The following is a 461,373-nucleotide window of genomic DNA, read 5'->3' on the forward strand; positions in this document are numbered from 1 at the left end:
GCCGAGGGCATCCACCACCGGCTGGCCGTACACCGGTCCGTGCGGGGTGCGGATGACACTGTGCTTGCTGTCGAGCAGCCAGTAGTCACCGTCCTGGTCTCGTCGGAAGAGGTTCTCGGTGGGCACCCACACGTCGCCGAGTTCGAACACTCCCCGCATGACGCCGGGCAGCGCTTCCGTCGACGCGCTGGGCCGGCCGAGCAGGAGGCCGACCTCGCCGGCGGCGCTCTCGCGGACGAAGCCCCGCGCGTCCTCCACCAGACGCCCGGTGGTCGGGTCCCACGCCGCCAGGCGTGCCTCGGCGCTGCCGGGCAGCGGCCGTCCCTTGCATCCGATCTTGGCACCCGAGACGTTGGCCAGGACGATCTCGCCGTCGGTGGAGGCATAGAACTCGAGCACCTGGGCGGGAGCGAAGCGTTCGAGGGTCCGCCGCCACAGGCCGGGCGTCATGCCCGAGCCGATGAAGAGGCGGACGGGGTGGATCTCGTCGATGTGCAGTGCCGGGCTGTCGAGGACGTCCCGCATCATCGCCCAGGTGTAGGTGACGACGGTGACGCCGTAGCGGTGCACTTCCTCGCTGAAGCGGGCGGGGTCCAGGCCGTGGGACAGGGCTATGCGGCAGCCGCCGGCGAGCGCGCCACCGAAGCTGACCAGGAGACCGGACGAATGATGAAGCGGGGCAAGGCAATACACCGTGTCACCACGCCCCAGTGCGGCGGCGGTGGCGGTGCCGAAGGCCGAGAGCGCCCATCGGTGGTTGGAGATCTGACGCATCTCCAGGGTGTCGCCGCTCCCGGTGAACAGGAGGAAGGCGAGTTCGCGCGCGACGCCGGGGTCGGGCGCATACCAGCCGGGGAGTTCGACCGTGGTGATGTCGAGGTGTTCGAGATCGACGACGTCGGCGCCGGCCGGGATGTCCAGTTCGCGGATGCTGCCACCACCGAGGACCAGGGCCGGGATGCCGGTGGCGATCGCCTGCTGGAGGTTCTCGGGATCGGTGATGATCTTCTGGACGGCGCCCAACCGGATGGCCTCGTCGAGGTCGGGGCCGGGCGGGAGCAGGACCGACACCGCGCCGATGCGGGAGACGGCCGTGACCGCGGCCATCGCACTGGGACGGGTGTCCATGAGGACACCGATGTGGGCGGCGGGGCGGACACCGGAGTGCACCAGCCCGCGCACCACGTTGTCGATCCGCCGATTGACGTCGGCGAAGGTGTAGACGCGGTCCTCGTAGATGAAGCACTCGCGGTGCGGCCCCTTGCGGCACTGCTCCGTCAGGACGCCGGCGAGCGAGATGCGGGTTCGTGGCTGAATCTGCCCGAGCCGGGCCAGGCGCGGAAGGGCCCGGGCCGCCTCCCCCGACAGCTCCCGGGCCCCGCGCACCGTTTCGGAGGCCAGGTCGGCGATGCCCTTGCCGACCTCCACACCGACCTCGGCGATGGTGGCGACGGTGTGGGTGAGGCGGGCCGCGACGGACACCCCGGTCTCTCCTTCTGCGTGGAGCTCGGGGATCGCCATCCGGCCGACGCCGACCGGCCGGTCGCCGTGCCCTTCCCGCCACTGCACCCATTCGCCGACGGCGGGCCAGGTCTGCCGCGCCGCGGTGCCGCCCACGACGAGCCCGAAATGGCCTGCGCGCAAGGAGTATTCGAACACCTGAGCCCGGGGGGCGGCCTTGCGTATGCCGCGCACCGCGAGGGGCTGCCCGATGTCGTCCACCTCGCCGACGAACGCGAGGATGGGGCAAGTGATCTCGGCCAGGCTCACGGCCCGGTCGTTGATGACGAAGCCGCCGCTGACCATGCGGTTGTGCACGATGAACTGGCGAAGCAACTCGGCCACTGCAGGACCGGACCAGGCCACCCACCCCTCCGTGTCGAGGAAGCGGCGCTGAGGTTCGCGCGGCAGGAGGGCTTCCCGGTCGTGCAGCTGCATGAGGAACTCGATGCGCGAACGCACGGTCTTGACGGGGTCGAGGAACTGGAAGCCGGTCTTGGCCATCCACCCGGTGATGGCGAGCCGGTTGAAGACGTGGTCGGCGAGGAAGTCGGCGGCCCGGACGGCGACGCCCTCGGGAATCCCGAACGGCAGGGCGGCCAGGGTGTCCACGGGGCTGCCGAAGGTGATCAGGCTGGCGACGTGCCGACTGCGGCGGTAGGCCGCGGCCTGATAGCAGAACATGCCGCCCTGCGAGTACCCGGCCAGGTGGATGTCCCGGCCGGTGTATTCATGCACGTGATCGATGATCTCGTCGAGGGCGATGATGTGGTCGGTGAGGGTGCGGTCCCACCCGCCTTCTTCCCGGTCCGGGGAGCCGAAGTCGACCACCCAGGGGTCGAGACCCATCGAGTGCAGGATGCCGACGGCTCCGGTATCGCGGGTGACGTCGTAGACGTCCGCCGACATCATCATCGGGGGGACCAGCACCACCGGAGCAGCATTCTCGGCGGCGTCGGATTCCGGGTAGTAGTGCCGCAGCCTGTACATGCCGGTCCGCTCGACGATCTGGAACGGCGACGGTGTCGCCCCCGTTTCCAGACCGCCGTGACGGACCACCTCGAGGCCGTTCTGCGCGGTCGCCACCACGCGCCGCAGGGGCCCCATCACCGATCCACCGCCCACTGCCACGAACCTCTTCCCATCCGCCGAGTTCTGCGTGTGTCCACCCTGTCAGGAATGACAGCCTGCCACATTACGTCGAGGCGATGGCCCTGTTCACCGAGCGGGCCGGTCAGCTGCGCACCCAGTCCCGCAGCGCGCGAGCGGCGGCACGAACTCCGTCGAGCTGTTCACCTACCCGGGCGCCCGCGGTGCCGCCGCGGGCGTTGCGGGAAGCGATGGAGCCCTCCACGGTGAGCACCTCGCGGACCTGCGGCGTCAGCGCGGGGTCGACCGCCGTCAGCTCGTCGTCGGTGAGTTCCTCGAGGCCGACGCCGCGCGCCTCCGCCGCGCGCACGCACGCCCCGGCCGCCTCGTGTGCGACGCGGAACGGGACACCCTGGCGCACCATCCACTCGGCGATGTCGGTGGCGAGGGTGAATCCGGCGGGTGCCAACTGGGCCATACGATCGGTGTGGAAGGTCAGGGTGGACACGAGACCGGTGATCGCCGGCAGCAGCAGCTCGAGCTGCAGGACCGAGTCGAACACCGGCTCCTTGTCCTCCTGCAGGTCCCGGTTGTACGCCAGCGGTTGGGCCTTGAGGGTGGCGAGCAGGCCGGTGAGGTTGCCGATGAGGCGACCTGCCTTGCCCCGGGTCAGTTCCGAGACGTCCGGGTTCTTCTTCTGCGGCATGATCGACGATCCGGTGGACCACTCGTCGGCGAGGGTGATGTAGCCGAACTCCGGGGTGCTCCAGAGGATGACCTCCTCCGCCATGCGGGAGAGGTCGACCGCGATCATGGCGAACACGAACGCGGCCTCGGCGGCGAAGTCGCGCGCGGAGGTGGCGTCGATCGAGTTCTCGGCGGCGGAGTCGAAGTTCAGTTCTGCCGCGATCGCGTCGGGGTCGAGGCCGAGGGAGGAGCCGGCGAGCGCTCCCGAGCCGTACGGGGACACCGCCGCACGCGCGTCGAAGTCCCGCAGCCGCTGCACGTCGCGCAGCAGCGGGTGGGCGTGCGCGAGCAGGTGGTGTGCGAGCAGTACCGGCTGTGCTGCCTGCAGGTGGGTCTTGCCCGGCATCACCGCGGCGGGATGCGCGGCGGCCTGGTCGGCGAGGGCGTCGACGACGGCGAGGACACCGTCGGCGATACGTCGCGCCGCGTCGCGCAGCCACATCCGGAACAGGGTGGCGACCTGATCGTTGCGGGAGCGGCCGGCTCGCAGCCGGCCGCCGACGTCGGGACCGACCCGCTCGATGAGCCCACGTTCGAGGGCGCCGTGGACGTCCTCGTCGGACTCGGCCGGGGCGAACGCGCCGGAGGCGACGTCGGCGCCGAGCCGGTCGAGGCCGTCGAGCATGGTGGCGAGGTCGGCCTCGCTGAGCAGGCCGGCCTTGTGCAGCACGCGCGCGTGCGCCTTGGAGGCCCGGACGTCGTAGGGGGCGAGCGCCCAGTCGAAGTGGGTGGACTTGCTCAGTGCCGCCATGGCGGCGGCCGGTCCGGATGCGAACCGGCCGCCCCACAGGGCGCCCTCGTTGGTGCCGTGACTCTGGATGCCTTCGGCATCGTGACTCTGGATGCCTTCGGCATCGTGACTCCGGATGCCTTCGGCGTCGTGGGCGGTCATGACTACAGGCCCAGGTCCCGCTTGGCGGCGACCTTGGAGGACAGGCCGTGGATCTGGACGAAGCCCTTGGCGTTGGACTGGTCGAAGCTGTCGCCCTCGTCGTAGGTAGCGAGGTTGAAGTCGTACAGCGATTCGGCGCTGCGGCGGCCGTTGACGGCGATGTGGCCGCCGTGCAGGACGAGCCGGATGTCGCCGGAGACGTGCTCCTGGGTGTTCTGGACGAACGCGTCGAGCGCGTACTTCAGCGGCGAGTACCAGAGACCGTCGTAGACCAGCTCGCTCCAGCGCTCCTCCACGCGGCGCTTGTACCGGCCGAGCTCGCGTTCGAGGGTGACGTGCTCGAGCTCCTGGTGGGCGTGGATGAGGGTGAGAGCGCCGGGGGCCTCGTAGATCTCGCGGCTCTTGATGCCGACGAGGCGGTCCTCGACCATGTCGAGGCGGCCGACGCCTTGGGCGCCGGCGCGGCGGTTCAGTTCCTGGATGGCCTCGAGCACGGTGACCGGCCGGCCGTCGATCGCGGTGGGCACGCCCTTCTCGAAGGTGATGATCAGCTCGTCGGGGGCCTGCCAGTTGAGGCTGGGGTCCTCGGTGTAGTCGTAGACGTCCTTGGTGGGGGCGTTCCACAGGTCCTCGAGGAAGCCGGTCTCGACGGCACGGCCCCACACGTTCTGGTCGATCGAGAACGGGGACTTCTTGGTGACGTTGATCGGCAGGTTGTGCTCGCCGGCGAAGGCGATGGCCTTCTCGCGGGTCCAGGCGTAGTCGCGGACGGGGGCGATGACCTCGAGGTCGGGGGCGAGGGCGCCGAATCCGACCTCGAAGCGGACCTGGTCGTTGCCCTTGCCGGTGCAACCGTGCGAGACGACCGTGCCGCCGTGATCGCGGGCAGCCTTGACGATGTGCTTGACGATCAGGGGGCGGCTGATCGCGGAGACCAGCGGGTAGCGGTCCATGTAGAGGGCGTTGGCCTGGACGGTCGGCAGGCAGTACTCCTCCGCGAACTCGTCCTTGGCGTCGACGACGACGGATTCGACCGCGCCGCAGTCGAGGGCGCGCTGGCGCACGACCTCCATGTCCTCGCCGCCTTGGCCGAGATCGATGGCGACGGCGACGACCTCCTTGCCGGTCTCCTTGCCGATCCAGCTGATGGCGACGGAGGTGTCCAGCCCGCCCGAGTAGGCGAGTACGACGCGATCGGCCATTGTGTTTGTGCTCCTTCTTGATTGAACTTGCGTCTATCGGTGCTCGGTGCGCGATCGGATCAGGCCAGGGATTCGATCTTCGCGGCGAGGTCGGCTCCGGTGAGGGGCTCGCGCGCGATCACCGCGATGGTGTCGTCGCCGGCGATGGTGCCGACCACTTCGGGTAATGATGCCCGATCGAGTGCGCTGGCCAGATAGTGCGCTGCTCCGGGTGGGGTGCGGAGCACGGCGATGTTGCCGCTCGAGTCGGTGGAGACCAGCAGTTCGCCGAGGAGGCGGGAGAGCCGGTCGGTGCCTCCGGACACGCCGCGGACGGGGCTCCCGTCCTCGGGGACGACGTACACGCCGGGCCCGCCGTCGGCCCCGCGGAGCTTGACCGCTCCGAGCTCCTCGAGGTCGCGGGAGAGGGTGGCGTTGGACACCTCGATGCCTTCGGCGGCCAGCAGCGCGGCGAGTTCCGGCTGGCTGCGGATCGCGTGGGTGGCGACGAGCGCGGTGATCCGGGCCTGCCGGGCCGCGCGGGTCGGGGCCGCGGCGGCGCCGGCCGGTCCGGCGCCGCTCGACGGTTCGGCCACGCTGCTCACGGTTACCGTTCGCGCTGCTCGAGCAGCCACACGAGCAGCGCCTTCTGTGCGTGGAGGCGGTTCTCGGCCTCGTCCCACACCACCGACTGCGGTCCGTCCAGGACCTCGTCGGTGACCTCGTCGCCGCGGTGGGCGGGCAGGCAGTGCAGCACGACGGCGTTCGGGTCGGCGAGCGCGAGCAGCTCGGCGTTGACCTGGTACGGACGGAAGGGACCGACGCGGTCGAGTCCGTCGTTCTCCTGGCCCATGGAGGTCCAGGTGTCGGTGACGAGGGCGTCGGCGCCGGCGACGGCGGCGCGCGGGTCCTCGGTGAGGGTGATCCGCGCGCCGGTTTCGGCGGCGCGGGCGCGGGCCGCGTCCACGACGGCGGGGTTCGGGACGAAACCGGCGGGGGCGGCGATCGTGACGTCGATGCCGGCGGTGACACCGCCGAGCAGCAGCGAGTGCGCCATGTTGTTGGCACCGTCGCCGAGGTAGGTCAGCTTCAGCCCGTGCAGCTCACCCTTGTGCTCGCGGAGGGTGAGCAGGTCCGCGAGGACCTGGCAGGGGTGGTACTCGTCGGAGAGGGCGTTGACGAGGGGCACGGTGGCGCCTTCGGCCATCGCCTGGAGCCGGTCCTGGCCGAAGGTGCGCCAGACGACGGCGTCGACGTAGCGGGACAGGACGCGGCCGGTGTCCTGCAGGGTTTCCTCGCGTCCGAGCTGGGTGGTGCGGCCGTCGACGACGACGGCGTGGCCGCCGAGCTGGGCGATACCCATCTCGAAGGAGAAGCGGGTGCGGGTCGAGTTCTTCTCGAAGATGACTCCGACGCCGCGCGGGCCCTCGAGGGGACGGGCCGAGAACGGGGCCTTCTTCAGGGCCGCGGCGAGGTCGAGGACCTCGCTCTGCTGCGCGGGCGTGAGGTCGTCGTCCTTGAGGAAGTGCTTCACCATGGGTCTAGTTTCCTTCCTGCTGGGCGGCGTCGAGCACGCAGGGCAGCGTCGCGACGAACCCGTCGGCCTGTTCCTGGGTGAGGATCAGCGGCGGCGCGAGGCGGATGACGTCGGGGGCGGCGGCGTTGACGAGATAGCCGGCGTCCCGGGCGGCCGCTTCGACGGCGGGTGCCTTGGTGTCGGTGAGGACGATGCCGAGCAGCAGGCCGGCGCCTCGGACGTGGTCGACGAGGGGGTGCCCGAGCGCTTCGATGCCGGTGGCGATGGATTTGCCGACGGCGTCGACGTGGGCGAGCAGGTGCTGTTCGTCGATGGTGCGCAGGACGGCGAGCGCGGCGGCGGCGCACACCGGGTTGCCGCCGAAGGTGGTGCCGTGCTTGCCGGGCTGGAAGAAGTCGGCGGCCGGTCCGGTGGCGACGACGGCGCCGATGGGCAGGCCACCGCCGAGCCCCTTGGCGAGGGTCATCACGTCGGGCACGATGCCGACGGCCTGGTGGGCGAAGAACGTGCCGGTGCGGGCGATGCCGGTCTGCACCTCGTCGAGGACGAGCAGCGCCCCGCGTTCGGCGGTGATGCGGCGGGCGTGGGCCAGGTAGCCCTCGGGGGGCACGACGACGCCGGACTCCCCCATGATCGGTTCGAGGAACACGGCGGCGGTGTTCTCGTCGACGGCGGCGTCGAGGGCGTCCGCGTCGCCGTAGGGGACGAATTCGACGCCGGGGGGCATGGGTTCGAACGGGGCGCGCTTGTCGGGCTGGCCCGTGAGTGCCAGGGCGCCCATGGTGCGGCCGTGGAAGGCCTTCTCGGCGGCGATGATCTTGGGGCGTCCGGTGAGCCGGGCGAGCTTGAACGCAGCCTCGTTGGCTTCGGTGCCGGAGTTGCAGAAGAACGCCCGGCCGGGGTGCCCGAAGTGCGCGAGGAGACGCTCGGCGAGTTCGACGACGGGTCCGCTGGCGTAGAGGTTGGACACGTGGCCGAGCGTGTCGAGTTGCGCGGTGACGGCCTCGCGGATGGCGGGATGGCGGTGACCGAGGGCGTTGACGGCGATGCCGCCGAGCAGGTCGAGGTACTGCTTGCCGTCGGCGTCGGTGATGACGGCACCGTCGCCGGCGACGAGGGCGACCTTGGGGACGCCGTAGTTGTTCATCAGCGACCCGGCCCAGCGCTGCTGGAGTTCGGAGGTGCCGGTCATGAGGTGCCTTCCTGGGTGGGTGCGGTCGTCCGGGGGTGGGTGGGAGTGACCATCGTGCCGATGCCTTCCTCGGTGAGGAGTTCGAGCAGCACCGAGTGCGGCTGGCGTCCGTCGATGACGTGGGCGGTGGGCACGCCGCCGCGGACGGCCCGCAGGCAGGCCTCCATCTTCGGGACCATGCCGGCGTCGAGGGACGGCAGCAGATCGGCCAGGGCGTCGGCGTCGATGCTGGTGGCGAGGGAACTGCGGTCGGGCCAGTCGGTGTAGAGGCCCTCGACGTCGGTGAGGACCACGAGCTTCTCCGCGCCGAGGGCCTCGGCGAGGGCGGCGGCGGCGGTGTCGGCGTTGATGTTGTGGACCACGCCGTCGGCATCGGGGGCAATGGTGGAGACGACGGGGATGCGGCCGGCCGCGATGAGGTCGTGGACGGCGGCGGGGTCCACGGTAGTGACGTCGCCGACGAGACCGATGTCGGTGTCCTCGCCGTCGACGACGACCGTGCGGCGGGTGGCGGTGAAGAGGTGGGCGTCCTCGCCGGAGATGCCGACGGCGTACGGGCCGTGGGCGTTGATCAGGCCGACGAGTTCGCGGCCGACCTGGCCGAACAGCACCATGCGGACGACGTCCATCACCTCGGGGGTGGTGACGCGGAAACCACCGCGGAACTCCCCTGCCATGCCCAGTCGCTTCAGCATGGCGTTGATCTGCGGTCCGCCGCCGTGGACGACGACGGGATGGACGCCGACGGTGCGCAGGAACGCCATGTCGGCGGCGAAGGCGCGCTTGAGGTCGTCGTCGATCATGGCGTTGCCGCCGTACTTGACCACGACGATCTTGCCGCGGAACTTCTGCAGCCACGGCAGGGCCTCGGCGAGGACGTACGCCTTCTGGTGGGCGGTGAGCTGCGCGATGGGATCGGTGGCCATATCGGTTCCGGTCATGACGAGTAGGCCGAGTTCTCTTCGACGTAGCCGTGGGAGAGGTCGGTGGTGCGGATGGTCACCTCGGCGTCGCCGACGCCGAGGTCGATGTCGAGGGCGATGTCGGGGCCGGAGAGGTCGACCTCGCGGGCGCCGGGGGCGCCGACACCGTCGATGCACACCGGGGAGCCGTTGAACGTGACGGAGATGCGGTTCGGGTCGAGGTCGATCGGGGCGATGCCGATCGCGGCGAGGACGCGACCCCAGTTGGGGTCGGAACCGAACAGGGCGGTCTTGACGAGGTTGTCGCGCGCGACGGTGCGCGCGCCGACGAGGGCGTCCTGTTCGCTTGCGGCGCCGCGGACGGTGACGGTGACCCGCTTGGTGACGCCCTCGGCGTCGGCCATCATCTGCCCGGCGAGGTCGTCGCACACCGCGAGGACGGCGGCGTCGAGCTGTTCCTGGGTGGGGGCGATGCCGCTGGCACCGGACGCGAGCAGCAGCACGGTGTCGTTGGTGGAGGTGGACCCGTCGACGTCGAGGCGGTCGAATGTCAGCCGGGTGGCGGCGCGCAGGGCGCGGTCGAGCTGCTCGGCGGTGGCGACGGCGTCGGTGGTGACGACGCACAGCATGGTGGCCAGAGCGGGGGCGAGCATGCCGGCGCCCTTGGCCATGCCGCCGACGTTCCACTTGTCGGCGTGGTGCAGGGCCGCCTGCTTGGGCACCGTGTCGGTGGTCATGATGGCGTAGGCGGCGTCGGTGCCGCCGGAGATGCCGCCGGCGAGTTCGTGGACGATCTCCTCCACGCCGGCGAGGACCTTGCCCATGGGCAGCCGGTCGCCGATGAGCCCGGTAGAGCACACGGCGATCTCGCCCGCACCGGTCTCGGTGCCCCAGTTGCTGAGGGTTTCGGCGACCTTCTCCGCGGTGGCGTGGGTGTCCTGGAACCCGCCGGGGCCGGTGCAGGCGTTGGCGCCGCCGCTGTTCAGGATCACCGCGCGCAGGGCGCCGGAGGTGAGGACCTGCTGCGACCACAGCACGGGTGCGGCCTTGATCTTGTTGGTGGTGAACACGCCGGCGGCGGTCAGCTCCGGACCCTCGTTGAAGACCAGCGCGAGGTCCGGGTTGCCGGAGGCCTTGATGCCGGCGGGGATGCCCGCGGCGCGGAACCCGGCGGGCGACGTGACGCCCTGGGTGCGGATCAGGCGTCCGCCGGCGATGTCGACGGCGTCGACGTAGACGTGCTCGTCGGTGGAGTGTCTGTCGATGCTCACGGGGCGACTCCCACGGTGGACAGGCCGGCGGTCTCGGGCAGGCCGAGTGCCAGGTTCATGGACTGCACCGCCGCGCCGGCGGTGCCTTTGGTCAGGTTGTCGAGCGCGGCGATGGCGACGAGGACGCCGGCGTCGGGGTCGACGGTGACGGCGAGCTGCACGGCGTTGGAGCCGAGCACCGCACCGGTGGTGGGCAGCACCCCTTCGGGCAGCACCTGGACGAACGGCTCGTCGGCGTAGGCCTTCTCGTACACGGCCCGGGCCTCGTCGGCGGTGGCCGTGGTGGGGGCTGTGCAGGTCGCGAGGATGCCGCGGGGCATCGGCGCCAGCACGGGGGTGAAGGAGACGGTCACGGCGGCGTCGGTCAGGGCGGCGAGGTTCTGCTTGATCTCCGGCGTGTGCCGGTGCGCTCCGCCGACGCCGTAGGCCCGCACCGAGCCCATCACCTCGGAGCCGAGGAGGTCGACCCTGGGGGACTTGCCGGCGCCGGAGGTGCCGGACACGGCGACGACCTGGACCCTCGGCTCGACGATGCCGGCCGCGACGGCGGGGGCCAGGGCGAGGGTGGCCGACGTGGGATAGCACCCGGGGACCGCGATGCGGGTGGCGCCGATCAGGTGCTCACGCTTGCCGGGCAGCTCGGGCATGCCGTAGGGCCAGGTTCCTGCGTGGTCGCCGCCGTACCAGCGTTCCCAGTCGGCCGACTCGGACAGACGGAAGTCGGCGCCGCAGTCGATGACGACGGTGGTGTCGGGCAGTTGCTCGGCGATGACGGCGGAGTGGCCGTGGGGCAGGCCGAGGAACACGACGTCGTGGCCGGCCAGGGTGTCGAGATCGGTGGCGCCGAGGATGCGGTCGGCCAGCGGAAGCAGGTGGGGATGGAACTCGCGGAGCGTCGCGCCGGCGTTGCCGCCGGCGGTGAGCGCGCCGACGACGAGCCGGCCGTCCTGATAGGCGGGATGACCGAGAAGCAGGCGCAGGATTTCGCCGCCCGCGTACCCGCTGGCCCCCGCGACGGCGACCCGAATCGGTGACTGTGCGGTCGCCGTGAATTCCGGTGAGTTACCCATACGATTGATTATGCATCATCATGCAACTTCATTCATACGGGTGGGTCGGACCGGACCGGCTCACCCCTCGGCCAGCGAACGGCGGATCTCGGTCAGCTTGTCGGCGGCGGCCCGTCGGCGCTCGTCGAACTGTTCCTCGAGCGTGCGCCCCGCCGCGCTCTCGCGGGCGAGTTCCTCCGCACCGATCGCCGTGCCTGCGCGGCGTTCGATCTTCTCACGCACCGAGTCGAACGTGGGCACTCCGGCCGAGGTGTAACCGGCGGCCGCCCCCTCGGCGGGTGTCACGTCCGGCCCGACCGGGGACGGCGGGACGTCCGGCACCGACGGCGAGCCCGGTTCCGCCGGTGTCACGTCCGGGACCGACGGAGAACCGGGCTCGGCCGGGGGGACGTCGGGCACGGGCGTGTCCGGAGCGTCGGGGTCGGGGGACGACGGATCCGTGGTCATGCTCCCAGGCTACGTCCGCAGGCCCGGGTCAGTGCCGCAGTTCGGCACCGACGGCGGCGGACGCCGACGCGACGGCGGCGGCGCGGGCGGCGCTGGCCTCGTCCTCCGTGAGCGTGCGGTCTGCCGCCCGGAACCGCAGCGCGAAGGCGAGCGACTTGCGGCCCTCCCCGACCTGCGCCCCCTCGAACACGTCGAACAGGCGAATGTCCTCGAGCAGCTCGCCGCCACCCGCGCGCAGCGCTTCCTCGACGTCGGCGGCCGGGACCTCCTTGGCCACGACGACGGCGACGTCCTGCAGGACGGCGGGGAACGGGGAGACCTTGGGCGCCGGCAGCGACTCCATGATCGGCAGCGCGTCGAGGTCCAGTTCGAACGCGCACGTGCGGGCGGGCAGGCCGCCGCGCTCGAGCACCGCCGGGTGCAGCTCGCCGGCATGGCCGACGACGACACCGTCGACGAGCAGCTCGGCGCAGCGGCCCGGATGCCAGGGCAGGTACTGCGCCGCGCGGCGCTGCAGCCGCACACCGGCGGCGGCCGCGACGGTCTCCGCCGCGGCGAACGCGTCGGTCGCGTCCGCGGGCCGGCCCGGGCCCCACGGCCCGGCGGGCTCCCGCAGGCCGCACAGCACCGCCCCGACATGGACGGGCTGCGCGGGCAGCGATCCTTCGAGCAGCGCGATCTGCTCGTCGGTGGGACGCCGGTCCACCGGCAGCGGCGGCACGGGCCGGGTGCCGGGTCCGGGCAGGACGACCTGCGCGATCGCATAGAGCGACAGGTCGCGCTGGCCACGGGAGACGTTGCGGGCGAGCACCTCGAGCAGGCCGGGCAGCAGCGTCGTCGCCAGCTCGGGGCGGTCGGCCTCGAGCGGGTTGAGAACCTTGGTGGTGGTGCGGCGCGGGTCGTCGGAGTCGAGACCCCACGTGTCGAACACGTGCGCCGGCAGGAAGACGGGGGCGAGGACCTCGACGTGGCCGTCGGCGGCCAGGGCGCGGCCCACGGCGCGGCGGCGCTTCTGGCTCGGGGTCAGTCCGCGTCCGGCGGGGGCGGCGGGGAGCACGGACGGGATCTGCTCGAGTCCCTCGAGCCGCAGCACCTCCTCCACCAGGTCGGCCGGCTGGCGCAGGTCGGGTCGCCACGTGGGCGGCGTGACCACCAGCTGGCCGTGCCCGTCCGGGCCGACGCCGACCTCGACGCCACATCCGATCTGGGTGAGCCGGCGGGCGGCGGTGCCGGTCGGGTAGGAGACCCCGGCCATGCGGTCGGGCAGGTCGATGTCCATGCGGATCGAGACCGGCTCGACGGGGACCGAGATGTCGGTCAGGACCGGCTCGACGCGGCCACCGGCGATCTCCACGAGCAGCGACGCGGCCCGGTCCAGCGCCGGCAGCGCCACTTCGGGGTCGACGTTGCGCTCGAACCGCTTGCCCGCCTCGCTGACCAGCTTGTGGCGCCGCGCGCTCCGGAACACGGCCAGCGGATCCCAGGTGGCGGCCTCGAGGAGGACGTCGGTGGTGGTGCCGCTCACCTCGGTGGCGACGCCGCCCATGATCCCGGCCAGGGAGATCACGCCGGAGTCGTCGGTGATGACGACGTCCTCGGGGTCGAGGTCGCGTTCGATGCCGTCGAGGGTGGTCAGCTTCTCCCCCGCCTTCGCGCGCCGCACGACGAGCTCACCCTGGAGGGTGGCGGCGTCGAAGGCGTGCAGTGGCTGGCCGAGTTCGAGCAGCACGTAGTTGGTCACGTCGACGGCCGGGGAGATCGGGCGGATGCCGGACAGCAGCAGCCGCCGCTGCAGCCACCACGGGGACACGGCCTTGGGGTCGATGCCGGTGACCTTGCGGGCGGCGAAGCGGGTGGCGTCGGTCTCCGGCTCGAGCCGGATCGGGTAGGCCTGGCCGCCGTCGGCCGGATTGGGCACGACGTGCGCGGGGTCGGCGAACTCGAGGTCGAAGCCGCACGCGAGTTCGCGGGTCAGGCCCCGCAGCGAGAAGCAGTAGCCGCGGTCGGGGGTGATGTTCAGCTCGATGACGGTGTCGCCGAGGCCGAGCAGGTCGTTGGCGTCGGTACCCGGTTCGGCGGTGCCATCCTCGAGGACGAGGATGCCGGAGTGGTCCTTGCCGATGCCGAGCTCGGCGACGGAGCAGATCATCCCGTCGGAGACCCTGCCGTAGGTCTTGCGGGAGGCGATGGCGAAGCCGCCGGGCAGCACCGCGCCGGGCAGCGCGACGACCACGAGGTCGCCCTCGGTGAAGTTGCGGGCGCCGCACACGATGCCGCGCGGGGCGTCTTCGCCCACCTCGACCTGGCAGAAGCGGATGGGCTTCTTGAACTCGGTGAGCTCGGTGATCTCGAGGACGCGGCCGACGACGAGGGGGCCGTCGAGGCGCGCGAGGGTGTCGACCTCCTCCACCTCGAGTCCGACCCGGACGAATCCCGCATCGAGTTCCTCGGCGGTGACGTTCCACTCGGGGGTGGCCCGCTGCAGGATCTCGGTCAGCCAGGACTGCGCTACTCGCACTTGTGCTCAGCTCTTTCGGTCGGTTCGGTGGTCGGGTCTCGGGTCGGGCGGCGTCAGCCCTGCACGCCGAAGGGCATGGTGAATCGGACGTCGCCCTCGACGATGTCGCGCATGTCGGAGATGCCGTTGCGGAACTGCAGGGTGCGCTCGAGGCCCATCCCGAACGCGAAGCCGGTGTACTCGTCGGGGTCGATGCCGCTCGCGCGCAGCACGTTGGGGTTGACCATGCCGCAGCCGCCCCATTCGACCCAGCCGGCACCGCCCTTCTTGTTCGGGAACCACACGTCCACCTCGGCGGACGGCTCGGTGAACGGGAAGTAGTTCGGGCGCATCCGGGTTCGGGTCTCGGGTCCGAACAGGGCACGGGCGAACGCGTCCAGGGTGCCGCGCAGGTGGGCCATGGTCAGCCCCTTGTCCACGGCCAGGCCCTCGATCTGCGAGAACACCGGGGTGTGGGTGGCGTCGAGCTCGTCGGTGCGGAAGGTGCGGCCGGGGCACACCACGTAGATCGGGATGTCGCGGTGCAGCATGGTGCGCACCTGCACCGGCGAGGTGTGGGTGCGCAGCACCTGCCGTGAGCCCTCCGGCGCGATGTGGAAGGTGTCCTGCATCGTGCGGGCGGGGTGGTCCGGCAGGAAGTTCAGCGCGTCGAAGTTGAAGTGCTCGGTTTCGACCTCGGGGCCCTCGGCCACCTCCCAGCCCATGCCGACGAACACGTCGGCGATCTGGTCGGAGATGATCGTGATCGGGTGCCGCGCGCCGGCGGGCCGGCGGTTGGCGGGCAGGGTGACGTCGATGGCCTCGGCGACGAGGACCGCGGCGTCGCGCTCGGCGAGGAGCTCGGTGCGGCGTTCGTCGAAGGCTGCGGTGACCGCGCCGCGGGCCGCGTTGACCCGCTTGCCGGCGTCGGCGCGCTGGTTGCCGGGCAGGCCGCCCAGGGCGCGCTTGGCGAGGGAGACGGGGGCCTTGTCGCCGAGGTGGTCGATCTTGGCCTGCGCGAGCGCGTCGAGGTCGGGGGCGGCGGCGAACGCGGCCAGCGCGGCCTGCGTGGACGCGGCGAGCGACTCCTCGCTCAGGGCGCTCGGATCGACTGCCGGCGGGGTGCCGCCCTCATTCTTGGCCACGACCGGTGCAACTCCTTCTTCGGGCGAACGGTGGGTGTGGTGCCACGTTCGGCGTCGAACGGATCGCGCCAGCGCAGCACCCAAATCCTAGGCGATGGCCGGGCCGCGCTAGGGCACGGCCCTGTCGGCGCGATGCTGCACGCGGGCGCTTGCGTACAGGCAGATCGACGCGGCGGTGGCAAGATTCAACGATTCGGCGCGGCCGCGGATGGGGATGCGCACCCGGTGGTCGGCCCGCGCCGCGACCGCCGGGTCGAGGCCGTGGGCCTCGTTGCCGAACAGCCACGCCGTGGGGGCGGCGAGCAGCTCGTCGGCCTCGTCGAGATCGACCTCGCCGTCGGCGGCGGTGGCGAGCACCTGGAGTCCGGCGGCGGCGAGCGCGTCGAGGACGGTGCCGGTGTCGCGTTCACGGGCGAGCGGGAGGTGGAACACGCTGCCCGCGGAGGCGCGGACGCACTTGCCGTTGTGCGGGTCGACGCTGTCGCCGGCGAGGACCACCGCGTCGGCGCCGACCGCGTCGGCCACGCGGATGACGGTGCCGGCGTTGCCGGGCTCGGCGATCTCGACGGGCACGGCGAGCAGCCGCGGCGGCGGGGTCAGGGCCCGGGCGAGCGGCACGTCGAGCAGATCGCACACGGCGACGATGCCGGGCGGGGTGACGGTGTCCGACAGCCGGGCGGCCGCGCGCTCGGTGACGGTGGAGACCCGCACGTGTCGGCGCCGGGCGGCGCCGAGCAGATCGGGGTAGCGGGCGGCGGCGGCCTCGGTGACGAACACCTCGTGCACGACGGCGGTCGTGAGGGCCTCGCCGACGGAGTTCTCGCCCTCGGCGAGGAAACGGCCGGCCTTGCGGCGGTCGGAGGTGCGCAGGAGTTTGACAGCAGAAACGACCCGTGGGGTGCGCTCGGTGAGCGGGTCCACGGGTCGTTCCTGTGCTGGTCGGTCGTTCAGCGTCGTCTCGGCGTTCGGCGCTGCGCTCAGGCGGCGTCGGCCGGCGCGTTGACGTCGGCGGGCAGCGCGGCCTTGGCCACGGCGACCAGGCCGGCGAACGCCTCGGCGTCGGAGACGGCGAGCTCGGCGAGGATCTTGCGGTCCACCTCGACACCCGCGGCCTTCAGGCCCTGGATGAAGCGGTTGTAGGTGATGTCGTTGGCGCGGGCAGCGGCGTTGATGCGGCTGATCCACAGCTTGCGGAAGTCACCCTTGCGCGCGCGACGGTCGCGGTATGCGTAGGTCAGCGAGTGGAGCTGCTGTTCCTTGGCCTTGCGGTACAGACGCGAGCGCTGCCCGCGGTAGCCCTTGGAAGCCTCGAGGATCGAACGGCGCTTCTTCTGGGCGTTGACGGCCCTCTTCACGCGTGCCACTGATATGTCCTGTCAATCTCGGGGGGCAGTCGATCGCCCCCGGGGGTCGGTCGGGGAAAGAAGCTCAGATGCCGAGCATGCGCTTGACGCGCGGGGCGTCGACGTCGGAGACGGCGGCCTTGCCGTCGAGGCGACGCGTCACCCGGGAGGACTTGTGCTCGAGCAGGTGGCGGCGGCCGGCCTTCTGGCGCAGGATCTTTCCGCTGCCGGACACCTTGAATCGCTTCGCGGTGCCGCTGTGGGTCTTCGACTTGGGCATGGAGTCCTCAGTTCGTCGGGGATTTACTCGTGTTCGTCCGGCTTGCGCGCAGCGGCCGGCCGGGCGGTGAGCCCGGTCGACCGGCGGAGCTACGCGGTGCCGTCGCCTGCCGCGGGCTTGTCCGCGGCAGGAGCCGGCCTGGCGACGGAGGCCTGGGCGGTCTCCTGCGCCTTGGCGCGGGTCTTGGCGCCCTTGTGCGGGGCCAGGACCATGGTCATGTTCCGACCGTCCTGCTTGGGGGCGGTCTCGATGAAGCCGAGATCGGCGACGTCGGCGCCGAGGCGCTGCAGCAGCCGGAACCCGAGCTCGGGGCGGGACTGCTCGCGGCCGCGGAACATGATCGTCACCTTGACCTTCGACCCCGCCTCGAGGAAGCGCACCACGTTGCGCTTCTTCGTCTCGTAGTCGTGGTCGTCGATCTTCGGCCGGAGCTTCTGCTCCTTGATCACGGTCAGCTGCTGGTTCTTGCGCGACTCGCGCGCCTTCTGGGCAGCCTCGTACTTGAACTTGCCGTAGTCCATGATCTTGCAGACCGGCGGACGGGCGTCAGGGGCCACCTCGACCAGATCGAGATCGGCTTCGAATGCCAGGCGGAGTGCATCTTCAACACGCACGATTCCGACCTGTTCCCCACCCGGTCCGACGAGTCGGACCTCGGGAACTCGGATGCGTTCGTTGATGCGGGTCTCAGCGCTGATGGGGCCTCCTAGGTAGAGCGGTGCGGTCCGGGTGACCGCGCCGCAGCACATGGGGCCGACTTCCGACGAAAAACCCCGCCGACGGTGCTTGCGCACCGGGCGGGGTCCGAATACCGACCGGCCCGACGGACCCCACGACGCGAAGGCCGTGCGCTCTCGCCCCCCGATCACTCGGGGTGCACGCTCCCCGGATACCCCGGTGGGCGGCGGACCGGACCACTGAGCGAAGGTCATGACCAGGTCATGTGCCGCGCAGAGGTGGGAGTCGGACTCCACTTTGCTGCCCACGCGCAGAGCACGCGGACGGTCGTGACTCACAGCCTAGCAAACTTCGGGCCGTCGATCGAATCGCCGGCCGCGGCCCGACCCGCCCCAGCGGCAGCGAGGCGCGGGTGGGATCGTGGACCCATGACCGACACCCCCGATCCGACCGTGGCCGGTGACGTCCGGCACCTGGGCGAGATCCCGGCCGTCGAGGTGATCAGCCGCGCCGCCGTGATGCTCATGAGTTCCGCCGCCGAGAAGCTCGGCCTGGCCGACGAGGATCCCGAGGCCGGCACCCACCGCGACCTGGACGAGGCGCGCCGGGTGATCACCGCCCTCGCCGGGCTGGTCACCGCGTCCGTGGAGTACCTCGGCCCGCACGCCGGGCCGCTGCGCGAGGGGCTGCAGGCGCTGCAGCGGGCCTTCCGGGAGGCGTCGGCCTACCCGGACGAGCCGGGCAAGGGCCCGGGCGAGAAGTACACCGGCCCGGTCTTCTGACCCGGCCTCGGCCACCCCGGTCTCAGCGCAGCGGCACGCCCGGCTCCTCCCAGGCCCGCAGGCGCCGCAGCAGCGAGTCCTTCTTGCGTTGGTGGTCGGCCATCCGGCCCAGCACGTCGTCGAGGAAGCGCACCGCGTGGTCGACGTACGGGCCCTTGTTGAGCATCACGCACTCGGCCCGGCCCGACGCCGCGGCGTCGGTGATCTCCGCGCGCGACGGCCGGCCGGTCCGGGCGAGGGTGTCGAGGACCTGCGTCGCCCAGATCACCGGGACGTGCGCCGCCTCGCACACCCACAGGATCTCCTCCTGCACCTCGGCCAGCCGGCCGTAACCGGCCTCGACGGCGAGGTCGCCGCGCGCGATCATCACGCCGACCCGCGGCGAGTGCAGGGCCGCGAACAGGATGGACGGCAGGTTCTCGAACCCCGCCACCGTCTCCACCTTGAGGATCACCCCGAGCCGCGCGCCGCCGAGTTCGGCGAGCCGGTCCTGCAGGCGCGCGACGTCGGCGGCACTGCGCACGAAGGACAGGCTGACCGCGTCCGCGTGCGCGACCACGAACGGCAACCGGTCCAGGTCCTCGTCGGTGAGCGCCGGCAGCCGCAGCTCGGTGTCGGGCAGGTTGATGCCCTTGGCCGTCCCCAGCCGGGAGCCGCGCAGATCCGCGTCGGTGATGCGGATCCGCAGCCGCCCCGGAGCGGCCTCCTCGACGATCCCCCCGATCCGGCCGTCGTCGAAGAAGATCCGGTGCCCGATCCGGGTGTCCTCGAACACCCGGGGCAGGGTGCAGCCGATGCGGGGCGGGTGGGCGTCGGGGTCGGCGGGCGTGAGGTCCGGATCCAGGATCAGCTCGTCGCCGACGTGCAGGGTGAGCCGCCGTTCGCGCGGCGGGAGGGCCGCGACGGCGGTGGCGTCGCCGTGCGCGGTCAGCCGGGTGCCGGGCACGAGGTAGGCGGTGTCGGTCAGCTCGGTGCGCACGTCACCGGCGGCGGTGCCGGTGACGACCAGCATGCGCTTGGAGCCGCGGGTGTCGCGGAAGGCGATGCGGTCGCCGGGTCGGCGCCGGGCCAGCCACAACTCGTCGGTGACGGGGACGACGACCTCGCCCGCGGCGGCCGCAGAGCCCGGGCGGGTGAGCCGCACCTGGACGGGTGCGACGGTGCGGCCGAGCGCGTCCCGTTCGGGTTTGGCGTGCACGACCGCGGGACCGGGCGCGACGGGGCCCGTGCGCAGCTTCGGGCCGGCGAGGTCCATGGTGACGGCGACGTGCCGGCCGTGGGCCCGTTCGGCGCGGCGCACGTGGTCGATCATGGCGGCCCACGCGTCCGGGCCGTCGTGCGCGCAGTTGATCCGGACGAGTTCGGCGCCGGCGCCGACGATCCGGTCGACGAGTTCGGCGTCGGTGGCCGCCTCGCTCGGCAGCGTCACCATGATGCGGGTCCGGCGGCCGCCGTGGACGGGACCGAGCAGTGCGGTGGCGTGGCGTTCGAGCAGGCGCTCGCCGGTGACGAAATCGACCGGACAGGGCCGGGCATCGATCTCGGGCAGGTCGGCGAGGCTGCCCACGGCCCGGCGCACCGCGTCGACGGAGGCCAGCACGTGGGCCTCGGCGCGCCCCAGGGACGAGAGCCCCCACGCGGCGAGGTCGGACTGCAGGTCGCGGATGTCCCGGCGCCGCAGGGCGACGTAGTGCGCCAGGTTCTCCGCGCCGGGCCGGTGAGCGGGGTGGGCCTGGGCCCAGCGCTCGTCGGCGTCCGCGGCGGCGACGAGCCCGTCCCGCAGCTCGTCGAGCGCGGCGGCGAGGGCCGCGAGGTCGCCGTGCGCACCGGTCATGCGCCCACCGTAGGGGCGCGGAGTTTCGCGAGGTTTGCGCCCGGTTGAACAATGTCGTTCCGGCAACGACCGTGTCGGTGACCCGCACCGTCGCCTGCATCCCCGAGGATGGGTGTCGTGGGCGCACACGTGATCCTCGTTCCCGGATTCTGGCTCGGCGCATGGGCATGGGAGGCCGTCGCCGAGGACCTGCGGGCGCGGGGGCACAGGGTCGACGCCCTGACTCTGCCCGGGCTCGGGTCCGTCCGGACCGACCGCTCCGGCATCACCCTCGACGACCACGTCGGTGCCGTCGTGGATGCGGTGGCGGGCGGTGCGATCGTCGTCGCGCACAGCGGCGCCGGCCCGGTCGCGTACGCGGCGTCGGACCGGGTCCCGACGGACGTGGCCCGCCTGGTGTACGTCGACTCCGGTCCGCTGCCGGATGCCGCTGCACTGCGACCGGATCTCGATGCCGCCGTGGCGGAGATCCCGCTACCGCCGTGGGCGGAGCTCGAAGCCGACGGCAACAGCCTGCACGGGCTCGACGACGCTGCGCTGCAGCGGTTCCGGGAGCGGGCGGTGCCGCATCCGGCCGGTCCGGCGCGGACTCCGCTCGCCCTGCACGACGACGCCCGCCTGAGGGTGCCGACCACCGTCGTGTGCAGCAGCTTCCCGTCCGGGGCGATCCCGCGGATGGCGCAGTCGGGGCATCCGGTGGCGTCCGAGCTCGGCCGGTTGACCGACGTGGAGTACGTCGACCTGCCGACCGGTCACTGGCCGATGTGGTCCCGTCCCGCCGATCTCGCGGCGGCGATCGATACGGCGACGATCGATACGGCGGGGCGCCGCTGACGCGGTCGCTCGCTACCGGCCCGCGGCGAACAGGTCCTCAACGAACGCTGTGACGTCGTCCAGGGACGCCCGCATCGTCTCCAGGTGGCCGACGGGATACGACCGGAACACGAACCGCTCCCCGGCCGCGGTCAGGTCGGCGACGAGCTTGAACGTGAACGGCGCCGGGGTGACGGTGTCCGTCAGGCCCTGGCCGAGGAACAGTGGACGGTCGTAGCCGCGGGTGGGGATCTCGAGCATGTCGCGGGCGGCCCGGACCAGGGCCGGATCGTCGGTGCGTCGCGCCAGCAGGTCGCCGATCGACAGATCCCCGACCTCGGCCGCCGCCTCCTGGTAGCACAGGTCCTCGAGCCGGGCGAGGACCTCGCGGCCCCGCGGGCTGAGGAAGCGGTCGACGTCGACGTCGGGGCGGGTCGCGCGCATCCCGGCCAGCAGGTAGGCGATGAACACGGTGGTGCCGGTCAGCGGCAGCGGCGGAAGGCGCGGGTCACCGAACGGCACGAGGTGCTCGATGTTCGACGGCACGCCCAGCGCGACGGCGCCGCGGTAGTCGAGCTCGGGTGCGTACCGGGTCGCGAGGGAGGCCGCGACCATCGCGGCTTGACCGCCCTGCGACTGGCCGAGTGCGACCCAGCGGGACCCGAGGGAGGGTTCCACCGCCCGCGCGGCGCGCACCATGTCGATCAGGGCGTGGGCCTCCGACGGCCCGTCGAGGTAGGCGTGGAGGCCGGGGGTGCCGAGACCGGGGTAGTCGGTGGCGACGACCGCGTATCCCTGGGCGAGCCAGTGCGCCAGGTATCCGTTGTCGATGCGGCCGTCGACGGTGGGGGCGCACCGGTCCGCGATTCCGACCGCGCCGTGTCCCCACGACACCACCGGCCAGCCGCCGGTGGGCGCGGCGCCCGACGGCACGAAGACCGCGCCGGTGCTCAGGGCCGGCACCCCGCGCGGTCCGGTGGTGCGGTAGGTGAGCACCGACGCGGCGGACGCACCCGGCAGCCACCACTGCCGCGGCAACGGATCGACCCGGACGACGGTGCCCGGCGGGTCCGCCTCGCTGCCTGCGGGCCGGGCCGCCGCAACCCCGGCCGTGAGCAGCATCGCCGTCACGAGCGCGGCGACGATCCCGCGGACACGACCACCGGAGAACGTCCGTGCCACCCCATCCCCCTTCGCGGTCCGCGGCGCGTCGGCGCCGAGGTCAGCTCGCGGCCGCCACCTTCCGCGGCGCGCGCTTGCGCGCCGGCTTGCGGGCGGGCGCGGGCTCCTGGGCGACGGACTCGGCGAGCGCCTCGCGCAGGAACGTGCCGGTGTAGCTGCCCTCGACCGCCGCGACGTCCTCGGGCGTGCCCTGCGCGACGACGGTGCCGCCGCCGGAGCCCCCTTCGGGGCCCATGTCGATGATCCAGTCCGCCGTCTTGATCACGTCGAGATTGTGTTCGATCACGATCACCGTGTTGCCCTTGTCGACGAGCCCGTTGATCACGCCGAGCAGCTTGCGGATGTCCTCGAAGTGCAGACCGGTGGTCGGCTCGTCCAGCACGTACACGGTGCGGCCCGTCGACCGCTTCTGCAGCTCCGCGGCGAGCTTGACGCGCTGCGCCTCGCCCCCCGAGAGCGTCGGGGCCGGCTGGCCCAGGCGCACGTATCCGAGGCCGACGTCGACAAGGGTGCGCAGGTAGCGGTGGATCGAGGTGACCGGCTCGAAGAACTCGGCGGCCTCCTCGATGGGCATGTCCAGCACCTCGGCGATGGTCTTGCCCTTGTAGTGCACCTCGAGGGTCTCGCGGTTGTAGCGGGCCCCGTGGCACACCTCGCACGGCACGTACACGTCGGGCAGGAAGTTCATCTCGATCTTGAGCGTGCCGTCACCCGAGCAGGCCTCGCATCGGCCGCCCTTGACGTTGAACGAGAACCGGCCCGGCTGATAGCCGCGCACCTTCGCCTCGGTGGTCGCGGCGAACAGGGTGCGGATCTTGTCGAACACGCCCGTGTAGGTGGCCGGATTCGACCGCGGGGTACGGCCGATCGGCGACTGGTCCACCTGCACGAGCTTGTCGAGCTGGTCGAGCCCGTTGACGCGGGTGTGCCGGCCGGGCACCTGCCGCGCGCCGTTGAGCTTGTTGGCCATGACCGTCGCGAGAATGTCGTTGACCAGGGTCGACTTGCCGGATCCGGAGACACCGGTGATGGAGGTGAGCACGCCGAGCGGGAAGGCCACGTCGATGCCGCGCAGGTTGTTCTCGCGGGCGCCGACGACGGTGACCTGACGCTTGCGGTCCACCGGCCGGCGCTGCTCCGGCACCTCGATCCGCTGACGTCCGGACAGGTACGCGCCGGTGAGCGACTCGGTGCACTCGAGCAGTTCCTTGTAGGGGCCGGTGTGCACGACGCGACCGCCGTGCTCGCCGGCGTACGGCCCGATGTCGACGACCCAGTCCGACGCGCGGATGGTGTCCTCGTCGTGCTCGACGACGATCAGGGTGTTGCCGAGATCACGCAGCCGCGTGAGGGTTTCGATGAGCCGGCGGTTGTCGCGCTGGTGCAGGCCGATGGACGGCTCGTCCAGGACGTACAGGACACCGACCAGGCCCGAGCCGATCTGGGTGGCGAGGCGGATGCGCTGTGCCTCCCCGCCGGACAGGGTGCCGGCCGCGCGGGACAGGGTGAGGTATTCGAGTCCCACGTCGAGCAGGAACCCGAGACGCGCCTGGATCTCCTTGAGCACCTGCCCTGCGATGGCCTCCTCCCGCGCCCCGAGGGTCAGGGCGTTCAGGAACTCGGCGCACTCGGCGATGGACAGGTCGGAGACCTCGGCGATGGACTTGTGTCCGTGCTCGCCCGCGGCGATCGTCACCGCGAGGATCTCCGGACGCAGCCGCGCGCCCTCGCACGTGGGGCACGGGATCTCCCGCATGTACCCGTCGTAGCGTTCCTTCATCTGCTCGGACTCGGTCTGTTCGAGCCGGCGGTGCAGGAACGGCATCACGCCCTCGAACTCGGCGTAGTACGACCGTGTCCGGCCGTACCGGTTCTTGTAGCGGACGTGGACCTGTTCCGGGCTGCCCTCGAGGATGGCCTTGCGGGCCTTGGCCGGCAGCTTGTTCCACGGGGTGGACATCTCGAAGCCCATGATGTCGGCGAGCCCGGACAGCAGCCGGGTGAAGTACTCGGAGGTCTGCCCCATCGACCAGGGCGCGATCGCACCGTCCTCGAGGCTGAGTTCCGGGTCCGGCACGACGAGCTCCGGGTCGACCTCCTTGCGGATGCCGAGGCCGGTGCATTCGGGGCAGGCGCCGTACGGGGAGTTGAACGAGAAGGACCGGGGTTCGAGTTCGTCGATGGACAGGGGGTGCCCGTTCGGGCAGGCGAGCGTCTCGGAGAAGCGACGCTCGCGGTCGGCGGCGTTCTCGTCCCGGTCCACGAAGTCGAGGACGACGATGCCCTCCGCCAGGCGCAGCGCGGTCTCGATCGAATCGGTGAGCCGCTGCTTGGCGCTCGCCTTGACCGCGAGGCGGTCGACGACCACCTCGATGTCGTGTTTCTCCTGCTTCTTCAGCTTCGGCGGATCGGTGAGGGGATAGACCACTCCGTCGACCCGCACGCGGGCGTACCCCTGCACGGTCAGCTGCTCGAACAGGTCGACGAATTCCCCCTTGCGGGTGCGCACGACCGGGGCGAGCACCTGGAACCGGGTGCCCTGCTCCATGTCGAGGACCTGGTCGACGATCTGCTGCGGCGTCTGCCGGGCGATCTGCTCCCCGCACTGCGGGCAGTGCGCCGTGCCTGCGCGGGCGTAGAGCAGGCGCAGATAGTCGTAGACCTCGGTGATGGTGCCCACCGTCGAGCGCGGGTTCCGGTTGGTGGACTTCTGGTCGATGGACACCGCCGGCGACAGGCCCTCGATGAAGTCGACGTCGGGTTTGTCCATCTGGCCGAGGAACTGGCGCGCGTAGGCGGACAGCGACTCGACGTAACGGCGCTGCCCCTCGGCGAAGATCGTGTCGAACGCCAGGCTCGACTTGCCCGACCCGGACAGGCCGGTGAAGACGATCAGGCTGTCACGCGGCAGGTCCAGGTCGATCCCCCGCAGGTTGTGCTCCCGCGCGCCACGCACGATCAGGCGATCCGCCACGCCACGTCCCTCCTCGTCGGATCCCCTGGACGGTCGGATCCGGTCGCATCTCGATTCACCGACGTCACGTCGCGCAACTCGGCCCTGGACCATGGTAGGCGCGCCCACCGACACGTTCCGGTTCCCGACCGCCGCGCACGCGGGCGACGGGCCTCGGCGGTAACGTGCCTCACATGTCGCAGCAGCCCTTGGTCATCGACGACGACTACACCGGCGAGGTCACCCCCGGCGGTCCCGCGCAGCGCCGCACCGTGCCCGGCGCGACCATCGTCAAGCTGTCCGTCGGACCCATGGACAACAACACGTACCTGGTCACGGATTCCGCCACCGGCAGATCTGTGTTCCTCGATGCAGCGAACGAGCCGGAGTTGCTGACCCGGTTCCTCGCCGAGCACGCCCCGAAACTCGAGCTGATCGTCACGACCCACCAGCACTGGGACCACTGGCAGGGCCTCGAGGCGGTCGCGGCGTCGACCGGGGTTCCCACGGCGGCGCACCCGCTCGACGCCGAGCAGCTCCCGGTCACGCCCGATCGGTTGCTCATGGAAGGCGACACCGTCGCCGTCGGCGAGCTCGGTCTCGAGGTGATCCACCTGTCCGGGCACACCCCCGGCTCGATCGCGCTGGTCCTCACCGAGGCCGGCACCGGACGGCACCACATCTTCACCGGTGACTCCCTCTTCCCCGGCGGCCTGGGCAAGACCGCGGACGCCGAGAAGTTCACCTCGCTATACGACGACGTCGACACCAAGCTCTTCGGCCGCTTCGGTGACGACACGGTGATCTACCCCGGCCACGGCAAGGACACCACCCTCGGCGCCGAGCGTCCGCACCTCGCGGAGTGGCGCGAGCGCGGCTGGTGACCGGGTGGGCTGCGGGAGGCCGCCGTTCTCACGCGGCGCGTTCGCGCAGCTGCGACGGCGGCAGCTCGATGGCCGGGGCCGGTGTCCACTGCGCAGACCGCTTCCCGGCGGTCACCGGGAGATTGCTCGTCGGCTCACAGACCCCGGTCGATGATGTCGAGGATCTCGTCACCGGTCGCGGCGTGAATCCTGTCCACCGTGTCGGCGCGGCCCCGCTCGGCTCCCGCGAGGTCGGCGAGCAGGGCTTCGAGCCGCTGCGCGACCGCCGCGCGTACCTCGTCGTCGGCGCCGAGGTCGGCGACGACCGCCTGCAGGCGGTCGATCCCGGCGACGGCCACCGACACCGGGTCCGGGACCAGCTCCGCGCGCAGGAACTCGGCGACGGCCCGGGGACTGGGGTGATCGAACACCACCGTCGGCGGTAACCGCAGACCGGTCGCGGCACCGAGATGGTTGCGCAAGGCCACCGCCGCGAGCGAGTCGAAGCCGAGTTCCTTGAACGCCTGGTCGGGATCGACCGAGTCCGACGCGTCGTGGCCGAGGACTGCGGCAGCTCCGGCTCGCACCAGCTCCAGCACGAGGTGCCGCTGTTCGGGCACCGACCGGTCCGTGAGCCGCTGCGCCCACTCCAACGGCCCTGATCCGTTCGGTCCGGACAACGCCGACCCCGAGCCGGCCGCGCGCGGCCGCGCTTGCCGCACCAGTCCCCGCAGCGGAGCGGGAACGGACGTCGCGGCCGCACCGAGGTGCTCGAACCGAGCCCCCACCACGGCGGAGAGGTCGGACGCCAGGGCGCTGTCGAACAGGTCCAGGCCGTCGGCCTCGCTCATCGGAACCAGGCCGCTACGGCGGGCCCGGGCGAGATCCACCGCGCCGAGCCTGCCGGTCATGGCGCTCGGCGGTGCCCACATGCCCCACGCGATCGAGACCGCGGGCCGGCCGTGGGCTCGCCGATGCTGGGCGAGGGCGTCGAGGAACCGGTTCGCCGCTGCGTAGTTGCCCTGCCCGGGCGCGCCGAGCACACCGGCGAGCGACGAGAACAGCACGAAGGCGTGGACCCCGGCGGTCAGCCGGTGCAGGTGCCAGGCCGCGTCGACTTTCGGCCGCAGCACCGCGTCGAGCCGGTCGGGGGTGAGCGAGGTGAGGGTGGCGTCGTCGAGGACTCCGGCCGCGTGGATCACCGCGGTCAGGGGGTGCTCGGCGGGGATCCGGGCCAGCAGACCGGCCAGTGCCGCCGCGTCGGCGGTGTCGCAGGCGACGATGCGCACCTCGGCGCCCGCATCGCGCAGTTCGCGGCGTAGCCGGTCGCTTCCGTCGGCGTCGGGTCCGCGTCGGCTGGTCAGCACCAGATGCCGCGCCCCGTGCGTGCTGACGAGATGGCGCGCCACCGACCCTCCCACGGTGCCGGTGCCGCCGGTGACGAGCACGGTGCCGCGGGGGTCGAACAGCGGACCGGATCGCTGCACGGCCGGTATGCGCCGCAGGCGGGGCACGAGCACGGCCCGGCCCCGGACCGCGACCTGCGGTTCCCCGCTGGCCAGGGCCGACGTGATCGCCGTGTCGACGTCCGTCTCCCGGTCGAGGTCGAGCAGCACGAACCGCCCGGGGTTCTCGTTCTGCGCGGAGCCCACCAGACCCCACACGGCGGCGGCCGCGAGGTCGATGTCGACCCCTTCGCCCTCCTCGCCGGTGGCCGTCGCGTTGCGGGTGACGACCACCAGCACACTGTCGGCGAACTCGGCGTCGTCGAGCCAGTCCTGCAGCAGTCGCAGCGTCCGGGCGCACAGGTGGTGGGTCGCCTCCGGGCCCGGGTCGCCGTCGGTGCCGCACCCCACCAGCACCGTCCAGGGCCGCCCGTCGTCGGGCGTGGCTGCCCTCGCGGTGCGCAGCGCCGCTGCGTCGGGACAGCGCGACAAGCTCGATTCCAGATCCGCGGCGCCGAGTACCACCATCGGGCCGGGCGGCGGCTCGGACGGGAGGTCGTCGATTCGGGTCCATGCCAGGCGGTGCAGTCGCCGCGCGCCGGACGGGCCCGCGCCGTCCCCATCGCCCGTCCGGGGCACCACGTGCAGCGCCTCGACGGTCAGCACCGGCGCGCCGTCGGCATCGGTGGCGTCGACGCGGTACCGCCCGTCCTCGCCCGTCGCGCACCGCACCGACACCGCCTGCGCACCGGTGCGGTGCAGCCGGGTTCCCGACCAGGTCAGCGGCCAGTCGTCCGGCCCGAAGACGGAGTCGAGCGCCGCCTGCAGCAGTTGCGGATGGATCCCGAAGCCGCTCGGGTCGACGCCGTCGTCGAGGCGCACCTCGGTCGTGGTGTCGCCCGGGAGCCGGTCCGGCTGCGCGGCGAGCCCGTCGTCGACGGTCGCCGACGCGTTCCGCACCCAGGGGCCGTCGGCCGGTCCCATGTTCGACGAGACGGTGACGGTGCGCGCGCCGTCCTCACCGGCCGGTGACACGAGCACCCGGATCGGCAGCGACCCCGCGGCCGGCAGGCCCAGCGCGTGGTGCAGCGTGAGAGCGGCGATGCGGTCGCACCCGACGTGGTGGGCGGCGTGCAGGGTCAGCTCGACCAGGACGGCCGGTACCAGGGTCTGCGGAGCGTCGGTCGGCGGATCGCCGGGCTGCGGCGCCGCGAGCGACGAATCCCGGTGCCGGGACAGCGCTCCGGTGAACACGGTGGTGTCGTCGTCGAGGGTCACGGCCGCGCCGAGCAGCGGATGGTCCGCCGGGCTCAACCCCAACTCCGTCGGATCACCGCTGGTGCGTGCGGGCGCCGACGGCCAGAAGGAGCGACGCCGGAAGGCGTACGTGGGCAGGTCCACCCGGCGGCGGCCGGGCAGTACCCGATCCCAGTCGATCGCCAGGCCCTGCACGGACGCAGCGGCGACCGCCTCGACGAAGCCCCGTGCGTCGTCCCCGCGCCCGGGCAACGTGGCGATCGGGTGCGGGACGACCTCGGCGGCGTGAGCGGCCAGGGCCGCGCCGGGTCCGATCTCGACGCAGCGGGAGACGCCGAGTTCGGCGAGGGTGCGCATGCCGTCGTGGAAGCGCACGGCTCGGCGGATGTGCCGGCGCCAGTACTGCGGCGACGTCAGTTCCTCGGCCGTGGCGACGCGCCCGGTGAGAGTGGAGACGACGGGGATCGTCGGCGGCTGCGCCGCCGGCCGCGACACGACGGTGGTGAACTCGTCGAGGACGGGGTCCATCAGCGCCGAATGGAACGCGCGTTCGACCTGCAGCGTGGTGACCGCGATTCCCGCGGTGGACAGTTCGGCGGCGACGGCGTGCACGTCGGCTGCAGCTCCCGCGAGCACCACGGATTCGGCGCCGTTCACCGCGGCAAGGTCGACTCGGCCGTCGATCCGCGACCGGACGTCCTCCGGGTGGGCCCGGACGGCGATCATCGCCCCGGGGGCGGTGGCCTGCATCAGCCGTCCGCGCGCGGCCACCAGGGCGGCGGCGTCGGGCAGGCTGAACACGCCCGCGACGTGGGCCGCGGTGAGTTCTCCGATCGAATGTCCGATCAGGTAGTCGGGGGTGAGGCCCCATTCCCGCAGTAGTCGGTAGAGGGCGACCTCGACGGCGAACAGGGCCGGCTGGGTGTACTCGGTGCGGTCGAGTCTCGCGGCGGCTTCGTCCGCGTCGCCCCAGATCACCTGCCGTATCGGGGTGTCGACGTGCTCGTCGAGGGCGGCGCAGGTCTCGTCCAGGGCCCGGGCGAACACCGGGTAGGTGTCGTAGAGGCCGCGGCCCATTCCGATCCGCTGCGCGCCCTGGCCGGTGAACATGAATGCCGTCCTCCCGCGGGCGCTCGTCCCGGCGACGGCGTTGCCGCCTGCGCGTCCCTCGGCGAGGCGGGCCAGGCCGTCGCGTAGGTCGGCGAGCGTCTCGCCGGTCACGGCGGCGCGGTGCGTGAAGCCGGACCGGGTGGTGGCCAGCGAATAGGCGAGATCGGCCGGATCCGGCGGGGCCCCCGTGTCGAGGGCGTCCCTGTCGAGGACGTCCGTCAGCCGGGCGGCCTGCGCGCGCAGCGCCTCGTCGGTCTTGGCGGAGAGCACCCACACCAGGGGCGACGCCGACCGCGGCGGGGCCGCCGGTGCGGCGACGTCGGGCGGCTCCTCGAGGATCATGTGGGCGTTGGTGCCGCTGATGCCGAACGAGGAGACGCCGGCGCGGCGGGGGCGCCCGGTCTGCGGCCATGCCACCGCCTCGGCCAGCAGCGCGACCTCGCCGGAGGTCCAGTCGACGTGCCGGGTCGGGGCGTCGCTGTGCAGGCTCGGCGGCAGCACACCGTGTCGCATCGCCATCACCATCTTGATCACGCCGGCCACCCCGGCCGCCGCCTGGGAGTGGCCGATGTTCGACTTGACCGACCCCAGCCACAGCGGCCGGCCGTCGCGTTGCTGCCCGTAGGTGGCCAGCAACGCCTGGGCTTCGATCGGGTCGCCGAGTGTCGTGCCGGTGCCGTGGGCCTCCACCGCGTCGATGTCGGCGGGGTCGAGGGCAGCGTCGGCCAGCGCCTGCCGGATCACCCGTTCCTGCGACGGACCGTTCGGGGCGGTCAGGCCATTCGAAGCGCCGTCCTGATTGACCGCGGAGCCGCGGATCAGTGCCAGCACCCGGTGGCCGTGGCGCTGGGCGTCGCTCAGCCGCTCGAGCACGACCATGCCCGCGCCCTCGCTGAGCCCGGTGCCGTCCGCTCGATCGGAGAACGGTTTGCACCGCCCGTCCGGGGCGAGTCCGCGCTGGCGGCTGAATTCGATCAGCACGCCGGGGGTCGCCATCACCGTCGCCCCACCGGCCAGCGCGAGGGTGCATTCGCCGTCGCGCAGGGCCCGCGCCGCCAGGTGCAGCGCCACCAAGGACGACGAACACGCCGTGTCGACGGTGACCGCGGGACCGGTGAAGCCGAGCGAGTAGGCGATCCGCCCGGAGGCCACGCTGTTGCTGGTGCCCGTCATGAGGTAGCCCTCGGCGTCGGTGCTCCGCCGGGTCATGAGGTGGAATCCGTAGTCGCCGCCCATCATTCCGACGTAGACGCCGGTGTCGGTGAGCCCGGGCGAGTTCGGCGGGATTCCCGCGTATTCCAGTGCTTCCCAGGCGCTTTCGAGCAGCAGTCGGTGCTGCGGATCCATCGCGACGGCCTCGCGGGGGCTGATCCCGAAGAACGCGGCGTCGAACCGGTCGGCGTCGTAGAGGAATCCGCCGGCCCGCATGTAGGTCGTGCCGCTGCGCTCGGGATCCGGGTGGTACACCTCGTCGAGGTTCCAGCCGCGGTTGTCGGGGTACGCGCCCACCGCGTCGCGGCCGTCGCGGACGAGGCGCCATAGCTCGTCCGGGCAGGAGACCTGGCCGGGGTATCGGCAGGCCATCCCCACGATCGCGATCGGGTCGTCGTCGTGGCGCCGGCGCGCCGTGCGGGTCGGTTGCGGGGTGTCCTCGGGGCCGAGCAGCCGTGCCGCGATCTCGCGGGCGAGCGCGTCCGCGGTGGGGTGGTCGAACACCACCGTCGCGGCCAGCCGCACCCCGGTGGCCGTCGTCAGCTGGTTGCGTAGCTGCACCGCGGTGAGCGAGTCGAAGCCGAGTTGCTTGAAGGCCCGTTCCGGATCGATGGCCTCCTTCCCGTCGTGGCCGAGTACGGCCGCGACGTGCGTGGTGACGATTTCGAGGACCCGGGCGTGCCGCTCGGCGGGGTCGAGCGCCCGCAGTTCGTCGGCGAGGCCGGGGGCCGACGGGGCGGCCGCGGCGCGCCGACGGGACGTGCCGAGCACTCGGCGCAGGATCGGGGGGAGGGCCTCGCCGTCGGAGCGGCGGGCGGGCGCCGAGAGCCGTATCGGCACCGTCAACGGACGGTTCGCGGCGAGCGCCGCATCGAACAGGGCCAGCCCCGCTTCGGGGGTGAGGGTGTCTATGCCGGTGCGCTGGAGCCGATCCAGATCGGCCGCATTCAGATGGGAGGTCATCCCGCTGGGGCGGTCCCACAGTCCCCAGGCCAGGGACAGTCCCGGCAGTCCCTCGGCGCGGCGGTGCTGCGCGAGCGCGTCGAGGAAGACGTTGGCCGCCGCGTAGTTCGCCTGGCCGGCGCCGCCGAGCACACCCGCCGCGGAGGAGAACAGCACGAACGCCGCGAGACCGCGATCGCGGGTGAGCTCGTGCAGATGCCACGCACCGTCCACCTTGGGGCGCAGGACGGCGTGCAACTGGTCCGGAGTCAAGGTGGCGGCGGTGGCGTCGTCGAGCACCCCGGCGGCGTGGACGACACCCGACAGGTCGGGGACGGCGTCGAGCAGGGCCGCCACCGCGGCTCGATCGGCCACGTCGCAGGTCACGGCGCGGATCTCGGCGCCCGCCTCGGCGAACTCGGCGCGCAGGTCCGTCGCCCGCTCGCCGCGGACCGCGTGTCGGCCGGTCAGCACGAGCCGGCGCACCCCGTACCGCCGCACGAGGTGACGGGCGACGAGCCGGCCGATGGTTCCGGTGCCGCCGGTGACGACGACGGTGCCGTCGGGGCCGAACGGCACCGGATCCGCGGCTGCGTCGGTGGCGGTCGGCACCGCCGCGAGCACGGGCGCGAGGAGTGTCCCGGCGCGGACCGCCAGTTGTGGTTCGTCGCAGGCCAGGGCCGCGGACAGCACGGTGGGATCGGGCAGGTCACCGGGCGGCCGGTCCAGGTCCACCAGGGTGATCCGGTCCGGGTGTTCGTTCTGCACGGCACCGATCAGCCCCCACACGGGCGCGGCGCCGACGTCGATCGGTTCGTCGTCGGTGACCGCCACGGCGCGGCGCGTCGTCACCAGCAGTCGGGTCTCGGCGAGCCGCTCGTCGGCGAGCCAGGCCTGTACCGCCCGCAACGCCGCCTCCGCGGCGGCGTGCGCGCGCGTCGGCACGTCGGATTCGTCGTCCGGTTCCCCGGCCAGCAGCAGGGTGCGGCCGGCGGGATCGCCGCCGGTGAGTGCCTCCCCGAGCGCGGCGAGGTCCGCCGTCGGGGCCGCGCCGGCCTCGACCGGGATCCATTCCACGCGGTAGAGGCCGGTGCCGGTCGCGGCGGCCGGCGCCCGCGGACCTGCGAACGGCCGCAGCGCCAGCGAGCGCGCGGTCAGCACGGGCTTGCCGGCGGTGTCGTACGCGGCCACCCGGTACCGTTCGGGTCCGGCCGGGGCGATGTGTACGCGCAGGGCGGTGGCACCCACGGCGTGCAGTTGCACGTCGTCCCATGCGAACGGCAGTTGCAGGTCGCGGGCGCCGGCCTCGGCGGCGGCGAACGCGATCAGGTGCAGCGCCGCGTCGAACACCGCCGGATGGATCCCGTACCCGGCGACCGCCGCGGCGGGGTCCTCTCCCCCCAGGCGCACCTCTCCGTACAGGTCGTCACCGCGGCGCCACGCCGCGCGCAGGCCCCGGAAGACCGTCCCGTACCCGTATCCGGTCTCGTCGAGCGCGTCGTACAGACCGCTCACGTCGATCGGCGTCGCATCGGCCGGGGGCCACTGCCGGATCGGAACCTGCGCGGTGTGCACCGCGCCCGTGAGTGCGCCGACGGCGTGCCGGGTCCACGGTGTCTGCGCCGGGGCGTCCGCCGGGCGGGAGTGCACCGACACCGTGCGGTGCCCGGCGTCGTCGGCGGTGAGGACGGCGACCTGCACCGCGAGCTCCCCACCGGTGGGAACCGGCGCGGGCGTCTCGAGGGTGAGTTCCGCGAGGCGGCTGCAGCCGGCGCGATGCCCGGCGTGCAAGGCGAGTTCGACGAACGCCGTGCCGGGCAGCACCACGGTGCCGTCCACGGCGTGCTCGTTCAGCCACGGCAGTCGGTGCGGCGACAGCACGCCCGTGAACACCGCGCCGCGACCGTCGCCGAGTTCGACCGAGGCGGCGAGCATCGGGTGGTCCCCGGCATCCATGCCGGCTGCGGCGGCATCACGTTGCGGCGCGCCCCCGTCGAGCCAGTAGCGGCGATGCTGGAAGGCATACGTGGGCAGGTCCACCCACTGCCGGTGACCGGCGCGGCGAGCCCACCCGACCCGGTCCCACTCGATGTGCGCCCCGGACACGTGTGCCTCGGCGAGGGCGGTGGTGAACTGGCGCAGGCCTGCCCGGTCGCGCCGGAGGGTGCCGAGGGCGCGACCCGCGATGCCGGCCGCGTCCAGGGTCTCCTGCAGCGGCACGGTCAGGACCGGATGGCTCCCCGACTCGACGAACAGCCGATACCCGTCGCGGGCCAGAGATCTCGTCGCGTCCTCGAAGCGCACCGGCCGGCGCAGGTTCCGGTACCAGTAGTCGGCGTCGAGTGCGGTGCCGTCCATCATGTCCCCGCTCACCGTCGAGTAGAACGGGATCCGCGAACGCTGCGGGGTGATCGGGGCGAGAGCGTCGAGAATGGGCCTGCGCAGCACCGAGACGTCCGCGCAGTGGGAGGCGTAGTCGACGGTGATGCGCCGGGCCTGGACACCGTCGGCCTGCCACCGCGCGACCAGTACCTCGAGGGCGTCGCCGGGGCCGGACACGACCGTGGCGGCCGGACCGTTGATCGCCGCCACCTCGACGGTCCCGGCCCAGGGTTCGATCTGCTGCCGCACCGCGTCCGCCGGCAGACCCACCGACGCCATGCCACCGCCGCGCCGGGCCGATTCCGTGATCACCCGGCTGCGGGCCGCGACGACGAGCGCCGCGTCGGGCAGGGTCAGCGCGCCGGCGACGTGGGCGGCGGCGATCTCGCCCTGCGAGTGCCCGACCACGGCCGCCGGTTCGACGCCGTGTGCGTGCCACAGCCGCGCAAGACCGACCATCACCGCGAACAGCGCGGGTTGCACGACGTCGGCCCGGTCCAGGGCCGCCGGATCGCGGTCGCGGAGCACGTCGAGCAGCGCGAACCCGGTGTGCGGGGCCAGGGCGTCGGCGCACTCGCGCAGGCTGTCGGCGAACACCGGGGAGGACTCCAGCAATTCGGTGGCCATGCCCACCCACTGCGCGCCCTGCCCGGGAAAGACGAACACCGGCCGGTCGCCCGCCTCGACCGCCACGCCGGTGATCACACCGGGGTCGGGGGCGCCTCGGCCGAGCGCGTCGAGACCGGACAGCAGGGCCGTCCGGTCGGTACCGAGCACGGCGGCACGGTGGTCGAAGGTCGCGCGGGAGGTCAGCAGCGGGCCGGCCACCTGGGCGGGTGTCAGCTCGGGATGGTCGGCGACGTAGTCCCCCAGCCTGTGGGCCTGCGCGCGCAGCGCCGGTTCGGTGTGGCCCGACACGAACCAGGCCACGACGTCGTCCGATCCGTCGATCCCGTCGGTGGGCGCAGCGTCCGGCGGTGGGGCCGGCCGCTCCAGCACGACGTGGGCGTTCGTGCCGCTGATGCCGAACGAGGAGACCGCCGCCCGGCGGGGCCGGTCGGTCGCCGGCCATTCCCGGTTCTCGGTGAGCAGGGACACCGATCCGGCGGACCAGTCGACGTGGGGGGTGGGGCGGTCGACGTGCAGCGTTCTCGGCAGCACACCGTGCCGCATCGCCATGATCATCTTGATCACTCCGGCCACTCCGGCGGCGGCCTGGGTGTGCCCGAGGTTCGACTTCACCGAGCCGAGCCACAACGGCCGGTCGGGGGGCCGATCGCGGCCGTAGCCGGCCAGCAGGGCGGACGCCTCGATGGGATCGCCCAGTGTGGTGCCGGTGCCGTGGGCTTCGACCGCGTCGACGTCGGCCGGGCCGAGTCCGGCGTCGGTCAGGGCCTGCCGGATCACCCGTTCCTGGGCCTGCTTGTTCGGGGCGGTCAGGCCGTTGCTGGCGCCGTCCTGGTTCACCGCGCTGCCGCGGACGACGGCGAGGATCCGGCGGTCGTTGCGCTCGGCGTCGGACAGGCGTTCCAGCGCGAGGATCGCGGCGCCTTCGCCCCACGCCGTACCGTCGGCCGCGGCGGAGAACGCCTTGCAGCGCCCGTCGTGGGCCAGTCCACGCTGCCGGCTGAACTCGACGAACACCGCGGGCGTCGACATGACGGTCGCCCCGCCGGCCAGGGCGAGTTCGCATTCGCCGTTGCGCAGTGCCTGCATGGCGAGGTGGACGGACACCAGGGACGACGAGCATGCCGTGTCGACGGTGATCGCGGGTCCGTTCAGTCCGAAGCTGTATGCGACACGGCCGGAGGCGACACTCATCGCGGTGCCGGTGATGAAGTAGCCCGCGAGTTCCTCGGGCGGGGCGCCGCCCGCCCGTGCCGAGTAGTCGATTCCGGACAGACCGGTGAAGACGCCGATCTGCCTGCCGTGCACGGACCGCGGATCGATGCCGGCGTGCTCGAAGGTCTCCCAGCTCGTCTCGAGCAGGAGTCGCTGCTGCGGGTCCATCGCCAGTGCTTCGCGAGGTGAGATTCCGAAGACCTCCGGGTCGAAACCCGCTGCATCGTCGAGAAAGCTACCTTGCACCGTGTACGTCCTGCCGGCCTGCCGGCCCGTCGGATCGTAGAGATCCGCCGCTTCCCAACCCCGGTCCGTGGGGAACCCGGAGACGGTCTCCGAACCGGATTCCACCAGGCGCCACAGATCCTGTGGGGAGCGGACGCCGCCGGGGAACCGGCACCCCATCCCGACGACGGCGATCGGTTCGCGACTCACCCCCTCGACCTCGCGGAGCTTCTCCCGGGCCTGATAGAGCTCTGCGGTCACCCGTTTCAGATAGTCGAGGAGCTTCGCGTCATCGGCCATAATCGAGCTCCAATCCGAGAGCCGTCGTGCCAGCGCCGAGAACTCGATGGTATCCGCCGCCCCCCACCCGGACACAGCGATCTGCTCGTGCGATCGTGACCGGTGCGTCGTGCGAGACGACTGTGGGCACGCCTCGGACGCATACCGTCCGGAGCGCTCGGCGACCTCCGAGGCCTTCCGATCGAGTTGCCCGTCGGGCTCCTGCCGTGCACTGAACACGTAACCCGGCCGACACGTATCCGCAGGCACCAGCGGGTCCTAGACTGTGGCGATGGGCATCGCTCCGGATGTCGGGGCACCGCGTCGGCGCGGCACCGCCCGATTCGGTGCCACCCGCCGCCGCGGGCTCGGGCCACCGTCCGGGTGCCGCTTGCGCCGGCGCATCCCCACGACCCGCGCCCGAGGCTCTGTCGTCGTCGACCTCGCCCCGGCCCCCCGTGTCGCCGTCCGCCCATTCGCCGTTCCGCCGCGACAGGCCGACCGCACATCCATCCTCGACTTCCGCCTGGAGGACCACATGACCGTCACATCCACCGACACATCGACCGAACTCCTGACCCGACTGCGGAAGGCCTACGCGACCGGACGCACGCGCGATGCCGGATGGCGCATCCGCCAGCTCCGCGGCATCGAGAAACTCGCCGACGAGCGCGAAGCCGAGATTGCGGCCGCCCTGCAGGAGGACCTGGGCCGAAACGCGGTCGAAGCGTGGCTCGGCGACGTCGCTTCCACCCGGGCCGAAGCCGCCTACGCCCGCAAGCGGGTCCGGCGATGGATGCTTCCTCGACCGAAGTCCTTGTCGATCAACCAGTTTCCCGCACTCGGCTGGGTGCAGTACGAGCCGATGGGAGTGGTCCTGATCATCGCACCGTGGAACTACCCGGTGTATCTGACGCTCGGTCCGCTCGTCGCGGCAGTGGCCGCCGGAAACTGTGCCGTGATCAAACCGTCGGAGCTGGCCCCCGCCACGTCCGCGCTGCTCGCCCGGCTGATTCCGCAGTACCTCGACCCGGAGGCCGTCGTGGTCGCCGAAGGCGATGCCGAGCTCACCCAGAGCCTGCTCGCGCAGGGTTTCGATCTCGCCCTGTACACCGGCGGCACCGAGGTGGGCCGCAAGATCATGGCCGCCGCCGCCCCGCAGCTCACGCCGGTGATCCTCGAACTCGGTGGCAAGTCTCCGGTCATCGTCGCCGAGGACGCCGATCTCGAGGTCACCGCGCGGCGCATCGCCTGGATCAAACTCCTCAACTCCGGACAGAGCTGCATCGCGCCCGACTACGTACTGGTCGAGCGGTCCGTCCGCGACGGGCTCGTCGACAAGATCGTCGACACGATCGCCCTGTTCCGCAGCGAGGAACCGCAGCCGGGGATGCGGGTGGTCAACCACCGTCACTTCGATCGGCTCGAGGCGTATCTGGAGTCCACAACCGGACGCATCGTCACCGGCGGCAGGTGCGATCGTGACACTCTCACCGTCGAACCGACCGCGATCGTCGATCCGGCACCCGACGACCCGGTCATGACGGACGAGATCTTCGGGCCCATCCTGCCGATCCTCACCGTCGACTCGGTCGACGCAGCCCTCGACTTCATCGGTGCCCGCCCCAAACCCCTTGCAGCGTACGTGTTCTCCAAATCACTGAACACCCAGAAGAAGATCACGCAGCGAATCAGCGCGGGTGGCGTGGTGGTCAACCACGTCGGCATGCACGTCCTCGCCCCACAACTGCCGTTCGGTGGCGTGGGCGCCAGCGGAATGGGGGCGTACCACGGGCGCTACGGTTTCGAGGCGCTCAGTCACCGCAAGGCGGTGCTCGTCAAGCCGTTCCGCCCGGATCCGGCGATGAACTACCCGCCCTACACCCAAGCTGCGCTGAAGATCATGCGGCGCCTGTTCTGAGCGGTCCACCGACACCGTCGGGAGTGGAGGGCACCGGCACGGCGGAGGAGGGATCGGCCGGTAGCGTCGTGGACGGCCTCGACGACTCGGAACCGACGAGCCGCGCATTGCTGCGGTCCCGACTCGTCGCCCACGGACGCAGGGGCCGCAACTCGGTTGCCCGGCACCCTCGGTCCCGACAGCCCCGGCCCCGCGGTCGTGCCCGTACCCTGGGGAGGTGACCACGAGGAGGTCGCCGTGACAACCCGTCCGAGACCCGTCGAACCTGCCGCCGGGCAGGAGTCGGTGTGGGACTACCCGCGCCCGCCCCGCGTGGAGACCTTCACCGGCTCGATCACCGTGGAACTGGGCGGCCGGACCATCGCGTCGAGCACGCGCGCCTGGCGGGTACTGGAGACCAGCCATCCGCCGACCTACTACCTTCCCGCCGACGCCTTCGCCGAAGGGGTGCTTCGGGAGACGCCGGGCTCGTCGTGGTGCGAGTGGAAGGGCAGGGCGAGCTACTACGACCTGGTGACCGACTCGCGGGTCGCGCCGAAAGCGGCATGGACCTACCGTGATCCCACCCCCGCCTTCCGCGCGATCGCCGGAGCCGTCGCGGTGATGGCCGCCCAGGTCGACCGGTGCACCGTCGACGGCGAGGAGGTCGTCCCGCAACCCGGCGGGTTCTACGGCGGCTGGATCACCAGCTCGGTCGTCGGCCCGTTCAAGGGAATCCCCGGATCGGCGGGCTGGTAACCGCTCCGCAGTACGTCGACGCCTATGCGCACCTGCGGGCGAGCGCGAGCATAGACTGGGTCCATGGGCATCGTTTCCGATGTCGATACGCACCGCGTCGGTACAGGGCACTCCCGCTGCGCGGTGGTCGAGTCCAGCTTTCCTTCCGGCACAAGCTTCGAGAGTTCACCCGGGCGGTCACGCACCGGCCCGCACGAAGCCGTACCGCCCGGATGCGGCGGCGAACGACCGTCCCTCGGCGCCGCCTGCGTCGAGGATCCCGGCGCCGACCGTTCCGACCGCGCCGGGCAGGAGAGGAGTCGTCGTGACCGATGACGGAATGACCGGCCGCGTCGTGGTCGGAGTGGACGGTTCGGAGCCGTCGAAGGGGGCACTGCGCTGGGCACGATTCGTCGCCCGCTCGGCAGGGTTCGAGGTCGACGCCGTGGCGGCATGGGAGATTCCCTGGGCCGCCGCGGAAGGCTGGCCGAGCGATTGGGATCCGGAGCGGGAAACGTCCGGGATGCTGCACGAGACGGTCACCGGGGTCCTCGGGAGCGAGCCCGGCGTGTCCGTGCAGGAACTGGTTCGCCGCGGCGGAGCCGCGCGCGTCCTGCTCGACGAGAGCCGCGACGCGCAGTTCCTGGTGGTGGGAAGCCGGGGGCACGGCGGCTTCAGCGGCCTGCTGCTCGGTTCGGTCAGCGCCGCATGCGCCGAGCACGCACACTGCCCGGTGCTGGTCATCCATGGCGATACCCCGCCTCCGCCCGTCTCGCCCTGAGGCGATCGCGGCGACGATCCCGCGCCCCCGTCGCACCGCTGTCCCCGATCTGCCGGTCCGGTCGTTCCCTTCCCCGGATCGGTCCCCGCCGCGTGTTCTCGTCCCGGAAAACGCTGCGAACAGCACCCGGTGCGGCGGATGATCGAGAAACAGCGCCCGAGGGCGGTGGATCGTACGCGCGACCCTCCCGTTCCTGCGCGTGTCCGACTCGTTCGCTCGACCTTCGGGAGAGGCCCGCCATGAGACTCGGCATCCTCGTTCTCGCCGTCGGCGCGTCGCTGCTCGCCGGCACCGGTGTTGCAGCGGCCGCCGATCCGGCCGTCCTCGGCGGCGGTTCCGGTATCGTCATGGACGGCCGGAACTACTGCACCCTCACCACGATCGGCCCCGATTCCGGGGGCCGGCTGGTCGGATTCACGGCGGGGCACTGCGGAAACGCCGGGTCCACGGTCGCCTCGGAGGCCGATCCGGACGCCGGTGTGGTCGGCACGATCGCCTACACCGATGCGGACTTGGACTACGCGGTGATCGTGTTCGAGCCGGCGAAGGTGGCGCCCGTGAATCGGGTGGGAAACACGACGATCACGGGGATCGGGGGACCGGCGCAGTTCCCGGACATCGTCTGCAAGCAGGGCCGCACCACGGGGCATACCTGCGGGGTGGCCTACGGCGATGTGTTCGGTTCGGGGCAGACCTGGACGCAGACGTGCGTCGACCTCGGCGACTCGGGAGGTCCGGTGGTGGTCGGAACCACGCTCGTGGGCATGGTGAACGGCTATCTCAGCGTTGCCTGCCTCGGTCCGGAGGTCGGCACGAGCATGACGGCCGTCGTCGGTGACGCCGATGCGCGGGGCGGCGCCGGGGCGGGGTTCCGTCCGATCTAGGAGGCGCAGGTCGAGACGATGTCGCCCGGGTGAGGGGCGGACCTGTCGGACCGGCGGCCACGCACCCCGGGGGTTCTCCTCGGTCAGCCGACCTCGGCGAGAAAACGCTCCAGGATGCCGGTGACCCGGGCCGGGTCTTCCAGCGTCGAACTGTGGCCCACCCCGTCGAGTTCCACCAGTCGCGAGCCCGGGATCAGCGCGTGCATTTCGCGGGAGAGATGCGGCGGCATCTCGACATCCAGTTGTCCCGCGACGATCAGCGTCGGCACGCTCACCGCGGGGAGCTCGTCCCGGATGTCGGGGCGGACCATCATGCCGAGCATCGTGTTCGCCAGTGACGACCGGTCGGCCTGCGCCCACCGCCTGCGCCACGCCTGACGCTCGGGTTCCCGGGTGGGGTCGGTGCGGAACGGTGCGCCGTAGAGTTCCTTCTCGATGCCGCGCAGCACGAGGGCAGGTGACGGCCCGAGGAGCCGGGCCACGGCCGTCAGGGCCAGGTGCAGCGGGTACTTCGCGGGCGGGTGCGGGGTTGCGCCGGTGTTGAGCAGGGTCAGCGAGCGCACCTGGTCCGGTTCCCGCGCTCCGATGCGCATCCCGACGAAGCCGCCCATCGACAGCCCCACCAGATGCGCGGGTGCGAGGTCGAGCCGCCGGATCACGGTGAGCACGTCGGCGGTCAGTTGCTCGAGCTGGTAGCCGCCCCGGGCGTGCCCGGAGCGGCCCTGTCCCCGGAAATCGAGGGTGAGGCAACGGTATCGATCCCTCAGCGCCGCGATCTGCGCCTCGTACATTCGCCCGTCGAAGAAGAACCCGTGCAGGAACAGGATCGGCTCGCCCGCACCGCCGGTGTCCTCGCAGTACAGGTCGACGTCCCGCACCCGCAGGTACGACCGGCGCATGTCCGGAACTCGGGGCGTTGTCATGGCATGCTCCGTTTCGAGCTGTGACGGGGACCGTCGCGGAATGAGGTCGAGGATCGGTTCCGAGCACCGCCGGTGTCAAGGGGGGCCGCAGCAACCGCAGTGGCGCCGTGGATCCGTGTGCCCGCGATCTCGCGACACCACTTCAGCACGTGCAGTTGTGCCTCGGTCAGGTGCGTGAAAGCCTCATCGGCCCAAGAGCTTCCGCGCACATACTGCACCGCGCGTTCGACCCGGGGTTTACGCTTCGGTGACCGCACCCGCGCCGGATCGGGCCGGGCCGTCCGGTCCGTCGCCGGCGTCGGCAGGGGCCTCGGTGCGACCGTCGCCGCATTCTTCGGCTGCGTCGACGACCGCGCCGGCGCAGCAGCGGTGGTGGTACCGGACTGGACTCGGGTGGTGGGCCGGTACGGGATCAGCCGTTTCGCGGCCGGTGCCCCGTCCCCGACGGCGGCCGGCACCGGCCAGTCCACCAGCCCGGTGCTGCCGAGGGCGGCCAGCGTCGCCGCGGCCGCCGGGGTCGAGTCGGTGACCAGACGAGCGGATGTAGCACGTATTCCCGGAGATCCTCGACCGTCGATTGGCCCACCGCCGAAGACCATCCTGCGGCGGGAACCCGGCGCGTTCACTGCCGAAGCCCGGCCGGATGCGACAGACTCGAAACCATGGCCTCGTCCGCGCCCGCCCACACCACGTATCTCGCGTCGTCCCGGCGGAACCTGCCGCGATGGCAGGACGTTTTGCCGAAGGCACGGCACGTCGAGCACCCCGGCCCCGAGCGCCACAGCATCTACCTCGACACCGACGAGCGTGATCTGCGGCGCTGGGACAGCGTCCTTCGGTACCGCAATCCCGGCCCCCGACGACGAGCCCGGCTGGGAACTGGCCGTCCCGGGCGGCACGCTCGGCACCGAACTGCACCTCGCCTCCCCCGACAGCGACCTCGTGCCCGACGAACTCACCGCGGCGGTGGCGGGCCTGACGGGCGGGCGGCCGCTGCGACGCTCGGTCACCCTCGGCATCGGCGAGCACCGGCACGAGTGGTACGACCGCAAGGACCGGCTGCTCGCGCAGATCATCGTCGAGACGGTCCAGGCCACCGTGATCGGCCGGGTGGCAACCGTCGAACAGTGGCACCAGCTCCACCTCGACCTCGGTACGGCGGCGACGAAGAAGCACCGCACCGCCGTCACCGCGGCCCTGGCCCGCGCCGGCGCCGCACCGGCGCCGCACCGCAGCGAGCTCGAGCACGCCCTCGCCGCAACCGACCCGGCCCCGGGCCCCCACACCCCCACCGGGAAGGCCCCCACAGCGCGGCGGATGCTCGGTGCCTACCTCGACGCCCAGATCGAGGCGATCGGCGCGGGGGACGTGTGGCTGCGCCGCGGTCTGGACCCGATACATCCCACCCGGGTCGGTGTCCGGCGGCTGCGCAGCACCCTCCGGGTGTGGCAGGACCTGTTCGAACCCGCGCAACGCACCTGGCTCGATTCCGAATTGTCTTGGTATTCCGGGCTGCTCGGCCATGTTCGGGATCGGCAGGTGCAGCGCGCCCGGCTGGCCGCCGCGCTCGAGACACTGCCGCCGGAAGTGGTGATGGGCCCGGTGGCGTCCCGGCTCGACACCGATCTGCTCGCCGACGAGCGCCGCCACCTCGACGAGGTGCTGCGCGCCCTGGACTCCGACCGGTATCGCATGCTGCTCGCCGCGCTGGCACGCTGGCGCACGCAGCCACCGCTGACCGACCATGGGGACGGTGCGCGGGTGATCGAGAAGGCGGTGCGCACCGCCGAACGCACGGCCCTGAGCCGGGTGCGGGCCGCCGCCGACGAGGACGAGGCGGCGCCGAGTCGGGCCCGCAAGGCCGCCGAGCGGGCCCGCTACGCCGTCGAGTTGGCTGCCCCGCTGCTGGGCCGCACACGCGCGAAGCGCAAGATCGCCCGGTACACGAACATCCAGCAGGTCCTCGGCGAACATCGGGACAGCGCCGTCGCCACCGACCTGCTGCGCGAGTTCGGTGCCCGGGCCGGGACCACACCCGGGGAGAACGGGTTCACCTTCGGGTTGCTGTACGGGCTCGAACTGCAGGCGGCCGAGCGGGCCCGTCGTCACGCCTCGGACCTGGCCACCTGAGCGGCACCCCCTGGTCCGGTCGAGGCGGCGGCGCGCCTCGTCGAGGCTGCCGGCCTCGGTCACCGTGTGCACCACCGCGCCGATCCCCGGGAGCCGTCACTGCACCACCGCGGCGAGGGTCGGTCGATCCATGATCCGAGCGAGGTCGTGATCGACCTGGCGATGGCGGCGACCGCCGCGATGCCGCACAGGACCCGCATGGCGGCGTATGCCGCGATGGGGGTCCGACCCCCGGCGCAGCACAGGGCGGGTGCTCGACGTCGAGCAGGCTGCGACAGTAGCCGGCCATGGGCCGCCAGGTCCCCCGGAGGTGGGCGAATGTCGGGGAACGCAGTACCGGGCGGGGCCGCCCCTCGGGTGACGGTCATCGCGGTGCCCTCGTCTGGTGGACCGGCTGTCCGCTGTCGGTGACCCGGAACACCGGGTAGCGCGGTGCCACAGCCGCCAACTCTTCCAGGGTGGGTGCACCGGCCAGGCCGAAGTACATGTCCGCCTCCCGGGCGATCCGCCGGTTGCCGGGTTGCCGTCCGCCCCGCAGCAAGTAGGCGCGGAGGAGGCCGGCCCGGTCGGCGACCGGCACCTCGACCAACGTGACCGCCCTGCGTCGGCGGCCGCGGGCCAGCATCGCGCGCCCGCCGGCGGCCCCCACGTTGCGGGCCCACTGGGACTGCCCGGCCAGCGACAGCAGGTACTGCTCGCCGTCGTGGTCCAGCAGCACCAGGTTGGTCCGGCGCACGACACCGGAGCGGCGCCCGGGAACCTCGAGCGTCACGACATATCGCGGGCTGAGCCGCAGCCGGGTCAACGCGTGACCCAGCCACTGCAGCCGGGCGTACACCAGCGGTGGGGGCCGATACCGGCCCGCTCCGCCGTACCGGGGTGCGGCCACGGCGACCCGGAGCGTGCGCAGCCCCCGGCGCAGCCGACCGGCCCGAGGCCGGTCCAGTTTCCGGGCCAGGTGGTGCAGTGCCTCGGCCGCTGCGGTGGCCAGCGGCAGCCCGTGCCCGGGAGCGAGCACCCGCGGCTCCAGCGCCGCCAGGGCAGCGACGGACCGCACCGCCGCCGGCTGGTCCCAGGTGGTGTACCGGGGTGGCCCGGCGAGCCGCCGCCGGCCGGTCAGCGTCCCGAGGACCGAGTTCAGGTCCACGGTCACCGCGGCGTCCCCGGCGATCAGCACGCCGTCGCTGCGTCGCAGGTAGGCCACGTGACCCGGGGTGTGCCCGGGGGTGTGCACCCATTGCCAGTCGGGCAGCGCCGGCACCACGCCGCCCGGCCCCAGCGGACGCACCACGTCGGTGAGGCTGCCCGCCTGTTCGATCCGGGCCCGAGTCCGCCGGGGCAGCAGCCGCATCAGCGGGATCACCACCCACCGGTCCAGCGGCATCGTGTACTCCGGCAGGTACCGGCCCGGGGCCATCGGTAGCTCAGCGGGGTGGACGTACACCGGCACCCCCCAGGTCCGGGCCAGGGCCCCGGCGGCCCCGGAGTGATCCGGGTGGAGGTGGGTCAGCAGAATCGCCGCCGGCTTCGTGCCCGTGCCGAACAGCGACTCCGCCGCCGCGGTGATGGCCTCGGCGCTGCCGGCCCAGGCCGCGTCCACCAACACCCACGTCGACCCCGACCCGATCAGGTAGACGTTGGAGGCGGCGGCGCTCCGGCCGGCCCGGAGCAGGTGGACGCCGGGGGCGATCTGGTGCGGTCGGGCACGGAAGGTCATCGGGTGCCCCTGCTGCGGTGGCCGCTGCCGGGTTGCGCGTGCGCGACGCCGCGCCCGGCCTCGAGCCGGTCGCGAGCCCGGGCGGCCGGCAGCGCCAGGATCACCCCGCCGAAGGCCAGCACCATCAGCCCGTACACCCCGGCAGGACTCGTCGAACCCCACACCGCGTGCATCACCAGAGTGCCCGGGACCAATCCCAGGTAGCCGACCACGCCGGCTCCCAGCGCCCACGGCCACATCCGTGCCAGGGAGCGCCTGGCTGCACCGAAGTGCTGCGGGGATACGACCGGCCAGGCGGCACCCAAGCCCAAGACGATGCCCAGCAGGGGCGGCCCGAACCCGCCGCCCACGGCCAACAGCAGCAACGACAGCCCGAGCAGCACCGGCCCTGCGTGCCGGCGGTGCACGCCGACGATCGCCCAGGCACCCAGCGCGGTCGCCACCACCACGGTGACGACCCCGGAGACCAGTAGGTCGGGGAGTACGGTCAGGGCGGGCTCGCCGCCGAGGGCCTCGAACGCCGCGTGCTCGGGCCAGGACCGGATCACCCAGCCCGGCGGTGGGCCTGAGCCCTGAAGCATCTCCCCGACCCCGTGCTCGATGCCGGCCAGGCCGGCCAGCGCCCCGAACACGGCGACCACGGTCCCGGTGGCGGCACCCGGCCGGACCTGCTGCCGGCTGCCGCCGGACTCGGCGTTCTCTGCGGTGGTCACCCGAATCACCCCGGGGCGGTCACGGGGGCGCCGGTCGACTCGACTACGTATTCCGCGGAACCGGCTTCGGATGCAGTCATCTCTCACCTCGGATCCTCGAAGGTGTGCACGGCGCCTTCTCCGACCGCGGTTGCGGTGGGTGCACCCACTGTAGGTGCGCATCGCGGCAGATCGGCACGAGATCTCGTGCCGATCTGCCGAAGAAGCCACACGACCCCAGAAACCGCCACTACAGGCGGCGAGCGGGAACGCCGCCCAGCTGCGGGCCGGTCCCGCTTTTCACCATCGATCAGCTCGAAGCGATACTGGGAAGCTCCCACACGCACTCGCAGGGACGTTGGGGATGTCCGGCTCGGACCGTCGCGGGAGTGCGGTGTGCGCAGGCGCGGTCAAACTGCCCTGGTGGGTGAACGTCCAGTTCCTGCAGCGGGGTCAGGGAGGTCGACGGCAGGTCGGGGAAGCGAATCGCTCTCATCGAAAGAGCCATCGAAGTTCGACGTCGAGTTCCACACCCTCCTCGCACACGCCGCCCAGAATCCGCTGCGGGTGACGCTGCACGGTGCCCTCCGAGCCTCGAGCGGCGTCAAACCCGCCCGACGCCCGGACCCGGTCCCCGCCGGCCCCGAACTGCCGGATACACCATCGCCGGCCAAGACGAGGTGAACAGTCTTGTCCCCGGCTACCCGACCATCCTCGAGGACCCGTTCCGCGCCGAATCCTGGCGACAGACGAGGCCCCTCGTACCAGCTCCAGCTCTGGGGTGCGGCCAACACACCGACGTCGCCGCCGCGCGGCCAACCGCTCGCTGAGCGTCCGCTGAGAAGGCGGTGCGCCACGCGTATCGGCGAATGGCCAACCGGGGCCGACAACCGGCCGACAGCCGACTTCGGCGTCGCGGCCGACGCCGCCGCGACGCGGACGCGTAGGTCGGCGAGTCGGGTTCTGCTGCCGCACAATGGTTCTCGGGGAACATGCGACCCCAGGCGTGGGCGCCCGCCGACAATGCCCGTTCCCTCGATGGACAGGCCGCTGGTCGTCCGTTCGATCGCCCCGCCTCTGATCCCACGGGGATATGATCAGGGCATTCGACCAACCCCGGCTATGAGTGAGGCAGCCGATGGCCGAGAGCGATCCGCTGGCGACGCAGCGGGAGACCCCGCCGCGCATCGTGGCCGAACTTGTCGCGGCCGGGTTCGAGGACGTGCACGAGATCGGCCGGGGTGGTTTCGGCGTCGTCTACCGGTGTCGGCAGCCCGCCCTGGACCGCACCGTGGCGATCAAGGTGCTGACCTCGGAACCGGACCCCGACAACCTCGAACGCTTTCTGCGTGAGCAGCGCGCAATGGGGCGGCTGTCCGGCCACCCGAATATCGTCACCGTCCACGAGGTCGGGGCCACCGCATCCGGTCAGCCGTACATCGTGATGGAGTACCACCGCCGCAACTCGCTCGAGGCCCGGATCCGGGAGCAGGGCCCACTGCGGTGGGAGGACGCACTCGGGATCGGCGTCAAGATCGCCGGCGCGTTGGAGACCGCGCACCGCATGGGCATGCTGCACCGGGACGTGAAACCGGCGAACATCCTGCTCACCGACTATGGTGAGCCGCAGCTGACCGACTTCGGAATCGCTCGGGTCGCCGGGGCTTTCGAGACCGCCGCCGGCGCGGTCACGGGATCTCCGGCGTTCACCGCCCCGGAGGTGCTCGCCGGACAATCCCCCTCCCGCTCGGCGGACGTGTACGGGCTCGGCGCGACTTTGTTCTGTGCCATCACCGGGCACGCGGCGTACGAGAGGCGCCGCGGCGAATCCGTGGTCGCGCAGTTCCTACGGATCACCCGCGGGCCGGCACCTGACCTGCACGGCGGCACCGGCATCCCGGATGATGTCGGCGAGATGCTCGAGCGGGCGATGGACCGGGATCCGACCTCACGCACCGGCACCGCCGCCGCATTCGGCGAGCAGTTGCGTGCGGTCGAGGAACACCACGGGCTGCCGGTGGACGAGCTACCGGTGCCCGATGCCAGCGAGCCCACCGAGCTCGGCGCCGCGCACCCCCGCGCCACGACCGGCACCGGCCGCCGGCGGCCGACCGGATCCGGCCGGCTGACCCCACCGGTGCCTGCCACGCGGCTGCGCCCACCGACGGCAACCCGCCCACTGGTGGTCCGCGAGCGCCTGCTGCGGCTGCTGCGTGTGGGTGGGCGGCGCATCCTGACGGCCATCACCGCCCCGCCGGGCTTCGGCAAGACCACCCTGGCCGCACAATGGTCGCGCGAACTGGCCGACAACGGCGTCCAGGTGGCCTGGCTGTCCGTCGACAGTGACGACAACGGGGCCGTGCGGCTTCTGGCGCATCTGCTCGAATCCCTCCGACAGGTGCGGCCGGCCCTGGCCCAGGATCTCGGCGCGGTCCTCGAGGAGTACGGCGACGACGCCACGCAGTATGTGCTCACCGCGTTGATCAACGAAATCCAGGAGTCCGAGGAGCACGTCGCTCTGATCATCGATGACTGGCACCGAGTCACCGACTCCGCGACCATCGCTGCGATGGCGTACCTGTTGGACAACGCCGACCCCAATCACCTGCAGGTCATCGTGACCAGCCAGGCGCGCACCGGACTGCCGCTGAGCCGCATGCGGCTGCGCGACGAGCTGATCGAGGTGGACGCGGCCACCCTGCGGTTCGACCCACCGGAGGTAAGACGGCTGCTGGTCGAGCTGGCCGGACTCCGCCTGACCGACAACGACGTCGACGCACTGACCCGCGCCACCGGCGGCTGGGTGGCCGCGCTGCAGCTGGTTTCGCTGTCGCTGCGCGACAGCGACGATCCGGCAGGGCTGATCCGCGGAATCACCGGCCGTCACCATGTCATCGGGGAATACCTCGCCGAGAACGTCCTCGACACCCTCGAACCCCGAATTCTCGAGTTCCTGCTCGCCACCTGCATCTGCGAATACGTCTCTGCAGAGCTGGCAACCGTGCTCACCGGAACGACTCGATGCCAGTCGTTGCTCGAGGAGATCGAGGACCGGGGCCTGTTCCTGCGCCGGATGGACGAGGACCGCACCTGGTTTCGCTACCACCACCTGTTCCGAGAGTTCCTGCAACGCCGAATCGAACGCGAGACCCCCGAACGCGTGACGCAGCTGCACCGCACCGCGGCCCAATGGTTCGCCGAGCACGCGATCATCCGCGACGCGGTGACCCACGCCCAGGCCGCGGGAGATCAGGAGATGGCCGTCGACCTGGTCGAACGGCACGGCGCGAGCCTGCTCGAGCACTCCCAGGTGACGTCCACGCTGGCGCTTCTCGACAAGCTACCCCCGGCGGTGCTGTCCAACCGCCCCCGCTTGCAACTGATGGTGGCATGGACCACGATCCTGTTGAACCGCGTTCGCCCCGCCGAACAGGCCCTCGAGGCCGTCGAATCCCTCCTCACCACCGCGCCTCTCACCGCCGACGAGACCGAGGACCTGCGAGCCGAAGTCGGGGTGGTGCGTGCCGTCGTAGCGGCCCGGTGCGACCGCTTCGACACCATCGACGAGCTGGTCCGCCCCAGCCTGGCCCGGGCCGACTCGCTCTCACCATGGGTAGTGTCCGCGGCCGCGAACCTCGCCAGCATGGCCGCGATCTACCGGTTCGATTTCGACGCGACGGAGCGGCTTCAGGAGTGGGCCGCGCCATACCACGCCCGCAACCACGGGCCATACGCCCGCATGCACAGCTATTGCTGCCTCGGCCTCGCCGCGCACGAACGACTCGACATCGCCACCGCCGAGGAGCGGTTCCGGCAGGGTCTGCGGGTATCCCGCAGCCGGGGCGACGGGCACTCTCTCGCCGCCCGACTCGCGGCGTCACTGCTCGGCGAGCTGCTGTACGAACAGGACCGCCTCGACGAGGCGGAACGACTCCTCGACGAGGCCTACCTGCTCGGCTACGAGGGCGGTGCCGTGGACTTCAAGGTGGCCCGGTACGCGATCGGCGCCCGCATCAAGGCGGTGCGGGGCGATCGCGCGGCGGCCGCGCAGCGCCTGGATGCGGGCGCTCGGGCCGCGCACACGCTGACGTTGCCCAGGCTGCGGGCCCGGATCGAGGAGGAACGCGTACGGTTGCGACTGCCCCCGACCGCCGGCATTCCCCCGCGCCCCTCGATCGCCTATCCGGAGCGGCGCCGGCCGGTGCACGGGGTCGACGCGATCACCGCCCAACTCGACGAGACCGTCGCCATCTGGGCACTGCTCGACGACGACACACCGGCGGCGACGGAGTTGGCCTGCACCTGGGCGCAGGAATGGGTGGATATGCTCGCAGACGCCGGCCGGCCGCGGGCGCTACTGCAGGCACGGCGGCTGCTGGTCGACACCCTCGCCGCGGCCGACCGCGCCGACGAGGCCAAGGAGTTGCTCGCGACGATCACCGCGCAATGCGCCACGCTCGGCGTCGTGCGCTACCTGCTCGACGGCGGGCCGCACCTGGTGGCGCTGCTCGCGGATCTGCGCGCGGACTGGGAGGCCGGGCGGTGGCGAGACGAGTGGCCCGCGGTGCCCGACCGATTCTGGGACGCGGTCACCCCGACAGAACCGTGATGCCCCGCCCATGCGCTCATCGCATCGTCCACAACCTCAGCGGCGCCTCCACCCGCATCCCGCGGCCCCACTCCGACCGCGGGAGGGCGCGAACCTGCGGACCAACGCCCGGCCTCGTCGCGCCACCCGCCAGACTGGTCGATGCGTTGGTCAGAATCTGCCGCGCGGGGTGTTCGGCCGACGATCGGGTGTGCGAGAGGATGAAGCGTTCCTGACGCTCTCCGTCACGGTGCGTTGTTCGAGGCAAACCGCCGCAGTGGCCGAATCCGAATTCCGGCATTCTGCCCGATGCGGTCACCGATGCCGTGGACGCAGCGCACGGCCACATCCTGGCCCTGCTCATCCGTCGTCCTCCACGTGGGCGGGGATCGCTACGCAGCCACCATGGTGGTCCTGCCGGAAGGGCTGTACTTCGGCCGCCTGGGCACCGACAGCGCCCACGACCTCGTCGACACGTATCCGGCCGGCACCCTGGTCCTGCCCCACGTGCGCGGCCGCGCCGCGTTCTCGCTTCCAGCGCAGGCCGTCGAGCACGCCGCACGCCCGGCCGGCGGCATCACCGCCGTCGACGCGCTCGAACACCTCCGCGAGTCCGCCTGACCCGATTCGGACAGCCCCACAGTCGACGCGCATCTGGCGCAGCGCCGGTTCCGGGTGGTGGTGCGCGCAGGGAAGCCGCAGACTCCGTCCACCACGGATGCAGAGCCGGCGCACCGGTCGCCTGGAATCGGTGGATTGTCGAGGAACTACACGACGATTTCGTCCGAGCCGACTTGTCCACCCCGCTCCCCTCACCGGCGCGGTCCACCCACAGCGAAAACCCTGCGGCTCAATTACATCCGGCGGGTGAACATGGTGGATCTCGTCTACCTCGCCGTGGCAGCGGAAGTGCCGGCAGCAGACCTGCTGCAGCCGCGGCCCAATTGTTGCCGGATGACCGGGGGACTCCGACTTCGCGGGCGGCTGCGGGAATGCTCCAACCGCGGGCGCAACTCACCACCCGATCCTCTATCGGGAGGAGCCGCTACGGGGAGTGCTCGAGTCCCGTCTCGCTCGGTGACCTTCGGACCGTATGGACCCGATAAAGCTCGTGCTCGCCGGCGAAGCCTTTCAACGTGTACCTGCCGGCCGGCTCCGCGGCCACTGCCGCGCTGTCCAGCCGACGCATCGCCGCGACGTCGACGAGCACCTCGAGTGGTTTGGCGATCGAAGCGATGCGGCTCGCCCGGTTGAGCGGTCGACCGATCCAATCACCGGCACTGCGCACGGCAGTGCCCCATGCGATCCCGGCATGCAGCGGTGGAAGACCCTGCCGGTGCGCGGCAGCAAGGAGCTCCAGCACCACCGTGGCCAGACTCGTCGGGTCCGGGGACAGCAGCAGCACCGCGTCCCCGACGGTCTTCACGAACCGCACCGGCGGGGCCACCACATCCGTGGTCAGAGCATCGAGTCGATCGGCCAACTCACCGAGCTCCGATGGCGACAGTTGCTCCCCGAGACCGGTGAACCCGACCAGATCGGCGAAGCACACCGCGACCTCGTGTGCCCCGGGATCACGGTGATCGACCGTGTCGGCGTGGATCTGCTGACGCAGATACTGCCGAAGGCGCGTCGTGACGGCGCGACCGAGCAAGCGGGATTGAAACTCCGCGAACCGTCGCAGCTCGCGGGCATAGCGCAGTGCCATCTCGGGGTGATCGGCGTCGGCATCGAGCTGCCGCTGTATCAAGGACACGGTCGCGCCGGCGAGGGTCGCGGTATTTCTGCCCACAATCCGGGCGAACGCGAACAGGTCGGCGTCCGCGCCGCCCAGAGCGCGGTACTCGGCCAACAGCCGGGCCAGACGCAGGTCGTCCTCGCTGTAGTCCGCCGGCCCCGCGGTCGACACCCCACGGCCCATCGAGCGAAACCACCGCTCCACATCCGACCTGGAGAGGCCGGTCCGCCCCGAGATCTGTTCGATCGTGTAGGTGACCCCGCGGGGAGTCAACGCATCGTCGAACAGCAGATATCCCAGCTGGCCTCGCCGGGTGGCCTCGGTCAGCGCTGCCACGTTTGCGCCATGGTCGGCGAGGTGCAGCAGGACGCGGATGCGGCGTGCTCTGGATACTCCTCCCAGCCCGTCCAGCAAGCCGGCCGCCGCGAACTCACGAACGCGACGTCGGCGGCGGCACAGCCGGGACGGCGCGGACAGCAGACGCCTCGCCAACGAAAGGAGCACTTCTGGATTGTCCCGGCTCGCGCCGCCTCCTGTCCCAGGAGTCTCGCGTCCATGACGACGACGTCGAAACGACCGGCGTCGGACATGGCCACTGCTGCCGCAAACGTCACTCGGTACCTCGGGGTGACCCGGATGCCCTTCAGGATCAGCACTCGGTACCGGTGCCTCATGCAGCACACAGAACCCGGTCGGTCGATCGGGGCGATCGCCTCGACGTCGACGAGCCGTGCCTGAACGCCGTGGGCGAGCGCACCGAGAATCCGGGGCACCGCACCGCCGAGGATGCGATCCCTCGCGCTACCGGCTCCGGCCGACGGCCGGTGCTCTAATTCCTCCCCGACTCACACGGCCGCAACCCCCGAAAAAGCCTGTCCGGGTCGAGTTCGGCGGCGGGGGGAACGACCACACCGATCGCCCGGGCCTCGGTCACCGCCCGGGCGAGCAACAGGCGGGCCTGCTCGTAGCGGCACCGAAGGTCCTCGGGCAACGCAACATGGCGCAGTGCGACTCCGGCGGGGACCTCGTCGAGCGCCTCTGCGACCAGGGATCGCACGATGAGAATTCCTGTCTGCACACCCTCGACCGCCCAGCGTTGTTGCCAATCCATGCCGACCGCCCTCGACTCGGCTCAGCACCGATTTCACCTGCCGCAATTATCCGCCCCACAAGTCCCTGTAGTCACGCCTCGAAACTGGGCATCGCCGTCGGCGTCGGTGCACATCGTCCGTAGCTGCTCGAGGGGGACCGCTTCCGCGAGGGGTCTACTCCGCTTCGGCAGTGAAGTACCCCGCCAGGCGCGCCTCCGCGAGAGCGCGCCTCAACAGATCCGTTGCCTGCACCTCCAACACCAGGCCGATATAGACGAGATCCACCACGTCGGTGATTCCTTCGCCTCGTTCCAGGCGCAGGATCGTGTGGTAGCTGACGCCGCTCGCCTTGGCGAGAGCGCCGTGAGTCAGGTGCCTGCGGAGTCGCTCCACTCGAAATTCCTCGCCGAGGAACTCGAGGAGGGAGCGCGACGGTGAACTCACGCGGGCCGCCCCGCCCATCCGCACCGCACGCCCCAGAATCCCACCACCCCGCTGTCGCGTCGAGAACCAGCCGTGAGCATCATGACCTCACGGGTGGCGTCCACTGCGGGGCCGCACCGCGGGCACCGGCAACCGGTCGCTGAGGTCGATTCCGCGGTCGTCGGGACAGATGACCCGGCCATGACTCGAACCTACGTCACCGAACGTGCAGGCGACAGAAGTGCGGGCGACGAAACGGACCCGCCGCCGACCGGCCGAGGATCAGTGCTGAACCCCGTCAGGCCTCGGTGACACTGGGCTTCTGATCCTCGACAACAAAGCTGGCACGGGTGTGGATGGGCGCGCCCGGGCGCCGGACATAGGGAAGGACGCGGAAGTCGTTTCGCCACACCTGATGATCCAGGGCGACGCGCACGTATCCACGCTGCGCGTTGAAGAACTTCATGTCGGGATTGGCGGCCAGCAGGCGGCGCCCGGTGTCGTTCATGTCGGCGCCGTCGCCAGCTGAGGTAATCGACGTTCCCGAGAATTCCGCCGCAACGACCGGTGATTCCGGATCGGCGTAGTCCCGGCGCAAGTCGGCGACGATGTTCTGGTGGCGGTCCCCGGTGATCACCACCAGATTGCGGACGCCGCGATCCGCCGCAGCGCCGAGGACGGTGTTGCGATCGGCGACGTACCCGTCCCAGGAATCGGACGACACGACCGTCTCCGGCCCGGGATCGTTGTCGGTCTGGCCCATCGCCACCTGATTGCCGATGATCTGCCAACGGACCGCCGAGTCGATGAATCCATCGATCAGCCAGTCCCGTTGCGGTGCACCCAATATCGTGCGGTCGGTGTCGAGCCGGTCGGCGCAGTTCGCGGTGACGTCCTCCCCGCAGGCCTGCCGGTCCCGATATTGCCGTGTATCGAGCATGGTGATCTGCGCGAGATCACCGAAGCGATAGCGACGGTGCAGGCGCATCCCCGGCCCGGAGGGCCGCTGCGCGAGTCGCAGCGGCTGATGCTCGTACAGCGCCTGGAAGGCAGCAGCTCGGCGCCGACGGAACAGCGCGGAGATGCGATAGATGTCGATGCCCAGTCCCGGCGCATCGGCGGCCCAGTTGTTGTCGACCTCGTGATCGTCCATGGTCACAATCCAGGGAAAAGCTGCATGCGCGTCCCGCAGCGGCTGCTCCGCTTTGTACTGTGCGTAGCGCAACCGGTAGTCGGGCAGATCGACGGCTTCGTCACGGTCCACTCCCATCGACATTCCCTCACGGCCGCGCCTCCACCCGCGTTCGTAGATGTAGTCGCCCAGATGGACGACCAAATCGAGGTCCTCATCGCTCATGTGCTCGTATGCGGTGTAGAACCCCGAACTCCACGATTGACAGGAGGCGAACGCAAACCGCATCCGCGAGGTGGATTGTCCCGGAGCAGGGGCCGTGCGGGTCCGGCCCACCGGAGAGATCGCCGAGCCGGCACGAAACCGGTAGAAGTACCAGCGAGAGGGCTCCAAGCCGTGGATCTCCGGGTGCACGCTGTGGGCGAGTTCGCGCGTCGCGACAGCCGTACCGCGCGTCACCACCTGCCGGAAGCTCTCATCGTGCGCGACTTCGTATTCGACGGTCACCGGATCCCACCCCATGCCGCCGCGCCCGCCGGGGGCAAGCGGGTCCGGTGCCAGACGGGTCCACAGGACGACACCGTCCGGTGTCGGATCTCCCGATGCCACACCGAGTACGAACGGGTCATCTCCTCGCCACCGCGGCGCCGGCAAGCGCGCGCTGCTCACCCCCGACGTACCCACCAGCACCGCAGCCGCTCCGGCCATACCGACTCGCAACACCTGCCGACGGGAGAGGGACATACACCACGGTATATCCCGGCTGCGGTCAGCGAGCCGGACGACGGGGTGCATCACTATCGAGACTGCTCCAGGCCCGCTTCGGCCGCCGGTGCCGCCCTGGCAGCCCGAACCTCACCCGCCTGCCCCCGCACCGGCGCAGTACACGTCGCTCGTCGCCCCCGGCCCCGATTGGCTGGCCGAGCGGCTGTGCGACCGACGGATCGTCCGGCTGACGGGTCGTCTCGACCACGCTCGCGCTGCTCGACACCTCCGGCGACGACCCGGTGCAGCTGTGGCCGCACGACGTCGAGGCCGACCGGCAGCAGTTGCGGGCACTGCAGCAACACCTCGTGGACGTCTGCCGGCGCCCCGTGGAAGAGATCGCCGAGAACATGCGCGCACACCGGATCCTGACCGCCGAGCAGGCCCGTGACTACGGCCTGATCGACGCGGTCGGCGGGAACCGGACGCCGCCGCGCCGCGACCGCCGGGTGACGCGGCGGTCAGCCGAGGAACACCGCGACCCGATCCGCGAGATCGAGCAGCGGCTGCGGGAAGACGCCGAGCACCACCGTCATCACCGCCCCGGCGGCGACCGCGACGGTTGTCAGCACACTGGGCACCACGACCGTCGGGGCGTCGCGGTCCGGCTCGTCGAAGAACATCAGCACGATGACGCGCACGTAGAAGTACGCCGCGATCGCGCTGCTGACCACGCCGACGATCACGAGCGGAACGGCTCCGCTGCCCGCCGCCGCCCCGAACACGGCGAACTTGCTGACGAACCCGCTCGTGAGCGGGATGCCGGCGAACGCGAGGAGGAACAGGGCGAAGACCGCGCCGACGAGGGGTGAGCGCCGGCCGAGCCCCGCCCAGCGGGACATGTGGGTCGCCTCCCCGAGATCGTCGCGGACCAGGGTCACGACGGCGAACGCGCCGAGGGTGCTGAATCCGTAGGCGAACAGGTAGAACATCGTCGACGCCAGCCCCGCCCGGTCGGCGGCGATCAGGCCGGTGAGGATGAAGCCGGCGTGGGCGACCGACGAGTAGGCCAGCATCCGCTTCACGTCGTTCTGCGTCACGGCCAGCACCGATCCCGCCACCATCGTCAGGATCGCGACGCCCCACAGCAGGGGACGCCAGTCGTCGCGCAGCCCGGGCAGCGCCACGTAGAACACCCGCAGCATCGCGCCGAACGCCGCGACCTTGGTGGCCGCCGCCATGAAGGCGGTGATCGGTGTGGGCGCCCCCTGATAGACGTCGGGGATCCACGAGTGGAACGGCACCGCCCCGATCTTGAACAGCAGGCCCACCGCGAGCATCGCCGCGCCGATCAATGCCAGTGTGTCCCCGTCCGCGCGGCCCGCGACGGCGTCGGCGATGCCCGCCAACCGGACCGTGCCCGCGTAGCCGTACAGCAGCGCCACGCCGAAGAGGAAGAAGGCCGAGGAGAACGCGCCGAGCAGGAAGTACTTCAGTGCCGATTCCTGCGAGAGCAGGCGCTGCCGCCGGGCCAGGCCGCACAGCAGGTACAGGGGCAGCGACAGGACCTCGAGCGCGATGAACATCGTGAGCAGGTCGTTCGAGGCCGGGAACAGCAGCATCCCGCCGACCGCGAACAGCACCAACGGGAAGACCTCGGTCTGCGACATCCCCACCGCGGCGGCCTCGCGCTCGGCGAGGCTGCCCGGCACCGCGGACGCCTGCGGGGCGAATGCGTCGGCACCGCCGGCGCCCGTCGCCGCCGCCGCGCCCGGTCCCCCCGCAGTGGCGCCGCGGGCGCCCGGCTCGATTCCGCGTTCGGCGACGAGCAGCACCGCGAGGATCGAGACGAGCAGGATGGTGCCCTGCAGGAACAGAGTGGGCCCGTCGACCGCCACCGCGTCCACCGCGGCGGTGTACCCGGGCGCGGCCTCGGCGGAGAAGTCCAGCCCCGCGGCGAGCACGACGACGGCCACGAACGCGGCCACGAGACCGCCGAGCGCGAGCAGCAGCTGGCTCGCGTACCGGCCGCGGCGGGGAACGAACGCCTCGACGAGCACTGCGGCGACGGCCACCCCGAACACGATCAGCATGGGAGAGAGCGGGGCGTATTCGAGGTCGGGGGCCGGAATAGCCTGAGCGAGAACGGTGGTGCCGTCCGAGAGAGTCACCTGTGCGTCCCTCCGTGAGTGTCGGGCCCAGTCCCGCCGCCCGCGACGGGCTCGGCCGGCGCGGGCGGCGCCGGATCGGGCTGGTCGACCGTGACCAGGACCCGGCTCACCGCCGGGGTGATCACGTCGAGCGCGGGTTTCGGATACACGCCCAGGACGAGGAGCAACGCGATGAGCGGCACCACGACGGCGAGTTCGCGGGGCACCAGATCGGACACGTGCTCGTTGCCGTCGGTGACCGGTCCGGTCATCATGCGCTGGTACAGCCACAGCACGTAGATTGCCGAGAGGACGAGTGCGAGCACTGCGAACACGGCAGCAACCTGGTAGCGCGGATACGTGCCGATCAGCACCAGGAATTCGCTGACGAACGGCGCCAGACCGGGAAGGGACAGGGTCGCCAGTCCCGCGACGAGGAACGTGCCGGCCAGGACGGGGGCGACCTTGCGGACGCCACCGTAGGCGGCGATCGCGCGGGATCCCCGCCGGGAGACGAGGAACCCGGCGATCAGGAACAGCGCCGCGGTGGAGATGCCGTGGTTGACCATGTACAGCGTCGAACCGGCCTGCCCCTGGCTGGTCATCGCGAAGATGCCGAGGATGATGAACCCGAAGTGCGAGATGGAGGTGTAGGCGATCAGGCGCATCACGTCCGTCTGGCCGATGGCGACCGCCGCGCCGTAGACGATGCCGATCACCGCGAGCGTGACGATCACCGGCGCGAAGTACACCGACGACTCGGGAAACAGTTGCAGGCAGTAGCGCAGCATGCCGAACGTGCCGACCTTGTCGACCACGGCCATCATCAGCACCGCCCCGGCCGGGGTGGCCTGCACCGCGGCGCCGGGGAGCCAGGTGTGGAACGGCCACAACGGTGCCTTCACGGCGAAGGCGAACATGAAGCCGAGGAACAGCGCGTGGAGCACCACGGCGTCGGCGCCGAGACCGCCGCCGGTCACGGCGGCGACGATGTCTCGGAAGTCGAAGGTGCCGGCGCCCTGCCGGGCGGTGACCACGTACAGCCCGATGACCGCGGCCAGCATGATCAGTCCGCCGAACAGGTTGTAGAGCAGGAACTTCACCGCCGCGCGGGAGCGCTGCGTGCGATCCCCGAGACGATCCCCGAATCCTCCGATGAGGAAGTACATCGGAATGAGCATCGCTTCGAAGAAGATGTAGAACAGCAGCACGTCGAGGGCGGTGAACGACACCATCACCATCGCCTCGACCGTCAGCATCAGCGCCATGTACAGCTGCGTGGTGCGCCGCGGCGCGGATCCCCGGGCGGTCGCGGCGGACTCGGCCTGGGTCGCGTCGTTCCAGCCCGCCAGCATCAGCAGCGGAAGCAGCACCGCGGTCAGCAGCACCAGCACGAGCGCGATACCGTCGACGCCCAGCGTGTATCGGGTGCCCAGGGCCGGAATCCACTCGTGGGATTCGACGAACTGGTACTGCTCACCTGCCGGATCGAATCCGACCGCCAGTGCGCAGGCCAGTACGAGCACCACGGCCGCGACCGCCAGCGCCGTCGTCTTGGCGAGGCTTCGCATGCGGGAGGGAAGCGCGAGCACGACGACGGCACCGACGAGCGGCACCACCCACAGGGTCGTCAACCAGGGAACGTCGTCCACTACAGCCTCCCCAGCACCATCGCCGCGACCACGACGGCCGCGCCTACCAACATGGACAAGCCGTAGGACCGCACGAAACCGGTCTGCAGGTGCCGCATCCGGGCGGACAGGGCGCCGACCGTGGCGGAGATCCCGTCGACCGCGCCGTCGACGCCCTTGTCGTCGACGGTCACCAGGGTCGAGGTCAGGGACCGTCCGGGCCGCATGAACACCGCCTCGTTGACCGCGTCACCGTAGAGATCCCTGCGGGCGGCGACGGTGAACACCGACACCTCGGCGGGGGCGACCTCGGGAATGTCGCGCCGAGCGTACTGCCGGTAGGCCACCGCGGCACCGGCGAGCACGACGGCGAGGGTGAGGGTGGTGGTCACCCACACCGGCAGCAGGTGTTCGGCCTCGTACGTCCCCACCACCGGCTCGAGCCAGTTCTGCAGCGCTCCCCCCAGGCTGAGCGCAGCACCGGCGCCGACCGAACCCACGGCCAGCACGATCATGGGCACCGTCATCACAGCCGGCGCCTCGTGGGGATGGACGTCGGCGGCCCAGCGACGCCGGCCGAAGAAGGTCATCAGCATCACCCGCGTCATGTAGAACGCGGTGATGCCGGCACCGAGCAGGGCGGCCGTCCCGAGGACGACGCCTTCGGCGCCGCCCGCTCCGAAAGCGGCCTCGATGATCTTGTCCTTGGAGAAGAAGCCGGCGAACGGCGGGATGCCGATGATCGCGAGGTAGCCGAGGCCGAAGGTGACGAACGTGACGGGCATGACGGTGCGCAGGCCGCCGTAGCGGCGCATGTTCACCTCGTCGTTCATCCCGTGCATCACCGATCCGGCACCGAGGAACAGTCCGGCCTTGAAGAAGCCGTGGGTGAGCAGGTGCATGATCGCGAAGGCGTACCCGGCGGGACCGAGGCCGGCGGCGAGGACCATGTAGCCGATCTGGCTCATCGTCGACGCGGCGAGCGCCTTCTTGATGTCGTCCTTGGCGCAGCCGATGACGGCCCCGAACAGCAGGGTCACCGCGCCCACGAGCACGACGGCGAGTTGCGCGGTGGGGGCGAGGTCGAAGATCGCATCGGACCGGACGATCAGGTAGACGCCCGCGGTGACCATGGTGGCGGCGTGGATCAGCGCCGACACCGGTGTCGGGCCTTCCATCGCGTCACCGAGCCAGGACTGCAGCGGCACCTGCGCGGACTTGCCGCAGGCGGCGAGCAGCAGCACGAGGCCGAGTGCGGTGAGCACGCCGTCGCTCGCACCCTCGGCCCCGCCGAAGACGTCGTCGAAGGTGACGGAACCGAACGTCGCGAACATGATCATCATGGCGACGGCCAGGCCCATGTCGCCGACGCGGTTGACGACGAACGCCTTCTTCGCGGCGGTTGCGGCGGACGGCTTGTACTGCCAGAACCCGATGAGCAGGTACGAGGCGAGCCCGACACCCTCCCAGCCCACGTACAGGCCGAAGTAGTTGTCGGCGAGGACGAGCAGCAGCATCGCCGCAAGGAAGAGGTTGAGGTAGGCGAAGAACAATCGGCGCCCGGGAGCGGCGGAGCGACCCGACGCATCCGGAGCGGAGCCGGCGGAGCGACCCGACACATCCGGAGCGGAGCCAGCGGAGCGACCGGAGGGGTCGGGGCCGTGTGCCATGTACCCGATCGAGTAGATGTGGATGAGTGAGCCGACGCCGGTGATCAGCAGCACGAAGCACATCGACAGCTGGTCGAGCTGGAGCCCGAAGTCGATCTGCAGGCCCGCGACCGGTATCCATTCGAAGAGGCTCTGGTTCACGGCACGGTCGGCGGCGTCGCGGCCGAGCATGTCGACGAAGAGGGCGACCCCGAGCGCGAACGAGGCGAGTGCCGTCGCGCATCCGAGCAGGTGTCCCCACGTGTCGCTGCGCCGGCCGGCCAGCAGCAGCACAGCCGCGCCGAGCAGCGGCAGCGCAGGCAGCAGCCAGACGGTGGACGAGATTCCGCCGTTCATGCCGGTCCGCCCGTCGGGGCGCCGCCGGCGCGGGCCGTCGTCTCGGGCACGGTCGTCTCGGGCGCGGTCGTCTCGGGCACAGACTCCTCCTCGTGCGTGTGCGGACGGGCTGTCCGGGGTCGTCAGTACTTCAGGAGGTTGGCGTCGTCGACGGACACCGAACGCCGGGCGCGGAAGATGGTCATGATGATCGCCAGGCCGACGACGACCTCGGCGGCGGCGACGACCATGGTGAAGAACGCGATGACCTGACCGTCGAGGTTGCCGTGCATGCGGGCGAACGTGACGAACGCCAGGTTCGCGGCGTTGAGCATGAGCTCGATGCACATGAACACGACGATCGCGTTGCGGCGCAGCAGGACACCGGCCGCACCGATGGTGAACAACAGGGCGGACAGGTACAGGTAGTTCTCGGGGTTCACCGCGATCCCTCCTCACCGGACGAGCCGCGTCGGGGTGCGTCGCCCGCGCGTGGGCCGGCTGCTCCGTCGGCGGACATCGCCCGCCGCCGGAGCACCTCGCTGACCGACAGGTCCGAGTACGATCCGTCGGGCAGCCGGGCCGGCACGTCGACCGCGTTGTGGCGGGCGTAGACCCCGGGACTCGGCAGCGGGGTGGCGCGGCCGCCGGCGCGGAAGCGTTCCTGCGACAGTTCCTGCTGGGTCTTGCGCAGCCCGAAGCGTTCCCGATGGGCGAGGACCATGGCGCCGATCGTGGCGGTGATCAGCAGGGCTCCGGTGAGTTCGAACGCCCAGACGTACCGTACGAAGATCAGCTCGGCCAGGCCGGCGATGTTGCCTGCGGCGTTCGCGTCGTCGAGGCCGGCGAACCCCCCGACGGCGGCGTTGCCGAGACCGCCGACGAGCAGCAGCCCGAATCCGAGGCCGGCCGCGATCGCGGCGACCCGCTGGCCGCGCAGGGTCTCGACGAGCGCGTCGGAGGAATCGACGCCGACGAGCATGACCACGAACAGGAACAGCATCATGACCGCCCCCGTGTACACCACGATCTGCACGACGCCGAGGAACAACGCGTCCTGGGCGATGTAGAACACCGCGAGGATGATCATGGTGACGGCGAGGAACATCGCCGAGTACACGGCCTTGGTCGCGGTGACGACGCCCAGTGCGCCGATCACCGCGAGTGTTCCGAGGATCCAGAACAGCACGGCCTCACCGGTGGACGTGCGGGTGAAGGCCTCGGCCGCCAGCAGCGCCGGAGTCATCGGGTCCATCGAGACCACTCCCCTCTCCGCCGGTCACGCCACATCGCGGCCGCCTCGCGGCTGCGTCGGTTCCCGGTCGGCTTCGACGGTTCCGTCGGCGGCCGACGTGGTGCCGGGCGCGGCCTCGGTCACCGTGCCGAGGTAGTAGTCCTCGTCCGTCGTGCCCGGGTACATGTCGTGGGGCGGGGCGGCCATGCCGGGCGCGAGCGGCGCGAGCAGCCTGGTCTTGTCGTAGATCAGGTCGGTCCGGTTGTCGTCGGCCATCTCGTACTCGTTGGTCATGGTCAACGCCCGCGTCGGGCAGGCCTCGATGCACAGCCCGCACCCGATGCACCGCAGGTAGTTGATCTGGTAGACGCGTCCGTAGCGCTCCCCCGGCGAGTATCGCTCGGTGTCGGTGTTGTCCGCACCCTCGACGTAGATGGCGTCGGCGGGGCACGCCCAGGCACACAGTTCGCACCCGATGCACTTCTCCAGTCCGTCGGGATGGCGGTTGAGCTGATGTCGGCCGTGGTAGCGCGGTGCGGTCGGTTCCTTCTGCTCGGGGTAGCGCTCGGTCTGGGCCTTGTGGAACATCGCCCTGAAGGTCACTCCGAATCCCGCGATGGGATCGAGGAAGTCAGGCATCGCGGTTCTCCTCGGTGCTCGGATCGGAACGGCGCCCGGCGCCGGCTGCGGCGACGGGGGTGCGTCGCCGCCGCGGCGGCAGCGTCTGGCCGGGCAGCGGCGGGACGGGGAAGCCCCCGGCCATCGGGTCGAACGGCTCGGCGGTCGCCGCAGTCGGAGGGGCCGCCGTCCCGCCGGGGGTCCCGGTGGGCCGGGGGCGGCCGGCGCGCATGCGGTTCCACATGAGCGACGGCACCGCCAGGGCGACGACGACACCCGCCGCGGCGAGGACGATCTGCCACCGGTCCAGGCCCTCCGTGCGCAGGACGCGGATCACGGCGACGACCATGATCCAGGCGAGCGCCACCGGAATCAGCACTTTCCAGCCCAGGTTCATGAACTGGTCGTACCGCAGCCGGGGCAGTGTGCCGCGCAACCATACGAACAGGAACAGGAATCCCCACACCTTGAGGACGAACCAGAGCAGCGGCACCCAGCCGGAGTTCGCGCCCTCCCACATGTTCAGCGGCCACGGCGCGCGCCAGCCGCCGAGGAACAGGGTGGTGGCCAGCGCCGAGACCGTCACCATGTTGACGTACTCGGCGAGCATGAACATCGCGAACTTCAGCGACGAGTACTCCGTGTGGAAGCCGCCGACGAGTTCACCCTCGGCTTCGGGCAGGTCGAACGGTGCCCGGTTGGTCTCGCCGACCATCGCCGTGACGTAGATCAGGAACGAGGGCAGGAGCAGGAAGACGTACCAGACGCCGTCCTGGGCGGCGACGATGCCGGAGGTGGACAGCGTGCCCGACAGCAGGAAGACGGCCGCGAACGAGAGGGCCATCGCGATCTCGTAGGAGATCACCTGCGCCGTCGAGCGCAGACCGCCCAGCAGCGGGTAGGTGGACCCGGACGCCCAGCCGGCGAGCACGATGCCGTAGACGCCGATCGAGGTGGCCGCGAGGATGTACAGCACGGCCACGGGCAGGTCCGTCAACTGCAGCGGCGTGCGCTGGCCGAACACGGAGACCACCGGCCCGAGCGGGATGACGGCGAACGCCATGAACGCCGGCACTGTCGCGATGATCGGCGCGAGGACGTAGATGGGTTTGTCCACGCCCGCGGGCACGATGCCCTCCTTCAGGGCGAGTTTGACGCCGTCGGCGAGGCTCTGCAGCAACCCGCGCGGGCCCACCCGGTTCGGGCCGACCCGCATCTGCATGCGCGCCAGGATCTTTCGCTCCGCAAGAATCGCGACGAGCACCGTCAACACCAGGAAGGCGAAGACGGCCACCGCCTTGACGACGACCAGCCACCACGGATCCTGACCGAACGACGCCGGATCGGGGTACCCGGACTGCGCCGACAGGGCGCCGGGAACCGGCACCGCCGCGGCGCCGAACAGAACGGCGTCACTCATCGGTCACCTCCTGCGACCGGGCGTCGCCCCGGCTGATCCGGACGGTGTCCCCCACGGACGCGGCCAGTTGCCGATGCACCGCGCATCCCGGCGAATTGAGCGGCACCCACACGACCCGGTCGGGCATGTCGGCGATCGCCAAGGGCAGCGTGATCGAGCCCCGGTCCGTCGCGACGGTCACCGGATCCCCGGCGTCGGCGCCGATCTCGGCGGCGGTGACGGCGGACAGCCGGGCCACCGGCCGGCGGGCGGTCCCGGCGAGATGCGGTTCGCCGTCCTGCATCCGTCCGCGGTCGAGGAGCATCCGCCATCCCGCGAGCACCGCCTCACCGGGGCCCGGCTGCGGGCGGTCCCGCGGCGCGACGTCCGGCGGACCGGCAGGTGCGCCGTCCCAGGAACCCAGCGCCACGAGCTCGTCGAGAGCCGCCGCGGCGTCGACGAGGCCGAGGCGGACGCCCATCTCGTCGGCGATCGCGCCGAGGACCCGCTGATCCGGCAGGGCGCCGGTGTTGCGCAACGCGGCGGCGAAGGGGCGCGCCCGGCCCTCCCAATCGAGGAAGGTTCCCGGTTTCTCCACCGCGGGTGCGACGGGGAAGACGACGTCGGCCCGGTCGGTGATCGCGCTGCGCCGCAGTTCCAGGCTGACGACGAAGCCGGCGGCGTCGACCGCGGCGACAGCGGCGTGCGGGTCGGGCAGGTCGTCGACGTCGACCCCGCCGATCACCAGGGCTCCGAGCGTGCCCGACGCGGCGTCGGCGAGGATCTGCGCCGTGTCCCGGCCGGCGGACGGCGGCAGGTCCGGCACGCCCCAGACGGCGGCGACCTGGCGTCGGGCGTCGGCGTCGGTGACCGGGCGGGCGCCGGGCAGAAGTCCCGGCAGGGTCCCGGCCTCCAGCGCACCGCGTTCACCGGCCCGCCGCGGGATCCACGCCAGCCGCGCGCCGGTGTCGTCGGCGAGACGGCCGACGGCCGACAACGCCCCCGGCACCGCGGCCAGCCGCTCCCCCACCAGGACGACCGCACCGGGTCGGCGCAGGAGCTCGGCGGTCTCCGCTTCGTCCCGGTGTCCGGGCCGACCGGCGAGGCGGAGGGTGTCGAGCAGGTCCGGTTCGGCGCCCGGGACGGCCGGCAGGAGCCGGCCGGACAGCTTCTCGAGGCCACGGCTCGCGAACGGTGCGATCGCGCGCACCGCCAGCCCCCGCCTGCGGACCGCCTTGCGCAGCCGCAGGAACACGATGGGCGACTCGTCCTCGGGCTCGAATCCGGCGAGCAGCACCGCGGGGGCGTTCTCGAGGTCGTCGTAGGTCACGGCGCCGGCGCCGGGCCACCGGCCGGCGACCCGGGCCGCCAGGAATTGTGCCTCCTCCGCGGAATGCGGACGCGACCGGAAGTCGATGTCGTTGGTGTCCAGGCCGATACGCGCGAACTTGCCGTACGCGTACGCGTCCTCGACGGTGACGCGGCCGCCGACGAGCACGCCGGTACGGCCGCGCGCGGCGGTGAGGCCGCGGGCGGCGACCCGCAGGGCGTCGCGCCACGAGGCGGGTGCGAGCGTGCCGTCGTCGCCCCGGACCAACGGGGTGGTGAGGCGGTCGGGCTGGGTGGCGTAGGTGAAGGCCCACCGGCCCTTGTCGCAGTTCCATTCCTCGTTGACCTGCGGGTCGTCACCGGCCAGCCGGCGCAGCACCGTGCCGCGCCGGTGGTCGGTGCGCTGGGCGCAGCCGCTGGCACAGTGTTCGCACACGCTCGGGCTCGACACCAGGTCGAACGGCCGGGCGCGGAACCGGTAGGCCGCCCCCGTGAGCGCGCCGACCGGGCAGATCTGCACGGTGTTGCCGGAGAAGTAGGACTCGAACGGTTCCTTCTCGTAGATGCCGACCTGCTGCAGGGCGCCGCGTTCCATCAGTTCGATGAAGGGGTCGCCGGCGATCTGCTGGGAGAACCGTGTGCACCGGGCGCAGAGCACGCATCGCTCGCGGTCCAGGAGGATCTGCGAGGAGAGCGAGATCGGTTTGGGGAACGTGCGTTTGACCTCGGTGAAGCGGGACTCGGCACGCCCGTTCGACATTGCCTGGTTCTGCAGGGGACATTCGCCGCCCTTGTCGCAGACCGGGCAGTCCAGCGGATGGTTGATCAACAGCAGCTCCATCACGCCCTTCTGCGCCTTGTCGGCCACAGGCGACGTCAGCTGCGTGTGCACGACCATGCCGTCCGTCACCGGGGTTGTGCACGAGGCGACGGGCTTGCGCTGGCCCTCCACGTCGACCAGGCACTGGCGGCACGCGCCGACGGGTTCGAGCAGCGGGTGGTCGCAGAATCGGGGAATCTGGACGCCGAGCAGTTCCGCGGCGCGGATGACGAGGGTGCCCTTCGGGACGCTGATCTCGACGCCGTCGACGACGACGGTCACCAGATCGGGCGGGGTCGGCAGGCCGGTGGTGTCGTGGTTGGTGTGGACGCTCATCGCGTACCCCCGTCGTTCGGTCGGCCCGCACCGGCCCCCGCCATGAGGGTGGACAGGTGCGGGTCGAACGGGCAGCCGCCGTGCTCGAAGTGCGCCAGGTACTCGTCGCGGAAGTATTTGATCGACGACGTGATGGGGCTGGTCGCGCCGTCGCCGAGTGCGCAGAACGACCTGCCGAGGATGTTGTCGGAGAGGTCGAGCAGCTTGTCCAGGTCGGCTCCGGTTCCGTCGCCTCGCTCGAGCCGCCGCAGGATCTGCACCAGCCAGTAGGTGCCCTCCCGGCACGGTGTGCACTTGCCGCACGACTCGTGCGCGTAGAACTCGGTCCAGCGCAGCACCGCGCGCACCACGCAGGTGGTCTCGTCGAAGATCTGCAGTGCCTTGGTGCCCAGCATGGAGCCGGCCCCGGCGACGCCTTCGTAGTCGAGCGGGACGTCGAGGTGCTCGTCGGTGAAGAGCGGCGTCGACGAGCCGCCGGGGGTCCAGAACTTCAGCCGGTGCCCGGCCCGCACGCCGCCCGCGTAGTCGAGCAGTTCCCGCAGGGTGATTCCCAGGGGCGCCTCGTACTGGCCGGGTGTCGTCACGTGACCGGACAGGGAGTAGAGCGTGAAGCCCGGTGACTTCTCGGTGCCCATGGAGCGGAACCACTCGATCCCGTTGTGGAGGATCGACGGCACGCTCGCGATCGACTCGACGTTGTTGACGACCGTCGGGCGCGCGTACAGGCCCGCGACGGCGGGGAACGGCGGGCGCAGCCGGGGCTGGCCGCGTCGGCCCTCGAGGGAATCCAGCAGCGCGGTCTCCTCACCGCAGATGTACGCCCCGGCGCCGGCGTGCACGACGAGTTCGAGGTCGTAGCCGCTGCCGAGGATGTCGCGGCCGAGGAAGCCCGCGGCGTAGGCCTCGGCGACCGCGGCCTGCAGCCGGCGCAGCACCGGCACCACCTCGCCGCGGACGTAGACGAAGGCGTGCGCGGCGCGGATGGCGTACGCCGCGATGACGGCGCCTTCGACGAGCGCGTGCGGTGTGGCCAGCAGCAGGGGCATGTCCTTGCAGGTGCCCGGCTCGGATTCGTCGGCGTTGACCACCAGGTAGTGGGGTTTGCCGTCACCCTGGGGGATGAAGCTCCACTTCACGCCGGTGGCGAAGCCGGCGCCGCCGCGGCCGCGCAGGCCCGCCTCCTTGACGGTGGCGATCACCTCGTCCGGGGGCATGCGCAGTGCCTTGCGCAGGCCCTCGTATCCGTCGTGGCGGCGGTAGGTATCGAGTGTCCAGGACTCGGGCTCGTCCCAGTACCGGCTCAGGACAGGGGTCAACGGCACGTCAGCCTCCTTCGGATCGGGGTCCGGCGACCGGGCCCGGGTCGGAGGACTGTTCCGGCTCCGGCGCGGGGGCCCGCATGCCCCGCTCACGGGCGATGCGCAGGCCCGCGAGCGATGCCGCACCCGCGCTGCCGCCCGCCGCCAGGGCGCCGGGACGCTCGTCCGGGAACCCGGCGAGGATGCGGGCGGTCTGCCGGAAGGTGCACAGCGGTGCGCCCCGGGTGGGCGTGACGGGGCGGCCGGCGCGCAGGTCGTCGACGAGCGCGCGGGCCGAGTCCGGGGTCTGGTGGTCGAAGAACTCCCAGTTGACCATCACGACGGGTGCGAAGTCGCAGGCGGCGTTGCATTCGAGGTGCTCGAGGGTGATGGTGCCGGCCTCGGTGGCGTCGCCGGCGGCGTCCTCCGCGGTGCCGGCGGCTGCGGTGCGCAGCCCGAGGTGTCCCTCGAGCGCTTCGAGGATCTCGTCGCCGCCCATGATCGCGCACAGGGTGTTGGTGCAGACGCCGACGAGGTAGTCGCCGGTGGGCTCGCGCCGGTACATGGAGTAGAACGTGGCCACCGCGCCGACCTCGGCGCCGGTGAGCCCGAGCCGGTCGGCGCAGAACTCGACGCCGGCCGGGGTGATGTACCCGTCCTCGGACTGCACCAGGTGCAGCAGCGGCAGCAGGGCGGAGCGTGGCTGCGGGTAGCGGCCGATGATCTCCGCGGCGTCGGTCTCGAGGCGGGCCCGCACGTCCGCCGGGTACCGCTCGCGGGCGCCCGGCCGCACCAATCGGGTCCGCTCCTCGGGTCGTGGGCCGAATTGGATGAACACCGGGCCGGGGGCCGGGTCCGGCTCGATCGCTACTCGCTGCTCCTGCGTCAACGGTCCACTCCCCCCATCACGGGATCGATGCTGGCGACCGCGGCGATGACGTCGGCGACCATGCCGCCCTCGCACATCGCGGACACCGCTTGCAGGTTCGTGAAGGACGGGTCCCGGAAGTGCACCCGGTACGGCCGGGTGCCGCCGTCGCTGACCATGTGCACGCCCAGTTCCCCGCGCGGGGACTCGACGGCGGTGTACACCTGGCCGGGTGGGACGCGGAAACCCTCGGTGACGAGCTTGAAGTGGTGGATCAGGCCCTCCATCGAGTTGCCCATGATCTTCCGGATGTGCTCCGGGGAGTTACCGAGACCGTCCGCGCCGAGGGACAGGTCGGCCGGCCACGCGATCTTCTTGTCCTCCACCATGACCGGCCCGGGTCGCAGCCGGTCGAGACACTGCTCGACGATCCTGATCGACTGCTTCATCTCGTCGATCCGGATCAGGTAGCGGCCGTAGGCGTCGCATCCGGTGTCGGTGCACACGTCGAACTCGTAGGTGTCGTAGCCGCAGTACGGTTGCGACTTGCGCAGGTCGTGCGGCAGGCCGGTCGAGCGCAGGACGGGGCCGGTGATGCCGAGGGCCATGCAGCCGGTCAGGTCGAGGTAGCCGATGCCCTGGGTGCGGGCCTTCCAGATGTGGTTCTCATTGAGCAGGTCCGCCATGTCCCGCAGCCGCCGGGGCAGCAGGTCGAGCAGGTCGCGGATCTTCTCGACCGCCCCGGCCGGCAGGTCCTGCGCGAGCCCGCCCGGACGGATGTAGGCGTGGTTCATGCGCAGACCGGTGATCGTCTCGAACACGTCGAGGATCAGTTCCCGCTCCCGGAAACCGAGGAACATCGCGGTCATCGCGCCGAGTTCCATGCCGCCGGTGGCCAGGGCGACGAGGTGCGAGGAGATCCGGTTGAGCTCCATGAGCAGCACGCGGATCACGGTGGCCCGTTCGGGGATCGCGTCGGTGATGTCGAGCAGCTTCTCGACGCCGAGGCAGTAGGCGGTCTCGTTGAAGAACGGCGACAGGTAGTCCATCCGGGTGACGAAGGTGACGCCCTGGGTCCAGGTGCGGTATTCGAGGTTCTTCTCGATGCCGGTGTGCAGGTAGCCGATTCCGCAGCGGGCCTCGGTGACGGTCTCGCCCTCGATCTCGAGCACGAGCCGCAGGACGCCGTGGGTCGACGGGTGCTGGGGCCCCATGTTGACCACGATGCGTTCGTCGCCGCGGTCGGCGGCCGAGGCGCGGGCGGCCTCGACGATGCTGTCCCAGTCCTCGCCGACGACGGTGTGGACCGGCCCCTCGGTGATGTCGGTCATCAGCTGTACGCCCTCCGCTCGTCGGGCGGCGGGATCTCCGCCCCGTGGTACTCGACGGCGATGCCGCCGAGCGGATAGTCCTTGCGTTGCGGATGCCCCGACCAGTCGTCGGGCATCTCGATGCGGGTCAGCGACGGGTGGCCGTCGAACACGATCCCGAAGAAGTCGTAGGTCTCGCGCTCGTGCCAGTCGTTGGTCGGATACACCCCGTACAGCGACGGGATGTGGGGGTCGGCGTCCGGGGCCGACACCTCGAGCCGGATGCGGCGGTTGTGGGTGATCGACATGAGCGGGTACACCGCGTGCAGTTCGCGGCCGGTGTCCTGCGGGTAGTGCGCCCCGTCGACGCCGAGGCACAGTTCGAAGCGCAGGTCCGGTTCGTCGCGCAACCGCCGGGCCACCTCGGGAAGGTGCTCGCGACGGACGTGGAAGGTCAGCTCACCGCGGTGGACGACGACCTTCTCGATCGCCGCCTCGACATCCACCCCGGACTCGGTGACGGCGGCGTGCAGGGCGTCGGCCACGTCGTCGAAGTACCCGCCGTACGGGCGCGGGGTGCTCCCGGGCAGGGTCACCGGGCGTACGAGCCGCCCGTAGCCGGAGGTGTCGCCGCTGCCGCGGACCCCGAACATGCCCGTGCGGACGCCGATCACCTCGGCGCCGCCGTCGGGCCGCGCCGGCAGCGTTCCCTCGGGGCCGGTGGTGGCCGCCCGGTCCACCGGCAGTGCGGTGTCCTGCGCGCGCGTCGCGGGATCCGTAGGGCGCGAGGACCGTTCGTTGTCGGAGGAGGAGGTCACCGGGCCGACCCCCGCACCTGGAGGGTGGGCACGACGGGCCGGGCGGCAGCCAGGGCCGCCTCCTCGGCGGCCTGCACGGCCTTCTCCCGGTCCACGCCGAGCGGCATCTGCTGGATCTTCTCGTGCAGCATCAGGACGGCGTGCAGCAGCATCTCCGGCCGGGGCGGGCACCCGGGTAGGTAGATGTCGACGGGAACGATGTGGTCGACACCCTGGACGACGGCGTAGTTGTTGAACATGCCGCCCGAGGAGGCGCACACACCCATGGCCAATACCCATTTCGGCTCGACCATCTGGTCGTAGACCTGCCGCAGCACCGGGGCCATCTTCTGGCTGACCCGGCCGGCGACGATCATGAGGTCGGCCTGTCGCGGCGAGGCGCGGAACGCCTCCATCCCGAACCGTGCGATGTCGAACCGCGGCGACACGGTGGTCATCATCTCGATCGCGCAGCACGCGAGCCCGAAGGTCGCGGGCCACAGCGAACCCTTGCGCGCGAAACCGGCGAAACTCTCCACCGTGCTCAGCAGAAAGCCGCTCGGCAACTTCTCCTCGAGACCCATGTCCGACTCTTATCACTTTCGGTCGGTGTTCGAATCCATTACGGCACAATCCCATTCCCTGTCGCAGTCATTCCCAGCCGAGACCACCCCGCCGCCACTCGTAGACGTAGGCGACGGCGACGTTGAACACGAACAGCGCCATCGCGGCCAGCCCGAAGACCCCCAGGGCATCGAGGTGCACGGCCCACGGATAGAGGAACACGATCTCGATGTCGAAGATGATGAACAGCATGGCCGTCAGGTAGTACTTCACCGGGAACCTGCCGCCGCCCGGCGGCTGCGGCGTCGGGTCGATCCCGCACTCGTAGGCTTCGAGCTTGGCTCGGTTGTAGCGGCTCGGGCCGATCACCGAGGACACGACGACCGAGAACACCGCGAAGGCGACCGCGATCCCTCCGAGCACGAGGATCGGGATGTAGACGTTCATGGCGCCTGGCTCCTCTCCGTGCGAGCCGGCCACCCGCGCCGACCCCGTTGCCCTTGCCGACCTCCACCGGCCGCTGGGGCCGAACGATCACGATACGGAGACAGTGCCGTGAGTCACTTCAACCGCATCATTGTGATGTACGGCTCAGCCTACCGGCGCGGTGTCCCGCCGAGGCGGATACGACGCGGCGCGATTTCTCCGTTTCGCCCGACCCTTGCGGGGGTGCCGGGACGCCGGGACCGGCAGATCGCCCGGACCGTGGGCCGATGCCGGCGCCCGCTTCGCGCCGCCCTCAGGTGGTGCTGCGGCCGCGCAGCAGCGCGACGACCGTCTCCGCGAGGCGGAACGGGTCGAGAGGCCGCGGCACCGCGGCCTCGGCGCGGGACCAGTCGGCCAGCCACGCGTCGTCCGCCCGGCCGGTCAGCACGACGACGGGCGGGCACTGTTCGAGTTCGTCCTTGAGTTGCTTGGCGATCCCCATCCCACCGGCGGGGGCCGCCTCGCCGTCCAGGATCGCGAGGTCGATACCACCGGCGTCCATGCGGCGGATCACCATCGGCTCGGTCGCCACCTCGACGAAGTCGAGTTCGGGGAGTTCGGGATCGGGTCGCCGGCCCAGCGCCCGGGTGACCTGCTCGCGCGTGTCGGCGTCGTCGCTGTAGACGAGAACGCGCAGGGCGGCAGGACGGCTGGTACTCGCGGTCGAGTCGGTCACGGAGCAGATGCTACTGGCCGGAACGGAGGGGCCCGGGAGGCGAGCCGCGGCACGCACGGCTCGCGGCCGCCTGCGCCCCGCCGGTCCCGCCGACGGCAGGCGACCGGTCCCAGTGCTCACCTGGCGTTACCGGGTGAGGAGAGCCAGGCTGCCACGAGGGCCGGTCACACCGCCGATTCTACTCGCCCGGAAGAGCTTCGGAATCTCCCGGCCCCTTCCCCTCGGAACCGGCGGTGGCCTGGGCGTACCGGTGTTCCGGCAGCACCAGCATGCGGGCGTACGCGATCGCTCGGGGCGTGGTCGCGAAGACGTGCCGCTCCTCGCTGTCCTTGGTGGTGAAGACACCCAGCGCGGACAGCGGCCGCAGGTGCTCCGGTTTGGCCCCGGAGATCAGGACCGTGATGTGCCGGTGCTCGAGCTTGGTGATGGCGTCCTTGAGGACGAGGGCGCCGGTGGCGTCGATGGCCGTCACCCGGGACATGCGCAGGATCACGACCTTGACGTCCGTGACGTCGGCGAGCTCGAGCAGGAATCGGTGGGCCGCGGCGAAGAACAGAGCGCCGTCGATCCGGTACGCGACGATGTGCTCACGCAACAGCTCGTGTTCCTCGGCGGCGTGATCCCCTTCCTCGTCGAGGGGAACCTGCTCGATCCGGGCGGACTTCGCGACCGCCCGCAGCGCGAGCACCGCAGCGAACCCGACACCGATCGCGACCGCCGTCACGAGGTCGAGGGCGACGGTGACCAGGAACGTCACCGTCATGACGATCGCATCCGCGCGGCTCGCCCGCGTGATCGCGACGATCGAGGCGGTCTCGACCATGCGCACCGTGGTGGCGAGCAGAACGCCGGCGAGCGCGGCAAGGGGGATCTGGGCGACGAGCGGCGAGGCGAGGTAGACGATCCCGGCGAGGATGACGGCGTGGGTGAGGGCGGACAGCCGGGACCGCGCCCCCGAGCGGACGTTGACGGCCGTCCGGGCGATCGCGCCCGTGGCCGGAACGCCGCCGAATAGGGGGGCGGCGATGTTGGCCAGGCCCTGCCCGAACAACTCCCGGTCCGGGTCGTGCCGGGTGCCGACGCTCATCGAATCCGCGGCGGTCGCGGACAGCAGCGATTCGAGGGCCGCGAGCGCGGCCACCGCGAGCGCCGGCGCGAGAAGCGACGTCAGCTCACCCAGGTCGAGGAATCCGAGGCTGGGGGCGCTGAAGCCGGACGGGATGGACCCGATCCGCGTGACGTCCAGATGGAACAGCTGTGCGACGACGGTGGCCACCACCACCGCGACGAGCGAGAACGGCAGCTTCGGCAGGTACCGGCCGCCGATCAGGATGGCCGCCGCGACAAGCACCGCCACGACCGTGGGCAGAAGGGACGGCTGGTCGACGAACTGCCGGGCGGCGTCGAACGCGCTCTGCCACACCTTCTCCCCCTCGGCGTGGGCGATGCCGAGCGCGGCCGGAACCTGCTGCAGGGCGATGACCACGGCGATCCCGGCGGTGAAGCCCTCGATCACCGGGGCGGGCATGAACCGCACCGCCCGGCCGATGCCGGCGAAGGCGAGGACGACGAGAACGACGCCGGCGACGAGTCCCACCGCGAGGACGCCGGAGGCGCCGTGCTCGTGGAAGATCGGCACCAGGACGACGGTCATCGCGCCGGTCGGGCCCGACACCTGGAAGCGGGAGCCGCCGAACACGGCGGCGACCGCTCCCGCGACGACGGCGGTGGCGAGGCCCGCCGCGGCCCCGAGACCGGAGCTGATGCCGAAGCCGAGCGCGAGGGGCAACGCGACGAGGGCGACGACGAGTCCGGCGGTCAGATCGGCGCGGGGCGAGCGCAGGGCCGGTTTCCACTCGACCCAGCGCGGCATCAGCGCGGCGACCGACCGCGCGGCGCGAGCCACGACGGTGCCGGCTCCCGCCGCCTCTTCCTCGGTGCGCCCGGTCACCGCATCCTGCTGCTCTGTCGACATCGACATCGTGCCTCCACCACAAACAATAAATAAGCACTTAATAAAGTCTGCAATCAATGCGCGCGAAGCGCCCCGATGCGCGACCGGCTCAGCGGCGCGCTCGGCCCGCCGGTTCGGCTACGTCGTCCTCGAGCAGCTCCGCCTGTCCGGCGACCACCCCCGTGAGGATGGCGCGGGCGACGCCCAGCAGTTCCGCGACCCGCGGCGACGTCAGCGCGTACGTCACCGACAGCCCCTCCCGGCGCGCGGTGACCAGGCCTGCGCGCCGGAGGATCGCCAGTTGCTGGGAGAGATTGGCGGGTTCGATCCCCACCTCGGGCAACATCTCGGAGACGGCATGCTCGCGCTCGCTGAGCAGCTCGAGGACGCGGATGCGCGCCGGATGTCCGAGCGTCTTGAAGAAGTCGGCCTTCATCCGATAGAGGGGCTGACGCGCCTGCGCGACCATCACCGTTCCCGTCGTCCGAGCCACCGCCGGCGGGCGATGCCGTTACTTGCGTAGTTTAGCAATCAAAGAGGTAGGGTGTGCGTGACATGCGACACACCGGACACCGACACCGTCGGCACCCGGCGCGGTTCGGGAACGCGCCGCACGCCCGAGCCGGGCGAGGCTCGCGGACATCTGCGCGGGCGAGACCCGCGGAAGCCGCACGCGACGCAGGTACGCGGGGTCGGTCACCGCGGACCAGTCGCAGGTCTGGCTCACCGCAGCGCCCCCGGTCGTCCCGGTGAAGGACCACTCCCACCGGATGCCGAGCGGCGGCGTGTCCGGGTTGGCCGGCAGCCACGCCAGCAGCCGGTCGGGTTCGAACGCCACCACGTGGTTGACCACCGGATACGCGCTGCGCCCGGGCAAGTGCACCTGCGCGGAGAAGCGCTGGCCGACGGCGGTGATCGGGGGCTGCCCCGCGGGCACCTGCACCGTGCCCGAGCCGTCGATCTCGCTGTGCCGCAGCGGGTCCCGCATCACCCCGAACAGCGCCGCGGCCGACACCGGTATCGTGGCCTCGACCCGGACCGATGTCGTCGTGCGCACCACGCGCACCCCGGCCCCACCGATGTCGCCGACCCCTGCCGCTTCTCCCCCATCGTTCACGCCGCACATCGTGCCACCTCGGCGCGCAATCGCTGCGCGGCGTCCGGAGCGTGATCCGGGTCGAACGCGCATATCGCGCCGGGCGGCGGGGTATGCGTGCAAAGGTGGAACCGCCACCGATCACGGGAGGAAGCACATGATTGTCCGCAGAATTGCCCGCCCCATGCTCGCGTCGGTCTTCGTCGCCGGGGGCATCGACGCGCTGAGAGACTCGTCCACCAAGGCGGCGGCAGCGCAGCCGGGACTCGACCGGGCGGTGGGCATGCTGCCCGACACGGTGACGCAGAAGCTCCCGGACTCGGTGAGCGAGAAGCTCACGAACGATCCGGAGACACTCGTGCGGATCAACGCCGCCGTGCAGATCGGGGCGGGTGCGCTGCTCGCGGTCGGGAAGGCACCGCGGCTGGCGGCTCTTGCCCTGGCCACCACGCTCGTGCCCACGACGGTGGCGGGTCACGACTTCTGGAACGTCGAGGATGCGGAGGCCCGGGCCATCCAGCGCACCCAGTTCCTCAAGAACGTCAGCCTGCTCGGCGGGCTGATCATCACCGCGGTGGACACCGAAGGCAAGCCGTCGCTGGGGTGGCGCGGACGGCGGGCCGCACGGCGCGCCCAGGAGGCCGTCGCCGGTGTCCTGCCTCATCAGGACGACGGCGCGGGCGAAGCGGTCACCGAGAGCCTGCACAAGGTGGCCGAGCGGGTCCGGGTCCTGTCGGAGGAGGCAGCGGAGGTGGCCGGCACCGCCCGTGAGCGCGGAAGCCACCTGCTGGGCGTTGCCCGCGAGCGCGGACCCGAGCTCGCCGAGGTCGCCCGCGAGCGCGGCACGCACCTGCTCGACGTCGCCCGCGAACGCGGCCCCGAACTCGCCGACGTCGCCCGCGAACGCGGCACCGAACTGCTCGACGTCGCCCGCGAACGCGGCCCCGAACTCGCCGACGTCGCCCGCGAACGCGGCACCGAACTCGCCGACGTCGCCCGCGAACGCGGCACCGAACTGCTCGACGTCGCTCGCGAACGCGGCCCCGAACTCGCCGAGGTCGCCCGGGAACGGAGTTCGCTGCTGTGGGGCACGGCCCGTGAGCGCGGCCCGGAGCTGGCGAAGGTCGCCCGCGAGCGGGCGCTGACGGCGGAGGAGCGTTCCCTGTTGCTGGCGCAGCAGGCCCGTCACCGCGCCGAGGAGGCCCTCACCCGCGCCCGCCTGCAGTTGCAGCGCTGACAGCACGGTCCCGCACCCGGCGATTCTGCGCGGGTGCGGGACCGCCACTAGACTTCTTGGGCACTTCGTGGCGGCGCACCCGCCGCCCGTCCGACCCCGAGGAGACCCCTTGCCGGCCGATGGCCTGTCCCATCCCGACCGTGAGCGTGAGCAGGTCTACCTGTCGATGCTGTACGGCCACCTCGACTCCATGCGGGCCTACGCCAAGACCCGGCTGACCCGGGTGCTGCTCGACACCGGCGGCACTCCGCAGGCCCGCAGCGAGCGGGAGTCCTTCACGCATCTGTACACGGAGGACATCGCGAAATACGACGCGGCCGAGCACGGGCTGTGCTTCGGCCGGATCGACGTGCGCGACGGCGAGGACGGCGACGGGACCGAGGTGCGGTACATCGGCCGCATCGGCATCCTCGACGAGGCGAACGACTACGAGCCGCTGCTGCTGGACTGGCGGGCGCCGTTGGCCCGGCCGTTCTATCTGGCGACGCCGGCGGCGCCGGAGGGCGTGACGCGGCGCCGGCACATCCGGTCGCGCAGCCGCGCGATCACCGCGCTCAACGACGAGTACCTCGATCTCGACGCGGCCCAGGCGCACGACGCCACCGTCTCGGCGGGGGGTGTCGCCGGCGAGACGGCGCTGCTGGCCGCGCTGAACGCCGCGCGGACCGGGCAGATGCACGACATTGTCGCGACGATCCAGGCCGAGCAGGACGCGATCATCCGATCCGAGCACAAGAGCGTGCTCGTCGTCCAGGGCGGCCCGGGCACCGGGAAGACCGCGGTGGCCCTGCACCGGGCGGCGTTCCTGCTGTACACGTACCGTCGGCAGCTCGCGAAGAGCGGTGTGCTCATCGTCGGACCGAACTCGACGTTCCTGGACTACATCGGGCAGGTGCTGCCGTCCCTCGGCGAGACCGGCGTGTTGCTGTCCACGATCGGTGACCTGTACCCCGGGGTGCGCGCGAGCGTCGAGGATTCCCTCGAGGCAGGCGCCATCAAGGGCTCGCTCGACATGATCGAGGTGCTGAAGAAGGCGGTGCGGGACCGTCAGGAGATCCCGACGACGCCGATCCCCCTGGTCTTCGACACCTACCGGCTGACCCTCGACCGCAAGACGGTCACGCGAGCGCGGGGCCGGGCCCGGTCGTCGCGCCGGCCGCACAACCTGGCTCGCCCGATCTTCGTCTCCGCGGTGGTGGACGCGCTCGCCGACCAGCTCGCGTCGATCATCGGTGCGAATCTGGTCGACGGCGGAAACCTGTTGAGCCGGGACGACATCGACGACATCCGGGCCGAGATGCGGGCGGACCGCGACATCACGGCGGCGATCGACTCGCTGTGGCCGCAGCTGAGCCCGCAGCAGGTGCTCGCGGAGCTGTTCGCGTCCCGGGCGCGGCTCGCGTCGGCGGCGCCGGAACTCGACGAGGACCAGCGCGCACTGCTGCTGCGCCCCTCGGCGACGCGGGTGTTCAGCGCCGCGGACGCGCCACTGCTCGACGAACTCGCCGAGTTGCTCGGCGTCGACGACGCGGCCGAGCGGGAGCGCGTCGCGCGGCAGTGGCGCAAGCAGATCGCCGACGCGCAGGGCGCCCTGGACATCCTGACGGGGTCGGCCCCGCAGGATCTCGAGGACGAGCTGGATCCGGAGATCCTGATGGCGTACGACCTGATCGACGCCGACCAGCTCGCGCAGCGACAGAGCCGCTCGAGCCACGAGACCACGGCCGAACGGGCCGCCGGGGACCGGACCTGGACGTACGGGCACGTGATCGTCGACGAGGCGCAGGAGCTGTCCGAGATGGCCTGGCGGATGCTGATGCGGCGCATCCCGAACCGTTGGATGACCCTGGTCGGCGACACCGCGCAGACCGGGGATCCGGCCGGCAGCTCGTCCTGGCAGCGGATCCTGGAGCCGTACGTGGCCAACCGGTGGAAGAAGGCCGAGCTGACCGTCAACTACCGCACGCCCGCGGAGATCATGGAGATCGCACATGCGGTCCTCGCCGAGATCGATCCGCACCAGGTGCCGCCCCGCTCGGTGCGCGAGTCCGGGTTCACACCGTGGGTCCGGAACGTCGACGCGGACGGCCTTCTCGAAGCCGTGCACGGCGCCCTCGCGGCCGAGGACGGCCCGGGCCTCACGGCGGTGATCGTGCCGCACGATCTCGCGGCGCAGTGGGCGCATCTGCGGTCGGATTCGGTGCGGGTGTCCACCGTGAAGGACGTCAAGGGACTGGAATTCGATTCGGTGCTGCTGGTGGAGCCGACCGCCATCGTGGCGGAGTCGCCTCGCGGGCTCAACGACCTGTACGTGGCGCTCACCCGCGCCACCCAACGGCTCGGGGTGCTGCACACCGGGGAACTGCCCGAGGCACTGGCGGCGCTGGTGGCGCCGGCCCGGCTGTGACAGGTCACCGATGTGCCGTTTCACCGACTGCGCCGTTCGGCCGGGCGGTATGTTGCGGACGAACGTGCGACCGGTCGGAGCGGGAGGCGGGGCGGTGAGAGCGGTGTGGCCTCGGGGGCGCTGGGCGCGCATCCTGGCAGGGTTCGGGGTCCTCGCCACCACCGCGGGTTGTGCGGGGACCGCGGCCTCGGAGGACTCCGCGGCCGCCATCCCGGTCACGGTCCCGATGGCGGCCGCACCGGTCGAGGCGGAGGCGCTGGACGGGCCGGCCCTGCGGTTCAAGCAGGCCCTGGCCGAGGCCGGGCTGGCCGCCGGGGTGCCCGACGAGACGCTGGTGGCACTGGTCCGGGGGACGTGTGCCCAGCTGGCCGCCGGCCTGCCGGAAGAACAGATCCTCGGCTCGGTCCGGTCCGTCGCGGCCTTCGCGGCGTCCGTCTCGCGGGCGGAGTTGCAGGGCGACGACGCCGCCCGGTTCTACGTGGGTGCCGCCCGCGAGACCTACTGCTGATCGACGCGTCAGCGGACGGTGTGCACGATGAGCACGTCCGAGGTCGACTTGCGGGCCAGATCCGAGGGTACGGAGCCGAGCAACCGGCCGGTGAGGGTGTTCAGGCCCCGGTTGCCCACGACGAGCAGGTCCGCCTCCACCTCGTCGACCAGTTCGAGGAGCGAGTCGACTGGAGCCCCGACGACGGCCCGTTCGAGGACGTTCTTGGCGCCGGCTGCGTGGGCCTTCTCCCGGGCGGTGCGCAGGATGTCGTAGGTGGGCGCCGATCCGGTCACCTGGTAGGCGTCCTCACCGAGCACGTCGGCGGCGCGGGCGCTGTCCTTCGGATCCACCGGGTAGTAGGCGCACGCGATGACGAGACGGGCCTCGGCGTCACCGGCGAGAGCTGCTGCCTTCTCGACGGCGCGGTACGACGACTCGGAACCGTCGGTTCCGACGACTACGGTCCGGTAGGCGCTCATGCATTCCTCCATGAAATTGGTCGGGTTTCGCCGGCGGGCGACCGTCGTTGCGTCCCCCTTCCGACTGCTGCGTCGACAGTAGCGGCCGACCGGACGGGGTTGACGGCCTTTGGGGTGGATCCCACAGGGCCCACCGCCGTGCGCTCGACGCCACTGACGACCGTTGACGTTACCGTGCGTCACCGTAACGCGGGCCGAACATCTGCGCGGGGAACACGCCGGACTCCACGATGGCGTCCCGCCACGGCAGCGCGAGCTCCGTCAGCCGGTCGGCCTTGTCTTCGCCCAGCGCCGCCCACGGCACCGCCGCGAGGTCGTCGGTCAGGTCCTCGACGAGTTCGCGGACCTCGAAGCCCTCGTCCGTGAGCGCACCGGAGCGGTCGAAAAGTCCGCGCGAGCGCAGCGCCGTCTCCGCGTCGGCCCACTCCTCCTTGCTCCAGCCGCGGCGCGCGCGGGCGAAGTCCTCGCTGAACCCGATCCCCGCGGCGGTGTGGGTGACGAGGGCCTCGATCCCGGTCAGGCCGGCGGTCTGCAACGCCGCGACGTGCCCGTCGCCCCGGTATTCGCGCAGCAGGGTCAGCGCGTGCCACAGGATCAGGTGCGGGGCGTCCGGCCACTGCAGGTCGGCGTGCCCCGCGTACAGCGGCCGGCCCTCCGGTCCCGGGACGGCCCGGGCGGCGCTCGCGGCGAGGTCCGCCGCCTCGCGCATCTCCGGCGAGTCCAGCACCTCGGGCCCGAGGATTCGGGCCAGCGACTCGTCGATGCCGCGCAGCCGGGCGGCCACGACGGCCTCCGGGGTGGCGAGCCGCCAGGCGTGCGGGATCGCGGACGCGACGAGACGGGGACTGAAGTTGTAGAAGGTGGCGGTCACGACGCCCGCCCCGACCGCCCCGAGCGCGGCGGAACGCGCCGCGAAGTACCGCATCCGGCCGGCCTCGAGGCCGGTGTCGCCGAGCGCGGCGTCCACTTCGGGGGCGAAGTACCCGACGGAGTGGATCAGTTCGAGGGCACGGGCGATGCGGCCGGCAGACTGTGGGTCCATGCCGCAGACGCTACGCGAGGCCGGCGGCGTCCATCCCGCGCAGTTCCTTCTTCAGGTCGGCGATCTCGTCGCGCAACCGCCCGGCCAGTTCGAACTGCAGCTCGCGGGCCGCGTTCATCATCTGGTCGGTCAGTTCCTGCACGAGGTCCGCGAGTTCGGCCCGGGGCATGGACTTCACGTCGCGGCCCTCGTAGACGCCGGCGCTCACGGCGCGACCGGATTCCCCCTGGGCGCGGCGGCCGCGGGAGGCGTTGCGGCCCGAGCCCCCGACCTCCACGGTGTCGTCGGCCTCCTCGTAGACCTGGTCGAGGATGTCGGCGATCTTCTTGCGCAGCGGCTGCGGGTCGATGCCGTGCTCGCGGTTGTACGCGATCTGCTTCTCGCGGCGCCGCTCGGTCTCCTCGATGGCACGCGCCATCGAGTCGGTGACCTTGTCGGCGTACATGTGGACCTCGCCGGAGACGTTGCGGGCGGCCCGGCCGATGGTCTGGATGAGGCTGGTGGTCGAGCGCAGGAACCCCTCCTTGTCGGCGTCGAGGATCGCCACGAGCGAGACCTCGGGTAGGTCGAGGCCCTCGCGGAGGAGGTTGATGCCGACGAGGACGTCGTACTCGCCGAGCCGCAGCTGCCGGAGCAGCTCGACGCGCCGGAGGGTGTCGATGTCCGAGTGCAGGTAGCGCACCCGGATGCCGAGCTCGAGCAGGTAGTCGGTGAGATCCTCGGACATCTTCTTGGTGAGGGTGGTGACGAGCACCCGCTCGTCCCGGTCGGCGCGCTCGCGGATCTCGTGTACCAGGTCGTCGATCTGGCCCTTGGTGGGCTTGACGACGACCTTCGGGTCCACCAGTCCGGTCGGCCGGATGACCTGTTCGACGAACTCGCCGCCGGCCTGCCCGAGCTCGTACGGGCCGGGGGTGGCCGACAGGTACACGGTCTGGCCGATGCGGGCGGCGAACTCCTCCCAGGTCAACGGGCGGTTGTCGACGGCCGAGGGCAGCCGGAACCCGAATTCGACGAGGTTGCGCTTGCGCGACATGTCCCCCTCGTACATGGCGCCGATCTGCGGGACGGTGACGTGGGACTCGTCGATGACCAGCAGGAAGTCCTCCGGGAAGTAGTCGATCAGGGTGGCCGGCGCGGAACCGGCGGGACGGCCGTCGATGTGCCTCGAGTAGTTCTCGATGCCGGAGCAGAACCCGACCTGGCGGATCATCTCGAGGTCGTACTGGGTGCGCATGCGCAGGCGCTGCGCCTCGAGCAGCTTGCCGCGGCTCTCGAGGTCGGCGAGACGGTCCTCGAGTTCGGCCTCGATGTCGGTCACGGCCCGTTCCATCCGCTCCGGCCCGGCGACGTAGTGGGTGGCGGGGAAGATCCGCAGCGAGTCCACCTTGCGCACCACCTCCCCCGTCAGGGGGTGCAGGTAGTAGAGCGCGTCGATCTCGTCGCCGAAGAACTCGATGCGCACGGCGAGTTCCTCGTACGCGGGGATGATGTCGACGGTGTCGCCCTTGACCCGGAACGAGCCGCGCGTGAACGCCATGTCGTTGCGGGTGTACTGCACGTCCACCAGCAGGCGCAGCAGGGCGTCGCGGGGCACCTCCACCCCGACCTCGAGCGCGATGGAACGGTCCAGGTAGGACTGCGGCGTGCCCAGGCCGTAGATGCACGACACGGACGCGACCACCACGACGTCGCGACGGGAGAGCAGCGCGGAGGTGGCCGAGTGCCGCAGCCGTTCCACGTCGTCGTTGATCGAGGAGTCCTTCTCGATGTACGTGTCGGTCTGCGCGATGTACGCCTCGGGCTGGTAGTAGTCGTAGTACGACACGAAGTACTCGACGGCGTTGTGCGGCAACATCTCCCGCAGCTCGTTGGCGAGCTGCGCGGCGAGGGTCTTGTTCGGCGCCATCACCAGGGTGGGGCGTTGGACCCGCTCGATCAGCCACGCGGTGGTGGCCGACTTGCCGGTGCCCGTGGCGCCGAGCAGCACCACGTCCTTCTCCCCCGCCTGCAGGCGGCGCTCGAGTTCGTCGATCGCGGCCGGCTGATCCCCGGCAGGCTTGTGGTCGCTGACCACCTCGAACCGGCCCTCGGCCCGTTCGATCTCCCCCACGGGGCGGAACTCGGAGTGGGCGACAACGGGATGCTCGCTTGCGAACGCCATGGGAACCAGGGTAGGCGGCGGCACCGACAATGCCGATCGGCGGCGGCAGGGACCCGGTGCCTGGCCGCCGGGACACGGAGTCATCCGCCGGGACACGGAGTCGTCCGCCGGGACACGGAGTCGTCCGCCGGGCATGATCGGTCGGACCGGCCCGCCCGTCCACCGTCGGCTCTCGTCGGACCGTCCGCCCGGGAGACCGCGAAATCCAGGGGGTACACGTGAACGCTCGCAACGACCCGAAGCCCGCGGTGGCGCCCCCACCGGACTACCGGGTCCACACCCGGCTGGACCTGAAGAACGACACGCGGGCGGCCGCGGCCGTCCGGACCGTCCTCGTCCTCACCGTCGCCGTGCTCCTCGGTGCGGCAGTGGTCCTGGGCCTGCCGCTGCGGAGCGGGTGGGGCACGGCGCCCACGGTCGTCGTCACCGTCGTGGCGTGCCTCGGCTACCTGGCGGTGCACGAACTGACCCACGGCCTGGTCTCCCGGATCCTCTCCGGCGTGCGCCCGACGTACGCGGTGCGGTTCCCCTTCCTGACGACGGGCAGCGACGCCTGGCTCACGCGGAACGCGGCCGTGACCGTCACGCTCGCCCCCGTGGCGCTGTGGGGCGCGGTCCTGGTGGCCTTGCTGTTCGCCGTGCCCGCCGACTTCGTCCTCACCGTCTTTGTCGTCACGGTGGTGAACTTCGCGGGGTCGGCCGGCGACTACCTCCAGGCCGGCGCGCTGTGGCGGCTGCCCGCCTCCGCGCTCGTGCAGGACAACGGGCACGAGACGACGACGGTGGTGCCGGCCGGGCCGGCGGGCCGGTAGGTCCGGCACCGGCGGGTTCGCCGGCCCGGACCGCAGTAACGTTCAGCCCATGTCCGAGGCGAAACTTCACCACGTCAAGGTCGAGACCTTCGATGTGGCCGCGCACACGAACGTCGACCCGAAGGGCATCGTGCGGGAGGTGGAGGTGTACCGGGTCGAGCGGTGGGGCCTGTACATGGCGCGCCCCGCCGACCACCCGCAGTTCGGGTATCTCGAGTCGTGGCTGCTGCCGGACCTCGGCCTGCGCGCGTCGATCTTCCACTTCCGGCCCGGCTTCGAACGCGACCAGGACCGGTACGTCGACGTCGGCGAGTTCTGGTGCGAGGGGAACGTGTGGCACTCGCGCGACCACTACCTCGATCTCGTGGTGCGCACCGGCCGCGACACCGCCGTCGAGGACGTCGACGAACTGCTCGCCGCCGCGGCGGCGGGACTGCTGGATCCGGGGACCGCCGAGCGCGCGGTGCAGCGGGCGTTGCGGGCGGTGGACGGCATCGCCACGCACGGCCACGATCTCGATGCCTGGCTGGCCGCGCTGGCCATGCCGGTCAGCTGGCGCTGAGCGGGTGCCGCCTCGGTCCGGGGGTCAGGCCGACCAGCCGGTCTTCTCGGCCCACTCCCAGGCACGCGTGTAGGCGCCGTCGAACCAGGGGGCCTTCTCCCCGGCGTAGACGGCGGCGGCCTCGGCCGGGTCGTGCCGGGCGGCCGCGTCACGGGCCGCGGCCTGCTTGATCTCGGCGAATTCGGCGACGGCCTCGGGGTTCGCGCGCAACCAGTCCCGCAGCAGCAGGGCGAACTGCTGGCCGGGCCAGCCCTGCACCCGCAGATGCACGTACGCGGGCCGACCGGGGTCGGCGCTGCCGTGCAGGCGCGCGCCCCACACGGCCGGGTCGGTCTCGCCGCCGGCACCGTACGACGGCCGCGGGTCGTCGTGGTCGACGTGGGCGATGCGGGGGAATCCGGCGCCGGCGAGGGGGTCCTCGAGTGCGTCCGCCGCGGCGAGGTCCGGCACGGTGATCTGGAGGTCGAGCACATCGACGGCAGCCAGCCCGGGCACGGCGGTCGAGCCGATGTGGTCGATCCGCACGGCGCCGCCCCCGGCGGCGAGCGCGAGCCGGCCGATCAGCCGCTGCGCCTGCCGGTGCCAGTCCGGATTCGGGTCGCGGAGCACCGGCGCCGGCTGCACGGGGGTGCGGCTGCGCAGGTTCGCCTCGAACGGCACGAGCCGCTCGGTCCACAGGGCGCGCACGGCCGCCGCGAGGGCGTCCCGGTCGCCGTTGTTGTCCAGCCAGACGTCCGCGGCCGCGCGGCGCTGTTCGTCGGTGGCCTGGGCGGCGATGCGGGCACGCGCGTCGCCCTCGGGCATCGCACGCAGTTCGACCAGGCGGCGCAGACGCTCGCCGGCGTCGGTGTGCACCACGGCGACGAGATGGAACGCGGGCGCCATGCCGCCCTCGACGAGGAGCGGGATGTCCTGGACGACGATGGCGTCGGCGGGTGCGGCGGCGACCAGTTCGGCGGTGCGCGCCCCCACCCGGGGATGGGTGATCGCGTTGAGCACCGCCCGCGCCTCGTCGCTGGCAAAGGCCTTGGCGGCCAACGCCGGTCGGTTCAGGGATCCGTCCGGCAGTAGGATGTCGTCACCGAAGGCCGCGGCGAGTTCGGCCAGGCCCTCGGTGCCCGGCGCGACGACTTCGCGGGCGATGGTGTCCGCGTCGACGAGCACCGCCCCCAGCGCGACGAGTTCGTGGGAGACGGTGGATTTGCCCGCTCCGATGCCTCCGGTCAGTCCGAGTCTCAGCACGTCGAACAGTGTCGCATCACCGATCCGGGTGCCGGACACCGGCCGGTCGTCACACTGCAGTCACAACGGGGTCACGGACTGGTCGCGACCTGGGATTTCGTCGGCAACACGCCCATCTCACCCGCCTCGCCTGCCCCAGTATCATCGGCGCGTCGGATATCGTCGGACCGAGCGTCCGACCATCGTCATTACCCGCCCCACTCGAAAAGGCACCGCATGCGATCCTCCCCTCAGCTGCCCGGTCGGCATCGCCTCGGCATGGAGAACGGTGTTCACTGCATCCTCATCCCCGAGGTCGCCGCCGCGCTCGCCGAGCACCGGCGTAACTGGTTCACCATGCTGCTCAGCAACGCCCGCCACAGCCAGGCGGCGATCCGCAAGCGCGCCGCCGAACTGCCGGCCCAGTGGGCCAGCACCCCGGCGGTGAGCTGAGCACCTCCGGCATCCGGTCGGCGCGACGCCGAAGGCCGCGGCCCCGCTCCTCGAGGAGCGGGGCCGCGGCCTTTTCCGGGGGGACCAGCGTCCGGTGCAGGCTGTCTGCCGGCGCGGAGAACGCGAGGGGCCCCGCACCGGCAGGTGCGGGGCCCCTCGCTCGAACGTGTCAGGCGTTGCCGGACAGCTTCTCGCGCAGCGCGGCGAGCTGCGCGTCGCTGGCCAGCGAACCACCGGTCGACTCGGCGGTGCCGGTCTCGGCACCCGTCTCCGACGAGTAGTTGGTGCCGGAGACACCCGCGGCAGCCTCGGCGGCCTCGTCGGCAGCCATCTTCTCGATCTGCGCGGTGTGCATCTTGTGGCGACGCTCGGCCTCCGCGTAGCGGGACTCCCACTCCTCACGCTGCTTCTCGAAGCCCTCGAGCCATTCGTTGGTCTCGGGGTCGAAGCCCTCGGGGAAGATGTAGTTGCCCTGCTCGTCGTAGCTGTCGGCCATGCCGTACTTCGACGGGTCGAACTCGGCGTTGTAGTCCTCGTTCGCCTGCTTCAGCGACAGCGAGATGCGGCGACGCTCCAGGTCGATGTCGATGACCTTGACCATCGCGTCGTCGCCCACGGCCACGACCTGGTCCGGAACCTCCACGTGGCGCTCGGCCAGCTCGGAGATGTGCACCAGGCCCTCGATGCCCTCCTCGACGCGGACGAACGCGCCGAACGGAACGAGCTTGGTGACCTTGCCCGGGACGATCTGACCGATCGCGTGGGTCCGGGCGAACTGACGCCACGGGTCTTCCTGGGTGGCCTTGAGCGAGAGCGACACGCGCTCCCGGTCGAGATCGACGTCGAGAACCTCGACCGTGACCTCGTTGCCGACCTCGACGACCTCGGACGGGTGGTCGATGTGCTTCCAGGACAGCTCGGAGACGTGCACCAGACCGTCGACCCCGCCCAGATCGACGAACGCGCCGAAGTTGACGATGGAGGACACGACGCCCTTGCGGACCTGGCCCTTCTGGAGCTGGTGCAGGAACTCGCTGCGGACCTCGGACTGGGTCTGCTCGAGCCAGGCGCGACGCGACAGGACCACGTTGTTGCGGTTCTTGTCGAGCTCGATGATCTTGGCCTCGATCTCCTTGCCGACGTACGGCTGCAGATCGCGGACGCGGCGCATCTCGACGAGCGACGCGGGCAGGAAGCCACGCAGGCCGATGTCGAGGATCAGGCCGCCCTTGACGACCTCGATGACGGTGCCCTTGACGGCCTCGTCCTTCTCCTTGAGCTCCTCGATCGTGCCCCACGCGCGCTCGTACTGCGCACGCTTCTTCGACAGGATCAGGCGGCCTTCCTTGTCCTCCTTGGTGAGAACCAGGGCCTCGACCTCGTCGCCGACGGAGACGACCTCGTTGGGGTCGACGTCGTGCTTGATGGAGAGCTCGCGGGACGGGATGACGCCTTCGGTCTTGTAACCGATGTCGAGCAGCACCTCGTCGCGATCAACCTTGACGATGGTGCCTTCCACGATGTCGCCATCGTTGAAGTACTTGATCGTGGCGTCGATGGCGGCGAGGAAATCCTCGGCGGAGCCGATGTCGTTGACGGCTACCTGCGGCGAGGTGACGGTGGTGGAGGGCATGTGTTGAGTTGCTCCGGACGGGTTGGTATCGGTTGATGAAGTTCGGTCGGACAAGCGGACCGCGCGCCGCGCGAACGCCACGCACACTCCGCCGCGGGCGCCCGCGCCGGATCCTTATCGGGCCACGGGCGGACACTCGCGATCATCAGGCTACGCGTCCCGGTGCTAGCTGGGCAAACCCGGCCCGGGCGCGGCGGGCCCGCGGCTCTACGCTGAACGACATGTCCGACGACCGTCACGCCCACGCCCAGTCCGTCCTGGGAGCCACCCGCGCAGGTCGGGCCCGCCTCGGCACGCGGGACAGTGAGCGCGCGAGCCGCACCTGGTGGGACGCCGACGCCGCGGACTACCACCGCACCCACGGCGAGTTCCTCGGCGTGGACTCGGCGGAGGGCGAGTTCGTGTGGTGCCCGGAGGGGCTGCACGAGGGCGACGTGCACCTGCTCGGCGACGTCGCCGGCAAGGACGTCCTCGAGCTCGGCTGCGGGTCGGCGCCGTGCGCCCGCTGGCTCGCGGGCCGGGGCGCCCGGGCGGTGGGTCTGGACATCTCCATGGGGATGCTCGCGCGCGGGCTGACCGCGATGGACCGCGGCGGGCCGCGGGTACCGCTCGTGCAGGCCGGCGCGGAGGACCTGCCCTTCCCGGACGAGAGCTTCGACATCGCGTGCTCGGCGTTCGGGGCGGTACCGTTCGTCGCCGACTCGGCGCGGGTCATGCGGGAGGTCGCGCGGGTGCTGCGCCCGGGCGGGATCTGGGTGTTCGCGGTCAACCACCCGATCCGCTGGATCTTCCCGGACGACCCCGGTGAGCGGGGACTGACCGCGATGCTGCCGTACTTCGACCGCACCCCGTACGTGGAGGTCGACGAGGCCGGCGTCCCCACCTACGTCGAGCATCACCGCACCGTCGGGGATCGGGTCCGAGAACTCGTCGCGGCCGGCCTCGAGGTACGCGACATCGTCGAACCCGAATGGCCGGAGGGGCTCGACCGCGAGTGGGGCCAGTGGAGCCCGCTGCGCGGGGAACTGTTCCCCGGCACCGCGATCTTCTGCAGCCGTAAACCGGACTGACCCGCCCGCGACCGCCCGCCCGGCCGATCACCCGTCCGGCCGATGCCCGGTCCCTGCCTGTGTCATGGTCGTGGGGTGACGCCCGCCGAGGACGACTCCGGCGCACCGCGAGCGCCCCGCGCCGATCACCGCGACCCGCCGCGGCACGGCGGCCGGTTGCTGCCCACCACGCGGCTCGACGCGTTCTCCGACGGCGTCTTCGCGATCGTGATCACCCTGCTCGTCCTCGAACTGGACGTACCCGAATCCGCAGCCCGGCTGCTCGAGGACCTGCGCGCCGAGTGGCCCTCCTTCCTGGGATACCTGGTCAGCTTCGCCTTCATCGGTGGTGTGTGGGTCGAGCACAGCAACCTCACCCGGTTGCTGCGGGCGACCGACGGGGTCTTCCTGCGCCTGAATCTGCTGCTGTTGCTGTTCGTGACCTTCCTGCCGTTCACCACCAGCCTGATGGCGACCCACCTGTCCGACGCGGCGCGAAGGCCGGCCACGGTGGCGTTCGGCCTGAACCTGACCCTGGCGATACTCATGAGCAACGTGCTGATCGCCTACGCCGTGCGCAACGCCGACCTGACCGACGAGGCGGGCCGGGCCGAACTGCCGGCGCTGGCCCGGGAACGATGGTCGGTGGCGGTACTCATGGCCGCATCGACCCTCCTGGCGGCGTTCCTGCCGCAGCTCGCGGTGGCGTTCTACCTCGCGGTGGCGATGCTTCTGCTCGTCGAGCCGTTCCGGCTTCTCCGGGCGCCCCGGCACCGAGCAGGCACCGGGTCCGCGTGAACCGGCACCCGGGGGCCTTCGGCCCTTCTGGTCGCCGGAGCGGCCGCCTATGTTGGGCAGCAGGACGACCCGTCCCTCCCACAGACGGGAGACGACCGTGAGCGAGCCTGCGACCCCGGGGCAGGACGATGCCCTGCTGCTCTCGGTGGTCCGGGATCTGGTGGCCGAGAGGTACACGGTCGATCGCGCGGCCGGCACACGGCTCGACAGCGTCTTCGATCGTGATCTCGGGCTCGACAGTCTCGCGGTCACCGAGCTGATCTCCCGCGTCGAGGATGCGTTCGGGGTGAGCCTGGAGCGTGGGGTGCTCGGCACCGTGACCACCCCGCGTCAGCTGCTGACGGCGGTGCACCACGCACCCGCGCGGGAGCGCCGCCGGCCGGTGCCCGCGCGACGGGCGGCGCCCCCATGCACCGACCGGACGCCGGACGCGACCGCGACCCTGACCGAGGCGCTCTCGTGGCACGCCCGCACCCATCCGGATCGGGTCCACCTGCGCATTCTCACCGAGGGACACCAGAGCGAGATCAGCTACGGCGAGCTGCATTCCGCGGCTGCCACGGTGTCCGCCGCGCTGCTCGCCCACGATCTCCGGCCCGGTGACGCGGTCGGCCTCATGCTCCCCACCAGCCGGGACTACTTCACCACGTTCACCGGCGTGCTCCTGGCCGGGGGCGTCCCGGTACCGGTCTATCCGCCGGCGCGTCCCTCCCAGCTCGCCGAGCACCTCCGTCGGCAGGTGCACATTCTCGACAACGCACGGACCCGTGTGCTGGTCACCGACCCGGAGGCCGCCCGCCTGGCCCGGTTGACGCGCGGCCAGGTGGAGACGGTGCGCCACGTCCTGACCCCGGGCGACCTGGCCGGCTGCGGGGAGGCGACCGGCGGACCGCGCGGCGCCGGCGACATCGCCCTGTTGCAGTACACCTCCGGCAGCACCGGCGACCCCAAGGGCGTGACCCTGACCCACGCGAATCTGCTCGCCAACATCCGTGCGATGGGCAAGGCAGCCGAGGTCTCCACCTCCGACGTCTTCGTCAGCTGGCTGCCGCTCTACCACGACATGGGCCTGATCGGCGCCTGGTTGTCCGGCCTGTACTTCGGGGTGCCGCTGGCGGTGATGTCCCCGCTGGAGTTCCTCGCCCGCCCGGCGCAGTGGCTGTGGGCGATCCACACCCACCGCGGCACCCTGTCGGCGGCTCCGAACTTCGCCTACGAGTTGTGCCTGCGCCGAATCGCCGACGCCGACGTCGAGGGGCTCGACCTCGGCTCGCTGCGCATGCTGTTCAACGGCGCCGAGGCCGTGAACGCGGACACCGTGATCCGGTTCGGCGAGCGGTTCGCCGCCTACGGACTCCGCCGCGAGTCCCTGGCCCCGGTCTACGGGCTGGCCGAAGCATGTGTCGGCCTCACCTTCCCGCCTGTGGGACGGGGACCGGTGATCGATTCGGTCGCCCGCGAACGTTTCCTGCGCACCGGCCGGGCGGCCCCCGCCACCGACGAGGACCCGAACCCGCTGCGCTTCGTCGCCTGCGGCCGGCCGATCCCGGATCACCGGATCCGGGTGGTCGACTCGGCTGCGAACGTGCTCGGCGACCGGCGCGAGGGCCGGATCGAGTTCCGCGGCCCCTCGGCCACCGCGGGGTACTTCCGCAACCCGCAGGCGACCAAGGCGCTGTCCCGGCACGGCTGGCTCGACACCGGCGACCTCGGCTATCTCGACGACGGCGAACTCTACGTCACCGGCCGCATCAAGGACCTCGTCATCCGCGCGGGCCGCAACCTGCACCCGGAGGAGCTCGAGCGGGCGGTGGGCGAGATCCCGGGACTCCGGAAGGGCTGCGTGGCGGTCTTCGCGACCTCCGCGCAGACCGCCGGCACCGAACGCCTGGTCGTGCTGGCCGAGACGCGCGAGACCGAGACAGCCACCCTGGACCGGCTCCGGGAGCGCATCGTCGGGGTCTCCGTGGATCTGCTCGGAACACCGCCGGACGACATCGTGCTCGCCCCACCCGGAACGGTGCGCAAGACCTCGAGCGGCAAGATCCGGCGTTCCGCCACCCGGCAACGCTACGAGCAGGGCGACGTGCGGGCCCGTCCCCGGCCGGTGTGGTGGCAGCTGACCCGCTTCGCGGTCCGCGGCGCGATCCCGAGCCTGCGGCGGGCGGCGCAGCTCGTCCGGACCGGTGCGTTCGCCCTGTGGTGCTGGTCGATGGTATTCGCGGTCGGCCTGCCGACCCTGATCGCCATGGCGGTGCTGCCCCGCCTCCCGGCGCGCCGCGCGGCCGCGCGCAGGGCCGCCCGCGGTCTCGCCCGCCTGACCCGCACCCCGGTGACCGCGCAGGGGGCCGAGCATCTCGTGCGGCTGCCGAACTGCGTAGTGGTCGCCAACCACGCCAGCTTCCTCGACGGCATCGCGTTGTCGACGATCCTGCCGGGCCGCTACACGTTCGTGGCCGGGGAGGTCTTCGAGCGCAAGCCGTTCGTCGGTTTCCTCCTGCGGCGGATCGGTACGCGGTTCGTCGAACGGACCGAACGTGAGCAGAGCGTGGCCGACGCCGATCGGCTGGTCGAGGAGGCACGCGCCGGGGGCCGCCTGGTGGTGTTCCCCGAAGGCGCGCTGTCGCCGGTGCCCGGGCTCCGGTCCTTCCACCTGGGTGCGTTCGTGATCGCCGCACGGGCGGGTCTTCCGGTGGTCCCCGTCGCGATCACCGGCACCCGCGCGATGATGTGGCCCGATCACGGCAGGATCATCCACCGCGGAGCGATCCACCTCGTCGTCGGCGAGCCGATCCTCCCGTCCGGAGACGGCTGGGACGCGGCCGTCGCGCTGGAGCGCGCAGCGCGGGCCGTGATCGCCGAACACTGCGGAGAGCCCGACAGCGGCCGCTGAGGAGGCCCGACCGCTAGAGCAGCTTGGACAGGAACGACTGGGTTCGTTCGTGCTGCGGATTGCGCAGCAGTTCCCTGGGAGCACCGGCTTCGACGACCACGCCGCCGTCCATGAACACCAGTTGGTCGGCGACCTCGCGGGCGAAGCCCATCTCGTGGGTGACCACCATCATCGTCATCCCGCCGGCGGCGAGGTCCCGCATCACCGCGAGAACCTCGCCGACGAGCTCGGGGTCCAGGGCGGAGGTGGGCTCGTCGAAGAGCATGAGCTTCGGCTCCATGGCCAGGGCGCGGGCGATGGCCACGCGCTGCTGCTGGCCGCCGGAGAGCTGGGCCGGGTAGGCGTCGGCCTTGGCCGCGAGCCCGACCTTGTCGAGCAGTTCCCGCCCCAGCGCGACGGCGTCGGCGCGGCGCATCTTCTTCACCAGCATCGGCGCCTCGATGACGTTCTCGAGGGCCGTGCGGTGCGGAAACAGGTTGAAGTGCTGGAACACCATGCCGATCTCGCGGCGCTGCTTGGCCGCCGCCCGCGGGCTCAGCTCGTAGAGCTTGCCCCCGCGTTCGGCGTAGCCGACGAAATGGCCGTCGACGTGCAGGCGGCCGGCGTCGATGTTCTCGAGGTGGTTGATGCAGCGCAGGAAGGTGGACTTACCGGAGCCGGAGGGCCCGATCAGGCATGCCACGGTGCCGTCGGGCACGTCGAGCGACATGCCGTTGAGCACCCGCAGGGCACCGTAGCTCTTGTAGACCCGGTCGGCCTGGACCATCGGTGTCATCGGCGTTCTCCTCCGGGGATGTCGGGTGCCTGCGCCGCGCCGGGCTCGACGGGGACGGGCTTGCCCTGCGCGTCGGCGAGAGCCTGCAACTGCCGCGCGGTGAGCTGGCGGCTCAGGCCCTTCGAGTAGTGCCGTTCCAGGAAGTACTGGCCCACCATGAGCAGGCTCGTGATGGCCAGGTACCACGTGGCGGCGACCAGCAGCAGCGGGATGGGCTGGAAGTTGGCGCCGGAGATGTCCCGGGCGCGGCCGTAGAGCTCGAGGCTGTACGGCACCGCCGCGACCAGCGAGGTGGTCTTGAGCATGCTGATGAGCTCGTTGCCCGTCGGCGGAATGATCACCCGCATCGCCTGCGGCAGGACGGTGCGGCGGATGGTCTGCGACCACGACATGCCGAGCGCCACCGAGGCCTCCGTCTGGCCTTCGGGGACCGAGCCGATCCCGGCGCGCACGATCTCGGCCATGTAGGCGGCCTCGTTCAGCCCGAGGCCGATCACGGCGAACAGGAAGGCGGCGTTGATGCCCTGCAGGTCGATGTGCACGAACTGGTGCACGAACGGGATGCCGAGGTCGAGCTGCTTGTAGATCGAGGGGAACAGACCCCAGAACACCAGCTGCACGTAGACGGGGGTGCCGCGGAAGATCCACAGATACACCCACGAGACGGTCTTGAGCACCGGGTTCGGTGACAGGCGCATGACCGCGAGGAGCACGCCGAGGAGCACGGCGAGCAGCATCGCCAGCACGGTCAGCTGCACGGTCTTCCAGGCCGCCTCGGTGATGCGGCGGTCGAACAGGTACTGCGCGTACACGTCCCAGCGGTACGCCTCGTTGGTGGCGGCGCCGTAGAGGAACAGCGCCAGCAGCACGGCGACGACGATGCCGGCGATCCAGCGGCCGGGCCGGCGCAGCGGCACGGCCTTGATGGTTTCCGGTTCGGTCTGCGGTTCCGGTCCGGTGACGGATGTCGAGCGGTCGCTCATCGCACCCCTTTCGCTCAGCTCGTCGCCGCGTTGATCTGCGCGGTGTCGATGGTTCCTTCTTCCATGCCCCACCGCTGCGCGATGCGCGCGTAGACGCCGGAGTCGATGAGGTGCTGCATCGCCTGCTGCAGCACGGGTCCGAGGGGCGAGCCCTTCGCGACGACGAAGCCGTAGGGGGCGGCGTCGAACACGGCTCCGGCGGTTTCGAGCCGGCCGTCGCTACGGGCGATTGCGTACGCGGTGATCGGCGAGTCGGCCGAGAGGGCGTCGACACGGCCGAGGATGAGGGCGTTGGTGGCCTCGTCCTGGCTGTCGTACTTGACCTTGTCGATCGGCGGTTTGCCGGCGGCGACGCACGCCTCGCTCTTGGCGGGCACCTCGTCGATGTCCTCGTAGGTGGTGGTCTGCACCGCGACCCGCAACCCGCAGGCGTTGTCGGGGTCGACGTCGTCGCCGACGCGCTGGGCCCATTGCACGCCGGCGCTGTAGTAGGTGACGAAGTCGACGGACTGTTCGCGTTCCTCGGTGTCGGTGAACGACGACGAACCCATGTCGAACGTGCCGGCCTGGACTGCGGGGATGATGCGGTCGAAGTCGGATTCGCTGAACACCGGACGGACGCCGAGGACGTCGCCGAGGGCGTCGACGAGTTCGACCGCGAAACCGACGATGCGCCCGTCGTCGTCCTTGAACTCGTTCGGGGCGTACGGCACGTTGACGCCCACCTTCAGCTCGCCGGTCGCCGCGACGGGCGCCGGCAGCTGGTCGGCGATCGCCTCGACCCGTTCGGCGCCGACCGGTTCGCCGGGCGGCACGGTCGACTCGGTGTTGACGACGCAGCCGGACAGGACCGCGGCCGTCAGCAACGTCCCGAGCAGCCCCGCGACGAGGCGTCGGCGGCCGGTCGGTCCGGTAGGTGCTGGTTCGTCCACAACCGCACAGTATCCATCGGCGGGCCCGGATTACGGAATCCGCGCCGGACGGCCCTCGGTGTCGACGGCCGCACCTGCCTACCGGTCGCCGGCGGCGACCGGTACGTAGTTGCCGACGTCGGCGACGACGCCGAGCTCGAGCCGGAACGCGGCCGGGTCGAACCCCCGGCGTGCGTGGCTCTCCTGCAGGGCCGCCCGGGCCCGCTGCAGTGCCGAGTGGTCCGCCCAGCGCACCACGGTGACGATGTTGTATTCGCTCGGGCCGGAGCACAGTTCGACGACGTCGTCGCCGTGGAACCCGGGCTGGGTACGCAGCTCGCGGTGCGTCTCGTGGACCGCGGCGAGGAAGGTCTCCCGTGCGGCCGCGGGCACGGAGAACTTGTCGATGCGCAGGATCTCGGTCGTCATGGCGGCCACGGTAGGACCTCGAGCCGACTCGAGGTCAAGAGCTGCGAGCTCAGCGGCGACGAGTGCGGGCGACGACGGCCTCGGTGAATTCGGCGGTCGAAGCGAGGCCGCCGAGATCCGCGGTGGCCACGCCCGCCTCGACGGTCGCGTCGACGGCGTGCTCGATCCGGCGGGCCGCGGCGGCGAACTCCGGCAGGTCGTGGGCGGTGCCGAGCCGGTCGAGGAGCATCGCGGCGGACAGGATCAGTGCCGTGGGATTGGCGCGGTTGCGGCCGGCGATGTCCGGGGCGGCGCCGTGTGCGGCCTGCGCCATGGCCTGGGTGTCGGATGCGTTGATCGACGCCGCGGTGCCGAGCGAGCCGGACAGTTCGCCCGCGAGGTCGGAGAGGATGTCGCCGAACATGTTCTCGGTGACGACGACGTCGTAGTCGGCACCGTGGCGGACGAGGTGGGCGGCCATGGCGTCGACGTGCTCGTCGTCCACCGTCACCGACGGATACTGTGCGCCGATCTCGCGGCAGACGTCCCGGAACAGGCCGGTGGTCAGGGACAGGACGTTGGCCTTGTGCACGATCGTGACGCGGCGGCGGCGACGGGTGGCGAGCCGGAAGGCCGTGTGGGCGATGCGTTCGCAGGCCGCCCGGGTGACGACGCCGACGGCGAGCGCGACGTCGGGGGTGGGCATGAATTCGCCGCTGCCGACGACCATGTTGCGGTCCGCGTAGAGCCCTTCGGTGTTCTCCCGCACGATGACGAGATCCATGCGCGGGGACACGGCGCGGACACCGGGCAGGGCGCGGGCGGGACGGATGTTGGCGTACAGATCGAACCGCTTGCGGATCTGTCCGCCCGGGGTGAGCTGCGCGCGGAACGGGTCGGGATAGGCGGCGCTGTCGTGCGGTCCGAGGATCCACGAGTTCAGGCCCGCGAGTGCGTCGAGGGTGGATTCGGGGGTGGGTGTGCCGTGGGTGGCGATCGCATCGGCGCCGAGCGGCAGCGGCACCCAGTCGATCTCCGGGCCGTGCACGGCGGCGACGGCGGCGTCGACCACCCGGCGGGCGGCCGGGACGATCTCGTGACCGATCCCGTCTCCTTCGAGCAGTCCGATGCGGTGCGGGGCGGGGATTGCGACGGCGTCGGTCATGCGGCAATCATTACCCACCATGGTGCAGTCGGTGGAACTGCTCCTCGACGACCGTCTGGATCAGGCGGTCCGCGAGGAATGGTCGCGGTTGCTGGACGTGGGACTGTCCAGTCAGGCCCGCAATCGGTCCGAGTCGAACCGCCCGCACATCACGCTCGCGGTCGCCGCGTCGATTCCGCCGGGCGTGGAAGGGGCGATGCGGGAGCAGATCACGGGCGAGCCGTTGCCGGTGCGGCTCGGGGGGATGGTGCTGTTCGGCTCGCGTACCGCGACGGTGGCGCGGCTGGTGGTGCCCACGGCCGAACTGCTCGAGCTGCAACGGATGGTGTTCGCGCTGATCGACGGTTGTCCGGGTGTCCCGGCGCACATCCGGCCCGGCGAGTGGACCCCGCACGTGACCCTGGCCCGCCGGGTGCCGCCCGGCCGGCTCGGATCGGCGCTGACGGCGACCCGAGCGGGCACCCGGGAGCTGACGGGCGTGTCGGCCGGCATCCGGCGGTGGGACGGCGAGGCGCGACGCGAGTGGCGGGTGGTGTGACGCCGCGCCGCCGCGGCCCGGTGCCGGGTCAGACGCGGTAGTCGCCGAACTGGGTTTCCTCGCGGTGGGTATCGGGCGTCCGGCCGGCCAGCGCCAGGGCGTCGAGCGCCACGAACACGACGAGGACGAACAGGAGGACGGTCATGGTCTCAGCCTGGTCCGCGGACCGACCCGCCGACAGCGGCAGAAACGACACGTATCGTCGATTTCCGGCCAACCTGGTGGCAGACTGGGCGGCATGCTGACGACGGTGGTCGTGCCGCTGTTGCCCCGCACCGAGGCCTTCGAACTCGGCGTCGCCTGCGAGGTGTTCGGCTTCGACCGATCCGACGACGGGCTGCCCGTGTACGACTTCAGCCTCGTCGCGGGCAGCCCCCGCCCGGTCACCACCCGGTTCGGGTACACGATCGACGTCCCCTACGATCTCGATCGCCTCGACGACGCGGATCTGATCGTGATTCCCGCCGGCGGCACCGGAATCGCCGACCTGGACGAGTCGTTCGTGTGCGGCGTCGCCGACGAGATCGCCGACCTGCAGCCGCTGTTCGCCAAGCTGCGGGCGGCGGTGGACCGTGGCACGCGGGTCGCGAGCCTGTGCACGGGAGCGTTCGTGCTGGGCGCCGCCGGCCTGCTCGACGATCGCCGCTGCACCACCCACTGGCGCCACGCCCCGCGGCTGGCCGAACGCTTCCCGGCCGCGAAGGTCGATCCGGACGTGCTCTACGTCGACGACGACCCGGTGTTCACCAGTGCCGGCACCGCCGCCGGAATCGACCTGTGCCTGCACATCGTCCGCAAGGAACAGGGCTCCGACATGGCCAACGGCATCGCGCGCCGGATGGTGGTCCCGCCGCACCGCGACGGCGGGCAGGCCCAGTACGTCGCCATGCCGCTGCCCACGGCACCCGCCGAGACACTCGCACCCCTGCTCGACTGGATGACCGAGCACCTCGACGAGGATCTGCCCGTGGCGGCGCTCGCCGCGAAGGCGCACATGTCCGCGCGGACCTTCGCGCGGCGGTTCCTGGCCGAGACCGGGACGACGCCCGCCCGCTGGCTGCGCGATCAACGGGTCCTCGCGGCCCAACGGTTGCTCGAGACCACCGACCTGCCCGTCGACGTCATCGCCGACCGCGTCGGCTTCGGGACGGCCGCGGTCCTGCGGCAGCACTTCCTGCGCCTGCGCCGCACCACCCCGCACAGCTACCGTCGCACCTTCCGCACCGAACCCGCCCGCGTGCGGTGACCCACCGGGTGCCCATGGACGCGCTCGGAGCCGGCGCAGCAGGTATCGACGGGGGTATCGACGGGCAGAACGGGTACCCGCGGGAAGAAACGGTCGCGACACGACGTTGACGCGATCAGTACCCGACCGAAAGGATCCCCGTGGCCACCCAGACTCTCACGCAGCAGAACTTCGACGACATCATCTCCGGTAACGACGTGGTTCTCGTCGACTTCTGGGCATCGTGGTGCGGGCCGTGCCGCTCCTTCGCCCCCACCTTCGAGTCGTCGTCGGAAAAGCATCCGGATGTCGTGCACGCCAAGGTGGACACCGAGGCCGAACAGGGCATCGCGGCGGCGGCGAACATCCGGTCCATCCCGACGATCATGGCGTTCCGCGAAGGCGTCCTCGTGTTCAACCAGGCCGGCGCCCTGCCCCCGGCCGCGCTCGAGGACCTCGTGACCCAGGTCAAGGCCCTCGACATGGACGAGGTGCGCCGCCAGATCGCCGAACAGAACCAGAAGCAGGGCTGAGCGACCCCGGGTGCGCACGTCCCGCCGCGACAGGGCGACGGGACGTGCGCACCGCCGTGTCGGGGTCAGTGCGCGGCGGCGTCCCAGCTGCGCCCGAAGCCGACCGAGACGTCCAGCGGAACCGACAGGTCGATGACCGAGGCCATCTTGTCCCGCACCAGCTGCTGCACCTGTTCGCGCTCGTCGGCGGTCACCTCGAGCACCAGTTCGTCGTGCACCTGCAGGAGCATGCGCGAACGCAACCCGGCCCCGCGCAGCGCCGTCTGCACGTCGATCATCGCGACCTTGATGATGTCGGCGGCGGTGCCCTGGATCGGGGCGTTGAGCGCGGCCCGCTCGGCGACCTCCCGGCGCTGACGGTTGTCGCTGTTCAGGTCCGGCAGGTAGCGCCTGCGGCCGTAGAGGGTGGAGGTGTAGCCGTCCTTGCGGGCCTGCTCGACGACGGCGTGCAGGTAGTCGCGCACGCCGCCGAAGCGGTTGAAGTAGGCCTCCATCTGTTCGCGGGCCTCTTCGGTGGAGATCTTCAGCTGCTGCGCCAGCCCGTACGCGCTGAGCCCGTAGGCCAGCCCGTACGACATCGCCTTGACCCGTCGCCGCAGCTCCGGAGTGACCTCCTCGATCGGCACCCCGAACGCCCGGGAACCGACGAAGCTGTGCAGGTCCTCGCCGGTGTTGAACGCCTCGATCAGGCCCTCGTCGCCGGAGAGGTGCGCCATGATCCGCATCTCGATCTGGCTGTAGTCCGCGGTGAGCAGCAGGTCGTAGCCGGGGCCGACGACGAACGCGTCGCGGATGTGCCGGCCCGCCTCCGTGCGCACCGGGATGTTCTGCAGGTTCGGCTCGGTCGAGGACAACCGGCCGGTGGCGGCCACGGTCTGGTTGAAGGTGGTGTGGATCCGGCCGTCGTCGGCGATGGACTTGACCAGGCCGTCGACCGTGGTCTTCATCTTCATCGCTTCCCGGTGCGCGAGCAGGTGCTCGAGGAACGGATGCCCGGTCTGCTCGAACAGATTCTGCAGCGCCTCGGCGTCGGTGGTGTAGCCGGTCTTGGTCTTCTTCGTCTTCGGCATCCCCAGCTCGTCGAACAACACCACCTGCAGTTGCTTCGGTGAGCCGAGGTTGATCTGCTTGCCGATCACGTCGTAGGCGGCCGACGCCGCGGCGGCGACGTCCGCGGCGAAGCCGGACTGCAGGTCGTCCAACCGTCCGGCCTCGACCGCGATTCCGGTCGTCTCGAGGTCGGCGAGCACACCCAGCAGGGGCAGTTCCATGTCGGTCAGCAGGGCGGTGGACTCGATCCCCTCGAGCTCGGTGTCCAGGGCCGCGGCGAGGTCCACCACCGCACGGGCCCGCAGAATCGCCGCCTCCGCGGCCTTCGCGTCGGCGGCGTCGGCGTCGTCGAGCAGCGAGAGCTGCTGCTCCCCCGACTCCTCCACCCGAAGCTCCCGCTTGAGGTAGCGCAGGGACAGGTCGTCGAGGTTGAAGGTGCGCTGGCCGGGACGCACCAGGTAGGCGGCGAGGGCGGTGTCGCTGGTGACCCCGGCCAGCGTCCACCCGCGGCCACGCAGTGCGTGCAGGGCCGCCTTCGCCTCGTGCAGCGCCTTGGGTACGGCCGCGTCGGCCAGCCAGGCGGCGAGCGCCGCCTCGTCCTCGGGCGTGAGGGTGGTGGTGCTCACGTACGCGCCCTCACCGTCGGCCGCGGCGATCGCCACGGCCGTGGCGTCGCCGCCGTACGGGACGCAGGAACCGAGCACCGCCATGCCGTGCCGCACGCCCGGCACGGCGTGCGCGGCGAGCCATCCGGCGAGCGTGCCCGGCTCGAGCACGCCGCCGCGCACCTCGAAGCCCTCCTCGGCCTCCGGCTCGACCGAGCTGAGGGTCGCGAACAGCCGGTCGCGCAGCACCTTGAACTCGAGGTCGTCGAACAGCCGGTGGATGCGGTCACGGTCCCAGGGGGTCAGGGCCAGCTGATCGGGGGTGTAGGGCAGGGCCATGTCCCGCACCATCTCGGTGAGCTGACGGTTGAGCAGCACGCTGGACAGGTGTGCGCGCAGGGCGTCACCGGTCTTCCCGCGGACCTCGTCGACGCGGTCGACGAGCTCGGTGAGGCTGCCGAACTCGCGGATCCATTTGGCGGCGGTCTTCTCCCCCACCCCCGGGATCGAGGGCAGGTTGTCGCTCGGATCCCCGCGCAGCGCCGCGAAGTCGGGGTACTGCTGCGGGGTCAGGCCGTACTTCTCCTCCACCGCCCCGGGCGTGAACCGGGTCAGGTCCGACACCCCGCGCCGAGGATAGAGGACGGTCACGTCGTCGGTGACCAACTGCAGCGAGTCCCGGTCGCCGGTGACGACGAGCACCCGGTACCCCTGGGCGGCGGCCTGCGTGGCCAGGGTCGCGATGATGTCGTCGGCCTCGTAGCCGGGCTCGGCCATCACCGGGATGCCCAGCGCCTCGAGCACGTCCTTGGTGATGTCGACCTGACCGCGGAACTCGTCGGGCGCCGAGCTGCGATTGGCCTTGTACTCGGGGTACGCCGCCGCCCGGAACGTGTCGCGGTTGACGTCGAAGGCCGCGGCGACGTGGGTGGGCTGCTCGTCGCGCAGCAGGTTGATGAGCATGGAGGTGAACCCGTACACCGCGTTGGTGGTCTGGCCGCTGTGGGTCTTGAAGTTCTCCGCCGGCAGGGCGTAGAACGCGCGGAACGCCAGGGAATGCCCGTCGAGCAGCAACAGGGTCGGTCGGTCGCCGGCGGTGGCGGCGGGCGCGGAGGAGGTGGATGCACGAGTCACGGTTCCTCAGTCTAGGGACCGGCTCGGACAACCCGGGCCCCTCCGCGGCCGTGCGCTCGGCGCGGCACCCGAAACAGAACAGATACGCGGCGGAAATCGCAGAGCCCCGTGGAAAGCGGTTGCAGCCGCTAAAGTCCGGTTCCACGACGCCGGTCCCCCGGCGCCGCGCTCGACGACCCGACGTGATCCGGAGGACCTGCGTGGCCCCATCCGTGCCGCTCCGGGGGCGACCACCGATACCTCGGCTCGCCCCGACGCTCCTGCTCCTGCTCGTCGCACTCGCGCTCGCCGGTGTCGGAGCCGGGGCGGCCTCCGCGCAGGAACCCACCCCACCCCCGGCGCCGACCACCACCGCGCCGCAGCCGAGCGAGGAGGTGCGGGTCAGCGGCAGTCTCAACAACGCCGGGCAGCGCCTCGGCGGGGTCACGGTCCGGGCCCGCGACGCCGCGGGCGCCGAGGTCGCCCGGGCCACCTCGGCGCCCGACGGGCGCTGGCAGATGACCGTACCCCCCGGCACCTACACGTTCGAGGTGGACGAGCAGTCCCTTCCCGAGGGGGTGAGCGTGCAGGCCGCCGTGCAGCGCGACGTCGCCGCCGGCCGGGCGAACACGGTCATCTTCTCGTTCGGCGAGTCGCGGTCCGGGTTCGCCACCTCGGGGTGGGAGACGCTGATCCGCACCGTCGTCGACGGACTGCGGTTCGGCCTCGTGATCGCGATCGCCGGGGTCGGGCTGAGCCTGATCTTCGGAACCACCGGTCTGACGAACTTCGCGCACGGCGAGCTCGTGACCCTCGGCGCGGTGGCCGCGTGGATCTTCAACGTCAGCCTGGGTATCCAGTTGATCCCCGCGACGCTGCTCGCGATCGTGGTGGGCATCGTCATCGGCCTGCTCAACAACGGGCTGATCTGGGCGCCCCTGCGGCGCCGGCGCACCGGCCTCATCGCACAGCTGGTCGTGTCCATCGGCCTGGCGATCTCGCTGCGCTACCTGATCCTCGCGCTGTTCTCCGACCGGGCCGAGGCGTTCGCCGACTATCAGGGCCAGCGCCAGCTGGAATGGGGTCCGATCGCGATCACCCCGGTGAACCTGGCCTGCATCGTGGTCAGCCTCGTCGTGCTGGTCGGGGTGGCCCTGCTCATCCAGCGCACCCGCATCGGCAAGGCGATGCGGGCGGTGGCCGACAACCGGGATCTGGCGGCCGCCTCCGGCATCGACGTCGAACGCGTCGTCCGGTTCGTGTGGGCCCTCGGCGGTGGGCTGGCCGCCCTGGGCGGCGTGCTCTTCGGCCTGTCCGAGCTCGGGGGCCGCGTGCAGTGGGAGATGGGCTTCAAGCTGCTGCTGCTGATGTTCGCCGGGATCACCCTCGGCGGCCTCGGCACCGCGTACGGGGCGTTGCTCGGCTGCGTCATCGTGGGCCTGCTGGTGCAGTTGTCGACGCTGGTCATCAACCCCGACCTGAAGTACATCGGCGGCCTGCTCGTGCTGATCCTCATCCTCGTCGTCCGGCCCCAGGGCATCCTGGGCAGCCGGGCAAGGGTCGGGTGACCGCCGTGGACATCGCTGCCGTTCTCCAGGTTTCCTTCGCCCAGTTGATCGGGCCGTCGGCGATCTTCTACGCGCTGCTGGCCATCGGGCTGAACCTGCACTTCGGGTACGCCGGACTGCTCAACTTCGGCCAGATCGGGTTCGCCCTGCTCGGCGGGTACGGCGTCGGGATCATGACCGTCACCTACGACCAGCCGCTGTGGCTCGGCATCCTCGTGGGCCTGGCCGCCTCGGCCCTGCTGGCCCTGGTGCTGGGCATCCCCACGCTGCGGCTGCGCGCCGACTACCTCGCCATCGTCACCATCGCCGCCTCCGAGATCCTGCGGCTGGTGTTCCGGTCCACCGCCTCGGATCCGGTGACCGGCTCGACCAACGGCCTGTTCGGGTTCGCCGGGCCGTTCACGCAGCTCAGCCCGTTCGACTCCGGGCGGCAGTACTCGCTGCTCGGGATGCGGTTCTACGGCGACGACCTGTGGGCGATGGTCGTGGGCTGGACCCTGGTGCTGATGCTGTGCGGGCTGGTGTATCTGCTCAGCCACAGCCCGTGGGGCCGGGTCCTCAAGGCCGTCCGCGAGGACGAGGACGCCGCCCGATCGCTCGGCAAGAACGTGTTCGTGTACAAGATGCAGGCGCTGGTGCTCGGCGGCATGATCGGCGGGCTCGGCGGCGTCTTCAACGCGCTGCAGACCAAGTCGATCAACCCCGACTTCTACTCCACCGCGCAGACGTTCTTCGCCTTCGGCGCCCTGATCCTCGGTGGCGCCGCCACCGTGTTCGGTCCCGTGCTCGGCGCGATGCTGTTCTGGTTCCTGCTCACCGTTCCCGATGCCCTGCTACGCCAGTCCATCTCGGGCCCGGACCCGCTGCTGGCCCTGTCCGAGCAACAGGTCGGGGCGATGCGCTACATCCTCCTCGGTGTGCTCATCGCAGTCATGATGGTGTTCCGGCCCCAGGGCATCCTCGGCAACAAGCGGGAGGTGCAGCTCGATGCCTGACGCGACCCTCTCCGCGGCGCAGCGCTCCGCGCTGTTCGACTCCGTGGCACGCGAGCCCGGCGCGGACAAACCGGATCCGATCCTCGTGGTGGACGGGCTCTCCCGCACCTTCGGCGGCCTCAGAGCGGTCGACGTGGCGCACCTCGAGATTCAGCGGGGGTGCATCACCGGGCTGATCGGGCCGAACGGCGCCGGCAAGACCACGCTGTTCAATCTGCTCACCGGCTTCGACCGCCCCGACACGGGGACCTGGAGCATGGACGGGATGCCGCTCGGCGGCCTGCACCCGCACCAGCTGGCGCGCCGCGGGATCGTGCGGACGTTCCAGCTGACCAAGGCGCTGTCGAAGATGACGGTGCTCGACAACGTGCGGCTCGGCGCGACGGGCCAGCGCGGGGAACGGATGCTCGGTGCGCTGCTGCCGTGGATGTGGCACCGGCAGGAACGCGCCGTCACCGAGCGGGCTCGTGAACTGCTGGCGCGGTTCGCCCTGGACGCGAAGGCCGACGACCTGGCCGGCTCCCTGTCCGGCGGGCAGCGCAAGCTCCTCGAGATGGCGCGGGCCCTGATGACCGAGCCGACGGTGGTGATGCTCGACGAGCCGATGGCCGGGGTCAATCCCGCGCTGACGCAGAGCCTCCTCGGGCACATCAAGTCCCTGCGCGACGACGGGATGACCGTCGTGTTCGTCGAACACGACATGGACGTCATCCGCGACATCTCCGACTGGGTGGTGGTGATGGCCCAGGGCTCGGTGATCGCCGAGGCCCCGCCGGACCAGCTGTCCTCGAGTCCGGCCGTCGTCGACGCCTACCTGGGCAGCCACCACGACCAGGCGCTCGAGTTCGACGACGAGGGCAACCCCGTCGGCGCCACGGCCGCGCTCGCCGTGGCGATCGAGGAGGCCGAGGCCCACACCCTCGAGTCCGGCGGCGACCTGTCCGAACCGAGTGCCACCGTCCTCGCCGACATGCCCGGCGCGGCCGGGCAGCCCGAGACCGGTACCGAGCCTCCGACGCAGGAGAAGCCGTGAGCGAGACGCCCTCCCCCAGCCCGGCACAGATGACCGCGGCCGAGCGCGCGGCCACTCCCGAGGAGCACGCCCGTCTCGCCGAGGGGGCGCTGGTGCGCGCCGACGACATCGTCGCCGGGTACTTCCCCGGTGTCGACATCCTGCGCGGCTGCAACTTCTTCCTCCGCGACGGCGAGATCGTCGGCATCATCGGACCCAACGGCGCCGGCAAGTCGACCCTGCTCAAGGCGCTGTTCGGGTTGATCCCGGTGCGCCGCGGCACGGTGACGCTGCGCGGCGACGACATCACCGCCGCGCCCGCGCACGTACTGGTGCGCAAGGGTCTCGGCTACGTGCCGCAGACCCGTAACGTGTTCCCGTCACTGACCATCGAGGAGAACCTCGAGATGGGAATCTACTTGCGGCCCAAGAAGTTCGAGGAACGTTTCGCGTTCGTCGCGGAGCTGTTCCCGCTCCTCGGTGAGCGCCGCAAGGTCAAGGCCGGTGCCCTGTCCGGCGGTGAGCGGCAGATGGTGGCGATGGGCCGGGCGCTGATGATGGATCCGTCCGTGCTGCTGCTCGACGAGCCGTCGGCGGGCCTGTCGCCGATGTTCCAGGACGAGGTGTTCATCCGCTGCAAGAAGATCAACGCCGCGGGGGTGTCGATCATCATGGTCGAGCAGAACGCGCGACGGTGCCTGCAGATCTGCGACCGCGGCTACGTGCTCGACCAGGGCCGCAACGCGTACACCGACACCGGGCCGAATCTCATGCACGACCCGAAGGTCGTCGAGCTGTACCTCGGGACGCTCGCGGGCAGCCAGGAGAAGAAGCGCAGCTGACGGGTGGCCGACGGACGGGGCCGGGAACCGATCGGTTCCCGGCCCCGTCCGCGGGGCCCTCGCTACTCACCGACCACGATGTAGTCCTCGGTGGTGAGCCTGTTGTCCGGCCCGAACACCAGGTGCCCGTAGGACCCGATGCCGGGCTCGCCGGCGTCGGTGAAGTTGAGCCGGCCGGTGACACCGTCGTAGTCGATGTCCTGGCCCCCGCGCAGCAGATCCAGGCACTGCTGGTAGCTGGTGCACGTCGTGCCGTCCTTGGTGACGCTGTTGATGTTCGCGGCGATGTCCACCCCGGCGGTGGAGCCGGCCTGTTCCGCGGCGAGCGCCGAGATCACCACGGCGTCGTACGATTCGCCGGCATAGTTGAAGTCGATCAGCGCGGGATCGATGGCCTTGAGCCGATTCTGGAAGTCCGGGCCGACGTCCGTGAGCGGAGTGGTGCCGCGCATCGTGTCGACCAGCCCGGGCGCGACGGCCTCACCGAGGGCGTTGCCCATGTTTCCGTCCACGCCGTAGACGAGCATGCCGTCGGACGGCCCGATACCCACCTCGTGCATGCGGGTGAGGATCTTCGCGGACTCCTCGAACCCGATGATCGCCACGGCGTCGGGGCCGAAGTTCTTGATCTGGTCGACCTCGGCGTTGAACGACTGCGCGTTGGGGTCGTAGATGATCTTCTGGACCTGGTCCTCCGGCACGCCGGCCTCGACGAGGTTGTTCTGGGTGTTGGTGGCCAGGCCGGTGCCGTACGGGTCGTTGAGCGCGATGATCGACACCCGCTGGGCACCGTCGTCCGAGATCAGCTGCGCCAGGGCCTGCGCCTGCAGCACGTCGGTGGGGGCGGTGCGGAAGTACAGCCCCTTGTCGGGATAGCAGACGAACTGGTCGGAGGTGTTCGCCGGCGAGAACATCACCACCCCGGCGCTGGCGATCTTGTCGAGCACCTTCAGCGACACCGACGACGAGGCCGCCCCCACGATCACCTGCGTTCCCGCCGCGAGTTCCCGGTCCACCGTGGAGTTCGCGGTGTCGGTCGTGGTGTCGCCCGAGTCGCCGGTGATCAGCTCCACCGGCTGGCTCAGCACACCGCCGGCGGCGTTCACGTCGTCCACCGCGAGCCGCACCGCCGCCACCTCCGGGGGCCCGAGGAAGGCGAGGCTGCCGGTCTCGGGAAGCAGGGTGCCGATCTTCAGCGGGGTCGTCACCGGCGTGGCACCGGCGGTCGCCTGCGCGGGTTCGCAGTCGGTGGTCACGGTCGTCGCGGACGCCGCGCTGTCACCGGAACCGCCCGCGGCGGAATCGTCGCTGTCCGAGCTACAACCCGCGAGGGCGAGAGACGCTGCTCCGAACACCGCAGCGGCGCGGACGAAGGTCCGTCTGGCCATCCAACTCTCCTTCGATCGGCATGCACACCGTCCCGGATGCGTCACCGGGACGTGGCCAGAAACCTATCCGCCCCGCGCCGTCCGTGAACCCGGGCGAAATCCTTGTGACGCGACCGTTATCGAAGAATTAACGCCGGTGTGACGGGGGGCTCCGTCATCCCGCCGCGGCACCACCCAGCGTCTCGATGACCACCTCGGCGACGTGCTTCATCGTGGTGCGCCGATCCATTGCCGCCCGCTGGATCCAGCGGAACGCCTCCGGCTCCGTCATCGCATGCTTGTCCATGAGCAGGCCCTTGGCTCGGTCGACGAGCTTGCGGGTCTCGAACCGCTCGGTCAGCCCCGCCACCTCGCGCTCGAGTTCACGGATCTCCGCGAACCGGCTCGCCGCCACTTCGATGGCCGGAACGAGATCGGACTTGGAGAACGGCTTGACGAGATACGCCATGGCGCCGGCGTCCCGGGCACGTTCGACAAGTTCGCGCTGACTGAACGCCGTGAGGATGACCACAGGCGCGATGCGGCGGGCGGCGATCTCCGAGGCGGCGTCGATGCCGTCGCGCCGGGGCATCTTCACGTCCATGATGACCAGGTCGGGCTTCAGCTCCTCCGCCAGCTCGACCGCCCGCTGCCCGTCGCCGGCCTCACCGACGACCTCGTAGCCTTCCTCGCGGAGCATCTCCACCAGATCGAGCCTGATCAGCGCCTCGTCCTCGGCCACTACGACGCGCCGCGGCTGAGCGGGATTCTCGTGCGGGGCGGCTGTCATCGTCGGCCATCTCCTGTCGCTCGGGCGGCCCCCGCGGAGGGGGTGGAACGTTAGAAGGGTACCGGTGGTCGACGGCAGTTACCGATCTTCTACAGTGGTCTCCGCACGACGCCCCCGTATCCCAATTGGCAGAGGAAACGGATTCAAAACCCGTACAGTGTCAGTTCGAGTCTGACCGGGGGCACCCACAGTGCGCCGCCTCATCGGAGCGGCGCCCCGAGCGACCCGCGGGCCCCCACCCCGTCGCCCTCTCGACCGGTGCGCCGCGCCGACGTCCGGGACCGCTGGTAAGGTGCCGATTTCGGTTGCGCCGGCCGGTGTTCCGGTCGGGACCACCGCCGACCGTTCCCGGGCCCTGCGGAACGCGGATCGAGATCGGAGAAGGCATGGGACGCGCCCTTCCCGTCGTGGCGGCCTGCGCGGCTGCGCTGCTCGCCCCGGCTCCGGGTGCGGCCGCGCACGTGCCGGACGATCGGATCGTGCTGCGCCCGGGCGACGGCATCACCTTCACCGCCGCCGATCCCGCGCCGGGTTGGTGCTCGGTCGCCGCGGTCGGCCACGACCGCGCAGGGCGGCTCGTCGCCATCACCGCCGGCCACTGCCGGCAGACCGGCTCGGCCGCCGTGTGGAAGGCCGGCGAGCAGAGCCGCGGGCCTGTCGGCACCGAGACCTCCGTCCACAGCCCCGGGTCGGTGGACTGGCTCGGAATACCGACCGACGCGGTGCCGGACTATGCGGTGCTCCAGCTCGACGAGACGAGGGTACGCGGCTCGAACACCTCGGCGCCGGACGCCGACGGCGAGGTCGTGGTGCTCGAGTCGATCGGCTCGCTGCCGGACGGCGACCAGGACATCGGCAGGCACTGCGCGGCCGGGCACACGACCGGGATCGCGTGCGGGCCCGCCCCGCTCGTCGACACGCTGGACGTCGCCGGCACCCGCGACGTGCTGGTGAACCCGAACTCGGTCAACTCGTGGCTCGTGATGCAGCAGGGCGACTCCGGCGGCCCGCTGGCCCGCACCGACACCCACGAGTGGCTCGGCCTCGCGGTCGGATACCGGCCGAACGACGTGCGCTTCGCGGTGTACCAGCGGGCCGACCGGATCATCGAGGACCTGGACGCCCGGGGCGGCATCGGCGCGGGATTCACGCTCGTGTGCACCCCGTGACGAGTCAGGTCGTCGCCTCCGCGGACGTCGTCGCCGTGCCTGCGCCGGCGGCGGTCGGCGTCCCGGGGCGGTGCGTCGCGGCCGCGGCACCGCGGTGGTTGTGCTCGGTGACCACCACCTGGCCCGCGGCGATGGCCACCGCCACCGGCCACTCGATCAGATCCAGCGCCACCAGCGCCGCCAGCCCGGCGAAGTAGGCGAGCTGGTCGGGCCGTGGGATCCCGACTCGGCCGACGAGGGGCAGGTGCACGGCGAAGCGTTCGGCGTCGCGGGCGAGCCGCGCCATCGTTCGGTGGGATTCCCAGAAGGACTGTTCGTCGGCCATTCTTTCCTCGCTCGTCAACTTCGGTTCACCTGACGTCCCTACCGTCGGGGGCATGTCGAACCCGATGGCCGCCGTGGGCCCGGATGCGGTGGTCGGCGCCGTGGTCCGGCTGCTCACTCCCCCGCTGTGCGAGCTGTACGCCGTGTTGATGCGCGCCGGCGTGGTGGTCGTGGTCGACGACTGACACCACCGGCCGAACTAGCTCGTCGCCACGGGGGGAGTCTTCCGTGCCGGCTGCGCCGTCGGTGCGGGTGCGGTGACCGCCCCGGGGGCGGCGGTCGCGCCGGGACGCGCCGGGCCGGGGCGGGGCGCGAGGAGCCGGACGGCGAGCGCGCCTCCGCCGACGGCGACGACGACCGGCCATTCCACGAGCCCGGTGAGCCCGAGCGCCGCAAGGGTCAGCGCCGCCGCCGGGGTGGAGCCGGAGCCGCTGCTCACACCGGAGCGGGCGCCGTCGAGCGCACCGCGCACGCTGCCGACGAGCCCGCCGACAGCGGCGCCGCCGACAGCTCCCGCGGCGCTGGTGGTGGCGTACGCGGTGCGGGTGACCAGGTGGCCGGTGGTGTCCAGTAGCTGCATGGCACGTCCTGCTCTGCTTTCGGTCGCCAGCGTGCGCGGGGTCTCGGCGGGACGGTGGCGCGGGGGTCTGCGGCGAGCTCGGCGCCTCGAGGAGCCGTCGTTCCCGGGGCACGGCGGCCGTGACGGTCGGACTCGCCCCTACTGTAGTCCCGATGTCGGCGAGAGCCGAGCGGTCGGCGCCGACGTTTTCCCGGAAGCGCCACCGGCATCCCGGGACTCGAGCACCGATGCCACCACCTCCCCGATCGCCGGCAGCCGGAGCGCGGCGGTCGGTGCGACGGCGGCGGCCACGGTGGCCGCCGCAGCGCACCCGAGTGCCTGCGTCCATCCGACCGGACCGACCGGCACGCAGCCCAGCAGCCCGCTGACCCCCGGCGTGCTGATCAGTGCGGCCATGGCGGCGAGCGAGCCGAGGACGGTGGCGACGACGAGGGGGCTGCGGGACTCGAGCAGTGTCTGCCCGAGCTGAGCGCCGACGAGCGCGACGAGCGCCACGGTCGACGCGCGCGGGTTCGAGCCCGTGACCCTGGCCATCGCCCACGCCGCGGTGGCCGCGGCCGCGGTCGTGGCGCCGCGGGCGGCCATGGCGTGCAGCAGCACGGACTCGTCGGGCCGGGGCGCGGGGCCGGAGCCGTCGGTGCGGGGGGTGCTGACGGCGAGGGCCGCCGCGGGCAGCGCGTCGGTGAGCATGTTCACCAGCAGCAGCTGGCGGGCATTGAGCGGCGAGCGGCCGGTGATCAGGCTACCGAGCAGCGCGAAGGCGACCTCGCCCGCGTTGCCGCCGAGCAGGACCGACACGGCGGCCTGGACCCGCTGCCACAGCACGCGGCCCTCGTCGAGCGCGTCGAGCAGGCCCGCGACGCGGCCCTCGAGCAGCACGACGTCGGCCGCGCCGCGCGCGGGGTCGCTGCCGCGGGAGGCCACGCCGATGCCGACGCTCGCGGCCCGGATCGCGGCGGCGTCGTTGGCGCCGTCACCGACCATGGCGCACACGTGTCCGGTGCGTTCGAGGGCCTGCACGATCTGCACCTTGTGCTCGGGGGACATTCGGGCGAAGACCAGCCGCTCCTCCACGGCTCGTTCCCGTTCGGTGTGCGAGAGTCCGTCCCATTCGGCACCGCTGAGCACCTGATCCGCCGTGACGGGCAGGCCCAGTTCGCCGGCGATCGCGACGGCGGTCACCGGATGGTCGCCGGTGACGAGCCGGACGGCGACGCCCTGCTCGAGCAGCGCGGGCAGCAGTCCGGCCGCGTCGGCCCGCGGCGTGTCGGACAGCCCGATGAGGCCGACGTGCCGCAGCCCGTTTCCGGACAGCTCCGCGAGGGCGTCGGGATCGTCTGCCGCCCCAGCGGTTTCGGCATCGGTCAGGTCGCGCTGTCCCACGGCGATGACCCGCAGTCCGTCGGCGGCCAGGGCGTGCACCCGCTCGCGGACGTCGGGATGGTCGTCGCCGTAGGCGCCGAGCATCATCTCCGGCGCACCCTTGACCGCGAGGTGGTTTCCGGCGATCGCAGCCGCGTAGGCCCGGCCGGACCGGAACGGCAGGTGGGCCGTCCGTTCGGCGGCCCGGTCCGCGACGGCGGCGGCGTGCGCGGACTCGACGATCGCGACGTCGGTGGCGTGCTCGGGTGGTCCCCCGTTTGCCGGAATGCCGGTGCGGGCGGCGCAGGCCAGCACGTCCTCCCGGGTGAAGCCGGGGGCGGGTTCGACCGCCGCGACCCGCAGGCGGTTCTCGCTGAGTGTGCCCGTCTTGTCGAAGCAGACGACGTCGACCCGGCTGAGGGCCTCGATCGAGCGGGGCGCCCGCACGAGGGTCGAGCGCTTGGTGAGCCGGCGGGCGGACGCGACCTGTGCGAGGGTGGCCACGAGCGTCAGCCCTTCCGGCACGGCCGCGACGGTGACCGCGACCCCGCTGGTCACCGCCGCGCGGACCCCGGTGCCGCGGAGCAGGCCCAGCGCGGCGACGAGGACGCCGCCGCCGAGGCTGACGGGCAGCGCCCGGCGGGTGAGGGTGCTCAGCCGTGCCTGCAGGCCCACCTCCCGGACCCGCGCGGGCGCCATCGCGGTGGCGCGACGGGTCTCGGTGGCCCCGCCCACCGCCGTCACGACCGTCACCGCGGTGCCGGTGAGCACGGTGGTGCCCGCGTAGAGCATGCAGGCGCGTTCGGCCAGCGGGGCCCCCGGCGTCGAGTCGCTCTGCTTGACGACCGGGAGCGACTCCCCGGTCAGTGCCGACTCGTCGACCTCGACCCCGTCGGCGTGGAGGATTCGCCCGTCCGCGGGCACGACCTCGCCGGGACGGACCTCGACGACGTGCCCGGGACGCAGCCGGGCCGCGGGGACTCCGACGTATCGCCTGCCGCCGCGTGGTCCGGCGACGCGGCGCGCGGGCGGATCCTGCACCGCCAGAAGCCTTTTCAGAAGTCGCTCGGCACGCAGGCGCTGGGCGGCCGAGATCGCGGCGTTGAGCAGCAACACCGATCCCACGAGCACGGCGTCGAGCGGCGAACCGAGCACCGCACTCGCCGCGGAACCGGTGGCGAGGACGGGGGTCAGCGGGTCGGACAGCTCGGTGCGTACCGCACGGGTGAAGTCGACGGCGGAGCCGACCGGGCGGGTGCCGACCCGCCGCACCACCCGCACCGCCCGCGTGCGGGTCCGCACCCGCCAGCCGGAATCCTCCGCGGGCAAGAACAACTCGTCCGGCGACGGCGCGGGGAGGAGCGCGCACACCTCGGCCACCGACAGCGCATGCCAGTCGTGGGCCGAACGCGGTGGCGGCAGCGGCGCGGCGAGCGCGGTGCGGGCCGCCGACGTTCCGGCCCACAGCCCGGCCGCGGCACCGGCGGTGACCGATTCCGGACCGGTGCCCGGCACACCGGGCAACATGAGCAGCGCTCCGAGGGCGGAGGCGTCGCGGGCGATCTCCACGCCGCGCCGGCTCGCGGTCCGGGCGGCCGGGAGCGCGTGCAGGATCCGCCACGCACCGGTGAGGTCGCGGACCATCAGGTCCGCCGGCCAGGGCGGCCGGCTGCCATCGCGCAGGACACCGATGCCCACGTCGGCCAGGGCGAGGGCCTGCGCCGCCTCGGCGGTGAGGACCACGACGGTGCCGCCGCCGCGCTGCAACCTCTCGACGATGCCGAGCAGTGCGGCGTCCATCGACTCGACGAGAGGTTCGAGGCGATCGAATCCGTTCCGCAGGGAGCCCGCCCCCTCGTCCTCGACGGAGACCACGACGATCCCGGCGCGCCGGGCGGCGGCGAGCACGGCGGACGCGTAGCGGTCGTGGACGGGACCGATCAGCACCCGCGCGTCGGCGGGAAGGTGCCCGGGCACGTCCGGCACGGCGGAGACGGGGTGCCAGCCGGGGGTGAGGACGCCGCGTTCGACCGCCGTCCGCGCCCGGTCCCACACCACGCTGCGGTCGCGGTCGGGCACGCCGTTCAGGCGCGTCACCGCGAGCCCGGGGGTGTACAGGGCGCGGGGGTCGACGACGATCGCGTCGACCCGGTCGAGGCGGCGCAGCACGGCCGGTCGCAGGGTCACCACGCCGCGGGCGGCGAGCCCGCGCGCGAGGGTGGCGGCGAAGGATTCCCGCGCGGTGCGGGTGGCCTTGGGGACGGCGACGAGCGCCGCGGAACCGGCGGTGGTGGGTCGGCCGGTCAGGAGCCCGGCCGCTGCCGCGCCGGCGAGGCCGGCCCAGCCGGCACGGTCGGTGTAGCGCTCGACCGGACCGGCCGGGGGTTCGGTGGGACGGACCGGCCGGCGCGGGCAGCGGGCCGTGGCCGCGTGGGGGGCGAGGTCCGGTTCGAAGTCGCGCCAGGCGCGCCGCATCGCCAATGTCTCGCCCACGAGGACGGTCCGGGTGGCGGCCTCGACGGCGGAGGAGGCAGGCGAGAGGGTCAGGGTGTGCAGCACGGAGGTCCCGGCGGCCAGCAGCAGGTCGGCCCTGCCGGGGCCGAGCGCGGACTCGACGAGAGCGCGGATCCGCGGGTGGTAGTCCGACACGAGGACCGGAGCGGCTGCGCCGCCGTGCAGGCGCGGCAGGCGCAGGTAGCGCCCCGCCGCGGTCAGCGCCAGTCCGGTGCCGGCGGTCGCCGCGGACACGCCCCGCCGGACGAGCAGGACGTCGTCGCCCGGCAGCTCGTGCGGAACACCGCGGGGTGCGGTTGCGGCGCCCTCCGCTTCGGCGTGTTCGACGACGCGCCGGAGCGTGCCGGCCGTCGGTCCGGCCGGGTCCGTGGACACCACGAGACGGCACCAGGGGCGGTGCAGTTCGGCTGTGGCCACGCCCGGTGTGTCCCGGATCGCGGCGAGCACCCGGTCGCCGAGCGCCTCCCCGTCCGGGCCGTCGAGGCCGCGGACCTCGATCCACGTTCGGGCACCGTTCGCTGCGCAGCGCCGGGCGGGGCGCCCGCCGGCCGCCTCCCGGGCGACGTCCGCGACGAGCTGGACAACGGCCGCGGGGGCGGGGGCCGCGGCGGCGGTGACGGGTGCGCGCAGCAGGGCCGCCCCCACGCCGGCCGCCGTGGCGGCGCCGACGATCGCGGTGTCGAGGGCGACGCCGGCACCGGCGGCCGCCACCCGCACGCCGGCCCGCAGGGCGGATCCGGGAAGGGCCACGAGGGTGGCGACCGAACCGCGCGGACGCCGCCGGTAGGAAGTGCTGTGGTGCATGGTGTCCTCCTCGGCTGCCGCACGAGCGTCCCGGCTCGGGACCGGACACCGGGTGCCGACGCTCGGACATGCCCGCCGGCAGTCGCCGGCATCGAGGTCACCGCGCTTTCAGCGTAGTTCCGCCGTCGGGCGGTGGACACGTCTCGGGGTGATTCGCCCGGTGACCTCGCGTGGAGCTCAGCGGACGCTCTCGGTGACCGTCCAGCGACCCTCCCCCTGCAGTTCGAGCACCCGGTCGTGGAAGCTGTCGAGGGTGCTGCGGTGCCCGACGCTGACGATGACGCTGTCCGGCAGCGCCTCGCGCACGGTGCGATAGAGCGCGTGCTCGAGTCCCTCGTCGACGGCGGCGGTGGCCTCGTCGAGGAACACGGTCCGCGGCCGGGCCAGCAGCACCCGCGCGAACCCGAGGCGCTGCTGCTCCCCGGGGGACAGCACGCGCGCCCAGTCGGTGTCGTCGTCGAGGCGTTCCCTCAGGTGCCCGAGGTGCACGCGTTCGAGCACCTCGCCGAGTTCCGCGTCGTCCCGTACGGGCGGACGAGGATACGACAACGCTTCGCGCAGCGTCCCGAGCGGCACATACGGGTCCTGGGACAGGAACAGCGCGTCGCCGTCCGGGCGCGCGATCCGACCGTGGGCGTACGGCCAGAGCCCGGCGAGGGAGCGCAGCAGCGTCGTCTTGCCGCTGCCGGACGCGCCGCGGACGAGCAGCGCCTCGCCGGGGGACACGTGGATGTCGAGGCCGGTCACGAGCGGCCGGCCGGCCGGGGTCCGCACGTCGAGACCGCGCAGGTCGAGGGTGTCACCCTGCTCGGTCGCGACGAGGACGGGCAGCTTCGCGGACTGGTCGGTGGCGTCGACCAGGCCGTTGAGACGGATGGTGGTCGCCCGGAACGCGGCGAAGTCGTCGTAGGACTCGCGGAAGAAGGACAGCGAGTCGTGGACCTGACCGAAGGCGTTGCCGGTCTGCATCACGTCACCGAGGGTGACCTGACCGGCGAACAGCCGCGGCCCCTGGATGAGAAACGGGAAGATCACCGCGATCTGGTTGACGGTCAGGTTGAAGCCGTCGAACTTCAGGATCCGGAACACGATGCGCCACCAGTTGCGGATCACCGCGGCGAATCGGCCCAGCAGGCCACCCCGCTCGACGTTCTCGCCGCGGTAGAAGGCGATGTTCTCGCCGTACTCGCGGACGCGGACCAGGGCGTAGCGGTAGGTGGCGCCGAGCTTCTCGTTGAGGAAGTTCAGCCGGATCAGCGGCCGGCCGATCCAGAACGCCACCGCGGTGGTGACCAGCACGTAGATGTAGACCAGGAACACCATTCCGCGGGGGATCTCGGTGCCGAACACGGTGATCGGGCCCGACAGGTCCCACAGGATGCCGGTGAAGCTGACGATGGACAGCACCGCGGTGACCGCCCCCATCGACAGGACGCGGGTGGTGGTGACGAAATCGGTGACGTCGACCTGGATGCGCTGGTCGGGGTTGTCCACCGGCTTGTCCACGAACCGGTCCCGGTAGAACGCCCCGGTGTCGAGCCAGGTGTCGACGAGCCGGTTGTTCAACTGGGTGCGCCAGTGGATGTCGAGGGTCTGACCGAGCAGGTACGCGACCAGGCTGCGCGCCACGTGGATGGTGGCGAGCACGGCGAAGACCCGCATGAACCGCCAGAACGCGGCCTCGTCGAGGTCCTGGATCGCGGTGTAGAAGTCGTTGTACCAGTACGAGAACAGCACGTTCATCCGCACCGCGAAGACGGTGAACAGCAGAACCAGGGCCACGAGTCCGAGCGGGCCGAGGCCCCGACGCGGATCGAAGTAGGGCCACGCGATGCGCCACCACTGCCGTCCCCAGTGGGTCGTTCGCGCGAGCAGCGCCACCACGACGACGAACACCACCGTTGTGATCACATACGCCTTCAGCGTCCACCAGACGCTGTCGACGAGCACACTTCCCCATTCCATCCGTCGCCGCTCCCGTCTCCCGCGCGATCGCGCGGTCCATGCGAGAGATTGTGGACCCCGCCCCGGGGTGCGCGACGCCGATTCCGCGACCGATCGTGGGGCTGCCCCCGCGGCGGAGCCGGTGGCCGGCGCGCGCCGGGCACCGGACCGCTGCTTCGTCACGGGTTCTGCGGGTATCCGACGGTCATGGAGGTTCTGGGCATTCTCATTCTCGTCGGGGTGGTCGTCTACGTGGTGGTCCAGCGTCGCAGGAGCGGGCCACGGAGGTGACCACGGCTCGGCCGGGCTCGCCGTGCGGTCGAGCCCGGCTGGGCCGTGCCCGCAGGACGGAACGATCCGCGGGTGCACACGAACGTCGCCGGTCCTCGCTCCTGGCGGCGAGGACCGGCGACGGGTCGGTGGGTGGCTGTCAGCGGGTGCCGGGCACGGTGCGGTGCGTCGTGGTCCGGCGGGTGAGCAGGAAGCCGAGGGCGATCATGGCGGCCCCGAGCACGAAGTGCAGCCAGTCGTCGGCGGAGTTGACCGGCACGAAGTTCGCCGAGCTGTCCTTGTCGATCACCAGTCCGTAGAGCCACAGCACCAGGTAGATGATGCCGCCGCCGATGAGGTAGGACCGAGCGGCACCGACCGTGCGGGCCATCGCGACGCCTGCCACACCGAAGAGCAGATGCACGATGTTGTGGAGGATGGAGACCCCGAAGATCCCGAGCAGCAGCGCCCCGGACTCGTGCCCGGCGAACGTCATGGTGTCGTAGTTGGTCGTGATTCCGGGAACGAACCCGAGAATGCCGACGAGGAGAAACACCACACCGACAGCGAGGGCGGCTGTCTGCACCGGTGTCCGGGTCATAGTTCGTCCTGCGTGCTCGGCCATGGCCGGCTCCTTTCGTTCGAACAGGTGACCGGAGCGGAGTGGCTGCGGCTGCCGGAGAGATACCTCCGTGGGCGTTCGTGAAACCTTGCCCGCGAGGATTTTCGCGGGACGGCGACGGGCCGTGCGTGCTGCCGATAGGAACGGTCACCGGTCCCGGGTCATCGGACCCGGCCGCGGGTCGGTTCCGGCGGGGGTGAGCTGGGCGACCAGTCGGGCAGCGACGTCGCGCAGCTTGACGTTCTCGTGCTGGGACTGGCGCACCAGCACGGCGAAGGCCTCCTCGGCGGTCAGACCGCGCGCGGCCATGACGATCCCGACGGCGTGGTCGATGGTCGGACGCGAGCGCAGGGCCCGATCGAGTTGCGTGATCTCCGCCCGGGCCCGGGCACAGCGACGGGCCTGCCGCAGTGCGGTCTCCACGGCCGTCGTGAACACCTCCACCAGCGTCTCGTCCAGAGAATCGAACCCGTGGTCGTGCTCGCTGTAGAGGTTGAACGATCCGGCCGTCTCGTCGTCGATCCGCAGCGGCGCGGCCAGCGAACTCGCCGTCCCGAACCGTTCCGCGCGCTCGGCGAACGCCGGCCAGCGTCGCCGCATCTCGGCGCGGTCCGCGCGCACCACCTGGCCGGTCCGCACGGCGTCGAGGCCCGGGCCGGCGCCGGCGAGGTACTGGGCGTGGTCGAGTTCGTAGAGCAGCGGATTGCTGCAGGCCTCCGTCTCGGGGCGGCCGCCCCGCAGGACCGTCACCCCCGCCATGCCGGTCTCGGGCACGATCTTCACGACGTTGCCGACGAGCAGGTGCAGCAGCTCGGGCAACTCGTCGCCCTCGTCGAGCGCGGCGGACAGCCTGCGCAGCGCCACGACGATCTCCCCGACTCGTCCACACAGTGGATCGTTCCCGGCCATGTCCCCGTCCACGACTGCATCCCCGTCGGTCGTTCTTCTCACAGAATGCACCCGGTGAGACCGGCCGGGCACAGTTCTCGGGTCATCTCGTGTGACCTCACCGCCCGAGGCGCTGCGCCAGGTATCCGACCAGGCCGTCGAGGGTGCTCAGGTGCGCGTAGTCCGCCTCGGGGATGTCCACCCCGAGCGACGAACGCAGTCCGATCAGCACGTTCAGCCAGTCCATCGAGTCGAGGTCGACCTGCTGGCGCAGCGGCCGGTCCCCCGCCAGTTCGATGTCCTCGATCTCGGGGGCGACGTCGGCGATCGCGGCGACGACGGCGGCGCGGATGTCGGCACGGGCGGTCTCGCCGGTATTGGTCTCGTCGGTGGTCACGATCTCACCTCACAGTCGTTCCGGGTGCTGGAGCAGTTCGGCGATCTCGGCCAGGAACAGGGCGCCGCGCCGGCCGTCGCTGACCCGGTGGTCCGCGGCGAGGGTCGCGGTGACCACCGGGACGGGCCGCACCGCGTCGCCGTCGACCCACGGGCGCCGGGTCGGCTTGCCGAAACCGACCAGTGCGACCTGCGGCGGGTAGATCACCCCGTACACCGAGTCCACGCTTTCCTCCCCCAGGTTGGTCACGGTGACGGTGGGGTCGGACATCTCCGAGCTGCGCAGCGAGCCCGCCCGGGCGCGCTTGACGAGGTCGGCGAGGGCCGCCATGAGCTGGGGCAGGGCGAGGTCGGCGACGTCGTGGATCGCCGGGGCGATCAGCCCGCCCTGGCGCAGGGAGACCGCCACCCCCACGTGCGCGGCCGGGGCCGGGTGGAACTCGCCGTCGGTCCAGAATCCGCTCATTTCGGGGTACCGGCGGGTGGCCAGGGCGACCGCCTTGAGCAGCAGCGCCGCAAGCAGGACGCGCTCGGTGACCGGGCGTTGCGCGTTGTACTCGGTGAGCCAGTCGAGGGCCCGCGCGAGCGGGATCTGTTCCGACAGGTAGTAGTGCGGAATCTCCCGCTTGGAACGTCCCATCGCGGACGCGATGGCGCGGCGCATCTCGGCGGCCTTGTCGATCGGGGCCCTGGCCGGTGCCGCCGCGGCGGCAGGTGGCGCCGGCGCCGGCGCCGGCGCGGTGCCTGCACGAGCCGCCGCCCGATCGACGTCCTCGATCGTCACCGACTCCCAGGGTCCGGTGCCGGTCACGGTGTCGAGGTCCACGCCCAGCTGCAGGGCCTGCCGGCGGGCGGCCGGCGATACCCGCCGCCGCGCGGCCGGGGCGGCCGGAGCGGGCGCCGGCGGCGCCTCGGTGACGGGGGCGGCGCCGCCGGCCGCGGCGACGGGGGCCACCACCGGGGCCGCGGCCGCCGGGGCCTCGGCGACGGGCGGAGCGTCCTCCCCGGGCTCGAGCAGGGTTGCCATCACCGCGCCGACCGGCAGCGTGACACCCGGTTCCGCGACCAACCGGTGGACGACCCCGTCCCGCCAGATCTCGACCTCCACCTCGGCCTTGGCGGTGTCCACCGAGGCGATCACCTGGCCGCGCTCGACCGTGTCCCCGGGCGCGACGCGCCATTCGGTCAGGGTGCCCTCGTCCATGTCGGCGCCGAGGGACGGCAGGGTGAACTCGAACACGTCGCCTCCTCAGCTCTCGCCCATCAGGGCCTGCACGGCGGCGACGATCTTCTCCGGCTGGGGAATCGCCGCCTGCTCCAGGTGCCGGGCGTAGGGCACCGGCACCTCCTCGCTGCACACCCGCGCCACGGGTGCGTCGAGGTCGTAGAACGCCTCCTCGGCGATCCGGGCGGTCACCTCCGCGGAGAGGCCGACGCTGCGCCAGCCCTCGTCGACGACCACCACCCGGTGGGTGCGACGGACGGAGTCCACGACGGTGGCCGTGTCCAGCGGGCGCAGCACCCGCAGGTCGACGACCTCGGCCTCGATTCCGCTGCCCGCCAGGGTTTCCGCCGCGACGAGGGACTTGCCGACGGTGCCGCCGTAGGCGACGAGGGTCACGTCGCCGCCCGGCCGGAGCACCCGCGCGCTGTCGATGTCGACCGGTTCGTCGGGGTCGATGTCGGCGGTGGTGTTGTAGAGCAGTGCGTGCTCGAACACGACGACCGGGTCCGGATCCGCGAGAGCGGGGGCGAGCATGCCGCGGGCGTCCCGCACGGTCGCCGGGGCCAGCACCCGGATGCCGGGGATGTGCGCGTACCACGCCTCGAGGCTGTGCGAATGCTGCGCGGCCAGCTGCCGCCCGGCGCCGGTGGCCATGCGGATCACGATCGGCACGGAGAACTGGCCGCCGGACATGTGGCGCAGTGCGGCGGCGGTGTTCACGATCTGATCGAGGGCCAGCAGGCTGAAGTTGACGGTCATGATCTCGACGATCGGCCGCATCCCGCCGAGCGCCGCACCGATGCCCGCACCGACGAAGCCCAGCTCGGACAGCGGGGTGTCGCGGATGCGTTCGGGTCCGAACTCGTCGAGCAGGCCCTTGGTCACGGCGTACGTGCCGCCGTATCGCCCGATGTCCTCGCCCATGAGGAACACCCGCGGATCGGTGCTCAGGGCGTCGTGCAGCGCGGCGCGCAGGGCCTCGCGGTAGCTGAGTTTCACGGTGCCTCCCCGGCCGGTGTGGTCACGTCGCGGAGCAGGTCGGACTCCGGCTCCCAGGTGCCGGCCTCGGCGAAGGCGACGGCGTCGTCGACCTCGGCCACGGCCTGGGCGTCGAGCTGCCGGAACTGTTCCTCGGTGAGCAGAGTCAGCGCCTTCAGCCGCGCCGAGAACGTGTGGATGGGGCCGCGTTCCTTCCACCGTTCGACCTCGGCCTTGTCGCGGTAGAGCTCGGGGTCGAACATCGAGTGGGCACGGAATCGGTAGGTCTGGAACTCGAGGAACATCGGTCCGCCCGTGCTGCGGACGTGGGAGACCCCGGCCCGGGCCGTCTCGTGGACGGCGAGCACGTCCATCCCGTCCGTCCGGAGTGTGGGCACCCCGAACGCGGCGGCCTTGGCGCACAGGTCGGTCTGCGACTCGGATCGGGCCAGGGCGGTGCCCATGGCGTACAGGTTGTTCTCGCAGCAGAACAGCACCGGCAGCTGCCACAGGGCCGCGAGGTTGAGCGCCTCGTGGAACGCGCCCTCGGCCATCGCCCCCTCACCGAAGAAGCACGCGGTGACCCGCGGGATCTTCTGCATCTTGTCGGCCAGCGCGAGGCCCACCGCCAGCGGCAGGCCCCCGCCGACGATCGCGTTGCCGCCGTAGAAGCGGGTCGCGGCGTCGAACAGGTGCATCGAGCCGCCGCGCCCGCGGGAGCAGCCTTCCTGCTTGCCGAACATCTCCGCCATGATCGCGTTCATGGACAGCCCGTGGATCAGGGCGTGCCCGTGCTCACGGTAGGTGCCCACGACCGTGTCGCCCGGGTCGAGCGCGTGCAGCGCGCCGACCGCCACGGCCTCCTCCCCCACGTACAGGTGCAGGAATCCGCGGATCTTGCCGGCGCCGTAGAGTTCGGCGGCCTTCTCCTCCATCCGGCGGATGCGCAGCATGTCGGCCAGCAGCGCGAGCGCGAAGTCGCGGTCGTAGGGGAATCCGGCGGCGCCCCCGCCGGCCTGCTCGGTGTCGCTGGTCATCCGGCCACCTCCGGGGTCTCGAGCGTCGACGTGTCGCCTTCCGCGAGGCCGAGTTCGCGGGCCTTGAGCAGCCGGCGCAGGGTCTTGCCGCTGCGGGTGTGCGGCAGCGAGTCGACGAACGTGAGTTCCTTGGGGGCGACGGCCGCACCGAGCCGGACGCGGGCGTGCCCGATCAGCTTGCGGCGCAACGCGTCGTCGGGTTCGACGCCGCGCTCGAGGACGACGAACGCCTTCACCCGTTCGCCGAGGATCTCGTCCGGCACACCGATCACGGCGGCTTCGAGGACGGCCGGGTGTTCGGCGAGCGCGCTCTCGACCTCGAACGGTCCGATGAGATGGCCGGCGGACTTGATCACGTCGTCGGCGCGGCCGACGAACCAGAAGTATCCGTCGGCGTCGCGGCGCGCGAGGTCCCCGGTGAGGTAGAGATCGCCGGCGAAGCACTTGCGGTAGCGCTCGTCCTGGTTCAGGTAGCCACGGAACATCGACGGCCAGCCCGCCCGCAGCGCCAGTTCACCCTCGGTGTCGGCGGCGGTGACCTCGTGCACCGTGCCGTCCTCGTCGCGGCGGACGATCCGGGCGTCGACGCCGGGCAGGGGCCGGCCCATCGATCCGGGCTTGATGTCGAACGCCGGCGTGTTGGCGATCATGATGCCGCCGGTCTCGGTCTGCCACCAGTTGTCGTGGATGGGCAGCCCCAGCACCTCGGTGCCCCACCACACGGCGTCGGGTGCCAACGGCTCGCCGACGCTGGCGACGAACCGCAGGTTCGGGAACCGGTAGCGTCCCGCGACCTCGGGTCCGGCGCGCATGAGCATCCGGATGGCGGTGGGGGCGGTGTACCACACGCTGATCTGCTGGTCCTGCAGGATCCGGTACCACCGTTCGGCGTCGAACTCGGCTTCGTCGACGATCGAGGTGACGCCGTGCAGCAGCGGCGCGACGATGCCGTACGACGTGCCCGTCACCCAGCCGGGATCGGCGGTGCACCAGTAGATGTCGTCGGGATGCAGGTCGAGGGCGTAGCGGCCGGTGGCGTAGTGGGTGACGACGGCGCCGTGCACGTGCAGCGCCCCCTTGGGGGTGCCGGTGGTGCCGCTCGTGAAGTGCAGCAACGACGGGTCGCCGGCGGTGGTGGGTGTGGGATCGGCGGCCGGCTCGGCGGCGTCGAGCAGGGCCCGTAGGTCGAGGGTGCCGGGAACGTCGGTGGCGGCGGCTTCGTCGTCGCCGACGAGCAGCACGTGCTCGAGGGTCGGCACCCGGTCGCGCACCCCCGCGACGCGCCGGTGGTACAGCGCCTCCGTGGTCACCAATACCTGTGCGGAGCCGAGTTCGAGGCGGGTGAGCAGGGGTTCGGGACCGAAGGCCGAGAACAGCGGGGTGACGACCGTGCCGTTGCGCAGGGCACCGAGGACGGCGATGTACAGCTCGGGGATCCGGCCGGAGAACACGAACAGCCGGTCGCCCTTGCCGATTCCGAGGTCGCGCAGGACGCGGGTGAAGCGGCGGACGCGGTCTGCGAGGTCGCCGTACGACAACTCCGTGACGTCGATACGGCCCGTCGCGTCACCGGCACCGAGGAACCGGAGGGCGGGACGGTCCCGCAGCGGGCCGTCGGCGTGCCGGTCGACCGCCGACCAGGCGATGTTGCACCCCCCGCCCGGGGGGCCCGGCACCTGCGCCGCCGCCTCGTCCCACGTGAACCGGGCACAGGTGGCCTCGTAGTCCGACAGGTTCGGCGGGACCCGCAGGTCGTCGGCCGTCTTGCGGATCACCGCGTCGCTGCTGGTCGTCACGGCCGCTCCCTCCGGTGCAGATCGCGTCGAGCCGATCATGCGCCGCCCGGAACGGCCGGCATAGGGGCATTGGTCCCTCGGGCATCCGCCGCACGGGCGTGCGGGTGCTGCCGCGGACCCGCACGGACACGACGGGGAGCCCTCCGGGCCTTCGACCGTCCCGCGTTGCCGGCGCGCGCAGCGGTGCATGCCGGTGTGACTCACGGTGACGGCGATCCTGCCGAGGACCCCGTCGACGCAGGCTTCGGCTTCGGGCAGCCCCACCAGCCGAAGCCCGCGCCGGCGTCGGTCGCTGACGCGGTGCGGGACCGGCTGGGCGAGAACACCATCCGGGATGTTGCGTGCCGAGAACCCGAGCCGGTCCGATCCCGGATCCGGCCCTGCCAGCGCCGCACCCCAGCCGGGTTCGGCAGATCCGCTCCGGTCCTCTCCCGTTCTCCCGTCGTTGCCCCGGGTTGCCCAGCGGGGCAGACTGTCTGTCGACGCTGGCCTGCCGAGCCGCAGGGCATCCGAGGAGGCGATCGTGGAGCTGCACATCGTGGCGATCGACAAGCCCGACGACATGAACGTCGTCGTCGGGCAGGCCCACTTCATCAAGACCGTCGAGGACCTGCACGAAGCACTGGCCGGGGTGAGTCCCCACCTCCGGTTCGGAGTCGCGTTCTGCGAAGCCTCCGGACCTCGCCTCGTGCGCTTCTCGGGCAACGACGACCGGCTCGTCGAATTGGCCAGGCGCAACGCCCTGGCGGTCGGCGCAGGCCACTCGTTCTTCGTGTTCGTGGAGGACGGCTATCCGGTGAACATCCTGAACACGCTGAAGCAGGTACCGGAGGTATGCGGCATCTTCTGCGCCACGGCCAACGCCGTCGAGATCATCGTGGCCGAGACGGAGCTCGGCCGAGGCATTGCCGGGGTGATCGACGGGAACCCACCCCTCGGCGTGGAGACGAGCGCCGACGTCGCCGACCGCAAGGCACTGCTGCGCACGATCGGTTACAAGCTGTGACCGCCCGTGCGCCCCATGACGCGCACAGGGCCCCCGGGGGGAGGATGTAGCGCTCGTTGACCGGTCGAGGCTCGACGTCGGGGCCCGGTGTGCGTGCGATCGCCCGCCGCCCGGGATCGGGACCCACCCGCCGACCGGCTCATTGCCGCTGACCGGATCGCCGGTCCCCGTTCCCGGACCGGATCGCACCGGCGGCGTGCATCGCCGGGCGATCCGGATGGTCGTACCGCACGACGATGTCGGCCTCCGCGGCCGCGGCGGCGTCGTGCTCGAGCAGCGGAGGGATCGTCCAGCGGTCCTCGTCGGGCGTCAGCCGGCCCAACGCGGCCCGCGACATCGCCAGGTGCACCGCGACGTCGAAGGCGAGTCCGCGACCGAGCAACATCGGGCCGGCGACCACGAGCACCTGACCGTCGGGAGCGTCCACCCGGCGGGCACGAGCCGACCGGTCCCCCGCCTCGTCCCACAACCGCGGCAGCCATCGCTTCTTTTCGTGAAGTCCCCGAACGACTTCGCGGTCGAGCGCGCCGTAGTCGAACCAGTTCGTCCGGTAGCTCTCGTGATCGGTGCGTCCGTGCTCGAAACGGAGCGAGGCCGGGCGCACGAAGTCGTGGAGCGACAGCACTGCCGCCGGCCGGCCCTCGACGCGCAGGCGCGCGGCGACCTCCTCCGCAAGGTTCAGCGGTGCGGCCGCGTCGGCGGCAGAGATCCCGACGCACACCCGTCGGCGGTGCCCGGCTGCGCGTTCGGCGATGACGCCGGCCAGATCGGCCGGGTTGATCGGGGTGAACATCGTCATCGGCCCAGTTTCCGCCATCGCAGGGCCACCCGCTCGACAGAATCCTCGGCTTCGGCGTGGTGCCGTCACCCCGCGGGCCGGACGATGATGTTGCCGACCTTGTGGCCGGAGTCCACTCGCGTGTGGGCCGATACGATCTGGTCGAGACCACCGATGTCGTCGGTGACGGCGACGAGCCGACCGGCGGCCGACAACTCCAGGAGGAACTCGACGTCCTCGGGTCGCTCGGGCGCAGCACCCGTCTTGACATCGGCGCCGGGGCGCATGGTCTCCCATAGGTTTGCCACCGCAAGCAACAGAACGCCCCCGTCGGTGAGGAGCTTCCGTCCGGACGAGGGGGTGAGGTTGCCGACAGTGTCGAGTACGACGTCGAAGCGGTCGGTCAGGTCGGACACATCGGTGACCGTGTAGTCGATGACCTTGTCGGCGCCGAGGTCGGAGACGAGGCCGAGGTTGGCGGTGCTGGTGACGGCCGTGACGGTGGCGCCGAAATGCTTGGCCAGCTGAACGGCGTTGGTTCCGATCGCGCCCGACGCCCCGTTCACGAGCACAGAATCGCCGCGTCCCGGTGAGGCCTTGTCTCGCAGGAAGTGCAACGCGGTGGTCCCGCCGAAGAGCAGCGCCGCCGCATCCGGGTGAGTGACCGCTGCCGGTTTGCGAACCACCCGCTCCGCCGGGACCGTGACGTATTCCGCGTGCGCCCCCATTGCGAGTCCGGTCATGCCGCACACTTCGTCGCCACGGGTGTACCCGCCGGCCCTCGCGCCGACCGACTCGACGACACCGGAGAAGGTGCCGCCCAGGATCTTTCGCCTGGGCCGGAACACGCCGAACATCAGCCGGGCGAACGGGCCGAATCCGCGGGGGAAGCGGGCCGCGCGGATCCGCGAGTCCGCGGCCGTCACGGCCGCGGCGACGACGCGGACGAGGACTTCCGTGTCCCGGGGGACCGGAATGGGCACCTCCGCGACGCGGACGACGTGCGGTGGCCCGTACCTGTCGACGATTGCGGCCTTCATGAGCCCTCCCTTACGGATGTAAGTCTTGTCCGGGAAGACTAGGCTTACGCCTGTAAGTACGCAAGAGTCGTGAGGGAGACATGAACGAACGGCCGGGGCTGAGCCGCATCGGGATCATCGAGGCCGCGGTTCGCGTAGCCGACCGCGGCGGCCTCACCGCGGTGAGCATGCGCAACGTCGGCAAGGAACTCGGCGTGGAGGCAATGTCTCTCTACCACCACGTCGCCAACAAGGACGATCTGCTCGATGGGCTCGCGGACTGGATCTTCGCGGGAATCGTGCTGCCCGGACCGGGCGAACCGTGGCGGCCTGCGATGTTGCACCGGGCGACCTCGGCGCGGAACGTGCTCGCCCGGCATCCCTGGGCGCTGACCTTGATCGAGTCCCGCCGTTCGCCCGGTCCGTCACTCTTGCGGCACCACGACGCCGTGCTCGGTTGCCTGCGCACGAACGGCTTCCCGGTTGCCCTTGCGTCCCACGCCTTCTCGGTGATCGACGCATACGTGTACGGCTTCGTGCTCACCGAACTGAAACTGCCCTTCGCGTCGGCGGACGGCGCCGAGGAGTTCGCCTCGGAGATCGACGTGCCGGCCGACGCCTACCCCTACCTGGCGGAAATGGTCGGCGAACTGGTGATCGGAAAGGACTACTCGTTCGCGGACGAGTTCGACTACGGACTGGGGCTGATCCTCGACGAACTCGACCGCCGCCGTCGCCGGGTGGAGGAATGAGAAGCGCCCCACGCGGGACGAGGGACTGCGCGGCAGGCGGCGGACCGGGCGGTGACGGCGAGGGCGCGTGTGTCCGCGCCCCCGCGGCCGGCGGGGGCGCGGACACGGTCGCCCACGTCAGCCGCGGCGCGGGAAATGACGGATCAGTCCCTCCTGCACGACCGTCGCCACGAGTTCCCCCTCGAGGGTGAAGTAGCGGCCCGTCGCCAGCCCGCGCGATCCCGCCGCGACCGGGGACTCGGTGGCGTACAGAATCCACTCGTCGAACCGGACCGGCCGGTGGAACCACATGGAGTGGTTGACGGTGGCGGCGACGATCCGGTCCAGCCCCCAGGACAGCCCGTGGGTGGTGAGGATCGAGTCGAGCACGGTGGTATCGGAGCTGTAGGCCAGGGTGGCGGCGTGCAGGAGCGCATCCTCGGGCAGCGCGCCGTCGGCGCGCATCCACACCCGGTTGTGCGAGAGACGTTCCCCGGTGCCCTTGAGGATCCAGGCGGGGTCGTTGGCGTACCGCATGTCGATCGGCTTGAGGGCGTTGACGAAGTGCGGCAGGTGATCCTCGAACCCGGACAGGTGGTCCCCGAGCGGCGGCAGCACATCGGGGTAGGGCACCTCGGGAACGCTCACCGCATGTTCGAGCCCTTTGCCCCACCGCTGGAAGGCGGCGAGCATGACGAACAGCTCCTGGCCGTTCTGGGAGGCGGTGACCATGCGGTTCGCGAAATCCCGGCCGTCGCGGTGCCGGACCACCCGGTACTCGATCGGCGCCTTGACGTCGCCGCCGCGGATGAAGTGGGCGTTGAGCGCGTGCACCGGCCGGTCCCCGACCGTGCGGCCGGCCGCGATCAGGGCCTGAGCGACGAGCTGGCCGCCGAAGGTGCGGCTGCCCACCTGGATCGGGTGCTCACCCCGGTAGAGGTCCTCGTCGACCTGCTCGAGATCGAGCAGGTCGACGAGGACCTCGAGATCGGTCGCGGTGCGACGGCTCAATGGGTGTCCTTCTCCCCGATCCGGTGCACGTGGATCAGGTTGGTCGACCCGGAGCGGCCGGGCGGGGACCCGGCCACGATGACCACGAGGTCGCCGCGCTGGTACCGGCCGAGCGAGAGCAGCGCCGCGTCGACCTGCTGCACCATCACGTCGGTCGTGTCGACCGGCTCGACGGAGAAGGTCTCGGTGCCCCATGTCAGCGCCAGCTGGCTGCGGATGTGCGGGACCGGGGTGAACGCCAGCAGCGGCAGCCGGGTGTGCAGCCGCGCCAGGCGCCGCACCGTGTCGCCGGACTGGGTGAACGCCACCAGCGCCTTGGCGTCGAGCCGCTCGCCGATGTCGCGCGCCGCGTAGGAGATCACCCCGCGCTTGGTGCGCGGCACGTGGGTCAGCGCCGGCACCCGGGTGGGATCGGACTCCACGGCCGCGATGATGCGGGCCATCGTCCGCACCGTCTCGACCGGGTACTTGCCCACCGACGTCTCGCCGGAGAGCATCACCGCGTCCGCACCGTCGAGGACCGCGTTGGCGACGTCGGAGGCCTCGGCGCGGGTCGGCCGGGAGTTCTCGATCATCGACTCGAGCATCTGCGTGGCCACGATGACGGGCTTGGCGTTCTCGCGGGCGATCTGGATCGCCCGCTTCTGCACCAGCGGCACCTCCTCGAGCGGCATCTCGACGCCGAGGTCACCGCGGGCGACCATCACCGCATCGAACGCCAGCACGACCGCCTCGAGATTCTCGATGGCCTCGGGCTTCTCGAGCTTGGCGATCACCGGCACGCGGTGGCCCACCCGATCCATCACCTCGTGCACGAGCTCGATGTCGGCCGGGGAGCGCACGAACGACAAGGCGACGAAGTCCACGCCGAGCCGCATGGCGAACTCGAGATCCTCGATGTCCTTCTCCGACAGCGCCGGAACCGAGATGTTCATCCCCGGCAGGGACACGCCCTTGTTGTTGCTGACCGGCCCACCCTCGGTGACGCGGCAGACCACATCCCTGCCCTCGACGTGCTCGACGACCAGGCCGACCTTGCCGTCGTCGACGAGCAGGCGATCCCCCGGGCGCGCGTCGTCGGCGAGCTGCTTGTAGGTGGTCGAGACCCGGTCGTGGGTTCCCTCGACGTCGTCGACGGTGATCCGGACGATCTCGCCGGTATTCCACACCGTCGGCCCCTCGGCGAACCGGCCGAGGCGGATCTTCGGGCCCTGCAGGTCGGCGAGGATGCCGACGGCATGCCCGCTGGTATCGGAGGCCTCCCGCACGCGGCGGTAGTGGGCCTCGTGATCGGCGTGTTCGCCGTGGCTGAAGTTGAGGCGGGCCACGTCCATCCCGGCGTCGACGAGTTCCCTCAGGACCTCGGGGTCTGCCGTGGCCGGGCCCATGGTGCAAACGATCTTGGTGCGTCGGGTCACGCGGTCGAGCCTAGTACCCGTGCGGCGGTGGCGGAGCACAGCCGGTGCAGCGCCGACGCCGTGCCCGCTCGGCCGAGGGCCGACGTCCGGTTGCCCCGGGCATCGGTCCGGCCGTCCCCGTACCTCCGCCGGATGCGGCGCCCGATCTCGTCGGTGCCGGAGCGGCCCGCGGAACCCCCTGTGACGGAGACGGATCCGGCGGCGTGCGCCCGCGGCGCAGGACGGCACTCCCGTCCGGACGGCGGGGGCGGGGCACGGAAACGGCGCGGCATCGATCGCGGCCACCCCACGCGATGCATAAAATGTGTGTCATACAAGAGAGATATTCGTACCGGAGAGCCCGCTTCCCGGCGGTCCGGGTCCGCGCCGGCGTCGCCCGGGAATTGTCTCCGGCACGGAAGGTTTCCTGTGGCGATCGGGTAGATTCGGCACACCGGAGGCCATGGCAGCGAGGACACCGAACGAGGGAATCTGAAATGGAGAAAACGAGGAAGGAGCCGCTACCGCACTCCCGCCGCGGTGTCTACGGCATTTCGGTGGCCTCCGAGCTGTCCGGGGTCGATCCGCAGTCCATGCGCCTGTACGAACGCCGCGGACTGCTCAGCCCCGCGCGCACCGAAGGCGGCACCCGCCGCTACAGCGACGAGGACGTGGCGCGCCTGCGACGCATCGGCGAACTCCTCGCCGAGGGCATCAATCTGGCCGGCATCGCCCAGATCTTCCGCCTCGAGTCGAACCACGCCGAACTGGCGTCCCACAACGCACGTCTCGAATCCCACAATGCCCGGCTCGAATCGGACAAGGCTCGCCTGGAATCCGACAAGGCCCGGCTCGAGGATGCCAATGCGCGACTCGAGTCGGACAACGCGCGCCTGCGGGCGGACAACGGCAACAGCTGAGCGACCTCCAGCGGACACCCCCGGCCGCCGGACGGCGCGGGGTGTGCAATGCGCTGTCCGGCGACCGGTGATGTCTGCGCGCAGCGGCGGGCGAAGGACCCGGCCGGCGGCTCGCCCGCTCAGCGGGCTTCGTCCGCGGCCTGCCGTTCGGTGCGCGCGCCCTCGTGCGCGAGGGTTCCGGCCGAGTTCTCGAGATGTGCCCGGACGAACCACTGGAACTTCTCGAGGTCGCGCGTCTGCCCGATGAGCAGGTCCTCGGTGATCGGATCGATCTCCCCGACCTCCGAAATCGCCTTGCGGCAGTCCCCGATCACGCCGTCGTACACCAGGTCGAGGGCGGCGAGGTGGGCCTGGGCGGTGTCCCGCCCCACCGAGTAGTCGTCCCACGAGCGGTCCTTCTCGATCGCGCCCGCGGTCCCCTTCGGGGACGACCCGAGCGCGGCGATGCGTTCGGCGACGTCGTCGGCGAATCCGCGGACCGCGTCGACCTGCGGATCGATCATCTCGTGCACGCCGATGAAGTTCGGTCCCACGACGTTCCAGTGAACGTGCTTGAGGGTGAGGTGCAGGTCGTTGTAGGCGCTGAGCCGATTCTGCAGCACTTCGGCCACCCGGACGCCCTCGCTGTCGCTCAGGCCGGGGACGGTGAACTTCGCCATCTTCGATTCCTCCTACAGGCTCGTGTGTAGTACCTCCGCGGACCGTCTCGCCGGCCCGCCGGTGTCGGCACGTAGGTGCCGGGCACCCCGCAGCCGGATTACCCCGGCACCCGGGCGCCGAAACCGCCGGCAAGCAAGCCCGTGCCACCCTCCGCGGGAAGGACATCGTCGATACCCTCCCCGTCGCACCGCACCGGGCCGGTGTTCCGCAGTAATTGCATCTTCCATTTGACAAAATTTCTATTGTGCGAGACAGATTATCTACCGGCGGGGTGCGGGGGCGTCGCTTCCCGGGATACCGAGCGCGGCGAAGTGCCTCCCCGCCCCGCCCCGAGTGATACACAAAAACTACTTGTCATAAGTACGAGTTCGACGGCAGTTGCCGGAGCGACCGGCCCCGGTGTCGAGCAAGGAGGCGCGACGCGATGACCGCAGCGGACCTGGTGGTGGTGGCCAATCGGCTCCCCGTGGACTACGACCCGTTGGCCGACGACGGGCGCGGCGGGTGGCGCCGCAGCCCGGGCGGGCTCGTCACCGCCCTGGAGCCGGTGCTGCGCGCCGCCGACGGCGCGTGGGTGGGCTGGCCCGGCGCCCCCGACGTCGCCTTCGATCCGTTCACCGAGGACGGCATCACGCTGCATCCGGTCTCCCTCACCGAAGGCGAGGTCGCCGGCTACTACGAGGGATTTTCCAACGCGACGCTGTGGCCGCTGTACCACGACGCGATCGTCGCTCCCGCCTACGACCGCACGTGGTGGCGGACATACGTCGCGGTCAACCGCCGCTTCGCCGAGGCCGCGGCCGACGCGGCCGCCCCGGGCGCGACGGTGTGGGTGCACGATTACCAGCTCCAGCTCGTGCCCAAGATGCTGCGCGACCTCCGGCCCGACCTGAAGATCGGCTTCTTCCTGCACATCCCCTTCCCGCCCACCGAGCTGTTCCTGCAACTGCCGTGGCGAACCGCCGTCGTGGAGGGCCTGCTCGGCGCCGACCTGGTGGGCTTCCACCTGCCCGGCGGCGCCCGCAACTTCCTGTTCCTGGCACAGCGGCTGCTCGGTCTGCACACGAGCGCGCACTCCGACCTGGACTCGTGCGTGGGCACCGTCGACGTCGGCGACCGGCGGGTGCAGGTCGGCGCCTTCCCCATCTCGATCGACTCGGCCCACTTCGCCGAACGCGTCCGGTCCCCCCACATCCGCGAGCGGGCCGCGCAGGTTCGCGAGGAACTCGGCAACCCCGAGACCCTGCTGCTGGGCGTGGACCGGCTCGACTACACCAAGGGCATCGACATTCGGCTCGAGGCGCTGCACGAGCTGCTCGACGAGGGCACCCTCGACCCCGAGAAGGTCGTCATGGTGCAGCTGGCCACCCCGAGTCGCGAGCGCGTGTCCGCCTACGCCCAGTTGCGCGAGGACATCGAGCGCAAGGTCGGCCACCTCAACGGCGAGTACGGGCAGCTGGGCCGGCCGGTGGTGCACTACCTGCACCGGCCCGTCGACCGAGACGAGCTCATGGCCCTGTACAGCGCGGCGGACGTCATGCTCGTCACACCCCTGCGCGACGGCATGAACCTCGTCGCCAAGGAGTACATCGCCTGCCGGACCGACGGCACCGGTGCCCTCGTCCTGAGCGAGTTCACCGGGGCGGCCAGCGAGCTGCGCCGCGCTCATCTGGTCAACCCGCACGATCTCGACGCCGTCAAACGCGCGATCGTCATCGCCGCCACCGAGGAACCGGCGACGGCGGCGCGCCGGATGCAGTCCCTGCGCACCCAGGTGCTCCACCACGACGTCGACCGGTGGGCCAACGCCTTCCTCACGGACCTGCGCGCGAGCGGATCCGGCGCCACCGCGGCCGCGAGCGCCTGAATCACAGCCGGGCGCGGGCTCGAAGCGGGGTCGGCGGCGCCGACGGAGGACGCCCTCGACCCCGGCATGCCGTGACCGTCGACAGCCCGTGCGACGGCGGAAGGGGCGATGCGGTTCGGCCGCATCGCCCCTTCCGGCCTCTGCGATCAGTCGTCGGTGGAGTTCTCGGCAGTGGGATTCTCGGCGATTTCCGGGGCGTGCTCCCGAGTCGCCATGCCGCCGTTCCTGCCCTCGTCCACCGGGCCGGGCCGGCCCCCCTTGGGCCGGTTGCCGTCGGTCGGCTTCTTCTCCGTCACGGGGTCTCCTTCGGTCGGAAGTCCACGGTCACGGGCCGGGACGATCGACCTCACCGCGCCATGCGCCGTCGGCGACGCCGCGTTCCTCGATGAACTGCTTGAAGTGCCGCATGTCGCTCTTCACGCGGCGATCGAGGAGGCCGAGCTTGTCGGCGACGTTCTCGAAGAAGCCCTCGGGGTCGATGTCCATCTGCGCGGTGACCCGCGTGGTGGTGTCGTCGAGCCGGTGGAAGGTGATCACGCCGGCGTGGTCCGGCCCGGCGTCGGACCTCCATGCGACGCGCTCGTCGGGATGCTGCTCGGTGATCGTGGCGTCGAACTCCTTCGTCCCGCCGGCGACCTTGACGACCCAGTGGGTGTGGGTGTCGTCGATCTGGCGGATCCGCTCGACGCCCTCCATGAAACGGGGGAACTCCTCGAACTGCGTCCACTGGTTGTAGGCCGTACGGATCGGGACATGGACGTCGACCGACTCGGTGATCGTGCTCATGACGCTCCTTTCCTGCGGCGACCGGTGCGCCGCTCCCGGGTGGCCTACCCGGGCGGCCGAGCCGGGAAACGCCGGGGGTCCAGATGCAGCGACCGGGGATGGACCGGCGCCGGCAGCGCCGACTCGCCCGTGAGGAACGCGTCCACACCGCGCGCCGCCGCGCGTCCCTCGGCGATCGCCCACACCACCAGCGACGCACCGCGGTGGGCGTCGCCGCACACGAACACCCCCGGGGCCGAGGTCTGCCAGCGCTCGTCGCAGTCGAGAGTGCCCCGGACGCCGGGGGTCAGGCCGAGGGCGTCGAGGAGCGGTCCGCGCTGGACCCCCTCGAAGCCGACGGCGAGGAGGGCGAGGTCGCAGGGAATCTCGAAGGGGTCCCCGAGGGGGAGGCGGCGCGCGTCGACCTCGGCCAGTTCGAGCGCCCGCACCCGCCCACGGGAACCGACGAAGCGCTGCACCGTCACTTCGAACCGGCGGGTCCCGCCCTCCTCGTGCGCGGGCGCCGTTCGCAGCACCCACGGCGCGAGCGGCCACGGCGTGACGTCCTCGTCGCGGCGTCCGGGCGGCCGGGGCCGATAGTCGAGCTGGGTGACGGAACGCGCGCCCTGACGCAGTGCGGTGCCGAAGCAGTCGGCGCCGGTGTCCCCGCCGCCGACGATCACCACGTGCCGTCCGGCGGCGGTGAGGGCCGCGGGCCCGTCGCCCTCGCACTCGTGGTTGGCGGCGACGAGGTACTCCATCGCGGGGTGCACCCCGCCGAGTTCCCGCCCCGGGACGGCCAGGTCGCGGGCGCGGCCGGCCCCGACCGCGAGGACCACCGCGTCGAAGCCGGCCCGTAGCGTGGCGACATCCGGGTCGATCCCGGCCTCGGTGCCGGTGCGGAAGACCGTGCCCTCGGCGCGCATCTGCGCGAGGCGCCTGTCGACGAGGGCCTTGTCCATCTTGAACGCCGGGATGCCGTAGCGCAGCAGTCCGCCGAGCCGGTCGGCGCGCTCGAGGACGGTCACGGCGTGTCCGGCGCGGGTGAGCTGCTGGGCCGCGGCGAGACCCGCCGGTCCGGAGCCGACGACGGCGACGGATCTCCCGGTGCTGCGGGCCGGGGGGCGCGGCGGCACGCGGCCGTCGGCCCAGGCCCGGTCGGCGATCGCCCGCTCGATCCGTTCGACGGTCACGCCCGCGGTGTGGTCGTCCCGGGCGAGCACGCAGGCGGATTCACAGGGTGCCGGGCACAGCCGGCCGGTGAACTCGGGGAAGTTGTCGGTGGCGTGCAGCCGGTCGGCGGCCTCGGCCCACAGGTCACGACGCACCAGGTCGTTCCATTCGGGGATGAGGTTGCCGAGCGGGCAGCCGGTGCCGGCGCTGTGGCAGAAGGGGATACCGCAGTCCATGCAGCGGGCGGCCTGCTCCCGGATCGAGAGCGCCTCCTCGTCCGGGGGCTGCGCCCGGTGCACCTCCGCCCAGTCGCGGACGCGCTCGGCGGCGGGCCGGCGCGGCGGTTCGCGTCGGTCGTAGCGCAGGAATCCGCGGGGATCAGGCACCGTCGGCTCCCACCGGGGTGGGGCGCTCGCACGCCGCGGCGCGGACGCGGATCAGATCCTCGGGCACCACCGCGGTGAACCGGACCGCGCTGCCGGGCCATTCGGCGAGGATCTCCCCGGCGACCGCCGATCCGGTGCGCGCGTGGTGGCGGGCGATCAGGTCACGCAGCGGAGCGAGGTCGCCGTCGTCGACGGGCTGCAGTTGCACGGAGGCGGTGTTGACGCGGCCGGGCTCGAGGTCGAGGACGTAGGCCAGCCCCCCGGACATGCCGGCGCCGAGGTTGCGGCCGGTGGCGCCGAGGATCACGACGCGGCCCCCGGTCATGTACTCGCAGGCATGGTCGCCGGTGCCCTCGCACACGGCGTCGGCGCCGGAATTGCGCACCGCGAAGCGCTCCCCCACCCGGCCGTGCAGGAACAACTCCCCGGAGGTGGCCCCGTACAGGACGGTGTTGCCGGCGACGATCTGCTCGTGCGGGTCGAACGGCGCGGCCGGGTCGGGGCGCACCACCACCCGTCCGCCGGACAGGCCCTTGGCGACATAGTCGTTGGCGTCGCCGGTGACGGTGACGGTGATGCCGACGGGCAGGAAGGCACCGAGGGACTGCCCGGCGCTGCCGTACAAATCGATCCGCACCGTGTCGTCGCTCAGGCCGGTGGCGCACCGTCGACCGGCGGTCCAGCCGAGCAGGGTGCCGACGGCGCGGTCACGGTTGGTGACGGCGGCGGTGAGATGCACGGGACGGCCGTCGTCGAGGGCGGGGGCCGCGCGGGCGATGAGGTCACGGTCCAGCGGCGCGTCGGGCGGTCCGGCGGCGGGGCGGGTACGGCGGCGCTGCGGGGGTGCCCCGAGGGCGTCGGCCGGCGGGGTGAACAGGGGTGCGAGGTCGAGTCCCCGGCGACGCCAGTGCTCGAGTGCCGCGTCGGGTTCGAGCAGGTCGACCCGGCCGACGGCGTCGTCGAGGCGGGACAGGCCCAGCGCCGCGAGCCGCCGGCGCACGTCCCCGGCGACGAACCGGAAGAACTGCTCCACGAATTCCGCTCTGCCGGTGAACTTCTCCCGCAGTTCGGGGTTCTGGGTGGCGATGCCGACGGGACACGTGTCGAGGTGGCACACCCGCATGAGGATGCAGCCGAGGACCACCAGGGGCGCCGTGGCGAACCCGAACTCCTCGGCGCCGAGCAGCGCCGCGATCATCACGTCGCGGCCGGTGCGCAGCCCGCCGTCGCACTGCACGGTGATGCGGTCGCGCAGGCCGCTCAGCACGAGGGTCTGCTGGGTTTCGGCGAGCCCGATCTCCCACGGGGTGCCGGTGTGCTGCAGGGCGGTGAGCAGGGCCGCCCCGGTGCCGCCGTCGTGGCCGGAGATCAGCACCACGTCGGCATGGGCCTTGGCGACGCCGGCGGCGACGATGCCGACGCCGACGCCGCTGACGAGCTTGACGTGGATGCGGGCCTGCGGGTTGGCGCACCGCAGGTCGTGGACGAGCTCGGCGAGGTCCTCGATGGAGTAGATGTCGTGGTGCGGCGGCGGGGAGATCAGTCCGACGCCCGTGGTGGCGTGCCGGGTACGGGCGATCCACGGGTACACCTTGTGGCCGGGAAGCTGGCCACCCTCACCGGGTTTCGCTCCCTGCGCCATCTTGATCTGCAGGTCGGTCGCGTCGGCGAGGTAGGCGGCGGTGACACCGAAGCGGCCGCTGGCGACCTGCTTGACGGCGCTGCGGCGCAGCGGGTCACCGAGGCGGTCGGGATCCTCCCCGCCCTCCCCCGAGTTCGACCGGCCGCCGAGGCGGTTCATCGCGACGGCGAGGGTCTCGTGCGCCTCACCGGAGATCGAACCGTAGCTCATCGCCCCCGTGGCGAAGCGGCGCACGATGTCCTCCACCGGCTCGACCTCGTCGAGCGGGATCGGATCCGCGGCGACGGTGCGCAACAGCCCGCGCAGGGTTCCGCCCGCGGCGGCGAGCCGGTCGATCTCGGCGCAGTACCGCGCGTAGACGTCCACCCGCCCGGTGCGGGTCGCGTGCTGCAGCAGGAACACCGTCTCCGGGGTGAACAGGTGAGGTTCGCCGTCGCGTCGATACCGGTAGACGCCCCCACTGTCGAGAGCCGTTTCGGCGCACCGGTTCTCGAAGGCGGTCCGGTGCCGGCGACGGGCGTCGCGGGCCAGGTCGGCGAGGCTCGCGCCGCCCAGCCGGGAGACGGTGCCGGGAAGATACGCGTCCACGACCTCGCGGGCAAGGCCGACGGCCTCGAATGTCTGCGCCGCCGTGTACGAGGCGAGGGTGGAGATTCCGAGCTTGGCCATCACCTCGCGAACCCCGGAGACGACGGCGCGCCGGTAGTTCGCCGCGGCCGTCGCCGGGTCCGTGCCGGGGATGCGCCCGGCGGCCGCGAGTGAGCGCACGGTGTCGAGGGCGACGTAGGGGCACACCGTCGCGGCGCCGAATCCGACGAGCGCGGCCACGTGGTGGACCTCGCGCGCATCCCCGGATTCGGCGATCAGCGCGACGCGGGTGCGCCGCCGCGTGCGAACGAGGTGGTGGTGCACGGCGGAGACGGCGAGCAGGGAGGGGATGGGGACGCGGTCCGGCCCGCAACCGCGGTCGGTGACGATCAGGATGCCCCGGCCGGCCTCGATGGCGGCGTCGGCGGCGCGGCGCAGGTCCGCGAGCCCGGCGGCGAGGGCCTCGCCGGGGTCGCCGCCGGCCGCGAAGTGCGCGGGCAGGACCCGGGAGGCGAGGTCCGGGCGCGGCCCGTCCGGGCCGAGTGCCGCGACGGCGGCGAGTTCGTCGGTGTCGAGGACCGGGCCGGGCAGCACCAGTTGCCGGCACGACTTCGGGGACGCGTCGAACAGGTTGTCCTCCGGGCCGGCGACGCGCCGCATCGAGGTGACGACCCGTTCGCGGATCGCGTCCAACGGCGGGTTGGTGACCTGCGCGAACAATTCGACGACGTAGTCGTAGAGCAGCCGGGGACGCGGCGACAGCACCGCGGGGGCGATGTCGGCGCCCATCGAGCCGAGCGGTTCGACACCGGTCGCGGCCATCGGTTCGAGCAGCACCTCGAGGTCCTCGCGGGTGTACCCGAACAACCGGTGCGTCCGGCCCTGGTCGTGGTCCGGGGCGGGGTGCCCGCCCGGGCGGGGCAGATCCGCAAGGTCGATCTGCCCGTCACGCAGCCACCGACCGTAGGGGTGGGCGGCGGCGAGGGTGTCGAGCAGTTCGTCGGGCGGCACGATGCGGCCGGCGACGGTGTCGACGAGGAGCATCCGGCCCGGCTCGAGCCGGCCCTTGTGCACGATGTGTTCCGGTGGCAGGTCGAGGATTCCGGTTTCACTGCCGAACAGGACGCGGTCGTCGGCGGTGCGGCACCATCGGCCGGGTCGCAGCCCGTTGCGGTCGAGCACGGCACCGAACAGCCGTCCGTCGGTGAAGGGCAGGCACGCCGGCCCGTCCCACGGTTCGAGCAGCGCGGCGTGGAAGCGGTGGAAGGCGCGTCGCCGGGGATCGAGGTCGGGCTCGTTCTCCCATGCGGGCGGGACGAGCATGGTCACCGCGTGCGGCAGCGAGCGCCCGGCGAGGTGGAGCAGTTCGAGGACCTCGTCGAGGGAGGCCGAGTCCGACATGTCGGGGGCGCAGACCGGGAACAACCGGGTCAGGTCGCCGGGCAGCAGGCCGGTGCGCAGGAGTCCCTCGCGGGCGTGCATCCGGTTGCGGTTGCCGCGGATCGTATTGATCTCGCCGTTGTGGGCGCTGTACCGGAACGGTTGGGCGAGCCGCCACGACGGGAAGGTGTTGGTGGAGAAACGGCTGTGCACGAGCGCGATCGGGCTGGCGCAGCGCGGATCGCGCAGGTCGGGGAAGAACGCCGGCAACTGCTGTGCCGTGAGCATGCCCTTGTAGACGACGGTGCGGGCGGACAGCGACGGGAAATAGACGTCGCCGGTGTGCTCGGCGCGGCGCCGCAGCGGATACACCCGCCGGTCGAGGTCCACGCCGGCGGGCCGGGCGCCGCCCGTGCGCGGGGCGGCGACGAACAGCTGGCTGATGTGGGGTCGGCACGCTCCGGCGGTGCGCCCGAGGCCGGACGGGTCGACGGGAACCTCGCGCCAGCCGAGGATCTGGAGATCCTCCTCGGCCGCGAGCGCGTGGATCCGCCGTCGCGCCGTCGCCCGGCGCCGCGGGTCGCGGGGCAGAAAGCACAGGCCGGTGGCGTAGTACCCCGGCGGCGGGAGCTCGAAGCCGGTGACGGCGTCGAGGAGCGCGGCGGGGACCGCGAGGGTGATGCCGGCGCCGTCACCGCTGGCGGGTTCGCGACCGCAGGCGCCGCGGTGGCCGAGGTTGCGCAGCGCGGTGAGTGCGTCGGCGACGGTGCGGTGGGTGCTGCGGCCACGCAGGTCGACGATCGCGCCCACGCCGCAGGAATCCGATTCGCGGTCGGGGTCGTAGAGTCCGCGGGGCTCGGGCATCCCGGAATGCCGCACCGGTCCACCTCCACGTCGCCGGTGTGGCGGCGACGTCGCGCGTCGTCGGATGGGCGGCCCCGACGGGGTCGCCACGACGGGCGTGCGCTGCGGTATGGGTGGCCGGACCAGTTCCGCCCGACGATCGAACCGGGGATCGGTCCCGGTGGCGGCCAGTCTACGCGCGCGACGGCCGGCCGCGCGAGAGGCGCGACCGGCCGTCGGGTGGGTGGGTCAGGGCCGCAGCGGGCGGCCGTCGGAGTCGCGGACGCTGCCGGTGAGCATCATGATCCCGTCGATGACGGACCACACCCAGATCACCGGGATGATCACGAAGCCGACCAGGAGGATGGTCAGCAGTCCGCCGATCCACAGCCCCAGAAGCTGGATGAGGCCGACCGCGGTGCTTCCGAGGTAGAGCCGCCCGACCCCGCAGATCCCGACGAAGGGCAGCAGCAGCTGCAACAGGCCCGCGGTGGTCTTCGACTTGTCGGAGTAGGGCTCGCCCGTCGCCGGATCCCGTCCGTACGGCGCGGAGGGATTGCCGTAGGCGCCGTAGCCGGTGGGACCGTAGCCGCCGGTGGGACCGTAACCCGGCCCGGCCGGGGTCGGGTACTGCGGCCCGCTCTGGAACTGCGGGTCGGGGGCCCCGTAGACGGGTCCGCTGCCGGCGTACTGCCCGCCGGTCGGCGCCTCGGTCCCGCCGGTGTGTGCGGTGCCGTACTGCGCTTCGCTCGACGGCGGTGGATAGCTCGGCGTGGTGCCCCAGCCGGGACCGTTGCCCATTCCGGAGTAGGTGTCCCAGCCCGGTCCGGCCGTGCCCCACGTGGGCGCGGTCGACTCGGTGGTGGGCGGCGGAACGGACAGCGACGCCTGAGCGGTCGGATCGTAGTCGGCGGTGCCGCCGAACGTGGGCAGCTCCGCGGTGGGGGCCGGCTCGCCGCCCTGCGGCGCGGCGCTCGACCCGGCAGCGGGGGCGGCCTCGGCGTCGGACTGTTTGCGCAGGTCCGGTCCGGCGGACGTCTCGTCCTTCTTCCGCAGATCCGGGCCCGTGGGGTCCGGGGATCCCGCGTCGGATGTGGTCACGATTTGTCCCCTCCGTTCTCGCTGCGCCTACCTGTCTCGACCTTACCGCCGGCCTCGGCCGATGCCACGGGCCCGGATGCGCCGTCCCGCTTCTCGTCGTCGGCCGCCCCACCGTCTCCGATCCCGTCGCCGGTTGCGGTGGCATCGGCTGCGGCTGCGGTGGCGCCGTGCGGGTGACGGGACTTCAGTTCCTCCGGCGCTTCGCGACCCTTGCGGGCGAAGACGACGTAGGCGACGGCGAGGACGAACACGATGGCGGAGGTGAAGGAATTGATCCGGATACCGGCGATCTCGGTGGCCGGGTCGGACCGCATGAGTTCGACGAAGAAGCGGCCCGCGCTGTAGCCGGCCACGTAGAGCGCGAACAGCCGGCCGTGTCCGATACGGAAGCGCCGGTCGACGAACACGAGCAGCAGCACGACGAGCAGGTTCCACACCAGCTCGTACAGGAACGTCGGATGCACCACCGCCGCGACCTGCCCGGTGGAGATCCCGTCGATCAGGTCCGGGCTGGTCTGTCCCGCGTCGTTGCGACGCTCGTAGATCTCGAGGCCCCACGGCACGGTCGTCTCCCGGCCGTAGAGTTCCTGGTTGAACCAGTTGCCGAGCCGGCCGATGGCCTGCGCCAGCAGGATCGCCGGGGCCACCGCATCACCGAGGGCGGGCAGCGGCACACCGCGGCGCCGGCACCCGATCCAGGCGCCGACACCGCCGAGGGCGACCGCCCCCCAGATCCCGAGTCCGCCCTGCCAGATCTTCAGCGCGTCGACCGGGTCGGCGCCCGCGCCGAAGTACTTCTGCCAGTCGGTGGCGACGTGGTACAGGCGCCCTCCGATCAGGCCGAACGGCACCGCCCACACGGCGACGTCGAGGACGGTGCCCGGCTCGCCGCCACGGGCGACCCAGCGGCGGTCGCCCCAGAAGATGGCGACGACGATCCCGACGATGATGCACAGGGCGTAGGCCCGCAGCGCGATCGGCCCGAGGTACCACACCCCCTGCGGTGGACTGGGCAGATACGCCAGGACGGTAGCGGCGGCGGGTACGGCGGTGGAGGTCACGTGGCCACGCTAGCCGAGCGCACGCCCTCCGCGAGTTCTGTGGTGAGCGTGCGCAACGCGTCGGGGCCCTGCGCCACGGCGGCCACCAGCGCCGAGCCGACGATCACCGCGTCCGCGTAGGCGGCGATCTGCGCGGCTTGTTCCCGGGACCGCACACCCAGGCCGACACCCACGGGGATCTGCGAGTGCTCCCGCACCCGGGCGACGAGTTCGGGCGCCATGTCGGAGACGGCGTCGCGGGCGCCGGTCACGCCCATCGTGGAGGTGGCGTAGACGAACCCGCGGCAGGAGTCGACGGTCATGACGAGGCGCTCGGCGGTCGACGACGGGGCGACCAGGAAGATGCGGTCGAGCCCGTGCCGGTCCGCCGCCGCGATCCACTGCTCGGCCTCGTCGGGGATGAGATCCGGGGTGATGATCCCCAGTCCCCCGGCGGCAGCGAGGTCGCGGGCGAATTCGTCGATCCCGTACTTGAGGACGATGTTCCAGTAGGTCATCACGACGGCGTGGCCGCCGGCCGCGGCGACGGCCTCGACGACGCGGAACACGTCCCGCACCCGGAAGCCCGCGGTGAGCGCCTCGTCGGCGGCGGCCTGGATGGTGGGTCCGTCCATCACCGGGTCGCTGTAGGGGATGCCGACCTCGACGATGTCGCAGCCGGCCTGCACGAGCGCTTCGAACGCCTCGATCGAGCGCGGCAGGTCGGGGTATCCGGCGGGCAGGTAGCCGACGAGCGCGGCGCGGTTCTCGGCCTTGCATCGGGCGAAGACCTCACCGAGGCGGGACTGCGGCTGCTGGGCGCTCACTGCGCGGATCCTTCCGTCGTGTCGGAGGTGGCGGGGTCGGCGGGAAGGAGCCCGAACCACCGCGCGGCGGTGTCGACGTCCTTGTCGCCCCGGCCGGACAGATTGACCAGCACGACGGCGCCGGAGCCGAGTTCGCGGCCCAGCTTCAGGGCCCCGGCGACGGCGTGCGCCGACTCGATGGCGGGGATGATGCCCTCGGTGCGCGAGAGCAGCGAGAACGCCTCCATGGCCTCGGCGTCGGTGACGGGCCGGTAGTCGGCGCGGCCGATGTTCTTGAGGTAGGAGTGCTCGGGTCCGACGCCGGGGTAGTCCAGGCCGGCGGAGATCGAGTGCGACTCGATGGTCTGGCCGTCCTCGTCCTGCAGCAGGTAGGAGTAGGCGCCGTGCAGCGCGCCGGGCGTGCCGCCGGTGATGGTGGCGGCGTGCCGCCCGGTTTCCACCCCGTCGCCGCCGGCCTCGAAGCCGACCAGGCGGACACCGGGGTCGTCGATGAAGGCATGGAAGATGCCGATGGCGTTGGATCCGCCGCCGACGCAGGCGGTGACGGCGTCGGGCAACCGGCCGGTGAGCGCCTGCACCTGCGCGCGCGCCTCGAGGCCGATGATGCGCTGGAAGTCGCGCACCATCATGGGGAACGGGTGCGGGCCGGCGGCGGTGCCGAAACAGTAGTAGGTGTTGTGGGCATTGGTGACCCAGTCGCGCATGGCCTCGTTGATCGCGTCCTTGAGGGTGCGCGAACCGCTGGTCGCGGCGACGACCTCGGCGCCGAGCAGGCGCATCCGGGCGACGTTGAGGGCCTGCCGCTCGGTGTCGACCTCGCCCATGTAGACGACGCAGTCGAGGCCGAGCAGGGCGCAGGCGGTGGCGGTGGCGACGCCGTGCTGCCCGGCACCGGTCTCCGCGATGACCCGGGTCTTGCCCATCCGCTGGGCGAGCAGGGCCTGCCCGAGCACGTTGTTGATCTTGTGCGAGCCGGTGTGGTTGAGATCCTCGCGCTTGAGCACGATCCGGGCGCCGCCGGCGTGTTCGCTCAGCCGCTTGGCCTCGTACACCGGGGAGGGCCGGCCGGTGTAGTCGCGCTGCAACCGATCGAGTTCGTCGAGGAATCCGTTGTCGACCCGCGCCTTGTCGTATTCGGCGGTGACCTCCTCGATCACCGCCATCAGCGCCTCGGGGACGAACCGGCCGCCGAAGACCCCGAAGTGGCCGCCGGGGTCGGGTTCGTGCGCGGTGTGCTCGGCCACTGCGGCGCTCATGCGGGGCAGACCGCGGCCCTTGGCGGAAAGTACGGGATCGTCTGTGCTCACCCGTCCAGTCTGCCCCAACGGCGGCCCCGGCCCGTCGCCGGGTCCGGCCCGTCGGCGCCGCGCCGGAATGCGGTCAGCGTGCGGGCTTCGGGCAGGACGGATGGGTGCCGGCGGTGACCAGTTCGGCGACCGCGTGGCGCGGGTCGCCGCTGGTCACCAGTCCCTCGCCGACGAGCACCGCGTCGGCACCCGCGCCGGCGTAGGTGAGCAGGTCGGAGGGACCGCGCACGCCGGACTCGGCGATCTTGACGACCTCGGTCGGCAGTCCCGGCGCGATGCGGGCGAACGTGCTCTTGTCGACCTCGAGGGTCTTGAGGTTGCGGGCGTTGACCCCGATGACGGTGGCGCCGGCCTCGAGGGCACGGGTCGCCTCCTCCTCGGTGTGCACCTCGACGAGCGCCGTCATGCCGAGAGATTCGACGCGGTCGATCAGCGACGTCAGCACGGGCTGCTCGAGCGCGGCGACGATGAGCAGCACGATGTCCGCGCCGTGGGCACGCGCCTCGTGGATCTGGTACGGGCCGACGATGAAGTCCTTGCGCAGCACCGGGATCCGCACCGCGCGCCGCACGGCGTCGAGATCGTCGAGACTGCCCTGGAAGCGGCGCTGCTCGGTGAGCACGCTGATCGCGCGGGCACCGCCGGCCTCGTAGGCCTTGGCGAGTTCGGCGGGGTCGGTGATGTCGGCGAGCGCCCCCTTCGACGGGCTGGCCCGCTTGACCTCGGCGATGACGGCGATTCCCGGCTCGAGCAACGCGGCCTTGGCGTCGATCGGCGGGGGCGCGGCGGCAGCGGCGGCCTTGACCGCGGCGAAGTCGAGGACCGTCTCCCGGGCGGCGACGTCGGCGCGCACCCCTTCGAGTATCGAGTCGAGAACTGTCATCGTGGCTCGAAGTCCTTTCGCCCCTGTCAATCCGATGTGAGAAAACTCATCGGAGTTTCTTGAAGAGTAGTGTGCGCGCTCACCGGCCCGTGCAGCGGGTCCCCGAATCGTCGGCGCCGCCCTCTCCCCCTCGATCGGCGGCCGGGTCGTCGGCGACGTCCACCGTGGGGTCCTCGCCCGCGTCGAGCGCGTCCCACAGGGTGCGTTCGGTGACCGGCTCGTCGGCGGTGTCCCGGCGGGTGGTGGCCTCGCGGCGGGCGGCCGGGCTGTCGTACTTCGACGACAGTCCGGCCTCGGCCCGCGGGGTGCGCCACAGCTGCACGGCGGCGGCCAGCGCGGCCACGGCGCCGGCGAGGGCGAGCACGGCCGGCCCGGCCGCGACGGTGAGGGAGGTGACCTCGGCGCGTGCGGGCAGCTCCGCGATGCGCGCCGCGGTCGCGTCGTCGGCGCCGCCGGCGAGCAGCCCCACCGCCGGGACGGCGGCGGCGACCGCGACGACCGCGACGAGCACGGCCAGTATCCGCAGCGCCCATCCGCGCACCGCGAACGACGCCGCGACGGCCGCCAGCAGCGTCAGCGCGAGCGGAGTCAGCGCCGCCGCCCAGGTGCCGCCGACGAGGGTGGTGACCCGGTCCTCGCCGAGGCCGTCGGAGGACGTGACGGTCACCCAGGTCAGGCGGCTCGCGCCCCACAGCGCGACGGCGCCGATCGCGAGCAGCAGCGCGGCGACCGCGCCGGCCCGCCGCCGGGGCGCGCGGGTGGCGCTCACCTGCGGTCCCCCTCGTACGAGGTGAGGGTGCCGGCCGCGGCGACGGCGGAGAGCACGGCCATGGCCTTGTTGCGGGCCTCGGTGTCCTCGTAGACCGGATCGGAGTCGGCGACGACGCCGGCACCGGCCTGCACGTAGGCGACCCCGTCCTTGACCAGGGCCGAGCGGATGGCGATGGCGGTGTCGGCGTCGCCGGCGAAATCGAGGTAGCCCACGATGCCGCCGTAGATGCCGCGGCGGGTCGGCTCGAGTTCGTCGATCAGTTCCATCGCCCGGACCTTGGGCGCGCCGGACAGGGTGCCGGCGGGGAAGCACGCGGTGACCGCGTCGAGGGCGTGCCGGCCCGCGGCGAGGCGGCCGGTGACGGTGGAGACCAGGTGCATGACGTGGCTGTAGCGCTCGATGTGCCGGTAGTCGTGGACCTTGACGGTGCCGGGCTCGCACACCCGCCCGAGGTCGTTGCGGCCCAGGTCGACGAGCATGAGGTGCTCGGCGTTCTCCTTCTCGTCGGCGAGGAGGTCCTTCTCGAGGAGGATGTCGTCCTCCTCGCTGGCGCCGCGCCAGCGCGTCCCGGCGATGGGATGGGTGGTGGCGACCCCGTCGGCGACGGTCACGAGCGCCTCCGGGCTCGAGCCCACGATGGAGAACGCCGTGCCGCCGGAGCCGTCGGGGACGTGCATGAGAAACATGTACGGACTCGGGTTGGAGGCGCGCAGCATCCGGTACACGTCGATCGGCGCCGCGTGACAGTCGATCTCGAAGCGCTGGGACAGCACCACCTGGAACGCCTCGCCGGCCTCGATCTCGCCGATGAGCCGGCGCACGTCGGCGCCGAAGCTCTCGGTCGTGCGCTGGCGCCGGTAGTCGGGGGCGGGCCGGGCGAACGTGGAGACGGTCGACGGGGCGGGCGCGGCCAGGGCCGCCGTCATCCGGTCCAGCCGGGCCACCGCGTCGTCGTAGGCCTCGTCGACGCGTTCGTCGGAGCCGTCCCAATTGACGGCGTTGGCGATGAGCGTGATCGCACCCTCGTGGTGGTCGACGGCGGCGAGGTCGGTGGCGAGCATCATCACCGTCTCGGGAATCTGCAGGTCGTCGACGGCGTGCTCGGGCAGCCGCTCGATGCGTCGCACGACGTCGTAGCCGAGGTAGCCGACCATGCCGCCGGTCAGCGGCGGCAGGCCGTGCAGCCGCTCGGTGTGCAGCAGCTCCAGGGTCCGGCGCAGCACGTCGAGCGGGTCGCCCCCGGTGGGGGCGCCGGCGGGCACGTGGCCGTACCAGGTGGCCTCCCCGTCGACGACGGTGAGCGCGGCCGGGCTGCCGGCTCCGATGAACGACCACCGCGACCACGACCGGCCGTTCTCGGCGGACTCGAGCAGGAAGGTGCCGGGCCGGTCGGCGGCGAGCTTGCGGTACGCCGACAGCGGGGTCTCCGCGTCGGCGAGCACCTTGCGGGTCACCGGAACGACGCGGTGCTCGGCGGCGAGCAGCCGGAACTGCTCGCGGGTGGTGGTGGAGTCGGGTCGGCCGCCCTCGGTGAGGTCGGGGGCCGCTGCGGGGATGGTGGTGGGCTCGCCGGACATGGCGCCCATCATCCCAGGGCCTGCCGCGGCGGGCGCGGCCGCGGTAGCGTCGCCGGACATGAGAGCCGGTGACATCGCCCCCGATTTCACGTCGAGCGACCAGGACGGCCGTCCGCGGACGCTGTCCGCGCTGCTGGCGGACGGGCCGGTGGTGCTGTTCTTCTACCCGGCCGCGTTCACCCCGGTCTGCACGGCCGAGGCGTGCCACTTCCGGGATCTGGCGGCCGAGTTCGCCGCCGTCGGCGCCACCCGGGTCGGGATCAGCACCGACCCGGTGGACCGGTTGGGCGCGTGGTCGACGCGGCAGTCGTTCGACTACCCCCTGCTGTCCGATCCGGACGGCGCGGTGGCGGCGCAGTTCGGGGTGCGCCGGGGGCTGCTCGGCCGACTCTCGCCGGTCAAGCGGACCACCTTCGTGCTGGACACCGACCGCACCGTCCTCGAGGTGATCGCCAGCGAGGTGCGCCCCGGCGTGCACGCGGACCGCGCGCTCGCGGTGCTGCAGGCCCGGCGCGCGAGCCGGGACTGACGGTCAGTCCACCTGGACGGAACGCTTGGCCAGGCCCATCCAGAACCCGTCGATCACCTGCCGGGGCGCCTGCTCCGGGTCGCTCGACGCGCCGAGGGTGACGAACAGCGGGGCGAAGTGCTCGATCGTGGGGTGGGCGTACGGCATGCCGGGCGCCCGGGTGCGGAAGTCGAGCAGGCCGTCGACGTCGCCGGCAGCGAGCCGCTCGGCGGCCCAGGCGTCGAACTCGGCGGACCAGCCGGGCGCGACGGCCTCGGGGCGCGGGTCGCGCAGGAACGGCAGGCCGTGCGTGGTGAAGCCGGAGCCGATGACGAGCACCCCCTCCTCCCGGAGCGGGCGCAGCCGCCGGCCGAGCGCGAGCAGGCGCTGCGGATCGAGGGTGGGCAGCGAGATCTGCAGGACCGGGATGTCCGCGTCCGGGTACATGACGGTGAGCGGCACGTACGCGCCGTGGTCGAGACCGCGGTGCGGCTGCTGCACGACCGGTTCGCCGTCGGGCATCAGCGCGGCCACCTTGCGTGCGAGGTCGGGGGCGCCGGGCGCAGGGTAGGTGACCTCGTAGAAGCGGCGGGGAAAGCCGCCGAAGTCGTACACGAGCGGGGTGCCGGTGGTGGTGGCACCGATGGTCAGCGGCGCGGACTCCCAGTGCGCGGAGACCACGAGGATCGCGGTGGGGGTCGGCAGGTCGGCGGCCCAGCGTTGCAGCTGCGCCACCCACGTCGCGCTGTCGACCAGGGGCGGTGCGCCGTGGCTGAGGAACAGGGCGGGCATGGGGCTCACACGGACTCCTAAGGTTGAAGCTTCAACAATACTACCCGATACAGCACCGGCACCGTCCGAAATGTTCCCGGCCTGCGGGGATGGATCGGCGCGGGCGCGGGTATCCGCCCCCCATGACCGGAACAGAGGGCCTGAAGGTGGTCGTCACGGGCGCGACCGGAAACGTGGGCACCAGCGTCACGGCGGCGCTCGGCGCCCAGGACGCAGTCGGATCGGTGGTCGGCATCGCCCGCCGCCCCACCGACTGGCGCTGCCGCAAGACCGAGTTCGTCGTCGCCGACGTCGCCGACGACGACCTGCACGAGCTGCTGCGCGACGCGGCGGCCGTCGTCCACCTCGCCTGGCTCTTCCAGCCCACGCACAAACCCGAGATCACCTGGCGCAACAACGTGCTCGGATCGATCCGGGTGTTCGAGACCGTCGCCGAGGTGGGCGTGCCCACCCTCGTCCACGCGTCGTCGGTCGGCGCCTACTCGCCGGGACCGCAGGACGAACGGGTCGACGAGCGCTGGCCCACCCACGGCTGGCCCGGCGCGGCGTACCCGCGGGAGAAGGCGTACCTCGAACGCTGGCTCGACACGTTCGAACTGCGGCACCCCGACATCCGGGTGGTCCGGATGCGTCCCGGCTTCCTCTTCAAGCGCGAGTCCGCGACCGCGCAGCGCCGGTTGTTCGCCGGGCCGCTCCTCCCCGGCCGCCTCGTCCGGGCCCTGCCGGTCGTCCCCCGCACCGCCGGACTGCGGATGCAGGTCCTGCACACCGACGACGCCGCCGACGCCTACGTCCGGGCCGTGCTCCGGCCGGTGCGGGGCGCATTCAACCTCGCCGCCGAACCCCCCGTCGACGCCGAGGTCCTCGCCGAGATCCTCGGCGCCCGCACGGTGCCCGTCCCGCCGGCGGCGCTGCACGCGGCCGTCGCCGCGGCCTGGCACGCACGGCTCGCCCCCGCCTCCCCCGGCCTGGTCGACACGGTGCTGCGGCTGCCGCTCATGGACTGCACCCGCGCCCGCACCGACCTCGAGTGGATTCCCCGGTTCTCGCCGCGCGCCACCCTCGAGGAATTCCTTACCGGGCTCCGCGACGGCGCCGGGCTGCCGACACCGCCGCTGGCGGAGGACAGCGTGGGCCGCCGGCTGCACGAGGTCGCCACCGGCATGGGACAGCGCCCCTGACCGCCCGCCCCGACGGACGCCCGGCGTCCCGCGCCGGCCGTCCCGATAGGGTGGACGATCGAGAAAGGACGGTGCATCAGTGGGCTCCGCACAGATCGACGACACCGAGTGGCTGACCGCATCCCAGCAGCGGGCCTGGCGGAAGCTGGTGGCGCTGATCACCCGCCTGCCGGCCGCGCTGGACACGCAGCTGCAGCGCGACTCCGCGCTCACCCACTTCGACTACTCGGTCCTCGCCGAGCTGTCCGAGGCACCCGAGCGGCGGCTGCGGCTGTCCGAGCTGGCACAGCTGTCGAACGCGTCGCTGTCCCGGCTGTCGCACGTGGTGACCAAGCTGGAGAACGCCGGATGGGTGTGCCGCCGGAGCGTGCCCGGCACGCGCGGCTCGTACGCGGTGCTCACCGACGCCGGCATGACCAAGCTCGTCGAGGCGGCACCCGGTCACGTCGCGACCGTCCAGGCCCTGGTGTTCCAGGGCCTCGACGACGATCAGGTCGCCGCGCTGACCGACCTCGGTACCGCGCTGCTCACCCAGCTCGACAAGGGCATCGCCGCCGGTACCGGGAAGGCCTGACTGGGCAGGGTGCACCCCCGCTGTGGCCGCGGCCGCTCACCCGTCGAACCCTCACCCATTGAAACCCTGGGCCCGCAGATCGCGGGCCAGATGGTCGCGCTGCTCGATCACCAGGCGCCGCAACGCCGCCGGGGCGTCGGCGTGCGCGTCGAGCCACCGGTCGCACGGCCCGAGCGTGTTTCCGGCGGGGAACAGACCGACCACGATCCGGCGCGCGATCTCGATGCTGCGCTCGGACCACACCGCCCGGAGCGCGACGAAGTAGTCGTCGTCGTACGGGGCGATCAGATCCCGGTGCGCCCCGGCCCGGAACCCCGCGATGGTGGCGTCGAGATGCTCGTTCGACAGCGCCGTGTCGGAGAAGACCGCACTCCAGGCCTGCGCCTTGACCGCGGCGAGCGGTCGCGCGGCCAGGGCGCGCAGGTGCGCGGTCCGTCCGGAACCGGTGTCGTCGCGGGCGAGTTCGCCGTCGAGATCGGCCGGCTCCGCGTGCCCGGTCGCCGCCAGCGCGGTCCACATCTGCCAGCGCAGATCCGGGTCCAGCGGCAGCCCCACGGGTGCCGGACCGGTGCCGTCGAGGATCGCGCGCAGGTCGGCGGCGTGGGCGTCGTCGACAGTGGCGGCCGCGGCGACCGCGCGGGCCCAGGCGAGCTGCTCACCCGATCCCGGGGTGGCGGCGAACACGGCCGTCCATGCCGCCTCGAGCCAGACGCGACGCTGCCGGGACCGGCTCGCGGCGGGCAGAAAGTGCTCGATCGCGTAGGGTGCGTTCGCCAGCAGTGCGGCCAGCAGGGCCGGATTCGGTTCGGCCACCGCGAATCCGCGGACCATGGACAGGTACCGCGCCGCGGTCAGCTCGCTGTCGCGGGTGGCGTTCCACAACGCCGACCAGATCAACCCCCGGGCCAGCGGGTCGACGACACGATCGAGCGAATGCTCCACCGTCTCCAGCGACCGCGGGTCGAGCCGCACCTTGGCGTAGGTCAGGTCGGCGTCGTTGAGCAGGATCAGCGGCGCGGCCGCCGACTCGATCGGTGTGCGCTCGGCCTCCAGGTCGACCTCGACCCGCTGCCGGCAGACCAGGTCGCCGGCCTCGTCGAAGTCGTAGTGGCCCACAGCCAGCCGGTGGGGCCGCGCCGGCGTCTGGACGATCGCGGACCGTCCCTCCCCCGCGTCCTCGAGCATCAGGGTCGACACGCCGGTGGTCTGCAACCAGGCGCGCGCCCACCCCGAGAGGTCTCGTCCCGAGGTCGCCGACAACTCGGTGAGCAGATCGGCGAGGGTGGTGTTCCCGAAGGCGTGCCGGCGGAAGTAGCGCCGTGCACCCTCGAAGAAGGCGTCCCGCCCCACGTACGCGACGAGTTGTTTGAGGACTCCCGCGCCCTTCGCGTACGTGATGCCGTCGAAGTTCAGTTTGGCGGCCTCGAGGTCGACGATGTCGGCGACGATCGGGTGGGTCGTGGGCAACTGGTCCTGCAGATAGGCCCAGGCCTTGCGCCGGTTGGCGAAGGCGACCCAGGCGTCGGTCCACTCGGTGGCCTCGGCACTGACCAGCGAGCCCATGTAGTCGGCGAACGACTCCTTGAGCCACAGGTCGTCCCACCACTTCATGGTGACGAGGTCCCCGAACCACATGTGGGCCATCTCGTGCAGGATCGTGTTCGCGCGGGCCTGGTACTGCGCGGCGGTGGCGGCTCCGCGGAACACGTACGCCTCGGTGAAGGTGACGCACCCGGGGTTCTCCATGGCACCGAGGTTGTATTCGGGGACGAACACCTGGTCGTACTTGCCGAACGGGTAAGGGTAGCCGAAGTGGTCGGCGTAGAAGTCCATTCCCTGCCGGGTCACCTCGAAGATCGTGTCGGCGTCGAGGTACCGCGCCAGGGAGGCGCGGCACAGCACGGCGAGCGGCACGGCGAGTTCGTTCCGGCTCCAAGAAGATTCGGCGTGGTGGTACGGGCCCGCCACGATCGCGGTGATGTAGGTGGAGATCGGCAGCGTCGGTGCGAACACCACCTTCTGCGCGTCGCCGATCGACTCGCTTTCGGCGACATGCTGATTGGACAGCACCTGCCATTTCGCCGGGGCGGACACGACGAACGTGAACGGCGCCTTCAGATCCGGCTGCTCGAAGCACGCGAACACCCGTCGCGCGTCCGCGGGTTCGTACTGCGTGTACAGGTAGGTCTGCCCGTCGGCCGGATCGACGTACCGGTGCAGGCCCTCACCGGACCGGCTGTACTCCGCGGCGGCGACGACGGTGACGACGTTGTGCTCACGCAGGCCGCTCAGCGCGATGCGCGCGCCGTCGTAGCGGACGGGCACCGGCTCGCCGTTGAGCACGACCGACTCGACGCCGGCGCCGAGGAAGTCGAGCCACGTCGCGTCCGCGGCTGCCGTGAACTCGACCGTCGTCGTGGTCGCGAAACAGGTGCTCCCGGCATCCGGGGCGCCGCGCAGGTCGAGTTCCACCCGGTAGCTGCGGACCGTCACCGCCCGGGAACGCTCGGCGGTTTCGGCTCGGGTCAGATTCGCGGACGCCATACGCCGATCCTGCCAGGATCCGCTCGCCGAGATCGACGGCCGGCAGCGCCCGTCGCGGGGCGCCCTGTCCCGGGGGCGGTGCACCTCACCCGAGCGGGACACCCCCGACGCCCCACTGCTCCCGCGGCACCTCGGTGATGGTCACCCACACCGACGTCGCATCCTTGCCGGTTGCCTCGGCGTAGGCCTTGGTCACCGCCTCGATGGTGGCGCGCTTCTGTTCGACGGTGAGACCGGGGGTCTGGCTGATCTGGATGAGAGGCATGGGGAGATTGTGCCGCACCGCCGACGGAGCGGGCACCGGGAGGTGTAACGAAACAATCCGGTCGGTCGATTTGGTTCACGACCGCCGTTCACGACCTGCCTCGCCTCTCGGAAGGATGCAGCATGGGATCCTCGGAACTGTTCACGGAGTTCGTCGGTTGGGCCGCAGAAGGTTTCCTCACGGACGATCCGATCCGGTCCGCCATCGGCACCGTCGTGTACCTCGGCCTGGGTCTCTGGAGCCTGCTCACCGGCGCGCCGATCGTCATCTGACGCCCGCGACACCGCCGGTGTGTCCTTTGGGCGGCTGGAGCCGCCCAAAGGACGCACCGGCGCCGAAGGCGCCTACTCGCCGGCGAGCAGGACGTCGGCGTCGAAGCACGTGTGGGTGCCGGTGTGGCACGCGGCCCCGACCTGGTCGACGACGAGCAACACCGTGTCGCCGTCGCAGTCGAGCCGCACCTCGTGCACGTACTGGGTGTGGCCGGAGGTCTCGCCCTTGACCCAGTACTGGCCGCGCGAACGCGAGAAGTAGGTGGCGGTACGGGTCTCGAGGGTACGGGCGAGCGCCTCGTCGTCCATCCACGCCATCATCAGCACCTCGCCGGTGGCACGTTCCTGGGCGACGGCGGCGAACAGCCCCGCCTCGTTGCGCTTGAGCCGCGCCGCGATCGCCGGATCCAGCCTGCTCATCGCACCTCGATCCCCTCGGCGCGCATCGCCGCCTTGACCTGCGGGATGGTGAGTTCCCCGAAGTGGAACACGCTGGCCGCGAGGACCGCGTCGGCGCCGGCGTGCACGGCGGGGGCGAAGTGCTCGACAGCTCCCGCGCCGCCGCTGGCGATCACCGGCACGTGCACCGCGGCGCGCACCGCCTGGATCATCGGCAGGTCGAAGCCGGACTTGGTGCCGTCGGCGTCCATCGAGTTCAGCAGGATCTCCCCCACGCCGAGTTCCGCGCCGCGGCGTGCCCATTCGACGGCATCGATGCCGGTGCCGCGGCGACCGCCGTGCGTGGTGACCTCCCAGCCCGAGGGGGTGTCCTCCTCGCCGTCGGGCACGGTGCGGGCGTCGACGGACAGCACGATGCACTGCGACCCGAACCGCTCGGACATCTCGCGCAACACCTCCGGGCGGGCGATGGCGGCGGTGTTGATGCTGACCTTGTCCGCGCCGGCCCGCAGCAGCCGGTCCACGTCCTCGACGGTGCGGACGCCGCCGCCGACGGTGAGCGGGATGAACACCTGCTCGGCGGTGCGGCTGACCACGTCGAGCATGGTGCCGCGGTCGCCGCTCGACGCGGTGACGTCGAGGAAGGTCAACTCGTCCGCGCCCTGCAGGTCGTACGCCGCGGCGAGTTCGACGGGATCACCGGCGTCGCGCAGGTTCTCGAAGTTCACCCCCTTGACGACGCGGCCGGCGTCGACGTCCAGACACGGGATCACCCGGACTGCCAGGGTCATGGAATTCGGTCCTCCTCGGGGACGGGACCGGGAAGCGATCCCACGATGTCGAGTATCTCCTCGTGCACGCCGGGGGCGCCGGCGACCACAGAGCCGGAGCCGATGCGCCAGGGCTTGCCGGCGAAGTCGGTGGCGAGACCACCGGCCGCCCGCACCAGGGCCACGCCGGCGGCGTTGTCCCACGGGTGGTGCCCGAAGACGACGGCGGCGCCGAGCACCCCGGCCGCCGTGTACGCCAGGTCCACCCCGGTGGAACCGTGCATGCGCAGGCGCGACACCCGGCGGCTCAGCTCGGTGATGACCTCGAGCCGGCGCCGGCCCGGGATACGCCCGCGGCTGTCGATGTCGAAGCTGCCCACGCCGACCATCACGTCCGCCAGCGCCGCCGGCTGCAGCGGCGGCTGGGGACGACCGTTGCGCAGCAGCGGCCCGTCCGCGGCGGCCGCGAACCGGTCGCCGACGAACGGCAGCCAGGTCAGCCCGAGGATCGGGTCGCCGTCGCGGACGAGTGCGAGCAGGATTCCCGCGGTGGGCAGCCCGGCGGAGTAGTTGACGGTGCCGTCGATCGGGTCGAGCAGCCACACCGTGCCCGAATCGGCTTCGGGACCGCCGAACTCCTCACCGTGCACGGCAATGCCCGTGCGCCGCTCCAGCTCCGTGGAGATGCGCCGTTCGAGTTCGAGGTCGAGGTCGGTGGCGAAGTCGTTGGGCCCCTTGTTCACCGAGCGCGGCGCGCCGCGACCGGCGACGAAACGCTCCGACGCCGCATCGAGCACCTCACCGGCGACGGCGAGCAGGCTGGACAGATCGGCGGGCGCGGTCATCGGATCAGCGTGAGACTGCGTCGAGGGCCTCGGTGAGCGTGAACCGGCCCGCGTACAGCGCCTTGCCGACGATGGCGCCCTCGACACCCCGGTCGACGAGGCCGGCGATCGCCCGCAGATCGTCGAGGGCGGACACGCCGCCGGAGGCGACGACGGGAGCGTCGGTGGCTGCGCAGACCTGGGCGAGCAGATCGAGGTTGGGGCCGGTGAGCGTGCCGTCCTTGGTGACGTCGGTGACCACGTAGCGGCTGCAGCCGTCGCGGTCGAGCCGCGCGAGGACCTCCCACAGGTCGCCGCCGTCGGAGACCCAGCCGCGGCCGCGCAGGCGCCACTGCCCGTCGATGAGCTTGACGTCGAGCCCGACGGCGATGCGGTCGCCGTACTCGGCGATGGCGCGGGCGCACCAGTCGGGATCCTCGATGGCGGCGGTGCCGAGGTTGACGCGAGCGCACCCGGTGGCCAGCGCCGCCTCGAGGGACTCGTCGTCGCGGATCCCGCCGGAGAGCTCTACCTTCACGTCCAGTTCGCCGACGACCTCGGCGAGGAGTTCGCGGTTGGAGCCGCGTCCGAAGGCGGCGTCGAGATCGACGAGGTGCACCCATTCAGCGCCGGCGTTCTGCCACTCGAGGGCGGCGTCGCGGGGAGAGCCGTAGCTGGTCTCGCTGCCCGCCTCTCCCTGGACGAGGCGAACTGCTTCACCGTTGGCGACATCGACTGCAGGCAAAAGGACCAGGCTCACTGCGCCCATGCTAGTGGGTCGCGGCGGTCGCCGAGAACCGGCCCCGACGGTCACCCCGCACCGTCGCCGCGCGGCGTGTCGTCACCGTCGCCGCGCGGCGTGTCGCTGCCGTCGCGGCGCGGGGTGTCGTTGCCGTCGGGACCGAAGGCGCGGCGCGTCGTCCGGGTCGAGACGACGCCCATCGCGGCGATCGCGCCGGCCACGCCGGCGAGGGCGACGATCAACCCGACGACGGGCCCCGGTCGCAGCACCACGATGACGACGGTGGCGAGCAGGAGCACGCCCGTGGCGGCGCCCAGTGCCGTCAGCGCGAGCCGGCCGAGCGAGAACTCCGGCCGGGCCGGGTCGTCGCCGCCGGCCCCGCCGCGGTTCACAAACTGCCGACCCAATTGCGCAGCAGCTCGGCCCCCGCGTCGCCGGACTTCTCGGGATGGAACTGCGTCGCAGACAACGGGCCGTTCTCGACCGCGGCGAGGAACCGCCCGCCGTGCTCCGCCCAGGTCAGCGCGGGCGGAGCGAACAGCTCCGACGGCGGCAGCTCCCACTTCTGCGCGGCGTAGGAGTGCACGAAGTAGAACCGGGTGTCGCGGTCCATGCCGGCGAACAGCACGCTGTTGTCGGGGGCCTCGACGGTGTTCCAGCCCATGTGCGGCAGCACCGGCGCGTCGAGACGTTCGACGGTGCCGGGCCATTCGCCACATCCGTCGGTCTCGACACCGAATTCCACGCCCTTGTCGAAGAGGATCTGCATGCCGACGCAGATGCCGAGCACCGGGCGGCCGCCGGCGAGGCGCTGCCCGATGATCCGGTCCCCGCGCACCGCCTTCAGTCCCGCCATGCACGCCGCGAACGCGCCGACGCCGGGCACGACCAGGCCGTCGGCGGCGAGCGCGACCTGCGGGTCGGCGGTCACCTCCACCTGCACGCCGGTGCGCGCCACCGCGCGCGTCGCCGAATGCAGATTGCCGGAGCCGTAGTCGAGGACGGCGACCTTGGTTGCGCTCATGGGCTCGATTCTATGGGGCCGCGGCGGGCCGCTCCGACGGCCCGGCGATCCGGGCGAGCAGCGGCAGGATCGGCACGAGCAGCGCGGCGGTCGCGAACGCGGCGGGATAGCCTGCGACGGTGGCGATCCCGCCGAGCAGCAGCGATCCGGCCCCGGTGCCCGCGTCGAAGCCGATGTTCCAGGCGGCGCTCGCGGCGCCGACATGGGCGGGCCCGGCGCGACGGAACGCAAGCATCAGGGCGTCGTTCTGCACGACGCCGAAGCCGAGGCCGAATGCCACCGCCGCACCGAGCAGGACCGCCGCGCCGCCGCGATCGTCCGCGGCGAGCGCGAACGGCACCATCGCCACGGCGGCCAGGCCGAGCCCGGCCGGCAGGAGCCGGCCCGCGCCGATCCGGTCCGCGACCGCACCGGCGCCGTAGCGGCCGACGAGGGTGGACGCGCTGATCAGCGCCAACGCGAGCGCCACCTGGCCCGAGGCCGCGGGCACGGCGATCGACAGCAGCGAGGTGAGGCCGCCGTAGGCGACGGCACCCGCGGCGATCGCCACCGCCGGCAGGGCCAGAGCCCGCAGCGGCGTGCGGCTTCCGGCCGCGCCGGTCTGCCGGGTGACCACCTGCGGCAGGCGCGCGATCGCGACGAGCGCGAGCGTGGGCACCGCCGCGCCGAGCACGAACACGGGTGCGGTGGAGGCCCGCTCGGCGACCGCCAGTCCGAGCGGCAGTCCGACCATCTGCGCCGCGGCGATCGCGATGCCCTGTGCGCCGGTGGCGCGGCCGAGCAGCCGGGCGGGCGCGAGTTCGGCCACGAGGGCGGCGCTGGCCACGGTGATCATGCCGAAGCCGATCCCCCGCACCGCGGAGGTCGGCAGCACCACGGCCGGGTGCAGCGACAGCAGGAGCAGCAGCGACGGCAGGCCCAGCAGCAGGCATCCGGCGGCGAGCACGGGCCGGTAGCCGCGGGCCCGCACCAGGCGCGGCACCGCCGGTTGGGTGAGCACCGTCGCGCCCATGAACACCGCCGTCACCGCGCCGGCGAGGGTGCCGCTGCCGCCGGCGTCGGCGACGGCCCGGGGCACTACGGGCAGCAGCAGGGAGAACCCGGCGAACGCGCCCGCCGCCATCGCCCAGGCGGCGGGCAGCCCCGGCACCGCGAACAGGCCCGGCCGATCCGACGACGTCAGAGCAGCCTCAGCACACCGGCGATCGCGGCGAGCAGGGTCAGCGCCAGCAGCACCCCGGCGAAGAGGGTGTTGCCGCCCCGCCACGTCGACCAGGTGCCACCCGCGGCGAGGCCGGCGAGCATGAACAGGCCGTACGTCAGGACGACGTCCACTACAGGGTGCCCTTGGTCGACGGCACGCCGCTGACCCGGGGATCCGGTTCGACGGCCTGGCGCAGCGCCCGCGCGACGGCCTTGAACTCGGCCTCGGTGATGTGGTGCTGGTCGCGGCCGTAGAGCACGCGTACGTGCAGGGCGATGCGGGCGTGGAAGGCGAGGGATTCGAACACGTGCTTGTTGATCACGGTCGAGTACGGCACGCCGGGGTAGCCGCCGATCACCGAGTGCACCATGTAGTCCGGTTCGCCGGTGTGCACGCAGTAGGGCCGGCCGGAGACGTCCACCGCCGCGTGCGCGAGGGTCTCGTCCATCGGAATGAACGCGTCGCCGAAGCGGCGGATGCCCCGCTTGTCCCCGAGCGCCTGATTCAGCGCCTGACCGAGGACGATCGCGGTGTCCTCGACGGTGTGGTGCGCCTCGATCTCGATGTCGCCCTGGGCGCGCACGGTCAGGTCGAAGCTGGCGTGCTGACCGAGCGCGGTGAGCATGTGGTCGTAGAACGGGACACCGGTGGTGATGTCGGTGCGGCCGGTGCCGTCGAGGTTCAGCTCGACGACGATGGACGACTCCTTGGTGGCACGCTCGATCCGCGCGGTGCGCGGGGTGGGGGTGGTCTGCTCGCTCATCGCCCGTCCTCGATCTCGGTGGCGGCGAGCTTCTCGCTCACCCGTAGCAGTTCGTCGTTCTCGTGGGCCAGGCCCACGGTGGTGCGCAGGAACCCGGGGATACCGACGTCCCGGATCAGCACACCCTCGTCGAGGTAGCGCTGCCAGGTCGCGGCGGCATCGGCGAAGCGCCCGAACAGGATGAAGTTCGCGTCCGAGGGCACCACGTGGTAGCCGAATCGGGTCAGCTCGGTCGCGATGCGGTCGCGTTCGGCGCACAGCCGCGCGACCGAGCCGAGGGTCTCGTCGGCGTGCCGCAGCGCGGCCCGGGCGGCAGCCTGGGTGATCACCGACAGGTGGTAGGGCAGCCGCACGAGCAGCAGTGCCTCGACGAACGCGGGCGCGGCGGCGAGGTAGCCGAGCCGGCCCCCGGCGAACGCGAACGCCTTGCTCATAGTGCGCGAGACGATCACCTTGGCCGGGAACTCGTCGATCAGCGCGAGCGCGCTGGGGGCGGCGGAGAACTCGGCGTAGGCCTCGTCGACGATCACGATGCCGGGCGCGGCCGCGCAGATCGCGCGCAGCTCGTCGAGCGGGATGCTGTGCCCGGTGGGGTTGTTCGGGCTGGTGACGAACACCACGTCGGGTTGCTGCCGGCGGATCGCGGCCACCGACGAGTCGAGGTCGAGGGTGAAGTCCTCGCCCCGGTAGGTCGGCAGCCACTCGGTCTGGGTGCCGTCGGCGATGATCGGGTGCATCGAGTAGGACGGCACGAATCCCATAGCGGATCGGCCCGGCCCGCCGAAGGCCTGCAGGATCTGCTGCAGGATCTCGTTGGACCCGTTGGCGGCCCAGACGTTCTCGACGCTCACGCCCACCCCGGTCTGCCGGGTCAGGTAGGCGGCGAGGTCGGTGCGCAGCGCGACGGCGTCACGGTCGGGGTAGCGATGCAGCTGCGCGGCGGCCTCGCGCACCGACTCGGCGACGTCGTCGATCAGGGCGCGGGTCGGCGGGTGCGGGTTCTCGTTGGTGTTGAGCTGCACCGGCACCGTCAGCTGCGGCGCACCGTAGGCGGACTTGCCGCGCAGGTTCTCCCGCAGCGGCAGGTCGTCGACGGTGATGCCGGATCCCGGGGCGCTCACTGCAGATCCTCGAAGCGCAGCCGCACGGCCTCTCCGTGCGCGGGCAGGTCCTCGGCGGTGGCGAGGGTGATCACGTGCCCTGCGACGTCCTCGAGCGCCTCGCGGCTGTACTCGACGACGTGAATGCCGCGCAGGAACGTCTGCACGCTCAGTCCGGACTGGTGCCGGGCGCAGCCGGCGGTGGGCAGTACGTGGTTCGAGCCGGCGCAGTAGTCACCGAGGCTGACCGGCGCCCAGGGGCCGACGAAGATCGCGCCCGCGGCCCGCACCCGCGCGGCGACCGCGGAGGCGTTCTCGGTCTGGATCTCGAGGTGCTCGGCGGCGTAGGCGTCGACGACCTTCAGGCCCTGGTCGAGGTCGTCGACGAGGACGATCCCGGACTGGCTGCCCGACAGCGCGGTCCGTACGCGTTCGCGGTGCTTGGTGAGCTCGAGCTGGGCGGCGACGGCGGCGTCGACGGCGTCGGCGAGCTCGGCGCTGGTGGTGACGAGGACCGACGCGGCCATGACGTCGTGCTCGGCCTGGCTGATCATGTCGGCCGCGACGTGGACCGGATCGGCGGTGTGGTCGGCCAGGATCGCGATCTCGGTGGGGCCGGCCTCGGCGTCGATGCCGACGACGGCGCGGCACAGGCGCTTGGCGGCGGTGACGTAGATGTTGCCCGGGCCGGTGATCATGTCCACGGGCGCGAGTTCGGCGTCGTCGACGGCGGTGCCGTCCGGTGTCACGACGGCGGTGCCGTCCGGTGTCACGACGGCGGTGCCGTCCGGTGTCACGACGGCGGTGCCGTCCGGTGTCACGACGGCGGTGCCGTCCGGTGTCACGACGGCGGTGCCGTCCGGTGTCACGACGGCGGTGCCGTCCGGTGTCATATCGGTGCCGCCGTAGCTGAGCAGCGCCACGGCCTGGGCACCGCCGACGGCCCACACCTCGTCGACGCCGAGCAGGGCGGCAGCGGCGAGGATGGTCGGGTGCGGCAGGCCTCCGAAGTCCGCCTGTGGCGGGGACGCGACGACGAGCGACTCGACGCCGGCGGCCTGGGCGGGCACCACGTTCATCACGACCGACGACGGGTAGACGGCGTTGCCGCCGGGCACGTACAGCCCCACCCGCTCGACCGGCACCCAGCGTTCGGTGACGGTGCCGCCGGGCACGACCTCGGTGACGGTGTCGGTGCGGCGCTGGTCCTGGTGCACCGTGCGGGTGCGTTCGATCGCGACGACCAGCGCCGAGCGCACGGCGGGATCGAGTTCCTCGAGGGCCCGGTCGAGTTCGGCCTTCGGCACCCGCACGCGGTCGGGGCGCACCCCGTCGAACTTCTCGCTGTAGTCGAGGGCGGCGGCGGCGCCTCGGTCGCGCACGTCCTCGACCACGGGCCGCACCTGATGCAGCACCGCGTCCACATCCACTCCGCCGCGGGGCAGCGCGCCCCTCAGCTCCGCAGTGGTGGGGGTTCGACCACGCAGGTCGGTGCGGGCAAGCATGAGGTGTCCTCTCTCGCGAACGGGGGTCCGTTCCATTATCCGTGATGGCGGCGATCGCCCTCGACGGCAGTCCCCGAACGCGCCGTCCGTGCGCCTCGGGGCGGCCGGCGGCCGGACCTATGCTGACCACATGGAGGACGATGTGTCGCACCCCCCAACGTTGGGGGAGCTGATCCGCCGGCAACGTGAGCTCGCCGAGTTGCCCATGCGGCAGCTCGCCGCGATGGTGGGGATCTCGAACCCGTATCTGTCGCAGATCGAACGGAACCTGCGGGCGCCGAGCGAACGCGTGCTGCAGGCCATCGCCGAGCAGCTGCATCTGTCGGCGGATGCGTTGACGGCCGAGGCGGGGCGGCCGGATCCGGGAGAGTCCGCGGTGGTGCACGCGATCCGGGAGGATCCGGATCTGACGAACGCGCAGCGGCGGTCGCTGGTGGAGATGTACGAGGCGTTCCGGGAGGTGACCGTGGGTAAGCGGCGCCGGGGTGCGCGCTCCGACGACGATGCGGAGTGAGTAAGGTCACATCGGACGGCATAATGTGAGCCATCCTCAGGTTTCGGCTGGTGGGGCGCCGCGTCCCCGCCCGCCCGCCCCACGTGCAGCTCGCATGTACTTCGCGGTAAGATGCGCGACCCGGCACGCGGTGTCACCCTCGGGGCACACCCCTCTTCCCCATCTGGAGATGTCCCTTGCTCGACCACGTGCACAAGAAGTTGAAGTCGACCCTGGACCCGATCGGCTGGGGTCCCGCGGTGAAGTCGGTGGCCGGACGCGCCGTCCGCAACCCCCAGGCCGTCACCGCCGCCACGACGGAATACGCGGGCCGGCTGGTGAAGATCCCCGCGGCGGCCACCCGCGTGTTCAACGCCGACGATCCCAAGCCGCCGATGCCGCTCGACCCGCGGGACCGCCGATTCTCCGACACCGCCTGGCGGGAGAACCCCGCGTACTTCTCGCTCCTGCAGAGTTATCTCGCCACGCGGGCCTACGTCGAGGAACTCACCGACGCCGGCGCCGGCGATCCGCTGCAGGACGGCAAGGCCCGCCAGTTCGCGAACCTGATGCTCGACGTGCTGGCCCCGTCGAACTTCCTGTGGAATCCGGGCGTGCTCACCCGTGCATTCGAGACGGGCGGGGCAAGCCTGCTGCGCGGCGCCCGATATGCCGTGCACGACGTGCTCAACCGCGGCGGCCTGCCGCTGAAGGTGGACTCGGACGCGTTCACCGTCGGCGAGAACCTCGCGGCCACCCCGGGCAAGGTGGTCTATCGCAACGACCTGATCGAGCTGATCCAGTACACGCCGCAGACCGAGCAGGTGCATGGGGTGCCGATCCTCGCCGCGCCGCCGTGGATCAACAAGTACTACATCCTCGATCTCGCACCCGGTCGCAGCCTCGCCGAGTGGGCGGTCCAGCACGGCCGCACCGTGTTCATGCTCTCGTACCGGAACCCGGACGAGTCGATGCGGCACATCACCATGGACGACTACTACGTCAACGGCATTGCCGCCGCGCTGGACGTGGTCGAGGAGATCACCGGGTCGCCGAAGATCGAGGTGCTGTCCATCTGCCTCGGCGGCGCGATGGCCGCGATGGCCGCCGCGCGCGCATTCGCCGTCGGCGACAAGCGCGTGACCGCCTTCACCATGCTCAACACCCTGCTCGACTACAGCCAGGTCGGGGAACTCGGGTTGCTGACCGATCCGTCCACGCTGGACCTCGTCGAGTTCCGGATGCGGCAGCAGGGCTTCCTGTCCGGCAAGGAGATGGCCGGCAGCTTCGACATGATCCGCGCGAAGGACCTCGTCTTCAACTACTGGGTCTCGCGGTGGATGAAGGGCGAGAAGCCTGCGGCCTTCGACATCCTCGCGTGGAACGAGGACAGCACGAGCATGCCCGCGGAGATGCACTCGCACTACCTCCGGTCGCTGTACGGCCGCAACGAGCTGGCCGAGGGCCTCTACGTGCTCGACGGACAGCCCCTGAACCTGCACGACATCACGTGCGACACCTACGTCGTCGGCGCGATCAACGACCACATCGTGCCCTGGACATCGTCGTACCAGGCGGTGAACCTGCTGGGCGGCGACGTGCGCTACGTGCTCACCAACGGCGGGCACGTCGCCGGCGCGGTGAACCCGCCCGGCAAGAAGGTGTGGTTCAAGGCCGTCGGGGCGCCGGACGCCGAGACCGGCTCGCCGCTGCCCGCGGATCCGCAGGTCTGGGACGACGCGGCCACCCGCTACGAGCACTCGTGGTGGGAGGACTGGACGGCCTGGTCGAACAAGCGCGCCGGGGAGCTGGTGCCGCCGCCGGCAATGGGCAGCGCCGCCCACCCGCCGCTCGAGGACGCTCCGGGCACGTACGTCTTCAGCTGAGGACTTGCGCGTTAGCATTCATCTTGCTAACTTGCTAACAGCGTCCTCCGAGGCGCTCTCACACACCCGAACGGAAGGTACGCCATGACCACCGCCAAGACCCCCGTCGACGCCGCTGTCGCCAAGACCACCGCCGACACCGCCAAGGCCAACGAGGCTGCTGCCAAGGCCACCGCGGACGCCACCGCCGCCGCTCAGAAGATCGCCGAGTCGGCCACCACCGCCGCGAACCAGGCCACCGCCGAGTTCACCAAGGCTCTCGACGAGAGCGCCGCCCGCCTGAGCGAGTTCAACGACAAGGTCGTCGACGCTGCCAAGCAGAGCGGCAACCTCACCGTCGACACCTACGAGCGCGCCGTGACCAGCCTGCTCGACCTGCAGGAGAAGATCGCCTCCGCCACCCCGATCGCCTGGGTCGAGGACCTCACCAAGGCGCAGGTCTCCTTCGCCCGTGAGCTCACCACCACGGTGACCACCACCGCACGCGATCTCCTCAAGTGATCGATTGTGCGTCTCTTCCGACGCGATCGCGTCGGAAGAGGGGCACCACGCACCGGGCGCCGGTTCAATGAACCCCATGAACGCCCTGCAGACCGTCGCGATCGCCGCCGCCCCGTTCCGTCTCGGGGCGGCGGCGATCGCCGGCTGGAGCACCTACCTGGCCACCCTGAGCCGACGCGGCGCGCACCCGCTCGACGTCGCCGGCGACATCGCCGACTGGTGGCGCGTGCTCACCGACCGCGAACCCCCGCGCTGGGCCCACCCGTGGCCCGTCGCGCACTCCTGGCCGCTCGCCCGGCTGCGTGACTGCAGCGACCCCGACGCTCCCGCCCCCGAGGCCGTCCCCACCCTGCTGCTGCCGCCGCAGTCCGGATCGCACTCGTGCATCGTCGACCTCTCCTCCGACCGCAGCCAGGTCTCCGCCCTGCGCAGCGGCGGGTTGTCGCGGCTGTACTGCCTGGACTGGGCGCCCGCCGGCCCGGTCACCGACGGCGCCTCTCTCGACGACCATCTCGCCGTCCTCGCCGAGGCCGTCGAACTGCTCGGCGGACGGGTCAACCTGGTCGGCGGCAGCCAGGGTGGCTGGCTCGCGGCGATGCACGCCGCACTGCATCCGCGGACCGTGCACAGCCTCACCGTCGCGGGGGCCCCGATCGACTTCCACGCCGACCGTCCCGGTGCCGGCGCCCTCGAACACGTGCCACGCTCGGTGTCCGCGTCCGTGCTGAACCTGTGGTACGACGCCTCTCGGCTGTTCGGGGTGCTGCCCACCGACCCGGTGAGCGAGGTCCAGCGCAGCCTCGAACTGCTGGGCCTGCTGAACGACCCCGACACCCTCGGACAGGCGATCGACGAACGACGGTGGTTCCTCTGGCGCCAGGAGATCCCCGCCGCATTCCGCACGTGGATCCTCGAGCACCTGTTTGTCGGCAACGACCTCGTCGCCGGGGCCGTCACCACCGCGGCCGGTCCGGTGGACCTGGCCGCGATCGAGTGCCCCGTGCACATCGTCCTCGGCCGGCACGACCTCGTGGTGCCACCGGGACAGGTCCTCGCCCTCGCCGACCACGTCAGCACCCCCGCCGGCGACATCACGGTGCACGACGTCGACGCCGGCCACCTCGGCTTGTTCGTCGGCCGGCGCGCCCTCACCGAGCTGTGGCCTCGGCTCGCGGCCGGGATCGCCGCGCACTCCCGATGAGGACCGCCGTCGCGGCGGTACGGAGGGCCGCCGTCGCGGTGGTGCTGACGGCCGTCCTCGCGGCCGCCGCCGCGGCGGGGTCCTCCCCGCCCGCCCACGCCGCGGGAAACGAGTTCCTGTGGGGCGTGTCGAGTTCCGGCTTCCAATCCGAAGGCTCCCCGCCGGACAGCAACTGGACCAGGTACGCCGCGTCGGGCCGCACCCACGAACTCGTCGGCACCTCGGTGGATTTCCGTCACCGCTACCGGGAGGACATCGCCGCGGCCGCGGACCTCGGGGTGGACGTGTTCCGGTTCTCGGTCGAGTGGTCCCGCATCCAGCCCACCCCGCACGGCTGGGACGAGGCCGAACTGCGCTACTACGACGACGTCGTCGCGACGGTGCGCGGACACGGCATGATCCCGATGATCACCCTCGACCACTGGGTGTACCCCGGGTGGATCGCCGACCGCGGCGGTTGGCGCGATCCCGCCACGGTCGGGGCATGGCTCGCCAACGCCGAGCAGGTCGTCGCCCGGTACGCCGGGCTGGGCGCGATGTGGGTGACGATCAACGAACCGACGATCTACGTCCAGAAGGAACTCGCCTTCGGCGGGATCGACGCTGCCGACGTCCCCCGCATGTTCGACGCCCTGGTCGCCGCGCACCGCTCGATCTACGCCCGGATCCACGAACTGGACCCGGGCGCGCGCGTGACGTCCAACGCCGCGTACATCCCCGGGGTGCAGACCGGACTCGACGCCCTGTTCGTCGACCGGGTCCGCGACACCCTCGACTTCCTCGGGCTCGACTACTACTACGGAGCCACCCTCGCCAACCCGAGCGCGATCCACGCGCTCACCGACGACTTCGCCTCGATCGTCCCGCATCCCGACGGGATGTACGAGGCGCTGATGCACTACACCCGCCGTTTCCCGGGGCTGCCGCTGTACGTCGTGGAGAACGGAATGCCCACCGCCGACGGGGCGCCCCGCGCCGACGGCTGGACCCGGGCGCGACACCTGCGCGAGCACGTCGACCGGATGCGCCGCGCCGCGGCCGACGGCGCCCCCGTCTTCGGGTACAACTACTGGTCGATCACCGACAACTACGAATGGGGAAGCTACACACCACGTTTCGGCCTGTATACCGTCGACGTGCGCACGGATCCGAACCTGACGCGCCGTCCCACCGACGGGGTCGACGCCTACCGGGCCGTCACCGGTGAGCCGTGGCCGGTGCCGGTGCCGGGCTGACCGGCCCGGCCCGGTCGTAGAATCGCCCGATGACCTGGCAGACGTGGGTGGCCCTGCTCGGCGCCGCCTGGGTGATCAGCCTCTCCCCCGGCGCCGGCGCGATCGCGTCCATGTCCTCGGGCCTCGCCCACGGACTGCGGCGCGGCTGGTGGAACATCGTCGGGCTGCAGTTCGGCCTGCTGCTGCAGATCGTGGTGGTCGCCGCCGGCGTCGGCGCGGTCCTCGCCGGGTCCGCGGCGGCATTCACCGTGATCAAGTGGTTCGGCGTGGCCTACCTCGTGTACCTGGGGGTGCGCCAGTGGCGCACTCGCCCCACCGAGGTCGACCCCGGCGCGGCGCCGGGACTCGGCTCGGCGCCGGCGCTGGTGGCGCGCGGGTTCCTGGTCAACGCGAGCAACCCCAAGGCGGTGGTGTTCATGCTTGCCGTGCTGCCGCAGTTCCTCGATCCCGCAGCCCCGCTGCTGCGGCAGTACCTGATCATCGCGGCGACGATGGTGACCGTCGACATGATCGTCATGACCGGCTACACGGGCCTGGCGGCGCGGGTGCTGACGCTGATGCGCTCGCCGCGCCAGCAGCGCATCACGGGCCGGGTGTTCTCCGGGCTGTTCTTCACGGCCGCCGCGTTCCTGGCCACCGTGCGCCGCGCGGCCACCGCGGCATAACGGCCGGTCAGTGCGGCCGCGGCGCCACCCCGAGCCGCTCGCACGCGGCGTGATACAGGGCGACCACCGCGGCGCGGATCCCCGCCCGGTCGGAGACGGGCTCGAGCCACGGCACCCGCACCGTCGTCTCGATGCCGCCGACCTCGACGACCCACTCGCCGAACTCGGTGTGCACGCCGGTCATGCGGGCGGCGCCCGCCGTGGGTTCCGCGAACGCGCGGACCACGAGCAGGTTGTCGTCGGCGTGGTCGTCGTTCATGTGCCGGGTCACGGCCGCGACGACGGCGGCGTCGAAGGAAGTCACGCCGGCGAGCCTAGCCTCACCGATCGCCGTCGGCGCCCGCCACCCCGACGGTGCGTTCGAGCGCGGCGAGCTCGTCGTCGAGGTGCGCGATCAGGCGATCGAGCTGCGGGACGCTGCGGCTGCACGAGGTGAGCCCGAACGCGATCCGGTCGTCGGTGCTGGTGCAGGTGATGTTCAGGGCCTGCCCGTCGACCGGCACCGACAGCGGGTACAGGGCGTCGACGCGGGCGCCGTTCCAGTACAGCGGCTCGACCGGGCCCGGCACGTTGGAGACGATCACGTTGAACGGCGGCCGCACCACGGCCCGGTTGCCGGTGAGCACCCCGACCGCGAGCGGAGCCATGCCGAGAGCGCTCGTGGCCAGCAGCGCGGTCTGGGACCGGCCCCGCATGGACTCCTTGCCGTCGACCATCGCGTCCCGGATGGCGGCCAGGCGGGCCGCCGAATCGTCGACGTGGGTGGCGAGCGGGCACATCAGCACGCCCACGTCGTTGCCGCCCTCGGTGGTCTTCCCGCGACGCAGCGACACCGGCACCATCGCGACGAGCGGATCGTCGGGCAGGGCCTCGTGGTCGAGCAGGTAGGCGCGCAGCGCTCCCGCGGACATCGCGAGGACGACATCGTTGACGGTGGCGCCGGCGGCCTCGGCGACGCGCCGCAGCCGCGTCAGCGACCAGTCGTGCGCGGCGAAGCGGCGGCCACCGGCGATGGACACGTTGAGCATCGTGCGCGGCGCCGTGAGCGACACCGCGCCGCCGCGGCCCCGCAGGGCCCGGTCCACGGTCCCCACCAGCGCGGGCACCATCCCGGCGGCCTCGTCGACGACGCCGCGCACGGCCCGCACGGTCATGCTCGGCAGGTCGAGCGCGGTCCCGACCGCGGAGTGCGGCGGGTCGGCGGACGGGAAGCGCGCCCAGGGCGCCGGCATGTCGGTGCGGTCCGCGTCGGTGCTCAGGGCCCGGTGCAGCAGCCGCATCGCGCCGACACCGTCGGCGAGGGCGTGGTGGATCTTCGTGTAGATCGCGTACCGCCCGTCGGCGAGGCCCTCGATCAGGTGCATCTCCCACAGCGGCCGGCTGCGGTCGAGGAGGGTGCTGTGCAGCCGCGACACCAGGGCGCGCAGTTCGGCGATGCCCCCGGGGCGTGGCAGGGCGTCGCGACGGACGTGGTGTTCGAGGTCGAAGTGCGGGTCGTCCTCCCACGCCCACATCCCCAGGGTGGCGAGGGAACGGACCGCGCGCCGGCGCCACAGGGGCGCGACGTCGTCACCGGCGAGGGCCGCGTCGAACAGCGCGCGCAGGGAACGGGCGTCGCCGCCCGGCGGCGGCTGCAGCAGGATCAGTCCCCCGACGTGCATGGGATGCTCGCGCGACTCGCCGAGCAGGAACATCGAGTCGATCGGGGACATCGGCAAACGCATGCGAGGTCTCTCCGTTCCCCGGTGACGGGGAACTGGTTAGTGGCGGACCCCCTGTGACCCGCCGGACGCGCGCCGCCGCCGTGAGGTGCCTCACGGCGGCGGATACGTAGCCAGTTGTACGCGATCGATGCGGCCGGTGCCAAGCGCGGCCCCGGCGTGGCGTCACATGTCGAGACCGAGGTCGAGGACGGTCACCGAGTGGGTCAACGCGCCGACGGCGAGGTAGTCGACCCCGGTGCGGGCGTAGTCCGCGGCCACGTCGAGGGTCAGGCCCCCGGAGGACTCGAGGCGGGTCTGCGGCGCGTGCGTGTTGCGCCGTTGGACCGCGATCTGCGTCTGCCACAGCGGGAAATTGTCGAGCAGGATCAGCTCGACGTTCTCGGCGAGCACCTCGTCGAACTGCTCGAGGCTGTCGACCTCCACCTCGCACTCGAGGTCGGGGGCCTGGGCCCGCACGGCCCGCAGCGCCGCGACCACCGAACCGGCGGCGACGACGTGGTTGTCCTTGATCAGCGCGGCGTCGCCGAGACCCATCCGGTGGTTGACACCGCCGCCGACCCGCACCGCGTACTTCTGCAGCGCCCGCAGGCCCGGCAGCGTCTTGCGGCTGTCGCGGATCTTCGCGTCGGTGCCGGCGACGGCGTCGACCCACTGCGCGGTGGCGGTGGCGATCCCGGACAGGTGGCACATCAGGTTCAGCATGGTGCGCTCGGCGGTGAGCAGGCCCCGGGTGGGGGCCTGCACCGTGAGCACCGCCTCCCCCGCCGCGGCACGATGCCCGTCGACGGCCCGGTCGAGCACCTCATAGTCGCCGGCACCGAGGACCTCGTCGAGTACCAGCAGACCGATGTCGATCCCGGCGACGGTGCCGGGGCTGCGCGGCACCACCGACGCCGTGGCCACGGCGTCGGCCGGCACCGTGGCGGCGGTGGTCACATCCGGGCCGTAGCGCAGGTCCTCGTCGAGGGCGACGCGCACCAGCGCGAGCGTCTCGTCCCGATCGAGTCCGGCGGGCAGCTCGGTGCTGGCCATTCAGTGTGCTCCTGTGAGTTGTGGTGTGCGCAGCGTGATCTCGCCGTCGGCGTCGAGACGCGTCTCGAGGCTGCGACGCTGCGCGGGGTCGGATTCGGGATGGTCGTCGCGGGTGTGGCACCCGCGGCTCTCGGTGCGGGCGCCGGCCGCGAGGGTCAGGGCCCGGGCCGCGACGGTGAGCGCGGCGTCCTCGAGCCCCGCCGCGTCGGTGCACCGGCCGGTCGGGGCGGCGGTGAGGCCCGCCCCGGCGACGGCGAGCCCGGCGGCGTCGCGGACGACGGAGGCGTGCCGGGTCATCAGCTGCTGCAACGCCGCCCGGTCCGCGCGGGGCCGGACGGGCAGGTCGGCGTCGGCGGTCTCGACGCGCAGCCCCCCGCGCTCCTCGGCCGCGGCCAGACCGGCGCGCTCGCCGACGACGAGGCCCTCGAGCAGGCTGTTGGAGGCGAGCCGGTTGCCGCCGTGCAGGCCGGTGCGGGCGACCTCGCCCGCCGCGTACAGCCCGGGTACACCGGTGCGGCCGCACACGTCGGTGACGACCCCGCCGCACGAGTAGTGCGCGGCCGGAGCGACGGGAATCAGGTCGCGGGCCGGGTCCAGGCCCACCTGCGCCAGGGAGGCGGTGACGGTCGGGAAGCGCCGCGCGAACCCGTCCAGGTGCCGGGCGTCGAGCAGGACGTGGTCGTCGCCGAGCTCGGCGAGCCGGGTGGCGATGGCACGGGAGACGACGTCGCGCGGCGCGAGGTCGCCGAGGGGGTGCACCCCGGCGGTGACCGGGCGGCCGGCACTGTCCACGAGGCGGGCACCCTCGCCGCGCACGGCCTCGCTGACGAGCGGGCGGCGGCCGACGGATCCGGCCGCGAACAGCACGGTCGGGTGGAACTGGACGAACTCGAGGTCGGCGACGGCGGCACCGGCGTGCAGGGCCAGCGCGATACCGTCGGCGGTGGCGCCGGGCGGGTTGGTGCTGCACGCGTACAGCTGCCCGAGGCCGCCGGTGGCCAGCAGCACGGCCGGGGTGTGGACGACACCGAGGCCCCGGTCGTCGAGGACGAGCAGGCCGGTGACGCCGCGCGTGTCGGTGAGGACGCGGGCGGCGGCGGCACCGAAGAGCACCGGCAGTCCGGCCGCGCCCAGGGCACGCTGGATCTCGGCACCGGTGGCGTCGCCGCCGGCGTGGATGATGCGGCGGGTGCTGTGGCCGCCCTCGCGGGTGCGGGCGATGCCGCCGTCACGGCCGCGGTCGAACACGGCTCCCAGGTCGGTGAGGGCCGCGACGGCGTCCTGCCCGCCGGAGACGATGGACCGCACGGCCGTCTCGTCGCACAGGCCGGCGCCGGCGGCGCAGGTGTCGGCGACGTGGGAGTCGACGGAATCCGCCGGCCCCGGGGCGACGACGGCGATGCCGCCCTGCGCGTACTGGGTGGCGGTGTCGGTGGGGCCGCCCTTGCTGACGGTCAGCACCCGCAGTCCGCGCCGGGACGCGGCGCGGGCTGCGGTGAGGCCGGCCACGCCGCCCCCGACCACCACGAGGTCGGCGCGGGCTTCCCAGCGGATCGTGTCCCGCCGCTCCGCTCGACCCGCGCCGACGCCGGAGGACATCGTCACTCCCCGCCGCCGGGGTTGCCGATCGCGATCATCCGCTGCACCGACTGCCGGGCCCGCTCGGCGACGGCCGGGTCGACGTGGACCTCGTCCTTGCCCTCCTGCAGGCAGCGCAGCAGCGCGGCCGGAGTGATCATCTTCATGTAGGGGCAGGACGCGCGGTCGTTGACGGCCTGGAAGTCCACGCCGGGCGCCGCCTTGCGCAGTTGGTGCAGCATCCCCACCTCGGTGGCGACGAGGACCTGCTTGGCGCCGGTGGCGCGGGCCGCGTCGAGCATGCCGCCGGTGGACAGGATCTTGACCTTGTCGTCGGCGACGAAGCCCTCACCGGCGAGGTACAGCGCGGAGGTGGCGCAGCCGCACTCGGGGTGGACGAACAGCTCGGCGTCGGGGTGCGCCTTGGACTTGGCGGCGAGCTCGTCGCCGTTGATCCCGGCGTGCACGTGGCACTCGCCCGCCCAGATGTGCATGTTCTGCCGGCCGGTCACGCGCTTGACGTGGGCGCCGAGGAACTGGTCGGGCAGGAACAGCACCTCGCGGTCGGGGTCGATGGAGGCGACGACGTCGACCGCGTTCGAGGAGGTGCAGCAGATGTCGGTCAGGCCCTTGACCTCGGCGGTGGTGTTGACGTACGAGACGACGACCGCGTCGGGGTGGTCGGCCTTCCATTCGCGCAGCTGGTCGGCGGTGATCGAGTCTGCGAGCGAGCACCCGGCCCGCTCGTCCGGGATGAGGACCGTCTTGGCGGGGCTGAGGATCTTCGCGGTCTCCGCCATGAAGTGCACGCCGCAGAAGACGATGGTGTCCTCCTCGGCCTCGGCGGCGATGCGCGAGAGGGCGAGGGAGTCGCCGACGTGATCGGCGACGTCCTGGATGGCGGGCAGCTGGTAGTTGTGCGCCAGCAGCGTGGCGTTGCGTTCGCGCGCCAGTCGCCGGATCTCCTCGGCCCACTCCGGGGTCGCCTCGACGCCGGTGTAGCCGCCGGGTCCGTCCTGGATCGGGGTGTGCGCGCCCGCCCACGTCGTAGTGGTCATGGCCTGCTCCTTCGCCGTGCACCGGGCGGGCTTTGCCCGGATTTCCGTATTCGGGGGTTTTCGACTTAGGATCGAAAACATGACACATGGTAGCACCCTTCACGAAGTGCTCATCGTCGTGTTCCAGGTTCGCCGATTTCCGGACACCCAGGGCGGCACGAAGACCGAGCTCGGGGTGCTGTTGTGGCAGCGCGCCCTCGACCCGGAGGCGGGCACCTGGTCGCTGCCCGGCGGCCGCCTCCGCGACGACGAGGACCTCACCACCTCCGCCCGTCGCCAGCTCGCCGAGAAGGTCGACGTGCGCGAGGTGGCGCACCTCGAGCAGCTCTCGGTGTTCTCCGATCCGCACCGGGTGCCGGGACCGCGCACGATCGCCTCGACCTACCTCGGGCTGGTGCCGATCACCTCCGATCCCCACCTGCCCGAGGACACCGCCTGGCATCCCGTGTCGGACCTGCCGGCGATGTCCTTCGACCACGGGGTCATGGTCGAGAACGCACGCACCCGCCTGGCCGCCAAGCTCTCGTACACCAACATCGCCTTCGGGCTGGCCCCCGCCGAGTTCGCCATGTCCACGCTACGTGAGATCTATTGCGCGGCACTCGGATACCAGGTGGATGCCACGAACCTGCAGCGCGTGCTCAAGCGCCGCGACGTCCTGACCCCCACCGGCACCACCGCCCCGCCGGGGCGTGCCGGCGGCCGTCCCCCGGCACTGTTCCGCTTCACCGAGTCGCGCCTGCGCGTCACCGACGAGTTCGCCGCCCTGCGCCCGCCGGGCTGACGGTTGGTGTGGTTCTCTGCTTCGGTATCGGCAACTGCAGGACGGCCCAGCCGAGTGGACGGTGGCGGCGAGCGCGTAGTGAGCTACCTCAAGGAGGTCGGTGCCGGCAAACGCGCCGAATCCGCGGAGCCGCTCGTCGCGGTGGCACAGGGCTGCGGCGAGCCGGCCGAGCCGGTTCGGGGCTCGGCGAAGAATCGCAGGCGCGCGCCTCGCGTTCACCGAGATGTTCGGCGCCGTCGCCGGCCGTTGGGGGCTCCGGCGGCAGACGGCGGCTTCGGCCGGCAGCGGGTGCCCGCAAGTGGGCCCGCTCGAAGGCCTGAGAGTCGTCCGGGCGGATGCGGACCGCGTCCCCCTCAGGGGCGACATCGAGAATCCGGTAGGTGTCGTCGATCAGCGTCATCGCCACGGCAGTGCACGGTAGAAGCTCGACGTCAACGCTCGGTCACACGCCGATGAGCATCGCCTCCGCCTCCGTCGGTGGTGACCCGCTGGGATCCAGGGCCACCACCGACGGAGTCCGTCAGTTGAGGCGCTGCGGGACGCCGTAGGTGACCACGGTGTCGTTGTTGGCGGTGATCGCGCGGGCGAACGGCCGGACCGTCACCGGCCCGACGGCACCGGAGACCGAGCCGTGTACGCCGGCGATCCGGACGGTGACCGAATCCCCGTCGAACTCGTGATCCTCGACGATGGCGACCTCGGTGATGCCGCCGGGGGCGAGTTCGACCTCGATCTCCTGCTCGGGAATGATCGAGCCGCCGATCGTCGCGCCGGTGCTCGCGTCGAGGCCCAGCGCGAATTCGGGTGCCAGTTCGACGTTGACGCCCACCTCGTTGCCGACCTCCCAGTCCAGGCTGGGGGTGAAGATGTGCACCACCGCACCGGGCACCGCGACCGGGTAGCCGATCTGATATCCGAGGGTGAGCTTGGTGCCGGTGTAGTCGGCGGCACCGGGCCCGGTGATGTTCACGGTGGCGGAACCGTCGTGGAAGAACTCGACACTGAGCGGGGAGCTGTCGAGCGGGAGAACGCCCTGGATGGAGGTGTCGGCCTGCAACACCTCGATCGCGTTGCCGTCCGCGAGGGGCAGCACGCGGGCGTTGTCGACGGCGGCGGTGGCGGCGCCCGGGCCGACGAGCACGCTCAGCGCCACGGCTGCGGTGAGCGCGGTGCCCCGGACGACATTCGGACGGAATCGGTTGCCGGAGAAGCGGTGGACCATCGTGACGACCTCGTTCCTGGAGGGTGGGAAGTGGCGTGACCTCCGACACGCACGCACAGCCTAGAAGCAGCACACGCGATTTCGCCGGACGAACCGGGGCGCGGCGTGTCCTGAACGTGACGCCACCACGGGCGGGCAGGCAGGATCCGCGCAGGCAGGATCACAGCACTCCGGCAGCGCCTGGTTCACACCGCTGTGGCACCGACCGGCCGCCCATAGATGACAAGTTCCGCGAGAACCTACAGCGACGTCCGGCACATGCCGGCCTTACGTATACCGGGCGTCGGCCGGGTACCGGGGGAAACCGTCGCCGGCCGCGCGCCAGTCGGCCAGCCACCGCTCGGTGAGTTCCGTGCCCTCGGCCCGCAACGCCGCCAGGTGCCGCGGACTCCGGTCGAGCTTCGAGGCGTGGTCCAGCGTCCACGCCGAGTCCCGGCTCATCTTGATCGTGCGGACCACGACGGTCTTGCGGTCCGTCAGGGGCGGGGCGTCGTTGCCGTACTTGTCGATCCACCGGTTGACGGTGAGGATGTGGTCGAGTTCCTGGTTCAGCGACAGGTTGCCGGCCAGATCGTTCTCCCGGTCGCGGATCTCCTCGAGACCGACGCGCAACGAGGTCGGCGAGTACTCCTGCGGGTTGATCCGCACCACCCAGATCTCGTCGGGCTTGTCGTCGCAGGTCTCGGTGTCCAGCAGGTCCCGCACCGGCGGGTTCTGCGAATACAGGCCGTCCCAGTAGTAGCCGGTGCGCCGGACGGTGGTGCCTTCGTCCGCAGTGGGGAACTCGAGGTTCTCGATCGGTTGTGCGGGCAGCAGCTCGGGCAGCGTGCCCGACGCCGCCACCCCGTCGAGCGACAGGGCGCGGCGCATCCGCCACCGCGTCGCGCCGTACTGGTCGCGCTCCGGCGGGGGCTTGAGCCCCAGTTCCTCCAGGGTCTTGTCCGAGTCGAAGGTCTCGAAGTTGCCGCTGAGCACCTCGATCGCGCCGGCGATGACCCGGACATTGTTCTGGGCGAGGAGCTTCCAATCGACCGAGTCGAAGTCCGGGCAGAGCGAGGCGAGCAGGCCCTGGAATCCGAGGTACTCCGGGCGGGCACCCACCGATCCCAGGCCGAGCAGCCCGAGGCGGCCCGCCGCGGCGTACGGACTCGATTCGGGGAGGGCCACGCCCGCGGCCTTCCAGCGCAGCAGCACCTGCCCGGCCAGGTTGTGCAGCGTCTCGGCGGGGTTGGTCGCCGCGAACACGGTCCACAGGTGGTCGAGTCGTTCGACGGCCTTGTCGACGGTGCCGCAGTCCGGGTCGGATCCGTTGGGGGCCAGGCCGTACCAGGTCGCAAGCGCGCACAACGCGCCGGCGGACGTGCCGCTGAGCGAGACCAGATCGAAGGAGGTGCCGCCGTCGGCGTCCCATCGCTGCTTGGCCCGCAGAATCGAGGTGAGCGCACCCCAGGTGAAGGCGACGTGCGTACCTCCACCCTGACAGGCGATGGCGATCTTCTTGCGCCGCACGGACTGCACCGACACGTTGATCCTTCCGGAGGGGACGTCGCGCTGATTGTGTCGCATCTCCGGCCGCCTGTCCGCGCGGGCCCCGGGCGCGGCGGTCGCTCCCCGGCCGCACCCGCCACGTGCGGCGGGCGCGGCCACGCTCAGCGACGTTCCGTCAGGCTCGAGTCGAGCGTCCCGTGCCGGGAGCACCGGGCCCACCAGCCGTCGGGGGCGACCTGCACGATCATCCGGCGCCCGCACTGCTCGCAGAACCGGGGCGGCTCGAGACCGAGCCGGGCCGCGGCCGGGACCGGGGCGTTCTCGTCGACGGGCCGGCCGGTGAACGGGTTGAACACGCCGGCCTCCTAGAGGGTCTCGCCGAGCGCCTTGATCGGCATCTTCAGCTCGCCGAGCAGGTCGATGTCGGACTCGGCCGGCCGGCCGAGGGTGGTGAGGTAGTTGCCGACGATGACGGCATTGATGCCGCCGAGGATGCCCTGCTTGGCGCCGAGGTCGCCGAGGGTGATCTCGCGGCCGCCGGCGAAGCGCAGGATCGTGCGCGGCAACGCGAGCCGGAACGCGGCAACGGCCTTGAGCGCCTCCGCCGCCGGCAGGACCTCCAGATCCCCGAACGGGGTGCCCGGGCGCGGGTTGAGGAAGTTCAGCGGCACCTCGTCGGGCTCGAGCGCGGCCAGGTCGGCGGCGAATTCGGCACGCTGTTCGAGGGTCTCCCCCATGCCGAGGATGCCGCCGCAGCACACCTCCATGCCGGCCTCGCGGACCATCCGCAGGGTCTCCCACCGCTCCTCCCAGCTGTGGGTGGTGACGACCTGCGGGAAGAAGGAGCGGGCGGTCTCGAGGTTGTGGTTGTAGCGGTGTACTCCCATCGCGGCGAGCTGGTCGACCTGCTCCTGGGTGAGCATGCCGAGCGAGCAGGCCACCTGGATGTCGACCTCGTTGCGGATCGCTTCGACCCCGGCGGCGACCTGGGCCATGAGCCGCGCGTCGGGCCCCCGGACGGCGGCGACGATGCAGAACTCGGTGGCACCGGTCTTGGCGGTCTGCTTGGCGGCCTCGACGAGGCTGGGGATGTCGAGCCATGCCGAGCGGACAGGGGAGGCGAACAGCCCCGACTGGGAGCAGAAGTGGCAGTCCTCGGGGCAGCCGCCGGTCTTGAGACTGATGATGCCCTCGACCTCGACCTCGGGGCCGCACCAGGTCATGCGGACCTCGTGGGCGAGGCCGAGAAGATCCTCGAGCTGCTCGTCGGGCAGCCGCAGCACCTCGAGGACCTGCTCACGGTCGAGTCCCTCGCCACGCCCCAGCACCTGTTCGCGGGCGAGGGTGAGGATGTCGGCACGGGCGGGGGCCTGGGTCACGGTGGTCTCCTGGAGGGTGCGGGTCACGGCGAACTTGAACACCGTTCACTTGAACGCTGTTCAGGCTAGGGTGGCGGTGGTCTACTGTCAACGCGACGAATGGTCGGGAACCAGGTACGACGGGAGCGAACGGTGCAGTTGCGACGCGGCGACGTCCTCGACGGCGCGATGGCGATCCTCGACGAGTACGGTCTCGGCGACCTGACGATGCGCAAGCTCGCCACGTCGCTCGGCGTCCAGCCCGGGGCCCTGTACTGGCACTTCCCCAACAAGCAGACCCTGCTCGGCGCGATGGCCGACCGCATCCTCGACGGCGTCGACGCCCCGTCCACCTCCCCCGCCTGGGACGGCGCACTCACCGAACTCGCGCACCGCTTCCGCGCCGCACTGCTCGCCCACCGCGACGGCGCGGAACTCGTCGCCGCGACCTACGCGTCGCGCCTGACCACGTCGCGCGTGCGGGAGGCGTTCGTCGCGGCGGGCCTGCGGGCGCGGTTGTCCCGCGCCCACGCCGAACTCGCCGGGTACGCGCTGCTGCACTACGTCCTCGGCCACACCGTCGACGAGCAGTCCCGTCTGCAGCTCGCCGAACTCGGGGCGCTGACCCGCAAGCCCGTCTCCCCCGACGTGTCCACCGAGACCGCGGCCGGCCCGGACGTCGACCTGCTCGACGGGGATCCGTCCGTGCGGTTCGACTTCGGCCTGACCCTGTTCGTCGACGGCATCCGCAGCCGCCTGCGCGAGGGCGATCCCGCTGCGTCGCGGCCGAATGTCACACCGGTGCAACCCACCTGAACGCATGTGACATTCGGCCACCAGGACGGACGGGGGTCGGCCGCGCGGTGGACTGCTACCCGTGGGCCGAGCGGGTGGGGGTCAGCGCCGGAACAGCTTGTTGCCGAGCCAGACGATCGGGTCGTACCGACGGTCGACGACGCGTTCCTTCATCGGGATCAGCGCGTTGTCGGTGATGTGGATGTTCTCCGGGCACACCTCGGTGCAGCACTTGGTGATGTTGCACAGCCCGAGTCCGTGCTCCTCCTGCGCGGCGGTGCGCCGGTCGGCCACGTCGAGCGGGTGCATCTCGAGTTCGGCGATCCGCATCAGGTACCGGGGACCGGCGAACGCCTCCTTGTTCTCCTCGTGGTCGCGCACCACGTGGCAGACGTTCTGGCACAGGAAGCACTCGATGCACTTGCGGAACTCCTGCGACCGCTGCACGTCGATCTGCTGCATCCGGTACTCCCCCGGCGCCAGGTCGGGCGGGGGCGCGAACGCCGGGATCTCCCGGGCCTTCTCGTAGTTGAAGGACACGTCGGTGACCAGATCGCGGACCACCGGGAACGTGCGCAGCGGGGTCACGGTGACCACCTCGTCCTCGGCGAAGACCGACATCCGGGTCATGCACAGCAGCCGCGGACGGCCGTTGATCTCCGCCGAGCAGGACCCGCACTTGCCGGCCTTGCAGTTCCACCGCACCGCCAGGTCGGGAGCCTGGGTCGCCTGCAGTCGGTGGACGATGTCGAGGACGACCTCGCCCTCGTTGACCTCGACGGTGTAGTCACGCAGTTCACCGCCACCGCCGTCGCCGCGCCAGATCTTGAATGCCGCCCGGTACCCCATGGCTACGGCCTCCGTCCCGGATGTTCCGCGAGTTCGTCGTCGGTGTAGTACTTGGCGAGTTCCTCGAAATCGAACAGCGCCAACAGGTCCGGTCGCATGGGCACCTGCTGTTCGGGTGCCACCGTGACATCCGGGATCGACTCGTCACCACCGTCCGTGCGGCACACGAGCAGCGTCCGGCGCCAGTTCGGGTCCATCGACGGATGATCGTCGCGCGTGTGCCCGCCGCGGCTCTCGGTGCGCAGCAACGCCGCCCGGGCCACGCACTCGCTCACGAGCAGCATGTTGCGCAGGTCCAGGGCGAGGTGCCAGCCGGGATTGAACTGCCGATGCCCCTCCACGGCGACGTTCCGGATCCGCGCCCGCAACGCGCCGAGGACGTCGAGGGCACGGGCGATCTCGTCGGCGCGCCGGATGATGCCCACCAGGTCCTGCATGGACTGTTGCAGCCCGGTGTGCAGGGTGTAGGGGTTCTCCGCCGTCGCGGGCTCGGCGGGATCGAACGGGGCCAGCGCCGTGCGCGCCGCGGCCGTGACGTCCGCCTCGGCGACGCGCGGGCGGTGCCCGAGGCCCTGCACGTAGTCGGCGGCGCCGAGGCCGGCGCGCCGGCCGAACACCAACAGATCCGACAGGGAGTTGCCGCCGAGCCGGTTCGACCCGTGCATGCCGCCCGAGCACTCGCCGGCGGCGAACAGGCCGGGCACGGACGCGGCACCGGTCTCCGGATCGACCTCGATGCCGCCCATCACGTAGTGGCAGGTGGGGCCGACCTCCATCGCCTCCGCGGTGATGTCGACGTCGGCGAGCTCCTTGAACTGGTGGTGCATCGACGGCAGCCGCCGGACGATCTCCTCGGCGGGCATGCGCGAGGCGATGTCGAGGAACACCCCGCCGTGCGGGGTGCCGCGACCGGCCTTGACCTCGGAATTGATGGCGCGGGCGACCTCGTCGCGCGGCAACAGGTCCGGGGTGCGGCGGTTGTTCTCCTGGTCGGTGTACCAGCGGTCGGCCTCCTCCTCCGTCTCCGCGTACTGGCCTTTGAACACCGGTGGGATGTACGAGAACATGAACCGCTCGTTCTCGGAGTTCTTCAGGACCCCGCCGTCGCCGCGCACCCCCTCGGTGACGAGGATGCCCTTGACGCTCGGCGGCCACACCATCCCGGTGGGGTGGAACTGGACGAACTCCATGTTGATCAGGGCGGCCCCGGCCCGCAGCGCGAGAGCGTGACCGTCGCCGGTGTACTCCCACGAGTTCGACGTCACCTTCCAGGACTTGCCGATCCCGCCGGTGGCCACGACGACGGCGGGCGCCTCGAACAGCACGAAGCGGCCGGACTCGCGCCAGTACCCGAACGCACCGGCGATGCGGCCCTCGGCGTCCTTCAGCAGTTCGGTGACGGTGCATTCGGCGAACACCCGCACCCGGGCGTCGTAGTCGCCCGTGGCGGCGTGGTCCTCCTGCTGCAGGGACACGATCTTCTGCTGCATCGTGCGGATCAGCTCGAGGCCGGTGCGGTCACCGACGTGCGCCAGCCGCGGATAGGTGTGACCGCCGAAGTTGCGCTGGCTGATCCGGCCGTCGGGGGTGCGGTCGAACAACGCACCGTAGGTCTCGAGTTCCCACACCCGGTCGGGCGCCTCGCGGGCGTGCAGTTCGGCCATGCGCCAGTTGTTGAGGAACTTGCCTCCTCGCATGGTGTCCTGGAAGTGCACCTGCCACGAGTCGTGCGGGTTGGCGTTGCCCATCGCGGCGGCGCAACCGCCCTCCGCCATGACGGTGTGCGCCTTACCGAACAGCGACTTGCACACGACCGCGACCCGCAGTCCGCGTTGACGCGCCTCGATGACGGCGCGCAGCCCCGCCCCGCCCGCGCCGATGACCACCACGTCGTAGCTGTGCCGTTCGACGTCCGCCATCCAGTCCTCCTTCGCTGCCGAGTCGGCCCGGGGCCGGCGCCCGGGCCGTCGTCGTGGCTCAGCCGACGAACCGCAGGTCCGAGATGGTGCCGCTCGCCACGAGCATGATGTAGAAATCCGTGATCATCAGGGTGCCCAGCGTGGTCCACGCCAGTTGCATGTGCCGGGTGTTGAGCCGGGAAACCGCCGTCCAGATCCGGTAACGCAGCGGGTGTTTCGAGAAGTGCTTGAGCCGGCCGCCGGTGACGTGCCGGCACGAGTGGCACGAGACGGTGTACGCCCACAGGAGCAGCACGTTCCCCACCAGGATGAGGTTGCCGAGGCCGAAGCCGAACCCGCCGCCGGAACCGTGGAACGCGACGATCGCGTCGTAGGTGTTGATCGCCGAGATGACGAGCGCGACGTAGAAGAAGTAGCGGTGCGAGTTCTGGATCAGCAGCGGCAGCCGCGTCTCCCCCGTGTACCGGGCGTGCGGCTCGGCGACGGCGCAGGCCGGCGGCGCCAGCCAGATCGAGCGATAGTAGGCCTTGCGGTAGTAGTAGCACGTCAGCCGGAATCCGAGCAGGAACGGCAGCGACAGGAACGCCAGGGGGATCCACATGGGCAGCTCGCCCACCCACGTCCCGAAGTGCCGGGCGCCGGGCACGCACGACGCGCTGACACACGGCGAGTAGAACGGCGTGAGGTAGTGGTACTCCTCCACCCAGTACGCGGTGCGCACGAAGGACCGAATCGTCGCGTAGACGACGAAGACGGCCAGCCCGAGCGTGGTGAGCACGGGCGGTTGCCACCACCGGTCGGTGCGTAGCGTGCGCGCCGCGATCCGGGCCCGCGTCGAGGACCGGACGCCGGCGCCTGCCGCGGGGGCGCTCACCGCGAGCCGTGCAGGCCGCCGAGCCCCTCGTCGTCACAGTCGACGCCGCGGAAGATCTCGTCGTACGGGGTGTCGGGGATCGGAATCCGCTCGCCGGCCGGCCGGGACGTCTCGCGCGGCGGCGAGGCCGCCAGATCCTGCGCGTCGATGTCGAGCCGGTCCACGTCGTTGATCAGGCGGCGCACCGCAGCGGCGTCGCCGTACCTCGACCGGAGCGAGGTCAGGCAGTGCCGAAGGTGACCGATGGTGCGGTGCAGTTCCTGCATTTCGGTGGTGGACATTCGTACCTCCGAGAGGGCGGTCGGCACGTCGACACCTGCCGACTCGATGTGACAGCTATCACAGTACGACATTCGCGCGGCAACACATGCGAATCCGGCGATCGGCGCGTAAACGCCCCGCCGGGCGGCCTATCCGCCCCGGATCCGGACATTTCAGTCCAAGAAATGTGAAATCTCTGCTACAGGTTTCGAAAATCCCGCATCCGGGAAAGCTTTGGTGCCAGTGTGAAAACAGCTCGCGCTGAAGAGAGTAAGGACCGAAACCGTCATGCAGACCACCTTGTTCGCCTCCGCCGCTTCCCGTCGCGCCACGGCCTCGGCCGGCTCGGCCATGAGTACCGAGGAGATCAAGCGCCGCATCGAGGCGATGTTCGCCGAACCACGCACCGACGAGCGGTCGGCGAGCACCGGGCGCGCATGAGGTCGACGACGTCGATGTGGAAAGCAGGGGATCAGATGAGTTCAGGATCGATCGAAGGGGTACCGGCCGGCGAACTGCTGATCGTCGGTGACTGCTCCCGGGTGCTCGACGGCGCCCGCGGTGCCGAGCTGCGGACGTGGGCGCGTCACCACGGACTCGGTTTCACCGACACCTTCGCCCCGGGCCGGGTGGTGTGCGCGATCGTCACCGAGGAGGTGCTCGACGGCGCCTGCTCTCCCGCCGAGGCGATGACGATGCAGTCCGTGCGCGCCGCCGGCATCCCCTACGTCTGCGTGCACGACGCCCCCGAACGGATCCTCGAGGCACTCGTCGAACACGACCTGCTCGGCGACACCGTGACCCAGTCCCGCGGGGACGTCACGGTGCCCGCCGGGACCGTGTGCACCTCGGTGTTCGCCCTGAACGGTGACGCCGGGGCCCGCCGGGACCCGCAACCGGCCTGACTCCGTCCACGAAATCGACTCCGGCCCCGGCGCGTCGTGCGCCGGGGCCGGAGTCGTTCGGTCGACCAGCCGTCGGGCGAGCAGGAGACGCCGCCCCGGCGGCCCGGATCAACCCGAGAAGGCCGAGGCCTCCTGCGGCAGGTGCCAGCGCATCGCCACCACGGTGCCGTCGGAATTGACGGCCAGGTCGGTGTCCGCGGCCAGGTTCCGGATCAGCGTCAGGCCGTGCCCGCGCGAGCTCCCGGCGGTCGGCACGGCCGATTCCCGCCAGTGCCCGCGATCGGTGACGACGATCTCGACGCACCGGTCCTGAGGCGAGTACTTCGCCTCGAGGTCGACCGTGCCGTCACCGTCGGCGTAAGCGTGCTCCACCGCGTTCGCGAGCGCCTCGTAACTGGCCAGCAGCACATCCTGGCCGCCGACCTCGGCGAGCCGCAGGCCGCTGAGCCACCGATCGAGAGCCTGCCGCAGCATCGTCACCTGCGAGGCCTCGGCGCGTACGCCGCGGTAGTACAGTCCGGTCGTCAGAAAGGCTGGTGCTACGCCTCGCGTCTGCATCCTCGTTCCCTCGTCGTCGACAGGTCCCCGACCGGTTCGTGTCCGGCGTGCCAGGTCTCCGCCCGGCGCATGCCTCCCTGCCGGCCTTGTCGGCTCATGCCTCCGTGCCGGCCTTGTCGGCCTGCAGGGCGGCCAGCGCCTCGTCGAGGCGGCTGTGGATCGGGAACACCTCGTCGAGCCCGAGCAGCGACAGGGGCCGCGCGGTGGCCGAGCCCTGCGCGACGACGGCGTAGGGGATCGTGCCGGCGGTCTTCTTCGACAGGTCCACCAGCACGGCGATGCCCACCGAGGCAAGGAAGTTGACGGCACCCAGGTCCACGATCAGACCCCGGCACTTGTCGTTACCCAGGGTGGCGACGGCTTCCTCCTCGAGCTGCGGGGCGCTGACCAGATCCACGTCACCGGCCACCGACAGCACCGCGATGTCGCCGCTCCACGTCTGGGATACGGCCATGATCGGCTGTTCGGAAGTCGCTTCGTTCATCTGTCCATCATGCAAGACTCTGTCCTCCTGTGCGATAGCGGGTCCGATCCGGGGATCGGAAGTCAACGGGGTACACCCACGGCGAGCAGGGCGATGTCGTCCTGCGCCCGCAGGCTGGGAATCAATTCGGAAAGCTCGGCGACGAGGCGGATCGGGGTGGCGTCCGGCACTCGCGCGGAGAGGAATGCGACGACGTTCTCCTCCCCGAAGATCTCCCGCCCGTCGGGGCGGGCCTCGGTGAGTCCGTCGGTGTAGAGCAGCAGCGTCTCTCCCGGCTCGAGGTCGACGGTGCACGCTCCGAAGCGGGCCTCGGGCAGCGCGCCCACCAGCATGCCGCGCACGCCGACCGCAGCGCAGACCGCCCCCGAGCGCCGCAGCAGCAGCGCGGGCGGATGCCCGCCGGTGGCGAGGGTCACCCGGGCGCCCTCGCGACCCTCGAGGTTCGGTTCGATGATCCCGAGCATCACGGTGCAGAACCGGTGCTGCTGCGGGTCGAGCAGCAGGACGGTGTTGAGTTCGGCCAGCGCCAGCCGCGGGTCGGAGAATCGCACGGCGGCCGCCCGCAGCGTGTACCTGATCAGCGAGGTGACCGAGGCCGCGACGGGCCCGTGCCCCTCGACATCCCCGAGGAAGAACGCCCACCTGTCGTCACCGAGGTGGAACACGTCGTAGAAGTCGCCGCCGACCTGCTGGGAGGACGCCGCATGGTAGTGGCACGCGAGCTCGATGCCCTCGATGGCCGGCAGCGACGGCGGCAGCAGGGTCCGCTGCAGGGTCGTGGCGAGTTCGGCGAGCACGTGCCGGTCGCGCTCGGCCTGCAGCCGCAGGTCCCGTTCGGCCCGGACGGTGGCCAGCGCCGACAACCGCAGCTCCAGCTGATCCATCACCACCGACGCGAGGTCCTCGAGGACGGACAGGTCCGCGGTGGAGACCTCCCGGGGCCGGGTGTCGAGGACGTTGACCGTGCCGAGCCGGTAGCCGTCCGCGGTGGTGATGGGGGCGGCGGCGTAGAACCGCACCCCCAGCTCGCCCTGGACGAGGGGATTCTGCGCGGTCCGCGGGTCGGTCCGGGCATCGGCCACCACATAGGGACGGTCGCAGAGAATCGCGGAGGCGCACAGGCCCGGGTCGCGGTCGATCTGCCGCACCCCCTCGAGGCCGTGGGCGGCCTTGAACCAGATGCGGTCCTCGTCGACGATCGTCACCGTGGCGATCGGGGTGCCGAACCAGGACGCAGCCAGTCGGGCGATCCGGTCGAACGTGCCGTCGGCCGGGGTGTCGAGAATGTTGTAGCGGGAAACGGCCCGCATGCGGGCAGTCTCCCACTGCTGGTGATCGAGCACCGTCATCGCCTGCGCTGTCTCCTACACCGACTTCCGGTCCTGCCTCGGTCGGTGAAACGCAGCAGTCGACACCCAACGCGACGAGCACTGCGTAGCACTGACGTAGGGACGCGTAGTCGGAACGCGTACCTCACAGGCACTACGGCTGGTGTCTCAACCGCATCGGACACCCTACCCGAACTCGCCGTCTTCGCACATTCGTTCACCTGCAGGAAACGTGCCGGGGCGCCGAGCGCGGGCCGCGACGGGCGTCAGGATCGCATCGGCAGCCCGGTCCGGTCGGCCGGCAGCCAGCGTGCGGCCTGCTCGCCGAAGGCCACGGCGTCGAGGGCGCCACTGCCCGCCGGGATACGCCCGACGACGGGCACGCCGGTCACCTCGGGCAGGTCCTGCAGATTGCACCGCTCGGCCAGACCGGGCTGCTCCGGCCACGCGCCGATCACCAGGCCCGCGCACTCGACGCCGCCGGCCTGCAGCGCGGCGACGGTCAGCGCGCTGTGGTTCAGGGTGCCCAGGGCGGGGGCCGCCACCACCACGGTGGGGGCGCTCAGCGCGGCGGCGACGTCGAGGAGGGTGAACCCGTCCGCTCCCAGCCGGACGAGCAGCCCGCCGGCCCCCTCGACGAGCACCAGGTCGTACGCGTCCGCGAGTGCCCGCACGGCGGTGACGACGTCGGGCAGGTGCAGCGGCGGCCGCCCGCTGCGCCGCGCCGCGGTGTCCGGTGCGAGCGGCTCCGGGTAGCGGGCCAGTTCGACGGTGTGGACCCGGTGCCCGGTGAGCCGGGCGATCTCGGCGAGGTCGCCGGGTGCGTCGTCGGCGACGCCGGTCTGCGCCGGTTTGCACACGGCGACCCGCAGGCCCGCCGCGGCGGCCACGGCGGCGTAGGCCGCCGTGACGACGGTCTTGCCCACCTCGGTGGAGGTGCCGGTCACACACAGGACGGTCATGCCCGCACCCCGGCCAGCACGTCGGTGAGGACGCTTTCGATGCGGGCGAGCTCGTCGGCGCCGAGATTCGCGCGCGCGGTCAGCCGCAGCCGGGACGTGCCCTCGGGGACGGACGGCGGCCGGAAGCAGCCGACGTGGACGCCCCGGCTGCGGCACGCCTGGGCGGCGTCGAACGCGACCTGCGGGTCACCGAGGATCACCGACACCACCGCCGACGTTGGGGCGGCGACGCCGGTGATCCGGGCCAGGTCGGCGGCCCGTTCGAGCACGGCGGTGGCCCGTTGCGGCTCGTCGCGCAGCACGCGCAGCGCACCGCGGGCGGCGCCGACGGCCGCGGGCGCGAGACCGGTGTCGAAGATGAAGGTGCGGGCGGCGTCGATCAGGTGGGCCCGCACGCGGGTATCGGCGAGGACCACGCCGCCCTGCGAGGCCAGGGACTTCGACAGCGTGGCGGTGACCACGACGTCGGGTTCGCCGGCGAGACCCGCCTCGTGGACGAGTCCGCGGCCCCCCTCACCGCGGACTCCGACCCCGTGGGCCTCGTCGACGAGCAGCAGTGCGCCGTGCGCGCGGCACGCCGCATGCAGTTCCGGCAGCGGCGCGAGGTCTCCGTCGGCGCTGAACACGGAGTCGGTGAGCACGAGGGCGCGCCGCTCGGTGCGGGTGGCGAGGGCCGTCCGCACGAAGTCGACGTCGGCGTGCGGGGCGATCTGCACCCGCGCGCGGGTCAGCCGGCATGCGTCGACCAGGGACGCGTGGCAACCCGCGTCGGAGACCACGAGGGTGTCGCGGTCGGCGAGGGCGGTGACGGCGCCGAGGTTGGCGGCGTAGCCGCTGGCGAATACGAGGCCGGACTCGGCGCCGGTGAACTCGGCGAGTTCACGCTCGAGCAGTTCGTGCTCGCTGGTGGTGCCCGTGACGAGGCGGGATCCGGTGGCGCCGCCGCCCCACCGGCGCAGCGCGGCGGTCGCGGCGGCGAGGACCTCGGGGTGCCGGACGAGCCCGAGGTAGTCGTTGGAGGCGAGGTCGACGGTGCCCGGTGCCGGGGTGCGCGGATGCAGGGTGCGGCGCAGGCCCGCCGCGCGACGGGCGTCGGCGACGTCGTCGAGCCACTGGAGGCTGGCGAAGGCGGTCATGTCGGCAGACCATACCTGAACACTGTTCAAGTGACGCTCCGGGCGGCCGATTCCTCCCCGTGCGGTGGCTGCCGGCGGTGACCGCCGCCCCGCGAGTTCCCCGCTCGTGACCCGGCGTGCCGGGCCGGATCAGGCCCGGGCCGCCGCGCACATCCCCGCGGCGATCCTCTGCACGTCGTCGGCGCTGCAGACGTAGGGCGGCATCGCGTAGATCAGGTTGCGGAACGGGCGCAGCCACACTCCGGCCGCGACGGCGGCCGCCGTCGCGGCGCCCATGTCCACCGGCCGGTCCAGTTCGAGCACGCCGATGCCGCCGAGCACCCGCGCGTCCACCACGCCCGGCAGCTCCCGCGCCGGCGCCAGGCCCGCCTCGAGGCCGGCGGTCAGCGCGGCCACTTCGCCGCGCCAATCCCGTGACAGCAGCAACTCCACGGCAGCGACGGCAACCGCGCACGCGAGCGGATTGCCCATGAACGTCGGGCCGTGCATGATGCCGCCGCCCTCGCCCGCACTGACCACTTCGGCGACGGCCGATGTGCACAGCACCGCGGCCAGGGTCAGATAGCCACCGGTCAACGCCTTGCCGACGCACATGACGTCCGGCGCGACGGCCGCGTGGTCGGCGGCGAACAGCTCCCCGGTACGGCCGAACCCGGTGGCGATCTCGTCGAAGATCAGCAGCAGCCCGTGTGCGTCGCACATCCGGCGCAGCTCGTTCAGATAGCGGGGGTCGTGGAAGCGCATCCCGCCCGCCCCCTGGACCACCGGCTCGACGATCACGGCGGCCAGCTCGTCCGTATGGGCTTCGAGCAGCGCTTCGAACTCGGCGACGTACGCCGGATCGAACTCGCGGGGCGGCGCCGGCGCGAACACCTGCCGCTGCAGCACGCCGGTCCACATCGAGTGCATGCCGCCCTCGGGGTCGCACACGCTCATCGGCGCGAACGTGTCGCCGTGGTAGCCGCCGCGCCACGTCATGAGCCGGTGACGTCCCGGCCTGCCGGCCGCGCGCTGATACTGCAGTGCGAGTTTGACCGCGACCTCCACCGACACCGACCCGGAATCGGCGAGGAAGACCTTGTCCAGACCGTCGGGGGTGATCTCCACGAGCAGCTCCGCGAGCCGCGCGGCCGGCTCGTGGGTGAGGCCCCCGAACATGACGTGGCTCATCCGGCCCAGCTGCTGCGTGACCGCCGCGTCGAGGACCGGGTGGCGGTATCCGTGCACGGCGGCCCACCACGAGCTCATGCCGTCGACGAGTTCCCGGCCGTCGGCCAGCCGCAGCCGGGTCCCGTGCGCCTCGTCGACCACGAGCGGCGCGGTCGATGCAGGGACGGCTCCGTAGGGGTGCCACAGGTGCGCCGCGTCGAGCGCGGCGACCCGGTCGGGACTCAGACGACGAACGGTCACGAGGATCGACTGTAGGCGTCCCCGCCCCGGGGCCGATCGTCGCCCGTGCCGGGGAGGATCGCTCGCCCCGTACGCGACCGTCGATCCGGTTAGGGTTGCGGTCATGGAACCCACCGAGCCGAGCACGTCCACGGAGGCCCTCCCGGCCGACATCCCGGTGTGGCCGGGGAGCGCATATCCGCTCGGCGCGACCTACGACGGGGCGGGCACGAACTTCGCCCTCTTCTCCGAGGTCGCCGAGAAGGTCGAACTGTGCCTGATCGCCAAGGACGGCACCGAGACCCGCGTGCCGATCGAGGAGGTCGACGGCAACGTCTGGCACGTCTACCTGCCCACGGTGACCCCCGGCCAGCGATACGGCTACCGGGTGCACGGCCCCTACGACCCGGCGCAGGGTCTGCGCTGCGATCCGAGCAAGCTGCTGCTCGACCCCTACGGCAAGGCCTACGACGGCGCGTTCGACGGCGATGCGTCCCTGTTCTCGTACGCGATGGTCGGGGCCGAGGACGCACCGTCCGAACCGGAGCATTCGGCAGGAGCCGAGGAGGCACAGTCGGCGCCGGAGCCGGCGGCCCGGGCCGCGGAGGACGCCGGCGCCGAGGCCGCCGGGGACACGACCGCCGACGAGGCGGACGACTCGGACGGGACCGGGTCCGGCGAGACCGAGGGCGACGGGACCGGGGACGACGGGACCGGGGACGACACGGCGGCCGAGTCCGCCCCCGAGCCCGCCGCACCGGCGAATCCCGATTTCCCGCAGCTCGATTCGCTCGGGCACACGATGACGACCGTGGTGATCAACCCGTTCTTCGACTGGGCCTCCGACCGGCACCCGCGCCGGCCCTACTACGAGACCGTCATCTACGAAGCCCACGTGAAGGGCATGACCGCGACCCATCCCGGCGTGCCGGAGCAGCTGCGCGGCACCTACGCCGGACTGGCGCACCCGGTGATCATCGACCATCTGCAGAGCCTCGGGGTCACCGCGATCGAACTGATGCCCGTGCACCAGTTCATGCACGATCAGGTCCTGCTGGACCGTGGGCTGCGGAACTACTGGGGCTACAACACCTTCGGCTTCCTGGCTCCGCACCTGGACTACTCGTCGGCGAGCAACCCGAGCGGCGTCGTCGCCGAGTTCAAGGCGATGGTGCGCGCCTACCACGAGGCAGGCATCGAGGTGATCCTCGACGTGGTCTACAACCACACCGCGGAGGGCAACCACCTGGGACCGACCATCTCGTTCCGCGGCATCGACAACGCCGCCTACTACCGGCTGGTCGACGACGACAAGTCCTACTACATGGACTACACCGGCACCGGCAACAGCCTCAACGCCCGCCACCCGCACACCCTGCAGCTGATCATGGATTCGCTGCGCTACTGGGTGACCGAGATGCACGTCGACGGCTTCCGCTTCGACCTGGCCTCCACCCTGGCCCGCGAACTGCACGACGTGGACCGGCTGTCCGCGTTCTTCGACCTGGTGCAGCAGGATCCGATCGTCTCGCAGGTCAAGCTGATCGCCGAACCGTGGGACGTCGGCGAGGGCGGCTACCAGGTGGGGAACTTCCCCGGCCTGTGGACCGAGTGGAACGGCAAGTACCGCGACACGGTCCGCGACTACTGGCGCGGTGAACCGGCCACTCTCGGCGAGTTCGCCTCCCGGCTCACCGGCTCGTCGGACCTGTACGAGGCCACCGGCCGCCGCCCGAGCGCCTCGATCAACTTCGTCACCGCGCACGACGGCTTCACCCTCGCCGACCTCGTCTCCTACAACGAGAAGCACAACAACGCCAACGGCGAGAACAACATGGACGGCGAGTCGCACAACCGGTCGTGGAACTGCGGCGCCGAGGGCCCCACCGACGACCCGGAGGTGCTGGCCCTGCGGCAGCGGCAGAGCCGCAACATCCTGGCGACGCTGATGCTCTCCCAGGGCACCCCGATGATCGCGCACGGCGACGAGTTCGGGCGCACGCAGCAGGGCAACAACAACGTCTACTGCCAGGACAACGAGCTGTCCTGGATGGACTGGTCGCTCGCGGAGACGAACGCGGACCTGCTGGACTTCACCCGCAACGTGATCGCCCTGCGCCGGTCGCACCCGGTGTTCCGGCGGCGGCGGTTCTTCGAGGGCCGGCCGATCCGCAGCGGCGAGCAGTCCCGCGACATCGCCTGGCGCACCCCGGCGGGCGAGGAGATGACCCCGGAGGACTGGGACAGCGGGTTCGGCAAGTCGCTGTCGGTGTTCCTCAACGGCGAGGGCATCCACGAGCCGAACCAGCGCGGCGAACGCGTCGTCGACGATTCGTTCCTGCTGTGCTTCAACGCCCACGACGAGCCGATCGACTTCGTCACCCCCGACGGTCCGCACGCACAGGAATGGTCGGTGGCGCTGGACACGGACGTGCCGGACGGACTGCGCGAACAGGTCGTGACCGCCGGGGGGTCGGTGCGGGTGCAGGCCCGTTCGCTGCTGGTGCTGCGGAGGACCGCATGAGCCCGCGCCCGGTGTCGTCGACGTATCGGCTGCAGCTCACCGGCGACGGGACGACCTTCGCGGACGCGATCGCGCTCGTGGACTACCTCGAGGCGCTCGGGGTCTCACACGTGTACCTGTCCCCCGTGCTCAGCGCCGCGGCCGGATCGACCCACGGCTACGACGTGGTGGACCCGACCACGGTGTCGGCGGCGCTCGGCGGCCGCGCGGGCCTCGAGGCCCTCGCCCGCGAGGTCCGCTCCCGCGGGATGGGTCTGCTGATCGACATCGTGCCCAACCACGTCGGCGTCGGCGATCCCTGCGAGAACCCGTGGTGGTGGGACGTGCTGCGGCACGGCCGCGACTCGCGGTACGCGACCTACTTCGACGTCGACTGGGCCGCGGACAACGGCACCGACGGCCGGATCGCCCTGCCCGTGCTGGGTTCGGCGGCCGACGTCGAGGAGCTGACCGTCGACCGCACCGGCGACGAGCCGACGCTGGCCTACTACGAGCGGCGCTTCCCCGTCGCCCCGGGCACCGACGCCGGGACCGGAGCGGAAGTACATGCGCGGCAGGCGTATCGGCTGGTGCCGTGGGACAGCGGCCTGATCGGGTACCGCCGGTTCTTCACCGTCGACGACCTCGCCGCGGTGCGGGTGGAGGATCCCGCGGTGTTCGACGCGGTGCATGCCCAGGTGGCGTCGTGGATGGACGACGACCTCACCGACGGCGTCCGCGTGGACCATCCCGACGGCCTGGCCGACCCGACCGGCTACCTGCGGCGGCTGCGCGGGCTCGTCGGCCCGGACCGGTGGCTGGTGATCGAGAAGATTCTCGGCGACGGCGAACCGCTCGACCCGACCCTGCCCGTCGACGGCACCACGGGCTACGACGCGCTCGGCGAGGTCGGTGCGGTGTTCCTCGATCCGCGGGGCGAGAAGGACCTGAACGCGCTGTCACTCGACCGCACCGGCACCCCCGGCGACGCGGAGTGGCTGCACGCGCAGGAGAAGCAGATCAAGCGCGCGGTGCTGCAGACGGGGCTGGCGCCGGAGGTGCGCCGGCTGGTGCGGGCCGTGCGGCGAGATGCCGCCGATGCGACCTGCCCGGACGAGCGGCTGCGCGACGCCGTGATCGCGGTGGCGGCGGAACTGCCCGTGTACCGGTCGGACTATGCGTCGCTGGGCGGGATGCTGCCCCGCATCCTGGGTGACCGCGCCCGCGCCGACGCCGCGCTCGAACCCGCCCTCGAGGTGCTGGCCCGGGCCCTGGCCCGCGGCGGAGAGGCGGCGGCCCGGTTCGGCCAGGTGTGCGGCGCCGCGACGGCGAAGGCCGTCGAGGACTGCCTGTTCTACCGGGCGGCGCGGCTGGTGTCGCTGCAGGAGGTCGGTGGCCACCCGGGACGGTTCGGGTTGCCCGTCGCCGAGTTCCACCTGGCGTGGGCGGAGCGGGCGCGGCGGTGGCCGCGGGCGATGACGTCGCTGTCGACGCACGACACCAAGCGGGGCGAGGACGTCCGCGCCCGCATCGGGGTGCTCTCCCAGGTGCCGCAGCTGTGGGCGGCGTGCCTGTCCGAATGGGAATCCGTCGCCCCGCCGCCGGACGCCGCCACCGGGCTGTTCCTGTGGCAGAACCTGTTCGGCGCGTGGCCGCGCGACGGCGTGGTGACCGGGGAACTGCGGTCGCGGCTGCGCGAGTACGCCCGTAAGGCGTTGCGGGAGAACGGCTTGCGCACCACCTGGACCGAGGTGGACGAGGAGTTCGAGGGCGCGGTGGCGGCCTGGCTCGACGCAGTGTGCGACGGGCCGGTCGGCGCGTCACTGACCGAGTTCGTCTCGTCCCTGACCCCTCATTTCTCCGCGGATTCGCTCGGGCAGAAGCTGCTGCAGCTGCTCGGACCCGGCATCCCCGACGTGTACCAGGGCACCGAACTGTGGGAGGACTCGCTCGTCGACCCGGACAACCGGCGGCCCGTGGACTTCGCCACCAGACGCCGGCTGCTCGCACAGGACGCACCGCCGGCCGTGGACGACGCCGGCACCGCGAAGCTCGCCGTGGTGCGGAGGGCGCTGCGCCTGCGCCGCGAGCGGCCGGCGAGCTTCGTCGGCGGGGCCTACGTTCCGCTGTCCGCGTCGGGGCCGGCCGCCGGTCACCTGATCGGGTTCGGGCGGGGCCCGGCGGCCGAGGAGGTCGACGTGGTGGCGCTCGCGTCGCGGCACACTGTCACGCTGGAGGAAACCGGGTGGGGCGACACGACGCTCGACCTGCCGCCGGGACTCTGGGTCGATCGGCTCACCGGGCGGCGGCTGTCGGGAACGGTGTCGCCGGCGGAGGTGTTCGCGGATCTTCCCGTTGCGGCGCTGGCCCGCGATTAGGAATTCTCCTCCTGGGGGTGGACGGCCCTCGGCCGGCGACGCCGGCCGAGGGACCCGGCGACCGGACGAGCCGGCGGTTCAGCCCACACCGGTCGGCGGTGGCCCCGTGGGGGTCTCGAGGCCTTTGCGCCCTTGCGCGAGGAGGACGCGCGTCACCTTCCGCAACAGCCATCCCTTGATCCCGGGAAGACTCGCGGCGATCTGCTCTTCGATGGCCAGCTTGTCGTAGTACGAGCGGAGCCGGTGGATCCGGGCCGACCCATCGAACTCGTAGACCGTGACCACCGGAGCTCGATATGCGATCCCCCGGTACGTCTGGGTCATCCGACCTGGGGTTACCCCAGGGTCGTGTGGCGGGAGGGGTCCCCCCTTCGGCGTGGCGTGGCCCGGACCGAGCGGTGCTTGTCACCGGTCGGGGCTACCGCCGAGGTACTGCGCGACAGGGGCGCTACAGCGTTGGTAGAGGAGCTGACGGAGGACGTCGTGGCAGTGTCGGCCTCGCTCTCCGGCAGGGGCAGGAGGTAACCGATGAGTACCACGGGAGATCGTCGGTCTGCCCGGAAAGCGAAAGCCCGTGCCGATCGCGCGTTGTGCCCGGTCGCGGTATCAGCCACCTTGGGGCTTCGGGTCGCTGATGTGGCGGAGGCGATGCGCGCCCACGCCGTCGCGAGGCCACTCGACGTCGCGACCGCCGGGCGCCGGCTCCGCGGCGCGGAGCCCATGCCGGACCGGGTCTGTCAGCTGCTCGCCCGCAAGGCCGTACGAGCAGCTCGGCGGTGCGCCGGCAACGGAGCCGGGCGTTTCGAGGAGGAGCATGCGAACCTGCTCCGGTCCGAGCGGGTGCACCGGCTCCTCGAATCCGGCAGGCGCCGACGCTTCGACGAGCCGGCGATGATCACGGTGCGGGACGTCGCCTTCCGGGCGGCGAGACCTTGCGCGCGGCGCGACGGCGGGCGATCTCTCGGACGGCGAGCGGGCGGCTCTGCGGATTGTGGGTGTGGACCCGGGACTGCCCCGCACCGCTAACGCAGGCGCAGCAGGACCAGGGCCAGGGCCGTGCCGTCCTCGCCGAGCTCCGCGGCGTATCGGCGGATCACGCTCATGTCGTGGGCGTGGGTGACGCGGGGCGCGCCCGTCCCGACCCGGAGCTGCCCGATCCGTCGTTCGAGCGCGATGCGGCGCCGCACCACGGCGAGGAGCTCGGCGTCGAGGCCGTCGATGTCGGCGCGCAGACGGGGCAGTTCGGAGTCGGTGGTGCCTGGTTCGGCAACGGCGGTCATGATGCCTCCCTTCGGGATTCGGTGTGTTCGCTGCATCGATACTCCCGCGCGGGCGCGGCGGGTAACAGCCACCCCAGGTGGCGGATTCGCCACCCCGACGGGGTCACTGTCACCGACGCGCCGTCGGATCCGGTCACAGTGCCCGCCGGTAACCGCGGATCACCGGCACGGCGCACACCGCGAGCAGGGCGACCGACCAGGCCACGGTGCGCAACAGCGGCCCCTGGACGGCGCCACCGAGGGCGAGCGCCTGCATCGTCTCGACGGCACTCGTCATGGGCTGGTTGCGGATCACCGGCGCAAGCACCTCCGGGTACGCACCGATCGGCACGAACCCCGGGTTGAAGAACAGCATCAGCGTGCACAGAAGCGAGATCGATTCGATGACAACGGTTTTCGCGGCCATGAGCGCGGCCGCGGTGACCAGCGCGGCGAACGCCACCCCGAACAGCACCGGCACCGCCAGGAAGCCGATCGCGGCGAGCGGGCCCCGCTGGAAGCGGAAGCCGAGGACGAAGCCGGCGGCGACGATGACGACGGTGGTCACGGCGATGCGCACCGCCTCGGCGAGGAACCGCGACGCCAGCGCCGACGCCCGGTGGACGGGCAGCACCCACAGCCGCGCGGGCAGCCCGGCCGCGCATTCGCGGCCGAGCGTGACGGCGCCGGCCAGCGAGCCGAGCAGGGCGCTCATCACGACGACCATCGGCACCGTCCCATACAGGGCGTCGTGCCCGGCGAACGCCGAGACCTGCCGGCCGAGCACCGCCTCGAGCATGAGCAGCAGCAGCACCGGGTAGGCGAGGCTCTGCAGCATCGTCATCGGATCCCGGCGCCACCGGGTGAGCAGGCGCCCCGCCTGCAGCCAGGTGTGCCTGACGAGAGCGGGTACCGAGTTCTCGGGTGCGGTCACGGTGGTGCTCATCGCTGTCTCCGATTCGTGCGGGCCGCCAGGGGGACCACGACCAGAAGGATCCCGCCGAGCCACAGCAGCGTCGGCGTCAGCGCGGTGGCGGTGGCGGTGCCGTCGGCGAGACCGCGCAGGCTCGACGCGAACTGTGAGACGGGCTGGTTGCGGACGAACGGCTGGATCCAGGCCGGAAACTGGTCGATCGGGACGAAGCCGCAGGAGAGCATCCCGAGCACGAGCTGCGGCAGCATCAGTGCCTGGGTCGTGGCTTCCGGGCTGCGGAACAGGGTGCCGATCACGTCGGCGCCGAGCGTGAGGACCATCCCGACGGTCAGCGCGAGTGCGCAGAACCCGACGGCTGCGGCGGTTCCGGCGAACCGGAACCCGATCACGTGCCCGCAGCCGATCGCCGCCGAGAGCGACAGCGCGCACTTGACGGCGCTCGCGGACAGGCGCGCGGCGAGCGGCACGGCCGCCGCGATCGGCATCGTCGCGAAGCGGCGGTCGATGCCGTGCACCGCGTCGGTCGCGGCCAGGAAGGCGGCGGAGATCGCGGTGAAGGACACAGCCTGCAACGCGATCAGCGGCATCAGGAACTGCCCGTAATCGACGGTTCCGCCGGTGAACAGGGCGATCACGCGTTGCAGCGGCACGTAGAACCCGACGGTGAACACGAGCGGCGCGACGAGCGCGGTGACGAGTTCGCCGCCGCGGATCGCCGGGATCAGGGTGCGTACGGACAGCACCCACCACTGGTAGAGCGGCGAGGGAACCGGTGCGACGGTCGTCGTGGTCATGCCACCACCTCGAATCGCGGCCGGGCGGCGGTGAGGGCGAGGAAGACCTCGTCCAGCGACGGTCGCCGCAGCGCGATGTCGGAGACGGCGACGCCGTGGGCGGCGACGGCGGTGGCGACCTGCGCCAAGGTGCCGGCGCCGTGCGGCGCGGGGATCGTGACACGGTCGGCGGCGACCTCGATCGCCGCGGCCGGCGCGAACCGGCCGAGCACGTGCGCCACGGCCGGCACGTCGGCCACCCGCACCGGGACGACCTCGCAGAAGGTGGCGCCGACGCGCTGCTTCAGCTGGGCGGGGGTGCCCTCGGCGACGACGGTGCCCCGGTCGATGACGACGATCCGGTCGGCGAGCAGGTCGGCCTCCTCGAGGTACTGCGTGGTGAGCAGCGTGGTGACGCCCTGGGATTTGAATCCGGCGATCAGGTCCCAGACCCGTTGGCGGCTGCGCGGATCGAGCCCGGTGGTCGGCTCGTCGAGGAACACCACCTGGGGCGGGACGACGAGCCCGCAGGCGATGTCGATGCGGCGGCGCATGCCGCCGGAGTACTTGCCGACCCGCCGGTCGGCGGCGTCCTCGAGGTCGAATTCGGCGAGCAGTTCCCGCGCCCGGGCGCGGGCCGCGCGGCGCCGCAGCCCGAGCAGCCGGGCGAACAGGACCAGGTTCTCGAAGCCGGTGAGCATGTCGTCGAGGGCGGCGTACTGGCCGGTGAGCATCACCGCGCGGCGCACCCCGGCCGCGTCGGCGACGACGTCGTGGCCGGCGACGACGGCGCGACCGGAATCCGGCCGCAGCAGGGTGGACAGGATGTTCACGGTGGTGGTCTTGCCGGCGCCGTTGGGGCCGAGGACGCCGAGGACCTCGCCGGCCTCGGCGGTGAAGCTCACGCCGCACAGGGCCGGGACCGGCCCGAAGCTCTTGGTGACGGCGTCGACGAGGACGGCTGGGGTCGAGGGGGACATGGTGCTCCGTTCGGAAGGGGTGGACTGCGGGATCAGGACGCGGCGAGGTACCGGTCGTCGCCGAGGTGCCGATCGAGCACCGCGGCCAGGGCGGGCACCGCGTCGGGTGCGGTCATCCGGTCGTGCTCGACGTCGAGCAGGTGGTTGTGCATCGCGCCGGTGACGTAGGGCCCCCAGCCGGCGAAGCCCCCGGCATGGTGCGTCTTGTCGGCCGTCGCGGTGACGAAGACGAGATCGCCGTCGTAGAGCGGCGGCCGGTACCCGGCGAGCAGCGATGCCGAGCCGTTGTAGGCGGCGGTCATCCGGTCGAGGTGACCGGCGTCGACGGGGGCCCCGGTGTGGGTCCCGATCAGCGCGGCGGCCTCGGCCGCCGTCAGCGCCGGATCGGCGTCGGGCAGGCCCAGCGACGAACCGAGGGTGGCGACGAGTTCGCCGACCGTCAGCGGTTCCGGCGCGGCAACGTCGCGGGCGATCAGGTCCGCGTCGAGCAGCGCGAGCAGCGCCACCTCCTCGCCGGTCTCGCGCAGCCGCGCGGCGACGGCGTGGGCGATGAATCCGCCGAGGGACCAGCCGAGCAGGTGGTACGGGCCGCTGGGTTGGACCGCGCGGATCTCGTCGACGTATCGCTCGGCGTACGCGGCGATCGTTTCCGGGGCGTCCTCGAGGCCTTCGAGATGCGGGGACTGCAGTCCGTACACCGGCCGTCCGGGGGCGAGTTGCGCGGCGAGCCCGGCGTAGCACCAGGCCAGTCCGGCCGCCGGATGCACGCAGAACAGCGGGGCGCCGTCGCCCTCGGTGCGCAGCGGCAGCCGCACCGCGAACGGTGAGTCCGGCTGCCCGGCGGTGTCCGCGGCCTCGATGCGGGCGGCCAGGGCCACCGGGGTGGGCGCCGAGAACAGCTGGATCACCGGCACGGTGGTCCCGAGGGCGGCGCCGAGCCGATCGCAGACCCGGGTGGCGTCGAGGGAGTTGCCGCCCAGGTCGAAGAACGAATCGTCGATCCCGACCTGCGCGAGGCCGAGCACCTGCGCGAACGCGGCGACCACCGCCTCCTCCGTCGGTGTGCGCGGAGCGCGCCCCGAGCCGGCCGCGAACACCGGCTCGGGCAGCGCCGCCCGGTCCAGCTTGCCCACCGGGGTCAGCGGCACCGCGTCGAGCACGACGACCGCCGCCGGCACGAGATGGGCGGGCAGCAGCTCGGCCACCTGCGCCCGCAGTGGCTCGGCCTCGAGCTCGCAGCCCGGCGCCGCCAGCACGTACGACACCAGCACCGGCGACCCGGCCGGACCGGTCCGGCCCACCGTCACCGCATAGTCCACCTGCGACAACCCGGCCAGCACCGCGTCGATCTCCCCGACCTCGACCCGCATCCCGCGGACCTTGACCTGATGATCACCCCGGCCGAGGTACTCGAGTTCGAGCCGGCCCCCGGCCCGCACCCACCGCACCAGGTCGCCGGTGCGATACATCCGCGCCCCCGGGACCTGCGGATGCGCCACGAACCGGCCCGCGGTCAACCCCGCCCGCCCGTGATAGCCCCGCGCCAGCCCGTCCCCGGCCAGGTACAACTCCCCCACCACGCCCACCGGGGCCGGCCGCAACCGCCCGTCGAGCACCAGCGGCGTCACTCCGCGCACGGCCGATCCGATCGTCACCGCCCGTCCCGGCGCCAGCGGTCCCGCCGTCGCCCAGATCGTCGCCTCCGTCGGCCCGTACAGGTTCAGCATCGTCCGCCCCCCGGCGAACCGCTCGACCAACTCGGCTCCGACCGCCTCCCCGGCCACCGCCAGCACCTCGACCGACGTCAATGCCGCCGGCTCCAGCGTCGACAACGCGGCGGGGGTGACGACGAGGTGGCTGACCTGGGCCGCGCGAAGCCGGTCGGCGAGTTCGGCGCCGCCGACCACCGTGGGCGGTACGACCACGAGCCGCGCGCCGACCGCGAACGCGGCGAGCTGTTCGAACACCGCGGCGTCGAAGCTCGGCGAGGCGATGTGCGCGATCCGGGCCTGCGCGGTCAGCGCCAGGGTTTCCCGCTGCGCGGCGACGAGGTTGCCCAGTCCGCGGTGGGTGACGGCGACCGCCTTCGGGGTGCCGGTCGAGCCGGACGTGTAGATCAGGTAGGCGGGATCGTCCACGTGCACGGCCGCGGCGCGCGGCCGCTGCGGGACGAGTGCGAGACGCGTGTCGGCGTCCGGGCCGTCGAGCACCAGCCACCCGACCGAGCCGGGCAGGCGGTCGTGGTGCGCGGTCACGGTGACGCCCAGGACGGCCCCGGAATCGGCGAGCATGTACTCGATCCGTTCCTGCGGGTGCCGCGGGTCGACGGGCACGAACGCCGCTCCGGTCCGTGCGACCGCCCAGACCGCGAGCACCGATTCGAACGATCGGGTCAGTGCCAGGGCGACGAGGGTGCCGGGACCGGCGCCGCGCGCGGTGAGCGCGTCGGCGAGCAGCGCCGCGCGGGCGTCGAGCTCGCGATAGGTGACCTGCCGGTCGTCGGTGACCACGGCGACGGCGTCGGGTCGCGCGGCCGCGGCGGCGTGCAGCAGCTCGGGCAGGGTCACCGGGGTGACGGGCTGCGGGCCCGCGCTGGTGCGCAGGTCGTCGGCCTCCTGCGCGTCGAGCAGGTCGACGTCGCCGATCGCGGCGTGCGGGTTCTCGGCGACCGCCGTCAGCAGCCGGCCGAAGCGGGCGGCGAGGGTCCGCGCGGTGCCGTCGTCGAACAGGTCGGTGGCGTAACCGAGCGTCACCTCGAGACCGGCGGGTTCGCCGTCGGCGGTCGTGCGTTCGCGCAGTGTCAGGCTCAGGTCGAAGGGTGAGGCCTCGTGGGCGACGTCCTGCAGCTCGATGCGCAGGCCCGCGACCTCGAGCTCCGGCTCCTCGAAGTTCGCCAGCGCGAGCGAGACCTGGAACAGCGGGTGGTGCGCGGTGGACCGGGCCGGGCGCACCGCCTCGACCACCTGATCGAACGGCAGGTCGGCGTGGGCGAACGCGGCCAGGTCGGCCTCGCGCACCTGCGCCACCAGGTCGGCGAAGGCGACGTCCGGCCGCACCGGGGTGCGCAGGACCACGGTGTTGACGAACATCCCGACCAGGTCGTCGAGTTCGGCGGCGCCGCGGCCGGCCACCGCGGTGCCCACCGCGATGTCGTCGCCGGCGCCGAGGCGGGACAGCAGCGCCGCGAGCGCGGCGTGCAGGGTCATGAACATCGTGGCGTGTTCGGTGGCGGCGACGGCCCGCAGCCGGGCGTGCACGTCGGCGTCGACGGCGAGGTCCACGTCGGCGCTCGCCATGGACTGCACGGCCGGGCGCGGCCGGTCGGTGGGCAGGGTGATGCGGTCCGGGAGCCCGGCGAGGGTCTCCACCCAGAATTCGCGCTGTTGCGCGGCCGTCGATTGCGGATCCGTCTCGTCGCCGAGGATGTCGCGCTGCCACAGCGTGTAGTCGGCGTACTGCACCGGCAGCGGCGCCCACGCCGGGGCCGCACCCGCGGTCCGGGCGGCGTACGCGGCGATCAGGTCCCGGGCCAGCGGCGCCACCGACACCCCGTCCGCGGCAATGTGGTGCAGCACCAGCACCAGCACGTGCTCCTCCGCGCCCAGGCGCAGCACCCGGGCCCGCACCGGCAGGTCCACGGTCAGGTCGAAGCCGGCCCCGGCGAAGCCCGCCACGGCGGCATACACGTCGGCAGGTGCCTCGGTGAGGTCGAGGGGGACGCCGGCGTCGACGGCCACCTGGTGCGGGCCTTCCGCGTCGGCGGGGAACACGGTGCGCAGGCTCTCGTGCCGGTCGGTCACGTCCCGCCATGCCGTGGTCAGGGCCGCGGCGTCGAGGGGCCCGGACAGGCGCAGCGCCACCGGGATGTTGTACGCCGCGGAGGTGGGGTCGAGCTGGTTGAGCACCCACATGCGCTGCTGCGCCGGGCCGAGGGGCACGCGGGCCGGCCGGGGCCGGGCCGTGAGGGCGATCCGCGGGGCGGGACGCTCGAGCAGCCGCACGGCGAGCCCCGCGGGGGTGGGCGCCTCGAACAGGTCGCGCACCGCCAGGGCGGAGCCCGCGGAGTTCAGGCGGGCGACGACGCGGGTGGCGTCGAGGGAGTTGCCGCCCAGGTCGAAGAACGAATCGTCGATCCCGACCTGCGCGAGGCCGAGCACCTGCGTGAACGCGGCGACCACCGCCTCCTCCGTCGGTGTGCGCGGAGCGCGCCCCGAGCCGGCCGCGAACACCGGCTCGGGCAGCGCCGCCCGGTCCAGCTTGCCCACCGGGGTCAGCGGCACCGCGTCGAGCACGACGACCGCCGCCGGCACGAGATGGGCGGGCAGCAGCTCGGCCACCTGCGCCCGCAGTGGCTCGGCCTCGAGCTCGCAGCCCGGCGCCGCCAGCACGTACGACACCAGCACCGGCGACCCGGCCGGACCGGTCCGGCCCACCGTCACCGCATAGTCCACCTGCGACAACCCGGCCAGCACCGCGTCGATCTCCCCGACCTCGACCCGCATCCCGCGGACCTTGACCTGATGATCACCCCGGCCGAGGTACTCGAGTTCGAGCCGGCCCCCGGCCCGCACCCACCGCACCAGGTCGCCGGTGCGATACATCCGCGCCCCCGGGACCTGCGGATGCGCCACGAACCGGCCCGCGGTCAACCCCGCCCGCCCGTGATAGCCCCGCGCCAGCCCGTCCCCGGCCAGGTACAACTCCCCCACCACGCCCACCGGGGCCGGCCGCAACCGCCCGTCGAGCACCAGCGGCGTCACTCCGCGCACGGCCGATCCGATCGTCACCGCCCGTCCCGGCGCCAGCGGTCCCGCCGTCGCCCAGATCGTCGCCTCCGTCGGCCCGTACAGGTTCAGCATCGTCCGCCCCCCGGCGAACCGCTCGACCAACTCGGCTCCGACCGCCTCCCCGGCCACCGCCAGCACCTCGACCGACGTCAATGCCGCCGGCTCCAGCGTCGAGAGCACCGACGGCGTGAGGACCATGTGCGTCACCTGCTCGGCATCGAGCAGCGTGGCGAGTTCGGCGCCGCCGACGACGCCGGCCGGAACCGACACCAGGCAGCCCCCGGAGCCGAACGCGGCCAGTTGTTCGAAGATCGCCGCGTCGAAGCTCGGCGAGGCGAAGCCGAGGACCCGCGCGTCCGGTCCGACCGCGAGCGAATCATCCTGGGCGCGAACGATGTTCGCCAACCCGCGGTGGGTGACCGTGACGGCCTTCGGGGTGCCGGTCGAGCCGGAGGTGTAGATCAGGTAGGCGGCGTGGTCGGGATGCAGCGGCCGGGTCCGGTCCGCGTCGGTCAACGGCGCGGCGGATTCGGCGGCGGATGCGGCCCGCAGCGCCGGGTCGTCGAGCTCGAGCCAGGTGAGCGCGCCGGGCAGCGCGGACCGGTGCGCGGTCGTGGTCAGCCCGAGCGTGGCACCACAGTCGCCGAGCATGTGCGCGATGCGCTCGGCCGGATACGCCGGGTCGACGGGCACGAAGGCGCCGCCGGCCTTGGCGACCGCCCACACGGCGAGCACCGACTCCGCCGAGCGGGGCAGCGCGAGGGCCACGCGCACGTCCGGGCCCACCCCGGCGGCGACGAGCAGGCGGGCGAGCCGGCCGGCGGCGGCATCGAGTTCCCGGTAGGTCCAGGTGGTGCCGTCGGCACGCACGGCCGGGCGCTCGGGGTGCGCCGCGGCGGCGGCCCCGAGCAGCGTGGGCAGCAGCCACGGCCCGACACCGGCGGGACCCGCCGTCGCGTGCAGGGCGGCGGACTCGGCGGCGTCGAGCAGATCCACGTCCCCGACGGGCACGGCCGGGTCGGTGGTGACGGCGGTGAGGAGCCGCACGAACCGCGCGGCGATCGTGCGCGCGGTGGCCTCGTCGAACAGGTCGGTGGCGTAGGTGAGGGTGGCGTCCAGCCCGGCGGGCCGGCCGTCGTCGCCGGTGTGTTCGCGCAGCTCGAGCCCGAGGTCGAACTGCGAGGAGCCACGCTCGACGTCCTCGACGGCGATCTCGAGCCCGTCGATCTCGAGGGTGGGTGCCGCGAAGTCGGCCAGCGCGAGCGAGACCTGGAACAGCGGGTGGTGCGCGGTGGACCGGGCCGGGCGCACCGCCTCGACCACCTGATCGAAGGCGACGTCGGCGTGGGCGAACGCGGCCAGGTCGGCCTCGCGCACCTGCGCCACCAGGTCGGCGAACGTGGCGTCGGGCCGCACCGCGGTGCGCAGGACCACGGTGTTGACGAACATCCCGACCAGGTCGTCGAGTTCGGCGGCGCCGCGGCCGGCCACCGCGGTGCCCACCGCGATGTCGTCGCCGGCGCCGAGACGGGACAGCAGCGCGACGAGCGCGGCGTGCAGGGTCATGAACACGGTGGCGTTCTCGGCGCGGGCGAGGCGGCGCAGCGCGGCGTGGACGCCGGCGTCCACGGTGAAGGCGACGTCGGCGCTCGCGCCGGACTGCACCGCGGGTCCGGGCCGGTCGGTGGGCAGGACGACCCGATCCGGCAGGCCGGCCAGGGTGCGGGTCCAGAAGTCCAGTTGCCGGGCGGTGGTCGAGTCGGGGTCGTCGGGCTCGCCGAGCACCTCGCGCTGCCACAGCGTGTAGTCGGCGTACTGCACCGGCAGCGGCGCCCACGCCGGGGCCGCACCCGCGGTGCGGGCGGCGTACGCGGCGATCAGGTCCCGGGCCAGCGGCGCCACCGACACCCCGTCCGCGGCGATGTGGTGCAGCACCAGCACCAGCACATGCTCCTCCGCGCCCAGGCGCAGCACCCGGGCTCGCACCGGCAGGTCCACGGTCAGGTCGAAGCCGGCCCCGGCGAAGCCCGCCACGGCGGCATGCACGGCGTCCGCGGGGACGTCGACGACGTCCGGACCGGTGGGCGCCGCGTCGACGATCACCTGGCGGGGGCCCTCCGCGTCGGCGGGGAACACGGTGCGCAGGCTCTCGTGCCGGGCGGTCAGGTCGCCGAAGGCGGCGGCGAGCGGGGCGATGTCGAGCCGGCCCCGCAGGCGCAGCGCCACCGGGATGTTGTAGACGCCGGACGCGGGGTCGAGCTGGTTGAGCACCCACATCCGGTGCTGCGCCGGGCCGAGGGGCAGGCGGGCCGGCCGCTCCCGTCGCCCGAGTGCGACGGCGGCACCGGTGCGGCCCGCGGCGCGGGTGGCCAGCGCCGCGGGGGTGGGCGCCTCGAACAGATCGCGCACCGCCAGGGCGGAGCCCGCGGTGGCGTTGATGCGGGCGATCACCCGGGTCGCGTCGAGGGAGTTGCCGCCCAGGTCGAAGAACGAGTCGTCGGCGCCGAGCCCGTCCAGGCCGAGGACGTCGGCGAAGGCGGCGGCGGCGGCGGTCTCGACCGGTCCACGCGGTGCGCGGGCCGGGCGCCGGCTGCGGCCGAAGTCCGGCTCCGGCAGCGCCGTCCGGTCCAGCTTGCCGACCGGGGTGAGCGGAACCTCGTCGAGGACGACGACCGCGGCGGGCACGAGATGGTCGGGCAGCTGTTCGCCGAGCCGGTCCCGCAGCCGGTCCGGGTCCAGCCCGCGGCCCGGCACGGGCCGCACGTAGGAGACGAGGACGGCCGAGCCGGTGGGACCGGGACGGCCGAGCGTGGCCGCGAAGTCCACGTCGGCGACGGCGGCGAGGGCCGCGTCTACCTCCCCGAGCTCGACGCGGATGCCGCGCACCTTGACCTGGAAGTCGGTGCGGCCCAGGTATTCCAGCACCGGGCCGCCGTCGGCGGCGCGGGTCCAGCGCACGAGGTCACCGGTGCGGTACATGCGCTCCCCGGGCCGTCCGGGATGCGCGACGAACCGGCTCGCGGTCAGCTGCGGACGGCCGTGGTAGCCGCGCGCCAGCCCGGGACCGGCCAGGTACAGCTCTCCGGCGGTGCCGAGCGGCACCGGCCGCAGCCAGCCGTCGAGGACTTCGGTTTCGGTGCCGGGCACACCGGCGCCGAGGGTGACGGGCGCATCGGCGGTGAGGGGGGCGACGGTGGCCCAGATGGTGGTCTCGGTGGGGCCGTAGAGGTTGAACATCGTGCGGCCGGGCGCCCACCGGCGCACCAGGTCGGTGGGGACGGCCTCACCGCAGACACCGACGACCCGCACGGTGTGCGCGGCGGCCGGGTCGAGGGTGGCCAGCACCGCGGGGGTGAGGACGAGGTGGGTGACGCCCGCGTCGGCGAGCCGGTCGGTCAGTTCGTCGCCGCCGACGACCGTCGGGGGTACGACGACGAGCCGGGCGCCGGCGGCGAACGCGGCGAGCTGTTCGAACACGGACGCGTCGAAGCTCGGCGACGCCACGTGCGCGACCCGTGCCGACGGGGTCGGCTCCAGCACGGCGAGCAGTGCGTCGACCAGGTTGCCGAGGCCCCGGTGGGTGACCGTGACGGCCTTCGGCGTCCCGGTCGAGCCGGAGGTGTAGATCAGGTAGGCCGGGTCGTCGAGCCGGGCCGGCGACGGCACCGCGGGGCCGGCCGGGGTGCGGCGGGCGGTCGCGGGATCGTCGAGCACCAGCCACGTCGTCGCGGAGCCGGGCAGCCGGTCCCGGTGGGCGGTGACGGTGACGCCGAGGCGGGCGCCGGAATCGGTGAGCATGTGCTCGATCCGGTCCAGGGGGTGGCGCGGGTCGACGGGGACGAACGCGGCGCCGGTCTTCGCGACCGCCCACACGGCGAGGACCGATTCGAGCGAGCGGGTCAGCGCGAGCGCGACCAGCGTGCCGGGTCCGGCGCCGTGCGCGGCGAGCAGCCCCGCCAGGGCGGCGGCCCGGTCGTCGAGTTCGCGGTAGGTGAGCTCGGCGGTGCCGGCGACGACGGCGACCGCATCCGGGTGACGGGTGGCGGTGCCGGCGAGGATGTCGGCGAGGGTGACGGCCCGGTCGCGGGCCGGCACGAACGGGGCGTCGACGCCGGGGGCGCCGAGCGCGGCGATGCGGCGGTCCGGGGTCCGGGCGAGCGCACCGAGCAGCTCCGCGCACCGCTCGAGGATGCGGCGCGCGACGCCGTCACCGACCGAGGCGGGGCGGTAGCGCACGCTCAGCTCCGGCCGGGCGCCCGGCTCGACGATCAGGCTCACGGGGTACGGGGTGGCTTCGGCGCCGGTGACGCCGAGGACCCGCATTCCGGCGCCGTCGGCGGTCGCGGACAGGGCGTCGCGGTCGAGCGGGTAGGACTCGACGACGGCGAGGGTGTCGAACAGTTCGGTGACGCCGGCCGCCCGGTGGATCTCGGCGAGCCCGAGGTGCTGATGCTCGAGCAGCGCCGCCTGTTCGGCCTGGAGGCGGCGCAGCAGGTCGGCGCCGGTGTCGGTGGGCTGCAGGCGCACCCGCACCGGCACGGTGTTGACGAACAGGCCGAGCACGGCGTCCACGCCGGGCAGCTCGGGCGGGCGGCCGGAGACGGTGGAGCCGAACACCACGTCGGTGCGGCCGGTGAGCTCGGCCAGGGTCAGCGCCCACGCCGCCTGCACGACGGTGGCGAGGGTGACGTCGTGGGCGCGGGTGGCAGCGTCGAGGGCGGCGGCGGTTTCGGCGCTCAGCGCGACGGTGTGGGCGGCGCCGCCGGTGTCGGCGGGGTCGTCGTGCGGGGCGACGAGGGTGGGGGCGTCGATGCCGTCCAGGGCGCGGGCCCACGCGGTCCGCGTGGCGACGAGGTCCCGGCCGGCGAGCCAGGCCAGGTGGTCCCGGAACGACGGCGCCGGTCCGGGCACCGCCGCGCCCGCCGCGTAGGCGGTGAGCAGTTCGGCGACGAGCAGCGGGGTGGACCAGCCGTCGAGGACGAGGTGGTGGTTGGTCAGCAGCAGCCGGTACCGGTCGGCGGCGGTGCGGACCAGGTGGACGCGCAGCAGCGGCGCGGCGGCCAGGTCGAACCGGTCGGCGCGGTCCGCGTCGAGGATGCGCGCCAGCTCGCCGTCGGTGTCGGCACGGCCGCGCAGATCGGTTTCCCGCCAGGTCACGTCGGCCGTGCGGAGCACGACCTGGAGCGGGCCGGCGGCCGTGTCGCGGAAGGCGGCCCGCAGGCTGTCGTGCCGGTCGACCACGGACTGCGCCGCGGCGCGGAGCCGGGCGGGGGCCACGGTGCCGGCGAGTTCGAGCACGGTCTGCACGGTGTAGTCGTCGGGGGCGTCGGTGGCGGCGTACCCGGTGTGGAACAGCAGCCCGGCCTGCAGCGGGGACAGCGGCCACACGTCGGCCAGGCCTCCGCGGTCGCGCTCCCACGCGTCGATCCGGTCCTGGTCGACGGCGACCAGCGGGAAGTCGGAGGGGCTGTGACCGCCGGCGGCCGGGTCGCCGACGTGCCAGGCGAGCGCGGCGAGCGCGGCCACCCACAGCTGCGCGAACTCGTCGACGGCGTCCTCGTCGAGCAGGCCGGTCGCGTAGGTGAAGGTGGCGGCGAGGCCGTCGGCCTCGACGGCGGCGTCGATGTCGAGCACCGCGGGCAGCGGCATCTGCGGTTCGCGGGTGGCGGCGGTGCCGAGCGGCAGCCACGGTCCCTCGACCGTGGTGTCGATGCGGCCGAGGAAGTTGAACGCGATCTGCGGGGCCGGATGCGCGGGCAGGGTGCCGGCGACGTACCGGAGCAGGCCGTAGCCGATGCCGTGGTCGGGAACGTCGGCGAGCCGTTCCTTGACCGACCGGATCGCCGCGCCCGCCGCGGCACCGCCACCGAAGGCGTCGTCGACGTCGATGCCGGTGAGGTCCACGTCGAGGGGGTGCACGGTGGTGAACCATCCGACGGTGCGGGACAGGTCGGCTCCGGGGACCGCCGCCTCCTCGCGGCCGTGGCCCTCGACGCCGACGAGCGTCGCGGGGGCGGTGCGGCCGCGGTTGCGGCGCCACCGCTCGGCCGCCAGGCCGAGCGCGGCGAGCAACGCCTCGGCGGTGCCGCAGTGGAAGCGCTGGGGCACGGCGGTCAGCACGGCGTCGGTGACCTCGGCGGGCACGTGCACGCGCAGCCGGGCGGAGGTGGCGACGGTGTCGCGCGCCGGATCGAACGGCCGCTCCCCCAGTGCCGGGTCGGGCGTCGCGAGAATCCGCTCCCACAACGGCAGTTCGTCGCTGCGGTCGGCCTCGGTCAGGCCGTGCGCCCACCGGCGCAGCGACGTGCCGACCGGGGCGAGGGCGGGCGCGGCACCGCCGGCGAGGTCGGTGTAGGCGGCGGCCAGGTCGGGCAGCAGGATGCGCCAGGACACCGCGTCCACGGCGAGGTGGTGGACGACGGCCACGAGCAGGTCGTCGCGGCCGTCGGGCGAGGCCAGCCACTCGAACTGCGCGACGATCCCGGCGGCCGGATCGAGTCGGTCCGCCGCGGCCTCCAGCGCGGCCGCGGCGGCGCCGCGTGGCTCGTCGACGGCGGCGCGGCGCAGCACCGCGTCGGCGGCGACCGCGCCGACGGGGAGCACCTCGAGCGTGCGGGCAGCGGTCAGCCGCATCCGCAGCGCGTCGTGCCGATCGAGCAGCGCCTGCACGGCCCCGGCCAGGTGCGCCGGGTCGGGATGCTCGGGCAGCCGGATCAGCACGGCCTGCCCGTACCGGTCGACGGGCCCGCCGCCGGCCAGCAGTTCGGCGACGATCGGGGTGGTGTCGACCGGACCGGTGCCGCCGCCGGGGAGTTCGGCAAGGACTGCGCCGGCTCCGGTGTCCGCCACCGCGACGGCGGCCAGAGCGGCGACGGTGCGGCGCTCGAAGACGTCGCGCGCGGTGAACCGCAGTCCGGCGGCGCGGGCGCGGGAGACGAGGGTGATCGCGACGATGCTGTCGCCGCCGAGGGCGAAGAAACTGTCGTCGGCGCCGACTCGTTCCACGCCGAGCACCTGGGTGAACAGGGCGGCGATCACTTCCTCGCGGGCGCCCTCGGGGGCGCGGCCGGCGGTGGGGGTGCCGAAGTCCGGGGCGGGCAACGCGGCGCGGTCGATCTTCCCGACGGGGGTGAGCGGCAGTTCGGGCAGCACGGTGATCGCCGCGGGCACGAGGTAGGCGGGCAGGGTGTCGGCGAGTTCGCCGCGCAGGGCGTCGACGTCGACGGCGGCGCCGGCGTGCCCGACGACGTAGGCGGCGAGGACGGTCGCGCCGGCGGGCGTGGTGGCGCCGACGGTGACGGCCCGGGCAACGGTGTGGTGCCGGAGCAGCGCGGCGTCGACCTCGCCGAGTTCGACGCGGAACCCCCGGATCTTGACCTGGTGATCGGTGCGGCCGGCGAACTCGAGCGCGGCGGCTGCGCCGCCGGTGTGTCCTTCGGGCTCCCCTGGCAGCCCAAAGGACGCACCGCGCCAGCGCACCAGGTCACCGGTGCGGTACATGCGTTCTCCGGGCGCGTACGGGTCGGCCACGAAGCGGGCGGCGGTCAGGTCGGGGCGGCCGAGATAGCCGCGGGCGATCCCGGCGCCGGCCAGGTACAGCTCGCCGGTGACCCCTGCGGGCACGGGCTGCAGCCGGCGGTCCAGGACGAGGGCGCGCATGCCGCGGATCGGGGTGCCGACCCCGACCCGGTCGCCGCGGTGGTGCGGAGCCGCGAAGGTGGCGGTGACGGTGGCCTCGGTGGGGCCGTACGCGTTGAGGAACGCCCGGCCCACCGACCACCGATCGGCCAGGTCGGGCGGGCAGGCGTCGCCACCGACGACGACCGTGCCGATCTCGGGGTGGTCGTCGGGGTCGAGGGTGGCGAGCACGGCCGGGGTCGCGTCGAGGTGGGTGACTCGTCCGGCGCGGAGAACCTCGGCGAGCTCGGTGCCGCCATAGGCCTGCGGCGGCACCACCACCAGGGTGGCGCCGGCGGTGAAGGTCACCAGCAGCTCCTCGATCGAGGAGTCGAAGGCCGGCGAGTACAGGTGGGTGGCGCGCGAGCCGGCGGCGACGGCCAGACGCGCGCGGGCGTCGTCGGCGAGGTTCGCCAGGCCGGCATGGGTGACGACGACCCCCTTGGGGGTGCCGGTGGAACCGGAGGTGTAGACGACGTAGGCGGCGTGCTCGGGCCGCAGCGGGATTCCCCGCTCCGCGTCGGTGACCGGGCCGGCGTCCGCCGCCGTGACCGCGGCGACGGTCGCGGGGTCGTCCAGGGCGATCCAGTCGGTGTCGTCGGGCAGTCCGTCCCGGTGCGCGGCGACGGTCAGGCCGATGCGGGCGCCGCTGTCGCGCAGGACGTGCTCGAGCCGGGCCCGGGGGTGACCGGGGTCGACGGGCACGAACGCGGCTCCCGTCTTGGCGACGGCCCACACGGCCTGCACCGATTCGACGGACCGCGACAGCGCCAGCGCCACCGTGGTCTCCGGGCCGGCGCCGCGGGCGAGCAGCAGCCGGGCGAGCCGGTCGGTGGCGGCGTCCAGGTCGGAGTAGGTCACGGTGCGCGCACCGTCGATCACCGCGACGGCGCCGGGGTCGAGGGCCGCCCCGGCGGTGAGCAGGTCGGCCAGGGTGCGGGGCGGCACCGGATCGGCGCCGCGGGCCGGGACGAGGGCGGCGCGCTCGTCGTCGCCGAGCAGGTCCAGGTCGGCGAGACGCCGGTCGGGTGCGGCGGTGGCGAAACGGTGCAGGAACGCGAGGAACCGCCGGTGGTGCGCGGCGAGCTCGTCCCGGTCGTACAGGTTGGGGTTGGCCTGGAAGTCGAGGTGCGTGCTGTGGCCGCCCGGATAGAGGTTGACGAACAGGTCCTCGATGAGCCCGGAGGTGAGCACGTGTACCCGCCCGGTGAGCGCGCCGAGCCGGACCCGGTGGTCGAACAGCATGAGGTTGACCGAGGGGCCGAACCCGGCGGCGTGATCGCCGGTGAGACCGAGGTCGCGGGCGATGTCCTCCTGCCGGTACCGCTGGCGGCGCAGTGCCCCGGTCAGCTCGAGTTCCGCCGCGGCGATCACGGCGGCGACGGTGGCGGCGTCGGTGCGCAACCGCAGCGGCACCACGTTGGCGAGCATGCCCCCGGAGCGGCGCAGCGTGGCGGTGGTGCGGGCCGAGACGGGCAGGCTGAGCATCACCTCGTCGTGGCCGGTCATCCGGGCGAGGTAGGTGCCGAACGCGGCGACCACCAGCGGTGCGAGGCTCGACCCGCGCCGGGCCGCGGCGTCGCGCAGGGCCTGCTCGGTGTCGGCGGGCAGCTCCGCGCCGACCAGCAGCGGGTGCGCGTCGGCGGGGGCGGCCCGGCCGGCCAGCGACACGGGATCGCTCAGCCCGGCCAGGTGCTCGGTCCAGTACGCACGGTCGGCCTCGAACCGCGGGGAGCGGCGGTAGGTCTCGTCCGCGGCGACGATGTCGGGCAGCGCCGCGGTGCGCGGCGTGTGCACCGCGGTTCCGGTGACGGTGGCGGTGTAGAGCTCGGCGGTGCGCGCGACGAGGGTCATCGCGCCGACGCCGTCGAGGGCGATGTGGTGGATCCGGGCGTACCAGAACCAGCGGTCCTCGGCGATGCGGAGCACGGCGGTGACGGCGAGCCGGTCGGTGCACATGTCGACCGGGGCGGTGTAGTCGCGCTCCATCCATTCGCGGGCCGCGGCCACGGGATCGGCCTCGCCCCGCAGATCGACCACCGTCAGCCGCTCGCCGGTGTGCACGACCGTCTGGAACGGGTGGCCGTCCTCCTCGACGATGCGCAGGAAGCCGGTGCCGAACTCGCGTCCGACGGCACGGGCGGCACCTTCGAGGGCGTCGAGGTCGAGGTCCCCGGCGATGTCGACGTACTGGGCGATGTTGACGGGCGTGGCGCCGGCCAGGTGCTGTGCGAACCAGATCCCGCGCTGGGCCGCCGAGAGCGGGAACGCGCCGGCGGGCTGCGGGGCAGCGAAATGTTCTTGGGCGACCGGGCTTTCGTGCAACACGGGGGTACTCCTGACGACCGGTGGACTGTGCTGCTTCCACGGTCGTCCACAGACCCCGGTGCCGATACCGACCCCAGCGGTGGGCGCGGCACCCGCAGGGGTGGTCGAGAATCACCCTCGGGTGCGAGAACTCCTCAGCCGGTCCAGCCCGCGGTGGGATCGCGCCGCCACAACAGGTCGTGGATGGCGTCGACGGCGTCCCCGGCGGAGGTCACGGCGAGCACCCCGGCGGCGGGCAGCGGCCACCCCCCGATCGAGATCACCGGGACGCCGGTGCGGACGGCGAGCGCGATCTCGCTGAGCGTGCCCCAGCTGCCGCCGACCGCGATGAGCGCCTCGCAGGTGCGTACCAGCAGGGCGTTACGCATCTCGCCGAGACCGGTCGGGATCGACACGGTCAGGTACGGGTTGGCCTCCGCGCGGTCGTCGCCGGGCAGCAGGCCGAGGGTGGTGCCGCCGGCCTCCGCGGCTCCGCGCGATGCCGCGGCCATCACCCCGCCCAGTCCCCCGGTCACGACGACGGCGCGTCGCGCCGCGAGCAGCCCGCCGACCTGACGGGCGATCCGGCGTTGTTCGGCCGTGGCCTCCGCGGGCCCGACCACGCCGACATACCGCTGCGCATCCATGACGCGATTGTCCACCACCCAGGGTGCAGAAGTGGCCCCCTGAGGTGAAATCCACCACCACCGGGGTTGCTCGCCCGGCACCGGCATCCGGCGGATCCTTGTCCGCATGTCCACCCTCCGCACCGAGCGTCTCGTACGCCGCCATACGGTGATCGCCGACGACGGCGTGCCGCTCGCGGTCCACGAGATCGGCGCGGCCGGCGCACCGCTCACCGCCGTGTTCGTCCACGGGCACTGCGGCCGCACGGAAACCTGGTCGCCTCTTCGGGATTCGCTGCTCCGGCGCCGCGGAGCGACGCTGCGGATGGTGTTCTTCGACCACCGCGGTCACGGCGCGTCCGGCACCGCCGGGCCGGAGACGTACACCGTCGAGCAGCTCGGGCGCGATCTCGCGGCGGTGCTGCGCGCGGTCTCCGCCGGTCCGGTGGTGCTGGTCGGCCACTCGATGGGCGGCATGACGATCCTGTCCTACGCCCGTCAACATCCGCACGAGATCGGCACCCGGGTCGCCGGGATCTGCCTGATCGGCACCGCCGCCGGTGATCTCGGCCGGTCGGGGCTCGGGCGGTACCTCGAGAGCCCCGCGGTCGAGTTGTTCCACCGCGCGGTGCAGCACGCACCCGGCGCCGTGCAGCACGCGCTGCACCTGGGCGGACGGGCGGTGCGGCCGCTGAGACGGGCGGCGCAGCGACGCGCCCCCGGTTCCCGGTGGGCGGCCCTGCTGGCGGTGCTCGCGAACGACACGCCGGTGGTGACGATGGCGGCGTTCCTGCGATCGTTCGCCGTGCTCGACGAATCCGCCGCGTTGGCGGTGCTCGCCGCGGTCCCCGCGCTCGTGCTGTGCGGGTCGGCGGACGAGTGGACCCCGTTCGAGCTGTCCGCCGGTCTCGCAGCGCGGCTGCCGCGCGCCGAGCTGGTGCGGGTCGACGGCGCCGGGCACTCGGTGATCGCCGACCGCCCCGCGGAGGTCGCGCGGGCCCTCGGCAGGTTGCTGCAGCGGGTGGGGTGAGCCGCAGGTCAGAGGTCGCGTTCGGTGATGACGCCGCTGTGCAATGCGAGCTCGGCGAGCCGGACCCGCTTCTGGTTCTGCGGCAGATCCTCGACACCGAACTTCGCGAACAGCGCCCGCAGATGCGTCTTGACGGCGTCGACGCTGAGGAACAGCTCGGTGGCGATGTCCTGGTTGGAGGCGGGGGTGGCGAACGCGGCGCCGTGCTTGTAGGGCCGGCACAGCGCGAGCAGGATTCCGCGTTGCGTCTCCGTGAGCGAACGCACCGTCGGCAGCTCCGACGCGACGCGGGTCGCCTCGTCCGGTCCGGCACCGATCTCCTGGAAGGTCAGTCGGATCGAGCCGATCCGGATGCTGTCGCCCTCCCGCAGGCGGCGGCGTCCGGTGATGCGTTCCCCGTTGAGGAACGTGCCGTTGCGGGAGAGCCCGTCGTCGAGGATGGTCCAGTGGGTGCCGATCCACTCCACGACGGCGTGCAGGCGGGAGACCTCGTTGTCGCCGGTGAACGCCACGTCGGAGCTCGGAGCACGGCCGATGGTGACGCGCGGCGACCCCGGCGACAGCTCGAACCGATGCTGCCGCCCCTGCTTGTCGACATACGACAGACGCGATTCGGTGACGACGCTCATCACAACCTCCAGGGCGCGGACTCAATCCTGCCCGTAGGTTGCAGCGTCGGCAAGGGGGTCGCGTCCCAACCGCAGCAGCGTCGCCGCCAGCGCCGAACCGTCCCGCCCCAGTGCCGCGGTGAACCGCGCGAGCACCGCCATCTCGCGACGCGTGTGCGCCGGCACCGTTCCGTGACCGGCGCGGCGCAGCCGGCCGGCGTGGTGCGCGAGACCGGTCCGGCGCCGGATCGCGGCGACGATCTCGGCGTCGACCCGGTCGATCTCGTCGAACACGTGATCCAGTTCGGCCGTGCCGGCGAGGGCGGTGGGGTTCGGGGTGAACGTTTCCGACGTTACGGTCACGGGGCCTCCACGGGATTGGCGGTCGGTCGCCCCATCGTGGCTCGGGAACGCCTTGTTCCCCAAGGACCCCTGGGGTGGGGAACACCCCACCCCTCAGCCGAGCAGAAGCGTCACCGCCACGAAGTAGATGACGATGGAGAGCAGGTCCTGGATCACCGTGGCGAGCGGGCCGGACCCGAACGCCGGGTCCTTGCCCAGCCGTTGCAGTGCCCACGGCAGGACCATCGCGACGGTGGTCGCGATGGTGCTGGCGGCCAGCACGGCCGATGCCACGGCGACCGCGAGATCCCGGTTTCCCGTCATGAGCAGCACCGCCGGCAGCATCGTCGCACCCAGCAGCGCCCCCACCGACAGGCCGGTCAGCACCTCGCGGCGCACGATCCGGCGGATCCCCACACCCACCGAGAACCCGCGGATGACCAGCGCCTCGGTCTGCGTACCGACCGCGTCCGCCAGGTACACGATGCCCGGCACGAAGTAGGCGACGGCGAGGTCGGCGTCGAGCTCGGCCTCGAAGACCTGCATCAGGCGGGCCGAGACCATGGCCCCGACCAGACCGACGACGAGCCACGGCAGCCGGTGCCACAGGCGTCGACGGATTCCCTCGACGCTCGAGGCCCGTGCCGCGTCCACCGAGTGCACGAAGCCGCCGAGCCGGGCCATGTCCTGGTCGTGCTCGTGCAGCAGCACGGCGAGCAGCTGCTGGGGCGCGATGAGACCGCGGAACCGGCCGCGGCCGTCCACGACGGCGAGGCCGGGTTCACCGTGCTGAACAGCCTTCCACGCGGCCCGTTCCTGCGCGGTGTCCGGACGCACCACCGGCGGATCCGGATCCATCACGTCGCTCATCCGGGTGGTGCCGGGGGCTGCCAGCAGCCGTTCGATCGTGACGAGACCGACGAGCACCTCACCGGCGAGCACGGCGACGACGGCGGCGCTGTCGAAACTGTGCTCCCGCATCCGGTCGAGCACCCCGGCAACCGTGTCGTCCGGCCCGGCAACCGGGACGGCCGCGAAGCTGTGCCGCAGCGCGGTGCCGGGACTGCCCTGCTCCCATGCCTGTGTGTCGGCAGATTCGACCATGCCCCACCGTTCCTCCGGCCGCGCTCGTCCCGAGGTTCGATCGTGCCACGGCCGGCACCACCGCCCGATCCCGGCCGTGGCGATAATGTGCCGGTGAGTCCACGCGAGCGCGCCCCCCGACCCGGCCCCACCACACCCTGCCCGTGCGGCCGGGGCCTGCCGTACGGCGAATGCTGCGGGCCGTTCCTCGCCGGCGGGCACGCGCCCACCGCCGAACAGCTGATGCGTTCGCGGTACACCGCCTTCGCGGTGGGCGACGAGGCGTATCTGCGCCGCACGTGGCACCCCGGGACTCGCCCGGTGCGGCTGGACCTCGATCCGGCGCAGCGGTGGACCGGGCTCGAGGTGCTGCGCACGAGCGGCGGCGGGTTCCTGCACACGGAGGGAACGGTCGAGTTCCGCGCCCACTACAGGTTCGGCGGTCACGCGGACGTGCTGCACGAACACAGCCGGTTCGTCCGCGAGGACGGCCGTTGGCTCTACGTCGACGCTCTCGGCTGACCTGGCGGGCGCGGTTCGGTCGTTCGGCGTACTCAGTCGAAGAGGGCGAACGCGCGCGCCACGAAGAACGCCGCCACTCCGAGCACGATCAACGCGATGAGCAGGATCGCGAAGACGGGCATCACCCGGCTCGGGTTGGGTTGGGGATGCGACAGACCGGAGGTCTGTCCGGCATCGGGCGGCGTGTCCCCGGGCTGCACTCCCCCGCCGGCGTCGAGGCCGGGGGTGTCTTCCGGCTGAGGTCCGGGGTTCTGGGTACTCACGTGCGCTCCTGGTGTCGGCGGTGCGGGAACGGTGCCGAGAGCAGCGCCTCGGCCCCGACGACATACCCGGTTTCCGGCCGCGTAATCCTCGGGCGCGAGCGTCAGCCGAACGGTCCGGGCAGATGACGCGAGAACCAGACGGCCTCGCCGAGCGGCTCCGTCGCCGCGTCGAGGTGCCCGCTCACGTCGGTGAGAGCGTCGACGAGCCCGGTCACGGCGATCTCGTCGGCGAGCGGCAGGGACTCCCGGTCGAGTGCCTCGGCGGCCTCCACGATCGCGGCGATCTCGCGGGCCAGGTCGAACAGCTTGTCGCGAGTGGCACCGACCCGGGACGCGAAACTGGCGTGACTCATGGGGTCCTCTCGGGCAACGTCGTGGGTTCGCGGTCCCCGTCGCCGTCGAGGCGACGTATGTCACCGTCCGCCCCCGGGCGGGGCGCGGACGGTGAGGCCCTGTCTCAGCTCAACCAGCCGAACAGGTCGCGGAACAGATGCATGAACCAGTTGAACTCAGGTCGGAAGTTCCACATGACCGATTTCCTCCTTCCCTGCCTCGACGTCCCGACCCACTGTCTCGGATATCCGGCGGAATGTGATCCGAAACACATTCGAGCGCCCCACCGCCGGGACCCCTCACGATTCCGCCGGCCCGGCGGTCTCGGGGACGTGCAGCGGCCGGTTGTGGCCACTCGCGACGACCCGGGGCGCGAGCCCCGCGATCCGGGACATCGATTCGCGCGCGTAGGCCCGGTTCCAGGTGGTGAGGCGGGGCGGACCGGACGTCCCGCGCCTGCGGCGCAGCAGGCCGGGGCAGCGAGCTCACGTCGACCGTCAGCACGGCGCCGCCGGTGATCGCCACCCGGCCGGACCTGCGGAACAACGCGAGGTGCCCCGGTGTGTGCCCCGACCGCACGAGGTAGACGTTGGCCTCGGTCAGGCCGCGGCCGGCCCCGAGCCGGTACACGCCCGCGGCGACCTCTTCCGGATGCGGCCCGTTCCGGGCGGTCGTTCCCGAGCCCGTGCCCGCCGCGGTGCGCCCGCGCCGGGAGGGCGCCCCGTCTTCGGTGCAATTCTCGGACGCGAGGAACCGCGCGGACCTGGTTCGGTAAATTCCATTTTTCCGTAGGCCGTGGATTCCACATATCCGGTGCGCCGGTCTCCGCGGCGCACGCTGGGGCGCCACCCCGGCTGCCGCGGCGCGCCGTCACCCGCCGGATCGGTCCCGCCCGGCCGGGGCGAAGTGCTCCGAGAGATGCCTCGCGACCTCGTCCGGTTGCTCGAGCGCCACGGAGTGCCCCGCGGCATCGACCGTGACGTGCCGGCCTCCCGCGGCGTCGGCGATGTTCACCGACGAGATCGGCGGCGGGTAGGCGTGGTCCTCGCGGCCGGCGACGGCGAGGACCGGCACGCGGCAGCCGGCCAGCTCCTCGACGATCCGTCCGCGGTGGATGACGCCGTGGGCCGCGTCTCCGATGCGCGGCCCGAGCCGGGCGATCGCCGCGCGCCAGGTGCTCGTCATCGCGCTCTCCTGAGCGAGGCTCGAATCGCCGAACATGATGTACATGATCGTGTCGACGACGTCGGCCGTGCCGTGCTCGGTGAGGTGGCCGACCAGCGGAGCGAACTCGTCGAGCTTGTACTCCTCCTCCGCCGACGAGCCGAGTGCGGCGGCCGTGCGGAGCAGTTCGGGCCGTCGCGCGGCGAGCCGCAGCGCGACGAATCCGCCGAGGGAGTTCCCGACGACGTGACAGGGTGCGAGATCGAGATGCTCGATCAGGGCCGCGGCGTCCTCGGCGAGAACGTCGACCGCCAGTTCGTCCCGCGCCGCCGGGGCGCTCTCACCCTGCCCACGATGGTCGTAGGCGACCACCCGGTACCCGTCGTCGGCGAATTTCTGCACGAGCGCGTCGAACATCGTGTGATCGAAGAAGAGCGAGTGGCTGAACACGATCGGCACCCCGTCGCGCGGACCGACGTCGACGAAGGCGAGTTCCGTCCCGTTGACCGATGCTCGAAGCATGAGAAACCTCCTGGATCCGGGCCACCGCACCGCGCTGTGGCGCTCGTCACTACACTGCCGACGAGCGTAGGGAGCGGTCCGGTCGCAGCACTCGTCGATCCGCGCAGGACCCTGCCCGTCCCGCGCACGGCCGGTGAGGAGGTCACGGTGACAGCGGACTACCAGGTGCAGTTCACGACGACCCGCCGCGTGCCGCGGCGCGACCGCGCCGAGTTCTGGACCGACCACGTGCGGTTCAACCACGGCACCCTGGACTACTTCTTCCCCGCTCCGGGCGAGCGGTCGCCGGCCGACTTCGCCGGCGCCACGCACGTGCAGCGCTGCGGGAATCACCAGCTCGTCGAGTTCTGGTCCGATCGGATCACCTACGCGCGGACCGCGCGGCACGTCCGGGCGGACGACGACCGGAGCATGCGACTGTTCGTGCCGAAATCCGGCACCCTCACCGTCGCGCACGACGGGGTCACGCTGCCGGTGCCGGTCGGCCGCGCGGCCCTCGTGTCGATGGCCCGCCCCTTCGAGCTCCTCCATCGCGCGCAGACCCGGGCGTGGGTGCTCACCGTGCCCGAAGGGTGCCTGCCCGACCGTGCCGTCGCCGACGGGCCGAGCGTGCTCGACCTGCGCCGCGGCGTCGCGTCGGTGGCGGAGACGATGACGCGGGCGCTGGCCCGGGAACGGAAGTCGTTGTCCGGTCCCGCATTCGTCACGATCAGCGCGCGGGTGATCGAACTCGTGGCCGTCGCCCTGGCCGACCTGCGCGACGGCATCCGCCCGGGCGGCCTGGAGGCGGTGGCCGCGGCCGCCCGGGCCTACGTCGACGAACGTTCGGACGATCCTGACCTGACACCGGCGTCGATCGCGCGCGACCTGGGCTGGTCGCTGCGGCAGCTCCAGCTCGCGTTGCGGACGGCCGGCACCACGCCCGCCGAACTGCTCCGCAACCGGCGGCTGGACCGCGCCCGCAGCCGCCTCGAGGACCCACGCTGGAGCGCGGTCGCCGTGGGCGACATCGCGTTCGCCTCCGGCTTCGGATCGCTCAGCGCGTTCGGGACGGCGTTCCGTGCCCGCTTCGGGACCACCCCGCGGGCGGTGCGCGTCCCGGCCCCGGCGGCCTGGCCGTGAGGAGGCGGCACCGGCTCAGCGCAGCAGCGTCGCCCGCAGGGTCGCCGTGAGCCACGCCCGGTACTCGTCCACGTCCCAGCCGCAGTCGCGGCGCAGCAGCGCATGCACCTGCGGAGAACCCAGCGTGTAGAGCACGTGTGCCGCGTGATCGACGCTCACGTCGTCGCGCAGCAGCCCGTGCCGGTGCAGCCCGACCGCGATCGTGCGCGCGTTGTCCGCGGTGGCGCGGGCGTCCTCGTCGGCGAACCGGCGCATGTCCGGGTCCGCGCCCGACGACTCGACCGAGGTCATCAGCAGCCCGCCGGCCCGCTCGAGCAGGTCCGCGCCGTAACGGACCACCTGCTCGACGATGCGTTCGGCGTCCGATCCCGCCGGGCCGGAGGCGACCCGCCCCGGGCGCGAACGCTCGGCCGGAGCCGGATCGTCGCCGGCCGAGTCCGCGGACCCGCCCGCGACCGCGGCGTCGAGCGCCTCCCGGAACAGTTCGGACTTGCCGCCGGGGAACGCCGTGAAGACGGTTCGCACGGCGACCCCGGCCGTCTCCGCGATCTGCTTCACCGTGGTGCTGACGTACCCGCGATCGACGAAGAGCCGGGCGGCAGCGTCGACGACGGTCGCCCGGGTACGGCGCGCGGCCTCCTCGCGCAGCGGCGAACTGTAGGTCCTCTTGGCATGCTGGGACATCGATCTCAGCGTATCAGCATCGGTTGCATCGAAACTGCAACAGATTTCGGAGGCCTGCAGGCGCGACGACGACCGGGCATGCTGGTCGGGTGCATACCTTCGAGGTCTGGGCTCCGACCCCGCAATCCGTCCGGCTCCGCGTCGACGGCACGGACCACCCCATGCGCCGGGACGACGACGGCTGGTGGCGCGCCGAGGTCGACGCCTCCCCCGGTGCCCGCTACGGGTACGTCCTCGACGACGACGAGACCGTGCTGCCCGACCCGCGCTCGCCGCGGCAACCCGACGGCGTGCACGGCCTGTCCCAGCTGCACTCGCTCGACGAGAGCGCCTGGACCGACGCGTCCTGGACCGGTCGGCAACTCGCCGGCGGAGTGGTCTACGAGCTGCACGTGGGCACCTTCACCGATGGTGGCACCTTCGACGCGGCCGTCGACCGCCTCGACGACCTCGTCGAGCTCGGGGTGGACCTCGTCGAGCTGATGCCGGTCAACGCCTACAACGGCACCCGCGGCTGGGGCTACGACGGGGTGCTCTGGTATGCGGTGCACGAGCCGTACGGCGGCCCGGACGGCCTGCAGCGCTTCGTGGACGCCGCCCACGCCCGCGGCCTCGGGGTGATCCTGGACGTGGTCTACAACCATCTCGGACCGTCCGGCAACTACCTGGACCGCTACGGCCCGTACCTGTCCGGCGGGCAGGGCACGTGGGGCGCATCGGTCAACCTCGACGGGCCGGACTCCGGCGAGGTGCGCCGCTACATCCTCGACAATGCCCTGCGGTGGATGCGGGACTTCCATATCGACGGGCTGCGCCTGGACGCGGTGCACGCACTGGTCGACCACACCGCCGTGCACGTGCTCGAGGAACTGGCCGTCGCGACGTACCGGATGTCCGCGCACCTCGGCCGGCCGCTGAGCCTGATCGCCGAGAGCGACCTGAACGATCCGAAGACGATCTCGCCCCGCGCCGCCGGCGGCTACGGCCTGCAGGCGCAGTGGGACGACGACATCCACCACGCCGTGCACGCCGCCGTCTCCGGCGAACGACAGGGCTACTACGGCGATTTCGGTTCGCTCGACTGTCTCGCCCGCACCCTGCGGCACGGGTTCTTCCACGCCGGGACCTATTCGAGCTTCCGCGGGCGCACGCACGGGCGCCCGCTCGACGTCGGGCGCATCCCGGCGAGCGCCCTGCTCGCCTACACGTGCACCCACGACCAGGTGGGCAACCGGGCGATCGGCGACCGGCCCGGTCACTACCTCGACCACGGTCAGCTCGCCGTCAAGGCCGCGCTGGTGCTCACCTCCCCCTTCACGCCGATGTTGTTCATGGGCGAGGAGTGGGACGCGAGTTCACCGTTCCAGTACTTCACCTCCCACCCGGAACCCGAGCTGGCCCGGGCCACCGCCGAGGGACGCCGGCGCGAGTTCTCCGAGCACGGATGGGACGCCGAGGACGTGCCCGACCCTCAGGATCCGGAGACGTTCCGGCGGTCGACCCTGAACTGGGCCGAGCGCGCCGAGCCCGGCCACGCGCGGGTGCTCGACTGCTACCGGCAGCTGCTGGCGCTGCGCCGCGAACGCGCCGAGCTGACCGATCCGTGGCTCGAGCACCTGCACGTCGACTACGACGAGGACGAGCGCTGGATCGTGATGCACCGCGGCGGCCTTCATGTGGCGTGCAACCTCGGGCCCGACCCGGTGACCGTGCCCTTCGGTGGTGCTCCCCTGGTGTGGTGGGAGCCGGTTGTGGTCAACCGGACCGGGTCCGCGACGCTCGTGCCGGGGCACTCGTTCGTCGTGCTCGACTCTGCCGTCACACCGCGGGTCTGAGGCCGCGCAGGGTCACCGCAGGCCGTAGGCCGCGCAGGGTCACCGCAGCCGGAGGCGCACAGGATCACCGCCGGCGGAGCATGCGCAGGGTCAGCGCGGCGGTGGCCGCCAGGATCACCGCCGTGGCGGCCGCGGCCCCGTGCGTGCCGGCGACGAACGCGTCCCGCGCCGACTCGAGCAGGGCCTCGGCCTCCGCCGCCGGGAGTCGTCCGGCCGCGGCCACCGCGCCGCCGAGGGTGTCGAACTCGTGGCCGGAGCTCGGAATCCCGAGCCGGGAACGGTAGACGGCCGTGACGACGCTGCCGAGCACTGCCACCCCCAGCGCGACACCGAGTTCGTACGCCGTCTCCGACACCGCCGACGCGGCGCCGGCCCGGTCCGCCGGGGCGGCCCCGACCACCAGGTCGGTGGTGAGGGTCAGCGCGACGCCGACCCCCACGCCGATGAGGGTGAAGCCGACGACGAACAACCCCGCCCCGTGGGTGGTGCCGAGAGCCAGCAACATCGCCGCACCCACGGCCGCGATGGCCAGAGCACCCGACAGGACGGTCCCGACGGGCAGGCGCCGCACGAGCCATGCCGCTCCGAGCGAGGACAGAGCGCTGGTCGCGGTCCCGGGGAGCATCAGCAGACCCGCCTGTAGTGGTCCGATCCCGAGCACCAGCTGCAGATACTGCGACCCGAAGAACAGCACCCCGGCGAGGGCGAAGATCGCCAGCAGATTCGTCAGTACGGCCGCGGAGAACTCGCGCCGCCGGAACAGAGTGAGATCGAGCAGCGGGTTCTTCGCGACCCGCTGACGGTGCACGAACGCCGCGGCGGCCGTCAGACCGCCGCCCAGCGCGACCAGCGCGGCGGCATGCGGGCCGTGCAGCGCCGTTTCCTTGACCGCGTAGACGATCGGAACCACGGCCAGCAGCGACAGCGCGGCCCCCGGCAGGTCGAAGCGGCCCGGGTGCGGATCCCGCGATTCCGGGACGAGGAACGGCCCGGCGAGGACGAGCACCGCCATGATCGGCAGGTTGATCAGGAAGACCGACCCCCACCAGAAGTGTTCGAGCAGCCAGCCGCCCACGAGCGGGCCGAGCGCGGCGCCGCCGCCGGCCATCGCGCCCCACACGCCAATGGCGACGGTCCGCTCCCGCGGGTCGGTGAACATGTGCCGGATGAGCCCCAGGGTCGCGGGCATGAGGGTGGCGCCGGAGATTCCCTGCAGTGCACGCGCCAGGATCAGCATCTCGGGGCTCACCGCCCACGCCGCGACGGCCGAGGCCGCGGCGAAGCCGACGGCGCCGACCAGCAGGAGCCGGCGACGGCCGACGCGGTCGCCGAGCACGCCCATCGTCACGAGCAGGCCGGCGACGGCGAACGAGTACACGTCGATGATCCACAGCAGCTGCACCCCGCTCGGGGCCAGATCGGCACTGAGGAAGGGCAGGGCGAGGTCGAGAACGGTCGCGTCGACCGCGATCAGCAACACGGCACAGGCGAGTACCACCAGCCCCGCCCAGGTGCGCACACCCGCGGGCGCAGGCCCGGTCCCCGCGTCCGCCGGGCGGAGCCCCGGCGTCTGCCCGGTGTTCGTCATCCGTCTTCCCTCCACACTGAACCGTCCAGCCGGTACAGAAATACGGTAGCACCGACCGTCCGGACGGTACAAAGACAATCGGTAGAATCGGCCCATGGCCTCCGACACCCGCGACCGCATCCTCGACGCCCTCGAACGCACCCTCGTCGACGTGGGGGTCGCCCAGGTGACGCTCGAGGGCGTCGCGGCCGCCGCGGGCGTCTCGAAAGGCGGCCTGCTGTACCACTTTCCGACCAAGGAGTCGATGCTCGCCGCGATGGTGCGGCGCCTCGGCGAACGGGGCGACGCCCGGCTCGCCGATGCCGTCGCCGGCGGCACCCCGGTCGCGGAGTGGTATCTCGCCGATCCGGACGAGACCGGCGACGCCGCGGAGATGGCCCTGTTCCGGTCCACGGTGGCGGCGCTGCGCAGTGCCGACGGCCAGCACGACGACGTGCAGCGCGCGGTGGTCGAGGTGATGCGCTCGTGGGACGAGGGCCTGCGCGCCGAGATCGACGATCCCGTCACCGCCGAGATCGTGCGCCTCGTGGGCGACGGCATCTACCTCGGTGCGATGCTCGGCCTCCCGAAGCCCGATCCGGAACTGCACAGACAGGTGGTCGCCCGCCTGCTCGGCTCCGCACACCCCTGATCGCCGGAACCGCCGCCACACCCGCACCGATCGGAATCACCCGGGCGGCGCACGCGGTTCACGGGCGCCGGCACACACCGGACGGGCGGGCCCGGCGGGGACAACACACCTCCCCCGCCGGGAATCCCGTGCGGCTCAGGTGAGATAACGGTAGGCCGGCGAGCCCGGCTCGAGCCGCTGCGCCTCGATCGGCGAGGCCGACATGCGCGCCAGCAGCGGCGACAGGCCGTCCGCCGCCCCGAGTTCGATGCCGACCAGCGCCGCCCCGAATTCCCGGTTGTTGCGCTTGACGTACTCGAACAGCGTGATGTCGTCGTCGGGTCCGAGCACCTCGTCGAGGAACCGCCGCAACGCACCCGGCTCCTGGGGGAAGTCCACCAGGAAGTAGTGCTTGAGGCCGCGGTGCACGAGGGAGCGCTCGATGATTTCCCCGTAGCGGGAGACGTCGTTGTTGCCCCCAGAGATCAGGCACACCACCGTCGAGCCCGGCGCGATGGTCAACCCCTCGAGAGCAGCGACGGACAGCGCGCCCGCGGGCTCGGCGATGATGCCCTCGTTCTGGTACAGATCCAGCATCGCGGTGCACACTGCACCCTCGTCGACCTGGGTCATCCCGAACGGCCCGGTGCCCAGACCGTCGTTGCGGAGCGCCGCGACCAGCGGCAGGTTCGCGTGGGAGACGATCTCGGCGCCGAGCCGGGAGACCACCGCGTACGGCACGTCGCCGACCCGCTTGACGGCGGCACCGTCGACGAACGGATCCACCTCGGGCAGGGTCACCGGTCCGCCCGCGACGAGGGCCGCGGTCATCGACGCCGCGCCGGCCGGTTCCACCCCGACGATGGAGGTGGACGGCGACTTCTCGTGCAGGTACGCCGCGATGCCGGCCAGACAACCGCCACCGCCGACCGGAACCAGCACCAGGTCCGGCGCCGCGGGCAGCTGCTCGAGCACCTCGCGGGCGATGGTCCCCTGCCCCGCCGCGGTGCGCGCGTCGTCGAACGGCGCGACCATCGTCGCGCCGGTACGCGCGACGTCCTCGGCGGCGGCGGCCGCCGCCGCGTCGAACGTGTCGCCCGTGGGGATGAGTTCGACGAAGGCACCGCCGTGCGCACGGATGCGGTCCCGCTTCTGCTTCGGGGTCCGGGTGGGCACGTAGATCCGGCCCATCACCCCCATCGCCCGGCAGGCGTAGGCCACACCCTGCGCGTGATTGCCGGCGCTGGCCGTCACCACACCCGCCTCGCGTTCGGCGGGAGAGAGCTGCGCCATGACGTTGTATGCGCCGCGCAGCTTGTAGGAGCGGACGCGGGTGAGGTCCTCGCGCTTGAGATAGACGTTCGCGCCGGTGAGGACGGAGAGCCGCTCGCTGTGCTCGAGCGGGGTGGGCGCGACCACCGCCGAAATTCGCTCCGCCGCGGCCTCGATGTCGGCCACGCTCAGGGCGGGCAGGTGCATCGGATCGGCGGCTCGCGAGGTAGTGGTCACCTACCTATGCTGCCACTGCCCGCCCGGAACCCCCAACGCGGGTTTCGTCACCCCGCCGGCCACACCCGGCTCCCGCGCTCGCGCGTCAGCGCGGTTCCAGGATCAGGAGCGGGATCTCCCGGTCCGTCTTCTTCTGGTACTCCGCGTAATCGGGGAAGGCCTCGACCGCGCGCCGCCACCACAGATCCTTCTCCTCGCCGTGGACCTCGCGGGCGGTCATGTCCCGGACCGTCGGCCCGTCACGCAGTTCGACGTGCGGGTCCGCCAGGACGTTGTAGTACCAGACCGGATGCTTCGGGGCACCGCCGAGGGAGGCGACCACCGCGTAGACGCCGTCGTGCTCGACCCGCATCAGCGGGGTCTTGCGCAGCTTGCCGGTCCTCGCTCCGCGGCTGGTCAGCACGACGACGGGCCGGCCGTTCAGGGTAGTACCCTCGGTACCGCCGGAACTCTCGTACAGCGCCACCTGGTCGGCGGCCCACTGGGACGGACTCGGTTCGTATTCTCCGGTGAGAGGCATGGCCCCGATTCGACCACGCCCGGCCGCCCCTCGCTGCCAAAACACGGCTCATCTGTCAAACCACCAGCGAAAAAGGGTCGCCAGGCAACCGACGTGCATTCAACGTCTCGACCAGCCGCCGGATCACTGGCTTCGGCTCGGACTCCCGATGCAGCCGCAACGCGCGTTCACGCAGCTGGCTGGGCACTTCCACATTCTCACGTGTATGGGTGCCAGAATATGATTAGCGTGACTAATTATCGGTTACATTGGCAGTTCGGGGCGTGGACACTCGAGAAGGACCGGTCTTGCTGTATTCGCCGAAGCGCGTCTGCCGGCCGGTCGGCCGCGACGATCGCGCCGACGGCAAGACGAAAGGATGCTGGTCCGAGTCCGTCACAACGGTGGCAACGTACTGATCGCATGGAAGCCCAACGGTTTCATTCCGGGGTGTCCGCGCACCGCCGCGCCTACCTGCGCAAAGGATGCAGGTGCGGGCCTCGACCTCACCGACCACGCGGTTGACCGGCGCCGGCGTGGGGCGACAGTCAACCAGGTCGAACCAGTCCGAGAGGGACTCGAGCAGCCAGGGGTGTCGAGCAGACCGCCGACCAGCAGGACGGGCAGTCCTCCCGCCTCCAACGGTGGGGCCGTAACTCCTCGGACCAGGTTGTGTGACTGCTGCCGCTGCCGAAGGGCACGTGCCTCCTCGTACAGGGGCACGTGCAGCGCGGTGGCGAACCGGTCGGCCGCACGCAACAGATCAACAGCCATGTGATAACTCTTGCGTGGATGACCTCGGTCACTCGACGGGGAAATCCCTCGAACTCGCCGTCCACCCGCTCCGATCGGGGACAACCCGGCGCGTCCGGTCCAGGGTTTCCCCCGTCGCCGGTCACCGTGCCCGTGCCGAATGCTGTTCTACGTCAACCATTCGTGCCGGCGGCTCATCACCCGCCCGGCGCACACTGCGAGGGAGAACACCTTGACCAAGAACGTGTGTCGTGCAGCGGTGGCCGCCCCCAAGGCGATCCATCCCGTCAGGCTCGGCCCGCTTGCTCCCGCATCCGCGTCGATGTTCAGGGTGCCGGTCGTAGGCGGGTCGTGGGCGCGGCACTGTCACGTCGAGCGCTTACCTATCGGGAATCGGCAGGTCAGGTAGTCGACTACTCGTTACCGCCGCAGGACGAAGTGCGAGGCCTTCTGCACGGATGCTCTCCCCAGACCCGATATGGGACTTGCGAGTGCGTCGCAGGATGTGCCGATGAAGTGAGGGCGTCATGACCGAAGACGCAGCGATCGCCGAAGCCACGGGACGGTTCACCTCCGCCCGGCGCCGAAGCGGCTCGCCCGGCAGCGTGTCCGCCGTCGTCCGGTCCGGCCGCTGACTGCACGGTTCGTCCTGTCCCCACCCGTGGTATTTCCTCTCGGGGTAGAGATTTGCAACCTGGGGTGCCTACTGGGGGCAGCGGCGCCGGCACATTGTGGTAGGCGATCAGCTGCGCACCAGGCGGAGCGCAACGATGCAGAGATTCCGGGTAGGCCGGCGCTCCCGAACCTGACCCCAGCCCCTACGTGTGGGGTCGCCCAAGGGCACCCGTGACGGTGACCCGATCGGGCCAGACCTCACCACATCGGGAAGCGACAAGAAGAGCAGGGACCGAAGTCCCGGGAGGAGCACGGCATGGTAACGAGCGGTCGAAGTCATGGACGCGAACAGCGGCGGGTCGTCGACTACCTGGTCGATGCGGTGGCCGCGCTGGGCGTGCGGAACATCTTCGGGGTGGACGGCGCCAACATCGAGGACCTCTACGACGCGGTCTTCGATGCCGACGTGGATGTGACCGGGGTGGTTGCCAAGCACGAGTTCTCCGCGGCCACCATGGCCGACGGGTACGCACGCTCGTCGAGTGGGCTCGGTGTTGTCGCCGCCACCTCGGGTGGTGGCGCGATGAACCTGGTCGCCGGACTGGCCGAGTCCTACACCTCGCGGGTGCCGGTGCTGGCCCTGGTCGGTCAGCCACCGACCACGTTGGAGGGCGGCGGGGCGTTCCAGGATTCCAGCGGCCGGGCGGGTTCGATCGACGCTGCGCGGTTGTTCTTCGAGATCTCCCGCTACTGCGCGCGGGTCGAGCGGCCCGAGGACATCGCCGAGCACCTGGAGCGGGCGGTGTCCGCGGCGCTGTGCGGTGGGCCTGCGGTATTGCTGTTGCCCAAGGATGTTCAGCAGGCCACCGTTACGGGGCCCCGGTTCACCCCGCCGACCCGCCGGGTGGTTCGCGATCACATCGGGCTGGCCCGGGTCGCCGAGATGATCGCCGCGGCCCGGCGGACCGGCAAGATCGTGCTCATCGTCGGCGATCAGGTGGCGCGCAACGATGCCCGCGCGCAGGTGCGGGCGTTGGCCGTCGCGTTGGACGCGGCGGTCGGGGTGGCACCGGATGCGAAGGATTGCTACGCCGCCGACGAGCATGGATTCTGCGGTGTGGCAGGCATAATGGGCCACGCCGAACTCGTCGACGCCGTGCAGCAGGCGGCGTTGTGCCTGCTGGTGGGCACCCGGATGCCGATGACCGCACGAGCCGGGCTCGACGGTGCGCTGGCCGGAGTGCCGGTGGCCAGCATCGGCGCCGAACCACCCTATGCGCCCACGGTGCACGCGGTGAGCATGGACCTCGGGTCGACACTGGACGAGCTCACGGCGCTGTTCGACGTCGACGGCGTACCGGAACCGGCAGGCCCGCAGGCCCTGACGACGCTGGAGGTACCCGACTCCTCGGGTCCGGGGCTGCGCTACCGCGAGGCCGTGGAGGCGATCACAGCGATGCTGCCGGCGGGAGCGGACGTGTTCGCCGACGCCGGGAACACGGGCGCATCGGTGGTGCATCATCTTTCGGTGCCCCGCGGCGGGCGGTTCGTGGTCGCCCTCGGGATGGGCGGCATGGGCTACAGCTTCGGCGCGGGGATCGGCTCGGCGTTCGCGCGGAACAGAAGGACGTTCGTGATCGCCGGGGACGGCGCGTTCTTCATGCACGGCCTGGAGATGCACACCGCGATCGAGCACGACCTGCCGGTGACATTCATCGTGTTCAACAACAACGCGCACGCGATGTGCGTGACCCGCGAGCAACTGTTCTACCGCGATCGATACAGCTTCAACCGATTCCGGCCGGCCCTGCTCGGCGAGGGGATCGCGGCGATGTTCCCGACGCTGCCGGCATTCGCCGCGCGAAGTGTCGGCGAGCTGACCGACGCGCTGGCACGCAGCGCGCACACCGAAGGCCCGTCGTTCGTAGCGGTGGACTGCGATCCCGACGAGATACCACCGTTCCTGCCGTTCCTGACCAGCCCCCGATAAAGAACCGAAGGAGAGAAATCGTGACCATCAGTCTTCCCGCTCTGAGCGACATCGCCGAGGATCTGATCCCGGGTGTGCTGCGGATCGAAAATTCCGACAAGGAGGCCACCACACCGATCATCGTGGACATGCTGCGGTCGGTGTACCCGCACGACCAGGTGTTCGGTCAGTTCTGCCCGGTCAACGCCTACATCGCGGCGCCGCCGCGTGAGGTGTACGAGTACCTTGCGGACACCCGGTGTCTGGAGGAGTGGACCTACAGCCTGCGCGGGTTCACCGAGACCGACGAGCCCGGGCTGTGGCTCTCCTACGACCGACTCGGCGACCAGACGAAATGCTATGTGCGCACCGTCGCGAACCCCGACGCGATGACGGTGGACTACCACTGCGCGTGGGACCAGGGCCGACACCTGTGGATGATCTATCTGATGCGGGTGGTCGATGCGCAGGTGGTGCTCAACAAGCCCGGATCGGTGGTGCTGTGGACCAACTGCCGCCACCCGTTCTACGACGAGAACCCTTACCCGGAGACGGCACCGGCGAACCGCCCGGTGTGGGTCGGCGACTTCTGGGACATGTTCTCCGCCGGACATCAGTTGGAGATGGACAACCTCAAGGCCATCTGCGAGTACCGCGCCACCCACGGTCTGCCGATCAAGCCGGAATGGATGAAATGAGCATGACAGTGCACGCACCGATGACAGCGGCCCGGCCCACGGTCAGCCTGGTCGACGTCGCCAGCTATCTACCGGAGAATCGGGTTCCCACCGAATATTTCACTCAGTTCTCCCGCTCGGACCGGATGGCGAAGAACGTCATGTTCCGCTCGCCGAAGTATCGGCACCACGTGGCCCGTGACGAGACTGCGGTGGACATGGTGGAGCGGGCGGTGGCCCCGCTGATCGACAGGCACGGCGCGGACACGATTTCGAACGTGGATGTGCTGCTCACCCACACCCAGCTGCCCGACAACCCGGTGCTCGGCTGCGGCCCGGAGGTGGCCCGCCGGTTGGGATTGCGCCCGGACTGGGTGATCGACGTGCACAACGGCGGCTGCGCGTCGTTCGTGCACATGATGGCGCTGGCCCGGACCATCCTGCAGAACTCCGATGCGACCACGGCGCTGGTCGCCACGACCCAGAACAGTGCGGGACAGGTCTTCACCCAGAGCGAGATCCGAGGGTTGGCGCATGCCTCGGTCCCCGGCGACGGCTGCGGGGTCGGCCTGTTGACCAAATCCGACGACGCCCCGATCCTGGGCATCGAATGCCGCACCTATCCGGAGTTCGGTGGGGACATGACCTTCGAGGGAGTTCCGGTCTCCGATCGCAAGTACTGGGAGCCGGGCCTCGGGCAGGTCTGCGTGGGGTTCACCGAGTCCAAGATCACCAAGGTGTTCGCCCGCGGCAACCGGCTGGTGCCGGAGGTGGCGCTGGCGGTCTGCGATCGGATCGGCGTGCAATCCGCCGAGGTCGACACCTTCGTCACCAACCAACCCAACCGGCTGTTCCTGCGGAACTGGCGCGAGGCCATGCAGCTGACCCCGGAGCAGCACCCGGACACCTTCGACGAGTGCGGAAACCTTTTCGGCGCCGGCATTCCGGTGACGCTGGATACCGCCAACCGGGACGGGCGCATCGGCAACGGGTCACTGGTGGTGCTGGCCGGATTCGCCCACGCCGGCGACTTCGCCGGTGCGGCCGCCGTCCGATGGGGAGCGGGGCCGACGCCATGACCGGCGAGATCGCGGAGGCGACGACACCGTCGGCGGGGAGCGGCGTGACCAGGCCGATGCCCCACTTCGAGCTCGGGCTGAGCGAGAACCCGTTCCCGCCGTTGCCGTCGGTGCTGGCGGCGCTGTACGAACAGATGGCCCGGGCGAATCGATATCCGGAGTTTCTGCCGCAGCGGCTTCCCCGGATCATCGCCGACCGGGTCGGTGTGGACCCGGAGCAGGTGGCGGTCGGTTCGGGCGCGACGGGGGTGGCGATGCAGATCATGCAGGCCGTGCTGCGAAGCGGCGAAACCATGGTGTTCGCGAACCCGACGTTCGACGGTTATCCGATCATGGCCGACATGTTGGGCGTGGAAGCGGTGGCGGTGCCGCTCGATCATGGTGGTCGCCAGGATCTGTGTGCGATGGGCGAGGCGGTCGACGACCGGACCGGGCTGGTGGTGGTGTGCCGGCCGCACAACCCCACCGGCACCCTGGTCTCCGCGGCCGACCTGGAGGTGTTCCTGTCCTCGATTCCGCCGCAGGTGGTGGTGATCCTCGACGAGGCCTACGTCGAGTTCATCGACGCCGCCGACGCGGTCGATGTGCTCGGCCTCATTCGCCGCTACCCCAATATTCTGGTGCTGCGGACGTTTTCGAAGGCATTCGGGCTGGCCGGGCTGCGCATCGGGTACGTATTCGGAGGGCGGGAGCTGGTGGCGCGGGTGCGGCGCCGGCAGCTGCCGTTCGGGATGAGTTGCGCGGCGGTGGCGGCGGTGACCGCCTCCTATGCGGCGGAGGACGAGCTGCGGGACCGGGTCGCGCGGATCACCGCCGAACGCGAACTCTTGTGGGTGGCGTTGCGGCAGAACGGGGTGCATGTTCCCCGCAGCCATGCCAACTTCCTCTACCTGAACGGGTCGCGCATCGCACCGGCGCTGCAGCGCGCCGGCATCGTGGCAAAACCCTACGCCGACGGCAGCGCCCGCATCGCGGTGGGCGATCCCGCCGCCGGCCGCGCGGTGCTGCGGGCACTGCAGGCGATCTGAGGGCCGCGGTATGTCGACGATGTTGCCGCGTGCCTCGCAGTTACGTGCGGCCGGGCGCGGTGCTGTTCGCACGCTCACCGCCGGGGCCGATCCCGATCGCTATTTCCGGTGGCGGCGCGACCGCGACGGTGACCCGTTCGAGGTCCGGTTTCCCGGCTTCACGCCGATCCTGTTCACCGGACATCCCGAGGGTGCCCGAGATATCTTCCGTGCGCCCGTCGATCTGGTCGAGCCCCCGACACCGAATCCGATCGCGCCGCTGGTCGGGGACGCGTCGCTGATCTTGATATCCGGAGAGCGGCACCGCCGGGAACGGAAATTGTTGACACCACCGTTCCACGGGCAGCGGATGCGGGCATACGGCGAGATCATCCGCGATTCGACCCTCGATGAGATCGCCGACTGGACTCCGGGACGCATCGTCGACTCGCGGTCTGCCCTTCGGGCCATCACCCTGCGCGTGATCCTGGAGGCGGTGTTCGGGCTCACCGGCGCTGAACGCCCGGCCGAATACATCCGGGTGGTCGCCGATTTCCTCGCCGCCTACACCGGCCCGCTGATGTTGGTTCCACCGCTGCGCCGCGGTGTGTTCGGACACGCGCCCTGGGATCGGTTCGTCCGCGCCCGCGACGAATTCGATGCGTTGCTGACCGAGGACATCGAGCGCCGGCGCGCGGACCCCGAGGACGGCCGGGTGGACATCCTGAGCATGCTGCTCGCCGCGACCTACGAAGACGGGTCGCGGATCGACGACGGCGAGCTGCGCGAGGAACTCCGCACATTGCTGGTGGCCGGGCACGAGACCACCGCGACCTCGGTGTGCTGGGCGTTGTTCCATCTGCACCGCCACCCTGAGGTCCGCGAGCGGGTGATAGCCGAGGTGCGGGACCTGGGCGCGACGGCGGCGCCCGAGGACCTCGCTCGGTTGCCGTACCTGGACGCGGTGTGCCACGAGACGCTGCGGTTACACCCGCCGGTGCCGATCGTGCTGCGCCGGCTGACCGGGCCGCTGCACGTGCGCGGCGTCCCGGTAGCCGCGGGCGCAACGGTCGGTATCGCCCTGCCGCTCCTGCATTCGCATCCGGATGTCTGGGAACGACCCGACCGGTTCGATCCGGAGCGTTTCGTCGGGCGGCACTACAGTCCGTTCGAATTCGCGCCGTACGGCGGCGCGCATCGACGGTGCATCGGGTTCGCCCTGGCGGAGTACGAGATGCCGATCGTGCTGGCGACCATCCTGTCGCGGGTCCGGCTGGCTCTGCCGGAGCGGGCCCTACGCCGGCCGCCGCCGGTGTCGGTCCCACACAACATCGCGACCGGGCCGCGAAGGCCGATCATGTTCGAAGTGTTGGGCCCGCGGCACCAGGACGACCGTTCGGACGGGTCGTCGGTCCCGCACGGTCCGGGGTGATGTCGAGCGCGGCGGCGCCCGGTGTTCCGGGCGGGGATGAATCCGATTGCCGACGATCGAGAGCAGGATCGAGATGAGCACCACCACCGACGGCTACCCGGCCGGGCCCGGGTCGCAACGCCCTCGCCATGGTGCAGACTGCGGCGCTCACGGCGGCGCCGGTAAACGCGACGACGAGCCGCGACACGCGGCATCGGAGGAACAACAGCTCACCACCGCGCATGGCAAACGATCGCGAAGGAGCGACGACGTCATGGTGACACGGCTCGCCACCCTCATCGTCGACCGTCCCCGCCGGGTTCTCGCCGGCGCCCTGGCCTTCCTGGTGCTCGCCGGTGTGTTCGGCACGGGTGTCTCCGCCGAGCTGAAGGTCGGCGGTTTCGACGACCCCGGCTCGGAATCGTCTCTGGCCGAGGCCTTCCTCGACGAGCGCTTCGGCGGCTCCACACCCAACCTGGTGTTGCAGGTCACCGCCCGCGCCGGCGATGTGAACAGCCCCGAGGTGATGGCCGCGGCGCAGCGGCTCGAGCGGCGGATCGCGGCGGAGCCGGAGGTGACCGAGGTCGGCTCCTACTGGACCACGCGGCTGCCGGATCTGCGCAGCACCGACGGCCGGTCCGGGCTGGTGCTGCTGCACGTCGGCGGCACCGCGGAACAGGCCGCCCGGCACACCACGACGATCCTCGCGGAGCTGCCCGAGGACCCGGCGGTGCGGGTGGCGGCCGGGGGCAAGCTGGGGCTGACCGACGCCCTCGAGACCCACGTGGCGCAGGACCTGAAGCTGGCCGAATCGATCGCGCTGCCCGCGACGCTGCTGCTGCTGATCATCGTGTTCGGCAGCGTGGTGGCCGCGCTGCTGCCGCTGAGCCTGGGCGTGGCCTCGATTCTGGCGACGATGCTGGTGCTGTTCGTGCTGGCCCAGGTCACCGACGTGTCCGTCTACGCGCTGACCGTGGCCACGGCATTCGGGCTCGGCCTCGCCATCGACTTCGGGCTGCTGCTGGTGTCCCGGTTCCGCGAGGAGCGGGCCGCCGGGCATCCACCACGGGAAGCGGTGATCGAGTCGGTCGCGACGGCCGGCCGCACCATCTTGTTCAGCGCGGCCACCGTGACGGTGGCGATGGGCGGGATGCTCGTGTTCCCCATCTACTTCCTGCGGTCGGTCGGGTTCGCGGCGATGGCGGTGGTGGTGACGGCGGCCGTGAGCGCAGTGGTGGTGCTGCCGGCGATTCTGGCACTGCTCGGTGGGCGAATCGACTCGTTGGCGGTGCGGCGCCGACGCGACCGGCTGGCGGCGGATTCGCCGTTCTGGCGTCGCACCGCGGCGGCGGTGACGCGCCGACCGGTGCGCGCCGCGCTGCCGGTGCTGATGCTGTTGCTACTGATGGGCCTTCCGGTCCTGCACGCCCGGTTCGCGACCCCGGACGAGCGAGCGCTGCCGGTCGATTCGGCCGCGCGTCAGGTCACCACCGCGATCCGGGACGACTATGCCGCCGACAGCTCGGACGCGGCGATCTTGGTGGCGCGCAACGACGCGGCGGCGCTCGAGCGGGTGGCCCGCGAGGTGTCCGCGCTCGACGAGGTGGCCCGGGTGGACGGCGCCTTCGGCCGCTACCAACACGGGATGCTGGTGGCCGGTCCGGGACCGCAGAGCGCGCGCTTCACCGCCGACGATGCCGGGTACGTGCTGGTCGAACCGACGGTGGACGCGCAATCGGAACCGGCCCAGGACCTGGTGCACGAGATCCGGGCGCTGCCGGCGGTGGCCGAGAACCGCGTTGCCGTCGGCGGCCCGACGGCGACGCTGATCGACAGCAATTCCGCGATCGCCGGCCGTCTGCCGTCGGCACTCGCACTGCTGGCCGTGTCGACCTTCGTGCTGTTGTTCCTATTCACCGGAAGCATGATCGTGCCGATCAAGGCGCTGCTGCTCAACGTGTTCGTGCTCATCGCGGTGATCGGCGCGATGGTGTGGCTGTTCCAGGACGGGCACCTGGCCGCGATCACCGGCGTGACGCCCGCACCGCTGAACATCGGCATGGTGGTGCTGCTGTGCTGCATCGCGTTCAGCCTGTCGGTGGACTACGAGATCTTCCTGCTCAGCCGGATCAAGGAGGCGCGCGACGGCGGGGCGGACACCACCGAGGCGACCATCGAGGGCCTGGGGCGCGTCGGGCGGATCGTGAGCAGCGCGGCCGCCCTGCTCACCGTGACCTTGCTGTCCTTCTCGACCGGACTGTCGTTCATGCAGATGTTCGGGATCGGCACTGCGCTCGCCGTACTGATGGACGCCACACTGGTGCGCGGTGTGCTGGTGCCGGCGTTCATGCGGGTGGCCGGCGAGTTCAACTGGTGGGCACCGGGACCGCTGCGCCGACTGCACGCGCGGATCGGGGTGCGCGAGTCCCCGAGGTCGTCCGCTCCCGCAGGGTCGCGGCCAGGCAGCTGAACGTTCGGGTCGGCTGCGGCGTGCACGGGCTGCGCCACCAGCGGGGACTGTCCAGCGGCAGCGTGCCGAACAGCGTCCCCATCACGATGGTCCAGGCTGTCCCTGTGCCGCCGCGGGATTTCGCAGGCCGGGCACGCGAGCTGGGAGGACAGCGCGGTGGCGACCTGGTGTTCGACCACGGTGTCCTGCACCGCGGCGAACAGGTGCTCGGCCCAAACATCGCGGTCGAGGGTTTTCCCCGTCGCCGGTCACCGTGCCCATGCCGAATGATGTTCTCCACGTCAACCACTCGTGCCGGGTGCAACACCCGCCGAAACACACCACGAGAAGAACACCTTGAACAAGAAAGTGTTTCGCGCAGCGATGGCCGTTCCCGAGGCGATCCATCCCGTCAGGCTCGGCCCGCTTGCTCCCGCATCCGCGCCGTTGTTCAGCGTGCCGGTCGTGGGCGCCGTCCCGCCCGACGTGGCGAGGTTGCCGCGGAAACAAGAGTCGGCTACTCGTTACCGCCACGCGGTGAAGTGCGACGGCTTCGTCAAGGATGCTCTCCTCATACCCGATATGAGACCGGCAAGTACGTCGCAGAATGCGCCGATGAAGCGAGGCCTTCATGATCGAGGACGCAGCGATCACCGAAGCCACGAGACGGTTCACCCCCGGCTCGTCGCCGAACAGGCTCGCCCGGCAACGTGCCCGCCATCGCCCGGTCCGGCCGCCGACTGCACGATCCGTCCCGTCCCCACCCGTGACCCTTTCCCTCGGTGTGGAGATTTGCAGCCGTCGGTACTTCGTGGAATCCATAGTGTCGGTCTCGGTTCCACGGTGAACCGCCGACAACCACCGACAACCACCGACCTGATACGCGATAGTTGCCAGGAGCTGGAGATGAACCCACTTGCGTTCCCCCAATCGGACGAGCGATCGATCACAATCGAGTTCGACGAGCTGCACAACGAGATCGACCACATCGACGCGGAAATTCTCGCGGCGGTCGTCCGGCGCACGGAACTCTCTCGGAGAGTTGCCGCGGTCGAGCGGGCCTGCGGCGTCACCGGCACCCCGTACAAGCGCGACCTCGCGGTGATCCACCGCTTCGGAGTGCTCGGTAAGGAAGGCCACTCGCTCGGCAGCCTGCTGATCCGGCTGGCGCATCCGCGCAACCACCGCTGAACTTGCCACCCCAAACCCGACAAGAGGAGGACTTCCGATGAGAAACATCCGACTCAGAAACATCCGACGTGCCGGGTCGGTGGCAGCGGCAGCGGCGCTCGGTCTGCTGGCAGTCGGCACTGCGTCCGCGACCCCGCCGGTCGCCACACCCGAACCCGGCGGGGTCATCCGCATGGACCTGGCACCAGGGGAAACGTGGGAGTGCGAGGGATGGAGTCTCGAGCCGCCGTACCTACAAGTGGTCCCGGACTTCTACAAATTCGAGACCGGACCGAACCCGATCTTCTTCCGATACACACCCGGTACCCGAGCGTTCATCCAGTGCATCGGCACGGGTGCACCGTACTACTACGTCGGCCCAATCGTGACCGCCATCCCATAAGTTCGCGCACGCACTGTCAGCTTCGCTGATGGCCGGCTGCAGCGGATGATCTCGCCGCTCGTGCTCATCGATGTCCTCGATGAGCACGAGGCCCGGTTCTTCGGCCAGATCGGTGCCGCCGCCCTCGCGACCTACCAGCCCGGTACCGCAGGAACGGTGAGAGCGGCGCCCCTGCCCGAGGTGGCTGACGAGCTGACCGAGTGGGGTGTCTCGAGAAGGACGAGGTCCGTGCAGGTCGAAGGGCCGGAGCCGGTAGCGCGAAGCCGGGGCCGTCCCCCGCCTGGAATCGGGTGCTGTCCCGGCAACCGCGTCGCCAGGGGAGGCAGTCGAAGCGCCCTTGACGACGACCACGGGCGGGGTGGATCGCGTACAGCGCCCGGCGGTGATCACACGCAGTCCTTCACGCTGTCCCGGAAGGAGTTGGCGAGCTGCGTCCGGGAGCGGACACCAACCTTGCGATAAACCCGTCCCAGGTGCATCTCGATCGTCTTGACACTGAGGAACAGCTGCGTGGCGATCTCACGGTTCGTGCCACCGTTTGCAGCAAGCTGGGCCACCTCCAACTCCTGTGCGGTGAGCGCGTCGGCAACGCTTCCACTTCGCGCCTTGGCTGGTTGCCCGGCGGCGGTGAGTTCGGTGGCCGCCCGCGCCGCCCACAGGCGAGCCCCAATTCGCTCGAACCCGTCGAGTGAGCAACGAAGATGCTCGCGCGCGTCGCGCCGACGACCCGCCCGACGGAGCCGTTCGCCATAGCACAATCGCGTGCGGGCCGCATCGAACGGCGACGGGCACCGAGCGTGGAAGGCGAGTGCCCGCGAAAAGAACTCGTCGTAATCCCCATCGCCAGCTACCAACGCCATAGCCCGCCAGATCAAAGCACTGAGCGCCGGAGGCAGCGTCAATCCTGCGAATCCCCCCAGCTGATCTCGCATTGTGGCGCTGATGTCCGCACCGACCCGAACGTAGGCCTCGATGAGATCCAGGGACGAGACTCGCACCACCATCGGGTCGCGTACATCCGGCTCCGGGCCTCGATTGACCTCCTCGAGGTATGGAATCGCCCGATCGGGTCGGTTCAGGCTCAGCTCGAGCAGGCCCAATCCCTCCAGCGCCACGTGATGCATCACGCCCAACCGGGTGACCTCACGCTGTCGCAGCGATTCTGCAGCATGAGCACGGCAGGACTGTTCGTCACCAACTTGCGCTTCGAGCAGCGCAAGGCAGCCCAGCGCCGGACACAGCGTGAAGACGTCACCGATACCGGCCGCCAGTTCGGCCGCCTCCGCAGCCGCGGACCGGCCCGACTGCAGCCGTCCTCGCCTACTGTCGGCGAGCGCTGCAACATGCAGCGCCAGCGGTAGATGGCCCAGCGCGCCGCTGCGCCGTAGCTGATGAAGCAACGGGTCGAGGAACCCCCGCGGATCGATCTCCTCGCCGTACCAGGTCACACCACTGAGCGCGCCGACAAGGACCCACTCGATGTCGGGCTCACCTGCCGCAGGCTTCCGGGTCGACGCGGCCGCCTCCCGCATCCACCGCATGCCGTCCGACTCCTGGCCCATCAGTGTCAGAGCGTTCCCGATGACGGTCTTGCTCAGGAGTTGGGTGTTTCCGTCGGCCGGGGAAGCTGAGTGGGCGGCCTCCCGCGCGAGCGCACAGGCGCCCGCGGGATCACCCGCTGCCAGCGCTCCAATGGCAGCCGTGGCCCGCAACGAGGCCGCCCGCGCGGGGTCTACCTCGCTGACCGCAACCGCGCCGGCCTGCCACACCATGCGGGCGACGCTGGCCCGTCCCGTGTGAAGTTCAATTCGACCGCGCATGTCCGCGATGTCGGCATGCAGGACGGGATCGACCGTGTACTCTTCGGACTTCCTCAGCAGTCGCAGCGCAGTGTCAAGCTGTCCCGCGGAGTGCGCCGCGTTCGCGGCGGCACAGAATCGGCGCGCCTTCGAGGGGCCGTCCCTGGAGAGTTCAGCGGCGCGCTCGAGCGCCAGAGCGGCGCCGGCATAGCCGCTGCGTCTCAGCGCATGGTCTGCAGCCTGTTCGAGGGCTCGAGCGGCGGCCTCGTCAGGCCCCAGAGCGGCCTCGGCGAGGTGCCAGGCCCGGCGTTCCGCCTGTGACGGCGCCGTCATGACGGAGGCAACAGTTCGGTGGAGTGCCCGTAATTGGCCCGGTGTCAGATTGGTCAGTACGGCAGTACGCAGCAACGGGTGCACGAAATGAACATCGGCGACCTCGACGGCGACCAGCCCCTTGTTCTCGAGCGATTCCAGCGCGGCACAATCTCCAGGTTTCGCCGCCAGCGCGGCGAGCACCACCTCGAGGCCATCACCGGCGGCGACCGCGGTGATGCGGAGCGCGTGCAGCGATGCACGGTCGAGGGCGGAGATACGCGGGCCGAAGATGCGTGATGCGGCGTTCTCCGCCGAGAATGGCGCTCGGAGCGGGTCGGTGCCGGTCAGCTCAGCGCGGGTGAGGGTGCCGCTGACCTCATGCAATGCCAGTGGGTTGCCTCCGAGTTCCGCGGTAAGCGCGCGCACGACCTCCTCGGCGGGTGCAGCCGCGAATCGGGCGGTGAGCAACTCCGCGGCGGAATCCTCGTCGAGCGCGCCGATGTTCAGCTGCTCGATGTCCGCGAAGCCTCCGGCGTCGCGCGTGGCGATCAACAGCACGAGTCCCTCGGCCCGCAGTCGGCGTGCAGTGAAGGCGAGTGCCTCGGCGGTGGAGACATCCAACCATTGCGCGTCATCGACGAGCACGAGAGTCGGGGATCTCTCGGCCGTCGTCGCGAGCAACTGAAATGCCGCCGCGCACACAGCGAAGCGGTCACGGGGTCGTTCCGCGCTGAGCGTGAGCGCGCAGCGCAGGGCGTCCGCCTGAACGGCGGGCAGCGAACCGAGCCGATCAAGGACGGGCGTGAGCAATCGTCCTAGCGCTGCGAACGGGAACATGGTCTCCGCCTCGACCCCGCTCACGGACAACACTTTCAGTGTGCGAGCGCCGTCGCGGGCGTAGCGCAGCAGGCTTGTCTTACCGATCCCAGGATCCCCGGTGATGACGAGCGCGGCGCTCGCCCCCGTCAGGGGTTCCGCCAACAACTGATCAATTCGTGCGCATTCCGGCCGCCGCCCGAAAAGCACATTGGAATCGTTTGGGGTGCCGCTCGAGGCGTCGTCGAACACCCGATTGTGCCGCACCATGGTCGATTCGTGCATTGCTCCTTCTCGCTCCTTTATGAGTTCTAGGAAGTTTTCAAATCGACTCGATCAAGTCGTTCCCGGAGCGTTTTCGGTTCGAGGACTCCACCGGAATGGCAGCACCGTCACGCCAGCCGGATCGGTCCGCAACATCTTGTAGCAGTACATCCTTTCGCGGCCCACGGCCGGATATCCGAGCGGCCGCTCGAGGAGACCGTCATGCACGGATACCGACATCAATTGATGGACTTGTTCGACATAGAGGCCGTTCGGACCTCCACATGGGGCCGTCCACCCAGGTCACGAGCGCGTAACCGACGTCGTCCACGCCTCCCCGATGGCCGTTCATTTGTTCCAAACTGAGATTTGCCTCCTTGTCTATCTTCCGCTCGCTCGACCACCCGGAAACCCACCCTGGGTGGGCAATCGATCCACCCTCGGTGTTCCGTGCGGTCCGGCGCAGTCGCCAGTGAGCGATGTCATCTCTGCCCGATCGTGTGCTGGCGCAGTCGCCACCAACGATTTGCAGCATGTTCATCCGACTCGCGCGTCGTACAATCTTGCAGATTGCGCCGAAAAACGGCGCGCTGTCCGGTGCACTACTCGCGCAGCGGGCGCACCGCTTCTGCCGAGGCGTTCCAGCACTCGATTCGAATTCGAAGATTATCGAGCTCATACATCAGTCAGTGATCGCCGCAACGGACTCCGATTGCACCGCGCGTCTGCTACTTCGTCCGCCGTGGTTGTTGTGCGCTGATCGAGTAGTTACTGCACCACCTGATCGTCTTAGCTCGGGAGACAGTAAGCCCGAGTAGTCGGCTCCTCCATTCCCTGAGCTTGATTTTTGACCTGTGCGGTTTACACCGGCCGGTTCCTGCATGTCGGTTCTGACGCGTTTGCCCGCGTGGAAATACGGGAGCGGGACGGGTGTTCTTCGAGCCGAAGGGTCGTCCGGGACCGGGCCGGGAGGGTCTCGGCGCACCGGCCGGAGTGGGCATCGTCCGGCAGATGCACCGACACCCGCGACGGACCCGGGCCAGGGTCAGCCGGCCCGGAGGCCGCGGTCGCTCCCAGGGTCGGCGCAGGTCCTCGGCCAGGGGCCGGGCGAGCCGCAGCTGGGCATGCGCCACGATGACGATCCAGGTCCAGCGATCGGCCGTCTCGGGACGGCGGATCGTCGGCGCAGTCCACTCCGACGCCTGCTGGAACTTCTTCGAAGGTGTGCACGAGGAAAGAAGCGGCGCAGAAACATCTGCCACAGTCCGTCGACGTGGTCACCTCCTACGGTGGGGTCCGAGTACCACAGCCATACCGGGGCCGGGTGCCGGTTTCCGGGCAGATGGCCGACGGTCAGTGGGATTACCGTGCCCTCGACGATCGGCAGTGCTCCGGGATGCTCGGCCCACACCCCTTGGTGGATGAGCCTCGGGTTCAGCTGATTCCATGCGGAGGCCGTCGCCGTTCCGTACCGGCCGGTGACCGTGCTCGTGGTGGCCGCGGGTGTGGGCCAGCTGCTCAGGTCGGCGAACCGGAACTGCGGGCCGTGCCGGGGTGGCGCCGGGAAGCACGACACGCGGTCCCCGCGCATTCGGCCCAGGATCCACCCCGGAAGGTCGGTGAGGGCGACCGCCAGCCGAGGCAGGTCGAAACCAGCGTCGAAGATCAGGAGGATGTCCGGGTCACCGTCGCGGTGCTGCCCGGCCGCTCGCAGACGCTCGACCACGCTGCGCACTTGTCTTGCGGTGACGAGTGTTTCATCGTCGTCCGGCTGCAGGCGGACTGCGTCGAACACCGCCGTCCACGAGGTGCGACCCGGCTCGAGCGCGGCGACGAACGAGTACTGCCGGCCGGGGATCAGCTGCGCCCGTCCCGTGCCGCGCCCGTACACGTGGCGGAACGTACGCTGTGGGCTCGTCGGGCATCCGGGCGCGGCCAGGCCCTGACATCGACGGCCAACACGATCGCGCCCTCGCGGTCGCGTGGGATCGACTCGGCGGCAATCATGTTCCGTAGACGATCGATGTCGAATCCGCCCAGGCCGTCGTACAGGGCGCCGTGACCGCGACGGCGTTCGGGTGTCAGGGGCAACTTGACGAGGGTACGGACCGCACCGCCGGAACACAGCACCGCGTCAGTCAACTCGAACAATGCGTCACGACGAGTGGTCAGGCAGTCGTAGAACCGGCCCCGGAACGCCGCCAGGTCGATACGCGTATCGATTGCTCGGCTGCTCGCCGACGGCCCGCACGTCGGGCACACTGATGCCCACGGCCACCATGTGTCCTCGTCTCGGATGTTTCTGTGGAAGGAACCCCAAGATGATCGGGTGGTAACCGTCGCGAGTCGCCGCGACACGCCGAACAACACCGGCCCCTACAGTCGCAGCAGGTCGCCGAGGTGAAGAATCGAGCTCAGAGTGCATCCGAGAACGCTACGAGCCGGTGGCGAGGCATGTGAAGTGTGGGAACAGGTGAACTCCTGGTAAGTCAATGAGTGCTTACGTCACCTCCCGACCAAGAGTTCACTGGCCATCATCGCTCATCGCGCCGTGCCCGTCATGCCCCACCCCGGACACGGCCCCCGGACACCAGTGCGCGGTGTACCGTCGTCGTCGCTCACCGACGCCCAGTGGGCGCTGCTCGAGCCGCCCGTGCCGCCGCCGGGCAACATCGACGGCGAGGGCGACGACCCGACCGCCGGGACCCGGCGTCACCGCGCCGATCGGCAATGTTCGGTAGACCGAAAACAAGTCTGCGAGTAGCCTGGCGGACGGGTTCCCCGAGGCGCACGGAGGTCGAGATGACGACGATGGATTCGCCCACCCCCACCCGCCGCCGGCCCGCGTCCGTCGACGTGGCCGGAACCGCATGGCCGCTGTACAAGCTCGAGGCACTCGTCGCGGCCGTCCTGGTCCTCCTGGCGCTGTTCGCGATCACCGCGGATGCGCAGACCGCCGTGCTCACCGCCGCCGCGACCGCCACCGTCGTCTGGTGGGCCCGCCTGCTGCACTACCGCCGCGACACCTGACCGCAGCGACACCCGACCGCAGCGTCGTCCGACTGCAGACACCGTCGGCGGGTCAGGTCGCCAGGCAGGCCGGCCCGAGCAGAGCCTTGAGATCCCCCATCAGCGCCGACGACGGCTCCACCCGCAGGCTGTCGTCCACCTTCAGCACGGTGACCTTGCTGCCGGAGATCAGCCGGACGTGCACGTCCGAGGTACCGGGGTGGCGGGTGAGCACGCTCTTGAGCGCCCCGACCTTGTCGGGGGTGCACAGCCGGGTCGGCATCGACACCGACAGCGGCTTGGCCACCCCGACCTGCGACAGGTCGGGCACGGCGAGATCGTTGGCGATCAACGAGATCCGGTCGTCGCGGATCGACACGCGCGCCTTGACCAGCACCACCGAGTCCTCGACCACGTCCATGCCGTACACCGAGTAGGACTGCGGGAAGAAGAGCACCTCGATGCCGCCGGCGAGATCCTCGAGCTGCGCCGACGCCCAGGTCAGACCGTTCTTGTTGATGCGGCGGTTCACCGACGCGAGGATGCCGCCCACGGTGACCTGGGTGCCGTCCTTGATCGCGCCCTCGAGGATGGTCGGGATCGCGGTGTCCGACTGCTGGGCGAGCACGTGCTCGACGCCGTTGAGCGGATGCCCGGACACGTACAGGCCCAGCATCTCCCGTTCGAGGGCGAGCTTGTGCTTGGTGTCCCACTCCTCCTCGGGGATCTTCACGTTGAACACCGAGGTGACCGACTCGTCGGCGTCCGCGCCGCCGAACAGGTCGAACTGCCCGATCGCCTCGGCCTTCTTGGTGCCCATGACCGCGTCGATCGCGTCGGCGTGGACCAGCATCAGGCCCTTGCGGGGATGGCCGAGCGAATCGAACCCGCCGGCCTTGATCAGCGACTCGGTGACCTTCTTCGAACACGCGAGCGCATCGATCTTGTTGAGGTAGTCGGAGAAGTCGGTGAACCGGCCCTTCTCCTCCCGCGCCCGGATGATGGACGCCACGACGTTGGTACCGACGTTGCGCACCGCGCCGAGGCCGAACCGGATGTCCTCCCCCACCGACGCGAAGTCGACCCGCGACTCGTTGACGTCGGGCGGCAGCACGGTGATGCCCATCTTGCGGCAGTCCGACAGGTAGACCGCAGCCTTGTCCTTGTCGTCGCCGACGGACGTGAGCAGGCCCGCCATGTACTCGGCGGGGTAGTTCGCCTTGAGGTACGCCGTCCAGAACGAGACGAGGCCGTACCCGGCGGCGTGCGACTTGTTGAACGCGTATCCGGCGAACGGAAGCACCGTGTCCCACAATGCGGTGATCGCGGGCTGGGAGAAGCCGTTGTCGAGCATGCCCTTCTGGAAGCCGCCGTACGCCTCCTCGAGGATCTCCTTCTTCTTCTTGCCCATGGCTCGCCGTAGCAGGTCTGCCTGTCCGAGCGAGTAACCGGCCACCTTCTGAGCGATCTGCATGATCTGCTCCTGGTAGACGATCAGGCCGTAGGTGTCGGCCAGGATGTCCTTCAGCGGCTCCTCGAGCTCGGGGTGGATCGGCTTGACCTCTTGCCGGCCGTTCTTGCGGTCGGCGTAGTCGTTGTGGGCGTTCATGCCCATCGGGCCGGGCCGGTACAGCGCGAGCACGGCGACGATGTCCTCGAAGCCGGTCGGCTGCATCCGGCGCAGCAGATCGCGCATGGCGCTGCCGTCGAGCTGGAACACGCCCAGGGTGTCGCCGCGGGCCAGCAACTCGTAGGTGGGCGGATCCTCGAGCGGCAGCGTGTCCAGGTCGAGGTCGATGCCGCGGTTGTTCTTGATGTTCTCGATCGCGTCACCGATGACGGTGAGGTTCCGCAGACCGAGGAAGTCCATCTTCAGCAGGCCGATGGCCTCGCACGACGGGTAGTCCCAGCCGGTGATGATCGCGCCGTCCTGCGCCCGCTTCCACAGCGGGATGGCGTCCATCAGCGGCTCGGAGGACATGATCACCGCGCAGGCATGCACGCCGGCGTTGCGGATCAGGCCCTCGAGGCCGAGCGCGGTGTCGTAGATCTTCTTCACGTCCGGGTTGGATTCGATCAGCGCCCGGACCTCGGCGGCCTCCTTGTACCGCTCGTGGTTCGGGTCGGTGATGCCCGACACCGGAATGTCCTTGGCCATGATCGGCGGCGGCAGCGCCTTGGTGATCTGGTCGGCGATCGCGAAGCCCGGCTGGCCGAACTGCACGCGCGCCGAGTCCTTGATCGCGGCCTTCGTCTTGATGGTGCCGAACGTGATCACCTGGGCGACCTTGTCGTTGCCCCACTTCTCGGTCGCGTACCGCACCATCTCGCCGCGGCGGCGATCGTCGAAGTCGATGTCGATATCGGGCATGGACACGCGCTCGGGGTTGAGGAACCGCTCGAACAGCAGGCCGTGCGGGATCGGATCGATGTTCGTGATGCCCATGGCGTAGGCGACGAGCGAACCGGCGGCCGAGCCTCGACCCGGACCGACCCGGATACCCACCTCGCGGGCGTGGTTGATCAGGTCGCCGACGACGAGGAAGTACGCCGGGAAACCCATCTCGCAGATCACGTCGATCTCGTAGTCGGCACGGCGCAGGTATTCGTCGGGCGCGCCGTTCGGGAAGCGGCGGTCGAGGCCGCGCATGACCTCCTTGCGCAGCCAGCTCGCCTGCGTCTCCCCCTCGGGCACGGGGAAGATCGGCATGCGGTCGCGGTGGGTCCACACCTCCTCGTAGGACTGCACCCGCTCGGCAATGAGCAGCGTGTTGTCGCACGCGCCGGGCACCTCGCCGTCCCACAGCGCCCGCATCTCCGCGGCGGACTTCAGGTAGTAGCCGTCGCCGTCGAACTTGAAACGGGTCGGATCCGACAGCGTCTTGCCGGTCTGAATGCACAGCAGCGCCTCGTGGTTCTCGGCGGCATCCTTGGTGACGTAGTGGCAGTCGTTGGTGGCCAGCGGCGGGATGCCGAGCGTGCGGCCGATCTCGAGCAGGCCCTCCCGGACGCGGCGCTCGATGGACAGGCCGTGATCCATCAGCTCGAGGAAAAAGTTGTCCTTGCCCCAGATCTCCTGCCACTTCGCGGCCGCCTCGAGCGCCTCGCGGTCGTGGCCGAGACGCAGCCGGGTCTGGATCTCCCCCGACGGGCAGCCGGTGGTCGCGATGATGCCCTCGGCGTGGTGGGCGATGAGGTCCTCGTCCATCCGGGCCCACTTGCCGAGCTGGCCCTCGATGGAGGCGAGCGAGGACAGCTTGAACAGGTTCCGCAGTCCGGTGGCGTTCTCGGCCACCATCGTCATGTGCGTGTACGAGCCGGAACCGGAGACGTCGTCGGACTTCTGGCTCGGATCCCCCCACTGCACGCGCTTGGTGCTGAACCGCGACTCCGGGGCGATGTAGGCCTCGATGCCGATGATCGGCTTGATCCCGAACTTCGTCGCGGCGTTGTAGAACTCGCTGGCGCCGTACATGTTCCCGTGGTCGGTCATCCCGACCGCCGTCATCCCCAGCCGCTCGGCCTCCTTGAACAGGGGACCGACCTTCGCGGCGCCGTCGAGCATCGAGTACTCGGTGTGGTTGTGCAGATGAACGAACGAGTCAGCCACGCGTGCCTCTCCCGGAAGGTCTGTGAGCATCCCGAGTGTAGGCCTCCCCGGCGACGGGATCGGACCGCCACACCGGGGCCGGCGGCGAGTCGTGACCGGTGTTACTCCGGTGTACTCGAGGTGACCGGTTCGAGGCGTCCGCGCGCCGTGCGGGCCCGCAGGACGGCGTCGACGGTGAACACCGCCAGCGCGGTCCAGATCAGCCCGAATCCGATCCACCGCGAGGCGGGCATGTCCTCGTGCAGCACCAGCACGCCCCACGCCATCTGCAGGCCGGGGGTCAGGTACTGCAGCATGCCGAGGGTCACCAGCGGCACCCGCTGGGCGGCCGCCCCGAACAACAGCAGCGGCAGCGCCGTGACGAGCCCGGCCGACATGAGCAGCAGCGAGTGCCCGGCCCCGTGGCCGGTGAAGGTGCCGGTGCCGGTGACGGCGAGGAAGACCAGGTAGCCCGCCGCGAACGGCACGGCGACGATGCCCTCCCCCGTCAGCGACGTCCGCGGATCGAGCGGCACGATCTTCTTGACCACCCCGTACAGCGCGAACGAGAACGCCAGGGTCAGCGCGATCAGCGGCGGCCGGCCGTAGTCCACGGTGATCACCGCCACCGCGGCGGTCGCCACGAACAGGGCCGCGACCTGGGCGCGGCGCAGGCGCTCCCGGAAGAACAACACCCCGAACAGCACGCTGACCAGCGGGTTGATGAAGTAGCCCAGCGCGGTCTCGACCACCCGGCCCGACACGACGCCGTAGATGTACGTACCCCAGTTGACGGCGATGGCCACCGACGCCGCCGCGACCAGGGCCCACACCCGCACGCCCAGTCCCCGCAGCGAGCCGAGCCGGCCGAGCACGGCGAGCAGCAGCAGCATCGCCAGCAGCGTCCACAGCACCCGGTGGGCGAGGATCTCGACGGGTCCGGCGGGCTCGAGCAGCCCGAAGAACGCCGGGAAGAGTCCCCACGTCAGATAGGCGCCGAGCCCGCACACGATGCCGGCGTCGAAGCGCGATGCGGTGCTGCTCACCGCTCAACGGTAGGGCCCGGTGGCGCGACCGCGCGCGCCGGGTGGATCAGAACGACACGGTCGGCGGCAGTTCCGTGCCCGCCGGAGCGGTGTAGAACTCGCGCTCGCGCACACCCGCCGGTCCCGCGAAGAACATCCACGGGATCGTCTTCAGCGACGTGTTGAGCCGGCCCGCGGCGTCGTTGTAGTACTGGCGGGCGAAGGCGAGCTGGTCCTCGGTCTCGCCGAGCTGGCGCTGCAGATCCAGGAAGTTGGCCGAGGCCTTCAGGTCCGGGTAGTTCTCGGCGACGGCGAGCACGTCGAACACCGCCTTCTCGAGCCGGGCGTCGGCCTGGGCCTTCTCTGCGACCGTGCCGCCGGAAGCCGCCCGCGACGCGGCGGTGCGCGCGGCGGTGACCTCCTCGAGCACGCTCTTCTCGTGCGCCGCGTAGCCGCGCACCGTCGCCACGAGGTTCGGCACCAGGTCCGCGCGCCGGCTCAGTTGCACGTCGATGCCGCCGAGGGCCTCCTGGGCCAGCACGTCGGCGCGGCGCAGCCGGTTGAAGCCGACCACGAACACGGCACCGAGCACCACCACCAGCACGACGACGATCACGATTGCGGTCACCATGGAGCCGCCCTCCTTCCGTAGCCCGGCACCGGTGCGGACGCGCCGGTGCCTCGTTCACCGCGGCAATCGGTCACCACGAGCCGCCACCACCGCCGCCGCCGCCACCACCGCCGCCCGACGACGAGGACTGCGACGCGGTGTACGCGCCGATCGACGACGACAGAGCCGACTCGAAGCTGTCGAATCCCCCGGTCCCCGAGGCGAATCCGTGCACTCCGACCGGATACGGGTACCACGCCGGCGCCGGCGGCTCGGACCCGGTGACCGTGCGGTACTTCTCCGCCCACCGGTCGGCCACGCCGAACGCGACCGCGTGCGGAATGTAGCGGGTGTAGAGGTCGCGTTCCGCCGAGAACCGGTAGCGGTCCTCGCTTGACGGGGTCACGAGCATGCGCCGGAACCCACCGGCACGCGACCACATCTCGCGGCCCTTCGCGGTGCGCCGCGTCCCCGCCTCCGGCCGCAACAGCTCCCATCCTCCGAACACGAACGCCGCCGCCGGCAGGCCCCACATGCTCGGCCACACCGGCACCGCGAACCCGACCACCGCGAGGACCAGCGCCAGCACCACCGCCGCCTTGCCGAGACGCTCGCGGGCCGACGGGGCCACCAGTCCCTCGTTGCGGGCCCAGATCCGGCACTGCGACGCCAGCTCCGTCGTCGCCTTCGACAACCGTTCCCCCGCCGACTTCGAGCCGTCGGCCCGCAGCACCGCGCCGGGGTACGAGATCTGCAGTGCGTCGCCGACCGCCCGGGTCACCGGGTCCGTCGCCGCCCACCTGTCCGCGGACGCGACGCCGCGGACCTCCCACACGTCGGACTTCTTCCCGCCGCCGGCGGGGCGCAGCTCGACCAATTCCTCCTCTGCGGCGTACAGCAGCGTCGCCGCGAGCGGCGCGGGCCCGGGCCGCTCGGAGGCGAGGTAGACGGTCTGCACCGGTCCGAAGCCGTCGGGCGGCGAGTACAGCACCGGCAGGCCCGGCTCGGGTTCGCGGGCTGTCCACGCCCACCGGGCCGCGACGGCGAATCCGAGCAGGCTCAGCATCGCGACCACCGCCACGACCGGCGCCGACCGCCCGAGGATGGGATCCCAGGAGACCGGCCAGGGCACCGTGGCCCGGGCCGGGGCGTCGAGCCCGAGCCCGATGCGCACGTTCACCGCCGTCCGGGGTTCGAGCCCGGTCACCCCGACGGAGACGGTGTCGGTGCCGGCCCCGCCGAGGATGCAGGCCGCCCCCGACACCGCACATTCGACCAGGCCGGACGCCGCGGGCAGCCGCACCGTGATGTCGGCCCGGTCGATGGCCATCTCCCACCCGCCGGGAACCACGCTCCAGTGGAACACCGAGCCGACCGGGGCGGCCGTCCCCGCGGCCGTGTCGAACGTCGCGGCGGCGCCGCCCGGTGGGTCGAGGACCCCCTCGGTGGTGTACTCGATGCGATAGGTGTGGGTGCCCGGCTCCAGGTACACGTCGGGGTCCCCGATCTTCGCGACGACGAATCGGTGTCCCTGTTGCCGGCTCGTCTCGAACGGCTCGGGCGCGCCGTCGCGTTCGACGGAGACGATCTCGGGGATGTGGCGCACGTGCGGATCGGCGCCCGTGGTGACGTCCCAGTACCGGAAGATGCCGTGCCGGCCGGCCGGGAAGGCGACCGTGACGGTTTCGGTGGCGGTGAGCCCGCCGTCGGCCTCGACGGTGTAGTCGGCGGTGTAGTTCGTGATCCGCGCCGGATCCGACGCGGCGGATGCGTCGCCGGTGTCGAGTCCGGCGAGCAGCGGCCACAGCAGACCGGTCGCAGCGAGCAGCGCAACCAGGAGATACCCCAGAACCCGTGCCACCGCGCCACCGTACCCACCGGCGAGGCGTCTGTCCCGCCGATCCTGCGCGACCGGATCTCAGGGCTCGCCGTCGTCCGGTCCCGGAGCGACGACGTCGACGTGCTCGGGCAGCAGCGGGTTCACCGAGAACGCGCCGGCGACCGCGTCCGCGGGCAGCAGTTCGACGGCGCGGACGCCGGGGGCCGCGGCGAGCTCCGACGCCGTCGCCGGCGCGACGCGCACCACGACGCCGACGACGCAGGCGCACCCGTCCGCGAGACGATCGGCCGAGACCGCGGCGACGCGCGCGGCCCGGTCGGCGCCGCCCGCCTGCCGCAGCCGGCCCGCCGCGACGGCGGGCGCACGCAGCAGCGCCTCCCGATGGGCGGGCACGGCGACCGGGACCAGTGGGGTCTGCACCCGCTCGATCGGGACGCGGAACAGCACCTGCGCGATGCGAGGGTCTCCCGGCAGCGCCGCCGCCTGCTCGACCGTCACCGGCGTCGCGAAGGACACCAGGCCCCACCGCGGTTCGCCGGTGCCGGACTCGACGCTCGCCTGGGCGCGCGCGAGGTAGCCGGCGACCGCCTCGCCGTGGTCGGGGCCGAGGGTGTCGGTGCGCACCGTCGCCGTCCGGGCCGGCGTGAGCAGCCCGGCCGCGAGCACCGCCAGCAGCAGTGCCGCCGTCGCCGCCCACGGCAGGGACACGCGCCGCACGGTCAGGCGCTGCGCAGCACGGCGAGCGCGTGCTCGAGGTCGGCCGGGTACTTGCTGGTGATCTCGATCCAGCGCCCGTCGGCGGGATGCGCGAACCCGAGCGACCGGGCGTGCAGCCACTGCCGCTCGAGGCCGAGCCGCTCGGCCAGGCGCGGGTCGGCGCCGTAGGTCAGGTCACCGCAGCAGGGGTGCCGCAGCGCGGAGAAGTGCACGCGGATCTGATGGGTGCGGCCGGTCTCGAGGTGGATGTCGAGCAGGCTCGCGGCCTGGAACGCCTCGATCGTGTCGTAGTGGGTGATGCTGGGCTTGCCGTCGGCGGTGACGGCGAACTTCCAGTCGCTGCTGCGATGCCGGCCGATCGGCGCGTCGATCGTGCCGCTGCTCGGATCGGGGTGCCCCTGCACGAGGGCGTGGTAGCGCTTGTCGATGGTGCGCTGCTTGAAGGCCCGCTTGAGCACCGTGTAGGCGCGCTCGGACGTCGCGACGACCATGACCCCGGACGTGCCGACGTCGAGGCGGTGGACGATGCCCTGCCGCTCGTGGGCGCCGGAGGTGGAGATGCGAAATCCGGCGGCCGCCAGTCCGCCGATCACGGTCGGCCCGGTCCAGCCGACGCTCGCGTGCGCGGCGACGCCGACGGGCTTGTCGACGGCGACGATGTCGTCGTCCGCATAGAGGATCTCCATGCCCTCCACGGGCGTCGCCTCGATGGTGAGGGGCCGGGGCGGCTCGGGCAGTTCCACCTCGAGCCAGGAACCGGCGGACAGTCGATCGGACTTGCCCGCGGCGGCACCGTCGACCAGGACGGCTCCCTCCTCGGTCAGGGCGGCGATCGCCGTGCGCGACAGGCCGAGCAGCCGTGCCAGGCCCGCGTCGACCCGCATCCCGTCGAGCCCGTCGGGGACGGGCATCGCCCGGGTTTCTCTCACTTGTGTGCTTCCTTTCTGCTGTCGGAGGAGCCGGTCTTCCGCGAGCCGTCCGGTTCGACGCCGAAGACGGTCAGCGCCACGAGCAGGATCGCGCCGCAGACGATGGCGGAATCGGCGACGTTGAACACCGGCCACCAGCCGACCGACACGAAGTCGACGACGTGGCCCTGCAGCGGGCCCGGGGAACGGAAGATCCGGTCGACGAGATTACCCAGCGCGCCCCCGAGGACGAGCCCGAGTCCCAGCGCCCACCAGCCCGATCGCAGCGTGCGGCCGATCCTGACCACGCCCACCACGACGGCGACGGCGACCAGGGTCAGCAGCCACGTCATGCCGGTGGCCATCGAGAAGGCGGCGCCCGGGTTGCGCACCAACGTGAGCGTCACGGTGTCCCCGACGATCGAGACGGGATCGGCCGGATCGATGTAGTGGACGGCCAGCACCTTGGTGAGCAGGTCGAACCCGAAGATCACCGCGGCGAGGGCGAGCAGCTCGCGCAGCCGCCGGGCCGGCGCGGGCGCGTCCTTCGCCGGGGTTCCGGCCGAGGACGACGCAACCGGGGGTTCCGCGACGGCGTCGGGGTGGGCATCGTGCTCGGTGGGGTCGTCGGTCACCCTGCCATCATCCCCCATCCGAGGAGCGCGACGGCCACCCCGCCCGCCGTGGCTACCCTGGGGTGCGTGCCTGTGCTGCCCAGATTCGCCCGCCCGAGGGCCCGCTCCCTCGGTGTGGCCCTGTCCCTGACCACCCTCCTCGCCGGGTGCGGCAACTCCGCCGACGGTGCCGCCCCCACGTCGACGGCGACCTCGACGGAGGTCACGGTGCCCGTCGCCGCGGTCACCGCGGTGGTCCTGGAGCCGGGGGCCGAGCCGCGCAGCCGGATCCGGCTCACCCCACCCGTCGACACGAGCCAGCAGGTGGCGCTGACGACCGCCTCGCAGGTCTTCCAGTCGATCGGCGATCAGCCGGCACAGGACTTCTCCACCCCCGAACTGACGTTGCCGCTCACCGCGCGGGTGAGCGACGCCGTGTCGGACGCCTCGCCGAGCAGCCTCGTGGACCTGCGGATCGACGACGCCACTTCGCCGGATGCGGCCCTCGCCGCGGCGCTCGGGCCCGCTCGGGGATCCGAGGCGGGACTGACGATGTCCCCGTCCGGCGCGGTGAGCGCGCTGCGGCTCGATCCCACGCCGGACTCCGCGGACATCGCCCGATCGGCCATCGAGCAGGCCTTCTACCAGGCCGTGTACCGGATGGTGTCGTTCCCCGAGGAGGAGATCGGCGTGGGTGGGGTGTGGGAGATCCACCAACAGGTGATGAGCGGGATGGCGCTCGATCAGGTCGCCACCGCGAGCCTGCTCGAGCGGGACGGCGACCTGCTGACCGTGCACCTGCGCATCACCCAGACCCCGCGCGAGGCCACCTGGGCGCTGCCGAACGGGTCCGGTCGGCTGACCATCGACCGGTACGAGATGACCGGCGAAGGCACGATGACCATCGACCTCGGCCGGCCGCTCCCGATCGCCGGGGACCTCACGGTCGGCGGGGAGCAGGCGTACAGCGATCCCGCGGGCACCACCCGTCTGGCGCAGACCCTGGTGGACCGGGTGCGCTGGCAGTCCTGAGCGGACGGGCGGACGCGGCGGCGGCCGGGGCGGATCTCCGCCCCGGCCGCCGCGTCGGTCTACGTCAGGCGCAGGCCGGCGACTGCAGCTGGGCCGTCGCGACGATGGCGCAGGCGTTGTTCTTCGACAGCTTCCACACGCCGTTCTCCGCGACGAAGTCGACGGTGCCGACGGCGGGCTGCTGCGCACCGGCCAGCAGGGTCTCGATGCCGGCGGTGACCGTGCCGTTCTGGTTGTCGTTGACGTCCAGGACGGTGATCTGCGCGCCGGCTTGCTTGGCCGCGGCGGCGACCTGGTCGATCAGGGCGGGATCCTGCTCGGCACCCTGCACGAGGTTCACCTTCTCCTCGGCCGGGACGGTCTCGTCGAACGCCTTGGCCAGCATGGCGTTGAGGTCCTCGACGGTCGGCACCGGCGGGTACTGCGCGGCGGCGGTCGTGGTGCTGGTGGTGGTCTTCGCCGAGGTCGAGGTCGAGCTACCTCCGTCGTCCGAGCTGCAGGCGGACATCGTGAGGGCGGCGGCCAGAGCCACCGTGGCGACAGTGATCTTGCGAAGCTTCAACTTCTCGTCCTTCTCGTTCTCGATCGTGCACGGGTGTACCGTGCTCGGTTCATCCAGCAGCGGATGCTCCACCGGGACAGCGGATCGCCCGTAAGCGTACCCGGCGGTAGTAAGAAGACCGTGAGAGCGGCGGGGCCCGCGCGCTCACCCGAGGCCGGCGAGCGGATCGGCCTCGGAGAGGGCGGGATCGTTCTCGTCGAGGGTGCGGGCCGGCCCCGGCCCGGTCGAGCGCGTCTCGAAGCGGATCGTCACCACGCCGTGCCCGGCGCCCTGCACCCAGCCGTGTCCGAACTCCGGATGCCGCACGTCCGTGCCGGGACGCCACCGCCGTCCCGTCACCGTCGTGAGGTGCTCCGGCCCGGCGTCCGGCGACGACTCCACCGGGTCCTCCGGGGGCTGCTCGAGCTCGGGGAACAGCGACTCCTGCCGGATGCTGGACAGGCCGGCGAGGCCGACGCCGACGAGGCGGATCGGGCCGATCTCGAGCGGGTCGAGCACCAGCCGCTGCGCCGCCGCCGTGAGCGTCGCCACATCCTCGGTGGCGTACGGCAGCGTCGACGAGCGGGTGAGGATGCTCATGTCGGCCTTGCGCAGCTTGAGCACGACGGTCCGGGCGGCCCGGCCGTCGCGCCGCAACCGGCGATGCGCTGCGGCGGCGCTGCCGGTGACGGCACGTCGCAGCTCGGCGAGGGTGACGATGTCCGTCGGGAACGTCGTCTCGGCGCTGACCTGCTTGGCGTCGGCGCGTTCGACGACCGGTCGATCGTCGTGCCCGTTGGCGAGCCGGTGCAGCGCCGGGCCGACCGTGGCGCCCAGGATCGAGGCCGCCTCCGGGACCGGCAGCGCCGCGAGGTCACCGATCGTGTCGATGCCCAGACGCCGCAGGCGCTCCTCCGACACCGGTCCGATCCCCCACAGCTTGCGTACCGGCAGGCCGTGCAGCAGTGCCAACTCCTCCTCGGGACGCACGACGAGCGCTCCGTCGGGCTTGGTGAGGCCGGAGGCGATCTTGGCGATCTGCTTGCCGGAGCCGGCGCCGACGGACGCGACGAGGCCGGTGCGGGCCCGCACCTCGTCGCGCAGCCGCGCACAGAACCGTTCCACGTCGTGGTGGGCGGCGCCGGCGAGCTCGGCGGGTTCGGCGAACGCCTCGTCGAGCGACAGCGTCTCGAGCACGGGGATGCGCTCGCGCAACACGTCGAACACGGTCTGGCTGAGCGCCTGGTACAGCACCCCGCGCGGCGGCAGCACCACCGCGGCGGGCCCCACCAGCCGGCGGGCCCGGCTCATCGGCATCGCCGACCGCGCCCCGAAGACGCGGGCTTCGTAGCTGGCCCCGGCGACGACGCCGCGCGCGCCGAGGCCGCCGACGAGCACCGGCCGACCCCGTAGGGTCGGCCGGGTCAGTTGTTCGGCGGAGGCGAAGAAGGCGTCCAGGTCCAGGTGCAGCACCCAGCGCCGACCGCTCGGATTCACCACGGGGGGCACCCGGGCATCCTCGCCCCTCGCACCGACATCACGCCCGCATCGGCGTCACCGCCGTCGTGGCCGCGCCGCGCACCCCGGTCACCGGGACGCTCATGCCTTGACGATGGCCGCGCGCACCCCTTCACCGAGGTCGAGCGCCCCGTCCCCGGCGGGCGCGAGTTCGAAGCTGGTGGCGAGCACCTCCGAGGCGATGAGCTCGCGGTGCCGCAGTGCCCAGTCGGCGCGGTCGGCCGGCACCTCGAACACGACGGAGATGCGGTCCGAGACGTCCAGGCCCAGGTTGCGGCGCGCGTCCTGCAGCTCGCGGATCCGGTCCTTCGCCCAGCCCTCGGCCTCGAGCTCCTCGGTGACCGTGGAGTCCAGCACCACCAGGCCGGCGCCGCCGGGCAGCGCGGCCGTCGACTCCGGCTCCGCCGCGACCAGGCGGGTGGTGTACTCCTCCGGCAGCAGCGCGATACCGGCGGCCGTGACGGTGCCGTCGGCCGCCTCGGACCAGTCCCCGGCCTTGACGGCCCTGATCACCGTTTGCACGTCCTTGCCGAGGCGCGGTCCCGCGGCCCGGGCGTTGACGACCAGCTCGAAGCGGCCGTGCGCATCGACGTCCTCGGTCAGCTCGACCGACTTGACGTTGACCTCGTCCTGGACGAGCTCGGCGAACGGCTGCAGCCGGTGCGCCTCGGGGGCGGCGACGGTGACCTGCGGGAGCGGCAGCCGCACGCGCAGCTTCTGGGCCTTGCGCAGCGACAGCACCGTCGAGCACACCGAGCGGACCTCGTCCATCGACTCGACCAGGGCCGGGTCGGCCGGCAGGTCCCCGGCGGCCGGCCAGTCCGCCAGATGCACGGAGCGGCCGCCGGTCAGGCCGCGCCAGATCACCTCGGTGACCAGCGGCAGCATGGGGGCGGCGAGGCGGCTGACGACCTCGAGCACCGTGTGCAGGGTGTCGATCGCGTCGGCGTCCTCGTCCCAGAACCGGCTGCGGGAGCGGCGCACGTACCAGTTGGTGAGGGCGTCGCTGAAGGTACGCAGCTCGTCGCATGCTCCGGCGATGTCGACCACCTCGAGCGCGTCGGTGATGGCGTCGCGGGTGGCGGCGAGCTTGGCCAGGATGTACCGGTCGAGCACGTGCGGCGAGTCGGTGCGCCACGTGCCGGGCTTGGACGCGTACAGCTGCAGGAAGCTCCACGCGTTCCACAGCGGCAGCAGCGCCTGCCGGACGCCCTCGCGGATGCCCTGCTCGGTGACGACGAGGTTGCCGCCGCGCAGGATGGGCGAGGACATCAGGAACCAGCGCATGGCGTCGGAGCCGTCGCGGGCGAACACCTCGTTGACGTCGGGGTAGTTGCCCTTGGACTTGCTCATCTTCAGCCCGTCGTCGCCCAGCACGATGCCGTGGGCCGCGACGGTCTTGAACGCGGGGCGGTCGAACAGCGCGGTGGCGAGCACGTGCAGGGTGTAGAACCAGCCGCGGGTCTGACCGTTGTACTCGACGATGAAGTCGCCGGGATAGTGCGAGTCGAACCATTCGGTGTTCTCGAACGGATAGTGCACCTGGGCGAACGGCATCGACCCCGACTCGAACCAGCAGTCGAGCACCTCGGGGACGCGGCGCATCGTCGACTTCCCGGTCGGGTCGTCCGGGTTGGGGCGGGTCAGCTCGTCGATCATCGGCCGGTGCAGGTCGCTCGGCCGCACCCCGAAGTCGCGTTCGAGCTCGTCGAGGGAGCCGTACACGTCGACGCGCGGGTAGGCCGGATCGTCCGAGACCCACACGGGGATGGGGCTGCCCCAGTAGCGGTTCCGGCTGATGTTCCAGTCGCGGGCACCCTCGAGCCACTTGCCGAACTGGCCGTCGCGGATGTGCTCGGGCACCCAGGTGATCTGCTGGTTCAGCTCCACCATGCGGTCCCGGAACCGGGTCACGGCGACGAACCACGACGGGACCGCCATGTAGATCAGCGGCCGGCCGGACCGCCACGAGTGCGGGTAGGAGTGCTCGATCGTCTCGTGCCGCAACAGTTTTCCGGCGGCCTTGAGGTCCTTGATGATCACCGGGTTGGCGTCGAAGACCTGCAGACCCTCGTAGGGCGGAACGAGGGCGGTGAACTTTCCGCCCGGATCGAGCGGCTGCACCAGCTCGATGCCGTTGCGCTGGCAGTACTCCATGTCCTCTTCACCGAAGGCCGGTGCCAGGTGGACGATTCCGGTGCCGGAGTCGGTGGTGACGTAGTCGGCCGCGATGATCCGGTGGGCGTTCTCCCGGCCCACGAAGAAGTCGAACGGCGGCTCGTAGGCCAGGCCGACGAGGTCCGCGCCGGTGTACCGGCCCAGCACCTCGGGTTCGTCGCCGAACTCGCGGGCGTAGTGACCGAGTCGGTCCTCCGCGAGCACATACGTCCTCGCGTCGTCACCCTCGCCCACGCGGACGGCGACGTAGGTGATGTCGGGGTGCACCGCGATCGCGAGGTTGGACGGCAGCGTCCACGGCGTGGTGGTCCAGATCAGGGCGTTGGCGCCGTCGAGTTCGCTGCCCGGTGCGCGCACCACCATGTCGACGGTGACGGCCGGGTCCTGACGCATCTTGTAGGCGTCGTCGAGCCGGGTCTCCTGGTTCGACAGCGGGGTCTGCTCGTACCACGAGTACGGCAGGACCCGGAAGCCCTGGTAGATCAGGCCCTTGTCGTAGAGCTGCTTGAAGGCCCACATGACCGACTCCATGAAGTCGAGGTCCAGGGTCTTGTAGTCGTTGTCGAAGTCCACCCAGCGGGCCTGCCGGGTGACGTAGTCGCGCCACTCCCCGGTGTACCGCAGCACCGACGTCTTGCAGTAGGCGTTGAACTCGGCCAGCCCCATCGTGTCGATCTCGGACTTGTCCTTGATCCCGAGCTGCTTCTCCGCCTCGAGCTCGGCGGGCAGGCCGTGACAGTCCCAGCCGAAGCGCCGTTCGACCTTCTTGCCGCGCATCGTCTGGAAGCGCGGGATGAGGTCCTTGACGTAGCCGGTGAGCAGGTGCCCGTAGTGGGGCAGGCCGTTCGCGAAGGGCGGGCCGTCGTAGAAGACGAACTCGTCGGCGCCGTCGCGATTCGCGACCGAGGCGCGGAAGGTGTCGTCCTTCGCCCACCCGTCGAGGACCTTCACCTCGAGCTCGGGGAAGTCGATGCCCGAGTCCTTGGCGACCCCGTAGTCGACGCGCGGGTATCCGCCGGTCGGTGCGTCGGGGGCCTGCGGGCGGTCGGGGGTGCTCTTCGTCACAGCGTGACTCCTCGTGCCTAGACGTGTCCGGCACGGGGACGATCGCCGCGCCCTGTGCGCCGGCAACCGCGGTACCACCCCGCTTGCACCGTCCCTCCGGGCTCTGCCGGCCGGACGGGCCTCTCGTTCGGGCTGTGACGGGCCCACCCGTTCGGTTCTACTGAGTCGTGCCGGTCGGCACGGCCGTTCTTCCGAAGGCTCCCCGGTGATGGCCGGATCGACGCCGTCCCCGGCGGCTGCCGGGGGAAAGCACTGCAAACTGTTCTCGGACTATTCTATGCCGCCGCGCTCACTCGCTCGGATCGCGTCCCTCGCGGCGCCGTCTCGGCTCGGATCCCGTCGTCGTCGGGGGCGCGGTCCGCTTGCCACTCAATGCGCTGATCAGCAACAGGACCGCGCCCACCACACACACGACGATGCAACCCCAGGCCCACAGCACGGACCCCGTCATGAGGGCCACGACGAGCATGCCGAAGCCGACGGCTGCAAGGGCGAGAGTCACCACCAGCACGGCGCACCCTCATCGGAACCCGACCATCGGACCGCCGCCTCGATCAGCTGTTGCCCTTGGCGAAGGACGTGGAACCGAACGAGGAGTTCGACTGATTGAACGCCTCCTGGCCACCGTCGACCGGCACGGCGGAACCGCGCTGTTCGAGCTCCTCGAGCTGAGATTCGAGGTAGGACTTCAGGCGCACCCGGTACTCGCGCTCGAAGGTCTTGAGCTGCTCGATGCGGCCCTCGAGCACCGAGCGCTGCTGGTTGATCGTCGCCATGATCTCGGTGTGCTTCTTCTCGGCGTCCGCCTGCAGCGCGTCGGCCTTCTCCTTGGCCTGGCGCAGCTGCGTCTCGGAGCGGGTGCGGGCGTCGGCGAGCATCGCCTCGGACTTCTGCCGCGCGTCGGCGATCATCGCCTCGCTGCGGGTGCGCGCATCGGAGATGAGCTGCTCGGAATTGGTGCGGGCGTTGCGCAGCAGCTCCTCGGCCTCGGCCTTGGCGTCGCCGGTGAGGCGGTCCGCCATCTCCTGGGCCAGGCCCAGGACCTTGGCGGCCTGCATGCTCGCGTCTCCGGAGGCCGGTGCGGCCGCAACCGGTGCGGGGGCCGGTGCGGGCGCCGGCGCCGGAGCGGGTTCCGGCGGCTTCGGCGCCTCGACGACGCGAGCGGGCTCCGGTTTGGCCGGCTGGGCCGGTGCCGCCGCGCCGGGTCGGGCACCCTTCTTGGCCTCGGCGAGCTCCTGGTCGAGCTCGGCCACCCGCTGCCGCAGGTCGGCGTTCTCCTCGATCAGGTGGGTCAGTTCCTGCTCGACGAGATCCAGGAACGCGTCGACCTCGTCCTCGTTGTAGCCACGCTTTCCGATCGGCGGCTTGCTGAACGCGACATTGTGCACATCAGCTGGGGTCAGCGGCATGGAAGGATCCCTTCACGCGTCGTGTGAGCGGTCAAGCAAGCATTCAGTTATATCCACAGTGCGTCACGCGTATCAAACTCACTGTAACTGGCACCCCATTCTGGCACAGGGCGGCTTTCGCGCGGATCGTCCGAGCAGGTGTCGGCCCTCAGAGCGTCCCACCTCGGGGAATGAACGCCATCAGGAAGTAGACGATGAACAGCAGCACCATGATGGACAGATCCAGTCGCACTCCCCCGAGATTCAGCGGAGGAATGAGCCGGCGCAACAGTTTCACCGGCGGATCGGTGACCGTGAAGATTGCTTCGAGAACGACGACGACGAATCCCGTCGGCTTCCAGTCCCGCGCGAACGTCCGGATGAACTCGACAATGATCCGGCCGATCAGCAGCAGCCAGAAAATGAACAGCAGGAACCAGAGCACCTCGAATACGGCCACCCGCCCACTCTGCCCGACGACGGCGGATCGAGCCAAACCGAAACGCCCGGCGTCCGGTGTTGTACACCGGGCACCGGGCGTCGACCGTGCCGGAACCGCCGCTGCGGGTTCAGGTCACTGCTGGTTGTAGAACCCCGTCTCCGCGATCCGGCGGCGCTCCTCGGCGGAGACGTCGATGTCCGCCGGGGAGAGCAGGAACACCTTGGTGGCGACCTTGTCGAACGAGCCGCGCAGCGCGAAGGCCAGCCCGGCGGCGAAGTCGACGAGCCGTTTGGCGTCGGCGTTGCTCATCTCCACCAAATCCATGATCACCGGGGTGCCGTCGCGGAACCGCTCGCCGATGGTGCGGGCCTCGCCGTAGTCCCGGGGACGCAGCGTGGTGATCTTCGACAACGGGCCTCCCTCGTCGAACAGTGCGCCGCGACGGGCCTCGGACCGTTCGAGCCGGCCCTCGGAGCCGAGCGACGACCGCGCGGCGGCGCGGGCCGGCGGCGGGGTCGGGCGCGGTGCGCGGGCCGTGATCGGCTCCACGCGGGCCGCCCGCACGGGGGGCTCGTAGCGATCGAAGCCGTCCGGCTCGAAGTCGCGGCCGGCGTCCTCCCGGCGCGCCGCCTTGTACTCGTCGCGGTGCGACGGGCCGTAACCACCGCCGGCGTACGGCGGCTCGTCGTACTCCCGGTCGCGCTCACGGCGGGCGCTCGCGGGGTCGTCGAGGTAGTCGTCCTCGTATTCCTCGAGCGGCACCATCCCGAAGTACGCCTTGAACTTGTGGAGTGAGCTCATGGATCAACCTTCCTCGCGCGGCGGTCGACACTCAGGCTAACGGCCGCGAGCCCAACACCGCGGTTCCGACACGCACGCATGTCGAACCCCATCGCACCGCCGCCTCGAGGTCGCCGGACATGCCGGCCGACAGTTCGGTGGCCTCGGGATGATCTGAGCGCAGCCCGCTGTGGAGACCGGCGAGCCGTTCGAATGCGGCGTCCGGGTCCCATCCCAGTGGCGGCACCGCCATCAGGCCCCGCAACTCGAGTCCGCCGGCGGCGGCGACCTCGTCCGCGAGTGCGGGCAGGTCCGCGGCGCTCACCCCGCCCCGCTGCGGATCGTCGTCGAGGCTGACCTGCAGCAGCACCCGTACGGGCGTCTCGCGGTCGCCGGACTCCTGCGCGGCCTGCGCACCGGCGTCCAGTGCGTGCGCCAACCGGACGCTGTCGACCGAGTGCACGGTGTGGGCCCAGCGGGCGACGGCACGCGCCTTGTTGCGCTGCAGCCGGCCGATCATGTGCCATGCGACAGCGGGATCGGTTGTACGCGAACGGAATTCGGCAACCTTCGCGGCGGCCTCCTGTTCGCGGGATTCGCCGAAGGCCCGGCACCCGAGTCCGTAGAGGATCTCCACGTCGGAGACCGGGAAGAACTTCGTCACCGGCAGCAGGGCGATCTCCGCCGGGTCGCGGCCGGCGGCCCGGGCCGCGGCGTCGAGCCGCTCGCGTGCCCGCCGCAGCCCGTCCGCGATCTCGGCGCGCCGCGCGCCGGGATCCGCTGCGCTCACCGGCCACCTCCGGCACCGGTGGCCGATACGGCCTCGAGCCAGATCACCGCCGCCAACCGTCCGGTCGGCGCCTGACGGCGATGACTGAACAACGTCGGATCCTCGATGGTGCACCGGGGATCCTCCGCGACCGCCACGACGCCGTGCGCGCGCAGTTGCCGGCGCAGCCCCGCGCGCAGGTCCAGCCCGGGCGTGCCCCGCACGGTGCGGGTGGCGCTGCCGGGCAGGTGCGCCTCCACGTCGGCCTGCATCGAGGCGGGCACCTCGTACCGGCGTCCGCTCGCGGCGGGCCCGAGGAACGCGCCGATGCGCTCGCGGTGCGCACCGAGCTCGACCATCGTGTCCAGGACGCGGGGAACGATGCCCACGCGGGCGCCGATCCGGCCCGCGTGCACCGCGGCGATCACGCCCGCCTCCTCGTCCGAGAGCAGCACCGGCACACAGTCCGCGCTCAGGGTGACGAGCGCGAGGCCGGGCTCGCGCGTGACCAGGGCGTCGGTCGCGGGCACCGGGCCGTCGACCGGGCCGTCCACGACGGTGACGTTGCGGCTGTGGATCTGCTCCATCCACACCAGCCGCTCGTAGGGCTGCCCGATCGCCGCGGCGAGGCGGCGACGGTTCGCCTCGACCGCCGCCGGGTCGTCACCCACGTGGTCACCGAGATTGAACGAGTCGTAGGGCGGGGCGGAGACGCCGCCGGCGCGGGTGGTGACGACCCGCCGCGCCCGGAGAGCCGACTGTGCCACCGTCACCGGCGCATGAAGATCGGCACGTCGACGTCGTCGTCGCCGTCCTCGTCGACCTCCACCGGCCGTGCCGGCTGCGCAGACCCGATCGGCGGCAGCGAACTGCCCGCGACGGGCTGCTGCTCACGCGCCGGCATCTCCTCGGCCCGCTCCCGCTCCGGGCGGCCGACGTCGCCGGCACGTCCCGCGCCGATGGTGCCGCCGCGCGTTGCGGTGGTCGGCGGGGCCGATTCCACGGGACGCCGCGCCGGGGTGCCGCCGTCGAACCCGGCCGCGATGACGGTGACGCGCACCTCGTCGCCCAGGGAGTCGTCGATGACGGTGCCGAAGATGATGTTCGCGTCGATGTGGGCGGCCTCCTGCACCAGCGAAGCCGCCTCGTTGATCTCGAACAGGCCGAGGTCGGAGCCGCCGGCGATGGACAGCAGCACGCCGCGCGCGCCTTCCATCGACGCCTCGAGCAGCGGCGAGTTGATCGCCGCCTCGGCGGCCTTGATGGCCCGGCCCTCCCCGCGGGAGGAACCGATGCCCATCAGCGCGCTGCCGGCGCCGGACATCACGCCCTTGACGTCGGCGAAGTCGACGTTGATCAGGCCGGGGGTGGTGATGAGGTCGGTGATGCCCTGGACACCGTTGAGCAGCACCTCGTCGGCGGAGCGGAACGCGTCCATGAGGCTGACGGCGGCGTCGCCGAGCTGCAGCAGCCGGTCGTTGGGGATGACGATGAGGGTGTCGCAGGACTCGCGCAGGGTCTGGATGCCCGTGTCGGCCTGGCCGCCGCGGCGCTTGCCCTCGAACGAGAACGGCCGCGTGACGACGCCGACGGTCAGCGCACCGAGCTTGCGGGCGATGCTCGCGACCACGGGCGCGCCGCCGGTGCCGGTCCCGCCGCCCTCGCCGGCGGTGACGAAGACCATGTCGGCGCCCTTGAGCACCTCTTCGATCTCGTCCTTGTGGTCCTCGGCGGCCTTGCGGCCGACCTCGGGATCCGCGCCGGCGCCGAGCCCCCGGGTGAGTTCACGGCCCACGTCGAGCTTGACGTCGGCGTCGGACATGAGCAGGGCCTGGGCGTCGGTGTTCACCGCGATGAACTCGACTCCCTTGAGTCCCTGTTCGATCATGCGGTTGACCGCGTTCACGCCGCCACCGCCGATACCGACGACCTTGATTACGGCGAGGTAGTTGTGCGGGGGCGTCATGGGCTCTCGCCTTCCTGAGAAATCGGTCACGCTTCGATCATCATCGGGTGAGGTACGGACAAACCCTCAACCACAGGTCGATGGTTATGTCAAGTATCTCGACTGCTGCGAAACGCTATGGCACGGTGGCGGCGATCCGCCAGCAGGCGCGCCGACGGCGGTCACGATTTTCGTCGCCGTGCCTCGATCGCCGTCCGCGCCGTCATCGCACCGTCGGCAGGTCGGGGCCCGCCACGTCGTAGGTCCGGCCGGGCTGGGTGAGCAGCGGCAGCACCACCTGCGCCTTGCGCTCCGAGCGTTCCACCCCACCCCACACCACGATCCGGCCGTCGTGCAGCGTGAGCGAGACCTCCGACGCCGACGGAGCGGCCACCTCGCCCACCTGGACGCGCAGCTCGGGCGGCAGCGCCTCGAGCACCTCGATCGCCGCGGCCGTCGCCGGATCGCCGGGACCGGGGCCGGGGGTGACGAGGCGCGGGGTCAGCATGGGCGGCGGCTCGACCGCGAAGTCCACCCCGTCCGCGTCGAGCGAGTGGGTGCCGTCCGGCGCGTCGACGAAGAACACCGCCTCCCGCTCGGTCACCGTGACCCGCACGGTGGACGGGTACACGCGCTGTACCCGCACCGACGCGGCCCGCGGCAACGTGGCGACCCGCTGCGCCGCCGCCGCGGTGTCGACCTGCAGCAGCGGCGTGCCCTCCGCCAGCTCGAGGCGGGCCAGCACCTCGTCCTGCGGGATCGCCGTCGCGCCGACGACCTCCACGTTGCGCACCGACAGCAGCGGGGACAGCCAGGCGGCCGCGATCAGTCCGAGCACGGCCGCCACCACCGCCGCGCCGATCAGCACGGTCCGCACCCGCACGGACCGGCCCGACGGCCGTCGCGCGGGCCGCGCCGCCCGGCGGGGCCGGGTGCGGGTGGCGGAGGCGGGCGTCACGACCCGACCGGCCCCGGTCCGGCAGGAGCCCCCGGCCGCAGCCGGCCCGGCTTGCTGCGCAATGCGTCGAGGATCTGGCGCCCGAGCATGGTCACGTCGCCGGCGCCCATGGTGATCACGACGTCGCCGGGACGGCTCAGCCGCGCGACCTGCCGCGGCACGAGGGACAGATCCGGCTGGTAGTGCACGGGCTTGGACACCGATCGCGCGACGAGGGCTCCGCTCACGCCCGGCCGGGGCTCCTCCCGCGCACCGTAGACGTCCAGCACCACGACCTCGTCGGCGAGGTCGAGGGCCGCACCGAACTCGGTGGCGAAGGTCTCGGTGCGCGAGTACAGGTGCGGCTGGAAGACGACGATCACGCGGGGTCGTTCGGTGCCGGTCTCGGTGTAGCGGACCGGTTCGCCGGCGACCAGTTCCGCGGCCGCGGCGAGGACGGCGCGGACCTCGGTGGGATGGTGGGCGTAGTCGTCGAACACCCGCACGCCGTGCTCGCGGCCGCTGTACTGGAATCGCCGGTGCACGCCCCCGAAGCCGGCCAGGCCCTCGACGGCCTCCTCGACCTGGGCGCCCGCCTCGAGGGAGGCGAGCAGTGCGGCGAGCGCGTTGAGGGCCATGTGCCGGCCGGGGACGGACAACCGCACCGTGCGCGGCGCCGCCTCGTCGGCGAGGTGGAACTCGGCGACTCCCCCGACGTCCTTGGCCTCCCAGTTGAGCAGCCGCACGCCGACCGGCACGCCGTCCACCTCGGCGCGGTCGCCCACCGCTGCCGCCGTGCCGTATCCGGTGATCCGCAGGTCGTCGGCGCGACGGGCCGTCGCCCGCCGCGCCAGGGCGGCCGAGCCGGGGTCGTCGAGGCACGCCACGAGCAGCCCGCCGGGGGCGATGCGGTCGACGAACTCGTCGAACACCCGCACGTATGCCTCTTCCGTGCCGAAGAAGTCGAGGTGGTCCGCCTCGATGTTGGTCACGATCACCACGTCGGGGTCGTACTGCAGCAGCGAGCCGTCGCTCTCGTCGGCCTCGGCGACGAACACGTCGCCGCTGCCGTGGTGCGCGTTGGTGCCGGACTCGTTGAGCTCGCCGCCCACCGCGAAGGACGGGTCGAAGCCGCAGTGCTGCAGCGTCACCACCAGCATCGACGTCGTCGACGTCTTGCCGTGTGTGCCGGCGACCAGGAAGGTGCGGTGCCCGCGCATCAGGGCCGCCAGCACCGCCGGGCGCAGCAGGACGGGAACGCCGCGTTCCCGGGCGGCGACCAGCTCGGGGTTGTCCTGGGGGATCGCGGCGTGCGTCGTCACCACGGCGGTGGGGCCGCCCTCGAGCAGATCCAGCGCGCTCGCGTCGTGTCCGATGCGCACCGAGGCCCCCCGCGCGCGCAACGCCAGCACGCCGCGGCTCTCCTTGGCGTCCGATCCGGAGACCTTCCCGCCGCGAGCGAGCAGGATCCGGGCGATGCCGGACATCCCGGCCCCGCCGATACCCACCATGTGCACCCGCTCGAGCTGCGGGGGCAGCTGCTCGCTCATCGATCACTCCTGTTCGCTTCCACGCCTGCGACGTCCAGCACGATCCGCGCCACCTCGGCGGCGGCGCTGCGGTGGCCCGCCCCTGCCGCACGCCGTCCCATCTCGGTCAGACGGGCTGCGTCGCGCAGCAGGGGGATCACCGCATCGGCCACGAACGCCGGCGTCAGTTCCTCGTCCGCCACGATCATTCCACCTCCCGCCGCCACCACCGGCCGGGCATTGAGTTCCTGCTCCCCGTTGCCGTGCGGCAGCGGCACGTACACCGCCGGCAGGCCGACCGCGGACACCTCGGCGACGGTCATCGCCCCGGAGCGGCAGATCACCGCGTCGGCGGCGGAGTACGCCAGGTCCATCCGGGTCAGGTAGGGCACGGCGACGTAGGGATACCGGTCGTGCTCGGGACGTGCGGGCACGTCGAGGGTGTTCTTCGGGCCGTGGGCGTGCAGCACGGCGATGCCCGCCGCGGCGAGCGGACCGGCGGCTCCCGAGACGGCCTCGTTGAGCGATCGGGCGCCCTGCGAGCCACCGAACACCAGCAGCACCGGCCCCTCCGGGGGGAGCCCGAAGTGCGCCCGCGCCTGCGCCCGCAGCGCCGCCCGGTCCAGCCCGGTGATCGACGACCGGACCGGGATGCCGACGATTTCGGCGTCGCCGCGGCGCACGATGCCCGAACCCGGGACGGCGGCCAGGACACGCTCGGCGCGCAGGGCCCCGATCTTGTTGGCGATGCCGGCGCGGGCGTTGGCCTCGTGCACGACGACGGGGATGCGGCGCCGGCGGCGCAGCGGTCCGGCACCGGCGGCCAGGTAGGCGGGCAGCGCCACGTAGCCCCCGAATCCGACGACGACGTCGGCGTGGGTGTGGTCGAGCACCTCGCGGGTCCGGCGGACCGAGGCGAGGACCCGCGCCGGCAGCTTGGCCAGGTCGGCGGTGAGCTTGCGGGGCAGCGGCACCGGCGGGATCAGCTCAAGTGGATACCCGCGCTGCGGCACGAGGGTGGTCTCGAGCCCCCGCTCGGTGCCCAGCGCGGTGATCGTCGCCGTCGGCACCAGCCGGCGGATCGCGTCGGCGACCGCGAGGGCCGGCTCGATGTGCCCGGCGGTGCCACCCCCGGCCACCACCACGGACAGGGCAGACTGCTCGCCGCTCACCTACGGTTTCCTCGCTCTCCGGTTCGTCCGTCTCTGCTGTTCGTCGTCGTGCCCGCGCGGCGCCGCGGCTGCCGTGGGGGTTGGTCCCGCGGGGCGGCGGGCTGCGCCGCGCGGCCCTGACCGCGGGCGCGTTCCTGCGGCGTGCGGCCCCGTGGGGTCTGCCGCTCCCGGGTCGCCGTGCCGCCGCCCCGGTCGGCGGTGCCGGCCCGGCGTGCCTCGATCCGGCCGGGGTCGGCACGCCGGGAGGCGTCGAGCCGCACGGGTTCACCGCGCGACGGCGTGTACTGCTCCGGCTTGGGCAGCCGCAGCAGCCGCCCGAAGCGGCCGTCCTGCCCGGCGTGCAGGGCGGCGACGGCCTCGGGTTCGTGCCGGGCCGCGTTGGCGATCAGGCCGAACATCAGCAGCGTCGTCGCGGTGGAGGTGCCGCCGGCCGAGACGAGCGGAAGCTGCAGGCCGGTGACGGGCAGCAACCCGACGACATAGCCGATGTTGATGAAGGCCTGCCCGATGATCCAGGTGGTGGCGGTGGCGGTGAGCAGCCGCAGGAACGGATCCACCGATCGCAGCGAGATCCGCAGGCCGGCGTAGGCGAACAGACCGAACAGGCCGATCACCGCCAGGCCGCCGAGGAAGCCGAGCTCCTCGCCGATGATGGCGAAGATGAAGTCGTTGTGTGCGTTGGGCAGGTAGCTCCACTTGGCGCGGCTCTGCCCGAGCCCACGGCCCCAGAACCCGCCGTCGGCCAGGGAGAACTTCGCCTGACGGGCCTGATAGCCGATGCCTTGCGGGTCCGCGCCGGGGTTGAAGAAGGCCCGCACCCGCGCGGACCGGTACCCGGCGGTCAGCGCGAGGAGCACCGCCAGGCCGGCGGCGGTACCGACGATCGTCAGGAACACCCGCAGCCGCAGACCCGCGAACCAGAGCAGCGCGAGGACGATGATGGCGAGCGAGACGGTGGTGCCCAGGTCGGGCTGGAGGATGATCAGCAGGGTCACCACCAGGGTCGCCGGGACCAGCGGAACCATCATCTCGCGGGCGCTGGAGCGGTCGCCGCGGCGCGACGCCAGCAGGTGCGCGCCCCACACGGCGATGGCGATCTTGGCCAGCTCCGACGGCTGCAGCGACACGCCGGCGATGACGAACCACCCCCGGGTGCCCTGGGACAGCGTGCCGATGCCGGGGATGAGCACCAGCACCAGCAGCACGACGGTGACCGCGAACGCCGGGAACGAGAACCGGCGCAGCACCCGCACCGGAACGATCAGGGCGAAATAGAAGATGACCAGGCCGAGAGCGGCGAAGATCGCCTGCGAGGTGAACAGGCCGTAGGCCGAGCCGTTGGTGGCGACGGCCTCGACGCTCGACGACGACAGGACCATCACCAGGCCCAGCACGGTGAGCAGCACCGCGATCGTGACGATCAGGTGGAACGAGGCCAGCGGCCGGGCCAGCCACAGCCCGACCCGGTTCCGCGCCGTCCCGTCGGCGGGCTGCGGGGCGTTCACTGCCCCGTCCCGCCCCCGCGCAGCTCCTCGACCGCGGCGGCGAACGCGCGACCACGCTGCGCGTAGTCGGCGAACATGTCCAGCGACGCGGCGGCCGGCGCCAGCAGCACGGTGTCGCCCGCCGTCGCCAGCGACGCCGCCTCACGCACCGCGACCCGCATGGCCGCGGGTCCGTCCGCCCCCGGCAGCGCCACCCGGCGCGCCGCAGCCGGGGCCGTCCTCGGTTCGCTCGTGCTCATCTGCCCATCGTCGCGCGTGTCGAGGAGGACCACGGGGACCTCGGGGGCGTGTCGCGCCAGCGCGTCGGCGATGCGGTCGGCGTCGCGGCCGAGCAGCACCACCCCGGCGAGGCGGGGTGCGACCTCCGCCACCAGGTCGTCGACGTGGGCGCCCTTGAGCAGGCCCCCGGCCACCCACACCACCCGGTCGTGGGCGAGCAGCGACGTGCGGGCCGCGTGCGGATTGGTGGCCTTCGAATCGTCGACGTACTCCACGCCGCCGACGGTGCCGACCGGGGCGGCGCGGTGCGGACCGACCCGGTGCCGGCGCAGACCGTCGTGCACCGCGGAGGCGGGGACGTCGATCGCGCGGGCCAGCGCCGCGGCGGCGAGCGCATCCGACAGGCCGGCCGGCCCGGCAGGGGTCACGTCGACGACCGAGGCGAGCACCGCCGAGTCGGCGAAGGCCCGGTCGACCAGAACGTCGCCACTGATGCCGAGCTCACCGGGCTGCGGGTAGCCGAGCGTGAAGCCGACGGTGACGACGGCACGGGACCGGTCGCGCAGGCCCCCGGCGATCGGATCGTCGAGGCCGAGCACCCCCACGGTGCCGGACAGCGCCCGTGCCTTGGCGTCGATGTAGCCCGCCATCCCGCCGTGCCAGTCCAGGTGGTCCTCGGCGATGTTGAGGATCACGCCGGCCTCGGGCCGCACGGACGGCGCCCAGTGCAGCTGGAACGACGACAGTTCCACGGCGAGGACGTCGGCGCGGGGGTCCGCGCGGCGCAGCGCGTCGAGGACCGGCAGGCCGATGTTGCCGCACGCCACGGACGCGAGCCCGGCGGCCTCGAGGATCGACTGCAGCATCGTCGTCGTCGTGGTCTTGCCGTTGGTGCCGGTGACGACGAGCCAGCGCCGCGGCGGGCCGTAGATCTCGGCGCGGTCGATGCGCCAGGACAGCTCGATGTCGCCCCAGATCGGCACGGCGGCGCCGGCGGCGTGCGAGAGCAGCGGCGCGTCGGGCGCGAAGCCGGGGCTCGTCACGACCAGCGCATACTCGTGCAGCGACGACGCGTCCGCGACGAGGTCGTCGAGATCGACGGTGTCGGCGCCGAGCTCACGGCAGCGCGCGAGGGCCTGCGGGTCGCGGTCGGTGACGGTCACCGTCGCGCCGAGGTCGCTGAGGGGGGCGAGGGTGGCACGACCGGACATCCCGCCGCCGGCGACGAGCACGCGGGCGCCGCGGAGCCGGTCCAGGTCTTGGCGGCGCAGTTCGTCTGTCACGGTGTCAGTCCCCGATCGCCGCTAGGTATTCGCTGTAGAACAGGGCCATGCCGATGGCCGACGCGATGGCGGCGAGCAACCAGAACCGGATGATCACCGTCGTCTCCGCCCAGCCGCCGAGCTCGAAGTGGTGATGGAACGGCGCCATCCGGAACACGCGACGCCGGCTGGACCGGAACACCGCCACCTGGATGACGACGGACGCCGCCTCGGCGACGAACAGGGCGCCGATGACCACCATGAGCAGCTCGGTGCGCGTGGTGACGGACAGGCCCGCGAGCATGCCGCCGAGGGCGAGCGAGCCGGTGTCGCCCATGAAGATCTTCGCGGGGGCGGCGTTCCACCACAGGAAGCCGATGCACGCGGCGGCGCCGGCGGCGCACAGCAGCGCCAGGTCGAGCGGGTCCCGCACGTCGTAGCAGCCCTTGCCGGGGTCGGCGACGCACGAGTTGCGGTACTGCCAGAACGTGATGATCACGTAGGCGCCGAGCACGAGGCTCATCGACCCGGCGGCGAGCCCGTCGAGGCCGTCGGTGAGGTTGACCGCGTTGGACCACGCGCTGACGAGCAGGTACACGAAGAGGATGAACACCACCGCGCCCATCGAGACGGTGGCGATGTCGCGCACGTAGGACAGGTGGGTGCTGCCCGGGGTGAGTCCGTCGCCGTTGCGGAACTGCAGGGCGAGGATGCCGAACGCGACCGCGGCGACGAGCTGACCGACCAGTTTGGCGGTCTTGTTCAGGCCCAGATTGCGCTGCTTGCGGATCTTGATGAAGTCGTCGAGGAAGCCGACGCCGCCGAGGGCGGTGGTCAGGCCCAGCACGAGCAGACCCGAGGCCGACGGTCCCTCCGCCCCCTCGTAGGCCAGACCGATCGCGTGCGCACCGAAGTATCCGGCCCACAGGCCGGCGAGGATCGCGACGCCGCCCATGGTCGGTGTGCCGCGCTTGGACTGGTGGCTCTGCGGTCCTTCGACGCGGATCTCCTGACCGAATCCCTGCCGCGAGAATGCCTTGATCAGCACCGGCGTCAGCAGGATCGACACCGCCAGTGCGATTCCCGCGGCGAAGAGGATCTGTCTCACCGTGCGGCCTCCGTTTCCGTTCCTGCCGTACCCGCCGTTCCTGCGAGGATCGCCTCCGCCACCGTCCACAACCGGACGGACTGCGAGGCCTTGACCAGTACCAGGTCGCCGGGCCGCAGCTCGCGCTCGAGGAGCTCGATCGCGGCGGCGGCGTCGGGGACGTGGCTCGCCTCGTCGCCCCAGGATCCTTCCATCACCGCACCCTGGTAGAGACCGCGGACCGGGCGGGTCGCGCCGACCGCGACGATGCGGGTGACGTCCAGGCGCACCGCGAGCCGGCCGATGGCGTCGTGCTCGACGACGGACTCGTCACCGAGTTCGCCCATCTCCCCCAGCACCGCCCAGGTCCGGCGCGGGCTGTCGCCGGCGCGGGCCATGGTCACCAGCGCCTTGAGCGCCGCCCGCATCGAGTCCGGGTTGGCGTTGTACGCGTCGTCGACGACGGTGACGCCGTCGGCACGGGTGCGCACGTCCATACGGTGCGCCGACACCGCGCCGGCACCGCCGAGCGCGGTCGCGACCTGCTCGGGCGTGGCGCCGCACTCGAGCGCGACGGCCGCGGCCGCCAGGGCGTTGCCGATGTGGTGCTCGCCGTGCACCGCGAGGGTGACCGTGGTGCGGCGCTCGGTGCCGTCGTCGCGCACGACGAGGGTGAACGTGGGACGGGCGTGCTCGTCGAGGTGGACGTCGGTGGCCCGGACCTGCGCGGCCGGGTCGCTGCCGACGAGCACCACGCGGGCGCGGGTGCGCGGTGCCATCGCGGCGACCAGGGGGTCGTCCGCGTTGAGGATCGCCACGCCGCCCTCCTCGGCGGCCGGCAGGGCCTCGACGAGCTCCCCCTTCGTCCGGGCGATGACCTCCTGGGAACCGAATTCCCCCAGGTGGGCGGTGCCGACGTTGAGCACCACCCCGATGCGGGGCGGCGCGACGGTGGCGAGGGCGGCGATGTGCCCGGGTCCGCGGGCCGACATCTCCAGCACCAGGAATCGGGTGTCGGTGGTGGCGCGCAGCGCCGTCCACGGATGCCCGAGCTCGTTGTTGAAGGAGCCGGGAGGGGCGACGACCGGGCCGAGCGGCGCGAGCACCGCGGCAAGCAGGTCCTTCGTGGAGGTCTTGCCCGCGGATCCGGTGACGCCGACGACGGTCAGCCCGTCGGCGGTGAGCTCGTCGACCACGGCGCGGGCGAGGGCACCCAGCGCGGCGAGGACGGCGGCACCCGAGCCGTCGGGGTCGTGTTCGAAGGCCAGCGAGTTGGTCTCGACCGGCGGCACCGGCGGCACCACGACGGCGGGCACACCCACCGGTCGGGCGGCGAGCACCGCGGCGGCGCCGGCGGCGATGGCGTCGGCGGCGTGGTCGTGCCCGTCGGAGCGGGCCCCCGGCAGCGCCAGGAACAGCCCGCGCGGGGTGACCTTGCGGGAGTCGAACTCGACGGTGCCCGTCACCTCGACGGCCGGGTCGTCGACGTCGTGCAGTGTCCCACCGACCACCTCCGCGATGCGGGCGAGTGTCATCGGGATCATTCGGTGCCTCCGTACTGCTCGCTACCTGCGCCGGCGAACCGGTCGATGGCCGCGGCGAGCACTTCGCGGTCGTCGAAGGGGTGCTTGACCCCGTGGATCTCCTGGCCGGTCTCGTGGCCCTTGCCTGCCACGAGGACGATGTCGCCCGGGCGTGCCCAGCGCACGGCCGCCTCGACGGCGGCGGCCCGGTCACCGATCTCGCGGATCTCCCCCCGCTGCTGTTCGGGGACGGCGCGGGCACCGGCGAGCAGCGCGGCGCGGATGACCGCCGGATCCTCGGTGCGGGGGTTGTCGTCGGTGACGACGAGCAGGTCCGCCCCACGGGCTCCGACGTCGCCCATGAGCGGACGCTTGCCGTGGTCGCGGTCGCCGCCCGCACCGACGACGACGGCGAGCCGGCCGCCGGCCGCCCGTCCGCGCAACGTCGCGATGACGGCCTCGAGTGCGGCCGGCTTGTGCGCATAGTCGACGACGGCGAGGAAACCCTGCCCGCGGTCGACCCGCTCCACCCGTCCGGGTACGTCGACGTCGGCGATGCCGGCGGCCGCGGCGTCGACGTCGACCCCGACCGCCGCGCACACCGCGACGGCGAGGGCGGCGTTGGCGACGTTGTAGTGGCCGGGCAGGCGCACCGCGACGCGCCGTGCGGTGCCGTCGGGCCCGGCGAGGGTGAACACCTGGGAGCCGGACGGCTCGGTGCGGACCGCCGTCGCCGTCCAGTCGGCGGTTCCGGTGGTGGCGACGGTGCGCACCGCCTCGGGCTCCGCAGGGTGGGCGGCGCGGGCGATCCCGGCCATCCGCACGCCCCACTCGTCGTCGATGCACACGACGGCACGGCGGGCCCGCACGGGCGAGTCCGCCGCGAACAGCCGGGCCTTCGCCCCGAAGTAGTCGTCGAGGTCGCGATGGAAGTCGAGGTGGTCCTGGGACAGGTTCGTGAAGGCACCGACCGCGAAGCGGACCCCGGCGACCCGCCCCAGGGACAGGGCGTGGCTCGAGACCTCCATCACCACGGTGTCGATGCCCTGCTCGCGCATGGCCGCGAACAGGGCGTGCAGCTGCGGGGCCTCGGGGGTGGTGAGCGCGCTGGGGACCCGCCGGCCCGCGAGGCGGGTCTCGATGGTGCCGACCAGGCCCGTGACCCGCCCGGCGGCGGCGAGCCCCGCCTCGACCAGATAGGCGCTGGTGGTCTTGCCGGAGGTGCCGGTGATGCCGACGACCTGCATGTGCTGCGACGGGTCGCCGTAGATGGCGGCGGAGACGACGCCGAGGACCGACCGCGGATCCGGGTGGACCAGCACCGGCACGGGGCGGGTGACGACGGCGGCGAGGTGCTCGCATCCGGCGGCGTCGGTGAGGACGGCGACAGCACCCCGTTCCAGGGCCTCCGCGGCGTATTCGGCGCCGTGCGCGCGGGCGCCCGGGAGTGCGGCGAACAGGTCGCCGGGCTGCACCCCCTGGGCCCGCAGGTCGACGCCGGTCACGAACACCGGGAGGCCCGCGGCGGAGGTCGTGGCGCCCGGTGCGACGGTGCCGACGGTGGCGCCCACGGCGGCAGCGAGGTCGCGGAGCTGCGTCACCGGTGGATGCTCGGGTCTCAGGCCGCCTCCCGGCGGGGACGGGTCCGGACTCGACGGCACAGGCACCAGGCTCCTCTCGCTCCGCGGCAGTGTCTCCTGCCGTTCCTCTACTCCCGCGGCCGCGCTGTTCCCGAGCACCGGGGCTCGACCGCGGTGTCACGGTACCGACGTGTCAGGTTACCGACGGGCGGCGGTGCCGCCGACACGTGCTCGGCGATCGACCGCACCCGCGCGGCTCAGTCCACCTGCAGGATCAGCTTGCTGCCCGGGTCCGCCGACAGCGGCACGCCCTCGCGCTGCAGCAACCACGAGGCGATCGTGTGGAACAGCGGTGCGGCGGACTGCCCGCCGCTGCCGTCGGCGCTGCGGGTGGGCGCGTCGAGCATGATGCCGATCACGTAGCGGGGGCGGTCGGCGGGCGCGATCCCCGCGAAGGTGATCCAGTAGTTCGAGTTCGAGTAGCACTTGCATGCGGGGTCGACCTGCTGGGCGGTGCCGGTCTTGCCGGAGACCTGGTAGCCCTCGATCGCCGCCGGGGTGCCGGTGCCGCGCTGGTTCCCGGTGTCGTCCTGTACCACGGCGCGGAACATGTCGCGCACGGTGGCGGCGGTCTGCGGGCTGACCACCCGCACCGGGTCCGGCCGGGGTGTCTCGGTGCGGGTGCCGTCGGGTGCGACGACCGCCCGGACGACGCGCGGCGGAATCCGCTCGCCGTCGTTGGCGATGGCCTGGTAGATCCCTGCCATCTGGAGCAGCGTCATCGACAGGCCCTGCCCGATCGGCAGGTTGGCGAAGGTGCCGCCGGACCACTGCTCGCGGCTCGGCACGCTGCCGGCGGACTCGCCCGGCAGGCCCACGTCGGTGCGCTGCCCGAGGCCGAACAGGCCGAGCATCTGCGCGAACCGGTCCTCGCCGACCCGTTCCGCGAGCATCAGGGTCCCCACGTTGGAGGACTTCCCGAACACACCGGTGGCGGTGTAGGGCACGACGCCGTGGTCCCACGCGTCCTTGACGGTGACGCCGGCCATGCGGATCGTGCCGGGCACCTGCAGCACCTCGTCGGGGGTGGTGAGGCCGTCCTCGATCGCGGCGGCCGCGGTGACGATCTTGTTCACCGACCCCGGCTCGAAGGGGGTGCTGACGGCGGGATTCCCGAGTTCGGCGTCCTTCGGGTTGTTGCCGACCCCGATCGACGGGTCGAACGTGCCGTCGTTGGCCATGGCGACGACCTCGCCGGTCCGGGCGTCGAGCACGACGGCGGACGCGTTCTTCGCCCCGGACAGGTCCTTGGCGCGCTGCACCTGCTGCTGCACGTAGTACTGGACGTCGGAGTCGATGGTCAGTTCCACCGCGGAACCGTCGACGGCAGGTTGCTGATCGCGCCAGCTGCCGGGGATCACCGCGCCGTCGGAGCCCCGATCGTACGTCGAGGAGCCGTCGGTGCCGGCGAGCACGGAGTCCATGGAATCCTCGAGACCGAGGAGGCCGTGCCCGTCCCAGCCCGTCGCGCCGACGAGGTTGGCGGCGAGCGAGCCGCCGGGATACAGCCGGATGTCCTGACGCTCGAGACCGACCTTGTCGTACTCGTCGACGAGCGAGGTCGCCACGGCCGGATCGACGCCGCGCGCCAGATAGACGAAGGTCTCGTCGCTGCGCAGCTTGTCGAGGATCTCGTCCTCGGGGGCGGCCGCTCCGAGCGCCTCGTGGATCGCCTTCGCGAGACCCTCCAGATACGCGTCGGTCTCCGGCTGCGTCGGGTCCTCGGCGCGCGCCTCGTCCAGCTCTCGCCGGACGCGGACGGGCTGGAAGGTGAGCGCCTTCGCCTCCATCGTGTAGGCCAGCGGACTGCCGTTCCGGTCGGCGATGGTGCCGCGGGTGGCAGGCTCGACGAGCCGCGTCGTGCGCTGGCTGGCCGACTCGGCGGTCAGCTGCGGCGCCTGGACGACCTGAACCCACAGCAGTTGCACGGCCGCGACCCCGAGGGCCAGGAACATGACTGCGCGCCCGTACCGGTAGCGGAACCGGAACCCGGTGGTGTCCGCTCCGCCGGAGGCCTTGCGCGGGCGGGTGCGCCGGGCGGGCACCGGCCGGCGGGAAGGAGCAGGGCGGCCGCGGACCGGCCGGGAAGACGGTGGGGTCCCTCGCCTCACCGGCGCCCGTCCTCGGCGTGCGTCGCAGGGGTCACGGGCACCAATTGTTCCGGCTGACCGGGCGCGGCCCCGGCATTGCCGGGCGACGGCGTGGCGTCCGGGGGTGCCGAGGCAGGCTCCCCGGCCGGTACCGCCGCAGTAGCCCCGGCCGGTACCGCCGCAGCCCCGGGCGGCACGGCCGCCGCAGCGGACGGCGCGGCGCCCGGGGTCGTCGCGGTGGGGGCCTCACCCGCGGCGCCGACCGACGGCGCGGCGGCCCGGTCGGTGCCGGCGGACGGGGTCAGCGGCCGCGGGTTCTCGCTCCCCGCGCTACCCGCGAGCGGCGGAAGCTGGGCCCGGGTCCGGTCATCGGCCGCCGGGGGGTTCAGTGGCGCGGCCGGTGCCCCCTCGGCGGGGGCCGGGGTTCCCACCACGCGCACACCGCCGTCGTCGCCGACGACCAGGCGCGCGACCTCGCCGGTGGGGATCATGCCGAGCTTTGCAGCCTGCATCGCCAGCACCGGCGCCGAGTTGCCGGTTTCGACGTCGCGCTGCAGCACGGCGCGCTCCTGGATCAGGCGCTGGTTGTAGTCGCGTGCGGCGCTGAGCTGGTAGGAGTCCTCCGCGGCGCGCGTGGTCAGCAGCAGGGTTACGGCCATGCCGATGCCGAGGAGACCGATAATGGTGGCCACGAACGGAATTCGCGCCGCCACACTACCGCCGCGGCGAGCCGGTGCGGGAGTCGCCGTGTCCGGGGTCAGGTGCGCCGTGCGACGGCTGCGCCGCTGATACGCCCGCTGCGCAGCCGTGGATCGAGCCGGACGGCGAGCAGGTGCTGCCACCTGTACGGTCATCGGTTACCTCCTGGCGATTCGTTCCGCGGCACGCAGGCGCACGGGCGCCGAACGCGGATTGGCCTCGATCTCCTGCTCCGTCGCCCGTTCCGCCCCGCGGGTGAGCATCCGCAATTCGGGCCCGGTACCCGGAAGTTCCACCGGGAGCCCCTCCGGGCTCTTCGACTTCGTCAGCGGGGTGAGAATCTGCTTGACCACGCGGTCCTCGAGGGACTGGTACGACATGAACACCACCCGTCCCCCGACGGCGAGAGCGTCCAGGGCGTCCGGGATCGCGGCGCGCAGCGAGTCGAGTTCCCCGTTGACCTCGACCCGCAGCGCCTGGAACGTGCGCTTGGCGGGATGGCCGCCGGTGCGGCGGGACGCGGCCGGAATCGCCCGGTACAGCAGCTCCACCAGCTCCCCGCTCGTGCGCAGCGGCGTCTTCGCCCGCTGCCGCACGATCTCCGAGGCGATCTTCCCGGCGAACCGCTCCTCCCCGTAGGTGCTGAGTATGCGGGCGAGGTCGCCGTGGCTGTAGGTGTTGAGCACGTCGGCCGCGGTGACGCCCGTGGTGGGGTCCATGCGCATGTCCAGGGGTGCGTCGCGGGAGTAGGCGAAGCCGCGCTCGGCCTCGTCGAGCTGCATCGAGGACACGCCGAGGTCGAACAGGATCGCATGCACGGAGCCGACCCGATCCAGCCCGCACGAGGCGAGGGCGTCGGCGATGCCGTCGTAGCGGGTGTGCACGAACTGCGTGCGGTCGGCGAACGGCGCGAGCCGCCGGCGGGCGACGGCGAGGGCCTCGGGGTCGCGATCGAGCCCGATCAGGCGCATACCCGGATAGGTCCGAAGGAAGTGCTCGGAGTGTCCGCCGAGACCGAGGGTGGCGTCCACATAGATCGCGCCCGGGCCGGCGGCATCAATGGCGGGGCCGAGCAGTTCGTCGGCGCGGCCGAGCAGGACGGGGATGTGACCGAAGCTCTCCGGACTCCCGGCCTCCGGAACTGCCGCCGCGTCCTGACCCTCCGCCATTCTTCCTCCGGTTGTCCTGCTCGGTTCGTGGGCGATCGGATCGTGGCTTCGGTCGGGGGGTTCGCAGTCACGCCTCCGGATACGACCGCGGCGAATGCATCGAGGTCTCTGTCCGAACTGGAAACCTGGCGTTGGGGAAGTACGTCAGGGTTCCGTTTCACGAACCTGGCACTGGGGAAGTGTGTCAGGGTCGCTGTCGGGCAGAGGCCTCGCGGCACTCGCCGCGGTGGCACTGCGGTCGCTGCTGCGGTTCCGGTCACAGAATGTCGTGCAGGGCCTCGTCTCTCGCTTCCGAAAACTCTTCCTCGTGCTCGGCGAGGTATTGCTCCCACGCCGCCGCGTCCCAGATCTCCAGGTGTTTGACGGCACCGATCACGACGCAGTCCTTCGTGAGCCCCGCGTACTTGCGGTGGGCGGCGGACAGGGTGATCCGGCCCTGCGCATCGGGACGCTGCTCGTCGGTTCCCGCCGCCAGACTCCGGAGGAACGCCCGGGCCTGCGGATTGCTCCGCGAGGCCGCGGCGGCGCGCTCGGCCAGGGCGGCGAACTCGTCGCGCGGAAAGACGGAAAGGCTGTGGTCCTGACCCTTCGTGATCATCAACCCTCCCGCCAGTTCGTCTCGGTACTTCGCGGGCAGCGTGAGCCGCCCCTTGTCGTCCAGCTTGGGTGTGTGGGTACCGAGGAACACTCGACACCCCCCGCCACGCCCCGGCCGGACCCTGCCTACTACCCGACGGAGGAACCCCTCCGCCGCGACCCACACTACCCCACTTTCCCCCACGTTCAACCGCTTACGCGCCCGCGCGCGGCGCCGTTTTTCGACTGTGCGCAGTTCACGGCGGGTGGGGCGGAGTGGGCGACGACGCACGGCGCGGGCAGCGTCGCGACGCGCGGACCGAGACGCGGGCGCGGGACAGCGAACCCGGACGCGGGAAACACGCTGGTCGGCTCCGTCGCCTCCGCTGCGCGCCGGTCCCGGGAGCCGGAGTGGGCGGAAGTGGGGTACGAACGTGGGGGACGGTGGGGCGCCCGGCGCCGCGGCCGCCGCTCGTCCGGGAACGACGAACGGCGCGTCCCGTGGCGGGACGCGCCGTTCGTGAGAACTCGCGTGGAAGTACTGTCGCGCTACTCCTGCTCGAAACGCCGGCGGAAGCGGTCCTCCATCCTCTTGCTGAACCCTCCACCGGACTTGCGGCCGCCGCGGGACCTACCATCCCCGGCACCGCGGCTTGCCCCGCGGGGACCGTCACCGACGCCTGGACCGCGCTTGCCTCCGAGGAGGAGCAGGACCCCCGCGCCGAACATGACGATGAATCCGACGAGACTGATGATCGGGAACCCACCCGGCTTCACCGGGAGGGCGACGCCCGCGATCAACAACGCCAAACCCAGTGCGAACAACGCGCCGGCCTGGAGCCGACGCCGACTGGACGCCATCCCCATCCGGCTTCCCCGGACGGTAGAGGCGAACTTGGGATCCTCAGCATAGAGCGCGCTCTCGATCTGTTCGAGCATGCGCTGCTCGTGCTCGGAGAGTGGCACGGTACCTCCCCCGGCACTAAACGGTGGCCGCCGGATCTGCGGTCCAGATCGACGGGGGGCCGACTTTGACGGCCGCCTGGCTCAATAATACGAGTACATCCCGGCGGGGACCACCAACTGGGGATTCGAGTTCGATCACGGTTCCGAAGGTCCTGCGTATGACGGACCGACGACCCTGGCCCGGGCCGTCGAACGACCCGGGCTGCCCCCTGCACCGATCATGCGCTGCGCCGGTCGTCCCCTGACCTCGAATTCCCGGACGCCGACGGGTCGTCCGCGCCCGTCAGGTAGTCCTCCACCTCGTGGAGAAAGCGGCCCACCTCGTCGTAGAAGCGGCTCGCCTCGTCGGCGGGCACGGAACGCGTGACCCCCGCCTCGATCGCCGCGCGGGTGTCCGAACGATCGGCGAAGAAGTCCGCCCAGGCGGCGAACTCCGGCTCCGCGCGGGCCATGAGCACCCAGGCGTTGCGGGTGCGGGGACGCCGCGCCGGCCGCACCGCCCGCAACTCGGCGCCCGCGAGCACGGCGCCGGCACCGCGCAGGGCGGCGAGATAGGCCAGGTGGAATCGCTCGGACGGTTCCGGAGTGCCGGCGGCCGCCGAGAGCAGCTCGTCGGCACGGTCGAGCAATGTCGCGGCGCGCGACGACACCGGGCGGGCGGCGCAGTCCGATCGGCCGACGGCCCGCGGGCCGGTCGCACCCGACTGTGCGGTTCGTGACGTGACCATCACTCCGAACACCTCCTGCACCCCGCCGGGGCACCGGCCGGGTCACGGCCCCGGCGATCCGGCGATGTTCGCTTCCCTCGAACATCGCCGGATCCCCGGTATCGAACATCCGTTCGACGTATTCAATATAGCTGCACCTACCGACACGTCGTCAAGGGAAGGCGGTCCAGTCCCCGTCATGAGTACGGATGCGACCCCGCGGGGCGCGGCGCCGATCCTCGTCGATCTGTCCGCTGCCGAGTTCCGCGCGCGACTGCCCGAGGTGCTGCCCATCTACGTGGCCGCCATGCGATACCCGCGCGGCACCGAGTACCACCGCGCGCCCATGTGGTCCGAGCACTCCGCCCGGCCGGGATGGAAAGCTGTCGCGGCGGCACTGCCGGACGAACCGTCGAGGCTCGTCGCGATCGCCTACGGCTATCGCGGGTCGCCGCACCAGTGGTGGAATCAGCAGGTGCGGACCGGGATGCGCCACGCCGGCTACCCCCCGGAGACGATCGACGCCGTCCTCGGCGACTACTTCGAGCTGACCGAACTGCACGTGCGGCCGGACGCCCAGGGTCACCGCATCGGGGAGGCGCTCCTGCGCCGGTTGCTGAGCGACCGCCCCGAGCGCACGGTCCTGCTGTCCACTCCCGAGATCGCCGGCGAGGACAACCGGGCCTGGCGGCTGTACCGACGATTCGGGTTCCGCGACGTCGTCCGGCAGTTCCGGTTCACCGGGGACGCCCGCCCCTTCGCCGTCCTGGGACGGGACCTTCCGCTCGAAGGTCCGTAGCGTGGGCGGGGTGATCGATGCCGTCGTCGTGGGTTCCGGGCACAACGCCCTGGTGAGCGCGTGCTATCTGGCCCGTGCCGGCTGGTCGGTGGAGGTGCTCGAGAGGGACACCGTGCTCGGCGGCGCCGTGTCGACCGTGGAACGCTTCCCGGGCCACGCCGTCGACCGCGGCTCGTCGGCCCACGTCATGATCCGGCACACCGGCATCGTCGAGGAACTCGAGCTCGCCGCCCACGGCCTGCGCTACGTCGACTGCGACCCGTGGGCGTTCGCGCCCGCCCCCGTGGGCAGCGACCGTCCGGGCATCGTCTTCCATCGTGATCTCGACCGCACCTGCCGATCCGTCGAGGCCGCATGCGGAGCGCGCGAGGCCGACGCCTACCGCCGCTTCGTGACGGTGTGGGGTCCGCGCAGCGCCCGGGTGATGCGCTCGTTCTCGGTGCCGCCGACCGGCCGGCACCTGCTGTCGTCCTTCTGGGGCCTCGACACCGGCAGTGGCGGCAGCGACCTCTCCCGGCAGTTCCTCACCACCGGCGACGCCCTGCTCGACGAGTACTTCGACGACGAGCCGCTCAAGGCCGCCCTCGCCTGGTTCGGTGCCCAGTCCGGCCCCCCGATGTCCGAACCCGGCACCGCCCCCATGGTCGGCTTCGCCGCGCTGATGCACACGCTGCCGCCCGGCCGCGCCGTCGGCGGAAGCGGCGCGCTGACCCGGGCCCTGGCCGCCCGCCTCGCGGTCGACGGCGGCGTCGTCACCCTCGGCGATGCCGCCGCCGAGATCCGCCGGGCCGGGGACGGCTGGGCGGTACGTACCGACTCGGGACGCACCGTCACCGCGCGCACCGTGATCGCCGGCTGCCACGTGCTGACCACGTTCGATCTGCTCGAACGCGGCGGATTCGACCGCGCCCGCCTGAACGCATGGCGGCGCCGGATCCGCGTCGGCCCCGGCATCGGCATGGTGCTGCGCCTGGCGACCGACGCGCTGCCGCGGTACCCCAGCGGTCCCGCCGACGAGTCCGACGCCGTGCGGGGCCTGCAACTGCTCGTCGAGGACCGCGCCCGGCTCCGGCTCGCGCACGGCGCGGCACTGGCGGGGGAACTACCGCCGCGGCCGGCCGTGCTGGCCATGAGTTTCACGGCGATCGATCCGTCGATCGCACCGCCCGGCGAACACCAGGTGACCCTGTGGTCGCAGTGGCACCCGTACCGGCTCTCCGGTGGCCGGCGGTGGCCCGCACTGGCCGAGTCGGAGGCGGATCGGATCGTCGCCGAGATAGAGCGCTTCGCCCCCGGCTTCGCCGGTTCCGTCCGGCACCGGCACATCCAGACCCCGCACGAGATCGAACGCGAACTGGGCCTGATCGGCGGCAACGTCATGCATGTGGAGATGTCGCTGGACCAGATGTTCATGTGGCGGCCGCTGCCGGAGCTGTCCGGGCACCGGGTGCCGGGTGCCGACGGGCTCTATCTGACCGGCGCGTCCACCCATCCCGGGGGCGGGGTCTCCGGCGCGAGCGGGCGCAACGCCGCGCAGCGCGCGCTCGCCGACGCCGGGGGTGGCCCCCTGCGCCGGGTGCTGGGGCGGTGGCGGCGATGAATCGCCTGCCCGCCGTTCTCGCCGGCGGCGCGATCGCCGCGCAGATCGCCTATCCGCTGACCACCGGCCAGGCCCGCGACGTCGTCACCGTCGCGGTGGTCACCCTCCTCGCGGCCGCCGGGCTCGCGCACGCTGCGGCGCGGCGCGGCCTCGCCTGGACCGCCGGGTTCTTCGTGATCACGGCGGGTGTCGGCTTCGCCTCCGAGGTCGTGGGGACCGCCACCGGATACCCGTACGGCTGCTACGCGTACGCCACCGACCGGCTGGGTCCCGCCCTGTTCGACGTGCCCCTCGTGGTGCCGCTCGCCTGGACCGCGGGGATGTACCCGGTCTGGTACGTGGCCTCGCTGCTCGCCCGCGGCGGGATGCCGTGGCCGGGCGGGAACCGCGAGCGGGTGACCCGTATCGCGCTCACCACGGTGGGGATGGTCGGCTGGGACCTGTACCTCGACCCGCAGATGGTGTCCGACGGACAGTGGAGCTGGTGCAACGGCGGCGGCCTGCCGGGCATCGAGCAGATCCCACTCACCAATTATCTCGGCTGGGTCCTCGTCGCCACGCTGATGGCGGTGGGGCTGGACCTGCTCGACCGGACCGGCCGGGTACACCCGGGCCACGACACCGTGCCGCTGGTGCTGTTCCTGTGGACGTGGCTCGGGTCTGCGCTCGCCCACGGCGTGCTCCTGAGCGCCCCGGAGCTGCGGTACTCGGCCGTCTACGGCTTCGCGGTCATGAGCGTGCTCGGCGTCCCGCTGCTGTGGTCGCTGCGGCGACGCGCCGGGGCAGGGGCTCGCGTCTGACACGTCCCCGCGCTCCTGGCACGATGGCGCTGTGCGCCTGCCCACCTCGCCCCGCTCCCGCCGACGGACCCTCTCGGCGGCGCTCCTGCTCCTGCTCGTCCCCGTGCTCGCCGGCTGCCTGCGGGTGCAGGCGACGATGGGGGTCTCGGCCGACGACCGCGTCTCCGGCCAGATCGTCGCCGCGACCATTCCCGCCGACGAGAACGACAAGGGACCGCAGCTGGTGGCCCCGGACTCGCTCGCCGACCGGGTCCGCGTGCAGGAGTACGACCAGGACGGGTACGTCGGCAGCCAGGTGTTCTTCAGCGATCTGAGCTTCGGCGACGTCCAACAGCTCGGGTCGATGTCCGACCAGACCTCGGGCACCTTCCAGCTCGCGCTGCAGCGCGCCGGAGACCTGGTGAGCGTCAACGGCAAGGTCGATCTCGAGTCGGTGCCCGTGCAGGGCACCGACGTCCAGATCACGATCGCGTTCCCGGCGCGGGTGGCCACGACCAACGGCACCCGTGAATCCGACTCGATCGTCACGTGGAAGCTGCCGGCCGGTGAGGTGAGCACGTTGCGCGCCGAGGTCCGCTACGCCGACCCGAACACCCGGGGATTCGCCGGCTGGGCGGGTATCGTCGCCGGCGTCACGACAGGCGTCGCCGCGATCATCGGGGTCCTCGCCTGGATGAACCGCAACCCCGCTCCCCCGCGGCAGCGCACACGCGGCGACGCGACGGCGTCCTAGGGCGATGCGGGCGCTGGTCGGGGTCGTCCGCGCCGGGGCGGCCGCCGCGACGCTGGGAGCTGCCGTCGCCGTCGTCAATCGCCTCACCCTGCCCCGGCTCGTCCCGGGTGGTGTGGTCGACGAAGCGGTGACCGTGATCGTTCCGGCCCGCAACGAGGCCCGGCGCCTGCCGGATCTCGTCGCGGATCTGCGGGCCCAGCGGGGTCTGCGCCGGCTACGGGTGGTGATCTTCGACGACGACTCGGCCGACGGCACCGCCGAGGCGGCCCGGCTGGCGGCCGGGGACGATCCCCACGTCACGGTGATCCGCTCGACCGCGCCGCCGCCGCCCGGCTGGACGGGCAAGGCCGCGGCGTGCGCCCGCGCGTACGCGGCCACCGATCCGTCCGGCGTGGTCGTCTTCGTCGACGCGGACGTGCGGTTGGAGCCGGGCGCGGTGGCGGCAGCGGTGACGCTGCTGCGGGACCGGCGGGCCGACCTGCTCACCCCGTGGCCCTTCCAGCGGGCCGGCTCCGCCGCCGAACAGCTCGTGCAGCCGCTGCTGTTCTGGTCCTGGTTCGCGACGCTGCCGGTCGCGGTGTCCCACCGCTCGCGCCGGCCGTCGACCGCGGTCTCGTGCGGCCAGTTCCTGGTGTTCGACGCGCCGGCGTATGCCGCTGTCGGCGGGCACGTCGCGGTCGCGTCCAGTCCCACCGAGGACCTCGACCTCGCCCGGGCACTGCGCCGGGCCGGCCGGCGCACGATGGTGGCTGCGGCCGGCGACGTCGCGTCCTGCCGGATGTACGAGGGCGCTGCGCCGCTGCGGGCCGGGTACACGCGCTGGCTGTGGTCGGCGTTCGGCCCGCCCGCCGGATCCGCTGCGGTGCTCGTCGCCGCGGCGGCGACCTACGTGCTGCCTCCCGCGGCGGCTCTCCTCGGCCGCGGACCGGTCCGCGGCTGGGGGGTGGTCGGCACCGCCGCGGCTGTCGTCTCCCGGACCCTGGCCCGTGCGACCGAACGCGGCGGTGAGCCCGGCCCGTCCGACGTGGCGGCCGCACTCACCCACCCGTTCGCGGTGTGCGGGTTCGCGGCGCTGACGATCGACTCGCTCCGCGCGCGCCGCGCCGGCCGGCTCGGCTGGAAGGACAGGCCGCTGCCCTGACCGCTCGATCAGACCGCCGTCGGCACCGCGATGCCCAGGCGGGCCAGCACCTCGCGGGTGGCCCGGGCGAAATTCAGGGTGATGAAGTGCAGGCAGGGCGCACCCTCGGCGATGAGCCGCTCGGCCATCTCGGTGGCGACGTCGATGCCCACCTCGCGCACGGCGGCGCGATCCTCCTCCGGGCCGTTCCCGGCGGCCCGGACGAGGCGCTCCTCGAGGGCGGCCGGCAGCCTCGACCCGGAGAGTTCGAGGCTGCGCCGCGCGGTACGCAGCGACGTGATCGGCATGATCTCCGGAATGATCGGCTTGGCGCCCTGCTCCGGGTCGTAGGCCACGACCCGGTCCCGCAGCCGCAGATAGTCCTCGACGTCGAAGAACATCTGGGTGATCGAGTACTCGGCGCCGGCGCGCAGCTTGTGGACCAGGTACCGCGTGTCGTGCTCGAGGTCCGGGGAGCGGTGGTGCCCCTCGGGGAACGACGCCACCCCGACGTGGAAGTCACCGAGGTCGCGGACCAGCCGAACGAGTTCCTCGGCGTACTCGAGGCCCTCCGGATGCCTGGTCCATTCTCCCAGCGGGTTGCCCGGCGGGTCGCCGCGCAACGCCAGGATGTTGGTGATGCCGCGATCGGCGTATGCGCCGACCATGGCGCGCAGTTCGTCGATGCTGTGCCCGACGGCGGTCAGGTGCGCCACCGGCAGGAGCGTGGTTTCCTGCGCCAGCTGACCGGTGACCCGGACGGTGCGGTCGCGGGTGGAACCGCCCGCTCCGTACGTCATCGACACGAAGGCCGGGCCGAGGCGCTCGAACTCGCGCACGGCGCGCCACAGGCGCGCCTCCGCGTCGGCGTCGCGCGGCGGGGAGAACTCCACCGAGAACGGGATCCGTGCGCCTCGGGGCGCACGGAGTCGGTCCACCACCGACGGCGTACGGGATTCTCCGCCGCCGTCCGGCCCGCTGTCGGAATCGAAAGTCACCCGACCAGCATAGGGGCACGTCGGAGCGGGCCGAACCGGGGCAAGCCCCTCGACCGCCGGATAGGGTGGGCTCGGGTGTGCCCGGCGCCTTTCGGGCTCGATCCGTGGCCGCACCCACCGTCGCCCGACGGGCCCGTCCACACACGACCAGGAGGACGCCCTGTTCACCGGATCCGAACCCGTGCCCGCCGCCTTGTTCCCCGATCTCGTCGAGGGCGCCCTGCGCGACTTCTTCGTCTCCCGGATCGAACTTGTGGAGCCGATCGGCGGCGGCTACCCCGAGGCCGTCACGGCACTCGAATCGTTCGTGCTGCGAGGCGGCAAGCGGGTACGCCCGGCGTTCGCGTGGAACGGCTGGCTCGGGGCCGGCGGCGACCCGTCGGGGCTCGACGCGCCCGCGGTGCTGCGGGTCTGCTCCGCACTCGAACTGGTGCAGGCCTGCGCCCTGGTGCACGACGACATCATCGACGCGTCCACCACCCGGCGCGGCTTCCCGACCGTGCACGTCGAGTTCGCCGACCGGCACCGCGCGTCGGGCTGGCGCGGCCGGCCCGAGCAGTTCGGTGCCGCCGTGGCCATCCTCCTCGGCGATCTCGCTCTGGCCTGGGCCGACGACATGGTCCGGGAGGCGGGACTGGAGCCGGCCGCGACCGCGCGGATCGCACCGGTGTGGTCGGCGATGCGCACGGAGGTCCTCGGCGGGCAGTTCCTCGACATCGCCGGAGAGGTGTCGGCCGACGAGTCCGTCCCCGCGGCGATGCGGGTCAACCGGTACAAGACCGCCGCGTACACGATCGAACGGCCGCTGCACCTCGGCGCGGCCCTCGCCGGGGCCGACGACGCGCTGATCACCGCCTACCGGGAATTCGGCACCGACATCGGGCTCGCCTTCCAGCTTCGCGACGATCTGCTCGGGGTGTTCGGGGATCCGGAGGTCACCGGCAAGCCGTCCGGTGACGACCTGCGCTCGGGCAAGCGAACGGTGCTGTATGCGCTGGCCCTGGAATCCGCCGACGCCCGTGACCCCGGCGCCGCGCGGTTGCTGCGCGAGAGTATCGGCTCGGACCTGTCCGACGCGGACGTGGAGAGGCTGCGGACGGTCATCATCGAGCTCGGGGCCGTGGAGCGGGTGGAACGCCGCATCGCCGCGCTCACCGACACCGCGCTGGCGACCCTCGACGCCTCGGGCGCGACGGACGAAGGCAAAGCCCGCCTGCGGGCGGCGGCGCTCCACGCGACGCGGCGGGCCGCGTGATGCGCACCGTGACCGGCGCGGAGCGGGTCGTCGTCGTCGGGGCCGGACTGGCCGGGCTCTCGACCGCGCTGTACCTGCTCGGTGCGGGCCGCAAGGTGACCGTCCTCGAGCGCGAGGCGACCGTCGGCGGGCGGGTGGGTGTGCACGCCGGGCCCGGATACGAGATCGACAACGGGGCCACGGTGCTCACCATGCCGGAGCTCATCGCGGACGCCCTGGCGGCGGTCGGCGCGGACTTCGAGTCCGTCACCCCGGCGGTGCGGCTGCGACGGCTCGCCCCCGCGTACCACGCCCGGTTCGCCGACGGCACGACCCTGGACGTGCACACCGATCCGGACGCGATGGTCGCCGAGGTCACCCGGGTGTGCGGCGCCGAGGAAGCGCAGCGCTACCTGCGGCTGCGCTCCTGGCTCGCCGAGATCTTCGACGCCGAATTCGACCGGTTCATGGCCGCGAACTTCGACTCCCCCCTCGACCTGGTCGCCTCCCCCGCGGCGGCGCGCGACCTGGCGACGTTGCTCCGCCTGGGCGGGTTCGGCCGGCTCGGGGCGCAGGTGAACCGCCGGATCACCGACCCGCGGCTGCGCCGGGTGTTCACCTTCCAGGCGCTGTACGCGGGCGTCGCGCCCGCGCGGGCCCTGGCGGTGTACGGCGCCATCGCCCACATGGACACCTCCCTCGGTGTGTACGCGGTGGAGGGCGGCATGCGGGTGCTGGCCCGCGCCATGGCCGACGCGATCGTCGCCGCCGGCGGCGACCTGCGCCTCGGCACCGAGGTCACGGGCCTCGACTTCGACGGCCGGACGGCCACCGCCGTCCGCACCGCCTCGGGCGAACGCGTCCCGTGCGACGCCGTGGTGCTGAGCCCGGATCTTCCCGTCGTGGACACGCTGCTGCCCCCACGCCGGCGACGACGCGTGCTCGCGTCGCCGTCGGCCGTGGTGCTGCACGGAAGCGTGCCGTCCGCCGTCGCCGCGCAGTGGCCCGCCACGCACCACCACACCATCGACTTCGGTGCGTCGTGGGAGGAGACGTTCGCCGAGATCAGCGCGGGCCGGGGCCGCGGCCGGCTGATGAGCGACCCCTCGCTGCTGATCACCCGGCCGGCGCTGAGCGACCCGGGTCAGAGGTTCCTCCGCGACGGCGTGTCGCACGAGCCGCTGTCGGTGCTCGCGCCCTGCCCCAATCTGGACAGCGCCCCGTACGACTGGTCCGCTCTGGCCGACCCCTACGCGGCAGAGCTCCTCACCGTCCTCGGCCGGCGTGGATACGGCGCCGTCGCCGACGAGTTCCGCATCGACCACATCGACACCCCGGCCACTTGGCAGGCCAGGGGCATGCTTGCGGGCAGCCCGTTCTCCGGGGCACACGTCTTCCGGCAGACCGGACCCTTCCGGCGACGGAACCTGGATCCGCGCCACCCCAACGTCGTGCTCGCGGGATCCGGAACCGTGCCGGGCGTGGGCGTGCCGACGGTCGTGCTGTCGGGCCGGCTCGCCGCCGAGCGGCTCGGCGTCCGCGCCGCGCGGTGAGCGGTGGACCGCCGGCGGCCGCGGCTGAACTAAACTGTCACCTCGTTCACCTGTCCGCCCGCGCCGCGCCCGGGCCCCGCACCGTCCACGACTTCCCGGGGGAGGAACTCGCAACCATGTCGTCCCCTGCCCCTTCCGACGCTGCACCACAGCATCCGTCGAAACCGCAGCCTCCGTCGGAATCGCAGCCGCCCGCCTCGCCGCCCGTGCGGAGCAGACCCGGCGACTTCCTGCGAAGCCCGGCCGGCAACGCCGGCCTGCTGGGTGCGCTCGGCGCCGCATTCGTCACGTTCGGTGGCTTCGGTGCGGGCAGCGTCCGGCGGGAGGACCCGCTGCTCGAGGACCTGTACCTGTCCTGGTTGCGGTTCGGGCACGGCCTGCTGCTCTCGACGATCCTGATCTGGGCCGGCGTCCTGTTGATGATCGCCGCCTGGGTGCGGCTGGGCCGGAGCACCCTCGCCGGGCACGTGACGCTGCGCGAGCTGTGGACGGTGCTGCCCATGTGGGTGGCGCCGCTGCTGGTGGCCTCGCCGATGTTCAGCCGCGACGCCTACTCCTATCTCGCCCAGGGGGCGATGCTCCGCGACGGCTTCGACCCCTACCTCGACGGTCCGGTCGTCAACCCGGGCGTCCTGCTGGACAACGTGAGCAACGTGTGGAAGACGACCACCACCCCGTACGGTCCGGTGCATCTGCTGCTCGGTGCCGGCATCACGTCGCTGACGGGGGACGACGTCGTCACCGGCACCTGGTTGCTGCGACTGACGATGCTGCCGGGACTGGTGCTCACCGCGTGGGCGGTGCCGAAGCTGGCGCGCCGGCTCGGCGGCAACCCCCGCATCGCCCTCTGGCTGGCAGTGCTCAACCCGCTGATCCTGATTCATCTCATCGGCGGTGTCCACAACGAGATGCTGATGGTCGGTTTCATGATCGCCGGCATCGTGCTCGTGCTGGAGGGCCGGCACGTCGGCGGCATCGCACTCGTGTCCGTCGGTGCGGCCGTCAAGGCGTCGGCGGGCATCGCCCTGCCGTTCCTGGTGTGGATCTGGATTCTGCACGAACGTGACCGCGCCCGGGCGCAGGGCCGCGAACCGGCCGCTCCGATCGTGCTGTTCGTGAAGACCGCAGGCGCGGGGCTGCTGGTGTTCGCGGCCGTGTTCGGAGCGGCCTCGGCGCTCGCAGGCGTCGGTATCGGCTGGCTGACGGCCCTGTCCGGCTCCTCGAAGATCATCAACTGGCTGTCGCTGCCGACGATCATGGCGCACGCGGTCACGTGGTTCACGCCCTGGCAGCTGGGGTCCATCCTCGACGTCACCCGCATGCTCTGCGCCGTGGCCCTGGGGGTGATCATGGTGGTGACGTGGTGGCGGTTCCGGCACACCGAGCGCGACGCCGTGCTCGGGATCGTGATCACGCTGACCGCGATCACCGTGCTCTCGCCGGCCGCCCTGCCGTGGTACTACTCGTGGCCGCTCGCGGTGGCCGCGGGCTTCGCCCTGTCGACGACCACGTTGGCAGTGCTCGTAGGCCTGTCCAGCTGGCTGATGCTGATCTTCAATCCCGACGGCTCGATCGGCATGTACAACCTTGCCCACGTGATCCTGGCGATCGTCATCTCGGTGATCGCCGCCGTGTCGCTTCGCACCGTCGACCCGCTGCGGCTGCGCGCGCGGCGCGAGCCGCCGATCACCGCCGTCTCCCTGGATCCGAGGTGACCGTGACCGAGACCGACGCGGGATTCCGCTACTGCGAGGAGCTGGCGGCCACGCACGGCCGGACGTACTACCTCGCCACCCGCCTCCTGCCCCGCCCGCGACGGTCGGCGGTCCACGCCCTCTACGGGTTCGCCCGCCTCGTCGACGACATCGTCGACGTGACCGCGGTCGACGACCCGGCCGGCGCGGCGCTGCAGGTGACCGCGACGGAGCGCCGGCTGCACGCCGCGCTCGCCGGTGATCCCGGACCGGCGGACGCCACCGGGTTGGTGGTCGGGGCGCTGGCCGAGACGATCCGGCGCTACGACCTGCCGCTGGACTACTTCGAGGCGTTCGTCCGGTCGATGCGCATGGACATTCCCGGCACGCCCGAGTTCCGGGCCCGCTACGACGACATGCCGCAACTGCGGGAGTACATGTACGGCTCCGCGGCGGTCATCGGGCTGCAGTTGCTGCCGGTGTTCGACGTGGCCGACATCGACGCCGCCGCACCCTACGCCGCGGCGCTCGGGGAAGCCTTCCAGCTCACGAACTTCATCCGCGACGTGGGTGAGGACCTCGATCGGGGGCGCACCTACCTGCCGGCCGACACCTGGGCCGCGTTCGGGGTGGACGTCGCACTGCTCGAGCACGGCCGACGCACCGGCGGGAGCCCGGATCCGCGGGTGCGCCGGGCCCTGGCCCACTTCGTGGCGCTGACGCGCGCGGAGTACCGCCGCGCCGAGCCCGGTCTGGCGCTGCTGCCGGACCGGATCCGGCCCGGCATCCGCACCGCCTTCGAGCTGTACGGAGGAATCCTCGACGAGGTCGAGCGCAGCGGGTACCGCGTCCTCGACGTGCGCGCCGTGGTCCCCACGCGGCGCCGTGCGCGGGTCGCGCTGACACAGCTGGTCCGCCTGCGCTGAGCCGCCGGAGTCAGAAACCGAGCGCCTGCGCCCGGCGCATGACCTCCCGCCTCGCGTGGGTGTGCATCGCCGCCGCCGGGGAGCCGCCCGCGAGCGTGTCGTCCTCCCGGAACATCCAGTTCAGGATCTCGTCGTCCCGGAATCCCCCGTCGTGCAGCACCGCGATGAGACCGGGGATGCCCGTGAGGATCCGACCGTCGTCGTCGAAGAACGCCGCCGGCACGGCCAGCACGCCGTCCCGCTTGATCGCCAGCAGCTGGCGGTCGCGCAGCAGCTGGTGGACCCGGGTGATCACCAGGCCGAGCTGCTTCGCCACGTCGACCAGTTGCAGCACGGGTACGGAGCGGTCGAGGACGTCTTCGCTGTAAGGGATAGCACTCACGCCGCTAACGTTATCGGGTTCGCGGCGGCTGCCACGACGGGCCGTCGGGTGATCACCGCGGCGAGCCGCGCAGTGTCACCGCGGCGAGCCGCGCACGTGTAACCGGGTGGTTCGTGCGCTGGCTACGATCGACAGAGGCGCACCCGACGGCCCGACCCGTCGCACGCCGCACCTACGCAGGAATCGACGGCATGAACACGGGGGTACACCGGGTGAGCTCTGGAGGCGACCGCCTGATCGGCACGGTGCTCGAACGGCGCTACCGCATCGAGGCACCGATCGCCCGTGGCGGCATGTCCACCGTGTACCGCGGCACGGACCTGCGGCTCGACCGTCCGGTAGCCGTGAAGGTCATGGATCCGCAGTTCGCGGCCGATCCTCAGTTCCTTGCGCGGTTCGAGTTCGAGGCGCGGTCGGTGGCCCGGTTGACCCATCCGGGTCTGGTGGCGGTGTACGACCAGGGGCAGGACGGGGACCATGTCTTCCTGGTGATGGAACTCGTCGAGGGCGGCACGCTGCGCGAACTGCTGCGCGAACGGGGCCCGATGCCACCACACGCGGCGGCCGCCGTCGCGGCGCCGGTGCTGGGGGCGCTGGCGGTGGCGCACCGCGCCGGCCTGGTGCACCGCGACGTCAAGCCGGAGAATGTGCTGATCTCCGACGCCGGGGAGGTGAAGATCGCCGACTTCGGGCTCGTGCGCGCGGTCGCCGCGGCGACGACGACGTCGCGCAGCGTCATCCTGGGTACCGCCGCCTATCTGTCGCCGGAGCAGGTGACCACGGGCACCGCCGACGCGCGCAGCGACGTGTACGCGACCGGGATCCTGCTGTTCGAGATGCTCACCGGGCGCACCCCGTTCACCGGCGACACGTCGCTCTCGGTGGCCTATCAGCGGGTCGACAGGGATGTCCCGGACCCCGGTTCCCTCATCGACGGGGTCCCGGAGCAGTTCGACGAACTGGTCCGGCACGCCACCGAGCGGGAGCCGGGTGAGCGGTTCCCGGACGCCGCGGCGATGGCCGCTGCGCTGAGCGAGGTCTGCGACGTCCTGGCGCTGCCCCGCTACCGGGTGCCCGCACCGCGACGGTCCGCGCAGCATCTTTCGGCCGTCGCGGAACCGGCGACGGCCGCGGTGGATCCTGCGCCGCCGACGGTGGCGGTGCGCGCCGCGGCCCCACCCTCGCGGCCGCTGCCCCCGCCCGCGATGCCGCCCGGACCGGCGGCCCAGCTCGCCCCCGTGGGCCCGCAGCACACGAAGGTCGTGACCCAGCAGCACCCGCGTGCCGAGTTGTCGGGGCCGCAGGCCGAGCCTGCCCGGGTCCCGGTCGCCGATTTCGCCGCCGAGCGCCGACGTAACCGGCGGACGACGCTGCTGTGGCTGCTGGCGATCCTGGTGCTGGCCCTGGCCGTCGGTTTCGGCGGATGGTGGCTCGGGTCCGGACGGATGACCACCGTGCCCAGCGTGCTCGGCGCCGATCGGGACACCGCGCTCGCGGCGCTGCAGGCGGCCGAGGTGACTCCCGAGGTGCAGGGCGAGTACTCCGACGACGCCTCGGTCGACACCGTGCTCGGTACCGACCCGGAGGCGGGCAGCCGGGTCGCCCGGGGTGACGAGGTGGTGCTGCTCGTCTCGCTGGGCCGGCCGACCGTGCCCACCATCGTCGGGGGCGGCGACCGCGACGTGGTGGAGCAGGAACTGCGCAACCGGACCCTCGTCCCCGTGGACGGCGGCACCGCCTACAGCACGGCCGTCGAGGAGGGCGGGGTCGCGGCCCTCGATCCGGCGCCCGGCACGGTCCTGCCGGTGGGAGCGGAAGTCAAGGTGATCGTCAGCAAGGGATCACCGCCGGTGGATGTGCCCGACGTCGCGGGCCGCACGGTCGACGAGGCCCGGCGGGCCCTGGACACGGTCGGCCTCACGGTGCGCGAGACGCGGGAGGTGTTCGACGCGGAGGTCGACGCGGGACGGGTGGCGGGCACCGACCCGGCGGTCGGGAACCGGGTCAACGCCGGCGGCAGCGTCACGCTGCTGGTGTCGAACGCGGTGAAGGTGCCCTCGCTGCTGGGCCGCACGGTCGCCGCGGCACGCGACGAGCTCGGCCGGCTGGGGCTGGACGTGGAGGTGCGCCAGTTCGCGGGCTCCGACCGTTCGGTGGTGATCGGTCAGAGCCCGGGCGCGGGCGACCGGGTCGAGCCGGGCGGCACGGTGACTCTCACCGCACTGCCCTGAGGCCCCTGACGACCCGGAAGACCCCGGGACCCGGCCGCTCCGCGGAGGGTCAGCCGCGGAGCATCTCCGCGACCAGGAACGCCAGCTCGAGCGACTGCTGGGTGTTCAGGCGCGGGTCGCACGCGGTCTCGTAACGGCCGTGCAGGTCGATGTCGGAGATGTCCTGTGCGCCGCCGAGGCATTCCGTGACGTTCTCACCGGTGAGTTCGATGTGGATGCCGCCGGGATGGGTGCCCAGGGCGTTGTGCACCTCGAAGAAGCCCTGCACCTCGTCGACGATCCGGTCGAAGTGCCGGGTCTTGTACCCCGTGGACGCCTCGTGGGTATTGCCGTGCATCGGGTCGCACTGCCAGATGACCTGGTGACCGGTCGCCTGCACCTTGGCGATGATCGGGGGCAGCAGATCGCGCACCTTCGCGTGCCCCATCCGGGAGATGAGGGTCAGCCGGCCCGGCTTGTTGGTGGGATCGAGCCGCTCGACGTACTCGGCCGCCATCTCGGGTGTGGTGCTGGGGCCGATCTTCAGGCCGATCGGGTTGGCCAGCAGCTCGGCGAAGGCGATGTGGGCGCCGTCGAGCTGGCGGGTGCGGTCACCGATCCACAGGAAGTGCGCCGACAGGTCGTAGAGCCGGGGGTGCCCGTCGGTGTTGTCGAGCCGGAGCATGGCCCGCTCGTAGTCGAGGACCAGCGCCTCGTGGCTGGCGTAGATGGTGGCAGCCTTCAGGTTGGGATCGACGACGCCGCACGCGTCCATGAAGCGCAGGCCGCGGTCGATCTCGGAGGCGAGGGCCTCGTACCGCGCGCCGGCCGGGGAGGATGCGACGAACTCCCGGTTCCAGTCGTGCACCCGGTGCAGGTCCGCCTCGCCGGCGGCGGTGATGGCCCGGACCAGGTTCATCGCGGCGCTGGCGTTGGCGTAGGCGCGGATCAGCCGGGACGGGTCGTGCGCACGCACGGCGGAATCGGCGACCAGCGAGTTGATCATGTCGCCCCGGTACGACTGCAGCCCGAGCGCGTCGATGTCCGACGACCGCGGCTTGGCGTACTGTCCGGCGATCCGCGCGACCTTCACGACCGGCAGCGACGCGCCGTAGGTCAGCACGACGGCCATCTGCAGCAGCGTGCGGATGTTGGCCTTGATGTGCGGCTCGGTGTTGTCGGCGAAGGTCTCGGCGCAGTCACCGCCCTGGAGCAGGAAGGCCTCACCCCGCGCGACCGCGGCGAGGTGGTTCTGTAGGTCCTCGACCTCGCGGGCCACGGTGATCGGCGGCACGCTCTCGAGCACGGTACGCATCGCCGACGCCTGGTCCTCGGGCCAGCTCGGCTGCTGCAGGGCGGGCTTGGCCAGGGCCGCGTCCAGCCTTTCGCGCAGCTCGGCGGGGAGCGGCGGAAGGGTCGGCAAGCGGTCGATCGGCACATCGACAGTCCAGTTCACACCACCAGGATATGGCCCCGGCGCGACGAGGGACACGCACCCCCGGGTGGGTCGATGCCACACCCCGTCCCGCCGGCCCGCCCGGCGGCCGCGGCACCCGGTTCAGCGGTACAGCCGCGCGGCCTCGATCGCCTCGAACTTGGCGAGGTTGTGGCGGGCATCGGCGAGGGCGTCGTGGTTGTCGTCCGGCACCGGCGGCAGGGGGGGCTTGCCGTGCTGCTCCCAGTGCTGGCGCAGCTCGCGGGTGAATTTGGGCAGCGCGTCGGGCAGTTCCGGCATGGTTCCCCAGAGCTGGACGAGCGCGACGTGGTCGTAGGCCCCGAGCCAGGCCCACAGCTCGGGCTGGATGCCCGGCCGCGGGATCAGGAAGGACATCAGGTCGTCGCGGATGCGGGTCCGGGACTTCCAGGCGGGATGCGCCGGGGGCGGCAGCTTCGGCAGTACGTGCCGCCGCACCCAGGGCCCGGCCCGCTCGGGGTCGAACTCCGTCGACACCGCATAGAATTCGCGCCCGTCCTCGCAGGCGACACCGATCGACACGAGCTCGATGGTGCGACCATCCTCGATGAACTCGCAGTCGTAGAAGTAACGCACGTGCGCACATTATGCCCGGCCGCGGCCGGGCGGGTGTCGCCGGTATCCGGCGTCAGCCGGCCTGCGTGTCGGGCAGGCGATCGGCGTCGGCGGCCGTGGCGGCCGCATCCTGTTCGGCGGGCCGGTTCTTCAGGGAGGCCGCGTAGATGTCGACGTATTGCTGGCCCGACAGGCGCATCAGCGCGTACATCACCTCGTCGGTGACGGTGCGCTCGACGAAACGGTTGCCGCCCATGCCCTCGAAGCGGGAGAAGTCGATCGGTTCCCCGATCCGGACCGTCACCTTGGCCGGCTTCCACATCTTCGACCCGATGGGGTTCATCTCGTCGGTGCCGATCATCGCCACCGGGATGACCTTCACGCCGGTCTGCAGGGCCAGCCGGGCGATACCGGTCTTGCCCTTGTAGAGGCGGCCGTCCGGCGACCGGGTGCCCTCCGGGTAGATGCCGAGCAGCTTGCCCTGGGAGAGGACGCGGACGCCGGCGTTGAGGGCGTCCTGCGCGGCGTCGGCGCCGGTGCGGTCGATCGGGACCTGCCCGACCGCGGAGAAGAACCAGCGCTGGAACCGCCCCTTGAGCCCGGGGCCGGTGAAGTACTCGCTCTTGGCGAGGAAGGTGATGCGCCGCGGTACCACCAGGGGAAGGAAGAAGGAGTCGAGGACGGCTTTGTGATTACTGGCGAGGATCGCGGGGCCGTCGGTCGGGATGTGCTCCGCCCCTTCGATTTTCGGCCGCCCCATGAGCCAGAGCAGCGGCCCCAGCAGGACGTACTTGAAAAGCCAATACCACATGGCGTCCTTCCCCGTCTCCGAAACGCGCAGGCAGATCGTGCCTGCCGGTCGACTCTACGACGGCGGGGTGTCGCCGTGCACACCGTGGCACGCCGCGGTCCCGCCTCACAGCGATGGACGTGACGATCATCTCAGCCGCCTGGTCCGTTTCGTCCGGACCGGCACGATTCGCGGGCGAGGTCGGCCGCGCCCACCAGGCCGGCGGCGTCGCCGAGGTGCGCGGCGCGGACCCCGGCGAGCGGCCGGTGACCACGCCCGGTCAGGGCCGCCGCGTAGTGACCGCGGGCGTCGTCGAGGAACAGAGACGCCGACCCCGACACCCCACCCGCGATGACGACCAGGTCCGGGTCGTAGAGGTCGGCGACCATCGCCAGGCCCAGCCCGAGCCAACGGGCGAACTCGGCCATCGCCGCGACGGCGAGCGGGTCGCCGTCCTGCGCGGCCTCGGCGATCCGTCGTCCGGTCAGTGCCCCGGGATCCGCCGCCACTTCACGGGTGAGCGGGGAGGACCGGTCCGGGTCTGCCGCGAGCAATTCGATCGCCGTGTCGACCAGCGCGGTGCCGCTGCAGTACCGCTCCCAGCAGCCCCGCTTCCCGCACGCGCAGGGCCGCCCGGCGGGAACCACCTGCAGGTGCCCGAGTTCGGGGGCGATGCCGTGCGCGCCCCGGAACGGCACACCGTCCAGGAGCAGGGCGGCGCCGATGCCGGTGCCGACGGCCACCAGCACGGTCGTGCGGACACCGGCGGCCGCACCGAACCGGTACTCGGCCCACGCCGCGGCGTTGGCGTCGTGCTCGAGGATCACCGGCAGGCCGATCCGCGCGCTCATCCGCTCGGCCACGGGCACGTCCGCCCACGGCAGGTGCGGGGCGAAACGGACGACGCGACGGTCGGCGGTGAGGAATCCGGCGACGGCGAGCCCGACGGCGGTGACCTCGTTGCGTCCCGCCAGGCGGGCGACGGTGCGGTCGAGGGCATCCTCGAGGGCGCGGCCCGAGTGCGGGGTCGGCGACCGGACGGTGTCGACGACGGAACCGGTGCCGTCGACGACGGCCGCGCGAATGCTGGTGCCGCCCACGTCGATTCCGATCGTGAGTCGATCCGTGCTCACGGTGTGGACCCGATCAGCGCCGGATCGTGACCGAGATCGGCACGAACGCACCGCTGCGGCCGGGAGCCGGGGGCGGGGTCTGCGGATCCGGCCCGTCGGGGCCGGCCCCTGGGGGCGGAAGGTACCGGGCGAGCAGGTCCCGCAGCAGGGCGATCAGGGCCGCGATCTGGGTGGCGAGGCGGGTGAGGAGCTCATGTGGCTCGCCCCGCACCGCGGCCGCGACAGCGCACAGCGGGCACCAGCTGCATCCGCTCGGCGCCGAGGCGGGCGCGGCGGCCGCGTCCCCGGTCGTCGCGCCGGGCGCGGGCCGGGCGGGCGGTGCGGGTTCGGCGAATCGCTGCACCGTCTGCTCGAGCCGGTCGAGAACGGCGTCGGCCAGCGCCCGCAGTTCGGCGACGAGGACGTCGTGATCGGCGCTCACTGCGGCCACACCGCGGGATCGGGACGGAACCGCACCAGCAGGTCGGATCCCTCGAACTCGGCGCCGGAGACGGTGCAGCGCCGCAGACCGGACGCGAGCCGCACCCGGCGACGCATCCCGTCGGCGCCGATCACCAGGTCGTCGTCCACCCGGCCGAGTGTCAGCGATGCCGCGTCCGCCAGCGGCAGATGCATCCGCATCGTGTACACCGCATCCACCCCTGTCCCCGATTCGCGCTGTACCCGCACCGGCTCCACGCCGGAATCCTCCGGCGTATGCGGCGCCACGCCGTCCGGGTACAGCGACTCCGCAAGCGCCGCCAGAGAGGCCAACCCTACCGGTTCGGTGCATCGCTGCTCGCACTCGACCACGGCGACGGCGCCGAGAATCGTCTCGATCTCCGCCACGATCCGGCGCTGCCCCCCGCGCTGCTCGGCGAGCCAGGTCGCGGCGGGCCCGGCCTCGTCCACCGGGAAGTCCGGGACGGTCCGATTGACGAGCACGCGCGCCAGCCGCAGACCGGACAGGGCCGTCCAGGACCGCAGCCGCCGCGCCTCGGCGACGCCGAGTCGATCGGCGGTGGCGACGAGGTGGACCGAGGTGCGGGAGTGGTCGGCGAGCAGGTCCCGCACGGTCGCGGTGTGGTCGACGACGCGGTCGACGAGCGCCACGACCAGGGCCAGACGCGGGTCGGCACCCGTCGCCGCGACGATGCGGCTGTGCCGGGGCCAGATCCGCTCGATGTACTCCGACACCGTCGCCGGCGCGGCGAGCGTGCGGAAGGCGTCCGCGGACGCGGGGAGGTCGACGATCACCGCGTCCCAGCGTCCCGTGTCGGCCAGGCGGGCCACCTCGCCGAGGGCGAGGATCTCCTGCACGCCGGGCAGCCCGGTGACTTCCTCGGGTGCCGGGATGCCGAACCGGTCGCCGTGCTCGTGGGCGCCGCCGGCGGCGGCGAGCGCGGCCAGGAGCGCGAAGCGCTGCTCGAGCAGGGCGAGCGAATCGATCTCCAGCGTGTCGAGGCCGCCGGTGACCGGGACGATGCGCGCATCGACGGATCCCGGCGTCGCCGGGTCGACGGCGAACACATCCGTCAGCGAGTGCGCCTGATCGAGGGAGACCACGAGGGTGCGAACCCCGGAACGAGCCGCCGCGAGGGCGGTCGCCGCCGCGAGGGTCGTCTTGCCGGTGCCCCCCTTGCCGACGAAGAGCTGCACGGCGGCGGGGCCGGGCCGCCCGGCGTGCCCGCTCAGCCTTCCACCCGCTTCTTGAGTTCCTTCAGCGCGGTGTCTGTGATCACCTTCTCGGCCTTTCGTTTGAACAGGCCGATCATCGGGATGGTCAGGTCCACCGTCAGCTCGTAGTACACGGTGGTGCCGCCCTCCGGCGCTTCGGTCAGGATGTAGGAGCCGAACTGGGCCTTCTGGATCTCGCCCGCGACGAGCTCCCAGCTGACCGATCGGCCGTCCGGGGCCCACTGGTAGACCAGCTCGTAGGTGTCGCGCACCACCCCTGCGTCGAGCACGAACCGGACCCGCTCCGCGCGTCCCCCGGACTCGACGGCGAGCACTTCCACGGACTTCGCCGCCGAAACCCAGGCGGGGTACGCGTCGAAGTCGGCGATCACGGCCATCACCCGATCGGACGGAGCATCGATGGTGATCGACCTCTTGGTCTTCTCGGCCATGCGACCAACGCTTCCTTTCCCTCTGTCCCCGCCGTCCGTCCCACCGGTCGGCACACGCGGGAACCGTTGTCTATCACACCGTAGTAGTTCCGGGGAGGGCTCGTCGCCTGCAGGTGCTCGGCCGTCGGATCAGGGATTTCCGTCCCGGGGCGGTTCGCCGGCGGCGCGGCCCGCGTCCAGTCGCCGTTTGACGTCGAAGGTCATGGCCTTGCCGGCGACGCGACGCCGGTGGTTCATCGTGGCGAGGTCGAGTTCGCCCACCCGCTCCGGCGGCACCCCGGTCGGTTCGCAGTGCAGGAAGTAGTGCACGATCGCGCCGTCGAGCATCGGCTCGAGCCAGACCTCCATCGTGCCGTTCAGCGCGCCGGCGACCGACCACCGGATGCCCTTGTCGGCCCGGTCCTCGCGGACCGTCAGAGCCAGGTCGGGCCACCACGCACGCCAGCGGCGGGGCTCGGCGATCTCGGCCGCGATCCGCCGCGGCGACGCGGCGACGAAGGTCTGATCGGCCACCTGAATGCTGCTCACGGGGAAAGCTTCACACACCGCCGGTTCCGGCTCGTCCAGGGGGCCGGGTCGGTCGGGCGCGCGGGCCGGTCGGGGCGTCAGGCCAGCAGGCGCCGCAGTTTCGCACCGAGCACGTCCCACCGCCATTCGGCGCCGACCCAGGCGCGGCCCGCCGCGCCCATCGCCGCCGCCCGGTCGCGGTCGGCGAGGACGTCGGCGACGGCGCCCGCGACCGCCGCGACCGACGTGCCGTCGACCACGACCCCGGTCTCCCCTGCGCGTACGGTCTCCGGCGCACCGCCGGACCGGCCCGCCACCACGGGCACCCCGGTGGCGGACGCCTCGAGGTAGACGATCCCGAGACCCTCGACGTCGAGGCCGGCGCCGCGCGTACGGCACGGCATCGCGAACACGTCCGCGATGGTGTGGTGGGCGGGGAGTTCGGCAGCCGGCACCCCGCCGGTGATCACGACGTGGTCGTCGACCCCGACCGCGCGGACCAGTTCCCGGAGGCGGTCCTGGTACGGGCCGCCGCCGACGATCACGAGCACCGCCCCGTCGATGCGACGGCGGACCTCCGGCAGCGCACGGATGAGCATGTCCTGGCCCTTGCGGGGCACGAGCCGGGACAGGCACAGCACGGTGGGCCGGTCGCCCAGCCCGTACCGGGCGCGCAGTTCCGCGCGAGCGGCGGGGTCCGGCCGGAACACCTCGGTGTCCACGCCGGAGGGCAGATGCTCGAGCCCCGCGCCGGGCCCGAACGCCGAGGCGAATCGACCGCGGGTGTACCGGCTGACGTACGTGACGGCGTCGGTGTGGTCACCGATGCGGCGCAGCGCCTGCCGTCCGGCGGGCACCATCGACCAGCCCACCTCGTGCCCGTGGGTGCTGGCCAGGACCCGGCGGGCACCGGCGCGGCGCAGCACGGGCGCGAGCAGGGCGAGCGGCGCCGCGGCGCCGAACCACACGTTCTCGCAGGCCCGGTCGCTCATCAGCCGGGTGGCCCGCCGTGCCACTGCGGGGGTCGGCAGCATCAGGGTGGTGGGGTGGCGGACAACCTCGAAGGGTTGCCGGGCGTCGAACTTCACGTGGCTGTCACCGCGCCATCGCGGGGCGTACACGACGAGTTCGTCCGGGGGCAACTGGGACGCGAACGCCTGCAGGTAGGACTGGATCCCCCCGGGCCGGGGCGGAAAGTCGTTGGTGACCAGCAGCGTTCGGGGCATGCGCTCACCGTAGGCGGTGCCGTGGCGGGCGCGGACGCCGGGTCAGCCGACCCGGGCCGGCACCTGCGCCTCGAGCCAGGTCTGCCATCGGGCGACGAATTGCTCCGCATCCGCACCGAGCACGTCGCCGAGCGCGGCGTCGAGTTCCGCGGCGTCGACGGGCCCGGTGGCCAGCCGCCGGTACAGGGCGGTGAGACGATCGCCGCCGAACTCCCCGGCGACGAACGTCGCGATCGACCACGCGCTCTCGTACGCCAGACGCGCACCGTCGCCGGCGAAGTCGGCGTCTGTAGGCAGCGCGGTGGGCGCCCCACGCTCGGCGACGGCGGCGGCGAGGGTGGGCGCGATGACGCCGAGGGCACCGTCGGCGTTGCGGTAGCCCACGTAGTCGGCGTAGCCCTCGAGGATCCACAGCGGCGACCCGTCGACCGTGTCGGTGCGGGCCGCGACGTGGGTGAGTTCGTGGCGCAGGATCGCCCGCAGGCCCGCCGCGTCCAGCCGCTGCCCGGCGGCGGGGCTGAAGACGATGCGCTGGCCGGTGGTCTCGCCGCGCTCGTGGTCGACAGCGTCGGACACGGCGACGGCGGCGATCTCCGCGCCGTTGTAGCGGCTGCCGACCTGGGCGGTGAACTCGTCGTGCGAGGCGGTGACGAGCACGAGGGCGCGGCGGGGCCACTCGGTTCCCCACGCGGCGTCCACGGCCTCCACCGCGGCCTCGAGTTCGCCGGCGATGTCCGAGACGAGGGACGAGTGCTCGGGGTGCCCGACGACGAGGGACCGCCCCCCGGCCCCGGTGTCCACGGCCCGGACCAGCAGCGGTCCGTAGTCCCACGGCCCCCGCCAGGTGGTGGTCTCCGCACCCGGCAGCGGGCGGTCGTCGACGAGGCGCCACTGCTCACCCCGGCGGGCGAGGAGCAGCGTGACGGGCTTGCGCGTCGGTTCGTCGTCGATGCCCTCGACGGCGTAGCGCAGCAGGACGGTGTGGGCGCGGGCCTCGTCGGCGCCGAGGCGGGCCCCGACGTCGTCGGTCACGTCGGTCCCGGGGTCCTGGCCGAGCTCGTAACCGAAGTCCGCCAGCGGCAACGCGGCGAGGGCCTCGGCGCGCCGCACCTCCGCGTCGAGCAACCCCGGGCGGGCCTGCGGGTCCACGAGGGCCGCCAACGCCGCCCGGTCGGCGGAGCGCACGGCCCGGGACCAGGTGTCGAGCAGCCCCTGCACGGCCGTGCGCGACGCCGGTTCGGCCGGCTCGTCGTCGGGCGTGAACGCGAGCGTGAGGCCGACGGCCACGACCGCGACGATCAGCCCGGCCACGCCGAGTCGCTCCCACCGGCGGCTGCCGGGGGGACGGCGGGACGAATCGGGCGCGGGCACGGCGGCCAGTGTAGGTCGCGCTCACACCGGCACCGTGGGGGTGGCGGCACGACGGGCGTCAGTACCGGCGGGCGTTGTGGAACGGCATCCTGTCCATCGGGGCGACCTTGACGGGCACGCCGTACGTGGAGGCGTGCAGGACGTTGCCGTTGCCCGCGTACAGCCCCACGTGCGAGGCGTCGTCGTAGAAGGTCACGACGTCGCCGGGCTGGAGCTGGTCGCGCGGGACGGGGGTGCCGCCCTGGGCCTGGGCCTGGCTCGAGCGCGGCAGGCTCTTGCCGATCTGCTTGTAGGCCCACACCACGAGGCCGGAGCAGTCGAACGCGGAGGGGCCGGTGGCCCCCCAGCTGTACGGGCTGCCGATCCTGGTCATGCCGGCCTGCAGGGCACCGCTGCCGCTACCGGGGGCGAGGCCCGACAGGATCTTCTCGGCGTCGAATCCCGGCGGGAACGGCGCGCCGGCCAGCGTGGCCTTCTCCTCGGCGCTCAGCTCGGCGAAGGCGGCGAGCACCTCGTCGATCTGGGCCTCGAGCTCGCTCTGCTGCCGCTGCAGATCGTCGCGCACGGCTTGCGCCTGCTCGGCGGCGGCACGCGCCTCGTCGACCGAGCGCTGGGACGCCAGCGCCGCCTCCGCGGCGGCCGACGACGCGGTGCGGAATCCCGCGACCTGGTCGGCGGTCTCCTGGGCGATGACGTCGAGCGCCGACATCTGGTCGAGCAGCTGCTGGGGTGAGTCGCTGACCATCAGGGCGAACAGCCGGTTGGTGCGGGCACCGCGGTAATTGGCGACGGCGAGCTTGTCCACGGTCGGGCGGAAGACCGCGAGTTCTGCTTCCGCGGCGGCCAGCGCCTCGCGGTCGCGGGCCAGCTCCGCGTCGGCGGCGCGCTGGGCGTCGACCTTCGCGTCGAGATCGATTCCGGCATTGTGCAGCGCCTCGGTGGTCTGCTCGGACTTGCGCGACAGCTCGGCGAGCCGCTCCAGGGCGACGGTGGGGCTCTCCCCCACCGGGTCGGCTCCGGCCGGGGCGGCCGCGAACGCCACCGTCAGCAGCACTCCGATTGCCACCAGCGCCCGAAGCGACCGTTTCGTCCTGTCCACCACCACGGGACCAGGTCCTTTCGTTCGACGTTGCGCACCCGTTACCCGAAAAATCTCGATCAGGTTACGGAAGGGCATTGGTTCGTGTCTACCCACCGGTAGGTCACGCAGCGCCGGGTAGGCGAATCCCGGAAAACCGGCGGGGGCGGACCGGCATCGACCGGTCCGCCCCCGCTGCGCCACTGCGTGGCAGTCGTCGAGTCGTCGCTCAGTAGCGACGGGCCCCGTCGACCGGCATCGAGTTCACCGGGGCGACCTTCACGGGCTGGCCCGAGGTCGACGCGTGGATGACGTTGCCGTTGCCGATGTAGATGCCGGAGTGGCTGCCGCCGTAGAAGGACACGACGTCGCCGGGCTGCAGCGCCGAAACGTCCACGGCGCGACCGGCGGAGGCCTGCTCGTAGCTGGTGCGCGGCAGGTTCAGGCCGGCCTGCTTGTAGGCCCACTGCACCAGGCCGGAGCAGTCGAAGGCGTCCGGGCCGGCGGCGCCGTAGACGTACGGGGCGCCGAGCTTGGTGTGAGCGGCGTCCACGGCGCGCTGTGCGACCGAGGTGACCGGCGCGCTGAAGGGCGCGGCCGGCGCCGGCGCGGCACCCTGCGGGACGAGGTTGGTGACCTCCGGCGGGAGGGTCACACCCGCCGGCAGCTCGAACGAGCCGACGCCGGGAATGGTGATCGGTTCCGCGAGGGCGGGACCCGCCGAAACAGTGACCGCGCCGAGAGCGAGGGCACCGGCGACGACGGCGCGCCGCACGGTGCGCTTGGAAATCTGAGACGCCACGAGGGGGTTGCTCCATTTCTTCCGTTCGTCCGCCGACCGAGTTAGCTGACGGGTTCGGGCTGGGAAGATCAGCCCTACCCCTCGTCCCGCTGGCGCGGTCGGAGGGGATTCACCCCAGAGGACAACGTGGGTCCCCGGCTCGGGCACCCGCTGCGGGTGCGCCGATTAGGCGGTGACCGAGCGGCGTCTCCCCTCTGGTGGTTCGACATCCTCACCGCTTGGTCTCGAAAAGATTACGAAATCGCATCGGAGGATGTCGACCGTCCGCGCCGGAGACGCCGCGGATTGACGGGTATGTCCGATTCGGGTCCGACGGCCCGGCCCGTTCGATCACGGAAACATAACGGTCGGTTCGGGACGCGGCAGGCCCGCGGCCGCTCCGGGCGCCTCCGGCGGCCTGCGCCCGGAACCCGTCGCGTTGTCGCAGGTCGAACCGGCGATCACGAGCGCATCGACGAAGCGAGAAGCCGCCGACCGAGGCGGCGCCTGCCCTCCGGTCGCGGTATCGATACCCTCTCGCGCCGCCGCCCACACCCACACGGCCGACCGAAGGTGTGATCCTCGTCTCCCCGGACCGTTCCGGGTGTCTCCGCCCCGTCCCCGGGGTGTCGGACCCGCCCCCTACCCTGGCGTCGTGACCGTGCCCCACCGAACCGAGCCCGCCGTCGGGGTGCAGCTCGGTTTCGACGAATTGGACACGCCGCTGCGGGAGACCACCTTCGTCGTCGTCGATCTCGAGACCACCGGCGGCAGCTCCACGGACGACGCGATCACGGAGATCGGGGCGGTCAAGATCCGCGGCGGCGAGGTGCTCGGCGAGTTCGCCACGCTCGTCGACCCGGGCCGGTCGATCCCCCCGAACATCGTGCAGCTCACCGGCATCACGACCGCCATGGTCCGTGCCGCGCCCCGGATCGAGCAGGTCCTGCCCTCGTTCCTCGAGTTCGCCGCCGGATCCGTGCTCGTCGCGCACAACGCGGGCTTCGACGTGGGATTCCTGCGGGCCGCGGCGTCCCGGTCCGAGGTCGCGTGGCCCCGCTTGCAGGTACTGTGCACGGTCAAGCTCGCGCGCCGCGTCCTCGGCCGGGACGAGGCACCGTCCGTGCGGCTGTCCGCGCTCGCCGAGCTGTTCCGGGTGTCCACCACGCCCACGCACCGCGCCCTCGACGACGCCCGGGCAACCGTCGACGTCCTGCACGCGCTCATCGACCGCGTCGGCAACCAAGGGGTACACAGCCTCACCGAACTGCGGGACTATCTGCCGGCCGTCACCGCCGAGCAACGCGCCAAACGGTCCCTCGCGGCGCACCTGCCGCGGCGGCCCGGCGTGTACCTGTTCCGCGGGCCCTCGGACGAGGTGCTGTACATCGGGACCGCGGTCGACCTGCGCCGCCGCGTGCGCAACTACTTCACCGGATCCGAGACCCGGCCCCGCCTGAAGGAGATGGTGGCACTCACCACCCGGATCGATCACGTCGAGTGCGCCCATGCCCTCGAGGCCGGGGTGCGGGAGCTGCGGCTGCTCGCCGCGCACGCCCCGCCCTACAACCGTCGCTCCAAGTTCCCCACCCGGGGCTGGTGGATCACCCTCACGGACGAGGCGTTCCCCCGGCTGTCCGTCGTCCGCACACCGACCACGGCGCCCCCGGCCCCGACGTGCGGCGGCCCGACCGACGCCGTCGGCCCGTTCTCGTCGCGGGCCGACGCCGTCGCCGTCGCCACCACCGTCGCCGAGTTCTGCCTGCTGCGGACCTGCACCCGGCGCATCCCCCGCACGAAACGGCACGGCGAGCACTGCCCTCCGGAGGCCGTGGGGGCCTGCGCCGCCGCCGCGGCCGGGCTGCAGACCCCCGTCGAGTACGCGCGGCAGGTGGACCTCGCCCGGGCGCTGCTGCGCGGGGAGGACGACGCGCCGCTGCATCGGATGCGCGAGCGCATCGACCACCTCGGCGCCGCCGAACTGTTCGAGGGCGCGGCCCGGCTGCGGGACCGGGCGGCCGACGCCGTGTTCGCGCTGCGCCGGACGCAGCGCCTGGCCGCCCTAGCGGCGGTGGACGAGCTGATCGCCGCCCGCCGACGCGCCGAAGGGGGTTGGGAGTTCGCGGTGATCCGGGCCGGCCGGCTCGCGGCAGCGGGAGTCGCTCCACGCGGCGTCCCGCCGATGCCCGTCGTCGACGCGATCGCCGCCGCGGCCGAGACCGTGCGCCCGACGACCGCGCCGCTGCGGGGTGCGCTCGTCGAGGAACTGGGACTGCTGGCCCGCTGGCTCCACGACGACGGAGTCCGCATCGTCCGGACCACCCAGGGCTGGTCCGAGCCGCTCCGCGGCGCCGGGGCGTGGGCGCAGTGGGGTGAGCTCGCCCGAACGGCACGCGCCGGGGCCGAGCCGGTCACGATCGCGCACCCCCTACGCTGAGGGCTCGCCCGCAGGTCCGTCCCCGGAAGCCGAGGAGAGCAATGATCCACGCCATCGTCCTGATCCACGCCGACGCCCACCGCATCCCGGAGACCGCCCAGGCGGTCGCGGACCTGGCCGGCGTCGACAAGGTGTACTCGTGCGCCGGCGACATCGACCTGATCGCGCTGCTGCGGGTGCGCGACCACGAGGAGATCGCCGAGGTGGTCACCCGCGGGATCAACAAACTCGACGGCGTGACCAGGACGGCGACGCACATCGCCTTCCAGTCGTACTCGAGCGCCGACGTCGAGGCCGGGTTCTCGATCGGCGAATAGGACGGACGCCCGGCCCGTCGTCGCGCTCAGCCCGCGGCGGCGAGCCGGTTGGTCACCTCGACCCAGCGGGCGAGCACCGCCGCCGCCGCGCCCGAGTCCAGCGCCTCGGCTGCCGTCTGCATCCCCGCCGCCAGGGCACTGGCGAGCGATCCCTCGAACCCCCGGAAGGCGGCGATCGCCCCGGCGGCGTTCAGCAGGACCGCGTCGCGTACCGGCCCGTGCTCCCCGGCGAGCACCGCCCGCGCGATCACGGCGTTCTCGGCGGCGTCGCCGCCGCGCAGCGCGTCCAGCGGCACCCGGGCGACGCCGAGGTCGGTGGGATCCAGGCTCACGGTGCTCACGCTGCCGTCCCGGACGACGTACACCGTCGACGTCGTGGAGGTGGTCAGTTCGTCCAGTCCGTCGTCGCCCCGCACGACGAGCGCCGAGTTGCCCCGCTCGGCGAGGACACCGGCGACCGTGCCGATCAGCTCCGGGAAGGCACATCCGATCAGGCCGGCGCGGGGCCGGGCCGGGTTGGTCAGCGGCCCGAGCACGTTGAACACCGTCGGGATACCGATCTCCTTACGCGGTGCGGCCGCGAACCGGAGCGCCGGGTGGTAGACGGGGGCGAAACAGAACCCGATGCCGGCCTCGGCGACCGACTCCGCGACGGCCTCGGGACCGAGGCTGATGTGCACGCCGAGCGCCTCGAGCACGTCCGCGCCGCCGCTCTTCGACGAGGCCGCCCGGTTGCCGTGCTTGACGACGCGGATGCCGCACGCGGCCACCACCAGCGACGCCATGGTCGAGATGTTGACCGTGTTCGCCCGGTCCCCGCCGGTGCCCACGATGTCGACGACGTCGTCGTCCACCGGCACCAGCCGGGCGTGGCCCAGCATCGAGTCGGCGAGGCCGAGCAGCTCCTCGGGCGTCTCCCCCTTCATCTTCAGCGCGACGCCGAACGCGGCGATCTGCGCGGCCGTGGCGTTGTCGGACATGATCTCGTCCATCGCCCACTGGGCCTCCGCACGCGCGAGGTCGCGTCCGGCGGTGAGCCCACCGAGGACCGCCGGCCAGCTCCGGGCCACCGCATCCGCCTGTCGTCCAGCGTTCATCGCACCTGCCCTCGCCGCATCTCGCTCCTCGGTGCGCCGCCGTCGTCGGCGGCGCATGCCGGAAGAGCTTAGCCAGGGCCGATCTCCGGCTGCAGGGCGTCCCACCCGAGCGCGGTACCGCCGAGCCGTTGCGCCAGACCGGCCATCCGCGACCGCTCCTGCGAACAGTGCAGCGCATCGAGCACCTGCACCCGCTGCAGCAGGACGGCCTGGAGGCCGGGCCCGGCCGGGTTCGCCGGCTGCGCCGGGGCGTACCCGTCCTGCGCGGCCAGGGCGATCGCCCGCTCCACGGAATCGGCCGGCAGCTCGAGATGGTGCCGCAGGACGGCCTCCGACTCCGGCGACCAGGCCGGTTCGGTCGCCGCGCCCCGCTCGAGGGCGGTCGAACAGGCCTCGACGTCGTCGAAGGACGAGACCACCACCACCAGGTCCGGCCGTGCCGGATCCAGGGGCTCCGGACCCCTGCGCGAGAACGCTCGCCGGACCCGGCCCCACACCCCTCCGCCACTGCTCATCGCACCACGATCCCACGCGCCACGGGCAGTGCACGACCGCCCCCGGAAAACGCGATCGCACGGCGCCCACCAGCGAAGACGCGCCGATTTCGGCCCCGATTGCCCACGAGTTACTACGAGCAGTCATACTTGCGAACGTGACGAGCGCAGTAGGGACTTCAGGAACTGCAATCACCCAGCGCGTGCACTCGCTGAACCGGCCCAATCTGGTCAGCGTCGGCACCATCGTGTGGTTGTCCAGTGAGCTCATGTTTTTCGCAGGGCTCTTCGCCATGTACTTCGTGGCGCGGGCGCAGGCCGACGGCAACTGGCCGCCGGAGCCTGTCCACCTCAATCTGGCGTTGGCGGTGCCGGTCACCCTCGTGCTGATCGCCTCCTCCTTCACCTGCCAGATGGGTGTGTTCGCAGCCGAACGTGGCGACGTGTTCGGCCTCCGGCGGTGGTACATCATCACCCTCGCCATGGGCACGTTCTTCGTGCTCGGCCAGGGCTTCGAGTACACCCAGCTGGTCGGCGAGGGCGTGACGATCTCGAGCATGGTGTGGGGTTCGGTCTTCTACATCACGACCGGCTTCCACGGCCTGCACGTCATCGGCGGCCTCGTCGCCTTCGTGTTCCTCCTCGTGCGCACGAGGGTCAGCAAGTTCACGCCGGCGCAGGCCACCGCGGCGATCGTCGTCTCCTACTACTGGCACTTCGTCGACATCGTGTGGATCGCGCTGTTTGCCACGATTTATTTCATCCGTTAGCCAGCTGAACGCCCAGGCAGCCCCCTGACGTCCAGTCCGTCCCGACATACCAAAGGGATACAGATGAGTTCATCCCCACCTCTCGCTTCCGAGGGTGACATGCCCGGTCAGTCCGCGGCCGCGTCCGCCAAGTCCCGCCGTCAGCGCAAGCTGCGCCGCCGCGTCACCGGTGCGCTGGTGCTCGCCCTCGGCCTGCTCAGCGCCGGCTTCCTCGCCTCCGCGCTGACTCCCGCGCCGCAGGTGGCGACGGCGAACGAGGACCAGTCGGCCCTGATCCGCGAAGGCAAGCAGCTCTACGAGACCTCCTGCGTCACGTGCCACGGCGCCAACCTGCAGGGTGTGCAGGACCGCGGCCCCAGCCTGATCGGTGTCGGCGAGGCGGCCGTGTACTTCCAGGTCTCCACCGGCCGCATGCCGATGATGCGCAACGAGGCCCAGGCCGTGCGCAAGACGCCGAAGTTCGACGCGGCCCAGACGGACGCCCTCGGCGCGTACATCCAGGCCAACGGCGGCGGCCCGACGCTCATCCGTGACGAGAACGGCGAGATCGCCCAGTCCTCGCTGCGCGGCAACGACGTTGCCCGCGGCAGCGAGCTGTTCCGCCAGAACTGCGCCTCATGCCACAACTTCACCGGCCGCGGCGGCGCGCTGTCGTCCGGCAAGTTCGCGCCGGCGCTGGATCCGGCGAACGAGCAGCAGATCTACACGGCGATGCTGACCGGCCCGCAGAACATGCCCAAGTTCTCCGATCGTCAGCTCACGCTGGAGGAGAAGGAGGACATCATCGCCTACGTCAAGGCCTCCGGCGAGACGAACAGCCCCGGCGGATACGGCCTGGGCGGTTTCGGCCCCGCCTCCGAGGGCCCGGCGATGTGGGTGGTCGGGATCGTCGCCGTCGTCGGTGCGGCACTGTGGATCGGAGCAAGGTCATGAGTGGCGGCGAAACGCCGAACAAGCACACGATCGAGAACCTCGATCAGATGAGCCGCGACGATCTCGTCGCGCTCGGCACCAACCTCGACGGCGTGGACGTGGCGTTCCGCAAGGACCGCTGGCCCGTCGCGGGCACGCGCGCCGAGAAGCGCGCGGAACGGAACGTCGCCTTCTGGTTCGGGCTGGCGGGTGTGTCGGCTCTCGCGTTCATCGCGGTCTTCATCTTCTGGCCGTGGGAGTACCAGGGCCCCGGTGAGGACAACTACACGCTGTACAACCTGTACACGCCGCTGCTGGGCCTGACCCTGGGTCTGGCCATCCTCGGCGTCGGCGTCGGCGCGGTGCAGTTCACCAAGAAGTTCATCCCGGAAGAGGTGTCGATCCAGGATCGGCACGACGGAGTCTCTTCGGAGGTCGATCGGCGGACGATCGTCGCCGAGCTCTCCGACTCGCTGGACACCTCCACGCTGCCGCGTCGCAAGCTGATCAAGCGCACGGCACTGTTCGGTGGCGGCGCGCTCGGCCTCGGCCTGATCATGCCGCTCGGCGGCCTGATCAAGAACCCCTGGGCCGAGGGCGACGAGTCGCCGCTGTGGGTCTCGGGCTGGACGCCCCGGTACCCGGGCGAGACGATCTACCTGCGTCGCGACACCGGACGCCCGAACGACATCGTCCTGGTCCGCCCGGAGGACCTCGATGCCGGCGGCATGGAGACCGTGTTCCCCTTCCGCGAGTCGGACCGCGGTGACGAGCACGCCCTCCTCGAGGGCCTGCGCGGCATCCGCAACGCCGTCATGCTGATCCGCCTCCGGACCGAGGACACGGCGAGGGCGATCAAGCGCAAGGGTCAGGAGAGCTTCAACTACGGCGACTACTTCGCCTACTCGAAGATCTGCACCCACCTGGGCTGCCCGACGTCGTTGTACGAACAGCAGACCAACCGCATCCTGTGCCCCTGCCACCAGTCGCAGTTCAATGCCCTGGAGTACGGCAAGCCCCTGTTCGGTCCTGCTGCTCGCGCACTGCCGCAGTTGCCTATTACAGTGAACGAAGAGGGCTTCCTCGTCGCCAACGGTGACTTCATCGAGGCTCTCGGTCCGGCATTTTGGGAGCGTCGCCCGTGAGTACTGCAACACCATCCCGCGCCGCCCACGCGGCGGAGAACATCGACTCGCGCTATCACCCGGCCGCCGGGCTGCGGCGTCAGATCAACAAGGTGTTCCCCACCCACTGGTCCTTCCTCCTGGGTGAGATCGCCCTGTACAGCTTCGTGATCCTGCTGATCTCGGGTGTGTACCTGACGTTGTTCTTCGATCCGTCCCTCGCGCACGTCACCTACGACGGCGCCTACACCCCGCTGCGCGGCGTCACGATGTCGCGTGCGTACGAGACGACCCTGGACATCTCCTTCGAGGTGCGCGGCGGTCTGTTCGTCCGGCAGATCCACCACTGGGCTGCGCTGATGTTCGCCGCGTCGATCATCGTGCACCTGCTGCGCGTGTTCTTCACCGGTGCGTTCCGCCGTCCGCGTGAAGCGAACTGGGTGATCGGCTCGCTGCTGCTGATCCTGGCGATGTTCGAGGGCTTCTTCGGCTACTCGCTGCCCGACGACCTGCTTTCCGGCACCGGCCTGCGGGCCGCGCTGTCCGGCATCACCATCAGCATCCCGGTGATCGGCACCTGGATGCACTGGCTGATCTTCGGCGGCGACTTCCCCGGCATGCTCATCATCCCGCGCCTGTACGTCGCGCACGTGCTGCTGATTCCGGGCATCATCCTCGCCCTGATCGCAGCCCACCTGGCCCTGGTCTGGTACCAGAAGCACACCCAGTTCCCCGGCCCCGGCCGTACCGAGCAGAACGTCGTCGGTGTCCGGATCCTGCCGGTGTTCGCGGTCAAGTCCGGTGCGTTCTTCGCCATCACCTTCGCCGTGCTGGCGCTGATGAGCGGTCTGCTGCAGATCAACCCGGTCTGGAACATCGGCCCGTACAACCCGTCGCAGGTGTCCGCCGGCTCGCAGCCCGACATCTACATGATGTGGACGGACGGCCTGGCCCGTATCTGGCCGGCGTGGGAGATCTACCTGTTCGGCCGCTACACGATCCCCGCGGTGTTCTGGATCGCAGTGATCATGGGCCTGGTCTTCACGGTCCTCATCGCCTACCCGTGGATCGAGAAGAAGTTCACCAAGGACGATGCGCACCACAACCTGCTGCAGCGTCCGCGGGACGTGCCGGTCCGGACCGCGATCGGCGCGATGGCTCTGACGTTCTACGCCATCGCGACCATCATGTGCATCAACGACATCATCGCCTACAAGTTCGACATCTCGCTGAACGCGATGACGTGGATCGGCCGCATCGGCATCCTGCTCGGCCCGCCGCTCGCCTACTACCTGACCTACCGGTTCTGCCTGGGCCTGCAGCGCAGCGACCGCCAGGTGCTCGAGCACGGCATCGAGACGGGCATCGTCCGTCGCCTGCCGCACGGCGAGTACATCGAGATCCACCAGCCGCTCGGCCCGGTGGACGACCACGGTCACCCGATTCCGCTCGAGTACCAGGGTGCTCCGGTGCCGAAGCGCATGAACAAGCTCGGCACCGCCGGCAAGCCCGGCGCGGGCAGCTGGTGGAGCGCGGACCCGGCCGAGGAGGCGACGGCACTCGAGGCCGCGCACCACGAGGCCGAGGTCGAGCAGCGCGCCATCCTGAGCGAGTACCAGACGCGCGTCCACGGCACCACGGACGGCGACGGCAAGGCGCACTGACGGTCGCTCGAGTCCGAAACCACGGGAGGGGCCCCGAACCGGAAACGGTTCGGGGCCCCTCCCGTTTCTCCGTGGTCCCTGCGGCTTCCATCCCCGGTGGCTTCCGGTCGGTGCGGACGACCGGATCCGGTCCCCGCACCCCACCCCTCCCCCACTGCGACGGACGGCAGGGAACCCGAGCGGACCGTCGGCTCACCGGCCCTCGGACGGGCCGGGCGTGTCGCGGTACGCGAGTCGGTTCGAGCGCGGTACCGCATCGGCGTCTGCCCGGGGGGCGCGCGGTGTCCTGCCGCCGCGTTCCGCGCGGTGTCCTGCCGCCGCGTTCCGCGCGGTGTCCTGCCGCCGCGTTCCGCGCGGTGTCCTGCCGCCGCGTTCCGACGGGACCATCCGGGTTCGATTCCGACCCGCGGCGCGGTATCACCCCACCGCCGGCACGGCGGCGAGCGCCACCTCGACGAGGTCGCCGCCGTAGTACCTCAGCAGCGCCCGCCTGTGGATCCGCCGTGGCTACGCCGGGCGGGTGAGTAGGCGTGAGGGCTCTCGCGGCCGGGACAGCGGCGCGCCGCGACACTGCCCGCCCGGCACCCCCGGCGTCGGCCCCGTTCCCCACGACCGGGCCATGGACGATTCCCCGGTGACACCCCGCCGAGCCGTGACGCGAACCGCGCACGGCGAGCACGGCCCGAGGCTCCCCGTCCGGGCACGGAACGGAAACGGCCGCGGGGCGGCCTCACCGTGTGGTGAGGCCGCCCCGCGGCATCGGATCTACGCGCTGTGTGCGCTCAGTGCTTCTCGGGTCCGACGTGGTACTCGAACACCAGGCCGGCCGCAGCAGCGAGGATCAGGATCACGGCGAGGACGATCAGCCACGGCTGGAAGAAGGCCAGCGCGATGGCGGCGAACGCAGCCGCCCCGGCCAGCAGGATCGGCCAGTAGCTACCCGCGCTGAAGAAGCCCAGGTCGCCTGCGCCGTCGCTGATCTCGGCCTCCTCGTAGTCCTCCGGGCGGGTGTCGAGGCGACGGGCCACGAACCGGAAGTAGGTGCCGACGATGAGCGTCAGGCCGGCGGAGAGCACGATCGCCGTCAGGCCGGCCCACTCGATGCCCGTGCGGGACAGGCCGGTGAACACTCCGTACACGATGGCGACGAGCACGAAGAACACCGTCACGACTTCGAAGAGCTTGGCTTCGATCTTCATATCAGCTTGTCCTTGGTCGGAGGTTTACCGGTCAGTTGCCCGCGGTGACGACACCACTGGCCGCGCGGTCGGTGCGGTCGGTCTTGAAGGGGGTGGTGGACGTCGCGACCGGGGACTCGCCGATGCGCTCGAGCGCCTGCGCGTTGGTCAGGCCCTCGCCACCGTCCTCGACGGGCTTGCGGAGCTCGATGTACTCCGCGAACCGCTCCGGGCTCACCGCGCGGACCTCGAAGTTCATCATCGCGTGGTAGGTGCCGCACATCTCGGCGCAGCGGCCGACGAACGCGCCTTCCTCCTGGATCTCGGAGATCTGGAAGACCGGATCGGAGCTGTTGTTCAGCGGGTTCGGGTTGACGTCACGCTTGAACAGGAACTCCGGCACCCAGAAGGAGTGGATCACGTCGGACGAGGCGAGCACGAACTCGATCCGGCGATCGGTCGGCAGGACGAGGACCGGGATCTCGTTGCTGGTGCCGACCGTCTCGATCTTGTTGTAGTGCAGGTACGACAGGTCCTCGGCCTCCTGGCCGTGGATCGGGGCCGGGATCTCGTGCTCGCCGCCGGCATGCTGCTCGGTGTCGCCCTCGACCGCGGCCTGCGCGATCTCGTCCGTCCCCTCGTAGCGCGCCGTGCCCTCACCGAGGTCGACGGTGCGGTAGCCGAACTTCCAGTTCCACTGGAACGCCGTGACGTCGACGACGACATTCGGGTTGTCCTCCTTCTCGAGGACGTAGTTCTGCACCACCACGGTGAAGTAGAACAGCACCGCGATGATGACGAACGGGACCGCCGTGTACAGCAGCTCGAGCGGCACGTTGTAGGCCGTCTGCCGCGGGAATTCCGGCGAGTCCTTCTTCTTGCGGTGGAAGATGACCACCCAGAAGGTCAGGCCCCACACCAGTACACCCATGACGAGGGCGGCGACGACCGACCACGTCCACAGCTCACGCATACGCTCGGCCTGCGGGGTAATCCCCTCCGGCCAGCCGAAACGCAGGACTTCCTCGCTGCTACATCCCGTCAGCAGCACGGCTGCAATACCGAGAGATGCTGCCAGCCCGAACCGCCGAAGGATCCGACCTTGCGCCACGTTCACGCCTTCCTGATCGCCGCAATTCCACTAGGGCACACCCGGAGGGCAGACCCAATTACTACGCAGCGTAGACCAAACCCGGCCGCGATCCATCCCCGGGGCGCACACAACGTGTCGCGTCGTCGCGTGCCCGCTGCTCACGGCCCGGGTCGACGCCGGCCACCGGCTGCCGCGACCCCCGGCCTGCGGCATACTGCCATGCAGACCGTCGGTCCCTGCTGCGGCAACATCCCGGGGGCCGAATCCATCCCAACCGGAATGAGGTATCGGACGCCGTGTGCGGACTGCTCGGGTTACTGACCACTGACGGCACCAGCGACGACGCCGTCGCCAGGGTCGACTCCGCGATGCACTGCCTGCGTCATCGCGGACCGGACGAGCACGGCACCTGGCACGACGGCGACCTGGTCTACGGGTTCAACCGGCTGTCGATCATCGACATCGCGCACTCGCACCAGCCGCTGCGGTGGGGCCCGCCGGAGTCCCCGGAGCGCTACGCCCTGACCTTCAACGGTGAGATCTACAACTACGTGGAGCTGCGGGCCGAGCTGGCGGAGAAGTACGGGGCGCAGTTCGCCACCGAGGGGGACAGCGAGACCATCGTCGCCGCGTACCACTACTGGGGCACCGAGGCGGTGCGACGGCTGCGGGGCATGTTCGCGTTCGCGATCTGGGACACCGAGACGCGCGAGCTGTTCCTCGCCCGCGACCCGTTCGGCATCAAGCCGCTGTTCCTCGCCACGGGCACCGGCGGCACCGCGTTCGGCAGCGAGAAGAAGAGCCTGCTCGAGCTGGCCGATCTGATCGGGATCGGCACCGAACTCGACCCCCGCGCCGTCGAGCACTACACGGTGCTGCAGTACGTTCCCGAGCCGGAGACCCTGCACAAGGAGATCCGGCGGCTCGAGTCCGGCTGCTACGCCCGGGTGCGCCCGGGGGGCCGGCCGGAGATCACGCGCTACTTCGAGCCGACGTTCCCGGTCCGGCCCTTTGCCGCAGGCCGCGAGCGCGACCGGTACCGGGAAATCGCCGAGGCGCTCGAGGATTCCGTCGCCAAGCACATGCGTGCCGACGTGACGGTCGGGTCGTTCCTGTCCGGCGGCATCGACTCCACGGCCGTCGCGGCGCTCGCGATGCGGCACAATCCGAACCTGATCACGTTCACCACCGGGTTCGAGCGCGAGGGCTACTCGGAGGTCGACGTGGCGGCCGAGTCCGCCGCCGCGATCGGCGCCCGCCACGTCGTCAAGGTCGTCTCCCCCGCCGAGTTCGCCGCGGCGATCCCCGAGATCGTGTGGTATCTGGACGACCCCGTCGCCGATCCCGCGCTGGTGCCCCTGTGGTTCGTCGCCAAGGAGGCCCGCAAGCACGTGAAGGTGGTGCTCTCCGGGGAAGGTGCCGACGAGCTGTTCGGCGGCTACACCATCTACCGCGAGCCGCTATCGCTGAAGCCGTTCGAGTACCTGCCGAAGCCGTTGCGGCGCGCGGCCGGGAAGCTGTCCGAGCGCATCCCCGAGGGCACCCGCGGCAAGAGCCTGCTGCATCGCGGGTCGATGACCCTCGAGGAGCGGTACTACGGGAACGCCCGCAGCTTCAACGACGCGCAGCTGCGGGCGGTGCTGCGCGACTTCCGTCCGGAATGGACGCATCAGGACGTCACCGCACCGATCTACGCCCGCTCCGCCGGCTGGGATCCCGTCGCGCGGATGCAGCACCTCGACCTGTTCACGTGGCTGCGCGGCGACATCCTCGTCAAGGCCGACAAGATGACGATGGCGAACTCGCTGGAGCTGCGGGTGCCGTTCCTGGATCCCGAGGTCTTCCGCGTCGCCTCGCAGGTGCCGCTGGATCAGAAGATCACGAAGAACACCACCAAGTACGCGCTGCGCCAGGCCCTCGAGGATATCGTCCCGCCGCACGTGCTGCACCGCGCGAAGCTCGGCTTCCCCGTGCCGCTGCGGCACTGGCTGCGCGGCCCGGAGCTGTTCGAGTGGGCCCGCGCCGTGATCGCCGAGTCGGGCACCGAGCACCTGCTGGACAAGGCGGCCGTCGGCCGGATGCTCGACGAGCACCGCGAGGGCCGCGTCGATCACAGCCGCCGGCTGTGGACGGTGCTGGTGTTCATGATCTGGCACGGCATCTTCGTCGAGCAGCGCATCGTGCCGGACATCCAGGAGCCGGCCTACCCCGTCGAGGTGTAGGGCCGCTACGCGGCCGGTGTGTCCTTTGGGCGGTGGGAACCGCCCGAAGGACACACCGGCCGATCACGGCAGGATCGCGGCGATCTCGTCCGCGGCCGTCTGCCCGTACGCGACCGCCAGCCGCTTGACCGCGTCGGGACGGTCGAAGGTCCATTCCTGGGTGCCGGTCGTCTCGAGCACGAGCACCGCGACGAGCGAGCCGAGCTGGGCGGCACGCTCGAGACTGAGGCCCGCGCGGTGTCCCAGCAGGAAGCCCGCCCGGAATGCGTCGCCGACGCCGGTGGGATCCACCTTGGCCCGCTCGGGCACGACGCCGACGTGAATCCGGTGGCCGTCCCGTTCGACGATCTCGACGCCGTGGCCGCCGAGCGTGGTGACGCGCAGACCGACCATTGCGCGGATCTGCTCCTCGGTCAGGCCGGTCTTCTGCTGCAGGAGCCCCCACTCGTACTCGTTGGTGAACAGGTAGGCGGCACCGTCGATCAGCCGGGCCGCCTCGTCGCCGCTCAGACGGGCGAGCTGCTGGGACGGGTCGGCCGCGAACGGCATGCCGAGCTGTCGGCACTCGTCGGTGTGCCGGGCCATCGCCTCCGGGTCGTTCGCGCCGATCAGGACCAGATCGACCCCGTGCGCCCCGGTCACGTCGGCGAGGGAGATGTCCCGGGCCTCGGACATCGCGCCGGGATAGAACGAGGCGATCTGTGCCATCGCCTCGTCGGTCGTGCACACGAAGCGCGCGGTGTGCGCGGTCTGCGACACGTGCACGGGGTCGCAGTTGACGCCGTTGCCCTCGAGCCACGCACGGTACTCGGCGAAGTCGGCGCCGACCGCCCCGACGAGCACCGGCGACCCGCCGAGCACACCCATCGCGTAGGCGATGTTGCCGCCCACGCCGCCGCGACGGACCACCAGGTCGTCGACCAGGAAGCTGAGCGAGATGTGGCTGAGCTGGTCTGCGACGAGCTGCTCGGCGAAGCGTCCGGGGAAACGCATGAGGTGGTCGGTGGCGATGGAACCGGTCACGGCGATGGTCACGTGGCTGGGCCTTTCAGCGAAGGACTGGGACCGATCTCACGCTACCCGCACCCACCCGCACAGCACTGCGGCCCCGACGCGAGTGCGCGTCGGGGCCGCAGTGCGGACCGCGTCCTTCGGACACGGGCGGACTTACGTCAGTTGAACGAATCGCCGCAGGCGCAGGAGCCGGTGGCGTTCGGGTTGTCGATCGTGAAGCCCTGCTTCTCGATCGTGTCGACGAAGTCGATCGACGCGCCTTCGACGTAGGGGGCGCTCATGCGGTCGACGGCGAGAATGACGCCGCCGAAGTCGCGGGTGAGGTCACCGTCGAGCGTCCGGTCGTCGAAGAACAGCTGGTAGCGAAGGCCCGCACACCCACCCGGCTGCACGGCGATGCGCAGCGAGAGGTCGTCGCGGCCCTCCTGGTCGAGCAGCGCCTTCGCCTTGGCGGAGGCGGCCTCGGTCATGGTGACGCCGTGAGTGGCGGTCTCTTCCTGCACAGTCATGGGCGCTCCCTAGTCTTTCGTGTTCCAACCCGGTTGCCTCAACGGTACCGCGCGCGCATCTATTCCTCATGCGCGCCTCGGACCGCACGCGGGCCTGACCGGGGGCGATTTTCCGGCCGGGACGGTTTTCCCATAGCCTGGAGGGGTGAAGTTGCTACGCCGCGGCGGTTCCGACGAATCCGACAACGGGGACCTCGGCGCGTCCGAGTCCGTCGCCGACCCGCAGTCCGAGGGCGGCAAGGGAACGACCGGCAAGGGCCGTCCGACCCCGAAGCGCCGAGAGGCCGAGGCCCGCCGGCGTGGTCCCGTCGCTCCGGCTCCGTTGACCGCCAAGGAAGCCCGGGCGCGCCGCAAGGCCGCCAAGCAGTCCCTCTCCAAGGAGGAGCGCAAGGCGCAGTCCGCGGAGCGCCGCGCCGCCGCCGGCGAGCGCCGCACCCGCATGCTCGCGGGCGAGGAGAAGTACCTGCTGCCGCGCGACAAGGGGCCCGTGCGGGCCTACGTGCGCGACCTGGTGGACAGCCGCCGCAACCTCGTGGGCCTGTTCATGCCCATGGCGCTGGTCCTGATCATGACGATGTTCCTCGGGCCGGTGGTCCAGCAGTACGTGACGCTCGCGATGTTCGCGATGATCGTGCTCATGGTGATCGAGGGGATCTACCTCGGCCGCCTCGTGAACAAGAAGGCCCGGGCCCGCTTCCCCGACACCACGGAGGGCGGCTTCGGCCTGGGGTGGTACGCGTTCGTGCGAGCCTCGCAGATCCGCAAGCTCCGGGCGCCGCTGCCACGGGTTTCCCCCGGCGACGCCGTCTGACCGCGCGGGCCTGCGCACCGGTCAGTGGTGCGGTGCTCGGCGCGCATCGATCGTGCTGCGCACCCAGCCGGCCGACGGGTCGCCGCACAGGGGCGACGACGGATCGTGCGGCCGGAAGTGGTTGTGGCGCCACCAGGCCCGCGTCACCCACCGCGGGGCGGGGCGGGAACGGGCCCGCGCGAGTTCGAGGCCGGCGACGAGCGCGGCCAACACGAGGACGATCACGACGACCTGGCTCATGACGGACAGTCTGTCGCCGGTGCAACGCCCGAGACAGTGGCAGCAAAGCCATCTACCGTCGATTTTCTGCCACGGCGCGGGTTGATAGCGTCCAGCGGTGGCTTCGACCTCCGCCACTTCGTGAAAGGTGCCCCGTGAGCAGCGAATCGGTCCACTCCGCCGACGTCGTCTTCCCGCCCGTCGTCGCCCCCGACCGGGAGGTCCGCCGGCGCGCCGACGCCCGGCAGCGCGATCTCACCAAGCCTGCCGGTTCCCTCGGCCGGCTGGAGGAGCTGGGGTGCTGGGTCGCGTCCTGCCAGGGGCAGGTACCGCCCCACCCGTTCACCCGTCCCCGGGTGGTGGTGTTCGCCGGCGATCACGGTGTGGCCCGCGGCGGTGTCTCGGCGTATCCCCCCGAGGTGACCGCTCAGATGGTCGCCAATTTCCTCGCCGGCGGCGCCGCGGTCAACGTTCTCGCCGCCACCGCCGGCGCCGGGGTCCGGGTGGTGGACATGGCCGTCGACGGGGACACGGATCCGGCGGTTTCCGCACACAAGGTGCGCCGGTCGAGCGGCTCCATCGACCGGGAGGACGCGCTCACCGAGGAAGAGACCCTCCAGGCGATCACCGCCGGGCGAGCCGTCGCCGACGAGGAGGTCGATGCGGGAGCCGACCTGCTCGTCGCGGGTGACATGGGGATCGGCAACACCACCCCCGCGACGGCGCTGATCGCCACGCTCACCGGCACCGAGCCCGTCGCGGCCGTGGGACGCGGCACCGGCATCGACGACGCCGCCTGGATGCGCAAGGTCGCCGCGATCCGCAACGCGATGCGCCGCGCACGGCCCCACGCCCGCAACCCGGTGGCGCTGCTGCGCACCGCGGGAGGCGCCGACCTCGCCGCGATGGCCGGGTACCTCGCGCAGGCGTCGGTACGCCGGACCCCGGTCGTGCTCGACGGGGTCGTCGTCACCGCCGCGGCGCTCGTCGCCGAGGAACTCGCCCCGGGAGCCCGGGACTGGTGGATCGCCGGGCACCGCTCCACCGAACCGGCCCACACGCTGGCCCTGCGGCACCTGAATCTGGATCCCCTCGTCGACCTGGGGATGCGTCTCGGCGAGGGCTCGGGGGCGGTCGCCGCGCTGCCGATCCTGCACGGCGCGGTGGCGGTCCTCACGAACATGGCGACGTTCGCCGAGGCCGGCGTGAGCACCCGCGACGAGGACGCCACGCCGGGCGCCGATCCGCGCGACGACTGATGCGTGGCATCGCCCTGCAGCGACTGATGCGTGGCATCGCCCTGCGGCGACCGATGCGTGGCATCGCCCTCGCCCTCTCCTGGCTCACCGTGCTGCCGGTTCAGGGACCGGGGCGCATCGATCGCGGCGCCGGGGGCGCGGCTATCGCCGCGGCGCCGGTCGCCGGCCTCGTGCTCGCTCTCGGGACCGCAGGCGTGCTGTGGGCGGCGGTCGCCGCCGGCTGCACTCCCCTGCTCGCGGGCCTGATCGGGGTGGGGTTCCTGGGCCTCGCGACGCGCGGCATGCACCTCGACGGCCTGTGCGACACGGCCGACGGGCTCGGCTGCTACGGACCGCCGGAGCGGGCTCGTGAGGTGATGAAGTCGGGCGGCGCCGGACCATTCGGGGTGGCCACCCTGGTGGTCGTGCTCGGTGCGCAGGCCGCCTCGTTCGGGGCGCTCGCCGACGCGCGATCCTGGCCCGCCGTGATCCTCGCCGTCACCGCCGGCCGGGTCGCGGTCGTCCTCGCCTGCCGACGCGGCGTGGCCGCAGCCCCGGGCAGCGGGTTCGGTGCCCTGGTGGCGGGGACACAGCCGCTCGGGGTGGGCGCGCTGTGGGCCGGCGTCGCGCTCGTCGCGGCGGCCTGGTGCGTGCCCGGCTCCTGGTGGGCCGGCCCGGTGACGGTGGCCGTGGCGCTCGGTGCTGCACTGCTACTGGTGCGGCACTGCGTCCGCCGGTTCGGCGGCCTCAACGGCGACGCGCTCGGGGCCGGCCTCGAGACGACGGTGACGATCGTGGCCGCGGCGCTGAGCGCGGCCGTCGCGTAGGCCCGGCCGAGCCGGGCTCAGCGCAGGGCCCGGCCGAGCCGGGCTCAGTGCAGGGCCCGGCCGAGCCGGGCTCAGCGCAGGGTGGTGAGCCAGCCGTGGGTGTCGGCGAACGTCCCCCGCTGGATGCCGGTGAGGGTGTCACGCAGGGCCATGGTGACCTTGCCGGGCTCGCCGTCGGCCACGGTGAACTCGCCGTCCCGGCTCTTGACGGTGCCGACCGGGGTGATGACCGCCGCGGTGCCGCACGCGAAGACCTCGGTGATCTCGCCGGTGGCGACCTTCGACTCCCATTCCTCCACCGAGATCTTGCGCTCCTCCACCTCGAGGCCGGCGTCCCTGGCCAGGGTGAGCAGGGAGTCGCGGGTGATGCCGGGCAGCAGTGAGCCGGACAGCTCCGGCGTCACCAGCCTCGCGTCGGCGCCCGATCCGAAGATGAAGCACAGGTTCATGCCGCCCATCTCCTCGATGTAGCGGCGCTCGACGGCGTCGAGCCACACGACCTGGTCGCAGCCCTGCTCGGTGGCCTGCGCCTGCGCCAGCAGCGACGCGGCATAGTTCCCGGAGAACTTGGCGTCGCCCGTGCCGCCCGGCGCGGCCCGCACGTACTCCTGCGAGATCCACACGCTCACCGGCTTGACGCCGCGGGGGAAGTACGCGCCGGCCGGGGAAGCGATCAGCATGTACCGGTACTGGTTCGCGGGCCGCACGCCGAGACCGGCTTCGGTGGAGAACATGAACGGCCGCAGATACAGCGACTCCTCGCCACCGGCGGCGGGCACCCATTCGTGGTCGGCCTCGACCAGCTCCGCGATCGAACGAACGAACAACTCGTCCGGCAGCTCGGCCATGGCCAGGCGCCGTGAGGACCGGCGCATCCGTTCGGCGTTGGAGTACACGCGGAAGGCCGCGATGCTGCCGTCGGGCTGCCGGTAGACCTTCAGACCCTCGAAGATCGCCTGCCCGTAGTGCAGCACCATCGCGGCCGGGTCGAGCTGCATCGGGCCGTACGGCTGGACGGTGGCGTCGTGCCAGCCGCGGCCCTCGGTGTAGTCGATCGTGACCATGTGATCGGTGAAGTACCGGCCGAACCCCGGATCCGCCAATATCTCTCCACGCCGCTCCGCGGAGGCGGGCGAGGGGTGCGGAACGTGGGCGAATTCGAGGACACCGGTCATGACCGTTGATCCTATCGAACCGCCCGCGCCGCCCTACTTGGTGTGGTCGGGGACGAACGGTGGGACGACCAACCGGGCGCGCAGGGCGCGTCCCCGGACGTCGACCGCGACCTCGTCACCGGCGGCCAGGCCCGCCGCCGTATCGAGGAGCGCCAGCGCGATACCGACCTTGAGCGTCGGGGAGAACGTGCCGGACGTGGTCTCCCCCACCGCGTTTCCGTCGCGCAGCACCTTCAGGTCCGGCCGCAGCACGCCACGGTCGAGCGCCTGCAGCCCCCACAGCCGTCGCGCGGGACCGGACTCCTTCTCCGCGACGAGCGCCGCACGTCCCCGGAACGCCGGCTTGCTCCAGCCCACCGCCCAGCCGCAGCGGGCCTGCAGGGGCGAGATCGCCTCCGACAGCTCGTGCCCGTGCAGCGGGTAGCCCATCTCGGTGCGCAGAGTGTCGCGGGCCCCGAGCCCGGCAACCTGACCGCCGGCGGCACGCACGGCGTCGGCCAGCGCCCGGAACAGCGCCTCGGCGTCGGCCCAGCGCGGCACCAGTTCGAAGCCGCGCTCACCGGTGTAGCCGGTGCGGCACACGCGGACCGGCACGCCGTTCCACTGCGCGTCCACGAAGCTCATGTAGCCGAGGTCGGTGGGCAGCCCCAGCCCCTGCAGGACAGCTTCGGAGGTCGGTCCCTGCACGGCGAATACGCCGTGGTCGCGGTGCTGGTTCGTCACCGTCACGCCCTCGGGCGCGTTCGCGGCGAGGACGGCGACGACCGCGGCGGTGTTCGCGGCGTTCGGCACGAGGAACAGCTCCTCGTCGGAGACGTAGTAGACGATCAGGTCGTCGGTGACACCCCCGGACTCGGTACAGCAGAGGGTGTACTGGGCCTTGCCCGGGCCGATCTTGCGCAGGTCGTTGGTGAGCGTCGAATTGACGTAGTCGGCCGCGCCCGGACCGGCGACGAGGGCCTTGCCCAGATGGCTGACGTCGAACAGGCCCACGTTCTCGCGCACGGCGGTGTGCTCGGCGACGGTGCCGGCGTACGAGACCGGCATCTGCCAGCCACCGAAGGCCGCGAAGGTCGCACCGAGTTCGGTATGGACGGCGTGGATCGGGCCCTGCAGCAGTGACTGGTCGCTCATGCGCCCCACGCTATCCCACCCCCCGGGATCATTAGCATCGGTGCCACGACCCCCTTCCCCCTAGGAGACGCCCGTGAGTGCCCTTTCGCCCACCCTGCCCGAACTCGTTCTCGCCGGAAGCGTTTCCAAGCGCGCGGACGTCCTCGTCATCGGCCTGACCGCAGGCGACGACGGTCCCGAGGCCCTGCTCGGCAACGGACTGGTCGACGAGGACGTCCTCGGCGGGCTGCTCGACGCCCTGCAGTCCATCGGCGCCAAGGGCAAGGCCGAGGAGGTCACGCGGATCCCCGCGCCCGCCGCCCTGCCGGTCACCAGCGTGCTCGCCGTCGGGCTCGGCGCCGCCGGCAAGATCGACGCCGAACAGGTGCGCCGCTCCGCCGGCGCCGCGGCGCGCGCCCTCGCCGGCGCCTCCGTGGTCGCGACGACCCTGTCCGCCGTGGATCTCGGCGCCGCCGCGGAGGGCTTCGCGCTCGGCGCGTACACGTTCACCGAGTTCCGCACCGCGAAGTCGAACTCCGGCGACGCGCAGCCCCCCGCCCGGATCGAGCTGCTCGTCGCGTCGCCGCGCGCCCGCGAGGTCAAGGCCGCGCTGGCCCGGGCGACGGCCGTCGCCGAGGCGGTCGCCACCGCCCGCGAGTTCGTCAACACCCCGCCGAGCCACCTGTTCCCGGCCGAGTTCGCCGACCGCGCGCAGGCGCTCGGCGCCGCCGCCGGGCTGCGGGTCGAGGTGCTGGACGAGAAGGCGCTCGAGCAGCAGGGCTACGGCGGCATCGTCGGGGTCGGCAAGGGGTCGTCGCGCCCGCCGCGGCTCGTGCGGCTGAGCTACTCCGCCAAGAAGCGCAAGGCCCCGAAGGTGGCGCTCGTGGGCAAGGGCATCACGTTCGACACCGGCGGCATCTCCATCAAGCCGGCCGCCGGGATGGAGAACATGACGTCCGACATGGGCGGGGCCGCGGCGGTGGTCGCGACGGTCGTGCTCGCCGCGAAGCTCGGGGTGGCGGCAGACGTGACCGCGACGGTGCCGATGGCCGAGAACATGCCGTCCGCGACGGCACAGCGTCCCGGCGACGTGCTCACCCAGTACGGCGGCACCACCGTCGAGGTGATCAACACCGACGCCGAGGGTCGTCTCATCCTTGCCGACGCCATCGTCCGTGCCTGCGAGGACGAGCCCGACTACCTGATCGACACCGCGACGCTCACGGGCGCGCAGATGGTCGCCCTGGGGACGCGGACGCCGGGCGTCATGGGCACCGACGAGTTCCGGGACCGTGTCGCACGGCTCTCGCAGGAGGTGGGCGAGAACGGGTGGGCGATGCCGCTGCCGGCCGAGCTGCGCGCGGACCTGAACTCCCGGGTGGCCGATCTGGCCAACGTCACGCCGCACCGGTGGGGCGGGATGCTCGCCGCCGGCCTGTATCTGAAGGAGTTCGTGGCCGAGGGCGTGCAGTGGGCCCACATCGACGTGGCCGGGCCGGCTTTCAACACCGGAAGCCCGTTCGGCTATGTCGGCAAGGGCGGCACCGGTGTGCCGGTGCGCACGCTGTTCGCCGTCATCGAGGACATCGCGGCCAACGGCTGATCCGTCCGGCGCGTCCCTGCCGGGCGGCAGGGACGCGCGGGCGCGCGTGACCCAACCCTCGTCGAACGCCGCGATTGGATCAGTGCAAGGATGGTCGAGGTCATACCCGGCATCGGGTGTGGTCTCAATCGAACACCGCAAGACACCGCACGAGACCGTGGCCTCGAGCACAATGGTCTGCGACCACACAATGGTCCGCGACCATCGGTCGGCACAACTCAACACACCCGAACACAACCGTCGAGGAGTCAACAGACATGGCCTTCTCCGTCCAGATGCCAGCGCTTGGTGAGAGCGTCACCGAGGGAACTGTCACGCGATGGCTCAAGCAGGAAGGAGACACGGTCGAAGTCGACGAGCCGCTGCTCGAAGTTTCCACGGACAAGGTCGACACCGAGATCCCCTCGCCCGCGGCCGGTGTGCTGGTGAAGATCGTCGCCCAAGAGGACGAGACGGTCGAGATCGGCGGCGAGCTGGCGGTGATCGGTGACTCCGCCGACGACGCGGGATCGTCCACCACCCCTTCTGCCGCCCCGACCGAGGAGGCGGCACCCGAGGAGCAGCCCACCCCCGAGCCCGAGCCGGAACCCGAGCCCGCTCCGGCTCCGTCCGGTTCCGACGCCGGCGCCGCCGAGGGCACCCCGGTCACCATGCCGGCGCTCGGCGAGTCCGTGACCGAGGGCACCGTCACCCGGTGGCTGAAGTCCGTCGGTGACGAGGTCGCGGTCGACGAACCCCTGCTCGAGGTGTCCACCGACAAGGTCGACACGGAGATCCCGTCCCCGGTTGCCGGTGTGCTCCTCGAGGTCAACGCCCAGGAGGACGACACCGTCGAGGTCGGTGGGCAGCTCGCGGTGATCGGATCGGGAACCCCGGCCGCGGCACCGTCGAAGCCCGAGCCGAAGCCGGAACCGAAGCCCGAGCCGAAGGCGGAACCGAAGCCCGAGCCGGCGAAGCAGGCGGCCCCCGAGCCGGTGAAGCAGCCCGCCCCCGAGCCGGTGAAGCAGGCCGCTCCGGCCCCCGCTCCGGTCCCCGCGGCCGAGGAGACCTCGGGTGGAGCCACGCCGTACGTGACGCCCCTCGTCCGCAAGCTCGCCGCCGAGCACGGCGTCGACCTGTCGACGGTGTCCGGTACCGGTGTCGGCGGCCGTATCCGCAAGCAGGACGTGCTCGCCGCTGCCGAGGCCGCGAAGGCCCCCGCCGCCCAGGCGCCGGCGCCCGCCGCCAAGGCCCCGGCCGCCGCTCCGGCCGCGACCGCCGGTGTCCGTCCCGAGCTGGCCCACCTGCGTGGCACCACGCAGAAGGTCAACCGGATCCGCCAGATCACCGCGATCAAGACCCGCGAGTCCCTGCAGACCACCGCGCAGCTCACCCAGACCTTCGAGGTCGACGTCACCAAGATCGCGCACCTGCGGGCGCAGGCCAAGGCGACCTTCGCCGAGCGCGAGGGCGTCAACCTGACCTTCCTGCCTTTCTTCGCGAAGGCCGTCGTCGAGGCCCTCAAGGCGCACCCGAACATCAACGCCTCCTACGACGAGGACAAGAAGGAGATCACCTACCACGCGGCCGAGCACCTCGGCATCGCCGTGGACACGGAGCAGGGTCTGCTCTCCCCGGTGATCCACAACGCCGGTGACCTGTCGCTGGCCGGCCTGGCCCGCGCGATCGCGGACATCGCCAAGCGTGCCCGCAGCGGTGGCCTCAAACCCGACGAGCTGGCCGGGGGCACCTTCACGATCACGAACATCGGCAGCCAGGGCGCCCTGTTCGACACGCCGATCCTGGTGCCGCCGCAGGCGGCGATGCTCGGCACCGGTGCGATCGTCAAGCGACCGGTGGTCGTCACCGACGAGGTGGGCAACGAGTCGATCGGTGTCCGTTCGATGTGCTACCTGCCGCTGACCTACGATCACCGGCTGGTCGACGGCGCGGACGCAGGCCGGTTCCTCACCACGATCAAGCACCGCCTCGAGGAGGCGGCGTTCGAAGCCGACCTGGGTCTGTGACCCACGGGGTGTAGCCCGGCACTCACCGGACCCGCAGCGGGGGCATCGTCACACCGACGAGGCCCCCGCTTCCGCGTTCCGATCCCCGCAGATGCGGGAGAATCTCCGGCATGCGCATCCTCGTGGCCGGCTCGTCGGGGCTGATCGGAACTGCCTCGGTCGCGTGGCTGCGGGCGCACGGCCACGAGGTGCGCCGCCTGGTGCGGCGTCCGCCGGGGGCGCCGGACGAATGGTCCTGGGACCCGCGGACGGGGCGGGTCGATCCCGCGGCGCTCGACCGCGTCGACGCCGTGGTGAACCTGTGCGGGTCGAGCGTGGGTGCGCGGCGCTGGTCGGGCGCGGTGAAGCAGGAACTGCGCGACAGCCGGATCGTCCCCACCGACGTCCTCGCCGCCGCCGTCGCGGCCGCCGGGGTGCCGACGCTGGTCAACGCGGGCGCCGTCGGCTTCTACGGGGACACCGGCGAGACGGTGGTGGACGAACGCAGCCCTGCCGGGCAGGGGTTCGTGGCCGACCTGTGCCGCGACTGGGAGGCTGCCACGGCGCCGGCGCGTGAGGCCGGGGTCCGCACGATCGTTCTCCGCACCGGGATCGTGCTCGCGCCGCACGGGGGCATCCTGCGCCGGCTCGAGCCGCTGTTCCGGCTCGGGCTCGGTTCCCGGCTCGGCGACGGCCGGCAGTACATGTCGTGGGTGGCGCTCGAGGATGCGGTGGCGGCGGTGGGCTTCGTCCTCGGTCGCGGCGACATCGCCGGACCGGTCGATGTCACCGGGCCGGCCCCCGTGACGAATGCCCGGTTCACCGAGGCGCTGGCGCACTCGGTGCACCGGCCCGCGCCGTGGACGACCCCCGGTTTCGTGGTCGCCGCGGTCGCCGGGGAAATGGCGCGCGCACTGGTGCTCACCGGGCAGCGTGCCCTGCCGGCGGTGCTCGAGTCGACGGGCTTCGAGTTCCGGTACCCAACGATCGGTGCCGCCCTGGGAAACGCGCTCGCGTCCTGAAGTCACCTCTTCGCGAGGGCTCGCCGACGGCGTAGGGTCGTGGACTATGAGCAGCGCATCCTCCTCCGCCCGTTTCGATTCCGAACCCGTCGCGGTGGCGCACCTGGGGCTGATCGGTTACCTCGAGGCGTGGGAGCGGCAACGGGAGATCGCCGCCGACCGGGCCGAGGGCCGCGGTGTCGACACCCTGCTGTTGCTCGAGCATCCGCCCGTGTACACCGCCGGTAAGCGCACCGCCCCCGAGGATCGCCCCACCGACGGCACCCCGGTGATCGACGTCGACCGCGGGGGCAAGATCACCTGGCACGGTCCCGGCCAGCTGGTGGGCTACCCGATCATCCGGCTCGGCGAACCCATCGACGTCGTCGGCTACGTGCGGCGTCTCGAGCAGGCCCTGATCGAGGTCTGCACCGACCTCGGGCTCACGTGCGGCCGCGTGGACGGTCGCTCGGGCGTGTGGCTGCCGGCCGAGCTGCGCGACGGGCACTGGCTGCCCGAGCGCAAGATCGCCGCCATCGGGGTGCGGGTGCAGCGCGGGGTGACGATGCACGGGTTCTCCCTCAACTGCGACGCCACCCTCGACGCGTTCGACTCGATCGTCCCGTGCGGCATCCGCGACGCGGGTGTCACCTCGCTCACGGGTGAGCTCGGACGGGACGTGACCGTCGCCGAGGTGATGCCGGCGGTGACGGCGGCGGTGATCGACGCTCTCGACGGCCGCCTGCCGGTGACGGACCACGACATCGAGCGGGTGACGTTCGAACAGGCCGTCGGTGCCGAGCCGCCGCAGACCCCGCGGCCGGAGTTCACCACGGTGCGGTACGGCTGATCGCCGCCCGCCACGGCCGCGCCCCCAGGGTGGGTCCGGCCGGTACCGGCGGGCGTAGGATCGAGCCCGTGACTGTGGCCCCAGAAGGACGCAAACTGCTGCGGATCGAGACCCGAAACGCGCAGACGCCGATCGAACGCAAGCCGAACTGGATCAAGACCCGGGCGAAGATGGGCCCGGAGTACACCGAGCTGAAGGGACTGGTGCGGCGCGAGGGCCTGCACACGGTCTGCGAGGAAGCCGGTTGTCCCAACATCTACGAATGCTGGGAGGACCGGGAGGCGACGTTCCTCATCGGCGGCGAGCAGTGCACCCGTCGATGCGATTTCTGCCAGATCGACACCGGTAAGCCCGCCGAGCTCGACCGCGACGAGCCGCGCCGCGTCGCCGAGTCGGTGCAGGCGATGGGTCTGCGGTACTCGACGATCACCGGTGTCGCCCGCGACGATCTGCCCGACGGCGGCGCGTGGCTGTACGCCGAGACCGTGCGGCAGATCCACGAGCTCAACCCGGGCACCGGCGTCGAGAACCTCATCCCCGACTTCAACGGCAAGCCCGAACTGCTCACCGAGGTCTTCGAGTCGCGTCCCGAGGTCCTCGCGCACAACGTCGAGACCGTCCCCCGGATCTTCAAGCGCATCCGCCCGGCGTTCCGCTACCAGCGGTCGCTGGACGTGATCACCGCGGCCCGCGAGTTCGGCCTGGTGACCAAGTCCAACCTGATCCTCGGCATGGGTGAGACACCGGAGGAGGTCACCGAGGCGCTGCACGACCTGCACGCCGCCGGCTGCGACATCGTCACCATCACCCAGTACCTGCGTCCGTCGCCGCGGCACCATCCCGTCGAGCGGTGGGTCAAGCCCGAGGAGTTCGTCGCGCACTCGGAGACCGCCGAGGAGATCGGCTTCGCGGGCGTGATGGCCGGGCCGCTGGTCCGGTCCTCGTACCGCGCGGGCCGCCTGTACGCGCAGGCCATGGCACACCACGGCCGCGAATTGCCCGCCGCCCAGGCGCACCTGGCCGAGGGGGGCACAGCGGCCCAGGAAGCCAGCTCCGTGCTCGCTCGCCTCACGCCGTAGCCGTACCGGACCCGCGGTGGTGAAGGGGCCACCGCGGGGAAAGTATCCTGGGTGCATGGCGAAAGGCAGCAAACCCGACAAGGAAGCGAAGGCCGCGGCGAAGGCCGCGCGCAAGCAGGCGTCGAAGGAGCGGCGAACCCAGCTCTGGCAGGCGTTCCAGCTGCAGCGCAAGGAAGACAAGCTGCTGCTGCCGTGGATGATCGGCGCGATCGTCGTCTCCACCCTGGTGTTCTTCCTGATCGGGCTGATCTTCGGTATCGAGTGGTTCCTCCTGCCGGTCGGCCTGCTCGTGGGGGTGCTGCTCGCGTTCGTCATCTTCGGTCGCCGGGTGCAGAAGACGGTCTACGGCAAGGCCGAGGGCCAGGCCGGCGCGGCGGCGTGGGCGCTGGACAACCTGCAGGGCTCCTGGCGCGTCACGCACGCGGTGGCCGGCACCGCGCAGCTCGACGCCGTGCACCGCGTCATCGGCCGCCCGGGCGTGATCCTGGTGGCCGAGGGATCGCCGCAGCGCGTGAAAGCGCTTCTCGCACAGGAGAAGAAGCGGGTGGCGCGCCTCGTCGGCGACACCCCGATCTACGACGTCGTGGTCGGCAACGACGAGGGCCAGGTCCCGCTGTCGCAGCTGCAGAAGCACCTGTCCAAGCTGCCCCGCAACATCGACACCAAGCGGATGGACGCGATCGAGGGCCGGCTGGCCGCCCTGAGCACCAAGAAGACCGGCGCCGCGCTCCCGAAGGGTCCGATGCCGGCCGGCGCGAAGATGCGCAGCGTCCAGCGCACCATGCGCCGCCGCTGAGCCCCGCTCCGACGACGGGAGCCTGCACCCGGATCGACCCGGTGCAGGCTCCCGTTCCGCGTTTCGGGGAGGGTGCGTCAGCGGGACCGTACGAGGGCCGTGCCGGTCGCCCGGTCCTGCAGGCCGCGGCCGTCGACGTCGGTGACGATCGCCGGCGCGATGAACACGAGCAGCAGCTGCCGCGCCAGGGCGCGAACCGGCCCCACTCGTACGGGCGCGTCGACCCGGGCGACCTGGAGGCCGACCAGATACTGCCCCGGGGTGAACGAGAACAACGTCACCGTGAGCACCCCCACCACGAACCACACCAGCAGGGTGTAGGTGGACAGCTGAGGGTTCTCGAAGGGACGTTCGCCGACGATCGCGGTGGCGATACCGACGGAGGTGAACCAGTCGATCGCCAGAGCGCTCGCCCGCCGGCCGGGGCCCGCGAGCGCGCCCGGCCCCTCCTGGGGCAGGCCGAGCAACTGCCCGCGGTAGTCCTGGGCCTTTTCCTGCCCCTTGGGGATCGCCGCAGCGGGTCCGGAGAGCCAGCTGCCGGTCATACGTGCCATGCTGTCCAGGATAGGGTGCAACGAGCGGACCGGCCCGACCCCACGTGCACGCCGGTGACTTCTACCACAAAAGTAGTCCTCACGACACCGGAAGACGAGCTGTAACATCGGTGAAACATGGGATTGATGGTCGGGCAACACCAGCTCAATACGGTCTGTATCCGACGCAGACGCCCCATCCCCATGGCGCGCATTGACTGAAGGAGCACAAGCGTGGCGTTCACCTCGGCCGAAGAGGTCATCAAGTACATCGAGGACGAAAACGTCGAGTACGTCGATATCCGATTCAGCGACCTCCCCGGCGTTCAGCAGCACTTCTCGATTCCCGCGAGCGCGTTCACCAAGGACGTGTTCGAGGACGGCTTGGCGTTCGACGGCTCGTCCGTTCGCGGCTTCCAGTCCATCCACGAGTCGGACATGATGCTGCTGCCCGACGTCACCACCGCGCGCATCGATCCCTTCCGGGCCGCCAAGACGCTGAACATCAACTTCTTCGTCCACGACCCGTTCACTCGCGAGTCCTACAGCCGGGACCCGCGCAATGTCGCCCGCAAGGCCGAGGAATACCTCGTCAGCACCGGCATCGCCGACACCGCATTCTTCGGTGCCGAGGCCGAGTTCTACATCTTCGACTCGATCCGCTACGACTCGCAGATGAACGGCGCGTTCTACGAGATCGACTCGGTCTCCGGTTCGTGGAACACCGGCGTCGAGCTCAACGCCGACGGCAGCCCCAACCTCGGCTACAAGGTCCGCCCGAAGGGCGGCTACTTCCCCGTCGCACCGTACGACCACTACGTGGACCTGCGCGACGAGATCTCCACCAACCTGCAGAACGCCGGCTTCGAGCTCGAGCGCGGCCACCACGAGGTCGGCACCGCCGGTCAGGCCGAGATCAACTACAAGTTCAACACGCTGCTCGGTGCGGCCGACGATCTGCAGCTGTTCAAGTACATCGTCAAGAACACCGCCTGGAAGCACGGCAAGTCCGTGACCTTCATGCCGAAGCCGCTGTTCGGTGACAACGGTTCGGGCATGCACGTGCACCAGTCGCTGTGGAAGGAAGGCAAGCCGCTCTTCCACGACGAGTCCGGCTACGCGGGCCTGTCCGACCTGGCGCGCTGGTACATCGGCGGCATCCTGCACCACGCGCCGTCGCTGCTCGCGTTCACCAACCCGACGATCAACTCGTACCACCGTCTGGTGCCGGGCTACGAGGCTCCGATCAACCTGGTCTACAGCCAGCGCAACCGCTCCGCCGCCGTGCGCATCCCGATCACCGGCAACAACCCGAAGGCCAAGCGCCTCGAGTTCCGCGCCCCGGACTCCTCGGGCAACCCGTACCTCTCGTTCGCCGCGCAGATGCTCGCGGGTCTCGACGGCATCAAGAACAAGATCGAGCCGATGGCCCCGGTCGACAAGGACCTCTACGAGCTCCCGCCGGAGGAGGCCAAGAACATCCCGCAGGCTCCCACCAGCCTCGAATCGGTCATCGACAACCTCGAGCGCGACCACGAGTACCTGACCGAGGGCGGCGTGTTCACCAGCGACCTGATCGAGACCTGGATCTCGATCAAGCGGGAGCAGGAGATCGCTCCGGTCAACCTGCGGCCGCACCCCTACGAGTTCCAGCTGTACTACGACTGCTGAGCCGGTTCCGCACGTAGTTCGTCACGAGTCCACCCGCCTTGCGATTCCGCAAGGCGGGTGGACTCGTGTGTGCGGCCTCGTCGGCCGGAGGGCGCAACTCCCCCACCGCCGGCCGCCCTCGGTGTGCGCCGAATCTGCTATCCGGCGTGCGTCGCGTCCCGCTCGTGCGCGGGCGATGTGTCGCCCGGTTCACCCCCTCCGCGGTGTGCGGTGAACGTGGCGGCGACGCACAGCAGTGCGACGACGAAACACGCCAGCGTGTACCACAGGTTTCCCACCGGATCTCCGGTGCTCGTCACGCCGTCGACGGCACGGAGGAAGTCGGGCAACGCGGCCGCCCAGAGGAACGCCATGACGCACAGGTACACCACGCTGTAGGCCTGGACGAAGCGGTTCGTGTAGGGAGGAACGTCCGGCTCGCCCCGCCACAGCCGCACCCATCGGCGCACGAGCACCACGCTCGCGACGAGTGTGACGACGACCAGTTCCACCGCGTACAGCACTCCCCGGACCGTCGTGCTTCCCATGCCCAGGACCGTCGCCGGGAGCGGGAGGACGAACGTGCCCAACGACGCCAGCAGGCCGATCACGACCGTGCGCCACACCAGCTCGAGACCGGAGAAGTGCCGGCCGCGGTCGACGTGGCGACCGACGAAGAACTGCACGCACAACGCGAGCGACATCGGCCAGAGCGCGGCGAAGACCACCACACTCGGGAGCGGGACCGCATCGAACATGGGCTGGTTGACCGGATTCGTCACCGACCAGTGCCACCATCGCAACTGCGGTCCGAGGTGGTCGAAGATCTCGTAGAACGCGTGGTGAACGAAGCCCACGCAGACCGCACCGACGAGAACCCCGTAGCGCCGGAAAACGCCCAGCATTCTGACGATCTCGAAGGCCAGCGTGGCCATCAGCGGGTAGATCGCGACGATGTACAGCGGGAGCCGGCCCCACAGGAACTCCACCGTGAACACGTTGTGGGCGAACATCGTGTCCACGTGCTCCTCGATGCCGAATGCGGCGGGGAAGTACAGCGGTGGCTCGATGAGGAACAGGTAGGCGGTGGCGCCGAACCAGAGCACCAGGTTGGTGGGATCGCCGTGGCGACGCAGGCGCACGACGGCGAGCACGAGCGCGAGCACGGCACCGAACACGACGGTGACCTCGAGAACCGGAAGGGTCCAGTTCTCCAGGGCCGACGGGTTGCGGACCTCGACGAGGCCACCGGCCTCCTCGCACGAGAAGCCCAGGGACGTGGCGAGTTCGGCGAAGGTGGGTGAACACAGATCGGTCATCGCTCCGGCCCCCCTACGATGCGACCGCGTCGGCGGTGTACCAGCGCGTGACGTCGTAGCCGTCCTCGTAGCGCCGGAACCACACGTCCGCGAGTGCCGGCAGCTTCTCGTGGGCCGGGTTGTGCTTCGGCAACTGGCTCCGGACGACTCCCGCCAGGGCGACGAGTTGCTCACCGAGCGGCAGATCGTCGAACGCGCGCGGCAGGGGGCCGTGGTCCTCCGCGTGCAGCAGCGGCAACCACGTGCGCAGGCGCTGCTTGCGCCGGTAGGACGCGAACATCGACAGAGCGTCGATCCTCCGGTCCGCCAAGGGAACATGCTCGTTGAAGCCCTCGCAGGCCAGCCGGATGACCTTCAGCACATGACGGAAGACCGAGGGGGCCACGCGCATCCGGTAGATGTCGGAGCCGACGACGGAGTCGAAGACGACGAGCGCCGAACTCCGATGTTCGACCTCCTCGACGAAGTGCCAGATGAACAGCGACGCCACCCGGTCGTCTCCGGGCCGGAACAGGGCCGCCTCGTTGTCGAGCATCAGCTTGAACACCGGAGTGAAGGTCGCTTCGAGATCCGCGGTGTAGGCGAGCCGGTAGTTCAGCGAGGTCTCCGCGGTGAGCCGGTCGAACTCTCCGATGACGTCGTCGAGAGTCTCCCGGAGCCCCGGGTACCGCTTGATCAGGGCCTTGACGTGTTGGCGGTGCGCGGTCGAGTGCTGCCCCTCCTGACGCATGAACGCGTCCGCCTCCGCGGCGACCTCGGGGTCGGTGATCAGCGGCTTGGTCTGGAGAATCATCTTCACGATCATCTTCTCGAAGCCGATCGCCAGGAACGAGACCGCGTTGGCCATGCTCGAGAAGGCCGGATTCGCGTCGTTCCACAGGAAGGGCACGTCGTAGTCCTCGAACGCGAAGTTCATCTTTCGGATCTGCAGATCGGTCACGCGCTACCCCTCGTCGTCCGGAAATGGGCTGGGCCGGGGCCCCGCAGAGGCCCCGCGCCGCGGTGCCGTGATCATACATAGATCGACCAACACGTATGATGAGAACGTGTTATCGAAACCGTGGACGGCCCCGCGGGCGGCGGGCCACCCCGTGCTACCGTCGGTCGTTCGAGCGGACGGCCGACAGGCCCCACCATGCGGAGGGCCCGCCGTTCCGGATGCGGTGCGATCCGAGGAAGCGGAGCAGTGGCACGGAGACGCGGGTGGGGCGGCAGCCCACCGGAGAACGACGACGAAGCGTCCCGCCGGATCGTCTCCGCTGCAGTCGATCTGATCGGGCGTACGGGTTCCGTCATCAGCATCGCCGATGTCGCGGAGTCGCTGGGCGTCATCCGCCAGACGGTGTACCGCTACTTCCCCAGCGCGGATGCACTGATGCGGGCCGCGGCGATCGCATCGGTCGACGGATTCCTCGCTCGACTGACCCGGCACATCCGCGGCATCGAGGATCCCGTCGACGCGATGACCGAAGGCGTGGTCTACACCCTGGCCGAGGTACGCCGGACGCCGCATCTGGGCATCCTGCTCACGGGCACGTACTCGAACGTCCATCCCGACGGCCTCACCTCCGAAGAGGCACGCGAGTTCGGGATGACGATGATCAAGCGTTTCGACGTCGACTGGGAGCGCTACGGGTACGACGACGCGGCACTCCACGAACTCGTCGAATACGTGCTGCGCACGATGCAGTCGTTCTTCGTCTCCCCCGGCAACCCCCCGCGGAGCGACGACGAGCTGCGGCGCTATCTCCGACGCTGGATGGGCGCCGCGATCCTCGCCCAGTGCCCGACCGCGGCACGCGCCTCCTCCGGCGGCGTCCGAGACGACAGCGCGTGACGGGAACCGGCCCGGACCGGCGATCCCGGTGCGCCCGCCGGTGCCGATCGCACGCCGTCGCACGGCCGCGGCCCCGGAGCGGTCGCTCCGGGGCCGCGGCCGATCGCCGCGCTAGACCGGCTCGGGCTCGCGGACGACCTGCGGCGTCTCCGCCCGCTCGGCCGCCTCGGCCCGCAGCCGCTGCCCGAGCACCGACTTGCGCCGACCGTAGACGAAGTAGATCACCACGCCCAGGGCCATCCAGGCCACGAACCGCATCCACGTCTCGACGGACAGGTTGAGCATCAGCCAGCCGCACGCGAGGACCGCGAGGATCGGCACCAGCGGCACGAGCGGCACCCGGAACCCGCGCGGCAGGTCGGGGCGGGTCCGGCGGAGCACCATCACGCCGATGCACACCAGCACGAAGGCGAACAGCGTGCCGATGTTGACCATCTCCTCGAGCACACCCATCGGGAACACCGCGGCGAGGACGGCGACGATGCCGCCGACCAGCAGGGTGATGCGTACCGGGGTGCCCTTACGGCCCGTCGTGGCCAGCTGCCGCGGCATCAGCCCGTCCCGGGACATCGCGAACAGCACGCGGGTCTGGCCGAGCATCATCACCATCACGACCGTGGTGAGGCCGGCGAGGCCGCCGACGTTGATCGCCATCTGCGCCCACGTGATGCCGTGTGCCTCGAACGCGGTGGCCAGCGTGGCGCTGCCGTCGCCGACGAGCGCGCTGCCCGTCCGCAGGTCGGTGTACTTCACCATGCCGGTCAGCACCAGCGTGACGCCCACGTAGAGGACCGTGACGATGGCGAGCGAGGCGAAGATGCCGCGCGGCAGCGCCTTCTGCGGGTTCTTCGTCTCCTCCGCGGTGGTGGCGACCACGTCGAATCCGATGAATGCGAAGAACACCAGGCTCGCGGCGGCGAGCAGGCCGTACCATCCGTAGCTGCTGCCGTCGGCTCCGGTGAGCGCCGAGAACAGCGACTGGTGCACGCCGCTCGCGGTGCTCTGCGCCCCCTCGGCCGGCGGGATGTAGGGCGAGTAGTTGCTCTTGTCGATGTAGAAGACGCCGACCACGATGACCAGCAGGACGACCGCAACCTTGATGGCGGTGACGACGGCCGACACCCGCGAGGACACCTTGGTGCCGACGACGAGCACGACCGTGATCGCGCCGACGATGAGCAGCGCCCCCCAGTCGACCGCAAGCGGCCCGAGATGCATCGTGGTGTGCCCGCTGCCGCCGAGCATGCCACCGAGGTACAGCGACCAGCCCTTGGCGACGACGGCGGAGGCGAGCGCGAACTCGAGGATCAGGTCCCAGCCGATGATCCAGGCGACGAACTCACCGAAGGTGGCGTACGAGAAGGTGTAGGCGCTGCCGGCGACGGGGACGGTCGACGCGAATTCGGCGTAACACAGGGCAGCGAGACCACACGTGATCGCGGCGAGCACGAATGCCAGCGAGATCGACGGGCCGGCGACGTTGCCCGCGGTGCGTGCGGTGAGGGTGAAGATGCCGGCGCCGATCACCACGGCGACGCCGAACACGGTCAGGTCTTTGGCGGTCAGCTCTCTTCGCAGCCGCGAACAGGGTTCGTCGGTGTCCGCGATCGACTGTTCGACGGATTTGGTGCGCCAGATGCCGACTCCGGGCATGGTGTGCTCCTCGGGATGGGATTGTGGGCCCGCCGGACCTCGTGGGCGACCGGGGGCGTGACACTCGCAGGCGACGCATTGTGGTGCCGCAGAGCGGGATTGCGTGAGCAATTCAGTGCAGCAATCATGGCACTGTCACAATTCGTGTCAATATCTTCCGCACCAGCTATTCACAATGCTCAAATGTGATGCGCATCACAACGGAAAGGGTGTCACCGTGCTCAGTTTCGATCGGCTCGACGCGGCTCTTCTCGCCGAGCTCACCCACAACCCGCGGGCCGGCATCGTCGATCTGGCAGCGAAGCTCGGCGTCGCGCGCAACACCGTCCAGTCGCGGATCCGGAAGCTCGAGGAGTCCGGCGCCGTGACGGGATACCGGCCGGTGGTGGATCTGCCGAAGCTCGGCCTGCCGCTGCAGGCGTTCATCGGCGCAGAACTGGTGCAGGCCCGGATGGGTCACGTCATCGCGGAGCTCGAGCGGTTCCCCGAGGTGCTCGAGGTGCACGCGACGACGGGCCGGGAGGACCTGCTGATCCGGATGGCGGCGCAGTCGCAGGAGGATCTGCTCCTGCAGCTCGAACGAATCCATGCGATCGAGGGCGTCGCGCACACCACGACCACGCTGGCGCTGACGACGCCGGTGCCGTACCGGACGCAGCCCCTGCTCGAACACCTCACCCGCGACTCCGGGCACGGGCGCTCCGCGCCGGTGAGCGACCGGCACTGAGGGACCGGCGTTGAGGGACCGGCGTCGAGGGACATCGGTCTCCGGGTACGCGAGAAGGGGGAGGCACCGCGGTGCCTCCCCCTCGCCGTACCGCCCGTCAGGCGGCGTCGATACGCCGCTCGGCGACCCGGTTCGCGGCCGCGCCGGGCCCGATGTCCAGGGTCCGCGACATCTCGAAGATCTCGGCCGTGCGGTCGAAGATCGCGTCCACCCGGGACCGGACGACGGTCGGGTCGGATCCGTCGACCTCCCCCGCGACCTGGATCAGGCCGCCGGCGTTGGCGACGTAGTCCGGCACCCACGTGATGCCGCGGTCGCGCAGGATGTCCTCGACCTCCGGGCGGGCCAGCTGGTTGTTCGCCGCACCGCACACCAGACGCGCACCGAGCACCCCGGCGGTCGACGGGGTCAGCGTTCCCCCCAGGGCACACGGTGCGTACACATCCAGCGGCGCCGCGACGACGCCGTCGGCGACCCGTGCCGCCGGGAACTCGGCGGCCACCCGGGCGAGAGCCACCGGGTTCACATCCGAGACCACCACGTCGGCGCCGTCCGCGGTGAGCAGCCCCACCAGTTCGTAGCCCACCTTCCCGAGCCCCTCGACACCCACGGTGCGGCCGGCGAGAGTCGTTGTTCCCCAGACATGCTCGGCTCCGGCGCGCATCGCCTGGAACACGCCGAGCGCGGTGAGCGGCGAGCTGTCCCCGGATCCGCCGGCCGCGGGAGTGCGTCCCACCGCGTGCGAGGTCTGGCGGCCGATCACGTCCAGGTCGCCGGCGTGGGTACCGACGTCGGCGGCGGTGATGTAGCGGCCACCGAGGGACTCGACGAACCGTCCGTACGCGGCGAGCAGCGCCTCGCTCTTGTCCGTGGCGGGGTCACCGAGGATGACGGCCTTGCCGCCGCCGAGGTTCACGCCCGCGACCGCGGCCTTGTAGGTCATGCCCCACGACAGCCGCAGCACGTCCTCGAGCGCCCGGGCCTCGTCGGCGTACGGGTAGAAGCGGGTGCCGCCGAGCGCGGGCCCGAGCGCGGTGGAGTGGATCGCGACGATCGCGCGCAAGCCGGTCGCGGCGTCCTGACAGAAGACGACCTGCTCGTGTGGGCGGTCGGACAGGCACCGGGATCGGCCGAAGACACCGGCGGGGGCGTCGGAGGTGGCCGAACGGGCGAGGGTCGAGGTGGTCACGTGATGGGTTCCTTTCCGGAAGAATGTACTCGGGATGTCGAGAATCGGTGGCGGCTCAGAAGTCGATCTCGACGCCGAGCTCGGCGAGCCGCGCGCGGTACTGCTCGACGGAGCGCAGCTTGACGTCCTCGTAGCCGCGGACCGTGTCCGGCAGAGCCGCGACCTGCACGGCGCGGTCGTAGGTGGCGGCATCGAGGTCGGCGGCGAGGCGATCGACCGTGGCCGTGTAGTGCGCGAGCAGGGCGCGCTCGACCTTCCGGACGTGCGCGTAACCGAACGGATCGAGGCGGGTGCCGCGCAGGCGCCTGCCCTTGGCCAGGATCCGCAGCGCCGCGTGCGACTTCGGTCCGAACCCGATCTTCTTGGTGCGGCCGAGCGCCCGCAGGACCGGCGGGTGCAGCCGGTAGGTCAGCTGCTCACCGCCGGGCACCTGAGCGCGTACCTCGTCGAGGAACGTGGGGTCGACGAGCAGTCGCGCGACCTCGTACTCGTCCTTGTAGGCGGTGAACTTGAACAGCCCGCGCGCGACGGCCTCGCTGAGGTCGGTGCGGTCGGTGACACGGCGTTCGGCCGCCCACACGGACTGCACCCGGTCGATGTAGCGGGCGGCGAGGCGTTCGCCCTGGAAGTCGATGAGCGCGGCGGCACGCACCCGCACGAGCCGCAGCACCTCGCCGTCGAGGGTGGTGTCCGCGAACAGGGCGTCCGGGGCGACGGTGACCTTCGGCTGCGGGCGGGCCGGTTCGGTTGCGGCCGCGAACGCGCCGGGGTCGGCGATCGCCACGCGGCCCCACCGGAACGCCGCGATGTTCGCCGCCACCGCGACACCGTTGATCTCGATCGCCTCCTCGACGGACTCGGCGGGGATCTGCAGGCCGCCGAGTTGATGGGCGGCGCCGACGATCAGGAAGTTCGCGGCGGCGGTGTCGCCGAACAGTGCCTGTGCGGCGGCGAGAGCGTCGAACGAGGCCGACCGGCGGGTCGCCGCGTCCAGCCGGGACAGCAGCTCCTGTTCGTCGGGGTGGCGGATCGACCTGTCGTACACCATGTCCCCGGTGGGGGTGCGGCTCGTCGAGGCCACCGCGACGGTCGTGGCAGGATCGGCGTAGGCGAGGTTCTTCGCATCCGCCGCGGTGAGCAGGTCCAGCGCCAGCAGGCACGACGCCCCGCCGGTGGCCACCCGGTTGCCGGGTTCGAGACCGTCGGCGGCGAACCGTAGGTGCGAGACCACCGGGCCGGCCTTCTGGCTCATACCGATCTGGTCCAGGGATTCGACGTCGAAGCCGGCGCGCAGCGCGGCGGTCGCGAGCACCTGGTTGACGGTGACGATGCCGGTGCCACCGATGCCGGCGAGGAAGATGTTGCGGGTGCCCACCGCGGAGCCGGGATCGGGGTCGGGCACGGCCGGGGGCACCGGGACGGTGCGGCGCTGCGGCGTGCGTCCGGGCGCGACCTCGACCGTCACGAACGACGGGCACTCCCCGTCGAGGCAGGAGTAGTCGGTGTTGCACGACGTCTGGTCGATGCGGGTCTTGGACCCGAACTCGGTGTCGACCGGCTGCACCGACAGGCAGTTGCTCTTGACGCCGCAGTCGCCGCAGCCCTCGCACACCGCCTCGTTGATCACCACGCGCGTGGTGCGGGCGGGCAGGGTGCCGCGCTTGCGCTGCCGCCGCGCATCGGCCGCGCAGTGCTGGTCGTAGATGAGCACGGTGACGCCCGGGACCTCGCGCAGCAGCCGCTGCGCCTCGTCGAGCCGGTCGCGGTGCCAGACCGTCACGCCGCGGGCGAGGGAGCGCTTGCGGTGCCGCTTCGGTTCGTCGGAGCAGACGATGATCCGCCGCACCCCCTCGGTGGTGAGCTTGTGGGTGAGCGCGGGAATCGTCAACGCGCCCTCGGCGTCCTGCGCCCCGGTCATCGCGACGACGTCGTTGTAGAGCAGCTTGAAGGTGATGTTCACCCCGGCCGCGACGCACGCCTGCACGGCGAGCTGGCCGGAATGGAAATACGTTCCGTCGCCGAGGTTCTGGAACATGTGCGGGATGTCGGTGAACGGTGCCTGGCCGATCCACTGCGCGCCCTCGCCGCCCATCTGAGTCAGCCCGGTGACGGCGCTGTCGGCGCGGCCGGACATCGTGACGAGCGCGTGGCAGCCGATGCCGCCGCCGCCGATCGAGCCCTCCGGCAGGGCGGTGGAGCGGTTGTGCGGGCAGCCGCTGCAGAAGTACGGGGTGCGCTTGGCCGACAGCACCTCCAGGGGCAGCGACGGGAGCGGCGCGGGTCCGAGGTCCACGTGGCCGCGCAGTACCCGGCGCAGCGGCCCGCGGATCCGGCCGGCGGTCAGTTCGCCGTCGACGGGCATCAGCGGGCGGCCGTCGGCGTCCTTCTTGCCGACGATGCGCGGCGGGGCGTCGGTGCCGTAGAGGATCTCGCGGATCTGGGTTTCGACGAACGCGGTCTTGTCCTCGACGACGACGAGTTGGTCGAGGCCGGAAGCGAATTCGCGGACCAGGTCGGGGCCGATCGGGTACGGCATGCCGATGCGCAGCAGCCGGATCCCGGCGCGATGCAGGTCGGCGTCGGTCACCCCGAGGTCGAGCAGCGCCTGCCGCAGCGCGTCGAACGTGGTGCCGGTGGCGGCCAGCCCGATCCGGGCGTGCGGGGGGTCGACCTCCACGACGTCCAGCCCGTTGGCCTTCCCGTAGGCGTGGACCATCGCCCAGCGCGGCCCGTACAGGTCGGCCTCGGCGATCACGCTGTCGCTCGGCGCAGCCATCGGACGCTGACGGTAGACGAACGGCTTTCCCTCCCAATCGATCTCGGGAACCGTGATGCGCAGGTCCGCGACCGAGCCGTCGACGGACCACGCGCCGTCGGCGACGTCCGCGACGATCTTGAGCGCGACGAGGCAGCCCGAGGCGCGCGACAGCGCGACCCCGTGCAGGCCCATCGAGACGATCTCGGCGGCGTTGCGGGGGAAGAGCACCGGGATGCCGAGGGCCGCGAGGGACCGTTCGCTCACCGCGGGCACGGTCGACGACTTCGATGCCGGGTCGTCGCCGACCATCAGCAGCACGCCGCCGTTCGGGTCGACGCCGTACATGTTGGCGTGCCGCAGCGCGTCGGTGGCCCGGTCCAGACCGGGGCCCTTGCCGTACCAGACACCGACGACAGCATCGTGGGTGGGCGTGCCCGCCCCGAGCCGGCCCTGACTCCCCCACACGGACGTCGCGGCGAGTTCCTCGTTGAAGCCGGGCACGAAGGTGATGTCGTGCTCGGCGAGAACCTTCGGCATGCCGTGCAGCAGCTTGTCGAGGCCGCCGAGGGGGCTGCCGGGGTACCCGGAGACGAACGTGGCCACGCGACGTCCGTCGCGGATGTCGCGCACGTGCTGCTCGACGAGCTGCCGGGCGATCGCCTGGACGCCGGTGAGCAGCACCGTGCCCGAGCCGGAGCGGTACCGGTCGTCCAGGTCGTAGGGAAGACGCTCGATTTCGCGGACCGCGGTCTCGGTCATCGCACACCACCGTTCCTTTGCTGCGACATGTGTTGTGCAGCGTCGCTCAAGTCACATCAACTGGTGCAGCAATGATCGACATAGCTGATTGATTTCGTCAACACACAAGTTTTCAGCGAATCATAATGTTCAAATGTGACCCGCGACACACTCGACAAATGGTCACCGTGATCAGCGGGCGGGTGTCGCACCACCGGCGACGCGGACCCGGCCGGCTCGATGCGCCGTAGCGGACCGGCCCGTCCGCCCTCGCTCCGGGGTCCGACACCGGCTTCGTGCGCGGTTCCGTTCGATGGGCAGATCGGGGCCGTGGACACCGATGCCGGGGACACCGATGCCTGGGGGCACCGATGCCGAGGGCACGGCCACCGAAGCCGTTCCGCCGAGGCTGCCAGTTCTGCCGGATTTGTCAGGAGCCGGGAGTACCCTGAAGTGGCGCCGGCCGGTTCCGGGCCGGAGCGCCTGGGGAACTGCCGATGAAAGCTTGCGTACCCCGCCATGCCGGGGCACTGTCGTCCACGGCCGGACCGTCGTCCGTGCCGCGGGGCCGCGCGCCGCCGCCCGGTCCCGTCCTCCCGACCGCGCCGATAGACCACATCTGACGGACCCCGCTCACCGGCATGCCCGGGCGGAACGGGTGTCCCCCACCGGATTCACTCCATCGCGACATCGTTCCCGAAAGGACGTTGTCATGCGCACCACCCTCCCGGCCGCCCTGTGCGCGGCCGCCGCCACCCTCCTTCTCGGATCCGGCATCGCCGCAGCGCAACCCGCGCCCGATGTCGTCGGCCTCAGCGAACAACAGGCGATCGCCCTCCTGGACGCGGAAGGCATCCCGTACCGGATCACCAACCGCGCCGGCAATCTGTCCGGCGAGTGCCGCGTCACCGAACAACGGGATCGCGGCTATCGCACCGAAGTCGACTACGTGTACGACCACGACGACGACGAGTTCGATCGTGTCGAACGGCAGGTGTGGTTGGGCGTCGGCCTCGTCGTAGTCTGCCGCTGACCTCTCGCTTCGCGAACCACCGTGCGCCCCTCGCGACCCGGGGGGATGCACGGCGGTGCCGCATGCGCCCAACCGATCCGGCGGAATCGCCTCGCCGAACGCGTTCTCCCGCACCCTCACCGGGCACGCATCGAGCGCCTTGCCCGAATTATCCAGTCCCGCAGGGGAATCACCCCCTGGTGGCACCCGACGTCCGGGGGCGATCGGCCCTCACGCCTGCGCCGGGATGTCCAACGGCTCGACGCGGGCACGGAGCCGGAGGACGTCCGCGTTCACCGAGTACAGGGCGTCGAGGAACGCGACGGCGAAGGAGCCCGGGCCCGTGGCGTTCCCGTCGGCGATCTCCGCGGCCACCGCGACGTGGGCGTGCGCGGCGGCGAGTCCGATCAGCGCCGTGGGGGCGACGGCGAGGTATGCCGCAGCGAGGGCACCGAGCGCGCAGCCGGTGGAGGTCACGCGCGGGAGCAGGGCACTGCCGCCACCGATGCGCAGGCCGGTCGTCGCACCGGCGGCGTCGCGGCCGACGAGGTGGTCCACGGGACCGGAGGCGGACACCGCGTCGGCGTGGGCCAGCAGCGCCAGCGCGGCCGGCACCGCGGCGGCGGGGTCGTCGGAGCTGTCGACGCCGCGGGTGTCGCCACCCAGACCGGCCAGCGCGATGACCTCGGAGGCGTTGCCGCGGATCGCCGTCGGACGGAACGGGAGCAGATCCGCGGCCAGGCCGGTGCGCCACGGGAGGCCCCCCACGCCGACGGGATCGAGCACCCACGGGGTGCCCGCGTCGCGGGCGGCCTCGGCGGCCAGGGTGAACGCCGCCGCCGTCCCGTCGTCGGGGGTGCCGAGGTTGATCAGCACGCCCCCGGCGATGCGGGCGAATCCGGCGGCCTCGTGGACGTTGTCGATGTGGGCGTTGCTCGCGCCGGCGGCGAGCAGGACGTTGGTCAGGAAGTTGGCGGAGACGACGTTGGTGAGCGACTGCACCAGCGGCACCCGGGCGCGGAGAGCGTCGAGGGCGGCGGCGAGATCGTCGACGGTCGGGGGAATCGGGGCAGTGGTCACGATGAAGTCCTGAGCTGGTTCCACGGGAGGTCGGGGCCTCACGTCCCGAACACCCGCTCCACGACCCCCCGGGCACGTCGAGTGACCCGCAGATAGTGGTCGAGGAACTCGGAGGCGTCACCACCCGACCAGCCGGCGACCTGGGCGACCGCCGACAGCAGCTTGCCCGGGCCCGGCAGCTGGTCGGTTCGCTTGCCGCGCACCAGCACGAGCGCGTTGCGGGCGCGGGTGGCGGTGAGCCACGCGTCGCGCAGCAGTGCGACGTCCGCGCTGCTGAGCAGTTCTGCGGCGCCGATCGCATCGAGCGTCTCGAGCGTCGAGGTGTTGTGCAGCGACTCGATGTGGTGCGCGTGCTGCAGCTGCAGCAGCTGCACGGTCCACTCGATGTCGGCCAGGCCACCGCGGCCCAGCTTGGTGTGGGTGGCGGGGTCGGCACCGCGCGGCAACCGCTCCGAGTCGACCCGGGCCTTGATCCGCCGGATCTCGCGCACCGCGTCGTCCGACACGCCGCCGGCCGGGTACCGGGTGGCGTCGATCATGTGCAGGAACTGCAGTCCGAGCTCCGCGTCGCCGGCGACGGCGTCGGCCCGCAGCAGCGCCTGCACCTCCCAGGTCTGCGCCCACTGGGCGTAGTACGCCTGATAGGACGCGAGGGTGCGCACCATGGGTCCGCTGCGCCCCTCGGGGCGCAGGCCGGTGTCGACCTCGAGCGGCGGATCCGTGCTCGGCGCGCCGAGCAGGGTGCGCACCCGCTCGGCGACCTGGTTCGCCCACTTCACCGCGGCGGTTTCGTCCGCCCCGGGGTTCGGCTCGCAGACGAACAGCACGTCGGCGTCGGACCCGTAGCCCAGTTCGCCACCGCCCAGACGCCCCATGCCGATCACCGCGAGCCGCGCCGGCGCCGGCCCGTCCTCCTGCTCGGACGCCTTGATCACCGCGGCCAGGGCAGCCTCGAGCACCGCCGCCCACACCGCGGACAGTGCGCGGCACACCTGCGGTACGTCCAGCATCCCGAGGATGTCGGCGCTCGCGACGCGGGCGAGTTCGGCCCGGCGCAGCGACCGGGCCGCGTTGATCGCCTTGTCGGGGGCGTCGTAGCGGGCCGAGGAGGTGACGATGGCCTTGGCGACCTCGTCGGGCCGCGGTTCGAGGAGCCGGGGCCCGCCGGCGCCGTCGGCGTAGAGCCGGATGACGTCCGGGGCCCGCAACAACAGGTTGGACACGTAGGCGGAGGACCCGAGCACGGTCATGAGCCGGTCCGCGACGGACGGCTCGTCGCGCAGCGTCCGCAGGAACCACACCCGGTCGACGAGCGCCTCGGACAGGCGGCGGTAGGCGAGCAGCCCGGCGTCGGGGTCGCTCGTCTCCCCCAGCGCCTCGAGCAGTTGCGGCAGCAGCAGCGCCTGGATGCGGGCCTTGCGGGAGGCACCGCCGGACAGTGCCGTCAGGTGGCCGAGCGCGTTCTCCGGTGCGCTGTAGCCGAGCGCGGCGAGCTGCCGGACCGCGGCGTCGGGCGACAGCCGCAGCGCCTCCTTGTCCACCCGGGCCACCGACTCGAGCAGAGGCCGGTAGAACAGCTTCGCGTGCAGCTTGCGCACCCGCGCCGAGTTGCGCTTGATCTCCGACTCGAGCACCCCGAGCGCGTCGTGCCGTCCGTCGGGGCGCATGTGCGCGGCGCGGGCGAGCCAGCGCATCGCCTCCCGGTCCTCCGGGGGCGGCAGCGTGTGGGTGCGTTTGAGCCGCTGCAGCTGCAGGCGGTGCTCGAGCAGCCGCAGGAACTCGTAGGAGGCCCGCAGGTTCGCGGCGTCGTCGCGCCCGACATAGCCCCCGTCGGCGAGGGCGGACAGCGCCTGCACGGTGTTCGGTACGCGCAGCGCCTCGTCGGCGCGGCCGTGCACCAGCTGCAGCAACTGCACCGCGAACTCCACGTCGCGCAGGCTGCCCCGGCCCAGCTTGAGTTCCCGCTCGCGCAGCTCGGCGGGCACGAGTTCCTCGACGCGCCGGCGCATCGCCTGCACCTCGGGCACGAACGCCTCCCGCTCGGAGGCCGTCCACACCATGGGGCTGAGCGCCTCGACGTAGCGGCGACCGAGGTCGAGGTCGCCGGTCATGGGCCGGGCCTTGAGCAGTGCCTGGAACTCCCACGTCTTGGCCCAGCGCTGGTAGTACGCGACGTGCGAGTCCAGGGTGCGGACCAGTGCGCCGCGCTTGCCCTCGGGACGCAGCGCGGCATCGACCTCGAAGAACGCCGAGGTGCCGATCCGCATCATCTCCCCGGCGATGCGGCCGGCGCGGGCGTCGGCCGGCTCGGCGACGAACACGACGTCGACGTCGCTGACGTAGTTGAGCTCGCGGGCCCCGCACTTGCCCATCGCGATGACGGCCAGGTCGACGGGGCAGGGACCGTCCGGGACGACGCTGGCGACGGCCACCGCCAGGGCCGCCGTCAGGGCCGCGTCGGCGAGGTCCGCGAGCCGCTGCCCCACCTCGAGGTACGGCAGGACCGGTTCGTTCTCGACGACGGCCGCGAGATCGGCGGCCGCGAGCAGCGCCAGCTGGTCGCGATAGCCGGTGCGCAGCGCAGCCACGGCCGCCGGACCGGTGATCGTCGCCCGGTAGATCAGACGGTTGTCTCCCGTCCCGGCCTCGGGTTCGGCCTCGACGTAGCCGAGCATCCGATCGGTGAGGGTCCGCCGGTCGGGCAGCTGCAGCGCCCCGGCGAGGCCCCGCCACCGATCCGGGTGGGCCACGATGTGGTCGCCCAGGGCGGACGACCCGCCGAACAGGCCGAACAACCGGCCGCGCAGCCCCTTGTCGGTGCGCAGCGCCGCGTCGAGTTCGGCCCAGCCGTCGCCGAGCGCGTCGTGCAGCCGGGCAAGGGTGCGCAGGGCGAGGTCCGCGTCGGGTGCGCGGGAGAGGGCCCACAGCAGTTCGGTGCTGTCGGTGTCGGTCCAGCCGAGCTGCCGGAGCTCGTCGGGTGCGGTCGGGGCGAGGAGGCCGAGCCGACCGGCGCTCGGTATCGCCGAACGCGCCGTCGGCGGTCTCACCATGCCGCCACCGTCGCTCCGGCGCGGGACACTACCGCCCGAGTGGGCACGGACCTCACCTCTTCGTCGTCGTCGACCGTCCGGTCCGCGGCGACGCCCTCGTGCGGCCGCGGCCGGCAGGGGTTACAAGCCCAGGTACTGATCCAGTTCGTACGGGGTGACCTGGCTGCGGTAGTTCTCCCACTCCGTCCACTTGTTGCGGAGGAAGAAGTTGAACACGTGCTCGCCGAGCGCCTCGGCCACCAGTTCCGACTTCTCCATCTCGCGCAGGGCGATGTCGAGGTCGGTCGGCAGCTCCCGGTACCCCATGGCGCGCCGCTCCGCGGAGGTCAGCGCCCACACGTCGTCCTCGGCCTCGGGGGCGAGCTCGTAGCCCTTCTCGATGCCGCGCAGGCCGGCGGCGAGGAGCACCGCGAACGTCAGGTACGGGTTGCAGGCCGAGTCGGGCGTGCGGATCTCCACCCGGCGCGAGGACGCCTTGCTCGGCGTGTACATCGGCACCCGCACCAGAGCGGAGCGGTTGGACGGGCCCCAGCAGGCCGCGGTGGGCGCCTCGCCGCCGTGCACGATGCGCTTGTAGGAGTTGACCCACTGGTTGGTCACGGCACTGATCTCGTTGGCGTGCTCGAGCACCCCGGCGATGAAGGCCTTGCCGGTGGCCGAGAGCTGCAGCGGATCGTCGGGATCGTGGAAGGCGTTGTTCTCCCCCTCGAACAGGCTCATGTGGGTGTGCATGGCCGACCCCGCGTGCTCGCGGAACGGCTTGGGCATGAACGTCGCGCGCACGCCCTCCGACATCGCGATCTCCTTGACCACGTAGCGGAAGGTCATCACGTTGTCGGCCATGGACAGCGCGTCGGCGTAGCGCAGGTCGATCTCCTGCTGACCAGGCGCGGTCTCGTGGTGGCTGAACTCGACGGAGATGCCCATCGACTCGAGCGCGTCGATGGCGTGGCGGCGGAAGTTCGGGGCCGAGCGGTGCACCGACTGGTCGAAGTAGCCGCCGTCGTCGGCCGGCACGGGCGGCGCGCCCGGTTCACCGTTCTCGACGAGGAAGAACTCGATCTCGGGGTGCACATAGCAGCTGAAGCCGAGGTCGGATGCCTTGTTGAGCTGGCGGCGCAGCACGTGCCGCGGATCGGCCCAGCTGGGGGTGCCGTCGGGCATCGTGATGTCGCAGAACATGCGGGCCGAGTACTGCTGACCCTTGCTGTCGGCCCACGGCAGCACCTGGAAGGTCGAGGCGTCCGGCCGGGCGACCATGTCGGCCTCGGAGATGCGGGAGAATCCCTCGATGGCCGAGCCGTCGAACCCGATGCCCTCCTCGAAGGCTCCTTCGAGTTCGGCCGGGGCGATCGCCACGGACTTGAGCGTTCCGACCACGTCGGTGAACCACAAGCGCACGAACCGAATGTCGCGCTCTTCGAGGGTGCGGAGCACGAACTCCTTCTGGCGATCCATACGGCCGAGACTAGGCACAGTGCGTTAAATCCGTGTTACATCCGCGGGTTGTGGCCCCGGCGTGTCGCTCACATCGTCGCGCCGTCAGCACCGCGGGTCCGCCGCCGGCGCCTGCCCGGTCACGAAATACCTGATCACCGGGTCGTCGACGCAGGCCTCGCCGTCGAGCACGACGGTGTGCTGGGTACCCGTGAAGGTGACGAGTGCGCCGCCGAGTTGCCGCGCGAGGTCCACCCCCGCCTGGTACGGCGTTGCGGGATCCTCGGTGGTGGAGACGACGAGCACGGTCGGCAGGCCCGGCACGTCCGGGGTGTGCGGCTCACCGGTGTGCGGCACCGGCCAGAAGGCGCACAGATCCCGCGGCGCGGCGCCGCTCGCGCGGCCGTCGTCGAGGAACGGCGCGGCCTGCCGGTACAGCCGGTCGGCCTCGGCCGCGACGGCCGCGTCCGTCACCGGCGGGTCGTCCACGCACCGGATCGCGTTGAAGGCGTCGGTGGAGTTGGTGTAGGTGCCGTCGTCGCCGCGTCCCTCGTACAGGTCGGCGAGCAGCAGCAACGTGTCGCCCCGGCCCTCGGTCAGCGCCGCGAGCCCCGCCCGCAGCGAGCCCCACAGCCGCGGCGAGTACAGACCCTGCTGCACCCCCGTGATCGCGTCCCGGTGGCTCAGGCCGCGCGGATCCGTGGTCTCCGCGGGCGCCGCGATCAGCGGGTCCACCAGGGCCCGGAACCGGCCCACCGCCGCGGCCGGGTCGGTGCCGAGGGCACAGTCGTCGTGGCGGGCGCAGTCCGCCGCAAACGCGTCGAACGCCGTCTGGAATCCGGCCGCCTGCAGCAGGACCTCGTCGAGGGGGTCCTGCTCGGGGTCGAGCGCACCGTCGAGCACCATCGTCCGCACCCGGTCGGGGAAGGTCTCCGCATAGAGCGTGCCGATCCGGGTGCCGTACGAGAACCCGAGGTAGTTCAGTTTCTCGTCGCCGAGGACGGAGCGGAGCACGTCGATGTCGCGCACGACCTCGCGGGTGCCCACGTGGGCGAGCAGGCCGGTCTCGGCGCGCTGCGCGCAGGCGTCGGCATAGTCGCGGTGCCGCTGTTCCGTCCGCGCGATGCCCTCGGGGCTCATGTCGCCGTCGTCGGACGCGCGGTCGGCGTCCGCCTCGGCGTCGGTGCGGCAGCGCACTGCGGGCTCGGAGGCCCCGACGCCGCGGGGATCGAATCCGATCATGTCGAACCGGTCGGTCAACTCGGTGCCGTCGGCAACGGTGGCGAGCCCGATCCCGGCCGCACCCGGCCCGCCGGGATTGACGAGCAGCGAGCCGATCCGCTGCCCGGACGCGGGCGAGCGGGAGATCGCCACCGTGATCGTCTCCCCGTTCGGGTCGTCGTAGTCCAGCGGCACCGTGATCCGCGCGCACTGCACGCCGCGGGGCAGTTGCTCGGCGTCGGGGCCGTAGTCCCGGCAGGACCCCCACTGCACCTGCTGCGCGTAGAACTGCTCGAGGCCGGCCGGGGCGCCGATCGGCGACGTCCGCGGCGGCGCGGTCTCGGTCGTGGTGCTGCAGCCGGCGGCGAGCAGCACCGCGGCGGTCAGCGCGACGGCGCGCGCCGGGACGCGGAGAGAAGGGGACGACACCCAGCGATGGTGCCACGGGCAGCATCCGCGCCGACGCGGCCGGTTCGGGTCCGGCCCGCCGCCGCATCCGGCGGATGTGACCAATCGCACCGCCGGCGCCGCTACTGCCCGAATGGAGCCGGTGGCAGACTGAGACCGTCATCACCCAACCCGGGGACCCGCACGGGCCTCGAGGCAGAAAGGGACCTCTGATGTCCGAATCCACCGCTGCCCTCTACGGCGGCTCCGCCCCGTCCGCCGCCCCTCGGCGCAAGACGCGGGTCCATCACCTGCAGGCCATGAAGGCCGAGGGCCGTCGCTGGGCCGAACTGACGGCGTACGACTACTCGAGCGCCCGCATCTTCGAGGAGGCCGGCATCCCGGTGCTGCTCGTGGGCGACTCCGCCGCCAACGTCGTCTACGGCTACGACACCACCGTGCCGGTCACGGTCGACGAAATGCTCCCGCTGGTGCGCGGCGTGGTGCGCGGCGCGCCGCACGCCCTGGTGATCGCCGACCTGCCGTTCGGCACCTACGAGGCGTCGCCCGAGCAGGCTCTCGCCACCGCCATCCGCTTCATGAAGGAGGGCGGCGCCCACGCCGTCAAGCTCGAGGGCGGCGAGCGGGTCGCCGCGCAGATCGCCGCGATCGCCGCCGCCGGCATCCCCGTCCAGGCCCACGTCGGGTTCACCCCGCAGTCGGTCAACAGCCTCGGCGGATTCCGCGTGCAGGGCCGCGGCGACGGCGCCGAACAGCTCATCGCCGACGCCATCGCCGTGCAGGAGGCCGGCGCCTTCTCCGTGGTCATGGAGATGGTGCCCGCCGACATCGCCGGCCAGGTCACCCGCAAGCTGACCATCCCCACGGTCGGGATCGGTGCCGGCAACGAGTGTGACGCCCAGGTCCTCGTGTGGCAGGACATGGCCGGCTACACCAGCGGCAAGACCGCGAAGTTCGTCAAGAAGTTCGGCAGCGTGGGCGACGAGTTGCGCCGCGCCGCGGCCGAATATGCTGCAGAGGTGGCGGCCGGGACGTTCCCCGGTCCCGAGCATTCCTTCTGATCCGGCAGGACGAGGGGAACCTGCGGCCGGTCCGGCCGGAGGTTCCGCTCACCCGTAGGCCCGGGCCTTACCGACCCGCGAGGTGCACCCCACATGATTCGTCCCCGTCGCACACTGCTCGCCGTTGCCGTCGCCGGTGCGACGATCGCCGCCCTGGGCGGGTGCGCGTCCGGCGGTCAGCCCGCCCCCACCGGCTCGACCACCGCGTCGACGCAGCCGACGACCGGCACCGGCGCGGCGGCCGAGCCGAGCGCGCTGCCCGGTGGGGTCACCGAGGCCCAGGCCGCCGAGCTGTGCTCGCAGATGGAGGCCCAGCTGCAGAGCTGGCGGACCTACACCCCGTCCATGAGCAAGCCCGGCTTGAACCTGCTGGTCGGCGAGTGGGCGGCCCGCAACGGGATCGACATGCTGGCGCTCGCCCAGGACCGTGACCGTGTCGACACGATCGCCTCGGCCCAGTGTCCGGAGGTGCGCAGCCAGGCGCTCGAGGCCCTGCAGATCCCGACCCTCGCCTCCGCGCTGGTCGGCTTCTGATGCCGTTGCGGCGGCCGTACCCGCCGATCGAGCCGTACGAGCAGGGCCTGCTCGACGTCGGCGACGGCCAGCGCATCTACTGGGAGGTCAGCGGGAATCCCGCCGGCAAGCCGGTGGTGTTCCTGCACGGCGGTCCGGGCGGCGGCACCATGCCCGCCCACCGGCAGTTCTTCGATCCGGAGGCGTACCGGATCGTGCTGTTCGATCAGCGCGGCTGCGGTCGGTCGGTGCCGCACGTCGCCGAGGGCGCGGATCTGTCCGCCAACACCACCGAGTATCTGCTCACCGACATCGAGACCCTGCGGCGACGTCTGGGGATCGGCCGCTGGCAGGTGTTCGGCGGCTCGTGGGGGTCGACGCTGGCCCTGGCCTATGCGCAGCGCCACCCGCACCGGGTCACCGAGCTGGTGCTGCGCGGCATCTTCCTGCTGCGCAGCAGCGAGATCGACTGGTATTACAACGGTGGCGCCGGACAACTGTTCCCCGAGCTGTGGGAGCGTTTCCTGGAGCCGCTGGCCGGGGCGCCGGACGGTGAGCATCCCGTCGACACGTACCACCGGCTGCTGCATTCGCCCGACCCCGACGTCGCGCTGCGGGCCGCCGTGGCGTGGTCGACGTGGGAGGGGGCGACCAGCGCCCTGCTGCCCACCCCGGAACGGATCGTGGAGACGTCGGAACCGCGTTTCGCTCTGGCGTTCGCGCGCATCGAGAACCACTACTTCCGCAACCGTGGCTTCCTCGAGGAGGGGCAGCTGCTGCGCGACGCCGGACGGCTGCGCACCATCCCCGGCGTGATCGTGCAGGGTCGCTACGACGTGGTCTGCCCCGCGACGAGCGCGTGGGAACTGCACAAGGCGTGGTCCGGCTCGGAACTCGTCGTCGTCGACGACGCCGGGCACGCCGCGAACGAGCCCGGCATCACCCATCACCTGCTCGAGGCGACCGACCGCTTCCGCTGATCCTCACCCGAGGCGGCCGAACCCGACGACCGCCGAGTCGGACGTGACGTCGACGGTGTGGACGCGGATGCGGCCGAGTTCGTTGCCGCCGACCGTCGTCGCGGTGTCGCCGTCGACCGCGACGACGATGTTGGTGTGCTGGCCGACCCACAGCTCGTTCTCGTACAGCACCACGTCGCCCACCGCCGGCCGGTACCCGTCGCCGGCCGGTTCGAATCGTCCGACCGACTCGTAGTACTCCTGCAGGGTGTACACGCCGGGGATCCGCCAGTGCCCGGAATGCGGATTGGCCAGCGGCCGATCCGCTTCCCGCATGATCCAGCTGACGAAGTTCGCGCACCAGGGCTCCTCGGCGCCCTCGGAGTAGAACGTCCCGGGCCGCTGCGTCCGGTGTTCGTCCTCGAGCAACTCCACGATCCGCGCCTGCGGGAGCGTCAACGCCGACGTGTCCACGTCCGGGAAGTCGGCGGTGTCCCAGGGCAGATACCGGCTCGGTGCCACGCGGAACACCAGCACCGCCAGGACCACAAGCACCGTCGTGAGGACGGCGAGGCCGACGAGCAGGCCCCGCGGCCGGCGCGGCGGTCGGGACGCGTTCATGGCCGCCGCTCCCGCCCGGCAGCGACGTCACGCCGGGTACGCAAACCGCACCTTCCGGGCCCGCGGGTCGGCGTGCGTCAGCCGGATCCGGATCCGGCTGCCCTCCTTCGGCTCGCCGGCGCACGGGGCGATCACGGTGGCGTCGGGCACGAACACCTCGGCGTCCCGGCGGCCGTTCGCCGCACGCAGGACCGTCGCCTCGAACGACTCCCCCACGTGCGGGGCGAGGACCGTCGCCTCGGTGAGTTCGATGCACGCACGGGTCACCTTCCCGGCGAGCGCGTCGGAGCCGGACATCGTCTCGGGAAGCTCCGGGAGCACGGCGCGCACCGGGTCCGGCACGTCGGTGCCCGCGCAGAGCGCCAGGCACACCTCCGTCACGAACCGGTCGGCCAGCCGCCGCAGCGGCGCGGTGACGTGTGCGTACGGCGCACCGATCGCCCCGTGTCCCGGCTGCTCCGGAATCGCACCGTCGAACGCCACGTACGACGCGCCGCGCAGCAGCGCCGGGGCCTCGCTCATCAGCACCAGGGTGCCGGGCAGGTTCACGTCGAGGCCGGCCAGGAAGGTACCCACCGGCACCTGGTCCGGCCACGGCACTCCCAGGGCGGAGGCGGTGCGCCGCAGTTGCGCCACGGCCTCGGGAGCGGCCGGCGGCAGGGTCCGCAGCAGCCCGATCCGCGCGTCGAGCATCAGTCGCGCCGCACACATCCCGGTCAGCAGCGACACGTGGGAGTTCCAGTCGTCGACCTCGGTGCGCGGCTGGGTGGTCAGCCGCCAGCCGTTCCCGTCGGCGACCACGTCCTGCTCGGGCAGGCGCAGTTCGATCGCGCCGCGTGCGCGGGCCGCGGCCTCGCGGAGCCGGCCGAACTCGGATAGTGCCGCGATCGACGGGTGCACGACCCCGGCGTCGACGCCGGCCTGCACTCCGGCGTAATCGAACCGGGCGACGGACCGGACCAGTGCGCGCCGCACGCTCACGTCCACGGGCTCGGCGGCGTCGTCGAGAACGATGCGCCACAGCGCCGCCGGACGCACGCGGCCGGGGAGGAGGCTGGCCGAATCCTCGGACAACGGCCGGGGGTGCAGCGGGACCGACCCGTCGGGCAGATAGTAGGTCTGTCCGCGGCGCCGGCTCTCGCGGTCGAGCGCGCCGTCGGGTGCGACGACGGCCGCGACGTCGGCGATCGCGTAGTGCAGGACGAAGCCGTCGACGGTGCGCTCGAGGTGCAGCGCCTGGTCGAGATCCATCGAGCCCGGCGGATCGATGGTCACCAGGGGCAGATCCGTGCGGTCCACCCGCGCGGCGGACCAGCGGTCGACCGCGGCCTCGGCCTCGGCGACGGCGGCCAGGGGATAACTGTCGTCGAGCGCGAACTCGGCGCGGACGGCACCGAAGTCGATCGCGGGCGCGACGACGATGCGGGTGTTCGTCACCGTGCTGGGGAACCGCTCAGCGGTTCCACTCCTCGTCGGCCTCGTCCGCGGCCTTGTTGCGCTCGGCCGCGATCTCGAGTGCCCGTTCGGCGGTGGCGCGGTCCGGATACGGCCCCATGCGGTTCAGCGCACTGGGGTCCTTTCCCTGGCTGACCTTTCCGGTGTGGACGTCGTAGTACCAGCCCTCGTCGCTCATGACTCCCAGTCTGCCCCAACCGACGCCGAGTTTCGGGGTAACCCGCACGCGCGGCGCGGCTGGTACCGTCGGCCCCTGGTCCCCGCTCGACGACTCGAAAGGCACCGCATGTCGTACCTGCTCTACGACTTCCTGCTCCCCTACCTGGGGCACGAGGCCGCCTCCTACTGGGCGCACCTGCTGGTCGTCGCCCCGATCTGAGCCGGGTGGGCGGACGAGCCGGCCTGTAAGCCGGATCCTGTACCCCGCCGAGGCGGGGTGGCGACCATCCATCTGGGCACACCGTCGCCGGGTACCTCGAGCGGTTCACCCGCAGGCTCGGGCGAGCAGCCCTCGGACACCTGCGCAGCCGCACCGAACGAGTCGGTGCGGCCTTCAACCTTGCTCCGGGCGGGGTTTACCGAGCCGCCCCGGTCACCCGGGGCGCTGGTGCGCTCTTACCGCACCGTTTCACCCTTACCCACCCCGAGGGGTGGGCGGTCTGTTCTCTGTGGCACTGTCCCGCGAGTCACCTCGGGTTGCCGTTAGCAACCGCCCTGCTCTGTGGAGTCCGGACTTTCCTCGATCCAGGGCCTGGCACCGCCACGGTGCCGGTTCCCTGAGCCGCGGTCGCCCGGCCAACTCGTCCGCGTCGATCAGGGTACTGCCTCACCTGTCTCGAATGCGAACTACGGTACCGCCATGGCGAGATATGCGGCCCTGCTGCGGGGAATCAACGTCGGTGGCATCACCATCGCGATGGCGGATCTGAAGGACGTGTTCGCCGGGCTCGGTTTCGGCAACGTCCGCACCGTGCTCGCTTCGGGCAACGTGGTGTTCGATGCCGACACCGCCGACACCGCCGAAGCGAAGGCCCGGATCGAGGCGGCCCTGCGTGATCGATTCGGGTACGAGGCGTTCGTGTTCGTCCACGATCAGGCGGCCGTCGCGGCGATCGTCGACGCCTACCCGTTCGAGGAGCGTGACGGCCGGCACGCGTACGCGGTGTTCGTCGCCGATCCCGCGGTTCTGGACGAACTGGCGGCGACGGCGGAGGGTCTCGACCCGGCGGTCGAACGCGTCGCCCGGGGCAACGGCGTCCTCTACTGGGACGTCGAGCGCGGGCAGACGGTCAAGAGCGCCTTCGGCCGGAACACCGGCAATCCGCGCTACAAGGCGGTGACCACGACGCGGAACCTGCGCACGCTCCGAAAACTCCAGGTGTGAGCGGCCGGGACGCTGCCGGCGGTGTGTCCTTCGGGCGGTGGGCGCAGCCCGAAAGACACACCGGCGCCGACGGCGCCTACAGGTGCGACGTGTCGTTGACCAGCCGCACGGCCGCGCCGCCGTCGGGATAGAACTCGGCGATGCTCAGCGACGCGAGGTCCAGGTGCAGGCGGTACAGCAGCGACGGCCCCGCGTCGAGCGCCATCTGCAGCAGTGTCTTGATCGGCGTGACGTGGGAGACGACGAGCACGTTCGCCCCGCCGTACTCCGCGACCAGATCGTCGCGGACGGTGGCGAGACGGCCGCGGACCTCGTCGAAGCTCTCCCCACCCGGCGGGCGCACCGACGTGTCCCCCAGCCAGCGCCGGTGCAGATCGGGATCGCGCTGCGCCGCCTCGAGGAAGGTCAGCCCCTCCCACTTGCCGAAGTCGGTCTCGATGAGGCCCTCGTGCACCGTCACGGGCAGACCGAGCGCCGACGCCGCGGCATCGGCGGTCTCCCGGGCCCGCCCGAGCGGCGACGACACCACCGCGGCGACGTTGCCGCGCTCGCCGATGCGACGCGCGGCCGCGCGGGCCTGCGCACGGCCCAGTTCCGTCAGCGGCGGGTTGCCGCGGCCGGAGTAGCGGCGCTCCACCGACAGCGGGGTCTGCCCGTGCCGCAGCAGCAGCATCCGGGTGGGCGTGCCGACAGCGCCGGTCCAGCCGGGCGATTTCACCGGTGGGGCCGCCGATTCCGGTGTGGGAGAAGCAGATTCGGAACCCGAAGCAACCGACGCGGCGGCGTCCATCGCCTCGTTGGCGAGCCGGTCGGCGTAGGCGTTCTCCGCGCGTGGCACCCAGGTGAACTCGACCCGCGAGAATCCCCGGGCCAGCTCGCGGGCGCGGGCGGCGAGCGGAATCATGTCCGGGTGCTTGATCTTCCATCGGCCCGACATCTGCTCGACGACGAGCTTGGAATCCATCCGGACGTCGACCTCGTCGGCCCCGAGTTCGGCGGCGGCGGTCAATCCGGCGATCAGGCCCTGGTATTCGGCCACGTTGTTGGTGGCGCGGCCGATGCTCGCGCTGCGCTCGGCCAGCACCGCCTCATGGTCGGCGCCGAAGACCACCGCACCGTAGCCGGCGGGGCCCGGGTTGCCGCGCGAGCCGCCGTCGGCCTCGACAACTACCCGGCTCAAATCCCGGATTCCTTGGTACGCACCAGGATCGCGTTGCACTCGGGGCAACGTACGAGGGTCTCGGGGGCGGCGGCGGCGATGCGAGCGATCTCGCCGCGGTCGAGCTCGAGGCGGCATGCGCCGCACCGGCGCGCCTGCAGCAGGGCCGCGCCGATGCCCGTCTTCGTCCGCTGCGCCTCGTACTGGTCGACCAGCTCGGCCGGGAAGGCCTCCACGAGTGCCGCGCGGTCGCTCAGGCACCGCTGCTCGGCGACCTCGATGTCGGCGAGCGTCTCGTCGCGCAGGCGGACCGCGTCGGCGAGTTCCTCGTCGACGCTCGACAACCGCGCGCCGGCGTGGTCGTGATCGGCCTTGGATGCCTCCCGGCGTTCCATGACCTCGAGCAGCTCGTCCTCGAGCAGGGCCTGCCGGCGTTCGAGGCTGGTCAGCTCGTGCTGGAGTTCGGACAGCTGCTTGGCGCCCACGCCGCCGGCGGCGAGGAGCTTGCGGTCGCGATCCTCCCGCTGGCGGACCGCCTCGACCTCCCCCTCGAGCTTGCGAATGTCGCGGTCGAGGTCGTCGAGGATGATCTCGACAGCGACGGCGGCGTCCCGGCGCGCGGTGCGTTCCGCCTCGAGCCGCTCGACCTCCTGCTGTTCGGGCAGGGTGCGGCGCCGGTGCGCCAGGCGGGTCACCTCGGTGTCCACAGCGGCGAGGGCCAGGAGCTTGGACTGCACGGCGGGTTCGACGTTCACTCGGCGGGTTCCTGCTTTCGGCGACGAGATCAAGGGGGGGTGGTAGCTGCCTACCGTACCGCGCGGCCGGTCACGGGGAACCCGGACCTACCGGGCTGCGGTGGTCCAGGGATCGGTGCGCAGCGCGCTGACGCGGGTCGACCAGCCGTCGCGGTCGGCGAACACGTCGTCGAGCACACCCTTCGCCTGGGCGCACCACGGGTACTCGCTGGCCCAGTGCGCGACGTCGACAAGCGCGGGGCCGCCGGCGCGCAGGTGCTCGTCGGCGGGATGGTGCCGCAGGTCCGCGGTGACGTAGGCATCGACGCCGAGCCGGCCGACGGTGCCGAGGAAGGAGTCGCCGGAGCCGCCGCACACCGCAACGGTGCGGATCATCCGGTCGGGGTCGCCGGCACCGCGCACCCCCCACTCGGTGGCCGGCAGTGCGGCCGCGACCCGCTCGGTGAACTCGCGCAGCGTCTGCGGCGCCGGGAGTTCTCCGACCCGGCCGAGACCTCGGGAGCCGGGCAGAGCGGCGAGTTCGAGCACGTCGAACGCGGGTTCCTCGTACGGGTGCGCCGCGCGCAGGGCAGCAAGCACCCGGCCGCGCACCGATCGCGGGGCCACGACCTCGATGCGGTCCTCGGCCAGGCGTTCGAGTTCGCCGACGGTGCCGACCGCCGGATCCGCCCCGGCCTCGGGACGGAACTGTCCGGTCCCGGAGGTGGTCCAGGAGCACTCGCGGTAGTTCCCGAGCCGGCCCGCACCGGCGTCGAACAGGGCGGCGCGCAGCGTCTCGGCCGAGTCGGCGGGCACGAGGACCACCCACTTGTCGACCGCCGGTTCGGGCTTGGGTTCGATCGGCCGCAGGCCGGTCAGGCCGAGCGCCTGTGCCAGCGCATCGGACACGCCCGGGTCGGCACGGTCGGCGTTGGTGTGGGCGGTGAACAGCGCGCAGCCGCCTCGGATGAGCCGGTGGATCAGGGCGCCCTTCGGGGTGTGCGCGCCGACGGTGTCGACGCCGCGCAGCAGCAGCGGGTGGTGCACGAGGAGCAACTGCGCACCCCAGGCCAGGGCTTCGTCGACGACGGCGGCGGTCGCGTCGACCGCGAGCAGGACCCTGCTCACGGGCTCGGAGGGATCACCGGCGACCAGCCCGACGGAGTCCCACGACTCGGCCAGCGACGGCGGATAGGCCGTCTCGAGCACGTCGATCACCTCGCGCAGCGTCACCGCCGTCACCGCTCCTCCTTCGTCGTCTCCCGGGTGCTGCCCGAGACCCTACGCGGCGGGCTTCGCCGGGAGCCGGGACAATGGGGACGTGACGACTCTCGCCGACCTGCATCCACTGCTGCTGCCCGCGCCCGTCGTGCTGTTCGACCTCGACGGCACCCTCACGGACTCGGCGGCGGGCGTGCTCGACGGGTTCCGGCATGCGCTCGCCACGGTGGGCGTTCCGGAACCGGCGCACGACGAGCCACAGCGGGTCCTCGGTCCGCCGATGATCGACACACTGCGCGGGCTCGGTCTCGACGAACAGCAGGTGGATCGGGCGCTGACCGCGTACGTCGAGCGCTACGACGCGCGCGGCTGGGCGGAGAACTCCGTGTTCGACGGGGTGGCGGCGATGCTCGAGCGGGTGCGCGACGCCGGGAGCCGGCTCGCCGTCGCGACGTCGAAGAACCAGGGCTTCGCCGTCCGCATCCTCGAGCACTTCGGGCTGGCCGCCCACTTCGAGTTCATCGGCGGCGCGAGCGACGACGGGAGCCGGCGGGCGAAGTCGGACGTGATCGCGCACAGTCTGGCCTCGCTCGGGGTGGACCCGGTCGCCGCGGAGGACGGCGGCACCGCGGGCGTGGTCATGGTCGGCGACCGCGAGCACGACGTGACGGGCGCGGCGCGGTGGGGTATTCCGACGGTGTTCGTCGAGTGGGGGTACGGCGCCGACGACGAGGCGGCCGTCGCCCACCGGTCCACGGCGAGCGTCGACGAACTGACGAGGGTGCTGACCGGTGACCGCTGAGCGCCTGCACGTGACGTTCGTGTGCACCGGCAACATCTGCCGGTCGCCGATGGCCGAGAAGATCTTCGCCGAGCACCTCCGCCGGGCCGGTCTCGCCGAGCGCGTGCGGGTCACCAGCGCCGGCACCGGCGACTGGCACGCCGGCGAGGACGCGGATCCACGCACCACGGACCTGTTGCGGCGGCACGGCTACCCGACCGGGCACTGCGCCCGGCGCGTGACCGACGAGCAGCTCGCCGCCGATCTGGTGGTCGCACTGGACACCGGCCACGACCGGGTGCTCGCGCAGCTCGGGGTGCCCGCCGAGCGCCGGGTGCTGCTGCGCAGCTTCGACCCGGACGCCGAGGGCGAGTCGGTACCGGATCCGTACTACGGCGACCGGCACGAGTTCGAACTGGTCCGGCGGCAGATCGAGGCGGCGATCCCGGGCCTGCTCGACTGGGTGCGACGGCAATGAGGCCCGCGTCACCGGTTACCGTGGTTACGTGCGACGACTGACGTTCCTGCTCCGCCCGAGCTGGCTGGTGCTGGCCCTGGTGGTGGGCGGCTTCGCCTACGCGTGCTTCACCGTGCTCGCGCCGTGGCAGCTCGGCAAGAACACCACCACCGAGGAGCGCAACGACCGGATCACCGCCTCGCTGGCCACGGACCCCGTGCCGGTGGAGGAGCTGCTGACCGGTGCCGCGCCGGCACCGGAGGACGAGTGGCGGCGCGTCGTCGCGACCGGGTCCTACCTCCCGGATTCGGACCTGCTGGTGCGGTTGCGCAGCGTCGAGTCCTCCCCCGCCTACGAGGTGCTCACGCCGTTCCGGCTCGCCGACGGCCGCACCGTCCTGGTGAACCGTGGATACGTGCGCCCGGAGCGGGGCACCGAGATCCCCGGGTTCGCCCCGGCACCGGCCGGTCCGGTGACCGTCGACGCCCGCCTGCGGATGTCCGAGGGGACCGCCGAGGGCAAGACCCCGTTCCGCGACGCCGGCCACACCCAGGTCTACTCGATCGACCCTGCGCAGATCGCGGCGTTCACCGGCCTGGAGCTGACGGGCGGATACCTGCAGCTGTCCGAGAACCAGGCCGGGGGGCTGGGCACGATCCCGTTGCCGCAGCTCGACGCCGGCCCCTACCTGTCGTACGGGCTGCAGTGGGTGGCGTTCGGGATCATGGCGCCGCTGGGCCTGGGGTACTTCGTATGGGCGGAGCTGCGCGAGCGCCGCAAGCGGAAGGACCCGGCGCCGGCCGCCGCCCCCGAGGCCGAACCGGTGCCCGCTCCGGTGGAGCGCAGCACCGAAGACAAGCTCGCCGACCGTTACGGCCGGTCCCGTTGAGCCACCCAGGCGAGGAGCCCGCGATGCACGCGACGATCGACGACTACCTGGCCGACAAGGATGCCGCCGCCGTCGACATGTTCTGCCGGCTCCGCACGCTCGTGCTGGGCCTCGGCGACGACGTCGAGGAGCAGGTCCGCACCGCCGAGGTGCGGTGGGGGCGCGGTCGCGTGTTCGCGGCGGCATTCGTCTATTCGTCGCGGCTCGAGATCGCGATCGACCTGCCGCGGCGGGTCCATCACCCGCAGCTGCGGGAGGCCTTCCCGACCACCGGAAAGGTGACGACCCACCGGTTGAGCATCGCCACCCCGGATCAGCTCGACGACGGCGTCGTCGCGTTGCTGGCGGAGGCGTACGCCACGGTCGGCGCAAGCACCCGATAGCAGGTTCCGCAGGGCGGTGAGCCGCGACGGGCGTCAGACGTAGAGCTGCTCGATCCGGTCGGCGAAATTGTCGACCACCAGCTTGCGGCGCAGCTTCATGCTGGGCGTCAGATCCCCCGCCTCGATGGACAGCTCCCGGTCGAGGACCGTGAACTTCTTGATCTGCTCCCAGCGGTTGAGCCGGTCGTTGAGCCGGTCGATGCAGCCGGCGATCAGCTCGCGGGTCCGCTCGTCCCGGGCGATCTCACCGAACTCCCTGCCGGCCATGCCGTTCTTGTCCGCCCACTCCGTGATCGCCTCGGCATCGAGACCGACGAGGGCGACGCAGTACGGCCGGCTCTCGCCGTACACGACGATCTCGCTGGCATAGGGGCAGATGCCCTTGAAGGTGGCGGAGATCGCGGACGGCGCGACGTACTTGCCCTGGCTGGTCTTGAACAGATCCTTCTTGCGGTCCGTGATCCGCAGGAACCCGTCGGCGTCGAGTTCCCCGATGTCGCCGGTGTGGAACCAGCCGTCGGGTTCGAGGGCCTCTGCGGTGGCATCGGGCCGCTCGTGATAGCCGTCCATGACGCCCGGCCCGCGCAGCAGTACCTCCCCGTCGCCGGCGATCCGCACCTCCGTGCCCGGGAAGGGCCAGCCGACGGTGCCGAGCCGGTACGCGTACGGGCGGTTGATGAACGACGCGGCGGACGTCTCGGTCAGGCCGTACCCCTCGAGGATGATGATGCCGGCCGCGTCGAACCACTGCGCCACGGCACGGTCGAGCGGGGCCGCCGCCGAGACGAAGAACCGCAGGCGACCGCCGAAACGCTCCTTGATGGTGGAGAACACGAGACGGTCGGCGAGCCGATACCGGAGCCGGTCGAGGCGAGAGGGTGCGCGGTCCTCCTGCCGGGCCTGCGAGACACGCAGTCCGACGCCGAGGGCCCAGTCGAAGATCTTCTTCTTCGCCCCGCCCTCCTCGGCGATCATCGCCTCGATGCGGGCGTGTGCCTTCTCGAAGATGCGCGGCGCCGCGCCCATGAAGGTGGGATGCACGACGGCGAGGTTCTCGACGATCTTCTCGACGCGGCCGTCGATCACGGTGGTGAAACCGATCTGCAGGGGCAGCGCCAGCATGACCTTGCCGAAGGCGTGCGACAGCGGCAGCCAGAGGAAGTTCAGATCGTCGGGTCCCAGGATGTTCACCGCGTCGACGGCCGCAGCCGTGTACGTCCACCCCGAGTGCGGCAGCAGCACGCCCTTCGGCTTCCCGGTGGTGCCGGAGGTGTACATGATGCTGGCCAACTGTTCGGGCCGGATCGCGTCGACCCGGTCGGCGACGACGCGGGGCGACTCGGCAAGCAGTTTCCGGCCCCTGTCCTCCAGGTCGGCGAGGCTGATGACCCAGTCCCCGTCGCCCTCGCCGTCGATGACCACCACGGTCCGCACCTTCGGCAGGTCGGCGCGGTGGGCGACGAGCTTGTCGACCTGGGTCCGGTCCTCCGCGATCACGACGCCGCTGCCCGAATTGGCGACGATGAAGGCGACGTCGGGGGCGTTGGTCGTGGGGTAGATCGTGGTGGTCGCGGCACCGGCGCACATCACCGCGAAGTCGGCGAGCACCCATTCGTACCGGGTCGACGACGCGACCGCGACCGGATCCTGAGGCTGGACCCCCAGGGCGATCAGGCCCGCGGCGAGCGTGTCGACCCGCTCGCCCACCTGCCTCCAGGTCACGCTCTCCCAGCCGTCACCCTTCGGATACCGGAAGGCCTCGGCCTCGGGAGTCGCCGCAACCCGGTCGACGAACAGCCGGGCCACCGACGGCGCCCGGTTGTCGAGCTTCGAAGAGTCCACCGGTTCGTCCGCCACCCGCAGCGCAGCCATGCGCCGAGTGTAGGACTGTCCCGGTCTCCGACGTGGGCGGTTGCGCAAACGAGGGCACCCCCGGTCACCGACGCCGGGCAGGTACCCGCGGGAGTCGTAGCGCGACAACGTAGCCGACGGTCGACATGACCGCCATGGCGCCGACGGCGAAGGTCAGGGCCCGGTTCCTGGCGTCGGCGTTGATCCGCACGAGCTCGTCGGCAGCGGGACCCCCGACGCCCCGTGCCGCGAGGTTGGCACCGACCTGGTCGTCGCTCAGCGCGGTGACCTGGACCTGCTGGTCTACCGTCTGCTGGACGAGCTGCTTCTCCGCGGCGTTCAGCACGGCGCTGTCGTCCACCCCCGACTGGAACGAGGAGACCAGCGCCGTCGTCAGGAACGCACCGGCCAGTGCCACTCCGAGTGAGCTCCCGAGGTAGTTGATGCTCCGCGACAGGCCCGTCACGTCGCTCACCTCCTCCGCCGGCGGCGTCGACTGGATCAGGTCGGTCAGCGTCATCGTCATGCCCTGGCCGACACCGAGGAGGAAGAGCCCCGGCGCGAGCGCCAGGCCCGTCGCGGTCTGCCCCGTCTCGCGCGGGTCGAACATGGCGGCGACCGCGACGCAGCCCGCGATCATGAACAGGAACGACCACAGCTGGGCGGTCCGATGAGTCATTCGGCGGCCGGCGACGAGCCGGGCCGCCGCCGAGGCGGCGACGATCAGCCCCAGCGTCACGGGCAGCATGGCAAGGCCGCTCCACAGCGCGTCGAAACCCAGCGTCGTCTGCAGGAAGACCGGCACCAGGAACAGGACACCCGCGGTCACCAACGCCTGCATCGCCAGGGTCTCCGAGCCGGCCCGCGTCGTCCGATTTCGCAGCACCGCGATCCGCACCAGCGGATCTCGACCGTTCGTGACGAGGTGGCGCTCCCACGCGGCGAACGCGACCAGGACCACCAGCCCGGCGCCGCCCAGTACGAGCACGGGCGACACCCCGCCCCGTTCGAGCACCGTGTACCCGAGCACCTCGAAGTCCTGCCGGGCCCGGACCAGGCCGTACCTGCCGGCCAGCAGCGTCCCGACGACGAGGAGCCCGAATCCGGTCGCGGACAGCACCGCTCCCAGGAGGTCGAACCGGCGATCCTCCGCCGGAACGCTGCGTCGCCCCGGTTCGGCGACCCGGCGCATGAGGAGCAGCACGACAACCGTCACCACGGTTCCCATGAGGAACGACACCCGCCAGCTCAGGAAACTGGTGATCACGCCACCGACGATGGGGCCTGCCGCCGCGGCGACCCCGCCGACCGTCCCGATCGTCGACAACGCCCTCGTCCGCGTGGCGCCGGTCAGGGCGTCGGTGAGCAGGGCAAGCATGGCCGGGATCATGAGTGCCACGCCGATCCCCTGGAGCAGGGACCAGCCGACCAACATGAAGACGATACTCGGGCCGACGGCAGTGATGAGCGTGCCGAGCCCGAAGATCTCCGCGCCCAGGACGAAGGTTCGTCGGTAGCCGAGACGGCCTCCGAGCTTGCTGCTCGTGATCAGGAACGCGGCGATGACGAGGGAGTACAGCGAGATCGCCGACTGTACGGCGGTCAGAGTGGTCTGCAGATCCGCGACTATGGCCGACATGGCCACGTTCATGGCGGTCGAGTTGTAGACCATCAGGAAGTTCTGGACCGCAAGGGGGAGGAACAGGGCTCCGGCGACGCCCGGTCCCGGTGTGCCGGTCCTTCCGCCGCCGTTCACGTCGGCATGGGCGACGACCCTGATGCCGCCGCGCCCGCGCGGACACCGACTGCTGCCGCGGCCGCGGCGGACACAACGGAAAGGGCGATGCCCGGAAAAGCGGGTGCCACCCCGGCGGACGACGTTGCGGTACCACGAAGTCGCACGACGAGCCTCGATTCTGCCCGTGGCCGGTGGCATCACGACCGGCCCGTGAGTTCGACGGTACGACCTCCGGACGGCCCGACGGCGAGAATCGGCGACGTGCCTGGTTCCGCCGTTCGACCACGATCTCGCGACTCCGTTCAGTCTGGGCCACAACAGGTCCGAAGGGTCGAGCCGGGAGTGGTCGGTCAGGCGGTGTGCTGATCGGAGACACCCGGCCGGCGCTGCCGGCTCCCCGAGCGGCCATCGGCGGTACGTATCCGCGAAGGTGGAGGATAGAAGTCCCACAGACGCGTCACATCTCATCGATGCCCACTCCCGTCTGCGAAAGCGCAGACCTGTCTCAGGCAGATGGAACGTGATGGACGAGGTAAGCGGTGCGATCCGATTCCCGGCCGCGTTCACCGCGATCGAGAACCATTTCACATGGAAGCTCCAGACCGACGACGGCCGGACCGGCTTCGTCCGGATGGCCGAGGACTACGCGCGGCGACACCACACCCGGCTCGATCTACCGGCGTTGCGCGCGTTCGCCGATCTGCGTAACGCCCGCAACGCCCACTCGCGTCTTTCGGACTCGACGATCCGCTCCGCTCGGTCCTCGAGGAGATCCGCCGGCACCACTACTCGCAGTTTCCCATCTGCGACGACCGCACCTACCGCGGTCTGCTGACCACCAACTGCATCGCACGCTGGCTCGCACACCGCCTGGCCACCGACGAGATCGTCGAAGGCGAGACCGTGGGCGCGGCACCGGAGTTCGTCGAGCCCCACGATCGAGCCATCCATCTGTCCCGCAAGACGACCGTGCCGCAGGCCCTCAAGAAACTCTCCCCACCCGCCGACGGCGGACTCCCGCCGACCGCCTTGATCATCACGCACAGCGGCAAGCCCCACGAGAGCCCACTGTCCCTCGTCGTCGCGGACGACCTGCCGGTCCTGGTCGCCGCGATGAGCGCGGGAACATAACTGGGCACATTGCCGATACTCCTGTCGACGGCGGCAACTCGATTCCGACCGGGAGGTCCCCGTGAGACCCGGCGAAGTGCGGCTCGGCCAAGGAGTCTGGTGGGCCGAGGAATATTGGCGGGTGATGGGCGTCTACGACGACGGCAGACTGCTGCGCCTGGCGAGACCGACCCACTTCGAGGACGGCAGCTTCTCGTTCACCGAAAACGTGGTCAACGACGTACCCGTCGAGTTCGTCTCGCCCCCCGACTCGCGTGGACCCGGCTGGACATAGCAGGCGACGACAGCGCCACTCCGGGTCACGAAGAGGGAATCGTGAGAATCACTCTGCCCAACGGCATCGTCATCGAGGACGACGACCCATCCGCTGCCGCGGCCGCTGCCCTCGCGGGCCTCGCACCCGTCGTTGACGATGCCGGCCCCGCCCCGAATGACGTCCCGGACGAGGAATCCGCCGGTTGCTCGGAGGACGCGGCACTCGAAGCCCTGCACATCGTGCGTGCTCGACCGAAGCCGGTGACCGTCACGTACCTCGCCAGGAGATCGGGCATCACCCCGGAGGACGCCCTGGAACGACTCGCGATGCTTGTCGTGATGGGCCGGGTCGAGCAACTGTCCGACGGCATCTACCGCCCGATCGACAACGTCAACGACGTCGACGAGAGCGAGCCTCGGGACACCGCGGCGATGAATGCCGGCACCCCGGCCGAGGAGTCCGAGACGGTGCCCTCCGCGGAACCCGACCCCTTCGATGCGATCATGACTTTCAGGCGTGAGGTGCAAGCCCTGCTACCGACCCGACGTGACCGCGAGACCTACGACCTGTTCGTCTCCCGACGCAAGCGTTTGTCGAGTGCACGTGCCGCTGCGCTGCTCGAGCCGTCCCATCGTCGGGCGATACAGGCTCGGCTCGACGACGACCGCGACCGGCAAACCTTCGAGTTGTTCGTCGAGAACGACGCCTTCCAGTCGGAGGGCACGGTCGCCGGTTCGCTCTTCATCACCCGCCGTGAGGCCGAGGACCGGCTGCAAAGACTGGTCGCGCGCGGAGTCATCGGACGCAAACCAACCGGCTACGGGACCTACCACCGCTACTACACCATCGACTGACTTTCTCCGAGTAGGCGAACAGTGCTGGACTGCACCCTTCAGGCGCTCATAGACGGTCGGAAACAACGCCACCAGCAGCTTCTGCGACATCCTCTGGTTGTCGAGGATCTGCGCCGACCGGTCCGCCGAGGAGTCCATAGCTCCCGATCACCGCGGCGAGGAATTCACTGTGCAGGTCCTGGCTCGCCGAGAACGGCTGCATGGTGCCGTCTGCGCCTGCTGCAGGGTCTCGGACTCCTCGAGCCGGTCCCGAATGTAGGTGACGACGTTGCGCACGCTCGAGTCGGGGTGGTCACCGGAGCAGGCACTGCGGGACCGGCGCATACCCGAGGGGGCGACGAACGAGCGGCACTCGTTACCCGCCGGAACGATTCGAGGATCGGGTCGGGCAGTCGGCGCAGCGCCGGACGGCTGCCGGGCCGTGTAGTCCGTACGCTGTGCCGTCCATCCGGCCTCACTGCGGAGCGGCTGAGAGGGCGGGGAAGACCACGCGGTAGACCGACGGAACGGCACCTCCGGGCGTCAGTCGCCGGTCCCTCCGAACTCGGGAGGGGTGTCGCGGTAGGTGAACGGTTCCAACGTCACCATTGCGCCGGTGCCTTCGTCACCGTCGACGAGTTGGGCCGCCGTGGCTCGGAATTCCACGCCGACGGTCCTCACGTACCCGTCCGCCTCCCACTGCCCGACCCTCCACCGCAAGTAGTCCCGCAGATCGTCCAAGCTCGCGAAGAACGTCACCGACTTGGGTGCGAGAACCACGCCGTCCTGCCGCCACGACTCTTCCAGGCCGTAGTAGCCGCGGGTGTGGCCGGCCCAGACCTCGTCGAGGGGCACAATCAATTCACTGGGATCGCGTATCGGAACAGGACGCCATCCGTCCTTCGCGGGCTTGCCCTCGAGCACACGATCGGGTGCGCCACTGAGCGTCACGAGGGCCTGCATCTCGGCATCCGGCAGTTCGCGGAACGCCGCGGGGCCGTTGACTGCATTCGAGCTCTCCAGGGGCGTCCCCGCTTTTCGCTCGTGCACCGGGAACGCCGGCGTCAGCCAGTGGATGGGCTGCAAGTAGATTCTGCGAACGCCGGGCTCCCCAGTCAGCTTGGTGACCGTGCAGAACCCGACCACGGACTTCGAATCGGTCTGATAGGCCGCCACCACGTCCCCGGCCGTCACTTCTTCGGCGAGATGCTTGGACACCTCACCCGACAGCGTCGAGTAGTCCCCGCCCCACTCGACAGGTGCACCTCGACTGAACACGCCCCGTAGCCAGTCACCGTAATACCCGGACGGCCCGCCTTCCGCGGCGTTGCACTTGTAGAGCCAGAACCCCATCTCTACCTCTCCCGGTGACCGCAACAGACCGAAGCTGGGCCTTCCCAGTCCGGGGTAACCTCGCGAACTCCGCCTACCCGTTTCTGTGCCTTTCAAAAGCGGCGGGTCCTCGATTGGGAGAATCGGCCGCCGGTGGCTGGTGCCGCCCGCACAATCGCAACCATGGAGCTGGACGGTAATGACCTCGGAAGGCTGCGCCGAGTCGCGGACCCACTCAGTGTCCGGACGTCAGAAGCAGGTGATTTCACGCCCTGGCTTGCCGAGAACATCGACCTCCCGGCTGAGTAGCTCGAGAGGCCGTTGACGGTCGTGTCCACACAGGTCGCTGTCGGCGAATTCTGCTTCGACATCCAGGCGGAGGACGACAACGGCCGCACCGTCGTCATCGAGAACCAACTCGAGCGAACCGATCACGGGCACCTGGGCAGAGCCTGATGTACGCAGCCGGCTTCGACGCCGCGGCCATCGTTTGGGTATCGACACGGTCGGTGAAGATCACCGAAGCGCGCTCGACTGGCTCAACGAACGCACTGACAGCTCGGTCGGCTGTTCGACGACGACCTCGAGGCGGTCGCGAGCGCCCTCTCGGAGGCGCGAGCTCGGGCGAATGTGGGCAAAGCCCTTCCGGCGGTGAGGTACCGGACCCTGGACAGGCTGCTGGGCAGCGTGGGTTGCAGCAGCTGCTCGACGGCACCTATGACATGCCCGGCGTCGTGCGTACGCGCTACGGGGATACCCGTCACCATCCTCCAGGTCGGCCTCACCCAGGTGAGTGCGCTCCTTCCACCCAGGGCAGCGGTTCATGAATGCCACAACCGGCGACCTCGAGACCGTGACGGGTGTACCACGCCGTCCCGTGTTCCCTCGTCGATCCGGCACACAGTGAGGGCAGAGACGGCGCATCCTGAGTGGGTGGCGCGAGCCGTCGGGTCGGCGGCGGAGAATCTCGGCAAGGGCTATCGACACAGGAGGACGCGATGACCTCACCTGCGAACAGCACCCCGATTCCGCCCGGCATCGAGATGCCGGACGAGGTCCGCACCCGGTTGGGCACGCTGCGGTCCTTCGACGGAGTCCCGGACGACGAGACGACCCGGACACTGTTCGACAACCTGGACTTCCAGCGGGCGGTGCAGGCGTACCTGCTGGCGCAGCATCCGGTGTCGTGGGCGGCGTGGCGCCGGGGGCTGCTGCGCTGGGGCCCGGCGAACACCACGATGGCGCTCTGGGAGGACCTGTGCCACCCGTGCACCGTCGGACCGGCGATGCACACGACCGTTGTGTACTTCTACATGTGGATCGACCTCCACGACGGACCCCTCGTCCTGGACGCCCCGCCCGACGTGTACGGCCTGATCGACGACTCGTGGGGGCGCTGGGTCGTCGACATCGGCGCCACCGGACCCGACAAGGGCCAGGGTGGCAAGTACCTGTTCCTGCCGCCTGCATACGACGGCGAGGTCCCGGACGGCTACTTCGTGGTGCGGTCCCGTAGCTACGGGATGTGCCTCGTCTCGCGCGGTTTCCGCGACGAGCACGGCGACCCGCATCCGGCCGCCGACATGATCAAGGCGAAGACCCGGGCTTACCCGCTGGCTCAGGCCGACGACCCGCCGCCGATGCGATTCGTGAACGTCTCCTTCGAGCCGTGGGTCACCATCCCGGCCGCCGACTACCAGTACTGGGAGCTGCTCAACGAGGTGGTGCAGTCCGAGCTGCCGGAGTCATCCGACCCGGTCACGCTGGGGATGTTCGCCGCCGTCGGCATCCAGCACGGCAAACCGTTCGACCCCGACGAGCGGATGCGGGCAATCCTGACCGAGGCAGCCGCGGTCGGCGACGCGACCGCCCGCGCGCTCCTCTACCGGGTCCGCCAGCCCGAGGCACGCTACTACCCGGACGGCGCCTGGCGGGTCTTCCTCTTCGCCGGTTACCAGTTCCAGGACAATGGCGCCGCGATGCTCGACACCGCCGCCGCGCTCGGCTTCATAGGGAGCGGATCGAGTCCGGCGTACCTGACGGAGATGGTCGGCGCCGGATCGCAGTATGTCACGGCGTTCGTCGACGCCACCGACGCGCACTTCGACGGCGGCAGGACCTACCGGCTGCACGTCCCGCCGAACGTGCCGGTCAACACCTTCTGGTCGATCGTCGTCTACGACACCCAGACCCGGTCGATGCTGCAGACCGACCAGGAATGGCCCACCGTTGCCAGCGACCGCGACATGATCTCGAACGCGGACGGCTCCGTCGACGTCCACTTCGGTCCCGAACGGCCGGAGGGCAGCCGCAACTGGATCCAGACCCTGCCCGGCAAGAGCTGGTTCGCGATAGTCCGGCTCTACGGTCCGCTGGAACCGTGGTTCGACAAGACATGGAGACTGCCCGACATCGAACCGCTCGCGTAGCAACTGGGAATGGTCCGCCCTGACGGCCGGTGCCTCTCCACCGGCCGTCAGAGACGTCACGCCGACTTCTGGTCGGTGTCCGGCGGGTGGTCGAGCTTGCGACGGGCCGCGGTGACGGCCGCGTCGACGGTCGAGTGTGCGTCTGTAACGACACTGGCGATGCCGGTCGCGCTGAGCAGGTCGCGCACCTGGCCGATCTCGCCGGCGAAGAGCAGCCGAATGTGGTGGTGCTCGAGGTCGGCATACAGCCGGTCCAGCATCTCGACGGCGGTGATGTCGATTCCCGGCACAGCTGCGGTGTCGAGGACGACGGCCCGCGTGTCGTCATGGACATGGCCGCGTACGGCCGCTGCCACGTTGTCGGCGTTGGCGTAGATCAAGCCGGACTCGGGCCGCAGCACCACGATTCCGGGCTCAGTGAGCGCGTCGGGATGGCGCTGCAGGTCGACCCAGCGGCTCTTGTCCGGTGTGCGGCCCAGCTCGGCGACGTGGGGCCGCGAGGCCCGGAACAGCAGGAGCAGGACCGACACCGCGACACCGAGGAAGAGCCCGGGAAGGATGTCGAAGACCAGCACACCCACCATGGCGCTCGCCGCGGCGAGGAAGTCCGCGTACGCCGCGACGCCGTAGATCCGCCGCAGGCTCGGGGTCGCCAGGCGCGCGTACTTGCGCAGCGTCCGGAAGTCGACGAGCTTCGTGACGGCCGCGATCACCACGGCGGCGAGGGTGGCCTCCGGCAGGTTCGCGAACAGACCGGTCAGGAACAGCAGCGTCATCACCGTCAGCGCCGCCACGACGATGCCAGAGATCTGCGACACCGCCCCGGCCGAGACGTTGACCGCGGTCTTCGACAGGGACCCGTTGACGATCATCCCGGAGGACAGTCCCGCGCCGATGTTCGCTGTGCCCACCCCGAGCAGCTCCTGGTTCGGATCGATCTCGTAGTGTTCCTTGGCGGCGTAGTTCTTGGCTGCTCCGACGCCCTCGGCGAACGCCACCAGCAGGATCCCTGCCGCCGACGCGAGCAGCGTGACGTAGTCGGATCCAGGGAGGCCGGGGAGCCCGAGCGGAGGTAGCCCGCCTTCGATCCGCCCGACGATCTCCACTCCCTTGGCGTCGAGGCCGAGGACCGAGACGGCGACGATTCCCAGGACGACCGCGACCAGCGGTGCGGGCAGCCGGGGCGACACCCTGTGCAGGACCAGTACGACCGCAAGGGAGCCGGCGCCAACGGCCAACGTCCAGCCGTTCGTCCCACCCAGCGACGTGACCAGGTGCCAGGCTTTTTCGAAGAAGTCCCCCTCTCCCCTCGGGACTCCGAAGAGCTTCGGGAGCTGGCCGACGATGATCGTCAGCGCCAAGCCGACGATGAACCCCTTCAGCACCGGCTCGGAGATGAAGGAAGCCAGAAACCCCAGACGCAACAGCCCCGCGAGAATCCCGAGCGCACCAACCAGCAGCGCCAGACCGGCCGTCAGCGCTGCCGAATCGGCGTCACCGGAAATGCCGGCAACAGCAGCACCCGAAAGCGCCGCGGTGGCCGCCATCGGCCCCACCACCAGGTGCCGGGAGCTGCCGAACAGCGCGTAGAGGAGCAGCGCCGCGGGCGCGGCATACAGGCCGATCACCGGGGACACCCCGGCGATCGTGGCGTACGCGAGGGCCTCGGGCACCAGAACCGCCCACACCGTCAGGCCGGCCAGCAGGTCACGTCCCATCTGGTTGGCCCGATAGCCCTCGAACGACGTGAGCAGCGGCACCTTCACAACACGAGCACAGCAAACCCGGCCCGGCCACGACAGAGCCCAAAGACCCCGGGTGACGCCGCACGATCCCCGGCACACCGCGGCCCCGGCCTGGCCGTGTCCGCGGGTGTCAACGTAAAGGCCCTGCAGTGGATGTCGGGTGGGCAGAAGCCCCCTCGAGCGGTGAGGGACCGGCCGCTGACCAGGTCTTTCACCGCCACTCCCCTGGTGGGCGCGGAGGGTTTCGAACCCCCGACCGCTGGTGTGTAAAACCAGAGCTCTACCACTGAGCTACACGCCCGCAAATCCGACGGCTCGCGCCGCCGGACTGTGCCTCAGGACTTTAGCGCGGCCAGCGCTCGCACCCAAGCGCCCTGGTCACGGGGTTCGCCGGGCTGATTCTCCTCGGCGAACCGGATGATGCCGTCCTTGTCCACGACGAACGTGCCGCGGTTGGCGAAACCGAACTTGTCGTTGAACACGCCGTAGGCCTGGGCGACGGCGCCGTGGGGCCAGAAATCGGACAGCAGCGGGAACGTGTAGCCCTGCTCGGCGGCCCAGATCTTGTGCGTGGGCGAGGCCCCCACCGAGACGGCGATGATCGCGGTGTCGTCGTTCTCGTACGTCGGCAGGTCGTCCCGCACGGCGCACAGCTCGCCCTGGCAGACCCCGGTGAACGCCAGCGGGTAGAACACGAGCAGCACGTTCTTGTGCCCGCGGAAGCTCGACAGGGTCACTTCCTGGTTGTTCTGGTCCTTGAGTGTGAAATCGGGCGCCTCGGCACCCACCTCGATCGCCATCGCGTCGGTCGTCCTTACTTCGGTGGAGGTGAACTGAGCGGTGCGCTCAGCGCTTGGTGCGGGCGGCCTTCGGCTGCACCAGCCGGCTGCCCACCCAGTCGCCGAGGTTGGCGGTCGAGGTCTGGGTCAGGCCGGCGGTCGTGGCCGATTCGGCGATCTCGCTGGGCTCGACGTGATCCGCGCGGCCGGTCTTCGGGGTCAGCACCCAGACGACGCCCTCGTCTGCGAGCGGGCCGATCGCATCCATGAGCGCGTCGACGAGGTCCCCGTCGCTGTCGCGCCACCAGAGGAGCACCACGTCGACGACCTCGTCGGAGTCCTCGTCGAGCAGGTCCGATCCGATGGTGTCCTCGACGGCGGCCCGCAGGTCGTCGTCCGTGTCCTCATCCCAACCGAGTTCCTGAACCACCTGGTCGTGGGTGATACCGAGCTTCTGAACGTAGTTCTGGGCGTCCGCCGCGGCGACCACGGTGGTGTCCTCCTTCGGTTGGGCCGCGGGCCTGCCGCGTACCGGATGTCACGAGCGATTTTTCAAAGCGAACATCCTCGGGGGGCTCAACGCAAGCCGAATCGCAAGGAAAGTCACAACATTCTTCCGGGGACGTTACCGCGAGGAGCTCCGCACCGCCGATTCTGCCGCGCGGAGTCGAACGGTCCGGATACCCGCCTCGCGGCCGCTTCACACCCGGGGGGATGCCTCCCACCGCGCGATGGGGGAAGATGAGCAGTGCATCTCGTTCAGATGTCGATGAGTCGGCTCCCACAAGAGCCGGCCTACGGAGCGGGCGCCACACCTGCGCGCCCCACCACGATGAGGAGCAGACGTTGACAGACCTGATCCACGAGCCCGATTCCTCGACGAGCGCCGCCACACAAGGCGCCTCGGAAGCGGGATCCTCGCCGAACACCAGCGGGGCCTCCGACGGCCGCGTGCGGGTCATCCGCGAGGGCGTGGCCTCCTACCTGCCGGACATAGACCCGGCCGAGACCACGGAGTGGCTCGAGTCCTTCGACGGGCTGCTCGAGTCCGCCGGTCCTGCGCGTGCCCGGTACCTGATGCTGCGCCTGCTCGAGCGTGCCGGCGAGCGGCACGTCTCGATCCCGGCACTGACCTCGACCGACTACGTGAACACCATCCCGACCGAGAACGAGCCGTGGTTCCCCGGCGACGAGGAGGTCGAGCGTCGCTACCGTGCCTTCATCCGGTGGAACGCCGCGATCATGGTGCACCGCGCGCAGCGCCCCGGCATCGGCGTCGGCGGCCACATCTCCACCTACGCCTCCTCCGCGGCGCTGTACGAGGTGGGCTTCAACCACTTCTTCCGCGGCAAGGACCACCCCGGCGGCGGCGACCAGATCTTCATCCAGGGTCACGCCTCCCCCGGCGTCTATGCCCGCGCCTACCTCGAGGGGCGCATCCCGGCCGAGCAGCTCGACGGGTTCCGCCAGGAGGCCAGCCACGCCGACCAGGGCGGCGGCCTGCCGTCCTACCCGCATCCGCGGTTGCTGCCCGACTTCTGGGAGTTCCCGACGGTGTCGATGGGCCTGGGCCCGATGAACGCGATCTACCAGGCGCGGTTCAACCACTACCTGAACGACCGCGGCCTGAAGGACACCTCCGACCAGCATGTGTGGGCGTTCCTCGGCGACGGCGAGATGGACGAGCCGGAGTCGCGGGGTCTCGCGCACGTCGCGGCGACCGAGGGTCTGGACAACCTCACGTTCGTGGTGAACTGCAACCTGCAGCGCCTCGACGGTCCGGTCCGCGGCAACGGCAAGATCATCCAGGAACTGGAATCGTTCTTCCGCGGCGCCGGCTGGAACGTCATCAAGGTGGTGTGGGGTCGCGAGTGGGACGCCCTGCTGCACGCCGACAAGGACGGCGCGCTGGTCAACCTGATGAACGCGACGCCGGACGGCGACTACCAGACCTACAAGGCCAACGACGGCGCCTTCGTCCGCGAGCACTTCTTCGGCCGCGACCCGCGCACCAAGGAACTGGTCAAGAACCTCAGCGACCAGGAGATCTGGAACCTCAAGCGTGGCGGCCACGACTACCGCAAGATCTACGCGGCGTACGCGGCGGCGATGGCGCACAAGGGCCAGCCGACGGTGATCCTCGCGCACACGATCAAGGGGTACACCCTCGGCAAGCACTTCGAGGGCCGCAACGCCACGCACCAGATGAAGAAGCTCACGCTCGAGGACCTCAAGTACTTCCGCGACCTGCAGCGCATCCCGATCTCGGACGCCGAGCTCGAGGCGAACCCGAAGATGCCGCCGTACTACCACCCGGGCAACGACTCCCCGGAGATCCAGTACATGCTCGAGCGGCGGCGCGCGCTCGGCGGGTTCCTGCCCGAGCGCCGTACCGCCAAGGCCCCGCTGACGCTGCCCGACGACAAGGCCTACGAGGTGATCCGCAAGGGCTCCGGCAAGCAGCAGGTGGCCACCACCATGGCGCTGGTGCGCATCATGAAGGAGCTGCTGCGCGACAAGGAGATCGGTCCGCGCATCGTGCCGATCATCCCGGACGAGGCCCGCACCTTCGGTATGGACTCGTGGTTCCCGTCGCTGAAGATCTACAACCGCAACGGCCAGCTGTACACGTCGGTCGACGCGGAACTGATGCTCGCCTACAAGGAGAGCGTCGTCGGGCAGATCCTGCACGAGGGCATCAACGAGGCCGGTTCCACCGCATCGTTCACCGCCGTCGGCACCTCGTACGCCACGCACGGGTTGCCGATGATCCCGCTGTACATCTTCTACTCGATGTTCGGCTTCCAGCGCACCGGCGACGGGCTGTGGGCGGCGGCCGACCAGATGGCCCGCGGTTTCGTGCTCGGCGCGACGGCCGGCCGCACCACCCTCACCGGTGAGGGCCTGCAGCACGCCGACGGGCACTCGTTGCTGCTGGCGTCCACCAACCCGGCGGTGGTGTCGTACGATCCTGCGTTCTCCTACGAGCTCGCGCACATCGTCAAGGACGGTCTGCGCCGCATGTACGGCGGCACGGAGGGTGTCGACGGGTTCGGCGGCGAGAACATCTTCTACTACATCACCCTCTACAACGAGCCGTACGTGCAGCCGGCCGAGCCGGAGAACCTCGACGTCGAGGGCCTGCTCAAGGGCATCTACCTGTACCGGCGCGGCGAGGGCTCCGGGCCGAAGGCGCAGATCCTCGCCTCCGGTGTGCTCATGCCCGAGGCGCTGCGGGCGCAGGAAATGCTCGCCGAGGAATGGGGCGTGGCCGCGGACGTGTGGTCGGTGACCTCGTGGGGCGAGCTGCGCCGTGACGGCGTCGAGTGCGAGCGGCAGGCGTTGCTCGACCCGGGTGCCGACGCTCCGACGCCGTACGTGGCCAAGGTCCTCGCCGACGCCGCCGGTCCGTTCGTGGCGGTCTCGGACTGGATGCGCGCGGTACCGGACCAGATCCGGCAGTGGGTGCCGGGCGACTACACGACGCTCGGCGCCGACGGGTTCGGGTTCTCCGACACCCGCCCGGCCGCGCGCCGGTTCTTCAACATCGACGCGGAGTCGACGGTGGTCGCGGTGCTCGCCGCCCTCGGCCGGGACGGCGCGATCGATCGCTCGCAGGCGGTCGAGGCGGCCCGGCGGTACCGCATCGACGACGTGGCGGCGGCTCCGGAGCAGACCTCGGATCCCGGCGTGGCCTGATCCGACCCGCTCCGCCGCGGGCGACGGGCGTAGTTTCGTCCCATGGTCGCAGAACCCGCAGAGCCGCGTCCGAGGCGGGCACCGGGCGTCCCTACCGGGCGTCCGGTGCCGCCGGCGCGGCCGGAGCGTGATCCCCTGCCCGACGCGCTCCTGCGCCGGGTCAAGCAGTTCTCCGGGCGGCTGTCCACCGAGGCCGTCCACGCCATGCAGGAGCAGTTGCCGTTCTTCGCGGATCTCGACGCGTCGCAGCGATCCAACGTGCAGCTGATCATCCAGACGGCGGTCGTCGACTTCCTCGAATGGGTGCGCAACCCCGACAGTGATCTGCGGTTCAGCCTGGACGCGTTCCAGGTGATCCCGCAGGATCTGGCGCGGCGGCTGACGCTGCGCCAGACCGTGGACATGGTCCGCGCCGCCATGGAGTTCTTCGAGCAGTGGCTGCCCGCGCTGGCGCGCAACGAGCAACAGCTCGTCGCACTGACCGAGGCGACGCTGCGCTACGGCCGGGAACTGGGCTTCGCCGCAGCCTCGGTCTACGCCAGCGCGGCCGAGTCCCGCGGCGCCTGGGACACCCGCCTCGAGGCGCTGGTCGTCGACGCGGTGGTCCGCGGCGACACCGGTTCGGACATGCTCTCGCGCGCCGCGACGCTGAACTGGGATGCGACGGCGCCGGCCACCGTGATCATCGGCACTCCCCCGCCGAACGAGGGTGTGTCGGTCGTGACGACCGTGCACTCGATCGCGCAGCAGCACGGCCGCGCCGCGCTGGCAGTGGTGCAGGGCGAGCGGCTCGTGATGGTGGTCAGCGGGGAGCTGCACGGCAGCATCGAGGCGATGACGTTCCGCTCCGAGCTGATGCGCAGCTTTTCCGACGACCCGGTGGTGATCGGTCCTACCACGCCCACCCTCGCGTCGGCGCACGCGTCCGCGGTCGAGGCGATGGCCGGCATGGAGGCGGTGGCCGGGTGGCGGGGAGCGCCGCGGCCGGTGCACGCGGCGGAACTGCTGCCGGAGCGGGCGCTGCTCGGCGACGCGGGGGCGATCGCCGCGCTCGAGGACGACGTGGTGGCTCCGCTCACCGAGGCGGGTCCGGCGCTGGCCGACACCCTCGACGCATACCTCGACTGTGGGGGTGCTGTCGAGACCTGTGCCCGACAGCTGTTTGTTCATCCAAATACCGTCCGGTACCGGCTCAAGCGGATCACAGAAGTCACCGGCCGCGACCCCACGAATCCCCGTGATGCTTACGTGTTGCGGATAGCCGCCACCGTGGGAAGGCTGGCTCGAAGTCATAACGAATTACGAACTCCAGTCCCACCAGTCTCCCGTTTCACACTGCGCGAACCGGGCACGTAACGGGAGGCGGCGTTCCGTCGATGGTGGACGCCGACGTGCTGTTTTGTGGGAACCCTACAAAACAGCAAGCGAGAGTTCATCCCTACCGACATCTCGCAAGGCCCTGTCCAGGGTGTTCTCTGATCATCGTGATTTCGCTGCTCGCCCCCGGTCAGGGCTCCCAGACACCCGGCATGCTCGCCTCCTGGTTGGAGCAGCCCGGCGCCCGCGATCGCATCCAGCTGTGGTCGAAGGCCTCGGGCCTCGACCTCGAACGCCTCGGCACCACCGCGACGGCCGAGGAGATCACCGACACGGCGGTGACCCAGCCGCTGGTCGTCGCGACGGCGCTGCTGGCCTACGAGGAACTCGAGGCCCGCAACCTCGTCCCGGACGACACGATCGTCGCCGGCCATTCGGTCGGCGAGCTCGCGGCCGCGGCAATCGCCGGGGTCATCAGCGCGGACGAGGCGGTCATGCTCGCCGCCGTCCGCGGTGCCGAGATGGCCCGGGCGTGCGCGATCGAGCCGACCGGGATGTCGGCCGTGCTCGGCGGCAACGAAGAGGACGTGCTCGCCCGGCTGGCCGAACTCGACCTGACGCCGGCCAACATCAACGCGGCCGGCCAGATCGTCGCCGCCGGTCGCCTCACGGCACTCGAGGAGCTCGCGGCGAACGCTCCGGAGAAGGCCCGGATCCGGCCCCTGCCGGTCGCCGGCGCCTTCCACACCGTATTCATGGCCCCGGCCCAGGAAGCCGTCGCCGAGGCCGCGGCGAAGATCGTGCCCAGCGATCCGACCCGCACGCTGCTGTCCAACTCCGACGGGGCACCTGTCACATCCGGAGCGGACGCACTGACCAAGCTTGCCGCGCAGGTCACCCGACCGGTGCGCTGGGACCTGTGCACCGCGACCCTGCGCGCGGCCGAGGTCTCGGCGGTCGTGGAGCTTCCCCCGGCCGGCACCCTGGTCGGCATCGCCAAGCGGGAGATGCGCGGCACGCCGACCACGGCACTCAAGACCCCTGAGGAGATCTCAGCGCTGGCCGAATCGCTCCGCGTCGGCTAGTTTGCTGCGCGCGCGTCGCGCAGTACGGGACCTGCCCTCGACGGGCACCCGGAATCCGGGCGGAATCCGCCACCCGGTCCGATCAGCAAGACGAAACGAAGAAGGGAGCCACAACGTGGCCGCCACCCAGGAAGAAATCATCGCCGGTCTCGCGGAGATCATCGAAGAGGTCACCGGCATCGAGCCCTCCGAGGTGACCGTCGAGAAGTCCTTCGTCGACGACCTCGACATCGACTCCCTGTCCATGGTCGAGATCGCCGTGCAGACCGAGGACAAGTACGGCGTGAAGATCCCCGACGAGGACCTCGCCGGCCTCCGCACCGTCGGTGACGCCGTCGCCTACATCCAGAAGCTCGAGGCCGAGGGCGTCCAGGCCACGAACGACAACGAGTGAGCTCAACCGTGACTTCCGCCTCTCCCCGCACCGGGACATTCCCCAACGTCGTCGTCACCAGCCTCGCGGCCACGACATCGATCGCTGGTGACGTGGATGCCACGTGGAAGGGCCTGCTCGCCGGTGAGAGCGGCATCGACACGCTGACCGGCTTCGTCGACGAGTTCGACCTGCCGGTTCGCATCGGCGGCAAGCTCAAGACCAGCCCCGACGAAACCCTCTCGCGCGTCGAGATCCGCCGGATGAGCTTCGTCGAGCGGCTCGCGCTGGGCCTCGGCCGCACCGTGTGGGAGAACGCGGGCAGCCCGGAGGTCGACCGCGAGCGCCTCGGTGTCGTCATCGGCACCGGTCTCGGTGGCGGCGAAGCGCTCATCGACGCCGTCGACAAGCTGCGCAACGACGGCTACCGCAAGGTGTCCCCGTTCGCCGTGCAGATGGTCATGCCGAACGGCCCGTCGGCGACGGTGGGCCTCGAGCTCGGCGCGAAGGCCGGCGTGCTGACGCCGGTGTCCGCCTGCTCGTCCGGCAACGAGGCCATCGCCCACGCCTACCGGATGATCGCGATGGGCGATGCCGACATCGTCGTCGCCGGTGGCGTCGAGGGCCAGCTCGACGCGGTCGCCACCGCCAGCTTCGCCATGATGCGGGCGCTGAGCACCCGCAACGACGACCCGAGCAGGGCGTCGCGTCCGTTCGACAAGGACCGCGACGGCTTCGTCTTCGGCGAGGCCGGCGCGCTGATGGTGCTCGAGACCGAGGAGCACGCCAAGGCGCGCGGCGCCACCATCCACGCCCGCCTGCTCGGTGCGGGCATCACCTCGGACGGATTCCACATCGTGGCACCCGATCCCGAGGGGACGGGCGCGGCGCGTGCCATGACGAAGGCCATCAGTGGCGCCGGCCTGTCGCCGTCCGACATCGGCTTCGTCAACGCGCATGCCACGGCCACACCCATCGGCGACATCGCCGAGGCGAAGGCGATCAATTCCGCGGTCGGCAACCATGCCGCGGTGTATGCACCGAAGGGAGCCCTGGGGCATTCGATCGGTGCGGTCGGCGCGCTCGAAGCGGTCCTGACGGTCCTGAGCCTGCGGGACGGGGTCATCCCGCCCACGCTCAACGTGGACAACCAGGATCCAGAGATCGATCTCGACGTCGTGAAGGGCGAAGCCCGTTACGGCCGGATCGATTTCGCGCTGAACAACTCGTTCGGTTTCGGTGGGCACAACGTTGCGCTCGCGTTCGGCCGGGCCTGACCCGACCGGACTTCGCTCGCCGTCGGGGTGGGGGTCTCGTCACGGGACCCCCACCCCCGGCGCCCATCCCCCGCTCTTGCCTTGCCCGAGGAGAACGCGATGACCGTCCTGGAACCTGCTCAGACGCGCGACGCCGCCGTCGACCCCCGCGATCCGCTCCGGCGGCTCGAGCGGCTGTTCGACGCGGGCACCCTGAGCCTGCTGCACCCCCGGGACAAGTCCGGCATGCTCGCCGCGATCGGTTCCATCGACGGCGTCCGGACCGTCGCGTACTGCTCGGACGCCACCGTGATGGGTGGCGCCATGGGCGTGGACGGCTGCAAGCACATCGTCGACGCCATCGACACGGCCCTCGAACAGGACGTCCCGATCGTCGGGCTGTGGCACTCGGGCGGCGCTCGGCTCGCGGAGGGCGTCGACTCCCTCCATGCCGTCGGCCTGATCTTCGAGGCCATGGTCCGCGCTTCCGGCCGGATCCCCCAGATCTCCGTGGTTCTCGGCTTCGCGGCGGGCGGCGCCGCCTACGGCCCCGCACTCACCGACATCGTCATCATGGCGCCCGAGGCCCGCATCTTCGTCACCGGCCCCGACGTGGTGCGCAGCGTCACCGGCGAGCAGGTCGACATGGAATCCCTCGGTGGGCCGGACACCCACACCAAGAAGTCCGGCGTCGCCCACATCGCCGCCCACGACGAGGACGACGCCCTGCACCGGGCCCGTCGCCTCGTGTCGATGCTCGCCGAGCAGGGCGAGTTCGACCTCGACGCCGCCCGTCGCGGCGACACCGACCTGCGGGCGCTGCTGCCCGAATCCCCCCGCCGCGCCTACGATGTCCGCCCGATCGTGCACGAGCTGCTCGACAACGTCGAGGGCGAGTCCACCTTCGAGGAACTGCAGGCCGGATGGGCCCGGAGCGTCGTCACCGGCTTCGGCCGGCTCGGCGGACGCACGGTCGGCGTCATCGCGAACAATCCGCTGCGTCTCGGCGGCTGCCTGGACTCCGTCAGCGCGGAGAAGTCCGCGCGTTTCGTGCGCCTGTGCAACGCCTTCGGCGTTCCCCTCGTCGTCATCGTCGACGTGCCCGGCTACCTGCCCGGCGTGAGCCAGGAGTGGGAGGGCGTGGTCCGTCGCGGAGCCAAGCTGCTGCACGCATTCGCCGAGTGCGAGGTGCCCCGCGTGACGCTGGTGACCCGGAAGATCTACGGCGGCGCCTACATCGCGATGAACTCGCGGGCACTGGGCGCGACCGCCGTGTTCGCCTGGCCGGACGCCGAGGTCGCCGTGATGGGCGCCAAGGCGGCGGTGGGCATCCTGCACAAGCGGGCCCTGGCCGCGGCGCCGGAGGAGGAGCGGGAGGCACTGCACGACCGTCTCGCCGCCGAGCACGAGGCCATCGCCGGCGGCGTGGGCCGGGCGATGTCGATCGGCGTCGTCGACGAACTGATCGACCCGGCGACGACCCGCAGCACCCTCGCCCAGGCGCTGGCCGCGGCTCCCGCGCGCCGCGGCCGCCACAAGAACATCCCGCTGTAGGCGGCTGCGCCGCCGGTGCGTCTTTCGGGTTGCCCCAGCAGCCCGAAGGACGCACCGGCCGCGCAGCGGCCTACCCCACGTTCCGGCGCAACCAGGTCACCTCGGCACCCTCGCCGCCGCTGCGGTAGGGCTCGAGCGCCTCGTCCCAGGCCGTTCCCAGCACCCGGGTCAGTTCCTCCTCGATGTTGCCGCCGGCGAGCAGCGCCCGCAGCCGCATCTCTCCGACCACGACGTCCCCGTTCGCGCTCGTGTTGCCGCGCCACAGCCCCAGTCCCGGCACGTGGCTGTAGCGCTCGCCGTCGACGCCGTCGCTGGGGTCCTCGGTGATCTCGAAGCGGATCATCGGCCACACCCGGAGGGCGTCGACGAGGCGTGCGGCGGTCCCCACGGGACCCGCCCAGTTCACAGTCGTGCGCAGTTGTCCGACGTCGACCGGTTGACCGATCCAGGTGAGATCCGGACGGCAATCGAGGGTGGCGGCCAGTGCCCATTCGATATGCGGGCAGACCGCAGCAGGCGACGAGTGGATGTAGACCACCCCGGTCGTCGCATCCGCGAACTGGTTCGACGCGCGCACTACACACCTCCACTTCGACGAGGGACGTCTTCCCCAACGGCCTGACATCGAAGCGGTCGCGCATGGCGACAGGGGACAGTCTGCCTGTGTTACTCCTGTTTCGCTAGGGAACGGATGAGGAATTTGAGAATTCGGTGAGTACGTCGTCCGCGAGGGCCGGCCACCGCGGCTTGGCCCAGTCGCCGAAAGCCCTGTCGGTCAGCGCGACACACGCGATCTCCGCGCGGGGATCGACCCACAGGAATGTACCGGATTGGCCGAAGTGCCCGTACGTTTCGGGCGAATTGGCCGAACCGGTCCAGTGCGGGTTCTTCAGGCCGCGGATCTCGAACCCGAGCCCCCAGTCGTTGGGCTTGTGCATGCCGTATCCGGGCACGATCCCGTCGAGCCCCGGGAACTGCACCCGGGTGGCCTCCGCGAGAGTCTGCGCGGACACCAGGCGGGGCGCGAGCAGCTCCGCGGCGAAGTGCGTCAGGTCGGCGAGCGACGACTGTCCCCCGTGCCCGGCGGGTCCCGGCAGCGACGATTCCCGCATGCCGAGCGGATCGAAGACGGCCTGGGTGAGGTATTCGGGGAACGGGATGCCGGTCTCACCCGCGACGAGCTCCGCGAGGATCTCGAAGCCCGCGCTCGAGTAGATCCGTTTGCGCCCGGGCTCGGCCTGCGCCCGGCGTTCGTCGAAGGCGAGTCCCGACGCGTGTGCCAGCAGATGGCGGACGGTGGATCCCTCCGGACCGGCGGGCTGATCGAGCTCGACCGCACCCTCCTCCACGGCGACGAGGACCGCGTAGGCGACGAGCGGCTTGGTGACCGACGCGAGACGGTAGAGCCGCAACTGGTCGCCGTGCCCGGCGACGACACCGCCGCCGCGGGTGAGAACCGCGGCGGCGGCGTGGTCGACGGGCCAGTCGGAGATCGCGTCGAGGCTGTTCACGTACCCAGCCTAGAAGACGGCGCAGGCTACCGCGCGATCACCGATCGGCGTCGGTGTACTTGATGACGCCGCGGATGTTCTTCCCGTCGAGCATGTCCTGGTAGCCGTCGTTGATCTGTTCGAGGGTGTAGGTGCGGGTGACCATGTCCGCGAGGTTGAGCTGTCCGGACTTGTACATCGCCAGCAGGTTGGGGATGTCGACCCGCGCGTTGCAGCCGCCGAAGATGTTGCCCTGCAGATCCTTCTGCAGCATCGCGAACAGGAACGCGTTCAGCTTCACGTCCATGTCCGTCATGTGCCCCATCGCGGTGACCACGCAGCGGCCGTTCTTCGCCGTCAGCTGCAGGGCCTCCTCGACGTATTCGCCGCGCATCTCGCCCACGGTGATGATCGTCTTGTCCGCCATGCGGCCCCAGGTGGTCTCCATGATCGGCATGAGCGCCTCGGCCATCGACGCGTAGGCGTGCGTCGCGCCGAACTTCAGGGCCTGCTCCCGCTTCCACGGCACGGGGTCGATCGCGAAGATCTGCCGCGCCCCGGATGCGACGGCGCCCTGCAGCGCGCTCATCCCCACACCCCCGATGCCGATGACGGCGACAGCCTCACCGGGCTTGACGTCTGCGACGTGGGTGGCCGACCCCCAGCCGGTGGGCACGCCGCAGCCGACGAGGGCGGCCAGCTCGAACGGGATGTCCTTGTCGATCTTGACGACCTGGGTCTGGTTGACCGTCATGTAGGGCGCGAAGGTACCCAGCAGGCACATCGGGATCACGTTCTGGCCGCGTGCCTGGATCCGGTAGGTGCCGTCGGAGATGGCCATGCCGCTGAGCAGGCCGGCGCCGAGGTCGCACAGGTTCGAGTGGCCGGTGGCGCACGACGGGCAGCGGCCACAGGCCGGAATGAAGGACAGGACGACGTGATCGCCCACTTCGAGGCCCACGACTCCCTCGCCGACCTTGGTGATGACACCGGACCCCTCGTGGCCACCCATCGCCGGGAAGGACGGCATGGGCGTCGCTCCCGTGACGATGTGGTGGTCCGAGTGGCACATGCCCGCCGCCTCCATGCGGATCTGCACCTCACCCGCGACCGGGTCGCCGATCTCGATTTCCTCCACCGACCACGGCTCGTTGAGACCCCACAGGATCGCGCCCTTGGTCTTCATCTGCATCGCCCTCCGTCACAGTGCGTGTGTACGCATGTGACCATAGCCACAAGACGGCGAAATTGGAACAGGTTCTATGTGTGGCGCGCTGCCGGGTCCCCGCCCGGTCCCGGGTGGGGACTCCGCATGGACACGGCAGCCGAAAGCCGGACCGCCCCCCAGGGCTCCGCCCACCGTCACCGAACCCTCCCCGCCGGCCGGGGCAAACCGGACCGACCGCGCGAACAGGACTCGGACCAGGGTGAATCGCAGGGTGAAGCTCGGGAACCGCGTAACCCTCGGCCGTCCGGCAGCGGTGTAGACGGCATGAACGTGATCGCGTCGCTGCTCGTCGCGTGGGTGGCCGTTGCTGCGGTGGTTGCCACGATTGTCGGGGCAGCGATCGCCCTCAGAGCCGAGCACCGGTCGCCGCGGTCCGCCCCGCGGCGGACGAACGGGCCACGGCGGTCACCGCCCCGTGCGGCACGCGGCGAGCGACTCCGCACCGGCGTGTGCGCGAACTCGCGGGACTGACGCGACGAACACCCCCGCCCCGTCTGCTCGAGGCGGGGGCGTCCGGTATGCGGTGACGCCGAGCGTCGGGGTGCCCGGCGCCACCACGATGTCCATCGACCGGCCGCCGGCGGACGTAACGGCCGACGAGGGTGATAGCCGGGGTGATATTCACGGCCCGGGGTGACGCCGTGGGTGAAGACCTCCGGGCCCGACCGGCGCCGCCGAGTCCGCGAGATTTCCAAGCAGGGCTGCCCGACCCGGATGTTCGGATAGCTTGGCTGTCGTACCTGCAATTTCGGCGGGCGATTCCGTAGGAGCTGCGCGTGAGGCAACATCCGACTCTCGTCTTCCACGGTGCCGCGAAGACGGTGACCGGCTCGTGCATGGAGGTCGCCCTCGGCGACACGCGGATCCTGGTGGACTGTGGCCTGTTCCAGGGCTCACGCAGCCTCGAGGAGCTGAACCACGGCGACTTCGCGTTCGCGCCGCACGAGATCGACGCCGTGGTCCTCACCCATGCCCACATCGATCATTGCGGCCTGTTGCCCAAGCTGGTGGCGCAGGGTTTCGACGGACCGATCTTCTGCACCGGCCAGAGCGCCGACCTGCTGGAATTCATGCTCGCCGATGCCGGGCGCATCCAGGAATTCGAGGCCGAGCGGCGAAACCGGCGGCGCGATCGCACGCGCGAGAAGCGGTTCGTCCCGCTCTACACCGAGGAGGATGCGCTCGCCGCGTGGGGGCAGACCCGTGCGGTCGCACTCGAGGAGTGGTTCGAGCCCGCCGCGGGCTTTCGTGCGCGACTGTGGAACGCGGGGCACATCCTGGGTGCCGCATCGGCGGAGATCGAGGCGGGGGGCGTGCGCCTGCTCTTTTCCGGCGACCTCGGCCCCGCGCAGAAGGCGTTCCACCCCGATCCCGAGGGCCCATCCGGATCGGACCATGTCGTCTGCGAATCCACCTACGGCAATCGGACTCGGGTGCGGATGACGATCGACCAGCGACGCGACCTGCTCGAAGAGGAGATCCACCGGGCCGTCGGGCACGGCGGCAATCTCGTCATCCCCGCCTTTGCGCTGGAACGGACGCAGGAGCTCCTGCTCGACATCGCACACCTCGCCGACGAGAACCGCATCCCCGCGGTGCCGGTGTTCGTCGACTCACCGCTCGCCAACCGCGCCACCTCGGTGTTCGCCGAGCATGCGGGCGAGCTCGAGGACCTCGAGGGGAAGGACATCTTCCGCCATCCCGCGATCCACTACGTCGACGACGCTGCCGTCTCCAAGCGGATCAACAACATGTCGGGCGCGATCATCATCGCCGCCTCGGGCATGTGCGAGGCGGGACGCATCCGTCATCACCTGAAGCACAATCTCCACCGCCGGGATTCGACGATCCTGTTCGTCGGTTTCCAGGCGCAGGGCTCGCTGGGCCGCGTGATCCTCGACGGCGCGAAGCGCGTCCGCATCTCGGGTCAGGACATCGACGTGCGAGCGCAGATCCGCCGGATCGACAGCTACTCCGCCCATGCCGATCAGACCGAACTGCTGGACTGGATCAAGGCGCGCAGCCCCGTGTCGGGCAGCCTGTTCCTCGCGCACGGCGAACCGGAGGCAGTCGCTGCGCTGGCCGAACTGGTGCGGGAGGTCGACCCTTCGCTGTCGATCATCACCCCGGCGATGGGGGAAGGCTACCTGTTGGCGCCCGGCACCCCGGCCACGCGAATACACCCCGCCCGCGCGGATATGCCACGCCTGACCGGCCGCGATTGGCAGAACGACTACGCCGAACTTGCGGTGAGCCTCAAACAGCAGCTCGCGCGCATCGCGGATGCCGGCTCGCGCCGGAAGGCCATCGCCGAGATCCACGAGATCCTGGACAGCTACACGGACGTCCGCGACGCGGGGCGGCGGACGAAACGGGGTTGAACCGAGCCCGAAGCGAGAGCCACATCGCCGACGGTCGCCCGAATTGCACCGATCGGGACCTTATGCCCTACCCGAATGGGCCGTTCTACTTCACATCGCCCCGCAGGCCGAATACGCTCGGATCCGGCCGCTATCCCCCCTGCACAGTGGCCCTGCCCCGCCGGCGACGACGCGCGAAGCCGGCGGGGCTTCGCTTTCTCCCTTCGGCACCCCTGCTGCTTCTCCCTTCGGCACTACTGCCGCGGCCGCACGAGGTCGGCGTGGCGCTGCGGTGAACGCCCGCACCGACCGGGCCGGCTACCTCTTGCGAGCGGTGAGCAGCAGGTACTCGGCGTCGTACGCGGTCCGGCCGGGCTGCCCGGCCCGGTTCCAGTCGGTGAGGAACTGCAGGAACTTCCGGTCGAGATCTGCGGTCCGGTCGGGGTCCACGGCGTTGAACCGGTACACCGCGATCGTCGGACCGTAGTTGTGCTTCCAGTACTCGCGGAACTCGGTCGGATCCGCGCTGTGGTCCATCACCACGATTCGGCGATCCATGCTCAGGTCGGTGATCCGATCGCCGAACAACTCCCGGACGTGCTGCTCGTCGCCCCACAGCGGGGGCGGCGAAGCGCCGGGCGGCGGGGGCGGCGCATACGGGGCCATGAGCCGGAACAGCTGACCGATGAAGCCCTCCGGCGTCCAGTTGATCATCGCGATCGTCCCGCCCGGCCGGCACACGCGGAGCAGCTCGTCGGCGACGGCCTGGTGGTGGGGTGCGAACATCGCCCCCACGCTCGAGAGCACGACGTCGAAGCTGCCGTCGGGGAACGGCAGGGCCTCGGCGTCCGCTTCCACCCACTCGAGGTCCACGCCCCGCTCGGCCGCGGCTGTGCGGCCCGCGACGAACAACTCCGGCGTCAGGTCGGCGGCGGTGACGATCGCGCCCCGTTCGGCGGCCGGGATGGCAGCGTTGCCGGATCCGGCGCCCACATCGAGCACCCGCCGGCCCGCCGTCACCCCGGCCGCGGCGACGAGCGTCGGGCCGAACGTCGGGATCAGGTCGGCCGCGACCGCCGGATAGTTCCCGGCCGCCCACAGCGCCCGGTGCTTGGCCTTCAGCGCCCGGTCGGCGTCACGTTCCACGGTGCCGGTCATGGTTACTCCTTCGTCCGGTGTTGCGGGACCGTGCCCCGCACTGGCATCCACACAGACGTCACCGCCACCGCGGGGACGCACACCCGACCCGGACGGGGCGTGCCGGCACCGACGACTTCGGCAGGGGACCTGCGTCCTTTCGCCGGTACCGTCGTCTGTGAGGGACACCGCCCGTACAGCGCCCCTTCCCCGGAGGACCAGACCATGACCAGGGCATCGACCAGTTCCGCGGCCGGCGCGGACGCCGTGACCACCGAAGCCATGACCACCGAAGCCGTGACCACCGATGCCGTCTGGCGCGAGTTCGGTGCGCAGCTCCGCGCCTTCGTGCACCGGCGGATCGCGGATCCGGACCGCGCCGACGACGTGCTCGGCGAGATCCTGCTGCGCGTCCACAAGAACCTCGGCCGTGTCGAGGACCGCGAGCACCTGATCCGGTGGGTGTATCGGATCGCCCGCAGCGCGATCATCGACGACTACCGCCGGGCCGCCCGGGATCGGGACCGGCTCGCGCCGCTCACCGGCGATGCACCCGACCAGGCCGGGCAGGAATGGGACGACGACGCGGCGACCACGCTGCGGGAGCTGGCCACCTGCCTGCGCCCGCTGCTCGAGGGGCTCTCCCCCGAGCAGCGCCGAGCCGTCGAGCTGACCGACCTCGAAGGACTGACCCAGGCCGACGCCGCCGCCCTCGAAGGCGTATCCCTGTCCGGAATGAAGTCCCGCGTCCAACGCGGCCGGCGGAAGCTGGCCGAGCTGCTCGGACGGTGCTGCGCGCTGACCCTCGATGCCCACGGGATGCCGATGGACTACACCGCCCCCACCGACTGCCACTGCGCCGGCAGCCCTCGCTGATTCGGCGCGCCCCGGTGTGCCGTCGCAGGACGGCCCACCGGGGCGAGTGCTGTCAGCCGCAGCAGGCACCCGCGACCGGGCTGTCCTCACTCGCGCACGCAACCGCACACGCCGAGCCCGTCAGCCCGTCCGGGTTGGCGGGGTTGTCGTCGGTGACGGCGTAGTACTCCCACCACCCGTTGGGCACGTCCGGCGCATCGACGAACACCTTGTCCTGCACGGCATGGCAGCACAGATCCTGCTCGGCCACCGTGGCGGTCAGACCGGCGGCGCGGAACCGGGCCAGCGCTCCGGACACCTCCTCGGAGCCGGCCGCCTCGATCCCCAGGTGGTTCAGGCGTTCGCGCGCACCGGGATTCTCGATCAGCACCAGCTTCAGCGGGGGATCCTCGATCGCGAAGTTGGCATACCCGGGGCGCTGTTTGTGCGGGGACACCCCGAACAGCGCGGTGTAGAACTCGGTCGCCGCGGTGATGTCCTCGACGTTGAGAGCGAGCTGGACTCGGGTAGCAGACATGGTGGTCACTCCTCGAAATCGGGACACCGGCCCGGGAATCCACCGCGGATTCTCGTCACCGTGTGTCCTCCCTACTGACGACTGCCGCCCCCGACGGACGCACCCACCGGCACCCGCGCCCCGAGGATGCGTCCCTCGCGCCGCTGCAACGTCGGAAAGAAGACCCAGCCACTGTCACGAAAGGTGCCGTCATGAACACCACTTTGGCCCCGCTGCCCGAGAACTGGAACCGCGCAATGGCCGTCGTCGCCCATCCCGACGACCTCGAGTACGGCGCCGCCGGCGCCATCGCCCGCTGGACCCGGTCGGGCAAGTCGGTGGCCTACGTCATCGCCACCGACGGCGAGGCCGGCATCGACGGCCGCACTCCCGCCGAGGCGGCACCGCTGCGACGCCGCGAGCAACTCGACGCCGCCGCCGTGGTCGGCGTCGAGGACGTGACGTTCCTCGGATACCGCGACGGTGTCGTCGAATACGGACTCGACCTGCGCCGCGCCATAGCCCGCGAGATCCGGCGGTTCCGTCCGGAGGTGTTGATCACCGCCACATACGAGCCGACCTACGGCCTGAACGGTGGTCGGATCATCAACCAGGCCGACCACCGCGCCGTGGGCGTCGCGGTGCTCGACGCCGCGCGCGACGCCGGCAACCGCTGGATCTTCCCCGAGCTGCTCGACGAGAACCTGCCACCGTGGGACGAGGTCGGCCTCGTGTACCTCATGGGCGCGAACCAGCCTTCGCACGCCGTCGACGTCACCGAGAGCCTCGACGCCGGTATCGAGTCACTGCGCGCCCACCGGTCCTATCTGGACGGACTGGGCCGGGACTTCGATCCCGCGGCATTCCTGCACGAGTTCACCGCGGCGGCCGGAGCGCGCATCGGCGTGCAGCATGCCGTCGCCTTCCAGCAGATCCGGCTCCAGGGAGTGTGACGGTCGAAATCCCGGAGAGTCCGCCGGCACCTGCGCCGCCACCGTCCACGTTTCGTCCGGCCCGAGCGCCCGGTATCGGCTGCCCGAACTGGGGATATGGTGGGGCGGGCGGGGCTCGAACCCGCGACCAATGGATTATGAGTCCACGGCTCTAACCGACTGAGCTACCGCCCCGTCCGCGCGCATCCGGAGGTACGCGACGTGTGGCGAATGCTACCGGCTGCGGCGGCCGGCCCGCGTCGCGGGTCACCCCCGTGTCGCCCGGCGCGGGCTGTCGCCGACCCGTCGCGGCGGCACCACACGGCTTCTGTAATTTCCGTCACACCCAGCGTCTTTCGTGGCGGCGCAGACGAGAAAACCCCTCCCACCCGAGATCGGGTGGGAGGGGTTTTCTTGGAGCTCCCCCGGCTGGACTCGAACCAGCAACCGTTCGATTAACAGTCGAATGCTCTGCCAATTGAGCTACAGGGGATTGTCCTGCGGTGCTCCGCCGTTTCCCGCGGTGCGTGAAGAACTGTAGCGCCCCACCCGACGCGGCACCAAATCGCCTGCCTGTGAGCCCGAGGGCGAGGATCGGGCAGGATGGGTGGGACGTTGACACGGCTGAATGGAGACGACGTTGATCGGACTGTTGGTGGGGGTTGCCGCGGGCTACGTCCTGGGGACACGGGCGGGCCGCGCCCGGTACGAACAGCTCAGCAGGACGGCGAAGGCGGTCGCGGGTAGTCCGGTGACGAAGAAGGCGATCGAGGTGAGCCGGCAGAAGCTGGCCGACTCGCTCAGCCCGGAGCCGAAGCTCGAGCCGATGAAGCCGCTCGACGAGCAGACCACGATCCTCGTCCCCCGCGACCAGTTGCGGCGGTGACGCGGGTGGCGTGAGTTCAGCCGGCCAGGCCGTCGCCGCTGGTGTCGCCGATGGCCTGGTCGAGCAGGCTGCGCCGGTACTGCTCGAGCGCGACGAGGTCCCCGAGCAACGAGTGGAACTCGTCGGATTCGGTGGCCGGGGAGATGCGCTGCAGTTTGGACTTGAGTTCGGCGACCTGCTCCCCCACCCAGACCTCCTGCAGCCGGGCGAGGACCCCGCCGATGTAGCGGGGCATCCGGTCCTCCTCCGCGGGCAGCGGGTCCACCGCGAGTTCCATGACCAGCGAGTGCACCATCGGGTCGGTGGCGGCGCGCCCGACGGCGTCCACCCATTCCGCGCCGCCGAGTCCCGCGCTCGTCCCGCCGACCGCGGCCACAGCCTCGCGCACCGCCGCGTAGGCCGGGTCGGTGAACGTCTCGGCGGGCAGCGAATCGAACACGGTGCCGGCGATGCCGGGGTACTGCAGCGCCGCCTTGAGGGCGTCGCGCTGCGGCCACAGCGCCGGATCGTTGGGGCGGGGCCGGCGCAGGACCGTGCCCGCCGCGGCCGTCTCCGCCCGCTGTTGCGGCGCGGCGGTGCGCGGCTTCTCGTCGCCGCCGCGGGCGACGCGCCGGGACTCGTCCTGCACGCGCCGGCGCACGGCCGGAATGTCGTCCCAGCCCACCCAGTGCGACAGCTGCACCGCGTAGCTGTCGCGCAGCGTGCGTTCCTTGATCCGGGCCACCACGGGAACCGTGCGGCGCAGCGCCTCCACCCGCCCCTCGGCGGTGTCGAGGTTGTGTTCGGTGAGGATCGACTTGACGACGAACTCGAACATCGGGGTGCGCCGGGCGACGAGGTCGCGCACCGCCCCATCGCCGGACTTCTGCCGCAGCTCGCACGGATCCATGCCCTGGGGCGCGATCGCGACGAACGTCTTGGCCGTGGTCTTCTGGTCGCCCTCGAACGCCTTCATCGCCGCGGCCCGGCCCGCTGCGTCGCCGTCGAAGGTGTAGATGATCTCACCGCGGAAGTAGCTGTCGTCCATGAGCAGGCGCCGCAGCATCGCCAGGTGCTCGTCGCCGAATGCGGTACCGCACGCGGCCACAGCGGTTTTCACGCCCGACAGGTGCATCGCCATGACGTCGGTGTAGCCCTCGACGATCACGGCCTGGTGCGCCTTGGCGATCTCCCGCTTGGCCAGGTCCAGGCCGAACAGCACCTGAGACTTCTTGTAGAGCAACGTTTCCGGGGTGTTGACGTACTTCGCCGTGAGCGTGTCGTCGTCGAACAGCCGACGGGCACCGAAACCGATGACGTCGCCGGCGAGATTGCGGATCGGCCACAGCAGCCGCCGGTGGAACCGGTCGATGGGTCCGCGGCGCCCCTGTTTGGACAGCCCGGCGGCCTCGAGCTCGGCGAACTCGAAGCCACGGGTGAGCAGGTGCTTGGTGAGGGCATCCCAGCCGTCGGGGGCGTAACCGCACCCGAACACCTCGGCCGCGGACTCGTCGAAGCTGCGCTCGGTCAGGTAGTCCCGCGCCGCCTGCGCGCCGGGCGTACGCAGCTGCTCGGCGTAGAACTCCTGCGCGGCCGCGTTGGCGGCGACGAGCCGGGCGCGGGTGCCCCGGTCGCGCTGCACCGACGGACCGCCGCCCTCGTAGTTGAGGGTGTAGCCGACCCGGTCGGCGAGCTGCTCGACGGCCTCGACGAAGCTGATGTGCTCGATCTTCTGCAGGAACGAGTACACGTCGCCGCCCTCGCCGCAGCCGAAGCAGTGGAAGTGACCGTGGTTGGGGCGGACGTGGAAGGACGGGGACTTCTCGTCGTGGAAGGGACACAGCCCCTTCATCGAGTCGGCGCCGCCGCGCCTGAGGGCGACGTACTCGCCGACGATGTCCTCGATCCGGACGCGGTCGCGGACGGCCGCGATGTCTCTGTCTGAAATACGCCCGGCCACGACGACGAGTCTAGGCGCTACCCCCAACTCGCCTGAGCGGCGAGGCTGTCGCGGTCGATCCGTTCGAGCCGGGCCTCGGTGCACGAGGCGATCTGGTCGACGATCACCCGCATGCGGGCGGCGTCGTCGACGGCGGCGTCCCACAGCGGCACGAAGAACGGGTCGAGGCCGACCGGCGCCGTGCGCATCAGCCATTCGGCGACGCGGTGGATCCGTTCACGTTGCCGTTCCTGACGCTGCCGGTGGGCGGCGTCGGACATCACGAACTGCAGGGCCATGGTCTTGAGCAGCGCCACCTCGGACGCGACGACGGGCGGAACGACGAGGTCGGCGTCGTAGCGGGTGACGGGCCGGTCGCCGGTGACGGCACGGGTGCCGATGATCGCTGCCGTCGCGAATCGGCCGACGAGCTCGCTCGTGAGGCGCTTGAGTGCCACCGAGCACGCGAGGCTGCCGTCGTAGGTGTCCACGGCCTGGACCACCGGCATCTGCGACAGTCGCTTCGCCGCCTCCACCAGCTCGTTCGGGTCCAGGCCGGAGAACTCGCGCATGCCGAGATCGACGAGCGTGTTCACCGACGCCGGGTCGGTGAGCACACGCAGGTCGATCCGTCCGTCGATGACGCCGTCCTCGACGTCGTGGACGGAGTAGGCGACGTCGTCGGACCAGTCCATGATCTGGGCCTCGAGGCACTTGCGCCGGTCGGGCGCGCCGTCGCGCACCCAGGCGAGGACCTCGGCGTCGTCGTCGTAGGCACCGAACTTCGCGCCGGGCGCCGGGCGGGTCCACGGGTACTTCAGCGTCGCGTCGAGTGTCGCGCGCGTGAGGTTCAGACCGGCGCTCGTGCCGTCGGGGTGGAGGATCTTCGGCTCGAGGCACGTGAGGATCCGCAGATTCTGCGCGTTGCCCTCGAACCCGCCGCAGCTCGCGGCCACCTCGTCGAGGGCGCGTTCCCCGTTGTGGCCGTACGGCGGGTGTCCGATGTCGTGCGCGAGGCCGGCGAGGTCCACCAGGTCGGGGTCGCAGCCGAGGCCCTCGGCGATGCTGCGGCCGATCTGGGCGACCTCGATCGAGTGGGTGAGCCGGGTGCGCGGAGTGTCACCGTCGCGGGGGCCGACCACCTGGGTCTTGTCGGCGAGCCGTCGCAGCGCAGCGCTGTGCTGGACGCGGGCACGGTCCCGCGCGAACGGCGTACGGCTCGCGGTCGCCGGCTCGGCACCGGCGAGCGCCGACACCTTCGGGACCTCGGCGACGCGCCGCTCGAGTTCGTGTTCGCTGTAGCCCGGCATCACGTCCTCCTTCACTGCGCGGCCGTGTAGGGGAAGTCCGCCGAGTCGTGGGTGAGCTGGTACCAGATCAGCGCGCCCGTCTCGCGGGCGATCCCGTGCAGCTGCGACTCCCGGGTGTACACGGCGGGGCCGGTGCGGGTCGGCGCGGTCCACGCGTCGAGACCGGCGTCGCGGGCCATGGTGCGAGTGCGCAGCGAATGCCACGGATCGCTCACCAGCACCGCGGAGTGCAGTCCCTGCCCGGCCATCTCCCGGCTGACCGCCTCGACGCTGAGCAACGTGTCCGACCCCTCTTCGACGGCGGTGATCGCCGACTCCGGCACTCCCTGCGCGATCAGGTAGTTCTTGCCGGACGCCGCCTCGGTGAACAGGTCGCCCTCCTGCTTGCCGCCGACGGTGACGATCCGCTCGGCCACCCCGTTCTCGTACAGGGTGAGGGCCTGGTCGAGCCGGGCCTGGAACACCGACGACGGGGTGCCGGAGTACTGGGCGGCGCCGAGGACCACGATGGCGTCGGCCCGGCTCCAGTCGTCGATGCGCGCCACCTGCCACACGCGGACCGCGGTTCCGGCGAGGACGGCGATCGCCGCGAGCAGCACCCCGAGCACCAGCCGGCGCGTCCAGCGCGCGACGCCCGCACCGAACCCGCGCGGGGGTTCGGGCAGGGACGGGGCCGGGCGTGGGCGGGCTGCGGTACTCACTCCCCGATTCTGCCAGTGTTCCGAGCGCGCCCACCCGGCGACGCGCCACGGGCGACAGCGCATGCGAGCCGATAGATTCGACGCATGTCACCGTATTCGGTCGCCGTCCGGCCGCTTCCGGCCCGCCCGCTCCGCCGCTCGCTGTCGATGTCGGTGCCGATCCTGCTCGCGGCCCTGGCCTGGCTGGTGCTGCCCGGTTCGGCGACGGCCGAGCCGCCCTTCCGGCTTCCCCAGCCGATCACCGACACCGCCGGAGTACTGGATCCGGCGGCGACGGCGCAGATCCAGCAGGCAGCAGACGCGCTCTACGCCGAGCACGGGGTGCAGTTGTGGGTGGCGTACGTGCCGACGTTCTCCGGACTGTCGTCCGACGACTGGACCGAGCGGACTGCGCAGGCCAGCAACTTCGGGACGGACACGGCCCTGCTCGCCGTGGCCACGCAGGACCGCGAGTACGCGCTGTGGACGCCGAACGCCCTGTCCGGGGTCACCGCGTCCGAACGGGACGCCATCAGCGCGGACCGGATCGTGCCGCAGTTGCGCAGCCAGGACTGGGCCGGGGCCGCGGTGGCGGCGGCCGAGGGTCTCGACGCGGCGTTGTCGGCGTCGGGTTCCGGCTCCGGCACCACGCTGCTCGTCGGCGGCGGAGTGATCGCGGCCGGGGCCGGGGGGGTGTACCTGTACTCCCGGCGCGCGAAGCGCAAGCGGGCCGAGGCGGGCGCCCAGGCGGCGGCGGCCACCGACCCGACCGACACCGACGCGCTGCGCGAGCTGCCGCTCGAGGGCCTCGAGCTGTACGCCCAGAAGATCCTGGTCGAGACGGATAACGCCGTTCGCTCGAGCGCCGAGGCGCTCGAGCTGGCGCGCGGAGAGTTCGGCGATGCCGCGGTCCAGCCGTTCGACCGCGCCTATCGACAGGCGCAGTCGGCTCTGGCGTCCGCGTTCGAGATCCGGCAGCGGCTCGACGACGCCATCCCCGAGACGCCCCAGCAGCAGCGCGACATGCTCGTGCAGTTGATCTCGTCGTGCGGCCAGGCCGACCGGGAACTCGACGCGCAGGTCGAGGCGTTCGACCGGATGCGCGACCTCCTGCTCGACGCACCCGCCCGCCTCGACGCGCTCACACAGCGCGCGATCGCGTTGCGCGCGCGGTTGCCCCAGGCCGAGGCGACGCTGACCGAACTGCGAACGGAGTTCCCGGCCGGCGCGCTCGCCCCGATCACGGACAACGTGACGCTGGCGCAGGACGAGATCGAGTTCGCCGAGAAGTCCGTCGATCAGGGCCGCACCGCGGTGGCACGTCCCGTCGGCGAGCAGGGCGACGCCGTGCGAGCCATCCGCGAAGCGGAGGGTGCTCTCGGGCACGCTGCCACGATGCTCGACGCAGTCGACCACGCCGCCGACGACATCCGGCGGGCGATCGCGACGTTGCCGGCCGCGATGGCCGACGCCGCACAGGGCATCGCCGACGCCGAACAGCTCGCCGCCGCGGGTGGTGCGGAACTCGCCGAGGCCCGCAAGGCCGCGCAGGCGGCCCTCGACCACGCCCGGGCGGACATGAACACCGACCCGCTGGGCAGTTTCACCCGGGTCGTGGAAGCGGACGCACGACTCGACGCGCTGCGCGATCGGACCCGTCAGGCGCAGGAGGAGGCGCAGCGCACCCGCCGGCGCCTCGAACAGGATCTGGGGGCGGCTCGATCGCAGGTCACCGCCGCGGCGGACTTCATCGGGACGCGGCGCGGTGTGATCGGCGCCGAGGCCCGCACCCGGCTGTCCGAGGCGCAGCGCCACCTGGACGCCGCGCAGCGGCTCGCCGCGCAGGAACCGGGGCAGGCGCTGCAGCACGCTCAGGCGGCCGCGACCCTCGCGGCGAACGCGCTGCGCGCAGCGCAGAACGACGTGCAGCGCTGGGAGCGTCAGCAGCGTCCGCCCCGCGGCGGCGCCTCCGGCGGCAATATCGCGGGTGCGGTGCTCGGCGGAATCCTCATCAACAGCATCCTGACCGGTGGCCGTGGGGGCGGCTTCGGGGGCGGCGGCTTCGGGGGCGGGGGCTTCGGCGGAGGCGGCGGCTTCGGGGGGTCGAGCGGGGGCCGGTTCTAGTCCCGGCCGCGCAGCGTGAGAGGGCCGGTCGCGCGAGGCGGCCGACCCTCTCACGGAGGCTCTGTGGTCAGGCGCCGATCAGCCGCTGGGCGAGGTAGCCCTCGACCTGGTCGAGGCCGACGCGCTCCTGCGCCATGGTGTCGCGCTCGCGGACGGTGACGGCCTGGTCCTCGAGGGTGTCGAAGTCGACCGTGATGCAGAACGGGGTGCCGATCTCGTCCTGGCGACGGTAGCGGCGGCCGATGGCGCCGGCGTCGTCGAACTCGATGTTCCAGTGCTGGCGCAGCTGCGCGGCGAGGTCCTTCGCCTTGGGGCTCAGGTCCGCGTTGCGCGAGAGCGGCAGCACCGCCGCCTTGACCGGGGCGAGCCGGCGGTCGAGGCGCAGCACGGTGCGCTTGTCGACACCACCCTTGGCGTTGGGCGCCTCGTCCTCGCTGTAGGCGTCGACGAGGAACGCCATGAGCGACCGCGTCAGGCCCGCTGCCGGCTCGATGACGTACGGGGTGTACCGCTCGTTGGTGGTCTGGTCGAAGAAGCTCAGGTCGGCGCCCGAGTGCTGCGCGTGCGTCGACAGGTCGAAGTCGGTGCGGTTGGCGACACCCTCGAGCTCACCCCACTCGCTGCCCTGGAAGTGGAAGCGGTACTCGATGTCGACGGTGCGCTTCGAGTAGTGCGACAGCTTGTCCTGCGGGTGCTCGTACAGGCGCAGGTTGTCCTTGTTGATGCCGAGCCCGGTGTACCAGTCCATCCGGTAGTCGATCCAGTACTGGTGCCACTGCTCGTCCTCGCCCGGCTTGACGAAGAACTCCATCTCCATCTGCTCGAACTCGCGGGTCCGGAAGATGAAGTTGCCCGGGGTGATCTCGTTGCGGAAGCTCTTGCCGATCTGGCCGATTCCGAACGGCGGCTTCTTGCGCGACGTGGTGAGCACGTTCGCGAAGTTCACGAAGATGCCCTGTGCGGTCTCGGGGCGCAGGTAGTGCAGCCCCTCCTCGCTCTCGATCGGGCCGAGGTAGGTCTTGAGCATCATGTTGAAGTCACGGGGCTCGGTCCACTGGCCCTTGGTGCCGCAGTCCGGGCAGGAGATCTCCGACATGGGAACCGAGTCGGGATCGTCGAGCTTGTTCTTCTCGGCGTACGCCTCCTGCAGGTGATCCTGGCGGTGGCGCTTGTGACAGCTCAGGCACTCGACGAGCGGATCGTTGAACACCCCGACATGGCCCGACGCCACCCACACCTGACGCGGCAGGATGACCGACGAGTCCAGACCGACGACGTCCTCGCGGCTGGTGACCATGTTGCGCCACCACTGCTTCTTGATGTTCTCCTTGAGCTCCACGCCGAGCGGCCCGTAGTCCCAGGCCGACCTCGTACCGCCGTAGATCTCACCGCAGGGGTAGACCAGGCCCCGGCGCTTGGCCAGGTTGGCGACGGTATCGATCTTGGATTTCGGTGCCACTCGGATTCACTCCATCTTCGATGCGGGGTTTCGCAGCGTGCGTCGACCCGTAAGCCTATCGCTCCGCGCGGGGCGGTCGAACTGCACGCCGGTTGACATGCACATTCATGCATATCAAAATGGAATCGGTTTGCAATAACGCGGCCGCCAGTCCACGAAGGAGATCCGTTGAGCGTTGCCGACACCGGCCACGGCGGCGACGCCGCGGCCCCGGACCGTCCGCACGACGACTGCCGCCCGGGATCGGTGACGCCGTCCCCCGTACCCGCCCCGTCGCGGGAAACCCTCGCCGCCGCCGGCGAGCTCCTGCGCGCGCTGGCCGCACCGGTGCGCATCGCCATCGTGCTGCAACTGCGCGAATCCGAACGCTGTGTACACGAACTGGTCGGCGCGCTCGGCGTCACCCAGCCGCTGATCAGCCAGCACCTGCGCATCCTCAAGGCCGCGGGCGTGGTCCGCGGCGAACGCGCCGGCCGCGAGGTGCTCTACCGTCTGGTCGACGACCATCTCGCCCACATCGTCGTCGACGCCGTCGCCCACGTCGAGGAAGGTTGACCGTAGTCGTGTCGCCCGCCCACAAACCCGTAGTCGGAGTCCGCTCCACCAAGCAGCGCAGCGCCATCTCCGCGCTGCTCGACGAGATCGAGGAGTTCCGCTCCGCCCAGGACCTGCACGACGAACTGCGCAAGCGCGGCGAGGGCATCGGCCTGACCACCGTCTACCGCACGCTGCAGTCCCTCGCCGAAGCCGGCACCGTCGACGTGCTGCGCACCGACAGCGGCGAGTCCGTCTACCGGCGCTGCTCGTCCGGTCACCATCACCACCTCGTGTGCCGGGCGTGCGGTTACACGGTGGAGGTGGACGGGCCGGCGGTCGAGCGCTGGTCGCACGAGGTGGCCGAGGACAACGGTTTCGTCGACGTGAGCCACACCGTCGAGATCTTCGGCACCTGCCGCGACTGCGCGGACGCCGCGCCGGCGACGTCGCGCTGACCGACGACGGTCAGCGGCACCCGCAGCCGTCGCAGCCGCACCCGCCCAGCAGGTCGACCACCTCGCCGGCAGTCTCGTCGCCCGGCTCGTCGAACACGCACGCCCGGCCGCCGAGCCGCGCCGCCAGTTCGGGCACATGCGGCACCAGCGCCGCGACCACCGCGACCGCGCGCGCCAGGTGCACCGGCACCAGCGGGCGCGCCGGGACGCGCTGCACCGCCGTCACCCGGTCCTGGTGCAACTCGAGCCGCGCGTCCGGCCATTGCGCCTGCAGGTCGACGAGGACCTCGGCCGCGCGGGTACGACCGGCGATCCGCTCCACCAGGTACGTCGTCAGCTCCACCACCCCGGCCCGCGAATCGACGACGGCGTAGGTGAGCACATCGTCGACCCAGATCGGCACGTCGCCGTCCGTGTCGGGTTCGATCTCCTCGGCGAGGACCGCCGAGAAGACACGCAGCACGGCGGCACGCAGCGCGTCGTCGTTCCCGGTGGCGATCGGGGAGTCCCAGTCGAGTTCGCTCACTCGGATCCGCCCGTGCCCGTGACGGCCGAGCGCGCGTCGCCGGCGCCGCCGAGCACGAGCAGCAGCATCGTGGTCAGGGGCGAGTCCCGAAGGCCGGTGGCGGGGAAGGAGTACCGCAGCACCACGTCCGCCTCGGCGTCCCGCTCGACGAGGTGTATCGACCCGAACTGCAGCGCGTCGGCCGCCCCGGCGACCCGCGTGCGCAACGCGTCGTCGAGCGGCAGGTCCCACGCGAGGACGCCGGTCAGCGACACCACGTCGAGACCCTCGGTGAGGGTCACCACCCGCACGGCGCACGGCACGCCCGCATAGTCGAATCCCAGCGCATCGTCGCCGTTCGTCCTGGGCTCGTGCATGGCGACGAACTCCGCCAGCGCGGCCGCGACCCGGTCGCGCAGGCCGAGGCCGCTCGGGTCCACCCCGCCGGGGGCCGGCCTCCGCTCCTCCGGTCCCGTTCCGGCGCCCGTCACTTCACGCCCCCGAAGCGGCGGTCGCGCGAGGCGTACTCCACGCAGGCGGCCCACAGGTCCCGACGGTCGAAGTCGGGAAACATCTTGTCCTGGAACACCATCTCGGCGTAGGCCGACTGCCAGAGCAGGAAGTTCGAGGTGCGTTGTTCCCCGGACGGCCGCAGGAACAGGTCCACGTCCGGCATGTCGGGCTCGTCGAGGTACCGCGCAACCGTGGCCTCGGTGACGCGTTCCGGGTCGAGCTCACCCGTGGCCACGCGACGCGCGATCTCCCTTGCGGCATCGGCGATCTCGGCGCGACCTCCGTAGTTCACGCACATGGTGAGGGTCATCACGTCGTTGTCGCGGGTCAGTTCCTCGGCGATCTCGAGTTCCTTGATGACGCTGCGCCACAGCTTCGGCCGGCGTCCGGCCCAGCGCACGCGTACCCCCATCTCGTGCATCTCGTCGCGGCGGCGGCGGATCACGTCCCGGTTGAAGCCCATGAGAAAGCGCACCTCGTCCGGGCTGCGCTTCCAGTTCTCGGTGGAGAACGCGTACGCCGAGAGCCACTTGACGCCCATCTCGATGCACCCGCACACGGTGTCCATCAGCACCGCCTCGCCGCGTTCGTGGCCGGCGGTGCGAGGCAGACCGCGTTCCTGGGCCCAGCGGCCGTTGCCGTCCATGACCAGGGCGACGTGCCGCGGGATCAGTTCGGGCTGCAGACCCGGCGGGCGGGCGCCGGACGGGTGCGGGTCGGGTGGCCGGATCTCGCGGTCACGCGATGCTTGCGGGGTGCGGCGTCGAATCACGCTCCCCATCCTGCCCGACCGTCTCCCCGCCCACAGCCACCGCATGGGGACGGCCGCGTTCGATCAGCGGCAGGGTCCGCAACTGCCGCTCCAGGTGCCACTGCAGGTGGGCGGCGATCAGGCCGCTGGCCTGCCCGCGGGTCGCCTCGGACACCGTGTCGGTGCCCTGCCAGCGACCGTGGAACAGCGCGTCCATCAGATCCAGCACACCCGCGCCGGGGGTCGCGGCGCCCGGCGGCCGGCACCGCACGCATACCGCTCCCCCGGCCGCGACGTGGAACGCGCGATGCGGGCCGGGCTCGTCGCAGCGAGCGCAGCGGCTGATCGCCGGCGCCCAGCCGGCGTAGGCCATGGCCCGCAGCAGGTAGGCGTCGAGGATCAGTTCCGGCGGCCGGACCTGGTCGGACAGGGCACGGAGCGCACCGACGGTGAGGCGGTGCAGCTGCGGGGCGGGGGCGCGCTCCTCACCGGCGAGCCGTTCGGCGGTCTCGAGCACGGCGCACGCGGTGGTGTAGCGGCCGTAGTCGTCGACGAGGTCGGCGCCGAACGCATCGACGGTCTGGACCTGGGTGATGATGTCGAGGCTGCGGCCCGGATGCAACTGCACGTCGATGTGCGCGAACGGCTCGAGCCGCGCCCCGAACTTCGAGCGGGTGCGCCGCACCCCTTTCGCGACGGCCCGCACGAGGCCGTGGCGACGGGTGAGCAGCGTGACGATGCGGTCGGCCTCGCCCAGCTTGTGCTGGCGCAGCACCACCGCGTGATCCCGGTACAACCTCACCCTGCGAGTCTGTCACGCCGGGCCGACACCGAGGCGGCGGCGCGGATTTTTCGCGTTGTTCACAGGCCCGGCCGACCCGAAACGCGGTCGTCACCCTCCCTGCAACCTGCACAGCAGAACCCCCTGCGGTTCGGTCATTTTCGCCCTTGCCGAACCGGGCCGGACCCAGCACCATCGGACGACATCCGGTGCGGCGACGCCCGTAGCGCGGGGCCCAGGCGGGCCTGCACCCCGCGGCGGCGCCGATCCCCCGGCCCGATGCCTCAGCCCGCTGGAGGAGCCACCCGTGACCACCGCCCATATCGTCTTCCTGCTCGGCCTCGTGTCCCTCCTCGTGGCCATGGCCCTGCGCAAGAACGTGATGATCCCGGCAGTGGTGGCGACGTTCGCCACCGCCCTCGCCTACGACGGCAACGTCGCGAACGCCGTGATGGCGGTGTTCCGGGCGACGCTCACCTCGGGCTCGGCGCTGTTCGAGATCTTCGTCGTCATCGCGGCGGTCACCTCGATGCTGGCCGCGATGCGGAGCATCGGCGCCGACGAGATGATGGTGCGGCCGATGAGCCGGTGGATGATCAACGGCCGCGTCGCCTACGTGGTGCTGTTCGTGTTCACCTATCTCCTGTCGCTGTTCTTCTGGCCGACGCCCGCCCTCGCGTTGATCGGGGCCGTGCTGCTGCCCGCCGCGATCAAGGCCGGGCTGCCACCCCTGGGTGCGGCGCTCGCCCTGGCGATCTCGGGTCAGGGGATGTCCATTGCCTCGGACTACGTGATCGGGCTGGCCCCGTCGATCTCCGCGAGCGGCGCCGGGGTGCCCGCCGACGACATCGCCGGTCGCGCGCTGGTGATCTCGCTGATCGTCGGCGTCGTCGCCGCGGTGCTGGCCTGGTTCCTCACCGTGCGCCGCCGGATGACGGGCGGCGCCGGCACGCCGGGGACGGGCGGAGGGAGCGGGCACCCCGGATCCGCGGCCGGCGGCGGCGCACGCAACCCCGTGTCGGCGAGCGCCGCGCCGGCGGAGCCCACGCCCGAGCGTGCGGTCGACGTTCTCGAGGACGAACTTCCCGGATACGACGAGGGCACCCGCATCACCGGCCGCCCGCGCCTGGCCCGCCGGTGGGCAGTCGGTGTGCCGGCGGCGTTCGCCGCGGTGCTCGTCTACATGCTGCTCGGCCGGTTCACCGACCTCGTGCCGTGGTCGGACGGCGCCGGCGCGTCCCTGGTGGGCGGGACGGCGATGATCCTGATGGCACTGGTGACGGTCACCGCCCGCAGGCAGGAGGCGCTCGAGTTCTGCGCGACGCACTTCGTCGACGGCCTGTCCTACGCCTTCAAGGCGATGGGCATCATCCTTCCCGTCGCGGGATTCGTGTACATGGGCATCCCCGACTACTCCGGTGCGATCCTGGGTCTCGAGGACGGTACCGGCCCGGCCTTCCTGTTCGACGCCGCCGAGGGCGTGCAGGGCTTCATCCCGGACAACGGACTCTTCGTCGCCCTGAGCATGCTCGTGATCGGAATGGCGATGGGCCTGGACGGGTCCGGCTGGGCGGGCCTGCCGCTCACCGGCGGCCTGGCCGCCGCCCTCGCCCCGCAGTCGGGCATCGACACCGCGACGCTCGCCGCCATCGCCCAGAACGGCGCCACCTGGACCGGCGGGGGCACCCTGGTCATCTGGTCGTCCCTCGTCGTGGTGGCCGGCTTCTGCAAGGTCTCCGTCACCGACATGGTCCGCCACCTCGCCGTTCCCGTCGTGACCGGCCTCGTCGTCGCGACCCTGGCCGCCGTGGTCATCTGGTGACCTCGGCCGACGTGAGCACACCCGTCCCCGACTTTCCTTCTATCCCCTACCCCGAGGACCCGACGATGGATTCGATTCCCTTCCGTTACGACCCACAGCGCTGCGCGCTTGTCGTGATCGACATGCAGAACGACTTCTGCTCCCCGGACGGCGCCTTGGCGCGCTGCGGTTTCGACGTGACGGCCGCGGTCGCCATGGCACCGCGCCTCGCCGGCCTCATCGCATCGGCGCGGGCCGCCGGCGTGCAGATCGTGTTCGTCCGCACCCTTCACGACGAGACCACGGACACGCCACAGTGGCTCGGACGGGTCGGCGACGGACCCGACGCGGCCCGCACCGGGCTCACCTGCCGGCCGGACACCGCGGGCGCCGAATTCTACGGCGTCGCACCGCAAGACGCGGATGCGGTGGTCGTCAAGCACCGGTTCAGCGCGTTCGTCGGCACCGACCTCGACGACGTCCTGCGCTCACGGAACATCGAATCGCTGCTGTTCACCGGGGTGGCCACCGAGGTGTGCGTCGAGTCGAGCCTGCGCAGCGCCCTGTTCCACGAGTACTGGGTGTCCCTGGTGGAGGACTGCGCCGCGACCTACAGCCCGGCCGCTCACGATGCGTCGGTGGCCGTAGTGGCCCAGAACTTCGGCACCGTGGTGACCGCCGAGAAACTCCGGGCACTGTGGAGCGCGGCCCCCGCCTAGCGGCGGCGGGCGCCGGGATCGCTCAGGTGGCGCTGCGCTCGTCGGCGCCCATCGCGCCGAGCACGGCCCGGCGGGTGGCCGGACCGCCGGTGATCCGGCTCTCGCTGACGCCGTTGATCAGCAGCCGGCCCCAGCGCTGCTCGTCGAACTCGGCGGGTGCGGTCGAGTCGAGGAACTCCTCGACCACCCGCACGAACCGGATGGGATCGTCCCGGAACGGGAAATGGCCGGCGCCGCGGAAGACGTCGAGCCGGGAATGAGGCATCGCCGAATGCGCCAGGTGCGCGTGATCCACCGGGATCACGCTGTCGTGCTCACCCCAGATCAGCTGCACGGGCAGGTCCTCGGTCAGGTAGCAGCGGTCGAGCATCGTCACCACCTGACCACGCCAGTCCACGACGGCCCGCAGCGTGCGCAGGAACGCCTCGCACGCGGTGGGATCGGGCAGTCCGCTCAGGACCCGGATCAGATCCGAGGTGTCGTGCAGCAGGACCCCGGGACGCAAGGGGGTGTCGTGCCACCGGCCCAGCAGGCCACCGGCAATGCGCATCGCGGGCATGGCGCCCGGTAGGCGCAGCAGCTTGAGCGCCTCGCTCAGCCCCGGCAGGGACAGCAGGCGCAACGCCGGGTGAACGTCCTTGGTGACGCCACCCGCGGCCACCAGGACGAGCCGGTCGACCAGCTGCGGGAACTGGTACGCGAACTGCATCGCGACGCCGCCGCCGAGGGAGTGCCCGACCACGGTGACGCGCTCGATGCCCAGGAGCGACAGCAGGTCACGCACACCGTTGGCGTACCCGGCGACCGAGTAGTCGCTGCGGGGCTTGTCGGAGCGGCCGTGGCCGAGCAGGTCCGGTGCGATGACCGTGTACCTGCGGGCCAGGTGCGGGATGACCTCCCGCCAGGTCGAGGAGTTGTCGCCGATCCCGTGGAGCAGCAGCAGCGCAGGTCCCTCGCCGGCAATCCGGAACGCGCGACGGTACCCGTGGATGGTGCGGAAGACCATCCGCGTCTCCGTGTCCGGTACGCGCCGGAGGTTGCGTGTGCGCGATGAACCCATGTGTATCTCCTGACAGCCGGTCCCTACGACACCCCGGGGAGGCTCCCGCGATATCCCCGGGGGCATACCCAACCGATCGTCGCGCCTCCCGCGAATGTGGCGAGCGCCACATTTCTGCGCATCCCGCCCTCGACGAGACGAACTGGAACGCGTTATTGTTCGTTCGAACGAACACCACGAAGGGGGACGCAGCCGTATGACCGCACCACGGGCAGACACCCGAGCGCCCGGCCTCGCCGCCGAGGCCGCCGCCCTCGCCGCCGGCGCCACCACGTCCGTCGCCGCGACGCGCGCGGCCCTGGAACGCATCGAGGCCGGCAATCGCGCGCTCAATGCCTTCCGTGGCATCCGCCGGGAGCGGGCGCTCGCCGAGGCCGAGGAGGCCGACCGGCGTCTCGCCGCCGGCGTCCGTCTCCCCCTGCTCGGTGTGCCGGTCGCGGTGAAGGACGACACCGACATCGCGCACGAGATCACCGCGTTCGGATGCGCCGGCGAGTTCGCCGTCCGCGAGGAGGACGCGGAGGTGGTGCGGCGGCTGCGGGCCGCCGGCGCCGTGATCGTCGGCAAGACGAACACCCCCGAACTGGGGCAGTGGCCGTTCACCGGCGGCAGCGCCTTCGGCCACACCCGCAACCCCTGGCACCGGGACCACACCCCCGGCGGTTCGTCGGGGGGCAGCGCCGCCGCGGTCTCGGCGGGCCTGGTGTCCGCGGCGCTCGGCTCCGACGGCGCCGGATCGGTCCGCATCCCGGCCGCCTGGACCAACCTCGTGGGAATCAAGCCGCAACGCGGCCGCATCTCGATGTGGCCCGACCCCGAGGCCTTCCACGGCCTCACCACCCACGGCACCCTGGCACGCACGGTCGCCGACGCCGCACTGCTGCTCGACGCCGTCGCGGGCAACCACGTCGGCGACCTGCACGAAGCCGAAGCCGTCACGGTGTCCGACGCCGTGGGTCGCGATCCGGGCCGGCTGCGGATCGCGCTCTCGCTCGCGCGCCCCTACACCGCCACCCGCACCCGACTGCACGCCGAGATCCGCGCGCGCGTCGAAGCCCTCGCCGGCACGCTGCGTGCCCTCGGCCACGACGTGACCGTCGCCGACCCGGCCTACGGAAAGCTGCTGGGCCTGAACTTCCTGCCCCGGTCGATGGCCGGCATCGACGAGTGGGTGCGGCGGCTGCCCGACCCGGCCCTCGCCGACCCGCGCACCCGCGCGAACGCCCGCACCGGCCGGTTGCTGCGCGGCCGTCCGCTGCGCGCCGCTCGCGCCGCCGAACCACGCATCTGCCGGCGCATCGGCACGATCTTCGACCGCTTCGACGTCATCCTCGCCCCCACCACCGCCACCCCACCCCCGGTGGTGGAGGCGATGGACGGCCTCGGGGGCTGGGCCACCGACAAGGTGATCACGGCCGCCTGCCCCTACACCTGGCCGTGGAACGTCCTGGGCTGGCCGAGCGTGAACATCCCGGCGGGCTTCACCGGATCGGGCCTGCCGGTCGGCGCCCAGCTCATGGGACACGAGAACGCGGAGCCCCTGCTGATCTCCCTCGCCGCCCAGCTCGAGTCGGAACTGCGCTGGGATCGTCACACGCCGCAGCGGTGGTGGTGACCTCGATGGGCACGGACGTCCGCGGCGCGATCGTGGCCGCGACCCTGCATCTGATCGGCACGGACGGCATCGCCGCGATCACCAACCGCCGCATCGCCGCCCGGGCGGGAGTCTCCCTCGGCTCGATCACCTACCACTTCCCCACCCAGTCCGACCTGCTGCGGTCGGCGCTGACGACGTTCGTCGCAGACGAGACCACGCGGTTGCGCGATCTGGCGGAGGACTACCGTGGTCGCGGACTGAGCCTGGCCGACGCCGCGGCACTCACCGGACAGGTCGCCGAGGACCTGTCGTTCTCGGCGGAGCGGATCGCGCCGTTCGAGCTCTACGTCCAGGCCGGCCGGGATCCACAGTTGCGGGAGGCGGCGGCCCGATGCTGGGCCGCCTACGACGCGCTGACCGTGACCATCCTCACCGAACTCGGTGTCCCCCGACCGGAGTCGGTCGCCCCGACCCTGGTCGCGACCATCACCGGACTCCAGCTGCGCCGCCTGGCCACCGGCGCCGCGCCCGACCTCTCGGCGGCGGTGCTGCAGCTGGTGCGCAGCACGGTGCCCGCCGCGGCGGACTGACCGCGGGCCGCACACGGGCCGCCGACACGGGTCAGGCCAGGGTCGCCACCACGAAGACCGCATACGCGACGAGCGCACTCCACGCGACGGCGTCGACGGCCCGGCGCGGGGCGCGCGTCGCGAACAGGGCCGACGCCGCGGCCAGCAGCATCCAGCACGCCGGATGGGCGTAGCGGATCGCGGCCGACTGCACGCCGGTCGTCTCGTCGGCTCGCGCGGGCACGACGAAGAGCCACAGCACGGCGAACGCCGACGAGGCGAGCGCAAGGAGGAGACCGAACGCGACGCGGTGACGCACGATCATGCCTCGCAGACCGCCTCCCGGGCGGACCCGACCGGTCGGCGCGAGCGATGCGGGAGAGGGCACTGCGCATCCCTTCCTGTCGGGGCCCTCCGACGACACCGCACGCGACGGTCAGAAGCCGAGGCGGCCGAGTTGCTTCGGATCGCGCTGCCAGTCCTTGGCGACCTTCACGTGCAGATCGAGGTAGATCTTCACCCCGAGCAGCTTCTCGATCTGGGAGCGGGCAGCGGTGCCCACCTCACGCAGGCGGGCGCCGCCCTTGCCGATCACGATGCCCTTCTGGCTCGGCCGCTCCACGTACAGCAGCGCATGCACGTCGAGCAGCTCGCCCTGCTTCTCGGTGCGACCCTCCCGCTCGGTGATCTCCTCGATCACCACCGCGAGCGAGTGGGGCAGCTCGTCGCCGAGTCCCTCGAGTGCGGCCTCCCGGATCAGCTCGGCCATGAGCGTCTCCTCGGGCTCGTCGGTCAGTTCGCCGTCGGGATAGAACGCCGGCCCGGGTTCCATGTGCGAGGCGAGGACGTCGATGAGGACCTCGAGCTGCTCGCCCGAGGTGGCGGACACGGGCACGACGTCCACGTCCGGTCCGAGCAGCTCGGAGACGGCGAGCAGCTGCGGCGCGATCCGCTCCTTGCTCACCTTGTCGATCTTCGTGACGATGCCGATCAGCTTCGTGCGCGGGGCGACCTGCCGCACCTGTTCGACGATCCAGCGGTCGCCGGGGCCGATCTTCTCGTCGGCCGGGATGCACACGCAGACCGCGTCGACCTCCGAATAGGTGTCGCGCACCAAGTCGTTGAGCCGCTGCCCGAGCAGCGTCCGCGGCCGATGCAGGCCGGGGGTGTCCACGAGGATGATCTGTGCGTGTTCACGGTGCACGATGCCCCGGATGGTGTGCCGGGTGGTCTGCGGACGCGACGAGGTGATCGCAATCTTGCTGCCCACGAGCGCATTCGTCAGCGTCGACTTCCCGGTGTTGGGCCGTCCGACGAAACACACGAAGCCGGAACGGAAGTCGGGGTCGGTCATACGAGCTCCTCGTCTGCGGTGCCGGCGGTGCGGATCGGCACGGTGGGTGTCGTGGCGTCGACGGCCGCGGTCACCCGTCGACCGATTCCTCGGCGGCGGTCTCGGCCGTCTCCGTCGCGGGGACCCGTTGCACGTACACGGTGTTGATGCGGACCCGGCCCCGGGCGTCGCGGCCGCCCTCGCCGCGCAGCCGCAGACCGTGGGTCTCCACTTCGGAACCCGGCAACGGTACCCGGCCGAGCACGAACCCGAGCAAACCGCCAACTGTGTCGACCTCGATGTCGTCGAGCGCAACGTCGAACAGGTCACCGAGGTCCTCGACGGGCAACCGCGCGGAGACCCGGAAGGTGTCATCGCCGAGATCCTCGACGGGCGCGATCTCTCCGGTGTCGTACTCGTCGGCGATCTCGCCGACGATCTCCTCGATGATGTCCTCGATGGTGACCAGCCCGGCGATGCCGCCGTACTCGTCGACGAGCAGCGCCATGTGGTTGCGGTCGCGCTGCATGTCGGCCAGCAGATCGTCGAGGCGCTTGGAATCCGGCACGAACACCGCCGGGCGCATCACCTCGGCGACGGTCACGCTCCGGCCGCCGTCGCGCGAATAGTAGGTCTGCTGCACCAGGTCCTTGAGATACACGACGCCGCGGATGTCGTCGACGTTCTCGCCGATCACCGGGATGCGGGAGTGCCCGCTGCGCACCGCGAGCGACGTCGCCTGGCCGGCGGTCTTGTCCACCTCGATCCACACCATCTCGGGGCGCGGCACCATCACCTCGCGTGCGGTGGTGTCACCGAAGTCGAACACCGACTGGATCATTCGCCGTTCCTCGGCGGCGACGACGCCGCGCTCCTGCGCCATGTCCACCAGCTCGCGCAGTTCGATCTCGTTGGCAAACGGCCCGTTCCGGAATCCCCGGCCGGGGGTGATCGCGTTGCCGATCAGGATCAGCAGCCGGCTCAGCGGGCCGAGCAGGACACCGATCACGCGCAACGGCACGGTCCCGGCCAGGGCGATGGGGTACGCGTGCTGGCGACCGAGGGTTCGGGGGCCCACGCCGATCACCATGTAGTCCACGAGCACCATGATCACGGCGCTGGCGACCAGCGCCCCGGTGTGGCCCATCCAGTCGAGCAGCGCCGCCACCAGCACCACCGTCGCGGTGATCTCGCACAGGATGCGCAGCAGCACCATGAGATTGACGTACCGCGGCCGGTCCTCGAGGATCACCAGCAGCTTCTGCGCGCTGGGCCGCTCGCCCTTGGCGAGTTCCTCCACGCGGGCCGGGGAGACGGTGTTCAGCGCCGAGTCGACCGCCGCGAACAGCCCGCCGAGCGCCACCAGCACGACGGCGACGACGACGAGCGCGGGGGCGCTCACGCCAGTGCTCCGATCACGAGGCCGCTACCGCTCGGTCGGGTCGAAGAAGCCGGCCTTGCCGAGGAGCTGCTGATCGCGGGCCGCGAGCCTGGCCTCGTGCTCGGCGCGCCGCAGTTCCTCGTACCACTCCTCGAGGAGCTGGTTCTGCAGACCGAACATCTCCTTCTCCTCGTCGGGCTCGGCGTGGTCGTACCCGAGCAGGTGCAGCATCCCGTGGACCGTGAGCACGGCGAGTTCGTGCGCGAGCGAATGGCCGGCCTTCTCGGCCTGTTCCGCGGCGAAGGACGGGCACAGCACGATGTCGCCGAGCATCGAGGGGCCGGGCTCGGGGGCGTCGGGGCGGCCGCCGGGCTCGAGTTCGTCCATGGGGAAGGACATCACGTCGGTGGGGCCGGGCAGGTCCATCCAGCGCATGTGCAGATCGGCCATGGTGTCGGAGTCGACGAGCACCATCGACAGTTCCGCGGCCGGATGCACGTCCATCCGGGCGATGACGAACCGCGCGATGTCGATCAGGTCCTCCTCGGCGACGTCCATCCCCGATTCGTTCGAGATCTCGATGCTCATCTGTGGCATTCCTTCTGGGCAAATGCGGACACGGCGGGTACGAGACGGGCGGGGCCCTCGGTCACGGTCACCGGCGCGGCACCCGGCTCTGGGCTGCTGCCCGCCGCTGGGCCCGGTTGCCCATGGCGACGCCGGCCGGCCGATCGGCCTCGAAACGCTCGTAGGCGTCGACGATGTCGGAGACGAGCCGGTGCCGCACCACGTCGCTGCTGTCGAGGACGGCGAAATGGATGCCGTCGATGCCCTCGAGGATCTCGGCGGCGGCCGCCAGGCCGGAGCGGGCACCGCCGGGCAGGTCCACCTGCGTGGTGTCGCCGGTGACGACGATCTTGGAACCGAAGCCGAGACGCGTCAGGAACATCTTCATCTGCTCGGCGGTGGTGTTCTGCGCCTCGTCGAGGATGATGAACGCGTCGTTGAGGGTGCGTCCGCGCATGTACGCCAGCGGCGCGACCTCGATGACCCCGGCCTGCATCAGCTTCGGGATGGCTTCCGGGTCCATCATGTCGTGCAGCGCGTCGTGCAGCGGGCGCAGGTACGGGTCGATCTTCTCGTGCAGCGTGCCCGGCAGGAAGCCGAGCCGCTCCCCGGCCTCGACGGCGGGCCGGGTGAGGATGATGCGGGTGACCTGCTTCGACTGCAGCGCCTGCACGGCCTTGGCCATGGCGAGGTACGTCTTGCCGGTGCCCGCGGGCCCGATGCCGAACACGATCGTGTTGGTGTCGATGGCGTCGACGTAGCGCTTCTGGTTGAGGGTCTTGGGCCGGATGGTCTTGCCGCGCCGGGACAGGATGTCGAGGCTGAGGACGTCGGCCGGCGAGTCGGACAGACCCTGCGTGAGCATGCCCACGGTGCGGCGCACCGCGTCCGGGGTCACCGCCTGCCCGCGTCCGACGAGGGTGACGAGCTGCCCGAGCACCCGTTCCGCGAGCGCGACGTCCGCCGGCGCGCCGGTGAGGGTGACGGAGTTGCCGCGTACGTGGATGTCCGCACCGAGGGCCCGTTCGAGGGCGATGAGATTCTCGTCGGCCGAGCCGAGCAGCGGCGCCGCAGCTTCGGGCGGCAGGTCCAGGTGGGAACGGACGGTGGTCCGTTCGGCGTTCCCGGTGTCTCGGGTGTCGTCTGGTTCACTCACGTGGACGGTACGGCCTGCTTTCGGTTCGTCTCGCGCACGACGGGCGTCGTGACGATGCCAGTCTAGCGCCGGGCGTCCCCGCGCCCCACCGCATTGCCGCCCGGGCCGTGCGCCGCGCGCCGATCCCGCTGCGCTCGCTGGGCCCGCTGGACGACGTCGACGGCCCGCTCCGGCGGGACCCCCATGAGGACGAGGGCGGCCAGGGCGACGGTCTCCCCGGCGTCGTGCACCACCCCGAGATTGGCCTGCTCGAGAGTCGCCATGGTGAGCCCCTCGAGCATCCCGACGAGGACGACGGCCGGAAGGTAGGCGGAGAACACCCCCGACCGGCAGCCCCGCTCCACGATCGCGAGGGTGCGGGCGCGCAGCGGGGCGATGAGTTCGCCGATGCGCTCGTCGCCGACCTCCTTGCGCGCGAAGGACAGCAGCACGCGGAAGCGGTCACCGACGGGCCAGGTCATCAGGGCCGCGGCGGCGAGCGCCAGGTCGGGCTCCTCGGGGTCCGGCCGGTCGACCGCGGCGGCGAGCGCGGCAGCCGCCTCCTCGGCGATGCCGTCGACGAGCGCCTCGCGGTTCGGGAAGTGGGCATAGACGGTGCGGCGCACCACGCCGGCGGCTCGCGCGACGTCGTCCATGCTGGCGTCCGGGTCGGCGGCGAAACACCCCATCGCCGCCTCGAGGATCCGGGCTCGGTTCCCGCTCGTCCGCCGCCGCGGCCCCCGGACCGGTTCCGCCACGCTGACACCTTCTTCCGCCGCCGGGTGTGACGTCCGTCAACTTTACTTGCACACACGTGTGCAAATTTCTAACTTGCACAGTGTTGTGCAAATTGCTGCCGATGCCCGCATCCCGTGAGGAGCGCCGATGACCTCGATCCTGACCCGCTCGACCGCAGATCCCACCCGCCCGTATCCGCGACGGTGGGCCGGCCTCGCCGTGCTCTGCCTGAGCCTGCTGATCGTCGTGATGGCGAACACCGCGCTGATCGTCGCGGCGCCGAGCATGCTGCGCGAACTGCGGCTCACCAGCACCGACATGCAGTGGGTGATCGACGGCTACACCGTCCCCTACGCCGCGCTGATGCTGCTTGCCGGCGTCCTCGGCGACCGCTACGGCCGGCGGCGCGCCCTCCTCGCCGGCCTGGCCGTCTTCGCCGCGGGGGCCGTGTTCGGCAGCCTCGCCGGCACCGCGACCGAGGTGATCGTCGCCCGCATCACCATGGGGGTCGGCGCCGCGGTGATCATGCCCGCGACCCTGTCCCTGCTCGTCGCCATGTTCCCGGCCTCGGAACGGCCCCGCGCCATCGCCGCCTGGGCCGCGACCTCCGGACTGGCGATCGCGCTCGGCCCGTTGCTCGCGGGCTGGCTGCTCGAACAGCACGCGTGGGGTTCGACCTTCCTCATCAACGTGCCGATCGCGGCGTTCGCCGCGGTCGCGGCGCTCGCGCTGGTGCCGCCGTCCCGGGCCGAGCACCTCACCCGCATCGACTGGGCCGGCGGCGCCCTGTCCGTGGCGGCCGTCGGCGCCCTGGTCTTCGGCATCATCGAGGGCTTCCACTTCGGTTGGAACGCAACGTCGCTCGGATCCGTGGCGGTCGCGGCCCTCGCCGGTGCCGCGTTCGTCGCCTGGGAACTGCGCCACCCGCAGCCGCTGCTGGACCTCGGGCGGGTCACCGACCGTTCCGTCGGCGGCGCGTGCCTGTCCGTGCTGCTGCTCTTCCTCGCGTCGTTCGGGGCGATCTACTTCGTGGCGCAGCACTTCCAGTTCGTGTTCGGCTACAGCCCCCTCGACACCGGTCTGCGCCTGCTCCCCCTGGCCGGGGCCGTGTCGATCGGATCGGCCGTGAGCGGGCGGCTGGCCCCACGCCTCGGTGCCCGCGTCGCGATCGGTGCCGGAACGGCCGTCGCCGCGGCCGGCGTCCTCGCTCTCGCCCTCGTCGACGACGGTTCCGGATACGGGCTGTTCCTCGTCTCGCTCGTGCTCCTCGGCCTCGGCATCGGGCTGGCCGCACCCCCGGCCACGGACCTCGTGATGAGCGGATTCCCCGAGTCCGACCTCGGCGCCGCAGGGGGCCTGAACGACACCGCGGTCGAGCTCGGCGGATCCCTCGGCATCGCCGTGCTGGGCTCGGTGCTGGCCACCACCTACCAGCGCGAGATCTCCGGATTCCTCACGGGACTGCCGCTCGCGACTCTCGACGGGCCGATGGCCGCCCAGGCCGACGCGGCCGTCGCTGCGGCGGGCGATTCGGTCGGCGGTGCGGCGATCGTCGCCGAGGAGCTGGCGAAGAACCCGTTCGTCTCCTCCTACGCCCAGCCGCTTCTCGACGCATCGGCCTCCGCCTTCTCGCAGGCGATCACGTCGGCGAGTCTCGTCGGCGGCCTTGCCCTGGCCGTCGGCGCCGTCGTCGTCGTCGCGGTCCTGCCCCGCCGCGGCTGAGCGCTCAGCCCGCCGAGCGCGCCCCCGAGCCCAGCGGTTCGGGGGCGAGCAGCAGGTCGCGCGACAGTGCCCAGCTGCGGGTCCGCTTGTCGAGGAACGCGAAGTGGTCCTCCCCGTCGACGACGTGCAGTTCCACCGGATCGCCCGCGGCGACCGCCGCCGCGGCATAGCGCTCGGCGACCTTCACCGGTACCTGGGCGTCCTCGGTGCCGTGCACGAGAGCGACCGGCACACCGATCGGCACCCGGTGCCGGGGCGACGCCGACCGGTACAACTCCGGATCCGCGTCGTAGGGCTGACCGAACAGGTCCTCGATGTACCCGATCCGCCGGCCGCGTTCACCCGCGGACGCGAGGTCGAGCGCACCCGCCTGGGAGACGACGAGTTCGGGGCGCACCTGCGTGCGCTGACCCGCGAGCCACACGGCGAGCTGACCGCCGGCCGAGTGCCCGACGACCCGCACCCGGGCCGGATCGAGTTCGACACCCGCGGCCAGGGCCCGCTCGGCCACCGCGGTGGCGACGGCGTCGAGGGCCGCGACGACGTCGGCGGACATCTCCGGCCACCGACCGCCCGCGCCGAGCCGCCGGTACTCGACGTTCCACGCCGCCACACCGTGCGCGGCGAGTTCGAGCGACAGCGGCGTGCCGAGGTTGAGGTGGTACTTCCCGCTCCAGAAGCCGCCGTGGACCACCATCACGACGGGCACGGGCCCGGCCGGATCCGCGGCGTCCGGCAGGTACAGGTGGCCGAACTGCTGCGGCTGCGGACCGTAGGCGATACGGGTTCGGGACATGCGTGACACGCTAGTGCAGCGGCAGCCGCGCACCGTGCGGGAGCCGCAGGGGCTCATGTGGACGACCAGCTTCCCGCGCTGGAGGCGATCGTCGGCTCCGGCAGCTACCCGACGTTCGCCCGGTCACTCGTCGCACTCTCCGCGGAGGGCTACGACTTCGACCTCGACCACCTGTTCGAGCTAGGCCTGGGTGCGCCGCTCGACGGCCTGGCCGTACGGCTCGACCGCCGGGCCCCGTGAAGCGCGGTCCGCGCGGCGAGATCCCCAGGAAAACCCGGAACCGGAAGCCTCCGAACGCGTTCCGGAGCCGGTTCCCGGGTCATTCGACGGGCCGGGCGCTCCACCGTGCGGTGAGCACTCCCACCGCTCCGAGCGCGACGGCCGCGGCGGTGGACGTTCGCAGCACCGTCGGCCCGAGCAGCACCGGCCGGGCCCCCGCGGCCGTCAGCGCCGCGATCTCGGCGTCGTCGACGCCGCCCTCCGGCCCGACCACGAGCATCAGCTCGGGGACGTCGGCCAGCGGCAGCGCGGCGAACGGTTCGGTTGCCGACTCGTGCAGGACCGCCGCGACACCCCCGCGGGCGACGGTCGCGCGCACGGCCTCGGCGACGCCCGCGGTCCGCTGGACCGGCGCCACCTCGGGAACGTGGGCGCGCCGGGACTGTTTCGCGGCCGCCACCGCGACGGCCTGCCATCGCGCGACGCCCTTGGCCGCCTTCGGCCCGTCCCAGCGGGCGACGCACCGCGCGGCCTGCCACGGCACGAACGCGTCGGCACCCGCCTCCGTCGCCAGCTCCACGGCCAGTTCGGAACGATCGGACTTCGGCAACGCCTGCACCACGGTGACCCACGGGCGCGGTGCGGGGACCTCGCGCCGAGCCAGGACGCGGGCCTCGAGCCGGTCCTTCGCGGTGGCCGTCACCTCCACGTCGGCGACGTGGCCGCGGCCGTCCGACAGGACGAGGCGCTCACCCACCGCGATGCGCCGCACCGTCGCCGCATGGCGGCCCTCCTTGCCGTCGAGGACCGCGACAGCCCCGGCCTCGGGCAGCGGATCGAGATAGAACAGGGTTGCGGCCACCGCCCGGGCCTCAGCGCGCGCTGAACGCGTCGCGCAGCCGGGAGAAGAAGCCCCCGGCGTGCTGCGAGCCGGTGGTGACGACCTCGGGCACCTCGTGCTCGCGCTTGCGACGGAACTCCTCGAGGAGCTTGGACTGCTTGCCGTCGAGCTTCGACGGGACCACCACCTCGAGGTGGGCATGCACATCCCCGCGCACCCCGGAGCGCAGTTTGGGCATGCCGTGGCCCCGCAGCACCGCCACCGACCCGGGCTGCGTGCCGGGTTCGACGGTGATCTCGGCGGGTCCGTCGATGAGGGTGTCGAGCACGACGGTGGTGCCCAGCGCCGCGTCGACCATCGGGATCCGGATCGTGCAGTGCAGGTCGTCGCCGTCGCGCACGAACACGTCGTGCGCCTGCTCGATGATCTCGACGTACAGGTCGCCGGCGGGGCCGCCGCCGGGGCCGACCTCGCCCTGCGCGGCCAGCCGGATGCGCATGCCGTTGCTGACACCGGCCGGCACCTTGACCGTGATCTCGCGGCGGGCCCGCACCCGGCCGTCGCCGCCGCACTTGCGGCACGGGTCCGGGATCGTCTCGCCGGCGCCGCGACAGGTCGGGCACGGCCGCGAGGTCATCACCTGGCCGAGGAACGAGCGCTGCACCGACTGCACCTCACCGGCGCCGCCGCACGTCTCGCAGCGCACGGGCTTGGAGTCGCCGTTGGTACCGGACCCGGCGCAGCCGTCGCACAGGATCGCGGTCTCCACGGCGATCTGCTTGCTGACACCGGTGGCGCACTCCTCGAGCGTCAGCCGGGTGCGCAGCAGCGAGTCCGCGCCGGGCTGAACGCGGCCCCTGGGCCCGCGGGACGTGGTGGCCCCGCCACCGAAGAACGCCTCGAACACGTCGCCGAGGCCGCCGAAGCCGGCACCGGAGAAGCCACCGCCCGCCCCCGGCCCGGACCCGAGCGGATCCCCGCCGAGGTCGACGATGCGCCGCTTCTCCGGGTCGGAGAGCACCTCGTACGCTGTGGAGATCTCCTGGAACCTCTTCTGCGCCGCCTCGTCCGGGTTCACATCCGGGTGGTGCTCGCGCGCGAGCTTGCGATACGCCCGCTTGATCTCCTGATCGGTCGCGTTCTTCGACACGCCGAGCGTCCCGTAGTAGTCCCGTGCCACGTGAGTTCTTCGTCCTTCTCTATTCGCACAGATGTTGTGTCGTCGGATGGTCCGTCCGCGCCGCCCGGCGCTCAGCGTTCGCCGAGTACCTCACCGATATAGCGGGCGACCGCAGCCACCGACGCAATGGTCCCCGGGTAGTCCATCCGGGTGGGGCCGAGCACACCGAGGCCGCCGAAGACGGTGCCCGCGGCACCGTACCCGGTGGACACCACGGACGTGCCGCGCATCTGCTCGACCTGGGTTTCCTCGCCGATCCGCACCGTCACGCGACCGGCGTCCTGCGTCGCCGCCAGCAGCTTGAGGACCACCACCTGCTCCTCGAGCGCCTCGAGCACGGTACGCAGCGAGCCGGGGAAGCCGGCGTGCGGGTCGAAGTCGGCGGCGTTACGCGTCAGGTTCGCTGTGCCGCCGAGCACGAGCCGCTCCTCGGGATGCTCGACCAGGGTTTCCACCAGCACGGTGGCGCAGCGGATGACCGCATCGCGCAGCTCGTCGGGCGCGTCCTCGGCCAGCTCGCTCACCGCGATCGACGCCGCGGCGAGCCGCTTACCGGTCAGCGCGGCACCGAGCAGGTCCCGCAGCCGCGACAGGTCCTCCTCGCCGAGGACGTCACCGAGCTCGACGATGCGCTGGTCCACCCGGCCGGAGTCGGTGATGAGCACCAGCAGCAACCGGGCGGGGGTCAACGCGACCACCTCGAGGTGGCGGACCGACGAAGCCGACAGCGTGGGGTACTGCACCACCGCCACCTGCCGGGTCAGCTGCGCCAGCAGCCGGACGCCGCGCCGCAGCACGTCGTCGAGGTCCACACCCGACTCGAGGAACTGCAGGATCGCCCGGCGCTCGGCCCCCGAGAGGGGCTTGACGTCGGCGATCCGGTCGACGAACTGGCGGTAGCCCTTGTCCGTGGGAACCCGGCCGGAGCTGGTGTGCGGCTGGGTGATGTACCCCTCGGCCTCGAGCACGGCCATGTCGTTGCGGACCGTCGCGCTGGATACGCCCAGGTTGTGGCGCTCGACGAGCGTCTTCGAACCGATGGGTTCCTTGGTGGACACGTAATCGGCCACGATCGCTCGCAACACCTGGAAGCGCCGTTCCTCGGTGCTCGACATCCCGCCCACCTCCGTCTCTGCTGTCGCACCCGGAACGGCACGCACCACCGCAGGACGGTGCACTGCGTGCCGTTTCGCTCCAGTTTAGTCGCCGGTCCCGGACGGCGAGCGGGACGGCGCCCGCCGGCGAGGCGTCGTAAGTTGGTGCCATGATTTTCAAGGGCGTCCGGGACGGCAAGCCGTATCCCGACCACGGGCTCTCGCTGCGCGACTGGGCGCAGATCCCGCCCCGGCAGGTGCGGCTCGACCAGATCGTCACCACCACGAAGGTGCTCGAGCTCGACCGGCTGCTGTCGGAGGACTCCACCTTCTACGGCGACCTCTTCCCGCACGCGGTCCAGTGGAAGGGTGTGCTGTACCTCGAGGACGGCCTGCACCGGGCCGTGCGCTCGGCGCTGCGCAACCGCACCGTCCTGCATGCGCGAGTGTTCGACTACGACGCCCTGTTCCCTCACGCCCCGGACGCCGACACCACCGAGGCGTAGATATCGCACCGCTGCGCGGTCGGGACATCGCACCGCTGCGCGGTCAGGGCGCCGGGCGGCTGCGCGGTCAGGTCAGGATCGCGCGCACCACCGCGTCGGCGAGGAGCCGGCCGCGATCGGTGAGCACCAGCCGGCCGGCGCGCAGGTCGGCGAGGCCGTCCGCGACGACGGTCTCGGCGGCGCGTCGTTCCTCGGGGGCGAGCACGTCCAGCGGCAGGCCGGTGCGCAGCCGCACCTCGAGCATCACCCGTTCGGTGTGGACGTCGCCGGCGGTGAGCAGTTCGCTGCCCCCGACCGGGAGCCCGCCGGCGGCGAGCGCGTCCGCGTAGCGCGCCGGGTGCTTGACGTTCCACCAGCGGACGCCGCCGACGTGGCTGTGCGCGCCCGGCCCGGCCCCCCACCAGTCGCCGCCCTCCCAGTAGCCGAGGTTGTGGGCGCACCGCGCCGACGGATCGTCGGCGCGCGCCCAGTTCGACACCTCGTACCAGGTCAGGCCGGCGGCCTCGAGCCGCGCGTCGATGCGCTCGTAGCGGGCCGCGAGCACGTCGTCGTCGGGGGCCGGCAGTTCGCCCCTGCGCACCCGGCGGGCGAGCGCGGTGCCGTCCTCGACGATCAGCGCGTACGCCGAGACATGATCGACGTCCGCAGCGAGCACGGCGTCGAGGGACGCGTCGAGGTCCTCGTCCCGCTCGCCGGGGGTGCCGTAGATCAGGTCCAGGTTGACGTGGTCGAATCCGGCGGCCCGCGCCTCGCCCGCGGCCGCGACGGCCCGGCCCGGGGTGTGCGTGCGGTCGAGCACCGCGAGCACGTGCGGGGCGGCGGACTGCATGCCCAGCGACACGCGGGTGTAACCGGCCCCGCGGATGCCGTCGAAGAACTCCGGCGACGTCGATTCCGGGTTGGACTCCGTCGTCACCTCCGCGCCCGGGGCGAGGCCGAAGCTCGACCGGACCGCCGCGAGCACCTGCGACAGGCCGTCGGCACCGAGCAGCGACGGGGTGCCACCGCCGACGAAGACGGTCTGCGCCGCCGGGGCGCCGAGCAGTCGCGCCGCGATGTCGAGCTCGCTGCGCAACCCCTCGAGCCACGACTGCGGAGACGCGGACGTGCCGAGCTCTCCGGCGGTGTAGGTGTTGAAGTCGCAATAGCCGCAGCGGCTCGCGCAGAACGGGACGTGCACGTACACGCCGAACGGGCGGGAACCGACAACGGCGAGGGCCGAGGCCGGCAATTCGAACCCTGCTCCGACTCCGACATTGGTTCCACTCACTCCCCCAGTGTTCCAGAAGGCCGACCGGAGCCCGCCGCCCGGACACGGCCCGGACACGCCACCCCGGCCCGGCGCTGTCACCTCGGCATTTCCCCGAAATTCGGCGTAAATACCGCCACGTTTCGAGAACAGGCCCGTGACATGGCACAATGGTCCGCATGACCGGACCCGGAGTGCGACTCGTGGCGCGACGCCACGTCGACCTCAAGCGTGTCTGTGCATCGCGGTGTCTGTCCTGCACCGCCGGTTTCTGCGCCGACTGTCGATAGTCGGCCCCACCCCCGGCAGCCCCCGCTTCCCGCCGGGTCGAGGCATGTCCGCGCCGGGCTCAGCCCGCCCTGCCGATCCCGATCCGGTCCCTCGCGAACTCCAGGAGTACCCGTATGTCGTCGACCACCGACGTCTCCCCCGCCGGCGATACGACCGAAACCGCCGCGGCCCGCCGCCGCCCGGCCCGGCCCGCCAAGCAGCGCGCGGAGGGCCAGTGGGCCCTCGGCTACCGTGAGCCGCTCAACCCCAACGAGCAGGTCAAGAAGGACGACAACCCGCTCAACGTGCGCCGGCGCATCGAAGACATCTATGCGCACACGGGATTCGACGGAATCGACCGGAGCGACCTGCGCAACCGCTTCCGCTGGTGGGGCCTGTACACGCAGCGCGAACAGGGCTACGACGGCACCTACACCGGCGACGAGAACATCGATCTGCTCGAGGCGAAGTACTTCATGATGCGGGTGCGCTGCGACGGCGGCGCCCTGAACCTCGCGCAGTTGCGCACGATCGCGGGGATCTCGACCGAGTTCGCTCGCGACACCGCCGACCTGTCGGACCGCGAGAACGTCCAGTACCACTGGATCGAGGTCGAGAACGTCCCGGAGATCTGGCGCCGTCTCGAATCCGTCGGCCTGAAGACCACCGAGGCGTGCGGCGACTGCCCCCGCGTGGTGCTCGGTTCCCCCCTCGCCGGCGAGTCCCTCGACGAGATCATCGACGGCACACCGGCGGTCGAGGAGATCGTCCGCCGCTACATCGGCGACCCGAAGTACTCGAACCTGCCGCGCAAGTTCAAGACCGCGATCTCCGGTCAGCAGGACGTGGTGCACGAGATCAACGACGTCGCGTTCGTCGGCGTGAACCACCCCGAGCACGGCCCCGGCTTCGACCTGTGGGTCGGCGGCGGCCTGTCGACGAATCCGATGCTGGCGCAACGGGTCGGCGCGTGGATCCCGCTCGCCGAGGTGCCCGACGTGTGGGAGGCCGTCGTGTCGGTCTTCCGCGACTACGGCTACCGCCGCCTGCGCTCGAAGGCGCGGCTGAAGTTCCTGATCAAGGACTGGGGCGTCGAGAAGTTCCGGGACGTTCTCGAAACGGAATACCTGAAGCGGCCGCTGCTGGACGGACCCGCGCCGGAGAAGCCGGCGCGCCCGATCGACCACGTGGGCGTGCAGAAGCTGCGCAACGGGCTCAACGCGGTCGGCGTCGCCCCCATCGCGGGCCGGGCCTCCGGCACGATCCTCGCCGCCGTCGCCGACGCGGCCGAGAAGGCCGGATCCGATCGCATCCGCTTCACGCCGTACCAGAAGCTCATCGTGCTCGACGTCGCCGACGAGAAGGTCGATCAGCTGATCGCCGACCTCGGCGAACTGGGCCTGCCCGCGAACCCGACGCCGTGGCGCAAGAACCTGATGGCCTGCACGGGCATCGAGTTCTGCAAGCTCTCGTTCGTCGAGACCCGCAAGCGCTCGCAGGCGCTGGTGCCCGAGCTCGAGCAGCGCCTCGCCGACATCAACGCCCAGCTGGACGTTCCGGTGACGATCAACATCAACGGCTGCCCCAACTCGTGCGCGCGTTCGCAGGTCGCCGACATCGGCTTCAAGGGCCAGCTCGTCGACGACGGGGACGGCAACCAGGTGGAGGGTTTCCAGGTGCACCTCGGCGGGACGCTCGGCATGGATGCCGCGTTCGGCCGCAAGCTGCGCCAGCACAAGGTGACCAGCGCCGAGATGGGCGACTACATCGAGCGCGTGGTGCGCAACTTCGTCAAGCACCGCACTGCGGGAGAACGCTTCTCGCAGTGGGTGCTGCGCGCGGACGAGGCCGATTTGCGATGACCGGGGAGCAGACGATCGAAGGACGGAACGTGACCACGACACGGACAACGGAGGAACTGAGGGAGCTGGCCGCGCAGGGGGCGGCCACTCTCGACGGCGCCTCGGCGCGGGAACTGCTGCAGTGGACCGAGGAGAACTTCGGCGACTCGTACATCGTGGCGTCGAACATGCAGGACGGGGTGCTCGTGCACCTCGCGGCGCAGGTGCATCCCGGCGTGGACGTGCTGTTCCTCGACACCGGTTACCACTTCGCGGAGACCCTCGGCACCCGTGACGCCGTGGCGCAGGTGTACGGCGTCAACCTGGTCGAGGCCAAGGCGCAGCAGACGGTGGCCGAGCAGGACGCACTGCTCGGCAAGGATCTGTTCGCGCGGGACCCCAACGAGTGCTGCCGCCTGCGGAAGGTGGTGCCGCTGAAGGAGACCCTGAAGGGCTATCAGGCGTGGGTCACCGGCATCCGCCGGGTGGAGGCCCCCACCCGGGCCAACGCCCCGCTGATCTCCTTCGACGATGCCTTCGGGCTGGTGAAGATCAACCCGATCGCCGCGTGGTCCGACGAGGACATGCAGAACTACATCGACGAGCACGGGATCCTCGTCAATCCCCTGGTCGACGAGGGCTATCCGTCCATCGGGTGCGCCCCCTGCACCGCCAAACCACTACCCGGAGCCGATCCGCGCAGCGGACGGTGGGCCGGCCGAGCCAAGATCGAATGCGGGTTGCACGCCTCATGACACTCATCGACACGAATTTCTCCGAATCCCGGCGCAAGTCGGACGGCGACAGGTTCGACACCCTCGACGCGCTCGAGTCCGAAGCGATCCACGTCTTCCGCGAGGTCGCCGGCGAATTCGAGCGCCCGGTGATCCTGTTCTCGGGCGGCAAGGACTCGACGGTCCTGCTGCATCTGGCGCTCAAGGCCTTCTGGCCCGCGCCGCTGCCGTTCGCGCTGCTGCACGTCGACACCGGGCACAACCTTCCCGAGGTCCTCGAGTTCCGCGACCACGTCGTCGAGAAGTACGGGCTGCGGCTGCACGTGGCGAAGGTCGAGGACTACCTCGCCGACGGCCGCCTCACCGAGCGGCCCGACGGGATCCGCAATCCGCTGCAGACGGTGCCGCTGCTCGACGCCATCGCCGAGAACCGCTTCGACGCGGTGTTCGGCGGCGGCCGCCGCGACGAGGAGCGCTCCCGCGCCAAGGAGCGGATCTTCTCGCTGCGCAACGCCTTCGGCCAGTGGGATCCCAAGCGGCAGCGGCCCGAGCTGTGGAACCTGTACAACGGCCGGCACGCCCCCGGCGAGCACGTGCGGGTCTTCCCGCTGAGCAACTTCACCGAGCTCGACATCTGGCGGTACATCGCCCGGGACAACGTCGAACTCGCCGGCATCTACTACGCCCACCAGCGCCCGGTGTACCGGCGCGACGGCATGTGGATGACGCCCGGCGTCTGGGGCGGCCCGGCCGAGGGTGAGGAACTCGAGGTCCGGTCGGTGCGCTACCGCACGGTCGGCGACGGCTCCACCACCGGCGCGATCCTGTCCGAGGCCGCCGACAACGAGGCGATCCTCGCCGAGGTCGCCGCGTCGCGGCTCACCGAGCGCGGGGCGACCCGCGGCGACGACCGCGTTTCCGAAGCGGCCATGGAGGACCGCAAGCGAGAGGGATATTTCTGATCATGAGCGACCTCCTTCGACTCGCCACCGCCGGCAGCGTCGACGACGGCAAGTCCACCCTCGTGGGCCGGCTGCTGTACGACACCAAGTCCGTGCTGGCCGACCAGATCGACGCGGTCACCCGCGCCTCGGTCGACAAGGGTCTCGACACCCCCGACCTGTCCCTGCTCGTCGACGGCCTGCGCGCCGAGCGCGAACAGGGCATCACCATCGACGTCGCGTACCGCTACTTCGCCACACCCCGGCGCAGCTTCGTGCTCGCGGACACCCCGGGACACGTGCAGTACACCCGCAACACCGTCTCGGGTGCGTCCACCGCCCAGCTCGTGGTGCTGCTCGTCGACGCCCGCAAGGGCGTGATCGCGCAGACCCGCAAGCACGCCGCCGTCCTCGCGCTGCTCGGCGTGCCCAAGCTCGTCCTGGCGGTCAACAAGATCGACCTGGTCGACGACCCGGCGCGCGTGTTCGCCGACATCTGCGACCAGTTCAACGCCCTGACCCGGTCGCTCGGCTGGTCCCCGGAGGACGTGCAGGAGATCCCGGTCTCCGCCCTGCACGGGGACAACGTCGCGGTCCGTTCGGAGAACACGCCGTACTACGACGGTCCGACGCTCATCGAGCACCTCGAGTCCGTCCCGGTCGACGCCGACGTCCACGGCCGTCACGAGATCGGGCTGCGGTTCCCGGTCCAGTACGTGATCCGGCCCCGCACCGCCGAGTTCCCGGACTACCGCGGCTACGCCGGACAGGTCGCGGCGGGCAGTGTCCGTCCCGGCGACGAGGTCGTGATCCTGCCCGCGGGCACCCGGACCACGATCGAGCGGATCGACACCGCCGACGGCGAGCTCGACGTCGCGCACGCCGGCCGCAGCGTCACGCTGATCCTCGCGGATGACGTGGACGTCTCCCGCGGCGACGTCATCGCCGCCCCGGCCGCCGCCCCGGAACCGATCGGCCAGTTCGAGGCGACGGTGTGCTGGCTGGCGGAGAAGCCGCTGCGGCCCGGTGCCCGGCTGCTGCTCAAGCACGGCACTCGCACGACGCAGGCGATCGTCGGGACGCTCGAGGAGCGCTTCGACGAGCAGACCCTGACCTCGGTTCCCACCCCCGAGTCGCTCGAGCTCAACGAGATCGCCCGCATCACCGTCCGGGTCGCCGAGCCCATCGCGGCCGACGACTACAAGGTCAACCGGCGCACGGGCAGCTTCCTGCTCATCGATCCCGCGGGCGGCAACACCCTCGCGGCGGGCCTGGTGGGCAACAGCCTCGCCGAGATCGAACTCGGGGACCGCGTCCCCGCATGATCCCGCTCGTCGCCGTCGCGCACGGCAGCCGTGACCCGCGCTCGGCGCGCGCCATGGCTGCCGTGCTCGCGGCGCTGCGGGAACGCCACCCGGGCCGGGACGTGCGGCTTGCGTTCCTGGACCTGAACACCCCGTCGGTGGGGCAGGTCGTCGACGCCCTCGCCGCCGAGGGACACCGCCGCGTGGTGGTGGTCCCGTTGCTGCTGGGCAGCGCCTTCCACGCCCGCGTGGATCTGCCCGCGCTGCTCGCCGAGGCCCGCGCCCGGCACCCGCTTCTCGACGTGATCCAGGCGGACGTCCTCGGCGCCGACGACCGTCTCGTCGCGGCGGCCCGCGAGGCGATCGCCGCCACCGGTGTCTCCCGGACCGACCCGACGGTGGGCGTCGCGCTGTGCGCGGTCGGATCCCGCCGCCACGACGCCAACGCCGCCACCGACGCGATCACCCCGCGCCTGCTGCGGGGCACGTCGTGGGCGTGGGGCCGGACGTGCTTCGCCACCGCCGCGGCACCGACCGTCGTCGACGCCCTGGCGGCCCTGCGCGCCGCCGGCGCCACCACCCTCGTGCTCGCGCCGTGGATGCTCGCCCCCGGCCTGCTGTGGGACCGCGCCGTCGCCGCCGCCCGGGCGGCGTTCCCCGAGGTCAGCTGCGCCACCACCCTCGCGGCCTCCGATTCCGTCGGGCTCGTGATCGACGAGCGCTACCGGCAGTCGCTCGTGCACGCCGGGACCGCCGCGCGCCACATCGCCTGACAACCACCGATTGCCTCTGGCGCACGCCGGTCCTATCGGGACAGACTGGAGTCGAGGCAAGGAGGCATCGTCATGGCCACAGCACCGATTCGGCACGGGATCGTAGTCGGCATCGACGGTTCGGACGGCTCGTTCTCCGCGGCCCACTGGGCCGCATCTGCCGCCCGGATCTTCCGCGAGCCGCTGCACCTCGTCAACGTGCTGCCCGATGCGCCGAGCGCGACCGGCGGCAGATCCAAGGAGGAGTTCGCCAAGCTCCTGCAGGCCGACAGCGAACGGCTGCTCGAACGCGCCCGCCGGGCGGCGCTCGACGGCCGCACGGACGTCACGATCGAATGCAGCAGCCGGCCGGGACCGCCGGCGAAGACCCTCGTCGAACTGTCGAAGACCGCCCGCCTGCTGGTGGTGGGCCGGACCACGACCGGCGAACTGCGCTCGATGTTCGCCGGCTCCGACGTCGTCCGCGTCGCCAACCACGCCCGTTGCCCGGTCGTGGCGTGGCGGGGCGAGGGCGATCACGAGGAGGTGGACACCCGGCCGGTCGTCGTCGGCGTCGACGGCAGCGCGTTGAGCAACGCTGCCATCGAGCATGCGTTCGAGTTCGCGTCGTTCCTCGGCGTACCGCTGATCGCCGTGCACGCATGGACCGAGCAGTCGACCCTGCGGGGCTACGACGAGTCCGCCCGCTTCGTCGACTGGACGACGTACGCGGAGCAGAAGGTCGCCGACCTCGCGGAGAGCCTGGCCGGCTGGCGCGAGCGGTATCCCGACGTCGAGCTGCGGACGGAGCTCGAGCGCCGCGGCGCGATGGTGGCCCTCATCGAGCGTTCCATCGACGCGCAACTCGTCGCGGTGGGCAGCCACGGTCGCAGCACGATCGCGTCGGCTCTGCTCGGCTCCACCGGCCAGGGCCTGCTCCATCACTCCCGCTGCCCGGTACTCATCTGCCGCGAGTGACGCATGCGGCCGTGACCTCCGGTCGCGCAAGGAATTTCGAGCGCAGCAGTCCGCAGGGCGCGCGGATCCCCGGCTCCGTCGCCCTAGTTCGCCGCGTCGGCGTAGATCACGGCGATGCTGCCGGTACCGGGCCGGAACAGCTCGGCGTCGACCGTGCTCCAGCCACCGAGATCCTCGACGGTCCACAGTCTTTCGGGAGCCGGGAAGTCGTCGGCGAACTCGCGTGCGGCACCCGGGTCGGCGGGCCGGAATCCGGCCGCCGCCCACAGCCGTTGCGCCTCCCCGGTGTAGAGGAAGTCGTTGAACTCCTGGGCCGCCCGCACGTCGGGTGCGTTGTCGATCACCGCGGCGGGGCTGTCGATCCGGAGAGTGGTGGTCAGGGGGACACGCCGGACGGCGGCGCCGTCGCGCTCGAGCCGCAACGCCTCCTGTTCCGAGAGGAGCAGCACGTCGCCGGCACCCTGCACGAACGCCTCCACGGCCTCTTCGCCGCTCGCGGGCGAGGTTTCGACGTGGTCACCGACGAGCGCGGCGAGGTAGTCCAGCCCCGCCTGCGGATCGGCACCGCCGTCGCTCGTCGCGGCGTACGCGGCGAGCAGGTTCAGCTTCGCCGCACCGGAGGCCGACGGGTCGGGGGTGATCACCTCGAGACCGGGCGCGAGCAGATCGTCCCAGCCCGCCACACCCCGCGGATTGCCCTCCCGCACGACCATCGTGACGACGGACCCGTACGGGACTCCCCGGTACGCTCCCGCGTTCCAGTCCGGGTCGACGAGTCCCGCGTCGACGAGGCCGGTCAGGTCCGGCACCGATGCGAAGGTGACGAAATCGGCCGAGGCGCCGTCCACGACGGCGACGGCCTGCTGCGCGGACGGACCGGACGCGACGTCGAACCGGACGTCCTCGCCGGCCTCGGTGGCGCCGAACGCGGCGATCACCGTGTCCAGCGCCGCCCGGGCACCCTCGTGGGCGTACAGGTCGACGGTGGGCCCGGAGGCGGCCTCGGCCGCGTCGCCGCGATCGCCGGAGCCGGCCGAACACGCGGTGAGCACGACGGCCGCGATCGAGGCGAGCGCCGCGACGCGCCGGCCCGGAAGAGATTTCACGACGTACCTCCGGCGCAGGGTCAGCGGGTCAGCAGCCAGGCCACGACGACGAGAACGAGCAGGGCCAGCAGGGCCAGGGTCACGCGCGAGCGTGGCATGTCAGCGATCCTCCGTCTTCCGTTCGGACGCGGCCGGCTCTCTGCGTCCGACGGCCGCGAGCACGCCCGCGAGGGCGCGGTCGAGCAGCCAGGCCACGCCGGCGCACAACGGCACCATGACGACCAGCACCAGCGCGACCTGCGGGACGAAGGGAAGGCCGGCCAGCCACAACTCGAAGCCGTCCCACCACGATGCCACCCGATCCACGCCCCCACCCTAGTCGTCGCCGTTTCGGTGGACGCCGACGGCCGGGTGCCGGGATCATGAGGTGATGGCACAGACGTTTCCGGGGTCCGGGATCTCCTCCGCGCATTCCCACCCGCCACACCGCAGCCCGTACCCGCCGATCGACGACTACGCGTTCCTGTCGGACTGCGAAACGACATGCCTCATCGCGCGCAACGGGGCGGTGGAATGGATGTGCCTGCCCCGGCCCGACTCGCCCAGCGTGTTCGGGGCGATTCTCGACCGCAGCGCCGGGTACTTCCGCGTCGGACCGCACGACCGCACCGTGCCCGCTGCACGCCGGTATCTGCCCGGCGGACTGATCCTCGAGACCACGTGGCAGACCGAGACGGGATGGATGGTGGTGCGGGACGCGCTGGTGATGGGGCCCTGGCACGCCGTCCAGGAACGATCGCGCACTCACACCCGGACGCCGACGGACTGGGACGCCGAGCACATTCTGCTGCGCACCGTCCGCTGCGTGAGCGGGACGGTGGAACTCGACGTCAGTTGCGCGCCGGCGTTCGACTACCACCGCGCCCCGGTGCGCTGGGAGTACACGGGCAAGGTGTACGAGGAGGCCACCGCGTTCTGCACCGGCGGCGAACCCGGCGAGCATCCCGAACTGCGGCTCACCACCGACCTCCGGCTCGGGCTCGAGGGCGGCGAGGCCCGGGCACGCACCCGGATGGTCAAGGGCGACAAGGCGTTCGTCGCGCTGTCGTGGTCGGATGTGCAGTGTCCCGCTACGTTCGAGGAAGCCGCCGCGAAAATGGCGGAGACGGCCGACTTCTGGCGCGAGTGGATCACCACGGGCCGTTTCCCCGATCACCCCTGGCGGAGTTACCTGCAGGCCAGCGCCCTGACCCTCAAGGGCCTGACCTACGCACCGACCGGCGCCCTGCTCGCGGCGGCCACCACGTCTCTTCCGGAAACGCCTGGTGGAGAACGGAACTGGGACTACCGCTACGCATGGGTGCGGGATTCCACGTTCGCACTGTGGGGCCTGTACACCCTCGGCCTCGACCGGGAGGCCGACGCGTTCTTCGCGTTCATCTCCGACGCCTCCCGCAGCGAGGACGGCCGGTTGCAGCCGCTGCAGGTGATGTACGGCGTGGGTGGGGAGCGCGTGCTCACCGAATCGCAGCTCGACCACCTGTGCGGCTACGACGGGGCCCGTCCGGTGCGAATCGGCAACGATGCGTATCACCAAACGCAGCACGACATCTGGGGCGCCATGCTCGACTCGGTGTACCTGCACGCGAGGACCCGCCGGCACATGCCCCAGACCTTCTGGCCGGCCGTGCAGCGGCTCGTCGGCCAGGCCGAGGACCACTGGCGCCTGCCCGATCGCGGCATCTGGGAGGTCCGGGGAGAGCCGCAGCATTTCACCTCGTCCAAGGTGATGTGCTGGGTCGCCCTCGACCGCGGCGCGCGACTGGCGCGCATGCAGGGCCGCCCGGACCACGCCGCGCGGTGGGACGCCGTCGCCGACGAGATCAAGGCGGACATTCTCGCCCACGGCGTCGACGGGCGCGGGGTGTTCACCCAGCGCTACGGTCATCCCTCCCTGGACGCGTCCGCGCTGCTGGTCGTGCTGCTGCGGTTCCTGCCGGCCGACGACCCGCGGGTGCGGGCGACGGTCCTGGCGATCGAGGACGAACTGACCGAGGACGGCCTGGTCCTGCGATACCGGGTGGACTCCACCGACGACGGATTGACCGGCGAGGAGGGCAGCTTCACGATCTGCTCGTTCTGGCTGGTCTCCGCCCTGGTGGAGATCGGCGAGGTGGAACGGGCCCGCACCCTGTGCGAACGACTCCTCGGCTACGCCAGCCCGCTCAAGCTCTACGCCGAGGAGATCGACCCGCGCTCGGGCCGGCACCTGGGCAACTTCCCCCAGGCCTTCACCCACCTGGCGCAGATCAACGCGGTCGTGCACGTGATCCGGGCGGAGGAACAGATCGCGGCCGGGGAGTTCCTGCCCGCGCGTCCGGCGCCCTGACCCGCTACCCGAAGCGGCGCAGCAGTTCCTCCGCGCGGGTCGCGATGTCGCGGACGATCTCGCCGGCGGGCCGCTGTTCCCGCACGAGTCCGGCCGCCTCGCCCGCGTAGACCACGCCGAGCCGGGGGTCGTTGCCGTCGTACGCGGCGGCGAGAGTCTCCTCGTCGGCGCCGCGCCCGTGCCACTCGGCGGTGTAGTCGTTCGTCAGGGCCCGGCCGCCCCACCGCGCCGGCCACGGCTGGTGCCGGGCCCGGTCGAAGACGTCGGTGTAGACGGTGTCGGTGCTGCTCGCCGCGACGAGCCTGTCCCGGGCATACTCCGGGCCGACCGTCTCGGGGCTCGCCAGCAACGCGGTGCCGACGAGCGCGCCCTCGGCGCCGGCCGCGAGCACCGCGGCCAGTCCCCGTCCGGACGCGATGCCGCCGGCGGCGAGCACCGGCAGCGACGTCGATTCGAGCACCTCCTGCAGGAGCGGCAGCGTCGCGATGCGGCCGGTGTGCCCGCCGGCCTCGTGTCCCTGCGCGACGACCGCGTCGACCCCGGCGGCCTCGACGATCCGCAGGTCCTCGATCGTGTTGATCTGGGAGATCGCCAGGGCGCCCGCCGCGTGCACGCGCGGCACATAGGGCGCCGGATCGCCGAAGGACAGCGACACCACCCGGGGCCGTTCGGCCAGCACCGCGTCGAGAAGACTGTCGTCGGCGGCCAGCGACCACGTCATCAGGCCGAAACCGAGCAGCCCGCCGCCGAGTTCGCGGGCCACCGCCGACTCGGCCGCCAGCCATTGCGGGGTGTTGTAACGCGCGGCTCCGATCAGACCGAGGCCCCCCGCGCGGGTCACCTCGCCGGCCAGCCGGCCGCCGGCGCGGCCTCCCATCGGGGCGCCGAGCAGCGGGACGGTGACGCCCAGGGTGCGCGTGAGCCAGGTCTCGAGCACGGTGGGCTACTTCCCCTTCGGCTTGTCGGCAGACGCCTCGGACGAGAGCGCGGCCACGAACGCCTCCTGCGGAACGTCCACCCGGCCGATCGTCTTCATCCGCTTCTTGCCCTCCTTCTGCTTCTCGAGCAGCTTGCGTTTGCGGCTGATGTCGCCGCCGTAGCACTTGGCGAGCACGTCCTTGCGGATCGCGCGGATGTTCTCCCGGGCGATGATCTTCGACCCGATCGCCGCCTGCACCGGGACCTCGAACTGTTGCCGCGGGATGAGCTCCTTGAGTTTGGTGGTCATCTTGTTGCCGTACGCGGCCGCCGCGTCCTTGTGCACGATCGCACTGAACGCGTCGACGGCCTCGCCCTGCAACAGGATGTCCACCTTCACCAGCGCGGCTTCCTGCTCGCCGGCCTCCTCGTAGTCGAGGCTGGCGTAGCCGCGGGTGCGGGACTTCAGCGAGTCGAAGAAGTCGAAGATGATCTCGGCCATCGGCAGGGTGTAGCGCAGCTCGACGCGGGTCTCGGACAGATAGTCCATGCCGCCGAGCTCGCCGCGCCGCGACTGGCACAGTTCCATGATCGAACCGATGAACTCGCTCGGGGAGATGATCGTGCACTTGACGATCGGCTCGTAGATTTCGCGGGCCTTGCCCTCGGGCCAGTCCGACGGGTTGGTGACGATGTGCTCCTGCCCGCCCTCGAGCACCACGCGGTAGACCACGTTGGGGGCGGTGGAGATCAGGTCGAGGCCGAACTCGCGCTCGAGCCGCTCCCGGGTGATCTCCATGTGCAGCAGGCCGAGGAAGCCGCACCGGAATCCGAAGCCCAGAGCCACCGACGTCTCGGGTTCGTAGGTGAGCGCGGCGTCGTTGAGCTGCAACTTGTCGAGGGCGTCGCGCAGGACGGGGTAGTCCGACCCGTCCACCGGGTACAGGCCGGAGTAGACCATCGGGCGGGGCTCGCGGTAGCCGGTGAGCGGCTCGGCGGCGCCGCCGCGGGCAGAGGTGACGGTGTCGCCGACCTTCGACTGGCGCACGTCCTTCACGCCGGTGATGAGATAGCCGACCTCGCCGACGCCGAGACCGGCGGTGGCCTTCGGCTCGGGCGAGACGATGCCCACCTCGAGCAGCTCGTGGGTGGCGCCGGTGGACATCATCTTGATCTTCTCGCGGGGCACGATCTTGCCGTCGACCACACGCACGTACGTGACGACGCCGCGGTAGGTGTCGTACACCGAGTCGAAGATCATCGCGCGGGCCGGCGCGTCGGGGTCGCCGACCGGCGGCGGCACCTGCCGGATCACCTCGTCGAGCAGTTCCGGCACGCCCACGCCGGTCTTGCCCGACACGCGCAGCACGTCCTCGGGCTCGCAGCCGACGATGTGGGCGAGCTCGGCGGCGTAGCGGTCCGGGTCGGCCGCGGGCAGATCGATCTTGTTCAGGACCGGGATGACCGTCAGATCCTTGTCGAGAGCGAGGTAGAGGTTCGCGAGGGTCTGCGCCTCGATGCCCTGGGCGGCGTCGACGAGGAGCACCGCGCCCTCGCATGCCTCGAGCGCACGGGAGACCTCGTACGTGAAGTCCACGTGCCCGGGCGTGTCGATGAGGTGCATCACGTAGTCCTCGCCGTCGACCTGCCACGGCAGCCGCACGTTCTGGGCCTTGATGGTGATCCCGCGCTCGCGCTCGATGTCCATCCGGTCGAGGTACTGGGCCCGCATCTGGCGCTCCTCGACCACACCGGTGAGCTGCAGCATGCGGTCCGCGAGCGTCGACTTGCCGTGGTCGATGTGCGCGATGATGCAGAAGTTCCGGATCTTCGCGGGGTCCGTGAACGTGGTGTCGGCGAAGGTGCTGATGTCGGGCTCCTGACTCGGACGGGCAGCGGCCCTGGCGGGACGCGGTCACCCCTGCAGAATATCCAAGTCGCGGCGGGTCCGGTCCCGCGGCCGCACCTGCGCGGCCCCGCACGCCGCTAAGCTCGCCGACGTGGCTGGCACATGGAAGAAACTGGGCAGGCAACTGGGACGGCTCGCGGTCGAGCAGGGACCGCGATTGCTCGAGCAGGTGCAGCGCTCCGGCGCCCTCGACCGGGCCCGGACCGCGCTCGGCTCCGGTGCCGCCGGCACCGCCCGGCCGGTCCCGAAGCCCGGCCGCCCGGTGACCTCCCACACCGCTCCCACCGCGCAGCGCGCCCGGCGGATCGCCTACGCCCCCGACCTCGACGGCCGCGCGGACCCCGGCGAGATCGTGTGGACGTGGGTGGCCTACGAGGAGGACGCGACCCAGGGCAAGGACCGGCCCGTGCTCGTCGTCGGACGCAACGGTGGCACCCTGCTCGGCCTGATGCTGTCGTCGAACAACGACCGGGACGGTCACCGCGACTGGCTGGCGCTGGGCAACGGCAACTGGGACGCGGGCAGCCGGCCCAGCTGGGTCCGCCTGGACCGCGTGCTGGACGTGCCCGAGGAAGGCATCCGGCGCGAAGGCGCGGTGCTCGACCGGGCCCGGTTCGAGCAGGTCGCCGCGCGCCTTCGCGCCGAGTACGGCTGGCAGTAGCCGGCCCTCGCCTTACCGCCGGCGGGCGCCCGCCACCCGCGCCGTGGACGGCCGCAATCCGGCGAACCGCCCGAACAGCGACCGGTAGACCAGCGCCCCGAGGGCGCCGCCGATCAGCGGGAACAGGATGAACAGCCAGAGCTGTCCGAGCGCGCCGTCCTGGTACGGCGCGACCGCGATGCTCCGCGCCGGATTGACCGAGGTGTTGTCGATCGGGATCGAGACCAGGTGGATCACCGCCAGGGTGAATCCGATCGACACCCCGGCCAGCAGGACGTCCGAGGCCTGGTCCGTCGCGGCGAGCACCACGAACACCAGCAGCGCGGTCAGCAGCACCTCGACGACCATGGTCGCCCCGATCCCGTAACCCTCGACGAGCACACCGCCGAGCGGGCCCTCCACCGCCGACGGGCTGTGCGGGCCCCAGCCGTTGGCGCCGAGCCCCTGCGCGGCCCGGTCGTAGGTGGGCAGCGACTGCGCCACCGAGTAGATCGTCACGCCCGCGACGAGGCCGCCGAGGACCTGGGCCACGACGTAGAACACCGCCCGCTTGAGGGTGACCTGGCCGATCGCGAGCTGGCCGACCGTCACCGCCGGGTTCACATGGCATCCGGAGATCGGCCCGATGGCGTAGACGAGGAACAGCAGGGTCAGCCCGAACGCCAGCGCGACGCCGAGATTGCCGACCTTGTCCCCGGCGAACACCGCCGTGCCGACCGCGGAGAAGACCAGCACGAACGTGCCGATCGCCTCCGCGGCGTACTTCTTGGCGTCCGAGAATTCGTCCTTCTCCACGGCCTCGAGCGCGGTCTCGTGCTCGGTCTCGTGCTCGGCGGCCCCGGGTGCCCGGTCCGCCGCCCGGCCCTCGTGGCCCGTCTCGCGTTCGTTCGTCATGCGCCCACCTCGCGTCGTGCGGTCCCGCGGGACCGGATCCGATGTGTCGAACTTCGGCACTGGCGAGCACCGCGGGTCGAAGACGGGCTCACAGGCCGCACAGCACTACCGCAACAAGACACAGCGGACACTACGCAAGCCGGGTGACCTCCACAACAACGTCGAGTGCCGTCGAACCGCCGCCGGAGTAGATGCCCTTCAGCGGCGGCACGTCCGCGTAGTCCCGGCCGGTACCGACGGACACGTGCTGTTCACCGACGACCGTGGCGTTGGTCGGGTCGTAACCCCACCACGAACCGGTCCAGGCCTCGACCCACGCGTGCGACTCCCCCGCGACGGTCGCCCCGACGGGGGCAGCGGCCGTCGGATGCAGGTATCCCGACACGTACCGGCTGGGAATTCCCATGCCGCGCAGCAGGAGCAGCGTCAGGTGCGCATAGTCCTGGCAGACCCCCTCGCGTTCCTCGAAGGCCTGCACGGCCGAGGTGTGCACCCCCGTCGTGCCGGGGACGTAGGACATCTCGTCGTGCACCCACTGCGCCGCGGCCAGCACCGCGGCCACCGGATCGGCACCCTTGGCGATCTGCCGGGCGACCCTGGCGAGACCGCGATCGGCCGGCACGTACCGCGACGGCAGCAGCACCTCGTCGTAGCGGTCCCGGTTCTCCTCGCTGCGCAGTTCGTCCCATCCGATCGCCTCGTCGGGCACCGCGGTCTCCTCGGTCTCCACCACCGACAGTCCGGTCACCTCCAGCGAGGTGTGCGGCGCGTGCAGGTCGAACGCGGTCACCGCCGTGCCCCAGTAGTCGACGTACCGGTACGACCGTGTCGCCGGGGTGGTCTCGACCCGGTTGAGCACGACGGTCTGCCGGCTGTCCGCGCGGGGCGTGAGCCGTACCTCGTTGTACGACGAGGTGACCGGCGCGTCGTACGCGTACCCCGTCTTGTGGACCACTCGCATCCGCCAGGTCACAACTCACCCTCCACGATCGTCTCCCCCTGTGCCGCGCCGGCATCGGTCCAGGCCACCCACGGCGCTGCGTGGAAGTACTGCAGCGCGATCGCCTCGCCGACCTGCCGGCACATCTCCTGCAGCGACTGCAGGCGCGTCTGCAGATCCTCGAGCAGCCGTCCGGGGGCGAGGAACTCGAGTTCGCTGCGGGCACGGCCGAGCAGACGTTGCGCCTCGTCCCGGGCACCGATCCGGCTGTGCGGATGCCGGTCGAGCGCACCGAGGCACCGCTCGGCCTCGCTGATGGCGAAGAACACCGACCGCGGGAACAGCCGGTCCAGCAGCATGAATTCGAGCACCAGGCTCGCGTCGAGGGCACCGCGGTAGGTGCGCAGGTAGGTGTCGTGACCACCGACCGACCGCAGGACCGTCGCCCACGTCGGCGAGCCCGGGCGGTCGCCCGCCCGGGAGAGCAGCAGCCGTACCACCATGTCGACGCGTTCGATGGACCGGCCCAGCAGCAGGAAGCGATAGCCGTCGTCGCGGCTGAGCGTCGAGTCCGCCAGGCCCGCGAACATCGCCGCACGCTCCTCGACGTACCGGAAGAACTCGTGCGGTCCGAGCCGCTGGGCGGCCCGCTTGCGCTCGGCGAGACCGTTGTAGGTGGCGTTCAGGCACTCCCACATCTCGCTGGAGGTGACCTCGCGGGCGCCGCGGGCGTTCTCGCGCGCGTGCGCGACGGAATCGACGATCGACCCCTGCCCCTGCCGGTCGAACGCGATCAGGTCGACCACGGTGGACACGTCCAGCACGCCCGGCGGCTCGGCGAATCCGAGTACCCGCAGCAGCTGCCGGCAGGTGCGGTCGGGGTCGACCGTGGAGTCCTCGAGCAGCTGGTGCACCGCGACGTCCATGATGCGGGCGGTGTCGTCGGCGCGTTCGACGTAGCGGCCGATCCAGAACAGGGACTCGGCATTGCGGGCCAGCATCAGCGCCCACCCCCGAGCCCGCTCTGCTGCTGCTGTTGTTGCTGTTGCTGTTGCGGGCCGCCGATGTCGGGTCCGTGCTCGACCTGCGCGCCGTGCGCCGGCCGGTCGACCACCTGGGCGCCGCCGAGTTCTCGTTCCTCCCCGGAACTGCGCGCGGCGAGCACCCACGTGTCCTTGCTGCCGCCGCCCTGGCTCGAGTTCACCACGAGCGACCCTTCGGGCAGCGCGACGCGCGTGAGACCGCCGGGCAGCACCCACACCTCCTCCCCGTCGTTGACGGCGAAGGGCCGCAGGTCCACGTGACGCGGCGCGAGCCGGTCCCCCACCCGGGTGGGAACGGTGGACAACTGCACGACGGGCTGGGCGATCCAGCTGCGCGGGTCGTTGCGGATCTTGCGGGTCATGGTCTTCAGCTCGGCGGGCGAGGCGTCGGGACCGAACACGATGCCGTACCCGCCGGAGCCTTCCACCGGCTTGATCACGAGTTCGTCGAGACGGTCGAGCACCTCCTCGCATTCCTCGTCCAGCCAGCAGCGCAGCGTGTCGACGTTGGGCAACAGCGGCTTCTCGCCGAGGTAGTAGTCGATGATCTCGGGGACGTAGGTGTAGACGAGCTTGTCGTCGCCGACACCGTTGCCGACGGCGCTCGAGATCACGACGTTGCCGGCGCGGGCGGCGTTGAGGATGCCGGCGACGCCGAGCACGGAGTCGGGACGGAACTGCATCGGATCGAGGAAGGCGTCGTCGATCCGGCGGTAGATCACGTCGACCTGCCGTTCGCCTTCGGTGGTGCGCATGTAGACCGCGTTGTCACGACAGAACAGGTCCCGGCCCTCGACGAGTTCGACACCCATCTGCCGGGCCAGCAGGGAGTGCTCGAAATACGCGGAGTTGGCCACGCCGGGGGTCAGCACCACCACGGTCGGGTCGGCGGCGTTGAGCGCGGCGGCCGCCCGCAGCGCCCGCAGCAGGTGCGAGGCGTAGTCGCCGACGGGACGCACCCGGTGCTCGCGGAACAGGTCCGGGGCGATCCGGGCCATCACCCGCCGGTTCTCCATGACGTACGACACCCCGGACGGCGAGCGCAGATTGTCCTCGAGGACCCGGAACGTGCCGTTCTCGTCGCGGATCAGGTCGATGCCCGCGACGTGGATCCGGACGCCGTTGGGCGGGACGATGCCGACGGCCTCGCGGTGGAAGTGCTCGCACGAGGTCACCAGCCGCTTGGGGATGACGCGGTCGCGGAGGATGTGCTGCTCGCGGTAGACGTCGTCGAGGAACATCTCGAGCGCCTTCACCCGCTGGGTGATGCCCCGTTCGAGGCGGGCCCACTCCGCCGCCGCGATGACCCGGGGCATCAGGTCGAGCGGGAAGGGCCGCTCCTGTCCGGACAGGGAGAAGGTGACGCCCTGGTCGGTGAAGGCGCGGCCGAGGGCCTCGGTGCGCGCCGCGAGCTCGTCGGCGCCGGTGGAGACGAACCGTTGGTGCAGCCGCCGGTAGGGGGCTCGCACCCCACCGGCCTCGTCGAACATCTCGTCGAACGCGAGCGTGTAGCCGGGCACGTCGCGATAGCCGTCGAACACCCCGTCGGAACGCCTGCGCGAGCGGGAGCGGTCGGGGGGTCGGGCGACGGTTGTTCGGCTGCTCATGCCCGAAATCCTGCTACAGGATGCCGGGCTGTGCAGTGCCGGAAACCCGCTTGTCACCTGCCCGTCACCACCGGCGGTTCCGGCGCCCGGTTTGGGGTTTGCGACAGGCCGCTGGTATCGTGGTCCGTCGGTGCCGTAGTGCGCCCAGAGCTTTCCGACCAACTACCAGCAAGACGACAGGATTTTACGCGTGGCCAACATCAAGTCCCAGGTGAAGCGGATCCGCACCAACGAGCGCAACCGACTCCGCAACCAGTCGGTCAAGTCCTCGCTGCGCACGGCGATCCGTTCCTTCCGCGAGGCCGCGGCCGCCGGTGACAAGGACAAGGCCACCGAGCTCCTCGTCTCCACCAGCCGCAAGCTCGACAAGGCTGCCAGCAAGGGCGTGATCCACGCCAACCAGGCCGCCAACAAGAAGTCCGCCCTGGCCAAGGTCGCCAACGGACTCTGAGGTAGAACGCAAGCTCTGCTCCGGAAGCCGCCCCGTCCCTCGGACCGGGCGGCTTCCGTCGTCTAGTGGGTCCGGCCGGCCAGCCCCGCGACGCGGCGCACGGCGCGCTCCACCGCGTAGTCGGCGTCCGCGGCCGCGCCCTTGACGTCGGCATTGAGGTCGGCCACGACCTGCAGCGCCGCCCCGATCGATCCCGGGTCCCACGCGCGTGCCTGGGCCTGAGCCTTCTTCACCTTCCACGGAGGCATCCCGAGCTCGGATGCCATCTTGAACGGGTCCCCGCGCCCGGCCGAGCCGACCCGCGCGATCGTGTGGACAGCATCCGCGAGGGCGTCGGCGAGCAGGACGTGCGCGACGCCCCGATGCGTCGCCCACCGCAACGATTCCAGCGCCCCCGGCTCGTCGCCCGCCACGGCCTTCTCGGCCACCTCGAACCCGGTGACCTCGGCCTTGCCGGAGTAGTAGCGCTGCACGGCTGCGGCGTCGATCTTGCCGCCCGTGTCGGCGACCAGCTGGCTGCACGCCGCTGCCAGCTCCCGCAGGTCGGAGCCCACGGCGTCGATGACCGCCTGTACGACCTCCGGCGCGACCCGCACACCCGCCGCGCGAAACTCCGCACGCACGAAGTCCACCCGCTCGGCCGCCTTGGTGATCCTGGCGCACTCGTGGGTCTCGGCGCCGCACTTCTGCAGGGCGCCCACCATGGCCTTCGCGCGGCCGCCGCCACTGTGCAGGACGACCAGGGAGACCCCCTCGGGCGGTTCGGTCGCCGCATCGAGGATCAGCGCGACGGCGTCCTTGCCGGCCTCCGCGGCGGATTCGAGGACGACCACCCGGTCCTCGGCGAACAGCGACGGGCTCAGCAGCTCGGCGAGTTCGGCCGCGCCGGCGTCCCCGGCGCGCAGCCGCGAGACGGGCAGCTCGGACCCCGCACCCGTCCGCGCCCGGACGTCACCGACGATCCGCGCGACGGCGCGTTCGACGAGGAGGTCTTCGTCACCGAGCACGAGATGCAGCTGCGGGTTGCTCACGGGTCGATCGTGCCACGACGGCCGGACATCACCGCCGGTGCCCCGGGCCGGCGTCCACGCCACAGTCGCGGCAGGCACCGGGCGGCGACGAGCCCGCCCCCGACGGCGACTGCTCCGCCCACGCCTCCGGGCACGGGCACCTCGGCCAGGGGCAGGTCGGCCGCGCGGTCCGCCACCTCGAGGATCCACCACAGCATGGGTGCGGTGCCGCGGGCGAGCAGCTCCGCCGCCGTCGGCGACGCCGTGGAGACCACCGCGACGGTGGTACCGAGCACGGTCAACGGCGGAAGTACCGGCGCGACGAGGATGTTGGCCGCGACCGCCACGACGCTGACGGTGCCGGACAGTGCGGCGACGATCGGGGCGGTCACGACGAACGCGGCCGCCGAGACGGCGCACACCTCCGCCGCCGAGCGGGGCCAGCCGCGGGCACGGAGCCGGGTCACCCAGGCCGGCGCCACCAGCACCAGCCCGGCGGTGGCCGCGACCGACAGGGCGAACCCGACGTCCGTCGCGAGTTCCGGTGCGGCGACGAGCAGGGCGCCGACCGCGCCCGCGAGGGCCGGCAGGCCGTGCCGGCGCCGGCCCGTCACCAGAGCGAGCAACCCGATCGCTCCCATCGCGGCGGCGCGCAGCACACTCGGCGACGGGCGCACGACGACGACGAACGCCACCAGCGCGACCGCCGCGAGCGCCGTGCCGGTGCGGGGGCCGAGGCCGAGGCCCCGCACGGCGAGGAGCACCGCGCCGAGGACGATGCTGACGTTGGCCCCGGACACCGCGGTCAGGTGGGTCAGTCCCGCCACCCGGAAGCTCTCCCGGACGTCGTCGGACAGCCGTGAGGTGTCGCCGACGACGAGGCCCGGCAAGAGCCCGGCCGCAGCGGGCGGGAGCACCGCTCCGGACGCCGAGGCGAGCCGCTCGCGGATCCGTCCCGCCCACTGCTGCACCTGCGAGGGGGCCTGCACCGATCGGGGCGGGCCGTCGACACGGACCACGGCCACCGTCAGATCCGCGCCGTCCGGTTCGGCGAGCCGTCCGCGCAGGGTGATCCGCTGGCCCGGCAGCAGCTCCGCCCACTCGTCGACAGGGGCGAACACCACGACGGCGCCGCCGCCCGAGTACCGGTCGGGTCCCAGCTCGGCGCGGTGCAACGTTGCCGGCACCAGCACCTGGTCCCCACCGAACGCACTGTCTCCCAATCTTTTCGGGTCCTCCGTCGGTTCGACCACCAGGGTGGCCCAGCCGGCGCGCGCGGCCGCGGCGGCGAGCGGATGCGTCTCGGCCGCCCACACCCGCAGTGCGACCGCCGCCGAGAATCCGGCAGCGACGACGAGAGCGGCGAGCAGCGGCCGGGCCGCGGCACGAAGCCGTCGTCGCCGTGCCACGACGACCGTGGCCACCGCGCACACGGCGGCCGTCGCCGCGATCCCGAACGAGACCCGCCAGCCGGCGTGCAACCCGAGCGCGGTTGCGGCCCACGCCGCGACCGCGCCCGGCACCAGTCGCGCGTCGTCGCGGTCGGGCGCGGTCACACCACGACCAGCGTCCGCAGGCGTGCCAGCCGAGCGGGACCGATCCCGTCGACCTCGGCGAGCTGTTCGACGTCGGTGAACGGCCCGTTGTCCCGGCGCCACGCGACGATCGCGGCCGCGGTGACGGGACCGACGCCGGGCAGCGCATCGAGCGTCGCCTCGTCGGCGGTGTTGAGGTTCACCGGCCCCGCCCCGGGGGGTGCGCCGGGCTCCCCGACCCCACCCTCGCCGCCGGAGCCGGACACCCCGCTCGCCGGCGGAACCGGCGGCGACGCACCCACCACGACCTGGTCTCCGTCCGCGAGCCGCTGCGCCAGATTCAGGGTGGTCAGGTCCGCACCGTCGAGGGTGCCGCCCGCGGCGGCGAGGGCGTCGGCGACCCGCGCGCCGGGCGCGACCCGCACCAGGCCGGGCTTGCCCACCAGGCCCACCACGCTGACCACCACCTCGTCCGGCGCCGTGTCCTGCCGGGACGCAACGGGGTCGGCCGCCGGTGCCGCAACCTCCACCGCCGGCAGCGGCGGTACCGGCTCCGCGACGGGACGATCGCCCCAGACCACGACGAGTGTGGCCAGCACCGCCACGACACCGACCGCGGCGAGGGCCCCGGCCCCACCCCGGCCGGTCTGCCAGCGCGCCGCGCGCAACCGCTCGAGCGGACCCGGCGGCTCGACGGTGCCGGCCGGGTCGTACCACGGGTGCGGCTCGTCGTCCGCCTGGTGCGGGATCGTCGGCGCTGCCGATGCCCGATCGCCGGCGGACCGGGCGATCGCGTCGAGCCGGCTGCGCACGAGATCGTGCTCGTCGCTGCTGCCCATGGCGCGACGCTAACCGGATCCGGCCGCCGTCCACGCGGCCGCCGAAGCGATCCGGCGAATCTGTGGATGAATCGTGTGCCTGTGGACAACCCCTACGCGCGGGAGACGACCACCCCGACGGCGCCGGGACCGACGTGTGCGCCGAGAACCGCGTCGAGTTCGGACACCGACAGCGCGGTGCCGGCGGGCAGCCGCTCGGCGAGCTGCGCGACGAGCTGTTCGGCGCGTTCGGGGGCCTCGCGGTGGTGGACGGCCACCGCGGTCACCGGGTCCGCGGTGTCGACGACGCCGTCGACCAGCTTCGCCATCGCCTTGGTCATGGTGCGGGTCTTCTCCCGCAGCACCAGCCGGCCGTCGACGAGGTGGAGCACCGGCTTCATCGCCAGAGCGGTGCCCAGCAGGGCCGTGGCGGTGCCGATGCGGCCGCCACGGCGCAGATGGTCGAGCCGGTCGACCACCAGCAGGGTCCGGCTGCGGGCGGCGACCTCCACAGCCCGTTCGTAGACGGCCCGCACGCTCGCACCGGACCGGGCCAGCTCCGCCCCCGCCAGGGCAGCGAATCCCAAACCCATTGCGGTGGTTCGACTGTCGACCAGCTGTACCCGGTCACCGAGGGCGTCGGCGGCGTAGCGGGCGGCCGACCAGGTACCCGACAGCTCACGGGACAGGTGCACGGCGACCACGCCGTCGCCACCGCTGTCCGACAGCGCCTCGGCGTACGCCTCCGTCAGTTCGGCCGGGGAGGGACCGGAGGTGGTGACGCCGGACAGGTCGGCGGGCAGATCGTCCACGCCCTCGCGCAATTCGACACCGTCGACGATCACGTGCAGCGGCACGACACGGATGTCGTACCGCTCCACCATTTCCGGGTCGAGACAGCACGACGAGTCGGTCACCACTACTACAGACACGCCGCCTACCGTATGTCCTCCGCGGCGGCGCGCGCATCCCGGCGCACCATCCGTACCGCCTCGAGAACCGCGGCGGCCACCTCGCTGTGCCCGTCCCAGCCCCAGTGGATGCCGTCCGGGTTCGCCGCGCCGGAGTGGATGTCCGCGTGCACGGCCTCGCCGAGATCGACCAGGGGAACCGACTTTTCGGACGCCCAGCGGTTGATCGCCCGGGCCGCGGCGGGACGGCCGCGGTGCACGGCGCGGTACTGCTCGCTGCGATGCACCGACGGCAGCGTGCCGATCACGGGCAGGTCCGGCCGCATGTACGCCAGCGACTCGCGGATGGTTTCGAGGTAGTCCACGCTGACCCGGGGCGGCAGGGCCACCGGCCAGCCGAGGGGCGAGAGCCGGGGCTGCAGCCATCCGTAGGTCTCCCGCACGACGCGGCGCAGGCGCGGCGGCCGCACGTAGCGCAGGGTCTCCCGCAGCGCCGTCGGCAGAGGGGACGGCAGGGTGTCCATGCCGCCCACGGCCAGCACGACGGCACCGGCCCGCGGGATCGTCGCCCACACGCGTGGATCCTGCGTCATCGCCCACCACGCGTCGCGTGTCGTCCACCCGATCCGCGCGACGAGTTCGACGTCCCAGTCGAGTTCCCGCGCCACGATGTTCGGCCAGATCCGCGGATGGTCCGCCGGCAGTCCGCCCTTCGGGCCGTAGTAGCTGAGCGAGTCACCGATCACGAGCAGCGTCGGCCGCTGCGGCCCGGCCACCGGCCGTGGGTCAGAGGACGTCATCGGCCGCCACCGTAGCCGTCGCGTTCCACACGTCGAGCCGCCACGCGGGCTGGTCCCCGTATCCGCTGAGCTGGACCCAGCCGGTGTTGCCGAGTCCGCCGAGGACCGGCCACCGGTCGACCGGGAGATCGAGCAGTGCGGCGGTCAGTGCCGCGATCAGTCCGCCGTGCGCGACGACGATGATCGGCCGCTGCACCCACTGCTCGTGTTTGTCGAGCAGTTCCTGGATCACCGGGGCGCTGCGCCGGGCCACGTCGACCCGGCTCTCCCCCTCGGGAGGCGCCCAGGTGGCGTCGGCCCGCCACGCTGCCCGCGCCCCCGGGGACACCGAGTCCACGTCGTGGTGGGTCAGGCCCTGCCACCGGCCGAGGTGGGTCTCGCGCAGCCGCGGATCGATCGCCACCGGCAGGCCGGCCTGGTCACCGAGTTCGACGGCGGTGTCGTAGGCGCGCCGCAGATCGGAGGAGACGATCGCCACGGGCCGGTGCTCGACGAGGATCCGGGCGGCGGCCACGGCCTGACGCCGCCCCAGCTCGGACAGCTCGGTATCGAGCTGCCCCTGCATCCGGCTGGTGGCGTTGTACTCGGTCTGCCCGTGACGCACCAGGATCAGGCGCCGGACCGGTACCCGATGGGTCACCGGTCGCCCGGCGTGTCGTCCGCGGTGGGCGTGGCGTCGTCGGCCGCGGGCGACCCCGCGCCGGTGTCGTCGGCCGCGGGCGACCCCGCGCCGGTGTCGTCGGCCGCGGGCGACCCCGCGCCGGTGTCGTCGGCCGGCGCGGGAGCGCCGATGCCGTCGACGGTGATCACCGGGCAGTCCTTCCACAGCCGGTCGAGTGCGTAGAAGTTGCGTTCGTCGTCGTGCTGGATGTGTACCACCACGTCGACGTAGTCCAGCAGCGTCCAGCGACCCTCGCGGGTGCCCTCGCGCCGCACGGGCTTGTGGCCTGCCAGCCGCAGCTTCTCCTCGACGTTGTCGACGATGGCGTTGACCTGACGCTCGTTGGCCGCGGAGGCGATCACGAAGCAGTCGGTGATGACCAGTTGCTCGGACACGTCCAGCACCACGACATCGGTGGCCAGTTTCTCGTCGGCCGCGCGGGCCGCGATGCGTGCCATCTCGATGGCTTCTGCAGTTGCCGTCACTGCGTGGTCTTCCTCTCGGGGTGGGGGTGGGACTCGGGGTGGGGGTGGGACTCGGCGTGGGGATATGACACGGTCGCCGCCCCGTCGAGGCGCCGCGAGTTCGCGGGCCGGTACAGGTTGCGCTTGGTGATGTACTGCACCACCCCGTCCGGCACCAGGTACCAGATGGGCCTGTGGTCACGCACCCGCGTCCGGCAGTCGGTCGAGGAGATCGCCAGCGCGGGGATCTCGACGAGACCGACGGTGTCGGCGGGCAGTTTCTCGAGGTGTTCGGCGAGATGCTCGACGTGCAGGTCGTAGCCCGGACGCGACACTCCCACGAACCGGGCCAGCTCGAACAATTCGGTCCAGTTCTGCCACGACAGGATCGAGGCGATCGCGTCGGCGCCGGTGATGAAGTACAGCTGGGCGTCGGGCATCAGCGAACGCAGGTCGCGCAGCGTGTCGACAGTGTAGGTGGCCTTGTCCCGCTCGATGTCGACCCGGCTGACGGAGAACCGCGGATTCGAGGCGGTCGCGATGACCGTCATCAGATAGCGGTCCTCGGCCGTGCTGACCTCGCTCCCCGACTTCTGCCACGGCTGTCCGGTGGGCACGAACACGACCTCGTCGAGGTCGTACCGGTCGGCCACCTCGCTGGCTGCGACGAGGTGCCCGTGGTGGATGGGGTCGAAGGTGCCGCCCATGACACCGACGCGACGTCGTGTGTCACCGACGCCGTGTCGTGTGTCACCGTCGCGACGTCGCGGCGCCGGATTCGGGGCGGATGGCTCATGCACGATTGTCCAGCTTACGGGTTCACACCGGCAGCAGGCCCGCCACCACCTGCGCGAGCTGCTGCGCGGACCGGCACTCGTGCATCGTGATCACCTCGCCGTACGCCTTCGCCGCCGAATCTCCGGCTCCCCATTGGCCGCGGGGTTCCGGGTTGAGCCAGTGGGCGTGCCGGGCGACGGCCACCAGGTGCTCGAGGGCGCCGAGGTTGGGATCGCGGTAGTTGGTCCGCGCGTCACCGAGCACGAGCAGGGAGCTGCGGCTGGTGAGGCTGTGCGCGTACCGCTCGGTGAACACGCCCAGCGCGTGACCGTAGTCGGAGTGGCCGTCGTAGGCGATCAGCTCGGCCTCGCGCAGCATCCGCGACATAGCGGCCCCGAGGTCGGCGCCGGCGGAGAAGTGGTGGGTGACCTCGTCGGTGCTGTCGATGAACGCGAACACCCGGACGCGGGAGAACTGCTCGCGCAGGGCATGCACGAGCAGCAGGGTGAAGTGGGAGAAGCCGGCGACCGACCCGGAGACGTCGCAGAGCACCACCAGCTCCGGACGGGCCGGGCGCGGCTTGCGGTTGACCAGGTCGATGGGCACCCCGCCGGTGGACATCGACTTGCGCAGCGTCCGGCGCAGGTCGATCGCTCCCGCACGGGCCCGCCGCCGGCGCGCGGCGAGCCGGCTCGCCAGCAGCCGCGCCAGCGGGGTGACGCTGCGGCGCAGCGCGGTGAGCTCGGCGTCGGTGGCACGCAGGAAGTCGACCTCCTCGGCGAGCTTGGGCACCCCGTAGGTGGCGACGCGGTCGCGTCCGACCTGTTCGGCGGTGCGGCGACGCGTCTCGCGCTCGACCATGGCCCGGAAATCCGCCACTCGGCGCGCCGCCGTGCGGCGCGCCACCTCGGTGGCGTACTCGGTGTCCTGAGCCCGCTCCTCCGGGCCGGCGTTGCCGAGCAGGCCCTCGAGGATCTTCGAGACCAGCGTTTCGGGCGACACCTGGCGCAGCGCCTGGTACGCCGAGAACGACGGTCCGTTGCCCGAGGTGTACTGCCCCAGCTCCTCGACGATCTGCGCGGTCAGCAGCTCGACGAGCTCGACCGCGTCGGCGGAGTCGTCGGCGAGTATCTCGGCGATCAGATCCCGCAGCGCCTCGAAGTCGATCTCGCCGTCCGGGGTGCGCGGCAGCGCCGGATCGATCCCGCCGGCCTCGCGGCGGCCGACCGCTGCCGGGAACCACAGGTCGAACAGGGCATCGAAGGTCGGGCGGTGGGTGGGCCGGCGCAGCAGCGCGCACGCCAGCCCCTCGCGGAGGGCGTCCCGGTCGAGCAGGTCGAGCACCGACATGACCCGGCCGGCATCGACGGTCTCGGACGGTCCTACGGGAATGCCGCGGCGGCGCAGTGCCTCGACGAACCCGACCAGGTGGCCGGGCAGGCCGTGCGGCGCCGCCGGCCCCTGGTCCCGCACCGGCGGGCGTGCCCCGGCCATGTCAGTTCAACCGCAGCTCGGCCGCGGCCCGCAGCTGATCGGACTGGTGTTTGAGGATCACCCCGAGCGTGGCCCGCACGGCGGCGTCGTCGAGGGTGTCGAGGCCCAGGGCGAGCAGCGTGCGACCCCAGTCGATCGTCTCCGCCACCGACGGCAGCTTCTTGAGCTGCATGCCGCGCAGCACCCGGACCGTGCGCACGAGCTGCTCGGCGACCGTCTCGGGCAGCTCCGGTACCCGGCTCGCCAGGATGCGGCGCTCGAGGTCGGCGTCGGGGAAGTCGAGGTGCAGAAACAGGCAGCGTCGCTTGAGTGCCTCGGACAGCTCCCGCGTCGCGTTCGAGGTGAGCACCGTGAAGGGCTTGCGGGTGGCGCTGATGGTGCCGAGCTCGGGCACGGTCACCGCGAAATCGCTGAGCACCTCGAGCAGCAGACCCTCGATCTCCACGTCCGCCTTGTCGACCTCGTCGACCAGGAGCACCGTCGGATCCTCCCGGCGGATGGCGGTCAGCAGCGGGCGCGGCAGGAGGAACTCCTCGGAGAACACGTCCTGCTTCGTCGCGTCCCAGGAATGGTCGGTGCCGGCCTGGATCCGCAGGATCTGCTTGGCGTGGTTCCACTCGTACAGCGCCCGCGACTCGTCGACACCCTCGTAGCACTGCAGCCGCACCAGCTCGGCGCCGGAGGTCTGCGCCACCGCCCGGGCGAGCTCGGTCTTGCCCACCCCGGCGGGGCCCTCGATGAGCAGCGGCTTGCCGAGGCGGTCGGCGAGGAACACCGCCGTGGCCGTGGCCTTGTCGGCGAGGTATCCGGTCTCGGCGAGGCGGTCGATCACCTCGTCGACGTCGGCGAAGATCGGCGGGGTGGTCGGCAGCGCACGGTCCACGCTGTGTCCTTTCGTCGGGGCCGGCCCTGTCGGGTCCGGGTCTCGTCCGGTCCGGTCTCGTCGAGCGCTGTCGCGAACCCTCAGGCCGGCCGGGTGTGGCCGTCGCCCCACACCACCCACTTGGTGGAGGTGAGTTCCGGCAGTCCCATCGGGCCGCGGGCATGCAGCTTCTGGGTGGAGATGCCGATCTCGGCACCGAACCCGAACTGCTCGCCGTCGGTGAACGCCGTCGAGGCGTTGACCATAACGGCTGCGGCGTCGACCCGCGCGGAGAACTCCCGGGCCGCCGCGAGGTCGGAGGTGACGATGGCCTCGGTGTGGCCGGTGCCGTACCGGTCGATGTGCGCGACGGCCGCGTCGAGGTCGTCGACGACGGCGAGCGCGATGTCGAGGCTCAGGTACTCCTCCGCCCAGTCGGCCTCGGTGGCCGGCTCGAGGCCGGGCAGGTCACCGTGCACGGTGACGCTGTGGTTCTGCAGCACATGCAGCAGCCGGGGTACGGCGGTGTCGGCGACGGCCTTGTCCACCAGAATCGTCTCGGCGGTGTTGCACACGCTGGGCCGGCGGGTCTTGGCGTTGACGACGATCTTCTCGGCCATGTCCAGATCGGCCGACGCGTGCACGTACACGTGGCAGTTGCCCACGCCCGTCTCGATGGTGGGCACGGTGGCGTCGCGGACGACGGCGGAGATCAGGCCGGCACCGCCGCGCGGGATGACGACGTCGACGAGTCCGCGTGCCTGGATGAGGTGCGTGACCGAGGACCGGTCCGCGCTGGGCAGCAGTTGTACGGCGTCCTCCGGCAGCTCCTGCATCGCGAGGGCGCCGCGCAGGGCCTCGACGAGGGCGGCGTTGGAGTGGGCTGCCGACGACGACCCGCGCAGCAGGGCCGCGTTGCCGGACTTGAGGGCCAGGCCGAAGGCGTCGACGGTGACGTTGGGCCGGGCCTCGTACACCATCCCGACGACGCCGAGCGGCACCCGCATCTGCCGGATCTCGAGGCCGTTGGGCAGGGTCGAGCCACGGACCACCTCGCCGATCGGGTCGGGCAGCCCCGCGACCTGCCGCAGCCCCGCCGCGATGCCCTCGACGCGGGCCTGCGTCAGCCGGAGCCGGTCGAGCAGGGACTCCTCGGTGCCCGCCGCGCGGGCGGTCTCGATGTCCTCGGCGTTCGCGGCGAGCACCGCGTCGGACGCGGCGAGCACCGCGTCCGCGGCGGCGTGCAGGGCGGCGTCCTTCTGCGCGGTGGTGAGCAGGGCGAGCCGGCGGGAGGCGACGCGGGCGCGACGGGCCGCGGCGTGCACGGCCTCGCGGGTGTCCCCGGCGCCGGTCGCCCGGACGTCCCCGGAAACGGTTGCAGATGAGTCAGGGGTCACGGCAGTCATGGCCCCCAGACTAGTCCGCGCCCGGGCGGATCAGCGCAGCCCGGTCCCCCCGCGCCAGGGCGGATCAGCGCAGCCCGGTCCCCCGCGCCAGGGCGGTGTCCACCAGCGTGGACAGCAGCGTGCGGTACTCGAGACCGCTGGCCTCCCACATACGCGGGTACATCGAGATCGACGTGAACCCGGGCATGGTGTTGATCTCGTTGATCACGGGCCCGTCCTCCGTGACGAAGAAGTCGACGCGGGACAGGCCCTGGCAGTCGAGGGCGCGGAAGGCGCGGACCGCGAGCTCCCGGATCCGGTCGGAGACGTCGTCGTCGAGCTTGGCGGGCACGTCGAACTCGCACACGTCGTCGAGGTACTTGGTGTCGAAGTCGTAGAACGCCTCGTGATCGCCGGACGGGTCGGGCATCCGGATCTCGGCGACGACACTGGCGCGCACGTCGCCGTCGGGGAACTCGAGCACGCCGCACTCGACCTCGCGACCGACGATCGCGGATTCGACGATCACCTTCGGGTCGTGCCGGCGGGCCTTCTCGATCGCCGCGTCGAGCGCCGCCCAGTCGGCGACACGGCTGATCCCGATGGAGGAGCCGCCGCGGGCGGGCTTGACGAAGACCGGGAGGCCGAGACGCTGTTTCTGCTCCTCGGTGAGGGTCGCGGCGCCGGGGCGCAGCACGATCTGGAATCCGACGGGCAGGCCCTCGGCCGCGAGCAGCTTCTTGGTGAACTCCTTGTCCATCCCGGCGGCGCTGGCGAGCACGCCGGGTCCCACGTACGGAACGCCGGCGAGCTCGAGCAGCCCCTGGATCGTGCCGTCCTCGCCGTAGGCGCCGTGCAGCACCGGGAACACGACGTCGACGGAGGCGAGCACCTTGCCGAACTCGCCCTCGTCGAGGGCGACGATGTCACCGGCCCGAGTGGGGTCGGCGGTGAGCACCAGCGCCGTTCCCTCCGCGTCGACGGTCGGCAACTCGCGGCCCGCCTTGGCGAGCCGTTCGGGATCCGTGTCGGCGAGCACCCAGGCGCCGTCGGTGGTGATGCCGATCGGGACGGCCTCGTAACGCTGCGGGTCGAGGTGGCGCAGGATGCTGCCCGCCGAAACGCAGGAGACGGAATGTTCGTTGCTGCGGCCGCCGAAGACGACGGCCACCCGGATACGGGGTGTGCTCACGGCACAAACCGTACCGGTGCCGCCGCCCCGGTAGATACCCGAGTCCTGCTCAGCACCGGGAGAGCGCGCGGTCGAGATCGTCGAGCAGGTCGGCGGTGTCCTCGATCCCGCAGGACAATCGCACGAAGCCGGCCGGTACGGGATCGCCCCAGCGGGCG

396 protein-coding genes, 4 tRNA genes, 1 other RNA gene and 1 riboswitch (2 of these 402 only partly in view) are annotated in these 461,373 nt (G+C 71.6%); of the genes, 136 read left to right on the forward strand and 265 right to left on the reverse strand.

The genetic code is table 11. The annotated features are described in order from the left end of the window. From HFP48_RS14800 to infC, 16 genes are all read right to left on the reverse strand, one after another. Nucleotides 1-2,607: the 5' portion of an AMP-binding protein gene (locus HFP48_RS14800; RefSeq protein WP_006936480.1), read on the reverse strand. The gene continues 357 nt to the left of window position 1, outside the view; 2,607 of the gene's 2,964 nt are visible here — the first part of the coding sequence; the start codon lies at nt 2,605-2,607; the stop codon falls past the left edge of the window. Nucleotides 2,608-2,734: 127 nt separating this feature from the next. Continuing rightward, on the reverse strand, nt 2,735-4,156 hold the full coding sequence (gene argH / locus HFP48_RS14805; protein ID WP_043799656.1) for an argininosuccinate lyase: 1,422 nt from the start codon (nt 4,154-4,156) through the stop codon (nt 2,735-2,737). A gap of 74 nt (nt 4,157-4,230) precedes the next feature. Beyond that, nucleotides 4,231-5,430, reverse strand: a complete 1,200-nt coding sequence (locus HFP48_RS14810) for an argininosuccinate synthase (RefSeq protein WP_006936483.1) — start codon at nt 5,428-5,430, stop codon at nt 4,231-4,233. A gap of 59 nt (nt 5,431-5,489) precedes the next feature. Further along, nucleotides 5,490-6,005, reverse strand: a complete 516-nt coding sequence (locus HFP48_RS14815; RefSeq protein ID WP_006936485.1) for an arginine repressor — start codon at nt 6,003-6,005, stop codon at nt 5,490-5,492. An 11-nt stretch (nt 6,006-6,016) separates the two neighbouring features. Further along, on the reverse strand, nt 6,017-6,946 hold the full coding sequence (argF, locus tag HFP48_RS14820) for an ornithine carbamoyltransferase (RefSeq protein WP_006936487.1): 930 nt from the start codon (nt 6,944-6,946) through the stop codon (nt 6,017-6,019). Nucleotides 6,947-6,950: 4 nt separating this feature from the next. Beyond that, on the reverse strand, nt 6,951-8,138 hold the full coding sequence (locus tag HFP48_RS14825) for an acetylornithine transaminase (RefSeq protein ID WP_168579703.1): 1,188 nt from the start codon (nt 8,136-8,138) through the stop codon (nt 6,951-6,953). After that, nucleotides 8,135-9,079, reverse strand: a complete 945-nt coding sequence (argB, locus tag HFP48_RS14830; protein WP_043799644.1) for an acetylglutamate kinase — start codon at nt 9,077-9,079, stop codon at nt 8,135-8,137. Before argB ends, HFP48_RS14825 begins: the two co-directional genes overlap by 4 nt. Then, on the reverse strand, nt 9,076-10,332 hold the full coding sequence (gene argJ / locus HFP48_RS14835; RefSeq protein ID WP_043799640.1) for a bifunctional glutamate N-acetyltransferase/amino-acid acetyltransferase ArgJ: 1,257 nt from the start codon (nt 10,330-10,332) through the stop codon (nt 9,076-9,078). Before argJ ends, argB begins: the two co-directional genes overlap by 4 nt. Next, nucleotides 10,329-11,402 (reverse strand): N-acetyl-gamma-glutamyl-phosphate reductase, encoded by a 1,074-nt coding sequence (gene argC, locus HFP48_RS14840; protein WP_043799637.1) that lies wholly within the window; start codon nt 11,400-11,402, stop codon nt 10,329-10,331. Before argC ends, argJ begins: the two co-directional genes overlap by 4 nt. A gap of 60 nt (nt 11,403-11,462) precedes the next feature. Beyond that, nucleotides 11,463-11,849: a hypothetical protein gene (locus HFP48_RS14845; RefSeq protein WP_043799634.1), complete on the reverse strand. Its 387-nt coding sequence runs from the start codon at nt 11,847-11,849 to the stop codon at nt 11,463-11,465. A gap of 28 nt (nt 11,850-11,877) precedes the next feature. Continuing rightward, nucleotides 11,878-14,367, reverse strand: coding sequence for a phenylalanine--tRNA ligase subunit beta (pheT, locus tag HFP48_RS14850; RefSeq protein WP_168579704.1), 2,490 nt, complete (start codon nt 14,365-14,367; stop codon nt 11,878-11,880). A 53-nt stretch (nt 14,368-14,420) separates the two neighbouring features. Continuing rightward, a complete protein-coding gene (pheS, locus tag HFP48_RS14855; protein ID WP_006936501.1) occupies nt 14,421-15,491 on the reverse strand; it encodes a phenylalanine--tRNA ligase subunit alpha in 1,071 nt (356 codons plus the stop codon). A 108-nt stretch (nt 15,492-15,599) separates the two neighbouring features. After that, the gene (locus HFP48_RS14860; protein WP_043799626.1) at nt 15,600-16,412 is read right to left on the reverse strand and encodes an RNA methyltransferase; all 813 of its coding nucleotides are present in this window, start codon (nt 16,410-16,412) and stop codon (nt 15,600-15,602) included. Nucleotides 16,413-16,468: 56 nt separating this feature from the next. After that, nucleotides 16,469-16,855, reverse strand: a complete 387-nt coding sequence (gene rplT / locus HFP48_RS14865) for a 50S ribosomal protein L20 (protein ID WP_003937964.1) — start codon at nt 16,853-16,855, stop codon at nt 16,469-16,471. Nucleotides 16,856-16,919: 64 nt separating this feature from the next. Further along, on the reverse strand, nt 16,920-17,114 hold the full coding sequence (rpmI, locus tag HFP48_RS14870) for a 50S ribosomal protein L35 (RefSeq protein ID WP_006936506.1): 195 nt from the start codon (nt 17,112-17,114) through the stop codon (nt 16,920-16,922). A gap of 89 nt (nt 17,115-17,203) precedes the next feature. Then, entirely contained in the window at nt 17,204-17,863 is a 660-nt protein-coding gene (gene infC / locus HFP48_RS14875) for a translation initiation factor IF-3 (RefSeq protein ID WP_029543898.1), read from the reverse strand. Nucleotides 17,864-18,220: 357 nt separating this feature from the next. On the opposite strand from infC, the gene HFP48_RS14880 reads away from it, so the two are divergent. Further along, complete coding sequence (locus HFP48_RS14880; RefSeq protein WP_006936509.1) at nt 18,221-18,574, forward strand: DUF1844 domain-containing protein; 354 nt, start codon at nt 18,221-18,223, stop codon at nt 18,572-18,574. Between the two features lie 22 nt (nt 18,575-18,596). On the opposite strand, the gene HFP48_RS14885 is transcribed toward HFP48_RS14880, so the two are convergent. Further along, nucleotides 18,597-20,408: a pyruvate kinase gene (locus tag HFP48_RS14885; RefSeq protein WP_161997193.1), complete on the reverse strand. Its 1,812-nt coding sequence runs from the start codon at nt 20,406-20,408 to the stop codon at nt 18,597-18,599. Nucleotides 20,409-20,525: 117 nt separating this feature from the next. Between HFP48_RS14885 and HFP48_RS14890 the strand changes: the two genes are divergently transcribed. Further along, on the forward strand, nt 20,526-21,242 hold the full coding sequence (locus HFP48_RS14890) for an alpha/beta hydrolase (RefSeq protein WP_006936513.1): 717 nt from the start codon (nt 20,526-20,528) through the stop codon (nt 21,240-21,242). Nucleotides 21,243-21,254: 12 nt separating this feature from the next. Here the strand turns inward: HFP48_RS14890 and HFP48_RS14895 are convergent, their stop codons facing one another. Beyond that, nucleotides 21,255-22,343 (reverse strand): lipase family protein, encoded by a 1,089-nt coding sequence (locus HFP48_RS14895; protein ID WP_044475966.1) that lies wholly within the window; start codon nt 22,341-22,343, stop codon nt 21,255-21,257. A 100-nt stretch (nt 22,344-22,443) separates the two neighbouring features. Next, complete coding sequence (gene uvrA / locus HFP48_RS14900) at nt 22,444-25,377, reverse strand: excinuclease ABC subunit UvrA (RefSeq protein ID WP_006936517.1); 2,934 nt, start codon at nt 25,375-25,377, stop codon at nt 22,444-22,446. Nucleotides 25,378-25,550: 173 nt separating this feature from the next. Between uvrA and HFP48_RS14905 the strand changes: the two genes are divergently transcribed. Further along, nucleotides 25,551-26,240, forward strand: a complete 690-nt coding sequence (locus HFP48_RS14905; RefSeq protein WP_006936519.1) for an MBL fold metallo-hydrolase — start codon at nt 25,551-25,553, stop codon at nt 26,238-26,240. Nucleotides 26,241-26,374: 134 nt separating this feature from the next. Here HFP48_RS14905 and HFP48_RS14910 read toward each other — a convergent pair whose 3' ends face one another. Continuing rightward, nucleotides 26,375-36,934, reverse strand: coding sequence for a type I polyketide synthase (locus HFP48_RS14910; protein WP_168579705.1), 10,560 nt, complete (start codon nt 36,932-36,934; stop codon nt 26,375-26,377). 517 nt (nt 36,935-37,451) lie between these two features. Here HFP48_RS14910 and HFP48_RS14915 point away from each other — a divergent pair. The 4 genes from HFP48_RS14915 to HFP48_RS14930 all read left to right on the forward strand — a co-directional run bounded on the left by HFP48_RS14915 (nt 37,452) and on the right by HFP48_RS14930 (nt 41,216). Beyond that, nucleotides 37,452-38,834 (forward strand): aldehyde dehydrogenase family protein, encoded by a 1,383-nt coding sequence (locus HFP48_RS14915; protein WP_006936525.1) that lies wholly within the window; start codon nt 37,452-37,454, stop codon nt 38,832-38,834. Between the two features lie 237 nt (nt 38,835-39,071). Next, entirely contained in the window at nt 39,072-39,572 is a 501-nt protein-coding gene (locus HFP48_RS14920; protein WP_029543916.1) for a DUF427 domain-containing protein, read from the forward strand. Nucleotides 39,573-39,876: 304 nt separating this feature from the next. Further along, nucleotides 39,877-40,332 carry a universal stress protein gene (locus HFP48_RS14925; protein ID WP_080688533.1) on the forward strand — a complete coding sequence of 152 codons (456 nt, stop codon included), beginning with the start codon at nt 39,877-39,879 and terminating at the stop codon, nt 40,330-40,332. A gap of 239 nt (nt 40,333-40,571) precedes the next feature. Then, on the forward strand, nt 40,572-41,216 hold the full coding sequence (locus HFP48_RS14930; RefSeq protein WP_006936531.1) for a hypothetical protein: 645 nt from the start codon (nt 40,572-40,574) through the stop codon (nt 41,214-41,216). Nucleotides 41,217-41,299: 83 nt separating this feature from the next. On the opposite strand, the gene HFP48_RS14935 is transcribed toward HFP48_RS14930, so the two are convergent. Continuing rightward, nucleotides 41,300-42,139: an alpha/beta hydrolase gene (locus HFP48_RS14935; protein WP_006936533.1), complete on the reverse strand. Its 840-nt coding sequence runs from the start codon at nt 42,137-42,139 to the stop codon at nt 41,300-41,302. 807 nt (nt 42,140-42,946) lie between these two features. Between HFP48_RS14935 and HFP48_RS14940 the strand changes: the two genes are divergently transcribed. Further along, the gene (locus HFP48_RS14940; RefSeq protein WP_246872423.1) at nt 42,947-44,269 is read left to right on the forward strand and encodes a CHAD domain-containing protein; all 1,323 of its coding nucleotides are present in this window, start codon (nt 42,947-42,949) and stop codon (nt 44,267-44,269) included. A 364-nt stretch (nt 44,270-44,633) separates the two neighbouring features. On the opposite strand, the gene HFP48_RS14945 is transcribed toward HFP48_RS14940, so the two are convergent. After that, nucleotides 44,634-45,986 carry a nitroreductase/quinone reductase family protein gene (locus HFP48_RS14945; RefSeq protein WP_168579706.1) on the reverse strand — a complete coding sequence of 451 codons (1,353 nt, stop codon included), beginning with the start codon at nt 45,984-45,986 and terminating at the stop codon, nt 44,634-44,636. Then, nucleotides 45,983-46,699, reverse strand: coding sequence for a hypothetical protein (locus HFP48_RS14950; protein ID WP_168579707.1), 717 nt, complete (start codon nt 46,697-46,699; stop codon nt 45,983-45,985). Before HFP48_RS14950 ends, HFP48_RS14945 begins: the two co-directional genes overlap by 4 nt. A gap of 1,117 nt (nt 46,700-47,816) precedes the next feature. Between HFP48_RS14950 and HFP48_RS14955 the strand changes: the two genes are divergently transcribed. Further along, a complete protein-coding gene (locus HFP48_RS14955; RefSeq protein WP_168579708.1) occupies nt 47,817-51,287 on the forward strand; it encodes a serine/threonine-protein kinase in 3,471 nt (1,156 codons plus the stop codon). 384 nt (nt 51,288-51,671) lie between these two features. Then, nucleotides 51,672-51,887: a hypothetical protein gene (locus HFP48_RS14960; RefSeq protein ID WP_168579709.1), complete on the forward strand. Its 216-nt coding sequence runs from the start codon at nt 51,672-51,674 to the stop codon at nt 51,885-51,887. A gap of 424 nt (nt 51,888-52,311) precedes the next feature. On the opposite strand, the gene HFP48_RS14965 is transcribed toward HFP48_RS14960, so the two are convergent. From HFP48_RS14965 to HFP48_RS15075, 22 genes are all read right to left on the reverse strand, one after another. After that, the gene (locus HFP48_RS14965; RefSeq protein ID WP_168580581.1) at nt 52,312-53,508 is read right to left on the reverse strand and encodes an adenylate/guanylate cyclase domain-containing protein; all 1,197 of its coding nucleotides are present in this window, start codon (nt 53,506-53,508) and stop codon (nt 52,312-52,314) included. A 325-nt stretch (nt 53,509-53,833) separates the two neighbouring features. Continuing rightward, entirely contained in the window at nt 53,834-54,115 is a 282-nt protein-coding gene (locus HFP48_RS14970) for a hypothetical protein (RefSeq protein ID WP_050035304.1), read from the reverse strand. A gap of 154 nt (nt 54,116-54,269) precedes the next feature. Continuing rightward, nucleotides 54,270-54,539: a helix-turn-helix transcriptional regulator gene (locus HFP48_RS14975; RefSeq protein ID WP_168579710.1), complete on the reverse strand. Its 270-nt coding sequence runs from the start codon at nt 54,537-54,539 to the stop codon at nt 54,270-54,272. Between the two features lie 277 nt (nt 54,540-54,816). Beyond that, nucleotides 54,817-56,394 carry an alkaline phosphatase D family protein gene (locus HFP48_RS14980; RefSeq protein WP_168579711.1) on the reverse strand — a complete coding sequence of 526 codons (1,578 nt, stop codon included), beginning with the start codon at nt 56,392-56,394 and terminating at the stop codon, nt 54,817-54,819. A 482-nt stretch (nt 56,395-56,876) separates the two neighbouring features. Further along, on the reverse strand, nt 56,877-58,526 hold the full coding sequence (gene nuoN / locus HFP48_RS14990; RefSeq protein WP_168579712.1) for an NADH-quinone oxidoreductase subunit NuoN: 1,650 nt from the start codon (nt 58,524-58,526) through the stop codon (nt 56,877-56,879). Then, the gene (locus HFP48_RS14995) at nt 58,523-60,157 is read right to left on the reverse strand and encodes an NADH-quinone oxidoreductase subunit M (protein WP_168579713.1); all 1,635 of its coding nucleotides are present in this window, start codon (nt 60,155-60,157) and stop codon (nt 58,523-58,525) included. Before HFP48_RS14995 ends, nuoN begins: the two co-directional genes overlap by 4 nt. Beyond that, the gene (nuoL, locus tag HFP48_RS15000; protein WP_168579714.1) at nt 60,157-62,142 is read right to left on the reverse strand and encodes an NADH-quinone oxidoreductase subunit L; all 1,986 of its coding nucleotides are present in this window, start codon (nt 62,140-62,142) and stop codon (nt 60,157-60,159) included. The genes HFP48_RS14995 and nuoL overlap by 1 nt, the downstream gene beginning before the upstream one ends. 122 nt (nt 62,143-62,264) lie before the next feature. Then, nucleotides 62,265-62,564, reverse strand: coding sequence for an NADH-quinone oxidoreductase subunit NuoK (nuoK, locus tag HFP48_RS15005; protein ID WP_006930999.1), 300 nt, complete (start codon nt 62,562-62,564; stop codon nt 62,265-62,267). Then, nucleotides 62,561-63,367: an NADH-quinone oxidoreductase subunit J gene (locus HFP48_RS15010; RefSeq protein WP_210432838.1), complete on the reverse strand. Its 807-nt coding sequence runs from the start codon at nt 63,365-63,367 to the stop codon at nt 62,561-62,563. Before HFP48_RS15010 ends, nuoK begins: the two co-directional genes overlap by 4 nt. A 33-nt stretch (nt 63,368-63,400) precedes the next feature. Continuing rightward, entirely contained in the window at nt 63,401-63,994 is a 594-nt protein-coding gene (gene nuoI, locus HFP48_RS15015) for an NADH-quinone oxidoreductase subunit NuoI (RefSeq protein WP_029543953.1), read from the reverse strand. Beyond that, on the reverse strand, nt 63,987-65,342 hold the full coding sequence (gene nuoH, locus HFP48_RS15020; protein ID WP_168580582.1) for an NADH-quinone oxidoreductase subunit NuoH: 1,356 nt from the start codon (nt 65,340-65,342) through the stop codon (nt 63,987-63,989). Before nuoH ends, nuoI begins: the two co-directional genes overlap by 8 nt. A 43-nt stretch (nt 65,343-65,385) precedes the next feature. Beyond that, on the reverse strand, nt 65,386-67,857 hold the full coding sequence (locus HFP48_RS15025; RefSeq protein ID WP_168579716.1) for an NADH-quinone oxidoreductase subunit G: 2,472 nt from the start codon (nt 67,855-67,857) through the stop codon (nt 65,386-65,388). Further along, complete coding sequence (nuoF, locus tag HFP48_RS15030; RefSeq protein WP_006931004.1) at nt 67,854-69,179, reverse strand: NADH-quinone oxidoreductase subunit NuoF; 1,326 nt, start codon at nt 69,177-69,179, stop codon at nt 67,854-67,856. Before nuoF ends, HFP48_RS15025 begins: the two co-directional genes overlap by 4 nt. Before the next feature lies 1 nt (nt 69,180). Then, the gene (gene nuoE, locus HFP48_RS15035) at nt 69,181-70,044 is read right to left on the reverse strand and encodes an NADH-quinone oxidoreductase subunit NuoE (RefSeq protein ID WP_050035311.1); all 864 of its coding nucleotides are present in this window, start codon (nt 70,042-70,044) and stop codon (nt 69,181-69,183) included. After that, on the reverse strand, nt 70,041-71,345 hold the full coding sequence (gene nuoD, locus HFP48_RS15040) for an NADH dehydrogenase (quinone) subunit D (RefSeq protein ID WP_170914107.1): 1,305 nt from the start codon (nt 71,343-71,345) through the stop codon (nt 70,041-70,043). The genes nuoE and nuoD overlap by 4 nt, the downstream gene beginning before the upstream one ends. 8 nt (nt 71,346-71,353) lie before the next feature. Further along, nucleotides 71,354-72,037 carry an NADH-quinone oxidoreductase subunit C gene (locus HFP48_RS15045; protein ID WP_246872568.1) on the reverse strand — a complete coding sequence of 228 codons (684 nt, stop codon included), beginning with the start codon at nt 72,035-72,037 and terminating at the stop codon, nt 71,354-71,356. 110 nt (nt 72,038-72,147) lie between these two features. Further along, the gene (locus tag HFP48_RS15050) at nt 72,148-72,714 is read right to left on the reverse strand and encodes an NADH-quinone oxidoreductase subunit B (RefSeq protein ID WP_006931008.1); all 567 of its coding nucleotides are present in this window, start codon (nt 72,712-72,714) and stop codon (nt 72,148-72,150) included. Between the two features lie 67 nt (nt 72,715-72,781). After that, complete coding sequence (locus HFP48_RS15055) at nt 72,782-73,141, reverse strand: NADH-quinone oxidoreductase subunit A (RefSeq protein WP_003937927.1); 360 nt, start codon at nt 73,139-73,141, stop codon at nt 72,782-72,784. A gap of 292 nt (nt 73,142-73,433) precedes the next feature. Beyond that, on the reverse strand, nt 73,434-73,856 hold the full coding sequence (locus HFP48_RS15060; protein WP_029543962.1) for a response regulator transcription factor: 423 nt from the start codon (nt 73,854-73,856) through the stop codon (nt 73,434-73,436). Nucleotides 73,857-74,034: 178 nt separating this feature from the next. Beyond that, nucleotides 74,035-75,837, reverse strand: a complete 1,803-nt coding sequence (locus HFP48_RS15065; RefSeq protein ID WP_072635356.1) for a SulP family inorganic anion transporter — start codon at nt 75,835-75,837, stop codon at nt 74,035-74,037. 82 nt (nt 75,838-75,919) lie between these two features. Further along, on the reverse strand, nt 75,920-76,279 hold the full coding sequence (locus HFP48_RS15070) for a metalloregulator ArsR/SmtB family transcription factor (protein ID WP_029543966.1): 360 nt from the start codon (nt 76,277-76,279) through the stop codon (nt 75,920-75,922). A 42-nt stretch (nt 76,280-76,321) separates the two neighbouring features. Beyond that, nucleotides 76,322-76,927: a hypothetical protein gene (locus HFP48_RS15075; RefSeq protein ID WP_246872424.1), complete on the reverse strand. Its 606-nt coding sequence runs from the start codon at nt 76,925-76,927 to the stop codon at nt 76,322-76,324. 136 nt (nt 76,928-77,063) lie between these two features. On the opposite strand from HFP48_RS15075, the gene HFP48_RS15080 reads away from it, so the two are divergent. From HFP48_RS15080 to HFP48_RS15090, 3 genes are all read left to right on the forward strand, one after another. After that, the gene (locus tag HFP48_RS15080) at nt 77,064-78,143 is read left to right on the forward strand and encodes a DoxX family protein (RefSeq protein ID WP_083662524.1); all 1,080 of its coding nucleotides are present in this window, start codon (nt 77,064-77,066) and stop codon (nt 78,141-78,143) included. A 166-nt stretch (nt 78,144-78,309) separates the two neighbouring features. Then, nucleotides 78,310-80,550 carry an ATP-binding domain-containing protein gene (locus tag HFP48_RS15085; RefSeq protein WP_168580584.1) on the forward strand — a complete coding sequence of 747 codons (2,241 nt, stop codon included), beginning with the start codon at nt 78,310-78,312 and terminating at the stop codon, nt 80,548-80,550. 94 nt (nt 80,551-80,644) lie between these two features. Next, nucleotides 80,645-81,058, forward strand: coding sequence for a DUF732 domain-containing protein (locus HFP48_RS15090; protein WP_232334186.1), 414 nt, complete (start codon nt 80,645-80,647; stop codon nt 81,056-81,058). Between the two features lie 8 nt (nt 81,059-81,066). Here HFP48_RS15090 and HFP48_RS15095 read toward each other — a convergent pair whose 3' ends face one another. From HFP48_RS15095 to uvrB, 3 genes are all read right to left on the reverse strand, one after another. After that, nucleotides 81,067-81,519 carry a universal stress protein gene (locus tag HFP48_RS15095; RefSeq protein ID WP_006948093.1) on the reverse strand — a complete coding sequence of 151 codons (453 nt, stop codon included), beginning with the start codon at nt 81,517-81,519 and terminating at the stop codon, nt 81,067-81,069. Between the two features lie 169 nt (nt 81,520-81,688). After that, entirely contained in the window at nt 81,689-82,561 is an 873-nt protein-coding gene (locus tag HFP48_RS15100) for a hypothetical protein (RefSeq protein WP_168579717.1), read from the reverse strand. A 10-nt stretch (nt 82,562-82,571) separates the two neighbouring features. Then, nucleotides 82,572-84,725 carry an excinuclease ABC subunit UvrB gene (gene uvrB, locus HFP48_RS15105; RefSeq protein ID WP_168579718.1) on the reverse strand — a complete coding sequence of 718 codons (2,154 nt, stop codon included), beginning with the start codon at nt 84,723-84,725 and terminating at the stop codon, nt 82,572-82,574. 218 nt (nt 84,726-84,943) lie between these two features. On the opposite strand from uvrB, the gene HFP48_RS15110 reads away from it, so the two are divergent. Both HFP48_RS15110 and HFP48_RS15115 read left to right on the forward strand, forming a co-directional pair. Next, nucleotides 84,944-85,537, forward strand: coding sequence for a DUF3267 domain-containing protein (locus tag HFP48_RS15110; protein ID WP_168579719.1), 594 nt, complete (start codon nt 84,944-84,946; stop codon nt 85,535-85,537). 49 nt (nt 85,538-85,586) lie between these two features. Next, entirely contained in the window at nt 85,587-86,099 is a 513-nt protein-coding gene (locus HFP48_RS15115; RefSeq protein WP_065922522.1) for a DUF402 domain-containing protein, read from the forward strand. A gap of 24 nt (nt 86,100-86,123) precedes the next feature. On the opposite strand, the gene coaE is transcribed toward HFP48_RS15115, so the two are convergent. Further along, entirely contained in the window at nt 86,124-87,341 is a 1,218-nt protein-coding gene (coaE, locus tag HFP48_RS15120) for a dephospho-CoA kinase (RefSeq protein ID WP_029543986.1), read from the reverse strand. Between the two features lie 216 nt (nt 87,342-87,557). Between coaE and HFP48_RS15125 the strand changes: the two genes are divergently transcribed. Continuing rightward, nucleotides 87,558-87,773 carry a hypothetical protein gene (locus tag HFP48_RS15125; protein WP_006948069.1) on the forward strand — a complete coding sequence of 72 codons (216 nt, stop codon included), beginning with the start codon at nt 87,558-87,560 and terminating at the stop codon, nt 87,771-87,773. 169 nt (nt 87,774-87,942) lie between these two features. Here HFP48_RS15125 and rpsA read toward each other — a convergent pair whose 3' ends face one another. After that, entirely contained in the window at nt 87,943-89,406 is a 1,464-nt protein-coding gene (gene rpsA, locus HFP48_RS15130; protein ID WP_029543987.1) for a 30S ribosomal protein S1, read from the reverse strand. A 221-nt stretch (nt 89,407-89,627) separates the two neighbouring features. Between rpsA and HFP48_RS15135 the strand changes: the two genes are divergently transcribed. From HFP48_RS15135 to HFP48_RS15145, 3 genes are all read left to right on the forward strand, one after another. Next, on the forward strand, nt 89,628-90,476 hold the full coding sequence (locus HFP48_RS15135; protein WP_006941153.1) for a class I SAM-dependent methyltransferase: 849 nt from the start codon (nt 89,628-89,630) through the stop codon (nt 90,474-90,476). 75 nt (nt 90,477-90,551) lie between these two features. Continuing rightward, nucleotides 90,552-91,253, forward strand: coding sequence for a TMEM175 family protein (locus tag HFP48_RS15140; protein ID WP_006941151.1), 702 nt, complete (start codon nt 90,552-90,554; stop codon nt 91,251-91,253). A 97-nt stretch (nt 91,254-91,350) separates the two neighbouring features. Beyond that, entirely contained in the window at nt 91,351-94,146 is a 2,796-nt protein-coding gene (locus HFP48_RS15145) for an AMP-binding protein (RefSeq protein ID WP_006941149.1), read from the forward strand. Nucleotides 94,147-94,159: 13 nt separating this feature from the next. Here the strand turns inward: HFP48_RS15145 and HFP48_RS15150 are convergent, their stop codons facing one another. The 5 genes from HFP48_RS15150 to HFP48_RS15170 form a co-directional block, all read right to left on the reverse strand. Continuing rightward, entirely contained in the window at nt 94,160-94,921 is a 762-nt protein-coding gene (locus HFP48_RS15150; protein WP_006941148.1) for an amino acid ABC transporter ATP-binding protein, read from the reverse strand. After that, nucleotides 94,918-95,904 (reverse strand): amino acid ABC transporter permease, encoded by a 987-nt coding sequence (locus HFP48_RS15155; protein WP_006941147.1) that lies wholly within the window; start codon nt 95,902-95,904, stop codon nt 94,918-94,920. Before HFP48_RS15155 ends, HFP48_RS15150 begins: the two co-directional genes overlap by 4 nt. A 14-nt stretch (nt 95,905-95,918) precedes the next feature. Further along, the gene (locus HFP48_RS15160; RefSeq protein WP_029543997.1) at nt 95,919-96,836 is read right to left on the reverse strand and encodes an ABC transporter substrate-binding protein; all 918 of its coding nucleotides are present in this window, start codon (nt 96,834-96,836) and stop codon (nt 95,919-95,921) included. A 78-nt stretch (nt 96,837-96,914) separates the two neighbouring features. After that, nucleotides 96,915-97,244 carry an antibiotic biosynthesis monooxygenase gene (locus HFP48_RS15165; RefSeq protein ID WP_029543999.1) on the reverse strand — a complete coding sequence of 110 codons (330 nt, stop codon included), beginning with the start codon at nt 97,242-97,244 and terminating at the stop codon, nt 96,915-96,917. A 49-nt stretch (nt 97,245-97,293) separates the two neighbouring features. Then, complete coding sequence (locus HFP48_RS15170) at nt 97,294-98,388, reverse strand: isocitrate/isopropylmalate family dehydrogenase (RefSeq protein ID WP_006941144.1); 1,095 nt, start codon at nt 98,386-98,388, stop codon at nt 97,294-97,296. A 19-nt stretch (nt 98,389-98,407) separates the two neighbouring features. Here HFP48_RS15170 and HFP48_RS15175 point away from each other — a divergent pair, with 19 nt between their 5' ends. From HFP48_RS15175 to trxA, 3 genes are all read left to right on the forward strand, one after another. Then, nucleotides 98,408-98,926 carry a 2'-5' RNA ligase family protein gene (locus HFP48_RS15175; RefSeq protein WP_029544002.1) on the forward strand — a complete coding sequence of 173 codons (519 nt, stop codon included), beginning with the start codon at nt 98,408-98,410 and terminating at the stop codon, nt 98,924-98,926. A 238-nt stretch (nt 98,927-99,164) separates the two neighbouring features. Further along, nucleotides 99,165-100,172, forward strand: coding sequence for a helix-turn-helix domain-containing protein (locus tag HFP48_RS15180; RefSeq protein ID WP_168579720.1), 1,008 nt, complete (start codon nt 99,165-99,167; stop codon nt 100,170-100,172). Between the two features lie 140 nt (nt 100,173-100,312). Then, nucleotides 100,313-100,684 (forward strand): thioredoxin, encoded by a 372-nt coding sequence (gene trxA, locus HFP48_RS15185; protein ID WP_168579721.1) that lies wholly within the window; start codon nt 100,313-100,315, stop codon nt 100,682-100,684. Nucleotides 100,685-100,749: 65 nt separating this feature from the next. Here trxA and polA read toward each other — a convergent pair whose 3' ends face one another. Continuing rightward, nucleotides 100,750-103,473, reverse strand: a complete 2,724-nt coding sequence (gene polA, locus HFP48_RS15190; protein WP_168579722.1) for a DNA polymerase I — start codon at nt 103,471-103,473, stop codon at nt 100,750-100,752. Nucleotides 103,474-103,673: 200 nt separating this feature from the next. Here polA and HFP48_RS15195 point away from each other — a divergent pair, with 200 nt between their 5' ends. Genes HFP48_RS15195 through HFP48_RS15210 form a run of 4 tightly spaced genes read left to right on the forward strand, consistent with a single transcriptional unit; the run spans nt 103,674 to nt 107,869 of the window. Then, on the forward strand, nt 103,674-105,020 hold the full coding sequence (locus HFP48_RS15195; RefSeq protein ID WP_006941135.1) for a branched-chain amino acid ABC transporter permease: 1,347 nt from the start codon (nt 103,674-103,676) through the stop codon (nt 105,018-105,020). 5 nt (nt 105,021-105,025) lie between these two features. Then, the gene (locus HFP48_RS15200; RefSeq protein ID WP_006941132.1) at nt 105,026-106,015 is read left to right on the forward strand and encodes a branched-chain amino acid ABC transporter permease; all 990 of its coding nucleotides are present in this window, start codon (nt 105,026-105,028) and stop codon (nt 106,013-106,015) included. Then, nucleotides 106,008-107,048 (forward strand): ABC transporter ATP-binding protein, encoded by a 1,041-nt coding sequence (locus tag HFP48_RS15205; RefSeq protein ID WP_168579723.1) that lies wholly within the window; start codon nt 106,008-106,010, stop codon nt 107,046-107,048. The genes HFP48_RS15200 and HFP48_RS15205 overlap by 8 nt, the downstream gene beginning before the upstream one ends. 29 nt (nt 107,049-107,077) lie before the next feature. After that, nucleotides 107,078-107,869 (forward strand): ABC transporter ATP-binding protein, encoded by a 792-nt coding sequence (locus HFP48_RS15210; protein WP_037201731.1) that lies wholly within the window; start codon nt 107,078-107,080, stop codon nt 107,867-107,869. 62 nt (nt 107,870-107,931) lie between these two features. Here the strand turns inward: HFP48_RS15210 and HFP48_RS15215 are convergent, their stop codons facing one another. Continuing rightward, a complete protein-coding gene (locus HFP48_RS15215) occupies nt 107,932-109,257 on the reverse strand; it encodes an ABC transporter substrate-binding protein (protein WP_029544011.1) in 1,326 nt (441 codons plus the stop codon). A gap of 154 nt (nt 109,258-109,411) precedes the next feature. Continuing rightward, nucleotides 109,412-110,026 carry a response regulator gene (locus tag HFP48_RS15220; protein ID WP_006941125.1) on the reverse strand — a complete coding sequence of 205 codons (615 nt, stop codon included), beginning with the start codon at nt 110,024-110,026 and terminating at the stop codon, nt 109,412-109,414. 110 nt (nt 110,027-110,136) lie between these two features. On the opposite strand from HFP48_RS15220, the gene HFP48_RS15225 reads away from it, so the two are divergent. After that, nucleotides 110,137-110,210 (forward strand) — tRNA-Leu (locus HFP48_RS15225). 202 nt (nt 110,211-110,412) lie between these two features. Beyond that, the gene (locus HFP48_RS15230; protein ID WP_029544013.1) at nt 110,413-111,195 is read left to right on the forward strand and encodes a hypothetical protein; all 783 of its coding nucleotides are present in this window, start codon (nt 110,413-110,415) and stop codon (nt 111,193-111,195) included. A gap of 4 nt (nt 111,196-111,199) precedes the next feature. Here HFP48_RS15230 and HFP48_RS15235 read toward each other — a convergent pair whose 3' ends face one another. Beyond that, nucleotides 111,200-111,520, reverse strand: coding sequence for a hypothetical protein (locus HFP48_RS15235; RefSeq protein WP_065922516.1), 321 nt, complete (start codon nt 111,518-111,520; stop codon nt 111,200-111,202). A gap of 52 nt (nt 111,521-111,572) precedes the next feature. Here HFP48_RS15235 and HFP48_RS32100 point away from each other — a divergent pair, with 52 nt between their 5' ends. Further along, entirely contained in the window at nt 111,573-111,704 is a 132-nt protein-coding gene (locus HFP48_RS32100; RefSeq protein WP_256997108.1) for a hypothetical protein, read from the forward strand. A gap of 14 nt (nt 111,705-111,718) precedes the next feature. Here HFP48_RS32100 and HFP48_RS15240 read toward each other — a convergent pair whose 3' ends face one another. From HFP48_RS15240 to acsA, 10 genes are all read right to left on the reverse strand, one after another. Further along, a complete protein-coding gene (locus HFP48_RS15240) occupies nt 111,719-112,099 on the reverse strand; it encodes a hypothetical protein (protein WP_168579724.1) in 381 nt (126 codons plus the stop codon). Between the two features lie 138 nt (nt 112,100-112,237). Continuing rightward, entirely contained in the window at nt 112,238-116,779 is a 4,542-nt protein-coding gene (locus HFP48_RS15245; RefSeq protein ID WP_246872425.1) for a cation-translocating P-type ATPase, read from the reverse strand. Nucleotides 116,780-116,956: 177 nt separating this feature from the next. Beyond that, nucleotides 116,957-118,744: an ABC transporter ATP-binding protein/permease gene (locus HFP48_RS15250; protein ID WP_029544015.1), complete on the reverse strand. Its 1,788-nt coding sequence runs from the start codon at nt 118,742-118,744 to the stop codon at nt 116,957-116,959. Nucleotides 118,745-119,153: 409 nt separating this feature from the next. Continuing rightward, complete coding sequence (locus tag HFP48_RS15255; protein WP_168580586.1) at nt 119,154-119,594, reverse strand: DUF4383 domain-containing protein; 441 nt, start codon at nt 119,592-119,594, stop codon at nt 119,154-119,156. 168 nt (nt 119,595-119,762) lie between these two features. Then, on the reverse strand, nt 119,763-120,524 hold the full coding sequence (locus HFP48_RS15260; RefSeq protein ID WP_065923456.1) for a GAF and ANTAR domain-containing protein: 762 nt from the start codon (nt 120,522-120,524) through the stop codon (nt 119,763-119,765). A gap of 97 nt (nt 120,525-120,621) precedes the next feature. Then, nucleotides 120,622-120,900 carry a phosphopantetheine-binding protein gene (locus tag HFP48_RS15265; RefSeq protein ID WP_006946663.1) on the reverse strand — a complete coding sequence of 93 codons (279 nt, stop codon included), beginning with the start codon at nt 120,898-120,900 and terminating at the stop codon, nt 120,622-120,624. Nucleotides 120,901-120,909: 9 nt separating this feature from the next. Then, complete coding sequence (locus tag HFP48_RS15270) at nt 120,910-122,139, reverse strand: dihydrolipoamide acetyltransferase family protein (RefSeq protein WP_168579725.1); 1,230 nt, start codon at nt 122,137-122,139, stop codon at nt 120,910-120,912. Nucleotides 122,140-122,148: 9 nt separating this feature from the next. After that, entirely contained in the window at nt 122,149-123,123 is a 975-nt protein-coding gene (locus HFP48_RS15275) for a pyruvate dehydrogenase complex E1 component subunit beta (RefSeq protein ID WP_029544022.1), read from the reverse strand. Further along, complete coding sequence (gene pdhA / locus HFP48_RS15280) at nt 123,120-124,139, reverse strand: pyruvate dehydrogenase (acetyl-transferring) E1 component subunit alpha (protein ID WP_050035325.1); 1,020 nt, start codon at nt 124,137-124,139, stop codon at nt 123,120-123,122. Before pdhA ends, HFP48_RS15275 begins: the two co-directional genes overlap by 4 nt. Then, nucleotides 124,136-125,974 carry an acetate--CoA ligase gene (gene acsA, locus HFP48_RS15285; RefSeq protein ID WP_168579726.1) on the reverse strand — a complete coding sequence of 613 codons (1,839 nt, stop codon included), beginning with the start codon at nt 125,972-125,974 and terminating at the stop codon, nt 124,136-124,138. The genes pdhA and acsA overlap by 4 nt, the downstream gene beginning before the upstream one ends. Nucleotides 125,975-126,458: 484 nt before the next feature. Here acsA and HFP48_RS15290 point away from each other — a divergent pair, with 484 nt between their 5' ends. Then, complete coding sequence (locus HFP48_RS15290) at nt 126,459-126,941, forward strand: adenosine-specific kinase (protein ID WP_029544028.1); 483 nt, start codon at nt 126,459-126,461, stop codon at nt 126,939-126,941. 139 nt (nt 126,942-127,080) lie between these two features. Here the strand turns inward: HFP48_RS15290 and HFP48_RS15295 are convergent, their stop codons facing one another. Next, nucleotides 127,081-127,740: a uridine kinase gene (locus HFP48_RS15295; RefSeq protein ID WP_029544030.1), complete on the reverse strand. Its 660-nt coding sequence runs from the start codon at nt 127,738-127,740 to the stop codon at nt 127,081-127,083. A gap of 65 nt (nt 127,741-127,805) precedes the next feature. Next, on the reverse strand, nt 127,806-128,759 hold the full coding sequence (locus tag HFP48_RS15300; protein WP_029544032.1) for an NAD(P)-dependent alcohol dehydrogenase: 954 nt from the start codon (nt 128,757-128,759) through the stop codon (nt 127,806-127,808). Nucleotides 128,760-128,839: 80 nt separating this feature from the next. Between HFP48_RS15300 and HFP48_RS15305 the strand changes: the two genes are divergently transcribed. Further along, entirely contained in the window at nt 128,840-129,490 is a 651-nt protein-coding gene (locus HFP48_RS15305; RefSeq protein WP_029544034.1) for a TetR/AcrR family transcriptional regulator, read from the forward strand. A gap of 117 nt (nt 129,491-129,607) precedes the next feature. Here HFP48_RS15305 and HFP48_RS15310 read toward each other — a convergent pair whose 3' ends face one another. Both HFP48_RS15310 and pyk read right to left on the reverse strand, forming a co-directional pair. After that, a complete protein-coding gene (locus HFP48_RS15310) occupies nt 129,608-130,480 on the reverse strand; it encodes an acyl-CoA thioesterase II (RefSeq protein WP_029544036.1) in 873 nt (290 codons plus the stop codon). Further along, nucleotides 130,477-131,898: a pyruvate kinase gene (gene pyk / locus HFP48_RS15315; RefSeq protein ID WP_006947055.1), complete on the reverse strand. Its 1,422-nt coding sequence runs from the start codon at nt 131,896-131,898 to the stop codon at nt 130,477-130,479. Before pyk ends, HFP48_RS15310 begins: the two co-directional genes overlap by 4 nt. Nucleotides 131,899-132,374: 476 nt before the next feature. Between pyk and HFP48_RS15320 the strand changes: the two genes are divergently transcribed. Then, complete coding sequence (locus tag HFP48_RS15320) at nt 132,375-132,797, forward strand: MerR family transcriptional regulator (protein WP_006947052.1); 423 nt, start codon at nt 132,375-132,377, stop codon at nt 132,795-132,797. A 119-nt stretch (nt 132,798-132,916) separates the two neighbouring features. Here the strand turns inward: HFP48_RS15320 and HFP48_RS15325 are convergent, their stop codons facing one another. Further along, nucleotides 132,917-133,456, reverse strand: a complete 540-nt coding sequence (locus HFP48_RS15325; protein ID WP_006947051.1) for a DNA starvation/stationary phase protection protein — start codon at nt 133,454-133,456, stop codon at nt 132,917-132,919. A gap of 425 nt (nt 133,457-133,881) precedes the next feature. On the opposite strand from HFP48_RS15325, the gene HFP48_RS15330 reads away from it, so the two are divergent. Further along, entirely contained in the window at nt 133,882-135,324 is a 1,443-nt protein-coding gene (locus HFP48_RS15330; RefSeq protein ID WP_168579727.1) for a trehalose-6-phosphate synthase, read from the forward strand. A 146-nt stretch (nt 135,325-135,470) separates the two neighbouring features. Here HFP48_RS15330 and HFP48_RS15335 read toward each other — a convergent pair whose 3' ends face one another. From HFP48_RS15335 to HFP48_RS15385, 11 genes are all read right to left on the reverse strand, one after another. Then, nucleotides 135,471-135,620, reverse strand: coding sequence for a hypothetical protein (locus HFP48_RS15335; protein WP_006947049.1), 150 nt, complete (start codon nt 135,618-135,620; stop codon nt 135,471-135,473). Nucleotides 135,621-135,648: 28 nt separating this feature from the next. Then, complete coding sequence (locus HFP48_RS15340) at nt 135,649-136,110, reverse strand: SRPBCC family protein (protein ID WP_006947046.1); 462 nt, start codon at nt 136,108-136,110, stop codon at nt 135,649-135,651. A gap of 44 nt (nt 136,111-136,154) precedes the next feature. After that, nucleotides 136,155-137,648 carry a glutamate synthase subunit beta gene (locus HFP48_RS15345; protein WP_050035332.1) on the reverse strand — a complete coding sequence of 498 codons (1,494 nt, stop codon included), beginning with the start codon at nt 137,646-137,648 and terminating at the stop codon, nt 136,155-136,157. Next, nucleotides 137,641-142,122: a glutamate synthase large subunit gene (gene gltB, locus HFP48_RS15350; protein WP_168580587.1), complete on the reverse strand. Its 4,482-nt coding sequence runs from the start codon at nt 142,120-142,122 to the stop codon at nt 137,641-137,643. Before gltB ends, HFP48_RS15345 begins: the two co-directional genes overlap by 8 nt. A gap of 228 nt (nt 142,123-142,350) precedes the next feature. Continuing rightward, nucleotides 142,351-143,202, reverse strand: coding sequence for a TM2 domain-containing protein (locus tag HFP48_RS15355; protein ID WP_168579728.1), 852 nt, complete (start codon nt 143,200-143,202; stop codon nt 142,351-142,353). Then, nucleotides 143,199-144,263 (reverse strand): prolipoprotein diacylglyceryl transferase, encoded by a 1,065-nt coding sequence (lgt, locus tag HFP48_RS15360; RefSeq protein ID WP_043798943.1) that lies wholly within the window; start codon nt 144,261-144,263, stop codon nt 143,199-143,201. Before lgt ends, HFP48_RS15355 begins: the two co-directional genes overlap by 4 nt. Further along, a complete protein-coding gene (trpA, locus tag HFP48_RS15365) occupies nt 144,260-145,069 on the reverse strand; it encodes a tryptophan synthase subunit alpha (protein ID WP_006936959.1) in 810 nt (269 codons plus the stop codon). The genes lgt and trpA overlap by 4 nt, the downstream gene beginning before the upstream one ends. Then, nucleotides 145,066-146,325 (reverse strand): tryptophan synthase subunit beta, encoded by a 1,260-nt coding sequence (trpB, locus tag HFP48_RS15370; RefSeq protein WP_044475995.1) that lies wholly within the window; start codon nt 146,323-146,325, stop codon nt 145,066-145,068. Before trpB ends, trpA begins: the two co-directional genes overlap by 4 nt. 124 nt (nt 146,326-146,449) lie before the next feature. After that, a complete protein-coding gene (trpC, locus tag HFP48_RS15375) occupies nt 146,450-147,259 on the reverse strand; it encodes an indole-3-glycerol phosphate synthase TrpC (RefSeq protein WP_168579729.1) in 810 nt (269 codons plus the stop codon). A 79-nt stretch (nt 147,260-147,338) separates the two neighbouring features. Further along, the gene (locus HFP48_RS15380; protein ID WP_168579730.1) at nt 147,339-148,028 is read right to left on the reverse strand and encodes a TIGR02234 family membrane protein; all 690 of its coding nucleotides are present in this window, start codon (nt 148,026-148,028) and stop codon (nt 147,339-147,341) included. Then, nucleotides 148,025-149,608: an anthranilate synthase component I gene (locus tag HFP48_RS15385; protein WP_176603628.1), complete on the reverse strand. Its 1,584-nt coding sequence runs from the start codon at nt 149,606-149,608 to the stop codon at nt 148,025-148,027. Before HFP48_RS15385 ends, HFP48_RS15380 begins: the two co-directional genes overlap by 4 nt. Nucleotides 149,609-149,666: 58 nt before the next feature. Here HFP48_RS15385 and HFP48_RS15390 point away from each other — a divergent pair, with 58 nt between their 5' ends. Further along, nucleotides 149,667-150,137, forward strand: a complete 471-nt coding sequence (locus HFP48_RS15390) for a peroxiredoxin (protein ID WP_065922509.1) — start codon at nt 149,667-149,669, stop codon at nt 150,135-150,137. 3 nt (nt 150,138-150,140) lie between these two features. Here HFP48_RS15390 and HFP48_RS15395 read toward each other — a convergent pair whose 3' ends face one another. Then, on the reverse strand, nt 150,141-150,908 hold the full coding sequence (locus HFP48_RS15395; RefSeq protein ID WP_037200939.1) for a class III extradiol ring-cleavage dioxygenase: 768 nt from the start codon (nt 150,906-150,908) through the stop codon (nt 150,141-150,143). Nucleotides 150,909-151,030: 122 nt separating this feature from the next. Here HFP48_RS15395 and HFP48_RS15400 point away from each other — a divergent pair, with 122 nt between their 5' ends. After that, nucleotides 151,031-152,089 carry an NAD-dependent epimerase/dehydratase family protein gene (locus HFP48_RS15400; protein ID WP_006936970.1) on the forward strand — a complete coding sequence of 353 codons (1,059 nt, stop codon included), beginning with the start codon at nt 151,031-151,033 and terminating at the stop codon, nt 152,087-152,089. Between the two features lie 79 nt (nt 152,090-152,168). Then, entirely contained in the window at nt 152,169-152,663 is a 495-nt protein-coding gene (locus HFP48_RS15405) for a MarR family transcriptional regulator (protein WP_006936971.1), read from the forward strand. 51 nt (nt 152,664-152,714) lie between these two features. On the opposite strand, the gene pepN is transcribed toward HFP48_RS15405, so the two are convergent. Both pepN and HFP48_RS15415 read right to left on the reverse strand, forming a co-directional pair. Continuing rightward, nucleotides 152,715-155,207: an aminopeptidase N gene (gene pepN, locus HFP48_RS15410; protein WP_029544069.1), complete on the reverse strand. Its 2,493-nt coding sequence runs from the start codon at nt 155,205-155,207 to the stop codon at nt 152,715-152,717. 85 nt (nt 155,208-155,292) lie between these two features. Then, nucleotides 155,293-155,472, reverse strand: coding sequence for a 2-hydroxymuconate tautomerase family protein (locus HFP48_RS15415; protein ID WP_029544072.1), 180 nt, complete (start codon nt 155,470-155,472; stop codon nt 155,293-155,295). A gap of 122 nt (nt 155,473-155,594) precedes the next feature. Between HFP48_RS15415 and HFP48_RS15420 the strand changes: the two genes are divergently transcribed. Beyond that, nucleotides 155,595-155,744 (forward strand): hypothetical protein, encoded by a 150-nt coding sequence (locus HFP48_RS15420; protein ID WP_006936980.1) that lies wholly within the window; start codon nt 155,595-155,597, stop codon nt 155,742-155,744. Between the two features lie 72 nt (nt 155,745-155,816). Here the strand turns inward: HFP48_RS15420 and hisI are convergent, their stop codons facing one another. The 11 genes from hisI to hisD are packed head-to-tail and all read right to left on the reverse strand — an operon-like array spanning nt 155,817 to nt 164,075. Further along, nucleotides 155,817-156,164 (reverse strand): phosphoribosyl-AMP cyclohydrolase, encoded by a 348-nt coding sequence (hisI, locus tag HFP48_RS15425; protein WP_006936996.1) that lies wholly within the window; start codon nt 156,162-156,164, stop codon nt 155,817-155,819. Next, entirely contained in the window at nt 156,161-156,934 is a 774-nt protein-coding gene (gene hisF, locus HFP48_RS15430) for an imidazole glycerol phosphate synthase subunit HisF (RefSeq protein ID WP_006936998.1), read from the reverse strand. The genes hisI and hisF overlap by 4 nt, the downstream gene beginning before the upstream one ends. After that, nucleotides 156,931-157,758: an inositol monophosphatase family protein gene (locus tag HFP48_RS15435; protein ID WP_006937000.1), complete on the reverse strand. Its 828-nt coding sequence runs from the start codon at nt 157,756-157,758 to the stop codon at nt 156,931-156,933. The genes hisF and HFP48_RS15435 overlap by 4 nt, the downstream gene beginning before the upstream one ends. Before the next feature lie 4 nt (nt 157,759-157,762). Further along, nucleotides 157,763-158,497 carry a bifunctional 1-(5-phosphoribosyl)-5-((5-phosphoribosylamino)methylideneamino)imidazole-4-carboxamide isomerase/phosphoribosylanthranilate isomerase PriA gene (priA, locus tag HFP48_RS15440; RefSeq protein ID WP_029544076.1) on the reverse strand — a complete coding sequence of 245 codons (735 nt, stop codon included), beginning with the start codon at nt 158,495-158,497 and terminating at the stop codon, nt 157,763-157,765. A gap of 50 nt (nt 158,498-158,547) precedes the next feature. Next, nucleotides 158,548-158,871: a hypothetical protein gene (locus HFP48_RS15445; RefSeq protein WP_168580588.1), complete on the reverse strand. Its 324-nt coding sequence runs from the start codon at nt 158,869-158,871 to the stop codon at nt 158,548-158,550. Then, a complete protein-coding gene (hisH, locus tag HFP48_RS15450; protein WP_029544081.1) occupies nt 158,868-159,503 on the reverse strand; it encodes an imidazole glycerol phosphate synthase subunit HisH in 636 nt (211 codons plus the stop codon). The genes HFP48_RS15445 and hisH overlap by 4 nt, the downstream gene beginning before the upstream one ends. Nucleotides 159,504-159,513: 10 nt before the next feature. Next, nucleotides 159,514-160,653: an MFS transporter gene (locus HFP48_RS15455; RefSeq protein WP_029544083.1), complete on the reverse strand. Its 1,140-nt coding sequence runs from the start codon at nt 160,651-160,653 to the stop codon at nt 159,514-159,516. 29 nt (nt 160,654-160,682) lie between these two features. Then, on the reverse strand, nt 160,683-160,838 hold the full coding sequence (locus tag HFP48_RS15460; protein ID WP_006937015.1) for a hypothetical protein: 156 nt from the start codon (nt 160,836-160,838) through the stop codon (nt 160,683-160,685). Then, nucleotides 160,838-161,470: an imidazoleglycerol-phosphate dehydratase HisB gene (hisB, locus tag HFP48_RS15465; protein WP_029544085.1), complete on the reverse strand. Its 633-nt coding sequence runs from the start codon at nt 161,468-161,470 to the stop codon at nt 160,838-160,840. Before hisB ends, HFP48_RS15460 begins: the two co-directional genes overlap by 1 nt. Continuing rightward, entirely contained in the window at nt 161,467-162,591 is a 1,125-nt protein-coding gene (locus tag HFP48_RS15470) for a histidinol-phosphate transaminase (RefSeq protein ID WP_006937022.1), read from the reverse strand. The genes hisB and HFP48_RS15470 overlap by 4 nt, the downstream gene beginning before the upstream one ends. Continuing rightward, nucleotides 162,588-164,075, reverse strand: a complete 1,488-nt coding sequence (gene hisD, locus HFP48_RS15475; protein WP_168579731.1) for a histidinol dehydrogenase — start codon at nt 164,073-164,075, stop codon at nt 162,588-162,590. Before hisD ends, HFP48_RS15470 begins: the two co-directional genes overlap by 4 nt. Before the next feature lie 130 nt (nt 164,076-164,205). On the opposite strand from hisD, the gene HFP48_RS15480 reads away from it, so the two are divergent. The 6 genes from HFP48_RS15480 to HFP48_RS15505 all read left to right on the forward strand — a co-directional run bounded on the left by HFP48_RS15480 (nt 164,206) and on the right by HFP48_RS15505 (nt 170,056). Beyond that, entirely contained in the window at nt 164,206-164,589 is a 384-nt protein-coding gene (locus HFP48_RS15480) for a helix-turn-helix transcriptional regulator (RefSeq protein WP_029544089.1), read from the forward strand. A gap of 176 nt (nt 164,590-164,765) precedes the next feature. Next, entirely contained in the window at nt 164,766-166,454 is a 1,689-nt protein-coding gene (locus tag HFP48_RS15485; RefSeq protein WP_168579732.1) for an alpha/beta fold hydrolase, read from the forward strand. Nucleotides 166,455-166,538: 84 nt separating this feature from the next. Continuing rightward, nucleotides 166,539-166,955 (forward strand): hypothetical protein, encoded by a 417-nt coding sequence (locus tag HFP48_RS15490; protein WP_006941283.1) that lies wholly within the window; start codon nt 166,539-166,541, stop codon nt 166,953-166,955. Between the two features lie 76 nt (nt 166,956-167,031). Continuing rightward, the gene (locus tag HFP48_RS15495; protein WP_050036371.1) at nt 167,032-168,156 is read left to right on the forward strand and encodes an alpha/beta fold hydrolase; all 1,125 of its coding nucleotides are present in this window, start codon (nt 167,032-167,034) and stop codon (nt 168,154-168,156) included. Next, nucleotides 168,153-169,391 (forward strand): family 1 glycosylhydrolase, encoded by a 1,239-nt coding sequence (locus tag HFP48_RS15500; protein WP_168579733.1) that lies wholly within the window; start codon nt 168,153-168,155, stop codon nt 169,389-169,391. The genes HFP48_RS15495 and HFP48_RS15500 overlap by 4 nt, the downstream gene beginning before the upstream one ends. Nucleotides 169,392-169,420: 29 nt before the next feature. Next, nucleotides 169,421-170,056, forward strand: a complete 636-nt coding sequence (locus tag HFP48_RS15505) for a LysE family transporter (protein ID WP_006941286.1) — start codon at nt 169,421-169,423, stop codon at nt 170,054-170,056. A 7-nt stretch (nt 170,057-170,063) separates the two neighbouring features. On the opposite strand, the gene HFP48_RS15510 is transcribed toward HFP48_RS15505, so the two are convergent. From HFP48_RS15510 to nadA, 5 genes are all read right to left on the reverse strand, one after another. Then, nucleotides 170,064-170,360 (reverse strand): DUF2470 domain-containing protein, encoded by a 297-nt coding sequence (locus tag HFP48_RS15510; RefSeq protein WP_168579734.1) that lies wholly within the window; start codon nt 170,358-170,360, stop codon nt 170,064-170,066. Between the two features lie 16 nt (nt 170,361-170,376). Next, nucleotides 170,377-171,780, reverse strand: a complete 1,404-nt coding sequence (locus HFP48_RS15515; protein WP_072635393.1) for a wax ester/triacylglycerol synthase family O-acyltransferase — start codon at nt 171,778-171,780, stop codon at nt 170,377-170,379. Between the two features lie 162 nt (nt 171,781-171,942). Further along, on the reverse strand, nt 171,943-172,812 hold the full coding sequence (nadC, locus tag HFP48_RS15520; protein ID WP_006941300.1) for a carboxylating nicotinate-nucleotide diphosphorylase: 870 nt from the start codon (nt 172,810-172,812) through the stop codon (nt 171,943-171,945). Next, nucleotides 172,813-174,411 carry an L-aspartate oxidase gene (locus tag HFP48_RS15525; protein ID WP_168579735.1) on the reverse strand — a complete coding sequence of 533 codons (1,599 nt, stop codon included), beginning with the start codon at nt 174,409-174,411 and terminating at the stop codon, nt 172,813-172,815. Between the two features lie 2 nt (nt 174,412-174,413). Then, nucleotides 174,414-175,448, reverse strand: coding sequence for a quinolinate synthase NadA (gene nadA, locus HFP48_RS15530; protein WP_050035344.1), 1,035 nt, complete (start codon nt 175,446-175,448; stop codon nt 174,414-174,416). 79 nt (nt 175,449-175,527) lie between these two features. Here nadA and HFP48_RS15535 point away from each other — a divergent pair, with 79 nt between their 5' ends. Then, nucleotides 175,528-176,232, forward strand: coding sequence for an NUDIX domain-containing protein (locus HFP48_RS15535; RefSeq protein WP_006941309.1), 705 nt, complete (start codon nt 175,528-175,530; stop codon nt 176,230-176,232). 520 nt (nt 176,233-176,752) lie between these two features. Here the strand turns inward: HFP48_RS15535 and HFP48_RS15540 are convergent. The 4 genes from HFP48_RS15540 to bioB form a co-directional block, all read right to left on the reverse strand. Continuing rightward, nucleotides 176,753-177,454, reverse strand: a complete 702-nt coding sequence (locus HFP48_RS15540; RefSeq protein WP_006941310.1) for an MspA family porin — start codon at nt 177,452-177,454, stop codon at nt 176,753-176,755. Between the two features lie 267 nt (nt 177,455-177,721). After that, on the reverse strand, nt 177,722-179,020 hold the full coding sequence (locus HFP48_RS15545; protein WP_202916856.1) for a patatin-like phospholipase family protein: 1,299 nt from the start codon (nt 179,018-179,020) through the stop codon (nt 177,722-177,724). Nucleotides 179,021-179,103: 83 nt separating this feature from the next. Further along, complete coding sequence (locus tag HFP48_RS15550) at nt 179,104-179,298, reverse strand: hypothetical protein (protein ID WP_006941314.1); 195 nt, start codon at nt 179,296-179,298, stop codon at nt 179,104-179,106. Between the two features lie 9 nt (nt 179,299-179,307). After that, complete coding sequence (bioB, locus tag HFP48_RS15555) at nt 179,308-180,321, reverse strand: biotin synthase BioB (RefSeq protein ID WP_168580589.1); 1,014 nt, start codon at nt 180,319-180,321, stop codon at nt 179,308-179,310. 132 nt (nt 180,322-180,453) lie between these two features. Between bioB and HFP48_RS15560 the strand changes: the two genes are divergently transcribed. Beyond that, nucleotides 180,454-181,116 carry a TetR/AcrR family transcriptional regulator C-terminal domain-containing protein gene (locus HFP48_RS15560; RefSeq protein WP_050035347.1) on the forward strand — a complete coding sequence of 221 codons (663 nt, stop codon included), beginning with the start codon at nt 180,454-180,456 and terminating at the stop codon, nt 181,114-181,116. A gap of 81 nt (nt 181,117-181,197) precedes the next feature. On the opposite strand, the gene HFP48_RS15565 is transcribed toward HFP48_RS15560, so the two are convergent. From HFP48_RS15565 to HFP48_RS15580, 4 genes are read right to left on the reverse strand one after another with little or no spacing between them, the layout of a single operon-like run. Next, entirely contained in the window at nt 181,198-181,944 is a 747-nt protein-coding gene (locus HFP48_RS15565) for a succinate dehydrogenase/fumarate reductase iron-sulfur subunit (protein ID WP_006946166.1), read from the reverse strand. A gap of 2 nt (nt 181,945-181,946) precedes the next feature. After that, a complete protein-coding gene (locus tag HFP48_RS15570; RefSeq protein ID WP_006946168.1) occupies nt 181,947-183,863 on the reverse strand; it encodes a fumarate reductase/succinate dehydrogenase flavoprotein subunit in 1,917 nt (638 codons plus the stop codon). A 58-nt stretch (nt 183,864-183,921) separates the two neighbouring features. Then, nucleotides 183,922-184,737, reverse strand: coding sequence for a hypothetical protein (locus HFP48_RS15575; protein WP_029544101.1), 816 nt, complete (start codon nt 184,735-184,737; stop codon nt 183,922-183,924). Continuing rightward, complete coding sequence (locus HFP48_RS15580) at nt 184,734-185,018, reverse strand: hypothetical protein (protein ID WP_006946170.1); 285 nt, start codon at nt 185,016-185,018, stop codon at nt 184,734-184,736. The genes HFP48_RS15575 and HFP48_RS15580 overlap by 4 nt, the downstream gene beginning before the upstream one ends. Before the next feature lie 268 nt (nt 185,019-185,286). Between HFP48_RS15580 and HFP48_RS15585 the strand changes: the two genes are divergently transcribed. Then, a complete protein-coding gene (locus HFP48_RS15585) occupies nt 185,287-185,439 on the forward strand; it encodes a hypothetical protein (RefSeq protein WP_006946171.1) in 153 nt (50 codons plus the stop codon). A gap of 35 nt (nt 185,440-185,474) precedes the next feature. Then, nucleotides 185,475-185,903, forward strand: a complete 429-nt coding sequence (locus tag HFP48_RS15590) for a hypothetical protein (protein ID WP_168579736.1) — start codon at nt 185,475-185,477, stop codon at nt 185,901-185,903. Nucleotides 185,904-186,011: 108 nt separating this feature from the next. On the opposite strand, the gene HFP48_RS15595 is transcribed toward HFP48_RS15590, so the two are convergent. From HFP48_RS15595 to HFP48_RS15620, 6 genes are all read right to left on the reverse strand, one after another. Then, on the reverse strand, nt 186,012-186,461 hold the full coding sequence (locus tag HFP48_RS15595) for an ATP-binding protein (RefSeq protein ID WP_006946173.1): 450 nt from the start codon (nt 186,459-186,461) through the stop codon (nt 186,012-186,014). 94 nt (nt 186,462-186,555) lie between these two features. Beyond that, nucleotides 186,556-186,945: an STAS domain-containing protein gene (locus tag HFP48_RS15600; protein WP_006946175.1), complete on the reverse strand. Its 390-nt coding sequence runs from the start codon at nt 186,943-186,945 to the stop codon at nt 186,556-186,558. A 62-nt stretch (nt 186,946-187,007) separates the two neighbouring features. Next, complete coding sequence (locus tag HFP48_RS15605; protein ID WP_029544106.1) at nt 187,008-188,294, reverse strand: GAF domain-containing SpoIIE family protein phosphatase; 1,287 nt, start codon at nt 188,292-188,294, stop codon at nt 187,008-187,010. Between the two features lie 245 nt (nt 188,295-188,539). Beyond that, on the reverse strand, nt 188,540-189,235 hold the full coding sequence (bioD, locus tag HFP48_RS15610) for a dethiobiotin synthase (RefSeq protein ID WP_029544109.1): 696 nt from the start codon (nt 189,233-189,235) through the stop codon (nt 188,540-188,542). Then, nucleotides 189,232-190,371 (reverse strand): 8-amino-7-oxononanoate synthase, encoded by a 1,140-nt coding sequence (locus tag HFP48_RS15615; RefSeq protein WP_006946185.1) that lies wholly within the window; start codon nt 190,369-190,371, stop codon nt 189,232-189,234. The genes bioD and HFP48_RS15615 overlap by 4 nt, the downstream gene beginning before the upstream one ends. A gap of 129 nt (nt 190,372-190,500) precedes the next feature. Further along, nucleotides 190,501-191,781: an adenosylmethionine--8-amino-7-oxononanoate transaminase gene (locus HFP48_RS15620; protein ID WP_029544114.1), complete on the reverse strand. Its 1,281-nt coding sequence runs from the start codon at nt 191,779-191,781 to the stop codon at nt 190,501-190,503. Between the two features lie 103 nt (nt 191,782-191,884). Here HFP48_RS15620 and glgX point away from each other — a divergent pair, with 103 nt between their 5' ends. Continuing rightward, nucleotides 191,885-194,284 carry a glycogen debranching protein GlgX gene (gene glgX / locus HFP48_RS15625; RefSeq protein ID WP_168579737.1) on the forward strand — a complete coding sequence of 800 codons (2,400 nt, stop codon included), beginning with the start codon at nt 191,885-191,887 and terminating at the stop codon, nt 194,282-194,284. Further along, nucleotides 194,281-196,641, forward strand: coding sequence for a malto-oligosyltrehalose synthase (gene treY / locus HFP48_RS15630; protein WP_168579738.1), 2,361 nt, complete (start codon nt 194,281-194,283; stop codon nt 196,639-196,641). Before glgX ends, treY begins: the two co-directional genes overlap by 4 nt. A 78-nt stretch (nt 196,642-196,719) precedes the next feature. Here treY and HFP48_RS15635 read toward each other — a convergent pair whose 3' ends face one another. The 7 genes from HFP48_RS15635 to HFP48_RS15665 form a co-directional block, all read right to left on the reverse strand. Beyond that, nucleotides 196,720-196,926 carry a hypothetical protein gene (locus HFP48_RS15635; protein WP_006935403.1) on the reverse strand — a complete coding sequence of 69 codons (207 nt, stop codon included), beginning with the start codon at nt 196,924-196,926 and terminating at the stop codon, nt 196,720-196,722. Between the two features lie 737 nt (nt 196,927-197,663). Beyond that, entirely contained in the window at nt 197,664-197,921 is a 258-nt protein-coding gene (locus HFP48_RS15640; protein ID WP_006935401.1) for a chorismate mutase, read from the reverse strand. 133 nt (nt 197,922-198,054) lie between these two features. Then, nucleotides 198,055-198,846, reverse strand: coding sequence for an ABC transporter permease (locus HFP48_RS15645; RefSeq protein ID WP_029544126.1), 792 nt, complete (start codon nt 198,844-198,846; stop codon nt 198,055-198,057). Further along, nucleotides 198,843-199,628: an ABC transporter permease gene (locus tag HFP48_RS15650; protein WP_006935399.1), complete on the reverse strand. Its 786-nt coding sequence runs from the start codon at nt 199,626-199,628 to the stop codon at nt 198,843-198,845. The genes HFP48_RS15645 and HFP48_RS15650 overlap by 4 nt, the downstream gene beginning before the upstream one ends. Beyond that, nucleotides 199,625-200,587 carry a daunorubicin resistance protein DrrA family ABC transporter ATP-binding protein gene (locus HFP48_RS15655; protein ID WP_006935398.1) on the reverse strand — a complete coding sequence of 321 codons (963 nt, stop codon included), beginning with the start codon at nt 200,585-200,587 and terminating at the stop codon, nt 199,625-199,627. Before HFP48_RS15655 ends, HFP48_RS15650 begins: the two co-directional genes overlap by 4 nt. Nucleotides 200,588-200,619: 32 nt before the next feature. Next, nucleotides 200,620-215,379: a non-ribosomal peptide synthetase gene (locus HFP48_RS15660; RefSeq protein WP_246872426.1), complete on the reverse strand. Its 14,760-nt coding sequence runs from the start codon at nt 215,377-215,379 to the stop codon at nt 200,620-200,622. A gap of 134 nt (nt 215,380-215,513) precedes the next feature. Then, nucleotides 215,514-216,005, reverse strand: coding sequence for a TIGR00725 family protein (locus tag HFP48_RS15665; protein ID WP_029544130.1), 492 nt, complete (start codon nt 216,003-216,005; stop codon nt 215,514-215,516). Nucleotides 216,006-216,111: 106 nt separating this feature from the next. On the opposite strand from HFP48_RS15665, the gene HFP48_RS15670 reads away from it, so the two are divergent. After that, nucleotides 216,112-217,014, forward strand: a complete 903-nt coding sequence (locus tag HFP48_RS15670; protein ID WP_029544132.1) for an alpha/beta hydrolase — start codon at nt 216,112-216,114, stop codon at nt 217,012-217,014. 8 nt (nt 217,015-217,022) lie between these two features. Here HFP48_RS15670 and HFP48_RS15675 read toward each other — a convergent pair whose 3' ends face one another. The 3 genes from HFP48_RS15675 to HFP48_RS15685 form a co-directional block, all read right to left on the reverse strand. Continuing rightward, complete coding sequence (locus HFP48_RS15675; RefSeq protein WP_168579739.1) at nt 217,023-217,643, reverse strand: FHA domain-containing protein; 621 nt, start codon at nt 217,641-217,643, stop codon at nt 217,023-217,025. Between the two features lie 21 nt (nt 217,644-217,664). Further along, entirely contained in the window at nt 217,665-217,985 is a 321-nt protein-coding gene (locus tag HFP48_RS15680) for a chorismate mutase (RefSeq protein WP_006943785.1), read from the reverse strand. Between the two features lie 93 nt (nt 217,986-218,078). After that, nucleotides 218,079-219,068 (reverse strand): magnesium transporter, encoded by a 990-nt coding sequence (locus HFP48_RS15685; RefSeq protein ID WP_029544134.1) that lies wholly within the window; start codon nt 219,066-219,068, stop codon nt 218,079-218,081. Between the two features lie 93 nt (nt 219,069-219,161). On the opposite strand from HFP48_RS15685, the gene HFP48_RS15690 reads away from it, so the two are divergent. Continuing rightward, nucleotides 219,162-219,569, forward strand: a complete 408-nt coding sequence (locus HFP48_RS15690) for a YchJ family protein (protein ID WP_082120248.1) — start codon at nt 219,162-219,164, stop codon at nt 219,567-219,569. A gap of 32 nt (nt 219,570-219,601) precedes the next feature. Here the strand turns inward: HFP48_RS15690 and HFP48_RS15695 are convergent, their stop codons facing one another. The 3 genes from HFP48_RS15695 to HFP48_RS15705 form a co-directional block, all read right to left on the reverse strand. Next, entirely contained in the window at nt 219,602-219,832 is a 231-nt protein-coding gene (locus HFP48_RS15695) for a DUF6480 family protein (RefSeq protein WP_006943781.1), read from the reverse strand. Nucleotides 219,833-219,933: 101 nt separating this feature from the next. Further along, nucleotides 219,934-220,185 (reverse strand): hypothetical protein, encoded by a 252-nt coding sequence (locus tag HFP48_RS15700; RefSeq protein ID WP_006943779.1) that lies wholly within the window; start codon nt 220,183-220,185, stop codon nt 219,934-219,936. An 850-nt stretch (nt 220,186-221,035) separates the two neighbouring features. After that, on the reverse strand, nt 221,036-222,094 hold the full coding sequence (locus HFP48_RS15705) for an alpha/beta fold hydrolase (RefSeq protein ID WP_231385911.1): 1,059 nt from the start codon (nt 222,092-222,094) through the stop codon (nt 221,036-221,038). Between HFP48_RS15705 and HFP48_RS15710 the strand changes: the two genes are divergently transcribed. Then, nucleotides 221,999-222,973, forward strand: coding sequence for an AraC family transcriptional regulator (locus HFP48_RS15710; RefSeq protein WP_051359257.1), 975 nt, complete (start codon nt 221,999-222,001; stop codon nt 222,971-222,973). The genes HFP48_RS15705 and HFP48_RS15710 overlap by 96 nt on opposite strands. A gap of 15 nt (nt 222,974-222,988) precedes the next feature. On the opposite strand, the gene HFP48_RS15715 is transcribed toward HFP48_RS15710, so the two are convergent. Continuing rightward, nucleotides 222,989-223,657 (reverse strand): TetR/AcrR family transcriptional regulator, encoded by a 669-nt coding sequence (locus HFP48_RS15715; protein WP_006943771.1) that lies wholly within the window; start codon nt 223,655-223,657, stop codon nt 222,989-222,991. A gap of 23 nt (nt 223,658-223,680) precedes the next feature. Between HFP48_RS15715 and treZ the strand changes: the two genes are divergently transcribed. Further along, nucleotides 223,681-225,492, forward strand: coding sequence for a malto-oligosyltrehalose trehalohydrolase (treZ, locus tag HFP48_RS15720; RefSeq protein WP_081705045.1), 1,812 nt, complete (start codon nt 223,681-223,683; stop codon nt 225,490-225,492). Nucleotides 225,493-225,556: 64 nt separating this feature from the next. Here the strand turns inward: treZ and HFP48_RS15725 are convergent, their stop codons facing one another. Next, nucleotides 225,557-227,080 (reverse strand): MFS transporter, encoded by a 1,524-nt coding sequence (locus tag HFP48_RS15725; RefSeq protein ID WP_168579740.1) that lies wholly within the window; start codon nt 227,078-227,080, stop codon nt 225,557-225,559. Between the two features lie 94 nt (nt 227,081-227,174). Between HFP48_RS15725 and HFP48_RS15730 the strand changes: the two genes are divergently transcribed. After that, entirely contained in the window at nt 227,175-227,711 is a 537-nt protein-coding gene (locus HFP48_RS15730; RefSeq protein ID WP_006943765.1) for a TetR/AcrR family transcriptional regulator, read from the forward strand. Between the two features lie 135 nt (nt 227,712-227,846). Here HFP48_RS15730 and ilvA read toward each other — a convergent pair whose 3' ends face one another. From ilvA to HFP48_RS32105, 3 genes are all read right to left on the reverse strand, one after another. Next, complete coding sequence (gene ilvA, locus HFP48_RS15735) at nt 227,847-229,169, reverse strand: threonine ammonia-lyase IlvA (protein WP_065922499.1); 1,323 nt, start codon at nt 229,167-229,169, stop codon at nt 227,847-227,849. Between the two features lie 115 nt (nt 229,170-229,284). Next, nucleotides 229,285-229,719: a nitroreductase family deazaflavin-dependent oxidoreductase gene (locus tag HFP48_RS15740; protein ID WP_006943762.1), complete on the reverse strand. Its 435-nt coding sequence runs from the start codon at nt 229,717-229,719 to the stop codon at nt 229,285-229,287. Nucleotides 229,720-229,774: 55 nt separating this feature from the next. Further along, complete coding sequence (locus tag HFP48_RS32105) at nt 229,775-229,906, reverse strand: hypothetical protein (RefSeq protein WP_255326746.1); 132 nt, start codon at nt 229,904-229,906, stop codon at nt 229,775-229,777. 1,476 nt (nt 229,907-231,382) lie between these two features. On the opposite strand from HFP48_RS32105, the gene HFP48_RS15745 reads away from it, so the two are divergent. From HFP48_RS15745 to HFP48_RS15775, 7 genes are all read left to right on the forward strand, one after another. Beyond that, entirely contained in the window at nt 231,383-233,056 is a 1,674-nt protein-coding gene (locus tag HFP48_RS15745; RefSeq protein ID WP_065922498.1) for a thiamine pyrophosphate-binding protein, read from the forward strand. Nucleotides 233,057-233,076: 20 nt separating this feature from the next. Continuing rightward, nucleotides 233,077-233,733, forward strand: a complete 657-nt coding sequence (locus HFP48_RS15750; protein ID WP_006943756.1) for a hypothetical protein — start codon at nt 233,077-233,079, stop codon at nt 233,731-233,733. Between the two features lie 2 nt (nt 233,734-233,735). Beyond that, a complete protein-coding gene (locus HFP48_RS15755; protein ID WP_081637044.1) occupies nt 233,736-234,791 on the forward strand; it encodes a ketoacyl-ACP synthase III family protein in 1,056 nt (351 codons plus the stop codon). Beyond that, entirely contained in the window at nt 234,788-235,819 is a 1,032-nt protein-coding gene (locus HFP48_RS15760; RefSeq protein WP_006943753.1) for an aminotransferase class I/II-fold pyridoxal phosphate-dependent enzyme, read from the forward strand. Before HFP48_RS15755 ends, HFP48_RS15760 begins: the two co-directional genes overlap by 4 nt. Before the next feature lie 10 nt (nt 235,820-235,829). Continuing rightward, a complete protein-coding gene (locus tag HFP48_RS15765; RefSeq protein ID WP_168579741.1) occupies nt 235,830-237,230 on the forward strand; it encodes a cytochrome P450 in 1,401 nt (466 codons plus the stop codon). A 253-nt stretch (nt 237,231-237,483) separates the two neighbouring features. Continuing rightward, nucleotides 237,484-239,679: an MMPL family transporter gene (locus HFP48_RS15770; protein ID WP_044476346.1), complete on the forward strand. Its 2,196-nt coding sequence runs from the start codon at nt 237,484-237,486 to the stop codon at nt 239,677-239,679. An 885-nt stretch (nt 239,680-240,564) separates the two neighbouring features. Beyond that, nucleotides 240,565-240,849, forward strand: a complete 285-nt coding sequence (locus HFP48_RS15775) for a chorismate mutase (RefSeq protein WP_006943743.1) — start codon at nt 240,565-240,567, stop codon at nt 240,847-240,849. 768 nt (nt 240,850-241,617) lie between these two features. Here HFP48_RS15775 and HFP48_RS15780 read toward each other — a convergent pair. The 3 genes from HFP48_RS15780 to HFP48_RS32170 all read right to left on the reverse strand — a co-directional run bounded on the left by HFP48_RS15780 (nt 241,618) and on the right by HFP48_RS32170 (nt 246,795). Continuing rightward, nucleotides 241,618-244,446, reverse strand: a complete 2,829-nt coding sequence (locus HFP48_RS15780) for a LuxR family transcriptional regulator (protein ID WP_168579742.1) — start codon at nt 244,444-244,446, stop codon at nt 241,618-241,620. A 1,024-nt stretch (nt 244,447-245,470) separates the two neighbouring features. Then, nucleotides 245,471-246,316 carry a transposase gene (locus tag HFP48_RS31615; RefSeq protein ID WP_065922497.1) on the reverse strand — a complete coding sequence of 282 codons (846 nt, stop codon included), beginning with the start codon at nt 246,314-246,316 and terminating at the stop codon, nt 245,471-245,473. Beyond that, entirely contained in the window at nt 246,283-246,795 is a 513-nt protein-coding gene (locus HFP48_RS32170) for a transposase (protein ID WP_306430601.1), read from the reverse strand. Before HFP48_RS32170 ends, HFP48_RS31615 begins: the two co-directional genes overlap by 34 nt. Nucleotides 246,796-247,227: 432 nt before the next feature. On the opposite strand from HFP48_RS32170, the gene HFP48_RS15790 reads away from it, so the two are divergent. Next, nucleotides 247,228-247,455 (forward strand): hypothetical protein, encoded by a 228-nt coding sequence (locus tag HFP48_RS15790; RefSeq protein ID WP_006933441.1) that lies wholly within the window; start codon nt 247,228-247,230, stop codon nt 247,453-247,455. A 52-nt stretch (nt 247,456-247,507) separates the two neighbouring features. Here HFP48_RS15790 and dnaE read toward each other — a convergent pair whose 3' ends face one another. From dnaE to lspA, 7 genes are all read right to left on the reverse strand, one after another. Continuing rightward, a complete protein-coding gene (dnaE, locus tag HFP48_RS15795; RefSeq protein ID WP_006933439.1) occupies nt 247,508-251,044 on the reverse strand; it encodes a DNA polymerase III subunit alpha in 3,537 nt (1,178 codons plus the stop codon). A 101-nt stretch (nt 251,045-251,145) separates the two neighbouring features. Further along, complete coding sequence (rarD, locus tag HFP48_RS15800; RefSeq protein WP_168579743.1) at nt 251,146-252,069, reverse strand: EamA family transporter RarD; 924 nt, start codon at nt 252,067-252,069, stop codon at nt 251,146-251,148. A 46-nt stretch (nt 252,070-252,115) separates the two neighbouring features. Continuing rightward, nucleotides 252,116-252,679, reverse strand: coding sequence for a LemA family protein (locus HFP48_RS15805; RefSeq protein WP_043801901.1), 564 nt, complete (start codon nt 252,677-252,679; stop codon nt 252,116-252,118). Nucleotides 252,680-252,749: 70 nt separating this feature from the next. Next, the gene (locus HFP48_RS15810; RefSeq protein ID WP_168579744.1) at nt 252,750-254,519 is read right to left on the reverse strand and encodes a DUF2207 domain-containing protein; all 1,770 of its coding nucleotides are present in this window, start codon (nt 254,517-254,519) and stop codon (nt 252,750-252,752) included. Between the two features lie 57 nt (nt 254,520-254,576). Then, nucleotides 254,577-255,206 carry a hypothetical protein gene (locus HFP48_RS15815; RefSeq protein WP_006933435.1) on the reverse strand — a complete coding sequence of 210 codons (630 nt, stop codon included), beginning with the start codon at nt 255,204-255,206 and terminating at the stop codon, nt 254,577-254,579. A gap of 11 nt (nt 255,207-255,217) precedes the next feature. Beyond that, nucleotides 255,218-256,126, reverse strand: a complete 909-nt coding sequence (locus tag HFP48_RS15820; RefSeq protein ID WP_174824791.1) for an RluA family pseudouridine synthase — start codon at nt 256,124-256,126, stop codon at nt 255,218-255,220. 14 nt (nt 256,127-256,140) lie between these two features. After that, nucleotides 256,141-256,758: a signal peptidase II gene (gene lspA, locus HFP48_RS15825; RefSeq protein WP_006933431.1), complete on the reverse strand. Its 618-nt coding sequence runs from the start codon at nt 256,756-256,758 to the stop codon at nt 256,141-256,143. Between the two features lie 114 nt (nt 256,759-256,872). Here lspA and HFP48_RS15830 point away from each other — a divergent pair, with 114 nt between their 5' ends. Beyond that, a complete protein-coding gene (locus tag HFP48_RS15830) occupies nt 256,873-257,769 on the forward strand; it encodes a hypothetical protein (protein WP_006933429.1) in 897 nt (298 codons plus the stop codon). Nucleotides 257,770-257,833: 64 nt separating this feature from the next. Here HFP48_RS15830 and HFP48_RS15835 read toward each other — a convergent pair whose 3' ends face one another. The 24 genes from HFP48_RS15835 to HFP48_RS15950 form a co-directional block, all read right to left on the reverse strand. Further along, the gene (locus HFP48_RS15835; protein ID WP_029544171.1) at nt 257,834-258,331 is read right to left on the reverse strand and encodes a hypothetical protein; all 498 of its coding nucleotides are present in this window, start codon (nt 258,329-258,331) and stop codon (nt 257,834-257,836) included. Nucleotides 258,332-258,475: 144 nt separating this feature from the next. Next, on the reverse strand, nt 258,476-259,819 hold the full coding sequence (locus tag HFP48_RS15840; protein ID WP_235431064.1) for a DNA polymerase IV: 1,344 nt from the start codon (nt 259,817-259,819) through the stop codon (nt 258,476-258,478). 90 nt (nt 259,820-259,909) lie between these two features. Then, entirely contained in the window at nt 259,910-263,071 is a 3,162-nt protein-coding gene (gene ileS, locus HFP48_RS15845) for an isoleucine--tRNA ligase (RefSeq protein WP_006933421.1), read from the reverse strand. Between the two features lie 289 nt (nt 263,072-263,360). After that, nucleotides 263,361-263,582, reverse strand: a complete 222-nt coding sequence (locus HFP48_RS15850; protein WP_006933419.1) for a hypothetical protein — start codon at nt 263,580-263,582, stop codon at nt 263,361-263,363. 43 nt (nt 263,583-263,625) lie between these two features. Beyond that, entirely contained in the window at nt 263,626-264,480 is an 855-nt protein-coding gene (locus HFP48_RS15855) for a DivIVA domain-containing protein (RefSeq protein WP_043801962.1), read from the reverse strand. A gap of 148 nt (nt 264,481-264,628) precedes the next feature. After that, complete coding sequence (locus HFP48_RS15860; RefSeq protein WP_003938221.1) at nt 264,629-264,919, reverse strand: YggT family protein; 291 nt, start codon at nt 264,917-264,919, stop codon at nt 264,629-264,631. A gap of 114 nt (nt 264,920-265,033) precedes the next feature. After that, nucleotides 265,034-265,702, reverse strand: coding sequence for a cell division protein SepF (locus HFP48_RS15865; RefSeq protein WP_006933414.1), 669 nt, complete (start codon nt 265,700-265,702; stop codon nt 265,034-265,036). Nucleotides 265,703-265,733: 31 nt separating this feature from the next. Further along, nucleotides 265,734-266,471, reverse strand: a complete 738-nt coding sequence (locus HFP48_RS15870) for a YggS family pyridoxal phosphate-dependent enzyme (RefSeq protein WP_043801958.1) — start codon at nt 266,469-266,471, stop codon at nt 265,734-265,736. Beyond that, entirely contained in the window at nt 266,468-267,223 is a 756-nt protein-coding gene (gene pgeF / locus HFP48_RS15875) for a peptidoglycan editing factor PgeF (RefSeq protein WP_006933412.1), read from the reverse strand. The genes HFP48_RS15870 and pgeF overlap by 4 nt, the downstream gene beginning before the upstream one ends. Further along, on the reverse strand, nt 267,220-268,416 hold the full coding sequence (gene ftsZ, locus HFP48_RS15880; RefSeq protein WP_006933411.1) for a cell division protein FtsZ: 1,197 nt from the start codon (nt 268,414-268,416) through the stop codon (nt 267,220-267,222). The genes pgeF and ftsZ overlap by 4 nt, the downstream gene beginning before the upstream one ends. A 202-nt stretch (nt 268,417-268,618) precedes the next feature. Further along, nucleotides 268,619-269,353 (reverse strand): FtsQ-type POTRA domain-containing protein, encoded by a 735-nt coding sequence (locus tag HFP48_RS15885; protein ID WP_006933410.1) that lies wholly within the window; start codon nt 269,351-269,353, stop codon nt 268,619-268,621. Then, the gene (gene murC / locus HFP48_RS15890; protein ID WP_006933408.1) at nt 269,350-270,882 is read right to left on the reverse strand and encodes a UDP-N-acetylmuramate--L-alanine ligase; all 1,533 of its coding nucleotides are present in this window, start codon (nt 270,880-270,882) and stop codon (nt 269,350-269,352) included. The genes HFP48_RS15885 and murC overlap by 4 nt, the downstream gene beginning before the upstream one ends. Next, complete coding sequence (gene murG / locus HFP48_RS15895) at nt 270,879-272,033, reverse strand: undecaprenyldiphospho-muramoylpentapeptide beta-N-acetylglucosaminyltransferase (RefSeq protein WP_006933407.1); 1,155 nt, start codon at nt 272,031-272,033, stop codon at nt 270,879-270,881. Before murG ends, murC begins: the two co-directional genes overlap by 4 nt. After that, nucleotides 272,030-273,538, reverse strand: a complete 1,509-nt coding sequence (gene ftsW, locus HFP48_RS15900; protein ID WP_006933403.1) for a putative lipid II flippase FtsW — start codon at nt 273,536-273,538, stop codon at nt 272,030-272,032. The genes murG and ftsW overlap by 4 nt, the downstream gene beginning before the upstream one ends. Continuing rightward, nucleotides 273,535-275,040: a UDP-N-acetylmuramoyl-L-alanine--D-glutamate ligase gene (gene murD, locus HFP48_RS15905; protein WP_161996732.1), complete on the reverse strand. Its 1,506-nt coding sequence runs from the start codon at nt 275,038-275,040 to the stop codon at nt 273,535-273,537. The genes ftsW and murD overlap by 4 nt, the downstream gene beginning before the upstream one ends. A 4-nt stretch (nt 275,041-275,044) precedes the next feature. Continuing rightward, nucleotides 275,045-276,127 carry a phospho-N-acetylmuramoyl-pentapeptide-transferase gene (gene mraY / locus HFP48_RS15910; protein WP_003934158.1) on the reverse strand — a complete coding sequence of 361 codons (1,083 nt, stop codon included), beginning with the start codon at nt 276,125-276,127 and terminating at the stop codon, nt 275,045-275,047. After that, on the reverse strand, nt 276,124-277,650 hold the full coding sequence (murF, locus tag HFP48_RS15915; protein ID WP_050035361.1) for a UDP-N-acetylmuramoyl-tripeptide--D-alanyl-D-alanine ligase: 1,527 nt from the start codon (nt 277,648-277,650) through the stop codon (nt 276,124-276,126). Before murF ends, mraY begins: the two co-directional genes overlap by 4 nt. Next, complete coding sequence (locus tag HFP48_RS15920) at nt 277,647-279,230, reverse strand: UDP-N-acetylmuramoyl-L-alanyl-D-glutamate--2,6-diaminopimelate ligase (protein ID WP_246872427.1); 1,584 nt, start codon at nt 279,228-279,230, stop codon at nt 277,647-277,649. Before HFP48_RS15920 ends, murF begins: the two co-directional genes overlap by 4 nt. A 236-nt stretch (nt 279,231-279,466) precedes the next feature. Beyond that, nucleotides 279,467-281,314 carry a penicillin-binding protein 2 gene (locus HFP48_RS15925; protein ID WP_168579745.1) on the reverse strand — a complete coding sequence of 616 codons (1,848 nt, stop codon included), beginning with the start codon at nt 281,312-281,314 and terminating at the stop codon, nt 279,467-279,469. A 62-nt stretch (nt 281,315-281,376) separates the two neighbouring features. Then, on the reverse strand, nt 281,377-282,051 hold the full coding sequence (locus HFP48_RS15930) for a hypothetical protein (protein ID WP_246872428.1): 675 nt from the start codon (nt 282,049-282,051) through the stop codon (nt 281,377-281,379). Between the two features lie 165 nt (nt 282,052-282,216). Then, on the reverse strand, nt 282,217-283,227 hold the full coding sequence (gene rsmH / locus HFP48_RS15935) for a 16S rRNA (cytosine(1402)-N(4))-methyltransferase RsmH (RefSeq protein WP_168579746.1): 1,011 nt from the start codon (nt 283,225-283,227) through the stop codon (nt 282,217-282,219). A 256-nt stretch (nt 283,228-283,483) separates the two neighbouring features. Beyond that, complete coding sequence (gene mraZ, locus HFP48_RS15940) at nt 283,484-283,915, reverse strand: division/cell wall cluster transcriptional repressor MraZ (RefSeq protein WP_010594381.1); 432 nt, start codon at nt 283,913-283,915, stop codon at nt 283,484-283,486. 437 nt (nt 283,916-284,352) lie between these two features. Further along, on the reverse strand, nt 284,353-284,769 hold the full coding sequence (locus HFP48_RS15945; RefSeq protein WP_006933389.1) for a DUF3040 domain-containing protein: 417 nt from the start codon (nt 284,767-284,769) through the stop codon (nt 284,353-284,355). Between the two features lie 218 nt (nt 284,770-284,987). Continuing rightward, on the reverse strand, nt 284,988-285,497 hold the full coding sequence (locus HFP48_RS15950) for an SAV_6107 family HEPN domain-containing protein (RefSeq protein WP_029544189.1): 510 nt from the start codon (nt 285,495-285,497) through the stop codon (nt 284,988-284,990). Between the two features lie 178 nt (nt 285,498-285,675). On the opposite strand from HFP48_RS15950, the gene HFP48_RS15955 reads away from it, so the two are divergent. The 5 genes from HFP48_RS15955 to HFP48_RS15975 are packed head-to-tail and all read left to right on the forward strand — an operon-like array spanning nt 285,676 to nt 290,549. Next, nucleotides 285,676-286,275, forward strand: coding sequence for a GNAT family N-acetyltransferase (locus HFP48_RS15955; protein ID WP_029544191.1), 600 nt, complete (start codon nt 285,676-285,678; stop codon nt 286,273-286,275). A 10-nt stretch (nt 286,276-286,285) separates the two neighbouring features. After that, nucleotides 286,286-287,875, forward strand: a complete 1,590-nt coding sequence (locus HFP48_RS15960) for an NAD(P)/FAD-dependent oxidoreductase (protein ID WP_168579747.1) — start codon at nt 286,286-286,288, stop codon at nt 287,873-287,875. Then, nucleotides 287,872-288,675, forward strand: coding sequence for a carotenoid biosynthesis protein (locus HFP48_RS15965; RefSeq protein ID WP_168579748.1), 804 nt, complete (start codon nt 287,872-287,874; stop codon nt 288,673-288,675). The genes HFP48_RS15960 and HFP48_RS15965 overlap by 4 nt, the downstream gene beginning before the upstream one ends. Before the next feature lie 31 nt (nt 288,676-288,706). Then, entirely contained in the window at nt 288,707-289,408 is a 702-nt protein-coding gene (locus tag HFP48_RS15970) for a DUF3153 domain-containing protein (protein WP_006933384.1), read from the forward strand. A 4-nt stretch (nt 289,409-289,412) separates the two neighbouring features. Beyond that, the gene (locus HFP48_RS15975) at nt 289,413-290,549 is read left to right on the forward strand and encodes a glycosyltransferase family A protein (protein ID WP_029544195.1); all 1,137 of its coding nucleotides are present in this window, start codon (nt 289,413-289,415) and stop codon (nt 290,547-290,549) included. 8 nt (nt 290,550-290,557) lie between these two features. Here HFP48_RS15975 and metF read toward each other — a convergent pair whose 3' ends face one another. Then, entirely contained in the window at nt 290,558-291,466 is a 909-nt protein-coding gene (gene metF, locus HFP48_RS15980) for a methylenetetrahydrofolate reductase [NAD(P)H] (protein WP_043799911.1), read from the reverse strand. A gap of 241 nt (nt 291,467-291,707) precedes the next feature. Here metF and HFP48_RS15985 point away from each other — a divergent pair, with 241 nt between their 5' ends. From HFP48_RS15985 to HFP48_RS16000, 4 genes are all read left to right on the forward strand, one after another. Continuing rightward, nucleotides 291,708-292,781: a polyprenyl synthetase family protein gene (locus HFP48_RS15985; RefSeq protein ID WP_232334180.1), complete on the forward strand. Its 1,074-nt coding sequence runs from the start codon at nt 291,708-291,710 to the stop codon at nt 292,779-292,781. Next, entirely contained in the window at nt 292,781-294,313 is a 1,533-nt protein-coding gene (gene crtI / locus HFP48_RS15990) for a phytoene desaturase family protein (RefSeq protein ID WP_029544201.1), read from the forward strand. The genes HFP48_RS15985 and crtI overlap by 1 nt, the downstream gene beginning before the upstream one ends. A 116-nt stretch (nt 294,314-294,429) precedes the next feature. Beyond that, nucleotides 294,430-296,028 carry an alpha-(1->6)-mannopyranosyltransferase A gene (locus HFP48_RS15995; protein WP_050035366.1) on the forward strand — a complete coding sequence of 533 codons (1,599 nt, stop codon included), beginning with the start codon at nt 294,430-294,432 and terminating at the stop codon, nt 296,026-296,028. Then, the gene (locus tag HFP48_RS16000) at nt 296,025-296,933 is read left to right on the forward strand and encodes a phytoene/squalene synthase family protein (RefSeq protein ID WP_029544205.1); all 909 of its coding nucleotides are present in this window, start codon (nt 296,025-296,027) and stop codon (nt 296,931-296,933) included. Before HFP48_RS15995 ends, HFP48_RS16000 begins: the two co-directional genes overlap by 4 nt. A 10-nt stretch (nt 296,934-296,943) precedes the next feature. Here HFP48_RS16000 and HFP48_RS16005 read toward each other — a convergent pair whose 3' ends face one another. Then, complete coding sequence (locus tag HFP48_RS16005; protein WP_240004017.1) at nt 296,944-297,315, reverse strand: Rv2175c family DNA-binding protein; 372 nt, start codon at nt 297,313-297,315, stop codon at nt 296,944-296,946. Between the two features lie 212 nt (nt 297,316-297,527). Between HFP48_RS16005 and pknB the strand changes: the two genes are divergently transcribed. Further along, nucleotides 297,528-299,546, forward strand: a complete 2,019-nt coding sequence (pknB, locus tag HFP48_RS16010; RefSeq protein WP_029544209.1) for a Stk1 family PASTA domain-containing Ser/Thr kinase — start codon at nt 297,528-297,530, stop codon at nt 299,544-299,546. 49 nt (nt 299,547-299,595) lie between these two features. Here the strand turns inward: pknB and HFP48_RS16015 are convergent, their stop codons facing one another. The 12 genes from HFP48_RS16015 to HFP48_RS16070 all read right to left on the reverse strand — a co-directional run bounded on the left by HFP48_RS16015 (nt 299,596) and on the right by HFP48_RS16070 (nt 310,569). Then, entirely contained in the window at nt 299,596-300,981 is a 1,386-nt protein-coding gene (locus HFP48_RS16015) for a 3-deoxy-7-phosphoheptulonate synthase class II (protein WP_006933364.1), read from the reverse strand. Nucleotides 300,982-301,083: 102 nt separating this feature from the next. Further along, complete coding sequence (locus tag HFP48_RS16020; RefSeq protein ID WP_006933363.1) at nt 301,084-301,575, reverse strand: polyadenylate-specific 3'-exoribonuclease AS; 492 nt, start codon at nt 301,573-301,575, stop codon at nt 301,084-301,086. A gap of 52 nt (nt 301,576-301,627) precedes the next feature. Beyond that, a complete protein-coding gene (locus HFP48_RS16025) occupies nt 301,628-302,365 on the reverse strand; it encodes a lysophospholipid acyltransferase family protein (protein WP_006933354.1) in 738 nt (245 codons plus the stop codon). Nucleotides 302,366-302,496: 131 nt separating this feature from the next. Next, the gene (locus HFP48_RS16030; protein ID WP_168579749.1) at nt 302,497-303,477 is read right to left on the reverse strand and encodes an ROK family protein; all 981 of its coding nucleotides are present in this window, start codon (nt 303,475-303,477) and stop codon (nt 302,497-302,499) included. Between the two features lie 13 nt (nt 303,478-303,490). Beyond that, complete coding sequence (locus HFP48_RS16035; RefSeq protein ID WP_210432759.1) at nt 303,491-303,898, reverse strand: hypothetical protein; 408 nt, start codon at nt 303,896-303,898, stop codon at nt 303,491-303,493. After that, nucleotides 303,895-305,115 carry an ArsA family ATPase gene (locus HFP48_RS16040; RefSeq protein WP_161995724.1) on the reverse strand — a complete coding sequence of 407 codons (1,221 nt, stop codon included), beginning with the start codon at nt 305,113-305,115 and terminating at the stop codon, nt 303,895-303,897. Before HFP48_RS16040 ends, HFP48_RS16035 begins: the two co-directional genes overlap by 4 nt. Nucleotides 305,116-305,147: 32 nt before the next feature. After that, nucleotides 305,148-305,585 carry an SRPBCC family protein gene (locus tag HFP48_RS16045; RefSeq protein ID WP_006933347.1) on the reverse strand — a complete coding sequence of 146 codons (438 nt, stop codon included), beginning with the start codon at nt 305,583-305,585 and terminating at the stop codon, nt 305,148-305,150. 129 nt (nt 305,586-305,714) lie between these two features. Beyond that, nucleotides 305,715-306,113 carry a hypothetical protein gene (locus HFP48_RS16050; RefSeq protein ID WP_029544218.1) on the reverse strand — a complete coding sequence of 133 codons (399 nt, stop codon included), beginning with the start codon at nt 306,111-306,113 and terminating at the stop codon, nt 305,715-305,717. 77 nt (nt 306,114-306,190) lie between these two features. Continuing rightward, a complete protein-coding gene (locus HFP48_RS16055; RefSeq protein WP_168579751.1) occupies nt 306,191-307,318 on the reverse strand; it encodes a glycosyltransferase family 4 protein in 1,128 nt (375 codons plus the stop codon). A gap of 42 nt (nt 307,319-307,360) precedes the next feature. Continuing rightward, nucleotides 307,361-308,689, reverse strand: a complete 1,329-nt coding sequence (locus HFP48_RS16060; protein ID WP_029544220.1) for a hypothetical protein — start codon at nt 308,687-308,689, stop codon at nt 307,361-307,363. A gap of 58 nt (nt 308,690-308,747) precedes the next feature. Then, on the reverse strand, nt 308,748-309,794 hold the full coding sequence (locus HFP48_RS16065; protein ID WP_006933341.1) for an NlpC/P60 family protein: 1,047 nt from the start codon (nt 309,792-309,794) through the stop codon (nt 308,748-308,750). A 202-nt stretch (nt 309,795-309,996) separates the two neighbouring features. Then, entirely contained in the window at nt 309,997-310,569 is a 573-nt protein-coding gene (locus HFP48_RS16070) for a C40 family peptidase (RefSeq protein ID WP_168579752.1), read from the reverse strand. A gap of 14 nt (nt 310,570-310,583) precedes the next feature. Then, a riboswitch (cyclic di-AMP (ydaO/yuaA leader) is annotated at nt 310,584-310,751 on the reverse strand. A gap of 488 nt (nt 310,752-311,239) precedes the next feature. Between HFP48_RS16070 and HFP48_RS16075 the strand changes: the two genes are divergently transcribed. Together HFP48_RS16075 and HFP48_RS16080 are read left to right on the forward strand one after the other, a co-directional pair. After that, nucleotides 311,240-312,985, forward strand: a complete 1,746-nt coding sequence (locus HFP48_RS16075) for a DEDD exonuclease domain-containing protein (RefSeq protein ID WP_050036378.1) — start codon at nt 311,240-311,242, stop codon at nt 312,983-312,985. A 41-nt stretch (nt 312,986-313,026) separates the two neighbouring features. Then, entirely contained in the window at nt 313,027-313,302 is a 276-nt protein-coding gene (locus HFP48_RS16080) for an Lrp/AsnC ligand binding domain-containing protein (protein ID WP_006932084.1), read from the forward strand. Nucleotides 313,303-313,328: 26 nt separating this feature from the next. On the opposite strand, the gene trpD is transcribed toward HFP48_RS16080, so the two are convergent. Then, nucleotides 313,329-314,399: an anthranilate phosphoribosyltransferase gene (gene trpD, locus HFP48_RS16085; RefSeq protein ID WP_180986951.1), complete on the reverse strand. Its 1,071-nt coding sequence runs from the start codon at nt 314,397-314,399 to the stop codon at nt 313,329-313,331. A 68-nt stretch (nt 314,400-314,467) separates the two neighbouring features. Further along, nucleotides 314,468-314,914 (reverse strand): hypothetical protein, encoded by a 447-nt coding sequence (locus HFP48_RS16090; protein ID WP_029544227.1) that lies wholly within the window; start codon nt 314,912-314,914, stop codon nt 314,468-314,470. Nucleotides 314,915-315,051: 137 nt separating this feature from the next. On the opposite strand from HFP48_RS16090, the gene HFP48_RS16095 reads away from it, so the two are divergent. The 4 genes from HFP48_RS16095 (at nt 315,052) to HFP48_RS16110 (ending at nt 319,363) form a co-directional block, all read left to right on the forward strand. Then, a complete protein-coding gene (locus tag HFP48_RS16095; RefSeq protein WP_006932077.1) occupies nt 315,052-315,663 on the forward strand; it encodes a heme-copper oxidase subunit III in 612 nt (203 codons plus the stop codon). 99 nt (nt 315,664-315,762) lie between these two features. Then, nucleotides 315,763-316,596: a cytochrome c gene (locus tag HFP48_RS16100; protein WP_168579753.1), complete on the forward strand. Its 834-nt coding sequence runs from the start codon at nt 315,763-315,765 to the stop codon at nt 316,594-316,596. Continuing rightward, nucleotides 316,593-317,720, forward strand: a complete 1,128-nt coding sequence (locus HFP48_RS16105) for a ubiquinol-cytochrome c reductase iron-sulfur subunit (protein ID WP_029544230.1) — start codon at nt 316,593-316,595, stop codon at nt 317,718-317,720. The genes HFP48_RS16100 and HFP48_RS16105 overlap by 4 nt, the downstream gene beginning before the upstream one ends. After that, nucleotides 317,717-319,363 (forward strand): cytochrome bc complex cytochrome b subunit, encoded by a 1,647-nt coding sequence (locus HFP48_RS16110; protein ID WP_029544233.1) that lies wholly within the window; start codon nt 317,717-317,719, stop codon nt 319,361-319,363. Before HFP48_RS16105 ends, HFP48_RS16110 begins: the two co-directional genes overlap by 4 nt. Nucleotides 319,364-320,145: 782 nt before the next feature. Here the strand turns inward: HFP48_RS16110 and HFP48_RS16115 are convergent. Continuing rightward, nucleotides 320,146-320,562: a cytochrome c oxidase subunit 4 gene (locus HFP48_RS16115; RefSeq protein ID WP_006940002.1), complete on the reverse strand. Its 417-nt coding sequence runs from the start codon at nt 320,560-320,562 to the stop codon at nt 320,146-320,148. Nucleotides 320,563-320,593: 31 nt separating this feature from the next. Next, nucleotides 320,594-321,658 (reverse strand): cytochrome c oxidase subunit II, encoded by a 1,065-nt coding sequence (locus tag HFP48_RS16120; protein WP_168579754.1) that lies wholly within the window; start codon nt 321,656-321,658, stop codon nt 320,594-320,596. Nucleotides 321,659-321,930: 272 nt separating this feature from the next. Between HFP48_RS16120 and asnB the strand changes: the two genes are divergently transcribed. After that, on the forward strand, nt 321,931-323,856 hold the full coding sequence (gene asnB, locus HFP48_RS16125; RefSeq protein WP_050035371.1) for an asparagine synthase (glutamine-hydrolyzing): 1,926 nt from the start codon (nt 321,931-321,933) through the stop codon (nt 323,854-323,856). Nucleotides 323,857-323,919: 63 nt separating this feature from the next. On the opposite strand, the gene HFP48_RS16130 is transcribed toward asnB, so the two are convergent. Both HFP48_RS16130 and HFP48_RS16135 read right to left on the reverse strand, forming a co-directional pair. After that, nucleotides 323,920-324,891 carry a carbohydrate kinase family protein gene (locus tag HFP48_RS16130; RefSeq protein ID WP_006947778.1) on the reverse strand — a complete coding sequence of 324 codons (972 nt, stop codon included), beginning with the start codon at nt 324,889-324,891 and terminating at the stop codon, nt 323,920-323,922. A 137-nt stretch (nt 324,892-325,028) separates the two neighbouring features. Continuing rightward, nucleotides 325,029-325,379, reverse strand: a complete 351-nt coding sequence (locus HFP48_RS16135) for an iron-sulfur cluster assembly accessory protein (RefSeq protein ID WP_029544238.1) — start codon at nt 325,377-325,379, stop codon at nt 325,029-325,031. A gap of 145 nt (nt 325,380-325,524) precedes the next feature. Here HFP48_RS16135 and HFP48_RS16140 point away from each other — a divergent pair, with 145 nt between their 5' ends. Continuing rightward, nucleotides 325,525-326,190, forward strand: a complete 666-nt coding sequence (locus tag HFP48_RS16140) for a DUF3043 domain-containing protein (protein WP_006947776.1) — start codon at nt 325,525-325,527, stop codon at nt 326,188-326,190. Nucleotides 326,191-326,211: 21 nt separating this feature from the next. On the opposite strand, the gene HFP48_RS16145 is transcribed toward HFP48_RS16140, so the two are convergent. Then, the gene (locus HFP48_RS16145; RefSeq protein WP_006947775.1) at nt 326,212-326,430 is read right to left on the reverse strand and encodes a hypothetical protein; all 219 of its coding nucleotides are present in this window, start codon (nt 326,428-326,430) and stop codon (nt 326,212-326,214) included. A gap of 134 nt (nt 326,431-326,564) precedes the next feature. On the opposite strand from HFP48_RS16145, the gene cobT reads away from it, so the two are divergent. Both cobT and HFP48_RS16155 read left to right on the forward strand, forming a co-directional pair. Then, the gene (gene cobT, locus HFP48_RS16150; protein WP_050035372.1) at nt 326,565-327,668 is read left to right on the forward strand and encodes a nicotinate-nucleotide--dimethylbenzimidazole phosphoribosyltransferase; all 1,104 of its coding nucleotides are present in this window, start codon (nt 326,565-326,567) and stop codon (nt 327,666-327,668) included. A 53-nt stretch (nt 327,669-327,721) separates the two neighbouring features. Beyond that, nucleotides 327,722-328,474 (forward strand): adenosylcobinamide-GDP ribazoletransferase, encoded by a 753-nt coding sequence (locus HFP48_RS16155; protein WP_168580593.1) that lies wholly within the window; start codon nt 327,722-327,724, stop codon nt 328,472-328,474. 71 nt (nt 328,475-328,545) lie between these two features. On the opposite strand, the gene HFP48_RS16160 is transcribed toward HFP48_RS16155, so the two are convergent. Beyond that, nucleotides 328,546-329,649 carry a branched-chain amino acid aminotransferase gene (locus HFP48_RS16160; protein ID WP_029544241.1) on the reverse strand — a complete coding sequence of 368 codons (1,104 nt, stop codon included), beginning with the start codon at nt 329,647-329,649 and terminating at the stop codon, nt 328,546-328,548. A gap of 33 nt (nt 329,650-329,682) precedes the next feature. Then, nucleotides 329,683-330,783, reverse strand: a complete 1,101-nt coding sequence (gene gcvT, locus HFP48_RS16165; protein ID WP_168579755.1) for a glycine cleavage system aminomethyltransferase GcvT — start codon at nt 330,781-330,783, stop codon at nt 329,683-329,685. A gap of 73 nt (nt 330,784-330,856) precedes the next feature. Here gcvT and HFP48_RS16170 point away from each other — a divergent pair, with 73 nt between their 5' ends. From HFP48_RS16170 to HFP48_RS16195, 6 genes are all read left to right on the forward strand, one after another. Further along, nucleotides 330,857-332,365: a leucyl aminopeptidase gene (locus tag HFP48_RS16170; RefSeq protein WP_168579756.1), complete on the forward strand. Its 1,509-nt coding sequence runs from the start codon at nt 330,857-330,859 to the stop codon at nt 332,363-332,365. 257 nt (nt 332,366-332,622) lie between these two features. Beyond that, the gene (gene sucB, locus HFP48_RS16175; RefSeq protein WP_065922484.1) at nt 332,623-334,371 is read left to right on the forward strand and encodes a 2-oxoglutarate dehydrogenase, E2 component, dihydrolipoamide succinyltransferase; all 1,749 of its coding nucleotides are present in this window, start codon (nt 332,623-332,625) and stop codon (nt 334,369-334,371) included. Nucleotides 334,372-334,481: 110 nt separating this feature from the next. Further along, nucleotides 334,482-335,372 (forward strand): TIGR01777 family oxidoreductase, encoded by an 891-nt coding sequence (locus HFP48_RS16180; RefSeq protein WP_161995714.1) that lies wholly within the window; start codon nt 334,482-334,484, stop codon nt 335,370-335,372. A 46-nt stretch (nt 335,373-335,418) separates the two neighbouring features. Beyond that, complete coding sequence (lipB, locus tag HFP48_RS16185) at nt 335,419-336,201, forward strand: lipoyl(octanoyl) transferase LipB (RefSeq protein WP_006947767.1); 783 nt, start codon at nt 335,419-335,421, stop codon at nt 336,199-336,201. 68 nt (nt 336,202-336,269) lie between these two features. Beyond that, nucleotides 336,270-337,280, forward strand: a complete 1,011-nt coding sequence (gene lipA / locus HFP48_RS16190) for a lipoyl synthase (RefSeq protein ID WP_006947766.1) — start codon at nt 336,270-336,272, stop codon at nt 337,278-337,280. Nucleotides 337,281-337,335: 55 nt separating this feature from the next. Then, on the forward strand, nt 337,336-338,076 hold the full coding sequence (locus tag HFP48_RS16195; RefSeq protein WP_029544250.1) for a DUF4191 domain-containing protein: 741 nt from the start codon (nt 337,336-337,338) through the stop codon (nt 338,074-338,076). A gap of 77 nt (nt 338,077-338,153) precedes the next feature. Here HFP48_RS16195 and HFP48_RS16200 read toward each other — a convergent pair whose 3' ends face one another. After that, nucleotides 338,154-338,630, reverse strand: coding sequence for an RDD family protein (locus HFP48_RS16200; protein WP_065922482.1), 477 nt, complete (start codon nt 338,628-338,630; stop codon nt 338,154-338,156). Between the two features lie 213 nt (nt 338,631-338,843). On the opposite strand from HFP48_RS16200, the gene glnA reads away from it, so the two are divergent. Continuing rightward, nucleotides 338,844-340,280, forward strand: a complete 1,437-nt coding sequence (glnA, locus tag HFP48_RS16205; RefSeq protein WP_006947761.1) for a type I glutamate--ammonia ligase — start codon at nt 338,844-338,846, stop codon at nt 340,278-340,280. 137 nt (nt 340,281-340,417) lie between these two features. Here the strand turns inward: glnA and HFP48_RS16210 are convergent, their stop codons facing one another. Further along, nucleotides 340,418-341,578: a hypothetical protein gene (locus HFP48_RS16210; RefSeq protein ID WP_168579757.1), complete on the reverse strand. Its 1,161-nt coding sequence runs from the start codon at nt 341,576-341,578 to the stop codon at nt 340,418-340,420. 13 nt (nt 341,579-341,591) lie between these two features. Next, complete coding sequence (locus HFP48_RS16215) at nt 341,592-342,518, reverse strand: metal-dependent hydrolase (RefSeq protein WP_065922480.1); 927 nt, start codon at nt 342,516-342,518, stop codon at nt 341,592-341,594. 246 nt (nt 342,519-342,764) lie between these two features. On the opposite strand from HFP48_RS16215, the gene HFP48_RS16220 reads away from it, so the two are divergent. After that, nucleotides 342,765-343,415, forward strand: a complete 651-nt coding sequence (locus HFP48_RS16220; protein ID WP_006947757.1) for a TetR/AcrR family transcriptional regulator — start codon at nt 342,765-342,767, stop codon at nt 343,413-343,415. 111 nt (nt 343,416-343,526) lie between these two features. Here HFP48_RS16220 and HFP48_RS16225 read toward each other — a convergent pair whose 3' ends face one another. Further along, nucleotides 343,527-345,068, reverse strand: a complete 1,542-nt coding sequence (locus HFP48_RS16225; RefSeq protein ID WP_006947747.1) for an amino acid permease — start codon at nt 345,066-345,068, stop codon at nt 343,527-343,529. 217 nt (nt 345,069-345,285) lie between these two features. Between HFP48_RS16225 and HFP48_RS16230 the strand changes: the two genes are divergently transcribed. Beyond that, entirely contained in the window at nt 345,286-345,795 is a 510-nt protein-coding gene (locus HFP48_RS16230) for an Lrp/AsnC family transcriptional regulator (RefSeq protein ID WP_006947744.1), read from the forward strand. 97 nt (nt 345,796-345,892) lie between these two features. On the opposite strand, the gene HFP48_RS16235 is transcribed toward HFP48_RS16230, so the two are convergent. Beyond that, the gene (locus HFP48_RS16235) at nt 345,893-346,984 is read right to left on the reverse strand and encodes a Glu/Leu/Phe/Val dehydrogenase dimerization domain-containing protein (protein WP_029544260.1); all 1,092 of its coding nucleotides are present in this window, start codon (nt 346,982-346,984) and stop codon (nt 345,893-345,895) included. A 55-nt stretch (nt 346,985-347,039) separates the two neighbouring features. After that, nucleotides 347,040-350,501 carry an indolepyruvate ferredoxin oxidoreductase family protein gene (locus HFP48_RS16240; RefSeq protein WP_168579758.1) on the reverse strand — a complete coding sequence of 1,154 codons (3,462 nt, stop codon included), beginning with the start codon at nt 350,499-350,501 and terminating at the stop codon, nt 347,040-347,042. A gap of 691 nt (nt 350,502-351,192) precedes the next feature. Here HFP48_RS16240 and HFP48_RS16245 point away from each other — a divergent pair. Then, nucleotides 351,193-351,513, forward strand: coding sequence for a PASTA domain-containing protein (locus HFP48_RS16245; protein ID WP_006947731.1), 321 nt, complete (start codon nt 351,193-351,195; stop codon nt 351,511-351,513). A 210-nt stretch (nt 351,514-351,723) separates the two neighbouring features. Here HFP48_RS16245 and thiM read toward each other — a convergent pair whose 3' ends face one another. From thiM to HFP48_RS16265, 4 genes are all read right to left on the reverse strand, one after another. Further along, nucleotides 351,724-352,572 carry a hydroxyethylthiazole kinase gene (thiM, locus tag HFP48_RS16250; RefSeq protein ID WP_006947730.1) on the reverse strand — a complete coding sequence of 283 codons (849 nt, stop codon included), beginning with the start codon at nt 352,570-352,572 and terminating at the stop codon, nt 351,724-351,726. A gap of 38 nt (nt 352,573-352,610) precedes the next feature. Continuing rightward, entirely contained in the window at nt 352,611-355,622 is a 3,012-nt protein-coding gene (locus tag HFP48_RS16255) for a bifunctional [glutamine synthetase] adenylyltransferase/[glutamine synthetase]-adenylyl-L-tyrosine phosphorylase (RefSeq protein ID WP_029544264.1), read from the reverse strand. A 120-nt stretch (nt 355,623-355,742) separates the two neighbouring features. Continuing rightward, nucleotides 355,743-357,080 carry a glutamine synthetase family protein gene (locus HFP48_RS16260; protein WP_029544266.1) on the reverse strand — a complete coding sequence of 446 codons (1,338 nt, stop codon included), beginning with the start codon at nt 357,078-357,080 and terminating at the stop codon, nt 355,743-355,745. 84 nt (nt 357,081-357,164) lie between these two features. After that, the gene (locus HFP48_RS16265; RefSeq protein WP_168579759.1) at nt 357,165-358,709 is read right to left on the reverse strand and encodes an alpha/beta hydrolase; all 1,545 of its coding nucleotides are present in this window, start codon (nt 358,707-358,709) and stop codon (nt 357,165-357,167) included. Nucleotides 358,710-358,900: 191 nt separating this feature from the next. Here HFP48_RS16265 and panB point away from each other — a divergent pair, with 191 nt between their 5' ends. The 3 genes from panB to pip all read left to right on the forward strand — a co-directional run bounded on the left by panB (nt 358,901) and on the right by pip (nt 361,242). Next, a complete protein-coding gene (gene panB / locus HFP48_RS16270) occupies nt 358,901-359,749 on the forward strand; it encodes a 3-methyl-2-oxobutanoate hydroxymethyltransferase (RefSeq protein ID WP_006947723.1) in 849 nt (282 codons plus the stop codon). A 93-nt stretch (nt 359,750-359,842) separates the two neighbouring features. Next, nucleotides 359,843-360,283 carry a hypothetical protein gene (locus HFP48_RS16275; protein WP_006947721.1) on the forward strand — a complete coding sequence of 147 codons (441 nt, stop codon included), beginning with the start codon at nt 359,843-359,845 and terminating at the stop codon, nt 360,281-360,283. Further along, nucleotides 360,283-361,242: a prolyl aminopeptidase gene (pip, locus tag HFP48_RS16280; RefSeq protein ID WP_006947714.1), complete on the forward strand. Its 960-nt coding sequence runs from the start codon at nt 360,283-360,285 to the stop codon at nt 361,240-361,242. The genes HFP48_RS16275 and pip overlap by 1 nt, the downstream gene beginning before the upstream one ends. 3 nt (nt 361,243-361,245) lie before the next feature. Here the strand turns inward: pip and HFP48_RS16285 are convergent, their stop codons facing one another. From HFP48_RS16285 to rnpB, 4 genes are all read right to left on the reverse strand, one after another. Beyond that, complete coding sequence (locus tag HFP48_RS16285) at nt 361,246-361,842, reverse strand: CHAP domain-containing protein (protein ID WP_006947713.1); 597 nt, start codon at nt 361,840-361,842, stop codon at nt 361,246-361,248. A gap of 27 nt (nt 361,843-361,869) precedes the next feature. Beyond that, complete coding sequence (locus HFP48_RS16290; protein ID WP_065922473.1) at nt 361,870-363,279, reverse strand: RNB domain-containing ribonuclease; 1,410 nt, start codon at nt 363,277-363,279, stop codon at nt 361,870-361,872. A 16-nt stretch (nt 363,280-363,295) separates the two neighbouring features. Next, nucleotides 363,296-363,475, reverse strand: a complete 180-nt coding sequence (locus tag HFP48_RS16295) for a hypothetical protein (protein ID WP_006947711.1) — start codon at nt 363,473-363,475, stop codon at nt 363,296-363,298. A gap of 211 nt (nt 363,476-363,686) precedes the next feature. Beyond that, nucleotides 363,687-364,100, reverse strand: an RNA gene (rnpB, locus tag HFP48_RS16300) — RNase P RNA component class A. Nucleotides 364,101-364,156: 56 nt separating this feature from the next. Between rnpB and HFP48_RS16305 the strand changes: the two genes are divergently transcribed. After that, a complete protein-coding gene (locus HFP48_RS16305; protein ID WP_065922472.1) occupies nt 364,157-364,681 on the forward strand; it encodes a DUF1697 domain-containing protein in 525 nt (174 codons plus the stop codon). 76 nt (nt 364,682-364,757) lie between these two features. Here the strand turns inward: HFP48_RS16305 and HFP48_RS16310 are convergent, their stop codons facing one another. The 3 genes from HFP48_RS16310 to HFP48_RS16320 all read right to left on the reverse strand — a co-directional run bounded on the left by HFP48_RS16310 (nt 364,758) and on the right by HFP48_RS16320 (nt 367,816). Continuing rightward, entirely contained in the window at nt 364,758-365,861 is a 1,104-nt protein-coding gene (locus tag HFP48_RS16310; protein WP_006947709.1) for a bifunctional RNase H/acid phosphatase, read from the reverse strand. After that, nucleotides 365,858-366,595 carry a C4-type zinc ribbon domain-containing protein gene (locus HFP48_RS16315; protein ID WP_065922471.1) on the reverse strand — a complete coding sequence of 246 codons (738 nt, stop codon included), beginning with the start codon at nt 366,593-366,595 and terminating at the stop codon, nt 365,858-365,860. The genes HFP48_RS16310 and HFP48_RS16315 overlap by 4 nt, the downstream gene beginning before the upstream one ends. Before the next feature lie 87 nt (nt 366,596-366,682). Next, nucleotides 366,683-367,816 (reverse strand): Nif3-like dinuclear metal center hexameric protein, encoded by a 1,134-nt coding sequence (locus HFP48_RS16320; protein WP_006947706.1) that lies wholly within the window; start codon nt 367,814-367,816, stop codon nt 366,683-366,685. A 79-nt stretch (nt 367,817-367,895) separates the two neighbouring features. On the opposite strand from HFP48_RS16320, the gene HFP48_RS16325 reads away from it, so the two are divergent. From HFP48_RS16325 to HFP48_RS16340, 4 genes are read left to right on the forward strand one after another with little or no spacing between them, the layout of a single operon-like run. Next, the gene (locus tag HFP48_RS16325) at nt 367,896-368,597 is read left to right on the forward strand and encodes an HAD hydrolase-like protein (protein WP_006947703.1); all 702 of its coding nucleotides are present in this window, start codon (nt 367,896-367,898) and stop codon (nt 368,595-368,597) included. Next, nucleotides 368,587-369,054 carry a low molecular weight protein-tyrosine-phosphatase gene (locus tag HFP48_RS16330; protein ID WP_043800863.1) on the forward strand — a complete coding sequence of 156 codons (468 nt, stop codon included), beginning with the start codon at nt 368,587-368,589 and terminating at the stop codon, nt 369,052-369,054. The genes HFP48_RS16325 and HFP48_RS16330 overlap by 11 nt, the downstream gene beginning before the upstream one ends. A gap of 28 nt (nt 369,055-369,082) precedes the next feature. Continuing rightward, nucleotides 369,083-369,922 carry an SURF1 family protein gene (locus tag HFP48_RS16335; protein WP_006947694.1) on the forward strand — a complete coding sequence of 280 codons (840 nt, stop codon included), beginning with the start codon at nt 369,083-369,085 and terminating at the stop codon, nt 369,920-369,922. 23 nt (nt 369,923-369,945) lie between these two features. Further along, nucleotides 369,946-370,305, forward strand: a complete 360-nt coding sequence (locus tag HFP48_RS16340) for a DUF5655 domain-containing protein (protein WP_006947692.1) — start codon at nt 369,946-369,948, stop codon at nt 370,303-370,305. Nucleotides 370,306-370,338: 33 nt separating this feature from the next. Here the strand turns inward: HFP48_RS16340 and HFP48_RS16345 are convergent, their stop codons facing one another. Next, entirely contained in the window at nt 370,339-372,177 is a 1,839-nt protein-coding gene (locus HFP48_RS16345; protein ID WP_006947691.1) for a long-chain fatty acid--CoA ligase, read from the reverse strand. A 64-nt stretch (nt 372,178-372,241) separates the two neighbouring features. Then, complete coding sequence (locus HFP48_RS16350) at nt 372,242-373,912, reverse strand: MFS transporter (RefSeq protein WP_168579760.1); 1,671 nt, start codon at nt 373,910-373,912, stop codon at nt 372,242-372,244. A gap of 505 nt (nt 373,913-374,417) precedes the next feature. Here HFP48_RS16350 and HFP48_RS31625 point away from each other — a divergent pair. The 4 genes from HFP48_RS31625 (at nt 374,418) to HFP48_RS16365 (ending at nt 376,135) form a co-directional block, all read left to right on the forward strand. Beyond that, nucleotides 374,418-374,729, forward strand: a complete 312-nt coding sequence (locus HFP48_RS31625) for a hypothetical protein (protein WP_006947688.1) — start codon at nt 374,418-374,420, stop codon at nt 374,727-374,729. Then, nucleotides 374,666-375,025: a hypothetical protein gene (locus tag HFP48_RS31630; RefSeq protein ID WP_231386026.1), complete on the forward strand. Its 360-nt coding sequence runs from the start codon at nt 374,666-374,668 to the stop codon at nt 375,023-375,025. Before HFP48_RS31625 ends, HFP48_RS31630 begins: the two co-directional genes overlap by 64 nt. Before the next feature lie 61 nt (nt 375,026-375,086). After that, nucleotides 375,087-375,299, forward strand: coding sequence for a hypothetical protein (locus HFP48_RS16360; RefSeq protein WP_029544285.1), 213 nt, complete (start codon nt 375,087-375,089; stop codon nt 375,297-375,299). A gap of 41 nt (nt 375,300-375,340) precedes the next feature. Further along, the gene (locus HFP48_RS16365; protein ID WP_168579761.1) at nt 375,341-376,135 is read left to right on the forward strand and encodes a hypothetical protein; all 795 of its coding nucleotides are present in this window, start codon (nt 375,341-375,343) and stop codon (nt 376,133-376,135) included. Nucleotides 376,136-376,657: 522 nt separating this feature from the next. Here the strand turns inward: HFP48_RS16365 and HFP48_RS16370 are convergent. Then, nucleotides 376,658-377,467, reverse strand: a complete 810-nt coding sequence (locus HFP48_RS16370) for a hypothetical protein (protein WP_029544289.1) — start codon at nt 377,465-377,467, stop codon at nt 376,658-376,660. A 309-nt stretch (nt 377,468-377,776) separates the two neighbouring features. Here HFP48_RS16370 and HFP48_RS32110 point away from each other — a divergent pair, with 309 nt between their 5' ends. Together HFP48_RS32110 and HFP48_RS16375 are read left to right on the forward strand one after the other, a co-directional pair. Continuing rightward, nucleotides 377,777-377,902: a hypothetical protein gene (locus HFP48_RS32110; protein ID WP_256997112.1), complete on the forward strand. Its 126-nt coding sequence runs from the start codon at nt 377,777-377,779 to the stop codon at nt 377,900-377,902. 542 nt (nt 377,903-378,444) lie between these two features. Next, a complete protein-coding gene (locus HFP48_RS16375; RefSeq protein WP_006947674.1) occupies nt 378,445-379,875 on the forward strand; it encodes a DUF1254 domain-containing protein in 1,431 nt (476 codons plus the stop codon). A gap of 56 nt (nt 379,876-379,931) precedes the next feature. Here HFP48_RS16375 and HFP48_RS16380 read toward each other — a convergent pair whose 3' ends face one another. From HFP48_RS16380 to HFP48_RS16395, 4 genes are all read right to left on the reverse strand, one after another. Then, nucleotides 379,932-381,641: a SulP family inorganic anion transporter gene (locus tag HFP48_RS16380; RefSeq protein WP_161997020.1), complete on the reverse strand. Its 1,710-nt coding sequence runs from the start codon at nt 381,639-381,641 to the stop codon at nt 379,932-379,934. 205 nt (nt 381,642-381,846) lie between these two features. Continuing rightward, nucleotides 381,847-381,921, reverse strand: a tRNA-Val gene (locus HFP48_RS16385). Between the two features lie 34 nt (nt 381,922-381,955). Continuing rightward, a complete protein-coding gene (locus HFP48_RS16390) occupies nt 381,956-382,420 on the reverse strand; it encodes a peroxiredoxin (protein WP_006947670.1) in 465 nt (154 codons plus the stop codon). 46 nt (nt 382,421-382,466) lie between these two features. Further along, a complete protein-coding gene (locus tag HFP48_RS16395; RefSeq protein WP_006947669.1) occupies nt 382,467-382,889 on the reverse strand; it encodes a DUF3052 domain-containing protein in 423 nt (140 codons plus the stop codon). A 356-nt stretch (nt 382,890-383,245) separates the two neighbouring features. Here HFP48_RS16395 and aceE point away from each other — a divergent pair, with 356 nt between their 5' ends. From aceE to HFP48_RS16425, 6 genes are all read left to right on the forward strand, one after another. Beyond that, a complete protein-coding gene (gene aceE / locus HFP48_RS16400; RefSeq protein ID WP_065922469.1) occupies nt 383,246-386,098 on the forward strand; it encodes a pyruvate dehydrogenase (acetyl-transferring), homodimeric type in 2,853 nt (950 codons plus the stop codon). A gap of 105 nt (nt 386,099-386,203) precedes the next feature. Further along, entirely contained in the window at nt 386,204-387,454 is a 1,251-nt protein-coding gene (locus HFP48_RS16405) for a helix-turn-helix domain-containing protein (protein ID WP_029544296.1), read from the forward strand. A gap of 128 nt (nt 387,455-387,582) precedes the next feature. Beyond that, nucleotides 387,583-388,500, forward strand: a complete 918-nt coding sequence (locus HFP48_RS16410; protein WP_029544298.1) for an ACP S-malonyltransferase — start codon at nt 387,583-387,585, stop codon at nt 388,498-388,500. Nucleotides 388,501-388,615: 115 nt separating this feature from the next. Continuing rightward, nucleotides 388,616-388,894 (forward strand): meromycolate extension acyl carrier protein AcpM, encoded by a 279-nt coding sequence (gene acpM / locus HFP48_RS16415; RefSeq protein ID WP_006947659.1) that lies wholly within the window; start codon nt 388,616-388,618, stop codon nt 388,892-388,894. 8 nt (nt 388,895-388,902) lie between these two features. After that, nucleotides 388,903-390,150: a KasA/KasB family beta-ketoacyl-ACP synthase gene (locus tag HFP48_RS16420; RefSeq protein WP_050035391.1), complete on the forward strand. Its 1,248-nt coding sequence runs from the start codon at nt 388,903-388,905 to the stop codon at nt 390,148-390,150. Between the two features lie 99 nt (nt 390,151-390,249). After that, nucleotides 390,250-391,683, forward strand: a complete 1,434-nt coding sequence (locus HFP48_RS16425; RefSeq protein ID WP_006947656.1) for a carboxyl transferase domain-containing protein — start codon at nt 390,250-390,252, stop codon at nt 391,681-391,683. Nucleotides 391,684-391,753: 70 nt separating this feature from the next. Here the strand turns inward: HFP48_RS16425 and HFP48_RS16430 are convergent, their stop codons facing one another. The 3 genes from HFP48_RS16430 to HFP48_RS16440 form a co-directional block, all read right to left on the reverse strand. Continuing rightward, nucleotides 391,754-392,260 (reverse strand): DUF3145 domain-containing protein, encoded by a 507-nt coding sequence (locus tag HFP48_RS16430; protein ID WP_006947655.1) that lies wholly within the window; start codon nt 392,258-392,260, stop codon nt 391,754-391,756. Nucleotides 392,261-392,363: 103 nt separating this feature from the next. After that, entirely contained in the window at nt 392,364-393,194 is an 831-nt protein-coding gene (locus HFP48_RS16435; RefSeq protein ID WP_168579762.1) for a serine hydrolase domain-containing protein, read from the reverse strand. 37 nt (nt 393,195-393,231) lie between these two features. Further along, nucleotides 393,232-394,359 (reverse strand): NDMA-dependent alcohol dehydrogenase, encoded by a 1,128-nt coding sequence (locus tag HFP48_RS16440; protein ID WP_029544303.1) that lies wholly within the window; start codon nt 394,357-394,359, stop codon nt 393,232-393,234. Between the two features lie 818 nt (nt 394,360-395,177). Here HFP48_RS16440 and HFP48_RS16450 point away from each other — a divergent pair. Continuing rightward, nucleotides 395,178-396,782, forward strand: a complete 1,605-nt coding sequence (locus HFP48_RS16450; RefSeq protein WP_029544305.1) for an MBL fold metallo-hydrolase — start codon at nt 395,178-395,180, stop codon at nt 396,780-396,782. A 297-nt stretch (nt 396,783-397,079) separates the two neighbouring features. Here HFP48_RS16450 and HFP48_RS16455 read toward each other — a convergent pair whose 3' ends face one another. Continuing rightward, the gene (locus HFP48_RS16455; RefSeq protein ID WP_006947644.1) at nt 397,080-397,919 is read right to left on the reverse strand and encodes a class I SAM-dependent methyltransferase; all 840 of its coding nucleotides are present in this window, start codon (nt 397,917-397,919) and stop codon (nt 397,080-397,082) included. 204 nt (nt 397,920-398,123) lie between these two features. On the opposite strand from HFP48_RS16455, the gene HFP48_RS16460 reads away from it, so the two are divergent. Further along, the gene (locus tag HFP48_RS16460; protein ID WP_185712806.1) at nt 398,124-398,774 is read left to right on the forward strand and encodes a sigma-70 family RNA polymerase sigma factor; all 651 of its coding nucleotides are present in this window, start codon (nt 398,124-398,126) and stop codon (nt 398,772-398,774) included. A 52-nt stretch (nt 398,775-398,826) separates the two neighbouring features. Here the strand turns inward: HFP48_RS16460 and HFP48_RS16465 are convergent, their stop codons facing one another. Continuing rightward, on the reverse strand, nt 398,827-399,291 hold the full coding sequence (locus HFP48_RS16465; RefSeq protein ID WP_006947642.1) for an ArsI/CadI family heavy metal resistance metalloenzyme: 465 nt from the start codon (nt 399,289-399,291) through the stop codon (nt 398,827-398,829). Nucleotides 399,292-399,482: 191 nt separating this feature from the next. Here HFP48_RS16465 and HFP48_RS16470 point away from each other — a divergent pair, with 191 nt between their 5' ends. Further along, nucleotides 399,483-400,223 carry a PIG-L deacetylase family protein gene (locus tag HFP48_RS16470; protein WP_006947641.1) on the forward strand — a complete coding sequence of 247 codons (741 nt, stop codon included), beginning with the start codon at nt 399,483-399,485 and terminating at the stop codon, nt 400,221-400,223. 97 nt (nt 400,224-400,320) lie between these two features. On the opposite strand, the gene HFP48_RS16475 is transcribed toward HFP48_RS16470, so the two are convergent. Together HFP48_RS16475 and HFP48_RS16480 are read right to left on the reverse strand one after the other, a co-directional pair. Then, nucleotides 400,321-400,397 (reverse strand) — tRNA-Ile (locus HFP48_RS16475). 225 nt (nt 400,398-400,622) lie between these two features. Then, nucleotides 400,623-400,695: transfer RNA gene (locus tag HFP48_RS16480), tRNA-Asn, on the reverse strand. Nucleotides 400,696-400,842: 147 nt separating this feature from the next. On the opposite strand from HFP48_RS16480, the gene HFP48_RS16485 reads away from it, so the two are divergent. Beyond that, nucleotides 400,843-401,088 carry a hypothetical protein gene (locus HFP48_RS16485; RefSeq protein WP_010594277.1) on the forward strand — a complete coding sequence of 82 codons (246 nt, stop codon included), beginning with the start codon at nt 400,843-400,845 and terminating at the stop codon, nt 401,086-401,088. A gap of 16 nt (nt 401,089-401,104) precedes the next feature. On the opposite strand, the gene dnaG is transcribed toward HFP48_RS16485, so the two are convergent. The 3 genes from dnaG to HFP48_RS16500 are packed head-to-tail and all read right to left on the reverse strand — an operon-like array spanning nt 401,105 to nt 404,981. Further along, a complete protein-coding gene (dnaG, locus tag HFP48_RS16490; protein ID WP_006947623.1) occupies nt 401,105-403,027 on the reverse strand; it encodes a DNA primase in 1,923 nt (640 codons plus the stop codon). A gap of 17 nt (nt 403,028-403,044) precedes the next feature. After that, on the reverse strand, nt 403,045-404,316 hold the full coding sequence (locus tag HFP48_RS16495) for a deoxyguanosinetriphosphate triphosphohydrolase (protein WP_006947621.1): 1,272 nt from the start codon (nt 404,314-404,316) through the stop codon (nt 403,045-403,047). Nucleotides 404,317-404,327: 11 nt separating this feature from the next. Next, nucleotides 404,328-404,981, reverse strand: a complete 654-nt coding sequence (locus HFP48_RS16500) for a YdcF family protein (protein ID WP_044476619.1) — start codon at nt 404,979-404,981, stop codon at nt 404,328-404,330. 120 nt (nt 404,982-405,101) lie between these two features. Between HFP48_RS16500 and HFP48_RS16505 the strand changes: the two genes are divergently transcribed. Beyond that, the gene (locus tag HFP48_RS16505; RefSeq protein ID WP_168579764.1) at nt 405,102-407,120 is read left to right on the forward strand and encodes a TPM domain-containing protein; all 2,019 of its coding nucleotides are present in this window, start codon (nt 405,102-405,104) and stop codon (nt 407,118-407,120) included. Between the two features lie 67 nt (nt 407,121-407,187). Here HFP48_RS16505 and HFP48_RS16510 read toward each other — a convergent pair whose 3' ends face one another. Beyond that, entirely contained in the window at nt 407,188-408,579 is a 1,392-nt protein-coding gene (locus tag HFP48_RS16510) for a glycine--tRNA ligase (protein ID WP_006943913.1), read from the reverse strand. 246 nt (nt 408,580-408,825) lie between these two features. Between HFP48_RS16510 and HFP48_RS16515 the strand changes: the two genes are divergently transcribed. Both HFP48_RS16515 and HFP48_RS16520 read left to right on the forward strand, forming a co-directional pair. Next, nucleotides 408,826-409,134 (forward strand): metalloregulator ArsR/SmtB family transcription factor, encoded by a 309-nt coding sequence (locus HFP48_RS16515; protein ID WP_239010599.1) that lies wholly within the window; start codon nt 408,826-408,828, stop codon nt 409,132-409,134. Between the two features lie 8 nt (nt 409,135-409,142). After that, entirely contained in the window at nt 409,143-409,571 is a 429-nt protein-coding gene (locus HFP48_RS16520; protein ID WP_006943911.1) for a Fur family transcriptional regulator, read from the forward strand. A gap of 10 nt (nt 409,572-409,581) precedes the next feature. Here HFP48_RS16520 and HFP48_RS16525 read toward each other — a convergent pair whose 3' ends face one another. Genes HFP48_RS16525 through recO form a run of 4 tightly spaced genes read right to left on the reverse strand, consistent with a single transcriptional unit; the run spans nt 409,582 to nt 412,142 of the window. Further along, complete coding sequence (locus tag HFP48_RS16525) at nt 409,582-410,097, reverse strand: hypothetical protein (RefSeq protein WP_006943910.1); 516 nt, start codon at nt 410,095-410,097, stop codon at nt 409,582-409,584. Then, entirely contained in the window at nt 410,094-410,567 is a 474-nt protein-coding gene (locus HFP48_RS16530) for a hypothetical protein (RefSeq protein ID WP_050035401.1), read from the reverse strand. The genes HFP48_RS16525 and HFP48_RS16530 overlap by 4 nt, the downstream gene beginning before the upstream one ends. Continuing rightward, entirely contained in the window at nt 410,564-411,370 is an 807-nt protein-coding gene (locus tag HFP48_RS16535) for an isoprenyl transferase (RefSeq protein ID WP_037200968.1), read from the reverse strand. Before HFP48_RS16535 ends, HFP48_RS16530 begins: the two co-directional genes overlap by 4 nt. Then, complete coding sequence (gene recO / locus HFP48_RS16540; protein ID WP_080688608.1) at nt 411,327-412,142, reverse strand: DNA repair protein RecO; 816 nt, start codon at nt 412,140-412,142, stop codon at nt 411,327-411,329. The genes HFP48_RS16535 and recO overlap by 44 nt, the downstream gene beginning before the upstream one ends. Before the next feature lie 286 nt (nt 412,143-412,428). Here recO and HFP48_RS16545 point away from each other — a divergent pair, with 286 nt between their 5' ends. Further along, on the forward strand, nt 412,429-413,943 hold the full coding sequence (locus HFP48_RS16545) for a permease (RefSeq protein ID WP_168579766.1): 1,515 nt from the start codon (nt 412,429-412,431) through the stop codon (nt 413,941-413,943). 65 nt (nt 413,944-414,008) lie between these two features. Beyond that, nucleotides 414,009-414,641 (forward strand): isochorismatase family cysteine hydrolase, encoded by a 633-nt coding sequence (locus HFP48_RS16550; RefSeq protein WP_006943899.1) that lies wholly within the window; start codon nt 414,009-414,011, stop codon nt 414,639-414,641. 22 nt (nt 414,642-414,663) lie between these two features. Here HFP48_RS16550 and HFP48_RS16555 read toward each other — a convergent pair whose 3' ends face one another. Continuing rightward, the gene (locus tag HFP48_RS16555) at nt 414,664-415,701 is read right to left on the reverse strand and encodes an alpha/beta hydrolase (protein WP_065922457.1); all 1,038 of its coding nucleotides are present in this window, start codon (nt 415,699-415,701) and stop codon (nt 414,664-414,666) included. A gap of 196 nt (nt 415,702-415,897) precedes the next feature. Between HFP48_RS16555 and HFP48_RS16560 the strand changes: the two genes are divergently transcribed. Further along, complete coding sequence (locus HFP48_RS16560; RefSeq protein ID WP_168579767.1) at nt 415,898-417,316, forward strand: amidase; 1,419 nt, start codon at nt 415,898-415,900, stop codon at nt 417,314-417,316. Between the two features lie 5 nt (nt 417,317-417,321). Then, nucleotides 417,322-417,888 carry a TetR/AcrR family transcriptional regulator gene (locus HFP48_RS16565; protein ID WP_037201765.1) on the forward strand — a complete coding sequence of 189 codons (567 nt, stop codon included), beginning with the start codon at nt 417,322-417,324 and terminating at the stop codon, nt 417,886-417,888. Between the two features lie 31 nt (nt 417,889-417,919). Here HFP48_RS16565 and HFP48_RS16570 read toward each other — a convergent pair whose 3' ends face one another. The 6 genes from HFP48_RS16570 to HFP48_RS16595 form a co-directional block, all read right to left on the reverse strand. Then, nucleotides 417,920-418,192 carry a hypothetical protein gene (locus HFP48_RS16570; RefSeq protein ID WP_139311030.1) on the reverse strand — a complete coding sequence of 91 codons (273 nt, stop codon included), beginning with the start codon at nt 418,190-418,192 and terminating at the stop codon, nt 417,920-417,922. 111 nt (nt 418,193-418,303) lie between these two features. Next, nucleotides 418,304-419,221, reverse strand: a complete 918-nt coding sequence (gene era, locus HFP48_RS16575; RefSeq protein WP_006943889.1) for a GTPase Era — start codon at nt 419,219-419,221, stop codon at nt 418,304-418,306. A gap of 70 nt (nt 419,222-419,291) precedes the next feature. Continuing rightward, nucleotides 419,292-420,602, reverse strand: coding sequence for a hemolysin family protein (locus HFP48_RS16580; protein WP_029544339.1), 1,311 nt, complete (start codon nt 420,600-420,602; stop codon nt 419,292-419,294). A 24-nt stretch (nt 420,603-420,626) separates the two neighbouring features. After that, nucleotides 420,627-421,169, reverse strand: coding sequence for an rRNA maturation RNase YbeY (gene ybeY / locus HFP48_RS16585; protein ID WP_006943887.1), 543 nt, complete (start codon nt 421,167-421,169; stop codon nt 420,627-420,629). A 67-nt stretch (nt 421,170-421,236) separates the two neighbouring features. Then, nucleotides 421,237-422,304, reverse strand: a complete 1,068-nt coding sequence (locus tag HFP48_RS16590; RefSeq protein ID WP_006943882.1) for a PhoH family protein — start codon at nt 422,302-422,304, stop codon at nt 421,237-421,239. A 62-nt stretch (nt 422,305-422,366) separates the two neighbouring features. Continuing rightward, nucleotides 422,367-423,041 (reverse strand): TetR/AcrR family transcriptional regulator, encoded by a 675-nt coding sequence (locus tag HFP48_RS16595; protein ID WP_043801750.1) that lies wholly within the window; start codon nt 423,039-423,041, stop codon nt 422,367-422,369. A 127-nt stretch (nt 423,042-423,168) separates the two neighbouring features. Between HFP48_RS16595 and HFP48_RS16600 the strand changes: the two genes are divergently transcribed. Next, entirely contained in the window at nt 423,169-424,743 is a 1,575-nt protein-coding gene (locus tag HFP48_RS16600) for an MFS transporter (protein WP_043801746.1), read from the forward strand. A gap of 4 nt (nt 424,744-424,747) precedes the next feature. Here HFP48_RS16600 and HFP48_RS16605 read toward each other — a convergent pair whose 3' ends face one another. Continuing rightward, nucleotides 424,748-425,539, reverse strand: a complete 792-nt coding sequence (locus tag HFP48_RS16605) for an alpha/beta fold hydrolase (protein WP_029544344.1) — start codon at nt 425,537-425,539, stop codon at nt 424,748-424,750. Nucleotides 425,540-425,596: 57 nt separating this feature from the next. Between HFP48_RS16605 and HFP48_RS16610 the strand changes: the two genes are divergently transcribed. Continuing rightward, nucleotides 425,597-425,779, forward strand: a complete 183-nt coding sequence (locus HFP48_RS16610) for a hypothetical protein (protein WP_029544346.1) — start codon at nt 425,597-425,599, stop codon at nt 425,777-425,779. Nucleotides 425,780-425,858: 79 nt separating this feature from the next. On the opposite strand, the gene HFP48_RS16615 is transcribed toward HFP48_RS16610, so the two are convergent. The 3 genes from HFP48_RS16615 to hrcA form a co-directional block, all read right to left on the reverse strand. Further along, complete coding sequence (locus HFP48_RS16615) at nt 425,859-426,620, reverse strand: 16S rRNA (uracil(1498)-N(3))-methyltransferase (RefSeq protein ID WP_029544348.1); 762 nt, start codon at nt 426,618-426,620, stop codon at nt 425,859-425,861. 10 nt (nt 426,621-426,630) lie between these two features. Beyond that, nucleotides 426,631-427,779, reverse strand: coding sequence for a molecular chaperone DnaJ (gene dnaJ, locus HFP48_RS16620; protein WP_006933832.1), 1,149 nt, complete (start codon nt 427,777-427,779; stop codon nt 426,631-426,633). 71 nt (nt 427,780-427,850) lie between these two features. Next, nucleotides 427,851-428,894: a heat-inducible transcriptional repressor HrcA gene (gene hrcA, locus HFP48_RS16625; RefSeq protein ID WP_050035407.1), complete on the reverse strand. Its 1,044-nt coding sequence runs from the start codon at nt 428,892-428,894 to the stop codon at nt 427,851-427,853. Between the two features lie 149 nt (nt 428,895-429,043). Between hrcA and HFP48_RS16630 the strand changes: the two genes are divergently transcribed. Next, on the forward strand, nt 429,044-429,379 hold the full coding sequence (locus HFP48_RS16630) for a type II toxin-antitoxin system VapB family antitoxin (RefSeq protein ID WP_006933828.1): 336 nt from the start codon (nt 429,044-429,046) through the stop codon (nt 429,377-429,379). Between the two features lie 67 nt (nt 429,380-429,446). Here the strand turns inward: HFP48_RS16630 and hemW are convergent, their stop codons facing one another. After that, nucleotides 429,447-430,649, reverse strand: a complete 1,203-nt coding sequence (hemW, locus tag HFP48_RS16635; RefSeq protein ID WP_168579768.1) for a radical SAM family heme chaperone HemW — start codon at nt 430,647-430,649, stop codon at nt 429,447-429,449. A 383-nt stretch (nt 430,650-431,032) separates the two neighbouring features. Between hemW and HFP48_RS16640 the strand changes: the two genes are divergently transcribed. From HFP48_RS16640 to HFP48_RS16665, 6 genes are all read left to right on the forward strand, one after another. Beyond that, on the forward strand, nt 431,033-432,760 hold the full coding sequence (locus HFP48_RS16640; protein ID WP_168579769.1) for a nitrite/sulfite reductase: 1,728 nt from the start codon (nt 431,033-431,035) through the stop codon (nt 432,758-432,760). Continuing rightward, nucleotides 432,757-433,494, forward strand: coding sequence for a phosphoadenylyl-sulfate reductase (locus HFP48_RS16645; protein ID WP_006933811.1), 738 nt, complete (start codon nt 432,757-432,759; stop codon nt 433,492-433,494). The genes HFP48_RS16640 and HFP48_RS16645 overlap by 4 nt, the downstream gene beginning before the upstream one ends. Then, the gene (gene cysD, locus HFP48_RS16650) at nt 433,491-434,435 is read left to right on the forward strand and encodes a sulfate adenylyltransferase subunit CysD (protein WP_006933809.1); all 945 of its coding nucleotides are present in this window, start codon (nt 433,491-433,493) and stop codon (nt 434,433-434,435) included. Before HFP48_RS16645 ends, cysD begins: the two co-directional genes overlap by 4 nt. A 2-nt stretch (nt 434,436-434,437) precedes the next feature. Continuing rightward, nucleotides 434,438-435,739 (forward strand): GTP-binding protein, encoded by a 1,302-nt coding sequence (locus tag HFP48_RS16655; RefSeq protein ID WP_006933807.1) that lies wholly within the window; start codon nt 434,438-434,440, stop codon nt 435,737-435,739. Continuing rightward, nucleotides 435,736-436,491, forward strand: coding sequence for a CbiX/SirB N-terminal domain-containing protein (locus tag HFP48_RS16660; protein WP_168579770.1), 756 nt, complete (start codon nt 435,736-435,738; stop codon nt 436,489-436,491). Before HFP48_RS16655 ends, HFP48_RS16660 begins: the two co-directional genes overlap by 4 nt. A 72-nt stretch (nt 436,492-436,563) precedes the next feature. After that, nucleotides 436,564-437,448, forward strand: a complete 885-nt coding sequence (locus tag HFP48_RS16665; protein WP_168579771.1) for a universal stress protein — start codon at nt 436,564-436,566, stop codon at nt 437,446-437,448. A gap of 83 nt (nt 437,449-437,531) precedes the next feature. Here the strand turns inward: HFP48_RS16665 and HFP48_RS16670 are convergent, their stop codons facing one another. Both HFP48_RS16670 and HFP48_RS16675 read right to left on the reverse strand, forming a co-directional pair. Next, the gene (locus HFP48_RS16670; protein WP_168579772.1) at nt 437,532-438,554 is read right to left on the reverse strand and encodes an extracellular solute-binding protein; all 1,023 of its coding nucleotides are present in this window, start codon (nt 438,552-438,554) and stop codon (nt 437,532-437,534) included. A gap of 99 nt (nt 438,555-438,653) precedes the next feature. After that, nucleotides 438,654-438,860, reverse strand: a complete 207-nt coding sequence (locus tag HFP48_RS16675) for a hypothetical protein (RefSeq protein WP_006933801.1) — start codon at nt 438,858-438,860, stop codon at nt 438,654-438,656. A gap of 64 nt (nt 438,861-438,924) precedes the next feature. Here HFP48_RS16675 and HFP48_RS16680 point away from each other — a divergent pair, with 64 nt between their 5' ends. Then, a complete protein-coding gene (locus HFP48_RS16680; protein ID WP_168579773.1) occupies nt 438,925-440,883 on the forward strand; it encodes a glycoside hydrolase family 15 protein in 1,959 nt (652 codons plus the stop codon). A gap of 4 nt (nt 440,884-440,887) precedes the next feature. Here HFP48_RS16680 and HFP48_RS16685 read toward each other — a convergent pair whose 3' ends face one another. Together HFP48_RS16685 and lepA are read right to left on the reverse strand one after the other, a co-directional pair. Next, nucleotides 440,888-441,820 carry a nitronate monooxygenase gene (locus HFP48_RS16685; protein WP_168579774.1) on the reverse strand — a complete coding sequence of 311 codons (933 nt, stop codon included), beginning with the start codon at nt 441,818-441,820 and terminating at the stop codon, nt 440,888-440,890. 6 nt (nt 441,821-441,826) lie between these two features. Beyond that, entirely contained in the window at nt 441,827-443,614 is a 1,788-nt protein-coding gene (gene lepA, locus HFP48_RS16690) for a translation elongation factor 4 (RefSeq protein ID WP_230304568.1), read from the reverse strand. A gap of 187 nt (nt 443,615-443,801) precedes the next feature. Between lepA and HFP48_RS16695 the strand changes: the two genes are divergently transcribed. Next, nucleotides 443,802-444,371, forward strand: coding sequence for a type II toxin-antitoxin system PemK/MazF family toxin (locus tag HFP48_RS16695; protein ID WP_168579775.1), 570 nt, complete (start codon nt 443,802-443,804; stop codon nt 444,369-444,371). Nucleotides 444,372-444,383: 12 nt separating this feature from the next. On the opposite strand, the gene HFP48_RS16700 is transcribed toward HFP48_RS16695, so the two are convergent. The 4 genes from HFP48_RS16700 to HFP48_RS16715 all read right to left on the reverse strand — a co-directional run bounded on the left by HFP48_RS16700 (nt 444,384) and on the right by HFP48_RS16715 (nt 448,855). Next, on the reverse strand, nt 444,384-445,265 hold the full coding sequence (locus HFP48_RS16700; RefSeq protein WP_029544368.1) for an aquaporin: 882 nt from the start codon (nt 445,263-445,265) through the stop codon (nt 444,384-444,386). Between the two features lie 130 nt (nt 445,266-445,395). Then, a complete protein-coding gene (locus tag HFP48_RS16705) occupies nt 445,396-446,226 on the reverse strand; it encodes a transglutaminase family protein (protein ID WP_029544370.1) in 831 nt (276 codons plus the stop codon). Nucleotides 446,227-446,234: 8 nt separating this feature from the next. Next, nucleotides 446,235-447,206, reverse strand: coding sequence for an alpha-E domain-containing protein (locus tag HFP48_RS16710; protein ID WP_006933787.1), 972 nt, complete (start codon nt 447,204-447,206; stop codon nt 446,235-446,237). After that, nucleotides 447,206-448,855 carry a circularly permuted type 2 ATP-grasp protein gene (locus tag HFP48_RS16715; RefSeq protein ID WP_006933779.1) on the reverse strand — a complete coding sequence of 550 codons (1,650 nt, stop codon included), beginning with the start codon at nt 448,853-448,855 and terminating at the stop codon, nt 447,206-447,208. Before HFP48_RS16715 ends, HFP48_RS16710 begins: the two co-directional genes overlap by 1 nt. A 190-nt stretch (nt 448,856-449,045) precedes the next feature. Between HFP48_RS16715 and rpsT the strand changes: the two genes are divergently transcribed. Next, nucleotides 449,046-449,306 (forward strand): 30S ribosomal protein S20, encoded by a 261-nt coding sequence (rpsT, locus tag HFP48_RS16720; RefSeq protein WP_003937021.1) that lies wholly within the window; start codon nt 449,046-449,048, stop codon nt 449,304-449,306. A 62-nt stretch (nt 449,307-449,368) separates the two neighbouring features. Here rpsT and holA read toward each other — a convergent pair whose 3' ends face one another. The 13 genes from holA to HFP48_RS16785 all read right to left on the reverse strand — a co-directional run. Further along, nucleotides 449,369-450,337, reverse strand: a complete 969-nt coding sequence (gene holA, locus HFP48_RS16725) for a DNA polymerase III subunit delta (protein ID WP_006933777.1) — start codon at nt 450,335-450,337, stop codon at nt 449,369-449,371. Next, nucleotides 450,334-451,872, reverse strand: coding sequence for a ComEC/Rec2 family competence protein (locus HFP48_RS16730; RefSeq protein ID WP_043797377.1), 1,539 nt, complete (start codon nt 451,870-451,872; stop codon nt 450,334-450,336). Before HFP48_RS16730 ends, holA begins: the two co-directional genes overlap by 4 nt. Then, on the reverse strand, nt 451,869-452,690 hold the full coding sequence (locus tag HFP48_RS16735; RefSeq protein ID WP_168579776.1) for a ComEA family DNA-binding protein: 822 nt from the start codon (nt 452,688-452,690) through the stop codon (nt 451,869-451,871). The genes HFP48_RS16730 and HFP48_RS16735 overlap by 4 nt, the downstream gene beginning before the upstream one ends. A 92-nt stretch (nt 452,691-452,782) precedes the next feature. Further along, nucleotides 452,783-453,601 (reverse strand): DegV family protein, encoded by an 819-nt coding sequence (locus tag HFP48_RS16740; RefSeq protein WP_029544382.1) that lies wholly within the window; start codon nt 453,599-453,601, stop codon nt 452,783-452,785. Nucleotides 453,602-453,606: 5 nt separating this feature from the next. Continuing rightward, on the reverse strand, nt 453,607-454,380 hold the full coding sequence (octT, locus tag HFP48_RS16745) for a diglucosylglycerate octanoyltransferase (RefSeq protein ID WP_029544384.1): 774 nt from the start codon (nt 454,378-454,380) through the stop codon (nt 453,607-453,609). Next, nucleotides 454,367-455,020, reverse strand: a complete 654-nt coding sequence (locus tag HFP48_RS16750; RefSeq protein WP_006933762.1) for a histidine phosphatase family protein — start codon at nt 455,018-455,020, stop codon at nt 454,367-454,369. Before HFP48_RS16750 ends, octT begins: the two co-directional genes overlap by 14 nt. After that, nucleotides 455,017-455,526 (reverse strand): ribosome silencing factor, encoded by a 510-nt coding sequence (gene rsfS, locus HFP48_RS16755; RefSeq protein WP_006933760.1) that lies wholly within the window; start codon nt 455,524-455,526, stop codon nt 455,017-455,019. The genes HFP48_RS16750 and rsfS overlap by 4 nt, the downstream gene beginning before the upstream one ends. Beyond that, nucleotides 455,523-456,305 carry a nicotinate-nucleotide adenylyltransferase gene (gene nadD / locus HFP48_RS16760; RefSeq protein ID WP_080688406.1) on the reverse strand — a complete coding sequence of 261 codons (783 nt, stop codon included), beginning with the start codon at nt 456,303-456,305 and terminating at the stop codon, nt 455,523-455,525. Before nadD ends, rsfS begins: the two co-directional genes overlap by 4 nt. Before the next feature lie 19 nt (nt 456,306-456,324). Beyond that, entirely contained in the window at nt 456,325-457,776 is a 1,452-nt protein-coding gene (locus HFP48_RS16765) for a VWA domain-containing protein (RefSeq protein WP_029544388.1), read from the reverse strand. A 1-nt stretch (nt 457,777) separates the two neighbouring features. Beyond that, on the reverse strand, nt 457,778-458,659 hold the full coding sequence (locus tag HFP48_RS16770; RefSeq protein WP_006933754.1) for a MoxR family ATPase: 882 nt from the start codon (nt 458,657-458,659) through the stop codon (nt 457,778-457,780). 80 nt (nt 458,660-458,739) lie between these two features. Then, nucleotides 458,740-460,044, reverse strand: coding sequence for a glutamate-5-semialdehyde dehydrogenase (locus tag HFP48_RS16775; protein WP_168579777.1), 1,305 nt, complete (start codon nt 460,042-460,044; stop codon nt 458,740-458,742). A gap of 64 nt (nt 460,045-460,108) precedes the next feature. Further along, a complete protein-coding gene (locus tag HFP48_RS16780) occupies nt 460,109-461,215 on the reverse strand; it encodes a D-alanine--D-alanine ligase family protein (RefSeq protein WP_006933750.1) in 1,107 nt (368 codons plus the stop codon). 49 nt (nt 461,216-461,264) lie between these two features. Next, nucleotides 461,265-461,373, reverse strand: partial view of a cystathionine gamma-lyase gene (locus tag HFP48_RS16785; RefSeq protein WP_006933748.1) — the 3' end only. 1,013 nt of this gene lie beyond the right edge of the window; 109 of the gene's 1,122 nt are visible here — the last part of the coding sequence; the start codon falls outside the window, past its right edge — the gene reads right to left on this strand; the stop codon is at nt 461,265-461,267.

This window comes from Rhodococcus sp. DMU1, assembly GCF_012272955.1.
Lineage (GTDB): Bacteria > Actinomycetota > Actinomycetes > Mycobacteriales > Mycobacteriaceae > Rhodococcus > Rhodococcus aetherivorans.

What these genes read in the sequence shown, in the direction of transcription:
- HFP48_RS15170 (WP_006941144.1), bottom strand. Translation starts at nt 98,388, where the DNA reads ATGACCGACGCCGTCGCAATCCCCGCCCCGCACCGCATCGGACTGCTC.
- HFP48_RS16735 (WP_168579776.1), bottom strand. Translation starts at nt 452,690, where the DNA reads ATGGGCAGCAGCGACGAGCACGATCTCGTGCGCAGCCGGCTCGACGCG.
- HFP48_RS15320 (WP_006947052.1), top strand. Translation starts at nt 132,375, where the DNA reads ATGGAGAAAACGAGGAAGGAGCCGCTACCGCACTCCCGCCGCGGTGTC.
- gltB (WP_168580587.1), bottom strand. Translation starts at nt 142,122, where the DNA reads ATGCCCGAGCCCCGCGGACTCTACGACCCCGACCGCGAATCGGATTCC.
- HFP48_RS15055 (WP_003937927.1), bottom strand. Translation starts at nt 73,141, where the DNA reads ATGAACGTCTACATCCCGATCCTCGTGCTCGGAGGGATCGCGGTCGCC.
- lipB (WP_006947767.1), top strand. Translation starts at nt 335,419, where the DNA reads ATGAGCAGCGCATCCTCCTCCGCCCGTTTCGATTCCGAACCCGTCGCG.
- HFP48_RS14910 (WP_168579705.1), bottom strand. Translation starts at nt 36,934, where the DNA reads ATGGCCGATGACGCGAAGCTCCTCGACTATCTGAAACGGGTGACCGCA.
- infC (WP_029543898.1), bottom strand. Translation starts at nt 17,863, where the DNA reads ATGTGCTGCGGCGCGGTCACCCGGACCGCACCGCTCTACCTAGGAGGC.
- HFP48_RS15155 (WP_006941147.1), bottom strand. Translation starts at nt 95,904, where the DNA reads ATGAGCGACCGCTCGACATCCGTCACCGGACCGGAACCGCAGACCGAA.
- HFP48_RS15740 (WP_006943762.1), bottom strand. Translation starts at nt 229,719, where the DNA reads ATGCCTCTCACCGGAGAATACGAACCGAGTCCGTCCCAGTGGGCCGCC.
- HFP48_RS15615 (WP_006946185.1), bottom strand. Translation starts at nt 190,371, where the DNA reads ATGACCGCCTTCGCCAGCCTCCAGTGGCTCGACGACGTCGCCGACGCC.
- HFP48_RS15975 (WP_029544195.1), top strand. Translation starts at nt 289,413, where the DNA reads ATGCGGGCGCTGGTCGGGGTCGTCCGCGCCGGGGCGGCCGCCGCGACG.
- HFP48_RS16645 (WP_006933811.1), top strand. Translation starts at nt 432,757, where the DNA reads ATGACCGGGGAGCAGACGATCGAAGGACGGAACGTGACCACGACACGG.
- hisB (WP_029544085.1), bottom strand. Translation starts at nt 161,470, where the DNA reads ATGAGCGAGCAGACCACCCCCACCCCGCGCACCGCGCGGATCGAGCGT.
- pdhA (WP_050035325.1), bottom strand. Translation starts at nt 124,139, where the DNA reads ATGACCAGCGACACCGAGCAGGCCGGCGGGGGCGCCGCCGGATTCCCC.
- HFP48_RS15260 (WP_065923456.1), bottom strand. Translation starts at nt 120,524, where the DNA reads ATGGCCGGGAACGATCCACTGTGTGGACGAGTCGGGGAGATCGTCGTG.
- hisH (WP_029544081.1), bottom strand. Translation starts at nt 159,503, where the DNA reads ATGAGCGCAACCAAGGTCGCCGTCCTCGACTACGGCTCCGGCAATCTG.
- octT (WP_029544384.1), bottom strand. Translation starts at nt 454,380, where the DNA reads ATGACGTCCTCTGACCCACGGCCGGTGGCCGGGCCGCAGCGGCCGACG.
- HFP48_RS15395 (WP_037200939.1), bottom strand. Translation starts at nt 150,908, where the DNA reads ATGCCCGCCCTGTTCCTCAGCCACGGCGCACCGCCCCTGGTCGACAGC.
- HFP48_RS15080 (WP_083662524.1), top strand. Translation starts at nt 77,064, where the DNA reads ATGATTGTCCGCAGAATTGCCCGCCCCATGCTCGCGTCGGTCTTCGTC.
- hisD (WP_168579731.1), bottom strand. Translation starts at nt 164,075, where the DNA reads ATGCTTGCCCGCACCGACCTGCGTGGTCGAACCCCCACCACTGCGGAG.
- HFP48_RS15600 (WP_006946175.1), bottom strand. Translation starts at nt 186,945, where the DNA reads ATGAACGAAGCGACTTCCGAACAGCCGATCATGGCCGTATCCCAGACG.
- HFP48_RS15390 (WP_065922509.1), top strand. Translation starts at nt 149,667, where the DNA reads ATGAGAGCCGGTGACATCGCCCCCGATTTCACGTCGAGCGACCAGGAC.
- HFP48_RS15955 (WP_029544191.1), top strand. Translation starts at nt 285,676, where the DNA reads ATGAGTACGGATGCGACCCCGCGGGGCGCGGCGCCGATCCTCGTCGAT.
- crtI (WP_029544201.1), top strand. Translation starts at nt 292,781, where the DNA reads ATGCGCACCGTGACCGGCGCGGAGCGGGTCGTCGTCGTCGGGGCCGGA.
- HFP48_RS15215 (WP_029544011.1), bottom strand. Translation starts at nt 109,257, where the DNA reads ATGGCCAGACGGACCTTCGTCCGCGCCGCTGCGGTGTTCGGAGCAGCG.
- HFP48_RS32100 (WP_256997108.1), top strand. Translation starts at nt 111,573, where the DNA reads ATGTCGAACCCGATGGCCGCCGTGGGCCCGGATGCGGTGGTCGGCGCC.
- HFP48_RS14945 (WP_168579706.1), bottom strand. Translation starts at nt 45,986, where the DNA reads ATGACCTTCCGTGCCCGACCGCACCAGATCGCCCCCGGCGTCCACCTG.
- HFP48_RS16440 (WP_029544303.1), bottom strand. Translation starts at nt 394,359, where the DNA reads ATGAAGACCAAGGGCGCGATCCTGTGGGGTCTCAACGAGCCGTGGTCG.
- HFP48_RS15730 (WP_006943765.1), top strand. Translation starts at nt 227,175, where the DNA reads ATGGCCTCCGACACCCGCGACCGCATCCTCGACGCCCTCGAACGCACC.
- HFP48_RS16535 (WP_037200968.1), bottom strand. Translation starts at nt 411,370, where the DNA reads ATGGGGAGCGTGATTCGACGCCGCACCCCGCAAGCATCGCGTGACCGC.
- HFP48_RS16135 (WP_029544238.1), bottom strand. Translation starts at nt 325,379, where the DNA reads ATGACTGTGCAGGAAGAGACCGCCACTCACGGCGTCACCATGACCGAG.
- HFP48_RS16600 (WP_043801746.1), top strand. Translation starts at nt 423,169, where the DNA reads ATGACCTCGATCCTGACCCGCTCGACCGCAGATCCCACCCGCCCGTAT.
- HFP48_RS16700 (WP_029544368.1), bottom strand. Translation starts at nt 445,265, where the DNA reads ATGACGAACGAACGCGAGACGGGCCACGAGGGCCGGGCGGCGGACCGG.
- HFP48_RS16105 (WP_029544230.1), top strand. Translation starts at nt 316,593, where the DNA reads ATGAGTGGCGGCGAAACGCCGAACAAGCACACGATCGAGAACCTCGAT.
- HFP48_RS15220 (WP_006941125.1), bottom strand. Translation starts at nt 110,026, where the DNA reads ATGACAGCCGCCCCGCACGAGAATCCCGCTCAGCCGCGGCGCGTCGTA.
- HFP48_RS31625 (WP_006947688.1), top strand. Translation starts at nt 374,418, where the DNA reads ATGGACGAGGTAAGCGGTGCGATCCGATTCCCGGCCGCGTTCACCGCG.
- HFP48_RS16775 (WP_168579777.1), bottom strand. Translation starts at nt 460,044, where the DNA reads ATGACTGCCGTGACCCCTGACTCATCTGCAACCGTTTCCGGGGACGTC.
- HFP48_RS15675 (WP_168579739.1), bottom strand. Translation starts at nt 217,643, where the DNA reads ATGAGCGTCGTCACCGAATCGCGTCTGTCGTATGTCGACAAGCAGGGG.
- HFP48_RS16370 (WP_029544289.1), bottom strand. Translation starts at nt 377,467, where the DNA reads ATGGGGTTCTGGCTCTACAAGTGCAACGCCGCGGAAGGCGGGCCGTCC.
- HFP48_RS15235 (WP_065922516.1), bottom strand. Translation starts at nt 111,520, where the DNA reads ATGGCCGACGAACAGTCCTTCTGGGAATCCCACCGAACGATGGCGCGG.
- HFP48_RS15245 (WP_246872425.1), bottom strand. Translation starts at nt 116,779, where the DNA reads ATGCACCACAGCACTTCCTACCGGCGGCGTCCGCGCGGTTCGGTCGCC.
- HFP48_RS15125 (WP_006948069.1), top strand. Translation starts at nt 87,558, where the DNA reads ATGCGATCCTCCCCTCAGCTGCCCGGTCGGCATCGCCTCGGCATGGAG.
- nadA (WP_050035344.1), bottom strand. Translation starts at nt 175,448, where the DNA reads ATGACCACTACGACGTGGGCGGGCGCGCACACCCCGATCCAGGACGGA.
- bioD (WP_029544109.1), bottom strand. Translation starts at nt 189,235, where the DNA reads ATGACCGTCCTGTGTGTGACCGGCACCTCCACCGAGGTGGGCAAGACC.
- HFP48_RS16255 (WP_029544264.1), bottom strand. Translation starts at nt 355,622, where the DNA reads ATGGTGAGACCGCCGACGGCGCGTTCGGCGATACCGAGCGCCGGTCGG.
- HFP48_RS15515 (WP_072635393.1), bottom strand. Translation starts at nt 171,780, where the DNA reads ATGCGTTTGCCGATGTCCCCGATCGACTCGATGTTCCTGCTCGGCGAG.
- HFP48_RS16555 (WP_065922457.1), bottom strand. Translation starts at nt 415,701, where the DNA reads ATGGGTTCATCGCGCACACGCAACCTCCGGCGCGTACCGGACACGGAG.
- HFP48_RS16425 (WP_006947656.1), top strand. Translation starts at nt 390,250, where the DNA reads ATGACCGTCCTGGAACCTGCTCAGACGCGCGACGCCGCCGTCGACCCC.
- HFP48_RS16680 (WP_168579773.1), top strand. Translation starts at nt 438,925, where the DNA reads ATGGCACAGACGTTTCCGGGGTCCGGGATCTCCTCCGCGCATTCCCAC.
- HFP48_RS15580 (WP_006946170.1), bottom strand. Translation starts at nt 185,018, where the DNA reads ATGTCCACCACCGAAATGCAGGAACTGCACCGCACCATCGGTCACCTT.
- HFP48_RS16495 (WP_006947621.1), bottom strand. Translation starts at nt 404,316, where the DNA reads ATGCCGGGCTACAGCGAACACGAACTCGAGCGGCGCGTCGCCGAGGTC.
- HFP48_RS16505 (WP_168579764.1), top strand. Translation starts at nt 405,102, where the DNA reads ATGTCACCGTATTCGGTCGCCGTCCGGCCGCTTCCGGCCCGCCCGCTC.
- HFP48_RS15590 (WP_168579736.1), top strand. Translation starts at nt 185,475, where the DNA reads ATGAGTTCAGGATCGATCGAAGGGGTACCGGCCGGCGAACTGCTGATC.
- HFP48_RS15385 (WP_176603628.1), bottom strand. Translation starts at nt 149,608, where the DNA reads ATGTCCGGCGAGCCCACCACCATCCCCGCAGCGGCCCCCGACCTCACC.
- HFP48_RS16260 (WP_029544266.1), bottom strand. Translation starts at nt 357,080, where the DNA reads ATGGATCGCCAGAAGGAGTTCGTGCTCCGCACCCTCGAAGAGCGCGAC.
- HFP48_RS15780 (WP_168579742.1), bottom strand. Translation starts at nt 244,446, where the DNA reads ATGCACGAATCGACCATGGTGCGGCACAATCGGGTGTTCGACGACGCC.
- HFP48_RS14825 (WP_168579703.1), bottom strand. Translation starts at nt 8,138, where the DNA reads ATGACCGGCACCTCCGAACTCCAGCAGCGCTGGGCCGGGTCGCTGATG.
- HFP48_RS16455 (WP_006947644.1), bottom strand. Translation starts at nt 397,919, where the DNA reads ATGACCGGCACCGTGGAACGTGACGCCGACCGGGCGCTGAAGGCCAAG.
- pip (WP_006947714.1), top strand. Translation starts at nt 360,283, where the DNA reads ATGCCGTTGCGGCGGCCGTACCCGCCGATCGAGCCGTACGAGCAGGGC.
- uvrB (WP_168579718.1), bottom strand. Translation starts at nt 84,725, where the DNA reads ATGGCGTTCGCAAGCGAGCATCCCGTTGTCGCCCACTCCGAGTTCCGC.
- HFP48_RS16210 (WP_168579757.1), bottom strand. Translation starts at nt 341,578, where the DNA reads ATGACCGATCTGTGTTCACCCACCTTCGCCGAACTCGCCACGTCCCTG.
- era (WP_006943889.1), bottom strand. Translation starts at nt 419,221, where the DNA reads ATGACCGACCCCGACTTCCGTTCCGGCTTCGTGTGTTTCGTCGGACGG.
- HFP48_RS14885 (WP_161997193.1), bottom strand. Translation starts at nt 20,408, where the DNA reads ATGACCGGTGCGCACGGCGACCTCGCGGCCCTCGCCGCCGCGCTCGAC.
- HFP48_RS15210 (WP_037201731.1), top strand. Translation starts at nt 107,078, where the DNA reads ATGACCGCGGCCGAGCGCGCGGCCACTCCCGAGGAGCACGCCCGTCTC.
- trpB (WP_044475995.1), bottom strand. Translation starts at nt 146,325, where the DNA reads ATGAGCGCCGCAGTGGCCGAGCACACCGCGCACGAACCCGACCCCGGC.
- HFP48_RS15670 (WP_029544132.1), top strand. Translation starts at nt 216,112, where the DNA reads ATGTCCACCCTCCGCACCGAGCGTCTCGTACGCCGCCATACGGTGATC.
- cysD (WP_006933809.1), top strand. Translation starts at nt 433,491, where the DNA reads ATGACACTCATCGACACGAATTTCTCCGAATCCCGGCGCAAGTCGGAC.
- HFP48_RS16470 (WP_006947641.1), top strand. Translation starts at nt 399,483, where the DNA reads ATGAACACCACTTTGGCCCCGCTGCCCGAGAACTGGAACCGCGCAATG.
- HFP48_RS15535 (WP_006941309.1), top strand. Translation starts at nt 175,528, where the DNA reads ATGACACATGGTAGCACCCTTCACGAAGTGCTCATCGTCGTGTTCCAG.
- HFP48_RS15500 (WP_168579733.1), top strand. Translation starts at nt 168,153, where the DNA reads ATGAGGACCGCCGTCGCGGCGGTACGGAGGGCCGCCGTCGCGGTGGTG.
- HFP48_RS15595 (WP_006946173.1), bottom strand. Translation starts at nt 186,461, where the DNA reads ATGCAGACGCGAGGCGTAGCACCAGCCTTTCTGACGACCGGACTGTAC.
- HFP48_RS15715 (WP_006943771.1), bottom strand. Translation starts at nt 223,657, where the DNA reads ATGTCCCAGCATGCCAAGAGGACCTACAGTTCGCCGCTGCGCGAGGAG.
- HFP48_RS16145 (WP_006947775.1), bottom strand. Translation starts at nt 326,430, where the DNA reads ATGAGCCAGGTCGTCGTGATCGTCCTCGTGTTGGCCGCGCTCGTCGCC.
- HFP48_RS15255 (WP_168580586.1), bottom strand. Translation starts at nt 119,594, where the DNA reads ATGACCCGGACACCGGTGCAGACAGCCGCCCTCGCTGTCGGTGTGGTG.
- HFP48_RS16655 (WP_006933807.1), top strand. Translation starts at nt 434,438, where the DNA reads ATGAGCGACCTCCTTCGACTCGCCACCGCCGGCAGCGTCGACGACGGC.
- argC (WP_043799637.1), bottom strand. Translation starts at nt 11,402, where the DNA reads ATGGGTAACTCACCGGAATTCACGGCGACCGCACAGTCACCGATTCGG.
- HFP48_RS15340 (WP_006947046.1), bottom strand. Translation starts at nt 136,110, where the DNA reads ATGAGCACGATCACCGAGTCGGTCGACGTCCATGTCCCGATCCGTACG.
- HFP48_RS15855 (WP_043801962.1), bottom strand. Translation starts at nt 264,480, where the DNA reads ATGCCGCTGACCCCAGCTGATGTGCACAATGTCGCGTTCAGCAAGCCG.
- HFP48_RS15585 (WP_006946171.1), top strand. Translation starts at nt 185,287, where the DNA reads ATGCAGACCACCTTGTTCGCCTCCGCCGCTTCCCGTCGCGCCACGGCC.
- HFP48_RS16195 (WP_029544250.1), top strand. Translation starts at nt 337,336, where the DNA reads ATGGCGAAAGGCAGCAAACCCGACAAGGAAGCGAAGGCCGCGGCGAAG.
- HFP48_RS15070 (WP_029543966.1), bottom strand. Translation starts at nt 76,279, where the DNA reads ATGGTCGCGCAGGCGCGTCAGCCCCTCTATCGGATGAAGGCCGACTTC.
- HFP48_RS15605 (WP_029544106.1), bottom strand. Translation starts at nt 188,294, where the DNA reads ATGACGGTGCTCGATCACCAGCAGTGGGAGACTGCCCGCATGCGGGCC.
- HFP48_RS16565 (WP_037201765.1), top strand. Translation starts at nt 417,322, where the DNA reads ATGGGCACGGACGTCCGCGGCGCGATCGTGGCCGCGACCCTGCATCTG.
- HFP48_RS16245 (WP_006947731.1), top strand. Translation starts at nt 351,193, where the DNA reads ATGCGCACCACCCTCCCGGCCGCCCTGTGCGCGGCCGCCGCCACCCTC.
- HFP48_RS15505 (WP_006941286.1), top strand. Translation starts at nt 169,421, where the DNA reads ATGACCTGGCAGACGTGGGTGGCCCTGCTCGGCGCCGCCTGGGTGATC.
- HFP48_RS15865 (WP_006933414.1), bottom strand. Translation starts at nt 265,702, where the DNA reads ATGAGCTCACTCCACAAGTTCAAGGCGTACTTCGGGATGGTGCCGCTC.
- HFP48_RS15775 (WP_006943743.1), top strand. Translation starts at nt 240,565, where the DNA reads ATGAACCCACTTGCGTTCCCCCAATCGGACGAGCGATCGATCACAATC.
- HFP48_RS16465 (WP_006947642.1), bottom strand. Translation starts at nt 399,291, where the DNA reads ATGTCTGCTACCCGAGTCCAGCTCGCTCTCAACGTCGAGGACATCACC.
- trpC (WP_168579729.1), bottom strand. Translation starts at nt 147,259, where the DNA reads ATGACAGTTCTCGACTCGATACTCGAAGGGGTGCGCGCCGACGTCGCC.
- HFP48_RS15010 (WP_210432838.1), bottom strand. Translation starts at nt 63,367, where the DNA reads ATGACTCCGGCGCTGCTGGCGGCCGAGGCCTTCACCCGCACGTCCACC.
- HFP48_RS16055 (WP_168579751.1), bottom strand. Translation starts at nt 307,318, where the DNA reads ATGCCCCGAACGCTGCTGGTCACCAACGACTTTCCGCCCCGGCCCGGG.
- HFP48_RS15685 (WP_029544134.1), bottom strand. Translation starts at nt 219,068, where the DNA reads ATGGTCGAATCTGCCGACACACAGGCATGGGAGCAGGGCAGTCCCGGC.
- treY (WP_168579738.1), top strand. Translation starts at nt 194,281, where the DNA reads ATGAGCCCGCGCCCGGTGTCGTCGACGTATCGGCTGCAGCTCACCGGC.
- HFP48_RS16115 (WP_006940002.1), bottom strand. Translation starts at nt 320,562, where the DNA reads ATGAAGATCGAAGCCAAGCTCTTCGAAGTCGTGACGGTGTTCTTCGTG.
- argB (WP_043799644.1), bottom strand. Translation starts at nt 9,079, where the DNA reads ATGACCGGAACCGATATGGCCACCGATCCCATCGCGCAGCTCACCGCC.
- HFP48_RS16090 (WP_029544227.1), bottom strand. Translation starts at nt 314,914, where the DNA reads ATGAGCAGTGGCGGAGGGGTGTGGGGCCGGGTCCGGCGAGCGTTCTCG.
- HFP48_RS15755 (WP_081637044.1), top strand. Translation starts at nt 233,736, where the DNA reads ATGACAGTGCACGCACCGATGACAGCGGCCCGGCCCACGGTCAGCCTG.
- HFP48_RS16550 (WP_006943899.1), top strand. Translation starts at nt 414,009, where the DNA reads ATGGATTCGATTCCCTTCCGTTACGACCCACAGCGCTGCGCGCTTGTC.
- rpmI (WP_006936506.1), bottom strand. Translation starts at nt 17,114, where the DNA reads ATGCCCAAGTCGAAGACCCACAGCGGCACCGCGAAGCGATTCAAGGTG.
- pepN (WP_029544069.1), bottom strand. Translation starts at nt 155,207, where the DNA reads ATGGCGTCCGCGAATCTGACCCGAGCCGAAACCGCCGAGCGTTCCCGG.
- HFP48_RS14960 (WP_168579709.1), top strand. Translation starts at nt 51,672, where the DNA reads ATGGTGGTCCTGCCGGAAGGGCTGTACTTCGGCCGCCTGGGCACCGAC.
- HFP48_RS16345 (WP_006947691.1), bottom strand. Translation starts at nt 372,177, where the DNA reads ATGGCTGCGCTGCGGGTGGCGGACGAACCGGTGGACTCTTCGAAGCTC.
- HFP48_RS16295 (WP_006947711.1), bottom strand. Translation starts at nt 363,475, where the DNA reads ATGAGCGACGAGGGCTGGTACTACGACGTCCACACCGGAAAGGTCAGC.
- HFP48_RS15745 (WP_065922498.1), top strand. Translation starts at nt 231,383, where the DNA reads ATGGTAACGAGCGGTCGAAGTCATGGACGCGAACAGCGGCGGGTCGTC.
- HFP48_RS15135 (WP_006941153.1), top strand. Translation starts at nt 89,628, where the DNA reads ATGTCCGACGACCGTCACGCCCACGCCCAGTCCGTCCTGGGAGCCACC.
- acsA (WP_168579726.1), bottom strand. Translation starts at nt 125,974, where the DNA reads ATGATCGGCTCGACGCGATCTGCACCGGAGGGAGCGGCCGTGACGACC.
- HFP48_RS16155 (WP_168580593.1), top strand. Translation starts at nt 327,722, where the DNA reads ATGCGTGGCATCGCCCTCGCCCTCTCCTGGCTCACCGTGCTGCCGGTT.
- HFP48_RS15770 (WP_044476346.1), top strand. Translation starts at nt 237,484, where the DNA reads ATGGTGACACGGCTCGCCACCCTCATCGTCGACCGTCCCCGCCGGGTT.
- glgX (WP_168579737.1), top strand. Translation starts at nt 191,885, where the DNA reads ATGGAACCCACCGAGCCGAGCACGTCCACGGAGGCCCTCCCGGCCGAC.
- HFP48_RS15950 (WP_029544189.1), bottom strand. Translation starts at nt 285,497, where the DNA reads ATGGTCACGTCACGAACCGCACAGTCGGGTGCGACCGGCCCGCGGGCC.
- HFP48_RS16225 (WP_006947747.1), bottom strand. Translation starts at nt 345,068, where the DNA reads ATGCCCGGAGTCGGCATCTGGCGCACCAAATCCGTCGAACAGTCGATC.
- HFP48_RS14895 (WP_044475966.1), bottom strand. Translation starts at nt 22,343, where the DNA reads ATGCTGCTCACGGCCGGGGTTGCGGCGGCCCGGCCCGCAGGCAGCGAG.
- HFP48_RS15420 (WP_006936980.1), top strand. Translation starts at nt 155,595, where the DNA reads ATGGGATCCTCGGAACTGTTCACGGAGTTCGTCGGTTGGGCCGCAGAA.
- murF (WP_050035361.1), bottom strand. Translation starts at nt 277,650, where the DNA reads ATGATCCCGATGACACTCGCCCGCATCGCGGAGGTGGTCGGTGGGACA.
- HFP48_RS15790 (WP_006933441.1), top strand. Translation starts at nt 247,228, where the DNA reads ATGACGACGATGGATTCGCCCACCCCCACCCGCCGCCGGCCCGCGTCC.
- HFP48_RS15330 (WP_168579727.1), top strand. Translation starts at nt 133,882, where the DNA reads ATGACCGCAGCGGACCTGGTGGTGGTGGCCAATCGGCTCCCCGTGGAC.
- HFP48_RS15645 (WP_029544126.1), bottom strand. Translation starts at nt 198,846, where the DNA reads ATGAGCACCACCGTGACCGCACCCGAGAACTCGGTACCCGCTCTCGTC.
- rpsA (WP_029543987.1), bottom strand. Translation starts at nt 89,406, where the DNA reads ATGCCCTCCACCACCGTCACCTCGCCGCAGGTAGCCGTCAACGACATC.
- HFP48_RS15820 (WP_174824791.1), bottom strand. Translation starts at nt 256,126, where the DNA reads ATGCCCGTCCCCGACGGGCTCGACGGGATGCGGGTCGACGCGGGCCTG.
- HFP48_RS14810 (WP_006936483.1), bottom strand. Translation starts at nt 5,430, where the DNA reads ATGGCCGATCGCGTCGTACTCGCCTACTCGGGCGGGCTGGACACCTCC.
- HFP48_RS14955 (WP_168579708.1), top strand. Translation starts at nt 47,817, where the DNA reads ATGGCCGAGAGCGATCCGCTGGCGACGCAGCGGGAGACCCCGCCGCGC.
- HFP48_RS16025 (WP_006933354.1), bottom strand. Translation starts at nt 302,365, where the DNA reads ATGTGGTATTGGCTTTTCAAGTACGTCCTGCTGGGGCCGCTGCTCTGG.
- HFP48_RS15700 (WP_006943779.1), bottom strand. Translation starts at nt 220,185, where the DNA reads ATGAGTCACGCCAGTTTCGCGTCCCGGGTCGGTGCCACTCGCGACAAG.
- HFP48_RS16630 (WP_006933828.1), top strand. Translation starts at nt 429,044, where the DNA reads ATGATTTTCAAGGGCGTCCGGGACGGCAAGCCGTATCCCGACCACGGG.
- HFP48_RS15180 (WP_168579720.1), top strand. Translation starts at nt 99,165, where the DNA reads ATGCTGACGACGGTGGTCGTGCCGCTGTTGCCCCGCACCGAGGCCTTC.
- HFP48_RS15150 (WP_006941148.1), bottom strand. Translation starts at nt 94,921, where the DNA reads ATGACACCGATGGTCCAGGCCGACCGGGTCTACAAGAGCTACGGTGCC.
- HFP48_RS14935 (WP_006936533.1), bottom strand. Translation starts at nt 42,139, where the DNA reads ATGACAACGCCCCGAGTTCCGGACATGCGCCGGTCGTACCTGCGGGTG.
- hisF (WP_006936998.1), bottom strand. Translation starts at nt 156,934, where the DNA reads ATGACCCTGGCAGTCCGGGTGATCCCGTGTCTGGACGTCGACGCCGGC.
- HFP48_RS14930 (WP_006936531.1), top strand. Translation starts at nt 40,572, where the DNA reads ATGAGACTCGGCATCCTCGTTCTCGCCGTCGGCGCGTCGCTGCTCGCC.
- HFP48_RS16045 (WP_006933347.1), bottom strand. Translation starts at nt 305,585, where the DNA reads ATGGCCGAGAAGACCAAGAGGTCGATCACCATCGATGCTCCGTCCGAT.
- HFP48_RS16100 (WP_168579753.1), top strand. Translation starts at nt 315,763, where the DNA reads ATGCCCGGTCAGTCCGCGGCCGCGTCCGCCAAGTCCCGCCGTCAGCGC.
- HFP48_RS15545 (WP_202916856.1), bottom strand. Translation starts at nt 179,020, where the DNA reads ATGCGACACAATCAGCGCGACGTCCCCTCCGGAAGGATCAACGTGTCG.
- HFP48_RS15100 (WP_168579717.1), bottom strand. Translation starts at nt 82,561, where the DNA reads ATGGACCCACAGTCTGCCGGCCGCATCGCCCGTGCCCTCGAACTGATC.
- HFP48_RS14970 (WP_050035304.1), bottom strand. Translation starts at nt 54,115, where the DNA reads ATGGATTGGCAACAACGCTGGGCGGTCGAGGGTGTGCAGACAGGAATT.
- HFP48_RS15765 (WP_168579741.1), top strand. Translation starts at nt 235,830, where the DNA reads ATGTCGACGATGTTGCCGCGTGCCTCGCAGTTACGTGCGGCCGGGCGC.
- HFP48_RS15995 (WP_050035366.1), top strand. Translation starts at nt 294,430, where the DNA reads ATGTCGTCCCCTGCCCCTTCCGACGCTGCACCACAGCATCCGTCGAAA.
- HFP48_RS15175 (WP_029544002.1), top strand. Translation starts at nt 98,408, where the DNA reads ATGGTGCAGTCGGTGGAACTGCTCCTCGACGACCGTCTGGATCAGGCG.
- HFP48_RS15655 (WP_006935398.1), bottom strand. Translation starts at nt 200,587, where the DNA reads ATGTCCCCCTCGACCCCAGCCGTCCTCGTCGACGCCGTCACCAAGAGC.
- murC (WP_006933408.1), bottom strand. Translation starts at nt 270,882, where the DNA reads ATGAGCGAGCAGCTGCCCCCGCAGCTCGAGCGGGTGCACATGGTGGGT.
- HFP48_RS15305 (WP_029544034.1), top strand. Translation starts at nt 128,840, where the DNA reads ATGAACGAACGGCCGGGGCTGAGCCGCATCGGGATCATCGAGGCCGCG.
- nuoI (WP_029543953.1), bottom strand. Translation starts at nt 63,994, where the DNA reads ATGCCTGACTTCCTCGATCCCATCGCGGGATTCGGAGTGACCTTCAGG.
- HFP48_RS15295 (WP_029544030.1), bottom strand. Translation starts at nt 127,740, where the DNA reads ATGACGATGTTCACCCCGATCAACCCGGCCGATCTGGCCGGCGTCATC.
- HFP48_RS15480 (WP_029544089.1), top strand. Translation starts at nt 164,206, where the DNA reads ATGGAGGACGATGTGTCGCACCCCCCAACGTTGGGGGAGCTGATCCGC.
- HFP48_RS16710 (WP_006933787.1), bottom strand. Translation starts at nt 447,206, where the DNA reads ATGCTGGCCCGCAATGCCGAGTCCCTGTTCTGGATCGGCCGCTACGTC.
- ilvA (WP_065922499.1), bottom strand. Translation starts at nt 229,169, where the DNA reads ATGCACCTGCCCGCCCTGAGCGTGGCCGACATCGAGGCCGCGGCGGAG.
- HFP48_RS16305 (WP_065922472.1), top strand. Translation starts at nt 364,157, where the DNA reads ATGGCGAGATATGCGGCCCTGCTGCGGGGAATCAACGTCGGTGGCATC.
- HFP48_RS15640 (WP_006935401.1), bottom strand. Translation starts at nt 197,921, where the DNA reads ATGACCGCCGTTGCCGAACCAGGCACCACCGACTCCGAACTGCCCCGT.
- HFP48_RS15300 (WP_029544032.1), bottom strand. Translation starts at nt 128,759, where the DNA reads ATGAAGGCCGCAATCGTCGACAGGTACGGGCCACCGCACGTCGTCCGC.
- HFP48_RS16665 (WP_168579771.1), top strand. Translation starts at nt 436,564, where the DNA reads ATGGCCACAGCACCGATTCGGCACGGGATCGTAGTCGGCATCGACGGT.
- HFP48_RS16460 (WP_185712806.1), top strand. Translation starts at nt 398,124, where the DNA reads ATGACCAGGGCATCGACCAGTTCCGCGGCCGGCGCGGACGCCGTGACC.
- HFP48_RS14980 (WP_168579711.1), bottom strand. Translation starts at nt 56,394, where the DNA reads ATGTCCCTCTCCCGTCGGCAGGTGTTGCGAGTCGGTATGGCCGGAGCG.
- HFP48_RS16340 (WP_006947692.1), top strand. Translation starts at nt 369,946, where the DNA reads ATGCACGCGACGATCGACGACTACCTGGCCGACAAGGATGCCGCCGCC.
- HFP48_RS15050 (WP_006931008.1), bottom strand. Translation starts at nt 72,714, where the DNA reads ATGGGTCTCGAGGAGAAGTTGCCGAGCGGCTTTCTGCTGAGCACGGTG.
- rsmH (WP_168579746.1), bottom strand. Translation starts at nt 283,227, where the DNA reads ATGGCGGAGGGTCAGGACGCGGCGGCAGTTCCGGAGGCCGGGAGTCCG.
- ftsZ (WP_006933411.1), bottom strand. Translation starts at nt 268,416, where the DNA reads ATGACGCCCCCGCACAACTACCTCGCCGTAATCAAGGTCGTCGGTATC.
- HFP48_RS16660 (WP_168579770.1), top strand. Translation starts at nt 435,736, where the DNA reads ATGATCCCGCTCGTCGCCGTCGCGCACGGCAGCCGTGACCCGCGCTCG.
- HFP48_RS16765 (WP_029544388.1), bottom strand. Translation starts at nt 457,776, where the DNA reads ATGGCCGGGGCACGCCCGCCGGTGCGGGACCAGGGGCCGGCGGCGCCG.
- HFP48_RS15165 (WP_029543999.1), bottom strand. Translation starts at nt 97,244, where the DNA reads ATGACGACCGAGATCCTGCGCATCGACAAGTTCTCCGTGCCCGCGGCC.
- HFP48_RS16375 (WP_006947674.1), top strand. Translation starts at nt 378,445, where the DNA reads ATGACCTCACCTGCGAACAGCACCCCGATTCCGCCCGGCATCGAGATG.
- HFP48_RS14845 (WP_043799634.1), bottom strand. Translation starts at nt 11,849, where the DNA reads ATGACCACGGATCCGTCGTCCCCCGACCCCGACGCTCCGGACACGCCC.
- HFP48_RS15415 (WP_029544072.1), bottom strand. Translation starts at nt 155,472, where the DNA reads ATGCCTCTCATCCAGATCAGCCAGACCCCCGGTCTCACCGTCGAACAG.
- HFP48_RS15065 (WP_072635356.1), bottom strand. Translation starts at nt 75,837, where the DNA reads ATGTCGATGTCGACAGAGCAGCAGGATGCGGTGACCGGGCGCACCGAG.
- HFP48_RS15965 (WP_168579748.1), top strand. Translation starts at nt 287,872, where the DNA reads ATGAATCGCCTGCCCGCCGTTCTCGCCGGCGGCGCGATCGCCGCGCAG.
- HFP48_RS15490 (WP_006941283.1), top strand. Translation starts at nt 166,539, where the DNA reads ATGACCACCGCCAAGACCCCCGTCGACGCCGCTGTCGCCAAGACCACC.
- HFP48_RS16390 (WP_006947670.1), bottom strand. Translation starts at nt 382,420, where the DNA reads ATGGCGATCGAGGTGGGTGCCGAGGCGCCCGATTTCACACTCAAGGAC.
- HFP48_RS15540 (WP_006941310.1), bottom strand. Translation starts at nt 177,454, where the DNA reads ATGGTCCACCGCTTCTCCGGCAACCGATTCCGTCCGAATGTCGTCCGG.
- sucB (WP_065922484.1), top strand. Translation starts at nt 332,623, where the DNA reads ATGGCCTTCTCCGTCCAGATGCCAGCGCTTGGTGAGAGCGTCACCGAG.
- HFP48_RS14915 (WP_006936525.1), top strand. Translation starts at nt 37,452, where the DNA reads ATGACCGTCACATCCACCGACACATCGACCGAACTCCTGACCCGACTG.
- HFP48_RS16605 (WP_029544344.1), bottom strand. Translation starts at nt 425,539, where the DNA reads ATGTCCCGAACCCGTATCGCCTACGGTCCGCAGCCGCAGCAGTTCGGC.
- HFP48_RS15400 (WP_006936970.1), top strand. Translation starts at nt 151,031, where the DNA reads ATGACCGGAACAGAGGGCCTGAAGGTGGTCGTCACGGGCGCGACCGGA.
- HFP48_RS15435 (WP_006937000.1), bottom strand. Translation starts at nt 157,758, where the DNA reads ATGACCGCGCCCGCCGATCTGTCCAGCCTGCTCGCCGTCGCCGGTGAG.
- HFP48_RS16080 (WP_006932084.1), top strand. Translation starts at nt 313,027, where the DNA reads ATGATCCACGCCATCGTCCTGATCCACGCCGACGCCCACCGCATCCCG.
- HFP48_RS15760 (WP_006943753.1), top strand. Translation starts at nt 234,788, where the DNA reads ATGACCGGCGAGATCGCGGAGGCGACGACACCGTCGGCGGGGAGCGGC.
- gcvT (WP_168579755.1), bottom strand. Translation starts at nt 330,783, where the DNA reads ATGAGCGACCAGTCACTGCTGCAGGGCCCGATCCACGCCGTCCATACC.
- HFP48_RS16640 (WP_168579769.1), top strand. Translation starts at nt 431,033, where the DNA reads ATGTCGTCGACCACCGACGTCTCCCCCGCCGGCGATACGACCGAAACC.
- HFP48_RS14905 (WP_006936519.1), top strand. Translation starts at nt 25,551, where the DNA reads ATGTCGCAGCAGCCCTTGGTCATCGACGACGACTACACCGGCGAGGTC.
- trpD (WP_180986951.1), bottom strand. Translation starts at nt 314,399, where the DNA reads ATGAACGCTGGACGACAGGCGGATGCGGTGGCCCGGAGCTGGCCGGCG.
- HFP48_RS16180 (WP_161995714.1), top strand. Translation starts at nt 334,482, where the DNA reads ATGCGCATCCTCGTGGCCGGCTCGTCGGGGCTGATCGGAACTGCCTCG.
- HFP48_RS16275 (WP_006947721.1), top strand. Translation starts at nt 359,843, where the DNA reads ATGATTCGTCCCCGTCGCACACTGCTCGCCGTTGCCGTCGCCGGTGCG.
- HFP48_RS15495 (WP_050036371.1), top strand. Translation starts at nt 167,032, where the DNA reads ATGAACGCCCTGCAGACCGTCGCGATCGCCGCCGCCCCGTTCCGTCTC.
- nuoL (WP_168579714.1), bottom strand. Translation starts at nt 62,142, where the DNA reads ATGAACGGCGGAATCTCGTCCACCGTCTGGCTGCTGCCTGCGCTGCCG.
- nadC (WP_006941300.1), bottom strand. Translation starts at nt 172,812, where the DNA reads ATGGCCAGCACCGAGCTGCCCGCCGGACTCGATCGGGACGAGACGCTC.
- HFP48_RS15230 (WP_029544013.1), top strand. Translation starts at nt 110,413, where the DNA reads ATGGGACGCGCCCTTCCCGTCGTGGCGGCCTGCGCGGCTGCGCTGCTC.
- HFP48_RS16285 (WP_006947713.1), bottom strand. Translation starts at nt 361,842, where the DNA reads ATGAACGCGTCCCGACCGCCGCGCCGGCCGCGGGGCCTGCTCGTCGGC.
- HFP48_RS14880 (WP_006936509.1), top strand. Translation starts at nt 18,221, where the DNA reads ATGACCGACACCCCCGATCCGACCGTGGCCGGTGACGTCCGGCACCTG.
- HFP48_RS16200 (WP_065922482.1), bottom strand. Translation starts at nt 338,630, where the DNA reads ATGGCACGTATGACCGGCAGCTGGCTCTCCGGACCCGCTGCGGCGATC.
- argF (WP_006936487.1), bottom strand. Translation starts at nt 6,946, where the DNA reads ATGGTGAAGCACTTCCTCAAGGACGACGACCTCACGCCCGCGCAGCAG.
- ybeY (WP_006943887.1), bottom strand. Translation starts at nt 421,169, where the DNA reads ATGAGCATCGAGATCTCGAACGAATCGGGGATGGACGTCGCCGAGGAG.
- HFP48_RS15205 (WP_168579723.1), top strand. Translation starts at nt 106,008, where the DNA reads ATGCCTGACGCGACCCTCTCCGCGGCGCAGCGCTCCGCGCTGTTCGAC.
- HFP48_RS15085 (WP_168580584.1), top strand. Translation starts at nt 78,310, where the DNA reads ATGCTGTACGGCCACCTCGACTCCATGCGGGCCTACGCCAAGACCCGG.
- HFP48_RS15250 (WP_029544015.1), bottom strand. Translation starts at nt 118,744, where the DNA reads ATGGAATGGGGAAGTGTGCTCGTCGACAGCGTCTGGTGGACGCTGAAG.
- HFP48_RS16705 (WP_029544370.1), bottom strand. Translation starts at nt 446,226, where the DNA reads ATGCGAGTGGTCCACAAGACGGGGTACGCGTACGACGCGCCGGTCACC.
- HFP48_RS16560 (WP_168579767.1), top strand. Translation starts at nt 415,898, where the DNA reads ATGACCGCACCACGGGCAGACACCCGAGCGCCCGGCCTCGCCGCCGAG.
- HFP48_RS16160 (WP_029544241.1), bottom strand. Translation starts at nt 329,649, where the DNA reads ATGACCGGTGTCCTCGAATTCGCCCACGTTCCGCACCCCTCGCCCGCC.
- HFP48_RS15665 (WP_029544130.1), bottom strand. Translation starts at nt 216,005, where the DNA reads ATGGATGCGCAGCGGTATGTCGGCGTGGTCGGGCCCGCGGAGGCCACG.
- HFP48_RS16715 (WP_006933779.1), bottom strand. Translation starts at nt 448,855, where the DNA reads ATGAGCAGCCGAACAACCGTCGCCCGACCCCCCGACCGCTCCCGCTCG.
- HFP48_RS16240 (WP_168579758.1), bottom strand. Translation starts at nt 350,501, where the DNA reads ATGACCGAGACCGCGGTCCGCGAAATCGAGCGTCTTCCCTACGACCTG.
- HFP48_RS15115 (WP_065922522.1), top strand. Translation starts at nt 85,587, where the DNA reads ATGTCCGAGGCGAAACTTCACCACGTCAAGGTCGAGACCTTCGATGTG.
- hrcA (WP_050035407.1), bottom strand. Translation starts at nt 428,894, where the DNA reads ATGTCGAGCACCGAGGAACGGCGCTTCCAGGTGTTGCGAGCGATCGTG.
- HFP48_RS15025 (WP_168579716.1), bottom strand. Translation starts at nt 67,857, where the DNA reads ATGAGCGTCCACACCAACCACGACACCACCGGCCTGCCGACCCCGCCC.
- HFP48_RS15525 (WP_168579735.1), bottom strand. Translation starts at nt 174,411, where the DNA reads ATGTCCTCCGGCGTCGGCGCGGGTCGAGCGGAGCGGCGGGACACGATC.
- panB (WP_006947723.1), top strand. Translation starts at nt 358,901, where the DNA reads ATGTCCGAATCCACCGCTGCCCTCTACGGCGGCTCCGCCCCGTCCGCC.
- HFP48_RS15805 (WP_043801901.1), bottom strand. Translation starts at nt 252,679, where the DNA reads ATGGTGACCGCAATCGTGATCGTCGTCGTGCTGGTGGTGGTGCTCGGT.
- HFP48_RS15240 (WP_168579724.1), bottom strand. Translation starts at nt 112,099, where the DNA reads ATGCAGCTACTGGACACCACCGGCCACCTGGTCACCCGCACCGCGTAC.
- HFP48_RS15650 (WP_006935399.1), bottom strand. Translation starts at nt 199,628, where the DNA reads ATGACCACGACGACCGTCGCACCGGTTCCCTCGCCGCTCTACCAGTGG.
- HFP48_RS15570 (WP_006946168.1), bottom strand. Translation starts at nt 183,863, where the DNA reads ATGGCGGACGTCGAACGGCACAGCTACGACGTGGTGGTCATCGGCGCG.
- HFP48_RS15565 (WP_006946166.1), bottom strand. Translation starts at nt 181,944, where the DNA reads ATGGGGTACCGGGCGGCATTCAAGATCTGGCGCGGCGACGGCGGTGGC.
- HFP48_RS15725 (WP_168579740.1), bottom strand. Translation starts at nt 227,080, where the DNA reads ATGACGAACACCGGGCAGACGCCGGGGCTCCGCCCGGCGGACGCGGGG.
- HFP48_RS16570 (WP_139311030.1), bottom strand. Translation starts at nt 418,192, where the DNA reads ATGATCGTGCGTCACCGCGTCGCGTTCGGTCTCCTCCTTGCGCTCGCC.
- hisI (WP_006936996.1), bottom strand. Translation starts at nt 156,164, where the DNA reads ATGAGCAGGCTGGATCCGGCGATCGCGGCGCGGCTCAAGCGCAACGAG.
- HFP48_RS15095 (WP_006948093.1), bottom strand. Translation starts at nt 81,519, where the DNA reads ATGAGCGCCTACCGGACCGTAGTCGTCGGAACCGACGGTTCCGAGTCG.
- HFP48_RS15325 (WP_006947051.1), bottom strand. Translation starts at nt 133,456, where the DNA reads ATGGCGAAGTTCACCGTCCCCGGCCTGAGCGACAGCGAGGGCGTCCGG.